The organism is Paenibacillus sp. SJS-P3, from assembly GCF_056711585.1.
Genome location: NZ_CM160043.1, coordinates 3,326,364 through 3,787,736 on the forward strand (window position 1 = coordinate 3,326,364; position 461,373 = coordinate 3,787,736).

Annotated in this window: 409 protein-coding genes, 1 tRNA gene, 10 pseudogenes and 3 riboswitches (1 of these 423 cut by a window edge); of the genes and pseudogenes, 106 read left to right on the forward strand and 314 right to left on the reverse strand. The window is 57.1% G+C overall.

The window, feature by feature from the left end; translation table 11 throughout:
• Positions 1 to 16 precede the first annotated feature (16 nt).
• The 3 genes from AC06G8_RS15330 (at position 17) to AC06G8_RS15340 (ending at position 3,547) form a co-directional block, all read left to right on the forward strand.
• On the forward strand, positions 17 to 1,033 hold the full coding sequence (locus AC06G8_RS15330; protein WP_480283267.1) for a Gfo/Idh/MocA family protein: 1,017 nt from the start codon (positions 17 to 19) through the stop codon (positions 1,031 to 1,033).
• 17 nt (positions 1,034 to 1,050) lie between these two features.
• Complete coding sequence (locus AC06G8_RS15335) at positions 1,051 to 2,001, forward strand: aldo/keto reductase (protein ID WP_480283268.1); 951 nt, start codon at positions 1,051 to 1,053, stop codon at positions 1,999 to 2,001.
• A gap of 313 nt (positions 2,002 to 2,314) precedes the next feature.
• Positions 2,315 to 3,547, forward strand: coding sequence for an aminopeptidase (locus AC06G8_RS15340; RefSeq protein ID WP_480283269.1), 1,233 nt, complete (start codon positions 2,315 to 2,317; stop codon positions 3,545 to 3,547).
• A gap of 175 nt (positions 3,548 to 3,722) precedes the next feature.
• Here AC06G8_RS15340 and AC06G8_RS15345 read toward each other — a convergent pair whose 3' ends face one another.
• The 7 genes from AC06G8_RS15345 to mscL all read right to left on the reverse strand — a co-directional run bounded on the left by AC06G8_RS15345 (position 3,723) and on the right by mscL (position 10,474).
• A complete protein-coding gene (locus tag AC06G8_RS15345) occupies positions 3,723 to 4,817 on the reverse strand; it encodes a Gfo/Idh/MocA family protein (protein WP_480283270.1) in 1,095 nt (364 codons plus the stop codon).
• 30 nt (positions 4,818 to 4,847) lie between these two features.
• Positions 4,848 to 5,480 carry a ThuA domain-containing protein gene (locus tag AC06G8_RS15350; RefSeq protein WP_447661588.1) on the reverse strand — a complete coding sequence of 211 codons (633 nt, stop codon included), beginning with the start codon at positions 5,478 to 5,480 and terminating at the stop codon, positions 4,848 to 4,850.
• A gap of 37 nt (positions 5,481 to 5,517) precedes the next feature.
• Positions 5,518 to 6,669: a Gfo/Idh/MocA family protein gene (locus tag AC06G8_RS15355; RefSeq protein ID WP_480285457.1), complete on the reverse strand. Its 1,152-nt coding sequence runs from the start codon at positions 6,667 to 6,669 to the stop codon at positions 5,518 to 5,520.
• A gap of 35 nt (positions 6,670 to 6,704) precedes the next feature.
• On the reverse strand, positions 6,705 to 7,778 hold the full coding sequence (locus AC06G8_RS15360; protein WP_480283271.1) for a LacI family DNA-binding transcriptional regulator: 1,074 nt from the start codon (positions 7,776 to 7,778) through the stop codon (positions 6,705 to 6,707).
• A 195-nt stretch (positions 7,779 to 7,973) separates the two neighbouring features.
• Entirely contained in the window at positions 7,974 to 8,921 is a 948-nt protein-coding gene (locus AC06G8_RS15365; RefSeq protein ID WP_480283272.1) for an ABC transporter permease, read from the reverse strand.
• 32 nt (positions 8,922 to 8,953) lie between these two features.
• Entirely contained in the window at positions 8,954 to 9,940 is a 987-nt protein-coding gene (locus AC06G8_RS15370; RefSeq protein WP_480283273.1) for an aldo/keto reductase, read from the reverse strand.
• A 135-nt stretch (positions 9,941 to 10,075) separates the two neighbouring features.
• Positions 10,076 to 10,474, reverse strand: coding sequence for a large conductance mechanosensitive channel protein MscL (gene mscL / locus AC06G8_RS15375; protein WP_447661592.1), 399 nt, complete (start codon positions 10,472 to 10,474; stop codon positions 10,076 to 10,078).
• 159 nt (positions 10,475 to 10,633) lie between these two features.
• Here mscL and AC06G8_RS15380 point away from each other — a divergent pair, with 159 nt between their 5' ends.
• The 4 genes from AC06G8_RS15380 (at position 10,634) to AC06G8_RS15395 (ending at position 14,072) form a co-directional block, all read left to right on the forward strand.
• Entirely contained in the window at positions 10,634 to 11,803 is a 1,170-nt protein-coding gene (locus AC06G8_RS15380; protein ID WP_480283274.1) for an oxalate decarboxylase family bicupin, read from the forward strand.
• A 7-nt stretch (positions 11,804 to 11,810) separates the two neighbouring features.
• Positions 11,811 to 12,674, forward strand: coding sequence for an alpha/beta fold hydrolase (locus AC06G8_RS15385; RefSeq protein ID WP_480283275.1), 864 nt, complete (start codon positions 11,811 to 11,813; stop codon positions 12,672 to 12,674).
• 236 nt (positions 12,675 to 12,910) lie between these two features.
• Positions 12,911 to 13,561 (forward strand): bifunctional transcriptional activator/DNA repair enzyme AdaA, encoded by a 651-nt coding sequence (locus AC06G8_RS15390; RefSeq protein ID WP_480283276.1) that lies wholly within the window; start codon positions 12,911 to 12,913, stop codon positions 13,559 to 13,561.
• On the forward strand, positions 13,545 to 14,072 hold the full coding sequence (locus tag AC06G8_RS15395; RefSeq protein ID WP_480283277.1) for a methylated-DNA--[protein]-cysteine S-methyltransferase: 528 nt from the start codon (positions 13,545 to 13,547) through the stop codon (positions 14,070 to 14,072). The genes AC06G8_RS15390 and AC06G8_RS15395 overlap by 17 nt, the downstream gene beginning before the upstream one ends.
• A 166-nt stretch (positions 14,073 to 14,238) precedes the next feature.
• On the opposite strand, the gene AC06G8_RS15400 is transcribed toward AC06G8_RS15395, so the two are convergent.
• The 3 genes from AC06G8_RS15400 to AC06G8_RS15410 are packed head-to-tail and all read right to left on the reverse strand — an operon-like array spanning position 14,239 to position 17,765.
• A complete protein-coding gene (locus AC06G8_RS15400) occupies positions 14,239 to 15,840 on the reverse strand; it encodes a type 2 periplasmic-binding domain-containing protein (RefSeq protein WP_480283278.1) in 1,602 nt (533 codons plus the stop codon).
• Positions 15,841 to 15,898: 58 nt separating this feature from the next.
• A complete protein-coding gene (locus AC06G8_RS15405; RefSeq protein ID WP_447661598.1) occupies positions 15,899 to 16,825 on the reverse strand; it encodes a carbohydrate ABC transporter permease in 927 nt (308 codons plus the stop codon).
• A 13-nt stretch (positions 16,826 to 16,838) separates the two neighbouring features.
• Positions 16,839 to 17,765, reverse strand: coding sequence for an ABC transporter permease (locus AC06G8_RS15410; RefSeq protein ID WP_480283279.1), 927 nt, complete (start codon positions 17,763 to 17,765; stop codon positions 16,839 to 16,841).
• Between the two features lie 301 nt (positions 17,766 to 18,066).
• Here AC06G8_RS15410 and AC06G8_RS15415 point away from each other — a divergent pair, with 301 nt between their 5' ends.
• The 5 genes from AC06G8_RS15415 (at position 18,067) to AC06G8_RS15435 (ending at position 25,228) form a co-directional block, all read left to right on the forward strand.
• Complete coding sequence (locus tag AC06G8_RS15415; RefSeq protein WP_447661600.1) at positions 18,067 to 19,776, forward strand: sensor histidine kinase; 1,710 nt, start codon at positions 18,067 to 18,069, stop codon at positions 19,774 to 19,776.
• 24 nt (positions 19,777 to 19,800) lie between these two features.
• Complete coding sequence (locus AC06G8_RS15420) at positions 19,801 to 21,408, forward strand: helix-turn-helix domain-containing protein (protein WP_480283280.1); 1,608 nt, start codon at positions 19,801 to 19,803, stop codon at positions 21,406 to 21,408.
• A 226-nt stretch (positions 21,409 to 21,634) separates the two neighbouring features.
• A complete protein-coding gene (locus AC06G8_RS15425; protein WP_480283281.1) occupies positions 21,635 to 22,372 on the forward strand; it encodes a hypothetical protein in 738 nt (245 codons plus the stop codon).
• A 10-nt stretch (positions 22,373 to 22,382) separates the two neighbouring features.
• On the forward strand, positions 22,383 to 24,071 hold the full coding sequence (locus AC06G8_RS15430; protein ID WP_480283282.1) for a vWA domain-containing protein: 1,689 nt from the start codon (positions 22,383 to 22,385) through the stop codon (positions 24,069 to 24,071).
• 17 nt (positions 24,072 to 24,088) lie between these two features.
• The gene (locus tag AC06G8_RS15435) at positions 24,089 to 25,228 is read left to right on the forward strand and encodes a toxic anion resistance protein (RefSeq protein WP_480283283.1); all 1,140 of its coding nucleotides are present in this window, start codon (positions 24,089 to 24,091) and stop codon (positions 25,226 to 25,228) included.
• 152 nt (positions 25,229 to 25,380) lie between these two features.
• Here AC06G8_RS15435 and AC06G8_RS15440 read toward each other — a convergent pair whose 3' ends face one another.
• Positions 25,381 to 26,301 (reverse strand): DMT family transporter, encoded by a 921-nt coding sequence (locus AC06G8_RS15440; RefSeq protein WP_480283284.1) that lies wholly within the window; start codon positions 26,299 to 26,301, stop codon positions 25,381 to 25,383.
• Positions 26,302 to 26,809: 508 nt separating this feature from the next.
• On the opposite strand from AC06G8_RS15440, the pseudogene AC06G8_RS15445 reads away from it, so the two are divergent.
• Positions 26,810 to 27,388 (forward strand): annotated as a pseudogene (locus AC06G8_RS15445) (DUF1796 family putative cysteine peptidase); the annotation flags it as partial.
• An 84-nt stretch (positions 27,389 to 27,472) separates the two neighbouring features.
• Here AC06G8_RS15445 and AC06G8_RS15450 read toward each other — a convergent pair.
• The gene (locus tag AC06G8_RS15450; protein ID WP_480283285.1) at positions 27,473 to 28,918 is read right to left on the reverse strand and encodes a hypothetical protein; all 1,446 of its coding nucleotides are present in this window, start codon (positions 28,916 to 28,918) and stop codon (positions 27,473 to 27,475) included.
• A 293-nt stretch (positions 28,919 to 29,211) separates the two neighbouring features.
• On the opposite strand from AC06G8_RS15450, the gene lspA reads away from it, so the two are divergent.
• Positions 29,212 to 29,655 (forward strand): signal peptidase II, encoded by a 444-nt coding sequence (gene lspA, locus AC06G8_RS15455; protein WP_480283286.1) that lies wholly within the window; start codon positions 29,212 to 29,214, stop codon positions 29,653 to 29,655.
• 134 nt (positions 29,656 to 29,789) lie between these two features.
• Here lspA and sigK read toward each other — a convergent pair whose 3' ends face one another.
• Positions 29,790 to 30,491: an RNA polymerase sporulation sigma factor SigK gene (sigK, locus tag AC06G8_RS15460; RefSeq protein WP_480283287.1), complete on the reverse strand. Its 702-nt coding sequence runs from the start codon at positions 30,489 to 30,491 to the stop codon at positions 29,790 to 29,792.
• 308 nt (positions 30,492 to 30,799) lie between these two features.
• On the opposite strand from sigK, the gene AC06G8_RS15465 reads away from it, so the two are divergent.
• Both AC06G8_RS15465 and AC06G8_RS15470 read left to right on the forward strand, forming a co-directional pair.
• A complete protein-coding gene (locus AC06G8_RS15465; RefSeq protein WP_447661630.1) occupies positions 30,800 to 31,114 on the forward strand; it encodes a hypothetical protein in 315 nt (104 codons plus the stop codon).
• Positions 31,115 to 31,127: 13 nt separating this feature from the next.
• A complete protein-coding gene (locus tag AC06G8_RS15470) occupies positions 31,128 to 31,373 on the forward strand; it encodes a hypothetical protein (RefSeq protein WP_447661631.1) in 246 nt (81 codons plus the stop codon).
• A gap of 98 nt (positions 31,374 to 31,471) precedes the next feature.
• Here AC06G8_RS15470 and AC06G8_RS15475 read toward each other — a convergent pair whose 3' ends face one another.
• Together AC06G8_RS15475 and AC06G8_RS15480 are read right to left on the reverse strand one after the other, a co-directional pair.
• Entirely contained in the window at positions 31,472 to 32,203 is a 732-nt protein-coding gene (locus AC06G8_RS15475; RefSeq protein ID WP_447661632.1) for an NAD-dependent protein deacylase, read from the reverse strand.
• A 95-nt stretch (positions 32,204 to 32,298) separates the two neighbouring features.
• The gene (locus tag AC06G8_RS15480; protein WP_447661633.1) at positions 32,299 to 33,255 is read right to left on the reverse strand and encodes a 3'-5' exoribonuclease YhaM family protein; all 957 of its coding nucleotides are present in this window, start codon (positions 33,253 to 33,255) and stop codon (positions 32,299 to 32,301) included.
• 249 nt (positions 33,256 to 33,504) lie between these two features.
• Between AC06G8_RS15480 and AC06G8_RS15485 the strand changes: the two genes are divergently transcribed.
• Entirely contained in the window at positions 33,505 to 33,945 is a 441-nt protein-coding gene (locus tag AC06G8_RS15485) for a hypothetical protein (protein WP_447661634.1), read from the forward strand.
• Positions 33,946 to 34,065: 120 nt separating this feature from the next.
• Here the strand turns inward: AC06G8_RS15485 and nfsA are convergent, their stop codons facing one another.
• From nfsA to AC06G8_RS15540, 11 genes are all read right to left on the reverse strand, one after another.
• Positions 34,066 to 34,815: an oxygen-insensitive NADPH nitroreductase gene (gene nfsA / locus AC06G8_RS15490; protein WP_480283288.1), complete on the reverse strand. Its 750-nt coding sequence runs from the start codon at positions 34,813 to 34,815 to the stop codon at positions 34,066 to 34,068.
• A 114-nt stretch (positions 34,816 to 34,929) separates the two neighbouring features.
• A complete protein-coding gene (locus AC06G8_RS15495) occupies positions 34,930 to 35,373 on the reverse strand; it encodes a MarR family winged helix-turn-helix transcriptional regulator (RefSeq protein ID WP_447661636.1) in 444 nt (147 codons plus the stop codon).
• Positions 35,374 to 35,556: 183 nt separating this feature from the next.
• Positions 35,557 to 36,426, reverse strand: a complete 870-nt coding sequence (locus tag AC06G8_RS15500) for an urease accessory protein UreD (RefSeq protein ID WP_480283289.1) — start codon at positions 36,424 to 36,426, stop codon at positions 35,557 to 35,559.
• Positions 36,423 to 37,178, reverse strand: coding sequence for an urease accessory protein UreG (gene ureG, locus AC06G8_RS15505; protein WP_480283290.1), 756 nt, complete (start codon positions 37,176 to 37,178; stop codon positions 36,423 to 36,425). Before ureG ends, AC06G8_RS15500 begins: the two co-directional genes overlap by 4 nt.
• Positions 37,179 to 37,339: 161 nt before the next feature.
• Positions 37,340 to 38,008, reverse strand: a complete 669-nt coding sequence (locus AC06G8_RS15510; RefSeq protein WP_447661639.1) for an urease accessory protein UreF — start codon at positions 38,006 to 38,008, stop codon at positions 37,340 to 37,342.
• A gap of 53 nt (positions 38,009 to 38,061) precedes the next feature.
• Positions 38,062 to 39,777: an urease subunit alpha gene (ureC, locus tag AC06G8_RS15515; RefSeq protein WP_447661640.1), complete on the reverse strand. Its 1,716-nt coding sequence runs from the start codon at positions 39,775 to 39,777 to the stop codon at positions 38,062 to 38,064.
• Complete coding sequence (locus tag AC06G8_RS15520) at positions 39,774 to 40,142, reverse strand: urease subunit beta (RefSeq protein WP_447661641.1); 369 nt, start codon at positions 40,140 to 40,142, stop codon at positions 39,774 to 39,776. The genes ureC and AC06G8_RS15520 overlap by 4 nt, the downstream gene beginning before the upstream one ends.
• An 82-nt stretch (positions 40,143 to 40,224) precedes the next feature.
• Positions 40,225 to 40,530 (reverse strand): urease subunit gamma, encoded by a 306-nt coding sequence (locus AC06G8_RS15525; protein WP_447661642.1) that lies wholly within the window; start codon positions 40,528 to 40,530, stop codon positions 40,225 to 40,227.
• Positions 40,531 to 40,944: 414 nt separating this feature from the next.
• Complete coding sequence (locus tag AC06G8_RS15530) at positions 40,945 to 42,090, reverse strand: sensor histidine kinase (RefSeq protein WP_480283291.1); 1,146 nt, start codon at positions 42,088 to 42,090, stop codon at positions 40,945 to 40,947.
• Complete coding sequence (locus tag AC06G8_RS15535; protein ID WP_447661644.1) at positions 42,080 to 42,790, reverse strand: response regulator transcription factor; 711 nt, start codon at positions 42,788 to 42,790, stop codon at positions 42,080 to 42,082. The genes AC06G8_RS15530 and AC06G8_RS15535 overlap by 11 nt, the downstream gene beginning before the upstream one ends.
• Before the next feature lie 182 nt (positions 42,791 to 42,972).
• The gene (locus AC06G8_RS15540; protein WP_480283292.1) at positions 42,973 to 43,479 is read right to left on the reverse strand and encodes a copper amine oxidase N-terminal domain-containing protein; all 507 of its coding nucleotides are present in this window, start codon (positions 43,477 to 43,479) and stop codon (positions 42,973 to 42,975) included.
• 199 nt (positions 43,480 to 43,678) lie between these two features.
• Between AC06G8_RS15540 and ilvD the strand changes: the two genes are divergently transcribed.
• Positions 43,679 to 45,364, forward strand: a complete 1,686-nt coding sequence (gene ilvD, locus AC06G8_RS15545; RefSeq protein WP_447661646.1) for a dihydroxy-acid dehydratase — start codon at positions 43,679 to 43,681, stop codon at positions 45,362 to 45,364.
• 78 nt (positions 45,365 to 45,442) lie between these two features.
• Here ilvD and AC06G8_RS15550 read toward each other — a convergent pair whose 3' ends face one another.
• The 3 genes from AC06G8_RS15550 to AC06G8_RS15560 all read right to left on the reverse strand — a co-directional run bounded on the left by AC06G8_RS15550 (position 45,443) and on the right by AC06G8_RS15560 (position 48,555).
• On the reverse strand, positions 45,443 to 46,405 hold the full coding sequence (locus tag AC06G8_RS15550; RefSeq protein ID WP_480283293.1) for an anti-sigma factor domain-containing protein: 963 nt from the start codon (positions 46,403 to 46,405) through the stop codon (positions 45,443 to 45,445).
• Complete coding sequence (locus tag AC06G8_RS15555; RefSeq protein ID WP_480283294.1) at positions 46,402 to 46,980, reverse strand: RNA polymerase sigma factor; 579 nt, start codon at positions 46,978 to 46,980, stop codon at positions 46,402 to 46,404. The genes AC06G8_RS15550 and AC06G8_RS15555 overlap by 4 nt, the downstream gene beginning before the upstream one ends.
• 135 nt (positions 46,981 to 47,115) lie before the next feature.
• Positions 47,116 to 48,555, reverse strand: a complete 1,440-nt coding sequence (locus AC06G8_RS15560; protein WP_447661649.1) for a polysaccharide deacetylase family protein — start codon at positions 48,553 to 48,555, stop codon at positions 47,116 to 47,118.
• 189 nt (positions 48,556 to 48,744) lie between these two features.
• On the opposite strand from AC06G8_RS15560, the gene AC06G8_RS15565 reads away from it, so the two are divergent.
• Complete coding sequence (locus AC06G8_RS15565) at positions 48,745 to 49,869, forward strand: AI-2E family transporter (RefSeq protein ID WP_447661650.1); 1,125 nt, start codon at positions 48,745 to 48,747, stop codon at positions 49,867 to 49,869.
• A 114-nt stretch (positions 49,870 to 49,983) separates the two neighbouring features.
• On the opposite strand, the gene AC06G8_RS15570 is transcribed toward AC06G8_RS15565, so the two are convergent.
• The 16 genes from AC06G8_RS15570 to cymR form a co-directional block, all read right to left on the reverse strand.
• Positions 49,984 to 51,819: a peptidoglycan D,D-transpeptidase FtsI family protein gene (locus tag AC06G8_RS15570; RefSeq protein ID WP_480283295.1), complete on the reverse strand. Its 1,836-nt coding sequence runs from the start codon at positions 51,817 to 51,819 to the stop codon at positions 49,984 to 49,986.
• Between the two features lie 336 nt (positions 51,820 to 52,155).
• Entirely contained in the window at positions 52,156 to 54,192 is a 2,037-nt protein-coding gene (locus AC06G8_RS15575; RefSeq protein WP_480283296.1) for a methyl-accepting chemotaxis protein, read from the reverse strand.
• Positions 54,193 to 54,359: 167 nt separating this feature from the next.
• On the reverse strand, positions 54,360 to 56,495 hold the full coding sequence (locus AC06G8_RS15580; protein ID WP_480283297.1) for a methyl-accepting chemotaxis protein: 2,136 nt from the start codon (positions 56,493 to 56,495) through the stop codon (positions 54,360 to 54,362).
• Positions 56,496 to 56,976: 481 nt separating this feature from the next.
• Positions 56,977 to 58,230 (reverse strand): peptidase U32 family protein, encoded by a 1,254-nt coding sequence (locus tag AC06G8_RS15585; RefSeq protein WP_480283298.1) that lies wholly within the window; start codon positions 58,228 to 58,230, stop codon positions 56,977 to 56,979.
• Positions 58,231 to 58,257: 27 nt separating this feature from the next.
• Positions 58,258 to 59,196, reverse strand: a complete 939-nt coding sequence (locus tag AC06G8_RS15590; protein WP_480283299.1) for a peptidase U32 family protein — start codon at positions 59,194 to 59,196, stop codon at positions 58,258 to 58,260.
• A gap of 21 nt (positions 59,197 to 59,217) precedes the next feature.
• Positions 59,218 to 60,315 carry an endolytic transglycosylase MltG gene (gene mltG, locus AC06G8_RS15595; protein WP_480283300.1) on the reverse strand — a complete coding sequence of 366 codons (1,098 nt, stop codon included), beginning with the start codon at positions 60,313 to 60,315 and terminating at the stop codon, positions 59,218 to 59,220.
• Positions 60,316 to 60,422: 107 nt separating this feature from the next.
• On the reverse strand, positions 60,423 to 60,731 hold the full coding sequence (locus AC06G8_RS15600) for a DUF1292 domain-containing protein (protein ID WP_447664419.1): 309 nt from the start codon (positions 60,729 to 60,731) through the stop codon (positions 60,423 to 60,425).
• A complete protein-coding gene (locus AC06G8_RS15605; RefSeq protein ID WP_048745156.1) occupies positions 60,731 to 61,039 on the reverse strand; it encodes a DUF1292 domain-containing protein in 309 nt (102 codons plus the stop codon). Before AC06G8_RS15605 ends, AC06G8_RS15600 begins: the two co-directional genes overlap by 1 nt.
• Positions 61,040 to 61,047: 8 nt before the next feature.
• The gene (gene ruvX, locus AC06G8_RS15610) at positions 61,048 to 61,461 is read right to left on the reverse strand and encodes a Holliday junction resolvase RuvX (protein ID WP_021878637.1); all 414 of its coding nucleotides are present in this window, start codon (positions 61,459 to 61,461) and stop codon (positions 61,048 to 61,050) included.
• Positions 61,462 to 61,499: 38 nt separating this feature from the next.
• Positions 61,500 to 61,760, reverse strand: coding sequence for an IreB family regulatory phosphoprotein (locus tag AC06G8_RS15615; protein ID WP_048745194.1), 261 nt, complete (start codon positions 61,758 to 61,760; stop codon positions 61,500 to 61,502).
• Between the two features lie 150 nt (positions 61,761 to 61,910).
• Positions 61,911 to 64,547 (reverse strand): alanine--tRNA ligase, encoded by a 2,637-nt coding sequence (alaS, locus tag AC06G8_RS15620; protein ID WP_480283301.1) that lies wholly within the window; start codon positions 64,545 to 64,547, stop codon positions 61,911 to 61,913.
• A gap of 425 nt (positions 64,548 to 64,972) precedes the next feature.
• Positions 64,973 to 66,043, reverse strand: a complete 1,071-nt coding sequence (locus AC06G8_RS15625; RefSeq protein ID WP_447664421.1) for an AI-2E family transporter — start codon at positions 66,041 to 66,043, stop codon at positions 64,973 to 64,975.
• A 336-nt stretch (positions 66,044 to 66,379) separates the two neighbouring features.
• On the reverse strand, positions 66,380 to 66,580 hold the full coding sequence (locus AC06G8_RS15630) for a hypothetical protein (RefSeq protein WP_076356814.1): 201 nt from the start codon (positions 66,578 to 66,580) through the stop codon (positions 66,380 to 66,382).
• 19 nt (positions 66,581 to 66,599) lie between these two features.
• A complete protein-coding gene (locus AC06G8_RS15635; protein ID WP_447664422.1) occupies positions 66,600 to 67,157 on the reverse strand; it encodes a PRC-barrel domain-containing protein in 558 nt (185 codons plus the stop codon).
• Positions 67,158 to 67,171: 14 nt separating this feature from the next.
• Positions 67,172 to 68,323, reverse strand: a complete 1,152-nt coding sequence (locus tag AC06G8_RS15640) for a cysteine desulfurase family protein (RefSeq protein WP_447664423.1) — start codon at positions 68,321 to 68,323, stop codon at positions 67,172 to 67,174.
• 15 nt (positions 68,324 to 68,338) lie between these two features.
• Positions 68,339 to 68,758 carry a cysteine metabolism transcriptional regulator CymR gene (cymR, locus tag AC06G8_RS15645; RefSeq protein ID WP_048745159.1) on the reverse strand — a complete coding sequence of 140 codons (420 nt, stop codon included), beginning with the start codon at positions 68,756 to 68,758 and terminating at the stop codon, positions 68,339 to 68,341.
• Positions 68,759 to 69,149: 391 nt separating this feature from the next.
• Here cymR and mnmA point away from each other — a divergent pair, with 391 nt between their 5' ends.
• A complete protein-coding gene (gene mnmA, locus AC06G8_RS15650) occupies positions 69,150 to 70,286 on the forward strand; it encodes a tRNA 2-thiouridine(34) synthase MnmA (RefSeq protein WP_447664424.1) in 1,137 nt (378 codons plus the stop codon).
• 77 nt (positions 70,287 to 70,363) lie between these two features.
• Here mnmA and AC06G8_RS15655 read toward each other — a convergent pair whose 3' ends face one another.
• From AC06G8_RS15655 to AC06G8_RS15665, 3 genes and pseudogenes are all read right to left on the reverse strand, one after another.
• On the reverse strand, positions 70,364 to 71,752 hold the full coding sequence (locus AC06G8_RS15655) for a hemolysin family protein (RefSeq protein ID WP_447664425.1): 1,389 nt from the start codon (positions 71,750 to 71,752) through the stop codon (positions 70,364 to 70,366).
• Positions 71,753 to 72,049: 297 nt separating this feature from the next.
• Positions 72,050 to 73,405, reverse strand: coding sequence for an Nramp family divalent metal transporter (locus tag AC06G8_RS15660; protein ID WP_447664426.1), 1,356 nt, complete (start codon positions 73,403 to 73,405; stop codon positions 72,050 to 72,052).
• Positions 73,406 to 73,818: 413 nt separating this feature from the next.
• Positions 73,819 to 74,694, reverse strand: a pseudogene (locus tag AC06G8_RS15665) (AAA family ATPase); the annotation flags it as partial.
• Positions 74,695 to 74,936: 242 nt separating this feature from the next.
• On the opposite strand from AC06G8_RS15665, the gene AC06G8_RS15670 reads away from it, so the two are divergent.
• From AC06G8_RS15670 to AC06G8_RS15685, 4 genes are read left to right on the forward strand one after another with little or no spacing between them, the layout of a single operon-like run.
• On the forward strand, positions 74,937 to 76,229 hold the full coding sequence (locus AC06G8_RS15670) for a hypothetical protein (protein ID WP_268616204.1): 1,293 nt from the start codon (positions 74,937 to 74,939) through the stop codon (positions 76,227 to 76,229).
• Positions 76,230 to 76,245: 16 nt separating this feature from the next.
• The gene (locus AC06G8_RS15675) at positions 76,246 to 79,335 is read left to right on the forward strand and encodes a hypothetical protein (RefSeq protein ID WP_268616206.1); all 3,090 of its coding nucleotides are present in this window, start codon (positions 76,246 to 76,248) and stop codon (positions 79,333 to 79,335) included.
• Positions 79,332 to 80,981, forward strand: a complete 1,650-nt coding sequence (locus AC06G8_RS15680) for a tyrosine-type recombinase/integrase (RefSeq protein WP_268616207.1) — start codon at positions 79,332 to 79,334, stop codon at positions 80,979 to 80,981. Before AC06G8_RS15675 ends, AC06G8_RS15680 begins: the two co-directional genes overlap by 4 nt.
• Before the next feature lie 24 nt (positions 80,982 to 81,005).
• The gene (locus AC06G8_RS15685; protein ID WP_268616208.1) at positions 81,006 to 81,770 is read left to right on the forward strand and encodes a hypothetical protein; all 765 of its coding nucleotides are present in this window, start codon (positions 81,006 to 81,008) and stop codon (positions 81,768 to 81,770) included.
• 222 nt (positions 81,771 to 81,992) lie between these two features.
• Here AC06G8_RS15685 and AC06G8_RS15690 read toward each other — a convergent pair whose 3' ends face one another.
• The 6 genes from AC06G8_RS15690 to AC06G8_RS15715 form a co-directional block, all read right to left on the reverse strand.
• Complete coding sequence (locus AC06G8_RS15690) at positions 81,993 to 83,255, reverse strand: replication-associated recombination protein A (RefSeq protein ID WP_268616209.1); 1,263 nt, start codon at positions 83,253 to 83,255, stop codon at positions 81,993 to 81,995.
• A 319-nt stretch (positions 83,256 to 83,574) separates the two neighbouring features.
• Positions 83,575 to 86,409, reverse strand: a complete 2,835-nt coding sequence (locus AC06G8_RS15695; protein WP_268616211.1) for a hypothetical protein — start codon at positions 86,407 to 86,409, stop codon at positions 83,575 to 83,577.
• A gap of 11 nt (positions 86,410 to 86,420) precedes the next feature.
• Positions 86,421 to 86,936 (reverse strand): hypothetical protein, encoded by a 516-nt coding sequence (locus tag AC06G8_RS15700; RefSeq protein ID WP_268616212.1) that lies wholly within the window; start codon positions 86,934 to 86,936, stop codon positions 86,421 to 86,423.
• A gap of 4 nt (positions 86,937 to 86,940) precedes the next feature.
• Positions 86,941 to 88,452 (reverse strand): hypothetical protein, encoded by a 1,512-nt coding sequence (locus AC06G8_RS15705; protein ID WP_326114291.1) that lies wholly within the window; start codon positions 88,450 to 88,452, stop codon positions 86,941 to 86,943.
• Between the two features lie 800 nt (positions 88,453 to 89,252).
• Positions 89,253 to 89,483: a hypothetical protein gene (locus tag AC06G8_RS15710; RefSeq protein WP_268616214.1), complete on the reverse strand. Its 231-nt coding sequence runs from the start codon at positions 89,481 to 89,483 to the stop codon at positions 89,253 to 89,255.
• Positions 89,484 to 89,520: 37 nt separating this feature from the next.
• The gene (locus AC06G8_RS15715; protein ID WP_480283302.1) at positions 89,521 to 89,868 is read right to left on the reverse strand and encodes a helix-turn-helix domain-containing protein; all 348 of its coding nucleotides are present in this window, start codon (positions 89,866 to 89,868) and stop codon (positions 89,521 to 89,523) included.
• Between the two features lie 123 nt (positions 89,869 to 89,991).
• Here AC06G8_RS15715 and AC06G8_RS15720 point away from each other — a divergent pair, with 123 nt between their 5' ends.
• Together AC06G8_RS15720 and AC06G8_RS15725 are read left to right on the forward strand one after the other, a co-directional pair.
• Positions 89,992 to 90,987, forward strand: coding sequence for a DGQHR domain-containing protein (locus tag AC06G8_RS15720; RefSeq protein ID WP_268618758.1), 996 nt, complete (start codon positions 89,992 to 89,994; stop codon positions 90,985 to 90,987).
• A 21-nt stretch (positions 90,988 to 91,008) separates the two neighbouring features.
• Positions 91,009 to 91,407 (forward strand): hypothetical protein, encoded by a 399-nt coding sequence (locus AC06G8_RS15725; protein WP_268618757.1) that lies wholly within the window; start codon positions 91,009 to 91,011, stop codon positions 91,405 to 91,407.
• 476 nt (positions 91,408 to 91,883) lie between these two features.
• On the opposite strand, the gene AC06G8_RS15730 is transcribed toward AC06G8_RS15725, so the two are convergent.
• Positions 91,884 to 92,324 (reverse strand): ferritin-like domain-containing protein, encoded by a 441-nt coding sequence (locus AC06G8_RS15730; protein WP_268618756.1) that lies wholly within the window; start codon positions 92,322 to 92,324, stop codon positions 91,884 to 91,886.
• Between the two features lie 1,394 nt (positions 92,325 to 93,718).
• Between AC06G8_RS15730 and AC06G8_RS15735 the strand changes: the two genes are divergently transcribed.
• From AC06G8_RS15735 to AC06G8_RS15755, 5 genes are all read left to right on the forward strand, one after another.
• A complete protein-coding gene (locus AC06G8_RS15735) occupies positions 93,719 to 94,999 on the forward strand; it encodes an ArsB/NhaD family transporter (protein WP_326114296.1) in 1,281 nt (426 codons plus the stop codon).
• Between the two features lie 23 nt (positions 95,000 to 95,022).
• Positions 95,023 to 95,301 (forward strand): hypothetical protein, encoded by a 279-nt coding sequence (locus tag AC06G8_RS15740; protein ID WP_268618842.1) that lies wholly within the window; start codon positions 95,023 to 95,025, stop codon positions 95,299 to 95,301.
• 214 nt (positions 95,302 to 95,515) lie between these two features.
• Positions 95,516 to 96,667 (forward strand): cation:proton antiporter, encoded by a 1,152-nt coding sequence (locus tag AC06G8_RS15745; protein ID WP_326114298.1) that lies wholly within the window; start codon positions 95,516 to 95,518, stop codon positions 96,665 to 96,667.
• A gap of 501 nt (positions 96,668 to 97,168) precedes the next feature.
• Positions 97,169 to 98,677, forward strand: coding sequence for an ATP-binding protein (locus AC06G8_RS15750; protein WP_326114299.1), 1,509 nt, complete (start codon positions 97,169 to 97,171; stop codon positions 98,675 to 98,677).
• A gap of 65 nt (positions 98,678 to 98,742) precedes the next feature.
• Positions 98,743 to 99,003, forward strand: coding sequence for a hypothetical protein (locus AC06G8_RS15755; RefSeq protein WP_412102619.1), 261 nt, complete (start codon positions 98,743 to 98,745; stop codon positions 99,001 to 99,003).
• Between the two features lie 268 nt (positions 99,004 to 99,271).
• On the opposite strand, the gene AC06G8_RS15760 is transcribed toward AC06G8_RS15755, so the two are convergent.
• From AC06G8_RS15760 to AC06G8_RS15815, 12 genes and pseudogenes are all read right to left on the reverse strand, one after another.
• A complete protein-coding gene (locus AC06G8_RS15760) occupies positions 99,272 to 99,475 on the reverse strand; it encodes a hypothetical protein (protein WP_268615886.1) in 204 nt (67 codons plus the stop codon).
• Between the two features lie 162 nt (positions 99,476 to 99,637).
• Entirely contained in the window at positions 99,638 to 100,285 is a 648-nt protein-coding gene (locus AC06G8_RS15765; protein ID WP_268615888.1) for an ABC transporter permease, read from the reverse strand.
• An 18-nt stretch (positions 100,286 to 100,303) separates the two neighbouring features.
• Positions 100,304 to 101,194 (reverse strand): glycine betaine ABC transporter substrate-binding protein, encoded by an 891-nt coding sequence (locus AC06G8_RS15770; protein WP_268615890.1) that lies wholly within the window; start codon positions 101,192 to 101,194, stop codon positions 100,304 to 100,306.
• A gap of 23 nt (positions 101,195 to 101,217) precedes the next feature.
• Complete coding sequence (locus tag AC06G8_RS15775; protein ID WP_268615893.1) at positions 101,218 to 101,901, reverse strand: ABC transporter permease; 684 nt, start codon at positions 101,899 to 101,901, stop codon at positions 101,218 to 101,220.
• Positions 101,891 to 103,054, reverse strand: coding sequence for an ABC transporter ATP-binding protein (locus AC06G8_RS15780; protein ID WP_268615896.1), 1,164 nt, complete (start codon positions 103,052 to 103,054; stop codon positions 101,891 to 101,893). Before AC06G8_RS15780 ends, AC06G8_RS15775 begins: the two co-directional genes overlap by 11 nt.
• A gap of 389 nt (positions 103,055 to 103,443) precedes the next feature.
• Complete coding sequence (locus AC06G8_RS15785; protein WP_268615899.1) at positions 103,444 to 104,070, reverse strand: TrkA C-terminal domain-containing protein; 627 nt, start codon at positions 104,068 to 104,070, stop codon at positions 103,444 to 103,446.
• Between the two features lie 143 nt (positions 104,071 to 104,213).
• Positions 104,214 to 104,366 (reverse strand): annotated as a pseudogene (locus tag AC06G8_RS15790) (GbsR/MarR family transcriptional regulator); the annotation flags it as partial.
• 81 nt (positions 104,367 to 104,447) lie between these two features.
• Positions 104,448 to 104,807, reverse strand: coding sequence for a fluoride efflux transporter CrcB (gene crcB / locus AC06G8_RS15795; protein ID WP_268615901.1), 360 nt, complete (start codon positions 104,805 to 104,807; stop codon positions 104,448 to 104,450).
• Positions 104,804 to 105,190, reverse strand: coding sequence for a fluoride efflux transporter CrcB (crcB, locus tag AC06G8_RS15800; RefSeq protein ID WP_268615903.1), 387 nt, complete (start codon positions 105,188 to 105,190; stop codon positions 104,804 to 104,806). The genes crcB (AC06G8_RS15795) and crcB (AC06G8_RS15800) overlap by 4 nt, the downstream gene beginning before the upstream one ends.
• Before the next feature lie 46 nt (positions 105,191 to 105,236).
• A riboswitch (Fluoride riboswitch) is annotated at positions 105,237 to 105,295 on the reverse strand.
• A 49-nt stretch (positions 105,296 to 105,344) separates the two neighbouring features.
• Positions 105,345 to 105,542, reverse strand: a pseudogene (locus tag AC06G8_RS15805) (sodium:proton antiporter); the annotation flags it as partial.
• A 183-nt stretch (positions 105,543 to 105,725) separates the two neighbouring features.
• Positions 105,726 to 105,983 (reverse strand): hypothetical protein, encoded by a 258-nt coding sequence (locus AC06G8_RS15810; RefSeq protein WP_411829362.1) that lies wholly within the window; start codon positions 105,981 to 105,983, stop codon positions 105,726 to 105,728.
• Positions 105,984 to 106,057: 74 nt separating this feature from the next.
• Positions 106,058 to 107,448: pseudogene (locus AC06G8_RS15815) on the reverse strand (SulP family inorganic anion transporter).
• A gap of 427 nt (positions 107,449 to 107,875) precedes the next feature.
• Between AC06G8_RS15815 and AC06G8_RS15820 the strand changes: the two are divergent.
• The 3 genes from AC06G8_RS15820 to AC06G8_RS15830 are packed head-to-tail and all read left to right on the forward strand — an operon-like array spanning position 107,876 to position 110,254.
• Entirely contained in the window at positions 107,876 to 108,043 is a 168-nt protein-coding gene (locus AC06G8_RS15820) for a helix-turn-helix domain-containing protein (RefSeq protein WP_216882697.1), read from the forward strand.
• A 22-nt stretch (positions 108,044 to 108,065) separates the two neighbouring features.
• On the forward strand, positions 108,066 to 109,820 hold the full coding sequence (locus tag AC06G8_RS15825) for a ribonuclease J (RefSeq protein WP_268615908.1): 1,755 nt from the start codon (positions 108,066 to 108,068) through the stop codon (positions 109,818 to 109,820).
• A gap of 14 nt (positions 109,821 to 109,834) precedes the next feature.
• Positions 109,835 to 110,254 (forward strand): universal stress protein, encoded by a 420-nt coding sequence (locus AC06G8_RS15830; protein WP_216882693.1) that lies wholly within the window; start codon positions 109,835 to 109,837, stop codon positions 110,252 to 110,254.
• Positions 110,255 to 110,617: 363 nt separating this feature from the next.
• Here AC06G8_RS15830 and AC06G8_RS15835 read toward each other — a convergent pair whose 3' ends face one another.
• From AC06G8_RS15835 to AC06G8_RS15925, 19 genes are all read right to left on the reverse strand, one after another.
• A complete protein-coding gene (locus AC06G8_RS15835) occupies positions 110,618 to 111,430 on the reverse strand; it encodes an arsenite methyltransferase (protein WP_268615913.1) in 813 nt (270 codons plus the stop codon).
• 244 nt (positions 111,431 to 111,674) lie between these two features.
• On the reverse strand, positions 111,675 to 112,730 hold the full coding sequence (locus tag AC06G8_RS15840) for a flavin-containing monooxygenase (RefSeq protein ID WP_268615917.1): 1,056 nt from the start codon (positions 112,728 to 112,730) through the stop codon (positions 111,675 to 111,677).
• Positions 112,731 to 112,780: 50 nt separating this feature from the next.
• Positions 112,781 to 113,230, reverse strand: coding sequence for a MarR family winged helix-turn-helix transcriptional regulator (locus AC06G8_RS15845; RefSeq protein WP_116061802.1), 450 nt, complete (start codon positions 113,228 to 113,230; stop codon positions 112,781 to 112,783).
• 101 nt (positions 113,231 to 113,331) lie between these two features.
• The gene (locus tag AC06G8_RS15850; protein WP_268615920.1) at positions 113,332 to 113,775 is read right to left on the reverse strand and encodes a protein-tyrosine phosphatase family protein; all 444 of its coding nucleotides are present in this window, start codon (positions 113,773 to 113,775) and stop codon (positions 113,332 to 113,334) included.
• Between the two features lie 3 nt (positions 113,776 to 113,778).
• Positions 113,779 to 114,246 (reverse strand): ArsI/CadI family heavy metal resistance metalloenzyme, encoded by a 468-nt coding sequence (locus AC06G8_RS15855; RefSeq protein ID WP_411829366.1) that lies wholly within the window; start codon positions 114,244 to 114,246, stop codon positions 113,779 to 113,781.
• 13 nt (positions 114,247 to 114,259) lie between these two features.
• Positions 114,260 to 114,685 (reverse strand): arsenate reductase (thioredoxin), encoded by a 426-nt coding sequence (gene arsC / locus AC06G8_RS15860; protein ID WP_268615924.1) that lies wholly within the window; start codon positions 114,683 to 114,685, stop codon positions 114,260 to 114,262.
• A 30-nt stretch (positions 114,686 to 114,715) separates the two neighbouring features.
• Positions 114,716 to 116,128 (reverse strand): arsenic transporter, encoded by a 1,413-nt coding sequence (locus AC06G8_RS15865; protein WP_268615926.1) that lies wholly within the window; start codon positions 116,126 to 116,128, stop codon positions 114,716 to 114,718.
• A gap of 16 nt (positions 116,129 to 116,144) precedes the next feature.
• Positions 116,145 to 116,468, reverse strand: coding sequence for an ArsR/SmtB family transcription factor (locus AC06G8_RS15870; protein ID WP_268615928.1), 324 nt, complete (start codon positions 116,466 to 116,468; stop codon positions 116,145 to 116,147).
• 85 nt (positions 116,469 to 116,553) lie between these two features.
• Positions 116,554 to 116,913: an arsenate reductase ArsC gene (locus tag AC06G8_RS15875; RefSeq protein WP_268615930.1), complete on the reverse strand. Its 360-nt coding sequence runs from the start codon at positions 116,911 to 116,913 to the stop codon at positions 116,554 to 116,556.
• 191 nt (positions 116,914 to 117,104) lie between these two features.
• A complete protein-coding gene (locus tag AC06G8_RS15880; protein WP_268615932.1) occupies positions 117,105 to 117,434 on the reverse strand; it encodes a four-helix bundle copper-binding protein in 330 nt (109 codons plus the stop codon).
• Positions 117,435 to 117,543: 109 nt separating this feature from the next.
• Positions 117,544 to 118,152 (reverse strand): YdhK family protein, encoded by a 609-nt coding sequence (locus tag AC06G8_RS15885; protein ID WP_268615934.1) that lies wholly within the window; start codon positions 118,150 to 118,152, stop codon positions 117,544 to 117,546.
• 14 nt (positions 118,153 to 118,166) lie between these two features.
• A complete protein-coding gene (locus tag AC06G8_RS15890) occupies positions 118,167 to 118,970 on the reverse strand; it encodes a F510_1955 family glycosylhydrolase (protein WP_480283303.1) in 804 nt (267 codons plus the stop codon).
• Positions 118,971 to 119,204: 234 nt separating this feature from the next.
• Positions 119,205 to 120,293 carry a sensor histidine kinase gene (locus AC06G8_RS15895; protein WP_268615938.1) on the reverse strand — a complete coding sequence of 363 codons (1,089 nt, stop codon included), beginning with the start codon at positions 120,291 to 120,293 and terminating at the stop codon, positions 119,205 to 119,207.
• The gene (locus tag AC06G8_RS15900) at positions 120,290 to 120,982 is read right to left on the reverse strand and encodes a response regulator transcription factor (RefSeq protein WP_268615940.1); all 693 of its coding nucleotides are present in this window, start codon (positions 120,980 to 120,982) and stop codon (positions 120,290 to 120,292) included. Before AC06G8_RS15900 ends, AC06G8_RS15895 begins: the two co-directional genes overlap by 4 nt.
• 34 nt (positions 120,983 to 121,016) lie before the next feature.
• On the reverse strand, positions 121,017 to 121,649 hold the full coding sequence (locus AC06G8_RS15905) for a TVP38/TMEM64 family protein (RefSeq protein ID WP_268615942.1): 633 nt from the start codon (positions 121,647 to 121,649) through the stop codon (positions 121,017 to 121,019).
• Between the two features lie 14 nt (positions 121,650 to 121,663).
• Entirely contained in the window at positions 121,664 to 122,296 is a 633-nt protein-coding gene (locus AC06G8_RS15910) for a nitrite reductase (RefSeq protein WP_326114327.1), read from the reverse strand.
• Positions 122,297 to 122,304: 8 nt separating this feature from the next.
• Positions 122,305 to 124,737, reverse strand: coding sequence for a heavy metal translocating P-type ATPase (locus AC06G8_RS15915; RefSeq protein WP_268615947.1), 2,433 nt, complete (start codon positions 124,735 to 124,737; stop codon positions 122,305 to 122,307).
• 80 nt (positions 124,738 to 124,817) lie between these two features.
• The gene (gene copZ / locus AC06G8_RS15920; RefSeq protein WP_268615949.1) at positions 124,818 to 125,018 is read right to left on the reverse strand and encodes a copper chaperone CopZ; all 201 of its coding nucleotides are present in this window, start codon (positions 125,016 to 125,018) and stop codon (positions 124,818 to 124,820) included.
• A gap of 23 nt (positions 125,019 to 125,041) precedes the next feature.
• Positions 125,042 to 125,365 carry a metal-sensitive transcriptional regulator gene (locus AC06G8_RS15925; protein ID WP_279626864.1) on the reverse strand — a complete coding sequence of 108 codons (324 nt, stop codon included), beginning with the start codon at positions 125,363 to 125,365 and terminating at the stop codon, positions 125,042 to 125,044.
• 313 nt (positions 125,366 to 125,678) lie between these two features.
• Between AC06G8_RS15925 and AC06G8_RS15930 the strand changes: the two genes are divergently transcribed.
• Positions 125,679 to 127,274 (forward strand): multicopper oxidase family protein, encoded by a 1,596-nt coding sequence (locus AC06G8_RS15930; protein ID WP_268615951.1) that lies wholly within the window; start codon positions 125,679 to 125,681, stop codon positions 127,272 to 127,274.
• 72 nt (positions 127,275 to 127,346) lie between these two features.
• Here AC06G8_RS15930 and AC06G8_RS15935 read toward each other — a convergent pair.
• Positions 127,347 to 127,950 (reverse strand): annotated as a pseudogene (locus AC06G8_RS15935) (recombinase family protein).
• 176 nt (positions 127,951 to 128,126) lie between these two features.
• Here AC06G8_RS15935 and AC06G8_RS15940 point away from each other — a divergent pair.
• Positions 128,127 to 128,309: a helix-turn-helix domain-containing protein gene (locus tag AC06G8_RS15940; RefSeq protein ID WP_411829367.1), complete on the forward strand. Its 183-nt coding sequence runs from the start codon at positions 128,127 to 128,129 to the stop codon at positions 128,307 to 128,309.
• 223 nt (positions 128,310 to 128,532) lie between these two features.
• Here the strand turns inward: AC06G8_RS15940 and AC06G8_RS15945 are convergent, their stop codons facing one another.
• The 11 genes from AC06G8_RS15945 to AC06G8_RS15995 form a co-directional block, all read right to left on the reverse strand.
• Complete coding sequence (locus AC06G8_RS15945) at positions 128,533 to 128,916, reverse strand: DUF302 domain-containing protein (protein ID WP_268615953.1); 384 nt, start codon at positions 128,914 to 128,916, stop codon at positions 128,533 to 128,535.
• Positions 128,917 to 128,996: 80 nt separating this feature from the next.
• Positions 128,997 to 129,383 carry a rhodanese-like domain-containing protein gene (locus tag AC06G8_RS15950; protein WP_268615955.1) on the reverse strand — a complete coding sequence of 129 codons (387 nt, stop codon included), beginning with the start codon at positions 129,381 to 129,383 and terminating at the stop codon, positions 128,997 to 128,999.
• Between the two features lie 37 nt (positions 129,384 to 129,420).
• Positions 129,421 to 129,777: a rhodanese-like domain-containing protein gene (locus tag AC06G8_RS15955; protein WP_268615956.1), complete on the reverse strand. Its 357-nt coding sequence runs from the start codon at positions 129,775 to 129,777 to the stop codon at positions 129,421 to 129,423.
• Between the two features lie 81 nt (positions 129,778 to 129,858).
• Positions 129,859 to 130,170, reverse strand: coding sequence for a rhodanese-like domain-containing protein (locus AC06G8_RS15960; RefSeq protein WP_268615958.1), 312 nt, complete (start codon positions 130,168 to 130,170; stop codon positions 129,859 to 129,861).
• A 43-nt stretch (positions 130,171 to 130,213) separates the two neighbouring features.
• On the reverse strand, positions 130,214 to 130,480 hold the full coding sequence (locus tag AC06G8_RS15965) for a metal-sensitive transcriptional regulator (protein ID WP_268615965.1): 267 nt from the start codon (positions 130,478 to 130,480) through the stop codon (positions 130,214 to 130,216).
• A gap of 79 nt (positions 130,481 to 130,559) precedes the next feature.
• A complete protein-coding gene (locus AC06G8_RS15970; protein WP_268615967.1) occupies positions 130,560 to 131,042 on the reverse strand; it encodes a DsrE/DsrF/DrsH-like family protein in 483 nt (160 codons plus the stop codon).
• Positions 131,043 to 131,145: 103 nt separating this feature from the next.
• Positions 131,146 to 131,928, reverse strand: coding sequence for a sulfite exporter TauE/SafE family protein (locus AC06G8_RS15975; protein ID WP_268615970.1), 783 nt, complete (start codon positions 131,926 to 131,928; stop codon positions 131,146 to 131,148).
• A gap of 291 nt (positions 131,929 to 132,219) precedes the next feature.
• Positions 132,220 to 132,447, reverse strand: a complete 228-nt coding sequence (locus AC06G8_RS15980; RefSeq protein ID WP_268615972.1) for a sulfurtransferase TusA family protein — start codon at positions 132,445 to 132,447, stop codon at positions 132,220 to 132,222.
• Positions 132,448 to 132,460: 13 nt separating this feature from the next.
• A complete protein-coding gene (locus tag AC06G8_RS15985) occupies positions 132,461 to 133,609 on the reverse strand; it encodes an MBL fold metallo-hydrolase (RefSeq protein ID WP_480283304.1) in 1,149 nt (382 codons plus the stop codon).
• A 20-nt stretch (positions 133,610 to 133,629) separates the two neighbouring features.
• On the reverse strand, positions 133,630 to 134,025 hold the full coding sequence (locus AC06G8_RS15990) for a DsrE/DsrF/DrsH-like family protein (RefSeq protein WP_268615977.1): 396 nt from the start codon (positions 134,023 to 134,025) through the stop codon (positions 133,630 to 133,632).
• 42 nt (positions 134,026 to 134,067) lie between these two features.
• Positions 134,068 to 134,649, reverse strand: a complete 582-nt coding sequence (locus tag AC06G8_RS15995) for a sulfurtransferase TusA family protein (protein ID WP_268615979.1) — start codon at positions 134,647 to 134,649, stop codon at positions 134,068 to 134,070.
• A 331-nt stretch (positions 134,650 to 134,980) separates the two neighbouring features.
• On the opposite strand from AC06G8_RS15995, the gene AC06G8_RS16000 reads away from it, so the two are divergent.
• On the forward strand, positions 134,981 to 135,202 hold the full coding sequence (locus tag AC06G8_RS16000) for a hypothetical protein (RefSeq protein ID WP_268615981.1): 222 nt from the start codon (positions 134,981 to 134,983) through the stop codon (positions 135,200 to 135,202).
• Positions 135,203 to 135,368: 166 nt separating this feature from the next.
• Here AC06G8_RS16000 and lgt read toward each other — a convergent pair whose 3' ends face one another.
• The 15 genes and pseudogenes from lgt to AC06G8_RS16075 form a co-directional block, all read right to left on the reverse strand.
• Positions 135,369 to 136,166, reverse strand: coding sequence for a prolipoprotein diacylglyceryl transferase (lgt, locus tag AC06G8_RS16005; RefSeq protein WP_268615983.1), 798 nt, complete (start codon positions 136,164 to 136,166; stop codon positions 135,369 to 135,371).
• A gap of 499 nt (positions 136,167 to 136,665) precedes the next feature.
• Positions 136,666 to 137,103, reverse strand: a pseudogene (locus AC06G8_RS16010) (AAA family ATPase); the annotation flags it as partial.
• A gap of 355 nt (positions 137,104 to 137,458) precedes the next feature.
• A complete protein-coding gene (gene add, locus AC06G8_RS16015) occupies positions 137,459 to 138,502 on the reverse strand; it encodes an adenosine deaminase (RefSeq protein ID WP_447664428.1) in 1,044 nt (347 codons plus the stop codon).
• A 197-nt stretch (positions 138,503 to 138,699) separates the two neighbouring features.
• On the reverse strand, positions 138,700 to 139,455 hold the full coding sequence (locus AC06G8_RS16020; protein WP_447664429.1) for a tRNA threonylcarbamoyladenosine dehydratase: 756 nt from the start codon (positions 139,453 to 139,455) through the stop codon (positions 138,700 to 138,702).
• Between the two features lie 106 nt (positions 139,456 to 139,561).
• Positions 139,562 to 141,382 carry an aspartate--tRNA ligase gene (aspS, locus tag AC06G8_RS16025; protein ID WP_480283305.1) on the reverse strand — a complete coding sequence of 607 codons (1,821 nt, stop codon included), beginning with the start codon at positions 141,380 to 141,382 and terminating at the stop codon, positions 139,562 to 139,564.
• A gap of 59 nt (positions 141,383 to 141,441) precedes the next feature.
• Positions 141,442 to 142,689: a histidine--tRNA ligase gene (gene hisS, locus AC06G8_RS16030; RefSeq protein ID WP_447664431.1), complete on the reverse strand. Its 1,248-nt coding sequence runs from the start codon at positions 142,687 to 142,689 to the stop codon at positions 141,442 to 141,444.
• 568 nt (positions 142,690 to 143,257) lie between these two features.
• Entirely contained in the window at positions 143,258 to 143,428 is a 171-nt protein-coding gene (locus AC06G8_RS16035; protein ID WP_447664432.1) for a hypothetical protein, read from the reverse strand.
• 105 nt (positions 143,429 to 143,533) lie between these two features.
• On the reverse strand, positions 143,534 to 143,977 hold the full coding sequence (gene dtd, locus AC06G8_RS16040; RefSeq protein ID WP_480283306.1) for a D-aminoacyl-tRNA deacylase: 444 nt from the start codon (positions 143,975 to 143,977) through the stop codon (positions 143,534 to 143,536).
• Between the two features lie 21 nt (positions 143,978 to 143,998).
• Entirely contained in the window at positions 143,999 to 146,179 is a 2,181-nt protein-coding gene (locus tag AC06G8_RS16045) for a RelA/SpoT family protein (protein WP_447664434.1), read from the reverse strand.
• A gap of 284 nt (positions 146,180 to 146,463) precedes the next feature.
• Complete coding sequence (locus AC06G8_RS16050) at positions 146,464 to 146,976, reverse strand: adenine phosphoribosyltransferase (RefSeq protein WP_447664435.1); 513 nt, start codon at positions 146,974 to 146,976, stop codon at positions 146,464 to 146,466.
• Between the two features lie 23 nt (positions 146,977 to 146,999).
• The gene (gene recJ, locus AC06G8_RS16055) at positions 147,000 to 149,420 is read right to left on the reverse strand and encodes a single-stranded-DNA-specific exonuclease RecJ (RefSeq protein ID WP_480283307.1); all 2,421 of its coding nucleotides are present in this window, start codon (positions 149,418 to 149,420) and stop codon (positions 147,000 to 147,002) included.
• Between the two features lie 194 nt (positions 149,421 to 149,614).
• Positions 149,615 to 150,520 carry a cation diffusion facilitator family transporter gene (locus tag AC06G8_RS16060; RefSeq protein ID WP_447664437.1) on the reverse strand — a complete coding sequence of 302 codons (906 nt, stop codon included), beginning with the start codon at positions 150,518 to 150,520 and terminating at the stop codon, positions 149,615 to 149,617.
• A 15-nt stretch (positions 150,521 to 150,535) separates the two neighbouring features.
• A complete protein-coding gene (gene secF, locus AC06G8_RS16065) occupies positions 150,536 to 151,456 on the reverse strand; it encodes a protein translocase subunit SecF (protein WP_447664438.1) in 921 nt (306 codons plus the stop codon).
• Positions 151,446 to 152,720 (reverse strand): protein translocase subunit SecD, encoded by a 1,275-nt coding sequence (secD, locus tag AC06G8_RS16070; protein WP_447664439.1) that lies wholly within the window; start codon positions 152,718 to 152,720, stop codon positions 151,446 to 151,448. The genes secF and secD overlap by 11 nt, the downstream gene beginning before the upstream one ends.
• 89 nt (positions 152,721 to 152,809) lie before the next feature.
• The gene (locus AC06G8_RS16075; RefSeq protein WP_447664440.1) at positions 152,810 to 153,043 is read right to left on the reverse strand and encodes a post-transcriptional regulator; all 234 of its coding nucleotides are present in this window, start codon (positions 153,041 to 153,043) and stop codon (positions 152,810 to 152,812) included.
• Between the two features lie 213 nt (positions 153,044 to 153,256).
• Between AC06G8_RS16075 and spoVB the strand changes: the two genes are divergently transcribed.
• Positions 153,257 to 154,858: a stage V sporulation protein B gene (gene spoVB / locus AC06G8_RS16080; RefSeq protein WP_480283308.1), complete on the forward strand. Its 1,602-nt coding sequence runs from the start codon at positions 153,257 to 153,259 to the stop codon at positions 154,856 to 154,858.
• Positions 154,859 to 154,917: 59 nt separating this feature from the next.
• Here the strand turns inward: spoVB and AC06G8_RS16085 are convergent, their stop codons facing one another.
• Positions 154,918 to 155,748: a DUF421 domain-containing protein gene (locus AC06G8_RS16085; RefSeq protein ID WP_480283309.1), complete on the reverse strand. Its 831-nt coding sequence runs from the start codon at positions 155,746 to 155,748 to the stop codon at positions 154,918 to 154,920.
• A gap of 206 nt (positions 155,749 to 155,954) precedes the next feature.
• Between AC06G8_RS16085 and AC06G8_RS16090 the strand changes: the two genes are divergently transcribed.
• Both AC06G8_RS16090 and AC06G8_RS16095 read left to right on the forward strand, forming a co-directional pair.
• Positions 155,955 to 156,344, forward strand: coding sequence for a TIGR04086 family membrane protein (locus AC06G8_RS16090; protein ID WP_447664443.1), 390 nt, complete (start codon positions 155,955 to 155,957; stop codon positions 156,342 to 156,344).
• Between the two features lie 114 nt (positions 156,345 to 156,458).
• Positions 156,459 to 157,286 carry a phosphatase PAP2 family protein gene (locus AC06G8_RS16095; RefSeq protein WP_447664444.1) on the forward strand — a complete coding sequence of 276 codons (828 nt, stop codon included), beginning with the start codon at positions 156,459 to 156,461 and terminating at the stop codon, positions 157,284 to 157,286.
• 72 nt (positions 157,287 to 157,358) lie between these two features.
• Here AC06G8_RS16095 and AC06G8_RS16100 read toward each other — a convergent pair whose 3' ends face one another.
• The 57 genes from AC06G8_RS16100 to AC06G8_RS16380 form a co-directional block, all read right to left on the reverse strand.
• Complete coding sequence (locus tag AC06G8_RS16100; RefSeq protein ID WP_480283310.1) at positions 157,359 to 157,856, reverse strand: SDR family oxidoreductase; 498 nt, start codon at positions 157,854 to 157,856, stop codon at positions 157,359 to 157,361.
• Between the two features lie 221 nt (positions 157,857 to 158,077).
• A complete protein-coding gene (yajC, locus tag AC06G8_RS16105) occupies positions 158,078 to 158,443 on the reverse strand; it encodes a preprotein translocase subunit YajC (RefSeq protein WP_076354334.1) in 366 nt (121 codons plus the stop codon).
• A gap of 38 nt (positions 158,444 to 158,481) precedes the next feature.
• Positions 158,482 to 159,615: a tRNA guanosine(34) transglycosylase Tgt gene (gene tgt, locus AC06G8_RS16110; RefSeq protein ID WP_447664446.1), complete on the reverse strand. Its 1,134-nt coding sequence runs from the start codon at positions 159,613 to 159,615 to the stop codon at positions 158,482 to 158,484.
• A 17-nt stretch (positions 159,616 to 159,632) separates the two neighbouring features.
• Positions 159,633 to 160,676 (reverse strand): tRNA preQ1(34) S-adenosylmethionine ribosyltransferase-isomerase QueA, encoded by a 1,044-nt coding sequence (gene queA / locus AC06G8_RS16115; protein ID WP_447664447.1) that lies wholly within the window; start codon positions 160,674 to 160,676, stop codon positions 159,633 to 159,635.
• Positions 160,677 to 160,680: 4 nt separating this feature from the next.
• On the reverse strand, positions 160,681 to 162,786 hold the full coding sequence (locus AC06G8_RS16120) for a SpoIID/LytB domain-containing protein (RefSeq protein WP_480283311.1): 2,106 nt from the start codon (positions 162,784 to 162,786) through the stop codon (positions 160,681 to 160,683).
• Between the two features lie 62 nt (positions 162,787 to 162,848).
• A complete protein-coding gene (locus AC06G8_RS16125; protein ID WP_447664449.1) occupies positions 162,849 to 163,310 on the reverse strand; it encodes a thiol-disulfide oxidoreductase DCC family protein in 462 nt (153 codons plus the stop codon).
• A gap of 45 nt (positions 163,311 to 163,355) precedes the next feature.
• Positions 163,356 to 164,357, reverse strand: coding sequence for a Holliday junction branch migration DNA helicase RuvB (ruvB, locus tag AC06G8_RS16130; RefSeq protein WP_076354327.1), 1,002 nt, complete (start codon positions 164,355 to 164,357; stop codon positions 163,356 to 163,358).
• 18 nt (positions 164,358 to 164,375) lie between these two features.
• Positions 164,376 to 164,999 carry a Holliday junction branch migration protein RuvA gene (gene ruvA / locus AC06G8_RS16135; protein WP_447664450.1) on the reverse strand — a complete coding sequence of 208 codons (624 nt, stop codon included), beginning with the start codon at positions 164,997 to 164,999 and terminating at the stop codon, positions 164,376 to 164,378.
• Positions 164,996 to 165,499, reverse strand: coding sequence for a crossover junction endodeoxyribonuclease RuvC (ruvC, locus tag AC06G8_RS16140; RefSeq protein WP_076354323.1), 504 nt, complete (start codon positions 165,497 to 165,499; stop codon positions 164,996 to 164,998). Before ruvC ends, ruvA begins: the two co-directional genes overlap by 4 nt.
• A 229-nt stretch (positions 165,500 to 165,728) precedes the next feature.
• Positions 165,729 to 166,370 carry a BofC C-terminal domain-containing protein gene (locus tag AC06G8_RS16145; RefSeq protein ID WP_447664451.1) on the reverse strand — a complete coding sequence of 214 codons (642 nt, stop codon included), beginning with the start codon at positions 166,368 to 166,370 and terminating at the stop codon, positions 165,729 to 165,731.
• Positions 166,371 to 166,498: 128 nt separating this feature from the next.
• On the reverse strand, positions 166,499 to 168,457 hold the full coding sequence (locus AC06G8_RS16150; RefSeq protein ID WP_480283312.1) for a LysM peptidoglycan-binding domain-containing protein: 1,959 nt from the start codon (positions 168,455 to 168,457) through the stop codon (positions 166,499 to 166,501).
• Positions 168,458 to 168,760: 303 nt separating this feature from the next.
• Positions 168,761 to 169,627: a prephenate dehydratase gene (gene pheA / locus AC06G8_RS16155; RefSeq protein WP_447664453.1), complete on the reverse strand. Its 867-nt coding sequence runs from the start codon at positions 169,625 to 169,627 to the stop codon at positions 168,761 to 168,763.
• Entirely contained in the window at positions 169,624 to 170,595 is a 972-nt protein-coding gene (gene thrB / locus AC06G8_RS16160) for a homoserine kinase (protein ID WP_480283313.1), read from the reverse strand. The genes pheA and thrB overlap by 4 nt, the downstream gene beginning before the upstream one ends.
• Positions 170,595 to 171,881 (reverse strand): homoserine dehydrogenase, encoded by a 1,287-nt coding sequence (locus AC06G8_RS16165; protein WP_480283314.1) that lies wholly within the window; start codon positions 171,879 to 171,881, stop codon positions 170,595 to 170,597. Before AC06G8_RS16165 ends, thrB begins: the two co-directional genes overlap by 1 nt.
• An 80-nt stretch (positions 171,882 to 171,961) precedes the next feature.
• Positions 171,962 to 172,402 carry an ACT domain-containing protein gene (locus AC06G8_RS16170; RefSeq protein ID WP_076354318.1) on the reverse strand — a complete coding sequence of 147 codons (441 nt, stop codon included), beginning with the start codon at positions 172,400 to 172,402 and terminating at the stop codon, positions 171,962 to 171,964.
• A 229-nt stretch (positions 172,403 to 172,631) separates the two neighbouring features.
• On the reverse strand, positions 172,632 to 173,306 hold the full coding sequence (locus AC06G8_RS16175) for a class I SAM-dependent methyltransferase (protein ID WP_480285458.1): 675 nt from the start codon (positions 173,304 to 173,306) through the stop codon (positions 172,632 to 172,634).
• A gap of 150 nt (positions 173,307 to 173,456) precedes the next feature.
• Positions 173,457 to 174,782 carry a GTPase ObgE gene (gene obgE / locus AC06G8_RS16180; RefSeq protein WP_480283315.1) on the reverse strand — a complete coding sequence of 442 codons (1,326 nt, stop codon included), beginning with the start codon at positions 174,780 to 174,782 and terminating at the stop codon, positions 173,457 to 173,459.
• Between the two features lie 13 nt (positions 174,783 to 174,795).
• Positions 174,796 to 175,530: a Spo0B domain-containing protein gene (locus AC06G8_RS16185; RefSeq protein WP_447664459.1), complete on the reverse strand. Its 735-nt coding sequence runs from the start codon at positions 175,528 to 175,530 to the stop codon at positions 174,796 to 174,798.
• Positions 175,531 to 175,652: 122 nt separating this feature from the next.
• On the reverse strand, positions 175,653 to 175,964 hold the full coding sequence (gene rpmA, locus AC06G8_RS16190; protein WP_048744637.1) for a 50S ribosomal protein L27: 312 nt from the start codon (positions 175,962 to 175,964) through the stop codon (positions 175,653 to 175,655).
• A 20-nt stretch (positions 175,965 to 175,984) separates the two neighbouring features.
• Positions 175,985 to 176,320 (reverse strand): ribosomal-processing cysteine protease Prp, encoded by a 336-nt coding sequence (locus AC06G8_RS16195; RefSeq protein ID WP_447664460.1) that lies wholly within the window; start codon positions 176,318 to 176,320, stop codon positions 175,985 to 175,987.
• A gap of 12 nt (positions 176,321 to 176,332) precedes the next feature.
• Positions 176,333 to 176,644 (reverse strand): 50S ribosomal protein L21, encoded by a 312-nt coding sequence (rplU, locus tag AC06G8_RS16200; protein WP_021881561.1) that lies wholly within the window; start codon positions 176,642 to 176,644, stop codon positions 176,333 to 176,335.
• A 159-nt stretch (positions 176,645 to 176,803) separates the two neighbouring features.
• Positions 176,804 to 178,084: an Rne/Rng family ribonuclease gene (locus AC06G8_RS16205; RefSeq protein WP_447664461.1), complete on the reverse strand. Its 1,281-nt coding sequence runs from the start codon at positions 178,082 to 178,084 to the stop codon at positions 176,804 to 176,806.
• Positions 178,085 to 178,145: 61 nt separating this feature from the next.
• Entirely contained in the window at positions 178,146 to 179,018 is an 873-nt protein-coding gene (locus tag AC06G8_RS16210; protein ID WP_447664462.1) for a site-2 protease family protein, read from the reverse strand.
• On the reverse strand, positions 179,011 to 180,186 hold the full coding sequence (locus AC06G8_RS16215) for a peptidoglycan DD-metalloendopeptidase family protein (protein WP_447664463.1): 1,176 nt from the start codon (positions 180,184 to 180,186) through the stop codon (positions 179,011 to 179,013). The genes AC06G8_RS16210 and AC06G8_RS16215 overlap by 8 nt, the downstream gene beginning before the upstream one ends.
• Before the next feature lie 350 nt (positions 180,187 to 180,536).
• On the reverse strand, positions 180,537 to 181,682 hold the full coding sequence (locus tag AC06G8_RS16220; protein WP_447664464.1) for an FtsW/RodA/SpoVE family cell cycle protein: 1,146 nt from the start codon (positions 181,680 to 181,682) through the stop codon (positions 180,537 to 180,539).
• 6 nt (positions 181,683 to 181,688) lie between these two features.
• Complete coding sequence (gene minD / locus AC06G8_RS16225) at positions 181,689 to 182,480, reverse strand: septum site-determining protein MinD (protein WP_076354307.1); 792 nt, start codon at positions 182,478 to 182,480, stop codon at positions 181,689 to 181,691.
• 4 nt (positions 182,481 to 182,484) lie between these two features.
• Positions 182,485 to 183,150, reverse strand: coding sequence for a septum site-determining protein MinC (locus tag AC06G8_RS16230; RefSeq protein WP_447664465.1), 666 nt, complete (start codon positions 183,148 to 183,150; stop codon positions 182,485 to 182,487).
• 81 nt (positions 183,151 to 183,231) lie between these two features.
• Positions 183,232 to 183,759: a rod shape-determining protein MreD gene (mreD, locus tag AC06G8_RS16235; RefSeq protein WP_447664466.1), complete on the reverse strand. Its 528-nt coding sequence runs from the start codon at positions 183,757 to 183,759 to the stop codon at positions 183,232 to 183,234.
• Positions 183,756 to 184,574: a rod shape-determining protein MreC gene (gene mreC / locus AC06G8_RS16240; protein WP_447664467.1), complete on the reverse strand. Its 819-nt coding sequence runs from the start codon at positions 184,572 to 184,574 to the stop codon at positions 183,756 to 183,758. Before mreC ends, mreD begins: the two co-directional genes overlap by 4 nt.
• A gap of 81 nt (positions 184,575 to 184,655) precedes the next feature.
• On the reverse strand, positions 184,656 to 185,681 hold the full coding sequence (locus AC06G8_RS16245; RefSeq protein ID WP_447664468.1) for a rod shape-determining protein: 1,026 nt from the start codon (positions 185,679 to 185,681) through the stop codon (positions 184,656 to 184,658).
• Positions 185,682 to 185,723: 42 nt separating this feature from the next.
• The gene (radC, locus tag AC06G8_RS16250; RefSeq protein WP_447664469.1) at positions 185,724 to 186,419 is read right to left on the reverse strand and encodes a RadC family protein; all 696 of its coding nucleotides are present in this window, start codon (positions 186,417 to 186,419) and stop codon (positions 185,724 to 185,726) included.
• 61 nt (positions 186,420 to 186,480) lie between these two features.
• Positions 186,481 to 187,110 (reverse strand): Maf family protein, encoded by a 630-nt coding sequence (locus AC06G8_RS16255; protein ID WP_447664470.1) that lies wholly within the window; start codon positions 187,108 to 187,110, stop codon positions 186,481 to 186,483.
• A gap of 45 nt (positions 187,111 to 187,155) precedes the next feature.
• Positions 187,156 to 187,398 (reverse strand): DUF4321 domain-containing protein, encoded by a 243-nt coding sequence (locus AC06G8_RS16260; protein ID WP_447664471.1) that lies wholly within the window; start codon positions 187,396 to 187,398, stop codon positions 187,156 to 187,158.
• A gap of 88 nt (positions 187,399 to 187,486) precedes the next feature.
• On the reverse strand, positions 187,487 to 189,214 hold the full coding sequence (locus tag AC06G8_RS16265) for an SPOR domain-containing protein (RefSeq protein ID WP_480283316.1): 1,728 nt from the start codon (positions 189,212 to 189,214) through the stop codon (positions 187,487 to 187,489).
• A 248-nt stretch (positions 189,215 to 189,462) separates the two neighbouring features.
• Entirely contained in the window at positions 189,463 to 190,863 is a 1,401-nt protein-coding gene (gene murC, locus AC06G8_RS16270; protein ID WP_480283317.1) for a UDP-N-acetylmuramate--L-alanine ligase, read from the reverse strand.
• Positions 190,864 to 190,868: 5 nt separating this feature from the next.
• Positions 190,869 to 192,248 carry a bifunctional folylpolyglutamate synthase/dihydrofolate synthase gene (locus AC06G8_RS16275; RefSeq protein WP_480283318.1) on the reverse strand — a complete coding sequence of 460 codons (1,380 nt, stop codon included), beginning with the start codon at positions 192,246 to 192,248 and terminating at the stop codon, positions 190,869 to 190,871.
• A gap of 96 nt (positions 192,249 to 192,344) precedes the next feature.
• A complete protein-coding gene (locus tag AC06G8_RS16280; RefSeq protein ID WP_447664475.1) occupies positions 192,345 to 195,011 on the reverse strand; it encodes a valine--tRNA ligase in 2,667 nt (888 codons plus the stop codon).
• Between the two features lie 640 nt (positions 195,012 to 195,651).
• Entirely contained in the window at positions 195,652 to 197,094 is a 1,443-nt protein-coding gene (locus tag AC06G8_RS16285; protein WP_480283319.1) for a LysM peptidoglycan-binding domain-containing protein, read from the reverse strand.
• Positions 197,095 to 197,644: 550 nt separating this feature from the next.
• Positions 197,645 to 198,673, reverse strand: coding sequence for an RluA family pseudouridine synthase (locus AC06G8_RS16290; protein ID WP_480283320.1), 1,029 nt, complete (start codon positions 198,671 to 198,673; stop codon positions 197,645 to 197,647).
• A 14-nt stretch (positions 198,674 to 198,687) separates the two neighbouring features.
• Positions 198,688 to 199,992: a glutamate-1-semialdehyde 2,1-aminomutase gene (hemL, locus tag AC06G8_RS16295; RefSeq protein WP_447664478.1), complete on the reverse strand. Its 1,305-nt coding sequence runs from the start codon at positions 199,990 to 199,992 to the stop codon at positions 198,688 to 198,690.
• On the reverse strand, positions 199,992 to 200,993 hold the full coding sequence (hemB, locus tag AC06G8_RS16300) for a porphobilinogen synthase (protein WP_480283321.1): 1,002 nt from the start codon (positions 200,991 to 200,993) through the stop codon (positions 199,992 to 199,994). The genes hemL and hemB overlap by 1 nt, the downstream gene beginning before the upstream one ends.
• Before the next feature lie 203 nt (positions 200,994 to 201,196).
• Positions 201,197 to 202,756: a uroporphyrinogen-III C-methyltransferase gene (gene cobA / locus AC06G8_RS16305; RefSeq protein ID WP_480283322.1), complete on the reverse strand. Its 1,560-nt coding sequence runs from the start codon at positions 202,754 to 202,756 to the stop codon at positions 201,197 to 201,199.
• A 1-nt stretch (position 202,757) separates the two neighbouring features.
• A complete protein-coding gene (gene hemC / locus AC06G8_RS16310) occupies positions 202,758 to 203,720 on the reverse strand; it encodes a hydroxymethylbilane synthase (protein ID WP_480283323.1) in 963 nt (320 codons plus the stop codon).
• Entirely contained in the window at positions 203,710 to 204,354 is a 645-nt protein-coding gene (locus tag AC06G8_RS16315) for a precorrin-2 dehydrogenase/sirohydrochlorin ferrochelatase family protein (protein WP_480283324.1), read from the reverse strand. The genes hemC and AC06G8_RS16315 overlap by 11 nt, the downstream gene beginning before the upstream one ends.
• A 30-nt stretch (positions 204,355 to 204,384) precedes the next feature.
• Positions 204,385 to 205,191, reverse strand: a complete 807-nt coding sequence (gene ccsA, locus AC06G8_RS16320) for a cytochrome c biogenesis protein CcsA (RefSeq protein WP_447664483.1) — start codon at positions 205,189 to 205,191, stop codon at positions 204,385 to 204,387.
• Positions 205,192 to 205,235: 44 nt separating this feature from the next.
• The gene (hemA, locus tag AC06G8_RS16325; protein WP_447664484.1) at positions 205,236 to 206,612 is read right to left on the reverse strand and encodes a glutamyl-tRNA reductase; all 1,377 of its coding nucleotides are present in this window, start codon (positions 206,610 to 206,612) and stop codon (positions 205,236 to 205,238) included.
• A gap of 337 nt (positions 206,613 to 206,949) precedes the next feature.
• Positions 206,950 to 207,348, reverse strand: a complete 399-nt coding sequence (gene speD / locus AC06G8_RS16330; RefSeq protein ID WP_447664485.1) for an adenosylmethionine decarboxylase — start codon at positions 207,346 to 207,348, stop codon at positions 206,950 to 206,952.
• Positions 207,349 to 207,667: 319 nt separating this feature from the next.
• Positions 207,668 to 208,258, reverse strand: coding sequence for a non-ribosomal peptide synthetase module (locus AC06G8_RS16335; RefSeq protein WP_447664486.1), 591 nt, complete (start codon positions 208,256 to 208,258; stop codon positions 207,668 to 207,670).
• A gap of 330 nt (positions 208,259 to 208,588) precedes the next feature.
• Positions 208,589 to 209,209 carry a ribosome biogenesis GTP-binding protein YihA/YsxC gene (gene yihA / locus AC06G8_RS16340; protein WP_447664487.1) on the reverse strand — a complete coding sequence of 207 codons (621 nt, stop codon included), beginning with the start codon at positions 209,207 to 209,209 and terminating at the stop codon, positions 208,589 to 208,591.
• Positions 209,206 to 211,593, reverse strand: coding sequence for an endopeptidase La (gene lon, locus AC06G8_RS16345; protein ID WP_447664488.1), 2,388 nt, complete (start codon positions 211,591 to 211,593; stop codon positions 209,206 to 209,208). The genes yihA and lon overlap by 4 nt, the downstream gene beginning before the upstream one ends.
• A gap of 36 nt (positions 211,594 to 211,629) precedes the next feature.
• Positions 211,630 to 213,345 (reverse strand): ATP-dependent protease LonB, encoded by a 1,716-nt coding sequence (gene lonB, locus AC06G8_RS16350; protein WP_480283325.1) that lies wholly within the window; start codon positions 213,343 to 213,345, stop codon positions 211,630 to 211,632.
• Between the two features lie 243 nt (positions 213,346 to 213,588).
• The gene (locus tag AC06G8_RS16355) at positions 213,589 to 214,503 is read right to left on the reverse strand and encodes a DMT family transporter (protein WP_480283326.1); all 915 of its coding nucleotides are present in this window, start codon (positions 214,501 to 214,503) and stop codon (positions 213,589 to 213,591) included.
• Between the two features lie 84 nt (positions 214,504 to 214,587).
• Positions 214,588 to 215,697, reverse strand: coding sequence for a flavodoxin-dependent (E)-4-hydroxy-3-methylbut-2-enyl-diphosphate synthase (ispG, locus tag AC06G8_RS16360; RefSeq protein ID WP_480283327.1), 1,110 nt, complete (start codon positions 215,695 to 215,697; stop codon positions 214,588 to 214,590).
• Positions 215,698 to 215,827: 130 nt separating this feature from the next.
• Positions 215,828 to 217,084, reverse strand: a complete 1,257-nt coding sequence (gene clpX / locus AC06G8_RS16365; RefSeq protein WP_076354234.1) for an ATP-dependent protease ATP-binding subunit ClpX — start codon at positions 217,082 to 217,084, stop codon at positions 215,828 to 215,830.
• 24 nt (positions 217,085 to 217,108) lie between these two features.
• Positions 217,109 to 217,705, reverse strand: a complete 597-nt coding sequence (clpP, locus tag AC06G8_RS16370; RefSeq protein WP_447664491.1) for an ATP-dependent Clp endopeptidase proteolytic subunit ClpP — start codon at positions 217,703 to 217,705, stop codon at positions 217,109 to 217,111.
• A 256-nt stretch (positions 217,706 to 217,961) separates the two neighbouring features.
• Positions 217,962 to 219,263 (reverse strand): trigger factor, encoded by a 1,302-nt coding sequence (tig, locus tag AC06G8_RS16375; protein ID WP_447664492.1) that lies wholly within the window; start codon positions 219,261 to 219,263, stop codon positions 217,962 to 217,964.
• 99 nt (positions 219,264 to 219,362) lie between these two features.
• Positions 219,363 to 220,331 carry a hypothetical protein gene (locus AC06G8_RS16380; RefSeq protein ID WP_447664493.1) on the reverse strand — a complete coding sequence of 323 codons (969 nt, stop codon included), beginning with the start codon at positions 220,329 to 220,331 and terminating at the stop codon, positions 219,363 to 219,365.
• A gap of 188 nt (positions 220,332 to 220,519) precedes the next feature.
• Here AC06G8_RS16380 and AC06G8_RS16385 point away from each other — a divergent pair.
• A tRNA-Arg gene (locus AC06G8_RS16385) sits at positions 220,520 to 220,596 on the forward strand.
• Between the two features lie 131 nt (positions 220,597 to 220,727).
• Positions 220,728 to 221,153: an EamA family transporter gene (locus AC06G8_RS16390; RefSeq protein ID WP_480283328.1), complete on the forward strand. Its 426-nt coding sequence runs from the start codon at positions 220,728 to 220,730 to the stop codon at positions 221,151 to 221,153.
• Positions 221,154 to 221,251: 98 nt separating this feature from the next.
• Here the strand turns inward: AC06G8_RS16390 and AC06G8_RS16395 are convergent, their stop codons facing one another.
• Positions 221,252 to 222,193, reverse strand: coding sequence for a sugar-binding transcriptional regulator (locus AC06G8_RS16395; protein ID WP_447664495.1), 942 nt, complete (start codon positions 222,191 to 222,193; stop codon positions 221,252 to 221,254).
• A gap of 266 nt (positions 222,194 to 222,459) precedes the next feature.
• Between AC06G8_RS16395 and AC06G8_RS16400 the strand changes: the two genes are divergently transcribed.
• Positions 222,460 to 223,374 (forward strand): YihY/virulence factor BrkB family protein, encoded by a 915-nt coding sequence (locus tag AC06G8_RS16400; protein ID WP_447664496.1) that lies wholly within the window; start codon positions 222,460 to 222,462, stop codon positions 223,372 to 223,374.
• Positions 223,375 to 223,512: 138 nt separating this feature from the next.
• On the opposite strand, the gene AC06G8_RS16405 is transcribed toward AC06G8_RS16400, so the two are convergent.
• A complete protein-coding gene (locus tag AC06G8_RS16405; RefSeq protein WP_447664497.1) occupies positions 223,513 to 223,854 on the reverse strand; it encodes a hypothetical protein in 342 nt (113 codons plus the stop codon).
• Entirely contained in the window at positions 223,851 to 224,198 is a 348-nt protein-coding gene (locus AC06G8_RS16410; protein ID WP_480283329.1) for a hypothetical protein, read from the reverse strand. Before AC06G8_RS16410 ends, AC06G8_RS16405 begins: the two co-directional genes overlap by 4 nt.
• Positions 224,199 to 224,436: 238 nt before the next feature.
• Between AC06G8_RS16410 and asnB the strand changes: the two genes are divergently transcribed.
• Positions 224,437 to 226,281, forward strand: a complete 1,845-nt coding sequence (gene asnB / locus AC06G8_RS16415; protein WP_447664499.1) for an asparagine synthase (glutamine-hydrolyzing) — start codon at positions 224,437 to 224,439, stop codon at positions 226,279 to 226,281.
• A gap of 666 nt (positions 226,282 to 226,947) precedes the next feature.
• Here asnB and rdgB read toward each other — a convergent pair.
• The 3 genes from rdgB to AC06G8_RS16430 all read right to left on the reverse strand — a co-directional run bounded on the left by rdgB (position 226,948) and on the right by AC06G8_RS16430 (position 229,599).
• Positions 226,948 to 227,601 carry an RdgB/HAM1 family non-canonical purine NTP pyrophosphatase gene (gene rdgB / locus AC06G8_RS16420; protein WP_447664500.1) on the reverse strand — a complete coding sequence of 218 codons (654 nt, stop codon included), beginning with the start codon at positions 227,599 to 227,601 and terminating at the stop codon, positions 226,948 to 226,950.
• Positions 227,598 to 228,344: a ribonuclease PH gene (gene rph, locus AC06G8_RS16425; RefSeq protein WP_447664501.1), complete on the reverse strand. Its 747-nt coding sequence runs from the start codon at positions 228,342 to 228,344 to the stop codon at positions 227,598 to 227,600. The genes rdgB and rph overlap by 4 nt, the downstream gene beginning before the upstream one ends.
• 169 nt (positions 228,345 to 228,513) lie before the next feature.
• On the reverse strand, positions 228,514 to 229,599 hold the full coding sequence (locus tag AC06G8_RS16430) for a GerMN domain-containing protein (RefSeq protein ID WP_447664502.1): 1,086 nt from the start codon (positions 229,597 to 229,599) through the stop codon (positions 228,514 to 228,516).
• Positions 229,600 to 229,736: 137 nt separating this feature from the next.
• On the opposite strand from AC06G8_RS16430, the gene AC06G8_RS16435 reads away from it, so the two are divergent.
• Complete coding sequence (locus AC06G8_RS16435; protein ID WP_447664503.1) at positions 229,737 to 230,291, forward strand: phosphatidylglycerophosphatase A family protein; 555 nt, start codon at positions 229,737 to 229,739, stop codon at positions 230,289 to 230,291.
• 97 nt (positions 230,292 to 230,388) lie between these two features.
• On the opposite strand, the gene AC06G8_RS16440 is transcribed toward AC06G8_RS16435, so the two are convergent.
• Both AC06G8_RS16440 and AC06G8_RS16445 read right to left on the reverse strand, forming a co-directional pair.
• Complete coding sequence (locus AC06G8_RS16440; protein WP_447664504.1) at positions 230,389 to 230,745, reverse strand: cupin domain-containing protein; 357 nt, start codon at positions 230,743 to 230,745, stop codon at positions 230,389 to 230,391.
• Between the two features lie 119 nt (positions 230,746 to 230,864).
• Entirely contained in the window at positions 230,865 to 231,968 is a 1,104-nt protein-coding gene (locus AC06G8_RS16445) for an MBL fold metallo-hydrolase (RefSeq protein ID WP_447664505.1), read from the reverse strand.
• Between the two features lie 215 nt (positions 231,969 to 232,183).
• Here AC06G8_RS16445 and AC06G8_RS16450 point away from each other — a divergent pair, with 215 nt between their 5' ends.
• From AC06G8_RS16450 to AC06G8_RS16460, 3 genes are read left to right on the forward strand one after another with little or no spacing between them, the layout of a single operon-like run.
• Positions 232,184 to 233,515 carry a spore germination protein gene (locus tag AC06G8_RS16450; RefSeq protein ID WP_447664506.1) on the forward strand — a complete coding sequence of 444 codons (1,332 nt, stop codon included), beginning with the start codon at positions 232,184 to 232,186 and terminating at the stop codon, positions 233,513 to 233,515.
• The gene (locus AC06G8_RS16455) at positions 233,512 to 234,612 is read left to right on the forward strand and encodes a hypothetical protein (RefSeq protein WP_447664507.1); all 1,101 of its coding nucleotides are present in this window, start codon (positions 233,512 to 233,514) and stop codon (positions 234,610 to 234,612) included. The genes AC06G8_RS16450 and AC06G8_RS16455 overlap by 4 nt, the downstream gene beginning before the upstream one ends.
• Positions 234,609 to 235,721, forward strand: coding sequence for a Ger(x)C family spore germination protein (locus AC06G8_RS16460; RefSeq protein ID WP_447664508.1), 1,113 nt, complete (start codon positions 234,609 to 234,611; stop codon positions 235,719 to 235,721). The genes AC06G8_RS16455 and AC06G8_RS16460 overlap by 4 nt, the downstream gene beginning before the upstream one ends.
• Before the next feature lie 42 nt (positions 235,722 to 235,763).
• Here AC06G8_RS16460 and fni read toward each other — a convergent pair whose 3' ends face one another.
• On the reverse strand, positions 235,764 to 236,834 hold the full coding sequence (gene fni, locus AC06G8_RS16465; protein ID WP_447664509.1) for a type 2 isopentenyl-diphosphate Delta-isomerase: 1,071 nt from the start codon (positions 236,832 to 236,834) through the stop codon (positions 235,764 to 235,766).
• Between the two features lie 223 nt (positions 236,835 to 237,057).
• Here fni and nagB point away from each other — a divergent pair, with 223 nt between their 5' ends.
• On the forward strand, positions 237,058 to 237,825 hold the full coding sequence (nagB, locus tag AC06G8_RS16470) for a glucosamine-6-phosphate deaminase (RefSeq protein ID WP_447664510.1): 768 nt from the start codon (positions 237,058 to 237,060) through the stop codon (positions 237,823 to 237,825).
• A complete protein-coding gene (nagA, locus tag AC06G8_RS16475; protein WP_447664511.1) occupies positions 237,798 to 238,958 on the forward strand; it encodes an N-acetylglucosamine-6-phosphate deacetylase in 1,161 nt (386 codons plus the stop codon). The genes nagB and nagA overlap by 28 nt, the downstream gene beginning before the upstream one ends.
• A 91-nt stretch (positions 238,959 to 239,049) precedes the next feature.
• On the opposite strand, the gene AC06G8_RS16480 is transcribed toward nagA, so the two are convergent.
• The 9 genes from AC06G8_RS16480 to citZ form a co-directional block, all read right to left on the reverse strand.
• Complete coding sequence (locus AC06G8_RS16480) at positions 239,050 to 239,865, reverse strand: DeoR/GlpR family DNA-binding transcription regulator (protein WP_447664512.1); 816 nt, start codon at positions 239,863 to 239,865, stop codon at positions 239,050 to 239,052.
• A 4-nt stretch (positions 239,866 to 239,869) separates the two neighbouring features.
• Positions 239,870 to 240,826 carry a sugar kinase gene (locus AC06G8_RS16485; protein ID WP_447664513.1) on the reverse strand — a complete coding sequence of 319 codons (957 nt, stop codon included), beginning with the start codon at positions 240,824 to 240,826 and terminating at the stop codon, positions 239,870 to 239,872.
• A 62-nt stretch (positions 240,827 to 240,888) separates the two neighbouring features.
• Positions 240,889 to 241,314: a hypothetical protein gene (locus tag AC06G8_RS16490; RefSeq protein WP_447664514.1), complete on the reverse strand. Its 426-nt coding sequence runs from the start codon at positions 241,312 to 241,314 to the stop codon at positions 240,889 to 240,891.
• A gap of 401 nt (positions 241,315 to 241,715) precedes the next feature.
• Entirely contained in the window at positions 241,716 to 243,890 is a 2,175-nt protein-coding gene (recQ, locus tag AC06G8_RS16495) for a DNA helicase RecQ (RefSeq protein ID WP_447664525.1), read from the reverse strand.
• Positions 243,891 to 243,942: 52 nt separating this feature from the next.
• Entirely contained in the window at positions 243,943 to 245,403 is a 1,461-nt protein-coding gene (locus AC06G8_RS16500; protein WP_480283330.1) for a sedoheptulokinase, read from the reverse strand.
• A gap of 264 nt (positions 245,404 to 245,667) precedes the next feature.
• Positions 245,668 to 246,138 (reverse strand): hypothetical protein, encoded by a 471-nt coding sequence (locus tag AC06G8_RS16505; protein ID WP_447664516.1) that lies wholly within the window; start codon positions 246,136 to 246,138, stop codon positions 245,668 to 245,670.
• 229 nt (positions 246,139 to 246,367) lie between these two features.
• Entirely contained in the window at positions 246,368 to 247,318 is a 951-nt protein-coding gene (mdh, locus tag AC06G8_RS16510; protein WP_048748587.1) for a malate dehydrogenase, read from the reverse strand.
• A gap of 145 nt (positions 247,319 to 247,463) precedes the next feature.
• Complete coding sequence (icd, locus tag AC06G8_RS16515) at positions 247,464 to 248,759, reverse strand: NADP-dependent isocitrate dehydrogenase (RefSeq protein WP_076354093.1); 1,296 nt, start codon at positions 248,757 to 248,759, stop codon at positions 247,464 to 247,466.
• 129 nt (positions 248,760 to 248,888) lie between these two features.
• On the reverse strand, positions 248,889 to 250,001 hold the full coding sequence (gene citZ / locus AC06G8_RS16520) for a citrate synthase (protein WP_076354091.1): 1,113 nt from the start codon (positions 249,999 to 250,001) through the stop codon (positions 248,889 to 248,891).
• Between the two features lie 379 nt (positions 250,002 to 250,380).
• Here citZ and AC06G8_RS16525 point away from each other — a divergent pair, with 379 nt between their 5' ends.
• Positions 250,381 to 251,922 (forward strand): Ppx/GppA phosphatase family protein, encoded by a 1,542-nt coding sequence (locus tag AC06G8_RS16525; protein WP_447664517.1) that lies wholly within the window; start codon positions 250,381 to 250,383, stop codon positions 251,920 to 251,922.
• Between the two features lie 143 nt (positions 251,923 to 252,065).
• Here AC06G8_RS16525 and ppk1 read toward each other — a convergent pair whose 3' ends face one another.
• From ppk1 to AC06G8_RS16565, 8 genes are all read right to left on the reverse strand, one after another.
• A complete protein-coding gene (ppk1, locus tag AC06G8_RS16530; RefSeq protein WP_480283331.1) occupies positions 252,066 to 254,159 on the reverse strand; it encodes a polyphosphate kinase 1 in 2,094 nt (697 codons plus the stop codon).
• A 113-nt stretch (positions 254,160 to 254,272) separates the two neighbouring features.
• Positions 254,273 to 254,698: an FxsA family protein gene (locus AC06G8_RS16535; protein WP_480283332.1), complete on the reverse strand. Its 426-nt coding sequence runs from the start codon at positions 254,696 to 254,698 to the stop codon at positions 254,273 to 254,275.
• Positions 254,695 to 255,216: an acyl-CoA thioesterase gene (locus tag AC06G8_RS16540; protein ID WP_480283333.1), complete on the reverse strand. Its 522-nt coding sequence runs from the start codon at positions 255,214 to 255,216 to the stop codon at positions 254,695 to 254,697. The genes AC06G8_RS16535 and AC06G8_RS16540 overlap by 4 nt, the downstream gene beginning before the upstream one ends.
• A 172-nt stretch (positions 255,217 to 255,388) precedes the next feature.
• A complete protein-coding gene (gene pyk / locus AC06G8_RS16545) occupies positions 255,389 to 257,143 on the reverse strand; it encodes a pyruvate kinase (RefSeq protein WP_447664521.1) in 1,755 nt (584 codons plus the stop codon).
• A 200-nt stretch (positions 257,144 to 257,343) separates the two neighbouring features.
• Entirely contained in the window at positions 257,344 to 258,477 is a 1,134-nt protein-coding gene (locus AC06G8_RS16550; protein WP_480283334.1) for an acetyl-CoA carboxylase carboxyltransferase subunit alpha, read from the reverse strand.
• Positions 258,467 to 259,360, reverse strand: a complete 894-nt coding sequence (gene accD / locus AC06G8_RS16555; protein ID WP_480283335.1) for an acetyl-CoA carboxylase, carboxyltransferase subunit beta — start codon at positions 259,358 to 259,360, stop codon at positions 258,467 to 258,469. Before accD ends, AC06G8_RS16550 begins: the two co-directional genes overlap by 11 nt.
• 43 nt (positions 259,361 to 259,403) lie before the next feature.
• Positions 259,404 to 259,592 (reverse strand): glutamate decarboxylase, encoded by a 189-nt coding sequence (locus AC06G8_RS16560; RefSeq protein WP_480283336.1) that lies wholly within the window; start codon positions 259,590 to 259,592, stop codon positions 259,404 to 259,406.
• Between the two features lie 363 nt (positions 259,593 to 259,955).
• Entirely contained in the window at positions 259,956 to 260,465 is a 510-nt protein-coding gene (locus AC06G8_RS16565; protein WP_480283337.1) for a phosphatidylglycerophosphatase A family protein, read from the reverse strand.
• Positions 260,466 to 260,688: 223 nt separating this feature from the next.
• On the opposite strand from AC06G8_RS16565, the pseudogene AC06G8_RS16570 reads away from it, so the two are divergent.
• Positions 260,689 to 260,928 (forward strand): annotated as a pseudogene (locus tag AC06G8_RS16570) (glycosyltransferase family A protein); the annotation flags it as partial.
• Between the two features lie 214 nt (positions 260,929 to 261,142).
• Here the strand turns inward: AC06G8_RS16570 and AC06G8_RS16575 are convergent.
• Positions 261,143 to 265,072 carry a DNA polymerase III subunit alpha gene (locus AC06G8_RS16575; protein WP_480283338.1) on the reverse strand — a complete coding sequence of 1,310 codons (3,930 nt, stop codon included), beginning with the start codon at positions 265,070 to 265,072 and terminating at the stop codon, positions 261,143 to 261,145.
• Between the two features lie 147 nt (positions 265,073 to 265,219).
• Here AC06G8_RS16575 and AC06G8_RS16580 point away from each other — a divergent pair, with 147 nt between their 5' ends.
• The 3 genes from AC06G8_RS16580 (at position 265,220) to AC06G8_RS16590 (ending at position 266,706) form a co-directional block, all read left to right on the forward strand.
• Entirely contained in the window at positions 265,220 to 265,546 is a 327-nt protein-coding gene (locus AC06G8_RS16580; RefSeq protein WP_447663712.1) for a YtrH family sporulation protein, read from the forward strand.
• A 9-nt stretch (positions 265,547 to 265,555) separates the two neighbouring features.
• The gene (locus AC06G8_RS16585) at positions 265,556 to 266,083 is read left to right on the forward strand and encodes a sporulation membrane protein YtrI (RefSeq protein ID WP_480283339.1); all 528 of its coding nucleotides are present in this window, start codon (positions 265,556 to 265,558) and stop codon (positions 266,081 to 266,083) included.
• A gap of 305 nt (positions 266,084 to 266,388) precedes the next feature.
• The gene (locus AC06G8_RS16590; RefSeq protein ID WP_480283340.1) at positions 266,389 to 266,706 is read left to right on the forward strand and encodes a YtpI family protein; all 318 of its coding nucleotides are present in this window, start codon (positions 266,389 to 266,391) and stop codon (positions 266,704 to 266,706) included.
• A 203-nt stretch (positions 266,707 to 266,909) separates the two neighbouring features.
• Here AC06G8_RS16590 and AC06G8_RS16595 read toward each other — a convergent pair whose 3' ends face one another.
• The 3 genes from AC06G8_RS16595 to AC06G8_RS16605 all read right to left on the reverse strand — a co-directional run bounded on the left by AC06G8_RS16595 (position 266,910) and on the right by AC06G8_RS16605 (position 269,979).
• The gene (locus tag AC06G8_RS16595; protein ID WP_480283341.1) at positions 266,910 to 268,049 is read right to left on the reverse strand and encodes a DNA polymerase III subunit beta family protein; all 1,140 of its coding nucleotides are present in this window, start codon (positions 268,047 to 268,049) and stop codon (positions 266,910 to 266,912) included.
• 27 nt (positions 268,050 to 268,076) lie between these two features.
• Positions 268,077 to 268,370, reverse strand: a complete 294-nt coding sequence (locus AC06G8_RS16600; RefSeq protein ID WP_480283342.1) for a ribbon-helix-helix protein, CopG family — start codon at positions 268,368 to 268,370, stop codon at positions 268,077 to 268,079.
• A 289-nt stretch (positions 268,371 to 268,659) separates the two neighbouring features.
• Positions 268,660 to 269,979, reverse strand: a complete 1,320-nt coding sequence (locus AC06G8_RS16605) for a DRTGG domain-containing protein (protein WP_447663721.1) — start codon at positions 269,977 to 269,979, stop codon at positions 268,660 to 268,662.
• Positions 269,980 to 270,125: 146 nt separating this feature from the next.
• Here AC06G8_RS16605 and AC06G8_RS16610 point away from each other — a divergent pair, with 146 nt between their 5' ends.
• Positions 270,126 to 271,553, forward strand: coding sequence for a sensor histidine kinase (locus AC06G8_RS16610; protein WP_480283343.1), 1,428 nt, complete (start codon positions 270,126 to 270,128; stop codon positions 271,551 to 271,553).
• 123 nt (positions 271,554 to 271,676) lie between these two features.
• Here AC06G8_RS16610 and AC06G8_RS16615 read toward each other — a convergent pair whose 3' ends face one another.
• Together AC06G8_RS16615 and AC06G8_RS16620 are read right to left on the reverse strand one after the other, a co-directional pair.
• The gene (locus tag AC06G8_RS16615; protein WP_447663725.1) at positions 271,677 to 271,958 is read right to left on the reverse strand and encodes a hypothetical protein; all 282 of its coding nucleotides are present in this window, start codon (positions 271,956 to 271,958) and stop codon (positions 271,677 to 271,679) included.
• Positions 271,959 to 272,065: 107 nt separating this feature from the next.
• The gene (locus AC06G8_RS16620) at positions 272,066 to 272,404 is read right to left on the reverse strand and encodes a YlbF family regulator (RefSeq protein WP_447663726.1); all 339 of its coding nucleotides are present in this window, start codon (positions 272,402 to 272,404) and stop codon (positions 272,066 to 272,068) included.
• Positions 272,405 to 272,896: 492 nt separating this feature from the next.
• Here AC06G8_RS16620 and AC06G8_RS16625 point away from each other — a divergent pair, with 492 nt between their 5' ends.
• From AC06G8_RS16625 to AC06G8_RS16650, 6 genes are read left to right on the forward strand one after another with little or no spacing between them, the layout of a single operon-like run.
• A complete protein-coding gene (locus tag AC06G8_RS16625; protein ID WP_447663727.1) occupies positions 272,897 to 274,261 on the forward strand; it encodes a YheC/YheD family endospore coat-associated protein in 1,365 nt (454 codons plus the stop codon).
• A 22-nt stretch (positions 274,262 to 274,283) separates the two neighbouring features.
• Positions 274,284 to 275,459, forward strand: a complete 1,176-nt coding sequence (locus AC06G8_RS16630; RefSeq protein ID WP_447663729.1) for a YheC/YheD family endospore coat-associated protein — start codon at positions 274,284 to 274,286, stop codon at positions 275,457 to 275,459.
• Positions 275,460 to 275,498: 39 nt separating this feature from the next.
• Entirely contained in the window at positions 275,499 to 276,869 is a 1,371-nt protein-coding gene (locus tag AC06G8_RS16635) for a YheC/YheD family endospore coat-associated protein (RefSeq protein ID WP_447663730.1), read from the forward strand.
• A complete protein-coding gene (locus AC06G8_RS16640) occupies positions 276,869 to 278,029 on the forward strand; it encodes a YheC/YheD family endospore coat-associated protein (RefSeq protein WP_447663731.1) in 1,161 nt (386 codons plus the stop codon). The genes AC06G8_RS16635 and AC06G8_RS16640 overlap by 1 nt, the downstream gene beginning before the upstream one ends.
• A 4-nt stretch (positions 278,030 to 278,033) precedes the next feature.
• Positions 278,034 to 278,726 (forward strand): GNAT family N-acetyltransferase, encoded by a 693-nt coding sequence (locus AC06G8_RS16645; RefSeq protein ID WP_447663733.1) that lies wholly within the window; start codon positions 278,034 to 278,036, stop codon positions 278,724 to 278,726.
• Complete coding sequence (locus tag AC06G8_RS16650; protein ID WP_480283344.1) at positions 278,683 to 280,224, forward strand: YheC/YheD family endospore coat-associated protein; 1,542 nt, start codon at positions 278,683 to 278,685, stop codon at positions 280,222 to 280,224. Before AC06G8_RS16645 ends, AC06G8_RS16650 begins: the two co-directional genes overlap by 44 nt.
• 240 nt (positions 280,225 to 280,464) lie before the next feature.
• Here AC06G8_RS16650 and AC06G8_RS16655 read toward each other — a convergent pair whose 3' ends face one another.
• The 3 genes from AC06G8_RS16655 to AC06G8_RS16665 form a co-directional block, all read right to left on the reverse strand.
• Entirely contained in the window at positions 280,465 to 281,157 is a 693-nt protein-coding gene (locus AC06G8_RS16655) for an HAD family hydrolase (protein ID WP_447663736.1), read from the reverse strand.
• Positions 281,158 to 281,218: 61 nt separating this feature from the next.
• Entirely contained in the window at positions 281,219 to 282,343 is a 1,125-nt protein-coding gene (locus AC06G8_RS16660; protein ID WP_447663737.1) for a phosphodiester glycosidase family protein, read from the reverse strand.
• 97 nt (positions 282,344 to 282,440) lie between these two features.
• Complete coding sequence (locus tag AC06G8_RS16665) at positions 282,441 to 283,421, reverse strand: DMT family transporter (RefSeq protein WP_447663738.1); 981 nt, start codon at positions 283,419 to 283,421, stop codon at positions 282,441 to 282,443.
• A gap of 134 nt (positions 283,422 to 283,555) precedes the next feature.
• Here AC06G8_RS16665 and AC06G8_RS16670 point away from each other — a divergent pair, with 134 nt between their 5' ends.
• Positions 283,556 to 283,855, forward strand: coding sequence for a hypothetical protein (locus AC06G8_RS16670; RefSeq protein ID WP_447663739.1), 300 nt, complete (start codon positions 283,556 to 283,558; stop codon positions 283,853 to 283,855).
• Positions 283,856 to 283,952: 97 nt separating this feature from the next.
• Here the strand turns inward: AC06G8_RS16670 and AC06G8_RS16675 are convergent, their stop codons facing one another.
• The 5 genes from AC06G8_RS16675 to AC06G8_RS16695 all read right to left on the reverse strand — a co-directional run bounded on the left by AC06G8_RS16675 (position 283,953) and on the right by AC06G8_RS16695 (position 288,045).
• Positions 283,953 to 284,522: a manganese catalase family protein gene (locus tag AC06G8_RS16675; protein ID WP_447663740.1), complete on the reverse strand. Its 570-nt coding sequence runs from the start codon at positions 284,520 to 284,522 to the stop codon at positions 283,953 to 283,955.
• 207 nt (positions 284,523 to 284,729) lie between these two features.
• Positions 284,730 to 285,005: a spore coat protein CotJB gene (locus tag AC06G8_RS16680; RefSeq protein ID WP_447663741.1), complete on the reverse strand. Its 276-nt coding sequence runs from the start codon at positions 285,003 to 285,005 to the stop codon at positions 284,730 to 284,732.
• Between the two features lie 9 nt (positions 285,006 to 285,014).
• Positions 285,015 to 285,230, reverse strand: coding sequence for a spore coat associated protein CotJA (locus AC06G8_RS16685; protein ID WP_076356782.1), 216 nt, complete (start codon positions 285,228 to 285,230; stop codon positions 285,015 to 285,017).
• 534 nt (positions 285,231 to 285,764) lie between these two features.
• Complete coding sequence (locus AC06G8_RS16690) at positions 285,765 to 287,663, reverse strand: transglycosylase domain-containing protein (RefSeq protein ID WP_447663742.1); 1,899 nt, start codon at positions 287,661 to 287,663, stop codon at positions 285,765 to 285,767.
• Complete coding sequence (locus AC06G8_RS16695; protein ID WP_447663743.1) at positions 287,614 to 288,045, reverse strand: hypothetical protein; 432 nt, start codon at positions 288,043 to 288,045, stop codon at positions 287,614 to 287,616. The genes AC06G8_RS16690 and AC06G8_RS16695 overlap by 50 nt, the downstream gene beginning before the upstream one ends.
• Before the next feature lie 274 nt (positions 288,046 to 288,319).
• On the opposite strand from AC06G8_RS16695, the gene AC06G8_RS16700 reads away from it, so the two are divergent.
• Positions 288,320 to 289,042, forward strand: a complete 723-nt coding sequence (locus tag AC06G8_RS16700) for a YwaF family protein (protein ID WP_447663745.1) — start codon at positions 288,320 to 288,322, stop codon at positions 289,040 to 289,042.
• A 143-nt stretch (positions 289,043 to 289,185) separates the two neighbouring features.
• On the opposite strand, the gene ytvI is transcribed toward AC06G8_RS16700, so the two are convergent.
• From ytvI to moaA, 6 genes are all read right to left on the reverse strand, one after another.
• Entirely contained in the window at positions 289,186 to 290,217 is a 1,032-nt protein-coding gene (gene ytvI / locus AC06G8_RS16705) for a sporulation integral membrane protein YtvI (RefSeq protein ID WP_447663747.1), read from the reverse strand.
• Positions 290,218 to 290,300: 83 nt separating this feature from the next.
• Positions 290,301 to 291,653, reverse strand: coding sequence for a hemolysin family protein (locus AC06G8_RS16710; protein WP_447663748.1), 1,353 nt, complete (start codon positions 291,651 to 291,653; stop codon positions 290,301 to 290,303).
• Between the two features lie 100 nt (positions 291,654 to 291,753).
• Entirely contained in the window at positions 291,754 to 292,878 is a 1,125-nt protein-coding gene (yfkAB, locus tag AC06G8_RS16715) for a radical SAM/CxCxxxxC motif protein YfkAB (RefSeq protein WP_447663749.1), read from the reverse strand.
• A gap of 188 nt (positions 292,879 to 293,066) precedes the next feature.
• A complete protein-coding gene (locus AC06G8_RS16720) occupies positions 293,067 to 294,185 on the reverse strand; it encodes an HD-GYP domain-containing protein (RefSeq protein ID WP_447663751.1) in 1,119 nt (372 codons plus the stop codon).
• 111 nt (positions 294,186 to 294,296) lie between these two features.
• Complete coding sequence (locus AC06G8_RS16725) at positions 294,297 to 295,745, reverse strand: bifunctional metallophosphatase/5'-nucleotidase (RefSeq protein ID WP_447663752.1); 1,449 nt, start codon at positions 295,743 to 295,745, stop codon at positions 294,297 to 294,299.
• An 85-nt stretch (positions 295,746 to 295,830) separates the two neighbouring features.
• Positions 295,831 to 296,826, reverse strand: coding sequence for a GTP 3',8-cyclase MoaA (gene moaA, locus AC06G8_RS16730; protein ID WP_447663754.1), 996 nt, complete (start codon positions 296,824 to 296,826; stop codon positions 295,831 to 295,833).
• 102 nt (positions 296,827 to 296,928) lie between these two features.
• Here moaA and AC06G8_RS16735 point away from each other — a divergent pair, with 102 nt between their 5' ends.
• From AC06G8_RS16735 to AC06G8_RS16745, 3 genes are all read left to right on the forward strand, one after another.
• Entirely contained in the window at positions 296,929 to 297,681 is a 753-nt protein-coding gene (locus tag AC06G8_RS16735) for a molybdenum cofactor biosynthesis protein MoaE (protein ID WP_447663756.1), read from the forward strand.
• Between the two features lie 2 nt (positions 297,682 to 297,683).
• On the forward strand, positions 297,684 to 298,760 hold the full coding sequence (locus AC06G8_RS16740; RefSeq protein WP_447663757.1) for a ThiF family adenylyltransferase: 1,077 nt from the start codon (positions 297,684 to 297,686) through the stop codon (positions 298,758 to 298,760).
• 85 nt (positions 298,761 to 298,845) lie between these two features.
• Positions 298,846 to 299,910: an HD-GYP domain-containing protein gene (locus AC06G8_RS16745; protein ID WP_447663758.1), complete on the forward strand. Its 1,065-nt coding sequence runs from the start codon at positions 298,846 to 298,848 to the stop codon at positions 299,908 to 299,910.
• Between the two features lie 86 nt (positions 299,911 to 299,996).
• On the opposite strand, the gene AC06G8_RS16750 is transcribed toward AC06G8_RS16745, so the two are convergent.
• Positions 299,997 to 300,476, reverse strand: a complete 480-nt coding sequence (locus AC06G8_RS16750) for a GNAT family N-acetyltransferase (protein ID WP_480283345.1) — start codon at positions 300,474 to 300,476, stop codon at positions 299,997 to 299,999.
• A gap of 26 nt (positions 300,477 to 300,502) precedes the next feature.
• On the reverse strand, positions 300,503 to 300,739 hold the full coding sequence (locus tag AC06G8_RS16755) for a DUF3977 family protein (RefSeq protein WP_447663760.1): 237 nt from the start codon (positions 300,737 to 300,739) through the stop codon (positions 300,503 to 300,505).
• Between the two features lie 241 nt (positions 300,740 to 300,980).
• Between AC06G8_RS16755 and AC06G8_RS16760 the strand changes: the two are divergent.
• Positions 300,981 to 301,188, forward strand: a pseudogene (locus AC06G8_RS16760) (tyrosine-type recombinase/integrase); the annotation flags it as partial.
• A 97-nt stretch (positions 301,189 to 301,285) separates the two neighbouring features.
• Here the strand turns inward: AC06G8_RS16760 and sufB are convergent.
• The 6 genes from sufB to AC06G8_RS16790 form a co-directional block, all read right to left on the reverse strand.
• A complete protein-coding gene (gene sufB, locus AC06G8_RS16765; protein WP_447663761.1) occupies positions 301,286 to 302,683 on the reverse strand; it encodes a Fe-S cluster assembly protein SufB in 1,398 nt (465 codons plus the stop codon).
• Between the two features lie 239 nt (positions 302,684 to 302,922).
• On the reverse strand, positions 302,923 to 303,348 hold the full coding sequence (sufU, locus tag AC06G8_RS16770) for a Fe-S cluster assembly sulfur transfer protein SufU (protein WP_447663763.1): 426 nt from the start codon (positions 303,346 to 303,348) through the stop codon (positions 302,923 to 302,925).
• Positions 303,335 to 304,561: a cysteine desulfurase gene (locus AC06G8_RS16775; RefSeq protein WP_447663764.1), complete on the reverse strand. Its 1,227-nt coding sequence runs from the start codon at positions 304,559 to 304,561 to the stop codon at positions 303,335 to 303,337. The genes sufU and AC06G8_RS16775 overlap by 14 nt, the downstream gene beginning before the upstream one ends.
• Positions 304,561 to 305,859: a Fe-S cluster assembly protein SufD gene (gene sufD / locus AC06G8_RS16780; RefSeq protein ID WP_447663765.1), complete on the reverse strand. Its 1,299-nt coding sequence runs from the start codon at positions 305,857 to 305,859 to the stop codon at positions 304,561 to 304,563. Before sufD ends, AC06G8_RS16775 begins: the two co-directional genes overlap by 1 nt.
• 16 nt (positions 305,860 to 305,875) lie before the next feature.
• The gene (sufC, locus tag AC06G8_RS16785; RefSeq protein ID WP_048749392.1) at positions 305,876 to 306,655 is read right to left on the reverse strand and encodes a Fe-S cluster assembly ATPase SufC; all 780 of its coding nucleotides are present in this window, start codon (positions 306,653 to 306,655) and stop codon (positions 305,876 to 305,878) included.
• Positions 306,656 to 306,819: 164 nt separating this feature from the next.
• Positions 306,820 to 307,425: a DUF1802 family protein gene (locus AC06G8_RS16790; RefSeq protein WP_447663767.1), complete on the reverse strand. Its 606-nt coding sequence runs from the start codon at positions 307,423 to 307,425 to the stop codon at positions 306,820 to 306,822.
• Positions 307,426 to 307,619: 194 nt separating this feature from the next.
• Between AC06G8_RS16790 and mtnK the strand changes: the two genes are divergently transcribed.
• Complete coding sequence (mtnK, locus tag AC06G8_RS16795; protein WP_447663769.1) at positions 307,620 to 308,831, forward strand: S-methyl-5-thioribose kinase; 1,212 nt, start codon at positions 307,620 to 307,622, stop codon at positions 308,829 to 308,831.
• An 86-nt stretch (positions 308,832 to 308,917) separates the two neighbouring features.
• Positions 308,918 to 310,015, forward strand: coding sequence for an S-methyl-5-thioribose-1-phosphate isomerase (gene mtnA, locus AC06G8_RS16800; RefSeq protein WP_480283346.1), 1,098 nt, complete (start codon positions 308,918 to 308,920; stop codon positions 310,013 to 310,015).
• 96 nt (positions 310,016 to 310,111) lie between these two features.
• On the opposite strand, the gene AC06G8_RS16805 is transcribed toward mtnA, so the two are convergent.
• From AC06G8_RS16805 to AC06G8_RS16820, 4 genes are all read right to left on the reverse strand, one after another.
• A complete protein-coding gene (locus AC06G8_RS16805) occupies positions 310,112 to 311,884 on the reverse strand; it encodes an ATP-binding protein (protein WP_480283347.1) in 1,773 nt (590 codons plus the stop codon).
• A gap of 169 nt (positions 311,885 to 312,053) precedes the next feature.
• Positions 312,054 to 312,365, reverse strand: coding sequence for a YunC family protein (locus AC06G8_RS16810; RefSeq protein ID WP_447663772.1), 312 nt, complete (start codon positions 312,363 to 312,365; stop codon positions 312,054 to 312,056).
• Positions 312,366 to 312,474: 109 nt separating this feature from the next.
• The gene (locus tag AC06G8_RS16815) at positions 312,475 to 312,666 is read right to left on the reverse strand and encodes a hypothetical protein (protein ID WP_447663773.1); all 192 of its coding nucleotides are present in this window, start codon (positions 312,664 to 312,666) and stop codon (positions 312,475 to 312,477) included.
• Positions 312,667 to 312,692: 26 nt separating this feature from the next.
• A complete protein-coding gene (locus tag AC06G8_RS16820) occupies positions 312,693 to 313,301 on the reverse strand; it encodes a biliverdin-producing heme oxygenase (RefSeq protein ID WP_480283348.1) in 609 nt (202 codons plus the stop codon).
• Positions 313,302 to 313,523: 222 nt separating this feature from the next.
• On the opposite strand from AC06G8_RS16820, the gene AC06G8_RS16825 reads away from it, so the two are divergent.
• Positions 313,524 to 313,970 (forward strand): hypothetical protein, encoded by a 447-nt coding sequence (locus AC06G8_RS16825; RefSeq protein WP_480283349.1) that lies wholly within the window; start codon positions 313,524 to 313,526, stop codon positions 313,968 to 313,970.
• 144 nt (positions 313,971 to 314,114) lie between these two features.
• On the opposite strand, the gene AC06G8_RS16830 is transcribed toward AC06G8_RS16825, so the two are convergent.
• Entirely contained in the window at positions 314,115 to 314,498 is a 384-nt protein-coding gene (locus tag AC06G8_RS16830) for a DUF423 domain-containing protein (RefSeq protein WP_447663778.1), read from the reverse strand.
• Positions 314,499 to 314,698: 200 nt separating this feature from the next.
• Here AC06G8_RS16830 and yhbH point away from each other — a divergent pair, with 200 nt between their 5' ends.
• Positions 314,699 to 315,844, forward strand: a complete 1,146-nt coding sequence (yhbH, locus tag AC06G8_RS16835) for a sporulation protein YhbH (protein ID WP_447663780.1) — start codon at positions 314,699 to 314,701, stop codon at positions 315,842 to 315,844.
• A 424-nt stretch (positions 315,845 to 316,268) separates the two neighbouring features.
• Here the strand turns inward: yhbH and AC06G8_RS16840 are convergent, their stop codons facing one another.
• Positions 316,269 to 316,364 (reverse strand): YjcZ family sporulation protein, encoded by a 96-nt coding sequence (locus AC06G8_RS16840; protein WP_480283350.1) that lies wholly within the window; start codon positions 316,362 to 316,364, stop codon positions 316,269 to 316,271.
• Positions 316,365 to 316,474: 110 nt separating this feature from the next.
• Between AC06G8_RS16840 and AC06G8_RS16845 the strand changes: the two genes are divergently transcribed.
• Positions 316,475 to 318,421 carry a prenyltransferase/squalene oxidase repeat-containing protein gene (locus tag AC06G8_RS16845; protein ID WP_480283351.1) on the forward strand — a complete coding sequence of 649 codons (1,947 nt, stop codon included), beginning with the start codon at positions 316,475 to 316,477 and terminating at the stop codon, positions 318,419 to 318,421.
• Positions 318,422 to 319,125: 704 nt separating this feature from the next.
• Here the strand turns inward: AC06G8_RS16845 and AC06G8_RS16850 are convergent.
• The 14 genes from AC06G8_RS16850 to helD form a co-directional block, all read right to left on the reverse strand.
• Positions 319,126 to 320,892: a glycoside hydrolase family 2 protein gene (locus tag AC06G8_RS16850; protein ID WP_480283352.1), complete on the reverse strand. Its 1,767-nt coding sequence runs from the start codon at positions 320,890 to 320,892 to the stop codon at positions 319,126 to 319,128.
• A 303-nt stretch (positions 320,893 to 321,195) separates the two neighbouring features.
• The gene (locus tag AC06G8_RS16855; protein ID WP_480283353.1) at positions 321,196 to 322,824 is read right to left on the reverse strand and encodes a response regulator; all 1,629 of its coding nucleotides are present in this window, start codon (positions 322,822 to 322,824) and stop codon (positions 321,196 to 321,198) included.
• Positions 322,825 to 324,630 (reverse strand): cache domain-containing sensor histidine kinase, encoded by a 1,806-nt coding sequence (locus tag AC06G8_RS16860; RefSeq protein WP_480283354.1) that lies wholly within the window; start codon positions 324,628 to 324,630, stop codon positions 322,825 to 322,827. It abuts the gene before it with no gap.
• A gap of 28 nt (positions 324,631 to 324,658) precedes the next feature.
• The gene (locus AC06G8_RS16865) at positions 324,659 to 326,002 is read right to left on the reverse strand and encodes an ABC transporter substrate-binding protein (RefSeq protein ID WP_480283355.1); all 1,344 of its coding nucleotides are present in this window, start codon (positions 326,000 to 326,002) and stop codon (positions 324,659 to 324,661) included.
• 121 nt (positions 326,003 to 326,123) lie between these two features.
• Positions 326,124 to 327,863 (reverse strand): family 43 glycosylhydrolase, encoded by a 1,740-nt coding sequence (locus tag AC06G8_RS16870; protein ID WP_480283356.1) that lies wholly within the window; start codon positions 327,861 to 327,863, stop codon positions 326,124 to 326,126.
• A 113-nt stretch (positions 327,864 to 327,976) separates the two neighbouring features.
• Positions 327,977 to 328,816, reverse strand: coding sequence for a carbohydrate ABC transporter permease (locus AC06G8_RS16875; RefSeq protein WP_447663792.1), 840 nt, complete (start codon positions 328,814 to 328,816; stop codon positions 327,977 to 327,979).
• Positions 328,817 to 329,710 carry a carbohydrate ABC transporter permease gene (locus AC06G8_RS16880; protein ID WP_076353942.1) on the reverse strand — a complete coding sequence of 298 codons (894 nt, stop codon included), beginning with the start codon at positions 329,708 to 329,710 and terminating at the stop codon, positions 328,817 to 328,819. It abuts the gene before it with no gap.
• Between the two features lie 106 nt (positions 329,711 to 329,816).
• Positions 329,817 to 331,100, reverse strand: a complete 1,284-nt coding sequence (locus tag AC06G8_RS16885; protein WP_447663793.1) for an ABC transporter substrate-binding protein — start codon at positions 331,098 to 331,100, stop codon at positions 329,817 to 329,819.
• Between the two features lie 121 nt (positions 331,101 to 331,221).
• Positions 331,222 to 332,640, reverse strand: coding sequence for a family 43 glycosylhydrolase (locus tag AC06G8_RS16890; RefSeq protein ID WP_480283357.1), 1,419 nt, complete (start codon positions 332,638 to 332,640; stop codon positions 331,222 to 331,224).
• Between the two features lie 330 nt (positions 332,641 to 332,970).
• On the reverse strand, positions 332,971 to 333,240 hold the full coding sequence (locus AC06G8_RS16895) for a hypothetical protein (RefSeq protein ID WP_480283358.1): 270 nt from the start codon (positions 333,238 to 333,240) through the stop codon (positions 332,971 to 332,973).
• A 122-nt stretch (positions 333,241 to 333,362) separates the two neighbouring features.
• A complete protein-coding gene (locus AC06G8_RS16900) occupies positions 333,363 to 333,629 on the reverse strand; it encodes a DUF3886 domain-containing protein (RefSeq protein ID WP_480283359.1) in 267 nt (88 codons plus the stop codon).
• Between the two features lie 162 nt (positions 333,630 to 333,791).
• Positions 333,792 to 334,673, reverse strand: coding sequence for a VOC family protein (locus tag AC06G8_RS16905; protein ID WP_480283360.1), 882 nt, complete (start codon positions 334,671 to 334,673; stop codon positions 333,792 to 333,794).
• A 121-nt stretch (positions 334,674 to 334,794) separates the two neighbouring features.
• Entirely contained in the window at positions 334,795 to 336,612 is a 1,818-nt protein-coding gene (locus tag AC06G8_RS16910) for an APC family permease (RefSeq protein ID WP_447663801.1), read from the reverse strand.
• A 472-nt stretch (positions 336,613 to 337,084) separates the two neighbouring features.
• On the reverse strand, positions 337,085 to 339,559 hold the full coding sequence (gene helD / locus AC06G8_RS16915) for an RNA polymerase recycling motor HelD (protein WP_480283361.1): 2,475 nt from the start codon (positions 339,557 to 339,559) through the stop codon (positions 337,085 to 337,087).
• Between the two features lie 526 nt (positions 339,560 to 340,085).
• On the opposite strand from helD, the gene AC06G8_RS16920 reads away from it, so the two are divergent.
• Positions 340,086 to 341,519, forward strand: a complete 1,434-nt coding sequence (locus AC06G8_RS16920; RefSeq protein WP_447663804.1) for a SpoVR family protein — start codon at positions 340,086 to 340,088, stop codon at positions 341,517 to 341,519.
• Positions 341,520 to 341,621: 102 nt separating this feature from the next.
• On the opposite strand, the gene AC06G8_RS16925 is transcribed toward AC06G8_RS16920, so the two are convergent.
• Positions 341,622 to 341,786 (reverse strand): hypothetical protein, encoded by a 165-nt coding sequence (locus AC06G8_RS16925; RefSeq protein WP_447663805.1) that lies wholly within the window; start codon positions 341,784 to 341,786, stop codon positions 341,622 to 341,624.
• A gap of 229 nt (positions 341,787 to 342,015) precedes the next feature.
• Here AC06G8_RS16925 and AC06G8_RS16930 point away from each other — a divergent pair, with 229 nt between their 5' ends.
• Entirely contained in the window at positions 342,016 to 342,639 is a 624-nt protein-coding gene (locus AC06G8_RS16930; RefSeq protein WP_480283362.1) for an FMN-dependent NADH-azoreductase, read from the forward strand.
• A 122-nt stretch (positions 342,640 to 342,761) separates the two neighbouring features.
• Here AC06G8_RS16930 and AC06G8_RS16935 read toward each other — a convergent pair whose 3' ends face one another.
• A complete protein-coding gene (locus tag AC06G8_RS16935) occupies positions 342,762 to 343,616 on the reverse strand; it encodes a phosphotransferase family protein (RefSeq protein WP_480283363.1) in 855 nt (284 codons plus the stop codon).
• 49 nt (positions 343,617 to 343,665) lie between these two features.
• Positions 343,666 to 344,100, reverse strand: a complete 435-nt coding sequence (locus tag AC06G8_RS16940) for a hypothetical protein (RefSeq protein ID WP_480283364.1) — start codon at positions 344,098 to 344,100, stop codon at positions 343,666 to 343,668.
• Between the two features lie 486 nt (positions 344,101 to 344,586).
• On the opposite strand from AC06G8_RS16940, the gene AC06G8_RS16945 reads away from it, so the two are divergent.
• A complete protein-coding gene (locus tag AC06G8_RS16945; RefSeq protein WP_480285459.1) occupies positions 344,587 to 346,698 on the forward strand; it encodes an alpha-amylase family glycosyl hydrolase in 2,112 nt (703 codons plus the stop codon).
• Between the two features lie 69 nt (positions 346,699 to 346,767).
• Here the strand turns inward: AC06G8_RS16945 and AC06G8_RS16950 are convergent, their stop codons facing one another.
• The gene (locus tag AC06G8_RS16950) at positions 346,768 to 347,787 is read right to left on the reverse strand and encodes a Gfo/Idh/MocA family protein (RefSeq protein ID WP_447663812.1); all 1,020 of its coding nucleotides are present in this window, start codon (positions 347,785 to 347,787) and stop codon (positions 346,768 to 346,770) included.
• A gap of 19 nt (positions 347,788 to 347,806) precedes the next feature.
• Positions 347,807 to 348,580 carry a sugar phosphate isomerase/epimerase family protein gene (locus AC06G8_RS16955; RefSeq protein ID WP_480283365.1) on the reverse strand — a complete coding sequence of 258 codons (774 nt, stop codon included), beginning with the start codon at positions 348,578 to 348,580 and terminating at the stop codon, positions 347,807 to 347,809.
• A gap of 131 nt (positions 348,581 to 348,711) precedes the next feature.
• On the opposite strand from AC06G8_RS16955, the gene AC06G8_RS16960 reads away from it, so the two are divergent.
• Positions 348,712 to 349,530 (forward strand): helix-turn-helix domain-containing protein, encoded by an 819-nt coding sequence (locus AC06G8_RS16960; protein ID WP_447663815.1) that lies wholly within the window; start codon positions 348,712 to 348,714, stop codon positions 349,528 to 349,530.
• Between the two features lie 44 nt (positions 349,531 to 349,574).
• On the opposite strand, the gene AC06G8_RS16965 is transcribed toward AC06G8_RS16960, so the two are convergent.
• The 7 genes from AC06G8_RS16965 to AC06G8_RS16995 form a co-directional block, all read right to left on the reverse strand.
• Positions 349,575 to 349,778 carry a DUF4181 domain-containing protein gene (locus AC06G8_RS16965; RefSeq protein WP_480283366.1) on the reverse strand — a complete coding sequence of 68 codons (204 nt, stop codon included), beginning with the start codon at positions 349,776 to 349,778 and terminating at the stop codon, positions 349,575 to 349,577.
• Between the two features lie 287 nt (positions 349,779 to 350,065).
• Positions 350,066 to 350,380, reverse strand: a complete 315-nt coding sequence (locus AC06G8_RS16970) for a hypothetical protein (RefSeq protein ID WP_480283367.1) — start codon at positions 350,378 to 350,380, stop codon at positions 350,066 to 350,068.
• Between the two features lie 343 nt (positions 350,381 to 350,723).
• Complete coding sequence (locus AC06G8_RS16975; protein ID WP_480283368.1) at positions 350,724 to 351,542, reverse strand: GNAT family N-acetyltransferase; 819 nt, start codon at positions 351,540 to 351,542, stop codon at positions 350,724 to 350,726.
• Positions 351,543 to 352,006: 464 nt separating this feature from the next.
• Positions 352,007 to 352,960, reverse strand: a complete 954-nt coding sequence (gene trhO / locus AC06G8_RS16980; protein ID WP_447663822.1) for an oxygen-dependent tRNA uridine(34) hydroxylase TrhO — start codon at positions 352,958 to 352,960, stop codon at positions 352,007 to 352,009.
• 457 nt (positions 352,961 to 353,417) lie between these two features.
• Positions 353,418 to 354,281 (reverse strand): carbohydrate ABC transporter permease, encoded by an 864-nt coding sequence (locus tag AC06G8_RS16985; RefSeq protein WP_447663827.1) that lies wholly within the window; start codon positions 354,279 to 354,281, stop codon positions 353,418 to 353,420.
• Positions 354,282 to 354,294: 13 nt separating this feature from the next.
• Positions 354,295 to 355,179 carry a carbohydrate ABC transporter permease gene (locus tag AC06G8_RS16990; protein WP_048749898.1) on the reverse strand — a complete coding sequence of 295 codons (885 nt, stop codon included), beginning with the start codon at positions 355,177 to 355,179 and terminating at the stop codon, positions 354,295 to 354,297.
• Between the two features lie 94 nt (positions 355,180 to 355,273).
• Positions 355,274 to 356,518, reverse strand: a complete 1,245-nt coding sequence (locus AC06G8_RS16995; protein WP_480283369.1) for a sugar ABC transporter substrate-binding protein — start codon at positions 356,516 to 356,518, stop codon at positions 355,274 to 355,276.
• A gap of 293 nt (positions 356,519 to 356,811) precedes the next feature.
• Here AC06G8_RS16995 and AC06G8_RS17000 point away from each other — a divergent pair.
• From AC06G8_RS17000 to AC06G8_RS17025, 6 genes and pseudogenes are all read left to right on the forward strand, one after another.
• Positions 356,812 to 360,223 (forward strand): annotated as a pseudogene (locus AC06G8_RS17000) (GH36-type glycosyl hydrolase domain-containing protein).
• 79 nt (positions 360,224 to 360,302) lie between these two features.
• Positions 360,303 to 361,277, forward strand: coding sequence for a LacI family DNA-binding transcriptional regulator (locus tag AC06G8_RS17005; RefSeq protein ID WP_447663831.1), 975 nt, complete (start codon positions 360,303 to 360,305; stop codon positions 361,275 to 361,277).
• 324 nt (positions 361,278 to 361,601) lie between these two features.
• Positions 361,602 to 363,098: a spore germination protein gene (locus tag AC06G8_RS17010; RefSeq protein ID WP_480283370.1), complete on the forward strand. Its 1,497-nt coding sequence runs from the start codon at positions 361,602 to 361,604 to the stop codon at positions 363,096 to 363,098.
• Positions 363,095 to 364,303: a Ger(x)C family spore germination protein gene (locus AC06G8_RS17015; protein WP_447663833.1), complete on the forward strand. Its 1,209-nt coding sequence runs from the start codon at positions 363,095 to 363,097 to the stop codon at positions 364,301 to 364,303. The genes AC06G8_RS17010 and AC06G8_RS17015 overlap by 4 nt, the downstream gene beginning before the upstream one ends.
• A 12-nt stretch (positions 364,304 to 364,315) precedes the next feature.
• The gene (locus AC06G8_RS17020) at positions 364,316 to 364,549 is read left to right on the forward strand and encodes a hypothetical protein (protein WP_447663834.1); all 234 of its coding nucleotides are present in this window, start codon (positions 364,316 to 364,318) and stop codon (positions 364,547 to 364,549) included.
• Positions 364,550 to 364,562: 13 nt separating this feature from the next.
• On the forward strand, positions 364,563 to 365,663 hold the full coding sequence (locus AC06G8_RS17025) for a GerAB/ArcD/ProY family transporter (protein WP_447663835.1): 1,101 nt from the start codon (positions 364,563 to 364,565) through the stop codon (positions 365,661 to 365,663).
• 71 nt (positions 365,664 to 365,734) lie between these two features.
• Here AC06G8_RS17025 and AC06G8_RS17030 read toward each other — a convergent pair whose 3' ends face one another.
• From AC06G8_RS17030 to AC06G8_RS17045, 4 genes are all read right to left on the reverse strand, one after another.
• Complete coding sequence (locus AC06G8_RS17030) at positions 365,735 to 366,601, reverse strand: transglutaminase family protein (protein WP_480283371.1); 867 nt, start codon at positions 366,599 to 366,601, stop codon at positions 365,735 to 365,737.
• Positions 366,598 to 367,587 (reverse strand): alpha-E domain-containing protein, encoded by a 990-nt coding sequence (locus tag AC06G8_RS17035; protein ID WP_049867921.1) that lies wholly within the window; start codon positions 367,585 to 367,587, stop codon positions 366,598 to 366,600. The genes AC06G8_RS17030 and AC06G8_RS17035 overlap by 4 nt, the downstream gene beginning before the upstream one ends.
• A 41-nt stretch (positions 367,588 to 367,628) precedes the next feature.
• Positions 367,629 to 369,092, reverse strand: coding sequence for a circularly permuted type 2 ATP-grasp protein (locus tag AC06G8_RS17040; RefSeq protein ID WP_447663837.1), 1,464 nt, complete (start codon positions 369,090 to 369,092; stop codon positions 367,629 to 367,631).
• Between the two features lie 403 nt (positions 369,093 to 369,495).
• A complete protein-coding gene (locus AC06G8_RS17045) occupies positions 369,496 to 371,391 on the reverse strand; it encodes a PrkA family serine protein kinase (RefSeq protein WP_447663838.1) in 1,896 nt (631 codons plus the stop codon).
• Positions 371,392 to 371,687: 296 nt separating this feature from the next.
• On the opposite strand from AC06G8_RS17045, the gene AC06G8_RS17050 reads away from it, so the two are divergent.
• Together AC06G8_RS17050 and AC06G8_RS17055 are read left to right on the forward strand one after the other, a co-directional pair.
• On the forward strand, positions 371,688 to 372,482 hold the full coding sequence (locus AC06G8_RS17050; protein ID WP_480283372.1) for a DUF2161 family putative PD-(D/E)XK-type phosphodiesterase: 795 nt from the start codon (positions 371,688 to 371,690) through the stop codon (positions 372,480 to 372,482).
• A gap of 61 nt (positions 372,483 to 372,543) precedes the next feature.
• Positions 372,544 to 372,723 (forward strand): hypothetical protein, encoded by a 180-nt coding sequence (locus AC06G8_RS17055; RefSeq protein WP_480283373.1) that lies wholly within the window; start codon positions 372,544 to 372,546, stop codon positions 372,721 to 372,723.
• 768 nt (positions 372,724 to 373,491) lie between these two features.
• On the opposite strand, the gene AC06G8_RS17060 is transcribed toward AC06G8_RS17055, so the two are convergent.
• From AC06G8_RS17060 to AC06G8_RS17080, 5 genes are all read right to left on the reverse strand, one after another.
• Entirely contained in the window at positions 373,492 to 374,604 is a 1,113-nt protein-coding gene (locus AC06G8_RS17060; protein ID WP_480283374.1) for an aminotransferase-like domain-containing protein, read from the reverse strand.
• Positions 374,605 to 374,824: 220 nt separating this feature from the next.
• Positions 374,825 to 376,162, reverse strand: coding sequence for an ABC transporter substrate-binding protein (locus AC06G8_RS17065; protein WP_480283375.1), 1,338 nt, complete (start codon positions 376,160 to 376,162; stop codon positions 374,825 to 374,827).
• A 384-nt stretch (positions 376,163 to 376,546) separates the two neighbouring features.
• Positions 376,547 to 377,851: an ABC transporter substrate-binding protein gene (locus AC06G8_RS17070; RefSeq protein WP_447663842.1), complete on the reverse strand. Its 1,305-nt coding sequence runs from the start codon at positions 377,849 to 377,851 to the stop codon at positions 376,547 to 376,549.
• Between the two features lie 247 nt (positions 377,852 to 378,098).
• Complete coding sequence (locus AC06G8_RS17075) at positions 378,099 to 378,929, reverse strand: carbohydrate ABC transporter permease (RefSeq protein ID WP_447663843.1); 831 nt, start codon at positions 378,927 to 378,929, stop codon at positions 378,099 to 378,101.
• A complete protein-coding gene (locus AC06G8_RS17080; protein WP_021879069.1) occupies positions 378,929 to 379,807 on the reverse strand; it encodes a carbohydrate ABC transporter permease in 879 nt (292 codons plus the stop codon). The genes AC06G8_RS17075 and AC06G8_RS17080 overlap by 1 nt, the downstream gene beginning before the upstream one ends.
• Before the next feature lie 222 nt (positions 379,808 to 380,029).
• On the opposite strand from AC06G8_RS17080, the gene AC06G8_RS17085 reads away from it, so the two are divergent.
• Both AC06G8_RS17085 and AC06G8_RS17090 read left to right on the forward strand, forming a co-directional pair.
• Entirely contained in the window at positions 380,030 to 381,832 is a 1,803-nt protein-coding gene (locus AC06G8_RS17085) for a cache domain-containing sensor histidine kinase (RefSeq protein WP_480283376.1), read from the forward strand.
• 53 nt (positions 381,833 to 381,885) lie between these two features.
• Positions 381,886 to 383,493: a response regulator transcription factor gene (locus AC06G8_RS17090; protein ID WP_480283377.1), complete on the forward strand. Its 1,608-nt coding sequence runs from the start codon at positions 381,886 to 381,888 to the stop codon at positions 383,491 to 383,493.
• A 262-nt stretch (positions 383,494 to 383,755) separates the two neighbouring features.
• On the opposite strand, the gene AC06G8_RS17095 is transcribed toward AC06G8_RS17090, so the two are convergent.
• From AC06G8_RS17095 to trmL, 3 genes are all read right to left on the reverse strand, one after another.
• The gene (locus tag AC06G8_RS17095) at positions 383,756 to 384,733 is read right to left on the reverse strand and encodes an aldo/keto reductase (protein ID WP_480283378.1); all 978 of its coding nucleotides are present in this window, start codon (positions 384,731 to 384,733) and stop codon (positions 383,756 to 383,758) included.
• 224 nt (positions 384,734 to 384,957) lie between these two features.
• On the reverse strand, positions 384,958 to 385,206 hold the full coding sequence (locus AC06G8_RS17100) for an AbrB/MazE/SpoVT family DNA-binding domain-containing protein (protein ID WP_447663847.1): 249 nt from the start codon (positions 385,204 to 385,206) through the stop codon (positions 384,958 to 384,960).
• Positions 385,207 to 385,386: 180 nt separating this feature from the next.
• Positions 385,387 to 385,851 carry a tRNA (uridine(34)/cytosine(34)/5-carboxymethylaminomethyluridine(34)-2'-O)-methyltransferase TrmL gene (trmL, locus tag AC06G8_RS17105; protein WP_447663848.1) on the reverse strand — a complete coding sequence of 155 codons (465 nt, stop codon included), beginning with the start codon at positions 385,849 to 385,851 and terminating at the stop codon, positions 385,387 to 385,389.
• Positions 385,852 to 385,976: 125 nt separating this feature from the next.
• Between trmL and AC06G8_RS17110 the strand changes: the two genes are divergently transcribed.
• Positions 385,977 to 386,702, forward strand: coding sequence for a response regulator transcription factor (locus AC06G8_RS17110; RefSeq protein ID WP_021879075.1), 726 nt, complete (start codon positions 385,977 to 385,979; stop codon positions 386,700 to 386,702).
• Between the two features lie 93 nt (positions 386,703 to 386,795).
• On the opposite strand, the gene serC is transcribed toward AC06G8_RS17110, so the two are convergent.
• The 13 genes from serC to liaF all read right to left on the reverse strand — a co-directional run bounded on the left by serC (position 386,796) and on the right by liaF (position 402,810).
• On the reverse strand, positions 386,796 to 387,884 hold the full coding sequence (gene serC, locus AC06G8_RS17115; protein WP_480283379.1) for a 3-phosphoserine/phosphohydroxythreonine transaminase: 1,089 nt from the start codon (positions 387,882 to 387,884) through the stop codon (positions 386,796 to 386,798).
• Positions 387,885 to 388,081: 197 nt separating this feature from the next.
• Positions 388,082 to 389,506 carry a type I glutamate--ammonia ligase gene (glnA, locus tag AC06G8_RS17120; RefSeq protein ID WP_048748719.1) on the reverse strand — a complete coding sequence of 475 codons (1,425 nt, stop codon included), beginning with the start codon at positions 389,504 to 389,506 and terminating at the stop codon, positions 388,082 to 388,084.
• A 334-nt stretch (positions 389,507 to 389,840) separates the two neighbouring features.
• Positions 389,841 to 390,902 carry a 3-deoxy-7-phosphoheptulonate synthase gene (aroF, locus tag AC06G8_RS17125; RefSeq protein WP_480283380.1) on the reverse strand — a complete coding sequence of 354 codons (1,062 nt, stop codon included), beginning with the start codon at positions 390,900 to 390,902 and terminating at the stop codon, positions 389,841 to 389,843.
• A gap of 227 nt (positions 390,903 to 391,129) precedes the next feature.
• A complete protein-coding gene (locus AC06G8_RS17130) occupies positions 391,130 to 393,445 on the reverse strand; it encodes a glycosyltransferase family 39 protein (RefSeq protein WP_480283381.1) in 2,316 nt (771 codons plus the stop codon).
• A gap of 256 nt (positions 393,446 to 393,701) precedes the next feature.
• Complete coding sequence (locus tag AC06G8_RS17135) at positions 393,702 to 394,232, reverse strand: DUF2062 domain-containing protein (RefSeq protein ID WP_480283382.1); 531 nt, start codon at positions 394,230 to 394,232, stop codon at positions 393,702 to 393,704.
• Positions 394,233 to 394,245: 13 nt separating this feature from the next.
• On the reverse strand, positions 394,246 to 395,196 hold the full coding sequence (locus AC06G8_RS17140; protein WP_447663853.1) for a 4-hydroxy-3-methylbut-2-enyl diphosphate reductase: 951 nt from the start codon (positions 395,194 to 395,196) through the stop codon (positions 394,246 to 394,248).
• A 64-nt stretch (positions 395,197 to 395,260) separates the two neighbouring features.
• Positions 395,261 to 396,739, reverse strand: a complete 1,479-nt coding sequence (locus tag AC06G8_RS17145; protein WP_480283383.1) for a sensor histidine kinase — start codon at positions 396,737 to 396,739, stop codon at positions 395,261 to 395,263.
• 2 nt (positions 396,740 to 396,741) lie between these two features.
• The gene (locus AC06G8_RS17150) at positions 396,742 to 397,437 is read right to left on the reverse strand and encodes a response regulator transcription factor (protein ID WP_447663855.1); all 696 of its coding nucleotides are present in this window, start codon (positions 397,435 to 397,437) and stop codon (positions 396,742 to 396,744) included.
• A gap of 162 nt (positions 397,438 to 397,599) precedes the next feature.
• The gene (locus AC06G8_RS17155; RefSeq protein ID WP_480283384.1) at positions 397,600 to 399,189 is read right to left on the reverse strand and encodes a S1C family serine protease; all 1,590 of its coding nucleotides are present in this window, start codon (positions 399,187 to 399,189) and stop codon (positions 397,600 to 397,602) included.
• Between the two features lie 234 nt (positions 399,190 to 399,423).
• The gene (locus AC06G8_RS17160) at positions 399,424 to 399,843 is read right to left on the reverse strand and encodes a YugN family protein (RefSeq protein ID WP_447663857.1); all 420 of its coding nucleotides are present in this window, start codon (positions 399,841 to 399,843) and stop codon (positions 399,424 to 399,426) included.
• 157 nt (positions 399,844 to 400,000) lie between these two features.
• Positions 400,001 to 400,657: a response regulator gene (locus AC06G8_RS17165; RefSeq protein ID WP_447663858.1), complete on the reverse strand. Its 657-nt coding sequence runs from the start codon at positions 400,655 to 400,657 to the stop codon at positions 400,001 to 400,003.
• A complete protein-coding gene (locus AC06G8_RS17170; protein ID WP_480283385.1) occupies positions 400,654 to 401,691 on the reverse strand; it encodes a histidine kinase in 1,038 nt (345 codons plus the stop codon). The genes AC06G8_RS17165 and AC06G8_RS17170 overlap by 4 nt, the downstream gene beginning before the upstream one ends.
• 9 nt (positions 401,692 to 401,700) lie before the next feature.
• Positions 401,701 to 402,810, reverse strand: coding sequence for a cell wall-active antibiotics response protein LiaF (gene liaF, locus AC06G8_RS17175; RefSeq protein ID WP_480283386.1), 1,110 nt, complete (start codon positions 402,808 to 402,810; stop codon positions 401,701 to 401,703).
• Between the two features lie 468 nt (positions 402,811 to 403,278).
• Here liaF and AC06G8_RS17180 point away from each other — a divergent pair, with 468 nt between their 5' ends.
• Positions 403,279 to 403,737: an Lrp/AsnC family transcriptional regulator gene (locus tag AC06G8_RS17180; protein WP_447663861.1), complete on the forward strand. Its 459-nt coding sequence runs from the start codon at positions 403,279 to 403,281 to the stop codon at positions 403,735 to 403,737.
• A gap of 18 nt (positions 403,738 to 403,755) precedes the next feature.
• On the opposite strand, the gene AC06G8_RS17185 is transcribed toward AC06G8_RS17180, so the two are convergent.
• The 3 genes from AC06G8_RS17185 to ytxC form a co-directional block, all read right to left on the reverse strand.
• Positions 403,756 to 404,481 (reverse strand): 3D domain-containing protein, encoded by a 726-nt coding sequence (locus AC06G8_RS17185; RefSeq protein ID WP_480283387.1) that lies wholly within the window; start codon positions 404,479 to 404,481, stop codon positions 403,756 to 403,758.
• Positions 404,482 to 404,559: 78 nt separating this feature from the next.
• The gene (thrS, locus tag AC06G8_RS17190) at positions 404,560 to 406,497 is read right to left on the reverse strand and encodes a threonine--tRNA ligase (protein WP_480283388.1); all 1,938 of its coding nucleotides are present in this window, start codon (positions 406,495 to 406,497) and stop codon (positions 404,560 to 404,562) included.
• Between the two features lie 330 nt (positions 406,498 to 406,827).
• Complete coding sequence (ytxC, locus tag AC06G8_RS17195) at positions 406,828 to 407,769, reverse strand: sporulation protein YtxC (RefSeq protein WP_480283389.1); 942 nt, start codon at positions 407,767 to 407,769, stop codon at positions 406,828 to 406,830.
• Between the two features lie 214 nt (positions 407,770 to 407,983).
• On the opposite strand from ytxC, the gene AC06G8_RS17200 reads away from it, so the two are divergent.
• The gene (locus AC06G8_RS17200) at positions 407,984 to 409,093 is read left to right on the forward strand and encodes a GGDEF domain-containing protein (protein ID WP_447663865.1); all 1,110 of its coding nucleotides are present in this window, start codon (positions 407,984 to 407,986) and stop codon (positions 409,091 to 409,093) included.
• 397 nt (positions 409,094 to 409,490) lie between these two features.
• On the opposite strand, the gene mqnC is transcribed toward AC06G8_RS17200, so the two are convergent.
• From mqnC to metA, 4 genes are all read right to left on the reverse strand, one after another.
• Positions 409,491 to 410,624 (reverse strand): cyclic dehypoxanthinyl futalosine synthase, encoded by a 1,134-nt coding sequence (gene mqnC / locus AC06G8_RS17205; RefSeq protein ID WP_447663866.1) that lies wholly within the window; start codon positions 410,622 to 410,624, stop codon positions 409,491 to 409,493.
• A gap of 348 nt (positions 410,625 to 410,972) precedes the next feature.
• Positions 410,973 to 412,160 carry a trans-sulfuration enzyme family protein gene (locus AC06G8_RS17210; RefSeq protein ID WP_480283390.1) on the reverse strand — a complete coding sequence of 396 codons (1,188 nt, stop codon included), beginning with the start codon at positions 412,158 to 412,160 and terminating at the stop codon, positions 410,973 to 410,975.
• Positions 412,157 to 413,326: an aminotransferase class I/II-fold pyridoxal phosphate-dependent enzyme gene (locus AC06G8_RS17215; RefSeq protein ID WP_447663868.1), complete on the reverse strand. Its 1,170-nt coding sequence runs from the start codon at positions 413,324 to 413,326 to the stop codon at positions 412,157 to 412,159. The genes AC06G8_RS17210 and AC06G8_RS17215 overlap by 4 nt, the downstream gene beginning before the upstream one ends.
• A 64-nt stretch (positions 413,327 to 413,390) precedes the next feature.
• Complete coding sequence (metA, locus tag AC06G8_RS17220) at positions 413,391 to 414,308, reverse strand: homoserine O-acetyltransferase MetA (protein WP_447663869.1); 918 nt, start codon at positions 414,306 to 414,308, stop codon at positions 413,391 to 413,393.
• 132 nt (positions 414,309 to 414,440) lie between these two features.
• Positions 414,441 to 414,558, reverse strand: a riboswitch (SAM riboswitch).
• A 275-nt stretch (positions 414,559 to 414,833) separates the two neighbouring features.
• Here metA and uraA point away from each other — a divergent pair.
• From uraA to corA, 3 genes are all read left to right on the forward strand, one after another.
• On the forward strand, positions 414,834 to 416,141 hold the full coding sequence (uraA, locus tag AC06G8_RS17225; RefSeq protein ID WP_480283391.1) for a uracil permease: 1,308 nt from the start codon (positions 414,834 to 414,836) through the stop codon (positions 416,139 to 416,141).
• A 204-nt stretch (positions 416,142 to 416,345) separates the two neighbouring features.
• A complete protein-coding gene (locus AC06G8_RS17230; RefSeq protein ID WP_480283392.1) occupies positions 416,346 to 419,531 on the forward strand; it encodes an S-layer homology domain-containing protein in 3,186 nt (1,061 codons plus the stop codon).
• A 563-nt stretch (positions 419,532 to 420,094) separates the two neighbouring features.
• The gene (gene corA / locus AC06G8_RS17235; protein ID WP_447663871.1) at positions 420,095 to 421,030 is read left to right on the forward strand and encodes a magnesium/cobalt transporter CorA; all 936 of its coding nucleotides are present in this window, start codon (positions 420,095 to 420,097) and stop codon (positions 421,028 to 421,030) included.
• A gap of 132 nt (positions 421,031 to 421,162) precedes the next feature.
• Here corA and AC06G8_RS17240 read toward each other — a convergent pair whose 3' ends face one another.
• Positions 421,163 to 422,488 (reverse strand): MFS transporter, encoded by a 1,326-nt coding sequence (locus AC06G8_RS17240; protein ID WP_447663872.1) that lies wholly within the window; start codon positions 422,486 to 422,488, stop codon positions 421,163 to 421,165.
• A gap of 203 nt (positions 422,489 to 422,691) precedes the next feature.
• Here AC06G8_RS17240 and AC06G8_RS17245 point away from each other — a divergent pair, with 203 nt between their 5' ends.
• The 4 genes from AC06G8_RS17245 (at position 422,692) to AC06G8_RS17260 (ending at position 426,565) form a co-directional block, all read left to right on the forward strand.
• The gene (locus tag AC06G8_RS17245; protein WP_447663987.1) at positions 422,692 to 423,594 is read left to right on the forward strand and encodes a LysR family transcriptional regulator; all 903 of its coding nucleotides are present in this window, start codon (positions 422,692 to 422,694) and stop codon (positions 423,592 to 423,594) included.
• A gap of 61 nt (positions 423,595 to 423,655) precedes the next feature.
• The gene (locus AC06G8_RS17250; RefSeq protein ID WP_447663873.1) at positions 423,656 to 424,465 is read left to right on the forward strand and encodes a histidinol-phosphatase; all 810 of its coding nucleotides are present in this window, start codon (positions 423,656 to 423,658) and stop codon (positions 424,463 to 424,465) included.
• Between the two features lie 342 nt (positions 424,466 to 424,807).
• Entirely contained in the window at positions 424,808 to 425,386 is a 579-nt protein-coding gene (locus tag AC06G8_RS17255; protein ID WP_447663874.1) for a permease, read from the forward strand.
• A gap of 282 nt (positions 425,387 to 425,668) precedes the next feature.
• Positions 425,669 to 426,565: an EamA family transporter gene (locus tag AC06G8_RS17260; protein ID WP_447663875.1), complete on the forward strand. Its 897-nt coding sequence runs from the start codon at positions 425,669 to 425,671 to the stop codon at positions 426,563 to 426,565.
• A 34-nt stretch (positions 426,566 to 426,599) separates the two neighbouring features.
• Here the strand turns inward: AC06G8_RS17260 and AC06G8_RS17265 are convergent, their stop codons facing one another.
• Positions 426,600 to 427,421, reverse strand: a complete 822-nt coding sequence (locus AC06G8_RS17265; protein ID WP_447663876.1) for a DUF695 domain-containing protein — start codon at positions 427,419 to 427,421, stop codon at positions 426,600 to 426,602.
• Positions 427,422 to 427,643: 222 nt separating this feature from the next.
• A complete protein-coding gene (locus AC06G8_RS17270) occupies positions 427,644 to 428,042 on the reverse strand; it encodes a DoxX family protein (protein ID WP_447663877.1) in 399 nt (132 codons plus the stop codon).
• Between the two features lie 172 nt (positions 428,043 to 428,214).
• Here AC06G8_RS17270 and AC06G8_RS17275 point away from each other — a divergent pair, with 172 nt between their 5' ends.
• From AC06G8_RS17275 to AC06G8_RS17285, 3 genes are all read left to right on the forward strand, one after another.
• Positions 428,215 to 428,523 (forward strand): winged helix-turn-helix transcriptional regulator, encoded by a 309-nt coding sequence (locus AC06G8_RS17275; RefSeq protein ID WP_048744678.1) that lies wholly within the window; start codon positions 428,215 to 428,217, stop codon positions 428,521 to 428,523.
• 151 nt (positions 428,524 to 428,674) lie between these two features.
• Complete coding sequence (locus AC06G8_RS17280; RefSeq protein WP_447663878.1) at positions 428,675 to 429,586, forward strand: J domain-containing protein; 912 nt, start codon at positions 428,675 to 428,677, stop codon at positions 429,584 to 429,586.
• A gap of 170 nt (positions 429,587 to 429,756) precedes the next feature.
• Entirely contained in the window at positions 429,757 to 430,251 is a 495-nt protein-coding gene (locus tag AC06G8_RS17285) for a glutathione peroxidase (protein WP_447663879.1), read from the forward strand.
• Positions 430,252 to 430,389: 138 nt separating this feature from the next.
• On the opposite strand, the gene sdhB is transcribed toward AC06G8_RS17285, so the two are convergent.
• Genes sdhB through AC06G8_RS17300 form a run of 3 tightly spaced genes read right to left on the reverse strand, consistent with a single transcriptional unit; the run spans position 430,390 to position 433,621 of the window.
• Entirely contained in the window at positions 430,390 to 431,160 is a 771-nt protein-coding gene (sdhB, locus tag AC06G8_RS17290) for a succinate dehydrogenase iron-sulfur subunit (protein WP_447663880.1), read from the reverse strand.
• Between the two features lie 18 nt (positions 431,161 to 431,178).
• Positions 431,179 to 432,927: a succinate dehydrogenase flavoprotein subunit gene (gene sdhA / locus AC06G8_RS17295; protein WP_447663881.1), complete on the reverse strand. Its 1,749-nt coding sequence runs from the start codon at positions 432,925 to 432,927 to the stop codon at positions 431,179 to 431,181.
• Positions 432,928 to 432,955: 28 nt separating this feature from the next.
• Positions 432,956 to 433,621, reverse strand: a complete 666-nt coding sequence (locus AC06G8_RS17300; protein ID WP_076353793.1) for a succinate dehydrogenase cytochrome b558 subunit — start codon at positions 433,619 to 433,621, stop codon at positions 432,956 to 432,958.
• 339 nt (positions 433,622 to 433,960) lie between these two features.
• On the opposite strand from AC06G8_RS17300, the gene AC06G8_RS17305 reads away from it, so the two are divergent.
• On the forward strand, positions 433,961 to 434,935 hold the full coding sequence (locus AC06G8_RS17305; protein WP_447663882.1) for a LysR family transcriptional regulator: 975 nt from the start codon (positions 433,961 to 433,963) through the stop codon (positions 434,933 to 434,935).
• Positions 434,936 to 435,026: 91 nt separating this feature from the next.
• Here the strand turns inward: AC06G8_RS17305 and AC06G8_RS17310 are convergent, their stop codons facing one another.
• Both AC06G8_RS17310 and AC06G8_RS17315 read right to left on the reverse strand, forming a co-directional pair.
• A complete protein-coding gene (locus AC06G8_RS17310; RefSeq protein WP_447663883.1) occupies positions 435,027 to 435,704 on the reverse strand; it encodes a potassium channel family protein in 678 nt (225 codons plus the stop codon).
• 21 nt (positions 435,705 to 435,725) lie between these two features.
• Positions 435,726 to 437,078: a TrkH family potassium uptake protein gene (locus AC06G8_RS17315; protein ID WP_447663884.1), complete on the reverse strand. Its 1,353-nt coding sequence runs from the start codon at positions 437,076 to 437,078 to the stop codon at positions 435,726 to 435,728.
• Between the two features lie 119 nt (positions 437,079 to 437,197).
• Positions 437,198 to 437,364, reverse strand: a riboswitch (cyclic di-AMP (ydaO/yuaA leader).
• A gap of 237 nt (positions 437,365 to 437,601) precedes the next feature.
• Between AC06G8_RS17315 and AC06G8_RS17320 the strand changes: the two genes are divergently transcribed.
• Positions 437,602 to 439,242: a CPBP family intramembrane glutamic endopeptidase gene (locus AC06G8_RS17320; RefSeq protein ID WP_480283393.1), complete on the forward strand. Its 1,641-nt coding sequence runs from the start codon at positions 437,602 to 437,604 to the stop codon at positions 439,240 to 439,242.
• Positions 439,243 to 439,853: 611 nt separating this feature from the next.
• Here AC06G8_RS17320 and uvrC read toward each other — a convergent pair.
• Positions 439,854 to 441,824, reverse strand: coding sequence for an excinuclease ABC subunit UvrC (gene uvrC, locus AC06G8_RS17325; protein WP_480283394.1), 1,971 nt, complete (start codon positions 441,822 to 441,824; stop codon positions 439,854 to 439,856).
• A 256-nt stretch (positions 441,825 to 442,080) separates the two neighbouring features.
• Between uvrC and AC06G8_RS17330 the strand changes: the two genes are divergently transcribed.
• Complete coding sequence (locus AC06G8_RS17330; RefSeq protein WP_021878061.1) at positions 442,081 to 442,233, forward strand: hypothetical protein; 153 nt, start codon at positions 442,081 to 442,083, stop codon at positions 442,231 to 442,233.
• Between the two features lie 200 nt (positions 442,234 to 442,433).
• On the opposite strand, the gene AC06G8_RS17335 is transcribed toward AC06G8_RS17330, so the two are convergent.
• The 11 genes from AC06G8_RS17335 to AC06G8_RS17385 all read right to left on the reverse strand — a co-directional run bounded on the left by AC06G8_RS17335 (position 442,434) and on the right by AC06G8_RS17385 (position 454,791).
• Complete coding sequence (locus tag AC06G8_RS17335) at positions 442,434 to 442,622, reverse strand: YezD family protein (RefSeq protein ID WP_480283395.1); 189 nt, start codon at positions 442,620 to 442,622, stop codon at positions 442,434 to 442,436.
• A gap of 3 nt (positions 442,623 to 442,625) precedes the next feature.
• Complete coding sequence (gene cysW, locus AC06G8_RS17340) at positions 442,626 to 443,510, reverse strand: sulfate ABC transporter permease subunit CysW (protein WP_480283396.1); 885 nt, start codon at positions 443,508 to 443,510, stop codon at positions 442,626 to 442,628.
• A 12-nt stretch (positions 443,511 to 443,522) separates the two neighbouring features.
• Positions 443,523 to 444,356 (reverse strand): sulfate ABC transporter permease subunit CysT, encoded by an 834-nt coding sequence (gene cysT, locus AC06G8_RS17345; RefSeq protein WP_447663889.1) that lies wholly within the window; start codon positions 444,354 to 444,356, stop codon positions 443,523 to 443,525.
• 32 nt (positions 444,357 to 444,388) lie between these two features.
• Positions 444,389 to 445,492 (reverse strand): sulfate ABC transporter substrate-binding protein, encoded by a 1,104-nt coding sequence (locus tag AC06G8_RS17350; RefSeq protein ID WP_480283397.1) that lies wholly within the window; start codon positions 445,490 to 445,492, stop codon positions 444,389 to 444,391.
• A 374-nt stretch (positions 445,493 to 445,866) separates the two neighbouring features.
• A complete protein-coding gene (locus AC06G8_RS17355) occupies positions 445,867 to 448,122 on the reverse strand; it encodes an ATP-binding cassette domain-containing protein (RefSeq protein WP_480283398.1) in 2,256 nt (751 codons plus the stop codon).
• Positions 448,123 to 448,342: 220 nt separating this feature from the next.
• Complete coding sequence (locus AC06G8_RS17360; protein ID WP_447663892.1) at positions 448,343 to 448,765, reverse strand: SRPBCC family protein; 423 nt, start codon at positions 448,763 to 448,765, stop codon at positions 448,343 to 448,345.
• Positions 448,762 to 449,091 carry an ArsR/SmtB family transcription factor gene (locus AC06G8_RS17365; RefSeq protein WP_447663893.1) on the reverse strand — a complete coding sequence of 110 codons (330 nt, stop codon included), beginning with the start codon at positions 449,089 to 449,091 and terminating at the stop codon, positions 448,762 to 448,764. The genes AC06G8_RS17360 and AC06G8_RS17365 overlap by 4 nt, the downstream gene beginning before the upstream one ends.
• Before the next feature lie 213 nt (positions 449,092 to 449,304).
• Positions 449,305 to 451,371 (reverse strand): Ig-like domain-containing protein, encoded by a 2,067-nt coding sequence (locus AC06G8_RS17370; RefSeq protein WP_480283399.1) that lies wholly within the window; start codon positions 451,369 to 451,371, stop codon positions 449,305 to 449,307.
• Positions 451,372 to 451,670: 299 nt separating this feature from the next.
• Positions 451,671 to 452,651 carry a primosomal protein DnaI gene (gene dnaI / locus AC06G8_RS17375; RefSeq protein ID WP_480283400.1) on the reverse strand — a complete coding sequence of 327 codons (981 nt, stop codon included), beginning with the start codon at positions 452,649 to 452,651 and terminating at the stop codon, positions 451,671 to 451,673.
• Between the two features lie 63 nt (positions 452,652 to 452,714).
• Positions 452,715 to 454,235, reverse strand: a complete 1,521-nt coding sequence (locus tag AC06G8_RS17380; protein WP_480283401.1) for a replication initiation and membrane attachment family protein — start codon at positions 454,233 to 454,235, stop codon at positions 452,715 to 452,717.
• 268 nt (positions 454,236 to 454,503) lie between these two features.
• Positions 454,504 to 454,791 carry a YuiB family protein gene (locus tag AC06G8_RS17385; protein ID WP_083436575.1) on the reverse strand — a complete coding sequence of 96 codons (288 nt, stop codon included), beginning with the start codon at positions 454,789 to 454,791 and terminating at the stop codon, positions 454,504 to 454,506.
• Positions 454,792 to 454,976: 185 nt separating this feature from the next.
• On the opposite strand from AC06G8_RS17385, the gene hemQ reads away from it, so the two are divergent.
• Positions 454,977 to 455,723 carry a hydrogen peroxide-dependent heme synthase gene (gene hemQ / locus AC06G8_RS17390; RefSeq protein WP_480283402.1) on the forward strand — a complete coding sequence of 249 codons (747 nt, stop codon included), beginning with the start codon at positions 454,977 to 454,979 and terminating at the stop codon, positions 455,721 to 455,723.
• A gap of 110 nt (positions 455,724 to 455,833) precedes the next feature.
• Here hemQ and AC06G8_RS17395 read toward each other — a convergent pair whose 3' ends face one another.
• Together AC06G8_RS17395 and AC06G8_RS17400 are read right to left on the reverse strand one after the other, a co-directional pair.
• Positions 455,834 to 456,106 carry a hypothetical protein gene (locus AC06G8_RS17395; RefSeq protein WP_480283403.1) on the reverse strand — a complete coding sequence of 91 codons (273 nt, stop codon included), beginning with the start codon at positions 456,104 to 456,106 and terminating at the stop codon, positions 455,834 to 455,836.
• Positions 456,106 to 457,299: an NAD(P)/FAD-dependent oxidoreductase gene (locus tag AC06G8_RS17400; RefSeq protein ID WP_048748684.1), complete on the reverse strand. Its 1,194-nt coding sequence runs from the start codon at positions 457,297 to 457,299 to the stop codon at positions 456,106 to 456,108. The genes AC06G8_RS17395 and AC06G8_RS17400 overlap by 1 nt, the downstream gene beginning before the upstream one ends.
• Positions 457,300 to 457,502: 203 nt before the next feature.
• Between AC06G8_RS17400 and AC06G8_RS17405 the strand changes: the two genes are divergently transcribed.
• Positions 457,503 to 458,504, forward strand: a complete 1,002-nt coding sequence (locus AC06G8_RS17405) for an NAD(P)/FAD-dependent oxidoreductase (RefSeq protein WP_480283404.1) — start codon at positions 457,503 to 457,505, stop codon at positions 458,502 to 458,504.
• 420 nt (positions 458,505 to 458,924) lie between these two features.
• Here AC06G8_RS17405 and sda read toward each other — a convergent pair whose 3' ends face one another.
• Entirely contained in the window at positions 458,925 to 459,068 is a 144-nt protein-coding gene (sda, locus tag AC06G8_RS17410; protein ID WP_480283405.1) for a sporulation histidine kinase inhibitor Sda, read from the reverse strand.
• Positions 459,069 to 459,368: 300 nt separating this feature from the next.
• The gene (locus AC06G8_RS17415; RefSeq protein ID WP_480285460.1) at positions 459,369 to 460,019 is read right to left on the reverse strand and encodes a YheC/YheD family protein; all 651 of its coding nucleotides are present in this window, start codon (positions 460,017 to 460,019) and stop codon (positions 459,369 to 459,371) included.
• Positions 460,020 to 460,481: 462 nt separating this feature from the next.
• On the opposite strand from AC06G8_RS17415, the gene AC06G8_RS17420 reads away from it, so the two are divergent.
• A complete protein-coding gene (locus tag AC06G8_RS17420) occupies positions 460,482 to 460,988 on the forward strand; it encodes a hypothetical protein (RefSeq protein WP_480283406.1) in 507 nt (168 codons plus the stop codon).
• A gap of 194 nt (positions 460,989 to 461,182) precedes the next feature.
• On the opposite strand, the gene AC06G8_RS17425 is transcribed toward AC06G8_RS17420, so the two are convergent.
• Positions 461,183 to 461,373: the final stretch of an FtsX-like permease family protein gene (locus tag AC06G8_RS17425; RefSeq protein WP_480283407.1), read on the reverse strand. 1,756 nt of this gene lie beyond the right edge of the window; 191 of the gene's 1,947 nt are visible here — the last part of the coding sequence; the start codon falls outside the window, past its right edge — the gene reads right to left on this strand; the stop codon is at positions 461,183 to 461,185.

Sequence of the window (461,373 nt, forward strand, 5' to 3'; positions counted from 1 at the left end):
AGGAGATGTTTGGGCCATGAACGGGAAGCTGAAATGGGGCATTTTGAGCACCGCATCGATCGCAAGGGGCTCGGTCATTCCGGGCTTGATGAAGTCCGAGCTTAATGAAGTCATTGCCATTGCAAGCCGCGATGAAGGCAAAGCCCGCGAGACGGCGGATGAATTCGGAATTTCCGGATCGTATGGCAGCTATGAGGAGCTTCTTGCCGACGATGAAGTCCAGGCGGTCTACATTCCGCTGCCCAACCATCTGCACCGGGAGTGGGCGATCCGCGCCATGGCTGCGGGCAAGCATGTGCTGTGCGAGAAGCCGATCGCGCTGACCTCGGCCGAAGCGGAAGAAATGGCTGCAGCGGCGGCCGCGAACGGCGTCATTCTCGCGGAAGCCTTCATGTACCGCCATCATCCCCGCTACGAGACGATCCGCAGCATCATCGATTCCGGCAAAATTGGCGATCTGAGAAGCATCCACGGCACGTTCACGTTCAACAGCTCCAACAGCTCCGGCAACGTCCGATTCAACAAGGACTGGGGAGGCGGTGGCCTCTACGACGTCGGCTGTTATCCCATCACGGCAGCCAGGCTCCTGCTCGGCCAAGAGCCGGAGGCCGTAACCGTCAGGGCTTTGTTCTCACCGCAGCACGGCGATGTCGACATGATGGCTTCGGGACTGCTGGAATTCCCGGGCGGCCTGGGCGTTACCTTCGACTGCGGCATGTGGGGCGCCTTCCGCAATACGCTCGAGGTGCTCGGTACCGATGGCATCATCGAGGTTCCTTCCGCTTTCATCGCTCCGGAGGACAGCGGAGCCCATTTCTACGTCACCGTCAATGGACAGCGGGAAGAAGTAGCAGTTCCTCATATCAACCATTTCTCGCTGGAATGCGATGATTTTGCCCGAACGGTGCTGAACGGAGAGCCGCAGAAATTCCCGCCGCAGGACGCGGTCCGCAACATGCGCGTTCTGGAAGCCTGCCTGCAATCCGCGCGAGAGAACAAGCGCATCGTCCTGCAACCGGTTGCAACCCACTAACAAGGAGGAAAATAACCATGAAAACGATCCTCATTCCAGGAACCGACAAGCCCGTCTCGATTCTGATGAAGGGCTCCGATTACTTTACTCATGACCAGTACGAGAAAGCGGCGGCCAATCTCGACGCCTTCCTCGCCATCGGCGGAAATGCCGTGGATACGGCGCACATCTATTCCGGCGGCCAAAGCGAAGAAGTTCTGGGCCGCTACATGGAAGAGCGCGGCAACCGAGATGATCTCGTCATCCTGACGAAGGGCGCCCATCATGACCATACCGGTCCCCGCGTGAACCGCCAAGCGATCAACAGCGATCTCATGACGAGCCTGGAGCGGCTGCGCACGGATTACGTGGAGCTGTATGCGCTTCACCGGGACGATCCCTCCACGCCTGTCGGCGAAATCATCGAAGTCCTCAACGAGCATATCGAAGCCGGACGCATCGGCGCGATCGGCGGCTCCAACTGGACCTGGCAGCGCCTGCAGGAAGCCAACGAATATGCAGCCGCGCACGGCCTTGCCGGCTTCACCTTCAGCAGCCCCAACCTGAGCCTCGCCAAGGTCAACGAGCCGTTCTGGCACGGCTGCGTGTCGGCCGACGCGGAAACGCTGCAGTGGCATGAGCGGCAGCAGCTGCCTCTGCTGTCCTGGTCCTCTCAGGCGCGCGGCTTCTTCACCGGCCGCTTCTCGCCCGAGGTGCGCGACAACGACGATATCGTCCGCGTCTTCTACAGCGACGACAACTGGGAGCGCCTGCGCCGCGCCGAGCAGCTGGCCAAGGACAAGGAAGTCACGGTCATTCAGATCGCTCTGGCTTATGTGCTCAATCAGCCTTTCCCGACCTGCGCGCTGATCGGCGCCCAGAATGCGCAAGAGCTCCGCTCTTGCCAGGAAGGGACATCCATCAAGCTCACTCGCGCCGAGCTGGATTGGCTGGATCTTACCGCCGCGAGCGTCGCGGGAAAAGAATAGGCAGACGCCGCTGACGCGGCTTCCTCCTCCTGCAAGCGGCGGAAGTTAAGCCTGCAAGAAAGAGAACAAGGGACGAAGCCGAGGATCCTGCTCGGCTTCGTCTCTTTTGCGCGTCCGCTCGGCCGCCCGTCTACATGGGAAAATCTCCATCCAAAGATTTTGCCTATCGACGATGCAATGCTGAAGCTGCGAATAGAGTGGAAACGCTTTAAATCCGCTGCCGATCATCCGGTTCCCGATTGGAACCTTGCCACAATAGGCTTATAATAGAATAGATTTCATGTTCATCTACTCTATTTCTATGGGGGTTCCTATGCTACCTACTCAACAGCAGCTGGAAAACTATGCCGACATCATCGTCCGCGTCGGCGTGAACGTGCAGCCGAATCAGAAAGTCGTCGTCATGGCTCCGATCACCGCCGCGCCTCTCGTCCGTCTGGTGTCGTCCAGAGCGTATGCGGCCGGTGCCCGCGACGTCCACGTCGAATACAACGACGAGGAGCTGACCCGCATCCGCTTCAAGCAGGCGCCGGAGGAAAGCTTCTCGGAGTATCCGGCATGGCGCTCCAATGCCATGAAAGGGTTCGCCGACGAAGGCGCCGCCTTCATCCAGATCTACTCCCCGAACCCGGACCTGCTGAGCGATATCGATCCGGACCGGATGGCGACCAACTCCAAGACGGCATCCACCGCTCTCGCTCCTTACCGCAATGCGCTGATGAATCACGAGAACGCCTGGACGCTCGTATCCTACGCCACTCCGGAATGGTCGGCCAAAGTATTCCCTGGCATTCCAGCCGACGAAGCGGTCCAAAAGCTGTGGGAAAGAATCATCGACGCGACCCGGATCGGCCTCGAAAATCCGGTCGCCGCATGGGACCAGCATAATGCCACTCTGCTGTCGATGGTCGACCGGCTCAACGCCAAGAATTACGCGGAGCTCCGCTATACGGCTCCGGGCACAGATCTGACGATCGGCCTGCCGGAAGGACATCTCTGGCTCGGAGGCGGCAAGAAAAATGCGCGCGGAGTCATGTTCAATCCGAACATGCCGACGGAGGAAGTGTTCACGATGCCGCACAAAGACCGGGTGAACGGAACCGTTCGCAGCACGAAGCCGCTGAACTACAACGGGCAGGTCATCGACGGCTTCTCCTTGACGTTCAGGGACGGCAAGGTCGTCGAGTTTTCCGCCGAGCAAGGCTACGAGACGCTGTCCAAGCTGCTCGCGACCGACGAAGGCGCCGTGCAGCTCGGCGAAGTCGCGCTTGTGCCGAACGATTCCCCGATCTCGAATTCCGGCATTACCTTCTTCAATACTCTGTACGACGAGAACGCGTCCTGCCATCTCGCTCTCGGCCAAGCCTATCCGGTCAACCTGGAAGGCGGCACCGACCTCTCTCCCGAGGAGCTGGCTGCCCGCGGCTCCAACCGCAGCCTCGTCCATGAGGACTTCATGATCGGCTCGCCGGTGATGGACATCGACGGCGTCACGCAGGACGGCAAGGTCGAGCCGATCTTCCGCGCCGGCAACTGGGCTCTCTAGGTTCAAGGAAGCCGGCCTATGAGGCCGGTGCAGCATCATAGGAGACTACAAAAAGCAATCCGGAAGCCAGGCTTCCGGATTGCTTTTTGTTTTCCGCGGCGATTGGAAATGAATCAGTGCTGTTCAGCAGATGAATCGGCCGCATCATCACGCCGGCAGCCCGTGCTTCCATCCCTTACTTTGCTGGTGCTGTCTCCGGCATCGCTTCCGGACGGGAGCAGCTGCTCGCCATTTCGTAATGCCTGCCCTCGGCAGAGGCGTCATGGAAGCCGTGCATCGCCTCCAGCACATGATAGGCCATCTCGCCGCTGGCGCGATGCGGGATGCCTTCCGCGATGGAGCGGGCCAGATCGGCCACGCCGATTCCGCGGTTGTTGTCCGTGAAGCCATGCGTGAGCGGAATCTCTTCCGCCGCTCCTTCACCTTGCCGGCGCAGCCTTACGACGCCGCCGAAATTGTTCGGGTCCGGAACGAGCAGCGTGCCTGCCGTGCCGTAAATCTCGATATTCGGCAGCGTTCCCCCGACTGGGGTATCAAAGCTCGTAATGAGCGTGCCGACCGTGCCGTTCTCGAAGTCGATCACGCCGGCAATATGGGTCGGAACCTCGACGTCGATCACTTCCCCGCGCTTGGGCTCGCTGCGGACGGTCCGCTGCGGATGCGAGACGACCGCGGAGCCGGTCACCCTGCGGATCGGACCCAGCAGATTCACGAGAGCGGTCAGATAGTACGGGCCCATGTCGAACATCGGTCCGCCGCCCTTCTTGTAATAGAAGGCCGGATCGGGATGCCAGCCCTCGTGGCCGCCGCTCAGCATGAAGCCGACTGCGGCGATCGGACGGCCGATCGCTCCGTCGTCGATCAGCTTGCGGCAGGTCTGGATGGCGCCGCCGAGGAAGGTTTCGGGAGCGCTGGCGACCCGAAGGCCTTTGCTGGCTGCCAGCTCAAGAACCTGGCGGCCTTCCTCCCGCGTGACGGCGAGCGGCTTCTCCACATACACATGCTTGCCGGCCTCCAGCGCCGCCAGGCAGACAGGAGCGTGCGCCTGCGGAATCGTCAGGTTGACGACGATCCCGATCTCCGGATCCGCGAGCAGCTCCTCGACCGAATAGGCATGAGGAATGCCGTACTCCTCTGCCATCGCGCGCGCTCTGGAGAGATCCATGTCGGCGCAGGCCGCCAGCTCCACCTCGGGATACTGCTTCAGGTTCGTGAAATAGATGCGGCTGATGTTGCCGCAGCCGATGACGCCGACTTTAATGGGGGTCATGTATTCGGGCCTCCTTAGGCTATCGTTGTTCTAGGCTTGCGGACGGGCGGCCCACAGGAAGCCCCGTCTCATCAGCTCGAGCACCTGCGGCATCTCGACAATATCGGCCTGATGGCCGAGCGTATTGTGGTAGACCCGTCCCCTGCCCCAGGTTTTGGTCCAGACGACCGGCATCTTGACGGCATCGAAATCCGTCGTGGCATGAACGGTGATGGCTGGATCTACGTGCATGTAGTATTTCTCCGAGGAAACCTCGAAATCTCCGATTCCCTCTGTCAAAGGATCGTCCGAGCGGCTCATGCTCACCTCGTATCTCACCCCGTCATTGCCGGGATGCGCGACCCATTGTCCGCCGACCATATGCTGATATTCGACTTCATTGCGGAAGGCGTCGCTCATCCCTCCGTGGCAGCCGGCGATGCCGCAGCCGGCCTGCACGGCATCCAGCAGCGGGCGCAGCTGCTCCTGCGCGATGCTGCCCATCGTCCAGATCGGGACGATCAGATCGAGCGAGGCCATCAGCTCCGCGTCCTTGAAGCTGTCCAGCGTATCCGAGACGACAACGTCGAATTGTTCCTTGCCCAGCAGCTCCGCGAAAATCGCGGCCACCTCTTTCGGCTGATGGCCGTCCCATCCGCCCTGCACGATCAATGCTTTTCTCACGGTGCACCCGCCTTTGTCCTCATATTGTTTTCGCGCTTCACGCTTCCTGCATTTCCTCGAGTCCTACCCAGCGGCGCTCCGCGATCGACCGGTCGACCGCCTCCAGCACCTCCTGGCATTTGACGCCGTCCACGAAGTTCGGCGAAGGCTGGCGGTCTTCATGAATGGCGGTGAACAGCTCCAGCATCTCATGCGTGAACGTATGCTCGAATCCGATCGTGTGCCCTGCCGGCCACCAGGCGTTGATATAGGCATGCGGCGCATCGGTGACGAGCACGCGCCGGAAGCCTTGCACATCGTCCGCATCGTCGGTGAAATACACCTGCAGCTCGTTCATCCGCTCGAAATCGAAGATGACGCTGCCTTTGCTGCCGTTGATCTCGAAGGAATTGGTGCTCCGATGCCCCGCCGCGAAGCGGGTCGCCTCGAAGCTGCCGAGCGCGCCGCCCTCGAAGCGGGCCAGGAACAGCGTCGCGTCATCTACCGTGACCGGACCGCGCGGAGCATCCTTGTCGCCCTTGGCGCTCAGCCCCGTCATCTCGGCGGCGACGGGCCGATCCTTGACGAAAGTCTCGCTCATGCCGATCACCTCGCTGAACTCTCCGACCAGATAACGGGCCATGTCGATCAGGTGCGCGCCGAGATCGCCATGGGATCCGGAGCCGGCGATATCCTTCTGCAGCCTCCACACGAGCGGGAAGTCCGGATCCAGGATCCAGTCCTGAAGAAACCAGGCGCGGAAATGATAGATTTGACCGAGCCGCCCTTCATCAATCAGCTTCTTGACGAGCTGCACGGCCGGCGAGAACCGGTAATTGAAGCCGACCATATGCTTGATTCCGGCTTGACGGGCCGCCGCCAGCATCTCCCTCGCATCCGTCAGGGACAGAGCCAGCGGCTTCTCGCAGAACAGATGCTTGCCGGCTGCCGCTGCGGCCAGCGCGATTTCCTTGTGCGCGTCGCTCGGAGCGTTGATGTCGATCAGGTCGAGATCATCCCGCTCGACGAGCCGCCTCCAATCCGTCTCGGCTTCCTCCCAGCCGAACTGGACGCGGGCCTGCTCGACGGCTGCGGCATCGCGGCCGCAAAGAACCTTCAGCTCCGGACCCGCGGGGGCATCCGGGAAAAACATCGGCAGCGCGCGATAGGCATTGCTATGCGCCTTGCCCATGAACTTGTAGCCAACCATCCCAACCTTGATCTTCTTCACCGACATCATCTCCTTCAATGGATTCTGTTGTCTGCATCAGCCTTCGCTTCAGGATCGGCCGGGCGGTATAACAGCGTCGAATCCCTCGCCGCCAGCCTCGTAGCCAGCATGAGCTCATGCGCAGGAACGATGCCGCCCTCCGCCTCGCCGATCGCCCGCAGCGCGGCCTGCCGGCCGACTTCGTCGAAAGGGACCGAGACGGAAGTAAGCTGCGGGCTCGTCATGGAAGCTCCGTCGGAGCCGTCATATCCAGCGAGCGCGTAATCTTTTCCGGCCTGGAGCCCTTTCTCCAGCAGCCCTTGCATGATGCCGATCGCCATCCGGTCGTTGCCGGCATACACGCTGTCGGCCTGTCCGCTCCGCAGCAGCTGCTCTACCCGAGAGGCAAGCGCCAGGCCGCTCTTGCGGCTGTACTTGCCTTCAAGAATGATGTCCTGCCGCAGCGGCAGATCCGCCTGCTCCAATCCCTCCACATAACCGGCATACCGATCCCCGCTGTTGGAATACTGCGCAGGACCGCCGACGAAGGCGATGCTGCGGCAGCCGAGTCCGCGCAGATGGGCTACCGTCTGCCGGCTCCCTGCGGCATGATCTCCGTCTACCGTCCGATGCTCCAGCCCTTCGAACCGCTGGCCTGCGACGGCGTAGGGATAACCGGCCGCCTCCAGCTCCTGCAGCGCCTCCCTCTCCCCCGGAACCTCGCTCGAGCCGAGCACGATGCAGGCATCTGCCTTGCGGGATCTGAACAAGCCGGCATACGGACTTGCGTCTCCCGGCTGCCGGAAGATCAGCAGCAGATTCAGCCCCCGCTCGCCGGCCGCAAGACCGATACCGCCGAGCAGCTGCGAGAAGTAGAAGGTGGAGAAGAGCGGCACGTTCGGCATGAACGGCAGCACGACGCCCAGGTTTCCGCTTCTCTTCTTCGCAAACTGCCTGGCGATGTCGCTAGGCACATAACCTAGCGCGTCCGCCGCCTCCATCACTTTGAGCCGGGTTGCCTCCTTGATCGGCCCCGTCCCGCTCAACACGCGCGACACGGTCGCCTCGGATACGCCCGCCAGCTTGGCGACTTCCGTCCTTTTCGTCATTCCCTAGCCTCATTTACTTCAATGATATGATCATGTACGCGTGTACATTTTTTCATGGAAACGCTCTTATGTCAATGCAATCCTGCGACATGACAACGATGAATGGCGCGGCGCGATGGCGAACACAAAAATCCCGGCATGGCCGGGGCGAATGAATCAAATGAACGGCATCTACCGGGAGGGAGGCGCGTGTGCCTATCCCGTCTTCCTGCCGAGCCGGATCCGCGGATCCAGCAGCAGATAGATCATATCGGCGATCCAGGAAAATAGGACGACGAGACCGGTGACGATGATGATAACGGCGATCAGCAGCGGATGGTTGCGCGATAGAGCGGCGTAAACCATCAGAGATCCGAGGCCTCTCCAATTGAACACGTTCTCGACGATGGCCGAGCTGCTGACCAGCATCGGCAGATCGATCGCGGCAAGAGTAACGACGGGGATCATGGCGTTTTTCAGCGCATGCACAAGGATGACCCGCCTTTCGGGAACGCCTTTTGCCCGGGCCGTCTGCAGATAGTCCAAAGGAAGCACCTCCTGCAGGCTGGAGCGGATGAACTTGAGATACACGGCGACGATGCCCAGCATCAAGGTCGCGACGGGCAGGATCATATGCTGAAGCAGATCCGGCAGGTCTCCTTCCATGCCGGGAGTATGCATGCTGCTGGGAGGAAGCCAGAGCAGATTCATGGCAAACAGCTGACGCAGCCAGATGCCGGCGGCGCTGGCGGGCAAGGCGAAGCCGGCAATCGCGAGCATGACCGCCGCCCGGTCCGACAAGCCGCCTGGCCGGCGGCTGTTGTAGACCGCCAGCGGAAACGCGATCATGAGCGCAAGAAGCCACGCGGTGCCGATCAGGATCAGGCTGTTCTGCGCATACTTCCAGATGTAGCCGCTGATCGGGTACATCTGGTAATCCAGGCCGAGCGCTCCATGGCGGAGACCTTTGAGCCAGGCCCAATACTGCTCCAGGAAGGGCAGATCGAGTCCGAGCGCATGCTTCTGGGCATTCACGAGCTGCTTCTGCTCCAGCGTCATTCCGATCGTCGACCACATGTCGCCCGGCATTTCATGAATCAGATAAAAGCATGAAGCGGACACGATCAAAAGGACGAGAATGGATTGAAGCGTTCTGCGAATCATGAATTCCCACATATCGGACCCCCGCTCGCCGCCTACAGATTGACGGTTTTCATGCCGTCCTCGGCGTACCGCTCGCCATGGGCCGCTCCGCGCGGGGCGACCTCCTCGATCCGGCTCCGCTCTTCATCGGTCAGCCCGATATGGACCGCTCCGATGTTCTCCTCCAGGTAGCTGCGGCGCTTCGTCCCCGGAATCGGAACGATGTCGTCGCCTTGCGACAGCAGCCAGGCAAGCGCCAGCTGGGAAGGCTTGCAGCCTTTCGCCGCCGCGATGTCGCGGACCCGGTCCACCAGCTCCAGATTCCTGCCGAAGTTCTCTCCCTGGAAGCGGGGAGAGTGGCGGCGGTAATCGTCCTGCGGCAGATCGTCGAACGCTTGGATCTGGCCGGTCAGGAAACCTCTGCCGAGCGGCGAATAGGGAACGAAGCCGATGCCGAGCTCGCGGCAGAGCGGGAGAATCTCGTCCTCGACATCCCGGCTCCATAGGGAATATTCCGTCTGAAGCGCAGAGATGGGATGCACGGCGCTGGCGCGGCGGATCGTATCCGGAGCGGCTTCCGACAGGCCTAGGAAGCGGACTTTGCCTTCCTTGACCAGCTCCGCCATCGCGCCGACCGTCTCCTCGATCGGCGTATCGGGATCAACCCGATGCTGATAGTACAAGTCGATATGATCGGTTCCAAGACGCCGCAGGCTGGCTTCGCAGGCCGCACGGACATAGTCGGGACGGCCGCTCACCCCTAGCCTTGTCCCGTCCTCCGCTCTGCGGATGCCGAACTTGGTCGCAATGGCCGCGTCGTACCTTCTGCCTTTGACGGCTTGCCCGACCAGTTCTTCATTGGCCCCGACGCCGTACATGTCCGCCGTGTCCAGGAGCGTGACGCCAAGCTCCAGCGCGCGGTGGATCGTGGAGATCGACTCTGCTTCGTCCCGGCCGCCGTAGAAATCCGACATGCCCATGCAGCCGAGCCCCAGCGTCGATACTTCCAAACCTTCTTTTCCCAGCATCCGTTTTTGCATGCAAACCTCGCCTCCCATTCATTTTGCAAAACCGATTAGCGGCCTCTCCTTCCGGACCGTCCATGCGCCGTCCAATTCGTCATGCTGGAGCTTCCGTCATGCAAGAGCTTCCATCATGCTGGAGCTTCCGTCATGCTAGAGCTTGCTCTGCCTGTCCTTCAGCAAATCGCGGATTTCGATCAGCAGCTTCTCCTCTCCCGTCAGGACGGGATCCTGCCTCTTCGGCTGCTCTTCTACATGATGCCGCTTGCGCTTGAGGCCGGTAAGCAGCCGGATGAACAGGAAGATGGAGAAGGCAACGATGAAGAAGTCGATCACGCTCTGAAGGAACAATCCATACGCAAGCTTCGTATCCCCGAACGTCGCCTCAAGTCCGGATACATCGACGCCTCCGAACAGCATGCCGATCAGCGGCGTCAGGATGTCCGCCACGAGCGAGCTGACGATCTTGCCGAAGGCCGCTCCGATGATGACGGCGATAGCGAGGTCCAGAATGTTGCCTTTAAGTGCGAATGCCTTGAATTCCTTCCACAAAGGGGCCACCACTCCTCTTCAAATATAGTCGATTTCCCACGTCCTTCCATTTTAACTCCATTCGGCTTTTGCCGCCAGATACATATCCAACGGAAAGCCGGCGTAAGGTAGCACATAACGGCTGAGCCTGAGCCTGCCATCGGAAAAGGAGTCCATGCCATGAAGAATGAGCAGCAATCCCTGCCTGTCCCCGAGCCGATGCGCCCGGATGGAGCCGGCGGGCCCGACAAAGGACCCCGCAACCTCATGCGCGATGTGCAAAATCCCGATCTGCTCGTCCCCCCGCCAACGGACAACGGCCTCATCCCGAATCTGAGATTCTCCTTCTCGGATGCGCATATGCAGCTGAACCAGGGCGGATGGTCGCGCGAGGTGACCATTCGGGAGCTCCCAACAGCGACAACGCTTGCCGGGGTCAATATGAGCCTCATTCCGGGAGGAGTCCGCGAGCTCCACTGGCATCAGCAGGCCGAATGGGCCTACATGCTCCTCGGAAGCGCCCGGATTACCGCGATCGATTGGCAGGGCCGCAATTTCATCGCGGACGTCGGCCCCGGAGATCTGTGGTACTTTCCGCCGGGGCTGCCCCATTCCATCCAAGGGCTGGAGGAAGGCTGCGAGTTCCTGCTCGTCTTCGACGACGGCCATTTCTCGGATCTGAACACCCTCTCCATCTCCGATTGGTTCGCCCATACGCCCAAGGACGTGCTGGCCGAGAACTTCGGCGTTCCGCCGAGCGCGTTCGATTCCATTCCGCCCGGACAGGTCTACATCTACCGCGATCAGGTGCCGGGTCCGATCCAAAGCCAGGAAATTCAATCGCCTTACGGCACCGTCCCGTTTCCTTTCAAGCATTCGCTGCTGGCACAGACCCCTCTCACGACACCGGGCGGCAGCGTGAGGATCGCGGACTCGACGAACTTCCAGGCATCCAAGACGATCGCGACCGCGCTGGTCGAAGTCAAGCCGGGAGGCATGCGCGAGCTGCATTGGCATCCAAATCAGGACGAATGGCAGTATTACCTGGCAGGACAGGGCCGAATGACCGTATTCGCCGGCGGCGGCAAAGCCCGCACCTTCGACTACCGGGCTGGAGACGTCGGCTACGTTCCCTTCGCCTTCGGCCATTACATCCAGAACACCGGAACCTCCACGCTCTGGTTTCTGGAAATGTTCCGCAGCAGCCGCTTCGAGGATATTTCCCTGAATCAATGGATGGCGCTGACGCCCCGCCAGCTCGTCAAGAGCAATCTCCATGTCGGAGACGAGGTCATCGATTGCCTGCGGCAAGTCAAATGGCCCGTCGTTCCCGGACCGGAAAAGGAGTGAGGATCAAATGAATCCCGAGCGCCCAGGCAGCCCCGATTTCTTTGCGCAGCATCAATCTGCCTGGATTCCTGCTTATCCGCCTTGGCCTCCAGTCCGCAGACCGTACCGGAACGGCAGCCTGCAAAGCGAGCCTGCGCCGAGCCTGACCTTCGTCCTCATCCATGGCTCCTGGGCGGACGCCAGCTATTGGAGCGAGGTTGCCGCCGAGCTGCGGAAGCATGGCCACCGCGTTCATGTGCCGGAATATCCCGGACATGGCCCGGATTACAACCCGGGCCTGACCCACGAGGCCATAACCCGGGCGGTGGCGGCATACATCACGGGCTGCGGCCTGTCCGATGTCCAGCTCGTCGGCCACAGCTTCGGGGGAAGCGTCATCCAGAAAACCGCGGAGCTCGTGCCTGACAGAATCCGCAGGATCATATTCATGAACGCGTTCGTGCTGGGAGACGGCCAATCGATCGCAGATCAGCTCCCGCCTCCCATACAGCAATCGTTCATGCAGCTTAGACAATCGTCTCCGGACGATACGATCATGCTGCCTTATCCGCTGTTCAGGGAAACCTTCGCCAATCTGGCCGACAAGAGGCTCGCGGATCATCTGTACAGCAGAATCGTTCCAGAGCCGGCAAAACCTCTATTCGAGAAGCTCGACCTGAAGAAATTCTATGCGCTCGAAATTCCGAGAAGCTACTTGTATCTCACGACCGACGGCGTGCTGCCGCAAGGCGAAGGATACGGCTGGCATCCTCATATGTCCGGACGGCTCGGTGTCTTCCGGCTCATCAAAACAGAGGGCGACCATATGTCCACCGTCAAAACCGCCCCGGCGCGCATCGCGGCCAGCCTATACGAAGCAGCCAGGGATTGACGGAAGCGGCGTAGCCATCTCCTCCAGCTGCCGGCAAGTGCAACCGGTGAGTGCAGCCGGCAAGTACACCGGCAAATGCAGTCGGCAAGAACACGGGCGAGAGCAGCCTGCCAGACTGGCCGAGAGTCCCTTTGGGGACCTTTTTTAGTTGGATGCCTTTCGCAATCTTGCGCTCCTATCCGGGATGCCGCACAAACGCGCTCGAAGGGGTTATACTGATGAAGGAGGTGATTCTGATGCGGACAACGGATTCAATCGGCTTCGAGCCGCGGGAAGACGGCGGCGGCAGTTCTCTCGGAGAGCCGCAGCTGCTTGGCGACAGTGAATGGGAAGCCGTGGCCGCATGCGACGTCTCGAGAGACGGGGAATTTTTCTACGCGGTCAGGACGACCGGCATCTTCTGCAGGCCGTCCTGCCGATCCAGGCTGCCGAACCGGGAGAACGCCGGCATGTTCCGAACGTTCGGCGAAGCGCTCGCCGCCGGCTACCGCCCTTGCAAGCGATGCAGGCCGACGGGAGAGCTTGTGCCTGACGAGGACTGGATTGCCCTGGCCCAAAGATTCATCCGCGCCCATTATGCCGAGCGCCTGACTCTGGAGGCTCTCGCAGCAGCATGCCACGGCTCGCCGTTCCACCTCCACCGGACGTTCCATAAGATCGTGGGCGTTACGCCCGTTGAATATATCCAGCAGGTTCGGGCCGAAGCCGCCAAGGAGCTGCTGCTGTCCACGGAGCTGCCTGTCGCTGCCGTAGGCAAGCGCTGCGGCTGGCCCAACACGCCTTATTTCACGACCTTGTTCAAAAAAATGACGGGCTTGACTCCGGCTGCCTATCGCCGGAATGCCGCAGACAGGAAAGAGGAAGAGATCCATGAGCACACAAAATGAAGCCATCGTCTACTGGTCCCTGCTCCATCATGATGATTGGGAGCTTCATCTGGCCGCAACCGAGGAAGGATTGGCATTCGTCGGCTCGCGGGACGGAGGGGAAGCCGAAATGACGGCTTGGACAAGCGCCCGCATGCCTGGAGCGAGGCTCGTTCGAAGCGAGGAGAAGCTTCGGCCCTATGCGGACGAGCTGCTTCAATACTTGGAGGGCAGGAGCGATGCGTTCACGCTGCCGTTCGCGATGAGCGGAACGCCGTTCCAGCTCGCGGTTTGGGAGGCGCTCAAGAGCATTCCTTATGGAGATACCGAATCGTACTCCGGAATCGCGGAGCGCATCGGCAGGCCTTCCGCAGTCCGGGCCGTCGGCGCCGCGATCGGCGCCAACCCCGTGCTGATCGCCGTGCCTTGCCACAGGGTCATCGGCAAGGGCGGAGCGCTTACCGGCTACCGGGGCGGCATGGAAATGAAGACGAAGCTGCTGGAGCTGGAGCGCGAAGCGAAGGGCATATAATCGTGGGATGGCAAAGAAAAAACAACGCCTCGGGACATGGAAACGGTCCCGGGGCGTTGTTTTTTTCACTTCATTCCTCTATGCACATAGACCTCCTCGGCCAGCATGATAGGCACAGCTCGCCCGAGGAAAAACAAAAGCGGGCCGCATCGCGGCCCGCCCAATCCTACTTCACGCTCATGTACCGTTCATACGCGGCTGTGCGGATCTTGATCAGCTGATCCAGCTTCATGTCGTTCAGCTTCTTGATGTAGGCATCCCATTCGGCATCGATGTTGCCCTTCGTCACCCACTGGGCGCGCATCGTCGCCGCATAACCGTCGATGTCGGTCGTCAACGTCGGCAGCTCCTGGAATTCCTCCGCGCTGTACATGACGTTCGGGAACGGCGTCGTCACGTATTCGCTGCCCAGCTTGTCGATCTCCAGCTTCAGGCCGTCGCCGGTCTTCGGATTGAGCACGATGTTCTTCTCGAAGGAAGGGCTCACGTACTTCGGTCCGAAGTCGCGGACCGACTGCTCCCAGTACCAGGCGTCGGCGCTCGTGCCGCTAGGAGGGTCCATCAGCGTGTACGTGCCGTTGTCGTTCTTCTGGATGACGGTGCCGATCGCTCCCCAGAAGTTCTGGATGCCGGCTTCGTTCGTGTAGAACTGATCCGCCCAGCGCGCGGCGATCTCCGGCTGCTTGCAGGAGGCCGTGATGAGCAGCTCGTTGCGGTACAGGCTCATGCCGACCGGAATGCCGGACTGATATCTCTTGCCGTCCGGTCCTGCGAGCGGCGGAATCGTGACGTACTGGTCCTTCCATTTGCCGAACACGGCGTCCGGAGTCCACTGGTAGGAGAAGCCGACGATCGGCGCATCCGCGTTCTGCTGCTTGGCCGAGGTCATCGTGGCGTCCTGCGTGAACATCTCCTTGTCGATGAGGCCCGCCTCATACAGCTTGTTGGCCCACTTCAGCCCTTCCTTGTATTCCTCTGTCACCGGGTAATAGACCGGCTTGCCGTCCTTGACGAGCATGTTGTTGCCGTTCGGATCGGTGATGCCGAACGGATTGAGGAAGTCCATGCTCAGCCCTTTCTCGGTATACGGAATCTCGTCGTTCTTGCCGTTGCCGTTCGGATCCTGCTCCTTGAACGCCTTGAACACGTCGTAGAGGTCGTCGATCGTATCCGGCACCTTGAGGCCGAGCTTATCCAGCCACGTCTTGTTGATGACCGGCTGGAACTTCGTTTTCGGACGGGACGGCAGTCTTGCCGGCATGGAATAGATTTTGCCGTCCGGGAACGTGCTCAGCTTTTTCAGCTCCGGCGTTTCCTGCAGCGCGGCCTTCAGGTTCGGCATGTAGGAATCGATGTATTCGTCCAAAGGGCGGAAGTAGCTCAGATTGTTGACGATGTCGGAGTCCGAGAACGCGAGATCGCCGAAAATGATGTCCGGCAGCGTGCCGCTGGCGAGCATGATCGACTTCTGCTCGTTCCAGTCGTTGGAGGACATGACCTGCCATTGTATCTTCACATTCGTATTTTTCTCCAGATCGATCATCCACTGGTTCTTCGTGAACGTGTCGCCCATATTGCCCCAGCGGACGGTCAGCGCCTTGAGCGTTACCGGCGTCTTGACGATCGGCAGGCCTTCCTTGTTGAACTCGTCGCCCTTCACGGCTGCGGCCTTGTCTCCCCCGCCGCCGCTGCAGGCGGTCAGCCCGACCAGCAGCGCTCCGGATAGCAGCGCGGCCATCATGGTTTTAGATGCGGAACGGTAACCCATCTTTCATTCCCCCCGATTTGATTGTTGTCTCGAATCACATGCCGGTCAAGCCGATTGCTCATTCCTTCACGGCGCCGATCATCACCCCCTGATTGAAATACTTCTGTACGAACGGGTACAGCAGCATGATCGGAACGGTAGAGACGATGATGACGGAATACCTCATCAGGCTGGCCAGCCTGAGCGCGATCTGCGCCGCCTCCCCGCTTCCCATGCCGGACTGCATCTGATTGGTGATCAGGATGTTGCGCAGGATGAGCTGCAGCGGGTACAGGTCGGGATTCTTCAGATAGATCAGCGCATTGAAGTAGGAGTTCCAATACCCGACGGCGATCCACAATCCAAGCACGGCGACAATCGCCTTGGAGAGCGGCAGCACGACCTGCGCGAAGTATCTCAGATTGCCGCAGCCGTCGATCTGCGCCGCTTCCCATAGATCGCCCGGAATGCTCGTCTGGAAGAACGTCCGGGCTACGATGATGTTGTAGGCCGACACGGAGAAGGGGAGCACCATGACGAGAAAGGTGTTGTACATATGGAAGTCGCGGACCGTCAGGAAGATCGGAATGAGGCCTCCGCTGAAAAACATCGTGAAAATGAAATAAAGGGACAGGATCTTGCGCCCGGGCAGGTCTCTGCGCGACAGCGCATAAGCCGCGGACAGGTTGACCGCCAGGCCGATCGCCGTGCCGGCTGCCGTATACAGGATCGTGTTGCGGTAGCCGATCCAGATGTTGGCATGCTTCAGCAGCTCCTTGTACCCGTCCAGCGTGAAGCCGCTCGGCCAGAGCCATACTTTGCCGCCGGCAACCGAGGACGGATTGCTGAAGGAGGCGATGACGATAAAATAGAGCGGATACATAAGCACGACCAGCATCAGGACGGCGAGTCCGTACAGAACCGCCTCCAGGACGGCATCGGAAGAGCGGGTGTTGACGCCTCCGGCCGTTTTGGCCGCAACAGCGGCATTCCGTGTCTCCATCATGAATTCCTCCGGCTTACCACAAGCTGTTGCTGCTTGTTTTTTTGGCGATTTGATTGACGATGATGAGCAAGGCGAAATTGATGACCGTATTGAACAGGTTGATCGCGGAGGAGAAGCTGTACTGGCTGCTGAGCAGGCCGATCTTGTACACATAGGTGGAGAGGATCTCGCTCGAGGTGATGTTGAGGTCGTTCTGCATCAGGTATACCTTTTCAAAGCCTACCCCTAGCAGCCCGCCGACCCGCAATATGAGCAGCGTCACGGCAGTCGGAAGCAGCATCGGAATATCGATGAAGCGGATCTTCTGCCAGCGGCTCGCTCCGTCGACAGTCGCAGCCTCGTAGAGGCTCGGATCGACCGCCGACAGCGCCGCGATATAGATGATGCTGTCCCAGCCGGCATGCTGCCACACATCCGACCAGACATAGACGCTGGTGAACAGGCCCGAGGAGCCCATCAGATCGGGAGGCTCCGCTCCGAACAGGGCGTACAGATTGCCGAGCAGGCCTGTGCTTGGCGAGAATAGAATGAGCATCAGCCCCACCATGACGACCGTCGAGATGAAATGCGGCATGTACGTCACCGTCTGGAAGAAGCGCCTGAACCGGTTGGCCCGCATCTGGTTCACCATGAGCGCCAGCGCGATCGGTATCGGGAACGTGGCCATGCTGTACAAGCTGATGACCAGCGTATTCCGGATTGTATTGTCGAACTGATACGATTGGAAAAATTTCTCGAAGTACTTGAATCCCGCCCATGGACTGTCCATGATTCCGAGCGCAGGACTGTAATCCTTGAACGCGATCACGACGCCGTACATCGGCTTGTACGCGAAGAGCAGCGTCAGGATAAACGCGGGCAGCAGCAGCACATACAGCCCCGCTCCCCTTCTGATCTGCCTGACCGTCCGTCCCGTCGTTCCGGCTTGACCGGATGCCATCTTCATTCCCCCCTTGCAGCGGCTCTGTCGCTGTCCCTCTTGAACTCCTCCAGTATAGCTCCGTCCATGGAGCGGACGGCGGACCTGAAGGACCGTTATCCGGACTTCCGAGGATCGCCAGGCGGAATCCGCCCGCCTTCATCCCGCGCCGCCATGCGGTTATCCGGACTTGTTTTTGCGCTATCCGGACTTTGGCTTTTCGCGCCGCCGACAAGCATCCATTTTCTGGACAAAAACCTCTATACTAGAAATAAAGCGCATTCAAGATCGGAAGAACGGAAAGGAATGGAGCCTCCCGCCTATGAATCCATCCAACCGGAAAAAGCCCTACCCTATCATCCATTATGTCAGGCTGCTCGTGTTCCTCTCGTTCCTGGCTCTTGCGCTCGACCTTGTCATCAGCGTCATTTCCATGTCGCTGGTCAAGCAGCAATCCACGAACAATGTCCAGGATACGGCCGACCTCTATGTCAGCCGGATCGACCATGACTTCGCCTACATCAACCATTACATGGGCTGGACGCTGGCCAATGACGAGACGATCACGGACATGAACGATTATCCGGACAACAGCACCGAATTCCTGAAGGCTCAGGAGAAGCTCTTCAAGCGGTTCACCGAGCTGACGAAAAACTACGAGCAGGAATACAACTTCTTCTATTACTTGAAGAGCCGGGACTTGTTCCGGAACTGCGCGCCGATGGGGATATCCTACGGGCATTTTCTCGAGCTGAAGCAGCAGATCCGATCGCTGACGGAAGACAAGGGGGTCTATGAGAACTATTACTCCAAATGGACGCCGCTTACGGTAAGAGGAATTTCCTACATCGTCAATATCGTCCCCTACCATGACCGCTACCTGGTCGGGCTTGTCTCGGCGGACAATATGATCCGGCCGCTCCGGCAGATCAATCTCGGGGCCAGCGGGTACGCGTCGCTGGTCGACGAGGAGGGCGGCAGCCTGTCCGCTCCCCGGAGCGGCAGCCCGCCCGATGCCCGCAAGCCATTCTGGCTGAATCTGCTCCAGGCGCCGACCGTCGTGGACAGCAGCTTCAGCAACGCCACCTTCACCGCCGAGCTGGTCATCCACTACGGGGCGTTCGAGAAGATCATGATCGTGCAGCTGCTGATCATGCTGCTCTTCTTTCTCGTCACCTGCACGCTCAGCGCGTTCCTGTTCCTCTTCCGCAAGCAGGTGCTCGGGCCCGTCAAGAGCTTCTCCTACAATCTGGCCCGCATGTATGAGGACGGGGACTCCGGAGGAGCAAGCGCCGGAAGCCGCATCATCGAGCTGGAGCAGGCGAACGCGCAGTTCCGGGATCTCGTCGGGCAGCTCAAGAAATACAAGATCGAGATGTACGAGCAGGAGCTGGAGAAGAGGAGGATTCAGCTGGATTACATGAAGCTTCAGATCAACCCGCATTTCTTTCTGAACTGCCTGACGAGCATATACAGCATGGCGCAGATGGAGATGCACGAGGAGATCGAGAACATGTCGATGGCCACGACGCGCTACTTCCGCTATATCTTCCAGAGCGGAGACAATCTGGTCCTCCTCGAAGACGAGATCGAGCACGCCCGAATCTATCTGGATATCCAGCGATCCCGCTACCGGAGCGCCTTGTCCTATGCCATCTCCCGGCCGGACCATGCTTCGGGAGTGAAGATTCCTCCACTCGTCATCCAGACGTTCATCGAAAATGCCGTCAAATATGCGGTGTCGCGAGAGCGGGAGCTCAGCATCTCCATCACGGTGTCCATGCAGAGAAAGGAGGATGAGGATATGGCCGTCATCGTCATTGCGGACAGCGGCCCCGGATTTCCTTCCCCCATCCTGGAGCGGCTGCACAGCGGAGAAAGCCTCGATCAGGCAGGAGGCAACCGGATCGGCATCATGAACACGCTGCAGCGGCTGAAGCTGATGTACCGCGAGCGGGCGACGGTCGACTTTGCCAATGGAATCGACGGCGGAGCCCGCGTCACGATCGCGCTCCCCGCCGGCAGCGACTAATCCCATCCCGAAAGGAAGCCTGCCATGAACGTCCTTCTTGTGGACGACGATTACTTCGTCGTCAAGGCGCTTAAGAGCAAAATCGATTGGCGCGCCATGAACGTCGAGCATGTCCATACCGCCTACAATGTCGCTCAGGCAAGAGAGATTCTGCTGGAATATACCGTGCAGATCCTCATTTGCGACATCGAAATGCCTCAGGGCAGCGGGCTCGAGCTGCTGGCCTGGGTCCGACAGGAGAATTACCCGGTCCAGGCGATCTTTCTGACCAACTACGCCGACTTCAACTATGCTCAGAAAGCGATCGAGCTGCAAAGCTTCGATTATTTCCTGAAGCCGATCGAGGTCGACAAGCTGACCCTGATTATCCGTAAGGCGATTGCCAAAGCGCGCGAGCAAAAGTATAACGAGCTGGCGATCCATGAAGGGGAGCTGTGGCAAAAGAGCCGCAAGAGCGTGCTGGAGGATTTCTGGACCCGGCTCATCGCAGGCAAGGCATTCCCCTCCAGCCCATCTGCGGCTGCAGGCGCCATCACGGAAGAGAATCTCCCCTACCGGCTGAGCGATCTGTTCCTGCCCGTGCTTGTGACTCTGTTCCCGCATGAGGCCAGCCTTGGCCGCGAAGACAAGCCGCTGTTCGACTACGCGCTGCTCAATGTCATGTACGAGCTGTTCCAGCACCCATCCTTGTCCGTCGAAGCCATCTCCGAATTCAAGGAAGGCAACTGGATGCTCATCTTGAAATGGACGCTCGCTCCCGACAGAGATATTCCGAGGAGGCTCTGCGATTCCTTGATATCCGAAAGCCGCAAATTCCTGAAATGCGACTGCAGCTGCCATATCGCGACGTCCCGGCCGCTCGGTGAGATCCGCAAAGCCGTCAAGGAGCTGCTGCATGTCAATGAGGAATGGATCAAGCACCGCAACGAGACGATTTTCGTCGATGGCAGCTCCGGCCTTGAGCCGGCGTATGTCCCGCCCAACCTCGGCTTGCTCGAGCGGCTGCTTGGCGAGGGGGCATACGGTTCTTTTCTCGATGAGACCGAGGCGTATCTGACGCGCCTGATGCGGGAGAACGCCCTATGCGCTTCCGTGCTCCGGCCGTTCCGGCACGATATGGTCCAGATCGTCTATGCCCATTTGAAGAGCAGGGAAATTCAAGCCCATCAGCTGTATGCGGGCTCGGAAGGAGACAGGCTGCATGCCCAGTCCCTCCATTCCGTCGAAGACATGCAGGGCTATCTGCGGTATCTGGTCCGTACGGCGGCGCATTCCCGGCCTTTCGCCGAGCCTCCCAAATCCATCGCGGACGAGGTCGCAAGCCATATCCATGCCCATCTCGCGCATGATCTTACCCGCACCAGCCTGGCGGAGACGGTCTTCCTCAATCCCGACTACATGGCCCGGCTGTTCAAGAAGGAGACGGGCATGTCCCTCGGCACTTATATCATCCAGGCGCGGCTCTCGGAGGCCAAGCGGCTGCTGCAGGACACCTCCCTGTCGGTCCGCGCCGTCGCCGATCAGGTCGGATACGCCAACGACTCCCACTTTTCCAAGCTGTTCAAGCAGGAGACCGGCTGCAGCCCGGCCGACTACCGCAAAGCGTTCAAGAAGCTGGCCAGACCGTCCTGAGACGGTCCGGGCCGGCTTTTTTTGCCAGGAATGGAAACCCGGGTCGGGGAGCGGCAGCGCAGCCCGGAACATATAACGGACAGATTGGGAATATTTTAAAACTCTGATGATTTTTTCGCTTCTTGCAAGAGAGAGGCAGCGCAACCTATGGTATACTTTTCCTAGTAAAAGATTGGAAGATAGATTGAGAGCCGCTGTTCGCGCACAGGGCAAGGGGGAAGACAAAATGAACGGTTCCAAGCTGTTCAGACTGGCTGGATTGATTGTCATCGTGGCTGCCGCCGATATCGCGGTGCTGTCGCCCGGACTGCTGAACGTCGAGATCGGCGGAAGCGCGCTGTCGACGGCAACCGGCGTCAGCCTGCTGCTGGCAAGCGCGCTGGCGCTGTTCTACGGAAGCTATGCCATCGTATTCCGGGAGCCAGCCGCTCTGCCCGTCAAGCAGATCAGATCCTTTGACGATTACGCGGAAGCGCTGTCTCCATACAAGCGTGTCAAGGCGCTTGAGAACGATATCGCGACGGCGCTGGAGCAGATCGCCCGGCTGAAGAAAAAGAAGCTCGCCCTGGAGAACGTGCTGGAGCAGCGCTTCGACCGCGGCGAGCTGAGCTTCAAGAAGTTCGCCTCCGTGACCGAGGAGGCGGAGAAGCTGTTCTATCTCAACGTGCGCAGCCTGCTGAACCGGCTGCATGTGTTCGACGAGGCGGAATTCTCCAGCATGTCGGGCCGCAAGAGAAGCTCCTTCTCCAGCGAGCTCATCCAGGAGAAGGCGGCCATGTACAATGACCACCTCGCCTTCGTCAAAAGCTCTCTGTCCGCCAACGAGGAGCTGCTGATGAAGCTCGACCGGCTGCTCCTCGAAATCTCCCGCCTCGACGGCATCGATCCCGATGACATCGATGACATGCCGGGCATGCAGGAGCTGGATTCCCTGATCAAGCAGACCAAATTCTACAAACAGTAAGAGGTGCAGAATGCCGAAGAAAAGCAAGTTTTTCCTTCTCTCCGCCGTCATTGTCGTGCTCGTGTTCGCGGGCGTCTATGCGGGTATCTCCCTGACCTCCAACCTCGGCAAGAGCAAGGCCCAGGTATCGGCCGAGGATGCGGGCAAGCGCCTGAACAAGCTGTACGGCGATCTGTCGGTCTCGACGGAAGCCCCGGTCAAAGGGCAGATCGACCTGAACCCGGCGGATATCGCCGAATCGCTTCCCGACATCTCCAAGTTTCCGGTCACGGTCGACAATTCCACGGATCAGTTCGTCGAAATCTTCTCGTCGACCGAGAAATCGGGAACCGGCGTGGACGGCTGGCTGACCGAGACGGCGGCCGAGTTCAACAAAGCCGGCATCGTCGTGGACGGCAAGACGGCATCGGTCAAGATCCGCAACATCGCCTCGGGCACGGCAGCCGATTACATCAAATCCGGCAAGTACATCCCCGATGCGTTCACCCCGTCCAACGAGCTGTGGGGCGAGATGGTGAAAGCGGCTGGAGTCAAGACGGAGCTGATCTCCAAGCGGCTCACCGGCAACGTTCCCGGCATCGTCATCGCCAAAGCCAAGTATGATTCCCTCGTGGATACATACGGGTCGGTGAACGTCAAGACGGTGACGGAAGCGATCGCGAACAACGAATTCTCCATGGGCTACACGGATCCGTTCGCAAGCTCCACCGGACTCAACTTTCTCGTCACGGCGCTGAGCACGTTCGACAGCGCCGACATCCTCAGCGACAAAGCGGTCCAAGGCTTCGAGAAGTTCCAGGCCAACATTCCGTTCACCGCGTCGACGACGATCCAGATGCGCGATGCGGCCAAGTCGGGCATGCTGGACGGATTCGTATTGGAATATCAGACTTACGTCAATGCAGCCGACCTGAAGAGCGGATATGTGTTCACGCCATTCGGAGCGCGGCATGACAGCCCGCTGTACGCTCTTGGCGATCTCCCCCGGGAGAAGCTCGACATCATCAAGAAATTCGCCGAATTCACCGCCCAGGACAAATACCAGAAGGCCGCGGCGGACAAAGGCTTCAATGGCCTTCAGGACTACAAGTCGGAGCTCCCCGCGGTCGACGGCGGCCTGCTCGGCTCCGCCCAAAAGGTCTGGAAAGAGAAGAAGAACGGCAGCAAGCCGATCGCGGCCGTGTTCGTCGCCGACGTATCGGGCAGCATGGACGGCGCGCCGCTGAACCAGCTCAAGGAATCGCTGCTGAAGGGCCAGAAATACCTCGGCAAGGACAACAGCATCGGACTCGTCTCCTACTCCAGCTCGGTCACGGTCAACCTGCCGATCAAGAAGTACGACACGAACCAGCAGTCCATGTTCGTCGGAGCGGTGGAAGGCTTGCAGGCCGGAGGGGGCACCGCCACCTTCGACGGAATTATCGTCGCGCTCAAGATGCTGCAGGACGAGATGGCGGCCAATCCAGCCGTCAAGCCGCTCATCTTCGTGCTCAGCGACGGCGAGACCAATGAAGGCCATACGCTCAAGGACATCAAGGAGCTCGTCGAAACCTACAAGGTTCCGATCTATACGATCGGCTACAACGCCAACATCAAGGCGCTCCAAAGCATATCGAGCATCAACGAGGCCGCCAGCATCAATGCGGATACGGATGATGTCGTCTACAAGATCGGCAATCTGTTCAATGTCCAGATGTAACTCGGAGGAGGATGACCATGACATTTTCGCTTGAGGTAGCCAGCCCGGAAGAGATCAAGGCGGCGGTAGAAGAGGAAGTCAAGCCCGTGCCGGAGGAAGTCCGGAAGCTCAAGGAGCTGGCGGACGCCAACGTCGCCGCCATCATGGAGCTCGATACGGAGTCGCTGGACAAACGCAGGGAGATTCTCCAGACGATCGACGGCTTCGGCATGAAGACGATGAAGGCCTCCTCGGATAAGAACTCGCTGCTGCAAGTTTCGGTCGGCAATCTCTCCAAGACGGGAGACGAAGGCGGCCAAGTGGCCAAGGGACTGTCCGAGCTGCACACGCAGCTCAAGGATCTCGATCCGAGCGCCGTCGACTTCGCCAAGAGCGGCTTCCTCGGCAAGCTGTTCAATCCGCTCCGGGCTTACTTCCTGAAGTTCCAGAAGGCCGACGCGGTCATCTCCGATATCGTCGTCTCCCTCGACAAGGGCCGGTCGACGCTGAAGAACGACAACACGACGCTGGAGATCGAGCAGCAGACCCTCCGGGAGCTGACCAAGAAGCTTCAGAAGGAAATCCAGCTCGGCGGGCTCATGGACGAATCGATCGAAGCCCAGATCGAGGCCGCCAAGGTGCGCGGCGAGGATCCCGAGAAGGTGCGCTTCATCACCGAAGAGGTGCTGTTCCCGATGCGCCAGCGGGTGATGGACCTGCAGCAGATGCTCGTCGTCAACCAGCAGGGCATCATGGCGATCGAAGTCGTCATCCGCAACAACAAGGAATTGATCCGCGGCGTCGACAGAGCCAAGAACGTCACGATCTCGGCGCTCAAAATCTCCGTCATCGTCGCCTCGGCGCTCTACAACCAGAAAATCGTGCTCAAGAAGATCGAGCTGCTCAACCAGACGACCAACGACATCATCTCCCACACCTCCCGGATGCTCAACACGCAGGGTGCCGCGATCCACAAGCAGTCCCTGGAGGCCAGCATCTCCGTGGATACGCTGAAGCAGGCGTTCACCGAGGTGCTGTCCGCTCTCGATTCCATCAGCGCCTACAAGCAGGAGGCTCTGCCCAAGATGCGCGACACCATCCTGCAGTTCCGCGAGCTCGCCGACAACGGCGAGAAGCAGATCTTCCGGCTGGAGAAGGGGCATAAGCTGGGGCTGTAAGCGGTCAAGACAACGAGAGGCCGCCCGCATGGCAACCTCTAGACAAATAAGGCCAGCCGGGAATTTCCCGCTGGCCTTTCTGTTTGTTCTGCGCTTCTCTCTCCCGGCTCCGCTTCCGAGCCGGAAGCCTGCTGCAATTCGTCGGGCAGCCTTCAAGATGGAGCCTGCTTGACGAGAGACATGAGCGTCACGGTGCCCACGACGCATAACGTCCCCGCCCACTCCCAGAGGCCGAACGGAACGCCGAGCCACAAGACCGAGATGGCCGTTGCCGTGAGCGGCTCGATGCAGGCGAACAGGCTCGCCTCCGAGGCAGAAATATATTTGGTGCTCTCCAAATACCAGATGAAGGCGAATATCGTTCCGAACAGGATGACGACAACAAGCGCCGTGAACGATGAAACGGACCAGCTTCCTTCGAACTGCCAAGGGGGATGGTAAAAAGCGAGGCAGCCTCCTCCGATCACCATGCCCCAGCCGACGACGATCAGCGAGCCCCAGCTCAACAGCAGACGGCGCGGCTGCAGCGTATAGAAGGCGAGCGCGACAGCCGAAGCCAGTCCCCACCCTATCGCAGGGGTGGATACGGACAGGCTTGTCAGGCTTCCTCCCGTTACGAGCAGGAAGGTGCCGGCAATGGCAAGGACAACCCCTGCTTGCAGAGTCCGCCCCGGAAACCTTCTGGCTCTGATGGCCGAGAAGCATACGATCAGTACCGGAGCGGTATACTGGAGCACCGTTGCAGTCGCCGCGTTGCCGTGATGGATGGCCGCAAAAAACGTATACTGGACGGCAAGCATGCCCAAAATCCCGAACAGGATAATGGAAACCGCATCCTTCCCGGTCTTCCATATCCCCCACACCTGCCGCCGATTTTTGCGATAGGCGATTCCCACCATGATCAAGCCGGCTGTCAACATCCGGATGACGGTCAGCCACTCCACCCCGAAGCCTTGCTTTTGGAACAAATATTGCGCCATCGTACCCGATATCCCCCAGAGCGATGCCCCCGCCAAAGCCAGGGCGATGCCTTTTGTTCGGGCAGGATAAGCGGACTTGGTTGTTGCATTCATTTGAAACCTCCATGCCGAATTCATTAAATTGCGTTTCGCATATCCGCGTTGTCTGTTCCCGCTCACTGGTTTTCTATAAGACGAATTTCTCCATCACTCTTTGCTTGACGCGGATGCGCTCGGCAAATTCATTGTTCTCGATATCATTCCCTCTTCTGATTTCGTTCGCACAATCGTTCAAATTCTCTTCGAGAGTATGATAGACAGCCTTATAAAATTTGATGGCCAACTGGCAATACTTCCGTTACCGTTGAATTCAATGACAACTCCTCCAAACGCGCTCAGGCGACATCATGCGGTTCATAACCGCTTCACTCTACTATATTCGGCGAATCATGCCTAGGGAAAGAGTCTCCAAGACAAAAGCATATTTTCTGTTCCCTGGACGGCTTGCCCGAGTCTATCGATCTTCCATTTACTATACGAGAGGGAAAAACGGGAGGGATGGAAAGTGCATACATTGTCCGGCCTGAGAGGCTCGTATGACGCGATTTAAAGCCTTGGCCACAACTGCTTGCCGGGCGTGCAGATGACCCGTTCGAGCCTTCGGCTATATTCCGGTCCGATCGATTGGATGGGCTCGCCCCATTTGTCCGGTGTATCAAGAGCTTGGCAGGACCGATTCGCCCATTTCATGGAGCTCCAAAACATGAGCATCGTCGGGATCGACCCCAATGCCGGCTGTTATCTCGTCAAGGATCAAGCCTACGGAATCGTCTCCAATCACGACTTTCCTGCGAGCCATCCGGGTATGCCGTACACCCTGCTCCCTTATCCGGAGTTCAAGGCCAAGATGAAGTTGCGCACCGAAAGGATGCTGCATAAGATCGGCACAGCCGAAAGGATGCTGTTCATCCGGACGGAAGGAAGTTATCCGGAGCTGTACGAGCTTCAGCAGGTGCTGGGCAAAATGATCCGCGGCAAGTTCAACATTCTCTACGTGCAGCATGGACCTTCTGCCGGAATCGAAGAGCTTGGCTGGCGGATTCCCCATGCATGCGCCTTGCAGATTCCGCAGGTCGCCGATATCTTCCATGACAACGATCTCTACTGGAGGCAGATCCTGTCCGGAATGAGCCATCGCTGAGAATTAAAACAAAAAGCCGGCCCCCAAGCGGGACCGGCTATCCTAATGGACAACCCTGCAGCGCATACTTAATCGCTTTTCCAACTACTTGCCTTTCGGCCGTACTTCAACCGCAATCTCCGCCCATTTAGTCGGGGCGTACGGCGATGTCATCCCCCCTGCGAACACGTCCGGACTAAGGATATTGATCAAATAATTGCCGGGCTCATTGATTGCGATCGAGCCGCTGAATTCTCTATTCTCGTTCATCTGCACGACTGTTTTTTTGCCGCTTGTCTGATAGTCTCCATTCTGAAACCTCGTCAATTGAAATCCAACAACCTGACTCCGAATATCCTCATCCGCACTGACAGATCCGCTGATCTCTATGGCTTCTCCAGCCTGTACCCGCAGGTAGCCTTGTGTCGGCTTATTGAACACGATATTATCCGTATAAGTATCATGAACATATCGGATAGGAATCAAGGATGGATCCTTGACGATCCGATTGACGATGATGTCTGCCGACGGATTGTCGTTGGAATAAATCTGCAGCGGATTCGGTCCTGGACGGAGATCAACGGAAAACTCGACCCGGCTGAATTCACGATTCCCGATTTTGATCGACTTGTCGATCGTCTTCTCGGTCCCTTTTAAGGAGCCGATTGCGCCCATCTCAACGCTGGTCATTCCGCCAAATCCCATGCTTTGCATTAAATAGACGCGCCCGTACTCTTTCTGTACCAATGCACTAAATGTGATGCGGCCCGCATCTGTCGTATAGGCAGGGTGCAGAACCTTTGCTGACTTCTCGCTCCACGTCAGCTGCAAAATCCCTTGGCTCCAGTTGGCGTTGATGCCCATCCGCGGCAACATTGAAACCGGAACATACAGCGTATTGCTTTTCATGAACGGCGGCAAAATCTTCTTCACGTCATCGAGCACGGAAAGTTTTCCGTTCCATTCCATATATAGCCTGGTGCTGTCAGGCTTGAAATGAATGGTTGAAAAGGCAGTGGGATGTTCGGGTTTGAACTCAACCCAGTAACTATCCGTTTTTGTGCTTTTCATGATCCTTCCGACATGCGCCAGCTCCAGCCACTTGATCGGCACATAGAGGTTCCCGTTCTTCATGAGCAGCGGAGAAGCTTTCAAGGACTTCGAATCCAACGAGAAGGCTGGTTTGTTCAATTTTGCCGATATTTTGTGCGGGATCAATTGAAACACGGCCGCGTCATTTTCAATGATCGGCAGTTCAGCTATCGATGCCTGAGCATCGCTGACCGGATACGGAAGGACAACAGAAACAAACAGTCCGGCGCACATCAATAATTTCGTCATCATTCGTCGCAAGGTTTGAGTCACCACTTTCCATTTTTTACATATAGACGATTGATGGTGCAGAGTGTTGCAGTGAAACTTGATAATAGCGTCGCAAGGATGCTGCCTAAGATCGGCGCAGCCGAAAGAATGCTGTTCATCCGGGCCGTGCCAAGGATATGCCCGATAGGACGGCGTTTTTTCCGTAGTCTTTTTGATGTCGTAAAACAAGTTTTGGGGACATCAAGGATGAGGAGCATGTGGAGTATGGTTATTATTTGGAAGAAAGTGTTGCTTCCAGCTTCTAGTAAATCGGTAGGTTTCTCACAAATATTTGAAGTGCATTCTTTTATCAAAGCGATGCTCTTCATTATCGAAGGAGGATCAAATGAGAGATAAAACTCTGCTTTTTTGGGTTGCTCCCCGGACTCTTGGACATGCCGTCGTCGAGAAGAGGCCGATGGAGACAAAGCTTGCGTCATTGATCTAAAATGAAAGAAGCTTAAAACGAAAGAAGGTCGGTTATGCTGTTCTATGGCATTGCGGTATTGGCATTCATGCTGGATCAAGCAACCAAGTGGCTGATCCGCAGCCATGTCGAGGTCGGAGAATCGTTCCCGTGGGGGCCGCTCCAAATTAGCCGCTATGAGAACAGCGGCATGGCCGGAAGCCTGTTCCAGGGATATGGAACGCTGTTCGGATTTGCCGCCCTGCTGTTCGTCGTCGTCATCCTGCATCATCGCCATACCCTGGAGAAGAGATCCCTGCTTCTGGAAGCCAGCTTCGGATTCCTCGTCGGCGGAGCTGCAGGCAATGGGATCGACCGCCTCCTGTTCGGACGAGTGACGGACTTCCTGGTGCGCTCGGGCGGCATTCTCAACGTGGCCGATCATGCCATCGAGGCCGGCGTGCTGCTCCTGCTCCTTCATGCGGTCGTCACCTGGATCAGAAGCAGAAGACGAGCCTAGGCGGCGTCTTTCCGACCGTTTCGACAGCAAAAGGGCGATTAGTTCCTGATCGGTATTCTCGAATTTCAGCCGCATTAAACGACCCGAAAATAAAACAGACTGCTCATGAAAAAAGCAGTCTGAATCCAATCGGCCTATTTCTTCGCCTTGTAAAACTCATGGTACAGCTTCATGAGCGCCCGCTTCTCGATCCGCGATACATAGCTCCGGCTGATGCCCAGCTCCTTGGCGATCTCCCGCTGCGTCCGCTCCTCGCCGCCATGCTCCAGCCCGAACCGGGCCATCACCACTTCCCGCTCCCGCTCGTCGAGAATGTCCAGATTTTTGTAGATCTTCGATTTCTCGATCTTGAGCTGCACCTTCTCCACGACATCGTCATGCTCCGAGCCCAGGATATCTATCAGCGTGATTTCATTGCCCTCTTTGTCCGTACCAATGGGATCATGCAGGGAGACGTCCTTGCGCGTTTTCTTCAGCGAGCGGAGATGCATGAGGATCTCGTTCTCGATGCAGCGAGCCGCGAATGTCGCCAGCTTCGTGCCTTTTCCGCTCTGGAAGCTCTCAATCGCCTTGATCAGACCGATCGTTCCGATGGATATGAGGTCTTCCGAGTCTTCGCCAGTATTGTCGAACTTCTTGACGATGTGGGCGACAAGCCTCAGATTATGCTCAATCAGCAGGTTCCGGGATACGGGGTTGCCCTCGGCCATCTGCTTCAGATGGCGCAGCTCCTCATCCTCCTGCAGCGGCTGCGGAAAAGCGTTGTTTTTGACATAGGATACAAGCAGGCTGAGCTGCTTGATGAACAGGGCGATTGCAGCAAATAATCCAGGCATTTTTCGGGCCACCCCCATGCAGTATTACCGGCCCTGCCGTGGGCACCGGTGCAAGTGTACTGACAGTTTATGTGGGCGGCTGCCTAGAAGTGCCTGTACGGAGCGGGCCGGCGCAAAATATGTCGCACCGCAACCTGTTTCAAAAACACTTCGAACGGGTAAATCGATCCCTAAAAGGGGAACAGGAAACAGTTTACATAAAAAAGAAAAATGAATTCCTAATATTTAATCAAATGGTATTAACTTCCCATAAATTCCTGCCGATAAAATCATCGTTCTGACCATAGTTAAGGGGAGAGTTAAAAAGAATGGAATCCACCTTCCAACCGCCGGCAGGCCAGCAGCCTCCGGTACCGCCGGGATACGCGCCTTATGCCAGCGACGAAGTCGTCAGCGTCAAATCCTGGCTCGGCTCGCTTGTCATTCTGATGATTCCAATCGTCAACATCATCTTTTTGTTCATCTGGGCCTTCGGCGACAGCGCGAACCTGAACCGGAAGTACTTTGCCCGCGCCTATCTGTTATGGGCGCTGATCGGCATCGTCATCTACATCATCATGCTGGTTGTTTTCGGCGCCGTCATGTTCAGTGCCTTCAAATCCATGAACGATATGAACGTTTAAAAGGAGAACCCCTATGTCTTATCAACCGATTCCGACCGGCAACTCCCAAGTTATCCGCACCAGCTCCTGGATGGTTACGATGCTGCTGCTGGCTATTCCGATCCTCAATATCATCATGCTGCTCGTATGGGCGTTCGGATCCGGCGTCAATCTCAACAAGCGCAATCTGAGCCGGGCTTACCTGCTTCTTTTCCTGATTGTCGCCGGGATATCGCTGCTCATCTTCCTTTTGACCCTAGCGGCGGCATCCGGTCAATAATCCGTTCCTCCATGACCAGCCTTCTATCCAAGAGAAGCCCCGGCAGAGTATTCTGCCGGGGCTTCTCGTTTCTCTCACTGGACAAAATGCCGTTTCCATCAACGAGGATAAAGAGATCCCAGCACATCGCCGACATTTCCGTCCGAAATATAATTCGCATAGGCATCAAGCGGAGTCGGAGTCCTATTGACGATAACAAGCTTATCGCCGCGGTATAGGCTGACGAGGCCTGCGGCCGGCTGCACCGTCAGGGAAGTTCCTCCTACGATGAGCGTGTCGGCCTGCTCGATCTCGAATGCAGCACGATCCATGAGATCCGTATCGAGGTTCTCCTGATACAGCACGACATCCGGCTTGATGATGCCTTCACAGGCCGTGCAGAGTGGAACCGGGCGCGGATCGCGCAGGACGGCGGACAATGGATACTTGAGCCCGCAGTCCATGCAATAATTGCGGTGGACCGAGCCATGCAGCTCCAGCACGCTGCGGCTGCCGGCGAGCTGATGCAGGCCGTCGATATTCTGGGTGACGACCGCGGTCAGACGGCCTTCCTGTTCCAGCCGGGCCAGCGCGCGATGCGCGGCATTGGGAAGCGCTTCGGGATAGACCATATGGGCCCGGTAAAAGGTATAAAAATCAGCCGGATGCTCCATGAAAAAGTCCCGGCTCAAAATTTCTTCCGGCATGTACGTTTTGCTCGTACGCTGTTCGTACAACCCGTCCGCCGAGCGGAAATCGGGAATCCCGCTTTCGGTTGAAGTTCCTGCCCCGCCGAAAAATACGATGCGCCGGCTATCGGACAGAATCGTCTGCAGATCCACCTGCTCCATGCGGCCACTCCCTCTTCAGGTTCATTTCCCACCTTTACCCCGCTGCGCCAGGGGCTGACGCCGAAACAGCAAAAGTCGCAGTTGCGGCCCGGCGTCTACAAGCTGGTTTTGTAGATCGCCTTGTTTTCCAATCCGCGGATCATCGGCGTCCAGCTGTCGGCTTCCGGCGTAGAGCCGAGCGCGTCCTCGACCATCTGCAGCTTGGCATCGAGCGAATCGATGAAATGGAGCGCGACCGCTTCGGCCATTTGCGGCTGCACGGGGCTTCCCCATTCCCCGAGGTTGTGATGGGACAGCACCAGATGCTGAAGCGCTGTTGTCTTGGCGGACTCAAGCTCAATGCCAAGCTTCAGCGCCGCTTCCGTAATCCAGCCGGAGATGAGCGCCAGATGGCCGATCAGCCGGCCGCGGTCGCTGTATTCGGAAACGATGCCGAGCTGCGCGTTCATTTCCTCCGGCTTGGCCAGATCATGCAGGATGATGCCCGCTATCAGGAGATCCCGGTTCAGGAACGGCCTCTGCATGCAGAGGAACTCCCCGATCTCCAGCATCCGCACCATGTGGTAGGCAAGGCCGGCGTAGTAGGCATGATGATGGCTTTTGGCCGCAGGGTAATGCTCCAGCCGATCTCCCGCCTTCACGACGCAATAAGCGGTTATTTCCCGAATCTGCTCGTCTTGGATGGAGTCGACCTTGCTGCGTATGTTCGCCATCAAAGCGTCGGGGGCGACGGGAGCGGCACGGATGAAGTCCGTCAGCTGCAGATTGTCCTCCGGCGCCGCAGGCCGGATCCGGGTCACCTTCAGCTGCAGGCGTTCCCTGTACAGCTGTACGGTTCCTTGCACTTTGGCAAGCATCATCGGTTTCAGCGTATCTTTCTCATGCGGCTTCAAATCCCAGTACTTGGCTGCAAGCTGGCCGCTTGAATCCGAGAGCACGAGATCCCAGTAATCCTTGGGAGGCGTCGAATTGGTCAGCTTGACATCGAGTTCCTTGACCAAATAGAACCCTGTAAATTCGTCCTTGTCGTTCAGACTGCTAATCAACGTCATGCAGCAGGCTCCTTCCGGGGTGTTCATTCCTGTCTCCATTATACTACGGAACGGCCCTGCCAGGCTCGTCATCGCTTTACTGTGACAGGCTATTTGACGCGCTATCCTCGCGCACAGCTCCCTGTCCGTCAGGGAGCGTATGGACAGCGGAACGATTGGAAACCCTTGCAACAGGGTATAAAGTGCCTATCAAGGCAATCGAACGTTGGAACGTTATGAGGAAGATCCATCAACCAGGAGGGGACAAGCATGGAAGACAAGAACAAAGAAGGTCTCGCGACGGAAAAAGACATTGATCCTCGATTCGGCATGTTCGAGGACCAGCGCGAAGGAAGCCGGGTGCAAAGCGCCGAGGAAGAGCTTCTCCGCACTTATCCTTCCGGAGAAGGCACTTATGGTACCGTTCAGGTCGACAGCTACACCGTGTCCTCCTCCCAAGCGAACGCCGCGCTGGCGGATGATGTCGACGGGGCGGAAGCGCCGAGTCCGGATCAATATGCCAAGCAGCGCGATGGCGGCGACTATGCCGAGGAAGTTCCTGTCGGCGTGCGCGCCGTGAACGCCAATCCTGACCTTCTCGAGCTCGCCGACGATACGCCCGTCGATCCCGCTGCGCCGCCCGACGAATTCCACGGCACCGATCTGTTGAACGGAGTCGGGGCGCATCCGGAGGAAGAAGACCGGGATTAGAGGATATGGAACGGGAAGCGAAATTTTAAAGAGCGATGATCCGGATCGCTCGCGGGCGAAATAAATGAAGCAGGGGCTGTACGGCATATAGCCGTACAGCCCCTGCTTCTGCTCGTCCGATCAATCTTCGAACGAAAATCCCTGTTCCCGCAAGAAATCCGCGTAGCTGCGCGACGGATAATCGGTGCGCCCTTTCATCTCGCGCGTCCACGACGATTCCCTGCCGCCGCCGGAACGGTTGCGGATGTATTCCGCATACAGGCTGTCGTAGCGATCCAAATCTTCGGCATACCTATTTTCCCTGTACCGGTTCTCGGCATACATGCTTTCCATCGGGAGCCGCGGCCGGTGATCCGGCTGCTCGTCGGGAACGCCGATGCACATGCCGAATACGGGATAGACGAGAGGCGGCAGTCTCAGCAGCTCCGACATCTTTCTCATGTCGTTGCGGATTCCGCCGATGTACACGATGCCGAGTCCCAGAGACTCGGCTGCAGCCGCCGCGTTCTGCGCCGCGAGCGAGGCATCGACCGTCGCCACAAGGAAATACTCCGTCGTCGCGTCGAAACTTCCTCCGTGCATGGCGACCGCTTCTCCGAAACGGCTGAGATCGGCGCACCAGACGAGGAATACAGGCGCTTCCCGGACATGGCGCTGGTTGCCTGCGACATCTGCGATCTGATTCCTCAGCTCGGGATCGGTGATCCCGATGACGCTGTAAGCCTGCATATGGCTGGAAGAAGAAGCTTGACGGGCGCAAGCCAGAACGGCGTCCAGCTGTTCGCCGGTGACCGGCTCGTTCTTGTAGCGCCGGATGGAGCGGTGGTTCATGAGCAGCTTGATCGTCTCGTTGCTGTCGCCGGCTTGCATGATGCCAGCCTCCTTTCGGGGACAAAAAAACCTCCTGTCCATTATAAGGCACAGGAGGTCGGGCTGCCAGCAGCCTTCCAAACCATCAGGTCCGGATCCCATGAGGGCAATCCGTCACTCTGACTGCAGATTGGCGATCATCCGGTCGAAATAACGGAGCATCTGCTCCATATCCGTCCCGTCCATTCCTTCGTACAGCTTGTACATCAGATTCTGCTTGGTCTTGCTCACTTGCTCCAGCAGCTGCTTGCCGTTCGCTTCGATATCGAGCAGCACGACTCTGCGGTCCTGCTCCCCGCGCTCTCTCGATATATAGCCAAGCTCGACCAGACGGTCGGCCAGTCCGGTTACCGCGCCGGAAGTGATTTGGAGCCGGTCCGCCAGCACCGATGCCTTCTGCGGACCTTCGGAGGACAACAGGCTGAGAATGCGGACATGCGTAAGGCCAAGTCCATGTTCGTTATCCCGGTTCCATTCGGAGTTGATGAGCTTGCGGACGAGCCTGAACCGGTCGTCCAGCTGTCTGATCAGCTCTTGCGATACCGCTTCATTGACCATGCTTCTTTCACCTCCAGACCCCTTTGGAAGTAAGTTGGGGTTATTATATCCTTTTCCTCTAAAAATCTTCAATGTAAAGCTAAAAAAGAAACCTGACAGACTCAGCCCCGTTCGTTCGAAGATGGGCAAAGGCTGCCTCAATCCTTGAACTACGCAGAGCAGGACGGTCAGGTTTCAAAAAGTTTAGTTCAAAGCTTTACGGAGCGGGTCCGGCAAATCCGGCCTCAGCATCTTTCTCGCCGTCAGCCAGGCATGCTCCAGCGCCCTCTGCAGCGTCCATGCGCTGCGGGCGCCGGCCTGCACCACGAGGCCGCTTCTCCATGTCAGCGAGACGCCGCTGACAACCTCGCGTCCGGGCACCGGCTGGAGAGAATCCATCGCTTCGCGCAGCTTCTCCTCCAGCCGGCGGTCGACCAGCGACGAGAAGACGCAGAAGGTTCCCCAATGGGTCATCCCCTGCCAGCTTCCCGGCGCGGCGAGCAGCTGCTCGCCGGGAATAATGCGCTGGTTTTGGCGATAGATCAGTTCACCATCCTCATATACAGCAAGCTTGCTGTCCAGGCGGCGATAGCGGAATACTTCGCCGCGCAGCGTCCGGCCCGGACAGAGCACCTCGGCCTGCATCCAGCATGCGCCGGGAGCGAGCATCACTTCCGTATCCGAGGCGAAGGCCGCATCTCCGAACAGCATGACCGGCTCGGGCATATGCTCCATGACCGCATGCTCGCCGATGCTGAACCGCTGCCGCAGCGATGCGCCGCCGCCTCCCGGACACGGGTGCACCTTGAGGAACGACTGGTTGGAAATCTGGACCATCGTGTTGCTGCCGGCCGTCCAATCCATCCGGTACGCATCGCCTTCCAGCATGCCTGGCGACACATCCATGACCAGAATGCCCGCTCCGCTGCCGAGCGGAAAGCTTTTGGCGATCTTGATGGGCGAAGTATGATAACGCTCCTGCAGCCGCGTTGCGCCGGATCGATGCTCGAATGTTGCCCGAAGCTCGGATACCCGGATGCCGGCCGGCGCTCCCGCTTCCGGGACCGTACTCAATGGGAGTGTCCGTCTCCGCCGGACGCCGCCTCGGAGGCAGCGGCGCTCTCGCCATGAGCATGGCCGTGGTCATGATGGGTATGGCTTCTGCCCTGCGCATGGGCGATTTCATGCTCCAGCCAAGCGGCTATTTCCGCCGTCCCTTCGCCTCCGAACAGATTGGAGAAGATGAACGGCCGGTCGCCGCGCATGCGGCGCGAGTCCGCCTCCATCACCTCGAGGCTTGCTCCTACATGAGGAGCAAGGTCGGTCTTGTTGATGACGAGCAGGTCGGAACGCATGATGCCCGGACCGCCCTTGCGCGGTATTTTTTCCCCTTGAGCAACGTCGATGATGTAGATGAACCGGTCCGCCAGCTCGGGGCTGAACGCGGCGGCCAGATTGTCGCCGCCGCTCTCGATGAAGATGAGCTCGAGCGGAGAGAACCGGCTCTGCAGCTCCTCGATCGCCTCGAAATTCATCGAAGCGTCCTCGCGCACAGCCGTATGCGGGCAGCCGCCCGTCTCCACGCCGATGATCCGTTCTTCCGGCAGAACGCCTGTCGCCGCCAGTATCCGCGCATCTTCCTTGGTATAGATGTCGTTGGTGATGACCGCCAGGCTGTACTTATCCTTCAGCGCTTCCGCCAGGCGTTCCACCAGCTTGGTCTTGCCGGAGCCGACCGGTCCGCCGATGCCGATCCGGATCGGCCTCCCGGCCGGGATCGGATTCGTCTCCCATTCCACATGCGTATGTCCTTGTCCTTGGCACATTCGTAACTCCTCCTAATTGATCGTTTGGATTGCGGATTCTTAACGAGCCGAAGCTCAAGCTTCCTCGCGAAAGCCTGGCCAACGTCGTCCATCCGTTCATCTCCACGCCGGCAACGCCGATTCCTGTCCATTAAATGAAAGCCGCCTTCCTGCGGGCGGGTTCAGGACATGAACAATCGCGAGTACAGCGTCTCGTGGCGGATCATGGCCAGCTCGGCGAAAGGCATGTTGCTCCAAGCCTCTTCCGGCTCCATGCCGAGCGTTATCCCGGCGGCCCGCCCGGCATCCGCCGACAGCATGGCCAGCATACGCTGGGCTTCCGTCTGCCCGATGGCCATCAGGCGCAGCGCGCTGTTCACCGCATTGCTGATGCTGCCGTACAGCCACCCCTGCACGGCCTGTTCCCGGCCGATGCCGCTCTGCCAGCAGATCCAGCCGAATACGAGCGGATGGGTCAGCAGGCATTCCCCTTCCCGGTATGCCTTCTCCAGCTCTTCCATGCGGCATCCCGGATAGATCGACGCCGCCAGCGCCAGCAGGCGCCGTCCCATCTTCTCCATCCCGGAGCGGGTCTCGGTCCCGATGCGCTGGACATGCACGATGCGTTCAGCCATCCATAAGCGCCGATACTCCCCTGCCGGCGCATCCCGGTATACGGCGGAGACGACCAGCGCATCCGTCGTCGCCCAGCTCTGCTCCAGCATGGCGCGCAAATACTGCTCCAGATCGGCGGAACTGCGGATGCCGCCTTCCTGGATCAGCGTCTCCAAGCCGAAGCTGTGCGAGAAGCCTCCGATCGGCAGCGCCGAGTCCAGCAGCTGCTGCAGCACGAGCCAGTTGGCCGGGGGGCTTGAAGAAGCCCCGCAGCTTCCATTGCCGGAGGTCAGAATAAGAAGTACCTCTGCGCCATCGGCACGCTTACCGCAGGCTCGCAGGTCGCATGGACACCGTCCACCGTCACCTTGTAGGTTTCCGGGTCGACCTCGATGACGGGAGTGGCGTCGTTATGGATCATGTCTTTTTTGGATACCGTCCGGCAGCCCTTGACCGGCTCCACCCGCTTCTGCAGGCCGAGCCGCTCCGCGATGCCGCTGTCATGGGCTGCTTGGGAGACGAATGTGATGCAGCTGCCGTATACCGCCCGGCCGTAAGCGGCGAACATCGGGCGGCCGAATACCGGCTGCGGTGTCGGTATCGAGGCGTTGGGATCGCCCATCTGCGCGAAGGCGATCATTCCGCCCTTCAGCACGAGATCGGGCTTCACCCCGAAGAACATCGGGCTCCAAAGCGCAAGATCGGCGAATTTCCCCGGCTCGATGGAGCCGACGAGATGGGAAACGCCATGCGTAATGGCAGGATTGATCGTGTATTTCGCCACATACCGCTTGATCCGGAAGTTGTCGCCATGCTCGTCGTCCGGAGCCAGCGGCCCGCGCTGCCTTTTCATCTTGTCCGCCGTCTGCCAGGTTCGGATAATCACTTCCCCGACGCGTCCCATCGCCTGGGAATCGGAGCTCAGCATGCTGAATACCCCCATATCGTGCAGGATATCCTCCGCGGCGATCGTCTCGGGACGGATGCGCGAGTCTGCGAACGCCACATCTTCGGGGATGCGCGAATCCAGATGGTGGCAGACCATCAGCATGTCCAGATGCTCCTCGATCGTGTTCACCGTGAACGGACGGGTCGGATTCGTGGAGCTCGGCAGCACGTTGAGCTCGCCCGCCGCGCGGATGATGTCGGGGGCATGCCCTCCTCCCGCGCCTTCGGTATGGTAGGTATGGATCGTCCTGCCGCCGATGGCGGCAAGCGTATCCTCCAGGAAGCCGGATTCGTTCAGCGTATCGGTATGGATCGCGACCTGAACGTCGTATTGGTCCGCCGCCTTCAGGCAGGCATCGATGGCGGCAGGCGTCGTTCCCCAGTCTTCATGCAGCTTGAGGCCGATCGCTCCCGCTTCGATCTGCTCGATCAGCGGGCCCGTGAAGCTGGCGTTGCCCTTGCCGGTGAACCCGAGATTCATCGGGAAAGCTTCGGCGGCCTCCAGCATGCGCTGCATATGCCAGGCACCCGGAGTGCAGGTCGTGGCGTTGGTGCCCGTTGCCGGACCCGTGCCGCCGCCGATCATCGTCGTGATGCCGGAGGAGAGCGCCGTCTCGATCTGCTGGGGACAAATGTAATGGATATGGGCATCGATGCCGCCCGCCGTGACGATCTTGCCTTCGGCGGCTATGACCTCCGTGCTCGCTCCGACCGTCATGCCCGGCGTGACGCCGTCCATGATGTCCGGGTTGCCGGCCTTGCCGATTGCGACGATATGTCCGTCCCGAATGCCGATGTCGGCTTTGACGATGCCCCAGTGGTCGATGATGACGGCATTCGTAATCAGCGTGTCCAGCACCCCGTCGCTGCGGAGCGCCCGGCTCGACTGGCCCATGCCGTCGCGGATGACTTTGCCGCCGCCGAACTTGCATTCGTCCCCGTACACCGTGTAATCCTTCTCGACGACAGCCCACAGCTCCGTATCGGCCAGCCTTACGGCGTCTCCGGCAGTAGGGCCGAACATGTCCGCGTAGCTTCTGCGGTCCATCGATTTCATGCGTTCCCCTCCTCCCAAGCCTTCAGGCGGGCCCTCACCTCATCCGGCATCGCGCCGGCAACCGCCGGACCTCCGGCAATGCCGCTCAGCCCGAAGCCGAGACGGCTTCCGCCGAGCTCGACGAGCTCGACCGGCTTCTCCTCGCCCGGCTCGAAACGTACGGCCGTGCCGGCAGGAATATTGAGCCTCATGCCGAAAGCCTGCTCGCGGTCGAAGCTCAGCCCGCGATTAACTTCGAAGAAATGGTAATGCGAGCCGACCTGGACCGGCCGGTCTCCTTGGTTGACGACAAACAGCTCTACGGTCCGCCGGCCTTCGTTGAGCTTGATCTCCCCCGGCAATGTCCGGTATTCCCCTGGTATCACGGGCATTCCCCTTTCCTTCAAAAGCATGGCGCTTACAGCTCTTAGAGCCACCCCGATCCGGCCTCCGGCTGCTGCCGAACGATCAGCCCGATATGGGCTGGTGCACCGTCACGAGCTTCGTCCCGTCAGGGAAAGTCGCTTCGACCTGAACCTCATGGATCATCTCCGGTATGCCTTCCATTACCTGGTCCCGGCGCAGGATCCGCGTGCCGTATTCCATCAGGCGCGCGACCGTAAGGCCGTCTCGGGCGCCCTCCATGATCTCGGAGGTAATGAGCGCGATGCTCTCGGGATAATTGAGTTTGACCCCCCGGTCAAGCCGCCTGCGTGCCACGTCGGCGGCCATTGTGATGAGCAGCTTCTCTTTTTCCCGCTCGGTCAACTGCATCCCTTCCACCCCTTATGCCAGAATTAGTTCCATTATAGTCACGCTGGCGGCGGAAGTAAACATGTTATGTCAGGAAAGTTAACATGATTAAACCTTCACTGCACGCAAAAAAAGAAGCTTCCGCCTTAAGCGAAGCTTCCCGATTCCAAGCTGCTATGCTGTTCCCTCCATCACATCGACACTCGCCAGCGGCTGCTCTACTACCAGATCCGCAGCAGAATATCGACCAATCCCACGTTTTTGCCGCCGTCTCCGCCTACCAGCAGAACGGCCATCAAGATAACCGCGCATGCCATGACCATCATCCACAGATGCCTCAAGGACGTCCCCTCCTCAGCGTCATTGTCTGCTCCTATTGTAGCCGAGCCGGGAGAGGCATACCGTAACGTAATCCTAAAAATTTCTTAAGAAATCCTAAAGAGCGTCTAATGCCGTCGTTTCGCGTCCCTTTTCCGCTAGCGGGACAGTGGCGCCGGTCAGCGGGAGCCTGACCTGGAAGCTCGTCATGAAGGGATCGCTTGCCGCGGATATGGTTCCTCCATGCTGCTCCACGATGCCTTTGGCGATGGCCAGACCCAGTCCCGTGCCGCCGCTGCCGTCTCCTCTCGCCTTGTCGACCCGGTAGAACCGGTCGAACAAGTGGGGCAGATCGATGGACGGTATCATTTCCCCGTAATTGACCACTTCGACCACGGCTTCGCCTCCGGATGCCGAAGCGATCAGATCGACTCTGCCGCCATCCTTGCCGTAGCGGATCGCGTTGGCGAGCAGATTCTCGAATACGCGCACCATCTTGTCGGAATCTCCCGTCACCATCAGCTTGTCGGCCGGCGCCCTCAGCTCCGTGTCCAGGCCCGCCTCCTCCAGCGGCACCCGGTACTGCAGCAGCAGCTGCCGGAGCAGCTCCGTCAGATTGAAGGTAAGCTTGCGCTGCGGCGCGGTCTCATACCTCATCTTCGTGTAGTCGAACAGATCGTTGATCAGCACATGAAGCCGCTTGGACTTCTCGTAAGCGATGCTGACATAATGGCGCAGCTCCACTTCGTCCCTGCACCGGTCCTGCTGGATCAGCCCGAGGTATCCGATGATGGAGGTCAGCGGCGTGCGCAGGTCATGAGAGACGTTCGTGATGAGCTCGCTCTTGGTCTGCTCCGCCCTGCGCTCCTCGTCCAGCGATAATTGCAGCTTGTGGACGAGATAGTTGATGTAGGAAGCGAGATCTCCCAGCTCGTTCTTCTGCCGCACGGGAACCTTGTAGCCGAAATGCCCGTCGGCGATATAGCGGACGCTGCGGCTGACGTCGCGGAAATACCGGAATTGCCGCTGCTGCAGGAGCAGCAAATAGACGAGGAACAGGATCAGAGCCAGAATGACGAGCGTAAAATCCCCCAGCTGGTCGATCATCAGATGGGCGATCGAGCGCAGCGACGGGAACGTCACAGCCAGCCTCTCGGCGGCGATGACCATGAGCGCGGAGGTGATGACCGCGAGCGCCGCGCTTGCCGCCAGATGGACGAGCAGACGGACCGTCATGTCCTTGACGATATTGTCATCCTTCAATTTTGTAGCCGACCCCCCATACCGTCACGATGAACTTGTCTCCGGTTTCCTGCTCGAGCTTGTCCCTCAGCTTGCTGATATGGACCATGACCGTATTGTTGGATTCATAGAACTTCTCTTTCCATACTTGCTGGAAGATGTCCTCCGCGCTGAATACCCGCCCCGGATGCGACGCGAGCAGATGAAGAATGCCGAACTCGGTGCTCGTCAGATGCATCTGCCTCCCGTCCGCGCGCAGGACGACGGCATGGGTGCTCTTGTCGATGCGCAGCGGTCCAAGGTCGACTGCCTCGTCCGAATCCAAGCTGCCGGCTTGCGACGATTTGGGATATTGATAGGCACGTCTAAGCAGCGATTTCACCCTTGCAACCAGCTCCAGCGGATTGAACGGCTTGACCATGTAGTCGTCCGCCCCCGTCATGAGTCCCATGATCTTGTCCATGTCCTCGGCCTTCGCGCTCAGCATGAGGATCGGAACGGGAACCTCGTGGTCCTTGCGGATTCTTCGGCACACCTCGAGGCCGCTCAGCTTCGGCATCATGATATCGAGAACGACCAGATGGTAGGACCCGTCCGCAAGCAGCGCGAGCGCTTCCTCGCCGTCATGGGCGGTCATGGTCTGGTAGCCTTCATTGGATAAATAAATCTGGATCAATTCCGCGATTTCGCGGTCGTCGTCGACGATCAACAGCTTTTTCACAGCCGATACCACCCCTTACAGCCACTATACCGCAGAGCCGGGCCTCTTGAAAGGCGCGGCATCCAATCGTCAGACAGGTTTAAGCTTTCCTTTAGGTTTCTTTCAACAAGCAGCGGAAAACCCCGTTCCTGCGCCATGCAGGGACGGGGTATTGAATACGGTTATGAATGGCAATAAGAGAATCAGCTCTTGTCGCTGTCCGCCTTATCCGTAATATTGATCAGATTCTGCTCCGGATTGTACCAGCAGTAGGCGCCGAGAGATTCGGAAACAAATCGCAGCGGCACCATCGTCGCGCCGCTCAGATTGCGCGCCGGCACGTCCAGCTCGACCTCGTTGCCGTTGATGGAGGCCTTCGTCTTGTTGACGGTCAGCTCAATCGTCATCGTCCCTCTGGTCGCCTTGATGCTCTGGTCGAACTGGTTCCATTCCACCTGAGCCCCCATCGCTTCGAATACGCCGCGGAGCGGAACGAGAGTTCTGCCTTTCTCGATGACCGGATCATGGTTCATGTCATAGTTGATGCCATTAATCAGAATTTTCGGCAGCTCCTTGGAAGCGTGGGCTTGAACGGGAGCCAGCAGCCCCGCGCAGGCGATCAGCGCTGCCGCGCAGAATGCGGCGGCAGGCTTCAGCTTGCGGGAACCGTGGGATGCTGGACTAGCGGAGAAACGGCGAATGGGACTCATGGATGGATTTGCCTCCTTTGGCGATAGACGGAATGAACGGCTCTGATTGTAATTAAACCGCTTTCGGTCGGTACAAACTAGAAAAGATCCTAATTTGCAGCCGCATCATCGAAGCGAAGCATCAAAGCGGCAATCTGTAGTCAATCCTTCCCCGCTATGGTAGAATCATAAAATGATGGTATACCAGGGAGGGACAGTCATGGCACCGAAGAAAATGCGTTCCGATATGATCAAGAAGGGCTTCGACCGCGCTCCGCACCGCAGCCTGCTGCGCGCCGCAGGCGTCAAGGAAGAAGATTTCGACAAGCCGTTCATCGCCGTCTGCAATTCCTATATTGATATTATTCCCGGCCATATGCATCTTCAGGAATTCGGCAAGGTTGTCAAGGAAGCGATCCGCGAAGCGGGCGGCGTGCCGTTCGAGTTCAATACGATCGGCGTCGACGACGGCATCGCAATGGGCCACATCGGCATGCGCTACTCGCTCGCCAGCCGCGAGATCATCGCTGATTCCGTGGAGACGGTCGTCAATGCGCATTGGTTCGACGGCATGGTCTGCATTCCCAATTGCGACAAGATCACGCCGGGGATGATGATGGGCATGCTTCGCGTCAACATCCCGTCCATCATGGTCAGCGGCGGCCCGATGATGGCCGGACGCACCAGCGACGGACGCGCCATTTCCCTCACGAGCGTATTCGAGGGAGTCGGCCAATTCATGGCCGGCAAAATCGACGAGAAAAGCCTGACCGAGCTCGAACAGTTCGGCTGTCCGACATGCGGCTCCTGCTCCGGCATGTTCACGGCCAACTCCATGAACTGTCTCGCCGAGGCGCTCGGAATCGCCCTTCCGGGCAACGGCTCCATTCTCGCCGTCTCGCCTGAGCGCAAGGAATTCGTCCGCGAGTCCGCACGCCAGCTCATGAAGCTGATCGAGCTCGATCTGCGTCCGCGCGACATCGTCACCGTTGAAGCGATCGACAACGCCTTCGCTCTCGACATGGCTATGGGCGGCTCCACCAACACCGTCCTGCATACGCTCGCGATCGCGCATGAAGCCGGCATCGACTACCCGATCGCCCGCATCAACGAAGTCGCCAACCGCGTGCCGCATCTATCCAAGCTGGCCCCTGCCTCCGACATCCACATGGAGGACGTGCATGAAGCCGGCGGAGTAAGCGCCGTGCTGAACGAGCTGCTCAAGAAAGAAGGCGCGCTTCACACGGAATGCATCACCGTTACCGGCAAGACGATCCGCGAGAACGTCGAGAATACGGAAGTGAAGCGCCGCGACGTCGTCCGCCCTATCGACGACCCGCATTCCGAGCGCGGCGGCCTGGCCGTCCTCTTCGGCAACCTGGCGCCGGACGGCGCGATCATCAAGGTCGGCGCCGTAGACAAATCCGTCGGCGGCTACCACCGCGGACCGGCCATCTGCTTCGATTCCCAGGACGCGGTTCTGGAAGGTCTCAGCAAAGGCCTCGTCAAAGAAGGCCATGTCGTGGTCATCCGCTACGAAGGACCGAAGGGCGGTCCCGGCATGCCGGAAATGCTCGCCCCTACTTCCCAGATCGTGGGCATGGGACTCGGAGCCAAGGTCGGCCTGATCACCGACGGCCGCTTCTCCGGCGCATCGCGCGGCATCAGCATCGGCCATATCTCGCCTGAAGCAGCCGACGGCGGCCCTCTGGCCTTCGTCAACGACGGCGACATCATCGAGCTGGACATGAACAACCGGACGATCCAGCTGGAGATCAGCGACGAGGAAATGGCCAAGCGGCGCGCCGAATGGACCGGCTTCGAGCCTAAGATCAAGCGCGGCTACCTGGCCCGCTACTCCCATCTCGTTACTTCCGCCAGCACCGGCGGCGTCATGAGAATCTAATTCAACTCACAACCGAACAATCCCCCTGCGCTTCATGCCGCAGGGGGATTGTTTTTCGTTCGGCTTCCATCGTTCAAATCAAGCTTTCAAGCCTCCGGCCATGACCATCGTCCCGCGCGGCGCGGTGCCGAACGCATCCGGCTCCAGCGTGATCGCCACCTGATCGAAGGAATCCGGCTGGAACGTGAACGTAATGGCGCCGGAGCCGTTCACCGGCTTGAACGTACCGGCATTCACAGGCTTGTCGCCCTTGATGAGCCACACCTGGAAAGCCTGGCTGTCCTTAAGCGCGGGAAGCTTGCTGGCCTGCACGATCAAGTGCGTGCCCTTGGCATCCACGACGATATAAGCCTGCCCTTTGGCGACCATATTTTTGACCGGCTTGAGCGAAATGATCTGGCTCACCGCCGCATCGGCCGAAGGCTTCATCACGTTCTGCAGCTCCGACTGGGCCTGGACCAGATTCTGCTTGGCCGCCTCGAGCTCGCTTGCGAGCTGTTCATTCTTCTTGCCGAGGCTGTCCATCCGCTGGGCAAGGGTGCCGCACACAAGCAGCATGACCGCGGCCGCTCCGGCCAGAAGCGCCACCAGGCGCTGCCTGCGTCCTCCTGCTGCAGCGGTCCTTCTCCTGCTTTCGTCGTTCGAGGTCCAGGCAGCTGATCCTGCATCCTCATTCCGTTTGCTTGCGGAAGCAGCCTCTGTCCGCCGGCGATCGGAAGCATCTTCCTCAGGATAATCCACCTTCGCCAGAACTGCATCCGCTTGCCTTCCCAAGCTCGGATCCTGAGCGTTGTTCCGGCCGAGCACCGCTCCAAGCACCCGCTTCTTCATTCCCTCGGGAGGCTCGACCGGATCGACCGCCAGCGGCAGCAGATTCATCAGCTTCTGCAGCTCCTGCAGCTCCGCACTGCATTCAGCGCATTGTTCCAGATGCTCTTCGAATGCAACGCGCTCAGCCGCGTCAAGCGCTCCTGCCGAGTACAGCTCCACATTGTCGCATTCCGTGTTTTTGCCATGCGGCTGATAGGGCTGGCTTGTCATGATCGAACCCCCTCTCTCCAGACTTCCCCGAGACTTTTGCGCAGCTGCCTAAGCGCTAACCGGACCCGGCTTTTGACTGTGCCCAGCGGAATATGATGCAGCTCGGAAATTTCCTGCTGCGTGTATCCCCCGTAATAAACCAACTCCAGCACCCGCTTCTGCTCCTCGTTCAGCTCCGCCAGCGCTTCCTTCACATGCTCCGCCATGAGCCTGTCCATGGCAGCCTGCTCCGTCGTTTCCGGGTCTTTGACCCCTTGCCAGTCTTCCTCGGATCCCGAAGACGCCGGACGGCGGTCGCGCTTCCGAATCCAGTCGATGGAGAGGTTGCGCGCGAGCGTGAACATCCAGGTGCTCACTTTGCCTGTGCGCTGGTTCATGTCAAAAGAATCGGCGTGATTCCATACTTTGAAAAAAAGCTCCTGCACGATCTCCTCCGACGCCATGACGTCTCCGACGATGCGGTAGACAAAGGAGTATACCGGCCGCTCATATCGATCATACAGCTGCTCAAGAGCATCGCTGTCCTTAGCCGCTATCCGTTGGAGGAGTTGGTCCTCCCAAGCCGTTTCGCTCATTGTTTCCTCTCCTTCGCGCTTCTCCCATCATAGCCTTTCCAGCCCGAAAGTCCAATGGATTCCGGACACAAAAAAGACTGCTTCACGGAGATCCTCGCTCCGAAAAGCAGTCTTGCCGCCGCAATCCGCCGAGGTTCAGGAAGCGCTCGGGCTTCCGCTTGCGACCGGTTCGACGGAGGCTCCCGGCTCGGCCGCAGGAACAGTCACGGAGCCCTTCGGCTGCCTGGCTGCTTCCTGGCCGTCGGCATCGCGGGAAGAGGATGGCGTCCGGGCGGCATGCCGCAATATATCCTCGCGCGACATCAGCAGCATGCGCGGTGTCATCGGCTTTTTGTCTCTTTCCTTGCCTTTGCGGCTGGTGGATTTCTTCTTCGGCCTTGCCGTGAGAACCCGGAACAGAATACGAAGATAAATTCGGGATGCTTTGGCAAATAAATTCTCAGGAAGGTCGAATACCTGGAACCCGAGCCTGTCGGTCCCTCTATGAATCATGGTAACTCCATAAATAGCCTTGACGGAGCTCGTTTCAGGATCGTTCAGAACCTGCCTCGACAAGGCGGGAAGCGCCGTCTCCATCTCCCGGATCAAGTGGATGATGACTGCCATGGGAGAGGTCGAACGTCCCGATACCCTGCGCAGCATGTCGTTGTCGAGATGGATCTCCGCGACGGAATCGCCTTTGCGGATGATATCGCCTTCCTTCAGCTCCACCTCGGGACCGTTGTACGTCGTCTTGCGGTAGTAAAAGACCGTCCTGTCTCCCGAGCCCCGAACAGCCTTCAGCCGGAATACAAGATGGAACAGCTTCTCGTACTGCAGCCATGTCCATGCCGCAGCTCGTCCGAGCAGGCCCGGCCTCGCTTCCTTGGCCTTGTCCGTGATCGCCATCATCTCCTCGATGCCGACAAATCGGAAGCCGCGACGGCTTCCTTCCTCCAGATAAACGGTCAGAGCCTCCAGCATTTGCGCCGGGGCTTCCGCATCCGCGCCGAGCGTAAGCCCGCAGTCGTGCAGCAGCACCACCTCGCCCGGCCTCAGCTTCTTGAGCAGCCGTTCCGTGAGCCGATCGGCATTATCGTGGGCTTTCCAGTCACCGAAGATGCCGGACCAGAGCACGATTTTGTACTGGCCTTTTTTGGAGAAATCGAACAGGTTCACGATTCCCCACGGCGGGCGGTAGTAGGCCGGCATCAGCCCGGCTGCCGCTTCGATGATCTCCGCCGTCCGTTGAATCTGCTTCCTCACCGTGGCAGGCCTCATCAGCCAATTGGTCTTGTGCACATAGTTATGGATTCCGATCGTATGCCCTTCGTCCCGCATGCGCTGAAGAAGCTCTGGGTGCCTCTCCGCATGGGATCCGACGACAAAAAAAGTCGCCTTGGCTCCGTGCCTGGCGAGCAAATCGAGAAGCTTGGGCGTATAAACGGGATCGGGCCCGTCATCGAACGTCAAGGCGATCTCTCGTTCCGTGAGGCCTTTTTTGAACACTCGGAATCCGAACATGCGGCTGACCAGCCCCGGGAGAAAAGCATACAGCGTCAAAAAGTAGAATCCCCAGACAAGCAAATTCTCCATGTTCTTTTCCCCACCATATTCTCTGTATTCTGTCGATTCCGGACACAAGCCTTCCGGAAGTCCATTGAAGTCAACATCCATTGTACCATAGTCCAAGGGCAAAAAAAGCCTATCATCTCTAAAACTATAGTACAATACAGACAGAAATATGCTCGTACACCGATATCTGGAGAAGGAGAACCCGACAGCATGCTGACCTTTTACCGCAAGTACTGGAGAACGGCTTTCGACATCGGCTTGATCGTCCTCACGGTTTATCTGATCATGCTATTGTTCAGCTTTTTGTATTCCATCGCAGCTCCGATCTTCCTCTCGCTGCTCATCTTCGTCATCATTGAGCCGTTGGCCAAAGCCTTGAACCGGATCGGCATCAAAAAATCTCTGGCCTCGGCTGTTTCCATCCTCGTCTTTTCCGCTCTCGTTCTAGGCCTTTTCTTCGGAGCGGGATATATCGTCGTCAAGGAAGCGACCGCGCTTGCGGACAAGCTTCCGGAGTACCAGAGCATGCTCGTCACCAAGGTCAATGCCGGATCGGATTGGCTCAAGGAGCAGGTAGGCGCCCTTCCGCCGGGATCGGTCGACAAGCTGCAGGAATACGTCGACTCCCTTACCCTGTGGGGGCAGAAAGTGGCCAAAGGCTTCCTCTTCAGCGCGGCGGGATACCTGTCCTCGGTCTCCGCCTTTATGTTTAACTTTATCGTCGGAATCATACTCGCTTATTTCCTCAGCATCGAGATCGGCGACTGGAAAAAAATCGCCCGGGACAAAACGCCCCGGACATTCAAGAAAGCATTCGAATTTCTGCGCCTCAACGTCTTCTCGGGCATTACCGCTTACTTGAAGGCCCAGATGAAGCTGATCTCCATCACCTTCCTCGTCGTGTTCGTGTCCCTCCTGCTGCTCGGGGTCGACAACGCGCTGACGATATCGGTGCTGGCCGCTGTGTTCGACATCCTGCCGCTGCTCGGGGTCGGAACGGTATTCATTCCCTGGATCATCTATCTGCTGGCTGTCGGGGATTTCAATCTGGCCATCTGGCTGACCGTCCTGTTCCTCGTCATCGTGCTCGCCCGGCAGATTCTGGAGCCGCTCATTACCGGGGATACGCTCGGCGTCTCCGCCTTCACGATGCTGGCGTTCATGGTCATCTCTCTGTCGCTGTTCGGCGTCGCCGGCGTCATCCTCTCGCCCGTGCTGCTCATCCTTGTAAAAGCGTTGTACGATCAGGGCTATCTGAGACGATGGATCACTCCGCCCAAGGATGAATATGATCTGCCGGACTATGGAAGGCCCGATCCGCCGGCAGAGGCGTGAGATCATCGGCGGAGTCCCGACAGTCTGCCGCTGGAATGAAGCTCGGCCTTAACTCGGCCTTAACTCGGCCTTAGCTCGGCCATTGAAATACGGCTCGATATCAAGCGATTCTCGTCAAGGCAGCCGCTCCGCGCCGGAGGCTTCCCAGGCAGCCAGCGTATCCATGACGCTGCCGAATAGTCTCGCCGCCTGGTTCGGGCTTCCCTCCGGCCGGTTCTCGGCCAGCACAGCTACGGCATACCGTGGGCTTCGGACAGGGCCGTAGCCGGCGAACCATTGATGGTTCCCCTGTCCCCGCCTCCCTGTCTCCGCTGTCCCGGATTTGCCCGCCAGCTGCCAAGACTTGCGCTGCAGGGAACGTCCCGTCCCGCTGCTGACGACCGCCTCCATGCCTTTGCGCAGAGCTGCCGCCGTATCCGGAGCAATGCGTCCGTACGGCGACTTCAGCTCATGAGCCGGCATCCGGGCAAGCAGCTGCCCGTCGGCATATCGGATTTCTCGGAGCAGCCTCGGCTCGAGGACCTGACCGCCATGCAGAAGAGTGACCATCAGATTGGCCGCCTGAAGCGGAGACGCCAGCACATCCTGCTGGCCGATTCCCGTCCGGGCAAGCTCGCCTCCCGACAGTTTGCCCGGCGCTCCCCTTTGGCGGAACACTTGGCCCGATTCTTCTTCCCACAGAAGCCGCAGCGGCCCCTTGAGCGGCCCTGCGGCTTCTCCGTCCTCCAGGCTCCAGCCTACCCTCTTGCCGAGCCCGAGCCGGTCTGCGGTGATCTGGATCTGGGAGGGAGTCAGCCGCTCCGCAAGCCCGGCAAAAACGATATTGCAGGATTGCGCCAGCCCTTGCCGCAGCGTAACGAGCCCATGGCCTCCCTCTTTCCAGCAGGACAATCCGAAACGGCCGTATTCGCCGGGACAGAAGAACTTCTCTCCCTCGCTCGTCACGCCTGCCTCCAGCGCCGCCGCTTCCGTAACCAATTTGAAGATCGAGCCCGGAGTGAACGCTTTGACACCGTGATTTTCCGTCCCGGACAGGGAGCCGTCCAGCTTGAGCGGGTCAAAGGAAGGCATCGATACCATCGCAACGATGTCGGCGGTACGGACATCCAGCACGACAACAGCTCCTTTGGCGAGCCCTTCCAGACGCGCCTTCCTTTCCAGCTCCCGCTGCAAGGGAAGGCTGATGGTCGTGACGGCCTGGAGCGGATAGAGAGGAGTAGACGGGCGCGTTAGCGTCATGTCGAGCCCCTTGAGCGGAGCTCCTCCTCCGTCCGTGAAATATCGGGCGTAGGACGGGCCCGTTCCCTTCAGCACTTTTTCCAGCGACAGCTCCAGACCCGCTCCACCCGTTCGATCGGAAAGGGCCGCCTTTCCCTTTTGCAGCTGCTTGGCGTACAATTCCCGAATCCGATCCGGGTTCTCGCTAATATATCCGATTGCTTGGATTCCGCTTTCCCCTTCCAGATAGCGCGCCCGAAACGGCAGCACCGCTACCCCTTCGATCCGCAGGCCGGCCAGCTCCCGTTCCTGGGAATCGCTTAGCCGGCGCGGAATTCCCGATCCGGAATCATGCCAGAATTCAGGCGACTTCAGGGCGGACAGCTTCTCCGTCAGCTCCTCCCTCCCGATGTTCATGATCCGCGCGAGGACGGAGAGGTCGCCGCCCGTTCCTCTGCTCGCCGAAGAAGGCAAGGGGAACAGCGCAAGCGAGCGATAGGAGAAGCCGGTAAGCGGCAAGCCCGAACGGTCGAGGAAGTCGCCCCTCCCGGAATCAAGCTGGAGGCTTTGGCTGTGCAGCTGCAGCGGGCCCGCAGCCAGCCGCTGCCCTCCAGCCGGACTGCCGGAAGCGTGTCGGGAAGGAAGGAGATCAATCCAGGCAAGGCGAGCGAGGCAGATAAGCATGACGATCGTAATCAAGCAAGCAGCGGTTCTCAAGCGGCGTACGGACATAGGAATGCCTCCGAATATCAAATCGATTGATTCTGTATTCCAGCATTCCCCATCCTTCGTTCAGCTAACAGCGGGAAGAATGAACAAAGCCAAAGAAGCCCCTTTGCTCTCGCAAAGGGGCTTCTTACTTCTTGCTTTTTACTTCTTGCTTCTTGCTTCTTGCTTCTTGCTTCTTGCTTCTTGCTTTTTACTTCTTGCTTTTTACTTCTTGCTTCTTGCTTCTTGCTTCTTGCTTCTTGCTTCTTGCTTCTTGCTTCTTGCTTTTTACTTCTTGCTTCTTGCTTCTTGCTTTTTACTTCTTGCTTTTTGCTTCTTGCTTCTTGAATTGCCGTGTTCCTATTCGGTCCGGAACCGCTCCAGAGATTTCTGCAGTGAACGCGACACTTCCTCCAGCTCGGAGGATAGGTTCACAAGCCCTTCGCTTACGCCGAGCTGCTCGCTGCTCAGAGACGCGACTTCCTCCGACGTCGCCGAAGACTGCTCCGCCACGGCGCTTACGCTGCCCATCGCCTCGCTCAGCTGCGCCTGCGTCTCGTCCAGCGTCCGGATCGCCTCCGTCACTCCGTCCAGGCTTCTCGCCAGATCCGCCATCCGAGTCTGCACGTCCAGGAAGATTCCGTTCGCTTCCCGCACCGATCCGATCTGCTCCTGGAAGATCGGCTGCGCCTCCGACAGCACCGACACCGTCTCGTCGATCTCGCGCTGGATCGTATCGGTAATGCCCTCCACCACGCTGATCGATTCACGCGACTGCTCGGCCAGCTGCCGGATTTCCCCGGCTACGACCATGAACCCTTTGCCTGCCGCTCCCGCACGCGCCGCTTCGATCGACGCGTTCAGCGACAGGATGTTCGTCTGTTTCGCCACGCTTCCAAGCACGTCCAGAATTTTGCGGATCGAGCGCGTGCTGTCCTTCAGACGGTCGACCTTCTCCGCCATCCCGCGGACCATGCCTTCCGCCAGGCCGGTCTGGTCGATCAGCGCCGCCATATGGCCGGTCCCCTGCGCCCCAGCCGCTTCCATCTCGCCTGCCGCCGCAATCATGCCGTCATTGGACAGCTTCACCTGGCGCATGCTCTCGTCCATGCCGGTCGTCAGGTCGCTGCCCTTCTCCGCTTCCATCGCCAGGCTGGTCGCTCCGCCCGCGATCTCCTCCGTGGCGGCCGCGATTTCCCGCGCCGCTCCGGCCGTCCTCCGGGACGACTGGCCGACTTCTCCCGCGGTAGACAGCACCTGCTCCGCGCTTCCTCTCGCCTGCTGCACGAGACCTGTAATCTGCTCCATCATCTCGTTGAAGCTCGACGACAGCTGCCCGATCTCGTCCTTCGAGCGATGGCGGGAGCGGATGGTCAGATTGCCTTTCTTCCCTTCGTTCATCAAGTTGCGCATCAGCCGCAGCGGGCGTCCGACGGAGAGGATGACATAGAGCCCGACAAGCAAAGCGAGAACTGCCGCAGCTGCAGCAATAATCCAAGTCATGCGCGATATTTGCTTGGCGTCCTTCACCAGCTCCGCGGTAGGCAGCATCGCGACGACCTTCCAGTCGTTCACCTCAAGCTTCTTGTAAATCGTCAGCACTGGGCCCGCCGGACTATCCGCGCGGAAGCTTCCATTTTCAGCGTCGGATGGCGAATTGAAATTGAAGGTTTTGCCTGCGCCGTCCTCTGCCGCCATCGTATCCGAGAGCACGGCCTTGTCCGCTCCCAAGAGAGCGACCCGGCTGTCGCTGCCGAGATTGATCGCATTGAGCTGATCCGAGATCAGCGATTCCCGCAGCTCGATCAGCATGACGAAAGCGTTGATGCCCGAAGGCGATTTGATGACGCGCGCGAGCCCGATCGAAGGCTTGTCGCCATTTCCCTGGAATCCCTTGGGCTGGGTCGGAATCCAGATCGGAGTTCCATTCTGCTCGATCGCCGCTTGGACCCAGGCTGATTCCTTGACCTGCTCGTAATTGAGATTGCCTGTACCGAGAACCTGAGTCTTCGCATGGGAATCGATAGGGATGAAGTTGATATTGAGCACGCCCTTGTTGGACATGGCCATCCCCGAGAGCTTGTCATTAAGGCTGCGCTGAGCGGAGAACACCCCGTACTCATCGACCGTCGAGCTGAAGAATTCCCCTACATTGGACTGGATTTCCTTGTCCGTAAGGAATTGGACCGAGTAATTCAGGTAGCTGTCCAAGATCAAATCCAGCTTGCCGGCGATCTGACTGACCGTCTCTTCCGTGGAAGCGCTAACCTTTTTTTCGATCACATTCTTGGAAATGCCATACGAGATTTGACCTACGGACAGAACGCAAACGAGAATACTGACAAAAACGATCAAAAACAGCTTGGCGCTTACATAACGCAGCGGGTTCAGCTTCATGGCAATTTCCATCCTCCAGCTTAGCGGTTGTTTCCTTAATATCGGATTCTAAAGCAAAGAAGTTTACATTTAAAATAAATACCTGTCTCCTGCGACCTCGACAGCTTATTTTTCGTCGTTCAAGTATACAAAAGACGGGCTTCCGCTGGAAACCCGCCTCATGCCGATTATTCGGTCCGGAACCGCTCCAGAGATTTCTGCAGCGAACGCGACACTTCCTCCAGCTCGGAGGATAGGTTCACAAGCCCTTCGCTTACGCCGAGCTGCTCGCTGCTCAGAGACGCGACTTCCTCCGACGTCGCCGAAGACTGCTCCGCCACGGCGCTTACGCTGCCCATCGCCTCGCTCAGCTGCGCCTGCGTCTCGTCCAGCGTCCGGATCGCCTCCGTCACTCCGTCCAGGCTTCTCGCCAGTTCCGCCATCCGCGTCTGCACGTCCAGGAAGATTCCGTTCGCTTCCCGCACCGATCCGATCTGCTCCTGGAAGATCGGCTGCGCCTCCGACAGCACCGACACCGTCTCGTCGATCTCGCGCTGGATCGTATCGGTAATGCCCTCCACCACGCTGATCGATTCACGCGACTGCTCGGCCAGCTGCCGGATTTCCCCGGCTACGACCATGAACCCTTTGCCTGCCGCTCCCGCACGCGCCGCTTCGATCGATGCGTTCAGCGACAGGATGTTCGTCTGCTTCGCCACGCTTCCAAGCACGTCCAGAATTTTGCGGATCGAGCGCGTGCTGTCCTTCAGACGGTCGACCTTCTCCGCCATCCCGCGGACCATCCCTTCCGCCAGGCCGGTCTGGTCGATCAGCGCCGCCATATGGCCGGTTCCCTGCGCCCCAGCCGCTTCCATCTCGCCTGCCGCCGCGATCATGCCGTCATTGGACAGCTTCACCCGGCGCATGCTCTCGTCCATGCCGGTCGTAAGGTCGCTGCCCTTCTCCGCTTCCATCGCCAGGCTGGTCGCTCCGCCCGCGATCTCCTCTGTGGCGGCCGCGATTTCCCGCGCCGCTCCGGCCGTCCTCCGGGACGACTGCCCGACCTCTCCCGCGGTAGACAGCACCTGCTCCGCGCTTCCTCTCGCCTGCTGCACGAGACCTGTGATCTGCTCCATCATCTCGTTGAAGCTCGACGACAGCTGCCCGATCTCGTCCTGCGAGCGGTGGTCCGAGCGGATGGTCAGATTGCCTTTCTTCCCTTCGTTCATCAGGTTGCGGAGACGGCGAAGCGGAATTCCGACCATCCTCATCACGACGAACCCGAGCAGAATGGCCACCACAACCGCGCCGATAGAAACATATACCGTCAGAATGTAAATTTTTCGCGCGTCCTTCACCAGCTCGCCCACCGGTATCGTTCCCGCTGCCATCCATGGGTTGGCGTTGAATCGTTTATAGATCGCAAGCGACTTCGTTCCGCTCTCGTCTGTGACGAACATTCCCGAATCGTCCTTGGCTTGAGCGCTGAAGGCTACCGCTGACTTCCCTCCGATTGAATCCCTGCCGGAAGCATCCAGCAGAATCCCGTCCTGGCGGTCGAGAATCGATACCGTTCCGCCGTCGCCAAGCTGTGCGCCATGAAGCTGGTCTTGGATGGCCCGGTCCTGGATCTCGATGAGCACGACATAGATCGGATCCGTCCCGCCCGGCTCTCTAAGCGCACGCGCCAATCCCAGCGTCGGATTTCCCCCATCCTGGAATCCCTTCGGCTGCGTCGGGATCCAGACGCCTTCATTGATGTCTTTCAGCGCTTCCTGATACCAGGAAGCCTGCTGGACCTTCTCCAGCTCCAGCTTGCCTGTTCCAAGAACCCGCTTGCTCAGCTTGGAGCTGACCGGAATCAGATTGAGGTTCTCCACCCCCGATGTGCCGAGAAGCATGCTCTGAAGCTTGTTGTTGAGCTCCCGCTCCGCATTGGTCCGGGCGCTGTCATCCGAGGCGTACATCGTGGAGCCGATCATGTTCTGGAGCGTAACGTCCGCGACGAACTGCAGCGAGAAATCATTGAATTTGTCGAATACGAGATCAAGCTTGTCCGACAGCTGCTTGAGCGTTGCCTGCGAGGAATCCGACACCTTGCTCTGGATGACGCTCTTTGAAATCTGGTAGGAGAAGTAACCCATAAGCAGCACGCATGCCAAAATGCCTGCAAAAAAAGTAAGGAAGAGCTTCAATCCGACCGATCGTCCGATGTTCAAGGAGAGCTTGACGGCGCTGCCGGCCTCTGCTGCAGCCTGCTCACCGCCTGTATCGCCGCTGTTGATGTTGTTCTTGTGTTTCCGCTTTTCTATCCATTCTGTCAATCGATTCCTCATCACCGTTCACCATCCTGTTCCGACCGCCGACACGTCGATGTGCGGTCGCTATCTCTTTCTTATCCTTATCGGAATGCTGGACACGGGTCTTTAGCCTCATGTCAGATAAATATTTTCTTTACCATGCTTATCGAGAGAGTCGATTCATTTATGCAGCTCATGAATATTAAAAATTCGAGATCTACTAGAAAGTTTATGGAAGATAGCAGGATCGCAATGGAAAGGAATGACGTTTTGTCAAAAAAAAATAAAAAAAAACAATATGAAACCAAAATTGCCTTTTCAGTTTTCTTTAGCCTCTCCTTTATCCTTTTCATGCGCAATCTCTCATGATTCGAGCCGATTCCGTTGCCATCCGCAAGGATGTCTTGGATCAGCCTCTGCAGCTGACATGACCGCCCCCGCCTCCTCGATAAGCCGCGAAAAAAAGCCTTCCATGAATGCTCATGGAAGGCTTGTGCCGATTGCTTTAGCGGATGCGCTTGCGCATCATATCCATCGGATGAACAGGCTGAGCCGTCCGGATCCGTACATGCTGCAGCGGATGCCGAGCGGCATCGAGCAGCTGTCCTTCCAAGTCGCGGATCTCCTCCACGGCCTGCTTGAAGAAGGTTCCTTCCGGCCCGAAGAACTCCACCTCGGTGCCAGGCTTGAAATGATTGCGCTGCTGAATGACCGCTTCGCCTGTCGCCTCGTCATAGGAGAGGACAACGCCGGCGAAGTCATACGGAGCGGCTTTTTGCTCCGGCTCGTAAATATGGTCTTCCGTGCCCGGCGTATCGAAGAAGAAGCCCGTATTGAGCGGCCGGTTGGCGGACTTGTTGATTTCATCCACCCATTCCGGCTTCAGCTCGTACCCGTCGGGATCGGCAAAGTATGCATCGATGGCCTGGCGGTAAGCGTTGACGACGGTAGCCACGTAATGAAGGCTTTTCATTCGACCCTCGATCTTGAAGCTGTCCACTCCGACCTCGATCAGCTCCGGCAGATGCGAGATCATGCACAGATCCTTGGAGCCCATCGTGAATTGGCTATCCTGCCCGCTGTTCACGGAATCTCCGTCCACGTACAGATCGTACTTCCAGCGGCAGGATTGGCAGCAGCCGCCGCGGTTGGAATCCCGGTCGGTGAAGTGGTTGGAGAGCACGCAGCGGCCGGAGAACGAGGAGCACATCGCGCCGTGGATGAACGCCTCGATCTCGATGTCGACATGGGCTTTCATCTCAGCGATTTCCTCGAGGCTCGTCTCCCGCGCAAGCACGACGCGCGGCAACCCTTCATCCTTCCAGAACTTGACCGTGCGCCAGTTGAGCACCGACTGCTGGGTGCTGAGATGGACCTCCAAGCCGGGAGCAACCCGCTGGGCCGTCTCTACGATGGCGGGATCAGCCGCGATGATCGCGGCTATGCCGGCCGCTTCGAGGCCGCGCAGATAGTCCTCCAGGCCTTCGATGTCTTCGTTGTGGGCATAGATGTTGGTCGCGACGAAAACCTTCGCTCCATAACGGGCAGCGAACTCGACGCCTTCGCGCATTTCCTCGAAGCTGAAGTTGTCCGCTCCCGATCGGAGCCCGTACTTCTGCCCGCCGATATAGACGGCGTCAGCACCGTAATGGACGGCGAACTTGAGCTTCTCCAGGTTGCCGGCCGGAGCCAGCAGCTCGGGCTTGTCCAGGCGATGGCGCTTTCCTTTGAGAAGGGGTTTATTTGCAGTCATAGACATGATGTATTCACCTCTGCTAGCTTGGGATCAATAGACTTGCTCTTTGAAGAAGAAGCCGTAGCTCAGCTCCCGGCTCGGATCCTGAAGCTCGCGGATGGCGTCCAGCCATTCTTCCTTGAACTCATAGTTTTGCGGATCGGCGGCATAAGCGTCGATTGCTGCGCGATAGGCGCGGATGACGGTCTCGTTGTACGCCGTCGTTTTCATCAAGCCTTCGACCCGCAGGCTGTCGATTCCCGCTTCCATCAGCTCATGCAGGTTCTCGATCATGCAGACGTCATCGGAGCTCATCATATAGGTCCCGTGGGCATCCTGGTAGATCGGATAGCGCTCGTCCTTGCGCTCCTCCTCCATCAGGTAGAGCCCTTGGCCGAGACGGCTGTCAAGATCCGATGCTTCCTTGCCGAGATGGCCCATATAGCTGTCTACAAGAGAGCGCTTGGAATGGTAGATGTTCGTCATTCCGTGCACCTGGACCTGAACCTCCAGGCTGGTCCGCTGCTTGATCTCGATGATCTGCTCCATGTTCAGCTCGCGCGCGAGCACGATCCGCGACGCTCCCCTGCGGCCCCAGTAATCGGCTTGGGCATAGCTGGTCGAGGTCATCTCGGCGTTCCAGTGCAGCGCCACGCCCGGTGCCGACTCACGTGCCGTCACGAGAACGGACGGATCGCCGAAGACGATCGCATCCACGCCGATTTGCGCCAGAGAGCCGAGATACTCGGGCAATGAGTCTGCGGCCGCATTGTCCATCAAGTTGTTGACGGCGGCATAAATCCGCACGGGACGGACGAAGCCATGCGCCGCCTCGACAGCCTCAGCCAGCTCCTGAAGTCCGAATTCGCCCGGCAGCCTGGCTCCGAATTTGGATTCTCCGATAATGAACGCATCCGCTCCGGCTTCCATGAGCTTGCGGAGCTCGCCCAAGGAAGCAGCTGTTGTCAAAAGTTCCGGTTGAGTGTTCAAGTGCGTCGTTCCTCCTTGCCTTTACTTCTCGCTCTGCTTGATATTGTTCAGATGCTGCTCGTAGGTGACGGCGAACAGATGACGGCTGCTGCCGTCCTTCTTCGTCACATAATAGTAGTATTCGTTCTTCTCCGGATGCAGCGCAGCATCGATGGACTTCAGGCTCGGGCTGCTGATCGGTCCCGGCGGCAGGCCGTCGCTGCGGTACGTGTTGTAGGGGCTCTCGACCTCGAGATCCTTCTCGTACAGCCTTTCCTTGGGCTTGTCCAGCAAGTATTGCACGGTTGCGTCGATCTGCAGGCGCATCGGCTTGGCCAGGCGGTTATAGATGACGCCAGCAACGGCAGCCCGCTCCGCGTCGACGACGACCTCGCGCTCGACCAGAGAGGCGACGGTAAGCAGCTCATGAAGCGACATTCCCCGCTCCTGCAGCGTCTCGTCCAGGTCCGGCAGCTCGGCAAGCTTGCGGTCGGTCTCCTCTACCATGCGGGTGAGGATATCCTCCTCGGTGCTGCCCTTCTTGAGCTCGTAGGTATCCGGGAACAAATAGCCTTCCAGACGATGGCGAATCCGGGAATCATCCGGAATCGTCTTGACCGCTTCGGCGTCGCCCCAAGTTTTATTGGAATCAGCCAGTTCAAGGAAGCGGTTCTTGTCGATGATGCCTTCCTTCGACAGCTTGTCCGCGATCTGCAGCAGGGTATATCCTTCCGGAATCGTGAAACGGATGACCGCTTCCTTCACCGTCGAGCCGCTGTTCAGCTTCTGGATGATCGATTCATGCTCCATGCCCGGCGCGAGTTCATAGGTTCCAGCCTGGAAGCTCCCGCCCTGTTCCTTGAATTTAAGGTAATATTTGAAAATAAAGGCATTCCGAATAATGCCTTCCCGCTCCAGAAGGTCGGCCACCTGAAACGGCGACATGCCCCGGGCGATCTGCACTTGCTTCACATCACCCGCAGCCGCAGGCCGCAGGCCGTTCCATATATACCCTGCGATTCCTGCAGCCGTCACGAGCAGCAGGGTAAGCAGCGTCAGTACTACCCAAAGCGTAATCCGGCTTCTCGCCGGCCCGGACGGCTGCCCGGACGGCATGCCGCTCATTTCTTCATTCCGCATCTCTATCCCTGTCCCCCGCTTCGCAAGTGTCGCCGGCCCTCCGCTTCAATCGGCGCTTTCATGACACAACCAAAAAGGGGCGGTGTCAGCCGCCCCTGCGTCAACTGCTATTCCTCGTTGTCTGTCCCTTCGAAAAGCAGGGCGTCATAGGATTCGGCCGCAAGCTCCCACTCTTCGTCATCCTCGATCGTCTCCAGCTCCGGAGTTCCATCCTCGCCAACCACGATCAGGAACATCTCCACTTCGCCTTCCTTGCGCAGGGCAGGAGATTGGAGAGCTGCATACCTGCGGTCGCCGAGGCTGAATTCCGCTTGGACCGTATAAGGAATTTCCTGTCCGCTGTCGTCGACGAGCAGAACTTCCCGGCCGAATGTTTCTTTAAGGAGCTTGATGCGCTCCGGCTGCGATGTACTCATTAACCTTGTTCTTCCTCCAGTTCGCCGAGCAAGGTATTGAACGTTTCCTCTACCATGCTCCACTCTTCTTCGTCTTCGATCGTGTACAGCTTGAGATCGTCGCCATCCTCTTCGTAACGGAAGGCGTACACCTCGTCCTCTTCATCCTCTTCTCCGCCTTCGGAGTTCAGGGGAACGACCATCATATATTTCTGGTCCGAGCCGTCAACCTCGAACTTCATGATTACCTCGAATTCCTCTTCGTTGCCGTCTTCGTCCGGAATATAAATGATTTCCGGCTCTTCGTACTGCATGTCGTCATTTGCCATCGTTACCCTCACCTTTTCATCTTAGAGTCGAGATAGTTTTGCAAAATAAGCGCGGCCGCCATCTTATCCACGACCTGCTTTCGTTTCTTGCGGCTGACATCCGCCTCGATGAGCGTCCGCTCTGCGGATACCGTCGTAAGTCTTTCGTCCCATAGGTGTACAGGTAAGTTCAGTACTTGCCCCAATTCCTCGGCAAATGCGATGCAAATTTCGCCACGCGGACCGATGCTGCCGTTCATGTTCTTGGGCAGCCCGACAACGATTCCAACCACTTCATGCTCAGCCGCAAGCGCGGCGAGACGCTGCATCTCGCTGCCGTCCCTGCGCTGCACCACTTCGAGCCCCTGGGCCGTCCAGCCCATAGGGTCGCTGAGGGCAACGCCGATTCGGCGGTCGCCGTAATCCAAGCCCATCAATCTCATCTGCCGCTACCCACTCCAGTCGCCAGCCTGCCGTTCAATCAGCGGTGATTGGCCAGATAGGAGCGCACTAATTCCTCAATGAGCTCGTCACGTTCCTTCTTGCGGATCAGGCTTCTTGCATTGTTGTGCCTCGGGATGTAAGCGGGATCTCCGGACAGGAGATACCCGACGATCTGGTTGATCGGATTGTAGTCCTTATCCACCAGCGCGTCGTACACCGTCAGCAGGATATCCTTCGAGGAAGCCTCAGGACCGTCCGCAACCACGTCAAACTTCATTGTCTTGTCCATGGAGCTCACCGCCAGCACCTCGCTTTCCTCTGGCCCCCGCTCAGGAGGTCCTTCGGATTCGTATCGAATTCAATAGAATCGGCTAAATTCTCTACTTCCCTGCGCAAGCCCCGGCCGCCCTTCGAAAGTACAGCCGGCTCCGCTTGAGATACATCCTTACTATATCACATTTGACTGCGCGAGAACCAGTTCTTCGACAAGTTTGAGCGATTCCTCCAGCTTGGAAGGGTCCTTGCCGCCGGCTTGAGCCATATCGGGCCTTCCGCCGCCTCCGCCGCCGCATACAGCCGCAGCCTCCTTGATGAGCTTGCCCGCATGGAAGCCCTTTTTCACGAGGTCCTGAGACACGGATACGACCAGATTGACCTTGCCTTCGGCCGCCGCGCCGAGCGCGATGACCGCTTCCGGCAGCTTGAGCTTCAGCTCGTCGGCGATGCCGCGCAGCGCATCCATGGACGGAGCGCTGACTTGAGCGGCCAGCACGGTCACGCCGCCTACCGATACGGCTTTGCTCTCCAGCGAGCCTGCCTCGATGCGGGAGAGCTTGCTCTGCAGCGACTCGTTGTCCCGCTGCAGCTCGCGGACCTGTCCGAGCAGCGCCTCGATGCGCCGCGGCAGCTCGGATACGCCCGCCTTCACGAGCCCGGCAGCCTGCTCCAGCAGCTCGAGCCGTCCTTCCGTATACGCGTAGGCGAACCGCCCGGTGACCGCCTCGATCCGGCGCACGCCGGATCCGATGCCGGTCTCGCCGGTGATTTTGAACAGCCCGATCCGGGACGTGTTCTCCACATGGCAGCCGCCGCACAGCTCGAGGCTGTAGTCGCCGACCTGGACGACGCGCACGACGTCGCCGTACTTTTCTCCGAAGAGAGCCATCGCGCCCATCGCCTTCGCTTCGGCGATCGGCTTGCTCTCGATGACGACGGCTGTGCCTTTCCAGATCTGCTCGTTGACGCGGCGCTCGATATCGGCCAGCTCTTCCGCGGAAATGGAGCCGATGTGGGAGAAGTCGAAGCGCAGACGCTCCGGCTCGACCAGCGAGCCCGCCTGGTTGACATGTCCGCCGAGCACGTCTTTGAGCGCTTTGTGCAGAAGATGGGTCGCGGTATGGTTCTTCACCGTATCGCCTCGCGACGTTCCGGATACGTCGGCCTGCACCTTGGCACCCTTATGGAGCGTCCCCTCCACGACGAGGGCATGATGGACCGATTGGCCGTGAGGAGCTTTGGTGACATCCTCCACCTCAAGCTTCATTCCCGGCGCGCTGATGGTTCCCTTGTCGCCGATCTGGCCGCCGCTTTCGGCATAGAACGGCGTGCGGTCGAGAACGACCAGCACGCGGCTTCCTTCGCCGGCGATGTCCGCCAGCTCCCCGTCCACGAAGATGCCCGTCACGACCGCTTCAGCCGACAGGCTGTCGTAGCCGATGAAGCTGCTTGGCTCGGTGAACTCGGACAGAGCGCCGCCCTGAACGCTCATTCCGCCGGTTTCATGGCGTGCGGCGCGAGCGCGTTGGCGCTGGGCGTCCATCGCCTGGTCGAAGCCGCCGCGATCGACCGACAGGCCGTTCTCGGCTGCGAAGTCTTCCGTAAGGTCGAACGGGAAGCCGTACGTATCGTACAGCTTGAAAGCATCCTCGCCGCCGATTTCGGCGCGTCCGTCTTTCTTCGCCGCATCCACGAGCTGCGCGAGCAGGCCGAGGCCGCTGTCGAGCGTGCGGTGGAACTGCTCTTCCTCGCCGCGAATGACCTTCTCGATGAATTCGCGCTTGGCCTCGATCTCCGGATAGTAGACGCCCATGACGTCGCCGACCGTCTCGGTCAAGCGGTACAGGAACGGCTGGTCCACGCCGAGCGACTTGCCGTAGCGCACAGCGCGGCGCAGCAGGCGGCGGATGACGTAGCCGCGTCCTTCATTGGACGGCAGCACGCCGTCTGCGGCTGCGAAGACGACGGTGCGGACATGGTCGGCGATGACCTTGAGGGCAACGTCCGTCTCCTCTTTTTCCTTGTATTTGACGCCTGCGATAGAGCAGGCCTTCTCGATGATCGGCACGAACAGGTCGGTGTCGAAGTTGGAGTCGACATCCTGAAGAATGGAGGCGAAGCGCTCCAGTCCGGCGCCGGTATCGATGTTCTTGTTCGGCAGCGGCGTGTAGCTGCCGTCCTTGTTCAGGTTGTACTGAGTGAACACGAGGTTCCACACTTCCAGGTAGCGCTCGTTCTCGCCGCCGGGATAGAGCTCGGGATCGGAAGGATCGTTGCCGTACTTCTCGCCGCGGTCGTAGAAGATCTCCGTGCAAGGTCCGCATGGCCCTTCGCCGATCTCCCAGAAGTTTCCTTCCAGCTTGATGATGCGCTCGGCGGGCAGTCCGACCGTCTCGTTCCAGAGCTTGAACGCTTCCTCATCCTCCGGATGGACCGTTACCGACAGGCGCTCCGGATCGAAGCCGATCCATTCCTTGGAGGTCAGGAATTCCCATGCCCAGACGATGACTTCATCCTTGAAGTAGTCGCCGATCGAGAAGTTGCCGAGCATTTCGAAGAAAGTATGGTGGCGGCGGGTTTTGCCGACATTCTCGATATCGTTCGTACGGATGCATTTCTGCGCGTTCGTGATGCGCGGATTGTCCGGAATCTGGCGTCCGTCAAGGTAAGGCTTGAGCGGAGCGATGCCTGCGTTGATCCACAGCAGGGAAGGGTCGTTATGCGGCACGAGCGAAGCGCTCGGCTCGACTTTGTGGCCTTTGCTTTCAAAGAATTTCAGCCATTTGGAACGGATTTCTGCAGCTTTCATCGGAAATTCCAGCCTTCCACTAGGGATTTTGGTCAATTCGTCTTGCTTGCGGATAAGCCTTGAAAAACATAAAAACGCCCCTGTCAGCCGACAGGGACGATTCATATCGCGGTACCACCCTGGTTACTGCCGCTCTCCAGCCGCCGCTAGGGCTTCAGAAGGGGCAATCTCCTTGTATGCGGAAGATAACGGCGCCGCTGCCGGTGGAGTTCATCCACGCTCCGAGACCAGCTTCGGCACGCTCTTCGGCACGGGGATTCTTGCAGCCGACCGGCGTCTGGCCGGAAGGAATCCTCTCTCTGAATGCCGGGCTGCGGCTTACTTGTCGTCTCATCAACGCTGTGCGTATAGAAGCTGAAAATAGACCTATATGCCATACATTATAAGAAAAAAAGAATCTTTTGTCAAATTCGCATTCCCTTGAATCAGACGGTACGCCGCCTGATGTAGTAAGCGAACAGATGCTGGAGGATGACCTTCAGCGCAGCGAAGACGGGAACGACCAGAATCATGCCGACGATGCCGGCAAGCTCTCCTCCGACCAGCAGAGCGAAAATAATCGACAGCGGGTGCATATGGAGCGTCCTGCCCACGACCTGGGGAGAGATGACGTTGCCCTCCAGAATCTGGCACAGCGTGTTGACGACGACGACGAGCAGCATCATTTTGACCGATACCGTGGATGCCATCAGCAGCGCCGGCGCAGCCCCGATGAACGGGCCCAGATAAGGAATGATGTTGGTTACGGCGACAATCGAGGCCAGCAGCAGCGCATAAGGCATTCCGATGATCAGATAACCGGCATAGGCCAGCAGTCCGACGATGACGCATACGAGAAACTGTCCGCGGATATAGCTTCCAAGCGCCTCGTCGATGTCCTTGAACATCCGGACCAGATGCTTGCGGTGGGCTTTGGGCATGTAGGTGACGACGGTCCGCTCCATGACGTCGAAGTCCTTCAGCATATAAAAAATGAGAAAAGGAATGATGAACGCCAGAAAAACGACATTCAGCATCGCTCCGATATTGTTCAGGAAATCGGCGATCGTTTCCGTCAGCTTCTTCTCCATCGTGACCAGCGCGCGCTCGATGCCGTTGCGCAGGCTGTCCGGCAGGAAGGAGGTGTTGTTGAAATCCTCCACCATGCCTTTGGCTCTCATCGTAAGCTCGGGCGCATGCTCTCCGAGCTCCTGCACCTGGCCGGCCACCATCGGAATGAGATTCATCAGGATGACGGCGAGGGCGGTGCAGAACACGGCGTAGATGAGCAGGACGGCGATCGTGCGCGGCACCCGCCTGGCGCTGAGCAGGCTGACGACGGGATGAAGCACGTACGAGATGACCATGGCGATGAGGAAAGGGGTCAGCACCGCGCGGACGAACCGGTACGCATCCATCAGCATCGGCTTGATGAGAAGCAGCAAAAACAGGGCCAGCAGCCCTAGAATGATGTATATAAGCGTCATCAGGACGCGGTTCTGCCTCAGCTTGTCCATGTTGCCGTCCTCCCTTGGCGCCTTGCCCGGACCGGGAGCGATGCCTAAAGGGCCTGTCTTCCCCGGCAGGTCGTTACAGTATATGTCCTTCTGGCGCCTTCCATACCTTTCCCGCTCAGCCAAGCAAGCAGAGCCGGTGACGGCGCTTGACGGCTCCCCGGCCGAGGATGGATGCATGCAAAACCTTGCCCGCGCGGCAGGAGGCAAGATTCGGGCATCCCAGGGCCAGGAGGCATCCCGCTGCAGGGTACTCCCTATAATCCAAAAAACCGCCAAAAAGCAAAAGCCCCTGCAGCGCGAAGCGCTCAGGGGCATGGATTCCGGTTGGACAGGCCGTCAGTTGGCGTGAAGCTCCGAAGAGGCGATATCCTCTTCGAAGAACAGATCGTCGAGCGAGCTCAGCGTGCCGTCTTCCTCAACCTGGTAGACGCTCATCTTGTCGCCGTTCACCGTCAGCTCGATGTAGCAGCTCCAGCAATAGAACTGATGCGAGCCGATTTTGCCGATATCTCGGGAATTGCAGTTGGGGCATTTCATTGTCATTGGTCATTTCTCCCTACATGTACGGATCGGAAGCTGCGACGCGCTCCAGGGAACTCTCATCCATCGTCGGGACGATGATCGCATCTTCGCCAAGCAAGAAGACGTCGGAATCCCGGGGCGCTCTCAGCCATCTCCGTCCATCCATGAGATCGGAGACAAATCCGTCCGTCAGTTCAAAACCTACTAACTGTGTACCCATGAACGGGTCGATATAAACATCGGACACTCGTCCAAGCTGGCTGCCGCCTGCCGTGACGACCGGAAGATCCTTCAGCCGCACGCATCCGTTCAGGAAAGAACGCTGCGCGATGGACACGCTCGCCGTGCGGACGGATTCCTTGCCTCGGATGAAGACGCAGTCTTCGCCGCAGGTAAGCACCTCGTCCCAGAGAACGGTCCGGACGGTCCGAGGCTTCCAGCACCAGCCGTCCAGGACGAATCCCTTCAGCTTCCAATGCTCGTCAAACCAGACATCCTTGATGCGTCCGGCCATCCGGCCGGTATGGGAGATCAGGACAGGCAGTCCGATGATATGCTGAAGCTTCATCACGGGATCGGCCGGAGTCGCCATGCGGCATCCGCCTCCTAAGAAGAATTACGATTACGGCGCAGAAAAGTTTCAACCTTTCGCGCGGCCCTCGCCATTTCCTCCTTAGTATTGCCCAATCCGAAGCTGAATCTAATCGCAGTCTGCAGACGCTCCTGCGGAAGCCCCATCGCCTGCAGCACATGGGAAGGCTCCAGCGCCCCCGCCGTGCAGGCGGAGCCCGCCGAAGCGGCGATTCCCGCCAGGTCGAGGTTCATGAGCAGCGCTTCGTTGTCCAATCCGGGAAAGCTCAGGTTAACGATCCCCGGCACCCGCTTCCCTTCATGTCCATTGACGACGACTCCCCCTTGGGCAGCCTCCTCCATGAGAGAAATCCATTCACGACGAAGCTCGTCGAGACGAAGAGCATCGGATTCCAGCTTGGCCGCAGCCAGCTTGGCGGCTTCGGCGAACCCGGCGATGCCGGCCAGATTCTCCGTGCCGCCGCGGCGCTTCTTCTCTTGGGAACCCCCCACGAGAAGCGGATGAAGGAAGGTTCCTTGGCGGACGAACAAGGCGCCAGTGCCATGCGGCCCGTTGATCTTGTGGGCCGTGACGGAGAGGAGCTGGACGGGAAGGACCGCCAGATCAATCGGCAGCTTGCCGTAGGCTTGCACCGCATCGGTATGGAAAGGCACGCCTGCCGTGCCGGCCAATCCGGCAAGCTCGGCGATCGGCTGCACCGTACCCGTCTCATTGTTCGCGTAAATGATGCTCACGAGTCCCGTATCCGGCCGCAGCGCTTCCTTGAGGTCCTCTGCGGATACGAGGCCGAATTCGTCAACGGGCAGGTACGTCACCTCGATGCCTGTCCGCTCCAGGCGCTCGCATTCCCTGAGCACGGCATGATGTTCCACCCGGCTTGTGATCAGATGGCGCTTGCCTGCCGCGGCCTGGGCCTCCATGACGCCGCGGACAGCCATATTGTCGGCTTCCGTCCCGCCGGAGGTGAAGACGATCTCGGCAGGCTTGCAGCCCAGCGTAGCCGCGATGGCTTCGCGGGAATCATTGACGAGGCGCCGCGCATCCCTGCCGTAGCTGTGGATGCTGGAGGCATTGCCCGGCGGCCCCTGCATGACGGCCAGCATCGCTTCAGCGGCAAGCGGATGCAGCGGGGTCGTCGCCGCATGGTCGTAATAGATGCGTTCCATTTGCACCTCTCCCGGTCAGATATAGAACATATAGCTGTCGTTCTCGCTCTTCTCCGTATACTGGATCAGATCCTGGAGCGTTGTGGAATCCAGCACCTCCGCGATGCTGTCGCGGATGCGCAGCCACAGGTTGCGCTTGGCCGGATCGTCCTCCTCGGTGAAGTCGACAGGCGAGATCGGGCCCTCCAGGATGCGGATGACGTCGCCTGCGGTGATCGTCTCGGGATCCTTGGAGAGAATATAGCCGCCGTAGGCTCCGCGGATGCTCTTGACCAGGCCGGCGTTGCGCAGCGGCGCGATCAGCTGCTCCAGATAATGCTCGGAGAGGGAGTTCTTCTCCGCGATGCTCTTCAAAGAAATAGGACCTTCGCCGAATTTGGCGGCGAGCTCCATCATAATCGTCAAGCCGTAACGGCCTTTGGTTGAAATTTTCAAGGCTGCACCTCTTTCCCTGTTTGACAGATGTTGAAGACTAACCTTCGAGGCTGGATGGCCGTTCCGATAACGGTGAAGCCCGGAAAATCCGGCCTCCAAGGCGATTTTGCCAGAAAAAAAGCTTCGATAGCATAGCCTTCTCCACGGCCTCCGGCCTCTTGATCTCTATTCTGCAGGTTCATAGCTGCGTTGATTAATTCAAGGTATTCCCATTTCCCTGCTATGTTAACATATTCCACCCCATTCGTCCGCTAAAATACGCGCAGAATGCATGATAAGCGGGCAGGAAATATGCTACAATGGGCTTTACGCTCCCCTTGCCCTGAGTGGATGGAACACAAGTTGTCAGATTAGCAGGGAAAGAGCAAGATTGTCAAGGTGGTGGAGATAAATGGCAGCACAAACGGGAGCACGCGTCGTCGTCGGCATGTCCGGAGGAGTCGACTCCTCGGTTACGGCTCTGCTGCTCAAGCAGCAGGGATACGACGTCATCGGCATCTTCATGAAAAACTGGGACGAGACGGACGAGAACGGCGTCTGCAGCGCGGACGAGGATGCCGAGGACGTGCGGAAGGTCTGCGAGCAGATCGGAATCCCTTATTATACGGTGAACTTTGAACGCCAATATTACGACAAGGTGTTCAGCTATTTCCTGGACGAGTATCGCCGGGGCCGCACGCCCAATCCGGATGTGATGTGCAACCGCGAGATCAAGTTCGGCGAATTCCTGGCCAAGGCCAAATCGCTCGGCGCGGATTATCTCGCGACGGGCCATTACGCCCGCGTCGAGCGCGACGGCAGCGGCGTCACCCGCCTGCTGCGGGGAGTGGATTCCAACAAGGACCAGACCTACTTCCTGCATCAGCTGAGCCAGGAGCAGCTGGCATCGGCGATGTTCCCGATCGGCGACCTGCCGAAGCCGGAAGTCCGCCGCATCGCCGAGGAGCACGGCCTCGCGACCGCCCGCAAAAAGGACAGCACCGGCGTCTGCTTCATCGGCGAACGGAACTTCAAGCAGTTCCTGAGCGGCTATCTTCCGGCGCAGCCCGGACCGATGGTCGACCTGCGCAGCGGCGAAACCAAAGGACGCCACGACGGGCTCATGTACTACACGCTGGGACAGCGCCAAGGCCTCGGCATCGGCGGATCCGGCAACGGCGAGCCCTGGTTCGTCGCCGACAAGGATCTTGAATCCAATATCCTGTACGTCGTTCAGGGCGAGTCGCATCCCCGCCTCTATTCCTCCTCGCTTACCGCGAGCGGCATCAACTGGATCGCGCCCGAGCTGCCGGCCGGCGAGATCCGCTGCGCCGCCAAATTCCGCTATCGCCAGAGCGACCAAGGCGTGACGCTGAGGCTGTCGGCCGACGGAACGGCGGAGGTCGTCTTCGACCAGCCGCAGAAGGCGGTCACTCCAGGCCAAGCCGTCGTGTTCTATGACGGCGACATCTGCCTCGGCGGAGGAACGATCGACAAGGTGCATCTCGTCCGCGAGGCGGATTATCCGGAAGGCCTTGCCGTCCGCTGATCCGCCGTCTCCAAAAAAAGCCCCGCAGCGCCGATTTTTCGGCGCTGCGGGGCTTTTTCGCCTTCCTGAAGTCTCGTTCAGGAAGGCCAGGACAATCCGGCACCCGGCTCGGCGCCTGCAGCTGTCTGGCGCTTCGCGGCAACCGCCTCTTCTTCCGCTCCTGCGGGCCTCAGCAGCCGAAGAGCCACTCTTGAAATGCGCAAATGATCGGTTTCCTCGATGACGAATTCAGCCTCATCCGACATGGCGACGGTCTGTCCCCGCGTCGGCGGAATCTCGATCCGGGAATAGAGCCAGCCGCCGAGCGTATCGTAATCCTCCGAATCCAGCTCCAGCCCGAAGCGAGCGGCGACCTCGCCGAGCTGCATGAGCCCGCTGAGCGAATAGGCGGCCTCCCCCGTCTGCTCGACATCGGGCCTCTCCTCGTCGAATTCATCCTGGATCTCTCCGACGATCTCCTCCATGATGTCCTCCAGCGTCACAAGGCCGGAAGTGCCTCCATACTCGTCGATCAATATCGCGATCTGGGTTCTGCGCTTCTGCATCAGCTTCAGCAGCGAGCTGATCTGCATCGATTCCGGAACCGTCGTCATCGGCCTCAGGATCTGCCTAAGATCATGGAGGTCGGGACCCGCCTTGAGCAGGTCCTTGATATGGACGAATCCGATGATGTTGTCCTTGTCCCCGTCGCAGACGGGATACCTGGTATGCATCTGCTCCAGGGCGATGTCCCTGTTCTCGGCGAAGGGGGCTTGGATCGAGAGGCAGATCATTTCCGTGCGGGGGATCATGATCTCATGGGCATGCGTGTCCGCAAAATCGAAGATGTTGTCGACCAGAGTCAGCTCGGTGTTGTCGATCAGCCCGCTTTTGTGGCTTTCCTTCATCAGAATTCGGATCTCTTCCTCCGTATGGGCGGATTCATGCTCCGAAGCAGGCTCGATTCCGATCCACTTCAGCAGCAGGTTCGCCATGCCGTTCAGCGCCCAGATAAAGGGATACATGATCCGATGGAAAAGGACGAGCGGAGCGGCCGTCATCAGCGTCACCTGCTCCGCCTTGCGGATGGCGATCGTCTTGGGAGCCAGCTCGCCGAGGACGATATGCAGCAGCGTGATCAAGGTGAAGGCGATGATGAAGGAGACGGTGTTCAAGGCGAGGCCGTCAATTCCGAAGCGGGAAAAAAGCGGCTCCAGCAGGCGGGCGACAGCAGGCTCCCCGATCCACCCGAGACCGAGGGAGGCAAGCGTGATGCCGAGCTGGCAAGCCGAGAGGAAGGCATCGAGATTGTCCGTCAAGCGCATCGCAAATCGGGCTCTGCCGTTGCCCTCCGAGACGAGGGAGCCGATCCGGCTGCCGCGGACTTTCACCATGGCGAATTCGGCCGCCACGAAAAAACCGTTCAGGAAAACCAATATAAGAACCAGTACAATGCTTAGACTCAGCGGTAACGGGTCGTCACTCACTCATTTGCCTGTCTCCCGGCGCCGATGTTCGGCAAGCTCAAGGACAGGCGCACCTCCCCGGCATCAAATCTATTATGAAGTACTGTAGTCCATGACGGCATTCCCGGTCAAACCGCCTGCGGCTCACGATAAGTCCGTTATCGGCGGCATGAGGATGATTTGCCTGATTATTTCCATTACTATGGCTCTCAGCAGCCCCATATGACAGTTGATGCCCATTCAGGACAAGCAGGGAGGAAAAAAAGGACTCTTCACCCGTTGCCCGGCGAAGAGTCCTGCCCATCCTTCAATCATCGGTTAAATCCAGCTGTAGACAGTTGCGCCGAGCAGATACAGATTGAGCACGGCGATCAAGCAGGCGCAAGTCCACGCCAGAGCTTTGGTCGCCGGCTTGTTGGCGAACTCGCCCATCTTCTTGCGGTCTCCCGTGAACAGCACGAGCGGGAATACGGCAAAGCTCAATTGGAAGCTGAGCACCACCTGGCTGAAAATGAGCAGGTCGGTCGTCCCTTTCTCCCCGTACATGGCGGTCACGATGACGGCAGGCACGACTGCGATCAGACGGGTGATGAGCCGTCGCAGCCACGCTTTCATGCGGATGTTCAGAAATCCTTCCATGACGATCTGTCCGGCCAGCGTTCCCGTCAAGGTCGAGTTCTGCCCGGCCGCCAGCAGCGCGACGCCGAACAGGATGCTGGCGATCGCCCCGCCCATGAGAGGCGTGAGCAGATGGTACGCATCGCCGATATCCGCGATATCGGTATGGCCGGAAGTATGGAATACAGCTCCGGCTACGATCAGGATCGCCGCATTGATGAACAGCGCCAGAAAGAGGGCGATCGTCGAGTCCAAGGTAGCGAAGCGGATCGCTTCGCGCTTGCCGAGCGGAGTCTGTTCGAATTTCCTCGTCTGGACGATGGAAGAATGCAGATACAGATTATGCGGCATGACGGTAGCTCCCAGGATGCCGATCGCGATGTAGAGCATGGCCGGGTTGGAGACGATTTCCGCCCGGGGGATGAAGCCCTTCATGACATCGGCCATGACCGGCTGCGCCCAGAGCAGCTCGATCAGGAAGCAGAGGCCGATCGTGCCGATCAGCGTAATGACAAGCGCCTCCATGTAGCGGAAGCCTTTGTTCTGCAGCATCAGGACGATGATGACGTCGAATGCCGTCAGGATGACGCCCCACAGGAGCGGCATGCCGAATAGAAGATTGAGGGCGATGGCGGTGCCGATCAGCTCCGCCAGGTCGCAAGCCGCGATCGCCAGCTCGCACAGCACCCACAGCATGACGGATACAGGCTTGCTGTAATGGTCGCGGCACGCCTGCGCCAAATCCCTGCCGGTGACGATGCCGAGCTTGCCGGCCAGCGCCTGCAGCAGGATCGCGATGAGATTGGACAGCAGGACGACCGACAGCAGCGTATAGCCGAACAGCGAGCCTCCGGCCAGGTCCGTCGCCCAGTTGCCGGGATCCATATATCCGACTGCAACCAGATAACCCGGTCCCATAAAGGCGAGCAGCTTCCGGAACCATCCGCCCTTCGTCGGAACGCTCAGGGAGCCGTTCACTTCTGCGAGCGAAGGCCTGCCAGATGCGCGGTTCCAGCCTTTATCCCGGGAAGGGATCAGGGCGCTTTCCTCATTCATGATGTCTCTCCTCCTAAACTTGTATCTATCCATATATGTTGACTCAGGGAAACTTTTGAGGCAAAAAAAAGAGCCATTCGATCTTATTCCTGTTTTACTTGTATATGAACCCAACTCCGCAAATGTTCCTATGCTTAAATCTTAGCACTAACCTTTTTAATTGAATAGCCCTTTTTTTCCGTTTCGAAACACCAGGAACAAAAAAGGAAAGACCGGAATTCCCGGTCTCTCCTTTTCCGTTCCTTTCGCTCTGACTTTTCCGGCTCGGATGGCGTTCACCGAGTCCCTGCTTGCCGAAGCGTATCGACGGCCGCAGCCACTATCCTGGTCGAATGAAATCGGACCCTCGGCGGCCGCCTTTGGAGGCTGTCTGAACATGGTCCGCATGTAGGAGCCGTCCAATCGGACCGTCTCTATTTATGACGCCTTTCCTGGTTCTGGCGGATCTTGTCCTCCATGCCCTGGCGGGTCGCTTTATACACGGACGAACCGGCCAGCCGATCCGGGTAATACTGCTGCACGACGTAGTGGCCTGGGAAATCATGCGGGTATTTGTACCCTTCGTGGCCGAGCTTCTCGGCGCCCTTGTAGTGGGTATCCCTCAAGTGCATCGGCACGTCCGCCGTCCCTACCGCTTCGATCTTCTGTGTCGCTCTGGATATCGCCATGGCGGCAGCGTTGGACTTGGGGCTCTCGACGGCAAAAAGAATCGCTTGCGCCACATTGTACTTGGCTTCCGGCCAGCCGATCTTGTGATAGGCGTCCATGCTCGTCACGGCCTGCACCATCGCCTGCGGATTCGCAAGTCCGATATCCTCGCTGCAAGCGACGATCAGCCTGCGGATGAACACCATCGGGTCCATCCCGAGCTTCTCAACCGCGTACAGAAACCAGAACAAGGCCGCATCGCTCGATCCCCGGATGCTTTTGTGAAAGGCCGACAGCACGTCGTATTGTGTCGATTCATCCGCTTGGACGGCCCGGCTGCGGATCGATTCCTGGGCGACCTCCAGCGTGACCACGACCGTGCCGTCCGGCTCCGACGGGGTCGTCACGGCCGCCAGCTCAAGGGCGTTGAGCGCGCGGCGGATATCTCCTCCCGCCATGCCTGCGATATGCTCGAGAGCTTCCTGCCGCACATCCAGCTTCATGAATCCGAGCCCGCGCTCCTTGTCCGCGATCGCCCGGGACATCGCCTCCAGCGCATGCCTGCTCTCCAGCGCGTGGAGACGGAACAGCGTCGAGCGGGACAGCAAGGCGCCGTTGACGGAATGAAACGGATTTTCGGTCTTATATATACGGTATTTCGAGAAAATAGATTTATAGAATAAAATGTGATAAAATATCAGTAATCATAAGGAAAGTTGACTATATCAATAATTCTCCAATACTAGTATTGGAGAATTATTGATATTAAGAAATATATGCATGCTTTCCTGATCTGGACAATTTGGAGGAAAACAATTGAATCTATTTGCTCTCACTTCTATACTTTTATATATACGACTAGAGGGGTTAAAGGAGAAGAAAAATGCACCCGAATAAAAATTTTGTTTTTGTGACCAGAGAAGTGAAAACAACAATCGCTAATGGTCGAACTGTCAGTTATATGTCTATTGCCCTGCAAGACAAAAGAGACCAGTTTCTTATTACCCACCCTGTAACAGATTTTATCCGTTCAAGATATGCAGGATTAAACAATAACAACACTCAGAAGGCTCCGGCAGAAGCAATAAAACGTTTCTTGAATTGGTTGTTGATCGAGCAGAGTGAAAAGTATGAATTGAAATCATATGAGGATCTTGGCATTCATCATGGAAAAGATTATTTAGAGCATTTAGGGATGGTAAGGAATAACAAACGTTCTACGGTTATGGCTGCTGATCGTTATTTAACTGAATTTTATTACTTCCTACATAAAAAAAGGGTAATCCCCATTGAAATTCAGATGAAACGAAACATGGCAGGAAATGAAGTTCCAGTATCTCCTTTTATTGAAGCAGGGGTTTCTTTTCCAGAGGAGGATAAAGCGGAGATCACAAAGATTACCGACTTCCCCGATCTGAAATTAATTCCAATGTTCATTGACACCGCTATCGAAGTAGCACCTGAAATAGCATTCGGCATTTACGTTCAATTGTTCGGAGGAGTAAGGAAAGGCGAGGTTGTTAATCTCAGCAGAGGAAGCATAATAGCAAAAGGTAGCTACGGAAGTAAAGGATTAAAATTAATTATTAAAGACAGACCTGAACTCTTCAATCGATTGTCGGATTTAAGTAAAAACAGAGTCAAGTCTCCACGTACTCAACCGGTACAGGTCATATCGACATTACCAATTCTGTATAAGCATCTTCTCGAAAGATTAGACCAAAAGAAAAGCGGCAATCCTGCACAGCCCCTTTTCCTAGATGAAAATAACGATGCTATGAGCGGAGCTGTTTATGAGAAGCGTTTTAAGAGAGTTAAAGATGCTTTTATTAACAAGCTCACGAAAATGAATTCACCACATCTTCATCTCATAAAAAAATACAACTGGAGCACCCACATCGGACGAGGTATATACACTAATTTAATGGCACGATTTGTGAAGTCGCCTATGGAGCTAGCCTTGCTCAGAGGAGACAAATCACTGGATGCTGCACTGAGATATATGTCCCTGATGAGGGTCATTAATGAGGTCCATCAAGGACTTGAGGATATGTACAATAGTACAGCAATTGACCGTTTAAAAAGACAGTACAATGATTCGTACAGTGACCAAGACTCCCAAACGAGTAATATGGAGAGGGAGACATTGAGCGGGCAATTAATTATAAACTTGTAGGGACGGTTAGCCATACATGGAGACATTCTACCTAAGTAAGCAAGACATATGCAAAAACTATAATTGGTCCAATGAAAAAATAAACAAATTGATTAGATTGGGTCATCTTAACATTATTACCACAACTGATAGGGGAATAAGAATAACAACTGAATCGGTAGAGCAATATCATCAATCTGAAACGTTTATCTTGGAAAACTACATCCCTAACTTAGAATTGCTAAATATGCTGGGGTATACAAGTCTCAATACCAACATAATACAAAAATTGGAAAGTACAGGATATATAGACACCTTATCTTTAGATTATCCGATCAACAGTTTTATAAAATGGGTCTCCAAAAAATCAGTGCATGAACTATTCAAAAAACTTGAACACGATTTTATAACGTTCGAATTTGTACAAAATCAATACAATTTAACCGAAGCTGAACTTTACTTGAAGATAAGAATTGATAAAATTACAACTATTAAAATAAGGCATACATTATATTTAAAAAGAGACGAAATTAACATTCAACACGCGCTCTACGAATTGCAAGCAGCAAAAAACAGGTTATATACAAAGCATACCATCATGCAAACCAAAAACTGGTCTGCCAAAAAGGTAAATCAACTAATTGAGTCAGGTTTACTTCAAGTTATAACAGAAGAACAACGTGAATTGATTACTTCAATCTCATTGGCGAAATATTGCGAGTTCGAGAATAAAATTAATCAAAACTATGTTTCAGCTCGTCAAGCGTTACTAAAATATTTTGGATATAGTGACGAAAAAAGTGTTACAGGTTTGAAATTATTGTATTCACTTCAAGAACACGGCTTCTTAGAGCTAAAAGAATTCAGTGATTATAAAATTAAAGGTAGCAGTTTATGGGTCACGAAGGATTCACTTGATCGATTTTTAAATACACTTAAAAATGACTTTACAGAATCCAAAGCCCTGATGAAGGAACTAAATTGGAAAAAACATCAATATGACCACAGACTGAAGCATGACGGATGGTTTTTTCTAAGAATTAAAGGCCTGACCTATATTCATAATTCGTCATTATCAAAGTATCGTGTTAAATCGTATCGTATTCATGAAGCACTAGACATTCTAGGAATTCCTAGAAGAAAAACGATTAAACTATATTATCACCAAATCTTCAACATGTCAGAAGGTTACGGACATGGCAAAAAATATATACCTGAAACTGAAGTGAATCGTATCAAACTTGAAATCGAGAACTATCGCAATCTGTATTACACAACTTCCGAAGTATTGGACATTTTGGGAGTGGCTTCAATCAGTGAACATATTTGCAAACAAATAAATTATATACCTTGTCCTTATATAGCTAGAAGTTTTGCCGGAGGCAGCCGATTATTATTTGAAAAGGAAAGTGTCCACGAGTATCATGAGAAAACAAAGTATCACAGGCTAAACGAAAAACTAAATCAAGTTAATGGAGCCGAACTCGTATTCAGTACCCCTACCGACTATTTAAAATATCATATTTCGGAGTACTCTTGTGAACCTTGCCATGCGAAAACCAAAATTTTAGTCATGCAATTTGCTGCAAAAAAACTAACATTGTCCAAAGCAAGTCCTTCAACTAAAGAGGCCATGGCAAAGGAACTTATTATTTTTGTTCATACGCTGTTTGATTTGATGCCTAAAAAGGAGATTTTTCAGCTAACAACGAATGAATTCAAAGTCTTAATGCAGTCTGACTCACGTTTTTCTATCAAAAAAAATATGTATGAGTTTGTGAAGCACACTAAAAACACCCACTTATGTAAAATCGAATTGAAGGAAATTGAAAAGCCAAAAGAAATTCGCAGAGACAATCAAAAAGAACTTTACGATTTTGAACAATTTATCTCACTTTATAAGTACGCTACTGATATAGCACTGCATCGTGTGAACGCAATAGCAAGCGCAAGATACGCTTCCACATGGCTATACGTCCTAATGCATTTAAGTAATGCCTGGAGACACAGTGATGTAATGGCAACACCACCGATTTTTCCTGAAGCGATTGGCATAAACAACATGAACTGGTTTTTGAACAACCAGCTTACCCTGCCTCAAGGACAGACAATTATTAACCAACTTTTCAACTTCGAGCTAATCATCAGCAAGACAGGTATGAAAAGACATTTTTTTTGCAATAAGGATTTAGTATTGCCAATTTCAACTGCTATGGTTATTTGTGAGTTCTACCGCAGAAAAACGAATCGTGAGTATTTAATTGACTTTGACTCGAAGAACAATCGTGTTCCCGAAAGTGCATTGGCTAAGTTTTTTGAACAAGATGAGTCTTTTTATAACGGGCAATTGAAGTTCAGCAGTCTTAAAATGAACCGCTCGTTAATGACTCATTTGTTCTATTCCATTCAGTTACGTGAAGGGAAAGGAAATTCCGCCTTTGAATTAGTGCAGAAACTCCGTAATCATGTTACGGATATTACAAAAGAATACATCTTAAACGATGAAGAAAAGCTGTCCGAAGTGTCAAAAAATTTATTTGACCGTGGTGAATTTGGATATATCTTTGATCAATTACTTGATGTCTTAGATGTAGATAAACCTTCACGTTCATTACAAGAACGAACAAATGCGATAGTAAAACTCAAACAACGTTTTCTCCCACACCAAGTTGAGTCATTTTCGGATTTTCTTGACACAATGGAACTTGATAAAAAAACGATAATTATGCAAATCCATCAATTTACGAAGGAGGAGGCTTTTGAATATATTCGGAAGATCTATTTAGGTGGACTACCAAGCAAAATGGAGCACATCCAATGCTTCTCACATCCAAAGTGTCACCGACCTAGTGCGGAATACAAATGTAATTCTTGTCCATATGCAATACCAAACATTTATGCTCTTACAGCTCTTTCTAATGACATTCGATATAGAGTGGAAAAATACCATTCCATGAGTAAAACAGGAGCCAAACAAAGGGAATATGTACTACTTCAACGCTCAATGGATTTACTGCTTCAAGCATTGGACGAGTTCGATGAAGCTTTTGTTTGGTCTTTCATACCAGGTGGAGAAAATTTCATTGAAGAACAATTAAACACCATTGAGGAGGTGTCCTGTCTTTGATCCCTTCGTCCTTACAGAAACATAACCAGTATAGTGGAGAAATAGGTGAGATTTCCGACGCCTTATATAAGGGTACGAAAAGTATACTTGAAGCCAAGGAAATACTCAGAAAGTTACATGACGACAATATTCTTATTGAGGGCAAATTTGAGAGTGAAATATGGAAGTTAAAGTCACCTAATGAAAATTACAACACTCGAATCTACTTCACTTTGAATAACGAGGAAACACCCCCTCCTTATTCAATTCCATTATCAGTTTGGAGACAAGTAAAATGCTGGGCTGCAGAAAGACTACTTGTAGTGGAGCCTAAAACCGTTCAAAGGAATGTTTTCTGCCTTAAACAAGCTCTTACCGTATCCAACAGTTTTGACCATGCAAACGTCGAGCTTTTGATTGAGCACCTTACAAACTATGAAAGTGATCCTACAAAGGATGATATTTTCAATATATGCCTTAACTTCCTCGACTACAGTAATCTTCCGAACAAAGAAGAATATATAAATGAATTACGCATGGTGCGCGGTAGATTTAAATCACCACATAACGTAAGAACTCTCCCCAATTACTCTGATGTATTAAAATTTCAGTTGATTCTGGAATACTTCTCAAAAACCTGGTCTTATGAGGAAAAGTGCACATATTTTCCAATTTTATTATGGTGGAAAATTACCAATGTAATACCTCTGCGTCCATCGGAGTTTTGTGATATCCCGCGACAATGTCTTTTTGCTAAGAACGGAAGCTTCTTTATGAAACTGCCTAGAAAGAAACAAAAAGGTACATTGCGAAATGTGGAGGTCATCGATTCCGTTGCTATTAGCGAAAACATTTATAAACTTGTCCAAGAATATATGTCTTTAACAGAAGGATATGGGGAATCGAAAACTTTACTACATTATAACGCGACCAAAGCATATTTACGGACGAATACATGGTTTTTAAAGAGGGATCCTCTCTCCTTTTTCTATAGCAACTTAAACAATATTCTAGAAAAATTTTACACAGAAATCATTGAAAAGAAATACGACATCTACAATTTGGATCGTATAACCCCAAATGACACCCGTCATTTTGCATTCTGCAATTTAATGTTACAAGGGATGAATGCCTTAACGATTGCCAGATTAGGAGGCCATCGTAATGTGGAATCGCAGTATCATTATCAACAACATATGGACTATTTTACAGAATCAAAAATATTTCACCTTACTAGAACGATCCAGTTACAAAAGTACTCTGAGTTCAATGAAATCGTCTCTAATATTGAATTGGAGCAAGCGAAAACCAATGCTCTTCGAGATAGAAGCAATTTCGATTTTTTAGACGAAATGGAAATAGGCTATTGTACGGACCGTAATAAAGATTGCGAATCCGAATATTGTCAATTTTGTAAGAAGTGGTGGATTTCATTAGAGGAATTGTATGCAAATGAAGAAAAATTGAGAGATATTACTGAATTAAAGAAACAGCAAATTAAAGTGAGACTTGAGAGCATGGAAAGAATAAGAAAAGACATGGAGTACGACTTCCAAAAAAACACTCATGCCCCCTACGAGCAGGAGCTGCTTACCAAGGAGTCTAAATTATTGAATGGAGATATTATTGATCTAGCGAGGTTACAGTCATATTTAAATCAAATATAATAAGTTTTAGGGGCGCGATTTGCTGTGACTAATGAAAATATAGATATTATTCCTCCCAAGCCCAGAATGGGCAGACCCACCAAATATAAAAACGAGGAAACTGAGATACAACTCAAAGAATTAGTCTACGAATATAAGAAGCTTCATCCTTTTTCAGGTTTACTGCGGATTTCCCACATGGTGCGATTCAGTGAGCGAATGCACAAGGAAAACCCAGAAAAATACCCCCTGGCATTTAGTAAGGATGTTTGGGGGAGCTATGGCAAGAAATACATTGAACAAGCGAACGAACCTATACCATCAGCATTACTCAAGGAAGTACCTCTGGATATTGAGATTCCGAATATCACGGATCTCACTATGAAATATCATCACAATATAAATAAACTATTGGAGCATTTACAGCCAATTGAGGTTATGCTACATGAAAGCTTATCTAGAGAACAACAACATAAGTCAAAAGTAAGTGAATTAGAAGATGAATTATCGCAATTAAAGAATAGGATCAAGGAGCTCCAAGAAACGATTAATTCTTATGAGAAATTCACACTTGAAATGGCACAACTCAGCTATATTTCAGAATTCCGAATAAAGTACGGTTTAGTCAATCAAATTTCAATTCACGCAAATGATCGAAATAAACATGCTATGACGAATTTGAACAATTTGGAGTCCCTTTTCCCTTATTCAAAAAAAGAGGACGAGAGTACACCATTGAGGACAAAAGAGTCTGCGGCACTAACCAAATGGAAAGAGAGAAGAAAGCAACAAGAGGAACGTCAAGAGTAAAAAACGTGTCGATGACATTACACGCTCACCAGCTCGTTTGCTGGCCATCAAGAAACTACTGTTGTCCGCGTAGCGGGAGAATCCTGAATCCCTTTTCACATGAAATAACAATTCTTTCACGGAGTCAATTATAAGCCTGCAATTTGTCCTGAAAATGAAAACGGCATTGTTAATTTATAAAAGTAGAAGATCCATTGATTACTGAATGGATCTTCCGTGGAGTTACTTATGATTTCGTTCTTGGTGCTTCACATATATCTTGCTCTCGGTTCCACTATTTTGTGGTTCATAGAACTTAAATCCTTCCATTTCAGGAGGAAGATATTGCATACGAGAGTTCGGCTTGTCTATGGGGTTTATATAGCTCTTTGAGCTATCCCGGATGTTTTCCGGTACTGGAAAGTTCCGAAGGCTCTTAACAGCGTCTAACGCCCTTCCTATAGCTTTGTAAGCACTATTGGACTTTGGACTTTCGCAGATATAAATCACGGCTTCTGCAAGGGGAATACGTCCTTCAGGAAGCCCCAGAAATTCAACGGCTTGTTTTGCCGCGATAGCCATTTGTAAGGCGTGAGGATTTGCCATGCCCACGTCTTCTGCCGAATGAACAACCACCCTTCGTGCAATGTACATCGGGTCTACACCGCTATCCAGAAGCCTTGCAAGCCAATATATCGCAGCATCCGTTTGTGAACCCCGCATGGACTTGATAAAAGCCGAAGTCAGGTCATAAAAGTCGGTGGTCGTTATGGCATTGATACGAGATTCGTACGCTTCCTGAATGGTTTTCAAATCAATGGTATTGGTGTTGTAAATTGAATATGCAGCTGTCTCCAAAGCAATCAGTGCATTACGCACGTCACCATTTGAAACGTCACCCAGGTATTCTGATGCTTCCGGTGTGATTTTATATTTCCCACCAAGTCCACGTTCGGAATCCGAAAGGGCGGAGCGGATAATGGCTTCCAAATCCTCTTTTTTTAAAGCCTCCAAACGATAAATCCGGCATCGGGATACTAGCGGCGGGATAATATCATGCGCCACGCTCTCTGTAGTGGCCCCTATGAGCGTTATTGTCCCGTCTTCCACTATTGGGAGCAAAGCTTCCTGAACGTTGCTCTTTAAGGCGTGTATCTCGTCTAGGAATAAGATTGTTCGCTGCTGGAACAAACTCAAGTTTTCTTTGGCTCTATGGACGACTTCACGAAGCTCCGCAATCGTCATAGAAACTCCATTCAGCTTTTCGAAATGCGATTTGGTCATGTTGCTGATAATCGTGGCAAGTGTTGTTTTACCCGATGAAGGCGGACCTTGTAAAATCATTGAAGTGACCTTATCTTGCTCGATTAACCGGCGCAATACCCTGCCTTCCCCAACTAAATGCTTCTGTCCAAAGAATTCGTCCAAGGCACGTGGGCGCATACGTTCGGCAAGCGGTTTATGTGTATTAGGTTGATTGTAATCGAATAAATCCAAACGGTTCACCTAGTTTCTTCTCTTGATTTTTTAAATGTATCACAAAATTTATAAAAGTAAAAAGGACCCCAAAGGGGAGTCCCGCAAATCAGACTTCTCTAAACATCATTTGTTTATTTGAAACTCAATATGGTGTGCAATTAAGGCGTCTCGGCCAACTTGCGAATAGCTACTAGTACCTGGCTAGCACCTGCTGTTTGTGTTTTGACAATCCGCGTAAAAGCCTTGATAACTCTTTTTCTTGACTCGCTGTGAAGTCGACCCGTCGTTACACCACCTCAACGTTTACGGCAAGTCTGTTAGCAACCACATTTAAATTCGCTCTGATTTAATCATGTTTTCTAACAATAGGTCCTTCTGGCCCGTAACCTTCAATGAAATACTGCGATATATTTTTGTTTCTCATTTTAACCGCTAACAACTCAGCGAAATTGTCGTCATGAGTTGAAATAATTAACCGTTTTTTGTTTAATTCTGCATTCAATATCGCTCTGAGTACGTCAATAAATGCTAAAACATTTACATCATCCATACTTTGTATTGGGTCGTCAAAGAATAATTGGTCTAAACTGCTATACTGTTGAGTTAAACCAATTCCTATAAAGGTGCTTAAAGCCAATATATTTAATTGTGCCTGACTAAATATTTGGTCTAAATACAAGTTATTTTGAATTTCCTGACTTGTGAAATGGGTACCTTGATGGTCAACAATCACCTTTAAGTCTTTATATTGAGTGTGTGGATTTATAGCACTATATACCCAAGCAATTACAGGATGTCCATGTAATTGATCACCCAGGATTTGATTCTGCTTAGCGACAAGTTCTGAATGTTTAAGCCGCACTTGCTGTTGATATGTATTAATTAGATTTATTTTTTCTTCATGCTCTCTGATTTCAGCGTCAAGCTGCTCATAACGTGAGAAAAACTCATTATATTCACTAGGCACCCTAAGTTTCAATAATTCATCAAGTCGTTTGATTAACAGTTCGATCATTAAGAAGGTCCGTTTGTTCGAAATTTGATTCTTATCTAATTGAACTACGTTATTTGGAAAATAATCTGCGACTTCTTTTTCATTTCGTATGATTAATATCTTACTTGTTATTTCTTCTAAACTAGGCTCGGAGTCAAAGCCGATTTCTTTTAAATTCGCTACGAACCATTGATTTTTACTTGCCAACAAATCATCCAATGATTTCACATTAATATTTTTCAGTTCAACTCCATCGCCAAATAAGACTCTTGTCGATTCTCTTAGCCGTTCCCAAATCTGTTGAGCGTTTCTATCCCTTTGAATCAGTTGGCTCTCTAATATTCGTAATTCCCTTTGTTGCCGCTCCATAATGCTTTTTATTTGAAGAAAACAGCCCGAAAACTGTACTCGCACAGACTGCAACCAACTAATTAGTGGTTCAATAACTTCTGTAGCAACTGAACTAATCACTACAACAATTTCGCTATTCAGTTGAGTTTCTTCAGCAGACAACGCCTCGAGCACCTTATCTCCATTCGAGACGGTTTTATCTATTATAGATGTTATGTTGGAAGGTATATTACCGTCGGCTTGTACTCCAAAGTCATTGCTATAACGTTGTGACGTAAAATCTTGATTCAAGCATACCGGACAAGAGGAAATAGTGTCGGTGTGTTTTTGGATATACGTTCTAACTTGATCTAATATCTGTTTATACTCACTATTTAAAGACGAGAGGCTATTTTTCTTTTCTTTAGTACTTCTGAGTTTCTCAGCTAATTGTTCACGGTCCCCGCTAAGTGAAAGAAAACGTGTTTGCCAAAACGATAATTTCTCTTGATCATAAGCTGGGATAGATAATCTTTCTCGTTCGATGATCTCCTGAAACTCTTTTGCAAAAAGTTGTACTCGATCGAAATCGTCTCTAATCGCCTTCCACACATCCAGATTTATATTTTTATTGACTTTATCAATTTGATCTGACAATGACTCGAATAAATGTTCAAAACCAATAATCATACTAAGTTGATCTGCTGCTGTTTTTTTTGACTGTTCGACACTCTGTTTCTCTTTTTCTATTTCCTCTGTTGTCTGTTGAAGTTGCTCAATGTCCCCATCTTTTAACAAAAGAGCATGGTTAGCTTGTCTAATCCATTGTTCTGCTTGATTTAGCAACTGTAGGAAATTTACATGAGCTCTTATTGTCTGGAGTTCTGCATACCTTGCTTGTAATTTACCCTTTTCAGTGACAGCCCTTTCGTATACTTGTGCAGCACTTTGAAGCAACCTCGAATAATCTGATGCCTCAATTACGCCATCATGGATAATTAAATGTATAGAGACATTTGCAAAACGGGATTCTCGTTTCATCAATGGTAATAGTTGGCCAAACGACACACTAAACTGACTCTTGTAACTTTCAAAATCAGCGTAGCCAATATTATGTAAAAACCCATTAATCTGCTGCTGTTGCGTGATCAGTTCCGCTTTCTTTCCTTCGTACTCTGTTTTTTTCCTGCTTAAAACATTACCCCCATTCAGGTACAGTCGCAAGCGTCCAATATGGTCAGAAAGACCCTCTTGTTGTAAATAACGCATAAACAAAGATTTTCGTTCGTCAGGAGATGTTTTCCTTACGAAATCAGTGATACCTTCCTGCGCCAACACATGCGCCCGGATAAAGCTATCACGATCATTTGATCTTGGTGCGAAGTATTCTAATAGCTCATTATTGTCAATGTTCCTTGGCTCTTTACCTTCTTCGATGAATTCAAGGCTAGAATTATAGTCCGAACTATCACTAATCGGCAACACCCGACTATAACTTCTTCTGATTACTTTAGTCCCATTGTCAAATAAGAGTTCAACAATGACCTCACGAGCCTCAGCAGGGCGTCCTCGTTGATTTGAAACTTTCGGCGAGAATTTTAAATAATGACTTCGATTTAAATCATTTGCTGTGTATGCACCGCCGTGTTCTGCTTTATATAGTCTCTCTAATCGTGAAACTGTATCGGTCAAACACCATTCAATCGCTTCAAAGAATGATGTCTTACCATGACCATTAAAGCCATGAAACACAACGAGAGGTTTATTGAGTTGATCAAAGATATAATAACGATCAGAACGATGGGGATTTTCACCATAACCCCGAAAATTTTTAATTTTTACTTCTCTTAGATACACTGACCTTTCACCTACCTTATGATCTCATCTATTTGTAAAAGTAGTTGATCGATTTCTTGCGACTGATACTCAGATTCTTTATTTACATATGCCGCCAAAAGTTTGTTTAATGATCTTTCAGGTAGCACTAGCTGATCAAATTGGGTCTTCAGTTCGTCATTATCCATATACTCAATGATGATTTTCCTAGCTACAAATCGATTCCTCTGAAATCTAGCGACAGCCACTTCATTGAATCGGTCTTCCTCGTACTCAATCTGATGTAAGCCAATTACATACATATCCCATAAAAACTTCGAAAGATGTATGTCTTCAACCTCCGCAGTATTTTGAGTATTGATAATATTTTCGCGCAATTTTTCTTTAAGACGAGGAAGTGTGTAAACCAGTTCTTGAACCTCGTCGAGTGCTGTAATTTTTTTTATTATCAGCACCTTATCCTGATTTAAATTACATACCAATGTATCATTTAGTTCTTCGAACATATGAATATCGCTGAGTTCCAATAATTTTGCTAATTGCTCCAAAACGCTATTCCCCCTTTAACTCTTGAAGAAACGGACACTTACCAATAAAAGATAACTTTAAGCATTTTGTACATCTGTAGCGAAAGGATTTATAAAACTCTTGGTGCTGTTTATTGTCCTTAACTTTAAAAATGTCAATTACCGTATTATTGATCTCATCTAGTGGTAATTGGCATATATCGTTTTCAGTATCAAAAATAATGGTTTCTCCTCCGGCTGCCTTCGATATTTCAAAATTTTCTTGAGTATGGTCAATAAAATTATTCATAAGTAGGCTAGCATCAGATCGGGCTGATCTAGCCGCTGGAAGAGCACGAAGAGAGAAATGTAATTTTTCACCAATCTGCATGTTATTAAGATGCTCACCATCAACTACGCTTGCTGATTCATCGTGTCGGTTCGTCTTCACCATCATTTCAGTTATAGATTGAAATAACCGCATAACCTCAATAGGATACGATCGTCTCGACATTACAAAACGTCTCAGTACCTTATCGGAACCATAGTGATCCATTTCTGAATGAAGTTGTTCCTTTAGGCCAATCAGGATAGACATGATGTCATCGACATACTCGTTGTATTCGTTCTTTCTTAATATGTATTCATAATCAGAAAGTTCTTGCTCTATTTCTTGGATCAACTCTTGATACTCTGCCTTATTCAAATGCCTCAATGACTGTGTTTCATGATTTGCGACAATTGCTTTACAATCAGCAACTGTTATAGTTCTCACATTAGATCCAACTGTGACCGTTGAGTCAAGGAACGCTTCGAGGACAAGAAGCATTATTTTATTCCTTTGTTCAGCAGTCAGACTTCCGTTAAATTTTGTTAGTTCCAGATCTATTGCACTTTTTAAATTCGCAATGGACTCATACTTTGATACCTTGGCTGCGGGAAAATCAAAATCAATTTGTTTAATAAATCTTTCTAAATCAGGGTCATCGAAGATTAAACTTGGGAGGATATACTTAATATACTCTGCAGGATCCGACTGGGCAGCTAAATGTTTAATTAGTGCTTGTTTATAACGCGGTCGTTTCTTTTTAGGATACATGGAATCAATATACGTTCGGAAGCTTTTGTATTCGCCTTCTACAATAGGTTCTTTTTCAATTGATTCGTAAACGAAGCACTCTTTTATGTATTTGACTTTCTCAGCAATACCAGTGGATGTCATCCATTCGGTGAAAAATGGTAAATCTCTTTTGTTCACCGGCACGTTACATTTAAATCGATATCGTACATTAGTGGCAGCTCCCTTGAATGAAACAAAGAAATTATACATGCTATGAGTAATTGCCTCTTTATACCTTGTAAATGTGTTGTCATTATAAAATTTGGCTTCCATTCGGATATCTACATGATCATATATCCTAACATCGGCCCCATATTCAACAGCCACATAACTTTCATCTGATGTTGATGTGTTTAACAAGAGTGCGAGTTCCTTACAGGCTAACATAACCTGATAATAAAAACCGGCAATTGAATGTTTTACATCAGTTGAACCCATTATCCCACTTCCTTTGTTTAATTCGCGTTAGCGATCTTTTATTCAACGCAACTGTTAGCGCAATTCGACATTCCATCTTTATAACTTCTATTTCAGGAAATAAGTTCCTGCATTTTATCGAAATTAGTCGATCATCGAAATGTAAAAGAGCACGATAAATGCTCAATTAGATACAATTTGGTTCTATATTTAGATTAACCAAGGTCAACTTAAACAGATTCGTTGGTGAGTTTAAACAATCGCCCCTCTGGTTGTTAATGAATAACCGTTTTACGTTAATAGATCATAGCACTATATTGATGTAACAAGACGAGCAAAAAAATAAAGCCGGTATCCTTTCACCGGCTTCTATCCACATTAAGTTTTAATGATTTATGTTGTACGGTAATCCTTCATACTCACGACACTGATCCTAACTATATCCTCGCACATTTGCTCCGAAAGTCTGATTGCAACCTTTGTTAAAGTGACTTAGATTCCCTGGTTACTTCTAAACAAGTTCTTACTTTAAAACGTGGCCTCTTTCCAATCTGATTTGTGTGATTTCTTCCGTCCGTAGATCATGTCGTATAATTAACGGTTCATGGTAACCTCTATATGTCCTCTCAATATAGTTAGCATCGACTGGAATAATATGGTATCCTTTTTCACGCAGATTCCTTGCCCTTTTTAATTCCTCAAGTGATTGAACGCTCTCATTGGTATCCAATAAACAGTTTCTGCAGGTAAAGCTAATCGATCAACAATTAATTGAATCATCTTTTGTGAAGTGCGAATTTTTCGCTTATTTTGAATATAATTTAGTACTTCATTACGATGCTCAGGCAATGAAATATAGCTCTTTTTGTAGCTGCGAAAATTAACCGCTCGTTTTTAGCTGAAATTCCAGCTACTTGTACCTTATCAATGATTAAAATCCCATCATCTATGAGCGCATCGGCCTTTATACTTTTCATAACTTCCACGGATCTATGACTTTTTCCAGTACCACATTTTCCAAATAACCCATATACCTCTAAAATGACCACCATCTTTCCGACTCCAAAAAATTATCACAATGTAAGTCGATTAATCACTTTCTTTCAAAAGCAGTATCTCGTTGATAATTCTTTGTATGTGTCTTAACTCTTTAGAATTTTTGCCGTCCAGCATTAGATTTATCTTTTCAAGATAGGTCCGTTCCGATTCCGATTTTTCTTGCCTTTCAAAAAAATGATTCGGTTGTACCTTCAGTGAATTGGCAATTTTCTCAATTGTATCTAAGGATAAATTTATTTCTCCTCTTTCAATTCTTGATAAATATGGCTGATCTAAATCGTTCATTTGAGCTAACTCTTCTTGCGTGTAATTTCTGAATTTTCTATAGAATTTTATGTTTTGTCCAACCTGTTTATAGAATTTTGACAATAGGACCACCTCTCTTATCAGAGTAGGCAAGTCCAAGGGATAAATAAATAGTATTATACTACATTATTCCATTTGATTTTATGTATTATAACACATATTATTAATTTATACATTCCCACAAGGAGATGAATTATGCATACATTGCCTAATCAACATGCCATTGAAAATGTGCTGCAATATAAAATGCGGGGTAAAGTGGCTTATTTAGGTCACGTTAGTTCCAATGTCGCCCTTCAGCTTACCTATGTCAAACCATACGATCTGGCCTCAGGGAAAGGTTACCAGAGGCCGGTAGATACGAAACGCTGTAACGATTTTGCTCTGTACTTATCCAAAGGAGAGAATGCTTTGTTCACGCCAATCCTCCTAAACGCAGAATCTAAGTGGGAGTTTGTATCGTACGATAAACAGCGACCGAGTTATGGCAGACTTCTGTGCAAAGAGAAGGCTCCATTAATGGATGGACAGCATCGTCTTGGAGGTATAAAGAGATACTCCCAAGAAACTAATGCCGAAATTTCCGTCCCATTCTTAGCATTCCATTACCTAGATGAAGATGAAGAAATTCATTTGTTTGATACGATTAATACAAAGGCGAAAGGAATCGGTCTTTCCCTTAGCCGTTATCTACGTAGAAACTCGGATGTTCTCAGTTGGATAGCAACAGAACTTATCATACGTAATGATAGCCCTTTTCATAATATTGGGACAATTACAGGTAAACGAAATACCGGGAGACATGTCACATTGCAGAATCTTTATCGAAGCATCGAATTATTCACGAACCAGCCACACATCGCTGCCTTATCAAAAGATGAAAAACTCCTTTTATCTTTGATATATTTTAACTCGGTAAAAGAAACCTTTAGTCAAGAGTGGATGGACTATAAGGAGTATCGGCTTACTCATATCGTATGTGTCAATGCTTTATCCATCGCGGGTAGCGAATTACTCGGAAGGTTTGTATCGGAAGATAAAAAAAACATTGATTATGCAGCAATAGAAAAAGCTGTTAAGAGGATCAAAAAGTTTGATTGGTCAGTGTCTGGAAGGTTAAAGTATCTCAAGGGTTTAAGTGGCTCGAAAACATTGGCAGCTGATTTAACAGCTCAAATGTTGCCCGAATAATTCTATAGGGGGTCATCTCACATGCTTCCTAAAGTTTATAATGTAAAATCGATTATCTTGCTAAGTGAAAAAGGTGAACGTGATTGCTACTCTTTTGAAAGAATAATCTTTGAAACAGAAAGTTGTTATCTCGTTTTTAAACACGACAGCGAGTTTTATGTCTATAAGCTCAACTTAGCAGAAAATCAACTCTTTATGGATCCGGCAGAAATCGAATATATAGAACAACTTTCTAAAACTCTCTCTATAGATATAAAACAGGACAACTTGCGCCATTGGGCGGTAGGAATAAGTTATAATGAAACTTCCAGTGAAAACAAAATATCAACTCTGTTCAAAATTTCAAATCAGGATCAACCACTAGATATATTGCCATTTCTACTTCAAACAGGGGAAGACTCGATTTATTTTAGACAGTGAATGATCCCTATTTATGATGACTTCCCACCCTATGTGGGTGGGAAAACATAAGGATTCTCTCTAGTAAGTAGTGTATCGCTCTTATGTATACTTGCTATTCTAGGATTAACCTCGAATAATCTGGGACGGTTTTAAAATTTGGGGAGCTTTAATTTTAATCAACTAAACAAAAGACCCTGACATTAGTCATGCCATTCTCTATTTATTACTGGCCGTCATAGCCTTTGGCAAACAAAAAAGCAAGCGACCGTTAGAACCGTTCATATTCGGAAATAAACTACTTCGGGCTCTTTGGCCACAACATGTTGTTCGGCTTTTCAGGCAAAATAGGCCAGCAATGCGGATCGATTCGCACCACCACGCCTAGCGTAGCAAATAAAAAACGACTGCCAAAGCAACCATTTTTGCTATCGTACCCGTTAGAAGAACAGGCATTTTGAATTCATTTTTTTCGTACAGGGATTAAACAGAACAAGCTATTTCAACTTCCGTTGCGTTAAAAAGTACAGAAACCATACAGCGTGATTTTGCTCATCAGCTGACGCACGTCTGAATTGTTCTTTAATAAACGGGTGATTCCATTTTTCTGCAATATCTAAGTAAAAATCAACCGTTTCTTGTTCGTCCTTAAAAGCAAAGTTAAGTCCTGTATAGTAGTCTGAAGGACATTGTTCCCCTAATTGAGGTGTTGGTTGTCTACCACTTAAAGAGGTGTAAATTTGTGAAAATACTTGAAAATGCCGAATTTCATCTTTTCGAATTTCAAGAATCTGATTTCTTTCTTCTTCATGGGGAGCCATCTTTGCCAATTGCTCGTAGCAAGCGGCGGCACTATATTGACCATTGATTGCTTTTGCAATGTCAGTAATTAAAGCAGAGTCAGCGGAAGAACGAATATAATAGTGATTGTCATACATTTGAACATTCCCCTTTCACAAACTTAATCCTAATTTATGCGGCAATTAGGCTTAAGGCATATTGTCCTAGAGGGAAACGATAAAAAAAACCAAAAATGCCAACGCATTCTTAACAAAACTGCCCGTGGGATCGTGATCCCGTGCGCTAAACGGTTCCCCCCGTACTTGAAGAAACATGTTTGAGGTTGGTTAAGACAACGATCTCGTATAACAATCAAAGCTATGACACGGCAAGAACGACTAGGGGCTACTTGCAAATAGAATTTTGGGAAGGTGATACGGAAACAATCCAGTCATCGGTCTTGATATAACTAAAGGGGAAAATCAAGGATCAAGCTTTTCTTGAAAAAGGAAAGCCCGATCGACAGAGAAAATGTCGTAAAATGATACAGCCCTTTATCCTCGATATTCCCATTAAATAAACCGCAGTCGCCTATACAGCACTGCGGTTTTTGATTTCGTATAGTTTCCCTGCTACGGTATCGTTGCATTTTTCCTGCTCCTATCATTTGTAAAGAGTGGTCTAATACCGCTGGATCAAATTGATTACCTCTACTAAATACCATGATCTGGAGAGCATGGGTTCCACCGTTTACGTATAGGACTTTAGCATTCCTCTCGGTTAGACGAGTGTAGACGATATTCGTGTAAGGCTGCGTGCAATCGGTGAAAAGGACTAGCCAGTTCTTTAATTTTCCGTTTTATTTTGGTGCTATATTTCGGGTCATTCCGGTATAACTCAAAGCGTTCAATATTCTTATCCAGTTTCTCTCTAAGGGTAAGAATGAACCCAATCGCGATATGCTTCCGTGCCAACTCCTCGAGATCCGCTGCAAAGGCTTCACTGATATGTGAAGGACCCAAAAGTGTCGCCCAGCTTCAGGTCCGATTTAAACAGCGGAGATTCAACGGTAATTTTGAACGTTAGATCCCGGTACCCCACTAGCATAATCGGCCAAAATGATCGTTTTTTTGTACGCCGACCCATTAACGCCCTATTTACAGAGAAGGACCAACAAGATATACTTTACTTAATAATAAAATAATGTGTGACCCGGAGGAGCCTGCCAAAGCAGGCTCCTTTTTGTCTTTTTTAGAATCAACAAACTGACGTTTACTGCTAAAACAGTGTGAAAAGGGAGAGTGGTGAAATTGAATTATATTGTTAAATTTTTAATAATCTCGTGTTTATCGCTTGTTTATATGGGATTTGTTTTAAACTATATGATAGAACTTTCCACAACCGAAAGTGCCTCAGCAAAGGGGTGGACTGGATTGGTTCTTTCATTATTAACTCCTTCCATTATTGTGGCTTATATCACAAGTCGTAAAGAAAGGAAGAGGAATGAAACAGAGTAATAGTTTATTCATAAAATTATTTTTGGGAGGCAGCAATGGAGTATCAGGCAATCATAGCAATAGGAATTTTTTTAATTAGTTATGCGCTTATCACCTCGGAAAAGATTCATCGCACCATTGTAGCCATGTTGGGTGGCATCACCATGCTTATTTTTGGCATCGTCGACCAAGAAACAGCCATTCACCATATCGATTTCAATACTTTAGGACTTTTAATTGGAATGATGATCATTGTCTCGATTACGTCTGAAACCGGGTTGTTTAAATTTTTGGCTATCTGGGCCGCAAAAAAGGCAAAGGGAGACCCCATTCGAATTCTGATTTATTTAGGCTTACTCACCGCGTTTGGATCGGCATTGTTGGATAATGTAACAACCGTATTATTGATGGTTCCCGTTGCATTCAGCATTACTCGCCAATTGCGAGTTAATCCTCTTCCTTATCTGATCCTCCTCATCATCGCTTCCAATATTGGAGGTACGATGACAATGATTGGTGATCCGCCAAATATTATGATTGGAAGCGCAGTAAAGGAATTAACTTTCATGGCCTTCATTAACAATTTGACTTTAATATGTGTGCTTATTTTAATTGTAACCATTATCATTTTTGTGTTCTTATATCGAAAACAATTACAAACAACTGAAGAGCTGAAAGCCGGAATAATGGAATCAGTTGAGAAAAGTGAAATTACGGATACGGGATTACTTAAAAAATGTTTAGGCATTCTCGCGCTTACCATCGGTGGTTTCTTTATTCATCAAATTTTGCATTTAGAATCCGCCACAGTCGCTTTAACCGGCGCCTTTTTACTTTTACTTTTAACAGGGGAGCATTACCTTGAAAAATCATTGAGCCGAGTAGAGTGGACGACTATTTTCTTTTTTATCGGTCTGTTTGTTATCGTCTCGGGTCTTGTTGAAACAGGGGTTATTGAAAATTTAGCAAGGCAAGCCGTGGATCTCACAGGTGGAAATGAAGTAGCTACCGCTATGCTTATTCTATGGCTTAGCGCCATCGCTTCCGCTTTTGTCGATAATATCCCTTTCGTCGCCACTATGATTCCATTGATTCAAGATATGGGAAATATGGGGGTCGCAAATCTAGATACTTTATGGTGGAGTTTAGCCCTCGGCGCATGCCTCGGAGGAAATGGCTCCTTAGTTGGAGCCAGCGCCAACCTAGTCGTTGCTGGAATGGCAGCAAAGGAGGGTCATCCGATTTCTTTCATCAAATTTCTGAAAATCGGATTTCCCCTGATGCTTCTTTCGATTGTTATCTCAAGTATTTACATTTACTTGCGTTATCTCATTTAAACCTACATTAAGGGGGAATTTAATTGTTGAAATATCAATGTGATCAGGAAGGTTTTTCTTTAATGGAGCAGAGAAATGGCGACGATTTTGAATTCACGATTGTGATCAAGGACATCGATCGTTATCTGCCTGCAATCAAACAGGTTCGCGAACACTTTGATAGGGATAGCATCTATACGGATGTTTTATTCTATGTACATCCGAATAATGAGTATCGCATCATCGTTCGTCATGATTTCTATATTGATTTCATTCTTAGCTTATTTAAATATAGATTTGTAAACAGTGTTAACTGGAACTAAAATTTACCAACTTATTTGTTTTGCATTCCAAGCTCGTATAGCCGTGGAATTCTCTCTTTGGCTAGAGAGATAACTAACTAAATAAAATGTTTTTTAGGAGGAGCCTGTCACCACAGCTTTGCTATGTCCACTTAGCAGCTACGGTATGACAGGTTCCTTTTGTATGTTCTTCTGTAAAGTGCTCATACTACAAATATTGAAGGGTGGAACAATTATGCTTATTTTTCAATTAGCCATTATTTTGCTTGCATCAAAAATTGCCGGGGATATTAGTGTTAGGCTCGGGCAGCCATCTGTACTTGGTAAATTACTTATAGGTATCGTTCTAGGTCCAAGTGTTTTAGGACTCGTCACCAGCACCGAGATTCTTAAGGAAATAAGTCAGATAGGTGTTATACTCCTCATGTTCATTGCTGGACTAGAAACCGACACGGAAGAATTCAAACGCACTGGGAAAGGATCGGCATATGTAGGAGTACTTGGAATTATTGTTCCTTTCGCTTTAGGTTTTTTAACAGGCAGTACATTAGGACTTTCTCAACTAGAGTCTATATTCCTCGGATTGCTGCTTTCAGCCACAAGCGTTAGTATTTCTGTCCAAGCCCTTAAAGAAATGGGTAAGTTAAAGTCTAGAGAAGGAACGACCATTCTAGGCGCCGCTGTCATTGACGACATTCTTGTCATTGTTGCATTAGCTTTTGTCATGAGCTTTGCAGGTGGTGATGTAAACTTAGGAATGGTGATTTTGAAAAAGTTTGTGTTTTTTGCCGTTGCCATACTTCTAGGTTGGAAAGTGGTACCTTGGGTATTAAAAAAGTTTGCCCCTCTTCGCGTCACGGAAGCTGTGATTTCAGCCGCATTAATCATTTGTTTCGTGTATGCTTATTTCGCGGAGTATACGGGTGTAGCGGCCATTATTGGAGCTTACATTGCTGGTGTAGCAATCAGCTTAACTAAATACAAGCATGAAGTATTTGAAAAAGTTGAAACGATAGGCTATTCCATTTTTGTTCCTGTATTCTTTACATCGATTGGAGTTACCGCAGAGTTTGTTGGTATCGCTCAAAATATTTGGCTCATTGTAGGTTTAAGTATATTAGCTATACTCACTAAACTCATTGGCTCGGCAATAGGCGCTAAATTAGCAGGTTTTAACTGGAGGAGTTCGTTAGGTGTAGGTGCCGCCATGGTGTCCCGAGGCGAGGTGGCTCTTATCATTGCTGCAATGGGTTTGGAAGCTAATCTTCTAAGCAGTAACATGTTTGCCGTAATTATTGTTGTGATTTTAATAACAACGATAGTGACACCTCCCATGATGAAGTTGTTTTTTAATAATCCAGAAAATGTGAAGCAACGCGCGTCATAACAGCACTTAAAGTCCATTTCGTTACAAACAACTTAACAATATCGTTCTATCTTTTTCTAAGACACGCTCACAACCCATTTTTGTGTACATGTCGGGTAAAATTAAACGACTTATCATACAATCCGTTCCAGAAAGGGACGGATTGTATTGTGGTTGTTCATCGTTGTTTATGGCACAGAAAATTATCGGAACTACCATATTTAAAAAATGTTCCACCAACTCCCTTTTCTTTTGTAACTCTGCTAATGTCACGGTTACACCTAGCCCGATCAAGATCTAACATAAATAGCAAACTGTATGCGCGCGCGAATGATCTATGTGTCCTAAAAATTGAAGCCTCTCTAACTTCCAAATCAATTTAATGTAAACAATTATAAAGCCATGTATATATAGGAATATAGAAATAACAGGAATCGATTATGAACGAGAAGGCTTACTTTACGCAATACAGGTAGAGGATCGCCTGTTTATCATATACAATGTAAGTTGGAGGCGATATACATGAATTATTACATAAGTTTTCTTATGAGTTTGAGTATACTCATTACAAGTGCCTATCTGTTCAATTTGGGCTTTAAATATATATTTCAGAATTCAAGCTGGAAAGTGAAGCAGGCCGTATTGGTTGGCATTTTTATTGTTGCAGGTTGGCTGACCATGTTTTTTGGCGTGACGGAAAAAGAATATACTCTATTTGATCTGCGTACCGTACCGCTGATATTCGGAACACTTTTTTTTCGGGATCCACGGCTAGTGTTGTTAATCGGTGCCGGAATTTCTCTTTCTCGGTATACATTCGCTGGCATCACGCCGCAAGCTATTACAGGTTCAATTAACATCATGCTTCTCGGTTGTCTCGCTGCATTGCTCGTTAATATATATCGAAAAAAAGCATGGAGCTATAAAAAGAAAGCACTCGTGTCCATCCTCTCAATCAACACGCTACAGGTGATTGGTATCGCTATGTTCGGTGCTATTCCAACCCACCTTTATTTGAGTAAAGTTGTGCCACACACTTATCCTGCTGCCATTCTAGTAGGTTCATTCTTTGTTTTCATTATGCGGGATTTCTATGAAGAGCAGCTGCGGACTCAAAAACTTAAACGCATGAATCATATTCTGCGACATCGAACGCGGGAGCTTCGTGAGAAAGCCAGAGAGCTGCAGCTGTCCTCGAAATACAAATCAGATTTCATAGCCAATATGTCTCATGAACTGAAAACGCCGCTAAACAGCATTATGGCCATGTCGCAGTTACTCCAAGAAGATGTTGAGCAAAGAGAGGAAAGAATAAGTTATGCGGATTTCATTCATACCTCAGGTAAAGAGCTACTCCAAAAGATCAATAACATTCTGGATATTGCTAGCGTGGAAACCGGCAAAATGAAGATCTTGTGGGAGTTGGTCTCTGTCGAAGATATGATTCAATTGATGCAATACCAATTCCAGACGATGACAGAACAGAAAGGGCTAGGTTTCGAAGTCCACATTGCAGCAAACGTAAGTGCCAGCATTGTAACAGACGCTAACAGGCTCATCCAAATTCTGCGCAACCTTCTGATGAATGCGGTTAAATTTACGGAGCACGGAGGCATCTCGGTGCTGGTGCATATAGATCAGACGATCGAGGCAAGTCAACCCGAGCTAGCGGTTTCTCATGAACACAAACATACAAATATGAGCCTTTGGCCTTTCTCCCAAAATGGTCTAGTACAGCAGAACATACAAAATGTATCAACCCAGTGGGTTGTCTTCACCGTTTGCGATACAGGTGTAGGTATCGATCAAGATAAGCAGCAGTTGATCTTTGAGGCGTTTTATCAGGAGGACAGTGCACTCACACGGAGGTATGAGGGAACTGGACTTGGTCTATCCATCAGTCTGAAATTGGCAAGACTTCTTGGCGGAACCCTCACTCTACACAGTGTGAAAGGTGAAGGCAGTCGTTTTTCCCTGCGTTTACCCGTTTATCCGTTACTTGACCAAAAAAATTGTAAAACAGACTCGTGAGTTTAAGAAACGACAACCATCTTGTGCTTGACACATTTGCAAAACCTTTTGAAACACATAAAGACGTGACTGGATTGATCATACACAGCGATCAAGGATTCCAGTACACGTCTTATGCTTACCATGACATGCTGCCTACAGCTGGCGCCCAAATCAGTATGTCTCGTCGGGGCAATTGTTTAGACAATGCCGCCATGGAGAGCTTCTTCTCGTATCTTAAAGCGGAAGCGCTATATCCGTATGTATACGTTCTACTGAACAGGCACAATGGCGAATTGCAGAATTTATACGATTTTATCACGAGGAGCGAATCCCGTTGGGATTAAACAGGCTGACGCCGTTTGAGAGTATCGACGCCAGCTTGCTGCATAGCTTTTTTCCGATGTCCACGAAAATGGGTCTTGACCATTCCGGTAGGAATGGACGCTTTGTTTTGGAGTTTGATTGTGGTCATTCATGGTTGCAGAAGATGGCGTGCAAGGGTACTTGCCCATTAATTCCATCATCCCGAACGAAACGCTCTACCATCAACTTGTTCGTTGATCCGATATTGCTAAGATTTACAGCGCAATATTATTCTACCTCCAATTACTCTTAAAGAATCAATTTTTTGTGTTTTAAAAGTTGTAAGGCTACACCTGCTTGTAAATCAGATAATTTGCAAATCCGTGCTATTGCTTGTATATCATCTGGATGAGCTTTTCCATTTGTTATAGTGTCAAACACTAATTTTTCTATTGAACTTAAAGAATTTATGCGTTTCAATATTTCATCGTTGGGATGTTTTTCTTTACTCATTTGTCGTCCTTTTAAAAAGATTTTCTTTACTTGGTGCCCCTATGTAGATCATAAGTCCTGATCCAATCCATTTAGTGGTCATCTTTTGAGCTGGGTAACCACTTCACAATTTTATACAGAAATAATTACCCATAAGCGTTTTTTGTCCGTATTTTATCTTGCTTAAAACATCTTAAGCTTTTTTTGTAGACCACCTAAACCAATATCGGCGGCAATGGCAAGCATAGCTGCTGGAATTGCTCCAGCATAAATCCGAACCGGATTACGCAAATTGATTCCTGAATAAATCTCTCTTCCTAGTCCGTCTCCGCCAATAAGTGGAGCCATAGTAGCTACGCCAATAGCTATAACTGCTGCTACCCGTAAACCTGCTAAAAGAAAAGGTATGGATAGAGGCATTTGAACTTTCAACAATAGCTGCATCGAGCTCATTCCCATTCCTCTTCCTGCATTGGTCACATTAGGGTCAACTTGCTTTAACCCCACAGACGTGTTCCGAATAATGGGCAGTAGAGAGTAAAGAAAAAGTCCAATGACAACCGTATAAAAACCTAAACCAAAAATAATCATCAAGATTGCCAGAAGCGCTATACTAGGGAATACCTGTATCACGTTTGCCGTCGATAAGATGAAGGAACCCCAATTTTTATGCCTGGCGCATATAATGCCCAGTGGAATACCAATCACTAGAGCCAGACCTATTCCGCAAAGCACCATGAGAATGTGCTGCAGTGTGAGTTCCAACAAATGGCCTGCATTATTGGGTACATAATCGAGCAACTGCATCAATGTGTTCGGACTCGAATCCATCTCACACCTCCTCGGATCTTATTTTAAGAGTCCTGCTTTCTTTAAAAAGTCCACCGCTACATCCTTTTCGCTCCGCTTCTTAACATCCACTTCGTAATTCAACTCTATCATTGAATCCGCGTTAATTTTGCCTACAAGTAACTGGACCACATCATTCAGCTCCGGATACTTCTGCAGCGTTTCCTTTCTCACCACTGCCGAGGCGTCATAGGGCGGGAAAAACTGTTTATCGTCCTGCAATGTCTTTAAGTCAAACTGCTTAATTCGGGCATCCGTGGAATACGCCAGTACGATATCCACTTTTTTGTTCGCCACCGCTTCATAGACTAACCCGATTTCCATCGGAAGGGTTTGCCCAAAGGATAAACCATATTGCTTAGAAAAAGCTTTGTAGCCATCATTGTCGCGTTCCAACCAAGTTGTATCGACACCAATTTTCATACTCTTAGCTTCATTTGCCAAATCGGAGATTTTTTCCAGTTGGAATTGATCAGCAAGGTCTTTACGCACGGTAAATGCATAGGTGTTCTCGAAGCCGTACGGATCAAACCATTTGAAATCATAATTTTTATCAAAACCTGTTTGTGCTTGCTGCAAAACCTTTGCCCGATCTTTGGTTTGTTCAACGTCAAAGTATCCATTGAAAACTTCACCTGTGTATAAAGTAGCCATATCAATTTCTTTATTTTTCATTGCTTTGATTACAACAGGACTCGAAGACAGATCAGGTTTCACTTCCACCTTCAAATCGGTGCGGTCTTCTACTAACGCTTTGTACATTTCTGCAATGATTTTAGGCTCGGTATAGGTCTGGGCTCCAATTTTGATAGTTTTCCCACTACCGCAGCCCGATAATAATACAGATATCGACAACAACAATCCCATTAATCCCAAGATCCCTTTTCTCATGAAATTCCTCCTATAAAAATGATTTAAGTAGCGGAAGAGACGGATGCAGTAATCTGCTTTGTCTTTGAACCCCTTCTCTCCAATTTGCTAAGAAAGAAGTCTGCGAGGAGCGCAAGCACAATCGCTGCAATAGCTCCCGTTAAGATTAGCTCCGGCTTATTAACACCCAGCCCGGAAAAGATCAATACTCCAAGACCCCCACCACCGATCAACGAAGCAAGGGTCGTCCAACTGATGATATACACGGTTGTTACTCGAACTCCGGAAAAAATAAAAGGCAGTGCAATCGGTAGTTGTATGAACAAAATCTTTTGTAAGGAACTGTATCCCATACCTGTTGCGGCTTCCAGAATGCTTCGGTCAGCGGACTCAAAGCCGGCGTATGTGTTCCTCAGCAAAGGCAGTAATGAATAAAGAAAAAGGGCAAAGATGGCAGGCTTCATGCCTATTCCCATAATGGGGATCAGCAATGCCAATAGCGCCAAGCTGGGAATGGTTTGGAACAGATTAGCCAATCCGAATACAAATGATTTCAAGTACCGATTGCTGCTGTTTCCCAAGATTATTCCTAATGGTATTGCTACTAAGCTTCCCAGAGTCACAGAGATAGCTGAAATCCATAAGTGCTGTATAGAGGCCGCCCAAATATCAGGGTAACGCTCGGCAAAGAATTGGAAATAACTTTCCCACAAGGAGTTATCCGACATCTCCGATACCCCCCGCGTCCGTGGAATTGGACATGTACAGATCCGCCATATACCTAACAACGGTTCCCCTAGTGATCAATCCAACAAAGCGGCCACCGACGCCCACAACAGGAATATTTGATAATTGATGCTTGTTTATCAATTGTAGAGCTAAAATCAACGGCGTCCCCATTGGAATGGAATGCTCTACAGGCTTCATCACATCCGCAACCGTCTTCTCTTCGCCTCCGTATTGGTCAAGCACCTGATAAATCGAGACAACGCCTTTTAGTATGTCTTCGGTATCGACAACAAACAAAGAATCAACTTTACGTTTTCCCATCATTTGAATGGCTTGCGCTAGTCCTCTTGTTGGCAAAGCCATGGCAGGACTTACCACCATCACATCATCTACCCTGGCTAAATCTTCAGGCGGGACATTTTGTCTCAGCCGTTTTTGCCCGATAAAACTCTTCACAAAATCATCGGCGGGATGTCTCAGAATTTGTTCCGGCTTTCCTTGCTGCACCACTTGCCCTTCCTTCATGAGCACTATAGTATCGGCTATTCGGATAGCTTCATCCATATCATGTGTCACAAAAATGATGGTTTTCTTCACTTCCTGTTGCAATCGAATAAGCTCATCCTGCAGCTGCTCCCTGCTGATCGGATCAAGCGCGCTGAAGGGCTCATCCATGAGAATGATGTCTGGATCTGCCGCCATTGCCCGAATGACTCCAATGCGCTGCTGCTGACCGCCGCTTAATTCGGAAGGATACCGATCTCGGAATACATCTGGGGACATGTTCACTAGACTCAGAAGCTCGTCAACTCTTGCTTCGATGCGGGGTTTTTCCCATTTTAACAGGGTAGGAACAACAGCCACATTTTTCGCAATAGTCATATGTGGGAATAAACCGATGTTTTGAATGACATAGCCGATCTTTCTTCGCAGGTCTACCGGATTTAATTCCCTGATGCTTTTACCTTCGATTTGAATGCTCCCGTCTGTTGGTTCAATCAACCGGTTGATCAGCTTCATGGTTGTTGATTTTCCACAGCCGCTAGGGCCTATGAGCACTGTGATTTCTCCTTTTTTAGCAAGCAGATTTACATTGGTTAAAGCCTTAAAACCATCGTCGTAGACTTTATGAACCCCGCTCATTTGAATCATGAGGACACTCACCTTTCTTTTGATAGGTTTTAAAAAAAAAAAATGTGTACACACGAACGATTTGTCCTATCACATCCTTTTGTAAAACTCGTTGTAGTCGGTTAGATAGGCTGTGTTTAATAGAAATGTTCTGCAGTTATTTTATGGGCGTAATCGTCTTTTTGAGAAACGAGTGGAATTGCCATGAGGTGAAAAGCTGCATGTAAAAACAACGAAGGGTATATGCGAACGAATCTGGCATTTTATACTATAACAAATTCTCTCCAATCTAACAACTCATATTTAAAATAAAGTTGTTTGTAATTATTTGTAAAATAATAAGGAAAGAACAACATAAAAAGACTGCCTTGGCATAATATGCCGTAAGACAGTCTGAATTGTGTCATTATTTATTCTTCCGATTGAAACTCATTGATAAAGCGCTCGGTTCTTTCCTGAACGTGCCCGTCCCCCACTACGACAATTACATCGTTTACTCCAAGAATCACATGTGGACCTGGTGAGATGGAAACTTGCGTACCCCTCCGTAGAGCGACGATAGTGGCTCCTGTGTTTTGCCAAAATTGGAGATTGGCAATGGTCTTGCCAACTGCATGAGATTCATCACTCACCTTAATTTCCACCGGATGATAAGGCTTCAGATTTTGTAGCCGATCCGAAGTGTTGATAATCTCGGTAAGCAATGCATCAAACTTGCTGTCTATCTGCTTTTTCTGCGCTAACAACTGCTGCAAATCCTGTTTAAGCGAATACACGGATTTCAAGTAATTATTCCGGTTAATGTAGTCATAAGCATTTTGGTCTGAGATGATCACAATCTCTTTCCCTTGTGAGACGGAAACGATGTTCTCATCCTTTAGCAATCCAATCGCTTTTCGAATAGTCTCAGGGGAGACATGGTATTCGCTTGCGAGTAAGGTACGTCCGGATATTTTGCTTTGGATAGGGAATTCACCACTTACAATTCTTTGAGCAATATCAAGTGCTATTGACTTGTAGCCGGCCATTTCGAGCATTGTATTTTATTACTCCTTATATAGGATAAACAGTTGCGATTCAAATACATCATTAAGAATACTCTGTTTTAAGCACCAGGTAAACCGTAAATTTCGTGCCGGTAATGGCTGCCCTAGTCGAACTGCGACATCACCTGCTAATTCCGCCGCTTGATGACAAAAAAATCGGTAAATGTCTGAAACCAGTCCGGCTCCACTTCATAGGAATCTTTACGGGATCCTTTCTCCCATACTTTATGAATCATATTCAAATCGACCAAAGTACGTACGCCGGTACTCATACTTGTCTTGCTCATTCGGGGAAAAATAAAGTTACCAACTAATTTGATGAGGCAGTTGGCGTGCTTTTTGTTTAGCGAAAATAAATAGGAAATGGATCATCTGAATAACGTAATACCTAAAAAAGCACTTAATAACCCCAGCAACACCGAAGTCACCACATAAACACCGGCTTTTACGACTTCCCCTTTTTGTACAAGTTGGCTTGTCTCGTAGCCAAATGTCGAAAACGTCGTATATGCACCGCAAAATCCTGTGCCGAATATCAGCCAAACCAAATCCGAAATCGCATGGTTCACATGTAGGGAAAAGAGTATCCCTAGTGTAAATGAGCCGGTTAAATTAATCACCCATGTTCCCCAAGGAAACGTCGATGTCCCCTTCGCACTTATCCATTTCCCCAGGTAAAAACGAGAAAGCGTACCTAGAACGCCACCAAGACCGATAAGCCAAATCATGCCGTTCCCCCTCTCCTTTGCACGTGTGCCAAACGGCCCCCGGCAAAAGTCAGCAGTATCCCGCCAATGATGCTTAAGAGAACATACAAAGCGGCGACGAAGAAGTGTCCATGTTGCATAAGATCAACGGTTTGGACCGAAAACGTTGAGAACGTGGTAAAAGCCCCGATCACGCCGGTTCCTAAACCAAGCCGTATTGCAGGACGAATGTTCCAGCGCTCCAATGTAACCGTAAAAAACCAACCTAATAAGAAGCAGCCCAAAAAGTTAATGATTAAAATGCCAAGTGGGAACCCGTTCGGTAATGGAGGAATGAAATCCCCAGTTGCATAACGCAGGATCGTCCCAATGAACCCGCCAATGACAAGCGCAACGACATTCATGCACGACTTCCTTTCATCAAAAAATAAACTCCTACCAGCAGAGAAAACACTGGTAGGAGTCATTAGCACAAGGCGGTTATGGCGAACTCCATCGCCGTTTGAAGCTCAGATTCATTTTATGCTACAAACAAATGCGCGTCAACGTATGAAACGTCTACAAGGTACCGTCATTTTCTTTTAATGGTTTAGACCCCATAAACATGACCTTCAACATTGGAGGGGCAATGAGCGTGGTCAAGATGATCGTAATGATAACTGAAGTGAAGTACTGCGGCAAAAGTAATCCAGCTTGTAAAATTAAGGCCACTTCTCCCCTGGAAATCATACCTGACATAATCGTTACGTCTCTCCTTCATGATTACGTCTAATGGTTCGAGTGGGCTTAAACTGATACACATAATTTATGTATCGAAAAATGTTTTTAAGTCGATAAAAAATATTTTTTTTAAAGGCTTTATCTGCCAACTTCTAGAACACAAAATATATAGGTTTACGATGTGTGCAATTTTCTCGGATGTAAGTTGATACGTGAGTTTCACGACAAGAGCATTTTATTATGAGCAATTTGCTTCTTTGCAAAACAACTTTCTACTGCCCCCGGACCTAATGGAACGATCGCAAAATGCTCATTCACTGAAACAGTGTTGGATCTGAACAAAGAAAAGACCCCTTCTAAAATAAGGGGTCGCATTTCTACATTGAATTTAGTTTGCGGTTTCACGCGACCGGCCTCTCCGACTTCACGCGAGGCCAGGAAAAAACCGAAACTGCCGCCGCTGCGAGGTTCTAGCACGACTTCCCCCGGCTGTAGTTTCGCATCGCTGGTGGATGGCCGCAGCCAAGACCAAGATTTGTGGCGAACTGTCCTCAATGACCGCTAGGCGATTCGATACCAATTCTATCTATAAGCCGTTTGCTTTCATCATTCAACCCTAAGATTGTAACATCCTTATCTAGTTGACGATATTTCGCAATTGCTTTTGCGATAGCATTAACTGCAGAATGGTCCCATACATGCGAATGCGAAAAATCAATGATGATTTTATCCGGGTCGTGCATGTAGTCAAACTTATCAACGAAATGTGATGTAGTGGCAAAGAACAGCTGCCCTGATACCGAATATACCTTATGACCGTCCGATTGCATTCGGCTTGTGATACGCAGGTTAGATATTCTCCAGGCAAAAATAAGTGCACTCAGCAGCACGCCTGCCATAACCCCGTAAGATAGATCATGGGTAAGAACCACGATACTGACAGTGACGATCATGACAAGTGAATCGCCAAATGGGATCTTTTTTAACTGAATAAGCGATTGCCAGTCAAATGTGCCAATCGAGACCATAATCATGACACCGACAAGCGCGGCCATTGGGATTTCTTTAACGACATCGCCGAGAACAATAATCAGGAAGATCAGAAAAACCCCTGAGACAAAGGTGGAAAGTCGTGTACGACCTCCGGATTTTACGTTTATGACCGATTGGCCAATCATGGCGCAACCGGCCATGCCTCCGAAAAACCCCGTTACGACGTTAGCGATCCCTTGTCCCTTTACTTCCCTATTCTTATCACTGCTTGTGTCTGTCATATCATCAACGATGGTTGCGGTTAATAAGGATTCAAGAAGACCGACTAAAGCCAGCGAGATGGAATAGGGCAGAATGATCATCAAATTGTCCAGGGACGGAACAAAATTAGGTAAGTGGAAAATCGGAAAGGAACTCGTGATATTTCCCATATCCCCTACTGTGAACACGTCAATCTTTAGACTGATCGTGATGACCGATACGATAATGATGGCTACCAAAGCAGACGGTACCGCTTTGGTGAATCGTGGTAGCACATAAATGATCAAAAGCGTTAACGCAACCAACCCGTACATAACCCAACCTTGGCCAACAAAATGCGTCAATTGAGACATGAAAATAAGGATAGCCAAAGCGTTCACGAAACCAGTCATAACGGAATGAGGCACAAAGCTGATAAACCTACCCAGTTTTAAAAAGCCGACGATGACCTGAATGATACCCGTCAATATCGTGGCAGCAAATAAGAATTCCACCCGTGGTCTCGAACGAGCCCAACCATGAGTAGGGCCATGGCTCCCGTCGCGGCGGAGATCATCCCAGGACGTCCACCAAAAAATGAAATGGTGACTGCCATCGAAAACGATGCGTACAAACCAATCATGGGGTCGACCCCAGCTACGATTGAAAAAGCAATCGCTTCAGGAATGAGTGCAAGTGCGACGGTCATTCCGGCTAAGATGTTCGCTTTGGGATTTGAAAACCAAGTTTTTCTCAAGCTGCTTACATTAGTTGCCAATTCGTATGCCTCCTGTAGCAATATTTTTATGACTTTCCACTCTCAGAAAAGTCGGTGTCCGATGGCTCTCCCTTAAGGATTATACAGAGCGCATATTTTTATGAAAAGGCACTTTTAAAGGCATGAAAGCGCAAACAGGATAAATCTTCGTCGATTTTCTTGTGTTTTCTCGTCAAATCTCCGTTTATTGCATTTATAAATAAACCCAGTATAATTGAGTTATATTGACTATAACCATTTTACCATTTTCGTTTGCCAAAAGTCAGACTTTTCTTTGACGCTCGGTTTTTAAACCCTCTATAATGAATAAATGAATAATTTGATGTGAGAGGGAGTTTTAATTTTGGAACATGAGATTATGACCATTGAACAAGTAGCGAAATATCTGCAGATCAGTGAAGTGTCCACATACAAATTAGTCAATGCAGGACGGATTCCAGCATTCAAAATTGGCCGTCATTGGCGTATTCGCAAAATCGATCTTGAGGAAGCGCTCGAAAAGGTAAAACGCGGCGAGCGTCTATAAGTCAGTCAGAAAGGATGTCTCTATGTGTAAACCGATGATCACCGAAATAGAGAATCAATCCCCAATAGTTCGTACCAAACGTAGAAAATCTATTGCCACTAAACAGGACGTAAAGATCTTTTCATTAGGCGGTCTTAGTGAAATCGGGAAAAATATGTATGTCGTTGAATATGCCCATCAGATTGTTGTTATTGATGCCGGCGTTATGTTCCCCAGGAGCGATATGCCGGGCATCGACTACATCATTCCAAACTTCGAGTATTTGATCCAAAACAGGGATAAAGTAAAGGGTATCTTTCTCACCCATGGTCACGAAGATCACATCGGCGGACTGCCCTATGTGTTAAAGGAACTGAATGTACCCGTTTATGGTGCTCCTTTGACCATTGGCTTGGTTCGTGCCAAACTAGAAGAGCATAAGCTTGATAAGCAGGCTATGCTGCATGTAATAAATGAAGATTCGGTTATCGATCTTGGACCGCTTCGCGTTCATTTTTTTCGTACTACCCACAGCATTCCAGACTCCTTAGGGGTCGTAGTCGAAACACCGCAAGGAACGATTGTGCATACCGGTGATTTTAAGTTTGATATGTCCCCCGTAGATCATCCTGCAGATCTTCACAAGATGGCTGAGTTAGGCCGTAATGGTGTGCTTGCTCTATTGTCAGATAGTACAAACAGTGAAAAACCAGGGTTTTCGCCATCGGAAAAAACGGTAGGTAAGGCCATTTTAGATACCTTCTTGTCCTGCAAAGGACGTATTCTGTTTGCTACCTTTGCTTCCAATGTGCATCGTCTTCAGCAAGTTGTGGAGGCAGCGGATTTACTAAACCGACATCTTGTCGTTTTGGGCAGAAGCATGGAACGCGTCTTCCGTATTGGACAGGAACTGGGAATTATCCGCATCCCAAAAGGACTGCTGATCGATGTCAAGGAGATCCACAAGTATACAGATAACCAACTTGTTATCCTCTGTACCGGGAGCCAGGGCGAGATCAATGCTGCTTTGTCCCGAATAGCTTCAGGTCGCCACGCTCATGTGCACATTCATGATGGGGATACGGTTGTGTTTTCTTCCTCCCCTATACCCGGCAACACACAAAATATAAATCGTACGATTGACTTGTTATTTCGCAGTGGTGCGCATGTGATCTATGGTTCATTGATCGATATACATACATCCGGTCATGGCTGTCAAGAGGATTTGAAATTGATGCTGAATATGGTCAAACCAAGGTATTTCATTCCGATTCACGGTGAATATCGAATGCTTGTGCAGCATGCGAATTTGGCTGAACGAATGGGTATTTCACATGATCGTATTTTTATATTGGATCTGGGACAAACCGTAAAGATCTCATCAGACAGGGCAGCAATCGGACCAAAGGTACCAAGCGGCCAATGGCTCGTACGCGGTTCACATACTGGTTATATTCATCAGGACCTTCTTGATGAGCGCAATCAAATGTCGAGCCAAGGTATCATTATGGTTGTTGTTGTTTTGAATACGGCCTCAACTATCGTTGCAGGACCCGAACTCATCAGCAGAGGCTTTATTTATGTCAGAGAATCAACTGCTCTGATTCGTGAAGCCACTTCCAAGACGAAAAAGATTCTTGAGAAAATTCTTTCTCGGCAACCACAACCGCCTTTAAATAGATTGGAACATGATTTGAAGCAGGCCCTATCTTCCTATTTCGTGAATAAAGTAAACAGAAATCCAATCATTCTTCCGGTGATCAGCATGAAGAAAGAAATTGGCAGTTATATCTCCTGAGGAGGTTTAAAATCATGTATAAAAGAATCTTAATCGCTGCAGACGGGTCAGCACATTCCCTGCGCGCTGCGGATCATGCGTTCAAAATTGCCGCTTGTGATCCAGAAAGCATTGTCGAAATTATTTATGCACTGGATGCAGAACATGTAAAAGCTGACGTGCTGCATCATTGGAATGACCTGGATCGATCCGATGTGCGTAAACAACGGGTCATCGCTGTGGAAGAGAAAGCTGTAAAGGCCGGTGTGAAGTATGAAACGAAAATTTTGCATGGGGAACCTGGGCCTGAAATCGTCAAATATGCGAATGAAAATAAGGTTGATTTAATCGTACTTGGTAGTAGAGGTCTCAATGCCCTGCAGGAACTCGTTCTTGGAAGTGTTAGTCATAAAGTGGCCAAAAGAGCACATTGCCCTGTTATGATTGTGAAATAACATAAACAAGACTCAGTCATTTGATATACTTTTTGGCGTCAACCTTCTTTCTTGGCCCATGGAAAGCAAGCGTCAACGGAAACGATCTTGGAAATCAATTTGTTGTTGGCGCAGCAGGACAAATTCGGCCAACAAAAGGCGCTGAACATTTTGAAAGAAGTGTTCAAAACCCCGGAGTAACGCAAGCGATCGATCTTCCGGAAGTAAAAAATCGTTCGGTTTTTCTCGCGTCACTTGCCGGTAGCTTGCCCCGATCCGGCCCCGGCCGGTGCGATCCGGACGATAATAAAGCCGAATAATAACAAAGGCTCCTGCAGCTGCGGGAGCCTTTTCATGGTCATTGGCCGTTTGTGGAATGTGCGATTATGGTTTAACGGCTTTGATCACTGCCGAAGCAATGTAATTTTGCACGTTAGATCCCGGTACCCAATGTTTAATAAATGCCTTCGATTCATCCTTTGGCTCTACCACCACATCCGTAAATCCGCTTTGGGTTAGCATGGCTTTGACTTCATCAACGGCGGAAGCTCCTGAAATACATCCCGAATACATCACATCCAGGTCGTTTTTGATTTCCGCAGGCAGTTCCGCGGTCGTGACAACATCCGAAATGGCCAAACGGCCGCCGGAGCGTAGCACCCGGAACGCTTCGTCGAACACTTGCTGCTTGGCCGGGGAAAGATTGATCACGCAGTTCGAGATAATGACGTCCACCGTTTGATCGGAAATAGGCAAATGTTCAATTTCCCCTAAACGGAAATCGGTGTTCGTAAAGCCGCCTTTGGTGGCATTAGTGCGGGCGCGGCTTACCATTTCCGGCGTCATGTCTACGCCAATCACGCGACCGGCTTCTCCGACTTGACGCGAGGCCAGGAAACAGTCAAAACCGCCGCCGCTGCCAAGGTCGAGCACGACTTCCCCCTGCTTTAGTTCGGCAATCGCTTGTGGATTGCCACAGCCAAGACCAAGATTTGCCCCGTCCGGAACAGCGGTTAATTCTTCGCTCGAATAACCAAGTTTGGCAGACACATCCGCGTAATCCACCGGCGCATCACAGCAGCCGGAGCTTACGGAAGTTAGCGCACAGCACGAGCTGTCCTCTACCGGCTGCAAAGCAATTTCTTTGTAACGGCTGCGAACATTTTGACGAATTTGATCATTACTTACTTGATTCATGAACAATCACTCCCTTAGGTTAATTTTTATATAATCAACAACAGCCAGTAGCGCAGGCAAGCCGTTGGTGTTGCCGTCGAGATTTGCCGCCGCCGAAAGAATCTTCCCGATTGCTTTTGCGTGGCTTCGGACCATTTCCAAGCTTCCCTAGCGGATCCGTCTTGCTTCTGTCTCATGAGCGTTTCCGCAGCGTACCAATTGAGATTCATAGGGGCCACACTCCCTTATGTAAAGATAGGCTATTTCAGCTTTTCAGATGACGTAACAGCTTTCCGATAACAAATGCTGCGTCCGGCCCCACCCCCCTTAAAGTCGCAGAAGCAAAGGAACGCTGCCCTTCGAGTCCCACATAATAAAGCCCAGGGACGGTGCTTACGCCCGCTTTATGTAATGGCCTTCCTTCCGCATCCAGCGCGCCAATCGCTTGAAGGTAGGGAATATGCGGTCGGTATCCGGTCGCAAAGATCACCGTATCCACCGGTTCCTTTATCCCGTTTGGCCAAATGATGCCACCCTCATAAAAGGACGTAAACATCTGTTGTTGATCCGGCTTCCCTGCGGCCAGTCGCTCCTTGTATTGGCCCAAATCAATGACCGAAGGTGAACTCGGTGCAGTTTTGCCCAATCGCCAAAAGGGAAAGGTGTCTATACCCGTCACTTTGATCCAAAAATGAAGATCCTGCCCCCACACTTTTTGCTTCATGAGCTGAACGGGCCGTAGTACAGCTAACGACGTCTTGCTTACCTCGGCCAGCTCGACGGCGATCTGAACGGCCGAATTGCCACGCCCGACCACCACCACTTTTTGATTGATACAAGGCTCCGGAGTCCGGTATGCGGAGGAATGAAGGATATGGCCTTGAAAAGCCCCCTGCCCCGTTACAGCTGGCGTAAATGGATTATGAAATGATCCAGTGGCATTAATGATCGTTCGGGACCGAAACGTATCCCCTACCATCGTGGTAATCGTGAACCCCTCTCCGTCCTTTGTTATGGAGTCCACACGCTGATTGTTCATGACCGGCAGCTGAAACGTTCTGCTGTAATCCTGCAAATAGCGAATAACTTCATCTCGATGTGGATACCGGTTCAGCTCGCTTGGGAACTTCATGCCCGGTAACGAGGAAAAGCGTGCTGGAGAGAATAGCTTGAGACTGTCGTAATAACGCGGCCAGGAACCGCCTACTTGGTCGCTTGCCTCTAAAATCAGAAATCGAGGTCCGTTCTTTTTTAAGTGATAGCCGGAAGCAAGCCCCGCCTGCCCCCCACCAACGACAATCGTATCTAATACCTTATTCATCCCAATGCCCTCCGATTTATTTGCATTTTACAAGTATTAGAGAAAAGAAATCACCCCAATGGGGTCGTGCAGCATTGGCTGGATTTCGACATCGCTTCATTCAAGAGCTTTATGGAGCGAATGACAGTTTCTTTTTCAAAATCGTTCATATGAGAGAACACTTCAGCTAAATAAGCATTCATTTGCTGGTCAATCGTCGTGGCCACGTATTTACCTTCTATCGTGAGCGAAAGGACATACACCCTGCGGTCGTCCGGATCGGGCGATTTCTTCACTAAATTCATTTTGATTAACGATTGGATTTGTCGGCTAAAGGTCGTAATATCAGTACCTAACGCCTCTGCTATCTGCTGAATGGACGGTTTATGCTGACGATCAATTTCGTAAAGAATATGACTTTGGACCAAGGAAATATCGCAGCCACCGGCAGAACAGCAATTTTTATTGAGAAACCCAAAACGGCGTGTCATGATTTGAAATAGTTCGCGAGCATTTTCCACTGTGGTTTCACCTCATGTTTTAGTTATACATAAATCATTTGCAATTTGCAAGTGTTTTAATCATAAAAAAAACCACTTGGCCTGAGTGGTTTCTTGCGTGCTTATTTTCCGGGATATAATTTGTTCAGGGACTCTCTCTGTGATGGCTTAATATCAATGATGCTGCGAATGCTCTTCGCCTTGGCCTCCGCTTCGTCAATCGTATCAGTTAAGCCCAAAGCAAGTAAGGTGCCTGCGGCTACCATACCTGTCCTGCCCTTTCCTCCGCCACAATGAAAAGCAACTTTCTTGTTTTGATGATAAGCATCGGTGACGGCCTGAATCGCTTGCGCAAAGGCTTCTTCTTGCGGCACAGCAGCATTGTCCGCTAACGGAATTTGAATCCATTGCGCATCTGCCGCTGGGTACGCGCATTCCGTCGCTTCGCCGCGCAGATCCACGATCACGTCGATTCCTTCGTTCTTTACCATCGATTCCACATCAGCGGCCGCGCCCATGAAGATTTTATCCGGAATCAAAGCATGGTAGTTTTTTTCAGACGACATGGATTACACTCCTTTTTTAAATGATCCAAATGTGACCGGAACCGGGGCTGCAGGTGGTGTACAGCACAAGGACAAATCCCTGGCTTCTCCGGCTGATTCAAATTCGGAATCTTCTTTGGTGTAGAAAATCTCCCAAGCGTTGCCGTCCGGATCATACACCCAAACTTTATCCTGTACCGCATAGCAGCATGTGGTGTTCATTTCATCAATCAGCAGCAGGCCGCTTTGACGCAACCGCTCGCCCATCGCCAGCACTTCTTCAGTGTCATTCACTTGAAAACCCAAGTGATTCAGCACGCCTTTTTGTTCGAAGGGGCGTACATTGAGCGAAAAATGCAGCGCCGGATCTTCTAATTCAAATTTCGCGTAATTATCTTTAATCTTACTCGGTTCTGCTCCAAAAAAAGCACGATAAAAGTCAAGGGACTTGTTCAAGTCCGTACAGTTTAAGGCCACATGCATGCGTTTAATCATGGAATCCACCTCATTTCCCTTCTTTAACGAACTGCTCAATCCGGCTCTTGATCGAGTCGCGAACGGTGCGGAACTGGTGCATAATTTCGTCGTCCGTCCCGGTCGCTTTTGCCGGATCATCAAACCCCCAATGCCATTTCGTTACGTTTTTGTTCGAAATCACAGGGCAATGCTCGTCGGCGTGGCCGCACAGGGTAATGACGTAATCCGCACGATTCAAAATTTCCGGATCGATCACATCAGAAGTGTTTTTACTAATATCCACGCCAGCTTCATTCATCACTTGCACCGCACGCGGATTGAGACCATGCGCTTCAAGTCCCGCGCTTTTCACTTCGTATTTGTCGCTGCCCAGCGCCTTTAAAAACCCATCTGCGATTTGACTTCTGCAAGAATTACCGGTACACAAAAAATAAACTAACGGTTTTTTCTCCATGGTGAACAATCTCCTTTTGATATCAAATATTTACGCGCCTTGATGCCCTCTTTTCGCTTGTTTGCTGCCCAAAATGGACTTGATGATCATCGCAACCACGACAAGCGCTGCAGCAATCCCCGCAATAACCAGCCATACATTTACCTGCAGCGTTTGCAGGACATACAGCCACAAATAAAGGCCGGTAAGCGTGACGAACAGCGTGGGTATGGTTAACAGGATGCCGACTTTGAAATAATAGCCCCAGCTTATTTTCACGTTTTTCGTGGACAGCACATGCAGCCAAAGCAGCGTGGCCAGCGAGCCGATCGGTGTAATTTTCGGACCTAAATCCGATCCAATTACATTGGCGTAAATCAGTGCTTCCCGAATGAAGCCATCAGTTTGCGTGCCCTGGATCGCCAGCGCATCAATCATCACCGTCGGCATATTGTTCATAATGGACGACAGGATCGCGGCGATAAAGCCCATTCCTACCGTCGCCGCAAACAGTCCATTGTCTGAGACCGCTTGAATGACGCTGCCCAGCGCGTCGGTAAGCCCGGCGTTCCGAAGGCCGTAAACGACCACATACATACCAATGGAGAAGATAACAACCGCCCAGGGCGCGCCTTTCACCAACTTCCACGTATGAATCGCAGGGCTTTTTCGCGCGGCGAACAAAAAGGCAATCGCTGCACCCCCGGCAATAATGGATACAGGGATCGAGAAAAATTCGCTGATAAAATACGCGATCAGCAGCGCGGCCAAAATGACCCAAGAGAGTTTAAATAGCCGCATATCCTTGATGGCTTCCTTTGGTCTTTTGAGCTGCGTGAGATTGTAAGTGTTCGGGATACTTTTGCGGAAATACAGATACAGCACAATCAGGCTTGCAATGATGGAAAAGAAATTCGGTACAATCATGCGGCTCGCGTATTCAGCAAAACCGATGTTGAAATAATCGGCCGATACAATGTTCACCAAGTTGCTGACGACCAGCGGCAGAGAAGCCGTATCGGCAATGAATCCGCTCGCCATAATAAACGGCAGGACCATCTTGTCATCAAACTTAAGCGCCCGGACCATGGCGAGCACAATCGGTGTAATAATGAGCGCTGCGCCATCGTTGGCAAACAGGGCCGCAACCGCCGATCCCAGCAGGATGATAAATACAAACATGAGCAGACCGTTTCCGCGTGCCAGCCGCGCCATATGCAATGCAGCCCACTCAAAAAATCCGATTTCATCCAGCACCAGTGAGATTAAAATAATGGCCACGAACGCCAAGGTCGCGTTCCACACAATGCCGGTAACGGTTCCTACATCGGCAAAGCTGACCACCCCAAAAAGCAAAGCAAGGATCGCTCCGGCACTTGCCGACCAGCCGATATTTAATCCTTTCGGTTGCCAGATAACGAACAGCAAGGTGACTAAAAAAATGATACTCGCTACATAAACCATCTGCATCCTCCTAAAACTACGTACAACAATCGTTGGCTTCACAAACGTTAGGTTCGATCAACGCCGCTTGCGAGGGAACTGCTTTTAAAACATCAAGAATATAAGGCTTGTCTTCCAGGCAGAGCGAATAATAGACCCACTGCCCCCTGCGAGACTCTTTAACCAAGCCCCCGTCCCGCAGCTTGCGCATATGCTGACTGATATTGGGCTGGCTCGTTTTCAAAACGTCCACGATCTCGCACACGCACAGCTCCTTCACTTGCAACAAGGCTACAATGGTCAGCCTGTTCCGGTCCCCCAATAGCTTCAAGGCATCCGCTACTTCTTCCAGTTTGGTCAACTGCTTCACTCCTTTTAAGCGACGGGAATGTCCATCCCTTTTAACAATCCGATCACTTTCTCCCGAATCTCGTCACGCGCTCTCTTCACGTCTTCCAGGCTCCGCCGTCGACGGCCAGCGGATCACGGATGTTCCAATCGACGTTCATGATCTTGAACGGCACGATGGGACAACGCTCCACAATTTGTTCGCACAGCTTGACGATGGCATTCGACGCTAGAAAAACCTTCATATCAATTTTTTTGCAAACACACTGGGAAAGATCGATGCCTACCTCGCGCATGGCCTCAATGGTGTAAGGATGCACTGCTTCGGATGGATTTAATCCAGCACTGTCCACCACCACATGATCCCCGCCATAAAACTTGGCAAAAGCTTCGGCCATCTGACTTCGGCACCGATTTTGCCCGCAAAGGAAATAAATCCGTTTGACTTCCCGTTTCATTCTCCCACACTCCCTTGCCCGTTGTAAATAGCTATATAATTATTTGATTATTTATAGTTTAATCTTACATGCCGAAATCGCAGTATTAACGTTGAAAAACGGGTTTGTTGCGCATAACACATAAAGGTGAACAACGGCAAAAGCTCCTGCAGCAGTTGCAGGAGCTTTTTACAATAGTGACTCGATACCAGTTAAGCGGCCATGTCCCGGCAAGCTTTCGCGCACGCGAAGCAAGCTTCGGCACAGCGCTGACAGTGCTCGTGTTCATGTTTTTTGCACTCATTCCCGCAAGCCTCACAAACCTCCGCACAGATACGGCAGATCTCTTTCGCGTAGGAGCTGTTCATCGACATCGCTTGCGCGGCGAAGGCACAAATATCGGCGCATTCCCGGTCCAAACGAATGCATTCTTTCATCATCGCGACATGGTCTTCCTTCAGACAAGCGGCATAACAGTGATTGCACGCTTGCATACAACGGATACATTCCTCAATGCAAGATTGAAACTGTTCGTGTGACATGGGTATTAGCCTCCTTTTGTTTCTTCTATTGTTTACCCCTATACGGGAGTTAAACCACAATTAGTTTTCATGCCCGGCTACTGATCAGTGACTGCTGTGGCCGCCACCATTACTGGTACTTGGCTTGTGATCCCGCCGGTGAAAGTTCACTTTCTGTGACCCATTTATGATTTTTTACGGGCTCCCCACCTGTTGTCGGCGTGTAATCGACCATATAAACGGTCGTATGTTCTGCTGAATCGATGGTACCCGTTGCACCTTTCATCCCTGGCATGTGATCAGCCTCCAAGGTAGCCTGTGCGCCCGGTTTCAACGCTTCCGCGCCGGGATTTTTCAATTCTTCGTGAATCACCCATTTATGGTTTTTTACCGGCTCTCCACCTGTTGTTGGCGTATAGGACACAGCATAGGCTGTCGTATCATAAGCGCCGACAATCGTGGCTGTGGCACCTTTCATCCCTGGCATGTGGTCCGATTGCATAATCGCTTGACTTCCGACCTTGAATTTTGGATTCTGGGCTTCCTTTAATCCAGCAGGCACTTCGCCTGAGCTGGAATGATTCATACCGGAATGATCGCTTTGCTGCCCGTTATTGCTGTTCGTAGGAGCCGGGGGCGTTGTATTCGGCGGTGTACTCGAATTCGCTGTATTATTGCCACATGCAGTTAATACGGCAATCATCACAGCGGCAATGATCATAACTAGTTTTCTTTTCATGTCAAAACCTCCTGTTATCGATTAATAGCTTGTCCTTGGTTGGCAATTCGCTGCCAAGTAGTCCCAAAATCAGTGGACATATAAACATCTTTCTTTTCGATGGCCAAGGCGAGCTCTTTCGGATTGGTCGGACTCCCCGACAGGTACGAGATCGCGTCACCGTTTTGCACCGGCGTTTTAATGGCGGTCCGTTGTTTCGTTTCCAAATTAACGCTGACCAGTTCAGATTTGCCGATACCGATCAGCAGCTCCCCTTGAACCGTAAACGTTACGGCAGAAACGGGTTGGTCGGTATAAAGAGCGGCAAAAGTTTGGCCGTTATCCTTGGAAAGATAAGCGCCCGAAGTGGTTCCGATCACCACAATCGCATCCTGTGTCGGATGCACCGCGAGCGCCGTTATCTGTCCGGAGATACCGGACATAGGACTGCTCACCCAAGTCTTGCCCTGATCACGGCTGTAGAAGAACCCCGCCTGCTTCATTTTCGAATTCGGTTCGGGATTAATCACATACAGGGTGTGTGTCCGATAACTCACGCTCATGCCATGGAGATCGACTTCGCCCTCCAAAGCCAAAACAGTAATCGATTTTCCTTCGTCGGTACTTTTAATCAGACCCATGGGATTTTTGTAGCTGGAACCGACTGCAGGATGGCCGCTGCTGTAAAACCCGTTATCGGCTATCGAACAACCCATGTAATCATGCTTCTCCCCTGGTGCGTCACTCCACTTGCCATCGGTATAGACTTTGATCCCGTTATGTGCCGGAATCAAAAGACGTTTGCCGTCACTCGAGTAACCGAGGCCATGAATGTGCATTAATGCCGCAGTTCCCGTATCGTGGGAGCCGTTCGGATCGTCGGCCGTTTTCTTGGAACATGCTGTGAATGCTGCGGCAATGAGAACTGGCATCGCGAGTGTGATGATTTTTTTCAGGAAAACGTCCCCCTAATCCGATTTGTCTCTTTATGAATATCCACACCAATTCATACCAAAGGCAGGATACAATAAGTTTACCCAGCACTTGTGAAGATCTTGTGTAGAAGTGCGGATTTAGGTTAAACCGGCATGATTTTCTTTCGGAAGCCGGATCGTAAACATGGTCCCATGCGTGCTTTCTGCCGACACGTGTCCACCATGAGCGGTGACCAGCTTCTTAACGATGGTTAAACCCAAACCACTGCCCCCGGTTCTCCGATTCCGCGACTTGTCCACCCGGTAAAATCGCTCAAAGATATAGGGTAAATCCTTTTCTTCAATACCGCTGCCCGAATCCTGGACGCGAATCAGCACGTCTTGTGCTTCTTCGACTGTCTCAATCCTCACATGTCCGTTTTCCGGCGTGAATTTTAGGGCATTGCTAAGAAGATTGACCAAAATTTGAATCATGCGATTGCGGTCGGCAAAGATCCGGATATTGGGGTTACAGTGAAACGAAAGCTCCACCTTTTTTTCCAGATAAGCTGCCGCGACAAGATCGACTCCTTGGGCAATCATCGAATCCAGGGACTCTTGTTTTCGCTCCAACTGAAACGCCGGTGAATCCATATGGGTCAAATCTTCCAGTTCGGCTACCATTTTGGTGAGCCGTTCAATTTCTTCGTAACACGCATGGATACGCTCCGGAGTCGGTTCCCAAACCCCATCTTCAAAGGCTCGCATATGGCTTTTCAGCGTGGCCAGCGGCGTTCGTAGTTCATGGGCAATGTCTTCGGTCATCGTGACCCGAAGCTGTTCTTGTTTATGCAGCTGCGCGGCCAGTTCGTTCAGCGACGTGCCGAGTTCCGCGAGCTCGTCGTTGCCGCTGATCGCGACCCGCGTATCAAGATGCCCATCCGAAATGCGTTCCGCTGCCTGTTTCATGTCCACAAGCGGCCGCGAGATCCGTTTCGCGATATAAAACCCGATCACAACCGCGAGGATAATCGAACCGGTAAACGTCCAGATGATGGACTCCAAAAGCGCCTGCTCCAAGTGATAATCCAATTGGGACACATCATGGTTCATGCCCGCCGCTTGATCATGGAACATCGAAATATGGTAATGAGTAGCCATAATCACACTTAACGTCGAAATGATCAGGATACATGTCGCCGTACCGATAATGATCAAAGCAAGGCGTGTGTGCAGCCGCTTATTCATGTGGCGCCCCCAGCAAACCGGTAGCCGAGCCCGTAGACGGTCACAATATACTGGGGATTCTTCGGGTCCGGTTCGATTTTGTGACGGATGTTTTTCACATGTTGATCAATGGTGCGGATATCACCATCAAATCCATAGCCGAGTACCTTGTCCACCAATTCTTCACGCGTAAAATGCCGCTGCGGATATTTGGCCAAAGCGCACAGCAGCTTGTATTCATTCGGCGTTAAGCTGACCGATTTTCCTTCGCGGAACACCGTATGTGCCAGCGAATCGATCTCCAAATGACCATCGTGAAACGATAAGCGATCGGCAAGCAGCTGACTGTCATCGGTTCGGCGCAAGATGGCCCGGACCCGGGCCACGACTTCACGCGGATCAAACGGCTTGGTCAAATAATCGTCCGCGCCAATGGATAACCCTTTGATTCGATTGTTTTCCGATACCTTTGCGGTAAGCATAAGAATGGGTACCGAATTCATTTTGCGTATCGTTTGGCAAACCTGCTCCCCGTCCATATCCGGAAGCATCAGATCCAATATCACGAGATCGACGGATTTACGCTGCATCGCCTGCAAAGCCTCGCTCCCTGTCGCGGCTTCGACCGCGTGGAAACCTTCTTTTTTCAGATAGGATACAACGACATCCCGAATTTTTTCTTCATCATCGACTACCAAAATCGTCCTCATCATTGACCTCCCCTACATAAAAATGATGTACGGCTCACCCCGCATTGCTGATTTTCCGCTTTCGCAGCCACCGATAGACAAGAAACACCAGCAGCAGAAAGCCCATATAGATAAGCGATATCCAGAGCACATTGCCGAGATCGGAAAGCAGTTGATCCCCGATAAGGGCAAATACGAACATCATCGGTATTTTCCCAAGAAGCGTAGCGGCCACAAAGGGGCTAAATCGCATGCGGCTGATGGCCGTATAGACATTTACGAAAGCTGCAGGTACAAACGGAATCAGACGAGCGAGTAACACTGCGAAAAACGCATTTCGCTCCATAAGCGTTGTAAATTGGTCGATTCGTTTGAATTTAGCCAAAAACCGGATGCCCTGCTCCTGAAACACAACCCTGACGAGCAAAAATAGCAGGGCAGCGGCAACAGTAGAGCTGAGGACATTGATCATCCCACCCAAAAAGGGGCCATATTTGCCCCCGATGATCCCGGCAATCACGCCGTAAGGTACAACTGGAATGAGGGCGATTAAAACGGCTGCACCAAATGGCAGCATGAAATGGTCGGCAGTATCATCATGGAGCCACCCCAGGATGGGATCTTTGTATAGGATGATGGCGATGACCGCGATCACATATCCGAAAAATAGAAGCCATTTCTTCATCATCCGCTCTCTTGCTCCTAACTGTGTTGCGTCATTTTTTGAAGTTGTTCTATCGTTAGGCGCTCCACGAATTTCGAAAACTTCTCTTTCTTTTTCCCGAGCTCTTGAAAAATCGCAATGAGACGGGTTACGAGGGGAATGATCCGATCCTCCGGAATGCCCGACACGTACAACTGACCGAGACGAGCTTTGATACCCTTGGCTTCACCGCCGACATAGATATCATACACGTCGTTCATCTTGACTACCGCAATATCTTTGAGCAGCGGCTCACTGGTTCCGAGTGCGCATCCGGCATACCCGATTTTCAAAGGACTTGGGACTTCTTTGCCGACAATGGCTTCATCCAGCCTTTTTGCCACGTTCAGACCGGCATCCTCGGCCCCCCGACAAAAATTGCAGGCGATCAAATTTTTCGTGTAATATCCGGCCGGTTGAATGTCTAAACCGACCTCTTTTAATTGGATTTGGACGGCACTGATCCGGTCTTCCTCCATCTCTACATAGAGTTGTTTGAAGGTGGTGAGCTCGATCTTGGCATCGTCTCCTACGATGGAATCAAGCACAGCAAGTTGCTCCGGCTTAAAGAGGGAGCCCCCTTCCCGGAAGCCCGGCGATACGGCAAATTTCTTGTAAGCCAATTTCCCCACACTCCTTCTTACAATTTAGCCCGCTGCAGCCGAAGCGCATTCAGCACAACCGATACCGAGCTGAAGGCCATTGCCGCCCCGGCCAGCCAAGGAGCCAAAAATCCAGCCGCGGCAATCGGGATGCCGATCACATTGTAGGCAAGTGCCCAAAAAAGGTTTTGCTTGATGTTGGTCATCGTTTTGCGGCTCATCAGGATAGCATCCGGAATGCTGTTTAAATCGCCGCGCATCAGCGTCACATCGGCCGCTTCCATGGCGACATCGGTGCCTGTGCCAATAGCCATACCGATATCGGCCGTAGCCAGTGCCGGGGCATCATTGATGCCATCGCCAACCATGGCCACTTTCTGGCCCGATTGCTGCAATTTCTTGACTTCATCTGCTTTGCCCTCGGGCAGCACTTCCGCAAGCACCCGGTCGATCCCGACCTGACGGGCGATTGCCTGGGCGGTCCGTTCATTGTCGCCGGTGATCATCACCACTTGAAGTCCCAGCTCTTTCAGTCGCGCAACGGCGGCTTTGGAGCTCTCCTTGATCGTATCGGCCACTGCCACAATGCCCGCATAATGACCATCAATTGCAACGAGCATCGCGGTTTTTCCCGATTCTTCAAGCTCATTCATCCGCTCGTAAGCCGTCTGCGCGTCAATCTGATTTTTGGCCATCCATTTTCGTATTCCAATGAGTACCGCTTTTCCTTCGACAACCGAGCGAATGCCAAACCCCGGCACCGCTTCGAACGCCTCGGCTTCGGGAAAAGCAATATTTCGTTCCCGAACACCAGCAACAATGGCTTCGGCCAGCGGATGCTCGGAGTTTTTCTCGGCTGCTGCTACGAAAGCGAGGAACCGGCTTTCATCCTGCGATTCTGAAACCAATACATCAGTAAGCTCGGGTTTGCCTTTCGTCACTGTACCCGTTTTATCCAATACAACAGTTGTAATTTTATGGGTCGATTCCAGGTGTTCGCCACCTTTGAACAAGATCCCAAGCTCCGCCGCGCGGCCGGACCCGGCCATAATGGACGTAGGCGTAGCCAGCCCAAGTGCACAAGGGCACGCAATGACCAGCACCGCAATGGCTTTTTCGAGCGCACCGGCAAAATCACCGGGAGCCACGCCGAAATACCAAACCAGGAACGTCACCACTGCAATGCCGACAACAATCGGAACAAAGATGCCGGAGATCACGTCGGCTATGCGCTGGATCGGCGCTTTCGAGCCTTGGGCTTCTTCCACCACTTTGATGATCTGTGCCAGCGCCGTTTCTTTGCCGACTTTGGTCGCCTGAATGCGGAGCATACCGTTTTTATTGATGGTTGCCCCAATCACCGAGTCGCCCTGACGCTTGCTGACCGGAATGCTTTCACCGGTAAGCATGGATTCATCCACCGCAGATGAACCTTCCAGCACCATGCCGTCAACCGGCACTTTTTCACCGGGTTTTACGATCACTACGTCGCCTGCAGCCACATCCTCAATCGCAATCGCCACTTCCTGACCGTCTCGCACAACCAGTGCTGTTTTCGCCTGCAGACCCATGAGCGTTTTAATGGCTTCCGATGACCGGCCCTTCGCTAACGCTTCAAACAATTTTCCAAGTACGATCAGTGTAATGAGCACTGCGCTGGTTTCGTAATACATGGCTGGCGCATGATGGGCATGCACGTTATTGGCCCACTGCACCGTTAAATACAAACTGTAGAAATAGGCAGCGGAGGTGCCAAGCGCCACAAGCACATCCATATTGGCGCTGCCGTTCCGAAGCGCTTTATACGCGCCAATATAAAAGGGGCGTCCGACGATAAATTGAACGGGCGTTGCTAAGATGAGCTGAAACCAAGGATTCATAAATAGATCCGGCACCCAGATCCAAGACGTAAACGAAAAATGTCCGACCATCGCCCACAAGAGCGGAATCGATAAGATGGCCGACAGCAGGAACCGTTTTTGCTGCGCCTTGATTTCTTTCCTCCGGTGGTCTACCGCTTCTTGCTGTTCCTCTTTAATGGCTGCTTTATAGCCGATCTGCTCCACTTTTTTCACGATATCCGAAGTGGACAGTTCGGATGGCGAATACTCCACGTGAGCGGTTTCCAGCGCCAGGTTAACGGTCGCTTTCGATACACCAGGCATTTTGTTTAGCCCTTTCTCAATCCGGGCCGCACAGGCGGCGCAGGTCATGCCGCTAATATCAAAATCGGCCGCTTCTTTCACCGTATCATAGCCGATATCCTGAATTTTTTTCTCGATTAGGGGAATATTCACTTTATCCGGATTGTATGTAACGGACGCCTGCTCAAGCGCAAAGTTCACGTTTGCTTCCGTCACGCCTTCCAGTTTGCTTAAGCCTTTCTCGATCCGGTTCGCGCATGCGGCGCAAGTCATGCCCGATATTTGCAGCGTGGTTTGCTTGTTTTGCTGTGCTTCACTGGTTTGCATGATTCCCCACTCCTTTCATACCCCTATAGGGTATATGAATTTGTAAAAAGAAAGGCCTCCGTTGGCGGCCTGTTTATTCATTAGGCAACGTCATACCCTTGTTCTTCGATAGCTTCTCTTACCGCATCCAAGGACAATTTATTTTCATCATATTCCACCGTCACTTCGTTGTTTTTCAGATCGACACGAGCCGAACCACCGATTTCTTTGACGGCTTTCTCAACGGAATTCACACAGTGTTGGCAGGACATGCCGTTTACTTTCAGCGTTGCTTGTTGCATATATAATCCCTCCGATAGTTGTATTATTTCATCAATTTGTTAACCGTAATCAAGAGTTCATCAATGACTTCGCTTTCCCCAGCCTGGATGCGTTCGACGACGCAGCTCTTCATGTGACCTTCCAGAAGCAGCTTGCCTACGCTGTTCAAGGCCGACTGAATCGCTGCGATCTGGTTCAGTACATCGTCACAATAAGTATCTCGCTCGATCATACCTTTTACTCCGCGAATTTGCCCTTCAATCCGGTTGAGCCGGGAGATCAGATTGCCCTTCATTTTATCCGAGTGATGGCTCTTTCTTTCACTGTCCGCAGAACAGCAGGCATCGTCGGTTTCGTTCGTTACCACTTCCTCTTGCCTCCCCACAACTTATCACCTCACAATTAAAATATACAATACCCCCTTATGGTATGTAAAGCCAAACGAGGTTTTTAAAATCCCTTCCCAAAAACAATGACACTTTTCTAAGATCCGAAAGAAAAATTGCGCTACACGCTTAAGACAGTTCCTCCCGGTCACCCACCTTTAGAAAGGCTCCTGAAGCTCCTACTTCCACTTGCCGCTGCCGTCTAGTGGATCTTCTTTCCTCTTACATAAGTTCTACATACACTTCATCTATGATGGATTTATAGGACTCAAATACAGAAAGGGAGGATAAACGATGAAAGCTGATTGGAAACTAAAGAGCCTGATAATCATCGGTGCTTTTTCGATTGTATTGGCTGGTTGTTCCGGTTCGTTAAGCGGAATGAGCGGAATGGATCATTCGAAAATGAATATGGGGGGAACAAACGAACCTCAGAAAACGACAGATGCTCAAGCAGTAAAGACGCAGGTGCTGACGGGGAAAGAAATTAATTTGACTGCGATGGAAAGCAATCAGGAAATCGCCCCCGGTAAAACCTTGCCGGTGTGGACCTTCAACAATTCCGTTCCAGGCCCAGAAATTCGGGTAAAGCAAGGAGATACGATAAAGATCAATTTGAAAAACCAATTATCGGAGCCCGTCACGATTCACTGGCACGGCGTGCCTGTGCCAAACGCCATGGACGGTATTCCGGGCGTAACGCAAAATGCCGTACAGCCAGGCCAATCGTTTACGTACGAGTTTAAGGCGGACGTGCCGGGCACCTATTGGTACCACTCGCATCAGGATAGCGTGAATCAATTGGATCGCGGATTGTACGGATCTTTGGTAGTGGAAGGCAAAACCGATGAAAAAGTGGATCGGGACTACACACTGATGCTGGATGAGTGGGTGAGCTCCGGCGAGGGTATGGCTATGTCCGGAATGGATATGTCGGGGATGGATCACAGTGGCATGAATATGCACAGCGGCGATTCCTCTGCCAAGGAAAATAATATGAATTCCATGCCGATGGGGCATGATATGAGCATGTACGATCTTTTCACCATCAATGGGAAATCTGGATCGCTTGTCGATCCGCTTCCGGTCAAACAAGGAGATAAAGTACGTATCCGCTTGATCAACGCTGGTTATTTGTCCCATCAAATTCATTTGCATGGGCATGAGTTTAAAGTCATCGCAACGGATGGCCAGCCGGTAAACAATCCAGGCATTTTGAAAGATAATGTGCTTAATATTGCTCCGGGGGAACGTTACGACATTGAATTTGTCGCCAACAACCCCGGCCAATGGTTGATTGAAGATCATAGCAATAATAAACCGGCATCGGGCATGAAAGCCATGATTGTTTATGAAGGGATTTCATCGTCTGCCGACAAATCCAACGCTTCAGAGAAGCTGCCGGCATTTGACTTGGCACAATACGGCGAAGCTGTGAAAACAGCCTTTTCGTTGGATCAAAAATATTCATTAGAATATACGATGAACCTGAACACCGAAATGAAAGACGGTAAAATGGTTTATACTATCAACAACAAGACATTTCCAAACACAGATGCACTGACTGTTAAAAAGGGCGATACCGTAAAAGTACGTCTGGTGAACAAGTCCAAGACCGATGATCATCCGATGCATTTGCATGGTCACTTCTTCCAGATTCTAAGCAAAAACGGAACTCCCCTAACAGGTGCGCCTATTATGAAGGATACATTAAACGTGAAGCCCGGCGAAGAATACGTAGTCGCCTTTGAAGCGAATAATCCAGGTGATTGGATGTTCCACTGCCATGACCTGCATCATGCTTCTGCCGGCATGGTGACGGAGCTGAAATATACAGATTATAAGAGTGATTTTGTGGCAGATCCGAACGCAGGGAATAAACCGGAATAATGTAAAGACAAAGGGGGTGGCCTTTATTCATCCCCTGATTAATAATTAGCGGAAAATCCCCATTTCCATTCATCATTTCTGACTTTCGTACTCCCTCACACGCCGGTAAAACGTGTTGGACTTCATATCAAGCAACTTCATGACTCCGGTGGCCGTAATCTTATCGGATCGCCATTGGTCATATATCCGGATAAAGTTTGCGTCGATCTGCTTCTTGGGACGCCCAAACTTCACGCCGTCCTTTCGCGCAACCTCGATCCCTTCTGCTTGGCGTGCCGGTTCTTTTTCCGCTCCTGCTCGGCCACGTAGGAAAGCAAAGTCAAAAATTGATCCTCCATCACTTTGCCAAAGTCGCCCATTGTCCGGAACTTCCGGCTGTCAAACAGCGTTTCGTTTTCCAGCACGACGATATCCGCTTGCAGCTCACGCGTAATAGTTTTCCACTCCGAAATGATGCCGTCATAATCGCGGCCCAGCCGGTCCAGCGCATCCAGGTAAACAAGATCGCCTTGCCGGATCATCAGCCGCATAGCTTGATACCTCGCCGGTTAAAGTCTTTGCCGCTTTGCTTATCAATAAATATGTAACGCTCGTCAATCCCCAGCGCCCGAAACTTCACAAGCTGCCGTTCCGGATTTTGGTCTTTGGCCGATACCCGCGCATAAGCCAGCTCCATGCTTCACGCCTCCTCAACACATTTGTTTCAAAAAGTATATGGCATATCATGAAATACTTCAATAATCATTTTTAGGCATTTTGACACAAAAAAAAGCCCGTTTCCGGACCTGTCAAAACGTATGCTTTTTGCCATAAGCAAAAGTCTTCCAAGCTGATCGACTGTTCCTTTTTTCGATACTAGGCTGGTCGCAGCGACAGCTTGCCGAGGCGGCAGGAACGAACCAGGCGAGAATTTCGCAAATCGAAGCTGGCCATGAAGGCGTAAAGATGGGAACGATCGACAAGGTTTTTAAGGCACTAGGTTTGGGCAAATTAATCCGTCCTATGTGGAAGATGCGGCGACAAAAGAAGCACTGAGATAAGTAAAGGACGGCAGAAAGGCAAAGCATGGTGAACGGTACCTATGCTTTGTCTTTCTTCTTGTCCACCCGAGTTATAGGCCCCCATTACTTACCTCCACCAAAAAAGAACATCAAAACAACAGTTAGCACTGCCACGGCGAACGGTGAATTTAGGAACTGCCGTACAACCTTCGGCACCTTGCATAGAAACTTCCACACCTTGCGGCTTGCCTTCTCGTTTAAACACTCTTATCAACACAAGTCACTAGGCGATTTTCGATATCCCGTGCGAGAGCCATCAACTGTTCGTTCTCCACGAGCCCGATTAAAGCCGTAGGTTTCGGCATTCCAATTTTTGTTGTTCCGTCTTCTTCATAGACCGCGATCTTACAAGGAAGAAAATAACCAACCAGCGCATTTTCAGACAAAACCCGTTTGGCCTCTACGGGGTTGCAGACTTCAAGGATGTGATAGGTCTGGTCAAATTCCACGCCTTTCTCGTTCAGCTTTTCTTTCATGTCGAGCTGCCATAACACACCGAATTTTTCTTCCTTCAAGCTTTCTTGAAGATCTGCAATAGCTTGTTCGGGCGATTTTTTAGTTTCAACCGTATAGTGGAACATAGATTTCATCCTCCTGTCTATGGTCTAACCCTGTTAGCTCATAAATTTGAATCGATCCGCAAAAAACCGCTAAAAAAATATTATTTCGAGAGCTTCCCACCCCAAGCACCAATGCCACCCTGTAAATGGGCAAGCTTGGTATAGCCGTTCTTCCTGAGAATACGCGCAGCGTTTTTACTCCGCATGCCGCTTCTGCAGTAGAGCAGCACATCCCGGTCTTTTGGGATTTCTGCGAGACGTCCATTGATCTGGGATAGCGGAATATTTCGAGCTCCCGGGATAAAACCACCCTTGAACTCGCCCGGTTCGCGGACATCAACCAACAATTTGTTCGGGGAGTTTTCTATTTCTTTGCGGAATTCGCCCTCCTTCAAGGTTCGCAAACCCTTAGTTGGACCAAAACGCGTATAAACAAACCAGATGACCAAGATAATGACAATGAGATTAATAACGGTACTGCTGTCCATGATGCTCCCCTTTCATGCTTTTAAAGCCTTCCCATATTTACGCGCAATATTCTCCGCGCACCGCATAGATTTCCCGAAAACCCTGACGTTTCAGTACTCGAGCTGCCCTCTTGCTTTTATAACCGGAATCGGCCAAGACCAATACCGGCTGGTTCGGTGAAAGCTCCTTTTTCCAGACGAACGGTAATCGGCCTAACGATATATTAATGGAGCCGTCAATGTGGCACTTCTGATATTCCACCGCATCCCGGACATCAAGCATTTTCAAGTTTATCTGTACATCTGACACGCCTTTCAATACCTTCGGGTCGACGAATGAAAGGCCTTTAACCGGCCAAAGCATTCGTATCCACCACAAAAATGCAAAAGAAAGCAGTAAGAAAAGAATCGGCATTACTGTCCTCCTTCCTACCGTTAAAGTATTGCACAACGACTGCTGTTCCCAGCTTTCAAGCATCACAAATTTTTCTTTGATTTAAACCAATTCATCCGTCCACGCGTTGAGTCCACCTGTCATATTCACGACATTGAATCCCTTTTCGGTTAGCAATTCACACGCAAGTCCGCTGCGGTTACCGCTTCTGCAAACCACAATGGTTTCGCGTTTAGGGTCCAGTTCATGTTGTCTTTCGATCAATTGTCCCAGCGGAATATGTTTCGCACCGGCGATGTGTCCGGCGGACCACTCGTTCGGTTCCCTCACGTCAATAATGAAGAGGGACTCGCTTTGTTTTAAACGTTCGGAAACTTCCTGCGGTGTTATCTCTTTTGGTATTTGAACCGCCATGATCAAACCCCTCCTGCGTTCGAAATATTTATTGCAATCTGATTTACCGGCTTTTCACAAGTAGTTCAACCGCTTCCTTAACAAGCTTGTCTGTATCTCCACCAGCGGCCTGCGCTTCCAACAAACATTGTTGCAAATTCTCGGCAACGATTTGGGCGATGGCCTTATCGGATGCATTACGTACAGCCGACAGCTGGCTCACAACCTCTTTACACGACTTGCCCTCTTCCATCAGGCGAAGCACGCCGCGCACCTGACCCTCGATTCTTCTCAAGCGTGTTTTCAATTCATCGGTATAATTGTATTCCATTATTTACCCCTACCTTTCATTTCACTTATACATGTATGGGTATATTATAAGTCAAAAATAAAAACAAAACATGACGATATTAGATAAACAGATTCACTTTACCCTCTGATGCGTCTCCGAGGTAAGCGGCCACCCCACCATATTCGATGCCATCCATCAATTCCTCTTGCTGCAGCCCAAGCAGATCCATCGTCATCGTACAGGCAACCAGTTTTACACCTTGTTCTTGTGCCAATTCGATCAACTGTGGAAGTGAAAGCGCGTTGTGCTTTTTCATAACATGCTTAATCATTTGGGGTCCCATACCAGCCATATTCATTTTGGACAATCCGAGTCGCTTCGCGCCCCTTGGCATCATCCAGCCAAAAGCCTTCTCCAGCAACCCTTTATTAGTTTTTACCACTTCATCTTTGCGCAGCGTATTTAATCCCCAAAACGTAAAGAAAATGGTTACTTCATGGTCGTAAGCCGCAGCGCCATTCGCAATAATAAAAGCCGCGATCGCTTTATCTAAATCACCACTAAATAAAACAATGGTTGTTTTTTGTTTTGTCAATTCCATGTTATAATGCCCCCTTAATATATACATATACCCCTATAGGTATAATACAAGACAAACGAAATGATTGCAAGCCTTGATCTCAAGAAAATCCTATCCAGTAAAGCTATAAAATAGATGACCAAACCTTTACCGCGGTTAAGGATATCAAAATGACCAAAGCGTAGCGCAAAAACCGTACGTTTATTTTTGAACTCACTCGGGAGCCGAGCGGAGCGCCAATCAAACTGCCCAGCACCACAAAAATGGTAGGGATAATAGGAAACGGTCCCGCTGTTATTTTACCGATCACACCGCCAACGGCGGAAATGAATACGATGGCAAGTGAGGAAGCAATCGTAATTCGTGTTGGTATTTTTAAGACCGTCAGCATAATCGGGATCAGAATAAACGCGCCACCGGCACCGACAACACCGGACACGATACCCACAATAAAGGCGGATATAGCGGCGATCCATTTATTGAACGTGATTACGCCCTCCGGGTCTGCTTGTTTTACTCGGGTTGGAATTAACATCAACACGACGGCGATAATCGCCAGCACTCCGTAAAGGATATTAATGACGTCTCCATGTAAAAAGCGTGATCCAAAGCCTCCCGCTAGACTTCCCAGCAATATACTGGTTCCCATATATAGCACAAGTCCGTTATGAATCGTTTTCTCGCCCTTCTTGCGAAATGCAATCAATCCGGCTAAGGATGCAAAGAATACCTGGAACATGCTAATGGCTGCGACTTCCCTCCCGGTAAATTGAGCCACGCCGAGAGTGGATGGAACAAATAGCAAAAGGGGATAATTGATAATGGCTCCGCCTATGCCGAGTAAGCCAGAGAAGAAGGAACCGACAAAACCCAGTAACGTCATGACCATATAAAGGAGAATGTCCATAATTCCCTCCTTGTTCTGCTTTAAAAATGGGCTATAATTAAACCAAGTAATCTCATCAGAAATAAGGTGATCGCGTATGCTAAGCGTTTTGAAAAAGATATTTGCAGATAACTGCCCCACGTGCAACCAACGATTGACCCCTATAAATCAAACCCTTTGCTGTACAAAGGTTTGTCCACAAGGACATTTTAAAGAAGAAACCTACTGCTCCTTGGGGGTTCGAATCCTATATGACGGCTTAAAATAAGCGAACACACCAGTTGTGTTCGCTTATTTTTATACGTAACCAAATCAAATCTTTTTTACGAAAAATTTATAAATGCCTTTTTCCTCTTCATGTTTGATGAGCTCATGTTTGGTCTGCTTCACCCACGCTTGAAAATCGTTCACGGAGCCTTTGTCGGTAGAGAGTACCTCCATGACCTGCCCCGGCTGTAATCCATCGAGTGCCTTCTTCGCTTTTACAATTGGCATCGGACATGCCATTCCTTTGGTATCCACAATCAGATCTGCTTGCATTCGTTATTCCTCCTTAGTTATCGTGAACGGCGCAGCGGTTCGGACCAATTTCCATTTCGCGCTGCTCTTCATCAGTTGGGGCGATTTTGCCCATATTGGTTTGCCGGATTTCCTGATACGAATTCGGATGTTCCGGCAAATTTTCGGTAACCATACGTCTGAACTCTGTGTCATCCGCGATGTTTAAACCTCGGTTGCTCGCATATAAATCGGCCAAACGAGCGGACACCCGGCCTCCCTCACCAAGTTCGGACACCTTGCCAAAATGAGCCGGGAGTACAACAAGATCCTGTGACAGTTCTTTATAACGGTCATACAGCGTCTCCCGCAGATCTCCTACCCAATCCTGGGCTTGCCCGGCCAAATCCGGTCGCCCGATCGACTCGATGAACAAGATATCCCCGGTCAGTAAATATTGATCATCTACAATCAGCGATGTACTGCCAATAGTGTGGCCGGGAGAATATACCGGTTGAATGTTAATCGTGGTGTTGCCTACGGTAATTGCCCGACCTTCTTCCAGCTTGGCATAGTCAAAAGTGACTTCGGTCGCATCTTTTGCAGGAATCCAGTAGGTGGCCCCAACTTGATCAGCAAGCTTCCTTCCGCCCGATATATGATCGGCGTGAAGATGAGTGTCAATGGTGTGCGAAATCTTCACTCCTTGTTCGTTTGCAAAGGTTTCAAACACATCCGTCATTCGCAGTGTGTCTACCATAACCGCTTCACCGCCGGACACAACCATATAGGATAAGCAGCCCTTCCCGATCCGGACAAACTGATACATGGAGCCCCCATCTTTTAATTCGCCAATCTTGACCGGTTCCAAATGTTCACTCCAAGCCTTCATGCCGCCTTCCAGGTAAAAAACGGGGCTTCGGCCGGCTTCCACCAACTGTTCGGCAACAAATTTGGAAGACCCTTCTTTGGCACAAACGACCAACACGTTTTTACCGTTGGGAATTTGATCAAGTGCAGGGTCCACACCATCCAATAACTCGAAGTAAGGGATATTGATCACATCAATACGCTCCCCTTCAATTTTCCAATCGTTAAAATCACTTTCGTTTCGAACATCGAGAATAAAGAGTTCTTCCTTATTCAGTACAAATTGGGTCAGTTCTCTTGCCGTCATCTTGGTTAATCCTGTTGCGGTTGTCATGACTTGCTCTCCCCCTTAACTTAGAACGTTAATGAAACGTTGGCATCCTTTGCGAAATCCAGGAATGTAACAGCCCCGCCGACTTCAATGCCATCGATAAAATCCTCTTTTTTCAAATTCAAGACATCCATGGTCATTTGGCAAGCGATAATCTTCACACCTAGCTCTTGAGCCATCGCTACCAGTTCAGGGATGGAGGGAACATTGGCATTTTTGAATCCTTCGGCGAAATGCTCTTTCCCAGATGGAAGGGGTAATTGATGATGCGCCTCTTTATGAATCAAATTCAGTCCTTCAAATGTGAAGAATATAGCGACCTCGGCATCTGTTGCCGCCGACGCCGTCGCGATATTGAATACTTTGTAGGCATCAAACAATCCGCCGTTACTTGCAATGATTGCTACTTTATTAGACATAAGGATTACCTCCGTTATTTGAGTTTTAATTTTTTGTTTTATTTAGTTCTGCTCGGTTGGCCCGGTCCAGCCGGACATGCCAGAAATGACGTTTTTGACATTTTTAAAGCCTTTTTCAGCTAAGAGCTGACAGGCCAGATCACTGCGGTTTCCAGTACGGCAGACAACTTGAATGTCATCATTCGGGTCTAACTCGTGAAGGCGGCTTTCCAAGTCACCGAGTGGAATGGATTTTGCTCCGGGAATACGGTGAAAGGCATATTCAGCTGGTTCGCGCACATCCAAAACCGTTATGTTTTCACCCGCAGCCAGTCTTTTTTCCAAATCTTCATTGGTTATGGTAAACGGAAATTTGTGTTCCTCTTTGATTTCATTCGGACTCGATTTGCGAAGATAATGTTTCAAAACCTCGCCTTCCTCGATCGTCCCAAGGTATTGATGACCTGTGTTTTTAGCCCAGCCTTGCATGTCGGCCAATGAACCTTTGTCCGTGGCCAAAACCTCGATCACCTGCCCTGCTGTTAGTTCGTCCATGGCTTTTTTTGTTTTTACAATGGGCATGGGACATGCGAGCCCTTTACAATCGAGCGTCTTATTTGCTTGGATACCTGATGGTAAAGACATTCCAATAACCCTCCTTATGTTTTGGTCACCCCATGTGGTTTTTTATTAGTGTGTCCAACAGGGGGAAAATATTGCTTATTACAGTCAGTGTCACGGACAGTGAAGCAAGTTCCAAAGGATATTTATTACTTATACGCATACCCCTATGGGTATTATAATAAGGCAGAGATTTGCCTTTGTCAACACTACCAACTTAAACATCCAATGTTCCGGCGAACCCGGCGGATGTCAAAAAACAATGCTGGAAAATAATCGTGGTTCTCGTGTTTCAATATATGATCAAATGGCTAAGTACTTAGTGGTGTGCTATTTCTACACTGGGGGGTGCAGCATGAAGCAAACAACGGAGAACAGGACGGCGTCGATTAAAAAACTTGATCAATTAAGTTCAGTAGAGAAGTTAGTCAACCAGGTGTTAGCTAATGGGCATGCAAAATCTGATGACTTAGCTACGATTGCAAAGATGTGTAAGTTAACGGATCTTCAGGTCGTAGTCGCTATCCAGCTTTTGATACATAAGAAGATTCTTCCTTCTGAACAATTTTTATCTTAGAGAATGTGTATCTCATTACGAAAATCCACCGTAATGATATTTCTGAACGTGCTATCACTGGACATTGATCGCGCCTCATTCACTCAAAAAAAGGACCCCACATGAATCTGTTGTGGGGTCTACGTGTTTTTCTCATTATCTTTTATTTTCTTCTTATAAACAGGCACTAACTTAAGGTTTCTGCATGGTTTCTTGGTTGAAACTTGTTGTTTTTATAATATAGGAAAGCCATAGCTGCCAGACAGACCACGATCAACGTCATACTGGTAATCTGTGCAGCAGTCCAATGAAAGATAAAGCGCGGCGTATCCCCGCGAAGAAATTCAAGCATAAAGCGGCCAAAAGAATAGAAAATGTTGTATGAAAGAAATAGAAAGCCTCGAAACCGTGGACGACTTTTTAGCATCAAAAGCAGGCCAAAAACAACAAAGTCCCATTGTCCCTCCCACACTTCTGCAGGATACAGCGGCTGGCTTCCATAGGTGTCATATGCCATCGTGCCCGGAGGATAAACGAGCCCCCACCCAGCGTTGGTCGGTGTTCCAAAAGCATCACCATTTAATAAACATGCGATTCGCCCCACTCCTTGCCCAAAGATAATAGCCGGCGATAAAATGTCGGCCATTTCCCAAAAATTCAATTTATGACGCCACGTATAAATTGCACCTGCAACAAACCCTCCGGCCAAACCTCCCTGTATTGATAAGCCGCCTTCCCAGATCGAAAAGATATGGGTCAAATGCTGTGAATAATAGCCCCATTGAAAAAAGAATACTTCCCAAAACCGAGCACCAACGATTGCGCCGATAATAAGGAAGAAAGCCACATCTAAAACGTGTTTTTGATAAGACGTTCCTTTTGCCAAATAATATCCCAGGGAAATGCCAAGAAGGATGGCAATCGCGACGATTAACCCGTAGGAATGAACGGGGTAGCTCCCTATGTAAAATAGGATCACTCTCATGTTTTTCACCTTTTCTGTGAGAAGTACTAATTCCCTTTGCATTTTAACATACTAAAGTTAGCTAATCGAATTGATTTAAAAATGCAATAAAAAACTCACATTCGTTAGAATGGTCAGGTTGATCACACAATAAAAATCGGAATGCATTTCAAGATTGTCTAATAGGCTGCTATCTTAGGATTCGACAAATCCAAAGACAGATTGAAGCTGCGCCGTTTTGGATAATAGTTGGCTGCGGAAAAGATCGCGTCGATGGATGAGGTAGGGATTCGCACCGGAGTATGTTTTATTTTGGGCTGTTGTTTATTTTCCTCAAACAAATCTGTACGTTTCTTTTTCACTATATACACTCCCCACATCACCCAAACCAAAAAAATTGGAGAAAAAGTTTTCACCCTCTACTTTTTCTCCAAATCTACTTTTTCTCCAAATTTAATAATAAAGATTTCTCTTATATTACTGTATTTATACTTTCTCTCTTAAAAAAACTATGAATATAATCGGTCGTAGCCCCGATGAAGATGATGATTCCCTGCTCGACCGCCGGAAGCAGCGCATCCTGGCGGGAAGAGTTGAAGCGATGCACCTCGTCGAGAAAGAGGATCGTCTTGCGCCCGTAAAGGGACTTGGCGCTCTTCGCCCGCTCGATGACGTCCCGAACATCCTTGACCGACGCTTCGACGGCATTGAGCTTCACGAACTCCCCCTCGGTACGGTTGGAGATGATGCTCGCCAGCGTCGTTTTGCCGCTGCCCGGAGGGCCGAACAGGAGCAGCGAGCTGACCTGGTCGCCTTCGATCGCGCGCCTCAGCAGCGTTCCCGGGCCGACGACATCCTCTTGGCCGATATACTCGTCCAGCGTCCGCGGACGCATGCGGTCCGCAAGCAGCCGCGCCCGCGGCTGCTCCTTCTCTTCTTTATAATCAAATAAGTCCATCTCGCAACATCCCCTGTACTATGCTGGGCTGAGGGATATCCGGGAAGGCAGCAACCGGTTCCCGGACAGCCGGATTCCTTTAAAAAAAGTGTATCACAGCTGCCGATAGGGCACAAACGTTCGCTACGAATCCACCATGCTTGAGCCGATATGGGAGCCGGCCGTCTCCCCTCGGCATTTGCGGAGAAGCCGGGAATTTCGCTGCCCGGCCCATCTGCCGGACTTCTCTGCTCCATGAAAAAAAGGACAGACACGATGTCTGCCCCTGCCGGTCGGGAATTGCCGTCCCCCCGCCATAAGATGATCAAGCCCATTCAGTTCTTGAAGTCTTCGGATGGCTCTGTCCGGCAAATCCTCAGGCTTCCGCCGCCAGCCCAAGCTCGGACCATTCGCGCTCGAACAGCTCCCGCAGCTGGCGCTTCCGGTCCTCGTCGACGAAAGCCGCATTGATGGCATGGGCTGCGACCTTGCGGATATCCCCGGCGGAGAATCGGAACCTGCGGGTCAGATTCTCGTACTCCCGCGTCTGGTTCGTTCCCGACACCGTCGGGTTATCCGTATTGACCGTCACCAGCAGGCCGCTGTCCAGGTAGCTGCGGATCGGATGCGCCTCCATGCAGGATACCGCCTTCGTCTGCACGTTGCTGATGACGCACAGCTCGAGGGGAATTCCCTTGACACGGATGAGCTCCGTCACCTCGGCATCCTCCTGCAGCCTGACCCCGTGCCCGATCCGGCGCGCCCGCAGCTTCTCGACGGCGCAGCGGATGCTGCATGCCCCAGACGCCTCGCCGGCATGGATCGTGATCGGCAGTCTGAGCCTGTCAGCCAGCTCGAACACTTCCGCATGCAGCTCGTTCGGATAGCCGGCCTCGTCTCCCGCCAAATCGACGCCGACGACCCCGTCTCCATGATAGCGCGCGGCTGCCCTCACGATCTCCTCGTTGTCCATCTGGCCATGATGCCTCATGCAGATCAGAATCATGCGCACGCAGTGGCCGTATTTCTGCTCAGCGGCGCGGAGGCCGGAGCGTACAGACTCGATGACCTCCTCGACCGTCAGCCCCCGGCGGGTATGCAGATGCGGCGCGAAGCGCACTTCCAGATAGCGGACGTTTTCCAGAGCCGCATCCTCGGCTGCCTCGAACGCGATGCGCGACAGCGAAGATGCTGACTGCATCAGCAGCAGCGGGAGCTCGAACCGCTCCAAATATTCCATCAGGCTGCTGCAGGAAGGCGGAGCGGTCATGCGGTCCGTCAAATCCCGCAAATCGCGGCAGCTCAGCTCGATTCCTTCCTCCTCGGCGATTTCGGCGGCTGTTGCCGGTCTGACGCTTCCGTCGAGATGGCAATGCAATTCGATTTTCGGCAAACGCCTCATCAGATTCATCGTGACCATGATATGCACCATCCCGTTGATGTTAATTAGAAATGATGGTATCCAATTTGAAGCTTCATGTCAATATATATTACACAAAATAGGCTATTTCCACTAAATATATGCCCTATACATAACTTTAAATGTAAGATTTTAAATAGCTAAACCTAAAAACGGCCTCTAATCGAGAGCCGTCTTTGTCCATTGAATAGGAAAGCTTACAGCGTTATTCCGGATTTAGCGAGCAATTCCCGCACGGCGACGCTGACCATGATCAGTCCCGCTACCGGCGGCACGAATGCATTGCTTGCAGGCGGCTGCTGGGCTTTGCGGATTTCCGGAGCGTTGTCCGGCACGATCCGCTGGGTGACGTCCTCGCGCGGCTTTTTAGGCTCTTCCGACGAGAAGACGACCTGGACCCCTTTCTTCACGCCTTCGCGGCGCAGCTTCTGGCGGACGACGCGCGCGACGGGGTCTGTATGTGTTTTGGAAATATCCGTAACCTGGAACTTGGTCGGGTCGACCTTGTTCGCAGCTCCCATGCTGGAGATGATCGGAATATTCCGCTCCAGGCACTGCTTGATGAGGTGGACCTTATAGGAAATCGTGTCGGATGCGTCGAGCACATAATCGAGCGGGTATTCGAACAGCTTCTCGTACGTCTCCTCGGTATAGAACATCCTCAGGCTGATGACATCGCACTCGGGGTTGATCAGCTTGATGCGGTCCCGCATCAGATCCGCCTTTGGTTCGCCGACCGTCGTCGTCAAGGCATGGATCTGCCGGTTGATATTGGTGATGTCCACGACATCCTTGTCGATCAGGATGATCCGGCCGACGCCGGTACGGGCCAGAGCCTCGGCCGCGATCGAGCCGACGCCGCCGATGCCGAGCACGGCGACGGTGCTCCGCTTCATGGCTTCGATGCCTTCAGGCCCGAAGGCAAGCTCCGTTCGGGAAAATTGATTGAGCATGGGCATTTCCTCCTTTATCCTCTTCGTTACCCTTTCAGGCAGGGCAAAACCGCACCGGTTCCGGTGCGGCCTGCTTCCATGCCTGTAATTTGCAGAGAGCTCTCGACTACGATTGAACGGCCGGGGCCGGGGCTGGCGCTACTCCCTGAGCCGGCTTCGAGCCCGCTTTCGCAACCGTGCGGATATGCAGCTGCTGAAGCTGGGCGATATCCACCGGAGACGGAGCCGCCGTCAGCAGGTCGGTCGCGCTCGCCGTTTTCGGGAAGGCGATCGTCTCGCGCAGGTTGGTGCGGCCGGCCAGCAGCATGATCAAGCGGTCCAGGCCGAAAGCGATGCCGCCATGCGGAGGCGTGCCGTATTCAAAAGCGTCAAGCAGGAAGCCGAACTGTTCATGCGCTTGCTCCATGCTGAAGCCGAGCGCCGTGAACATCTTCTCCTGGATATCCCGCTTGTAGATCCGCATCGAGCCGCCGCCGACTTCGTATCCGTTGAGCACCAGATCGTAGGCTTGAGCGCGGATCGCTCCAGGATCCGTATCGAACAGATGCAGATCCTCATCCTTCGGACGGGTGAACGGATGATGCTCGGCGACATAACGCTTCGCTTCCTCATCCCAGCCGAGCAGCGGGAAGTCCACGACCCAGGCGAACTTGAAGACGGAATCGTCGATCAGGTTCAGCTGGCGTCCGACCTTCAGTCTCAGGTTGCCGAGAACGTCGGCAACGATCTTCTTCTTGTCGGCGGAGAACATCAGCAGATCGCCTTCTGCAACGCCGAGACGCTCGGTCAGAGCCTGGATCTCCTCCGGCTTGAGGAATTTCACGATCGGACCGCGCCATTCGCCTTCCTTCACTGTAATCCAGGCAAGCCCCTTGCCGCCGTAGCGGGCCGCGAACGGCTGCAGGTCGTCAAGCTCCTTGCGGCTCCATCCTGCGCAGCCTTTGGCGTTCAGCACTCGCACGACGCCGCCGGAAGCAGCCACGCTCGCGAATACCTTCACGTCGCTGCCCTTCACGATGTCCGTGATATCTTCGATTTCCAGACCGAAGCGCAGATCCGGCTTGTCGGAGCCGTATTTGTCCATGGCATCCGCATAGGTGATGCGCTGGAACGGCGCTGTTATGTCGGCGCCTACCGTTTCCTTGAACAAGCGCTGAGCCAGCTTCTCCATCATCGCGAGCAGCTGGTCCTGTGCCAGGAAGGAAGTCTCGATGTCGACCTGGGTGAATTCCGGCTGGCGGTCGGCGCGAAGATCCTCATCGCGGAAGCAGCGCGCGATCTGGTAGTAGCGCTCTACGCCGCCGACCATGAGCAGCTGCTTGAAGAGCTGCGGCGATTGCGGCAGAGCGTAGAACTCCTCCGGATGCACGCGGCTCGGCACGAGATAATCGCGTGCTCCCTCCGGCGTGCTCTTGGTGAGGATCGGCGTTTCCACTTCGACGAATTCCTCTCCGTCGAGGAAGTCGCGGAAGATTTTGGACGCCTTGGAACGGAGGAGCAGCGTGCGCTGCATTTCCGGACGGCGCAGGTCCAGGTAACGGTACTTCAGGCGGAGAGGCTCGTCGACCTCGATGCCGTCCTCGATCGGAAACGGCGGCGTTTTGGCGGCATTGAGAATCTCGATCTCGGTGATGCGGACCTCGATCTCGCCGGTGGCCAGATTCGGATTGCGAGTCTCCGCGTCGCGCTCAACGACGGTTCCTTTCACAGCGAGCACGTACTCGCTGCGCGCGCGGTCGGCGATGCCGAGCGCGTCGCCCGAATAAGCCGGATTGAAGACGATCTGCACGATGCCCGTGCGGTCGCGCAGGTCGATGAACAGCACGCCGCCGAGGTCGCGCCGGCGCTGCACCCATCCTTTCAGTTCCACGGTTTTGCCTACGTCGGCTTTGGTCAGCCGTCCGCATTGATAAGCTTGTTCGCTCATTTCTGTCACTCCTTCGGATGGTTGGCACGGGTGGTCAATACTTGGATTCCGAATGCGGCTTAACCTTTGATTTCGGAAGCCAGGCTTGCGAGAGGAACCATGCGCTGCTCGCCGGTATCCATCTCCTTGAGGGAAATCTGGCCGGCTGCCAGCTCGTCGTCGCCCAGGATCGCCGTATAACGCGCGGCGTAACGGTCGGCCGACTTCATCTGCGCCTTCATCTTGCGTCCCTGATAATCGCGCTCCGCGGACAAGCCGGCTTTGCGAAGCAGCTGAAGCTGCTTGGCCGTCTCGCGCTCCGCCGCTTCGCCGAGAGCAACCAGATACACGTCGATGCGCGGCTTGGCCGCCTCGCCTCCCTGCTGGTGCTCCAGAATCATGACGGTGCGCTCGATGCCGAGGCCGAATCCGACGCCGGGCTGGTCCGGCCCGCCGATTTCGCCGACGAGGCCGTTGTAGCGGCCTCCGCCGCCGATCGTGTCGATGGCGCCGATTCCCTCCGCCTTGAACTCGAAGGCGGTATTCGTGTAATAATCAAGTCCGCGGACGAGCCGGGAGTTGATGTCATACGGGATGTCCATATCGCTCAGATGCTGCTTCACCTTCTCGAAATGCTGACTGCTGGCTTCGTCCAGGCTGTCCAGAATCGACGGCGCGCCTTCGAAGTGATGCTGGTCATGCTTGCAGTCCAGTACCCGCAGCGGATTGCGGTCCATGCGGGATTGGCAGTCCTTGCACAGAACGCTGCGCTTGGGCTCCAGGAACTCCAGCAGCTTGCCGCGGAACGCCGCGCGCACCTCGGGCGTCCCGACCGAGTTGATCTCCACGCGCACGTCTCTCAGGCCGACCTCCGTATAGAAGGTATATCCGAGCGCGATGATCTCCGCATCGAGCGCCGGATCGACCGACCCGAGCGCTTCCACGCCGAATTGGTGGAACTGGCGGTAGCGTCCGGCCTGCTGGCGCTCATAGCGGAACATCGGTCCGACGTAATACAGCTTCGTCAGATCAGGCTCGCCGTAGAGCTTGTTTTCGACATAGGCGCGCACGACGCCGGCGGTTCCTTCCGGACGCAGCGTCAGGCTGCGCCCGCCGCGGTCCTCGAACGTGTACATTTCCTTCTCGACAATGTCCGTCGTCTCCCCGACGCCGCGCCGGAACAAGTCCGTCGACTCGAACATCGGCGTGCGGATTTCACGGAAGTTGAATCTGCGGCATATTTCCCTCGCCTTGCTTTCGACGAACTGCCATCTCTCGACTTGTCCGGGCAGCAGATCCTGCGTGCCCGGCATTTTTTGAAATCCCATAACCGCCCCTCCTTGCTTTGGCTCAGCATCATCGCATCCCAACCTATCTTCATCGACAAAAAAAGCTCTCGTCCGCTGACGACCCCATAAGGTCGTCAGGGACGAGAGCTCGATCTCCCGTGGTGCCACCCTGATTCCGGATATAAGGCCCAAGGCCGGTCCATCCGCTTCAAAGAACGGTTAACGCCCGTCACACGCATGCCGTCTACGCAAAGGCTGCGCCGTCATGCGCGCAAAAGCCTTCTTCGCCGGATGTTCTCCGGGATGTCATTCCTCCCGCCACCATAAGGACGCTTGCAGCCGTAACGGCGTCCCTCTCTGAATACGTGCGCGCAGAGTACTTCTTCCCATCATCAAAGGTTGGTTTCAATTGAGATTCATTCTACCGCTGTAAAGGGATCAAGTCAAGCCGCTCTCCCCGTCGGAACAAAAAAAAGAGCCCGGCAAGCGGGCTCTGAAGTCTTGCCATATTAAAAAGGGGGTCGAGATCAAGTATAGCCCGGCTGTGTTAAGCGATGATGTTGCCCAGATTACAATTGGATGACAAATGCTCTGCCGGCATGAAAGGTCAGCTTTCCTCCCGATCATCCTTTTTGGGCGCCGCTCCGCCCCCTGCCCAATCTTCCGCGAACTCCAGGTCTTCCTCCAGATCATCCAGCAGCAGCGCTTCCCGCCTGTCCGCTTGCAGGATCCGGCTGGAAGCGCGGCTTAGCATCTGCATTTTGCGTCCCTGCCGCATGGCGGCCACTTCCTTTCTCTCCGTCAAATCGCTTATGAAGCGTCTGTCGAGGTGTCCGGTAAGTAGTGTTGCCGCATAACGGCTTCGTTAGTCCGGAATCAGGGATTATTCCCGGCTGTCCAATAGGAGCGTGACCGGTCCGTCGTTGACGAGGGATACATCCATCATAGCCCCGAAACGGCCCGTCTCCACCTGGAGCCCGAGCGCTTGCAGCGCTCCATTGAACGCTTCGTAGAGCGGCTCCGCATGCTCCGGCCGGGCTGCGGACATGAAGTTGGGACGCCGTCCCTTGCGGCAATCGCCATATAGGGTGAACTGGGACACCGAAAGCACGGCGCCGCCCGCGTCGAGCACGCTCAGGTTCATCTTCCCGTCCCCGTCCTCGAAAATGCGCAGGTTCGCGATTTTATCGGCCATCCAGGAAATGTCCGCCTCGCTGTCCTCATGGGCAAATCCGACAAGCAGCATGAGTCCCTGCCCGATGCTGCCGACGACAGCTCCCCCGATGGAGACCGATGCGCTGGAGCAGCGCTGAACTACGACTTTCACGATGAGCCACCGTCCTCTATCCTATTGCATGATGCGCTGCACCGAGTAGATGTCCTTGACGCGCTTGATCTTGTCCACGACGGACTGCAGATGCTCGATGTTGCGGATCAGAATGGTCATATGGATGATGACCATCTTGTTCTTGCCCGTGCGTCCGGTAACCGCGGATATATTCGTCTTGCTCTCCGCTACGGCTTGCAGCACCTCGTTGAGCAGGCCGCGATGGTCGTAGCCGGTAATCTCGATATCGACGCTGTAGTTCGACTCCGTCGACTCTTCCCATTCGACCTCGATGACGCGCTCCGCGTCGTCCTCCTGGCCTTCGACAGGAAGATTCGGACAATCCTGCCGGTGAACGGACACTCCGCGTCCGCGTGTAATATAGCCCACGATTTCATCGCCGGGAACCGGATTGCAGCAGCGGGCGAAGCGGACGAGCAGGTTGTCGATGCCTTTGACGGTCACGCCGCCGGTCGCCGCCTTCTTGCGGGTCCCCGGAGACTTCACCTCGGTCGGCTCGTTCGTAAGCTCGATCAGCTGCGCGGCTTCGGCTTCCCGCCGCATCTTCTCGGTCAGCTTGGTGCAGATCTGCGCGGCGGTGATGCCGCCGAAGCCGATCGCAGACATCATGTCCTCGACATCATGGAAGCTGAACTTGGACGCGGCCTCCATAAGCTTGTCCTCGGCCATCCAGGCGGATGGCTCAAGGCCTAGCCGCTTCAGCTCGCGCTCCAGCATATCGCGGCCTTTGATGACGTTCTCCTCGCGCCGCTCTTTTTTGAACCAGGCTTTGATCTTCGTCCGGGCATGCGAGGATTTCGCGATCTTGATCCAGTCCTGGCTCGGGCCGTAGGAATGCTTCGAGGTCAGAATCTCCACGATGTCGCCGGTCTTGAGCTTATAATCAAGCGGCACGATCCGGCTGTTCACCTTGGCCCCGATCGTCCGGTTGCCGACCTCCGTATGGATCCGGTAGGCAAAATCAAGCGGAACAGAACCGGCCGGCAGTTCGATCACTTCGCCTTTTGGCGTGAACACGAACACCAGGTCCGAGAAGAAGTCCATCTTGAGCGACTCCATGAACTCGGAGGCGTCCTCGGCGTCGTTCTGCAGTTCCAGGATTTCGCGGAACCATCCCATCTTGTCCTCGATATTGCCGCTCGGTCCCGCCGAGCCTTCCTTGTAGGCCCAGTGGGCCGCGACGCCGTACTCGCTCGTGCGGTGCATCTCCCAGGTACGGATCTGGACCTCGGTCGGCTCGCCGTTCGGTCCCACGACGGTCGTATGCAAGGACTGGTACATGTTGGCCTTGGGCATCGCGACATAGTCCTTGAAACGTCCGGGCATCGGCTTCCACAGCGTATGGATGATGCCGAGCGTCGCATAGCAGTCCTTGATGTTGTCCACGATGATGCGGATCGCCATCAGATCATAGATTTCGTTGAACTGCTTGTTGCGCATCGTCATCTTGCGGTAAATGCTGTAAATATGCTTGGGGCGCCCAGAAATATCGCCGTCGATGCCCATTTCCTCCAGCTTTTCCGTAATCCGTCCGATGACGACAGCGATGTACTGCTCCCGCTCCGCACGCTTTTTCTTCATCAGATTGGCGATCCGGTAATATTGCTGCGGATTGAGATAGCGCAGGGCGATATCCTCCATCTCCCACTTGATCGCGGAGATGCCGAGCCTGTGGGCGATCGGACAGAAAATCTCCAGCGTCTCGTAGGCGATGCGGCGCTGCGCTTCCTCCGACTGGAATTTCAGCGTGCGCATATTATGAAGCCGGTCCGCTAGCTTGATGAGAATGACGCGGATGTCCTGAGCCATCGCCACGAACATCTTGCGGTAGTTCTCGTTCTGTTGTTCTTCCTTGGACCGGAATTTGATCTTTTCCAGCTTGGTGAGGCCGTCGACAAGCATGGCGCAGGTATCACCGAATATCGCTCGGACCTGTTCCACCTCGACGGTCGTATCCTCCACAACGTCATGCAGCAGCGCCGCTATGATGGAAGTCACGTCCATCTCCATATTGACCAGGATTTCCGCCACGGCCACCGGATGGAGAATATAGGGCTCTCCCGATTTGCGCACCTGCCCGTGATGGGCTTGATCGGCAAATTCATAGGCCTCCCGGATCCTGTTCAGATCCTGGTCCCTCATATAAGTCGACGCCTTAGCGAGTAATTGCTCTATGCCCATGAAACGTCCCTTTCCATCCAAATGTCATCGTTCGACTTTTACCGTGTCCCAGTACCTATGAAAATAAGTTTAACTCCTATTATGCCCCTACAATACGGGCGGCGTCAACTGAACTTGAAGCGATAAGGCCATCCCTCTACCCGCGGCCTGGAGAGCCGTCATAAACATTGGTTCAAATTCCTTATTCTGCTATTAAAGGGGTCGAAAACTGTCTATATCGATAAAAAAAGACGGCCGTTTGCCGGCCGCCATTATTTCCTGAGAAATAATTAATAATGAAGCGTTTAGTATTTTATCAGAGAGAAGACGTCCAGGCCGCCAAGCTTGGCGCGTCCGTTCAAATAGCCGAGCTCGATCAGGAACGAAGCTCCTACGACCTCGCCGCCAAGCTGCTCGATCAGGTTGATCGTCGTCGCGATCGTGCCGCCGGTAGCGAGCAGATCGTCGGCGATGAGCACGCGCTGTCCCGGCTTGATGGCATCCTTGTGGACGGCGAGCGTGTCTTTGCCGTATTCAAGATCATAGCCGGCCTCGACGGTCTCTCCCGGAAGCTTGCCGCTTTTGCGGATCGGCACGAAGCCGACTCCAAGAGCGATCGCTAGCGGAGCTCCGACGACGAAGCCGCGCGCCTCCGGACCGGCGATCAGGTCGATCTCTTTGCCGTGGGCCGCTTTTTTGAGCTCATCGATCGCCGCACGGTAGACTTCGCCGTTGTTCAGCAGCGTCGTGATGTCCTTGAAGCGGATGCCAGGCTGAGGAAAATCTTCGATAACGCGGATATATTCTTTGAAATTCATGATTGTCGAGCTCCTTTTATTCCCTATGCGGGTAGTTCGGTATGATGGCTTGATGCCGGCAAGCCGGCTATCCAGGATTTGATGTCTTCTGTTGCCGAGAAAAGCTTGGACATGATCTTCTCTTCTTCCAGCGCCTCCAGGTAAAGCGCGGATTCCGAGAGGTCCCTGCGGGCAGGGGCTTCGGCGGCCGTCCAGCCCTCGTCGCGCCGTTCGATGAAGCCCAGCTGATGAAACACTTCCAATGCCAGAGAGGCTCTCTCCGGCGGGCAGCCCGCAGCCTCGGCCAGCCTCCGTCCCGCCTGCCCGGCAGGCAGCGGAGACAGCTTGCGGATCCAGGCGTACAGCCTGCCCATGCCCGCGCGCTCCAGCCAGTCCGCGGAGCCTTTCGGATCAGCCGGGTAGAGCAGATGCAGCGCCTCAAGCCCATTGCTGAGCCGAAGAGCTTTCTCCAGCCTGGCGCAGGATGACGGACTTCCATAAAGGATGACTTCCTGGCAGGAGAAGCCTCCCTCCGGAACTTCTTCGGGAAGGCAATGGATCCATCCGGAATTGCCGCTTCCTTCGCTGCCGGATGCGATCTCGCGAGCGCTGGCCGAATGGAGCCTTTCCCTCGTCACGATGACGGCCGTTCTCTTTTCCTGCCGGAGCCTCTCGATGATCGAAGCAAGGCGGCCGCCAGGATCCCTTGTCCCTCTGAAGTCGTACACCCTCGGCTCTCTGACCCTCAGATCGCGGATCATCAGCTGCGGCTTGCGCTTCCCGTTCCATTCGTTCACCGTCAGCTCCCCGACGATGTCCGCCCTCAAGGAAGCGGCAAGCGGATCAGCGAATTCTCCCATGCCGAATCCGATCGCATCCAGCTTCGCCGGGGTGAGGCCGCTGCTTAGAGCGAGCTTGAGATGCGTCTTCTCCTTGCCGAGCAGGCGGACATCGCCGATGCCCGCGACGCTGATCAGCAGCTTCGGCACCGGATTGCCGCTGCCGTAAGGCTCAAGCAGCGCCAGCTCGCCGGCGGTCTCGATCGACGCCTCCTCGATGGGACAGACCAGATCGATGTCGCAGACCGGAATGTAATCCTCCGGACGCAGCTGAAGCTCCGCTTGCGCGCAAAGGGCTTTTTCCAGCTCGTCCAGCCTGGTGCGATGAAGCGTCATGCCCGCAGCGGCCGCATGGCCGCCGTAATGCTCCATCAGTTCCTTGCAGGAGCTCAGCGCCTCGAACAGATCATAACCCGGAATCGACCTTGCCGATCCTTTGCACATTCCCGATTGCTCGTCAAGGCCGAGCAGCACGGTCGGACGGTAATGCTTCTCCAGCAGCTTGGAAGCCACGATGCCGACAACGCCGGGATTCCAGCCCGCTCCGGCGAGCACGATCACTCCGGGATGGGGAGCGCCTTGCTCGTCGGCCCGGCGGCAGCGTTCCTGCCACATGGCTTCGGCTTCCTTCGCGATATCGGCGACAACCTCGCGGCGCTCGATATTGAGCTCGTCCAGGCTCGAGGCGATTTCCTCGGCTTCCTCCCGATCATCCGTAACAAGAAGGACGACGGCCGGAGCCGCATGATCAAGCCGGCCGGCGGCGTTGACTCTCGGACCCATCTGGAAGCCGATATCCGATGCCGTGACCGCCTCCGTCTTGATGCCGCCCGCTTCGGCCAAAGCCGCGAATCCGGGGCGAGGCGAAGTTCGGATGACATGAAGGCCGGATCGAACGATAATGCGGTTCTCATCGGCCAGTGGCATCAAGTCCGCAATCGTTCCCAGAGCGGCAATATCGCTCCATTCCAGGGGAATGCGGCCAAGCAGGCACTGGGCGAGCTTGAATGCGACTCCGGCGCCGCACAGTCCCTTGAACGGATAAGCGCAGCCGGGCTGCTTGGGATTCACGATGGCATCGGCAGCGGGAAGAACGTCGGGAGGTTCATGATGATCCGTGACGACGACCGACAAGCCCAGCTTGCGGGCATGCGCGATCGGCTCGACGGCGCTGATTCCGTTGTCGACCGTGACGATAAGCGTGAATCCTTCTTCCGCAGCCTTGTCCACGGCCGGGATGTTCATGCCATATCCTTCCCTGGTGCGATGCGGAATATAATAGTCATGGCGAATGCCCAGCTCGCGCAGCAGAAGGATCATCAATGCGGTGGAAGAAACCCCGTCCGCGTCATAATCCCCGTACACAAGCACTTTCTCCCCGTCTGCCGCGGCCTTCCGGATGCGGGCGACCGCTTCCTCCATTCCCTTGAGCAGATAGGGATCGTGCATCGACTCGATTCCCGCTCCCATGAAGTCATGAGCCGTTTCCGGCGACATGCACCCTCTTTGCACGAGCAGTCTCGCCGCCAGCGGATTCAGGCCAAGAGCAGCCTGAATCGATTGCGCAGCCTGGTTTTCCTCTTCATTCAGCTTTCTTATGTTCCAGCGGGTTTTGGACCCGATCACGTTGTTCCCGCCTCCATCCTTGCATTTCGGTATAAGCTTGCGTCCCTATCTGCCGCTTGCCGTCACCGGCTGATTCCCAAACGCGATCCAAGCAGAGAAACGCTGCCCTCTGCGGCTGCGGGCCGTTCCGGAAGATCCGGATCAGCCCGCAGCAGGCGGCGGCAGCGTTATGCCCAAGACGGGCCAGCCGGCTCTTACTGAAGCAGCGTCGGCATATGCTCCTGATTGGGGTCATGATTGGATTTGTACGGGTAGCCGGGATTATAAGGCTCTACGCAGATTTTAACGTCATGGATATGCATGAACCGCTTGAGGACAAGCTGCTTGACCCGCCGCCCGATATCCGCTCCTTCGAGCACGGAAATCCGGGGATTGACGCTGATGACGATCTCGGCGGATATCCTGCCCCCGCTCATATGCGGCTGGACTGCTTCCACCGTCACGACGCCGTCGACTCTCTGGATGATCTCCGTCATGTCCTCGGCCAGACCGGAATGGTCTGCGGGAGCTGTCTCCTTCTTTTTGCCGGTTCCAAGAAACAGAAGATAGCCCTTGTAGACGATGAAAGCCCCGATGAGGACCGATGCGGCAGGATCCAGATAAGTCATCCAGATCAATCCGCTCTCGCCTCCGGCCCAAGCGCCTGCAGCTCCGGCGGCCGCCGTCAGCGAGACTGCCCATTCCCATCCGGGAATGGGACCTCTTACGAACAGAAGGCGCAAGGCAAGGCAGATCGGAATGACGAAGGCAGCCGGAAGCTGCGGATAGCCGTCAAGCGGCTCCATCATGCGGTTGAGAGCGAGCACGGCCATCTGCAGGCCGATGACGATGAGAAAAATGGAGAACACATAAACGAATGTATGCTCCCTGCCCAAGTGCTGCGCGTTGTCCCCGCTGCGGCGGCTGTCCTTCTTGCCGGATACTTGCGCCGCATAGGAGGAGCATGCGTCCGAAGCGGAGCGGAAAGCATCCGACAGCAGAACGGAGCTGCCGAAAAGGGAGCCGGTCGTTCCCTTGATGACGGCGAGCCCGATATGGACCCCGGTCTCCCTCCACCGGCCGGCCGCAGCTAGGCCGGATTGCGGTTGCTTGTCGGCCATGGCTTCAGCCTCCCGTTATGAAGCTGCCGGATTGCCTGCGGAAGCCGGCTTCGACTTGGAATTCTTCTTCATGAGCAGCCACAACGGACTCGCGATGAAGATCGAGGAGTACGCTCCGCTTAACAAGCCTACAAGCATCGCCAGCGAGAACAGGCGGATCGACTCGCTCCCGAAAATGAACAGCGCCAAGGCGGCGAACAGAACGGTAAGCGCCGTGTTGATGGAGCGCGTCATCGTCTGCCAGACGCTGTCGTTGACGACCTTGATGTAGTCCTTGAACGTCTTGATCTTCGCGAAGCGCAAATTCTCGCGGATCCGGTCGAAGATGACGATCGTATCGTTGATGGAATAGCCGATGATCGTCAGGATCGCGACGATGAACGGAAGGTTGACCTCCAGACGGAAGATCGAGAAGACGCTGATGACGATGAAGGCATCGTGGACGAGAGCCACGACGGCCGCAAGGCCGAAGCGCCATTCAAAGCGGATGGCGACATAAATGATGATGCCGATGCAAGCCAGCAGCATCGCCTTGAGCGCGTTCCACTGCAGCTCGCGGGCGATCTCGACATCGACCGTGTTGACCTCGACCGAAGAGCCGGGATCGAACTTCGCTTTAAGATCCGACTTGAGCTGCTCTTCCTTGCTCTGGCTGAGCACTTCGTCGAATCGGATCGTCATCCGGTTGTCGCCGAAGGTCGGGGCGTTGTGCTTGCCGAATTCTCCGGCTTGGAGATAGGATTCGATCTCCTGGCGCTGGGCGGACAAGTCCTTGGTCGACTTGACGTCCACGCTGGAGCCCGACTTGAAATCGACGCCGTAGTTCAGTCCCAGAGCCGCGAGCGCCACGATGCCGGCGATCGTGATGACGATCGAGAAGATGTAGAAATACTTGCTGTAATGGACAAAATCGATCCGGGATTCCTTAGAGCGCACGGATTTCACTCTCCTTCACGCCGTAATAGCCCGGCTTGTTGAATTTGCCGCTTTTGATCATCAGCCAGAGCAGGTAGCGGGAAACGACTACGTTGGAGATCAGGCTGATGATGATGCTCAGAAGCAGCGTGATGGCGAATCCTTTGACGGATCCGACACCGATGAAGAACAGCACGCCGGCGGCGATGATCGTCGTGACGTGGGAGTCGATGATCGTGCGCAGGGAAGTTTTGGAGCCGGCGCGGAAAGCGCTCAGCAGGCTCTTGCCGGAACGAATCTCTTCCTTGATCCGCTCCGCCGTCAGGATGTTGGCGTCGACGGCGATGCCGATGCCGAGAATGAAGGCCGCGATGCCGGGAAGCGTAAGCGTCGCGTTGAGCGCGATATGCGCCGCAAGCAGCAGCCAGGTATAGATGATCAGGGATACGCTGGCCGCAATGCCCGGCACCCGGTAGAAAACGAGCATGAAGAGCACGATGAAGACTGTGCCGACCAGGCCGGCGAAAATCGTGTCGTCGAGCGACTGCTTGCCGAGCGAGGCGCCGACGGACTGCGTGTATTTCACTTCGAGCTTCAGCGGCAGGGCGCCGAGGTTGATCGTGTCGCGGATATTCATTGCTTCTTCACGAGTGTAGTTGCCGGAAATCTCGGCGTCGCTGCTGTTGATCTCGGATGACACATTCGGAGCGGAAAGCTGGTTCTCGTCCAGATAAATGGCGAGTTGGTTGTTGCCGGTCACGGCCAGCTTGGCTACCTCGGAAGTCACCTTGGCGAACTGGGCGGCATCCTTGAGCTTGATGTTGATCTTGTATTGGCCGAAATCGCCTTGCTGGATCGACGCTCCGCCTTCCTTGAAGTCGCTGCCTGTCAGTTCCACCTTGCAGTAGCCGGCGTCCTTGGCGCAGCCGATGGCGCTGCGGAAGGTCAGGTTCGCAGGCTTGACGAGGTCTTCGCGCAGCTTGGCTTCCTTGGCTTCGTCCATGCCCGCGATGCGGATGCGGATGCGGTCCGTGCCTTCCGTCGTGACTTCAGGCTCGGACACGCCGTCTTTGTTGACGCGCTTCTCGAGGCTTTTTGCCGTCTCCGTCAACGATTCGCGCGTCACTTTGCTGCCTTCGTTCAAAGGCTTGGCCTGGTAGAGGATTTCGAATCCGCCCTTGAGGTCCAGACCTAACCGGGTCTTATCCAAGAGGGCGGGGCTTGTCCAACCAATGACGCCGAAACTGACGACGACAATGATCAGGAATGCTAGCATCCGTTTCATAATTCCTGATGTTCCTCCTTAAGTTCACAATCGTTTCTATTATAACGATGCGGGAAATTTGAGTCAAAAAAAAGAAACCCTTGTCAAAATCAGGTTTCTTTCCACGCGCTCATCGTCAGATGGTTCATGAGCTGGGTCGCCTTAAGGGACAAGATGTCATTCACGAGCTTGTGCAGCAGCGGCTCACCCGACTTGATATACCGGGCTTGAACGCACTCCCATACATCGGTCCCCGTCACCTGCTCGTAGCCGATCCAGCGGAGCTCCTCCGCCTTGCTCTCGCACAGGGCGAAGATTTCCTCGCTCATTTCCTTTTCCGTCATGCGGCCACTCGCCTCCCCTGTTGACTATCCGCCTCAAGCCGTCGAACTGATTCCATTCGACGCAGAGGCCCGCATTCCTGCCTCGTTCCGGCTTCTTCCCAAAAAACATAGACATGCCGGGTGCCGGATGCCGCATAAACATGCTGTACGGACGTGCCCGCCCCCCTTGCCGGGCCGGCACAATGAACACCGTTAGGGAAGAGGAAGGAACCTATGACGAAGCCGAACAAACAAACCAGTCAAACCTTTATCAAGGGAGCCATGATCCTGCTTGCGGCGGGCGTCATCAACCGGATTCTCGGTTTCGTCCCCCGCATCGCCCTTCCTCGAGTCATCGGAGCCGAAGGGGTCGGCATCTACCAGCTCAGCTACCCGTTCCTGGGCGTGCTGCTGACTCTCATTACAGGCGGCATCCCGCTGGCCGTAGCCAAATGGATCGCGGAGGCCGACTCCAAGGGGGAGGGCCACCGCGTCAAGCAGATTTTCCGCACCGCCATGCTGCTGACGATCGTCCTTGCCCTTGCGATGACGGCTCTGATGCTGCTCGGCGCCGAATGGATCACGACCCGCGTCCTGACCGACAGCCGCGTGTACCGGCCGTTCGTAATGATGGCGCCGATGCTGCTCATCATCGGGGTATCGTCCGTATACAGAGGTTATTTCCAAGGCAAGCAGAACATGATCCCGACCGCCCAGTCCCAGGTGGTGGAGACGGTGCTGCGGATCGCCGGGCAATTGCTGCTGGCTTTCCTTCTGCTCCCTTACGGACTCGAATGGGCAGCCGCTGGCGCGATGATGGGAACCGTCATCGGCGAGATCGCAGGCCTGCTGATCTTGTTCTGGCATGCAGCGAAAGACAAGGGCAATTCCGCTGCGGCTGTCCCCGCCACCCCTGCCGGCGCTCCGCCCCTTTCCCAAAACACCAAGCACGAAGAGCGCGTTCCCGTGCTGAAAAGGCTGCTGCGCCTTTCCATACCGGTCACGGGCAGCCGGCTGGTCGGTTCCCTGTCCTACCTGCTGGAATCGATCCTTACCGCCCGCAGCCTCGCCGCCGCGGGCATCGCAACCGGTGCCGCCACCGCGCAATACGGCGCCCTGCAAGGGATGATCATTCCGCTGCTTCTGCTGCCGACGGCTCTTACCTACTCCCTGTCGGTGTCTCTGATTCCATCCCTGTCGGCAGCAGCGGCCAGAGGAGATATGGCCTCGATCCATAAGCGTCTCCATCAGTCTCTCCGCCTGGCTCTCGTCAGCGGAGCTCCCTTTGTCGTCGTCATGGGCCTGCTCGCGGAGCCGCTGTGCCGGCTGATGTACAATCACGGGGAAATCGCCCCGCTGCTTGCCCTGCTCGCTCCCGCCGGAATCTTCATCTACTTGCAAGGGCCGCTTCAGGCCGCCCTGCAGGCGCTGGACAAACCAGGAACCGCACTGTTCAATACGACCGTCGGCGCCTGCGTGAAGCTGTATCTCATCGTCGAGCTCGCGTCTCGTCCCGAGCTCGGAATCTATGGCGCTGTGATCGCAATCGTCGTCAACATCATCCTCGTCACCGCCTTGCACGGCATCAGCATCATACGCTGCGCCGGATACCGCATGAAGCTTCCAGACTTCATCAAGGTCGGAAGCGCCATGATCATCATGGGAGCCTCCTGCAGATGGCTGATGAGCAGAGGTCCGCTGCCAGCCGAATGGCTCAATCTGATCATTTCGTGCTCAGCCGGCGCTGCGGTCTATTTATTCCTGATGGGAGCCATGGGAATTATCGACAGGCACGACTTGTCCCGCATACCGGGCATCCGGCGCTGGTTCGGCTGAAGGGCGGCAGGAATGGAGACAAAGCGAACAGGCAGCTGCGTCAACTCAGCTGCCCGTTTTTATTTGTTTCGGCGGTTCTCATCGACGAACAGCTCGCCTTTGTGGTCGATCGTGCAGAAGAACACCTGATTCCACTCCGTGAGCCCTTTCTTGCGAAGCTGCTGCTTCAGCCAGAGACGGTTTTTCTCCAGCTTCTCCAGATTATGATCCATTACTCTGCCATCCATAATGAGTGGAACCGGCAGCGTTTCGAACCGATAAGCAGAAGGAAACGTAATCGCGCTTGACGATGAATCCTGCTGCTCATTGTTCTTTTCTTGCTTTCCTTGTTTTTGTCCTCCGCCGGATGAGCTTCCCTGCCCGCTTTGTTGGTTCTTCTGACCCTGTTGGCTCTGCTGGCCTTGTTGTCCTTGCTGGCTCTGGCCGGAAGACTGGGACTGTTTTTCCTTCGGGATGACGGACAGCTTGCCGCTCGTCTCGAGAATCGCGAATTCCACGTCCGCCACCCTCGCCACCTGGTTTTCCCTCAGCTGAAGCATGAGATCGTCCAGATTGTAGCGCTGTTTCTTCATTTCCTTCTGATTGAGCTTGCCATCCGCGATAATAACGCTGGGCTTGCCGTCGAACAGCAGCCGGAGCTTGCGGTTTTTCATGCCGATATAAGCGATCAGCACCTGGATGATCATCAGCACGGCCATCGGAACGATGCCCTCGATAAGCGGTTTTTTCGTATCCTCGATGACAAGGACCGCGATTTCGGCGATCATGAACGAGATGACGAGGTCGAACACGCTCAATTTGCCGATTTCACGCTTTCCCATCAATCTCATGATCAGGAACACGACAAAATAAATAAGGACGGTCCGCAGCAGCAGCGACCCATATTCCATGCTTTCGCCCCCTTGGCCCAATCATAAGCGTCAGATGGTATTGTCGCCCCCCCTGTCCACAGCCATGCACAGCAAGGCGCAATGAAATGTTGGCAATAAAGGCGAAACGAGGATTTGTCCTTCCAGGCGGCAGGGCTGTACTAATTCCGGCGGCTTGACCATATGGTGAACTGAATACCAAACCATCACTGGAGGGTGATTGCCGCATGAATCCGATTAAAAATGTGCAAAAAGTGCGTTTCGGCTCCCCCATGCTAGGAGGGCTGGCTTACTCCGGCTTATGGCTCGCTCTGGGAGCCTTGCTTCTGTCGCTCATGCTGTACGCGGGAAATCTCAGCGAGGATTCGCTTCCCGCCTGGGCGCTTGGCATTCACGGCACCGCGTCCTTATGCGGAGGCTTCACATCCGGCAAGCGCAGCGGCGCCAAAGGCTGGTACCATGGCGGCCTGCTTGGCCTCGTCTACGGCCTTCTGGTGCTCGTTATCGGCTTTCTGGCAGCCGATGCAGGCATGTCGTCCAAAACCGGCATCCTTTTCCTCATCGTCGCTCTGGCAGGCGCATTCGGTGGCATGATCGGCGTCAATCTGCGGAAATGACCCCCTGTGTAAACTTGTCTCGGGTATGCTATACTTGTTCTCGGTAATTGAACTGGTAATCATCTGGAACAGTCATCTTCCGGTGTATCAGGGGCAAGCTTAGGGGGAACCATAGTGGCAATCTTGACATCGATGAATCAAATTACGCTGTACACGGTGCTGACGTCCGCCGTATTGATCAGTTTCGGAACCGGCCGCAATCCGCTGCGCGCCGCAGGCGTCTTTGCTCGCAATCTAGCCGTCAATCCCAGATACTTGCTGCTGTTCGGCTCGCTGCTGGCCATCCTCTTCATGAACAAGCTCGAGCTGATCATCGAAAGCAAGATGAAGCAACAGACCGACTTCACGCCATTCGTCCAGCGGCTCGAAGGCGGCTTCGTGGAAGGATTCCAGCAGCTGTTCCATGCCGCATGGCTGACGCCGGTGCTGGCCTTTTTCTACGTTGTCGTCTTCCAGTCGCTGCTGGTCGCCTCGCTCGGCGTCTATATGTACCGCGACAAAACCGGACGGCAGTTCTCCGCGACCTGCTACGCGATCATGCTCAATTACCTGATAGCGATCCCGTTTTACCTGTTCATGCCCGTCAAGGAAGTTTGGGCCTTCAATCCAAACGTTCATTTCTATATGCTGGAGGCATTTCCCGCTTTCGAAACGGTGTACCGCGGCTTGTCCGGCCTGGACAACTGTTTCCCGAGCCTTCATACTTCCATTTCCGTGACGCTTGCCTTGCTGGGAGCCCGTTCCGGCATCAAGCGCTGGGCTTGGCTGACCGGCGTGACGGCAGCAATCATTATTTTCACCATCTTCTATATGGGCATTCATTGGCTGACCGACATGCTCGGAGGCCTCTGCCTGGCGACCTTCGCCGTGTACATGGGCTACAAGCTGGCGGATTTGAAATCGCTGGCCAAACCGGTCCCGTCCGTACATCCTTCGCGCTGACCCCCTTTCCGGCGTTGAATCCAGCTTCCTGCAAAGCGCAAAAAAGGAGCCCTCGCGGCTCCTTTTTTGCACTTACGGCTGATTCAGCAGCTTTTGTGCGTGCCGGCCCCAATGAGGCCGCGTTCCGTCATCCAGGAATTCGTATCGTTCCGACAGCTCCCATGAGCTTGGATGCCTTCCTGCCAAGCTTCCCTTCTCGGGGTCGGCCGCCAGACAGGCCAATGCCCTGCCTACATAGAGCGGGGTTTCCGACTGAAGAAATTTCGGATCCTTCTCGCCGGCGTCTCTCCAGTTCGCTTCCGTCACGCCGAAAGGCGCCAGCATCTCCTCCGAACGCAAAATACCAGGAGTCAACGAAACCGCGCATATTCCATAAGGCTTGAATTCCTCGGCCAGTCCTGCCGCCATATGGATTCCCCAAATCTTGGACAAGCTATAGGGCAGATTGCCCCGATACTTGTAATCAACGCCGTCGGTTATTTCCGCGAGGAGGCCCGATTCGCTGCGGAGCAGCAGCCGCATCGCGAGATGTTCCGTAATATAATGGGTGTCGTGCACTCCGTGCTGCATGGCCAGCCCATCCTTCAGCGGAGATGCCCAGAGAGGCTTGCTCCAATGAGTCAGCCTTTCACCTCCCCAAAAATCGTTCATGAGGATATCCAGTCGTCCATGGGCCATTTCGGCATCGGGTATGCCAGCTGGCCGCGGCAGCCCTAAAGAAGCATCGAAACGCATAAAAAACCCTTCGGAGAGCAGCTCTCCGAAGGGTTTTTGGAACGTCGGGCTGCTGCTTAGAGCGTGCCTTCAGGATCCACTTTGTCGCTTTTGACTTCAAGCTTTTCTTCCGTCTTGGCTTCGACAGGAGCCGGAGCGCTGTTCAGGACGGATGCGATGGCGCTGCGTTCGAACGTCACTCGCGTCGTATCGTTGACCCGCAGAACGACCGTGTCGTCCGTCAGCTCCACGATCGTGCCGTGCATGCCGCCGATGGTGGCGATTTTGTCGCCTTTCTTGAGCGAGCCGAGCAGGGCGTTGCGCTGCTTTTGCTTCTTCTGCTGAGGACGGATCAGAAGGAAGTAGAAGACGACGAACATGAGGCCGAACATGAGCAGCATGGACATGCCGCCACCGCCGGCACTACCGGAAGCCAGATACATATGTGTATACCCCTTTCAATATCGGAACGAGATTCTGGTTAAAACCCTTTGTCGTTGTCATGCAGGCCGTATTGGGTGAAGAATTCGTCCCGGAAATCAAGCAGCCTGTCCTCCATGATCGCCTGGCGCACACCGCGCATCATCTCCAGCAGGAAATGCAGGTTATGGTAGGTCGTCAGCCTGATGCCGAACGTCTCGTCGGCCTTGATGAGATGCCGCAGATAAGCGCGGGAATAATTGCGGCAGGTGTAGCAGCCGCACTCCGGATCAAGCGGTCCGAGATCCTCCGCGTACTTGGCGTTGCGGATGTTCACCCGCCCGCCGCTCGTCATCGTCGTGCCGTTGCGGGCAATGCGGGTCGGAAGCACGCAGTCGAACATGTCGACTCCGCGGATCGCGCCTTCGAGAAGCGCGTCGGGAGATCCGACGCCCATCAAATAACGCGGCTTGCCTGTCGGCAGGAGCGGAATGGTCTCCTCCAGCACCTCATACATGAGATGCTTCGGTTCCCCGACGCTCAAACCACCAATAGCATACCCCGGGAAATCCATGGAAGTCAAATCAGCCGCGCTCTGCTTGCGCAGATCGGCATGCATGCCTCCCTGGATGATAGCGAACAGCCCTTGGTCCTGCGGACGGGCATGGGCTTTGAGGCAGCGCTCCGCCCAGCGGGACGTCCTCTCCAGCGAGTTTTTGATGTACTCGTATTCGGCCGGATACGGAGGGCACTCGTCGAATGCCATCATGATGTCGGAGCCGAGCGAGTTCTGGATCTCCATCGCCTTCTCCGGCGACAGGAACAAGCGGTCGCCGTTCAGATGGGAGCGGAATTCGACGCCTTCCTCGGTGATCTTGCGCATATTGCTCAGCGAGAACACCTGGAAGCCTCCGCTGTCCGTCAGAATCGGGCGGTCCCAATTCATGAACTTATGCAGGCCGCCGGCATTGCGGATCAGATCGTGGCCAGGACGGAGCCACAGGTGATAGGTGTTGCTGAGAATGATATGGGCGTCCATCTCCTTCAGCTCTTCCGGGCTCATCGTCTTGACGGTAGCCTGGGTGCCGACGGGCATGAACGCCGGCGTCTCAATGACGCCGTGAGGGGTATGGACGCGGCCGAGCCGCGCCCCGGATTGCTTGCATACTTTGATCAGTTCGTAAGTTACAGCCACAGTTCACTCTTCCATTCCTAGTAGATAAACATCGCGTCGCCGAAGCTGAAAAACCGGTACTTCTCGTTGACTGCCTCTGCATAGGCGCGCAGGACATGCTCGCGCCCGGCAAGCGCGCTCACCAGCATGACCAGCGTCGACTTGGGCAGATGGAAATTCGTCAGCAGGGCATCGACAGCCCGGAACTCATAACCGGGATAAATGAAAATATCCGTCCAGCCGCTGCAAGCCTGAAGCCCGTCCGGATACCGCTGCGCCGCTGTCTCCAGCGTGCGGGCCGACGTGGTGCCGACGGCCACGATCCGGCCGCCGCGTTCCTTGGCGGCGCGGATCATCGCGGCGGATTCCTCGCTGAGCTCGTAATACTCGGAGTGCATCACATGCTCCTCGATCGTGTCCGTGGACATCGGCCGGAACGTGCCGAGACCGACATGAAGCGTCAGCGGAGCGATCCCGACCCCCATCTCCCGCAGCTCCTGGAGGAACTGCTTCGTGAAATGAAGCCCCGCAGTCGGAGCGGCTGCGGATCCCGCTTGGCGGGAATAGACGGTCTGATACCGCTCACGGTCGTCCAGGCGCTCCTTGATATACGGCGGCAGCGGCATCTCGCCCAGTCTGTCCAGCAGCTCCTGAAATATTCCGCTGTATTTGAAGCGGACGATGCGTCCGCCCATATCGCCTTCGCTTTCCACGACCGCGCGCAGCAGCGGCTCGCCGCCTTCGCCGGCGCCGAAAGCGATGACCGTGCCGGCCTTCAGCTTCTTGGCCGGCTTCGCCAGCGTCTCCCAGGCATCGCCTTCCAGCTGGCGGAGCAGCAGCAGCTCCGCCTTCGCTCCGGTATCCTCCTTGACGCCGAGCAGGCGGGCGGGAAGCACGCGGCTATCGTTGATGACCAGCGTGTCTCCCTCGCGCAAATACTGCTTGAGATCCGTGAACCGATGATGGGCGATCTCTCCCGAGCGCTTGTCCAGAGTAAGCAGGCGCGAGGAGGTCCGGTCCGTCAAAGGGGTCTGGGCGATCAGTTCGTCCGGCAGGTGAAAATCATAATCTTCTACGTTCATGGCTTCAGCTTCCGTCCTTAGCGAGTTCAATCTCTTTGTAGTAGTATTTCAGAATGCGTTGGTAATCATACCCGGAATCAGCCAGGCTCTTGGCGCCGTATTGCGACATTCCGAGGCCGTGCCCGTTGCCGGTGCCCCGGATGAGCCACGTCTGCGACGCGGAGACGGGCCGGATGGCGCCGGAGGCGCTCATGACCGTCAGACCCGCTCCGTCCGAGGGCGATGCTTTGGCTCCGCCGGCTCCGAGCACTTGGACAGCCGCTCCCGTTTCCTTGACCGCCGAGGCGCCGCCGGCGCCGAGAAGCGACACCTGCCCGGCCGGCTCGATGGCGAACCTCGTGCTCGGCAAGCTGCCCATCACGGTCCGCAGGGAGTCCGGATACTTGACCGGAACGGCTCTGCCGTTCACGTTCACCTGCATGACCCGTCCGGATGGTCCGCGCGAGGCGACCTCCAGCGACTGGATCGGTCCGGATACGGCCGAGGTCGTCTTGCCCTTCATGGAATCCAGCAGCTGGGCCGAGGTGAACGGGCCGCGCATCCAGTTGAATTCATTGGACTGCGCGACCGTCTCTAGCACCGTCACCTTCGCCCCGGCGTCCAGCTTGTCCACCGGACTCACGCCGTCCTGGATTAGTGGCAGCGGCCTCACATTGGTAGCGGCGGACTTGATGCGCGCGATGACAGCCCCGGCAGCGTTCTTCTCTCCGGTCAGATCAGCCGTGTCGGACCGGATGAAACCGGTGCCGCCGCTCGGAGCCATGACCCGGTACCATTTATAAAGGCCGTTCTCGGAAGAATCGTCCGGGCTTTGGACTGGAGCCAGATACGGCACCTGGCTTCCCCATACTTCGGATGGATCCGCTGTATAACCTCCGGCGCTGGACGAGAATACCGCCTCAACAGGCTTGCCCCCGCTGAGCATGACCAGCCCCTTCGTATCGTCGACCGCCTTGATGGTAGCGGCCTTCTCGGAGGCGACGCCGTTGTACGCCTGGCTGAGCGTCGTGTCGACGACCTGGGCGATGCCGAAGCCGGTCCCCTGATAGACGGCGTAGGAGCGGGCGGCCACGGCTTGCGCCTTGAGCGCCTCGATCGGCCAGGAGCCGGGCATTTCCCCGCCGACGACGGAATACAGATACTGCTCGAACGGAAGTTCGTTGATGACGGCAAGAGCGTTGTTGTAGCTGCTTAACTCGAACTGGCCTCTGTATGTACGGGCGTAGCGCTCGGCAAGTTTCACTCCTTGGGTCGAGGACGGCTGCACGACAGCCTTCGTGCCCGCCGGGAAGGTCAGCAGCATGCTCGATGCCCCTTCCTTCTGGCTGACGGACAAATCGCTCCGCTGCAGCAGATAATCGCCCGCCGCAGCCTGCTTCAGCCCGGCCGCCTCCGCGATTCCGGCCAGCTTGAGCTTCACGGCTTCCAGCGAAGCGCTGTCCGCCGCCGCTCCCACCATGACGGAATAACGGGCTCCGGAATCCGATGGGCGCAAGGCAAGGAAAGTATCCGTTCCGGAAGCGCTGAACGAAGCCATCGCGAGCCGCGCCTCCTGCTCGGTCGCATACGCGGCCGTCTCCAGGTGAAGCGGGCCGCGCACGGAGGCGCCGCCGCCGAATGCCTTCACCGTCGCGTTGGCGTTCCATTTGGCAAGAGCGGTCCCAGCCGCAGCTGCAGAAGAGTAGGAGCCTTCCGACACTTGGTAGGAAGTGCTTCCTCCGCGGTCTACCGCCTCCAGCACGGCGTTTCCTCCGGCTGTCTGCACGGCTTTGAATACGGCAAGCGCGGCCGCGAAGGAGCTGTTCTCTCCCAGAAGGACGGAGTGGTTCTCTACGGCCACCCTGGCAGTCGTGCCGCCGACAACGGCAATCAGCGGCTTGGGAGCGCCCCCCTGGCTGACTCCGACGGCGAGCCCGCCGTCGGAGCTGAATGTCGCCGCAGGAATCGAGAGCGTATATTTGTTCGGCACGGTGATGAATAAGCCGACGCGGATCGTGTCCATGATCTCGATCCCGTCCGCTTCCGCCTTGGGAGGCAAGTAGAGGCAGCCGCCCAGAACGGCGGCTGCCAGCAGTCCTTTGGGGAGAATTCGGGCTATCGGTCTGTCCATGGTTCTCTCCTTCCGTGTGCTCCGCAAGCTCTCGGCGATGGGCCGGCGCGCAGGCGGGCACCTTACAGGGTTTTGTCGGTCATGTCTCCAGGGGGAACTCGGCATTCGTCCGGGGAACAGGCTTCATCCGCCTTGCCGAACCAGTCATAGCGGCGCTCGGCGATATAGCGGTAGATCCAATCTCCAAGGCGGCTCATGCCCGGCAGCCGGTACAGCCATCCTGCCGGCCCGAAGCCTGGAACCGTGCGCAGGATGCGCACGACGGCGTCGCTGCCCGCATACAAGCGCCCTGCGCCGTCAACGACATGCATCCTGTCCCTCAGCGCTTCCTCGCCGACGTCCAGAACCCGCTCGGCGGCCCGGCCCTGGAGCCGGTCCAGATTCTGCAGCGGCACAAACGTCAGCTCCGCCCTCGAACCCAGGCGGCCCAGCCTGTCGACCGAGGCGAGGCAGAGGTTGCATTGGCCGTCGTAGATGACGGTCAATGCGCTGTCTTCAGCGGCGCCGGACCGTTGCTCCTTCATCGGCGGATCCTCCCATTGGCCATGCGGGCATGTATGCCGCAGCCTTTATTCCGGAACGGGCAAGCCCAGATGGCGATAGGCAAGCGGAGTGACGATGCGGCCCCGCGGGGTGCGCTGCAGGAAGCCGATCTGCATGAGATACGGCTCGTACACATCCTCGATCGTCTGGCTTTCCTCGCCGATCGTCGCTGCGATCGTATCGAGGCCGACAGGACCGCCGCGGTAGTTGGCGATCATCGCCTGCAGCATCTTGTGGTCGATCCGGTCGAGTCCGAGCGGATCGACGGCGATCAGCGACAGCGCCTGCTTGGCGAGCTCGTCGGTAATGATGCCGTTTCCGCGCACCTGCGCGAAATCGCGAACCCGCTTGAGCAGCCGGTTGGCGATCCGCGGCGTCCCCCGCGAGCGGAGGGCGATCTCGGATGCCGCATCGCCGACCATGCCGACTTCCAGAATCTCGGCGGAGCGGGAAATGATGAACGCCAGCTCGTCCGTCCCATAAAACTCCAGCCTGCTGACGACTCCGAAGCGGTCGCGCAGAGGGGCGCTGAGCAGCCCGGCGCGGGTCGTGGCTCCGATCAGCGTGAACGGGGGCAGGTCAAGCCGCACGGAGCGCGCGCTCGGACCTTTGCCGATCATGATGTCCAGGCAGAAATCCTCCATCGCCGGGTACAGCACTTCCTCCACGGAGCGGTTCAAGCGGTGGATCTCGTCGATGAACAGCACGTCGCCCTCCTGAAGGTTCGTGAGCAGGGCGGCCAGATCTCCCGGCCGCTCGATCGCCGGGCCGGAAGTCGTACGCAGGTTGACGCCGAGCTCGTTGGCGATGATGTTCGAGAGAGTCGTCTTGCCGAGTCCCGGCGGGCCGTACAGCAGCACATGGTCGAGAGCTTCCTTGCGTAGCTTCGCCGCCTCGATGAATACCTTGAGGTTGTCCTTCACCTGGGACTGGCCGATGTATTCGGACAGATACCTCGGACGGAGGCTGTATTCGACTGCCTGGTCTTCCATCATCAGATTGGCGGAAATGATGCGATCGTCTTCCATGCAAAACCTCCCTTTCCGCTATCCCTTGAACAGCTGCTGCAGCGCCCGCTTCATGAGCGCGTCCACGGTCTCTCCGGGCTGCTGCGAGCCGCCCATGCCCGCCCAGGCGCGATCCAGCTCCGACGCCGTGTAACCGAGGGCTCCAAGGGCTTCCCTCGCTTCGCCCCAGCTGTCCTCGCCTGCGGCGGCGACTGCCGCCCCGCCCGCGGCCTCCGCTTCCCATGCGAGCTCGATGGAAGCCGAGGTGATCTGCAGCTTGTCCTTGAGATCAAGGATCATCCGCTGGGCCGTCTTCTTGCCGATGCCGGGGAGCCTGATGAGGAAGCTCAAGTCCTCGCGATGGATGGCCGAGATGACCGCCTCCGGGCGGCCCCCGGCCAGAATCCCGACCGCGACCCTAGGCCCGATGCCGGACACCTCGAGCAGCTTGCGGAACAGAGCCTGCTCTTCCCTCGTCTGGAATCCGAACAGCTGCGCCGCGTCCTCGCGCACATGGTGGTGGCAGTAAACGGTGACAGGCTCCTCCCCGCGGGCGAACGCGTAAGGGTTGGGCGTATAAACCTGGTAGCCGACATCCCGAACGTCGACGACGATATAATCCGTATCCACATAGGCCACACGGCCTTTTACAAAATCGATCATCTGCGGCGCACCTCGTTTATCTTGGACATCATGCCGGAAGCATGGGCATGGCAGACGGCAACCGCAAGCGCATCGGCGACGTCGTCGGGCTTGGGCACCTTGGCCAGCTTGAGGAACATCCGCACCATCTCCTGCACTTGGCGCTTCTCGGCCTTGCCATATCCGACGACGGCCTGCTTGACCTGCATCGGCGTGTATTCCGATATGGGAAGCCCCCGCTGGGCGGCGGCAAGAATGATGACGCCCCGGGCTTCGCCGACCGTGAAGGCCGTCGTCACGTTGCGGTTGAAGAACAGCTTCTCGACAGCAACGGAGTCCGGCTTGTATTTGTCCATCAGAGCCGAAGCAGACTCGTAGACTTGCTTGAGCCGCACCTCGTGAGGCGTGCCGGCTTCCGTCTCGATGGAGCCGTATTGGACCGGCGTAAGCTTCATGCCGTCCTTGTCGATGAACCCGAATCCCGCGATGGCGATGCCGGGGTCGATCCCTAAAATCCGCATCGCGCACTCTCCTTGTATGAAAGCTGTACAATAAAATCTATCTCTATGTAGAGAAAAACAGACTCTATCTATTATAACAGGAAGTGGATGACATGAGAACAAGCGTTTCAGACCGCAGCCGAAAAGCAAAAAAAACGCCTTTTCGCAAAGGCGCTCGGAGAATGGGCATGCCGACTGGAAGCATGCCTTGTTATCGGCGGAAGCTCAGCATCCCGATGACCGAACGGAATCAGTAGGCGCGCTTCATCGCTCCTCTGGATCCCTCCAGGGCAAAATCGTTGTACGTCGACAAGACGCTGTTGAACTCGTCCCTGTCCTGGACGCGGATGCCGCTCAGCAGCTTGTCCCGTTCCTGCTTGGGCAGCGTGCTTTCCATGTACTGCAGATCGAGCTGAAAGAACGTCTTCATGACTTTCTCATCGCTCGGAGGACCTTCGAACAACGTCAGGCTTCCCCCGTCATCCACCCCGAAAGTCGCGCTTTGCTTGCAGGCCTCGGACAGATCGTCGATTCGCTCGGTCACGACTACGCCGCCTTTTTCATCGAATCCGGCTTCCCAGCCGGGGTGGCTGCCGAGCAGCTTCAGCACGGAAGGCGGATCCATGACGCCGAGCGGACGGATTTCCTCTCCGCATAGATAGACCCTTTTCATCGTGACCGCGGCAGATGCGCTTCCCTCCAGAAAGGAAGAGATTCCCTCTTGAGGAAAGTCCGGCCCGCTCCGATCGGCCGCCTCGGCTCCGGCAGAGCCCAGCAGAAGCGCTGCAGGCAGCAGAAGCGCGCAAGCCAGGCCAAGCGGCGAACGGCTGCGCCTGCGCCTCAAATATTTCCGTTTCAGATGGTTCCAGATGCTGATTGACAACATGGTCATCCATAGCCCCTTCTTGGCATTTTAAGCTAGTCTGCCTTCCGGCTGGATGAATTATGCAAGCATAAGAAGAACCGGGCTGCGAGTTCAGCCCGGTTCGGCTCTATGGCCATTCCCCATCCTCGGCCCCGTCAGCGGTTGATCCAGGGCTTGCTGCCCTTGGAGGCGCGGGGAGCCGGCCGGGAAGCGCTGCGTACAACCGCTTTTTTGGGCTGCTTGCGCGCGGCCGCCGTGCCCGTTTTCGCCGGCTTGGCGTCAGCCTTAGATTTGGCCTCCGGCTTGGCGTCAGCCTTAGATTTGGCCTCCGGCTTGGTGTCAGCCTTAGATTCGGCCTCCGGCTTGCCTGCCTGATCAGCCCCCTGCGCCTCCTCCTCCTCCCTGTCTCCGCAGCAGGAAGCCTGGACCGCTACCGGCGCAGCTTCCTTCAGCGGCGCTCCTCCATACTCCGGATTCACGCCGTAGCCCTGCACGGCGGCCGTCTGCGGCCAGTCTCCCGGAGAGGCGGGATACCCTTGAGCTTCCGCGCCCCAGCCTTGGTATCCAGGCCACTGGGCAGGACTGGCGGCGCCGGCGCTTGCTCCCGCAGCATTCCACGTGCCGCCGCCGTCGTAACTGTATTGACCGGGAGCAGCGGCTTCTGCGGCCGGCATGATGCCTTGAGGATAACCTCCCCCGCCATAAACATGCGCCCCGTTGTTCTGAGCGCCATACCCTTGATGGCCGTATCCGCCATACCCCTGCGCTTCTGCTGCATAGCCCGGATGGCCGTATCCGCCATACCCCTGCGCTTCTGCTGCATAGCCCGGATGGCCGTATCCGCCATACCCCTGCGCTTCTGCTGCATAGCCCGGATGGCCGTATCCGCCATACCCCTGCACTTCTGCTGCATATCCCGGATGGCCGTATCCGCCATACCCCTGCGCTTCTCCTGCATAGCCCGGATGGCTGTATCCGCCATGTCCGTAGGCGCCGTATCCGTGCGGGTAAAAATCCTGCAAGCCTGCTGCGGCAGCTCCATAGCCGCCATAACCTGCGCTTCCCGCCTGGGGACCATAGCCGTCTCCCGGCATCTGCGCGGCTCCCTGCACCATGCCTCCCGGGTACCCATAGCCTTGCTGTTGCCCCGCGATTCCATAACCGGCCGGATAGCCGGCCATCCACGGGGAGGCGGCTGCATACGGCTGTTCGACTGAAGCTCCAGCTGCCGGACCGGATGCCGCCGGCCAGGCGTTGTGCACGCCGTAGCCATCCATCTGGCCTCCTAATCCAGGAAGCTCCTGTCCATATCCCGCGCCATGATCGCCCTGCGAGTAGGCGTCCCCGTAACCGGAGCCCTTGACGCCGTAAGACCCGGCACCAGGCTTCGTGTACCCGCTTCCGTAGGATGGGGCCGGGGCATATTCGGGCATTTTGGGAAGCTCAAACAGCGGAGCGACCGCTTCGACGGCCGGAAGCTTCTCCTGGGCGAAAGGGTGGATCGCCTTCTCCGTATAATGGGATTGATAAGGCTTCGCGCATGCCTTCTCCTCCACCGGAAGAGCCGGCGGTACAGGAGGTGCGGGCGGCGGCACAGGAACCGGCTCGGGCGGCTTCACCGCCGTCGGCGGCTTCACAGCCGTTGGAGGCTTCACCGCCGTAGGTGGCTTCTCCTCGATGGGCGCCGTGTTCTTTTTGCCGTCGACGATCGGTCCCGTGAACGCTTTTCCTCCCGTGTGGCCGTGATGCTCGGCCTTATGCTCGGGGGATAATGCCGTCGATTCCTTTTGCTTTGGAATGTTGACCGTATCCCCGACATTCAGCGCATCCGGGTTCGTCAGCTGCGAGTTGGCCTTGATGAGCTCGTTCAGGGGCACTCCCCAAGCCTTCGACAGCTTCCAGAGCGTATCCCCCGCTTGCACCGTGTACTTGTGGATCAAGCCGCCGCTCCAATGCTTTTCCTCTTCCGAAGGAACCTTGATTTTGGCGCCGATCTGCAAGTTCTTGTCATCGGTCACGGATGGGTTGAGCTTCTTCAGCTCCTCCACCGTCACCCCGTATTTCTGGCCGATGAGGTAGAATGATTCTCCCTCTTTGACAATATGGATTTTCACTAGCCGACTCCCTCCTCTTCGCATGCTGTGCGCAGCGGCAGGACTGCAGCCTATCTGCCCGTCGTTACATCGTATGCAGCGATTAGGCGTCTGTCTCCCTTTTCATGAAAAAAATACAAGCCCTGCCGGGAATCGTACCGAATATCCGTACGAATCGCAGCCGGCTCGTATTCCCGCGGCTTGGCCCTGAACGCAAAGAAGGGCTGTCCCACTAGTCGCGAGAATGACTAAGGGCAGACCCTTCACATATACGCGCATCCGGCAGCAGCCGAAAAGATGGATGCTCAGCACTTCGTTAACTACTCAATCAGCCGTGCTGCCGAAGCTCGGGTAGGTGCCGAGCACTCTCACCTGGCAGCCGATCGCTTCGATCTCCTGCAGCGCCGCCGGCAGGAGGACGGTGTCCAGAGCCATCTCGATGTCGATGACGAAATGGTACGTGCCGAGACGCTTTTTGGTCGGACGGGATTCGATCCTCCCGAGGTTGATCCTTCGCCAGGCGAAGGCGGAAAGCACCTGATGGAGCGCGCCCGGATAATCTTCCGGCAGCGTCACGAGAATGGATGTCTTGCGGACGGGGGACTGGCGCAGCTCGAACGGCTTCGGACCGGCCAGCAGGAAGCGGGTGTAGTTGTTTTCGTGATCCGTCACCCGTTCGCGCAGCACGTCAAGGCCGTAGTGGGCCGCCGCCAGCGTAAGCCCGATCGCAGCCCAGCCCTGGCCTGGATTTTCGGATACGATCCGAACCGCCTCCGCGGTGCTGCTGACCGGCTCCCACTGGGCATGCTGGAGATGGCCACGCAGGAAGCTTTGGCACTGGGCCAGCGCAACGGGATGGCTGAACACCTTGACGATGCGGCCGTACTCCGGCTCTCCTCCGGCTCCGAGCAGCTCGTCCTTGCGGCCGATGAGCTGCTGGCGGGACGGATAGATCCATTCCGCCTGGATCGGCAGGTCCACTTCGTGCAGCAGCCAGTCCATATGCAGGTTGACGGAGCCCTCGATCGTATTCTCGATCGGGATGACGCTGTAATCGGTCTTTCCTTCCGCCGTGGCCAGGAAAACATCGGATATCATCGGGTAATAGACTCTCTCGGCGTTCTCTCCGCACAGGCTGCGGGCAGCCTCGTCGGAGGTGGAGACGACCGGAAGCAATGCGACTTTGATCATGAATGAACTTCTCCTTTGATACGCTCTGCGAAAGGCAGGGCGGGATCGCCGCCCTCAAGGACGGCAGCGCCGGCGGAATCGGGCTGCAGCAGCATCAATTCCGCCTCGACTCCTGCAGCGGACAAGGTCGAGAGAAGGAACGCCTCCAGCTCTCTCCTTCGCGGGCTTCCGTTCTCGATCAGGGCGAGCAGCGTCGGGCCGGCGCCGCTCAGCGCAGCTCCGAGCGCCCCGTGATCCGCCGCGCCTTCAAGAACTTCAGCCATGCCGGGAATGAGCGCCGCCCGGTAAGGCTGATGCAGCTTGTCCTTCATCGCATGGCGGATCATGTCGAGCCGGCCGCCGGCAAGAGCGGCCACGAGCAGGGAGCTGCGGCCGATGTTATGCACGGCGTCGCTCATCGTCAGCTGCTCCGGCAACGCATGCCGGGCTTTCTCGGTCGAGAGCTGGAAGCGCGGAACCGCCACGAGAGCGGCAAGTCCGGCCGGCGGCTCGATGCGCAGACAGTCTGCCCGCGTGCCGTCCCAGGCCGCCGCGATAATGCCGCCGAACAGCGATGCGCCGACATTGTCCGGATGCCCTTCCAGACGGGTGGCGATCTGGAGCAAGGCGTCGCGGTCGAGGCCGCCGCCGGCCAGCTCGTTCGCCGCTGCCAGAGCGCCGACAATGGCGCTTGCGCTGCTGCCGAGACCGCGAGTCAGCGGAATATCGCTGTACATATCGATTTCCAGCTCCGGCAGATCGGTTCCCGTTTCCTGGAAGACAAGCTGGGCTGTCTTGTAGATCAAGTTGCTTTTGTCCAGCGGGATGCCTTCAAGCCCTTCTCCATGAAGCCGGATGACCGCAGCCTTCTCCGCCGGCTTCATCTCGATCCACGTATAGAGCGACAGCGCCATGCCGAGGCAGTCGAAGCCCGGTCCCAGGTTCGCCGTGCTGGCCGGGACTCGCACCAGCACGCTTCGCATGCCCATCAGCCTTCCACCCGGTAGACGCTTTGCACGTTCTGGATGACGTCCAGCGTCTGGAAGGCGTCCAGAACTTTATTCATCGCGGCTTTGCTGGCGTTATGGGTGATGACGATGATCTCCGCTTCCTTCAGCTCCGCGTTCGGCTGCTGGATGACGGATTCGAGGCTGACTTCGTATTCGGCGAACACTTGCGTAATCCGGGCGAGAACGCCGGCTTTGTCCGCGACATGGAGCCGGAGGAAGTTTTTGGACGTAATCTGCTCGTCGGTCTTGAGGCGCTTCTCGTTGTAGGAAATGACGCCCTGCTGACCGTTGACGCCGATCTTCAGGTTTTTCACCACGGACACGAGATCCGCCACGATCGAGGTCGCCGTCGGCAGCTCTCCGGCGCCCGCGCCGTAGAACATCGTTTCCCCGACAGCCTCGCCATGGACGTACACAGCGTTGAATACCCCGTTGACCGAGGCGATCGGATGAGTCGCCTTCACCATCGTGGGCTGCACGCTGACGCTGATCGACTCGTCCTGGCGCTCGGCGATGCCGAGCAGCTTGACCTCGTAGCCGAGCCGCTTCGCGTAGGCGATGTCTTCCTTGGAGACGGAGGAGATGCCCTTGACCGACACGTCTTCCAGATTGACTTCCGAGCGGAAGCCGAGCCGGGAGAGGATCGTCATTTTGCGGGCGGCATCCAGCCCTTCCACATCGGAGGTCGGGTCGGATTCGGCATAGCCGAGATCCTGGGCCTCCTTCAGCACGTCGGCGTAGGACGCTCCCTCCTGGCTCATTTTCGTCAGGATGTAGTTGGTCGTGCCGTTGACGATGCCCATGATTTTGGTGATGCGGTCCGAGGAGAAGCCTTCGTTCAGCGTGCGGATGATCGGAATGCCGCCAGCCACGCTGGCTTCGTACAGAACGTCGCAGCGCTGCTGGCTGGCTCTGGCAAGAATCTCGCGGCCATGCAGCGCCATCAGATCCTTGTTGGCCGTGACGATATGCTTGCCGCGCGAGAGCGCTTCGAGAATATATTCCTTCGTGTTCTCGATGCCGCCCATAACCTCTACGATGACATCGATCTCCGGATTGCGGATGATCTCCCATGGATCGGTCGTCAGCTTCGCCGCGTCGATGCCGATCGCCCTCGTCTTCTCGACATTCTGCACGAGCACCTTCTCAATCTCGATCGGAGATCCGACCTGGCTGCGCAGATCCGCCTGATGGCCCTCCACGATCCGCACGACTCCCGTGCCCACCGTTCCTAGTCCGAGCAATCCTACCTTAACCGGCTTCATCGCCATTCCCCCGTTTCCTGTTCCTTAGTCGCAGTGCTTATGTCCGATCCGGCATCGATAGAGCCGGACGCAGCGCTTTCCTATCCTTGGCCGATGACCGAAGCCCGCTTAACGCCTGGCACCAAGCGAAGTTCGTCCACGAATGCGAACACTTCGTCCTTCATCGGGGCCGTATCTACCGAGAGCACCACATTGGCCGATCCTTGCAGCGGGATGCTCTGATGGATCGTCAGAACGTTGCCGCCGCGGGCCGCGAACATGCTGAGCACTTGGGAAAGAATGCCGGCCCGGTGCTCCAAATCAATGGACACCGTAATGATCGATCCCCGCTCCAGTTCTCCCAGCGTCAACACGCCTTCCCGATACTTATAGAACGCGCTGCGCGACAGATCCGCCTTCTCCACCGCCTCATGGATGGTGGCCGCCTCGCCGCGCGCCAGCATCTCCTTGACCGCGATCGTCTTGATGATGGCTTCGGGCAGCAAATCCTCGCGGACGACATAATATCGCTCCGTCAACATTTCGTCCTCCCAGCGTAGACATATGTGCTTCCATAGAGGACATTATACGGAAAACCGATTCTTTCGGCAACCGTTGATTTCATGTCCTGTGTTCGTTTTAACGAATTTATGTTCATTATAACGAATAAACATCAATCAGAAAAGCTGCCGGACCGACGATCATCCGGCAGCTTTGTTGCTCTCCTTATCTATTCTCATGTTTCTTAGCGGAACAAAGATGTGCGGTCATTTATTTCACGGCGCAGAACACCGCAAAATCCCTATATTTATATACGCAGTCGACGCTGGAGAAGCCTGCTTCCGCCAGCCAGAGAAGCTGCTCGGACACTTTCGCGTTGATGTCGACTTCCCGTCGAAGCACGGAGGCGTCCGCCTCCTCTGCGGCCAAGCGGCCGTCATAGATATCCTTCAGCCACTGCTCCCGGTTCAGCTGGTCGAATAATGCCGACTCTGCCGCGGCTTGATCGGCATTGACGAATCGGCCTCCTTCTTCAAGCCGCGCCTTCACGCTGCCGAACAACAACCGCTTATCCTCATGCCGCAAATGATGGATGGCCAGCGAGGAAACGATCAGGTCGTAAGGCCCTTCGGGCAGCTCGCCCGTCATGTCCGCTTGCACGAAATCGACTCGGCCGTCGCCGGCGAATCGTTCTCTCGCCTTGTCCAGCATGCTTGCCGTGAAATCCGTAAGCGTGATATGCGCTTTCGGGTAACGCTGTCTCATGAAGGAGGACATCAGACCCGTTCCCGCGCCTAAATCCAGTATTCTCGGCTCCGCTGCGTCGCTGTCGGCGGCCCAGGCCGCCATCCCGTAAAAATCGTCGAAGCAAGGAATCAGCATTCTCCGCTGTGCGTCGTATCGAGACGATACCGCATCGAATTGCTGCTGGACCCGATCTCCCATCGCTGCCACCCCGTTTCTTTTCTTAGTCCCATCATAAGGGAATCAATTATTGTTTAGAAATATAAAATAACCATGATTTCATAGGAACTATCTATAAATGAGCAAAGAAAAAGGCCCGGATTTCTCCCGGCCCGATTTCCTGCTTGCCTCTTATTCCGGGGAGTACTCGCTTCCCTCGAAAAATTCGAACACGAATTCGCCGAGATGCACCGTATCTCCATCCTTGGCTCCGATTTTCCGCAGCGCGGAATCGACGCCCATCTTGCGCAGCATGCGGCCGAAGCGGTTCACGGCGTCAAACGAGTTGAGGTGAATCCGCTTGAGCTGACGCTCGAACGATTCGCTCTCCACGACGTAGTAGTCGTTCTCGCGGTAAACGCGGAACGGCTCTTCCTTCTTCTCGGTATGACGGTAAATTTTCCGCTCCTCGACTTCCTTGACCTCCTCGAGTTCAGGCGCTTCCGGAATTTCATCCAGCGTTGCGGCTGCCTTGTACAGCAGCTCCTGAATGCCTTCCTTCGTCAGCGAGGAGATGGGAACGATGTCGTAGGTGTGGCCTTCCTCTTCGCGTTCTGCCAGCTTCTGGCGGAACAGCTCCAGATTCGCGGCGGAATCGGGCATGTCCATCTTGTTGGCTGCGATGATCTGCGGACGCTCGGCGAGCTTGGCGTTGTAGAGCACGAGTTCTTCGTTGATCTTCAGCCAGTCCTCGAACGGATCGCGTCCCTCGGTGCCCGACATGTCGACGACATGGATGATGACTCGGGTACGCTCGACATGGCGCAGGAATTCATGGCCGAGGCCAATGCCTTCATGCGCGCCTTCAATCAAGCCCGGCAAGTCGGCCATGACGAAGCTGCGGCCCTCTTCGACATCGACAACGCCGAGATTGGGCGTAATCGTCGTGAAGTGATAGGCGCCGATCTTCGGCCTGGCGGCGGATACGATCGACAGCAGCGTCGATTTGCCCACGCTCGGGAAACCGACGAGCCCGACATCGGCCATGACCTTGAGCTCCAGCACGAGCCAGCGCTCCTGGCCCTCCTCGCCCTTCTCCGCGATTTCGGGAGCGGGATTGCTGATCGTCGCGAAGCGCGGGTTGCCCCGTCCGCCCCGTCCGCCTTTGCCGACGATGACCTGTTGTCCGTGGCGAGTCATATCCCCGATAATTTCGCCGGTGTCGTCATCGATGATGATCGTTCCCGGGGGGATGCGTACGATCGTATCCTCGGCTCCCGCGCCATGCATGCTCTTCGGCCGGCCCCGCTCGCCGCGTTCGCCCTTGAAGTGCTTCTGATAGCGGAAGTCCATCAGCGTGCGCAAGCCCTCGTCCACACGGAAGATGACATTGCCTCCACGGCCGCCGTCTCCGCCGGCAGGACCGCCCTCGGGCACGTATTTCTCCCTCCGGAACGATACGATGCCGTCTCCGCCGTCTCCGCCTTTGACAAATATTTTTGCTTTATCGACAAACATGATTAGCCTCCAATTATGCGCAGAGCGGAGCCTTAAGCAGCACATGGCGGAACTGCTTCAGGCTGACGGCCTGCAGCGGGGTTCCGCGCAGACGCTGCTCCAATTTATCTACCAGCTCATCGCCGTCTCGCAGCTCCCCGGCGAACTCCAGCTCCACCATCAGCTCATCGGCTGCGCGGGACAGCTTCAGCACCAGGACGGCAGGATCGCCGATTCCCGGCTTGACGCCGAAGCGATAAGCGTTGATGACTTCGATCAGGGCATCCGCGGTCCGGTCTCGGTCAAGCTGGAAATCCTCCAGCGTGAGGTTGTCCTCGACTTCCACTTCAAGCACCAGGTTGTGGCTGTGCGTGCGGAAAGATTGCAAATAGGCGACCAGAGACGGAATGCCAAGGTGAGCGATCTTGCTCTCCACCGCCATCTTGTCCCGAATCCGTTCCACGCTGGCAGCAGCCCTCTCCAGCTTGCCGATGCGGATATAGCCATATAGCACCTGCAAATCGTTCATCCAGTCATGCCGGTGATGATTCAGCGTACGGATGGAGGCTTGCTGCTGAAGAGCGGAGGCGCGTCTGGCGCGGTCCTCAAGCTCCTTGCGCTCCTGGACAATCCATAAGGCAGCTGCGGCAACGGCCCACAGAATGAACAAAATATGCGTCCATAGAAAGGAAGGCCGAATGATCACGCCTGCTGCAGGCAGCAGGACAGACCCCGCTGCATACAGCTTAGCCGATCCGATGCGATTCATACGTTTTATCCCACTTTCTGCCTTAAGGATGCCCTGGCCAGCCAACTCCGTATGCAGCCGGCAATTTGTTGACAAAAAAACCCGGCCTGTTCAAATCAGGCCGGGTCGCGTCTCTCGTGAACTTAAGCTTCTACTGCTGCAGCTACCGGAGCCAGATCAACGGGGTAAACGCTGGCTTTCTTGCGGTCGCGTCCCCAACGCTCGAACTTGACGACGCCGTCGATCAGAGCGTACAGCGTGTCATCCTTGCCGATGCCCACGTTGTTGCCCGGGTGGATCTTCGTTCCGCGTTGACGGAACAGGATGCTGCCCGCGCTTACGACTTGGCCGTCAGCACGCTTGGCGCCAAGGCGCTTCGATTGGCTGTCGCGTCCGTTCTTCGTGGAGCCTACGCCCTTTTTGGAAGCGAACAACTGAAGATTCAGTTTCAACATGTCGGTGTCCTCCCTTCTCGTTAAACTAGCTCTTCGTTCAAGGTGACGAACTTGCTGTAGGAATCGGCGATTCCGCTCAGCATCACCACCATGGATTCCAGAAGCAGCTGAACCCGGCCATCGACCGTTTCGTCCTGCAGAGCTGGAATTTCCGATTGGAGCCATCCATTCTTCATGACGGCCGGCAGGGCGACGCCTGCCAAGGCCTCAATAGAATTCACGGTGCCCACCGTAACGGCGGATACACCTGCGCATACGATATCTTTGCCCGCTTTGGCATACTTCGCGTGCCCCTTGACGGAGAAGGCGGTAATATGCCGGTCACCGGATCGCCGGATGAACGTAACCACAATCATGAGAGCACCGGCTTACGCTTGGATGCTTTCGATCGTGACTTTCGTGTACGGCTGACGGTGGCCTTGCTTGCGGCGGTAGTTCTTCTTGGCTTTGTACTTGTACACGATGATCTTCTTGCCTCTGCCGATTTTCTCGACCTTGCCGGAAACCGTAGCTCCGGAAACGATCGGGGAACCCGTCACGAGACCTCCGTCCTTGGATACGGCCAGGACGCGATCAAACGTTACCGTATCGCCTTCGCCGGCGTTCAGCTTCTCGATGTAGAGAACGTCGCCTTGCTGAACTTTGTATTGCTTGCCGCCTGTTTCGATAATTGCGAACATGGATGGTGCACCTCCTTATAGTCGAAGACTCGCCTGGATAAGGTGGGGAAATCGACGAGCGAAATCCCGGCTTGAAAACCCGTCCGGTGCGGTACCATATATGTCCTCGGGGGACATACACCAAAGTAGTGTACCATATCCTAGGCACTCATACAATAGCTATGTCGAAGCTCGTCCATCCTGACCCGCCTTCGCGCGCGGGGAGAGCCCGACATACCGTTGCCCGCTCCCGCCGCAGCTGCCGCAGATCTCGTGGAATCTGGGCCCGATGCTCTTGCGCGTCTTCTTGCGGGTAATCTCGAGCAGGCCGAGCCGGGTCCAGCCGTGAACCTGGCACTTGCTCCTGTCGTCCCGCGAGGCGTCCTCGAGCTGATGGCGCACCTTCTCCCGATGGATGACGTCTTCCATATCGATGAAATCCACGATGATGATGCCGCCCACGTCGCGCAGCCGGAGCAGGCGGGCGATCTCGCGGGCCGCCTCCATGTTCGTGCGGAACACCGTATCCTCCAGACCGCTTGTTCCGGTGAACTTGCCCGTGTTGACATCGATGACCGTAAGCGCCTCGGTCTGCTCCCAGACGAGGTAGCCGCCGCTGGGCAGCCAGATCCGCGTCTGGAAGGCCGCGCTCAGCTGCTCGGCGACTCCATGCTGCTCGAAGAGGGTCTTGCCGCCTTGCTTGTCCGCCAGATGAAGCCGCGCCTCGCTGCCCGGCGCCAGCTCCTTGACCAGCTTGAGCGCCTCCTCGTATCGGGACCGATCGTCGCAATACACCTCGGTGCCCGGCGTGAAGGCGTCGCGGAACGTCCGCCTCATCAAAGCCGCCTCGCGAAGGACCGGCTGGGGCGACTTGAGCCCTTTGGCCTTCTTCACCACCGCTTCCCAGCTTTCCCTGAGCTGCATCAGGTCCTGGCGCAGCGAGTGCAGGCTCTCGCCGGCCGCCACGGTCCGCATGATGATGCCCTCGCTGCCTCTGCGCAGCTCTTCGCCGACGCCTCGGAGCCTGCTGCGCTCGCTCTCGGCTCCGATCTTCTTGGATACGCCGACATAATCCGCGCCCGGCATATAGACAAGCCATCTTCCCGGCAAGGAAAACTGAGTCGTTACCCGCGCTCCTTTGCCGCCGATCGGCTCCTTGATGACCTGCACGAGCAGCTCCTGGCCGACACGGACCAAATCCGCGATGGCCGGCTTGTCCTTGCCGTGATCGGCTGCAGGATGGAGCAGCTCGTCGATATACAGAAACGCGTTCTTGGCCAGGCCGATATCGACGAATGCCGCCTGCATGCCAGGCAGCACGTTGACGACGCGCCCTTTGTACATATTGCCGACCAAACCGCCTTCCGAAGCATCCTCCATGAAAAACTCCATGACGCGCCCGCCCTGAAGCACCGCCGTCTGCAGCAGCGCACCGTTCGCCTGAATCAGCATTGTTCTCATGATATGACGGTGACACCTGCCCCCCGCGGTCTTTGCAAGACCGTTCGATTTGCCTCTTATTCTACCTCAAAAGGTCGGAAACTGCACGATCTCCCGTCAAATATCCTTCGACGATCCTCTGCTCCGGCAGCACCTTCACGATCCGGCCCCGCTCTTCCATCACGTAGACGAGATGATAATGGTCCCGCAGGAACAGTCTCGCAGTCGTCCAGACCGGATGCCGCTGCGTCACGACGATCGGCCTCGCCCGGACGCCTTCCCGAATACGCCTTCTCGCCCCGCGTTCCCTGTTCACCAGGAAACGCAAGAATAGGAAGGGGATATGCTTCCGGTAGGTCCAATTGGTCGCCAGCAGAAACAGCCCTATCGCCAGCAGATTGGCCTGGATGCCGCTGCTGCGGTGAAGCTGCGGCAGCAGCGCGTAACCGATCATGACGAGGCTGAACGCCATTCCGGTCCATGCGCTCAGCCTCAGCGTCGAATAAAAGGTAAAGCGAAGCCCGCAGGCTATCCAGAGCAGCCTGCCGCCGTCCAACGGATAGATCGGCAGCAGATTGAAAGCCAGCAAGAGCAGGTTCGCGCGCACCAGATAGTCCGCCCATCCCGCGTCCATCCATCCAAGCGAGCCCAGCCCCCAGGCCGCGGCCGCCATCCATACATTCTGGAGAGGTCCGGCCAGGGCGATGACCGCCTCCTCGTGCGCCGGCGCTCCCGGCTTCTCCTGTAGCTCGGCTACGCCCCCGAACGGCAGCAGCTTGATTTCCCTGATCGTCCATCCGTATCCATAGGCTGCCGCCGCATGTCCCAGTTCATGGACGAAGACGAGCGTGAAGAGGGTAAGGAGCTCGGCAAGATAACCTGTCATCACCGACAACAGCATCAGCACCGCGAACAAGGGATGAAGGCTCCACCTCACTCCCCGGATGTTAATCAAGCGGAACCACTTCCGCCGGGTCGACGTAGCGGTCGTTGTCCTTCACCGCAAAATAGAGCAGGGGCAAGCTTCCGTCCGCTGCAGCGGATCCCATCTTGCCGATCACCTGCCCGGCCGTCACCCAATCGTTCACCTGCACGCCGGCCTCGCCCAGCTGGCCGTAATAGGTCGTGCGGCCGTCGGCATGCTGGATGACGATCGTCGGTCCCTTGGCGTCATCGGCCGAGACGACCTGAACCCGTCCCTGCTCGGCCGCCCTTACCGCTCCTCCGGCCTGCCCCGCCATCTCCACGCCGCCCAGCGACTCGGCGAACGTCTTCACGACGGCGCCGCCTTCAAGCGGCGATACCGTTTCGGGCTTGACCGTCCCTCCTACGCTTGCCGTCTGCTCCCCGTCCCGAATGCCGAAGCCGGGAATAAAGGAAGGCGCCCCTGCGAATACCTGGTTGTACCAGCCCGCTAACCGCGTGAAGTCCATCTGCTCGGTCAGCGCCTCGGTCACCAGCGCCTGCCCTTGCCTCGCGGCTCCGCCGCTGAGCTGGAACAGTCCCCATACAGCCCCGAACAAGACAGCGGAGAGCAGCAGCTTCACCTGCAGCTCCCGGCGGAAGCCGCTGGTCCCGCCGCTTCCGCTCCGGCTCCCGCCGGAACCGGAGCGGCGTCCGGATGAGGGCGTCCTCCCTTCCTGCTTGCGGAAAGGAGCCGACAGGCTGCCGCTCGCCTCCTCCAGCCGCTGCCAGGGGTTGGCGCTGCGCTTCCATTCCAGCTCGGGATCCTTCTCGGACGGGAGCGGCCAGGCTTCCTGCCACAGCTCGTCCGGCTCGGCGTCAAGCCCTTCCGGCGGCGGAGCGTACACCCTGGTGCCGTAAGGTCCTGCGCCTGAACCTGCGCCTCCGTTATTGGGAACGGATGGGCCGGAACCGAATGCCCCTTGCTTTCGAGGCGAGCCGGACGAGGCGCGTTCAACCTCCGTATCCTTTTCGTACCGCGAGGCAGCCGGACGCTTCCCCGCGCCGGGTCCGCTCTCCGTCAATTCCCGGATTCTTTCCTGACGGCGCTCGCGGTTGCCCGTCCCGATCGCCTCCGCTTCCTCATGCCTGCGGCCGCCGTTCAAGCGGCGCCGGGTCGAATAATCGGCATCGAACCGTCCCTTGTTTCCCGCATCCATCCTTGTCCCGCTCCCTTCGGAATCTCCGCCGCCGGATAAGATGACGGAGGCTTGTTCCTTATCCTTATGAGCAGGCTTATCCAAGTATGCGGACGGAGCGGGCCAGGCTGGGCAATGGCATTTGCTTTTCGTTTGCTGTTAGGATCCGTTGCCGTATCCTCATCTTCTGTAGACGATCTTGGATAAGGCCGGTCACGATAACCCGAAGACCGCCCTGAAGATCCACACGCACGTCACCGAGAAAAGAAAAAGGATGCCGGGCAGAAGCTTGGCAGCTCCTGCTCCGACATCCTCAAGGGATCATCCACACAGAATGGGTGAGTTTTGCAGTTGTTCTGTTATCTTCCGTGCTACTCCAGCTGATACTTCTCCTGATGCGCCCGAACGCTGAAGACAATGCCGATGCTGAGCATATTCAGCATCAGCGACGTGCCGCCGTAGCTGACGAACGGCAGCGTGATGCCGGTGATCGGCATGATGCCGATCATCATGCCGACGTTCTGGAACACCTGGAACACATACATGCACACGATCCCGATGATGATGAACGAGCCCTTCAGGTCCAGGCACTGGAAGGCGATGATGATCATCCGGTAAATGAGCAGGAAGTACAGGAGCAGCAGCACTGCCGAGCCCTGGAAGCCGAACTCCTCGCCGATGACGACGAAGATGGAATCCGAGTACGTATAGGGGACCGCGCCGCGATTTTTGGAATCGCCCTGAAGGAAGCCGTCTCCCGTCAATCCGCCGCTGCCGACGGCGATCTTGGCGTTGCGCGCCTGGTAAGCCTGGTCCTTGTCCGCGTTGGTCGGATCGACGAAGGTGTTGATCCGCTCATACCAGTGCTTGACGCCGTGTTTCTCTGCATAGTCCTTGATTTCGGCATTGAAGGAGGTGAACAGCGTCACGAATAGAAGAGCGCCGCCGATGACGGATACAAGTCCAATCAGGACATGGGAGTACTTTACGTTGCCGATCCACAGCATGCCGAGCAGGATGACCAGATAAATAACGGCATTGCCGAGATCGGGCTGGACGACGACAAGCATGAAGGGCAGCCCGACCAAAACCGCGATCGGCATAAGATCCTGCGTGAACAGCAGCTTTTCTCCCTGCCTTCGTCCCAGCATGTAGGCCACGACGATGATCATGATGATCTTGAACGCCTCGGCCGGCTGGAAGCTGAAGCCGCCCGGCAGCTTGAACCACCCGGTCGCGCCGTTCACCTTGGCGCCGAGGAAGAAAACGGCGACGAGCAGCGCGATGCCGATGGCGTATAAGTAATACCAGAACTTGAGAATAATGCGGTAGTCCACCAAGGTGACGAAAGTCACCAGAATGTACCCCGCGACATAAAACTGCAGCATCTTCTTATAGTAGCCGGCATATCTCGGATCCCCGTCGCCGACGCTGTAGAGCAGCATCGCGCTGACCACCATGAAGCACACAAGCAGCGTCAGAATGCCGACATCCATTTTTTTGAGTCTATTGAGCACTTACGTTCATCCCATTCCCAGAAACTTCACGAGCCTGCGCAGCCTACCCGGCCTCTCTTCCAGCTGCATCAGCGGAACCATGTCCCCAAGTATGCGCCTGGCGATGTTGCGATAAGCGATCGCAGCCCGCGAGCTCGGATCCATGACAGTCGGTTCGCCTGAATTGGCCGCCTTGATGACTCGCTCATCGTCCGGAACGATGCCGAGCAGGTCGACTGCCAGCACCTGGCAAATCTCGTCGATGTCCAGCATTTCCCCGTTCTTGACCATCGCGGGCCGGATGCGGTTGACGACCAGCTTGGCCGGAACCTTGGAGCCCTCCAGCAGGCCGATCACCCGGTCGGCGTCCCGCACGGCGGCATTCTCGGGGGTCGTGACGACAATCGCCCGGTCGGCGCCGGCTACCGCGTTGCGGAAGCCCTGCTCGATGCCGGCCGGACAGTCGATGATGACATAATCGTACTCCCGCTTCAGCTCCAGGACGATGTCCTTGACCTGCTCCGGCGTGACGTCGGACTTGTCCTTCGTCTGGGCGGCGGGCAGCATGTACAGCTCCTCGAACCGCTTGTCCTTGACGAGCGCCTGCTGCAGGCGGCAGCGCCCCTCCGCAACGTCCACGAGATCGTAGATGATCCGGTTCTCAAGCCCCATGACGACGTCCAGATTGCGCAGGCCGATATCGGTATCGACCATGGCTACTTTTTTGCCCAGCAGAGCAAGTGCGGTGCCCAGATTGGCCGATGTCGTCGTCTTGCCGACCCCGCCTTTGCCCGATGTGATGACGATTGCTTCTCCCATGCCTTTACACCCCTTTGAACAGCATCGTCTCCTTGCGCATCCGCGCGAGCTGGTTCATCTTGTCGATCTGCATTCGCCCGTCCTCCAGGTAGGCATACTCCATGGAGGCGTCTCCCGATATCCATTCCTCGGGAGGGCGGCTGATGACATCCGCGATGCGCAGCTGCGTCGGCCGCAGCAGCGATGCGGCGATAATGACGTCTTCACGGCCTTCGCAGCCCGCATGGGCCATTCCGCGAAGAGCGCCGAGCACATATATATCCCCGGTGCAGCGGACCGTGCCGCCGGGGTTCACGTCGCCGAGCAGCAGCAGGCCTCCATCATGCTCTACTGTCTGTCCGGAACGGATCATTCCCGTCATAAGCTTGAATGCCTGCATTCCGGCCGCATCGCCTTCTTCGGCGGCGGCTTCGGATTCGATCGACTGGACAAGCAGATTGCCCTTCTGGCGGATCAAGGAACGGATCCTCTCCTTGTCTTCCTCCTCCAGGCTGCGCGCGCCGAGCCTCACATGCACGTGCACCAGCGGCCCGGACAGCAGCTGTTGGTGGGATTTCTCCAGCTTGAACTGGAGCTCTTCCATCAATTCCGAAAGTTCGCACTGTTCGTCAAAGAGGAAGATGAGACCGTCCTTGACTCCCTTAATCGTGATACGCTGTTTGTCGGTCACATCCGTCCCTCCTTGACGTACTCAATTCGGCTTGCGGAAGGCGGTTTCCTGCTTCCTTCATGCATGGCTTCATGTATGGCTTCATTCAGGCTCTTTCTTGCTGTACCGGTTCCTGGCCAAGTTCTGGAACCATCGCCGCAGCGGGATGTACGCCGCCAGGGCGAATGCCAGCTGCAGGAACAGGCTAGGGAGAATATGGTCGGCCAGCGCCCAGGACAAGGACTCCTGCGTGAACTGGAACACTTTGTAGACGAAATAAAGGACTAGTTCATATAAGAGCGTGCCGAACGCGACGACGGCAAGCGCCATCATCATCGTGCTGCGGCGCCTCTCTAGCAGCAGCCCGAACAGGTAGCCGATGAGAGCCATCGCATAGGCATGCAGGCCGAGCAGATGCCCGCGGAAGACGACATCCTGCAGCAGCCCGAAGCCCGCTCCGAGCAGCAGAGCGGAGTGCCGGCTGTGGTACATAGCCGCGAAAAGCACGACGGCAAGCGTGAAATGAGGAATGATGCGTCCGGCGAACTCGCCCGGAATGATCCACGGCATGATCGTCGACTGCACGACGAATGCAAGGAAGGTCAAGCCTACGATGCCTTGCATCCTCATTGGATCGCCTCTGGCTTCTGAACGACAAGCACCTCGCTCAGATGATCGAAATCAGCAGCCAGCTTGATGCTGGCCGTCTTGGTCAGACCGAAGTCGCTGTCCTGAATGGACTCTACGGTCCCGATGACCATCCCCTCCGGATACACATTGTTCAGTCCGGAGGTCAGGATCGTATCGCCCTTCGTCATCGGGTCGTCCGCCGCGATCTTCGTCATTTGAAGCATCTGCGTCTCCTTGTTGTAGCTGCTGACGATGCCGAACGACTGCTTCTGCTTGCCGAGCGCCGTCGCCGATATTCCCGGCGCCTGGTCGTTCAGCTCAAGCAGCGGCATGATCGTGGAGGTGACCTCGGACACTTTGCTGATGATGCCGACCATGCCCTCGTCGGTTATGACGGCCATCTTTTCCTTGACCCCGTTCTTGGAGCCGAGGTTGATCGTCAGCGTCTGGTTGTAAGGATCCGGACTGACCGCGATGACCTGGGCGAACAGGAATTTGTAATCGTTGATCTTCTTCTGGGCTTCGGTGAAGTGCAGCAGTTCCTGCAAGCTCTGGTTCGTCTGCTCCATCGCATTGAATTTCACCTTGTCCCTCGTATAAGCGGCCACCGTCATGCGCAGCTGCTCATTCTCTTCATGCATGGCGCGCAAGTTCCCGATATCCTGGAAGAAGCCCGCCATATAGCCAGCGGGCTTGTAGAACCATTGCTGCACGAATCCGGTCGTATCCCGAAGGAACTTCTCCGGCGCGGTCAGCCCCGAGCGGTTGCTGATCGACACGCCGATGACCGCGATGAAAAGAATGAAGCTGATCATGAGAACGAAGAGCCGCCTGTTCCGCAATTGCTTAAACAAACCGTTCACCCGCCCGTCTCATTCATCCGCTCCTCCTGCGACTTAGCGCTTGGACCTGGAGCCGCCTCTGTTTTTGAATAAATGCAAGTTGTCGAGCGAGCGGCCCGTACCGATCGCTACGCAGTCAAGGGGATTCTCGGCTACGATGACCGGCATGCCGGTCTCGCGGGAGAGCAGCTTGTCCAGGTTGCGCAGCAGCGCTCCGCCGCCGGTAAGCACGATGCCTCGGTCCATGATGTCCGCGGACAGCTCAGGCGGGCATTTCTCAAGCGTGATCTTTACGGCGTCGATAATAGCCGCGACCGTATCGGCGAGAGCTTCCGTAATCTCGTCGGAAGTGATGGACAGCGTCTTGGGCAGCCCCGTCACGAGGTCGCGTCCGCGGATTTCCATCGTCTCCGACTGCTCCAGCGCCATCGCCGTGCCGATCTCCATCTTCAGCTGCTCGGCCGTGCGCTCGCCGATCATCAGGTTGTACAGGCGCTTGATGTACTGGATGACGGCTTCATCCATCTCGTCTCCGGCGATGCGGACCGAACGGCTCGTCACGATGCCTCCGAGCGAGATGACCGCGACTTCCGTCGTGCCGCCGCCGATGTCGACGACCATGCTGCCGGTCGGCTCCCATACGGGCAGATCGGCTCCGATCGCTGCCGCGAACGGCTCCTCGATCGTGAACGCCTCGCGCGCTCCTGCTTGCTTGGCCGCGTCTTCGACGGCGCGCTTCTCGACGGACGTGATGCCCGAAGGCACGCATATCATGACGTTGGGGTGGCGCGGGAACAGGGCGCGCTGCTTCTGCGCCTGGCGAATGAAATATTTGATCATGGTGGCTGTCGTCTCGAAATCCGCGATGACGCCATCCTTCATCGGACGGACAGCGCGGATGTTGCCGGGCGTGCGGCCGATCATTTTCTTGGCATGCTCGCCGACAGCTTCAATCGTTTTTGTATCCGTACGCAGGGCCACCACAGACGGCTCCCTGACAGCGATTCCTTTTCCTTTGACATACACGAGCGTATTGGCGGTACCCAGGTCAATCCCTAAATCCTTAGAGCCTCCGAACATGGTCAAACTCCCTTCTGAAATGCGGCAATCCTATTCATTATATTACAAGAGGCCTTGTTCCTTCAAACTAATGAAGACTCCATCGCCGATGACAATATGATCCAGCACATCGATTCCGACCAGTTCTCCGGCCTCTGCAAGCCTCCGCGTGAGCGCCGCATCCTCCGGACTCGGAGACGGATCCCCGCTGGGATGGTTGTGGGCGCATACGATCGAGGCCGCGCCGTGCCGGATCGCCGCGCGGAATACTTCCCGAGGATGGACAAGGGACGCATTCAGCGTTCCTACCGATATGGTCTCGCGCGCGACGATATGATTCTTGGTATTGAGAAACAGGCAGACGAAATGCTCTACCTTATGATAGCGCAAGTCTTCCATGAGATAATCCGCCGCGTCCTGAGGCCTCCGCACGACGGCGGCCTCCCCCCGGCGGCTCTGGGACAGGCGCCGGCCGAGCTCGATGCCGGCCCGGATCTGCAGCGCCTTGGCCGGTCCGATGCCTTTGATCCGCGTCAGCTCCGTCGTGCCCATGTCCACCAGTCCGCGCAGGCTGCCGCTCTGGGTCAGAATCCGCGAGGCGAGATGCACCGCCGTCTCCGACGCCGTCCCCGTCCGCAGAAGGATCGCCAGCAGCTCCGCATGGCTGAGCGCTTCCGCTCCGTACTTGATCATGCGCTCTCTCGGACGTTCTTCGCTTGGAAGCTCGCGCAGGCTTAACCCTTTTGATGAGACTGGCATTGGACCCGACCGCCTTCAAGCCCCCGTCCTGGCGCAGCGCGCAGGTACGGGAGCAGCAGAATTAAATGACGTGTATGCCGTATTCGGCCAGCATGTCCGCAAGCAGCGGCAGCGGCAAGCCGACGACATTGGTATAACAGCCTTCGATCTTCTCCACCAGCACGCCGCCCAGGCCTTGAATGCCGTAGGAGCCGGCTTTGTCGAGCGGTTCTCCCGTAGCCGCGTAGCGGCGGGCGCTCTCGATGCCGAACGGCTTCATCGTGACCAGCGTACGCTGCCAGCGGCTGACGGCAATCTCTCCCGGACAGGAAAGCAAGGTGACGCCGGTATAGACTTCATGTCTGCGGCCGCTCAGCGCCATCAGGGCAGACACGGCATCCTCGCGGTCCGCGGGCTTGCCGAGCACCGCCCCGTCCAGCACGACGATCGTATCGGCGCCGAGCACGAGATCGTTCGCTGCGGACGATCCTGCGGATTCCTCGCCGCGAAGCGCGTCGGCAGCGGCCTCGGCCTTGCGCCGGCTAAGCTCAAGGACGATCTCTCCGGGAGAGAGCGTCCCGGTGACGGATTCATCCGCCCCGGTAGGAAGCAGGCGGACAGGAAGCTCAAGCCCGAGGACAGCGACCAGCTCCCTGCGCCGCGGGGAAGCCGAGGCGAGTACGAGCCGGTCGGGTATAACGACATCGTTCATGTTCGATAATGCTCCTCTTCGATAACGGTCCGCCATGTCCTCCGGTCAGAGGCGGCGGTACAGCCACAGCGCAAGCACGAGCACGAGCAGGCTGATGAGGCTGAATTGGATGGTGGCGTCCAGACTGTAGCTGAGGACGCCCAGATCGGCAGCGGGAGACCAGCGGATATCCGTGGAGCGCGTCAGTGCCGACACCCCCGGAACATCCTTCAGCCAGCGGTTCGCGAGCGCTCCTGCGACAAGTCCAAGCACGATAAAGAAGAGAAGCGTCCAGCCATTTTTCTTCATGGTTCAACGCCTCTCGCCAATGATTGACACCTGGCCTCATTATACGCGATCGCCTCCGTTCTTTACAATGTAAAGAACCTGTCTCCCCTCACGGCTGCAAGGTTTCGATCATCGCACGCTGTCCGAAGAAGATATCCATCGATCGGCTCTGCACCGTCCACAAACGGGCCTTCGAGGGAGCCGCTATATAGGCATCCAGCTCTTTGGCAGCCTGATTGACTGCCGACTCCAGGCTATCGGCCGCGGCCGCCGCCTCCTTGCCCTGTACCCCGGGACGGAAGGAGGCATAGGCTTGCCGCCACGAGGCCAGCTGCTTGTCCCATTCCGCCATCGCTTCCTTGTCCGGAGCGCCAGGCTTCGCCAGGCTTGCAGATGCCAGCGTCATGTCGGCCAGCTGCGCGATCAGCCCCGATGTCGCAGGTCCAAACGCCTTCGCATCCTTTTCGGAACCGGCGAAACGAAACTTGCCGGCTGCAGGAAGCAAGACTTCCTTGATGTAAACTTCCGTGCCGGAGATGGAAGCAGCGAGAGACTCCGCGCCGCTGCGCTTCGATGAGATGCCTGCATATACGCGATAGCCGCCGTCCGCTTTTGCCGAGGCAGAGCCGAGTCCGTCGGCCTTCAGCTCGGATGCCGCCGCGGCGGCGCTGTCCTTGGCCGAGAAGACGCCGTACTGCAGCAGGCTGAAAGCCGTCTGCGGCCAATCCGCCTGAATGTATGCCGCCGTGCCGGCAGCAGCCGAAGCGCCGTCGGCGGACGGCTCCGTCTTGACGGCGGGAGAGCCGGCGCCGCTTGCCGGAGGCGATGCCGCAGGAGCGGACGCCGGCTCCGAAGCCGTGTTTCCGGCGGCTTCGCCGTCTGTGGCCGGGAGAACGCTGCCGCCTGCGAAGAGTGCCAAGGCGATGTAGCCGAAGAGTGCTCCGGTCGCTATCGCGCCGGCAACCGACAGCAGGACCGCCGGCCAGGACGGCCCTCTGCGGCTGCCGCCCGCGCTTCCGCTTTCTATACGACGAGCGGGGGCTGATTTAAGCTTCCTTGAAGCGCGAATTTCATCCAAGTCGATGACGGGACCTTCGAAAAGCTCCGTACCTGCCGCAGGCACAGGCTCCGCATCCGGCCATTGCGGCCATTCGGAGAGAATGCCCGGATCGGGGAGCTGCGGCTTGCTGCGCTCTCCGGGCCTTTTGACAGCTCGGCCTTCGAGGAGCTCGTCCCCGGAGAGAAACGGGACTTCGGGTAAGGCATCCGTTCGGACGGATGGGGCTTCGAGGAGCCCGTCCGCTCCGAAGGCCTTGCCGGCACGGCGTTTTTCCGCTGCCGTTGCGGCGGCAGCCGGCCGTTCTCTTCCGGCCGGACGCCCCTTTTCCTTGCGGATGAGGCTTTCCAACGTATCGATGTCATCCTGAAAAGGGCTTTCCCATGCTTTGAACTCGCCTGTGAACTCCATAGATGAGAGCGACTCCGCAGGCACCGGGCTCCAGTCCGGCGGCAGCGTTGCCTGCTTGCGCATGCCCGACTGTTGCGCCCCCCCATGCCGGAACGGATTTCCCTTCGCTTTCCTTTGCTCTTTCGCTTGCAGTTGTTCTTTTGCTTGCAGGCGGGCTTGCCCAAGCACTTGCTCCTGCGGAGGAACATGGGCTTGCCCAAGCGCTTGATCTTTTTCTTGCCTATGCCCTTGAGTCAGCGCTTGCGCCTTTTCCTGCGCCTTCGCTCCGGCGGCATCGTGCCCGCTCCTTGCAGCCAATGGCGATTTGCGTTGATCCTGCACCAGCTTCCCTTGGCCGTCCTGACGATAGGTCATCCGCGATTTCGTCATGTTCCATTCCTCCTGCCATGCCGGTTCTTAACTCTAATCTATGTCCGAACGATAGAGTTATTCCTCGTTTTGGAAGAAAGGATAAGGAGATTGATAGGCAGGATCGAATAGAGGAGCAGGAGCTGCAACAGGAGGAAAAGGGTAAAGGCCTAGCATCGCTGCCAGGAACTAGATTCCTGCAAGAAAAAAACCTCCGAAAAAGCCTGCATCAGGCCGTTTCGAAGGTTCTTCCTTCTGCTGTTCCGATGTTATTGCCCGTACCGCTCCCGCAGCTCGCGCGCCAGGCCGTCGGCAGCCTTCCAGATATCGCCGGCTCCCATCGTGATGATGAGATCGCCGGGCGCGGCCTGCTTCGAGAGCTCGGCCTGCACCTCTTCCTTGGTCGGAAGATAGCGTGTATTGGCATTGCAGTTCTCCACGATCATCTCCACGAGCCGCTGCGAGCTGATGCCTTCGATCTGCTGCTCGCCGGCCGGGGAGTAGATGTCGGTGATGATCACCTCGTCGGCTTCGGCGAAAGCCCGGCTGAACTGCTCCAGCAGGAAGAAGGTGCGCGTGTAGCGCTGCGGCTGGAACACGGCCACGATGCGCTTGCCGGTCGCCTTGGCGGCGCTGATCGTCGCCTGGATCTCCGTCGGATGATGCGCGTAGTCGTCGATGACAAGGATGCCGTTCACGTCTCCGAGCACCTGGAAGCGGCGCTTGGCCCCGATGAATTCCTTGATCGCGGCGGCTGCCGCGCCGAACGGAATGCCGGCTTCCATGCATGTGATCAGCGTAGCCATCGCGTTGTACACGTTATGGCGTCCCGGGACGGACAGCTGCACGACGCCGAGCTCTTTGCCGGAACGGGAGAGCTTGAACGCCACCTTGCGGTCTCCGAGAACGATGTCCGATGCACGGAATTCCGCTTCCTCGTCGATGCCGAAGGTCAGGATGCGTTCGGACGGAAGGGAGCCTGCCGCCTGCGGCAGCAGCTCGCGGACGATCGGATCGTCCAGGCATACAACTGCCCTCCCGTCGGGAGTGACCTGGGTGAGGAACTGAACGTAGGCCTTCTTCAGGTTGGCGAAATCGCCGTCGTAGTTCTCCAGATGATCCGGCTCGATGTTGGTGACGACCGCGATCGCCGGATGGTAATGCAGGAAGGAGCCGTCGCTCTCGTCGGCTTCCGCTACGACGTATTCGCCTTTGCCCGCCTTGGCGTTCGTGCCGACATTGACGATCTCGCCGCCGATGATGTAGGTCGGATCCGCTCCGCAGCTCTCCATGACGAGAGCGATCATCGAGGAGGTTGTCGTTTTGCCGTGCGCGCCGGCGACAGCGACCCCCTTGCCCGCATTCATGAGCCTGGCCAGCATCTGGGAGCGATGGATCACCGGAATCTTCAGTTCCTCCGCCGCGCGCCGCTCCACGTTGTCCCTGGAGAGCGCCGTGCTGTAGACGACCAGATCGGCCCCCTTGACGTTGCCCGCGTCATGGCCGATATAGATGCTCGCTCCCAGGGATGCCAGCTTTTCCGCCAGCTCCGCCCGCGCAACGTCGGATCCCGTCACCTTGTATCCCATCTCCAGCATGACGCGGGCGATCGCGCTCATGCCGTAGCCGCCGATTCCGATAAAATGTACGTGCTCTGCTGTAGTCGTCATGACGGTCACCAACCTTTTTCAGAATCCGGTAGCCCAAGCACCCTGGTGCGGACATCGGCGATTAAATAGAGAGTGCCGGTTGCGACGGACAGGTCCTCCGGACCCGCCGACTCTTCCAGGCGCCGCAGCGCAGCGGTCCAATCGGGCTCGACGACGATTTCCGGCGAAACCCCGAGCTCCGCCGCTTCCGAGCGTGCCAGCTCGGCAAGAGCAGGGGCCGGCATCGCCTTGCGGAAAGCGGGCTCCGTAATGACAAAGGTATCCACTATAGGGAGTATATGCCGCAGCACTTCCCGATGATTCTTGTTCTCCAGCATTCCCATCATCAGATGGAGCTTGCGGTACTTGAAGACGTCCTTGAGCGCCGCCGCCAGCGACTCCGCTCCTTCGGGATTATGCGCGCCGTCCAGCAGCAGACGCGGCTCGCTCCTCACCATCTCGAGGCGGCCCGGCCATGCAGCCTCCTTGAGGCCGGCGCGGAGCTGCTCGTCGTCGACCAGCAAGGCGTAGTACTGGCGCAGCACCTCAAGCGCCATGACCGCGGCAGCGGCATTGGTGCGCTGATGGGCGCCGCCAAGCGTCACGGTCAGCGGACTCACGGAGCGGAACGGGCCTTGGAACGCGAAGCTCTGCTCGGCCTCCGACACCTCCAGCGCTTCGATGGAGAACTGCTCGCCGAGCTGGTACAGCGTGCTCTTGCTGCGGCTTGCCGCCTCGCGGATGACCGCCAGCGCTTCCGGATCCTCGACGGTGCTTACGACCGGGACGCCAGGCTTGATGATGCCGGCTTTCTCCGACGCGATTTCCGTTATGGAGCTGCCAAGCACATCCATGTGGTCATGCCCGACGTTGGTGATGACCGAGATGACCGGCGTCACGATATTCGTCACGTCCAGCCGGCCTCCGAGGCCGGTTTCCCATACGACGTAATCCGGGTAGGTCACCTTGGCAAAGTACAGGATCGCCAGCGCCGTGGATACTTCGAACATTGTCGGGGAGCCGTGTTCGGTAGCCGCGATCTCATCCACGAGCGGCTTCAGCTCGTTGGCCAGCCGCAGCAGCGTCTCCTCCTCGATATCCTGACCGTTATAGCGGAAGCGGTTGGTGAACTTGGTGATATACGGCGACGTGAACGTCCCCGTGTCATAACCTCCGCGCGTCAGCGCCTCGGTCAGATAAGCGCAGACGGAGCCTTTGCCGTTCGTTCCCGCCACATGGATGAAGCGGAGCCGACGCTCGGGATGTCCGAGACGCTCCATCATCAGCTTCATCCGGTCCAGGCCCGGACGGATGCCGAAGCCGATGAGGCCTTCGATCCATCCCCGCGCTTCCTCGTACGATTTCAGCAGGCCTCCGGCCTGTCGATGCGTTTCCTGGTTGTCCATATCGTTTCGCTTCCTTTTATGTTTGACTTGCGCCGGCGAAAGGCGCGAGCGCCCTTCGTCGGGCCTCCCGTCCTCCAAGGACAGACGCAGCTCCGATCAGCTCTGCAGCTCCTCGATCCGCGCCAGCACCTTCTCCAGCTTGGACTCGTAATCGGCCCTCTTGGCTTTCTCTTCCTCGATGACTTTGGCCGGAGCTTTGGCCGTGAAGCCTTCGTTGGAGAGCTTCTTGTCCACGCGCTCCACTTCGGAGCGGAGAACGGCGGCTTCCTTCGTCAGCCTCGCGATCTCCTGCTCGATGTCGAGGAGTCCCGCGAGCGGCAAGTACAGCTCCGCGCCCGTCACAATGGCGGCCATCGCCTTGTCGGGAGCGGACAGTCCCGTGTCGATCGCCAGGGAGGAAGTGCCGCAGAAGCGGCGCAGCAGCTCTTCGTTCCCGCTCAGGATGCCGGCTTCGAAGCTGCCGGAAGGCTTGATCTGCAGCTCGATCTTCTTGCTCATCGGCACGTTCACTTCGGCGCGGATATTGCGCACGGAGCGGATCGTGCTCATGAGCAGCTCCATCTCGCGGACGGCTTCCGGTGCTTCCAGCGCGGCTTCATAGACCGGCCAGGCGGCCGTCGTGATGGATTCGCCTTCATGCGGCAGATGCTGCCAGATTTCCTCGCTGATGAACGGCATGAACGGATGGATCAGGCGCTGAGTCCGGTCCAGCACATAGGCGAGCACGGATTGAGTCGCCTTTTTGGCATCCGCATCCTGTCCGTACAGATTCAGCTTGGCAACCTCGATGTACCAATCGCACAGATCGTCCCAGATGAAATTGTACAGCAGGCGGCCAGTTTCGCCGAAGTCGTAGGCGTCGATCAGTCTCGTCACATCGCGTGAAGTCTCGTTCAGACGATGCAGGATCCAGCGGTCGGCTGTGCCTAGCGGACCAGTTATATCGATATCATCGTAATTGAATCCTTCCAGATTCATCAAGGCGAAGCGGGAAGCATTCCAGATCTTGTTGGCGAAGTTTCTCGCTTGCTCTACTTTCTCCAGCCGGAACCGCAAATCCTGCCCCGGCGTGCTTCCGGTGGACAGCATGAAGCGCATCGCGTCCGCTCCGTACTGCTCGATGATGTCCAGCGGATCGACGCCGTTGCCGAGCGACTTGGACATCTTCTTGCCGTCCGCGTCGCGAACCAGGCCGTGCATGAGCACGTCCTTGAACGGAATGCGGTCCGTGAATTCCAGCGCCGTGAAAATCATGCGGGCTACCCAGAAGTAGATGATGTCGTAGCCGGTGACAAGCAGGTCGTTCGGATAGTGCCGCTTGAAATCGGCGCTGTCCTCGTCCGGCCAGCCGAGAGTGGAGAACGGCCAAAGGGCGGAGCTGAACCAGGTGTCGAGCACATCCTCGTCGCGGCGCAGCTCTCCATGCCCGCAGTCCGGGCAGGCTTCGAGATCCTCGCGGGCGACATGCAGCTTGCCGCAGGAGTCGCAGTACCAGGCCGGAATGCGATGGCCCCACCACAGCTGGCGGGAGATGCACCAGTCGCGGACGTTCTCGATCCAGTTGAGGTAGATCTTCTCGAAGCGGTCAGGCACGAAGTTCACGCCTTCGCCGGACTTCTGGGCTTCGATTGCGCGCTCGGCGAGCGGCTTCATCGCCACGAACCACTGCGTGGACAAGTAAGGCTCGACGACAGCGCCGCTGCGCTCGCTGTGCCCGACTTGATGCACATGGTCCTCGATGCGGACGAGGACGCCGCTCTCCTGAAGGTCGGCGACGAGCTTCTTGCGCGCTTCGGCGCGGTCGAGACCCTGGTAAGGTCCGGCCTCGGCGTTCATGACGCCGCTCTCGTCCATGACGATGATCTTGGGCAGGCTGTGGCGCTCGCCGACCTCGAAGTCGTTCAGATCATGAGCCGGCGTGATCTTGACCGCCCCGGAGCCAAAGTCCTTCTCGACGTAATCGTCTGCGATGATCGGAATCTCGCGTCCGGTAACAGGGAGCACGAGCATTTTGCCGACGAGAGCGGCGTAGCGCTCATCCTTCGGATGCACCGCTACAGCCGTGTCGCCGAGCATCGTCTCGGGACGGGTCGTCGCGACGGTCACATGGCCGCTTCCGTCCGCGAGCGGATACTTCAGATGATACAGGTGCCCGTTCACTTCCTTGTACTCGACCTCGATGTCGGACAAGGCCGTGCGTGCTGCCGGATCCCAGTTGATGATCTTGGCGCCCCGATAGATCAGCCCCTTCTCGTACAAGCGGACGAACACCTCGCGAACGGCTTTGGAAAGCCCTTCGTCCAGCGTAAAACGCTCGCGGGAGTAATCAAGGGAAAGGCCCATCTTGCTCCACTGGCTGCGGATCGTGCCCGCATACGTGTCTTTCCACTCCCATACCTGCTCCAGGAATTTCTCGCGGCCGAGATCATGGCGCGTGATGCCCTGCTCGCGAAGCTTCTTCTCCACTACGGTCTGCGTCGCGATGCCGGCATGGTCCGTGCCGGGCAGCCACAGGGCGTCGTATCCCTGCATGCGCTTCGTGCGGATCATGATATCCTGCAGCGTGAAATCGAGCGCATGTCCGATATGGAGCATGCCCGTCACGTTGGGAGGCGGGATGACGATCGTGTAAGGCTTCGCTTCAGGCTTCCGGCCGGCTTGGAAAAAACCGCCCTTTTCCCAGAAATCGGTTCCTTTCTGCTCCGCCGTCTTCGGATCGTAGGTCGTCGGCATTTCCGTCGTGTGCTGCTGAGTCTCTGACATCTTGGATTTCCACCCTTATCAATGAAAGTCGTTTTTTATGGCCTTCTTTTTGACAACGCCTCGGCTGGCCGGCCTGCGCGGAAGACAGCGGACGTCTGCCTCCGGCTGATGCCGGGTGCCGAAGTCCCGCAGGAAGACGAACGCCGTTTTTTCGACAAAAAAAAGCCTTTCATCCTCTTCGCAAAGGACGAAAGACTTCAAGCTTCCGCGGTACCACCTTTGTTCCGCAAGAAAGCTTCCTTGCGGCACTTTGGCGCAGGATATCGGCTGCGGCCGGCTCCGGCTTCCGCTGCGGACGCAGCATGACCGGGGCAACTCCGGGGCGACCCGCATCCGCTCCTTGCCTGCAGACCTTCCAGCGCTTGCGGTCTGCTCTCTGTAGGCGAGGCGAATGCTCTTCCCTTTCAACGTCGGCTATTCAAACTTCGGAAAAATAGATAGCTTCATTTTAGCGTTCTTGAAGGCTGGAGTCAACTTGGTTAGGCAGCAGCCATGCCCGGGGGCAGCCATAGCGGACAAATGCCGGGATCGGGCCGGAACAGCAGCCGAAGCCAAAAAAGGCGCCATCCCCCGCAAAGCGGGGAAAGGCGCGGTATGGTAAGCCATGGACGGAGCCGGGATAGATTCGGGACGCTCCCGCTCAAGGGATGTAGAGAATCTGGCCTTCCGCGACGCCCTGATCGGCAAGGCGGTTGTAGAGAGCGAGCTCGCGGGCTTGAAGATGATAGCGGTCGGCGATCAGATCCAGCGTCTCTTCCCGCTGCACGATGCAGATCCGCACTTTGCGGAACGGCTTCTCATCGCTGACCCGGCCGAGGAACAACGACTGCCACTCCACCTCTTCCGCTGGCGCTGCCAGCTGGGATTCCTGGGATTGCCGGCTGCGCTCGGCCGCCTGCCGCTGCTCCCGCTCCCTCCGGCTGGAGCCGATCAGCGAAGAAGCAAGCTCCTGCCCGGCTTCCTCGGGCGAAGCCGATCGCTTGCTTCCGAACGCGATGCGCAGCTCCTGCTTCTCCTGCTCCTGCAGCGGCTCATGCTTCTCGAACGGCTCCGCGGCGAAGGCGGATGCGGAATCCCCTCCCCCGGCCGCTTCCGCCTCGGCTCGCTGAGGCTCGGAATCGGTCTCTTCGACCGGCGGCAGTTCGGCAGCCGGGCGGCCGTACAGGACGGCGGCCGGATCCTCCTCCTGCGGGACAGCCGCCGCTTCCGGCTCTGCCGGAATGATCTCCCCGGCTATGTTCCGGAGCGCCGAGAAGGCCGACTGCCGCTCTTCGTGCTGGACCTGGGGAATCTCCGAAGCAGGCGGAATCGGCGCGCGGAACGGGCTGGAGCTTCCTCCGCTGTCCGCGAGAACTTCGATTGCCGCCTCGGCATCCTGCCTGGAGGTACCTTCCTCCTGCTGGAAGGAGGCGTTCCCTTCCTCCTCGCGAGTCCCGCTGGACAAGCCGAGCTGCGTCCAGCCGGCAGCATAGGCGTACGGCTCGCTCTGCGCCTCCTCGACCGGATCAATGCTCTGGCCGGCAATCGCCTCTGCATCCTGATAAGGAGTTGCCTGGTCGAATTCCCTTTCTCCCCCCGCTTCTACCTGCGGCTCGTCTTCCTCCTCATCCAGCTCCAGATACAGGACCGGAGAAATGTCGCCCGTCGGCTGGGCTTCCTGGCGATGCACCACCGTATAAGGCTCTTCCTTCCACTCCCCCTCCTCCTCGGAGGAGGATTCCACCCGAATGCCGGACAACGACAGCACGCCGGTAATGTTCAGCGTACGCGCCGACAGGAGGTCGACGTCGAAGTTGTCGATCTCCACGGAGATGTCGTCCAGCCTCTCGATGCGGTTCATCGGAAGCGTAATCTCGACCGGTATCCGATGCTCCATCGACTGCGCGGACGCCGAACGGTCCGCCGTGCGGTATACTCCGCTCAGCAGCAGCTGGCCTCGCAGTATGGCTTGTTCTCCCTGCTGAACGACTTGGATGCGGGGAACGAGTTCGATTTCCTCCAGCTCGTCGATAGCTGGAACTTCCTCGGGCAGATGGACGCGTTCATACACGTCGAACCGCAGTCCTTGTGTTAGTTCGCTCACGCTTAAGCCTCCCTTCCCTAGCTATTGCTTGGGCATATGCCTTGCTCCATACCATCTATATGGCAAGGAGTCCCATAGCATGACTACTTGGGAGTGGGACTCGATGACGAGGGCAGGCTGTTCTTGCTTGACGGCTGTCATCGGCAAGGCCGGCTTCCGCGTGCTTGCGCCGGGAAAACCGGCATAAAGGGCTGGCTAAGGCCGGATCGAGACCTATTTCGCCAGGTAGAAAAACATGTTTCTGCCGCTTCATGTCCGGCGATGAAAAAAATCCAAACCTGTATCGCTCAATATCGCGATGGAAGAAACACAACCTGTATCGCTTGATTCCGTGATGGAAGAGATGCTGGCTTGCTTCGTTTCATTCCGCAATGGAAGAGAAGCTGGCTTCGTTTCTTTCGGCCATGAAAAAGAACCACCCTGCATCGCTCAAAACGATGCAAAGCGGTTCATAAACCGAGGACGGCCTCAAGCCGGCCAACGAGACGATGCCTCCCGGGACAGACCCATGGCAGGCCGAATTCCCGACACAGAGAGCCAATCCTATCTCTTATGGCTTCCCGGCGCGGAGCCTTGCCAGCAGACGCTCCATGTCGGCGGGAAGAGGGGCCTCGATCTCCATATCGGAGCCCGTCCATGGATGCCGGAACCGAAGCAGCCTTCCGTGAAGAGCTTGACGGCCGAGCAGCGGCGACGCTCCGCCGTACAGGCCGTCTCCAAGCAGCGGATGGCCGATATGGCTCATATGAACGCGGATCTGATGCGTCCTTCCGGTATCAAGCGCAAGCTGAACGAGAGCTGCCGAGCGCCAGGATTCCAGAACCTTGTAGAAAGTGACAGCCCTGTCTCCGCCCGGCGATACTCTTCTCCGCGACGGATGATGCCGGTCCTTGCCGATCGGCTGGTCGATCTTGCCCTCAGGCGGATTCGGCGCGCCGTGTACGGCAGCCCAATACTGGCGTCCGATCGCCTTCTCCCGCATCGCAGCATCGAGCACCTGCTGGGCCAGATCGTTTTTCGCATACAGCACCGGGCCGCTCGTATCGTCGTCGATGCGGTGGATATGCCTCGCCGGAAGCGGGTCCCCCGCCGCCAGGCAGCGGCAGGCGGCAGCCTCGTCCAGCGTCGCCGGGCAGGCAGGCGCCTTGCCCGCTGCGGCGGCATGGGAAGCCCTGCTTCCCGCTGGACGCGGCGCTTCGCCGCTGCCGTGGACCGGCATGCCGGCCGGCTTGTTCAGGACGAGGCACCAATCGTCCTCATGCAGCACTTCCGGCCAGTCCGGCGCATATGCTCCGCCGGACGCCGCAAGGACGGCCGCGGCACGACGCTGCAGCGGGTCGGCCGCCGCTGCGGCGGGAAACGCCCGCAGCCGCAGCTCGCCGTCCGGCGTCCAGCCGATGCCTCCGGTGGAGAAGAGGGAATTGATCCATTTGGCCGGCCAAAGGCCAAGAGCCAGAAGCTGCAGGCGCGTCTCGTGCGCGTGGCTTCCGGCTCTCGGCTCTCCGGCATCTCCGTCCGGGGAGACAGGCACATGCAGCCATTCTCCGCGGCGATAAGCAGATTCCATCATCAGCTCCATGCCGGAATCCTCTCCTACAAGCGCCGGAGCGCTTCCCGGTTGGCAGCGATCGTCTCGTCGATCAGCTCCGCCGTATGGGCTGCCGAGACGAACATGCCTTCGAACTGCGAAGGCGCGACGCTTACGCCGAGCTCAAGCAGATTCGCGAAGTAGGCGCGGAAGCGGCCCAGATCGCTCTGCTGCGCCGTCTCGAAGTTGATGACGTGGCTGTCGTTGAAGAAAGGACAGACCATGGACCCGACGCGGTTGATCGTCACCGGTACGCCGGTCTCGCGCGCATTGTCCTCGAAGCCCGCCTGCAGCCGCACCGACATCTTCTCCAGCTGCTGATAGACTTCCGGCGTCAGCAGGCTGAGAGTCGTGTATCCGGCCGCCATGGCAAGCGGATTTCCGGACAGCGTGCCCGCCTGGTAGATCGGACCGGCCGGAGCCATGCGCTCCATGATGTCGCGGCGTCCGCCGTAGGCGCCGACGGGAAGGCCGCCGCCGATGACTTTGCCGAGGCAGGTCAAGTCGGGGGTAATGCCGAACAGGCCTTGGGCGCAGTTGTAATGGACGCGGAAGCCGGTCATGACCTCGTCGAAAATGAGCAGGCTGCCGTACTTCGTCGTGACGTCGCGCAGCCCTTGCAGGAACCCGGGCAAAGGCGGCACGACGCCCATGTTGCCGGCTACCGGCTCCACGATGATGCAGGCGATCTCCTCGCCGAACTTCTCGAACGCCAGCTTGACCGATTCAAGGTCGTTGTACGGAACGGTAATCGTCTGGGACGCCACCGTCTCGGGTACTCCCGGGCTGTCGGGAAGGCCGAGCGTCGCGACGCCTGAGCCGGCTTTGATGAGCAGGCTGTCGGCATGGCCGTGATAGGAGCCTTCGAACTTGAGGATTTTGCTCCTTCCAGTATACCCGCGCGCAAGGCGCAGGGCGCTCATCGTCGCTTCCGTGCCGGAGTTGACCATGCGCACGATGTCGCAGGACGGCACGCGCTCGCAGACGAGCTTCGCCATCTCCGTCTCGATCAGCGTCGGGGCGCCGAAGCTCGTGCCGCGCTCTGCGGCGGATTTGACCGCCTCGATGACTGCGGGATGGGCGTGGCCCATGATGAGCGGGCCCCAGGAGCCGACATAGTCGATATAGGAGTTGCCGTCGATATCGTACACGATCGCCCCTTCGCCGCGCTCCATGTAAGCCGGCGTGAGGCCGACCGATTTGAAGGCGCGCACCGGGCTGTTGACGCCGCCCGGAATATAGCGCTTCGCTTCCTCGAAGGCCGCGCTGGATTTCTCATCCGCTTTTCTGCCGTGAACGTTGTCCGCCATCAGTTCTGCACCTCCTGCAGCCAAAGGGCTGCGTCCTTGGCATGATAAGTGATGATCATGTCCGCTCCGGCCCGCTTCATGCCGAGCAGCGTTTCCAGCACGATCTTGCGCTCATCAACCCAGCCATTGGCTGCCGCCGCCTTCACCATCGCGTACTCGCCGCTGACGTTGTAGGCGACGAGCGGAAGGTCGAAATTCTCCTTGAGCGCGCGCACGACGTCGAGATAGGCGAGCGCCGGCTTGACCATGAGCATGTCCGCGCCCTCGGCGACGTCGCTGTCAGCTTCGCGGAGTGCCTCGCGGAAGTTCGCCGGATCCATCTGGTACGACTTGCGGTCTCCGTACTGCGGAGCGGAATTGGCCGCCTCGCGGAACGGTCCGTAATAAGCGGAGGCGTATTTGACCGAGTAGGAAAGAATCGGGATGTCGCTGTAGCCGGCCTCATCCAGACCTGCGCGGATCGCGCCGACGAAGCCGTCCATCATGTTGGAAGGAGCGATGACATCCGCTCCCGCCTCCGCCTGGGATACCGCCGTGCGCACGAGCAGCTCCAGCGAAGGATCGTTGTCGACCTCGGCTTCTCCGGTCCGCTCGTTCTGATGCACGATGCCGCAGTGTCCGTGGTCCGTGAATTGGCACAGGCAAGTATCCGCCATGACGATCAGCCCCGGAGCCCATTCCTTGATCAGCCTTGTCGCCTGCTGCACGATGCCATTGGCGTCGTAGGCGGAAGATCCGACCGGGTCCTTATGGTCCGGAAGCCCGAACAGCATGATGGAAGGAATGCCGAGCGAGACGATCTCGCGGATTTCCTGCTGAAGAAGGTCGAGCGAGAAGCGGTATACGCCCGGCATGGAGGAGATCTCCTGCTTGATGCCGGAACCGTGGATGACGTAGATCGGATAAATGAAATCGCTGGCCGTCAGAATCGTTTCGCGGACCATGGAACGCATCGCCGCCGTGCGGCGAAGCCGGCGATGCCGGACGATCGGGTAACTCATATGAATTCCTCCTTGTGTTCGTATGCAAAACAGGGGAAGGAGCACTCGGCGCCCTCCCTGATTTATCTTGTCGATGCCGATAGAGCTGCCGGACTGCTTGCTAGCCAGCCGAAAGCCGCTGGCTGCTTGTCTGCCTTGCGAGCCGCCCGAAACCGCCCGCTGCTTGTCAGCCCTGCGAGCCGCCCGAAACCGCCCGCTGCTTGTCAGCCTTGCACGGCGTCCCGAAGCTCGGCCATCCGCCTTGCGATCGCCTCGGCCAGCGACGAGATCGTCGCTTCCTCGGGAATGATCGTAGGCGCAAGCCCCGCTTCCTCTGCCGTACGGGCCGTAACGGGACCGATGCAGGCGATTTCGCAGCCGCGAAGCAAGCCCACCGGATCGGATTCCCCGAAGCGCCTGAGCACTTCGAGCAGATTCGTCACGGTCGAGGAGCTCGTGAAGGTGACGACATGGACAGCGCCTTCGCGCAGCCGTTCAAGCATCTGCTCATCCTGATCCCGAGGCACGATCGTCTCGTACAGCGTGACGGCGTCCACAGAGATGGAACGCGCGGCAAGATCCCGCGGCAGCGTCCCTCGCGCCAGATCGCCGCGCAGGAACAAAGCCCGCTGGCCCGGCTTCAGCGCCTCGTCCAGATGGTCCAGCATGCCCTCCGCCTGGAAGCCGCCCGGCAGCGCTTCATGCTGAAGCCCGCGCGAGCGAAGCGCATCGCCGGTCTTCGGTCCGACTGCGGCGATGCGCGCCCGGTGAAAGCGGCGGATATCGCCTCCGAGCTCGGCCAGTCCGCGGAAGAAATGCTCGACGCCATTGACGCTGGTGAAAAACAGCCAGTCGTAGCTTTCCGCCTCGTCCAGAGCGTCGCGGAACGCTCTCGCGTCGCTTTCTCCGCGCGCCGGCACGATCTCGATGACGGGGAACTCGCACGGCTCGCCGCCAAGCTCCTCGATGAGGTCGGCCAGCTCGCTGGCCTGGCTGCGCGAGCGCGTCACAAGCGCTCTCGTGCCGAATAGCGGCTTCAAGTCGTACCAGCGCAGCGTCTCCCGCTGCTTGACGACATCGCCCACGACGATGACCGCCGGCGGCTCGAAGCCGGCCGCCTTGACCTTCGCCTCGATGTCCGCGAGCGTGCCCGTCAGCGTCTGCTGTTCGGGCCTCGTGCCCCAGCGGACGAGAGCTACAGGGGTATCGGCCGCGCGGCCATGCTTCATCAACTGCTCGCTGATATACCCGATCTTGGCGACGCCCATCAGAAAGATCAGCGTGCCCGTCGCGTTCGTCACCTTGTCCCAGTAAATCGAGCGGTCCAGCTTGTCCGGGCTCTCATGGCCCGTGACGATCGAGAGCGACGACGCATGGTCCCGGTGCGTCACGGGAATGCCGGCATAAGCCGGCACGGCGATCGCCGACGTGATTCCAGGCACGATCTCGAACGGAATGCCGTGCTCGGCCAGCAAGCCGGCCTCCTCGCCGACACGTCCGAATATGGTCGGATCGCCTCCTTTGAGACGAGTGACGGTTTTTCCCTGCAAGGCCAGATCGACAAGCAGCCGGTTGATCTCCTCCTGCTTCATCGTATGGCGGTCCGGCTGCTTGCCGACATAGATGCGCTCGGCCCCCGGCCTCAGTCCGCGCAGCAGGCGCGGGCTGGCCAGCCGGTCGTAGACGACGGCATCGCTCCGCGAGAGCACCTCCATGCCGCGCACCGTAATCAGCTTCGGGTCTCCCGGCCCGGCGCCGACAAGATACACGATCCCCTTCGACATGTTATCCCCCAACTTCCGCCAAAATCTCGTCTGCGCCCATCTCTCTCAGCGCCTGGGCGACTTCAAGCCCCAATGCTTCCGGATCGCGTCCGACCCGCATTTCCTTCAGGATCGTCTCCCCGTCCGGAGAGCCTACCATCCCGGTCAGCTCCATGACGAGCTCGCCGCCATCGCGGGAACGGATGACCGCATGGGCTCCGATCGGAATCTGGCAGCCTCCGTTGAGAGCGCCGAGGAATGTCCGCTCTGCCGCTACGGTCCGTTCCGTATCGGAATCGTTGAGCAGATCCAGCAAACCGCGGACATCGGCATCATCTTCCCTGCATTCGATGCCAAGAGCCCCCTGGCCGACGGCAGGCAGGCAGACATCCTCGGAGACCGCTTCGGTGATGCGGTCCTCCCAGCCCATGCGCTTCAAGCCGGCAGCGGCGAGCACGATCGCATCCAGCCCCTCCGTCTCCAGCTTGCGGATCCGGGAGTCGATATTGCCGCGTATCGACCGGATATCCAGATCGGGCCGGTAAGCCTTCAGCTGGCTGGCCCGCCTGAGGCTGCTTGTTCCGACCGCGGCGCCGATCGGAAGCTTCTCCAGGGGAATGCCGCCGCGGGCAATGATGCAATCCCGAGGATCGACGCGACGCGGCACCGCTCCGTTGATCAGTCCGGGAGGCAGCTCGGACGGCATATCCTTCATGCTGTGCACAGCCATATCGATATCGCCGTCTAGAAGAGCCTGCTCGATCTCCTTGACGAACAAGCCCTTGCCGCCTACTTTGGACAGGGTTACATCCAGGATGCGGTCGCCTTTGGTGACGATCTTATGGATTTCAAAGCCGTAATCCAAGCCATGCTCGTCCGCAAGGCGCTGCAGCTCCTCTATGACCTGGCCGGTCTGCGTCAGCGCGAGCGCGCTCTGGCGCGTGCCGACGACAATGACTCTGCGGCCGTTCTCATCAGTTTTCAATATCCCCATCTCCTTCCGCCCCGAATCGGGCATGATCCTCTAGTCCCCTGCTTCCGGCAGCCGCCCAGCTTGCCAGCCGCTTCGCCTCGCTGCGGAGCAGCCGACTTCGCTTTCCTTGATCCAGCTCCTCGGCCAGCAGCCTTCGCCTCAGCTCCGCATGCTGCCTTACAGCCTCCGCATAAGGCTCCTTATATAAGTCTTCAAGCTCTTCCCGGATGACGGACGACAGGGCAGGCGAGCCGCCTCCCGTCGTGACGGCCAGCAGCAGCCCGCCACGCCTTACCGCGCCAGCTGTAATAAAGTCGCCTGATTGTCCGCTTGAAGCATGGTTGAACAACGCGCCTGCCGCACCGGCATCCTCCATGACTGCGCTGTCGACTTCGACTATGCCCGTGGCCGCCACGACGAGAAACATGCCTGCGGCGTCTCCCGGCTGGTAAATTCTGTCCATGTGCTTCAACCGCCCCTGTCCGGCGAGCGCCTGGATGCCCGCCGTGACCGCCGGGCTGATGACGGTAAGCTTGTCCGCGCCGCCGTCGAGCAATCCGGCCGCCTTCCGTTCGGCAGCCGCGCCGCCTCCGACGATCAGGCAGCTTTTCCCCTCCAGCCGCAGCACGACCGGATATCCCGGCATCGCCATCTCCTCCTTCAAGCCGCCTTGATCTCAGCGGTGAAAATCCGATGCCGGGCTGATCATCGTGTTCAGCACGAGAAAAGCAAAGCAAAACACGTTCCAGCGCGCCGTCTCCAGCGCGGTTTTGCGCAGAATCTTTTTCTGGATCAAATAGAAGCTGTACAAAATGAGGACCGCGAATGAGGTGATGACTTTCCAATCGAGCAAATATTGGAACCTGTTCTCGACGATGACGAGAGCAACCGCGACCGACAAAGAAAGGGCGAGCAGCGGAACGCCGATCATGACGAGACGATAGGCGAACCGATCGGCTTGCTCCAGACTCGGGAGCCGCGCCGTCGTCCGATTCCATTTCCGCGACTTGAGCCTTCCGTGCAGAAACAGGTACATGCCCGAGAACACGCTCGAAATCGCCAGCGCCGCGAAGGAGCAAAGCACGAGGCTGATATGTAAAATGAGCAGCTCATTGGCCAGCTTCCAGTCCGGAAGCGGGATTCCGCGGGAAGGCCCGCTGAACAAGTTGAGCGCCAGCACGCCGAAACCGATGATGTTGACGAGAAACACGATGAACTCGATTCGGAAAAAGCGGCTGATGACGAGCGATGTCGTAAGCAGGAGCCATGAAACGGCAAGCCAGTATTCGAATCTGGAAAACAGCGTCATGTCCAGATGGGACCAGATCCGGTACAGCACGTATCCAGTCTGCAGAACCCATACGAACACAAGCAGCCCTGCGCCCATCCGCTTCGCTCTCCGATTCGCGTCGACGAAATCGGAGAAGTAGAACAGAAGGCTCAGGGCGTATAAATACAAAATCGTGTCGTAAATGGTGACCATGGCGCCCTCCTGACCTTGGAGATGAGGGCGATAATCCTGGCAGCCTAGCGCATGACCGCTGCAAAGGCGCCCTTGGACGGCTTGGCTTCTTCCGAGCCTTGACGGGACGTATCCGTTGTCCTCGCCGCTTGGCTCTTGACGGTCTTGGACGGCGCGCCGTCCTCCAGGGCAAACAGCTTGGCGAACAGCTCCATCGCCTCATCCGCTTTCTTATCGCCCGCAAGCTCCTTAATGCTGTGAATCGGATTTTGCACCATCTGGTTCAGCATGCTCTTGGTCAGCTTGTGGATGACCTTCAGCTGCTGCTCGTCCAGTCCGGGCAGCTTCTTGGAGAGGCTGTCCATCGTCTGGCTATGAATATCCTCGGCCTTCTCCTGCAGGGAGCGGATCAGCGGCACGACGCCGAGCGTGCGGTACCACTGATGGAATTCCTGCAATCCGGCGGCGATCATGACTCCGATCTTCTCCGCCTCCTGGCGGCGATGCTCCATGTTCGACTCCACGATGCCTTCCAGATCGTCGATGTCGTACAGGAATACATTCTCGACGGAAGCGATCGCGGGATCCAGGTCGCGGGGAACCGCGATGTCGATCATGAACAGCGGACGGGCTCTCCTGCGCTGCATGGCGGCCGCCACTTGCTCGCGGCTGAGCACATAGCCCTGGGCTCCGGTCGAGCTGATGATGATATCGGCCTCATGCAGCCTCCGCTCCGCTTCTTCCATGGAGCAGGGAATGCCGCTGAATTTCTCCGCGAGCTCGGCCGCGCGCTCGAACGTCCGGTTGACGACGAGCACCCGATCGGCCCCGTTCGCATACAAGTGCTTGGCCGTAAGCTCGCTCATCTTGCCGGCTCCGATGATCATGACCGTCTTGCGGTTGAACTGGCCGAAAATCCGCTTGCCGAGCTCGACGGCCGCATAGCTGACCGATACCGCTGATTCTCCGATCGATGTCTCGGTATGGGCGCTCTTGGCCAGAGTTACGGCTTGCTTGAAGAGCATGTTGAAGATCGTGCCTGTCGCGCGCCGCTGCTGAGCGAGCAGGAAGGCATTCCGCACTTGCCCAAGGATCTGCGTCTCCCCAATGACCATGGAATCCAAGCCGCTAGCCACCCGGAACAGATGCTCGATAGCCCGATCGTCCTCATGCATATAAAGATGGCTGGTGAATTCCTGCCGTGGGAGGCGGAACCACTGCTCCATGAACGTACGGATATGGTGGCCGCACAGATGATGCTGGTCAACGACCGCATACAGCTCCGTCCGGTTGCAGGTCGCGACGATGACACATTCCAGTATGCTTGGGGTCGCCTTGAGGGCTTCCACGGCACGGGGCAGATCGCTGTCCGCGATTGCGAAATTCTCCCTGATTTCGACGGGAGCCGTACGATAGTTAAGCCCGACCACAATAATATGCAAGTGACATCACCGCCTTATTTTTCGTATCTGAGCTGCCTTGTCCGAGCAACTAATTTAGAATTATTATAACATAGTTTTTTGGGAGGGAAGACTCAAGTTATGACGTTTTTTTGACCGGCTCGCCAAAAGGAAGGAAATGTCTTGACGACAGCAAGAGGAGCCGGCTTCCGAGGGCTAGTCCGCCCCTGCCTTCGCTGCGCCGGGCAAGAAGCCCATTCCGACAAGGACAATCCATTTCATCCATTGTCTAGTTTAGGCCCGCAGCCCCTTCTCTATTCCAGGCTTAAAAAAAATAACCATGGAGCCTCCCATGGTTATTTGTACAGCAGGCTGGGTTTTAAACCAGCTCGATTTGTTTCATTTCCGGTTCTACAACTTGCAGCTCGCCCATTCCGCGAATCAGCTTCTTCGCGTGAGCGGCTTTAGGTTTCAGCACGGCCAGCATGTAATCGATCGCCAGCTGTGGGTCCACGGTCTCACCGCAGGTGTAGCAGTCAAGAGCAGCAAAGCCTCTTTCTGGATACGTGTGAATCGAGAGATGGCTTTCCGATAAGAGCACCAGTACGGTTGCGCCTTGGGGCTCAAATTGTTTTGCCTGTACCGAGAGCACAGATGCTCCGCATGCTTCAGCAGCCTCTACCATGTGGGCTTGCAGAAACTCTGCGTTGTTAATGAGTTCGAAGTCTACTCCCCAAGCATCAACAGCAACATGTCTTCCGAAAGTCGAATATTCCATCTTCCGGCTCCCCCTTCCTAGGAATAAAATGATTAAAAATTTCATCCGCTAGGACCTACGTCATTCACTTCCCGAGGGATAACTCTCTCTCGCAACATATCCATGTCCTGAGTGAATCCTGGTTCCTATATTGGGTTTTTTTCAACGAAATTAAAAATACCATCTATCTATAGGAAATGCAACCTTTTTTTCTGTTGAAAATACGCCGTTTTCCTGCACGCGGACAGCCCTTCTCCAGCTGCATGTCCGAAGCAGGCCTGCAAAAGGCGGAGACATGAAAAAAGCCGCCCGGAGGCGGCATCGGAAAAAGCGGTCGGAATCAGGCCTCGAGAGCGAAAAGCCGGTCGGAATAAAACTTGAGGCTGCGGTCTATGTCCAGCTTCTCGGCTGCGCTTGCAGCATCGATGCGGCGATCGAGCAGCTCGTTGACGGCCTGCTGGATCCACTGGATCTCCCCCTCCACCGATTGGAGGCGGAAAGCCCGCTCAAGCTCGCCCAGCGTGTCCTTGAACTGGTACACGATGCGGCTGCCCTTGGCGGTCTGCTCGGCGATCTGATGCACGGCGCCTGCTACATACTGATAGGACATCGTATAATGGCTGTAGATGCGTTTGACGACGGCGTCGCCCTTGAAGGCCGAGACCGCCTTGCGAAGCGCATTGGTCAGCGCGACGTTGGTGATGCGGCAGGACCACTCGCATACAAAGCGATCTTCATCCTGCTGGAATAAAAAGCGGACTTCTTCCCTCCCTGCACAGTCTTCGAGAACCGCCTCTTGGCTGCCGTTATCGAGCACCTTGACACCAAGGCGTACTTGCTGCTCGTCAAAAAAACGGAGGAATCGGGTCATCTCATCGCGTGTCAGTCGCAGTTTGGCTTGAACGTACTCGGTGGCTATCCGCTGAGCCATAAAAATCTCCTCAATTCTTTGTTCTTTGAAGCTATGGTTGCAATGTTCACTGCCCGCTTGCATTCGCTCCAAAACCGTCCGAGCCTTCAATCGCTGTTGAACCCAGATTTCCTTGATTAGATTTCTAAGGAGGGAAATCCGTCTTCAAAGGCGACCGTTATCACTTTTCCGGCTTCGAACGCTTTTTCCGCATCCTCGGGCAAATAAAAGACCTACAACCATTATACGGCATCGGCTCAAACGATTCCTGCCGGCCGGCCGCGATTATCCGCCGAATTTCAGAATTATCCGGAAGGAACCGTGATTGGCATCAAGAAAGATGCAAAATGCTTACGATTCCGACGTTCCTTGAAGAACTTCTCCCTCATATCCTGCCGCGGACGCGATTACGCTCCATAATTCGTCTCTTCCATTACCCTTTTCGGAGGAGAACAAAACGACCTGGTCGCCCGCGCTTGCGCCGAGCGTCTGCTTGACCAGCTTGATCTGCTTGTCCCATTGGCTCTTGGGAATCTTGTCCGCCTTCGTGCAGACGATGCAGAAAGGAATGTCATAATGCTTGAGCCAGTCGAACATGAGCACGTCGTCCTTGCTTGGCGCATGGCGGATATCGACGACGAGCAGCACGAGCTTCAGCTCCTCGCGGCCCTGCAAATAGCGCTCGATCATTTTGCCCCAGGCTTCGCGTTCGGTCTTGGATACCTTGGCATAGCCGTATCCGGGAAAATCGACGAAGTAGACAGCCTCGTTGACCTTGTAATAGTTCAGCTGCTGCGTCTTGCCCGGCTGGGAGCTTGTCCGAGCCAGATTCTTGCGCATGATGAGCTTGTTGATCAGAGAAGATTTTCCGACATTCGAACGCCCTGCCAGAGCAATCTCCGGCAAGGCGTCGATAGGATATTGATGCGGCTGAACCGCACTGATGATAAATTCTGCATTCGTAATCTTCATAAAATCGGAGTCCCTGCTTTCTCTTCTGCGGCGGCCTGCTCGCCGCTTGTTCCGTCCTCTGCCGGCAGCAGCGCATGGCGGACGACTTCATCCATATGCGCGACAGGAACGAATTCCATATCATCGCGCACGCTGTCCGGGATATCCCGCAGGTCGCGCTCGTTGTCGAACGGCAGCAGCACCTTGCGGATGCCGGCCCGATGGGCGGCAAGCGATTTTTCCTTGAGTCCGCCGATCGGCAGCACACGGCCCCGGAGCGTGATCTCGCCGGTCATGGCGACCTTCTTATCCACCTTTCGGCCGGTAAGAGCCGATATCAGTGCAGTCGCCATCGTGATGCCTGCCGAAGGTCCGTCCTTTGGAATTGCGCCTTCGGGAATATGGATGTGGATATCGTTCTTTTCATGGAACTGCGGATCGATGCCGAGCTCATCCGCGCGGGAGCGGGTGTAGCTGAAGGCGGCTTGCGCCGATTCCTTCATCACATCGCCGAGCTTGCCGGTGAGCGTAAGCTTCCCCGTCCCCGGCAGCACCGTCACCTCGATGACGAGCGTATCGCCGCCGACCTCGGTCCATGCAAGCCCGGTGACGGCGCCGACCTGATCTTCCGCTTCGGCCATGCCGTAGCGGAACTTGGCTGGCCCCAGCCATTCCTTGATGACGGCCTCGTCGACCCGGATCGCTTCCCCTTCCGTCTGGGACACGAGCCTTTTGGCCGCCTTGCGGGAAATCGCCGCGATCTGCTGCTCGAGATTGCGGACGCCGGATTCCCGCGTGTACCCGCGGATCAGCTGCAGGAGCGCCTCGGGCTCGATCTCCAGCTGCTCTTCCTTCAAGCCATGCTCCCTCTTCTGCTTCGGAATGAGGTAGCGGCGCGCGATCTGGCTCTTCTCAAGCTCCGTGTACCCGGGGATATTGAGCACTTCCATCCGGTCCAGCAGCGGCCGCGGAATGTTGTGCAGCGCATTGGCCGTCGTCACGAACATGACCGAGCTGAGATCGAACGGCACCTCGACGAAGTGGTCGCTGAACGTCCCGTTCTGCTCCGGATCCAGCACCTCCAGCAGAGCGGAAGCCGGGTCGCCCCGGAAATCCGAAGCCATCTTGTCGATTTCGTCGAGCAGGAATACCGGATTCATCGACCCGGCATTCTTCATCCCTTGGATGATCCGTCCCGGCATCGCGCCGACATACGTGCGCCTATGGCCGCGGATCTCAGCCTCATCCCGGACGCCGCCGAGAGAAATGCGGACAAACTCCCTTCCGAGCGACTTGGCGATGGAGCGCGCAAGCGAAGTTTTGCCGACTCCGGGAGGTCCGACAAGGCAAAGGATCGGTCCCTTCAGCTTTTGGACGAGCTTCTGGACCGCCAAATATTCGAGAACCCGCTCCTTCGGCTTCTCGAGCCCGTAATGGTCCTCGTCCAGCACTTCCTCCGCTTTGGCGAGATCAAGGTCGTCCTCGGTCGCTTTGCCCCAAGGCAGCGATAAGAGCCAATCGATATAGTTGCGGATGACGCCGCCCTCGGCTGAGGACGCCGGCATCTTCTCCAGACGGTCGATTTCCTTCTCGACCTTCTCGATGACCTTCTCGGGAAGCTCGGCTGCTTCCAGCTGGGAGCGCAGCTCCTCGACTTCTCCCGCTCGGCCCTCGCGGTCTCCGAGCTCCTTTTGGATCGCCTTCATCTGCTCGCGAAGATAATATTCTTTCTGCGTCTTCTCCATCTGCTTCTTCACGCGCTGGCTGATCTTGCGCTCCAGCTCCAGCACCTCGCGCTCATTGTTCAGGAAATCCAGCAGCTTCTCCAGCCGGGCGCGGACGTCGACGGTCTCGAGAATCTCCTGTTTGTCCTTGATCTTGAGCGACAGATGGCTCGTTATGACATCGGCCAGCCGGCCGGGCTCGTCGATATCCGACACGGCGGCATGCGTTTCGGGAGTGACTTTCTTGGACAGCGTGATGTAATGCTCGAACTGGTTCAACACCGTGCGCATGAGAGCGTCGATCTCCGGATCGGTCGATTCCTCTTCCGGAAGCTCCCGAATCGATACTTCGTAAAACTCCTCGCGGGCGACGTAATCCTGGATTTCCGCCCTCGTAACGCCTTCGACCAGCACCCGGATCGTGCCGTTAGGCAGCTTCAGCATCTGACGCACCCGGGCAATGGTGCCGATTCGGTAAATATCCTCTTCGGTCGGCTCTTCAATATTCACTTCCGATTGCGAGCAGAGGAGGATCATATGATCGTCGAGCATGGCCCGGTCAAGCGCCTTGACCGATTTCTCCCTTCCCACATCCAGATGAAGCACCATACTAGGGTATACAAGCAGCCCCCGAAGCGGGAGCAGCGGCAGCCTGCGGCTTCTTCCTTTGGCAGGTCCCATGCCAACACCTCCCATTTAGATAGTCCCCCTATTGTATCATTCCCGAGAATCCGCCTGCAAATAGGGTACTTGCGGCGTCAGGAACAAATCGCTGATCGGAGCCGGCTCGGAAATGTCCTCCACCGCTTCCTCCGCCATGAATCCTTGCGGGAAGACCGTCTGGAACACTTCCTCCACCCGATCGACCGGGATCACCCGCAGACCGTTCAAGCCCGCGAAAATTTCTTGCCAGTTGTCCTTCGGAATATAGACCGTGTCGGCACCGGCCTGGAAGGCGGCCTCCACCTTGGCAAGCACGCCGCCGACGGGCTTGACGTTGCCGTGGATCCCTACTTCCCCGGTCATCGCGATCCGGTGGTCCACCGGTATGCCGCGTATGGCGGATGTGATCGCGGTCGCCATGGCGATTCCCGCCGACGGTCCGTCGATCGGCGTTCCGCCCGGGAAGTTGATGTGGAGGTCGAAGTCATGCGGCCTCATGCCGATGCGGCGAAGCATGGTGATGACATTTTCCACGGAGCCTTTGGCCATGCTCTTGCGCCGGAGCGTCCGCTGTCCGCCTCCAAGCTCTTCTTCGTCGACGACACCCGTAATGGTGAAGGCGCCTTTGCCGGAAGCGGCCGGGATCGCGCTCACTTCGATTTCCAGCAGCGTGCCCATATTGGGGCCGTATACGGCAAGGCCGTTGACGAAGCCGACCTGGGGCGCCGCCGGAATCTTGCGGTCCGGACGCGGCGGGATCTGGCTGCTGTTCACGACCCACTCGATATCGGCGGCGCTGATGCCTTCCCGTTTCTCCGACAGGGCAAGGCCGGCGGCAAGCTGGATGATGTTGACGGCCTCGCGGCCGTTGGTCGCGTAGCGCTTCACCACATCCACCGCTTCCGGGCAAGGCGCGAAGCCTATTTTCTTCACCGCGTTGTCGGCGATCTCTCCGATTTCCTCCGGCAGCAGCGGCCGGAAGTAAATCTCCATGCAGCGGGAACGGAGCGCCGGCGGCAAATCCTGCGGAGATCGGGTCGTCGCTCCGACGAGACGGAAGTCGGCCGGCAAGCCGTTTTGGAAAATGTCATGGATATACATCGGAATGTTCGGATCCTCGGAGTGGTAGTAGGCGCTCTCGAGATAAACCTTGCGGTCTTCAAGAACCTTTAACAGTTTATTCATCTGGATGGGATGCAATTCACCGATTTCGTCGATGAACAGCATGCCTCCATGCGCCTTCGTCACAGCGCCCGGCTTCGGCTGCGGAATCCCGGCCACGCCCATCGCTCCGGCTCCCTGGTAGATCGGATCATGCACGGAGCCGATCAGAGGATCGGCGATTCCGCGCTCGTCGAAGCGGGCCGTCGTGGCGTCGATCTCCGTGAACTTCGCTTCCGCCAGAAACGGGGAAGTCGGATTTTTCTTCGCTTCCTCCAGCACGACCCGGGCTGCGGCCGTCTTGCCGACTCCAGGAGGACCGTAAACGATGACATGCTGCGGATTGGCGCTGCAGAGCGCCGCCTTCATCGCGCGAAGGCCGTCGCGCTGCCCGACGATGTCCTGCATCGTCTGCGGACGCGTCTTCTCCGCGAGCGGCTTCGTCAGCGAGATGGAGCGAAGCTTCCGGAGCTTATCCATTTCCTTGCGCGATTCCTTGTCCACGGCGGACCGGTTCGTGCGCTGGCTGCGCAGCATATTCCAAAAGTAGACCCCGATTACGACAGCGAAAAATACCTGGACCAGCATCAAAAACAAGCTTAACGTCATGCTTACCCGCTCCTCTCAAGCGTTTCCGGAATAAAAGACCCATACCGGATAGTATTGCCTGCGGCGCCAGGTTTAAATCCGGCTTCCCGAATTAGATTCGATCCGACAACAGGCGCAGCTTCAAGGAGCAACGGACAGTGACACGAATCACTTATCTGACACAGCTTCGAGGAGCATGCCGGACAGCTACGCTCTTGCAAAACGCCAAAAAGCGCATGCCCGCCAGCATGCGCTCCGATACGGCTAAGACGCCGCCGGCTTCGGTTCCGTCTTTTCTTTTTTAGGCCCCGGCCTCCGGTTCACGAGCACGATGCTCGTCAGCACAAGCGCAAGCCCCGCGACGAGCCGCACCGTCACCCGCTCTCCCATGAACAGCACGCTGACGATCAGGGCCACGACCGGAATGAGGAATGTGTATACCCCGACTGTGCTCGCCTGCCCCGAACCGACCAGCGTGAAGAAAGCCAGCCACCCGAGCGCGATGACAAATACAGAGATGAAGGCGAGCTCAAGCCAGAAAGTCCCCGTCCAGCGGATAGCGGCGTACGATTCCGATGCGGCTGCGCCGGAAGCGAACAGAAGGACGCTGCCGATCAGAAGCTGCATGGCGGTCATCCATACGATATCCACCCTGCCTCCGACCCGCTTCATGTAGACCGTTCCGATGCACCAGCTCAGCGCCGAGGCGAGCGCCAGCAGCACGCCTTCAAGCGATAATCCGGAGCCGAGGCTGCCGATGCTGATGACGGCCACGCCGGCGAAGCCGACCAGCAGGCCGGCCAGCTTGGCCCCATGCATGCCTTCACCCAGCCATAGCCAGGCTGCGATTCCCAGAAGGACCGGCTGCAGGAATACGATCGCGGAGAAAATGCCGGCCGGCATGTATTGGAGACCGACCGTCTGAAGACCGTAGTACAGCGTAATATTAAGCACGCCGGCTGCCGCATAATAGATCCAGTTCGACTTCAGCCGCAGCTGTTTCCACCTGGGAGCCGCGACGGCGCACAGGATCAGTCCCCCCAACAGCGTCCTCAGTCCTGCGAACAGCAGAGGGGGACTGAATTGAAGAGCCGCCTTGGACAGCGGCCAGTTGATGCCCCATACGAGAATGAGAAAAGCCAGATAAAGGACAGTCTGTCTCTTCGAAAGCTTGCTCAAAATCAACCCTTCTCTCTTTGATCTGGTCATGAAAAAGACCGGCAGCGCTAGGGCTGGCCGGTCATGACCGTCTTTACGTGCAGCTTACGCAGGCAGATGCTCCTTGCGTCCCGGAATTTCTCCCGTCGCCTCGAACACGCGGACGATTTCGTCGATTTCCTTCTTGAGCTCCGAGAGCAGCTCCTGCTCGGGAACTTTGCGGATCATCTCTCCATACCGGAACAACATGCCTTCCCCGCGTGCGCCGGCGATGCCGATATCGGCTTCGCGGGCTTCGCCGGGACCGTTGACGGCGCAGCCGAGGACCGACACCTTGATCGGAACCTTGACCTTGGAGATGTACTCCTCCACTTCATTGGCGATGGAGAACAAGTCGATATCGAGCCTGCCGCAAGTCGGACAGGAGATGAGCGTCGCCGCATTGGTGATCAGTCCGAATGTCTTCAGCAGCTCGCGCGCGACCTTGACCTCTTCGACCGGGTCCGCGCTAAGCGAGATGCGCACGGTGTTGCCGATGCCGAGCGCGAGCAGGGCGCCGATGCCGGCCGAGCTCTTGATCGTGCCGGAATGGAGCGTGCCCGCTTCGGTAATGCCCAGATGGAGCGGATACTTGATCTTCTCGGCCGCCATGCTGTAGGCCGCGATCGCCATCGGCACGTCGGATGCCTTGAGCGACACGATGATGTCATGGAAATCGAGTTCTTCCAAAATACCGATATGGAAGAGCGCGCTCTCTACCATCGCTTCGGGAGTCGGATAGCCGTACTTCTCCAGCAGATGGTTTTCCAGGGAGCCTGCGTTGACACCGATCCGAATCGGAATGCCTTTGTCCTTGCAGGCTTTGACGACGGCTTCGACTTTCTCGCGGCGGCCGATGTTGCCGGGATTGATGCGGACCTTGTCCACCCCGTTCTCGATCGCCAGCAAGGCAAGCCGATAATCGAAGTGAATATCAGCGACGAGCGGAATATGGATGCGGCTCTTGATCTCCTTGATCGCTTCCGCCGCTTCCTTGTTGTTGACCGTAACCCGGACGACCTGGCAGCCGGCTTCCTCCAGACGGAGAATCTCCGCTACCGTCGCTTCCACATCCGCAGTCTTGGTCGTGCACATGCTCTGGATGATGACTTCGTTGCTGCCCCCGATCGTCAGATCCCCTACTCGGACGGGCACGGTGTCTTTGCGAGAATACATTATGATCTCTCCCTATGAAACGCCAAAGTCCACCCTGCGAGGACCGCTGAAAAAAAGGTCCGGCAGGGTGGAACGATGACGAGAGTCAAGGCTTGAAGCCCGTCATCGAAGGATGCTGCGTCCCTTCAACTCAGGCGCTTTCTTCTTTTTTCTTGCCTTTTTTGGCGGTCAGCTCCGGAATGACCCGGTCTTGGACAACCTTCTCCGTAATGACGCAGGTGCTCATCTCCTCGCGTGAAGGAGCTTCGTACATGATCTCCAGCATGATGCCTTCGATGATGGCGCGGAGACCGCGCGCGCCAGTGTTGCGCTTGATCGCTTCCTTCGCGATGGCGTCCAGGGCGCCTGCATCGAACTCGAGCTTCACATTGTCCATCTCCAGAAGCTTCTGGTACTGCTTCACGAGAGCGTTCTTCGGTTCGGACAGGATGCGCACGAGAGCCGGCTCGTCAAGCGGCTCCAAAGTCGAGATGACCGGAAGCCGGCCGACGAACTCCGGAATCAAGCCGAATTTCAGCAGGTCTTCCGGCAGCACGAGGGAAAGGTATTCCCCGGCTTTCATGTCTTTGGTGCCGTCCGCGCCGGTGCTGAAGCCGATCACTTTCTTGCCGATGCGGCGCTTGATGATCTGCTCCAGGCCGTCGAACGCGCCGCCGCAGATGAACAGGATATTCGTCGTATCGATCTGGATGAATTCCTGATGCGGATGCTTGCGCCCGCCCTGTGGAGGAACGGATGCCACGGTGCCTTCGAGGATTTTGAGCAGCGCCTGCTGCACGCCTTCGCCGGACACGTCGCGCGTAATGGATGGATTCTCGGACTTGCGGGCCACTTTATCGATTTCGTCGATGTAGATGATGCCGCGCTCGGCCTTCTCGACGTCGTAATCGGCGGCTTGAATAAGCTTGAGAAGGATGTTCTCGACATCCTCGCCCACATAGCCGGCTTCCGTGAGGGAAGTCGCGTCGGCAATGGCGAACGGAACGTTGAGAATCTTGGCCATCGTCTGCGCCAGAAGCGTCTTGCCGGAACCTGTAGGGCCGACGAGCATGATGTTGCTCTTCTGCAGCTCCACGTCTTCCAGCTTGTTCTGCGAATTGACGCGCTTGTAGTGGTTGTATACCGCTACGGACAGCGATTTCTTCGCTGCTTCCTGGCCGATGACATAGGAGTCCAGAATGGCGCGGATATCCTTCGGCTTCGGAATATCCTTCAGATCGAGCTCTTCTTCGTGGCCGAGCTCTTCTTCGACGATCTCGGTGCACAGCTCGATGCATTCATCGCATATATAAACGCCGGGACCGGCTACCAGCTTGCGTACTTGATCCTGGGACTTGCCGCAGAACGAGCATTTGAGCTGGCCCTTTTCTTCGTTGAATTTAAACACTTGATCACCCCTTGGAGGAAGATGTTACAGAACTGCGGCTTCCGGAACAGTAATAACCTTGTCGATCAGACCGTATGCCTGAGCTTCGTCCGCGCTCATGAAGTTGTCGCGGTCGGTGTCGCGGTCGATTTTCTCGTAAGGCTGTCCTGTGCGGTCGACATAGATCTGGTTCAGCTTCTGCTTGGTCTTGAGAATCCAATCCGCATGGATCTTGATGTCCGAGGCCTGGCCTCGAACGCCGCCCAGCGGCTGATGGATCATGACCTCGCTGTTGGGAAGCGAGAAGCGCTTGCCCTTGGCTCCTGCGGTCAGCAGCAGGGACCCCATGCTGGCGGCCATGCCTACGCAGATTGTGGATACGTCCGGCTTGATGAATTGCATTGTATCATAAATACCCATGCCGGCCGTGACCGAACCGCCGGGCGAGTTGATGTACAGGTGGATATCCTTCTCCGGATCGTCAGCCGCAAGGAAGAGCAGCTGGGCGATGATGGAATTGGCGACGTCATCGTCGATGGCGCTGCCAAGAAAGATAATCCTGTCCTTGAGGAGACGGGAATAGATATCGTAAGACCGTTCACCGCGGTTTGTCTGTTCGACTACGATAGGGACCAAATTCATGCGACCAACCTACTTTCCATTGTGGAATTCAGATACACGACCATTTTATCACGTTCGGACATCCCCTGTCATTTTTGCAGGCAGGGCCGGGGAACGCGCAAGTTCCGGCTGTGTTGAATCTTATGTATGGGGGAACTCCCCCATTCCTTCGGCAGCGCAATCCATGCCGAGGCAGTCAACCCTAAAGCTTATGTGGTAAAAATAAGGCACGTGCGAATGACGTGCCTTACAGGATGCATCCTCTGCCGCAGGAATATTAAGCGACTTCGGTTGCGACTTTGCTGTTGTCAAGAAGGAACTTGATCGTCTTGCGAAGCTTCAGGTCTTCCTTCATGTTGTCGAGGTTGCCGTTGCGCTCGAAGATCTCGCGCAGCTCGGCTGCCGGACGGTTGTGCATTTTGGACAGGTTCTCGAGCTCTTCGCCGACTTCGTCCTCGGAGATCTCGATGTTCTCTTGCTTCGCGATGGCATCCAGAACAAGGTTGTTCAGGACGCGCTTCTGGGCATCGGCGCGCATCTGCTCGCGCAGAGCGGCTTCATCCTGGCCGGAGAACTGGTAGTACAGGTCCATGTTGAGGCCTTGCTGGCGGATGCGGTTCTCGAAGTCGCGGAGCAGGAAGTCCACTTCGCTGTTGATCATCGCTTCCGGAATTTCAACTTCGGCAGCCTCGGCAACCTTGTCGACGAGAGCGTTCTCGCGGGCTTGCTCGCTCTCTTGCTGCTTGCGCTCCTTGAGCTTGGAGGCCAGATCCTGCTTGAACTCGTCAAGCGTATCGAACTCGCTCACATCCTTGGCGAACTCGTCGTCCAGGGCTGGCAGGTTCTTGCGCTTGATTTCGTGCAGCTTGACCTTGAATACGGCAGGCTTGCCGGCCAGGTTCTCTGCATGGTATTCCTCAGGGAAAGTCACTTCAACGTCCTTGAAGTCTCCCGTCGCCATGCCGACGACTTGCTCCTCAAAGCCCGGAATGAAGGAGTTGGAGCCCAGCTCAAGCGTGTAACGCTCGGCTTGTCCGCCTTCGAAAGCTTCCCCGTCGACGAAGCCTTCGAAATCGATGACGGTAACGTCGCCGTTCTCGGAAGCGCCTTCTTCAACGACAACCAGCTCGGCATGGCGCTGCTGGAGGCGATCCAGCTCCGCGCTCAGCTCTTCTTCGGTTACTTCGGCATCAGCCGCCGCGACTTCGACGCCTTTGTAATCGCCAAGCTTCACTTCAGGCTTGACAGTCACTTTTGCCTTGAACTTGAAGGATTCGCCCTTGGCGAACTGCTCGATGTCGATCTCCGGACGGTCAACCGGCTCTACGCCCGTTTCCTTGAGTGCATCCTCATATGCCGTCGGAAGCAGGATGTCGATCGCGTCCTGGTAGAGGCTCTCCACGCCGAAGCGGGATTCGAACATGCCCCGCGGTACTTTGCCTTTGCGGAAGCCCGGAACGTTCACGCGGCCTACGACTTTCTTGAATGCCTGGTCGAGCGCGTCCTTGACTTGCTCCGCTCCGACTTCAACGTCGATCGAGACGACGTTCGTTTCTATTTTCTCCCAAGTAGCTGCCATTTATGCTGTCCCCTCCAAAAAATAGGCGCCTTGCGCCGAATATACACGTGTAATAAACCACTCCATTATAATGAATCCGCCCATCGATTACAAGAGAAGTCAGCGTTCGCCGTATCCTTCCTGCAAATCCGTTATTTGGCGCAGGGAGCGGCAAGCCTGCTCGTAACGGAATCGGAGCTCTCCGGTAATGCCGTATGTATGCCTGATCTCGTCTTCATCCGCCGACCCGTACACAGCCAGCAGAAGGGTGAGGTGAAGCGCCGCCGCATGGCTGTCGACCACGGCTTCTTCCTCGCTCAGCATGCGCTCGTAAGCCGAGCTGCCGTAAAGGTACTGCAGGCATTCCTTCCACAGCTCGCGGGCAAAATGCGGAAGCGTCGGATCCGCCGTCTCGGCGACGCCCTCCACCCTCTCCACGATGCGCCGCACCGGGACAGGGTAGTCTTCCAGAGCGAGCGGGGTGCGCTCGATCTCCAGCTCGACCCGCTCGCCGAGACGCTCCAGCCGGACGGTACCGGCCACGCCCCTGCGCTTCAAGCACTGCAGAGCCTTGTACTGGACGACGGGATGAAGCTTCTCTTCCTCCAGCCAGCCGAGAATCGAGTCGTCGACCTCGGGGCTTCGCAAGTGCGCCGCCCTCTCGAGCGCGAGCAGCTGCTGGTCGAGCATCGGGTGGTTCTTCATGATATAAAGAACCTGCTGCACGTACGATTCATCCTGTTCCCCGCCCGACAGCGCGGCCTGGCGAAGCTCATCCTCGTCGGGATCCTCCTCCTCCCTGTCCCCCGTATCGGGAAAGGCCGCTTCCAGCCAGGCCAGAAGATTTTCCCATTCCTCGTAGTTGCGCTGCTCGCCGCGCGTCTGCAGCAGAAACTGGAGCAGCCTCTTGGCCTCTCCGTACTGCTCGGCTTCGAGCATCCGCGTCAGCTGCTCCTGATAGTGATCGAGCGTCCCGGGCAGCAGATAGACATTATGTTCTTTCTCCTCGCGGGGAAAATCGTTGGAAGTCGTAATGGTACCACCGCCTTGTTGTCTATGACGCCAATTATTCACCAAATTACGCGTCAATTATAACATGCCATCCTCAAAAGGAGAACTTCAGGCCTGCTGCAAGCCTTCGGAAGGCCGCTGGACGCCTCCGTGAAACCGGTTGAAAAAACAGTTCGCAAAAAGCTTGATTTATGCAAGTTATTCCTGTAGTATCAGGAAGTATCATTTTTCGAGGTCCGCAGCATCAGCTGTCCGGCTTCCCAGTTGTCCCGGTAGCTCAGTCGGATAGAGCATGCGCCTTCTAAGCGCACGGTCGGGGGTTCGAATCCCTTCCGGGACGCCATTTTCATGATTCGACACAAGCCCCTTCCTCGTGAAGGGGCTTTTTTCTTTGCTCCGCGCATGGTTTATCCTTCCCCACGCACACTAGAGATATATGCCGGCCAAATTAGGCAACCCTGGAGGTGCACGCCCATGCTCTGGCTCCCGCTCGCCCTGCTCTCCGCGGCAGCAGCCGCCCTTGTCTCCATATTCGGCAAGATCGGACTCCAAGATATGGACGCGAACAGCGCCACGGCCATGCGCGCGGTCATCATGGCCCTGTTCCTGCTGGCTGTCGTCGCTGTGCAGGGCAAATTCGGCCAGATGGCCGAGATCGTCGCCCACAAGCGCTCGCTCGGCTTCATCGCCCTCAGCGGAACGGCCGGCGCTGTATCCTGGCTGTTCTACTTCCTCGCCTTGAAGGTCGGCAAAGTCGCGCAGGTCGGTCCCGTCGACAAGCTGAGCGTCGTGCTCGCGATCGTCATCGCCGTTCTGTTTCTCGGAGAGAAGCTCACGCTCTGGAACGGTGTCGGAGTCGTCCTGATTGCGGCAGGGGCGATTTTGACTTCGCTCAAATAGAAAAAACCGAAAAAACTGCACCGGAATCTTCCGTTTCGGAAAGACGTGATGCAGCCTGACGGAATTCCGCCTGCCTCCGGACCGGAATAGAGGCGGCCTCAGCCGATTATTTCGAGCAGCTGCCTGGCGGTAAAGGAATCCGTCACCACCGTGTTCGGATATCCCCCCCGCATAGCCGCATACATCGCCTCGACTTTTTTGACGCCTCCCGCAACGAGAATGGAATGCTCCTTGGATCGGAGCTCTTCGAGGCGGATGCCGATCGTGCGCGCATCCAGCTCCTCGTCGCAGATGTCCCCGTCGATGTCGATGAATCGGGAGCAAATATCCCCCTTGCCTGCCCGATGCACGGTCTCCAGCTCCTCCGGCCGCAAGTACTGGGCTTGGACCAGCACGGAATCGACGGTCGGCACGCCCACGGTGAACACGGCGATGTTGGCCTCCCTGCCGATCTCCAGAATCTTGGATATATGACGGTCCGCTTCAATCGCCCGGCGGACGACAGGCTCGTCGACTATGGCCGGAAGCGGCAGCAGATGCGGAGGCGTATTGAAAGCCCCGCCGAATAAATGAACAATCTCGGATGCGTATGTATTCGTCTCGGAATAACTGAGCCCGCCGTTCAGCTGGACGACGCGGACATCCTTGACGCTCTTCATGGGCAGCCGCTGGGCGACCTCGTACAGCGTCGTTCCCCATGTCACGGCGATCGTGTCCCCGGCCTTGACGATCTCGTAGAGATGGGCCGCGGCCGCTTCGCCGATATATTTCTTCACTACGGCATCGTCATGGGACGGGGTCGAGACGACAATGACCCGGCTCAGCCCGAATTGCTCCTCGAGCCGCCGGCAGATCCGGTCATGGTTCTCCTGCGGATCGTGAATCGTGATCTGGACGATGCCCTCCGTCTTGGCCTGCTGCAGGAACCTCGATACCGTCGGCCGGGATACGCCGAGCAACCGCGCGATATCCTGCTGGCTGTAGTCCATTTGATAATACAGCCTCGCGGCTTCCACCATTTTTTCTATTTTCTCCGACATAGAACCACTCCGTATTCGCGCCCGCTCTTCATTTTGTCCATTATAGAATCCTTTAGCGGTTAAAAGCAATGAAAGATTGGCGGAACGGCCGCGCATCGAAATGTGCCGTTCCATCGTTTTTGCTTGCCCTCGCCGGGGTAAAGACATGCAAATGCGCAGGCCAAGCGCCGCCGGCTCTTGTCCAGGCAAAGGACGTCGGCCCGGCGGACATAGAACGCAGGCTTGTGCCGTATCTATTTTACAGACCGAAAACGGAGGGGCCTGTTATGCCGATGAAACAGAGATTCAATCTAAAGGACTTCGTCAAGAATATGATCAGCCGCTTCCAGGATGACGAAGTGCCTGCGATGGGCGCCCAGCTTACTTATTATCTGCTGCTGGCCTTCTTCCCTTTCTTGATCTTCATCGTCAGCATCGTCAGCTTCATTGACATGTCCGGAGACGATGTGATCGAACAATTGCTGCGGCTCATGCCGGAGGACGGGAGCAATACCGTCCGGGACATCATCCATGAAGTGTCGGGCAACCGCAACGGAGCTTTGCTCTCGATCGGGATGATCGCGACCATCTGGGCGGCTTCGAACGGCATCAATGCCGTCATCAAAGGGCTCAACAAAGCCTATGACGAAGAGGAGGACCGCCCCTTCTGGAAAGTCCGGGGCATCTCGATCATCGCCACCGTCGTGCTCGCCGTCGTCATCATTCTCGTCATGCTCATGCTCGTCTTCGGAAAGACGATCGGCGAATACCTGTTCCAGCTGCTCGACTATCCGAGCGGGTTCGAACCGATCTGGAATATCGTCAGCTACCTCGTCCCGTTCGCCGCGATGATCATGGTGTTCACCCTGCTGTACTGGATTACGCCCAACCGCCGGCTCTGCTTCCGCGAAGTTCTGCCGGGCGCAATCTTCGCGACGATCGGATGGATCGCAACCTCGCTTCTGTTCTCGATCTACGTCAACCAGTTCGGCAACTACAGCAAAACGTACGGCAGCCTGGGCGGGGTCATCGTCCTTCTTACCTGGCTGTACCTGAGCTCCATCATCATCATTCTCGGCGGCGAGATCAACGCGGCCTTGAAGTTCGGCCAGGACGGCATCCAGAAAAAACCGCAGAAAACGTTCGGCCTGCATCTGCCCTTCACCCGCAAGAACGGGAAAGACAAGCGGATTCCGATGTAAGGGCTCCGGCAAATCCTCTGCTTGTTTGGAAATATGAACATCGTTGTTTGACATATCCAAAAAACAGAAAGGGACTGCCCCCAAGTCATGAAATGACTTCCGGGACAGTCCCTTCTTGTTGTCCTGCCTGCGTTGCATTCAGCCGAGCAGCCTGCCGAGCTCGGAGCGTACTTGGCCGCTGCTCAGAACTTGCTGCTTGAACGTTTCGCGGCGGCCCCAATCGGTCTTTCCGTTTTCATTTTCGAACCATTGCATCGTGATCTCTTCAAAGGCGGTATGCATGCTGTTGTCGAACCAGTCTGTCAGCAGGTCCGCGTCGCTGCGAACGATGGAGACGAGGTCGTAGTCCTCGTCCCTGGAAAGGCTGAAATATGCCAGTACCTGCTCGCACTGCGGATCGTCCGTGCTCACCTGCACCTCTCCGCATGGAATTCCTTCCTTGTCGACGGAACGGACGACCTTGGCTTCGATCACATTCACCCCTCGAGTCCCCCGATCTCCATGTTCATGGATTCGATATGCTTCCGCGTCCTCTCGGTGCCGAGCCGGTAGATCAAGGTGTAGATCTGCTTGTTGAGCCCTTCGTAGCCCCGGTTCATTTCCTCCAGGCTGGCGGAGCCGAAGGGGCTGCTGTGGAAATGGGCCAATTCCGCCTCATCCATGCTCGAGAGCTCCGCGAACAGCGCCTTCAGCCCGTCGCGCTCATGCTCGCTGGCGATGATCTCCAGCTCATAGGCGGCCGCCTCCTCATCCTCCAAAACCTGGCCGGCTCCGACGGAGACATAGTAGGTCTTTCGCTGCCCTTCTTCTTCATAGACATTCACAGATGTCGACAGCTCCTTCCTTTAACCGTCAAATTCCTTAGTAGTGTCTCCCTGCGGACAGACATGTTATGCCTGAATTCCGCATATTCATGGTAGTACGTCGTTTCATGCCGCAAGCATCGATTCGGGGAGAACAGGCGGACGAAGTACGGACGCCGCAAACGACAGCAGGCGGATGATCTCTTGGTTTCCGCTTTTTTTGCCCGACCTTTTACAACAAGAGAGGAATGAATAACCCATGTGCGGATTCACCGGATGGATCGATTGGAATCGCGACCTGACGCTGCACAGCGACGACCTGGAGCGGATGACGACGACGCTTGCCCTACGAGGACCCGACGCTTCGGGCACCTGGATCTCGGGACCTTGCGCGCTCGGGCATCGCAGGCTGGCGGTCATGGATCCCGAGAAGGGCGCACAGCCCATGATTCGCAATCAGGATGACGGCAAGTACGTCATCGTTTACAACGGGGAGCTGTACAACGCGCCGGAGCTGAAAAGGGAACTGGAATCCAGAGGGCGCGTCTTCTCGACGACCTGCGATACCGAAGTGCTGCTGGCCTCTTATATGGAGTGGGGACCCGCTTCCGTAGAGAAATTCAACGGCATCTTCGCCTTCGCCATTTGGGATGCCAAGGAGGAAAAGCTGTTCCTCGCCCGCGACCGGGTAGGAGTCAAGCCTCTGTTCATCAGCCAGGCTGGCGGCCAGTTCATCTTCGGCTCGGAGCCGAAAGCGCTGCTCGCCCATCCGGCCGTGAAGCCCGAGGTCGGCGCCCAAGGAATCGCCGAGCTGTTCATCGTCGGTCCGGCCCGGACTCCCGGAGTCGGCGTCTACAGCCAGCTCACCGAGCTGCTCCCGGGGAAATGCATGACCGTCGACCGCAGCGGCGTCCGTACCCATACTTATTGGGAGCTTCGAAGCTACGAGCATGAGCACAGCGTCGAGCAGACTGCCGCACATGTCGGCGAGCTGCTGCGCGATACGCTGGAGCGCCAGCTCGCCTCCGACGTGCCGATCGGCACGCTGCTGTCGGGCGGCCTTGATTCCAGCGCCCTGACTTCTCTCGCCGTGAACTTCCTGAACCGCACCGGAGACTCGCAGCTGCATACGTTCTCGGTCGACTATGTCGACAACGACAAGCATTTCAAATCCCATGCGTTCCAGCCCAACTCCGATGCCCCCTGGATTCAGAGAATGAAGGATTATCTCGGCACCGAGCATCACGACGTCTATTTCGACACGCCGGATCTTGTCGCCGCTCTGGATGACGCGCTGACCGCGCGCGACCTCCCCGGCATGGCGGATGTCGATGCTTCGCTGCTGCTGTTCTGCCGGGAAATCAAGAAGGACGTTACCGTAGCCATCTCGGGTGAGGCGGCGGATGAAGTGTTCGGCGGCTATCCATGGTTCCACCGCGAGGAGTCGCTGAATGCCTCTACGTTCCCTTGGGCGCTGGCCTCGGAGATGAGGGCCGGGCTGCTCTCGCCGGAGATGCGCGAATGGATCCGCCCGCTGGAATACATCGGCGACCGGTATTCCGAAGCGGTTGCGGCCGTTCCCCATCTGAAAGGCGAAACGGAGAAGCAGCGCAAGATGCGGACGATGTCCTACCTCAACATCACCCGCTTCATGCCGACGCTTCTCGACCGGAAGGACCGGATGAGCATGGGCGCCGGGCTCGAGGTCCGGGTTCCGTTCTGCGACCATCGCCTCATCGATTACGTGTTCAACATTCCATGGGAGATCAAAACCTCCGGCGATCGCGAGAAGGGCATTCTGCGTCAATCGCTTCGCGGCGTCCTGCCCGAGGACGTGCTTTTCCGCAAGAAGAGCCCTTACCCGAAAACCCACAATCCGGCCTACCTGAACGCGGTGCGCTCCAAGCTGCTGGATGTGCTCGACGATCCGTCCTCTCCGATCCTCCCTCTCATCGACACGGCCAAAGTCCGCGAGATCGCGGGCTCGGACGCCGCCAGCTCCAATATCCCCTGGTTCGGCCAGCTCATGTCCGGCCCCCAGCTGTTCGCCTATCTCTACCAGGTCAACCGCTGGCTGAAGGAATACAAGGTGTCGATCCGATAACAAAAGCCGCCGCGGCATCGCGTGAAAAGCGATGCTGCGGCGGCTTTGTTTTTTCGAGGGATAGGCGCAAAGCGGCAGAAGGCGGTTCCGTTTGCGACGATGCAATTCGGAACGAACCCTTTGGAAGGGGTTAAAATAACATTCCAATTTTTTAACGGACATCAGGTCGTTATTTTCACCGAAACTGACATTCCAATTTTTTAACGGACATCAGGTCCGTTATTTGTCCCGAAATTAACATTCCAATTTTTTTAACGGACATCAGGTCCGTTATTTGTCCCGAAATTAACATTCCAATTTTTTTAACGGACATCAGTTCCGCTATTCGAAGCGTCAATATCAGTATCCCGCTATTTGTTCACAAATAACGGATCGTATGTCCGATAATTTACGCGGCTGCACAAATATGCTCAAATAACGGATCGTATGTCCGGTATCAAACCAGCTGGTCAATTATGGGATCGAACAACGCTCATACATCAAAGTATCGAACCGGCTGCGCGGTGTCACCTTGAACAGCGGTTCCTGCGTCCTCTATAACTAACCCGCCTACTCGCTTTAACCTCGAACAGCAACTCGCAGGTCCGGCACTGTACTCGTTGCTTGATACCGCTGCGAATAACGGCTGCTGAGACCGCTACAAGACTCCCGCCGAAACCGACGAAATCAGCCCTGAAGCTTTTCCAGCAGCGAGCGCAAGGCGGCGCCGCGATGGCTGGCGGCCTGCTTCTCCTCCATGCTCAGCTCTGCCGCCGTACGGCGAAGGGCCGGAACCCAAAGCAGCGGGTCGTAGCCGAAACCGCCTGAGCCGCGGGGGCTGTCGATGACATAACCTTCCATCGCTCCCTCGCTTTCGATGAAGCGGTCTTCGGAAGGAACGTAGAGGGCCAGAGCGCATTTGAAGCGCGCGGCGCTTAACAGACGGGCGCCTTCGGGACGAAGCATCTCATCGCCCGGAACATCAGCCCCTGCCGAAGCAAGCTCTGCCAGCAGCTTGGCGTTGTTGTCCGCATCCGCCGCGCCCGGTCCCGCGTACCGCGCCGAGTAGATGCCAGGCGCTCCGCCGAGCGCATCCACGCATAGGCCGGAATCATCCGCCAGCACCGGGATGCCGAGCAGACGCCCGATCTGGCCTGCCTTGATGCGGGCGTTCGCTGCGAAGCTGTCGCCGTCCTCGACGATTTCAGGCATTCCTTCATAGTCTTTCAAGCTCCGGACTTCAAGGCCCAGCGAAGCGAAGGCATGAGCGAATTCCTTGACCTTGCCCGGATTGCCGGTTGCGACGACGACGAGGCCGGAGCCTCCGAGAAGCCTGCTCATGCCTGGACCGTGCCGATCCGGACTCCGGCCTCTCCGAGCGCCTGCTTCTGAATTTCAATCAGTTCCCGGATTCCAGATTCTCCCAGTACGAGAAGAGCGTCCAGCTCCTCGCGCGAGAATGGCTCCTCTTCCCCTGTGCCTTGCAGTTCCACGAACTTGCCGGCTCCGGTCATGACGACGTTCATGTCGACTTTGGCTTTGGAATCCTCCTCGTAGTTGAGGTCGAGCCGCGGCTGGTCGGCTATGACGCCGACGCTCGTGGACGCAAGGTAGTCCGTGAGCGGATAGACGGAGAAAGACGATGTGCGGGCCAGCTTGTCCACCGCAAGCGCCAGCGCTACGAAGCTGCCGGTGATCGAAGCCGTGCGGGTTCCTCCGTCAGCCTGGAGCACGTCGCAGTCAAGCGTAATCGTCCGCTCTCCCAGCGCCTGCAGGTTGACGACCGAACGGAGCGCGCGGCCGATCAGCCGCTGGATCTCCATCGTGCGGCCTCCTACTTTTCCGCGCTGGGATTCGCGCTGGTTGCGGGTATGCGTCGAGCGGGGCAGCATGGAATACTCGGCTGTAACCCAGCCTTTGCCCTGCCCTTTCATGAAAGAAGGGACACGCTCGTCCACAGTTGCCGTGACAAGCACCTTGGTGTCTCCCGCTTCGATCAGCACGGAACCCTCCGCATATTTATTGACGCCCGTCGTGATCGTCACGGGGCGAAGCTGCCCGAATTGTCTTCCGTCCGTTCTCATTGATCCAACATCCTCCTTCAAGCCGTATCCGGCAATAGCCCTCATTGTAGCAGACGGGAAGAGGAAAATCATCCCGGCGGGAAGCCCCTCCTGCCAACGCCAAAAGGAGCAGGCATATTTCCCGCTCCCTGGCCATGCATGGTCATGATCGCTTTCCATCCCTCGCCTATTACGATTTGAATGCGTTCAGATGCTCCGGACGGCTGACCGGCTCGGTATAAGAGACATTGCGGCTGTCCTTGAAGTCGGACTGGCCATTGAGCTTGATCTGGACTTTGCCCGCGCCGCTGTTTTCGGTCAGCGACAGGACGACGGCTTGCAGCATTTCGGAAGGCGCCGCTTCTCCTTTTTTGTACTGTGCGTCGGAGAGATCCACCGTGACCGTTCCCTTGGACTGCTCAAGGGTTTTGACCGATACGTCCGGCACCCAGACAGGAGTAAGGCTGCTTCCGTCGAGCGGCCCTTCGGCCAGCTGCTTCATGGCCGATGCCAGCTTATTGGACGTGCGGGGAACGAGGCGCGTAACCGGGACATAATATTGGGCGTCCTGATCCGTAATGCCGGAGAAGTACAGCGTCACCGGCGTCGAAAGGCTGTAATCGACTCCGTCCTGGGCCTCAAGATTGATGCCGACCGTGCGCGTCAGCGGACGGTCAAGCGGGAAGGCGCCTACAGGCATCTCTTGAAGCTTTTCGCCTTCCTCCCACAAGCTTACGCCGCTTACGCCTTCCATGCCGGTAAGCGTCCAGGTGACGGCTTCCACGATGCTGCGCTCTTCCTGCTCGTTGTAGTCGTAAAATTGCTTGGAGAAATCAACCGATGCAACGCCTGTCTTTTTGTCTATCTGCACGTTGCGGATCTCAGTCCCTTGGGGCAGCACGCCCGTGAAGCCTTCAGGCAGAAGCTTGGCGTAAGGCCCTCCGCTCACGAGCAGCTCCAGCGCCTGCGCCTCCGGCGTCAGCTTGCTGTCCAGCTTGGCCTGAATCGTGACAGGCGCCAAATAACCGTTTTTGTCTTTGAGATAGACGGTCAGACCGTTCGCCGCCGTCTGGTCGGCGACCGTGGCCGCTCCGTCCGAGGAAGCCGTGACGGCAGCGTCCGTGCCGGGAAGGACAGATCCCGTCACTCCTTGCGGCGGATCGATGTCCTTGCTCTCGGACGGCGAGAACCAGCCGCAGCCCGCCGTGACGACCGGCAGGGTAAGGGCGCCCGTGAGAGCTGCCCGGCGAATCCATTTGTAGCGCTGTTTCTTCATTGTCGATATCCTCCCTTGGGTTAACCGGCCGCTTGCCGCAGCCTGGTGGTGCTGGCTCTTTTTGTAGTACTATGTGTATGGGTTGTACCATCCTTTTAGACCAAGCTTGGCTCAAAATGATGTTAGGAGGCAGAGATATGTCCGATCCCGGAACTTATGCGCTCAACAGCAAGGCGGTGGCGGAAGCGACCGCCGTATGGCTGGAGAAGCGCGGCGTCAATAAAACCCAGATCGCCGAATTGGCCTTGTTCCTGCAAAAGGACTACTATCCGGATCTGTCCCTCGCGGAGTGCGAGGAGAACGTGGATGCCGTCCTGGCCAAAAGAGAAGTGCAGAACGCGATCCTGACCGGCATTCAACTCGACGTGCTGGCCGAGGAAGGCAAGCTGATCCCTCCCTTGCAGGACATGATCGGCAACGACGAAGGGCTCTACGGCTGCGACGAGATTCTGGCCCTCTCCATCGTGAACGTATACGGCAGCATCGGCCTCACTAACTTCGGCTACATCGACAAGCTCAAGCCCGGCATTCTCGTGCGTCTGAACGATAAGAACGACGGGCAGATCCATACGTTCCTCGATGACATCGTCGGCGCGATCGCGGCTTCCGCCGCGAGCCGGATCGCCCACCGCAAGCAGGCCCAGCGCGAGATCGACCGTGACGAGCACAGAGATGAGGTTCCTCTGGCGTAATGGCCGCTCCAAATAAAAAAGAAGCTCTTGCCCCCATAGGGAAGAGCTTCTTTTTTCATGCACCCTGTCCGTCTGCTGCCGGATCCAACGCCACCGCTTACAGCGAGGCCAGCTCCTGCATCTCGATGACTAATTCCTCTCCTTCGACGAGCAGGACGGTCATTCCGCTCCGGGAACCGGATTCATGGCTTTCGCCGCGTTCCCAGAAAGCCGCCTGGCCGGTGCGGATCGCGTAATGCTGCCCGTCCGGGCCGCTGACCCATCCTTCCCCGTCGACGACGAGGAACAGCTGGCTGACCGCCGCCGGGTGACGCCCGACGACTCCGTCCGGCTCGATGCGGAAGCTGCTGAACTGGATGCGGCCGTCATGCCGCGTAATGCCGGAAAACATCGCTCCCTTGCTGCCGTATGCATCGACCGACCGTTCTTTTCCCGGCAGGGCATAAAATTTCATCCGCGTTCCTCCTCGTATCTATGCGATGTCAGACACAAAACTCCCGCCGGCCCTCCGCTTTCCTGGATGAGCGGCACGGAGCGGCGCCTAATCCCTCTACATTATCGGATGTCCTCGGCTCAAGCTGAAGCATACATCCACGGTCCGCCGCCCGGGCCGGAAACGGCTGCTTCGCCGCGCTTGGCCAGCCACGCCAGATGCGCGAGCGTCTCGGACATCGCGAAGCGCAGGTTGTGGATGTTATGCCGAAGATGTCTTCCGAATTCCCGCTCGCATAGGTCGAACGCGCTGGCCGGTCCTTCCGCCAGCAATCCGCGCAGATGCTCCAGCCTCCGCTCGTGATGGGCAATAATCTCCATGGCCCGGCGGCCGGCATCCGCGAACGGGTCGCGGTGGCCCGGCAACACCTGTTTCGTCTCAAGGCCCGACAGCTCTCGAAGACTGTTCAGGTAGGAACCAAGAGGATCGGGGTCTTCCTGCGTTCCCGGGATCAGGCTGATATTCGGCGTAATGCGCGGCAGCACCTGATCCCCGGCGATCATCGTCAAGCTGGCCGGGCTGTACAGGCATACTCCCCCGCCGGCATGTCCCGGCGCGTCGATGATCTCCCAGCTCTCCCCGCCCATATCCAGCCGGCTTCCCGGTTCCAGATCCGTGAGCCGAGGCTGCGGCTCCACCCGTTCGCGAAAAGACGCCAGATGCGGGCCGAGCTGGACCAGCAGCTCTTCCGGCATGCCATGATTACGGAACCAGCCGGTCAATTCGGCGGCAAAGACGCTGCCGCTTCCCCACAGCCTGCGGGCATATCGGCCGGCCTCGGCCGTCATCAGCACCGGACAGCCCGCTTGCTGCTGGAACCAGCCAGCCAGGCCGTAATGGTCGGGATGCTGGTGGGTCAGCAGAATGCGGCCGATGCCGCGGAAGCGGATTCCGAGGCGTTCCAGCTCCTGCAGCCAGATGTCCCGGGATTCAGCCGTATTGAGACCCGGATCGATCAGCGTCCAGCTGCCGTCCGTCTCCGGAACGAGATAGCTGTTCACATAGCGCAGCGAATAGGGCAGCGGCATTTTCACTCGGAACCAGCCGTTTTCAAGCCGTTCCGCCACCGTCTCCCCGCTTTCCGCTCCGTGTTCCGCCGCATTTCCGGCAGCCGCCTTGCCTCCATCCTCCCGACCCGGCCTCCCTCCGCCTTGATCAGGTGTTCCCTTTGCTGTTCCACTCACGCTATCAACCACGCTTTCTTCGCTCGACGCTCCCCGGCGGGCTTGGATGACGCCTAGCTTGCCGGGCCAAGCCTTTTCCAGCCAGGAGGAGTCTGTCCTTGAGCCCTAGTTGTCCCCTCATTGTAAAGCATCCCGCGGCCGGGCGGCAAAAGATGACATAATTTCTTTCTCCATCAGGCATACTAGCCCTTACTTGGAAAATGGAGGAGACGCCCGTGCTGCAGCGGATCAACGAGCTGTTCGCTACATCCAACGATGTGAAGACGCATCGGATCAGCAACAACTCGCTCATACTCGAGATCGCGTACATCGCTACCCTCGTCGAAGAAAACAAGCTGTACGACGCCATTTTCGTCCCGTTCTCAAGGGAGCTGAAGCCGTTCGCCGACGTGGTGAGGAGCGACCCCTCCTTCAAGCCGGTGGAGGATCCCGCCATCTGGACCGACCTGATGCTGAGAGGATATGTGCTTCTCAAGGTCGAGCAGAGCTACTTCTGCTATTCCGCAGCCAAGGTCATCCGCAACACCTCGCCGCAAACGAGCGTGGAGAGCTCCATCGAAGGGCCGCAAATCGCGCTGAGCGAGGATCTTTCGGATTCGGCCAACATCATCCGCGCCCGCTACGCTACCCCGGATCTCCAGGTGGAGGAATATACGGTCGGTTATTTGTCCAAAACCCAAGTCCTCATGATGTTCGATCATCGCAAGGTGGATCCCAAGGTGCTGAGCCTCGCCCGGGCCAAGCTGCGCGGCATCCAGACCGATATCCTGAGCGCTACCGGAGAGCTGGCCAAGGCGCTGAACGACAACCGCAAGCGGCTCTTCCCGATGGAGCTTATCACCGAAAGGGTCGACCGCGTAACCCGGGGGCTGGCCAACGGCAAAGTCATCATCATGATGCAGGGAAGCATGTTCGCCATCATCCTGCCCATCACGTTTTTCGACCTCATGGTCGCCACGGAAGACCGTTACGAAAATTTCTGGATGTCGATCCTGCTTCTGTCGCTTCGTTTCTTCGCCCTGATGCTCACGACGACGCTGCCCGCCCTCTATATCGCCATCGTCTCCTACAACCCGGAGCTGTTCCGGGTGCAGCTCGCCTTCTCCATCGCGGGCAGCCGGGCGGCCGTTCCGTATCCTTCCTTCGTGGAAGTATTCATCATGCTCTTCATGATCGAGATGCTCGTGGAAGCGAGCGTCAGGCTGCCCAAATACATCGGATCCACCGCTACGACAGTCGGCGGCCTCATTCTCGGCCAGGCTGCCCAGCAGGCCGGACTGGTCAGCAGCATCATGATCATCGTCACCTCCGTCATGGCCATATCCAATTTCGTCATTCCGATCTACTCGCTCTCTCTGTCGGTCCGTTTCATTAAATACCCGCTCATCCTGCTCGCCATTTTCTTCGGGCTGCCTGGCGTTGCTTGCGGGATTTTCTACTTCGTCATCTACTTATGCAACCAGCGAAGCTTCGGCCGGCCCTATTTCCGCCTGATCCTTCCCGGGGATCTGAAGCATGCCGATATCGGAGAGGTGAAGCACGAATGAACCGCTATTTCTATTACAGCTTCATCATGGTGGCGATGCTCAATCTCATGCTGTTCGTACCCGCCGTCCTGATCAAGGACCGGATGAGCGGAGCGGTATCTTCCCTTATCGTCGCCATCGTCATCGGAACGCTGATCGCTTACGCTTCGACCAGCGCTCTGGCCCGGTTCCCCGGCATGGGTCTACCGGAGATCCTGAGGCTCTTCCTCCCGGAATGGATCGTCAAGATGCTGCTGCCGCTGTATGCGTTCATGTGGTTTTTCGCCGCCAGCTTCGCGCTGATCGCCTTCACCTTGCTCATGAACCGCGTGCTGACCCCCGATCAGCCTGAATGGAACCTGATGCTCATCCTGGGCTTGCTCTGCGCATACGGAGCGACCCGCTCGGCGCTGACAATCCTCTATTTGCTCGAAATAACGATGCTGCTTGTTACTCCGCTGGTTCTGCTTATTCTCTTCAAAGGTGTCCGAAGCCCGGACCTGAGCTGGGACGCCATCTACACGATCGCCAAATATGTGGACCGCTATCCGACCTTGTCGAGCGTCGGGGCCGGAACCTTTATTTTCACAGGGTACATCAACATGGCGATCTTGAACCGGGTGAACCCGCCCAACTTCCGGCTGAAGGGGCGGTGGATCATTCCGGTATCCGGCACGCTGATCCTGCTGGTCACCTTCTTCCTGCCGATCGGCTTCCACGGAACGATGGGGGTGGAGCGCTACCTGTACGTGTGGACGCAAACCGCGGATTCGATGACGATGAAATACGGCTTCATCGAGCGTGTCCTGTTCGTCTTCCTGTTCCTGTATTTGGGACTGTCCCTTGTCTATACGATTACGGGATGGAACCAGGCGATGGAGTTCATTCTCAGCATGAGCAAAAAATATAAATTCCAAGTCGATTACACCATCGCCCCTGCAGCCAACTGGTGGGTATGCGGCTCATTCTTCGCTCTCTCGTTCGTGTCGCTGTTGTTCCTGAACGAAAAAATCGACTTCGAAATCGCCGAGACCTGGCTCATCGTCCGCATGTTCCTCGAGGCGGCGACCGTGCTGTTCCTGTTCATCATCTCGCGGAGAAGGAAAAAGCCGATATGAAGAGTTTGTCGCCAGGCAAGCGGACGATGCCGCTCCGATCATGGCTGCTGGCCGCCATGGCGCTGCTCCTGCTGCCGCTCGGCGGATGCGGGTTCGTCGACATCGACAAGCGTTTTTTTGTCGTCGCCGTCGCGATCGACAAGTCCGGCAACGAGCAAAAGCCTTACCGCATTACGCTCCGGCTGTCCATTCCGAATTCCAAAATCGAGCCCGGCATGGAAAAATCGCAGGTGGAAACGATCGAAGCCGCCGAAATATCGGAGGGCGTCCGGCTGATCAAAGCCTCGCTCGACAAGGAGCTCGATCTGGGGCATTGCAAAATGTTCCTGCTCGGAAAGAAGCTGAGCCATGACGATATCAGCGAATCCGTGGACTGGATGGTCAGGCGCCGAGATATCCAGGGCTCGGCTTACATCGCCATGGCTGGCAGCCAGGCATCAGACGTCCTGAAGAAAATACCCCTGTCCGAACGGTACTCCGGAAACTCGCTGTTCCTTACTTTCGGAGGGGACGGCACCCGCTCCTCCTACATCCGCACGGAGCATCTGTTCGATCTGCAGCGCAGGAGGACGGAGAGAGGGATGGATCCCTATCTTCCCGTCATCAGCACGACCGGCAACGGATACGAGGTCGACCGCCTCGCTCTGCTGGACAAGAACAAGGTCCGGACCATCCTCACGCCGGAGGAAACCCAGCTGTTCAACCAGCTGGACCAGCAGTATGTGAACTCCATCATCAAGACCAAGCTTGACGGCCGTCCCATCATCCTCACCGTAACCGACATCTCCTCGCGTTATTCCGTCAGCAGCAGCGGTATTCTGAAGATGAAGGTGAACATAGGGGGCTCGATCGAGGAAGCTCCGAAAAATGTGTTCAACCAGGATTGGAACGGGCTGCAGAAAATGTTCGAGCATGGCATCGAGAAGGATGCGATCGCGCTCTTCCAAAAGATCCAGAAGGCGGGCGTCGACCCGTTCGGCTTCGGCCTCCGCTACCGGGCTACCCATCTCAGCTCCGAATCGTTCCAGGAGTGGGAGAGCATGTACCCGACGTTGAAATTCGAAGTGCGGGCGAAGGTGAAGATCCAAGGAACGGGATTGATCAAATAGACGGGATCTCCATCCTGGAAAAAAGAAGCCTGTCCGTCCCTCTCAGGGATAGACAGGCTTCAACCGTTCATGGCCGCGAAGCTGCGCGAGATCGCCGGCTCCGATGCCGAACATCGCCGTCCGCAGCTCGAACTCGATCCGCTCCATCTGGCCGGCAATGGCCTCTGCCGCGTCCGCTCCGCTCGCGGCGCCCGGCAGAAGCGCCCGCCCGTAGCCCGCAAGATCGGCTCCAAGCGCGAGCGCCTTGGCCGCTTCGACTCCATTGGCCAATCCGCCTGAAGCGATGAGCTTCATGCCGGGCAGCCGGCGGCGGATTCCGAGGACGGACTCCGCCGTCGGAATTCCCCAATCGGCGAAAGCCTCGGCCGCCTGGGCGCGAAGAGGGCTGCGCGAGCGGAACTTCTCCACCTGGCTCCAGGAGGTGCCTCCGGCGCCGGCGGCGTCGATGAACGAGGCGCCGGCTTCCGCCAGGCGGACGGCGGTGTCCGGATCGATGCCCCAGCCGACCTCCTTCACGCCGACCGGAACGCCCGCATTCCGGCAGAGCCGCTCAATCGCGGCCAGCAAGCCCGAGAATGAGGTATCGCCCTCCGGCTGGAACACTTCCTGCAAGGAATTGAGATGAAGCACGAGAGCATCCGCCTCCGCGGCTTCGACCAGCCTGCGGCAGGCATCGGCATCCAGTCCGTAATTGAGCTGCACCGCTCCGACATTCGCGATGATCGGGACGCTCGGCGCCTCCCTCCGGATCCGGAACGAATCGGCCAGCTCGGGCTTTTCCCAAACGGCTCTCATCGAGCCCAACCCGATCGCCCATCCGCGCTCCTCGGCAGCCTCGGCAAGACCCCGGTTGATTCTGCCCGCCGCGTCCGTCCCGCCCGTCATCGAGCTCACGAGCAGCGGTGCCTTCATGCGGATGCCCAGCCAGCCCGTATCCAAAGAAATGCTGGCCCAGTCCAGCTCGGGCAAGGCGTTATGGAGGAAGCGGTAACGGTCCAGTCCGTTGCCGGCGCCCGTTCCCTGCACTTGCTCCTCGAGGCAGATGCGGATATGCTCCGCCTTGCGCTGCTCCGTCCCGCCGCCGGAAGTATCCTGATATCGTGAGCTGCTCATCCTTCGACTCCTTCATCTAGATCGATCGTGGTTGATTCCCTGTGGTTCAAGTCTTCTTATCATACCCCGCTCGGACATTCCCCGGCAAACCGGCTGCGGCAACTATGACCATTGATTAAAATGATCATTTTTATGTTTGTCATGATCATTTTAATTGTCACGGAATCAAAAAAAGCGTAGACTAAAGAAAACGAAAAGCCGCTCACCGGGAGGATGAACGATCATGGAAATTCGCGTGTTTCAACATAACCAAGAGCTGGATGCCGCTGCAGCCTCGCTCATTGCGGAGCTCGTCGCCGCCAAGCCGAATGCCGTTCTCGGCCTGGCCACCGGCTCGACGCCGGTAGGCATCTACCGGAGCCTCGTCGATACGGCCGCCCGCTCCGGAATCTCCTTCAAGTCGGTCTCGACCTATAATCTTGACGAGTATGTAGGATTGACGCCGGACAACGAGCAGAGCTACGCTTATTACATGAACCAGCATCTGTTCTCCAAGATCGATATCCCGCTCAACCGGACCTTCCTGCCCGACGGCATGTCGGGCGACCTGGAAGCCCACTGCGCCGCCTACGACGCCATGCTCGAGCAGGCCGGCGTCGACCTGCAGCTGCTCGGACTGGGGCATAACGGCCATATCGGCTTCAACGAGCCGGACAGCCAGCTCAGCGCCGGCACCCATGTCGTGACGCTGGACGAAGCGACCCGCGAAGCCAACGCGCGTTTTTTCGCCTCCATCGACGAGGTGCCCCGGCAAGCGGTGACGATGGGCGTCGGCTCCATTCTGAAAGCCTATCGCATCCTGCTCGTCGTGCGCGGCGCGGACAAGGCCGAGATCGTGAAGCGGGCGCTGACCGGCCCGATCACGACCGATTGCCCCGCTTCCCTGCTGCAGACCCATGCGCGGGTGACGGTTCTGCTCGATCGGGAGGCAGCAAGCTTGCTGGCAACAGGAGGGACTGAAGGATGCAGCACTTTCGCGTCAGCCATGTAAATATCGCCGTCGGCGATGAATCGCTATACGGCTCCGTCACCGTCAAGAACGGCCGCATCGCGGCCATCGAGCCGGGCGGGCAAGCCGGCGGCTCGGATATCCCGACGATCGACGGCCGCGGGGGCTGGCTGCTCCCGGGCTTCATCGATCTGCATGTCCACGGCGGCTACGGAGCCGACTTCATGGACGCCACACAGGAAGCTTACGATACGATCACGAAGTTCCACGCCTCGCATGGAACGACGACGCTGCTCGCCACGACGATGACGGCTTCGGAGGAGCATATCTCCCGCGTCCTCGAAGCAGCCGACGAATACCGCAGCGCTCCGATGCCGCATGCGCGGATAGGAGGGGTGCATCTGGAGGGTCCGTTCCTCAGCCCCAAATGGATGGGCGCCCAGAACCCCGAATTCCGCGTCGATCCCCGGCTCGAATGGCTGCAGCAATGGAATGCGTCTTATCCGGGATTGATCAAGCAGCTGTCGCTCGCTCCAGAGCTGGCAGGCTCCATCGAATTGATCGCCTGGCTGTCGGAGCATGGAATCATCGCCGCCGCCGCCCATACGGATGCCACCTATGATCAGGTGGAAGCGGCTGCGGACGCCGGCCTCCGCAGCGCGGTCCATGCGTTCAACGCGAGCCGCGGCCTCCACCACCGCGAGCCCGGCACGGTCGGAGCCATCCTGACGGATGACCGCATCCATGCGGAGCTCATCGCGGACGGCCATCACGTGCATCCGGCCGCGATGCGGCTGCTTGCCCGCGCCAAGCCGGCAGACAAGCTCTCGCTCATTACGGATGCGATCTCGGCTGCCGGCCTCTCCGACGGCCAGTATGAGCTCGGCGGCCAGCCGGTGACGATGAAGGACGGCATCTGCCGCCTGACCGGAGCCGGCAATCTGGCCGGCAGCACGCTCACGATGGCCGGCGCGCTCCGCCTGTTCAAGGAAGCCAGCGGCTGGAGCGTGCCGATGGTCAGCAGGCTGTGCAGCGGCAACCCCGCCGCGCTGCTCGGCATGTCCGCCCAGACCGGCAGCATCGCCGAAGGCAAGTGGGCCGATCTCGTGCTGCTTGACGAGAGCCTCGATGTCGCCGCGACCTGGGTCGGCGGCGAGGCGGTCTACGAGCGCTGATCTTATTTTCCATTGTTGAGAATGAAAAAACATCCCGGAGCCTCCCAGGCTCCGGGATGTTGACGATGAATGGTGTGCCGCATATCTCGCTTCAGCCTTGTTCCGCGGCTTCATCCTCTTCATCGGCTTCGCCGGCCACATAGACCGCGACGCCGCAGCGCCGGGCCGCGTCGGCCAGGCTCCCGTGAAGATGGCGGTCCGTGATGACCGCCTCCAGATCCTTGAGCTGGGCGATGGAGAACAGCGATGTCCGGCCCACCTTGCTTTGGTCGAAGACCGCGTACGTAATCTGGGATCGGCTCATCAGCGCCTTGGCGATCTGGGCTTCCTGCTCCGAGTAGGTCGTGATGCCGCCGTTTTCCGATATGCCGTCCACGCCGATGAACATCTTGCCGATGTTGAGATGGGATACCATGCCTTCCCCAAGCGGACCGCATAGCTCGAAGCTGTTGTGCCTCATCATGCCGCCGGTTACGACAACCTGGATCTCGCTTCCCGCAAGCTCCATCGCGATGTTGACCGCATTGGTCACGATCGTGATGCCTTTGCGGGTTTTGAGCAGCTTGGCGATGAGGTAATTGGTCGTTCCTCCGGAGAGGCCGACTACGTCCCCCTCCACGATATGCCGTGCGGCTTCCTGGGCAATATGCTCCTTCTCGAGCAGGGAAATTCCTTGCCGCTCGGCGAAGGAGCTGTCCCGGACGGGATTCATGCCGTCGTACATGGCCCCCCCGATCGTGCGCACGAGCGGTCCGGTTCGTTCCAGCAGCTCCAGATCCCGCCGCGCCGTCGCCTCGGAGCAGCCGAACTTCTCTACGATCTCGGAGATCGTTATGCGTCCCTGCTGCTTGAGCACGGTCAGAATGCCGTCCCGCCGCCGCTCGCCCTTGTTCGGTATTTCCGTCATCGGATCAACGCTCCACCCATACCGAATTATCCAGCCGCTGCTGGACTGCTGCCCAGCTCGGCAGCGCTTCCCAGTCTCCTCTTCCCTGAACGACAAGAGAGCCGCAAATGCTCGCGATCCTCGCCGCTTCACGGGCGCTCATGCCCTTCAGCAGGCCGGCGAGGAAGCCCGCGCCGAAGCCGTCTCCGGCTCCGACCGTATCGACGACCTTGTCCGCCGGATAGAAAGGAATCGCTTCCGCGGCCCCGTTCTCCATGAGGAGCGAAGCGCCGTCCTTGCCTTTGATGATCGTAACCGCCTTCAGCTCGGCCAAGCGCGACAGGATAAGAGCTTCGTCTTCCGTATCGTACAGAAGCTTGAGCTCGTCCCAGCCCGGGAGGAAATAATCCGCCATCGCCGCCGCCCGCAAAATGCTTTCCCGCGCTTCGTCCACAGACCATAGCTTGAGCCGGAGGTTCGGATCAAAGCTAATCTTGACTCCCGCTCCGGCTGCGATTTCCATGGCTCGGAACACGGTCTCGCGCGCTTCGGCCGACAGCGCCATCGTGATGCCCGTCACATGCAGCAGCCGGGCTCCGCCAATGTAAGCGCCATCCAAATGATCCGGCAGCATCCTGCTCGCCGCGGAGCCTTTGCGGAAATAGTGGACGGCGAGCCGTCCAGCTTCCTCCTCGCGGAACATCATTCCCGTCGGAGCTTCCTTGCTGAGGGCTGCCCTCGATACATCGACGCCTTCGCCCCGCAGCGCCTTCCGGATTCTCCGCCCGAACGGATCGTCGCCGAGGGCGCCGAACCATCCGACGCTGCAGCCGAGCCGCGCGGCGCCGATCGCCGTGTTGCTCTCGGCGCCTCCGAAGGCGATCTCGAGCGTAGAAGCATGCTCCAGCGTACGCTGCTCGGCAGGCATGAACAGCGCCATGCTCTCTCCGAACGTAAGCAGCTCCGGAATTCTGTTATCCATTTGCCGCTCCCCCTGTCACTGGATATTTCCACCAATCAGGCATGGTCAGGCCGACGGCTGAATCATTTGTAGAAAGGATTCACCATCAGGTAAAGCGTCACGATATAAAGAACGAGCAGAATGAAGCTGAACATGCGTACTTTGCCGATCTCCTCCGTAGCGCTCTGGCCTGCCTGGATCTGGCTGACGATTCTCTTCAGCGGTTTGGTCTGGATGCCGCCGAGCGCCGCGATGGCGAGGAACAGCACGATGACCACGACCATCCAAAGCACGGTGTAATCCGCCTGAGAGATCAAATAACCGCCCGTCAGGAATTGCAGGATCAGGAAATACTGAGCGACCCGATTGCCGGCGATCAGCCCTTCGGCCAGCCCTTGCTGTCCCGCTCCCGCGAGGCGGGATGCACGGCCCACGAGGAACGGAAGAATCAGGTAGAAGCCGACTCCTCCCGCTCCGAGCACATGCAGAAAAATCATGATCGAATTCATTTATTTACCTCCTTGGCCTATCTATCGTCCAGTATACTAAATCAATGTTCGCTTTACAAAACTAACCTGCGAAAAAGCGCATAAAACGCCTCATCGCTTGCTCTGGCTTTTATTTTCTTCTCTTTCTCGCATCCCGCACAGCCGTTTCCGGATTTCATCCTTCCATTCCGCCGATCCTTTCAGCTCCGGATTCAGAATATCAGAGCCATGGCGATCGGCTTTTCAGGGGACACCCGCTGCATTGTCCATCAAAAAGAGCAGTCCGCCAAGGCTTCCGCCCCTTCCGGACTGCTCTTTTCGTGCCGAGCCTTCTCTTCTGCCGCCGCCTTGCCGCTATAACCGCTTCCGGCTCTCGACGATGCGAAGCTTCCGCGTGCCGATCGGCATGCATGCCGGCTATGCTAGCTTCTGCTGATGCCATGCTTGCGGAGCACGCCATGGATGGCGAAATAGTCCACCTCCGGCGGCAGGGCGTCCTTGAGCGGACGCAGCTTGTCGCCGCCAAGCCGCTGCACGGCTTCGAGGATGAGCGGCTCCTGCTCCTCGGGAATGATCCGGCTCCACTCCAGCTCGGCGCCCTCGTCCGCGCAGCGCATGAGATGGTTCTCCACCGTCACGCGGCTGAGACCGCGCTCCTGCGCGATTTCCTCCACGTCCTTGCCGGCCGCGAACAGGTCGTAGGTGGCGGCATGGCTGCCCGCTCCGCCGGAAGCTGCATCGCCGCTCCGCCTGGCGGAGGCGGATGGCGGCTGCACGCTTCCAGCCTGGCTGAACAGATCCTGCTCTCCGGAGAGATCCGCGGCCGCTCCCGCCGTGATCGCGAGCAGCTCCTCGCCGTACTTGCCCGCCTTCGCAGCGCCGATTCCCTTCACGCTCATCAGCTCGTCCATCGACGACGGCCGGGCCGCCGCCAGCTCGCGCAGCGTCGCGTCGAAGAAGAGCATGAACGGCGGCACGCCTTCGCGGGCAGCAGCTGCCCGGCGCCAGTCGCGCAGCGCCTCAAACAGCGGCGAGGACTCGCCACCGCCGCTCTGGGCGGCCTTGCGGACCGTCGTGATCTTGCGGCGCACGACCGTCTTACTGCCCTCGAGCACCGGCAGCGCCTCCGCCGTCAGCGACACCGTCGGATACTGGCCCTCGCTCATGCGGAGGTAGCCTTCGGCGACGAGCCAGTAGAGCCAGTCGGAGACTTCCTTCTCCGGCCATTCCCTCATGAGGCCGTAGGTGGAGAGCCGGTCAAGCCCGAACTGGATGATCTTCTTGTCGCGGGAGCCCTTCAGCACCTTGGCCGCCATCGCGACGCCGAAGCGCCCTTTCATGCGGCCGACGCAGCTGAGCGCCTTCTGGGCCTCGGAGGTCATGTCCAGCCGCTCGCTCTTGTCGAGGCAGTTGGCGCATTTGCCGCAGGGCTGCACGCCTTTCTCGCCGAAATAGTCGACGATGAACTGCTGCAGGCAGCGCTCCGTACGCGCGTAGTTCATCATCGAATAGAGCTTGGACAGCTGCACGCTCTTGCGTCCGTCATCGCCCGCTCCCTGCTCGATGAGAAAGCGCTGGATCTGGACATCCTGCGGCTCGAACAGAAGGAGGCATTCGCTCTCCTCGCCGTCGCGTCCGGCGCGTCCCGCTTCCTGGTAGTAGGACTCCAGGTCGCCGGGCATCTGCCAATGCAGGACGAAGCGGACGTTGGGCTTGTCGATGCCCATGCCGAAGGCATTGGTGGCGACCATGACGCGCGTCTCGTCGAAGCGGAACTTCTCCTGCGCATCGGCGCGCTCCTCGTCGCCAAGGCCGCCATGATATTTGCCGGCGGGAATGCCCTGGCGCAGCAGCTCCGCGTGGACGGCCTCCGTCTCCTTGCGCGTCGCGGCATAGATGATGCCGGACTGATCCGGGCGCTCCTGGAGGAAGCGGGTCAGGAACCGTTTCTTGTCGGCGCCGGCAACGACCGACAGGGACAGGTTCTCCCTCGCGAAGCCGTTGATGAAGATGCTCGGATCGCGCAGGGCGAGCATGTCCGCGATATCGCGCGAGACTTCCGGCGTCGCCGTCGCCGTGAAGGCGGCTACGAGCGGACGGTCTTCCATCCGTGTGATCCAGCCGGCCAGCTGCCGGTAGCTCGGGCGGAAGTCATGTCCCCACTGGGACACGCAGTGAGCCTCGTCGATCGCGATGAGCGGAATGCGCATCCGCTCGGACAGCTCCCCGAACATGGGAGCATCGAGCCGCTCCGGAGCCACGTAAAGCAGCTTGTATTCGCCGTTCAAGGCGGCCCTCAGCACCTCTCGATATTCCGCCGCGCCAAGAGAGCTGTTCAGAAAGGCGGCAGGAACGCCGACCCTGCGCAGAGCGTCGACCTGGTCCTTCATGAGGGAGATGAGCGGCGACACGACAATCGTCGTGCCGGCAAGCAGCATCGCCGGAATCTGGTAGCAGACCGACTTGCCGCCGCCGGTAGGCAGAATCGCCAGCGTGTCGCTGCCTCCCGTTATGGCCGCGATGATATCCTCCTGTCCCTGACGGAAAGAATCATAGCCGTAGACGCGCTTCAGCAAATCGCGCGCTTCCTCCAGCATAATCATGGATGAACCCCCTTCTTGCGCCGTCCCCGACGGCGCGGCAATGCTGTTATTCTTCAAGCTCCCCTCCGGCATTGCCGGCGGCGAGCATCGCTTGTTCATGGTTGCGGTACAGTCCACAGTAAACGGCCGCATGCAGCGCGGCACCGGCGGCGCTTTCTTCTGCCATCGCCGCCGTCCGGAGCGTCAAGCCGGTCCTTGCGGCAAGCAGCCTCCGCATGGCCGGATTGCGCCGGATTCCGTTGCCCGTGCCTGCGATGCGGACGATGCCCGCACGCAGGCCGGCAGGCAGCGGAGCGAGCATGCCCAGCAGCTCGTCGATCGTTCCCAGCAGAAATCCGGCGATCAAGCCCGGCACCGTGAAGCCGCCCTCGCGGATTCCGGTTATGCTGCCGGAGACCTCCGGATCGCTCCGGCTTCCGAGCCATAACGGCGAGACGGTCAGCTCCGGCTTGATTCCTTCCCGTTCCAGCCGGTCCAGCTCGGCTTCGGCCGCTTCATTCATGCGGCTGTACAACCGCTCCGGCACAACGCCTCCGGCCAGCTCCGCCGCTTCCCGCAGGAAGCGCTCCAGCAGCTCGTAGCTCTTGCCTCCCGCGAGAGCCGCGCCTGTCAGAAGCCACCCTCCGCCCGGCATCGGCCTTGATTCCAGCCCTGCCGCCGATACCCGCTCCTCGCTGTAGAGCGCGATCTGGGCTCCCGTGCCGATCGTAACGAGCAGCGTCCCCCTCATGATGCCGGCGCCGCCGATGAAACCCGCCTGGCTGTCGCCGATGGCCGCATAGACCGGTATGCCGTCATGCGTACTGCCGACTGCCGCTTCCTCCGCGGCAGCTGCGACTCGAGGGAACATGGAAGGATCCATGTCTGCTCTGATGATGGCGGCAGCGTCGAAGCGGCCCGACTCCAGCTCGAACAAGCCGACCGCGGCGGCCTGAGTGGCGTCCATGACAGGCTCGCGGGCTCCGCACAGCCTCATCGCCACATAATCGCCGATCGTGCACAGCCAGGCCGCTCCGTCCGGAACCAGCCCATTTTCCCTATTATAGCTGTGCGTAGCCGATCCATAACCGCTGTAGACGCTGCTTCCCGACAGGCGGGACAGCATGGAGGCATGGGACTCTCCTCCCGCTCCTTCCCCCGCCCGAGCCCTTCCTCCTCGCGCGTCCTGCCACGTATACAATGGACTGACCGCTCTTCCATGCCCATCTGCATAGAGCACGCCGTGCATCTGTGAGGAAATCCCTATTCCGGCGAGCTTGCCGCGCCAAGGCCGGCACTGCTCCAGCAGCTCTGCGGCATCGCTCGCGATCAGCTCCGGATCCTGAAGCTTTTCCCACGGATGCTCCGCCGGAAGCCATGCCCGGTTCGGCGCGGTCGCGGTGTGCACGGCAAGCCCCGATGACGCATCCCAGATCGTCACGGCGAGCGAGGTCGTGCCGATGTCTATGCCGGCGGTATGCGTGCGAAAACCGCCTTCTGACCGTATCTGCCCAGCAGCTGTACTCATAAAGACCTCCCGGCCAGTCCAACCTTTTGATTCTATCGGTGAAGTCTATTATAGCATGGACCCGCCGCATGCCGCTCTGCCGGGAAGATCGACCAGCTGCGGAATTCTGCGGAATCAGCAAACAGGCGGACCGCGCGGTCCTTTGCCGCCCGATCAACGCCCGCTGTCCCTCGGGGACGACCCGAACCGCTCCATTGCTCCTCTTTTCATGAATGGCGGGCAGGAGCCTTCCTTCTTGGATGCCGCGGCTTCCGCCACCGCCATCTATTCCTCCTCGTCAGCAGCCGCATTCATGTCTGCCTGCGGCTCTTCAAGCCTTGTCCTCAGCTCGTGCAGCTCCCGGTACAGCAGCTGCAGCTCCGCTTCCTTGGCCTTGATGAGGATGTGGACCCTGTCCATCGCTTCCAGCAAGCTTTGCCTGATCTCGCCCGCCTCCGGCGAGTAGGAAACTCCGAAGGTCGCTTCCACCCACTTGTCGGCCGCTTCCCTGCCCTCGCGGCGATAGATTTCGGCGTAGACGTCGAACATGGCGGCGACCGTCTTGCGGCAGTTCCAGCCGAGGATGACGATGCTGTCGGTCGCCTTGCTCACCGCCTGCATCAGCTGGAAGTCGTTCAGCCGGCCTCGCCGGGCCTCCACTCTCTCCACCTCTGCCGCAAATGTCGGGAATGCCGAGCGGAAAAGCTCCGCGGATGTCAAATATTCTTCATGCGTAATCAAGGATTCCTCTTCCATCTTCAGCCTCCTTCAGCCGGTTCTCGCGTGTTATATATGCTTCGGAGGATCGATACCGGTTTAAGACCTTACCTGAATTCGGATCCTCTTAAAAATTCTCTCATTCGAGAGGGTACGAATGCAATAGACTCCGTGCGATCCGCCGCCGGAGCGGGTTCACAAAAGAAAAAATCCCGGAACCCGAAGGCCCCAGGATATTGTTCCGGATCCGACCCGCGACGAGTCCCGCTTACGCGTTCGTGCCGGCTACAACCTTCACGACGTTGCGCACGGACTCGGCGGATTTGTCGAGCGCCGCTTTTTCTTCAGCCGTCAGCTCAAGCTCGAATACTTTCTCGATGCCGTCGCCGCCGAGAATCGCAGGCACGCCGAGGAAGAGGCCGTCATAGCCGTATTCGCCTTCCAGCAGGGCGATTACCGGCAGGATGCGTTTTTTGTCCTTCAGGATCGCTTCGGTCATTTGCACGAGCGATGCCGCCGGAGCATAATATGCGCTGCCGTTGCCGAGCAGGCCTACGATTTCGCCGCCGCCGACGCGGGTGCGCTGCACGATCGCCTCGATGCGGTCGGCCGGAATCAGCTTCTCGATCGGAATGCCGCCCACATTGGAGTAGCGGACGAGCGGAACCATGTCGTCGCCGTGTCCGCCGAGCACGAAGCCGCGCACGTCTTCGACCGATACGTTCAGCTCTTGCGCGATGAACGTGCAGTAGCGGGCCGTATCGAGCACGCCCGATTGGCCGATGACGCGGTTTTTCGGAAAGCCAAGCGTCTCGAAGGCCGCGTAGGTCATCGCGTCTACCGGGTTGGAGAGGATGATGACATAGGCGTTCGGGCTCGATACCTTGATGTTCTCGCATACGGAACGGACGATGCCGGCATTCGTGTTCACGAGATCGTCGCGGCTCATGCCCGGCTTGCGGGCGATGCCTGCCGTGATGATGACGATGTCGGAATCCTTCGTATCGTCATAGTTGGACGTGCCGATGATGTTGGCATCGAAGCCTTGAACCGGGGAAGCTTGGAGCATGTCGAGCGACTTGCCCTTCGTCGGGTTCTCGAGCTGCGGAATGTCGACGAGAACGACGTCGCCCAGCTCCTTTTGAGCCAGCATGAGAGCGGTCGTCGCTCCGGTGAAGCCTGCGCCTACAACCGTGATCTTATTGCGCTTAATTGCCATCTGAATAACCTCCATCGGATTGGAATGTCGAACTATGACGCCAACTCGTCGCAACCATCATCGCCGCTTGCAGATCGACGCTTGCCGCTGGCCGAAATGCCGCCGGAAGAGTGGAAAAGCCCGCCGAAGCGGGCTCTGGTAAGTATTACATGTTGGCGATGACTTGATCCGCGAACTCGGAGCATTTGACTTCTTTTGCGCCTTCCATCAGGCGGGCGAAGTCGTACGTAACCGTTTTGTTGTTGATCGAAGCTTCCATGCCTTTGTAGATGAGGTCGGCAGCTTCCTGCCAGCCGAGGTGTTCGAGCATCATGACGCCCGACAGGATGACGGAACCAGGGTTCACGACGTCTTTGTCGGCATACTTCGGAGCCGTGCCGTGCGTAGCTTCGAAGATGGCGTGGCCCGTCAGGTAGTTGATGTTGGCGCCTGGAGCGATGCCGATGCCGCCGACTTGGGCAGCGAGGGCGTCGGAGAGGTAATCGCCGTTCAGGTTCAGCGTCGCGATGACGTCGAAGTCGGTCGGACGGGTCAGCACTTGTTGGAGGGCGATGTCGGCGATGGCGTCCTTCACGAGGATTTTGCCGGCTGCGAGAGCTTCTTCCTGTGCTTTGTTGGCCGCATCCGTTCCTTGCTCTTCCTTGATGCGGTCGTATTGATCCCAAGTAAATACTTTGTCGCCGAACTCGGCTTCAGCCACTTCGTAGCCCCAGTTCTTGAAGGCTCCCTCGGTGAATTTCATGATGTTGCCCTTGTGGACCAGCGTCACGGATTTGCGGCCATGCTCGATCGCGTATTCGATCGCAGCGCGCACCAGGCGCTTGGAGCCTTCAGCCGATACCGGCTTGATGCCGATGCCGGAAGTTTCCGGGAAGCGGATCTTGTTGACGCCCATCTCGTTCTGCAGGAAGGACAGGACCTTCTTCACAGCGTCCGTTCCTTCTTGGTACTCGATGCCGGCATAGATGTCTTCCGTGTTCTCGCGGAAGATGACCATGTCCACGAGCTCAGGACGCTTCACCGGGGAAGGCACGCCGTCGAAGTAGCGCACAGGGCGCAGGCAGACGTACAGGTCGAGCTCTTGGCGGAGAGCGACGTTCAGGGAGCGGATGCCGCCGCCGATCGGCGTCGTCAGAGGACCTTTGATCGCGACGATGTATTCACGGATCGCAGTCAGCGTATCGGCAGGAAGCCATTCGCCGTATTGGTTGAACGCTTTTTCGCCGGCGAACACTTCGTACCAGGCGATTTTCTTCTCGCCTTTATAAGCTTTCTCAACAGCGGCGTCAAGCACGCGCTTGGATGCGCGCCAGATGTCGCGGCCGGTGCCGTCGCCTTCGATGAAAGGAACGATCGGGTTGCTTGGAACCTGCAGCTTTCCGTCTTGAATCGTAATTTGCTCGCCTTCAGTCGGAAGCGCGAATTTTTCGAGTTGCGGCATGAGTGGGTATTCCTCCTCTGATATGATTGCGGTCTTGCTATGATGCCCGTCCATATGCGGCTCGTCCAAGGCAAGGACCAAGGCGCATGAAGCCTGCCCCGGCGACGGGCCGGGGCATGGGCCCATGAATCAGCGCTGGTCGATCGGAATGAACTTGGCGTTCGATGGACCGGTGTATTCCGCGCGAGGGCGGATCAGTCGGTTATTATCATACTGCTCGAGAATATGCGCCGTCCAGCCGGACAGGCGGCTGATCGCGAAGATCGGGGTGAACAGGTCGCGCTGGATGCCGAGGGTCGTATAGACGGAAGCGGAATAGAAATCCACGTTCGGCTTCAGGCCCTTCTGTCCCGTCACGATGTCTTCGATGTGCACGGACATGTTGTACAGGTCCATGTTGCCCTTCAGCTTGCCGAGCTCCTGCGACATTTTCTGAAGATGCTTGGCGCGCGGGTCGCCGTTTTTGTAGACGCGATGCCCGAAGCCCATGATCTTCTCTTTGTTGGCGAGCTTCTCGTTGATGACGGATTCCACGTTGTCCGGGGATCCGATCTCCTCGAGCATGACCATGACGGCTTCGTTGGCGCCTCCGTGCAAAGGTCCCTTCAGCGCGCCAATGGCGGACACGACGCCGGAGTAGATGTCGGACAGCGTGGCGACCGTGACGCGGGCTGCGAACGTCGAAGCGTTGAGCTCGTGGTCCGCATGGAGAACGAGAGCCTGATCAAGCGCCTTGACGGCGACTTCGTCCGGCTCGTCGCCGGAGAGCATGTAGAGGAAGTTGGCGGCGACGGACAGGCCGGCCTTGGGAGCGACGGGCTCCTTGCCTTCCCGGATGCGCGCAAAAGCCGCGATGACCGTCGGCAGCTGAGCCTGCAGGCGGATCGCTTTGTCTACGTTGGCTTCCTTGGACATATCCTGGGCGGCAGGATCATACAGCGCCAGCGAAGAGACCGCGGTGCGGAGAGCAGCCATGGAGTTCGTATCCTTCGGATACAGCTTGATGCCTTCCACGACTTCGGAAGGGATCGCGGCATATTGATCCAGCTTGGATTTAAGCTGCTCCAGCTCGGATGCGGTCGGAAGCTTGCCGTACCAGAGCAGGTAGGCCACTTCTTCAAAGGTTGCGTTCTCAGCGAGATCGTCGATGTCGATGCCGCGGTAAGTCAGCACGCCGTCGATGATGGAGCTGATGGACGAGGTTGTGGCTACGATGCCTTCAAGTCCTTTGGTAGCTGTCATAGTTATCTCTCCTTTGGCTTCGGCCTGGGTGGCAGGGCGAATAGTAGTATGCGGACATGGGATTACAGATGCAGGACGGAAGTCCGCATCTTGGCAGCGCCTTCATGCTGCGCCTCGGCAGTGTGATAAGAGGCTGGAAGAGATCCACGAAAACCCGAATGAATCAGTCGTCCTTATTATCATAACGAATTTTGCTTCCGAATCCAACTTGTTGCGACATAAAATTGCTTTATCGGTATCATAGAATTATCTTGTTGCTGAACAATTTCCTTTCCTGCCGCCTTTTTGCAGCTGCGATTGGAAAGGCCGGCCGCCGAAATGGTACACTGGACTGACTATGCCGCCGGTTCCGACCGGCAGCTTCAAGGAGGATAAGGTCATGAACGAGCAGAGAACCGGCATCATCGACATCGGCTCCAACTCCATCCGCCTCGTCGTCTACGAGCAGACGGCTTCGGGAGCGCATCGCGTCATCGACGGCAGCAAGCGGCCGGCGAGGCTCAGCTCGAGAATAACCGCGGACGGTACGATCGATGAAGCCACGACGCGGGAGCTGGTCGAGATTCTCGGCCACTTCCGCCTGATCTGCGCCCACCACCGGACGGGAACGATCCGCGCGGTAGCGACGGCCGCCCTCCGCAATGCGGCCAACGGAGAGGAGGTCATCGCCGTGCTGAACGCCGAAACCGGCCTGCAGGTCGAGCTGCTTCCGGGCGAGCAGGAAGCCTCCTGCGGTTTTCTCGGCATGGTCAACACGATGGATATCCAGAACGGCTTCCTCATCGACATCGGGGGAGGCAGTACGGAAATATCCCTGTTCCGCGACCGTACGCTCGTCCAGAGCGTTTCCTTCCCGTTCGGCTGCGTCAGCCTCTCCCGCCGCTTCCTCAAGGGAGGCATGCTGGACGATGAAGGGCTGAAGGCGCTGGAAGCCGAGGTAACCGCAGCAGCAGGCAAGGAGCCTTGGCTCGCCTGGTCTCCCGGCCTCCCGATGGTCGGCGTCGGCGGGACGATCCGCTCCTTGGCGAAGATCCACCAAGCGGTGCGGAAATATCCTTTCCCGCAAACCCATAACTATTCCATGCCTTCCGAAGACGCGGACCGTCTGTTCGCCACGCTGCGGGAGATGCCGATGGACAAAAGGCGCAAATTTCCCGGACTGTCCAAGGACAGGGTCGACCTCATCCTGCCCGGACTGGCCGTTCTGATGCTGTTCCGCAGGCTGACCGGAGCGACCGAGTACCGGGTATGCGCGGCAGGGCTGCGGGACGGGCTGTTCTTCGCCTCCCAGTTCCCCGACCGGCCGCGGCTCGACGACGTGCTCGGCTACAGCGTGAGCAATACGTACGCCCTCTATCCCGAAGCTCCGCTTGCCCACGTCAATCAGGTCAACCGGCTGTCGCTGGAGCTGCTGGACAGCCTCAAGGACACGCAGGCGGCGTCCAGCCTGCTGGCGCTCGGCGGGAGGGCGGCGGTCGTGCTCGACGCGGCTTCCATCCTGTACCGGATCGGCGCCTCGATCGACCATGCGGCCTATCCGAAGCATACGTTCTACCTGCTCACCAACTGCAGCCTGAACGGCATGACGCATCGCGAGAACGTCCTGACGGCCGCTGTCGCCTCCTTCCACGGCCGCAGCCGCCTGAAGTCCCAGCTTGAGCCCTTTGCGTCCCTCCTTCAGGACAGCGATGCCGAAGCGGCCGCGCTGCTCGGCTCGCTCCTCCAGCTGGCCGCCACGCTCGACCGGAGCGAGACGCAGCCGGTCAGCCGTCTCGACATCTCCATCAAGGGCTCGTCCTTGCAGCTGCAGGCGATCCGCCCTTCCGGCTCGCTGGCGCTGGAAAGCCAGGAAATCGAGGACGGCGGACGGGAATTCGCCAAGATATGGGGCCTGACCCCTACGCTGTCCATCATCCGCTGACCGATTTTCCGGCATCTTCGATCAAGGGGATGAAAAAGCAGCGCTCCTTCTCTTGCACAAGAGCCGAATCCTCTCCAATACCGAAACAGCCGCCCCGCTTCGATCCGGGACGGCTCTTTCTTTTGGGACGAAAGAAATGGGGACTAGGAATGAATCATGCCGGCATCGTCCGTGCCCGGCTGCTTCCAGGAAGAGATCTTCTCCGCGACGAACTGGCTCCGCAAAGGAGGCCGGTCCGCATCGGGCACTTTCTCGTAGCTCCCTGACGGCTTGAGCTCGCGGAGCTTGACGTTGTCGCTCAGAATGAGCTCCAGCATCGCAACCAGGCTGTCCCTCAGGTTGGCGTCGAATACCGGGCACATCAGCTCGATCCGGCGCGTAAGGTTGCGCGTCATCCAGTCGGCGCTGGACAGGTACACTTCCTCATCCCCGCCGTTGCGGACATAGAGCAGCCGCGAATGCTCCAGATGCCTGTCGATCAGGCTGAAGACGCGGATATTCCCGCTAAGCCCCTCCACGCTCGGCCGCAAGCAGCAGACGCCGCGGACGATGAGGTCGATTTTGACGCCGGCCTGGGAAGCTTCGTACAGCTTGTCGATCATTTCCTGATTGGACAAGGAATTCATCTTGGCCGCGATATAACCGCCGCGCCCTGCCAAGGCATGCTCCTTCTCCCGGTCGATCAGGCGGAACAGCTTATCCATCAGATCGGTCGGCGCGACGGCGAATGCCTGCCACTCATAAGGGGAGGAATACCCTGTCATCTCGTTGAACAGCGCCGAGGCGTCGGCGCCGATGACGGGATGGCAGGTGAACAAGCCTACATCCGTATACGCCTTGGCCGTGCTGTCGTTGTAGTTGCCCGTTCCGACGTGGACGTAGCGGCGCAGCATCCCCTCTTCCCGGCGCACGACGAGCAGAATCTTCGCATGCGTCTTGAGTCCGACGAGGCCGTAGACGACATGGCAGCCCGCCTTCTCCAGCTGCCGGGCCCAAGCGATATTGCGCTCCTCGTCGAACCTGGCCTTCAGCTCGACGACGACGGTCACCTGCTTGCCGGATTCGGCCGCCGCCGCCAGCGCCTGCACGATTTTGGACTGGCCGCTGACGCGGTACAGGGTCATCTTGACGGCAAGCACGTTCGGGTCCTCCGCTGCCTGCTGCACGAAGTCGGCAATCGGCTCGAACGATTCGTACGGATGATGAAGCAGCACGTCCCGGCGCCGGATGGCGTCGAACAGGCTGTCGTCTTCCTCGAGCTCCGGCGGATAGATCGGCTCCAGCCTCGGGAAGCGCAGGCTGTCCCTGCTCTGCAGCGCGGATGAGAACTTCATGAGGAAGCCGAGATCAAGCGGACCTCCGATCTCCAGAATATGATCCTCGATCTCGAGCTCCTCCTTGAGCAGCTCCAGCGCATAAGGATGGAAGCCTTCCTCGACTTCCAGCCGAACCGGCATGCCCCAGCGGCGGCGGCGCAGCTCCTTCTCGATCTCTTCCAGCAGATCCTCCGCGCCTTCCTCGTTGAGCGTCAAGTCGGCGTTGCGGATCAGGCGGAACGAGTGGACGGCAAAAGGTATGTATCCGTTGAACAGCGTATGGATATGGGCTTGAATCAGGTCTTCCAGCAGCACGTATTCCATCTTCTTGCTGTTGCCCCGCGACGGCACCGGCACGAAGCGCGGCAAAATCGACGGCACCTGCACGATCGCGAAATAAGGATCGGCTTCGCTGTCCCCGCTGTCGTCCTTGAGCAGGACAGCCAAATACAGCTCGCGGGTATGCAGCAGCGGGAAAGGCCGGCTCTGGTCGACCGCCATCGGCGTCAGTACGGGAAAGACGATCGTCCGGAAATATTCGTCCATGGCCGCTTCCTGGGCGGCGCTCAGATCCCCCATTTCCTTGAATCCGATTCCTTCGCGGGCCAGTCCCCGCATCACTTCGCGGTAAGCCCGGTACTGCTCGGCCACCATCTGTCCGGTGCGCTTGATCAGTCTTTTCCACAGTCCCTGGGGCGTGTAGCCGGTAAAATCGACCTTAGCGTATCCGGCCTTGAGCTGGTCCTGGATGCCGGCCATCCTCACGCTCGTGAATTCATCCAGATTGCTCGATACAATCGCGAGAAACTTCGCTCTTTCGAGGAGAGGCGTCGAGGCGTCCTGGGCTTCGCCCAGAACCCTCCGGTTGAATTCGATCCAGCTGAGGTCCCGGTTCACATAGGGGGACAATGCTTTTGTCATGAGTCAGAAGCCTCCTTGCTCGTTGTCCCTATTATGCGGCGCAACTGTTTCTTCTATATTAAGATGCTGTAAAAGGACGGTAAATGCCCATTTTTTGAATGCACGTCCCCGGCTCAGCGGCCGATGATGAAGAATTTCCCTCCGCCGCCTCCGCGGAATAGGCGTTCCAGCAGCCGGTAAAGCCTTGCCCGGTAAAAGCCTCTCGTGAACGGCAGCAGCATCGTCAACCCGACCATGTCCCCGATAAAGCCCGGCAGCACAAGCAGCAAGCCGCCTCCAAGGATGCACAGCCCGTCGAGAAGCGCATGGCCCGGCGGCTCTCCCCTGCCCATCCGCAGCCTCATTTCCTCCCACGCCTTACGTCCGCGGGTACGGGCAAGCACGCCCCCGAGCACCGCCGTTCCAGCCATCAGCAGCACGACTCCGGCGCCTCCGATCCAGCGGGACGCGAGCATGATGACGATGACCTCCGCCACGATATAAGCCGCAATCCCGAGCATGAACCTCTGCATGAATCCCCATTGCCTGGCCTTGTTCATCGATTCGCCCCTTTCCGGACCGGTTCGCCCGCATGCTGCTTCAGAAAAGCGTACAACTCGGGAAGCCGCCTATCCAGCCTGGCAGGCTTGAAATCCCTGCCGACCCACACATGGCGCGTCCCTCCGGACACCAGCAGCTCGCCGGGCAATCCTGCTCCGGCTGCATCCGCCTCGATCGGGGGATACCCGTTCGGGATCGGGTCGCCCGGCTCGACCGGAAGCCGGCGGATCTGCGTGCGGAAAGCCATTCTCATCGGCGTATAGCTCTCCACCCGGGTACAGATCAGAAGGCAGTCATCGTAACGGGCCGGGGAATGAAAGGAACAATCGATGTCCACGACCGGCAGCAGCAGCCCTTCATCTTCGATCCGCCGGTACGGATATCCGGCTGAGCGGATCAGCTCGGTGCGGCCGATCTCGAACCAGACCATATAGTTCGTATGGAAGACGATGCCCATGGCATCCGTTTCCTTGTATCTCACCCGAATCGGATGAAGATGCCAAGCCTCAGCTTTCATGCTCTTGCCATCCTTTCTGTACCCGCTTGCCAACATGGTCGGCAAAAAAGAAAAAGCCGTGCAAAACGCGCCGCCCCTCCCGTTCCCTCGCGGGTCGGAAGGGCGCGGATGCGGCCTGCACAGCTCTATCTGGTCGTCCCGAGCGGCCGGACCTCTCGGATGACGGACCGCTTTAGAGGACTTGGGATTGTCCGGTGTAAATAACGCCCATCTCTCCGTACACGGTCACTTCCATGCCATCCTGGAACAGCTCGAAGGCGTCTTCGATGCCGATGACGGCCGGGATGCCGAGATTGAGGCCGACGACAGCCGCATGGCTCGTGATGCCGCCTGTAACCGTCAGGATCGCCGCCGCTTTCTCGATGGCAGGCATGTAGTCCTTGTCGGTCGATACGGTCACGAGGATGGAGCCTGGCTTCGTTTTGGCGATCGCTTCTTCCGGCGTGCGGGCGAGAACGATTTTGCCGGTTGCCGTCTGGCTGCCGATGCCTTGGCCTTTGGCCACGAGCTCGCCGATATGGTGAACCTTGATCAGGTTCGTCGTTCCGGCGCGTCCGACAGGAACGCCGGCCGTAATGACGATCGTATCGCCGAGGCTCACAAGGCCGGTGTTGAGCGCGCCTTCGACGGCGATGTTGAACATTTCGTCCGTCGTGTCGGCGTTCGCTCCTTTGGCCGGGATGACTCCCCAGGTCAGCGCAAGGCGGCGCATGATGCGCTCATCCGTCGTAACCGCGATGATCGGAGCCTTGGGACGGTATTTGGATACCATGCGGGCCGTATAACCGCTCTCCGTGGAAGAAACGATCGCTTTGGCCTGCAGATCCAGGGCGGAGTTGGCGACAGCCTGGCTGATCGCTTCCGTGACGGACGTCTGTTGAGCGTTCGCCTGCTTGACCAGAATCTCGCGGTAGTCCAGGGCGGATTCCGCGCGCTCGGCGATGCGGGACATCGTCAGGACGGATTCCATCGGGTACTTGCCTGCGGCCGTCTCGCCGGAGAGCATGATCGCATCGGTGCCGTCGAAGATCGCGTTGGCCACGTCGCTCGCCTCGGCGCGCGTCGGACGCGGATTGCGCTGCATGGAATCCAGCATCTGCGTCGCCGTGATGACCGGCTTGCCGGCCAGGTTGGCCTTTTGGATCATGTTCTTCTGAACGAGAGGCACTTCCTCGGCCGGAATCTCCACGCCGAGGTCGCCGCGCGCGACCATCAGGCCGTCGGACACTTCGAGAATCTCGTCGAGGTTGTCCACGCCCTGCTGGTTCTCGATCTTGGAAATGATCTGGATGTGGCTCGCGTTGTGGCGCTCCAGCAGCTCGCGGATCTCAAGCACGTCGGAAGCCTTGCGCACGAAGGAAGCGGCGATGAAATCGACGCCTTGCTCGATGCCGAAGACGATGTCGTTCGAGTCCTTCTCGGTGATGCCCGGCAGGGAGATATGCACGCCTGGCACGTTGACGCCCTTCTTGCTCTTGATCTGGCCGCTGTTGACGATGCGGCAGTTGATCTCCGTGCCCTGGATGTCGACGACGGTGAGGCCGATGAGGCCGTCGTCGATGAGCACCGTGGAGCCGACTTGCAGGTCGGCAGGGAGATTTTTATAGGTAACCGGAATCCGGTGGCGGTCTCCGAGAATTTCCTCCGTCGTCAGCACGATATAGTCGTCCTGGAGAAGCTCGATCGGCTCTTCCTTCAGCTTGCCCAAGCGGATCTCAGGACCCTTGGTGTCGAGCAGGATCGCGACCGTCTTGCCTAGCTCCGCGGATGCCTGGCGGATGTTGGTGATACGCGCTCCATGCTCCTCGAAATCTCCGTGGGAGAAGTTCAGTCGGGCGACGTTCATGCCGGCAAGAATCAGTTTCTTGGTATTTTCCAGAGACTCGCTGGACGGGCCGATGGTGCAGACGATTTTTGTTTTGCGCATGGGTATGAATTCCTCCATCAATATAGCTTGCTTGTGAACACTATCAATCATTCTACCACAATTGGCAGAAATATAGACATGGCTTTTGAAGCATGCCTGGCCCGCGGGAACTAGACTCCCGGTCCTGATGACCTATGCATGTCGACATGGCTCCGGGCGCTGCCGAGGCGGCAGCGCCCGTCATTGCCTGGCTGGTTCTCTTAATGGACCCGCGCAGCTTGGGCAGCCGCGGAGGGAGATGTCTCTCCCGCCTCCGATGCGCCCGCTTCGACCGGAGCGGCTCCGGTCTCGACCGCCGCCTCGCCGCTGAAGCGCTCCTGCGAGTCGCCTCCGGCCTGGGGCTCGTGCCCCTGCGGTCCTTCGACGGCCGAAGCCGACGGGGCGAATGCGAATCGTCCGATCTTGCGGAACTTCGCATAGCGGTCTTCCACCAGCTGCTCCGAGGTCAGAACCGACAGCTCCTGCAGATGGCGCCACAGGGCATCCTTGATGAACGCCGACTGCTCCGCCTGGCCGCGGTGCGCGCCTCCCTTGGGCTCGGGCACGATCTCTTCGATGATGCCGAACGACAGCAGGTCCTTCGCCGTGATTTTCATCGCTTCGGCTGCCTGGTCCGCCTTGGAAGCATCCTTCCAGAGAATGGACGCGGCGCCGTTGGGAGAAATGACGGAGTAGATGGCATTTTCCAGCATCAGGACGCGGTTGCCGACGCCCAGCGCCAAAGCTCCGCCGCTGCCGCCTTCGCCGATGACGACACAGATGACCGGCACGCCGAGCAGAGCCATCTCGCGCAGGTTGCGCGCGATCGCTTCCGACTGGCCGCGTTCCTCGGCCGTATTGCCGGGGTAAGCGCCCTTCGTGTCGATGAAGGTGATGATCGGCCGCTTGAACTTGTCGGCCTGGTGCATCAGCCTCAGCGCCTTGCGGAAGCCCTCCGGATGGGGACTGCCGAAGAAGCGGGCGATGTTGTCCTTCGTATCCTTGCCGCGCTGGTGGCCGATGACTGTCACCGGCACGCCGTTCAGCTTGGCCAGGCCGCCGACGATCGCCAGATCGTCCGCGAACAGCCGGTCGCCGTGCAGCTCCAGGAAATCCGTGAAGATGTCATGGATGAAGTCGAGCGAGGTCGGACGCTGATGATGGCGGGCCAGATGCATCTTCTGGGCAGGGCTGAGCTCGCTGTACATCTCGTCCTCCAGCTGCTTGCAGCGGGCTTCCAGACGGGCGATCTCGTCGGTGAAGTCGATGCCCGTATCCTGGCTGAGCCCTTTCAGCTCCTGGATTTTGCGGCGAAGGTCGCCGAGCGGCTTCTCAAAAGGCAATTCAGACGCCATGGGCTGTCTCCTCCTTCACAGGGGCATGCATGTCCAGCACGCGGGTCAGCGTCGATTTCATGTCCTTGCGGTGGACGACGCGGTCCAGCTGACCGTGCTGCAGATTGAATTCCGCCGTCTGGAAATTGTCCGGCAGCTTCTGGCGGATCGTCTGTTCGATGACGATCCGGCCTGCGAAGCCGATCAGGGCGCCGGGCTCGGCCAGATTGTAGTCGCCGAGGCTCGCGAAGCTCGCCGTGACGCCGCCGGTGGTCGGATCGGTCATGACGGAGATGTAGAGGCCGCCGTCCGACTGGAACTTGGCCAGCGCGGCGCTCGTCTTGGCCATCTGCATCAGGCTCAGAATGCTCTCCTGCATCCGGGCTCCGCCCGAGGTCGAAAAGATGAGCATAGGCAGCCGGCGCTCATGCGCCTGCTCGATGGCGCGGGTGATCTTCTCCCCGACGACCGAGCCCATGCTGCCGCTGAAGAAGTCGAAGCTCATGACCGCGACGACGACAGGGAATCCGCCGATCTCGCCGGTGCCCGTGACGACAGCATCCTTCAGGCCGGAGTTTTTCTTCTGGGTCTCCAGCTTGGGGGCGTAGCCCGGGAACTCCAGCGGATCCTCGGAAATCATATCGGCGTCGAATTCAGACAAACGTCCGTCATCGAGCGTCATTCCGATACGCTCCCAGGCGCTGAGCCGGAAATGATGCCCGCATGACGGACATACTTTCAGGTTTTTCTCCAGTTCCTTGCTGAATTGAATCGTCCCACACTTGGGACACTTGTTCATCAGCCCTTCGGGAATGTCCCGTTTGGGACGCTCCTGGCTGTCGCTGCGCTCACGTTCCGACGGAACGGTCGCGTATTTGCGTTTATGAAATAAGTCCTTGAACACGAGTGACACCTCTCAAGACGCTAAAGTATAGTCGAACCGGCCATCACGAATGAAGAATGGAGCTCAGGACCTCCTGGACTTCCTCCAGCTCTCCGGACGGAACGAGAATCTCGTATTGCTGCTTGGACATGTTTATCGGACGTGTCTGTACGAGAAAGCCTTCTTCCGTCAGCCGTTTTTGGATCCTATCCGCGATTCTCGCGGTAGGCGCGATGTAGATGACCGTCCACATGAAAGGTACCTCCTGATATTCCGGAAACAGGCCATATGATCTCACAATCATAGCATAGGAAAATAATTTCCCGCAAGAAACAGGACTGTCGGATCGGCGCGTTCGGCCCGGATTGCGGGTTGGAAAAGGGTCGGAAGGAGTATTTCTGCGTAGCTAGAGCCTTGCCAGGCTTGTCTTCCGTCCCTAGAGCAAGGGGAAGAAAATGTCTTCAGGAACATGCCAAGAAGCCTGCGGCGAAACCGATGGATCTCTGTTCGTCCGGCTTGCACCAGGCATTCCGGCGCCTCGCGGCGCACGGACCTGAAGGAACATGCCGGAGCATCAGCAGGTACATTCGTCCCCGGCATGCGGAATCCCTCTTTTTCAATCCGAGGTTTCGCTCCGGTCCAAGGCGCTGTAGCGCAGCGCATTGGGATCCTGATGGGCGATCCGGGCGGAAGCGGCGGCGGCCAGTCCCGCTACGAGATCGTCCAGGAAGACGTGGACCTTGCCTGTCGTCTTGTCGTTCAGATGGCTGATGATGCCGGGTTTGACCTTGTCGAGATACCCGAAGCTGGTCAAGCCGATCATTCCGTATACGTTCGTTATGCCCATCGCCAGCGTCTCGTCGACGCCGTAGAGCGATTCGTCCTTCTCCATGATGGCCTGCAAAGGATGCGGCAGCAGCTTCCGCTCCGCCAGCTCATCCAAGGCGATGCCCGTGTAAAACACGTACTGGACCTCCCGCTTGCCCAGCACCGTGCGCACGCTTTCCGTGCATTCCTCCATCGTGAGCAGAGGATTGTAGGGACGCTGCAGGGAAAGCACGATCGACGCCACATCATCCACGGTTACGCCGCGCCGGCCGAGCCAGCGCTCCATTTCGGAACTCATCCGCATTCCCTCCCGCAAATATTGCCGTGAGAGCGGTGGCCGCAAGCGGAGACACGAGTAGAGGCGCGGCCAGCCGGCCGCCCCTCTTTCCCAGGTCCTTCGCCCCGGCTCGACCGCCATGGTAGCCAAAGCCTGACGACTTGCGTTTCCTACTCTATGCGCGTGTCCCGGGAAATGTTCCGTTAATTTCCGGTGCAGTAAGCGGGCATCAGGGCGGCGGCGAGGGGGTACGGCCAGCGCCTTGAATGCCGGCATAGCGATCGCCGCCGGCGAATGCATCGCCTGGCTGAGCTCCGACGACCGGTTCTATCCGGGCAAGCTGGAGAAACAGCTGGCGTATATGATTCCGAGGAACGGAGAAATTTCCTTCAATCTTCCGGCCATCGCGCTGAAAGCCGAAACGACCAGGCAGCGCTGGTGGCCGCCGCTGGATCAATGGATCAAGAGCAGGCTGCGGCCTTGATGCCGGGCCGTCAGGAAAGGAGGCGGTCCTTATCGCGATCGAGGTAAGCATCATCATGCCGACCGATAACCGCTATCCGCTCAATCTGCTTTCTCCTCGAAAAACAGTGGCTCCGTCTGCAATCCATATGAAAAGGCCGTTCCCTCTCCAGCAGCGGGACGGCCTTATTCAGGAGATGCAGGAATGTGCCGGAGCAGCCGGCCAGGGCGGGCTGTTATTTGACGACAGCGGAGCCTTTGCCGAGCAAGCCTTCGATTCCGCCGACGAGCTCGGGAGAAGGCTTGACCTTGTAGCGCTCGCTGAGCGCGATCGTCCTGCCCTCGCTCTCGTAGAAGAGCACGGTCCCCAGCGGACCCGGATGGTCGGCAAGCAGCGCCTTGAGGCGCTCCAGGGCGGCGGGATGCTCCCGGTCCGCCGCGATTTTGACATACAGCCGCTGAGCCCCGCGAGGGGCGGCTGTGCCAGGGCCGGCTGCGCCAGGGATGGCTGCGCGGCGGGGGGCGGCTGCTCCAGGGGCGGCTGCTCCAGGGGCGGCTGCTCCAGGGGCGGCTGCTCCAGGGGCGGCTGCTCCAGGGGCGGCTGCTCCAGGGGCGGCTGCTCCAGAGCCGGCTGCGCCAGGGATGGCTGCGCGGCGGGGGGCGGCTGCTCCAGGGGCGGCTGCTCCAGAGCCGGCTGCGCCAGGGGCTGCGGCGGCGGGGCGGCCCGCAGGCGGCCTGGCCGCGCCTGCCCCGCGCCCCGGAGCGGAGCCGGGCGCAGCCCCGGCCGCCTGCGGCGCGGCCGCGGCGCGCGCGCTGCGGGCGCGCGCCTGGCGGCGCAGCCGGGCGACCCCGGCGGCGAAGCCGGGATCGCCGGCGTCAAGGGGGACGAGGTCATCGACGATGAGCTTGAAGTCCTCGTCCCCATGCTGCACGGCTGCCTGGATGATGACCAGGCTGCCGGCTTCGAGCTTGTCCCCGAAGCGGGACCATGCGGTAGGGAACAGCACCGCCTCGGCGCGCACGATGCGGTCCTCCGCCTCCGCGAAGGCCATCTGCTGGCCCTTGCGGGTGCGCAGCTGCTTCAGCGACACGACGCGCACGGCGGCGACGCAGGACGCTCCATCCGGCGCGTCGGCCAGGTCGACCAGACGGTCGAGCTCCAGTCCGTCGAGAACATGCTCGACAGCGTCGAGCGGATGGCCGGTCAGATACAGGCCGAGCAGGTCCCGCTCCAGCTCCAGCTGCTGCACGGCGGAATAGGGCTGTACGGCCGGCAGCTCCACGTCCCAGTTCTGCACTTCCTCGAAGCCGAACAGCTCGATCTGCAGCTCCTCGCGCTCCTTGCGCCACTTCTGCGCCGTCTCCACCGACTCGTCGAGCGCCGCGAGCTGCTGCGCCCGGTGGCCGGGCATCGATTCCAGAGCGCCTGAGCCGATCAGGCATTCCAGGACGCGCTTGTTCACGACGCGCAGGTCGACGCGCCGGCACAGATCGATGAGGCTCGCGAAGGGGCGCTCCTTCCTTTCCCGCAGGATGGACTCGATCGCCTGGGTGCCGACGTTCTTGATGGAGGCAAGGCCGAAGCGGACCGCGCCGCCGTCCGGCGCGAAGGTGACTCCGCTATGGTTGACGTCCGGCGGCAGCACGGGGATGCCCATCCGCCGGCATTCATCGATGTACTCCCCTGTCTTGCGCTGGTTGCCCGTCACGGAAGCCAGCATCGAGGCCATGAAGGCGACCGGATGATGGCGCTTGAGCCAGGCCGTCTGGAACGCCAGCACGCCGTAAGCCGCCGCATGCGCCCGCGGGAAGCCGTAGTCGGCGAAGCGCAGGATCATGTCGTATACCCGGTCCGCCTCCTCTTCGAGATAGCCTTGGCCAAGGCTGCCGCTGACGAAGGACGCCCTCTGCTCGTCGAGAATCTCGCGCTTCTTCTTGGAGACGGCCCGCCGCAGCAGGTCGGCCTCCCCGAGCGAGAAGCCGGCCATTGAAGAGGCGATCTGCATGATCTGCTCCTGGTAGACGATGATGCCGTGCGTGTCCTTCAGGATCGGCTCCAGCGAAGGATGCGGATATTGTACTTCCGCAAGCCCGTGCTTGCCCCGGATGAACTGCGGAATGAACTCCATCGGACCGGGCCTGTACAGAGCCAGCACCGAGACGATGTCCTCGAACGAGGAAGGCTTCAGCTCCTTCAGCACGCGGCGCATGCCGCTGGACTCCAGCTGGAAGATGCCCGTCGTATCCCCGCGGCCGAGCATCTCGTACGTCGCCGGGTCGTCGTCGGCGATGGCGCGGAAGTCGATATCCGTCCCTTCGCTTTCCCGGATCCAGTTCAGCGTGCGCTCCAGGATGGACAGCGTGCGCAAGCCGAGGAAGTCCATCTTGAGCAGGCCGACCGCCTCGACGTTCTCCATGGAATACTGCGTAAGCGGAGCCGCTTCGGAGCCGGGCTGCAGCGGCACGTAGTCCGTCAGCGGACGTCCGGCGATGACGACGCCCGCGGCGTGCGTGGAGGCATGCCGGGGCATGCCTTCCACCTTCAGCGCCATCGCGATGAGATCGCGGGTCGCCGGGTGATCCGCGCTTTCGCGCAGCTGCGGCACGGAAGCCATCGCCGATTCCAGCGTCGTGCCCGGCTGGCCCGGAATGAGCTTGGCGACGCGGTCCACGTCGCCGGGCGGCACGTCCAGCGCCCGGCCGACGTCGCGGACGGCCGCCTTGGCCGCCAGCGTGCCGAAAGTAATGATCTGGGCGACATGCCCGGCCCCGTACTTGCGGCTTACATAGGCGATGACCTCGTCGCGCCGCTCGTCGTTGAAGTCGATGTCGATATCCGGCATGCTGATCCGCTCGGGATTGAGGAACCGCTCGAACAGCAGCCTGTGCTTCAGCGGATCCACATCGGTGATCCGCAGGCAGTAGGCGACGAGGCTGCCCGCCGACGAGCCGCGGCCCGGACCGGTGCGGATGCCCTGCTCATGGGCGTAGCGGATGAAATCCCAGACGATGAGGAAATAGTCGCTGAAGCCCATCCGCTCGATGACGGACAGCTCGTAGCGCAGCCTCTCCTCCGCCTTCCGCAGGAAGCTGCCGCCATCTGCCGGAGAAGCCGTCCCGCCCGCTCCGCCAGCCTTCGCCATAGAAGGCCCGAATCCCGCTCCCCGTTCTCCCGGCGCTCCGTCAACCGCGCTTGCCGAGCCTGTCGTTCCCGGAGCGTCCGCGGCGTAACGTTCCGCCATTCCCTTCAGGCACAGCTCCTCCAGATAAGCCGCTGCAGTCATGCCCTCCGGCAGCGGGCTGTACTCCGGCAGCGCGTGCTCGCCGAGCCTCAGCTCCAGATTGCAGCGCTCGGCGATGCGGACCGTGTTCTCCAGTGCCTGGGGCACGTGGCGGAACAGCCGCCGCATCTCCTCCGGGCTCTTGAGGTAGTTCTGATCGCCGTGCATATGCAGGCGGTCCGGATCGCTGACGCTTTTGCCGGTGCCGATGCAGATGAGCACATCCTGTACAGCGGCATCGTCCTGCCGCAGGTAGTGGGCGTCATTGGTCGCGACGAGCGGGATGCCCGTCTCTTCCGCCAGCGCCATCATGCCGGCCATCACTTTTTTCTGCTCCGTCATGCCGTGATCCTGGATTTCCAGGAAAAAGTCCTCGCCGAACGCGCTGCGGTAACGGAGCGCCGCTCTCCGCGCTTCCTCCGGACGGTCGTAGAGCAGATGCTGCGCCACCTCGCCCTGCAGGCAGGAGCTGAGGCAGATCAGCCCTTCCGAGTGCCGGGCGAGAGCCTCGTGGTCGATCCGCGGCTTGTAGTGGAACCCTTCCAGATGGCCGATCGAGCACAGCTTCATGAGATTCCGGTAGCCGGCTTCGTTTTTGGCGAGCAGGATCAGATGGTAGATCGGATTGTCCTTGCGCGTTCCCTTGTCCGCCCTGGAGCCTGCCGTCATGTACATCTCGCAGCCGATGATCGGCTTGATGCCGTGCTTCAGGCAGGACTTGTAGAAGGGAACCGCTCCGTACATGACGCCATGATCGGTCAGAGCCAGCGAGGTCATGCCGAGCTCCGCCGCGCGCGCCGTCAGGTCGCGGATCCGCGCCGCTCCGTCCAGCAGGCTGTATTCGCTGTGCACATGCAGGTGCACGAAACTCTCGCTTCCGCTCATCGGCTCTCTCCCTCTCCCCATGCGGGGCACACTTGTTCGCTCTTTCCGTCTATCTTATCATAAATAACCCGGCCAAGCCCATAGAATGGAGGAAGAGAGACAAGCGCTCCCTACTATTAGACGAAACAGGTGAGGCGGATGAGCCGAATGAACATGATCTTGACCAAAGCCCTGATCGATTGCTTCATTGCCTTCGGAGTCGTAGTCGGAGGCACCCTGCTCGCGGGCATCGCCTCCGTGCTGGCTTCCTCGCCGCCGTCCCTTATGATGATCGATACGGCGTCGCGTCTGAAAATATGGGCGCTGGTCGCCGCGGTCGGCGGCACGATCGATCCCATGCGGGTCATCGAGAGCAACATTTCCCAAGGCCATCTGTCCCCGGTGGCCCAGCAGCTGCTGTTCATAATCTGCGCTTTCATCGGGGCGCATGCCGGCACGGAGCTGATCCGCATGATCTGCCGGGACGGGGTGTGAGGAGATCCCATGCGCATGCCTCCTTTCGCCCGCTTCGCCAGGCTTACTCAAGCGCTCGGCCTTGTCATCTGCGGCATCGTCATCGGCGCCGCCCTCTACCAGGCTCTCTTCCAGGCCCAGTTCGACCGGATCGCCAACCTCAAGAGCGAGCTGGAAGGCAAGCTCAACGAACGGGATTACGAAATCGAGAAGCTGACCAAGTTCAACGAACAGCATTCCATCATCAAGTCGCTGCAGATCCGCTTCGAGAACGGTCCGGTCACCGCGTCGCTCGACGAGCCCGCCAAAACGCGGCTGCGGAAGATGCTTCACAACGATCTGAAGGTGCTGGAGGGGCGCAGCATCTACGACATCGACCGCGAGTCGAGGCTGGCACGCGAGCTGCTCGCCGGCAAAATCTATAAAGACAAGGACAAGAACCTGCTGCTCGAAATCAAAACCGTGCTCGTCGTCGACAACCGGCTTCAGGTATGGGTCAGCGTGAGCCAAAAGGGACCGGAAATGAACAGCAGCGCCAAGCAGGACGACTCCCGCTGAAAGGCAGCCATTTCGGAAACAGCCCGGCAGGAGATCAAGATTCCCGTCGACAGACGCGTCTCCGTGGTCGGAGCGGCAGGCGGGGCAATGCTCGTTGCAGATCATTCTTCCGGAAGCAGACCGGCGGCTGCACCGCATCGGCGGCGATATTTAAATCAAGGGATCATGTCTCCATCGGCCGTTCAAGGCCGCATTCTCCGCCTGGCCTCCGCCGCAGCCTGTTCGCGATTGCATCCGCATTCGTGGTACAATGGCCAAAAACCGGACTTCGCGTCCGCAAGTTGAAAAAGGAGCAGCACTCGACCATGAACGATCCCGTCGTATGGCTTCAGTGGATTCTCATCGCAGGCATCGTCCTGACTTCTGCGATGTCCGTCGTCTACAGCTTCAAATCCCGCCGTTCCTCCGACCAGCGCCAACGCGCGCTGCACGCCGCCCGCATGAATATCAGCATGGGCAGCATGCTGATATTCATCTCGCTGATCCAGATGTTCATGTACAGCGGCTCCACGCTGCGCGTCATCATCGGCTCCCTCTTCATGGTGCTCGGGCTGTTCAACATCTTTGCCGGCCTGCGCAACCGCAGCATGATCCGCGCCGCCATGGAACGCAGCGGCAGCTGAAGCTTGCCGCTGCTTCCGGAACAGCAAAGCCGGCCTGCACCGCCGTATATCGGCAGAGTGCAGGCCGGCTTTTGTCATTCCCCTCGAAATGCGATGGAGCGGATCGGAGCCGCTCACGGTCTTTGAAGTTCCGGCGCCGGGCCGAGAAGCCAGGCAGCCCGGACAGCGGGTCTTCAGCGTGCTCACCACGTCTGCAATCGGGCTCAGCCTCCTCGCGAAGACAGCGCCGCATCCAGAATGGGGGCTACCATGTACAGCCGTCCGTCGTCATCGGGAACGGTGATCCGGATCGGTTTCTGCAGGCCCCCGATTGCCAGCTCAAGCCGGGAAAAGTCGATGGCATGCACGATTTCCCTCATGCCCCCTCCGTGGAACAGCACCTGCCAGGACGATTCAGCGCCGGCGATCCGCTCAACCCCGAGCAGCCTCTGCCGGGTATCGCCTATTCCTGCCGTCCTGGCGGACAGGAAGGCGGATTCCGCATCCACGCTCAGTCTCACCGCCCCCGAAGGTCCCGCGACCAGGCAGGCACGATCGAGCGCTTGGCGAAATACAGTCGAATCCAGGGAAATACCTCGGGCTCCCTCCCCGAATATGTCCTCCTTGATATGCGGCAGGCTGCCTTCCAGCCTCGGGAGCTGAACCTTTGCCCTCCCTGCCGACAGGTGGACCTGGGAAGGAAGGATAGCAAGGGCTAGGGAGGCTCCCTTTTCCATTCCGAGCGCCTTGAGCGAGTCGTGAAGCGGCTTGGCCGGGAGCAGACAGCTCCAGCCGGCTCCTCCGTCACCCCAAGCGCCCATGCGGCAGCTGGCATAACGGACTCCATCCGTAGCCGACAGCTTCCAGGACGATCCTCCCGCTTCGATCAGAATGCCGGTCAACGGCAGCCTTGAGCCCGAAGCCGCTGCGGCGAAAAAAACCTGCTTCAGCTTGGAATGGAAGCTGCCGGCATCCAAAACGAAAGCAGGGCTGCCGGCAGCATCGGCCAAAACGGGGATTTCTCCGGATTCGGCAACGGCCAGCCGATGCTCCGACTGCCCGGCCTTGATGCAGGCCATGCCGCCTGATGGTCCTTCAAGCTCAAGCCATTCCCCGTCCGCCTGGCGAATAACGGCAAGGAAATAACGGGCTGGCAGGGCCAGGCGTCCTATATCCTCGATCTTCAGCAAGCCGGCATCTTCCGGCAATACGGCTTGATGCACGACCCTCCCGGCAGCCGCGCTCACGGCGAGCTCACCCGCGCTCGCGGTCAAATGCAGCTCCCCGGTCCGGAAATTGCCCCCCGCCGGAACAACTTGATCACACGCTTCCATCAATAGATCCCGCTTGATCATCAGCCGCATCTTCCCGCCACCTGCGCCTTCATCCCATTATTTTTCGGTTTCTTCCGTTTCTTCGGTTTCTTCGGCTTCTTCAGCCCCAAAGGCCCCTGCAGCGACAGCGGCTTCCAGGAGACCCCGCAGAACCTCCGACCTGGACTGGCCCTTCCGGCCGCATCGCCTGTCGATCTCGGCCCACAACGAGTCGCTCAGCGTGAGCGACACCTTGCGCGTCATTCCGATCGCCTTTCTGCCTGCTCCGGAACGATTGCCTCCGCGCGGATACATCATGGACAGCTGGCCGTCCGGTTCCCGTGCGGCTATTTTCGTGAATTTACGATCCATGGCATGGCTCTCCTTATTTTTGAATAAAGTTACTAAAATCAATTTATCTCTAGTTCAGTGTACCATGAACGCTTTCAGCTTGTAAATGAATGGAAAAATCAAATGAAAAAAAGGCCGCTTTTGCCAAGAGCGCCGGGAAGGCAGCGCTCATGGAAAAACGGCCTGTCGTTAAAAAGAGAGAGACGGAATCAGGAAGACGAGCGTAATCGTCCTGCCTGGCGAGCCCGGATCGGGGTCCATGCCTGTCGGCAGATTCATGCCATGCAGATGCAGAAGGCTCGGCAGCCTATCAATAGCCGTCCATCAGCTGCATGGACAGAATCGCCTTGGCCGCCACTCCGGAGGAATCGCTGAGCTGGATTTCCAGCTTGGCCGACTTGCGGCTCATCTCCAGCACCGCAGGCTCCAGATGCAGCTGCGAATCGATGGCGACCGGCCGCATGAAGTACGACGTCACGCTCTCGATCATATGGTCGCTCCGCCCGCTCTCCCTGACCATGCGCCGGGAAGCCTGGATCATGAGCGTCGCAAGGACGCCCTCGGATACGGTTCCCGGCGTGCCGGACATCTGCGCCGCGGCTACGCCGGAATACCGGAAAGAGCCCTCGTCCTCCCGGCGCTCGAAGCCCGCGCCGATGAGCTCGTCGAACGTCTCTCCGGACTCGCCCTGGCGGCCGGTGATCCGCATCGCTTCAAGCACTTCCTGGCGGGTGATGACGCCGAGCAGCTTCCGGTGGCGGTCGACGACGGGCAGCAGGTCGATGCCTTCGGCCGCCATCGTATGAGCGGCCGAGGTGACGGTGATATTGGGGGCAGCCGTAATGGGATGACGGGTCATCAGCCGCTCCAGCGGCGTCTGCGGATCCGATCCGGCCGCATCCTTGGCCGTCATCATGCCCGTGACACGCCCCCGCTCGTCCAGCACCGGAAAGCGGAAGCTGCCCGTAATGCCAGCAAGCCGGTGGAAATCCGCCGCCGTATCCTTCGCGCCGAGCACGTCCGCGGGCCGCCCGAAGCTCATGATATCCTCGATCAGCACGATCTTCTGCTTGATCAGCCGGTCATACATGGCCCGATTGATCATCGAGGCCACGGTGAAGGTGTCGTGGCGGGAGACGATGATCGGAAGCCCCCGCTCGTCGGCCAAGGCGATGACCTCTTCCCCCGTGCCGAAGCCGCCCGTAATGAGCACGCCCGCACCTTGCTGCAGCGCGGTCCGGTGGGCTTCCTGCCTGTTGCCGACGATGAGCAGGCTGTCTTCGTTGATATAACGGCTCATCGCCTCCAGCTCCATCGCGCCGATGACGAACTTATGCAGCGTCCGCTGCAGGCCTTCCGCGCCTCCGAGCAGCTGTCCCTCCACGATATCGGCCACGTCGCCGAAGGTGAGCCCTTCGAGCGATCCTCTGCGGGAGCGGTGCACGCGTACGGTTCCGATTCTTTTTTTGGTCGCGACAAGGCCCGTCTGCTCGGCTTCCTTGATCGCCTTGTAGGCCGTTCCCTCGCTGACTCCATGCTCCTTGGCGATGCCCCTGACCGATATCCGGACTCCCGGCTCCAGCTCCTCGATATGACGGATCAGCTGTTCGTGCTTCGTTAATGCTTCCATGGATGATTTGCCGCTGCTGTCTGAGGCCACCTGCTTCGCCGCCTTTCGCCGATGAAAAATCGATGTGTTCATTTTAGCAAAAAGCCGCTAAAGTAGAAATGAACGCCTGAACCGATACGTAAATGGTCCGACAAGGAGAGCCAAGTGTGAATATCGATTACAGCCTGCTCATGCGCTCTGCCACTCTCTATGTCTTCGTATCCATTCCCCAGAGCCTCATCTTCACCTGCTTCACCTTCCAATTTCTCGGCATCCGGACCGAAGGCCTCTGGAAGCGGATTCTTGGATTCGTCGCGGCGTCCTCCCTATATACCGATCTTTTCTTCTTCGAGCTTCCCGCCTGGGCGCATTTCAGCAATACGATCCTTTCCATTGCTTTTTTTCTCTGGCTGTTTTTCCGGGAAATGAGTCTGCGGCAGCGCCTGGTGCTGCAAGCGCTGCTGCTCATCTTCATCATCCTGTCGGATATGGTTACAATGGGCGCCGCGGTTCAGTTCACCGCCTACGAGAGCGTCCTGAGCGGACCTGTCTGGCTGAAGATCGCCGTCTGCTGGCCTTCCTTCGCCTTGTTCGCGCTGGCGGCGCTGCTGATGGAGCGCCGGAATTTCCATCCCGGAGCCATGCTGAAGAAGGGCTTTGCAAAAGCGGCAGGGTCATCGATGCTCTATTTCATCCTGCTCGTCTCCCTGCAGTTCATGCTGCTGGCGCTCCTGTTTCTCGAGCACTATGTCGTCAGCGGCGTCCGGCAGACCTCTTCGCTCCTTCTCGTTCTGAGCGTCTCGACGATCGCCCCGATCATCTTCATGGCGCTTCGGCTGATCGCCCAAGCACGCCGCGAAGGGGAAGACAAGGGCGGACAGGCATTCGAAGGCGATCTCGTCCGGATGCTGGCTACGATCCGGGGACAGAGGCATGATTTCATCAACCATGTCCAGACGATGCATCTCATGCTGAAGCTGGGCAAGCACGAGGAGCTGACGGCTTATATGGGAGAGGTGCTGGAGGAGATCCAGGCCGTCAACCGGGTCGCCGCCGATCTCGCCGCCTTGCCGTTTCCAGCCGTCGCCGCCCTTCTCAGCGTCAAGGAAGAGGCGGCCAAGTCCCTCGGAATCTCGCTGGACTACGAGATCGCAGATCTGCTTCTGGCAGCCGAGCTGCCTCCTCTCAAGAGCATCGACCTCGTCCGCATCACGGCGAACCTGCTCGACAATGCCTTCGACGAGGCCGCGGAGCTGCCGGACGGACAGCGCGAAGTCCGGCTCGAAGCCTCCCTGAGCGGGCGCGGCATGACCATCGCCGTCTCCAACCGCTGCCGGGCCGGAACGGATCTCGCGATTCTTCAAAAAATGTTCCGAGCGGGATATACCACCAAGCCGTCCGGCTCGGGCCACTCCGGACTCGGGCTTTCCATCGTGGCGGAGCGTGCCAGGCACTACAAAGGATCTGCTTCCGCCCGGCTCGACGGCTCCTTCCTCTGCGTCAGCGTCGTACTTCCCTGCGCTCCCATTCTGTCCGGCGGCAGAGAGGCTGCGGCTGGAACGGACCGGGCAGGAGCAGGGACCGAAACGGTCTGATGGACCCGTTGATCATGAAAAAAGAATCCGCACCGGCTCAGAAGCCAAAAAAGACCGGATGCAGAAAGCTGGCTCCAGCTCCTGCATCCGGTCTTTTTCTCGTCCCCCGAAGACTGCCGCCTCTCAGCCGCGGTAACGGCGTTCAGGCTTCCTCTCCAGCAGCTTGCGGTTCTGCATCGCCCGCTGCCGTCGTATGGCGGCTACGCGCCTGCGTTCCCGCTCGCGGTCGCTGATCAGGACGCGCAGGTTGGCCGCGATGACGAGCAGAGCCAGCGCCGACCACAACACCCCGAACACCGTGGCGAAGCTCCACGGGCTGCCGAGCTCCAGGCGCGGCAGCGCATAGAGGAGCATGCCGAGCGCCGCGAGCAGGTAGATTCCATGCTTCCATTTGCCGGAATTCATCCGCAATCCTTCCCCCTAACTCTCCTAGTAGGCTGCTTGTCTGTCTAGCCTATGCGGACGAGCGGACGAACATGCCCTCCAGGGAGAAGGAATAGGAATAGGATCCGTTAAGGAAGCAGCACGGATTGCATGGAGTTGCCGATGATCCGGTTGACGTCTTCATACACGACGCCAAGGCGCTTCTCCGCCTCGAAATAGTCCTGAACGAGCGGATTGAGGCTCAGCAGCTCGTACAGCTTGCCGAGGCCGTCCAGCTCTTCGGCGGACGGCTCCTCGCCGCCCATCATGCGCTGCTGCAGCTCGACCTGGCGCCGCTGGAAGTCGGCCAGCATCCGCCGGGCATCCGGATCCCGGTCCGCCGCAGCGCGGGCTTCCATGACCTGCTTGGCCTCCAGACTGCCTTGCAGAGCTTGGGCCAGCTCGTAAGCACGGTCATATACGTTCATGGCTTCATCTCCCTCGTGTTTCCTGCGCCCATCATACCATCATGGAAGAGGCGCTGGCAAAAAAGCATGGCCCCTGCAAGCGGGCCGCTGAAAAAGGTATCGATGCGCGGGAGGTCACTGAAAATGTGTCGCTGCAGACGGAAATCATTCTTCCGATCGCTGTTGTCCCCAGCTTTCTCTGATTTCTGCCGCTTTTAACGGTTGAAATCCGGGGACAAAGGCGACCACATCCGTTACTCCAGAACGATTTCGCGCCTTACGCTACTTTTAGCGGCCTCGCTGCAAGCATACAGCAGCCTGTCCCTTGCGGACTGGACTGCGCGCCTCCGCGCCCCGGCATCCGCCCAATCAGGCCGAAACGCCCCGTCCTTATTGGAGGCGCCTATCACCAAGGTATAGATGTCCTCATATGATGAATTAATCCGTTTCATTCACCAATACCCATCCGACCGCCAACCCGCACTACCCTTCGCTCTGGAAGGAGATTCTTCGATGCTTAAATCCAAAATCACCGTCCAGGTGCCGCAGGCAGGCACCTTGGCCGAGGATACCATCCTGCTGGGCGATGCTTATGTCAAGCAATACAAACTGTCGCCCGGCCACCCTGTCACCTTGAAGTTCGGCTCGTTCCGGACTACGGTGCGCATCTCATCCGGAGGCAAAGGCGACGTCATGAAAATCGGCGCCTCGCTGGCCCGCCAAATGGGCATACCGGGAGGAGCCGTCCTGCGATCGAGCTACAAGCAGAGCTCGAGCACCTTGTCGTTCGGTCCTCTGATCGGCGTCCTCATCAGCCGGGATTATCCGCAGCAGACGGATCGGCCATTCGGGGCGATCACGATGTTCTGCCGGGAGCTGGTGGATGCCTGCGCCGCTCAAGGCGCCTCCGTCTACTTCCTGACTCCCGATGCGGCGGTATCGGGCTCGCGCATCGAGGGGTGGGTCTACAACGGCGGCTGGCGGAAAACCAGCATGCCCGTACCGGATGTGGTCTACAACCGGCTTACCACGCGCAAGCTGGAGAACCGCCCTTCGGTGCAGCAGTTTTTCAAAGAAGCGAAATCACGATATGGAACTCAAGTGTTCAACGAGAAGTTTCTAGATAAAAACGAGGTGTTCGGCGCTCTCGGGCATGAAAGCAGCCTGGCCAAATACCTCCCGGATTCCAGGCTGCTGCGCAGCTATGCCGATCTCAAGTCGATGGCTCCGCGGCATCCCGTCCTGTTCCTCAAGCCCGAGCGCGGAAGCCTCGGCAAAGGGATCATCCGGGTAAGCAAGCTCGAGGGCGAAAGCGTGCTGGCCACCTATACGGCGCCGGCCGGCATCCGCCGCCAATCGTATCCCAGCCTGGCTAAGCTGTATTCCTCGCTGGGCGGCAAGCTGAAAACCGTGCGATACCAGCTGCAGCAAGGCCTCACCCTCATCGATATCGGCAAGCGGCCCGTCGACTTCCGGGCGCTCGTGCAGAAAAACCATAGCGGCAACTGGGCGCTGACTTCCATCGTCGCCCGTACGGCGGGCAGCAATCACTTCGTATCCAACCTCGCCCGCGGCGGAACGCTCAGCCGGGTCAAGGAAGCGGTGGCGCGGAGCAATCTGGCTCCCGGCTACAAGGCCGGCGCCGGCGCCAAGCTGCAAAAAGCCGCACTCGATATTGCGCAAGGCATCGACGCCCGGATACCGGCCCACTTCGGCGAGCTGGGCATCGACCTGGCCCTCGATACCGGGGGCAGGGTATGGCTGCTGGAGGTCAACTCCAAGCCTTCCAAGAACGACAACACGCCGCTGAACGAAGGCAAGATCCGTCCTTCGGTACGCAACATGATCCAGTATTCCCGCTATCTGGCGGGATTCTGACGGAATAAAGGGGGCGGTCCATATGAGAGGCAACCGAAGCAGCGTCGGCGTCCTGGTATCGGATATCCATGAAGGAGAGGGCGGCCGGGAGCAGCGCAGGACGTTTCCGGAAGACAGCTTTCTCGCCGCCCTCAGCAGCCGGGCCGAAGAGCTCGGAGTGAATCTGTACGTGTTCACTCCGGGAGGCCTGGATCCGGACAGCGGCACTCTTACCGGCTATGTAAGGGAGAGCTGCGGCTGGTCCGAAAGGGAAGTCCCTTGGCCTGCCGTCATCTACGATCGCTGCGGCCCTCTCGTCGCCGGCCGCACCCGCCCTTACAGGGACACATTGAGCCGGCTGGCCGCCCTGCAGCCCCATGTCGTCCTGAACGGCTGGCTGCCCGGCAAATCCGCCCAGTATGATGCTCTTCGCCGCAGCGGCGCCGAGCTCGCCGAGCTCGTGCCTCCATGCCGTCCGCTGGCCGGCAGGCAGGCGCTATGCGAGACAGCCGAGAGATACGGATCCCTCTTTCTCAAGCCGGACGGAGGCATGCAAGGCCGCGGCGTCATCAGCGCGGCTCCCGCAGCCGAAGGCGGCTGGCTCGTTCGAGGCCGGGACGGCGGCAGCCGGCCCTTCCGCAGCCTCCAGCCGGATCTGGACGCAGCCGCAGCGCTGATCTGCCGGCTGGCCGGCCGCGCCCGCTACGTCGTCCAGCCCTGCCTGCCGCTCTGCGACCGCCAAGGCCGGCCCTTCGACATCCGCGCTCTCGTCCAGAAGGACGGCCGCGGCGAATGGCGGCTGACGGGAACAGCGATGCGCCGGGGAAGGCCCGGAGGCGTCGCCTCCAACCTCCACGGAGGAGGCGAAGCGATTCCGGCCCGAGACGGTCTGTCCATGCAGCTCGGGCCTGCTGCCGCCGACGCGGTCGCAGCCCGCATCGACAGGCTGGCGCTGGCAGCGGCCGAAGCAGCGGAAAGCTCTTTCGGCCGCTTCGCAGAGCTTGGCCTCGACTTCGGCGTCGAGCCGGATGGAAGGCTGTGGCTGCTGGAGATGAACTCCAGGCCGGGGCGCGAAGCCTTTTCCGGCTTCGCGGGCGGAACCGCCCGCACGGCGGTGGAACGACCGCTGCTCTATGCCCGGCTCCTATGCGAGGGACCGAGTCCTACGCCCGCCGGACGCAGCCTCATCCGCATGTTGAATCATCATCCATTGACATAGATCCGTTACCCTAGCGACAGAACGCCCAGGAGGTTCCTCATGAGTCTTACTTTATGCAATGTGCATTTCTCCGGCAAGAACGACCGGGTGGTCTATGTGTCGGGACCGTTGTACCGGTCGCTGAAGCTGTCCGGAAAAAAGAAGCTGTCGATCAGGCTTGGAAGGGAAACGGTGACGGCCTCGGTGAAGTCCGTCAAAAGGGAAGGCAACCATGTATACCTCGGCTCCGCCATCCGCCAGCACATCCGCGTTCCTAAGTCCGGCAACGTGTTCATGCTGCACGCGAACGAAGACGAGGTGCAATTCGGGCCGCTCGTCGGCATTCTGAGCGACGGCTATGTCTCCTCTTCCATGCCGTTCGGCTCCCGCACCGGCTTCATCAAGGAACTGATCCGCATCGGAGACAAGAAAGCCTACTTCTTCGGGTTCGCCCCGCGCGACATCAACTGGCAGCAGGAAACGGTGAACGGCTACTTCCTGAATGCCGACGGCGGCTGGTACCGCAAGACCGTACCTCTTCCGGACGTCGTCTACAACCGCCTGCCGAGCCGCAAGGCCGAGACCGGCACCTATATTTCCACGCTCCGCGAACGCTTCGTGCGCAAGGGAATCCCCTTCTTCAACTGGAGCTTCTTCAATAAATCCGATGTCTACAAGCTGCTCGACAAGGATGTCGAGGCGCTGCGCCATCTGCCGGAGTCGGTATCCGCACCGACAGAGGAGAAGATCAAGGAGCTGCTGAGCAAGCATAGCTTCGTCTACTTCAAGCCATCCGGCGGCAGTCTCGGAACCGGCATCTACCGTCTCACCTACCAGCCGAAAAAAGGCTATTTCGCCCGCTACCGCAGCGGCGGCAAAAACGTGCTGCTGCGCTTCGGCACCTTCCAGGGACTCATGAAGACTCTTCATGCCCGCATCGGAAGCTCCTTCGGAGGTTATGTGGTGCAGCAGGGCATCCGGCTCGTGGAAATCGACTCCTGCCCGATCGACTTCCGCTTCCACATGCACAAGAACGGCCGCAATGAGTGGGTGACCGCCGGCATCGGGGCCAAAAAAGCGGGACGCGGCAGCGTCACGACGCATATCAAGAACGGCGGCTCCTTGATGACGCCGGCAAGCGCCCTCTCGCGCGCATTCGGCGGAGAGACGAGCGAAGTGCTCGAGAAAGCGAAAAAAGTAGCCGTGAGGATGTCGGAGGCAATCGAGCGCAACTATCCTCACCGCCTGGGCGAGCTCGGTCTGGATATCGGCATCGACAAGGAGGGCGACGTCTGGATGTTCGAGGCCAACGCCAAGCCCGGACGGTCCATTTTCAAGCATCCCGCCTTGAAGACGGAAGGCCGCGCCTCTCTGGAATATATTCTGGAACATTGCCTGTACCTGAGCCGCTTCCGAGGGAGGGACAGCTGATGGAGCTCGAGCAATTTCCCGGCTATCCTCCCGCCGAGCTCGCTTCCAAGCGGCCGGTTCTGGCTATCCTGACGATGTCGGATCGGTTGCTCGGGTTCAGAGGCAATCGCGAAAACTTCGCCGACGTGGCCAAAACCGGACGCGATATGGGCTTCACCGTCTATGTCCTGCCCTGCAAAAGCCTGAATTTCACCGATCCGATGCTGATCGGCTACGGCTTGAACGACAAGACGGGGGAATGGATCAAGGGTCGCTTCCCCTTCCCCGACCTCGTCTACAATCGGATTCCCCAGCGCGAGGACGAAATGCGCCCGAAGGTGCAGCAAAAGATCCGGCTGTGCCAGCAGCATCCCCGGATCAAAGGCGTCTTCAATCCTTCCTTCTTCAACAAATGGGAGCTGTTCGAGTGGCTGAAGAAATCCCAGGCGACGAAGCGCTATATTCCGTCCACCCGCAAAATGGTTTCGGTCACCGGCCTCTGCCGGATGATCAGCCAGCATCCCTATCTCTACCTGAAGCCGGTCAGCGGCAAGGCAGGCAAGGGAATCATGACCATCCGGGTGATGGAGGGCAAGACGCTGCCTTATCGGCTGCGCATCCAGCAAAAGAAAAAAAGCAGCACGTATAATTGCGCGACGATAAGCAAGCTGTGGTCGCGTATTCTAAGAGAGAGCGGCGGAGTGTCGTACATCGCTCAGCAGGGCATCGATCTCGCGCTGTACCAGGAGCGCCGGTTCGACCTCCGCGCGCTCGTGCAGAAAAACGGAAGCGGCCAATGGGCCGTCTCCGGCATCGGCGCCCGCCTCGCAGGCTCCCGAAGCATCACGACCCATGTTCCCCGAGGAGGCAGCATCGAGGATCCGGAGAAGCTGCTCCAGCATGCTTTTGGCACCCAGGAGGCCCGCGAGCTCATGAGCAAGGCAAAGAGCGCCTGCGTGCAGCTGGCCCGGCAGATCGAGAAAGCCAGCGGGCAATGCCATGGCGAAATGTCGATGGATCTCGGCGTCGACGCGGAAGGCTGCCTGTGGTTTTTCGAAGCCAACGCCAAGCCGATGAAGTTCGACGAGCCCCACATCCGCAAAAAATCGCTCGAGCGCATTTTCCAATACGGATCGTACCTGATGCGCTCGCCGAAACAGGGGAAGGTTGGAGGCGCATAAGCATATGAATGTACAGCTGCTCACACCGGCGCAGTGGAGCTGTCACCGGGATCGGTTGATCCGGCTCATCAAGTCTTGGGGCAGCGGCAGGCTGACCGGAGCGGGACTCGCCGCGCTGGAAGCGTTGCAGCCGGCCGATCTCGAGCCGAGGCAGCTTGGCGGCAGCCGGTCTGCGCCGGCAGCCGCGATCGCCGTGGTCACGACGGAAGACGGCAAGACGGCGGGCGCGGCTTTCGCCCGCGAGGCGGGCCTGGAGGCCTGCCTTGTCGCCGTTGCCCCTCCCCTGCGCGGGCGCGGAGCCGGCAGCCTGCTCCTGAAGGCGCTGCAGGAGCGCTGGGGGCATCTCTCCTGCAGAGTCGCCGCGGACAATACCGCGAGCATGAAAATGTGCTTCCGCGCCGGTCTTGCGGCGACATCCCTGCAGGACGGCCCAACCGGCAAGGCGACGCTCCTGTTCCAAAGCGCTGCTTGGCCGGTTGCCGCAGCGGAAGCCGCCGCCGCTCATGCAGCGGATCCTCCGTCCGCGGCAAGGCCCGGAAGCCCAGCCTCCCCGCGGCTTCGAAGCGGAACGGCCGGTTCCCGGCCGGCTTCGCCGCTTATCCAACATCCGGGGGGAACAAGCCGACCGCCGGACGCATCAAGGAGAGATGACAGTGGCCCGACCCGTACTCGGCATTTTAACGTTATACCTCAATAACCAGAAGCAGCTCGAGGAGAGGCCCGTCTACCAGCGGATGATCGTCGCGGGCAAGCGCCTCGGCATGGACGTGATGGTGTTCACCCCGGCGGATGTCGATTACGAAGGAAACCGGATCAATGCCATGTTCTACGACCCTTCGACGAAAATATGGTCGCGGCGCCGGTCGGCCTTTCCGCATCTCATCTTCGACCGCTGCCGCATCCAGAATTCGCCCCGGTTCGAGCAGCTGAAGAAATTCCGCTCCCGCTACGGGCATCTCGGATTCCTGAACCGGCCGCTGAGGAACAAATGGAAGATATACAAAACGCTTCAGTCGCAGCCCCGCTTCCAGAACAAGCAGCCCCAGACGCTGATGTACGCCTCCCACCGGGATCTGACCGACATGCTGAAGAAGCATCCGCTCGTCTTCCTGAAGCCGATCAACGGCACAGGAGGGCGCGGCATCCTGCGGATCGAAAAGCTTGGCGGCAGCATGTATTCCATCCAGGGACGCGACCAGTCGCGGAAGATCATCCGGCCCCAGAAAGTCGGCGCGAACGGGCTTCGGAACCGTCTAAGCTCCTGGAGACTCGGCGGAGGACGCTATATCATCCAGCAGGGCATCCAGCTGAAGCTTCCGAGCGGACGCGTCCATGACTACCGGATGCTCGTGCAGAAGAACGGACGCGGCGAATGGGAGCCGACCGGCTGCGCGGGACGGATCGGAGCGGCCGGCAGCATCACCTCCAACCTTCACGGCGGCGGCAAGGCGGCAAAAATGGAAGAGCTGCTCGATTCCTGGATCGATGAAGGACTGCAGTCATCCGAGATCAGGCTCGAGGCCGAGCAGTTCTCGATCGAAGTGGCCGAATATCTGGAACGGCAGTACGGCAGGCAGTACGGCAGGCTGTGCGAGCTCGCCCTCGACCTGGCGATCGACCGTCAGGGCGGCATCTGGCTGCTGGAGGTCAATCCCAAGCCGGCACGCGAAGTGTTCAAGCAGAGCGGAGATCCGGATACCTACGACCGGGCGATCGTCAAACCCCTTGAATATGCCCTGTACCTCTATAACCGCAAGGCGAAGCGCAAGTCGGGCGGCCGCACCAAGGACAGCCGTCCCGTCGGCTCCGGCAAGGCTGGCAGGCGCGCGGGCGGCGACCGGACGAAGGGAATCCGTCCGGCTGACCAGCGGAAAGGCCGTTCCGAAACAACTCCCGTCGATAGCGGCAAGGCCGGCAGCCTCTCTGTCCGGAGGGAGCCTTCGGCAAAAGAAAGCTTCGGCAAAACGGGCCAGGCGCGCGTCCGGGTTCCGGGCGGGTTCCTGAGGCGCAGCCCCGTCTTGCCCGGCAAGCCTCTGGCCGCCGACCGGCCGGTGGTCCGTTCCGTCCAACGGCTTCCGGAGCCGGAAGAAGACTGGACGCCCGAAAGCCAAGCGACGGAACTTGAACCGCCCTCTGAAGCGGCGGCCGAGACGGATACGGGCTCTATGTCTGCCGAGGGTCCGGCTGAATCATAGGCCTCTCATGCAAAAAGGAATCGGACACGGGAAAACCGTGCTCGACTCCTTTTTTAGCTGCACCTCTGTCCCTGTCTTCGTGTTGCTCGGTCCCTGGTGTCTCGCTGCTCAGTCCCTGTCTTCGCATTGACCAAGGATCCGCCATCGCCAGCTTCAACAGCCATCATGGAATGTCAGCTCCTTCCAACAGACGGAATGAAACAGCGGCATCCCAATGGGATGCCGCTTTCGGTATGCGGTTCAAGCTTCCGGCAGCAGCTCCAGCAGCTCGGCGAAGCCGGAGATGCGCACGTCGCTGCCGTCCAGCTCGCCGCTGTCGCCGAAGCCTGCGTATGCGCAGCCGACGACGGCGAGCCCGTTGCCGGCTCCCGCCTGCACGTCGGAGGAGCGGTCGCCGACCATCCAGGCGCTGCCGATGCCGTTCTCTTCCAGCAGCAGACGCACGAGATCCGTCTTGGAAGCCGTTCCCCGGCCGCCAGCGGTGTACAGTCCGGCGAACAGCCCGTCCAGACGCTTATGCAGCACGATGCCCTCCACATAATCCTGGAGGCCGTTGCTGGCGACGAACAATGTGATGCCCTGCCGCTTCAGCTCCGCCAGCGTCTCCGGCACGCCTTCGTACAACAGCCCGTCCCCGGCCGACAGCCCTTCCAGCTCGTACTGCAGCATCAGCACGTCCGCGCGCCGCCTCGCCGCCTCGGAGGCATCCGGCATCAGCTTGCGCCATATATCCTCCAGCAGCATGCCCAGACAGCCGAGCAGCGCTTCGACAGGCGGTTCAGGCTGCGTGTACAAGCCTTCGTCGCGGAGCGTGCCGAACAGCCTTCCGTGCACGAGCCGCAGCAGCGTCTCCGTCTGGAACAGCGTGCCGTCCATATCGAAAATGACCGCTTCGGGCCTGAACAGCTTATTGATGCCGATTTCCTTCGCCATGCTCCCACCCTTTGCCTGATTGATTGCCATCATCATACGGGAAGCGCCCGCAATAGGCAACCTACCACTTGGAGGCGTCGATGTCTCCCGGCTTCAGCCCTTGCCATACATTGGGGATGCTGACCGCATCGGGGTCGTCGAACACCAGGAACGCGGTCGGCAAGTACCGTTCGCCATGCTGGGAAGACGGATTGTTGACAATCTCTCCGCCGTTCACCAGCACGGTGGACGAGCCGCCGTCGAGATTGGCCGCAATGACCGCGCCGTGATCCAGCAGGATATTCTGCACGTCGTACAGATCCGCCCCGATGCTGTAGCCCGGCTGGCGGCCGTCGATGACGACGAACAAGATCGATCCGTCCGCCTTCTGGCCCATCGCGGTGCGGGGAGCGATGCCCCAGCCGTCGCCATGGTTTTTGACGAGCCCCTTGCCGTTCACGATGATGCGCGGCTGGAACGTGACGCCTTCCTGAATGCCCAAATCCTCCAGCTGCTTCAGCGTGTAATGGCCGGCGATCATCTTGCCGCTCTTGTCGAGGCCGACGATCTGGGTGCTCTTGGATTTGTCGAGATCCTGGTAGAGCACCTTGCCGCGTGAAATGACGGCTCCGATCGGCTGGAAGCCGTTGCCCTTCCAGTTCGGGTCCGCGAATCCGCCGGCGTTGACTCCCGCGATCGCCCCGTAGCGCTTGACCATGCTCGTGACCTTTTCCCCTTTGCCCTTGGCGGCAGGAATGCCGAGCCGGATCTTGGTCGGATCGCTGACCGTCATCACGAAGCCCTTGAAGGACTTGCGGGATATCGGCTCGACGGTGACCAGCTCCTTCGGCTTGTCGGAAGCCGTCGACGAACCGGCCGGCTGCATGATCTCATGATGATCCGCCTCCTGGCCCATCTTGTCGAAGGACTGCTGGTAGGAGGCGACGCGCTTGTCCAGCTCCTCCTGGCCGATGAGATACTTGGCCCAGATGCGATGCTGCGTCGTAATCAGCGTATCCGCCGCCAGATAGCGGTATTCATTTCCGCTGGGGGTATAGAAAAGCCATGCGGCCAAAGCTCCGGATGCGACGATTCCGGCCGCGCACAACATCAGGCACAGGCGGAACAGACTTGCGAAAAATCCCCGTTTCTTGCGGCTCCGCTTCTTGCGGGCCTGCGAGCGGGAAGCTAATTGCGCCAACGTCATCCCTCTCTCCACATATAGTCAACGACTCAGACGAAGGGAGCGGGATGAAAGTTTCAGGAATAAATGGAAGCAGCGCCGCTGCTGCGGCAAGGTTCATCTATCCCTCCTTGGCTTCGGCTCTATCCGCGCGCAAGGAGCTGCTTCGCGGGCGGGAGGCATAGCTGTGCAGAACCATTCCGGCCATGACGACGATCATTCCGATCCAGGAAATCGGAGAAGGATAGGCGCTTCCGAGCAGCAGCATCTCTCCTCCCGCCGCGAACAGCACCTCCAGGGATTGGGTGGCCTCGACGGAAGCCATCTTCTCCGTGCTGCGTCGGGCCAGATCGGTGGCGTGGAAAAAGAGCACCGTAGCCGCCACTCCGGCAAACACGGCGATGAGCAGCGTCTGCAGCAGCTGGCCGCCGGACGGCGGTCCATCCATCGACCAGCCGAGCGCGGCCAGCAGCAGCCAACAAGGCAGGCTGGCAATCGTCATTCCCAGCACTCGCTGGTAGGCGTCCAGCCGGCCTCCGCAGAGCTCCATCATCTTGCGGTTGCCAAGCGGATAGGCAAAGGAGGCCACGACGACAGCCATGATCCCCAGCCATGCTTCTCCGGCGTCCAGCGGGCTCGCATATCCGATCTGCATCAGCGCGACGCCCGCAAGGATGATCAATGACAACGCAAGTCCTCTCAGCGGAAGCTTCTGACGCCTTCTGCGGGCTCCTTCCGAAGTCATGACCGTCTCATAGAAGAAAGGAACCAGCAGCGATCCGGATATGATCGTGATCTGCCACACCCCCGCCGTCAGCCAGCCGGGACTATAGGCGGCCGCATAGCAGATCGGGGCGTAGAACAGCCCGAAGCCGACAAAGCTCCACAGCAGCCAGCTGCCGGGCCTGAGCCTCATCTCCCGGAACAGGGGAAGCAGCCTGCCTCTCGCGCCGACGAGAAGCATGAGCAGCGGAACCATGAAGAAATATCGGAGCGATGCGCTCCAGAGCCAGCTGCCCCCCGCAAGCTCCATCCCGCGGTTGAGCACGAACGTGACCGCGAACAATAATGCCGATGCGGCGCCGAGCGCGATAGGACGCATGACGGCTCTCCTCCCTTTTTGCACAACTCAATCGCTTTAATGCTATTAAACCGCTTTTCGGCCAAGTAGGCCAGTGTCCGTTCCGCCCGTGCCGGCATAGGCTATAACATCCTTAATCCATCGGAGGCATGCGCATGTCATTTGTACCTGTAGGTCCCGGCTACCCGCCTTATCCGTACCCCTACCCTTATCCGCCCTATCCGGAAGTTGTTCCTCTCCCCATTCAGTACCCGATCGGCGGGTTCGGTCCTGGATTCGGTCCCGGGTTCGGTCCCGGCTTTCACGGCCCCGGCTTCGGTCCCGGGTTCCATGGCCCGGGCTTCGGTCCCGGCGGCTCCGGTTTCCACGGAGGGGGAGGCTTCCATGGCGGCGGTTTCCATGGCGGCGGTTTCCATGGCGGCGGACACCGTCCCCCTTCCATATTCGACCGCTGATTCTCTTGCCGTCCAAACAAAAAACGCCGGAGCGCCCCCGGCGTTTTTCCCTATGTTCCTGTAGACTCTTCTCGTTTTCCGATATGTCGCAGTTCGTTCAGAACATCTTCTTCTGGCCCATGTCCGCTTTGATAATTTCCACGGATTCCTTGAACCTCATCGCATGGACGATTTCCCGTTGGCGAAGGAACTTCAAGCTGTCCTGCAGATCGACGTCGTCCGTATAATCGATGAGCCATTGATAGGTGGCCCGGGCTTTCTCCTCTGCCGCGATATCCTCGTACAGATTCGCAAGCGGATCGCCCTTGGCCGCGATATAAGTAGCCGTCCAAGGAATTCCGGCGGCATTCTCGTAGAACAAGTCCCCGCCATGATTGACAAAATCGGCTCCCAGCCCCGCCGCTCTCAGCTGGTCGGGCGTTGCGTCCTTGGTCAGTTTGTAGATCATCGTCGCGATCATTTCCAGATGGGCGAATTCCTCCGTGCCGATATCGTTCAAGACTCCGATGACCTTATCGGGAATCGTGTAGCGCTGGTTCAAGTAGCGCAGCGCCGCCGCCAGCTCCCCGTCCGCCCCCCCGTACTGCTCCGTCAGGAATTTGGCCATCATGGGATCGCATTTGCTTACTCGAACCGGATACTGAAGCTTTTTTTCATAGAGCCACATCGTTCCACCCCGCTTTCCCGGTTATGAGACGCTATTGCCTTGTCCTGCTCCGCTTCATTCCCAGCTGTCTCTTTAGCCCGCGTCGCCAGGGGGAGCCTTGCCGGCTCCTCCCTCATCGACGCTGCGCACCCGCTGCACCTGCGCTGACAGCCGGCTCCGGCTATGTTGCCTGCTTGCCGCATTTCCGACCCTGCTGAACACATGCGGTCATACCTGCCACGGCCATGGAGTCTCGCTCCACTGCCATGGGTAACGGGAGTAGCTGTTGCCGAAGTTCACGAGCGGACCGAACTGCATTTCGAACTGCTGGGCGCAAGCCTGCCGTTTCTGGGCCAGCTGGTTGAACTGCTGGATCGCCTGCATGTCTCCCGGATGGGTGTTGAGATACAGATTCAGCTCCACAAGCGCGAAATCCAGCGTCTGGAGCTCCCTCAACTGGGCATAGTAGGCTTCCATGTCAAACACCTGCTTCTCCTCGCTCATAGATCCCGGTCAGCTCCTTCCGCATCTGGATTCGTAAGGACTGTAGAGCGCCGGCCACAGCGTGCCCAGCCTAAGCGCTTCCTCGAGCGGATACTGAGGCAGTCCCATCGGCTGATAGGGAATATACTGGTTGGGAGGGATGACGTACGTCTTCACCTGAATGGGCGGACAAGGATCGAACGGACCATGGAACGGGAACCACTCCCGGTATCCGGCTCCGGGCACGCCCGGAGGAGGAATTTCCCCGCCTTGATAGCCTGCCGGCTGGACGGCGCCGTACCCTCCTTGGGCTTGATTTCCGCCGTATCCGCCTTGATTCCCGTATCCGCCCTGAGCTCCATAGCCTCCCTGGACAGAAGCCTGGAACTCGGGCTCATTTCGATAGGTTCCGGGAGAATAGCCTTGATTCCCGATGACGCCGCCGTATGGACCCGGTGCAGCGCCGTACGAAGCCGGAGCTCCCGCTCCTTGCCTGCCTGCCTGCATGTTCATGCCATCATCCCTTCTGACTGACCTGGGCGCGTCGGCTCGTCAAGCCGGGACATTCGGCGCCCTGCTGTTATGCTCGTTTAAAGGGTATGTAGGATGGCTTTTCCAACTTGCCATAATTTTAAAAGACCGTGCGACCCGGCACGAATCGCAGGATGGCAGCTCCCAGCCGCCTGCATGATCGTCCTGCCGATAGAAGCCGCTTGTTCCGCACGCTCGGCATCCATTCCGATGCATGCAGGCAATCATGCCCGATATGGGAGCCCAGCCTCATCTCCCCGCGACTGGACGCGAATCGACAGCTCGGGCTATGACGGCGAACAAACGGGCCGCATCCGCTCCGGATGCCGTCATGTACTCCGCTCCGGCTCTGTCCAAGCCCATCCATACGGATGCGGTATAACGTGCCGTATACCCGACGAACCAGGCATCCCGGCTCGATCCGGGAGGACCGCCCTCCAGCTGCGTCGTGCCGGTCTTGCCGGCCACTTCTCGACCCAAGCCCGCCTTCCTGCCGGTTCCGTCCCGGGCGGCGCCTTGCAGCATGGAGGTCATGGCGGCCGCGGTTTCCGCCGACATCGCCCTCTTGCCGGCAGGCTGGAAGGCATAGACGATTCTGCCATGCCGATCCGTGATGCTGCGGATGAGATGCGCTTCCTCATAGCTTCCTCCGGCCGCGAACGCCCGGTAAGCCTGGGCCATCTCAACCGGCGTAACTCCGGAAGACAGTCCTCCGAGCGCAATCGCCAGATGCCGGTCTTCCTTCCCTAGCCGGATACCGAGCCCCGAGGCGAATTTCACCGAGGCTTGCAGCCCAATCTGCTGAAGGAGCCATACCGCGGGGGAATTGATCGAATTCTGGACGGCCTGCCGCATCGGGACGCTTCCTCTGTATACCCCTCCCGGATTCGTCGGGGCGTAGCCGCCGTAGCTGGCTTTGCGGTCCTCCAGCATGGATTCCGGGGAGTACAAGCCCGTCTCCAGCGCCGGTCCGTATACGGAGATCGGCTTGAATGCCGAGCCGGGCTGGCGGCGGGCGAACGCACGGTTGAATCCGCCCGAGGCCCCGCTGCTGCCTCCCGCGAAGGCCATGATCTCGGCAGTCCCGTTGTCCAGCACGACGGCAGCCGCTTGAACCGGCTTGCCGAGAGAGCTCTTGGGCAGATCGGCATCTCTGGCAAGCTTCTTCTCGATGTCAGCCTGCAAGCCCGCATCCAGACCGACCGCAACCGTGTATCCCCCGCCGAGCAGCTCCTCTTCGGACAGCGAAGCTCTCTCCCCCGCCTCCCGGATGACGGCTTCTGCGAGAGAAGCGCTCGCCGGCTTTTTCGGCGCCGCAGGCGCCTTGTAATCGACGGCGCCGGCCATCTCCATTTGCCGCTGCGTAATATATCCTTGCTCGCGCATGAGCCGCAGGACGACTTGGCGCCGCTCCTTGCTGCGCTCCGGGTGGTCGATCGGATTGTACAGCGCCGGTCCCTTCGGGATGGCTGCGAGCGTCGCAATCTGCCACAGCTCCAGACGCTCCAGCCTCGACTCGCCGAAGTAGCGCTCAGCCGCCGCTTTCACACCGTACAGCTGCTTGCCCATGTAGACCCGGCTCAAATACTGGCGGAGCAGCTCGTCTTTGGAATAGCGCCGTTCCAAGGAGAGCGCGGCGGCCATTTCGAGAGCTTTGCGCAGCAAGCTCTTCTCATTGGACAGATAGGCCGTCCTGGCGAGCTGCTGCGTGATGCTGCTGCCTCCCTCGACGATCCGGCCGCTGGAGACATTTGCTGCCGCGGCTCTGAGCAGGGCGCGGAAGTCGATGCCGCCATGCGAATAGAACCTTTTGTCCTCCGTCGCCACGAAGGCTTCCTTCAACAGATGAGGGAGCTGCCGCTCCAGCTCTCCTCCACGATATCCATACTGCGGGCTCGTCAGCACGCCCAGCTGCTTGCCCTGGCGGTCGATCAGAAGCGAGGGCGCGACCGGCTCGCCAAGTGCGCGCGCGCCGTCCGTGACGGCGTCTCCCGCCCAGTGCAGCGCGGCGATTCCGAGCATGCATAAGGCTGCCGCAACCGCAGCCGCATCGAACCAGAAGCGGCTTTGCCATAAGGGAAGGCGGCTCCACGGCTTCTTAATATTCCCTTTCATCCGGCGCATCGGACTTGTCCGTCCTTTCTCCATTCCGCTGCTCCCAGCGCTGCATGCGTCCCCGAATGTCGGCCAGCTGCTTCTCCGCTTCATGCAGGGAGTTTCTCATCATCGCCTCTTTCGGCAGCCTTTCCGCAGTCGGCAGGCAGGCTTCATACTCTTCCCGCAGCTTGCCGGAGCGCCAATGGTAGAAAACCAGAAAAAGGGCGGCACATGCCATCAGCAGCGCCGGTTTGGCGCCGACATGATTGACGATCCAGGCAGCCGACCGGGCCGGCAGGCTCCCTCTCCCGATTCCGCTTGACCGGGTCAACAATCTCAGCAGCCGCAGCAGCAAGTATCCGCAAGCTCCGCTGAGAATGGCCGATGAAACGCATGCGAGATAAAACTTTCTTCGGATGGCTTCAAATGACATGCCGCAATCCCTCCCTATGATTACGACCTTACCAGGAAGTTCTTAATAATCGCGGGAGATGCGGCTTAGGAAATTCTTAACTTTCCGGCAGGAGATGAATATTCACGCGAGAGAAGAATCTCCCAGCATCGTTCCGAAGGAACCCGGGGATCCTTCCCTGCCAGGAGGAGGACTTCGAAATTCCGTTCGCTGCCAGAAGAAGGAACCCCCAAATCCCGCAGCGTACGGGGCTGTGCTACAATAGGTGGAAAAAAATACAAAAAGGGGGTTCCTCATGTTTGGAACGGATGTGACAGCGAAATTCGCGCCTTTCGGGGCGGCCCATCTGGCCAGCCTGCTGCTCATTGCCGCCGTCGTGCTGGCCGTCTATCTGCTTCGCCGCAAGCTCGCCCTGAGGCCGGCTCCCGGACGCTTCATCCTGGCGGCGCTGCTGGCGGCATGCGAGATTCTGCTCAATGTCTGGTATGTACGCGGAGATGTATACAGCCCCTCTTCCACGCTGCCGCTCGAGCTGTGCAGCATCTCCTTGTACTTATCCGTCCTGATGCTGCTGCTGCGCAGCCGTTTTCTGTTCGGCATCGTCTACTTCACGGCGATCGGTGGCGCTCTCCAGGCACTGGCCACGCCTGTGCTGGCATACGCTTACCCACATTTCCGTTTCCTGGAATTTTTCATCGCGCACGGCCTGCTGATCGTCTCCGCCCTCTACATGGTCTGGGTAGAAGGATTCCGGCCGACGCTGCGCTCCGTCTTCACCGCCTGGGCAGCCGTCAATGTCATCGCCGTCTTCGTTTATGCCGTCGACAGGCTGACGGGAGCCAACTATATGTTCCTTGCACGCAAGCCTTCGTCCTCCTCGCTGCTGGATGTCCTCGGTCCTTATCCGTGGTACATCCTTTCGCTCGAGCTGGTCGCGCTGCTGCTCTTCTTCCTGCTGTATCTGCCCTTTGCCCGCATCAACCGTGCAGAGGACAGCAAGCAGCCGGCCGCCTCCTGAAGGCTTCTTTATCCGCATGGCTGTGGATGCGCGGAGTATTCGCGGCTCATGCCTCCCCCATGAGGCAAGCGGATCGACCCGAGCAGCCGCACAAAAAAGCCCGCTGCTCCTGGTTATGCCAGAGCAGCGGGCTTTCGCCTTCGTTACAGCCGAATCCGGAGCTTGAACAGTCCGGCCTTGCGGGCGGCCATGTAGATGATGACGACCAGCGGTCCGATGAACACGCCGATGACGCCGACCAGCTTGAAGCCTACATACAGGCTGACCAGCGCGGAGATCGAGCCGATGCCGACGGAATCTCCGAGAATCTTCGGCTCGATGATCCGCCTGACGACCGTAATGACGAGGAACAGCACCAGCAGGCCGATGCCCGTCCCGACTTGGCCCGTCATCATGAGGTAAGCTGCCCAAGGGACGAGCACGGACCCGGTGCCGAGAATCGGCAGTATATCCACGACGACGATCAGCAGCGCGATGGCCAGGGAGTAGTTGATCCCGAGAATGACGAGGCCGAGCAGCGTGATGATGTACGTGACGAGGCTTAGCAGCAGCTGGGACCGCAGGAATCCGAAGATGGACGACTTGAGATTGTCCAGCACCGATCCGACCTGCAGCTGGGAATCCTCGTGGAACTGCGACAGGAATGACTTGCGCATCGTATTCAGGCTGAAGCTGAACATGTAAACGGCTACGATGAACACGATGAAGAAGATGAACATTCCCGGCAGCCCCGAGGCGAACTGGACGACGGACTTGGAGAAGCCCGTGACGACGGACATCAGCGTCCCGGTCAGGCCGCCCAGCACCTTCTCGAGCTGCGCCGCCGCATCGGGAGGCATGTTCGTGTACAGGTCCTTGGCGTTGTCGGTCGTATGCAGGAAGTATTGGTTGGCATCCGCCACCATGCCCGGCACGCGATCCCAGAAGGCGATGAGCTCGGCGATCAGCTTGAAGCCGATGCCTCCCGCCAGCGCAAGCAGCGCAAGCGTGAACAGCGTGCAGGAGACGATCGCCGCGGACAGCCGGTTCATCCTCGCCCGGCGCATCAGCAGGCCGTTCAGCGGCTCCAGGAAGATGGCGACGACGAGAGCGAGCAGGAACGGAGCCCCCACGGTGAAGCTCAAGTACAGCAACAGCAGGCCTACTGCGATGAAAACAAGGGTTTTGACAGACATCGGCTTCTCTCCCCAAGGGGTGCGGCGCCCCTGGCTGATCCCGGCCGCATCCCCGGCAAGAGCTGTGTCCAGCCTCTCAGGGTTCAGCTGTCGGCCTGCTCCGCCTCTGCGGGAAGGGCTTCGGCTGCGGGATCGCGGTAGATATGTACGCGCAGCACGCGAAGTCGCTGGCAATCTGCTATCTCAAATACATATTCGCCATAGACGACTTTCTTGCCTCTTGCAGGATTTCCTTCCAGCCGGATGAAGAGCCATCCTCCGATGGAATCGACATCGTCATCCTCGATGTCGAGGCGGAACATATCGTTGATATCGTCGATGAGCATGCGCCCCTCGACGGTCGTCACCTGATCCTTGACGACGACGCTCGGCTGGTCCTGGTCGAATTCGTCATGGATCTCTCCCACGATCTCCTCGAGGATCATCTCCGTCGTCAGCATGCCGGCCGTGCCGCCGTACTCGTCCACGACGATGGCCAGCTGCGAATGGCGGCGCTGCATCAGCTGCAGCACCTGGCTGATCTCCATCGATTCCGGCACGTTCAGCACCGGCCGGATCAGCTCGCGCACATTATGGTCGCGTCCCGCATCCGCCGTCAACAGGTCGGTGATATGGACGAACCCGATGATCTGATCCTTGTCCTCCAGGCCGACCGGATAGCGCGTATGCTTGGTGCGGTAGACGATGTTCAGGTTGTCGCCGAAGGACAGGTTGGCGAAAAGGCAATCCATATCCGTCCGGGGCAGCATGACCTCGCGGGCCACCATGTCGGAGAAATCGAAAATATTGTCGACGAGCTTCATTTCGTTGGAATCGATGACTCCGCTCTTGGCGCTCTGGTTGACGAGCAGGCGGATCTCCTCTTCGGTATGGGCCGTCTCATGCTCGCTGGCCGGAGCGATGCCGAACAGCTTCAGCAGGCCGTTGGCAGCTCCGTTGAGCACGACGATCGCCGGCTTGAACACCTTGTAGAAGAACATGAGCGGTCCGGACAGCCAGAGGGAAACGTCCTCCGCCTTCTGGATGGCCAGCGACTTGGGAGCGAGCTCGCCGAGCACGATGTGCAGGAAGGTGATGACCAGGAACCCGATGATCAGGGATACCGTCGAGATGACCGATTCGCTCGTGACTCCGAACTTGAACAGCAGAGGCTCCACGATCATATGCGAGACGGCCGGCTCGCCGACCCAGCCCAGTCCGAGCGAAGCCAGCGTAATGCCGAGCTGGGTCGCCGAGAGGTAAGCGTCGAGACGATGCGTGACCCGCAGCGCGTATGCGGCTTTCTTGTTGCCTTCGGAGCGCAGCTGCGTCAGCCGCGTCGAGCGTACCTTGACGAGCGCGAACTCGGCCGCAACGAAAAATCCGTTGAGCAGCACGAGAACGGCGACAAGGGCAAGGTTGAGAATAATTTCGCCAGGAACGAATTCTTTGGTCATTTCGGATACCCTCCATCAATAGTAAGCAGGCATGGAGCCTTTTTCACCCCTATTCCCCGAAATCGGCCCCGCCGAAGCAGTCGGCGCGGCCGCGGCAGGGCTACAAAATCGCTTTTTTCGACAAGAAGTCGGTATCCCGGTAATACATGTCCTTCACGAGCAGGTTCGGACCGCAGCAAGCGGCTGCCGGACAGTGGCAGTTGACGCTGCGGCTCAGCGGATGCTCCAGCCAGCGGCCGAACACATCGTCCAGCCGGTCGCGGCCGATATTGCCGAAGGCCGGAATATCGCTGAAGTCCGTGACGAACACATCGCCCGTAAACAGGTTGACGTTGAGACGGTTGCGGCCGTCCGGGTCGTTGCGCACGGTGACCCGGGATTCGCCGCGCAGCCTGGCAAGCAGCCTGCGGTCCTCTTCATCATCGCTGCAGGAGTAGAACGGGAGCGTGCCGAACAGCATCCACATCGATTCGTCGCGGCAATCCAGCAGATCCGATACGGCCGCCCTCATCTCTTCCTTGGACAGCGCGGGCAGATCGCTCGCCCATGCGCTCGGGTACATCGGGTGCACCTCGTGGCGGGCGCATCCCATCTCCCGGATCAGCTGGTGGATTTCGGGCATTTTGCGATGGGTGCGGTAATTGATCATGGATTCGGCGGACACGAGCACGCCGTCTTCGCTGAGCCTGCGCGCATTGTCCATCATCCTTTCGTACATGCGGACCGCGGCTGTCTTCGGCACGGCATGCCCCGAACGGGCGAAGCCGACCTCATGGAAATCTTCCGCAGAAGTATAGTTGAAGGAGATGTGCATCACGTCCAGATATGGAGCGATAAGGGCATAGCGGCCGTAATCGAGCGTCACGTTGGAATTGAGTTGCGAACGGATGCCCCGGCTGCGCGCATACTGCAGAATAGGCACGATATAGTCCTTGACCGTGCGCTCCGAATAGGACGGCTCGCCCCCGGTTATGCTGATCGTCCGCAGCTGCCCGACTTCGTCGAGGCGGCGGAGCAGAAGCTGCAGAGGCAGCTTGTCCGGCTCCCGCATCGTCAGCGTGTCGCCGACCGCGCAATGCTCGCAGCGCATATTGCATAGATTGGTGACCGTGAACTCCACGCTTGTCAGCGCATGGCTGCCATGCCGGGCGAGGCTCTCCAGCGGATCCCAAGGATCGTTGGCCGGAGAGAGGGGAGCTGACGTTTGTTGCAGGTTGGAAGTCATTTCTAACAGCACCTTAATTCTTCGTAGTAGACATCTGGGTCTATTGTACTTCTACGGCTTGGACATATCAAACGGCTCCCGGCCGTTCGGAAGCAAATAAAAGCAGGCCTCTCTCGAGGCCTGCTCACGATGGGCTTCATTCATGGGGCTTGGATTTCGTCCGTCATTCCGGCCGCCAAATCCCGAAGCTATACGCCTACAGCGGCGGTCTCCTCCGGCTGCTCGTCGTTGACGCCCGCGATCATGCGGGTGAGCTGCAGGCTCATGTCGATCTCGTAAGGAGCGTTCAGCCGCATCCCGACGTCATCCTGCAGCACCCTCACGATAGGGCGATGCGGACAGGTAGCCCGGACATCCACGACGACTCCGACTTCACCGGTCTGCAGACGTACGGTCATGCCGATCGGGTAGATCGCGACCTTGTCGCGGAACAGCTGCACCATCGACTGCTCGTACTGCGTACCGGTACCCGCATACAACGCCTCAACCGCCTGATGGGGGAGCATCGGGTTCCGGTAGATCCTGTTGGTCGTCATGGCGTCGTAGGAATCCACCATTCCGATCCATTTGGAGAAGTCGTGAATCTCCTTGCCCGCCAGCCCGTGAGGGTAGCCGCTTCCGTCCAGCCGTTCGTGGTGCTGGAGAGCGCAAAGAGCTGCGAGAGGAGGGATATTCGGCTCATTCGCCAATATTTCATGCCCGTACAACGTATGGCGCTTCATTTCCTCGTATTCTTCTCGAGTAAGCGTGCCCGGCTTCTTGAGCACCTCCGAGGAAATCCGGGTCTTGCCGACGTCGTGGAGCAGCGCTCCCATGCCGAGCATCATGAGCTTGTCCCTGGAGTAGCCATGCGATATTCCAAGCATGGTCGTATATACGCATACATTGAGCGAGTGCTGATAGAGGTAATGGTCGATCGAGGCCATGTTCATCAGCATGACGACGGATTCCTTATGGGAGGTCAGATCGTCGATGACCCGGTTCATCACATCGGCAAGCTGCTTGCCGACAAAGGGATAGGCGACCCCCCGCTTGCGCGGAGGCGCGTCCATCATCTGGCGGAAGCTGCTGCGGATCTCGGTCATCGCTACCCTCATCGTGTCTTCGCTGATCAGCTCCGGCACGATGATGTCTTCCGTGAATTCATCCTGTATATAAAGGAAATTGATATGGCATTCCTTGAGCCGCTCGATGATTCGGGCGGTCAGCTCCATTCGTTCTCCAAGGAGCACGATCCCTTCTTCGGAGAGAATCTTCTTGGCCAGTATCATCCCCGGCCTGCACATGCTGAGAGGCATCAGAATCATTCCCAGGTCGCTCCTGCCGTCCATAAATTTCACGAGTCGATAATGCTGAGCATACGTATTCGTTTATCGGCATGTCCGAACCGGAATGTTATGCTTCTCCGGCCGCGCGCATCAAGGACGCAGCCGGGTGCGCCGGAGGAAGCAGCCGTCCAGGCCGGCAGGGCTCCGCAGCTCTCCGGCCAGGACATGGCGAAGGAATTCGGGCAGGAAATACTTGATGTCCCGGCCTTCTTTCAGGGACAGATAGCCGACGCCGAACGTGAACATGTCCAGCGTTCCGACCGGATATTCCCTGTCGTCGTCCAGATCGCTCCCGCCTGCCTTCAGCATCGTGATGCGGCTGCCGGCAGGGCGGCGCTCATCCCACTCCAGCTCGAGTCCATCCATGGCCAGGCATCCGAGCACCCTGCCGCGGAAGCCGAAGCCGCGAATCTCCATGCGGGTGTACTCCTCCAGCAAAGACTGCTCCAGCGCCAGGCGGATCTGGCTGCCCTTGAGCAGAATGCGGCAAGGGTTGACCGGAGAGGGGCACAGCGAGTGCAGCAGTCCGTCGCTGATCTCGCCCGCCGCCAGGCCGCCGAGCAGTTGCCCGGAATTGACGAGGCCGATATCGGCTCCCGTCCAGCGGCGCACTCCGGCCGCCAGCAGGTTGGCGAGCGGAGATTCGCGGTCCGTATCGAGAGGGAGCGGCCGGTCCAGCACCGCGCAGGCTCGCGACATGCTGAGCCGGGCTGATTCCTTGAAACGCTCCAAAATCATGGCCGCCCGCGGCTCCTCTTTCATGGAAGCCGTCGCGATGAGGCCGGCCTGAAACGTCAGCCGGCCGCTCTCGGCATCTCTTCCGATCTCGATCCTGCCCACATGCTCGCCGAATTTTCCGGTACCGCACAGCAAGGTCGTCCCGACTGCGATCGGCTCGTCCAGCTGATGATGCGTGTGGCCGCCGAGAATGAGGTCGATGCCGGGGATTTCTTCAGCCAGCCTGCGGTCTACCGGAAGTCCCAGATGGGACAGGACGACCAGGACATCGACCGTTGGACGCAGCTGCTCCGCCTGCTCCCGGATCGCTTCGACCGGATCCTTGACCGTCCATCCGAGCAGGCCGTAGAAGTTCGGATATGGCGCCGTAGCTCCGATCAGTCCGATGGCCAGACCGTTTTTAGGGATGACCAGGGAGGGCAGCAGCCATTCCGGAAGCTCGCCGGCATCGGCATCCTCCAGATTGCAGCAGAGCACCGGGAATCTCGCTTCGCAGCCGTACAGCCGCTCCAGCTCTTCCTTGGTATATGTCAGCCCTTCGTTGTTGCCCGGCACGCCGGCTTCATATCCGGCGGCGTTGAGGAGCTCGATATTGACGCTGCCTCCGCTTCCTTCCGTCTCCGGCCTCATCCGGTCGAGATGGTCGCCGATGTCGACGGCCATGACCCGGTCCGCTCCCCAAGTCCGCCGTGTATCCGCGATATAATCCGATATTCGGGCCGCCTCTTCCAGACGGCTGTGGATATCGTTGCTGTGGAGCAGCACGACGAGCGGCTCCCGATCTATGATTCTCTCATCCATGGACATCCTCCCGCTGGGCTCCAGGTTATGATCTATGAATGGCGTCTTCCAACAGCCGCTGATGTACAGTTAAGCCCGAAGCCCTTCAGCCGCCGATCTGGGACATCCGCCGGGCAGTAGGAGTATGGCTCAGCATTTCTCCATGCAGCTTGGCCGCCATCTCGTGGTTCTCGGGCTTGAGCCTGGCCGCTCGGAAGAACAGCTCGCGCATGGCAGCCGGATTCCCCAGCGCCTGCTTGACGTTCAGCTCATCCACCCAGTACAGGCAAGGCTGCAGGCTTCCGTCCGCGGTCAAGCGGAGCCTGTTGCAGGCGGCGCAGAAGCGGTCGCTGACGGGATGGATCAGCCCGAACGAGCCGGAAGCTCCGGAGAACGCCCAATTGTCCGAAGGGCCGTTGCCGGCAAGCCGCGACACCGGCGCATAGGGAATGCCGAGCCCGCCTGCTTCCTCCATGACTCGGCCGAGAGGAAGATAAGCGTTTCTCCACTGCTCGTCGTCATGGCCGATCGGCATGTATTCAATGAAACGGACATGCAGGGGATGCTCGATCGACATCCGCAGGAACGATCGGATCTCATCCTCGTTGATTCCTTTGAGCAGGACGCAGTTGAGCTTGATCGGGCCCAGTCCTGCCCGCGCGGCCGCCTCGATGCCCGCAATGACCTGCTCCAGCCCGCCGCGCCTGGCGATGAACCGGAAGCGCGCCGGATCCAGCGTATCCAGGCTGATGTTGACGCGGTCCAGGCCTGCATCGCGGAGCGCCTCCGCATGTCTGGAGAGCAGCATCCCGTTGGTCGTCATGGAAATCTCCTCGATGCCCTCGACGGCCTTGAGACTGCGGATGAGGCCGTCCAGACCCGGACGTACGAGCGGCTCTCCTCCGGTGATGCGCAGCTTGCGGAAGCCGAGGGCCGCCGCCGACTGGACGACCTCGACGATATGGTCGTAGCTCAGCAGCGTGTCGGAATCTGCGAACTGCATGCCTTCTTCTGGCATGCAGTAGAGGCAGCGCAGGTTGCAGCGGTCCGTGACCGATATGCGCAAATAGTCGTGGATCCGGCCGAATCGATCGCTCAGCATCTCGCTCTCCCCCTCCTGATTGTTTTATCAGTTTAACATTTTTGCAGGACATATGATATGCTGGAAGCAAACTAGCCGCTAAAGACAGGTGAGATCAACTCCATGAAATATGCATGGAAAATCGCTTTATTCGCCGGGCTGCCGGAGAGAATCGGCATGCCGGAAATCACGCTGGAGCTGCCTGAGGACAGCATGGCCGCTGGCAGCCTCAAAGCCGCCGTCGCCGCCGCTTATCCGGCTCATGCGGGCCTTATCGATGTCAGCTTTGTCGCCTGCAACGAGGCTTACGCCGCAGACGGGCAGATCGTGGGCTGCGGCGACAAGCTCGCCCTTCTTCCTCCCGTCTCCGGCGGGGAAGACAAGCCCTTCGGCAAGGAGGACGACAGCCGCGCTAAGCGCTACGTCATCACCTCGGCGCCGCTCGACGCAGGCCGGGTCTCCTCCCTCGTCCTTCACCCCGATCACGGAGCTGCCCTCGTGTTCATCGGCACGACGCGGGAGTGGACGCATGGCAAGCGGACCGTCCTGCTGGAATATGAAGCCTATGAGCCGATGGCGCTGCGGATGCTGGAACAGATCGGAGCGGAGCTGGCCGAACGATGGCCCGGCACCATCAGCGCCATCCACCATCGCATCGGCCCCGTCGCCGTCGGCGAGGCCAGCGTCGTCATCGCCGTCTCCTCGCCGCATCGGGACGGAGGCTACGATGCGAGCCGCTACGCGATCGAACGGCTCAAGCAGGTCGTGCCGATCTGGAAAAAAGAGATTTGGGAAGACGGATCCGAATGGAAGGGGCATCAGCAAGGGCCTTGGAATCCACTCGCGGACATTCCGTCATCGCCCGTGGAGGGATGAGCATGGACGAAGCAGCGGCAGACGGAGTCATCGCCGCCGGACAGCTCCCCCCTTCCTCCACTCGCTACGCGCGCCAGATCCGCTTTGCTCCTGTCGGAGAGGCAGGCCAGCATTCCCTTGCCTCCTCGCGGGCAGCCGTCGCGGGAATGGGCGCTCTCGGCTGCGTCATCGCCTCCCATCTGGTCCGCAGTGGAGTCGGGGAAGTCGTGCTGATCGACCGGGATATCGTGGAATGGAGCAACCTTCAGCGGCAGATGCTCTACTCCGAGCGGGACGCGGCGCTCGGCACGCCCAAGGCGGCGGCTGCGGCCGCGCGGCTGCGGGAAGCGAACAGCTCGGTCCGCGTCTTTGCCGAAATCGCCGATCTGACCTCAGCCAATGCGCCCAGCCTGCTGGCCGGAGCGGATATCATCGTAGACGGCACCGATAATTTCTCGACCCGCTATCTCATCAACGACTATGCCGTCAAACACGGCATTCCGTGGGTGTATGGCGGAGCCGTCGCCGCAAGCGGAATGACGCTGACCGTCATTCCTGGAGAGACGCCTTGTTACCGCTGCCTGTTCCCCTCTCCGCCGGCGGGCGGGACTGCCGACACCTGCGAGACGGCCGGAGTGCTCTCCCCGCTTGTCGACATCATCGGTTCCCTGCAGGCGATGGAAGCCATCAAATGGCTGACGGGAAACAGGGAAGCGCTGAGCGGATCGCTCCTGCAGCTGGATGTATGGCGCAACTCGTGGATGCAGGTATCGGCGGGCAATGCCAGGAAAGCCGATTGCCCCTGCTGCTCCAGAAGAGAGTTCGACTTCCTGGAAGAGCTGCAGCAGGAGTCTTCTGCCGTCCTGTGCGGCGCCTCTTCCGTGCAGGTCACGCCTTCGCGCACTCTGGAGCTCGATCTCCAGCAGCTCGCTTCGCGGCTGGCATCCAGCGGCCGCGCGGAGCTGGGCCCCTATAGTCTCCGCTACCGATCCGAGAGCGGATTGACGGTCATAATTTTCCCAGATGGAAGGGCACTAGTCCAAGGTACTCATGACCCTATTAAAGCAAAGGGCCTTTATACCGATATAATAGGTGAATAGGTTCAACTTTCACCCTATGCTTCCTGTATTTAGGATTATTTAGATAAGGGTGGGCAGCAGAATATAAACACTGTCGAGGTGCAACATGAGGGTGCATGTATCGGAAATCAAAGAAGGCGATCGGCTTAACAGCGACGCATTCAACCAGTTCGGGCTGAACGTCATGTCCAGCGGCACGATGCTGCGGTCATACGAAATCAGCAAGCTGTTGCAGCACGGAATCGATTACGTCGATTTGGAGGAGCTGCCGGCGGCAGAGATCGCTGAATTCGGACACAGGACGATCGAGTCCGGGTTGTCGCCCAAATGGCTGCCTGCCATGAAGCCGCTTTATGAGAGCGCTATTTCCGGATGCGAGGGTTTGTTCCGCCAGGCTGCAGGGGAAGGAAAAGTAACGGAAGAAGACGTCGAGCGCACCTTCCAGCCGCTCATGTCCAGGTTCCAGATGGAACGCGATGTCGTCTCCATGCTGCTCCTGCTGAATACGACCGATGACTATACGTACCAGCACTCGGTCCAGGTCGGAATGCTGTCCTATTACCTCTCCTCATGGATGGGGCATGAAGAGCAGGAATCGCTGCGCATCGGCAAAGCCGGCTTTCTCCATGACATCGGCAAATGCAGGATCCCCAAGAGCATCCTGAACAAGCCCGGGAAGCTGACCCCGGAAGAATACAAGGAAATCAAGCGCCATACCCTGTACGGAGAAGAAATCATCCTTAATTCCTACGAAGACCCCTATCTCTCCACGGCTGCCCTGCAGCATCACGAGCGCATGAACGGGAGCGGCTATCCCCATGGGATCAGCAACGAAGATATCTCCCCGATCGCCAAGATCGTGGCCGTCGCAGATGTGTACAGCGCCATGATCTCAGCCCGCGTCTACCAGGAAAAGCGCGACTTGCTCTATGTGCTTCGGGAGCTGTACCGGATGAGCTTCCATGAGCTTGACCCGATTACGACCCACACCTTCATCCGGCATATGATCCCCAACTTCATCGGCAAGCGGGTCGACCTCGACTCCGGGCAATCCGGCATCATCGTCATGACTCATCCAACGGAGTTTTTCCGCCCTCTCGTTCAGATGGAGGAAGAGTTCATCGACCTGACGATTGAACGCGAGTATGAAATTACCCAGGTTTATATGTAAAAAAAAGACCGCCCCGGATATGCCGGTGGCGGTCTTCTACTGCTAGTGCGAATCCCAAGGAGTCAAACATCGGATTCCTCCGATCTTCACGTCAGAGCCAGGCTCATGATCCATTGCTCCCCAAGATTCCCTGTCCGTCTGCGGCCGGTATCCTTGAAGCCGGTTTTGACGTACAGCCGCTGGGCCGCTATGTTCTTGCCGTTCACGGCCAGCACGACCTCGTCGCGGCCGGGAAGCTCCCGATGGACAAACTCCGCCAGGAGCTCCAGAGCTGCGGTGGCGCAGCCGCGGCCCTGCATGGAATGACCGATGGAGAATGCTGTGAGCAGCAGCGCTTTCCGATTGTCCGTGTAATCCTTCACCCGATCGCTCGCATGGAGGACGAAAAAACCGACTGGCTCTCCGCCAGCCAGAATGACGACCGGGAATCTGCCCGGAGATTCCTCCAGCATTTCTGCCGGCATGGCCGTGAACTGAGCTTGCTCCTTCGGCAGCTTGAACCGGCTCAAGCCTTCGAGATGATGGGGCTTGTACATGTCCAAGGATACCTGCTGGGACTGATTCATGCCGCAATTCCTCCGTATGTCATTGTTCATAAGCTGCTTATTCCGACGATGATCTTGAAGGCATTTCTGCCTTTCCGGATGCGCTTGAAGCCTTCCCGGGTATCCAGAATGAATACCGTCCTCCGGATCCATATGCGAATGTAGGCGGAACGCGGCTTCAGAGGTCCGAGAATGCCCCTCTGTTCGTGTTCCGTACCGTCCGCAAGCTCGATCTCCGTCCGGAGGAGCCAGCTGTTCCCGAATCCGAATTCAATGTATTTCAAGAATATAGGCCCCCCGGAAGACTTGTCCACTACCATTATGCAAGCGGGGCAGCATAGTTGTAAATATCACGGCGGTCGCGATCCCCTGCATGATCTTGTAGGCCATCGTAATGGGCCGGTTCGTTCCTTGACGGCTTTTAATCAGGTACTCGCTCTCGGCACACTGCTGCAGACTTGCTTTACCCGTTTTCGGTTCACTGTCGAGGTCGCCATCACGACACTGAAGTGAATTCAGTTGCAAGACGTCCGATGGCTGCGATTCAATGTCATAAGAGATTATTTCAAAACCGTATGCAAGCGTGAAGGTTACCGATTCTCCCCCCACACACCCTCAGGCATACGCATGCCGTGCACCTGCTGGAAGCCCGTGCAAATAAAAATACGTATCCGAGGGACTTGGGCACGCAAGCGTGAAAGTCACTGCGGATACGTATCTGCACGTTACGTGAAAGAACGAGGGCAATGCCCTTGATCTTTACGCGAAGTATCTTAGTTTGTTGGCAAATTCAGGGTTCCTGGAACCAGAAAAGGCTCGGTGAATAACCGTTATCCAATGCTTCCTTCCATCTCGAACTTGATGAGACGGTTCATCTCGACGGCGTACTCCATCGGCAGCTCCTTGGTGAACGGCTCGATGAAGCCCATGACGATCATCTGAGTCGCCTCGGCTTCCGTCAGGCCGCGGCTCATCAGGTAGAAGAGCTGGTCCTCGGATACTTTGGAGACGGTGGCTTCATGCTCGAGCGTCACGTTGTCGTTCATGATCTCGTTGTACGGGATCGTGTCGGACGTGGACTGGTTGTCGAGAATGAGCGTATCGCATTTGATGTTGGCTTTGGCGCCCTCGGCGTTGCGTCCGAAGGAGGTCAAGCCGCGGTAGGATACTTTGCCGCCGTGCTTGGAGATCGACTTGGAGACGATCGTCGAAGTCGTGTCGGGAGCAAGGTGGATCATCTTCGCGCCGGCATCCTGATGCTGGCCTTTGCCTGCGACGGCGATGGACAGAACCATGCCTTTCGCTCCGCGGCCCTTCAGGACGACAGCCGGGTATTTCATCGTCAGCTTGGAGCCGATGTTGCCGTCGACCCACTCCATCGTGGCGTTCTCTTCGGCAACGGCGCGCTTGGTGACGAGGTTGTAGATGTTCGGAGCCCAGTTCTGGATCGTCGTGTAGCGGACGCGTGCGTTCTTCTTCACGATGATCTCGACGACCGCGCTGTGCAGCGAGTTCGTGCTGTAGACCGGAGCCGTGCAGCCTTCGACGTAGTGCACGAAGCTGTCTTCGTCGGCGATGATGAGCGTGCGCTCGAACTGACCCATGTTCTCGGAGTTGATGCGGAAGTAAGCTTGCAGAGGCACCTCGCATTTTACGCCTTTAGGAACATAGATGAAGCTGCCGCCGGACCATACCGCGCTGTTCAGAGCCGCGAACTTGTTGTCCGTCGGAGGAATGACCGTGCCGAAGTGCTCGCGGAAAATCTCGGGATGCTCGCGGATAGCCGAGTCGGTATCCATGAAGATAACGCCTTGCTTCTCGAGGTCTTCCTGCATGCTGTGGTAGACGACCTCGGACTCGTACTGGGCGGATACGCCGGCGAGGAACTTCTGCTCGGCTTCCGGAATGCCCAGCTTGTCGAACGTCTCCTTGATTTCCTGCGGCACTTCTTCCCATGTCTTGCCTTGCTTCTCGGAAGGCTTGACGTAGTACTGGATGTCGTTGAAATCAAGATCGTCCATGTTGCCGCCCCATGTCGGCATCGGCATTTTGTTGAACTGCTCCAAGGATTTGAGGCGGAATTTCAGCATCCATTCCGGCTCGCCTTTCATTTCGGAGATCGTACGGACGATTTCCGGGGTCAGGCCTTTGCCCGACTGGAAAATTGATTTGTGCTCGTCGCGGAATCCGTATTTATATTCTTCCATTTCCGGCATCGATTTTGCCATGGTTTTCACGCTCCTTGTTATGGGATTGGAACTCTCTATTGCACAGTATTCACTCCGAAAACAATGATTCTTCACATCGCTGTTGCTCCCAGATTCCTTTCATCAATATTCAATAGGTGGAATCCGGGGACAAAGGCGACCGCTTGCGCTTCTCCAGAACTCATTGCTTTCTGCGTTATCCTGCCTAACGGAAAGTCGCCAACCAAAGCCGCCGCAAAAGCGACGGACTGCAATCAAGCCTACTTGCCCTGAGCCTCGACGCCCTTGCGGAGGGCGTTCCAAGCCAGAGTGGCGCACTTGATGCGCGCCGGGAATTTGTTCACGCCCGACAGGGACTCTATATCTTCAAGCTCCTCGAATTCCACCGGCTCGCCCTTCATGAGAGCGGAGAACTTGTCGGCCATGGCGTAAGCTTCTTCAAGCGTACGGCCTTTGACCGCCTCCGTCATCATGGAAGCCGAACTCATGCTGATGGAACAGCCTTCTCCGGTGAACTTCGCTTGCTTGACCACGTCTCCTTCCAGCTGGAGCTGGAGGGAGATGCGGTCGCCGCAGGTTGGATTGTTGAGGTTGATCGTAACTGCGTCTTCGTCCATCGTACCACGGTTGCGGGGGTTTTTATAGTGATCCATGATGACCCGGCGGTACAAATCATCCAATTGCATGTCCGAAGAACTCCTTTGTCCGCAGCAATGAAGCCGCCAGAGCGTCGACATCCTGCTCGGTATTGTACAGATAGAAGCTTGCCCTCGCAGTGGCCGTCACATCCAGCCAGCGCATCAGCGGCTGGCAGCAATGGTGGCCGGCCCGCACGGCGATGCCTTCGGAGTCGAGAGCCGTAGCCACGTCATGCGGATGCACGTCGTCCAGATTGAACGTAATCAGGCCGACGCGGCCCTCGCGCGGTCCGTAGATCGTGATGCCGTCGATTTCCGACAGCTTGCCGTAGGCGTAGGCCGCAAGCTCCTTCTCGTGACGGTCGATGTTGTCGAGGCCGATCTCCTCCAGGAAGTCGATCGCTGCCGCAAGGCCGATCGCGCCTGCGATGATCGGGGTGCCGGCTTCGAAGCGCCATGGAATGTCCTTCCAGGTGGAATCCTGCAGATCGACCAAGTCGATCATTTCGCCGCCGAACTCGATCGGCTCCATGTTCTCCAGCAGCGGCTTGCGCCCGTAGAGCGCGCCGATGCCGGTAGGTCCGCACATTTTGTGACCGGAAAGAGCATAGAAATCACAGTCGAGCGCCTGCACGTCGATCTTCATATGCGGCGTGCTCTGCGCGCCGTCTACGACCATCACGGCACCGTTGCGGTGAGCGATCTCGGTGATTTCCTTGATCGGGTTGATGACGCCGAGCACATTGGAGACATACATGACGGATACGATCTTTGTGCGGTCCGTAACGGTCTTCTCCACGTCCTCGAGCGAGATCGTTCCGTCCGGCTGCAGCGGAATATACTTCAGCACCGCACCGGAGCGCTTGGCTGCCTGCTGCCAGGGAATCAGATTGCTGTGATGCTCCATCGGCGTGATGACGATCTCGTCGCCTTCCTCCAATACGGACGGGGCATATCCCGACGCGACCAGATTCAGCGCCGTAGTCGTGCCGCGCGTGAAGATGATCTGCTCCGGCGAAGGAGAGCCGATGAACTCCGCTACGCGCGCCCGAGCGCCCTCGTAGGCGTCTGTAGCCCGGGATCCCAGCGTGTGGACGCCGCGATGCACGTTGGAGTTGTCATATTCGTAATAACGCTTGACGGCCTCAATGACGGAACGCGGCTTCTGGGAAGTCGCCGCGCTGTCGAGGTAAACGAGCGGATGCCCGTTAACCTCTTGATGAAGAATCGGGAACTGCTTCCTGATCTCCTCGATATTCATTAGGCGTTCAGCTTCCTTTCGAGCAGTTGCTGCAGCTGCTCGCGGACCGCGTCGATCGGAATTTCAGTTACAACCGGCGCTAGGAATCCGTAGATGATGAGCCGTTCTGCATCCTGCTTGGAAATGCCCCGGCTCATCAAGTAGTAGACTTGCTCGGGGTTGACTTGCCCTACGCTGGCTGCATGGCCTGCCGTTACGTCATCCTCGTCGATGAGAAGGATCGGGTTCGCGTCTCCGCGGGCTTTCGGATTCAGCATGAGAACTTTCTCCGTCTGAACGCCGTTGGCTTTGGTCGCGCCCTTCTCGATCTTGGTGATGCCGTTGATGATCGCCGTCGCCTCGTCTCTCATGACGGCGCGGGTGACCATGTTGCTGTCGGAGTTCAGGCCGAAGTGCTTGGCCTGAGTCGTCAGGCTCATGCGCTGCTTGCCCGCGCCGATGCTGACGACGGCCGCATCCGAGGAGGATCCGTTGCCCTTGAGGACGGACAGCGTATCGGACATGACGTTGCCGTCGTTGAGATCGCCGATCACCCATTGGATGCGCGCGTCGTTCTCAAGCACAGCACGGCGTACGGACATGTCGATCACGTTGGAGCCCAGTTGGTGGATCGAAGCGAAGTCGACGTGGGCGCCGGCTTCAACGAAGATCTCCACCATGGAATGGTGGACCGCGTCGGCTCCTCCGCCAACGGTAAGAGCGTTGTCGACGTAAGTTACGCGGCTGTGGCGTTCGGCCACGATGACGATATGCGGAGCGAACGATACCGATGCATCCTCGTTGTAGAAGAGGGCTTGCAGCGGAACTTCAACCTCGACATTCTTCGGCACGTACAGGAATACGCCGCCGTTCCACAGCGCAGCGTGCAGCGCCGTCAGCTTGTTCTCGTCCTTGGCGATGGCCTTGAACAGGTATTTTTGCACGAGATCGGGATGCTCGGAAGCAGCCGTCTCGAGATCTGTGAAGATGACACCTTTGGCTGCCAGCTCCTCCGGCAGGCGGCGCAGGACATTGCCCGATCCGCGCTGCACCAGCAGTGCTTGCGCGCCGGCTACGAGCGATGCCGCTTGCTCAGGCAGCTCGTTTTCGGAAGCAAGAGCCGTGTTTTGGCCATGCTGGCCAAGCGCGCCAAGATTCCAGCGGTCGATGCGGATCTTCTCCGGCTTCGGCCATTCCAGGCTGGCCGACAGCTCGGCCGCTTCGCCGCGCAGGGCAGTCAGCCATGCCGGCTCGCCCTTGCCGCGGGATACTTCTTCCGCATATGCCCGTTCAACGGGGTTCGATACTTCTGTGCTCATCTGGTTCCCTCCCGTCTTAGGCTTGGCCGACTGTTTCGTCTTCGATGCCAAGCTCAGCCTTAACCCAGTCATAACCTTCCGCTTCGAGACGCTCAGCCAGCTCAGGACCGCCCGATTTGACGATGCGGCCTTGCATCATGACATGCACGAAGTCAGGCTTGACATAGTTCAGCAGGCGCTGGTAGTGAGTGATGACCAGGAAAGCGCGGTCCTCGGAACGCATCGCGTTGACGCCTTGCGCGACGATCTTCAGGGCATCGATGTCGAGGCCGGAGTCGATTTCGTCCAGGATGACGACCTTCGGATCCAGCAGCATCATCTGCAGAATCTCGTTGCGCTTCTTCTCGCCGCCGGAGAAGCCTTCGTTGAGGTAACGGTGGGCGAACTCGGGGTTCATGTCCAGCTCTTTCATCTTGCCTTCCATCTGGCGGATGAACTTGATGAGGGAAATCTCGCTGCCTTCCTCGCGGCGGGCGTTGATCGCGCTGCGCAGGAAGTCGGAGTTCGTCACGCCGGAAATCTCGCTCGGGTACTGCATCGCCAGGAACAGGCCTGCGCGGGCGCGCTCGTCCACTGCCATCTCCATGAGGTCTTCGTCGTTCAGCGTCGCGGTGCCTTCGGTCACTTCATACTTAGGATGCCCCATGAGTGCGGAAGCCAGCGTACTTTTGCCCGTTCCGTTCGGTCCCATGATCGCGTGGATTTCTCCACCCTTCATGCTGAGGTTGATGCCTTTGAGAATTTCCTTGCCTTCGATCGTTGCCTTGAGTCCGTCAATGACGAATTGCGTTGCCATCTTTGAAATGCTCCCTTCAAATATGAGTACTTCCGGCGACGGTGTCCCGCTGGGCGGATTCCGCCGTGGAAGCTGTCTGCTTTGCGAGTTTCCGGGAACAATTGCGCCCGAAGTTCATTCTCAGTCGTTCTCAATAATAATTTTAGTATAAAACTCGTTATAAATCAATCAATCGCGGCCGCGCCGAGCAAGCTTCGGATTTCCATTCTCATCCGGTTGAACTCCTCGTCTCCAAGCACAGGCTCCGATTGTTCGCCGTCCAGCCCCTCGGGCAAGGAAATCCACGACTTGCAGCCGGTGAAAGCCGGCTCCATCGGCAGCCGCAGCGGCTGCCTCAGCTTGTACACCCGAAGCAGCAGCACATGCAGCGGATCCCGCTTCTTCCATCTCAAGCGTTCCTCGGCAAAGGAATCCGTCCAGATATGCCGCTCCCTGATCCGCTCCAGAACCTCCGGATCCGTGACCGGAATGTCCTCGACCGCATGCGCCCAGCTCGATATCGACACCGTGCCGGCACCCGGGCCCGCCCATTCTCCGAGCACTTCGTCCAGAAGCGGACGGGCTTCCTCCTTGAGAAGCTCCGGCCGCTGATGCTCATAAGCCGGGAGCAGATAGAAATCCGGCCGCTCCAGCCGGAAGTGCCGGGTCTCCTCGGCTATGCCGCCCTTGCGCAGGACGACGATCTGGCGCCCTTCCTCGAGCGCCCGGACCGCGACGGCCCATTCCTTCAGCGCTGCGGCTCCTGCGCCGGCTCCGTCAGATACGTTCACTTCGGCTACACATCCTTTCACCCGTCAAGCATATTCGCCCCATTATATCAAACGAGCCTATTTCAAGTCTAAAAAAGATGGGCTATAATTAGGGCTTATGTAGAACGAAAGCCTGGCGTCCGCACGCGGCCGCAAGCGATCTCATGAATTGTTCCTTCTTTTATTATGCTACCCATGAAAGGTGGAAATCACTAATGCCAGCATATCATCCCTACAGCGAGGCGGAAGCGGTCGAGCTCGCCCGCACGGTGGGAGGAGTCTTCGCTCCCGGAGCGGAGCTGGAATGCACCGAGATCGGCGACGGCAACCTGAATCTCGTCTTCCATATTACCGAGCCTGCGACCGGCAAAGGGCTCATCGTGAAGCAGGCGCTGCCTTATGTCAAAGTATTCGGCGAGTCCTGGCCGCTGTCGGTCGACCGCGCGCGGATCGAAGGCGAAGCTCTCAAGATCCAGCACAGCCTGGCGCCCGAGCTGGTGCCGCAAGTCTATTTCACCGACCATGAGCAGGCGATCACCGTCATGGAAGACCTCAGCAGCCATGTCATCATGCGCAAAGGATTGATGGAAGGCACTCTGTATCCGCGATTCGCGAGCGACATCTCCACCTTCCTCGCCCAGACGCTGTTCTTCACCTCGGATCTCGGCATGAGCCAGCAGGAGAAGAAGCTGCGCCAGCAGTCGTTCGTCAACGTGGAGCTGTGCCAGATTACGGAAGACCTCATCTTCGACGAGCCTTACCGCGAGCACGAGCGCAACAACTACGAGGATTCCATCGCCGACGAGGCGCTGGCGCTCCGCACGGACGCCGCGCTCCATCTGGAAATCGCCGTATTGAGGGAGAAGTTCCTCACCCGCGGAGAGGCGCTGATCCACGGAGACCTGCATACCGGCAGCATCTTCGCCCTGCCCGACTCCACCAAGGTGATCGACCCCGAGTTCGCTTTCTACGGCCCGATGGGCTTCGATATCGGCGCGGTCATCGCGAACCTGCTGCTCAACTTTGCCGGACAGGAGCATTGGAGCCCGGAGGCGGATTCCCGCAAGCAGTACCGGGAATTCCTCGCGGAGACCGTTCGCGGCGTATGGACGCAGTTCGCCGCCAAGTTCCGCACGCTGTGGGACGAGCACGGCAAGGATCCCGTCTTCTCCGCCGCGGCGGGCTTCCAGGATCTGTATATGAGCCGGCTGCTGCAGGATACGGCCGGATTCGCCGGAGCCAAGATGGTCCGCCGCGTCGTCGGCTTCGCCCATGTCGCCGATCTCGACGCGATTCCGGACGACGCCGTCCGCGAGCGCGCGAAGCGCATGGCACTGGCGATCGGCAAGGAGCTCGTCAAGCGCCACCGCACCATCGCCTCGATCGAGGAAGTCATCGACATCGCCCTTACTGCATCCGCGCGCTGAGCGCGGATGGCGCAACGACACCTTGCCCGGAAGGCCGGCTCCGCCGGCACGATCGCCGGACAGGGATAATGAACGGAGGAACCATCATGACCGACAGCTCAGCCGCATACCCCGGCCTGCAATCCCTCATTTGGGCGGGTAGCCAGCTTCAGCTGCTTGACCAGCGCCTGCTCCCGGAAGAAACCGTCTATCTTCCCTTGACGGATGCCGAAGGCGTCTGGGAAGCGATCCGACATATGAAAGTAAGGGGAGCTCCCGCCATCGGCATCGCTGCCGCCTACGGGCTTGTGCTCGGCAGCGGCCTGCCCGGCCAGCCCTTCCAGGCGGACGACAGCCTCGCCGCCTGGCTTGGCCGCGTAACGGAGAAAGCCGGCTATCTGGCGACGAGCCGTCCGACGGCCGTCAACCTGTTCTGGGCGCTGGACCGCATGAAAGCCCGCGCGGCGGAGCTGGCCCAAAGCGCCGTCTCCCTCGATGAGGCCAAGCAAAGCCTGCTCGACGAGGCGATCGCCATCCAAAGCGAGGACGAGGCGACGAACCGGATGATCGGCGAGCATGCGCTGGAGCTCATGCGCGACGGCATGGGCGTCTTGACCCACTGCAACGCAGGCGGACTCGCCACCGCGAAGTACGGGACGGCGCTTGCTCCGTTCTATCTGGCTCAAGAGCGCGGAATCTCGCTCAAAGTATTCGCGGACGAGACCCGTCCTGTCCTTCAGGGGGCGAGGCTGACCGCCTTCGAGCTGCAGCAGGCCGGCGTCGACGTGACGCTCATCTGCGACAATATGGCCGGCATGGTCATGAACAAGGGCTGGATCGACGCCGTCATCGTCGGCACCGACCGCGTCGCCGCGAACGGCGATGTCGCCAACAAGATCGGCACGTACAGCGTGGCTGTGCTCGCCAAAGCCCACGGAATTCCTTTCTATGTCGCATGTCCTCTCTCCACCATCGATCTCGGCACGCCTACCGGAGCGGAGATTCCGATCGAAGAGCGCCACGCGGAGGAAGTGACCGAGGGCTTCGGCAAGCGCACCGCACCTCAAGGCGTCAAGGTGTACAATCCGGCATTCGATGTGACGCCTGCCGAATATGTCACAGCCATCATTACCGAAAAAGGCGTTATCCGGCCGCCCTACGGCGAAAACCTCAAGAAGCTGTTCGAGGAGCTCCGCCAGGGATAATGCCGCTGGACAGCAGCAAGCCGCCAGGGAGATCTCCATGGCGGCTTTTTGTGCTCAGCCCTGATCGGCAATGAATAATTGGGACAGCGGACTCCCTCAGTCGTCATCGCCTGTCCGATCGCCGTCCAGCGGCAGCCCGACGACGATCGTCGTTCCTTTGTTCTCCTCGCTATGTACCGTGACCGTGCCGCCATGGTTTTCGACGATTTTTTTGCTGACCATGAAGCCAAGGCCGGTCCCTTTCTCCTTGGTCGTGTAGAAAGGCTGTCCGAGCCTCTCCAGCAAATGGGCCGGAATGCCGCAGCCCTCATCGATGAAGCTGACCATCACACCTCGTCCGTGCGGCTTCATCCGGGCGTCGATAATCAGGCTGCCGCCTCTTGACATCGCCTCGATCGCATTTTTGATCATATTGATGCACACCTGCTTCAGCTGGTTCTCCTCGCACATGATCATCATTTCCTCGTCGCTGAAAGAAGTGATGATCTGCACGTCATTCAGGATCGCCTGCGCGTTCAGCAGCGTGACGACATCCTCCAGCAGAAGGCGGATATCCTTCGCTTCAAAGTGGACGGCCTGAGGCTTGGCCAGCATGAGCAGCTCGCTGAGAATCTGCTCGATCCGGCGGATTTCCGAGGCCATGATTTCATAGAAATAATCCCGCTTCTCCGTGCTTCCGGACTGAAGGAGCTGAAGGAAGCCCTTGAGCGCCGTGACCGGATTGCGGATCTCATGGGCGATGCCGGCCGCCAGCTCCCCCGCGATCGACAGCTTCTCCGAGCGGATCAGCAGCTCCTGGGCCTGCAATCTCTCTGTAATGTCCCTAATGATGACCGCTCTGCCCCTGATCCGATCCTCGGCGTCGAGAAGCGGAAAGCTCGACACCATGACATGGAGGCGGACGCCGTTTTTCGTCACCCGCTCCGATTCATAGCCCTCGATGCTTCTCCCCGCCGTAATGATGGTTTTATTGCGCCCCACCTCGAAGGTTTTCTCGTCCGGGAGCAGAGGCAGCGCATGGCCCGGAATACCGACCAGCTCATCCATGGTCCAGCCGAATGTCGTCTCGAAAGCCTGGTTGACGCTGACGGTCAGGTCATGGTCATCCAGAATAAGCACCGGATCCAAGTTCCGGGTGATGAAAGACTCCAGCTGATGCTTCGTCGCCAGCAGCTGGCTCCGCATCTGGCTTGCTTCCTGCTTGCTGCGGTCCATGTCGATCTGCTGCTCGTTCTGCACGGCCAGGGACGGGTAGATATCGGAGCGGCGCAGGTACAGGCTGGACCCGACGAATTCCTCGTCGGTCATATGATATTCGTGGCTCCGCAGCAGCGCGAGCTGGAAGGCAGCCGATATCTGCCTGCCGTCATAGGCGCATACGGAGATCAGCCCGTTCCCGCCTATGCATTCATCCGCCAAATGGTCCATAGCGTCGAGCTTGAGGCTGACCTCTTCGACATCCTTGAGCGGAATATTGCCCCAGGCACGCAGGAGCAAGCCTTGTTTCTGATAGGATTCCACGGCGCGGGAAAATCTCTCCATGAAGATGCCGCTCCGGAACCCTCCGTCGATCCGGTACAGCTCTTCCCGATCGATATGATGGACAAGGGCAAGCTGGCTCTCATCCATCTGGCGGGATAGCAGCATGCGGATGGTTTGATAGAGCGTCGCGGATTCAACCATCACGGTCTGATGCCCCTGCTGGATTCCCATACGGACAAACGCAACCGCATTTTGAATGTAGCGGTCCAAATTTTCATAAATGTATACAATATGGCCGTTACCCGAAATGCTCATCATCCCGCTCAACGGCACGTTAGAATTCGGAAGGATCGCAGAAAACCACTCTTCATTGGCAAATGGACGCATTCATTCTCCCTCCAGGAAATCGATTGTGTCTATTTCATCAACGAACGGATCAATCCCTCCAGCCAGATGGCCTATTTTCCAAAAAAACAACAAAAAAGGGCAGCATTTCCGCTGCCCCTCCTTGCCATCCTGCTTCATTCCTCTATTCGGAAATCCTCCTGCTCTTCCGTCAAGCCAGCTGCCGGACGGCTTCGATTCCCTTCATGCCGACATAGAGGCCGGCTTCTCCAGCCGCCTCCGTGACCGATTCCAGCGGAGCGTCAAGCAGCTCCTCCAGCGTCCGGACGCCGACGGCGCGCGCAGCGACGACTCCCCGTTCCTTCAGCTTGGGGTTGCTGTCGAACAAAGCGACGTCCAGCGCTCCGCACATGATATATCCTTTATCCGTCGTTACAGCGAGCAGCGTCGTCTTAGGCAGCTTCACTTCGATGCCGAGCGCGGTTTTTCCGTCTCCGAGAGCAACGGGTACAATCTGCATCATGACAATGGGCCACCTCCCTTCTCAGCACTCCCGTATTGTATGCGTGGAGGGTCGGGGAAGGTGAATGCCCGCTCTTTGACGATGGCGCCGTCAACAGCAAAGGCCGCCGTCAACAGAGCCGACAGCGGCCAAAGGCGTTCCGAGCAGCCTTGCCGGCTGCGATGCCGAGCAGCTCTTCGGCATTGGCGCTGCACGGGCCGATTCGGCAGCCATCCTCCCTCGTCACGGCGACGAAATCGCCTTCCGTCAGAAGGGTTCTGTCTAGCAGCTCGTGTTCATTCGCGTTTCCGTCATCTTTCATTGCCGCTCAGGCCTCCGCCTTCTTTGTTATACGGCCTGCTCTTGGAGGCGGGCATGAATCCAGGCATCCAGAAGAGTGAACGTTTCTTTTGCAGCATCGACCATTTCGTCACCCTGCCGCGGCTCGGAGCCTTCCCGAACAAGCAGCTCCCTCATCTCGCCCCATCTTGCCCTCGTGTCGGGGCCGTAGGCGTAGAAGTACGACAATCCCGATTCGGGGGCGAGCTGCAAGCCGGAAGCCAGCTTCCTGCTGATGACCTGTCCGCCGAGCGTGGAGCCTTCCATGACATATAGATAACCGAGCATGCGCGCCGGTACGGAGACATCCGGAAGGGAAGCGCATATGGGAATGGAATCGATGTCCGTCCTCGAATAGCCGAGCTCCATGAAATCCTTCTCTAGCAAAGGCAGCTTGGCGAGCCTTGAGGGATCGATGCCCCATGCTTCCGCTGCGGGGCGGGCCAGCACGATGGCCTCCATCGGCTTGATGAAGCCATAGAACAGCTCCAAATACTGCTTGTATTGCTCAAGAGTCATCGTCTGATCCATGATGGCTTTGGCATATGCATTGCTTTCAAGCTGCTCATGGCTGGGCGCCGTTTCCTCGCGCAATCTTTCCAATATGCCTGCGGACATTCGGAAAACCTCCTCTATAAGTTGAATCCCTTTTATCTTCCAGAATATCCCTTATTTTATCCCTTGCCAGGGTTCGATCTCATGGACTTATAGCTTATAACCCATAATTGAAAACCGATTCCATAGCGGATCTCGACCTCAAAAATAGGTCTATGTCATTAGGTGATCTAATGATATAGTTATACCATTATCTCTATGAAGTTCGGAGGAACTACATACATCATGAACGGCAAAGGACCTAATACCTATTCCTTCCAGACGGATCTCATTATTGACGCGGTTACCCGGGACCTTGCCGAGGCCAGGCTCAAGCTGCTGCTCCAGTCGGCAGGCATAAGCAGCTACAAGATCGGCAAGAGCTCCCTCGTAGGCGCCTCGTTCCCTGAAGAACATGCTCCATTCGGGATGGCAACGCCAACGGCAAGCTCCGTATCGCCCGAGGCCGCACAGCCTTCCAACGGCTCCGAATCCTTGAGCGTCACATCCACCCTGCTGCATCATATGGAACAAAAGACTCTCGTCCGGCTCAGCGTCAACAAAGGCAAGGGCGTCCGAATGAGCATTCCGGGAAGAATCCTCAACATCGAAGGCAATCTCATCACCGTCTATCATGTCGACGAGAAGCAGGTCTACACTTTCCTGCTCCAGGAAATCGACGACTTCAACTAGCATGCAGGCACGCAGCGCGTCCGCCCGAGTCCAGCCGGCTGCTTCGTCCTTCATTCCCCTGTTTTTGCAAATGCGGCGGCACCTCCAAGGTGCCGCCGCATTTTTGCTTTCAAGGCTACGAATCCGCGGGCGGCTGCTCCGCTCTCAGGAACGGCCCCGGGCGCTCCAGGCGGCCCAGGCAGTCAGCCCCCAGCCTGCGATGAAGCAGAGTCCCCCGAGCGGCGTGATGGCTCCGAGCCAAGTGACTCCGCTCATGCTCAGCACGTACAAGCTTCCCGAGAAGAGGAAGATGCCGGCATTGATGAGACGGCCGCCGTTGCGCAAGGCCCGGATCTCTCCCAGACGGCTGGCGGCGAAGGCGATGAGGATAAGGGCAATGGCATGATACATCTGATAACGGACGCCGGTCTCGAATACGTCCAGCATGTCGCTCGTAAGACGGTCCTTGAGCCCATGGGCGCCGAACGCTCCGAGCGCGACGGAGATCAGGGCATGCACCGAGCCGTAGGCGATATAACGGGGAAACATGATGCGGCTTCACCTCTTCTTGCAAGCACGTTATCCGGCTCGCGAATGTTCCTATTATACCATATCCTCTTCGAGGCTCGTCCAGCGCCAGTAGACGCCGGACCCCGGCACCGGCATCAGGTAATGAATCCCCTCCCCATGAATATACTTGGAGAACAGGTCCTACAGGCTCTGAAATACACATAGTGGGGTGAGCGGCTATGACGGAACCGCTGTCCATCGTCTCCCGCGAGGATTGGTCCCTGCATCGCAAAGGCTATCAGGACCAGACCCGCCATCAGCAGAAGGTGCGCGAGGCCATCAAGCAAAATCTGAAAGATATCGTCACCGACGAAAGCATCATCCTCTCGAATGGACGCGAAACCGTCAAGGTGCCGGTAAAAAGCATCGACGAGTACCGCTTCGTCTACAATTACAACAAGCAGCAGCATGTCGGACAAGGAGACGGGGACTCTCAGGTAGGCGACGTCCTTGGCGTGGATCCTTCCGCCGCCAAAGGCAAAGGCAAAGGGCAAGGGGCCGGCGATCAGGCCGGAGAGGATTATTTCGAGACCGAAGTCACCATGGATGAGCTGGAGGATCTGCTGTTCGAGGAGCTGGAGCTGCCGAGGCTGGAGCAGAAGCAGAAGGAGAACGTTCAAGCCGCCGACATCGTTTTTCAGGATATCCGCAAAAAAGGCATCATGAGCAACATCGACAAGAAGCGTACGCTGCTCGAGAATCTTCGGCGCAACGCCAACGCCGGACGCCAAGGCATCGGGGGGATTACTCCGGAGGATCTGCGCTATAAAACCTGGCAGGAAGTCATCAAGCCCCACTCCAACGCCGTCGTGCTCGCCCTCATGGATACATCCGGCAGCATGGGCTCGTTCGAGAAATACTGCGCCCGCAGCTTCTTCTTCTGGATGACCAAGTTCCTGCGCCGCAAATACGAGCATGTCGAGATCGTCTTCGTCGCCCACCATACGGAAGCGAAGGAAGTGACCGAGGAGGAGTTCTTCACCCGCGGCGAGAGCGGCGGCACGATCTGCTCATCCGCTTATCAGAAGGCTCTCGACATCATCGACAGCCGCTATCCCTCGGCCAACTGGAATATTTACCCTTTCCACTTTTCCGACGGCGACAACCTGACCTCGGACAACGAGAAATGCATCAAGCTGATCGACGAGCTGATGAAGCGGTCCAACCTGTTCGGCTATGGCGAGGTCAACCAGTACAACCGGAGCAGCACCCTGATGTCCGCCTACAAGCATATCCAGGACAAGAAATTCCTGTTCTCCGTCATCCGCGACAAAAGCGAGGTCTACAATGCCCTCAAACGGTTCTTCGCGAAGCCGGCAGGCTGAAGCCCGGCCGGCAGCCGCCCTGGCTGGCCCGCCATGATGAGGCCGAGTGCCGGCTCGCGGCGTCATGCTATTGGCTGCCTCGCGGCATTCACGCCGATGGCCGTCTCGCGGCATTCACGCCGATGGCCTCCTCTCGGCGTCATGCCATTGGCTGTCTCGCGGCATTCACGCCGATGGCCGCCTCACGGCGTCATGCTGTTGCTTTCTCGCGGCGTCTTGCCATCGGCTGTCTAGCAGCGTCCAGCCATTGGCTGTCTCGCGGCGTTCACGCTAAAGGCCGTCTCTTGGCGGTCGGCATTTGCCGCCTCGCGACGCGCCAAAAGGGCTGCGCCCCGCCGGACCTTGTGGGGTCTAGCGGTCGGCACAGCCCTTTGCCTGCGGCAGGACGCCTCCCGGCATCCTGCCCCTCATGCCGCTGCTCGCGTTATACAAACCAGACTCGGCTTATGATGACAAGCAGAATGAACAGGACCAGAATGATGCTTGTGCGGGTCCAACCGGCTCCTCCGGCATACGACACGGCTTTCTTTAACGGCCGTATGGTTCAACCTACGCGGAACATGGCGCGCGCTATTGGACGAGTGCCTCCCGGCGCGATGAATATCCTTGCTGAAACCGAGGTGAGACGACATGAAATGGAGCGGACAGGCGAAGGAAACGGCCCAACGGCTCCGGGATGAGCTTCTGGAGTGGCAGAGTCCCGACGGCGCATGGCGGCTGTGCTGCGAGAGCGGCGTCATGAGCGATGCTTTTTTGCTGATTCTGCTGCAGGCGATGGATTGGATGGAGGATCACCGCGAGCTCGCGGGGCGGATCGCTCAGCGCATCGCCGTGCTTCAGGAGAACGGCGGAGGCTGGAAGCTGCATGAAGATCAGAAGGAAGGCCATCTGGAGTCGACTGTGGAAGCCTATTACGCGCTGCTCTCCACCGGCTACTACGAATACGGCGATCCTCGGATGGTCAACGCCCGCCGCTTCATTCTCGCACGAGGCGGGCTTGGAGAAGTGCGGACGATGATGACGCAGGTACTGCTCTGCATGACCGGCCAGCTGGATTGGCCGCGGGTTCTTCGCATTCCGGTCGAGACGCTGCTCGCCCCGTCCTGGCTGCCGATCAGCCTGTTCGATCTGTCCGGCCATGCCCGCGTCCATCTCGTGCCGGTGCTCATGCTGGCCTCCGGCAGCTTCAAGCTGGGCGATGGACGCCTGCCCAATCTCTCGGAGCTCGTGGCCGGAGAGAGCCGGAGCTTCCTGAAGCCTCCTACGCTTCCGGGGCCGCTCGCCGGCATGGCCGAGGCGCTCGCCGCCGGCCATTCCCCTCTATACCCGGCATCGCTGGACAAGGGCGAGAAATTCATGCTCGAGCGGATAGAGCCGAACGGCACTCTGCTCACCTATTCGACCGCCACCATCCTCATGATCGCAGCTCTCGTCTCCATCGGCTACCCGCCAAGCCATGAGATCATAAGGCACGGCCTACAAGGAATCCAGTCGCTCGTATGGGATGATCCGCGGCATGAGATCTCTCATTTGCAGATCGCTTCCTCGACCGTATGGGATACGGCGATGCTGGGCTGCGTGCTTCATGAAAGCGGACTTCCCGGAGAACATGACGCGCTCCAGCGGGCGGCCGGATATATAGCCTCCCGTCAGCAGACGGTCAAGGGCGACTGGGCCCGCCGCAATCACCGCACGCCGCCCGGAGGCTGGGGGTTTTCGGATGTGAACACCCGCTACCCGGATATCGACGATACGACCGCTTCTCTCTCGATGCTCCAACGGATACATGCGGGAGATGCTTTTCCGGATGAAGCCCGGGAACGAGGGGACCGCTGGGTATGGTCGATGCAGAACAAAAGCGGCGGCTGGCCAGCCTTCGAGCGCGAAGCCGGAAGCCCGCTGATCGGGCTTATCCAGTTCGAACAGGCCTCGCAGATCGTCACCGATCCGCCAACCGTCGATCTGACCGCCCGTACGCTGTTATGGGCAAGCCGCCGGAATGCCCCGTCGCCTTCATGGGTAAGCGCAGCGATCGACGCCGATGAAGGCGGAGACAATCCGGATAGCGACGCCGCTGCCCGTGCAGCCGCCTGGATCCTGAAGCAGCAGCAGCGCCCCGGATGCTGGCCGGGACGCTGGGGAATCGCCTATGTGCACGGTACCGGCGCCGCACTCGCCGGTCTTATGGCCATGCGTGCCAAGCGCAGCGCTTCAGCTCTCTACCGCGGCATGAACTGGCTTCTCTCCGTGCAGAATGCGGATGGCGGCTGGGGCGAATCCTGCTTCAGCGACGTCGCCGCAGAATACCGCGCGCTCGGAGCAAGCACGCCATCGCAAACCGCCTGGGCGCTCGAGGGATTGATGGCTCATCCCTCTTCGCCCCCCGCCGCCATCGATCGGGGCATCGAATGCCTGATCGAACTGCTGGAAGCGGAAGACTGGCGCAGCCGCTATCCGACCGGCGGCGGCTTGCCCGGTCATGTGTATCTGAACTACCACAGCAGCCGGTACATATGGCCGCTGCGAGTGTTGTCCGCTTATGTGGCAAGCGCGTCATCCGGCCCGGATCGGCGCTGAACCGAGGAGTTGATCCCACGGGGACCGCTTTAGCTGGCGGGTGATTTTCAGTCGTCGTGTTCTCCCCGAGTCTGGGTTGGGGAAAATCAAACACATGCCGCGGCCATTTCATTAAATAGCTAAACCCGGCTCTCTCGGAGCCGGGTTTAGCTATTTTCGAAATGCCGTTCCTGCTCCCTCTGAAGCAGAATCTCCGACCTAACCTCCATCTCCAGTGCAAGTGGAGGGCTTGGTTCGCACCGAGGGCTGAGACTGGATAAGCGACTAAGACGGTTTTCTCGGCTTATTCCGGTCCGAGAGCCCAACGAGAGCGACTAAGACGGTTTTCTCGGCTTATTCCGGTCCCGAGAGCCCAACGAGAGCGACTAAGACGGTTTTCTCGGCTTATTCCGGTCCGAGAGCCCAATGAGAGCGAATAAGACGGATTTTTCGGCTTATTCCGGTCCGAGAGCCCAACGAGAGCGAATAAAACGGATTTTTCGGCTTATTCCGGTCTCGAGAGCCCAACGAGAGCGAATAAGACGGATTTTTCGGCTTATTCCGGTCCGAGAGCCCAACGAGAGCGAATAAGACGGATTTTTCGGCTTATTCCGGTCCCGAGAGCCCGACGAGAGCGATTTAGACGGTTTTCTCGGCTTATTCCGGTTTTAAATCCGGTTGAAAGGTCTAGGAAAGAGGTTTACGGAACAGTCCTCTGCTTGATTCTATTGCCGCCAGCGTCCCTCATTGATCGTCCGGATCGTCTCCAGCGGCAGCTTGGGCTGGCGGTCGTACGTCAGCAGGCCGTTGATCTCCTGCTCCACGTCCGTCAGCTGCGTATAGCAATACCCCTGCACGCATCCGGATAGAAGCAGCGGCGAAATGACCGCGTTCAGCCGGGCCGCGAAGTCCTCGTCGTTCTCCGCTCCGGAATAGCCCCAGCCTTCCCAGTCGCTTTTCTTGTAGGCGATACCGCCGAACTCCGTCACGAGGATCGGCTGTCCGCGGTACGGGAACCCGTCCACCGCCAGCACGCGCCCGGCCGGCGTTGCCGAGACGGCGTTTTCCGCCGTGGAATATCTCTTCTCCAGCACTTCCCGGCGCCATTCGTAATCGTGGATGTTGAACAAGTCGGTGCTCACCATCTCCCAGCCGTCGTTGGAAACGACCGGACGCGTCGCGTCAAGCGACCTTGTCAGATGGTACATCGCCTGGGCATGCTCCTGCTGCCGCTTGTCGACGGCGATGTTCGGCACTCCCCAGCTCTCGTTGAGCGGCACCCAGACGACGACCGACGGATGGTTGTAATCCCGCTCGATGCTCTCCTGCCATTCCTGAGTGAAGCGCCGCACGTACTCCTCCGAATATTCGTACGCATTTGCCGCCTCGCCCCATACGAGCAAGCCCAGCTTGTCGCACCAGTACAAATAGCGCGGATCCTCCAGCTTCTGGTGCTTGCGCGCTCCGTTGAAGCCCATCTCCTTGGTCAGCTCGACATCGCGCCGGATCGCCTCGTCGCTCGGCGGCGTAAGGTTGCCGTCCGGGAAATACCCCTGGTCCAGAACCAGCTTCATGAAATAAGGCCGGTTGTTCAGGCACAGCCTGCCGCTCTCGATCGAGATCTTGCGCATCCCGAAGTAGCTCGTCACCTCGTCGAGCACCTCTTTCTCGTCCAGCAGCCGGAATCTGACGTCGTACAGATGCGGCCGCTCCGGCGACCACCAGCGGCCGAGGCCGTGGTCGTTGAAGTCCGCCAGCCGGATGCTGCGGGCTTCATGCGCGCCGCGCACCGAGAACGTATCGCTGGCCACCGGTTCGCCCTGGAACGAAATGTCCACCTGCAGCGTCAATCCCTCTCTCAGCGGCCCCTGCACCCAGGAGCGGATTTCCACCGTTTGGCGGTCGATATCCGGCGTGAATCTCACTTTGCCCAGCGAGGTTTCGGAGACCGCCTCCATCCATACCGTCTGCCAGATGCCGGTCGTGCGGGTGTAGAAGATGCTCGCCGAATCGCTTTTCCAATACTGCTTGCCGCGCGGCAGCGTGACGTCCTTGCTGTAGTCGGCCGCCTTCACGACGAGCCGGCTGCTTCGCCCGTCCTTATGCAGGGCGTCGGTGATATCCGCGCTGAACGGCGTATGCCCTCCCTCGTGGCGGGCGACGAGAATGCCGTTCACCCAGACCGAGGCGTCGTAGTCGACCGCTCCGAAATGGAGCAGAATCCTCTTGCCTGCCAACGGCTCGGGAAGCTCCAGCTCCCGGCGGTACCAGACGATGTCGTGAAAGTCCGGATCTCCGATGCCGCTCAGCTTGCTCTGGAAAGCGAACGGCACCTCGATGACGCGCTCCAAAGGCGTCTCTCCCTTATGCCAGCCTTTTCCCTCTCCTTCTCCGGCGTCGTCGAAGCCGAACTCCCATGGCCCGTTCAGATTGATCCAATTCTCTCTGGCGAATTGCGGCCTCGGATACTCCGCGCGATGCTGCTCTCCCATAACCATAACCCTCCGCTCCTATTTGGGACCTGCTGCTCACAATAGACAGACTTCATGCCTTCTTTTTCAGACAGACTTCATGCGCTCTTCAATAGACTTTATGGGCTTTTCAACAGATTTCATGGTCCGGCTCTTCAAAAGACTTTATAGGCTTTTCAATAAACTTCATGATCCTTCTCTTCAATAAACCTTCATGCGCTCTCCAATGGACTTCATTCGCTCTTCAATAAACCTCACGCTCTTATCGGCCATGGCGAATCGAAGACTCGGCGTGCCCTCAACCCTGTCATTCCGCCGCAAGCCTCATGCCAGCGGGAGATCGCCGCCCGCGCGCATGCTGTCCCTGTATTCTTTGGGCGAGACGCCGAGCCGGCTTTTGAACACCCGGTTGAAATGCCGCACATGGGCGAACCCGGTTTCCTCGGCGATCGCATTGATCTTCTCGTTGGTGAAGGCGAGCCTGCGCTGAGCCTCTCTCGTGCGGACTCGGGTCAGCTGCTCGATGAAGGTGACGCCCGTCCGCTGCTTGAACAGATTGCTGAAGTAAGCCGGGTTCAAATACACCTCGTCCGCGACGTCCTTCAGCGTCAGCGCCTCCCGGAAGTTCGCCTCGATGTAGCGGCTGGCCGCCGCGATCGGGTCCCGGTCCTGCTGCTCCCTCGACTGCTGGATCGCCTCCGCAAGCCGGCACAGCAGCTCCTCCAGCCGCTCCGCCAGCTCCTGCCGGGAGGTGATGGCGCAAATCTCGACGAGCATCCTGCCGATATCCGAGCGGTCCAGCCAGGCGCCCGCCGCCCCGAGCTCCTCCGCCAGCTCGTAATGGCGGATCAGCAGCTTGCACAGCTGCTGGTGGATGCTCTCCGGCGTGCGGGCCGTGCCGCACAGCTCGTCGATCCACTGCCGCGCCATGGCCGCGATGATCCCGCGCCGGCCTTCCATGACCGCCTTCTCCAGGCTGTCGGCGGAACGCTTCGCGGCCTCGTCGTCCGACCGGCCGCTCCCGGCGACCGCGGCGTAGTCCAGCACGCTGTCGCCGCCGACGATGAGCCGGTGCAGCAGCGCGATCTCGGCTTCGCCGTACGCCTTCGGAATGCCGGCCAGCCCCTCGGCCGGCCGGCCGACTCCGATCGTCACCGTCAGCCGCGACAGGGAAGAGATCTGCCTGCGGATCATGTCCGCCAGCGAATCCGATCGGCTGGGCAGCGGCTCCGGACGCTCCAGATTGATGAGCGCGACAACCTTTGAGTCCGACAGCACGAAGCTGAGCCCCTTGGCGTGCCGGTCCAGCATTTCCTGCACGAACTGCTGGATGTACAGCTGGAACAGCGAAGCGTCGCCGCTCCGGTAGCGCTCCTCCCCGACCGACTGCTTGTCGAGCTTGATGACCATGCAGACGAAGTACGGATGCGGGAGCGCGATGCCCATCTGCTCCAGCAGCCGCAGCTCGCTCTCGTCCACTCTGCCCGACAGCAGGGATTCGGCCAGATGCTCCGTCATATGGCGCCGCACCGCCGGCTGCGCATCCCAGCCCGCCTCCGAACGGGCGGACTTCCGGCGCCGCTCCACCTCTGCCTTCAGCCTCTCCAGCACCTGGGCCAGCTCCTCGCGCTCGACCGGCTTCATCAGATAATCCATCGCCCCCTGGCGCATCGACTGCTGGACGTAGGCAAAGTCGTCGTAGCCGCTGACGACGACGGTCAGCAGCTCCTGGCGCCGGCTGCCCGCCATCTGCTGCAGCTGAATGCCGTCCATGCGAGGCATGCGGATATCCGTCAGCAGGACGTCGGGAGCGAGCTCCTCGATTTTGTCCAGCGCTTCGTATCCGTCGCAGGCTTCGCCGACGATCTCCCAGCTCTCGTCGAGGCCGGCGATCATCTTGCGGAGCCCCCTGCGGAAGATCGACTCGTCATCGACAATCAATAGTTTCGGCATTTACCCGATCTCCTCCAATCTGGCGCCTGCATGATGAAGCAGCGGAAACCGGAGCACGGCCCTGAAGCCCTGATAGGGCATGCTCTCCAAGGTCAGGCCGTATTCCTCGCCATAGTGAAGCACGATGCGCCGGTGGACGTTGAGCAGGCCGTTGCCCGACTGCCCGCCGAGCTCCTTGGTGCTCCGCAGATGGGCGCGAAGCGCCTCCAGCGCCTCCGCGTTCATGCCGATTCCGTCATCGGCCACCGCAATCTCCAGCACCTGCCCCGCCGCCTCCGCCGTCAGCGCGATCCGCCCTTGGCCAGCGCCTTTGTCCAGGGCGTGGTTGATCGCGTTCTCCACGAGCGGCTGAATGATGAGCGGGATGACCTCGCAGTCCAGCAGCGAGGGATCGGCTTCCATCGTGAACTTGATCCGCTCCTCGTAGCGCATCTGCTGAATCTTCATGTACCCGGAGACATGGTCGAGCTCGTCCTTCAGCGTCACCCGCTCCTTGCGTCCGCTCAGGCTGTAGCGCAGGAGACGGCTCAAATTGTTCGACATCGTGATGATTTCGCGGCTGCCCTCCATCTCCGCATACATGCTGATCGACCCGAGCGTGTTGTAGAGGAAATGCGGGTTGATCTTGCTCTGCAAAGCAGCGATCTGGGCATCCTTCTCGCGGATCTCGGTCTCGTAGAGCAGGTAGCCGAGCTCGCTCAGCTTGGCGACCATCTCGTTGAAGGAGCGGCCGAGCGCTCCGATCTCGTCCCGCCCCTCCGCATGGAAGCTCTGGCCGAGCTCTCCCCGCTCGACGTTCCGCATGAGACGGCTCAGCTTGCGCAGCGGCCGGGTAATCCGGTAAGCGATGAACACGTACAGCAGCAGCGCAAGTCCGACGCTCGTAGCGCCGATGCCGATGATGAACGTCCGCAGCGTATCCGTATCCTTCATCAGGCTCGCCACCGGCACGATGCCGACCGTCGTCCAGCCGGTCACCTCCGAGGTGAAATGCGAGACCAGCAGCCCTCGTCCGTCATTGCGGACATGGCTGACGCCTTCCCCGGTGCGCCCGAGGTACAGCCCGGGAGCCTTCTCTCTTCCCCCGTCGTCCTTGCGGATGACGAGGTTGCCGGACCGGTCGGCGATGTAGAGAGACTCCTCCGGGTCCAGCTTCACCTTGGACAGAATCTCGCGGATGAACTTTGGATCCACGTCGATCACGATATAGCCGAGCGACTGGCCGCTGTCGAAGCTGCGCAGCTCGCGGGCGATCGAGAACGCCTGGTACACGTTGCCGCCGGTCGACCGGACGTCATGGGTCGCGATGAACACCGGCTCGCCGTACTGGCCCTTGAACCGGTCCAGCCACTCCGCGCTTTCGTCCAGCTTGTAGGTCGTTACATACTGGCTCTCCGGAAGGACGACGTACGACGCGCCGCCCTGGCCGTAGAGAGAGACGCCGAGAATGTCGACGCGCCCGTTCAGGAACACCTGGGTGACGAAGCTGTTCAGCTCGTTGATCTCCTCCAGCGACAGCGCCTGTCCCGATGCCCGCTTCGACTCCAGATAAGCCGTCACCTTGGGATACTGGTACGGCATCACCGTCAGGCGGTTGAGCTCGTTCATATAGGTGTCGATATTCAGCGTCATCTGCTTCAGCGTCTGAAGCTGGTAATCGCCCACCTTGGCTTCCGTCGTAGCGGAGAAGCGGGAGAAGGCGAGATACCCCATCAGGCCGAGCGGCAGCACGATGAAAACGACATTGATGAGAATCAGCTTGCGCGCCAGCTCCAGATTGCGGAACCAGTTGCCGAATGCCTTCAAATTCCTTTCTCCCCTTCCGCCCGGATGCCTACTTGCCCAGCTGCGAATCCACGCTCGCCGCCGCCCGCTCCAGCGCCTGCGCCGGAGTCTGCTGACGGTAGATCATCTTCTCCCACTCGGATATCAGCTTCTCGATCATCGTCCATTGCTTGACATGACGAGGCCAATAGACGACGTAGTTGGCGGTAGCCGCATAGTCGCTGCGGAACTTGAGCGCCGAGAACGCTTCGCTCGCCACGACCTTCTTGGAGCTCGGGACATGCCCGGCCTCCGCCCACATGACGCCGTTGTCGACCGCCCACTTGGCGAACGTCAGCGCGGCTTTCCGCTTCTCCGGCGACAGGCCGGCCTTGGCAGGCAGAGCCAGCGTATGCGTGTCTCCCCATACCGCAGGATGATCGTATATGACGGGAAAAGGAATGACGCCGAGCTCCAGGCCCTCGGCCTTCTCGAATGCTCCGGTGCCCCACATGCCGGTGATGAGCGCCGCCGCTTCTCCGTCGTGGAACATCTTGAAGGCATCGTTGATGCCGGGAGGAACAAGCTCCCGCTTGTAGAGGCTGTCCACGAACTCCAGCGCGCGCAGCGAATCGGAGTTGTCGAAGACGGCCTTCGTCCCGTCCGCACTGAAAAACCGGCCACCGCCGTCGATCTGGTTGTACAGGCTCCACCACAGCCAGACGGAATCGATTCTCGTGCTCGGCAGCGCAAGAGGAGCGATGCCGGAGGGAACGCGCTCCTTGATCCGCTCCAGGAAGCTCGCGAAGCCCTTCTCTCCAGGCTCCATAACCGGCTTGCCCTCCGCATCGAGAAGCCCGGCCTGCCGCAGGAATTTCTTGTTGTAGTAGAGCACCAAGGCATGCGTATCGAGCGGAACCGCGTAATGGCTGCCGCCGTACAGAGTCGATTCCGCGATATTCGCATTGAACATGCTCCAGTCCAGCCCCGTATCCGCGGCCGGCTCGTCCAGCTTCTCGATGTAGCCGTTCTGGACGAATTGCGGCAGGTTCGTCGCATGGACGACAGCCAAGTCAGGCGCATTGCCGGCCAGGATGGCGGTCCGGAGGCGCGAGTAATAGTCGTCCAGCCGGGAATTGATCTGCTCGACCCGGATGTCCTCATGCTCCGCGTTGAACTTCTCGACGAGCTCCGTCATGAAAATATTGTCCCCGCCGCTGAAGGGGGTCCAATATTCCAGCACGACCGGCTGGACGGGATCCGGCAGCTTCTCGGCCGGCTTCTCTCCGGAGCAGCCCGCTGCGGCCGCCGCGGCGATGGAAGCGCCCAGCAGCAGCGCGATCCGCCTTTTCGTCAGATTCCCATATCCCATCACACTGTCCCGACTGCTCCTGCTGCTTCGGCTGCCTGTCATGCTGCATGCTCCTCCGTCTCGCGCTGATCTTCAAGCGGAATGATCGACGGCATCCTTCCCGGCGTTCCGGGTACGGCCCGCTCTTCCGCTCCTATTGGGACCGCTTCCCCGGGAAGACCCGTCAGCCGGGCCTTCTCCATATATCCACATAATCTATAATGAAGCTTCCTTGGCTGTCAAAGAGAACAAGCTCGTTCTCCCCGGCCTTCAGCTCCAGCTCCGCCTCGTACACGCCTGCGGCATTGCGCTCCTGCGGCTTCAGCTTGACGGCCGACCTGCGTCCCCCGTTCGCGGCAAGCGACAGCTCCGCGCTTTCTCCAGAGTTCAGGACGCTCACCGATACCGTGTACTTTCCGCCGCGAGGCACGCTCACATTGGCGAACCGCAGCGAATCGCCCTCGCCGTACAATCCGGCGGCAGATCCCCTGGAGGCATACGGATTCTCCTCCTCGGCCGCATCGCCCCCGAACGCCGCCCACTCGGCTTCATAGCGGGGAATCTCCACGGCAAGCACCTCCGCGCCGCTTCCAGCCGCTTCTACCGCCAGCTCGTTCATCCCTGCGCGCAATCCGACCTGTCCATAGGCGTAGCCGATGCTGTCCGCCTCCGTCGGCGCCAGCTTCAACTCCGCCGCTTGTCCCGCATCGGTTCCGATGCGCGCGGCAGCCTCGATTCCTCCGGCATTCCGGTAATGGACCAGCACCGGAGCGCCGGCCTCCACTGTCGACGGGATCGCTCCGAAGAGGAGCCGGTCTCCGTCCCGGACCGCGTCCTTCGCCCGGATGACGCCCATTCCCGCAGGCATCCGGATCGGCGTCGCCAGCGGCTGCGGCTTGCCGAAGAGCGGCAGTCCGTTCTCGTCCCATTCCACCCGCGCAGCCCGCGCCTTGCGGTTGTTCCACCCGTCGGCCGGGCCGGAGGTGGCATGATAGACGAGCCATGTCTCGCTTCCGTCGGGCGAAGGGACGAAGGAATTATGCCCGGGTCCGTAGACGCCCGCCTCCTCGTCCATGGCGAGCAGAGGCTCCTGCGCCTTGGTCCAATCGGAAGGCTCCAGCGGATCGCCGCCCGGCTTCAGCGCAAGCAGCCCGAGACTGTATAGCGGCGTCCAGCTGCCCGCTCCCGAGTAGACGATGAAGACTCGGCCATCCTTGTACAGCAGCGACTGGCCTTCGTTGATGTAAGGCGGTCCGCCGCCCCTTTCCCAGTCCAGCTCCGGCCGGCTCAGCAGCACCCTGGGCCCGCTGATCGTCCAAGGATCGCTCATTGGCGCGATATACGTGTTCTGGGCTTCGTTCACGTCGCCTTCCCATCCCGACCAGACGAAGTAGAGCTTGCCTTCATGCTCCATCGCCAGCCCGTCGATCGCCCATTTGCCGGCATCGTCCTTGATCTGTCCCTTGAAGGCATAGCTGCCCATGGGATCGTCGCTCTCGCCTTCCAGCACATACATCCGGTGGTTGGCGTTGTCTCCGTCGTCGGCCGCGAAGTAGATGTACCATTTCCCTTGCAGATACTGGATCTCCGGCGCCCATAGATTCGCCGAATAAGCCGTTTCCGCCGGCGGATACCAGACGACCTTGCGCTCTGCGGAGCGGAAATCCAGCGTCCGGGACTTCATCACCATGATGTCGGCTCCATGATGCGTGAACGTCATGTAGTAGAAGCCGTTGCGATAGACCACGCTCGGGTCCGGCGTATCGATCTCGGCGAGCGTGTTCTTGAACATGCCTCCATGCCCATTATACGAAAGCGTTTTCCCGTCGTCTCCCTGCTGCTGCATCCAATAGATTCCTCCTGCGATCAGGACTAAAAGCGCTCCCGCCGCAAGCAGGAAAGCTCTTTTGCCTCGTATTGACATCGGTCGTCTCCTTGCTCTGTTGTTTTCGGGCTTCATAAGGAATCCGTAAAAAATTGCTGCGCAGTCAGAATGTTCTTCCGATCGCTGTCGAGTCCCCTGCTCGTTTCTCAGCGCTACTTAACGCCGGCGCTCGTGATCGCCCGGACGAAGGATTTCTGTCCCAGGATGAAAACAAGCACGACCGGAAGCGCCGCGATCGTCGTCATCGCCATCAGCTTGCCATAGCTCTGCGTATAGCTGCCGGTCGCCATCATCGCGATGCCGGCCGTTATGGTGCGCATCTCCGGCGAGGTCGTGGCGTACAGCGGCCAGACGAAGTCGTTGTAAATGCCCATGAACGTGAAGATGCCGAGCGTCACCATGATCGGTACGGCCGACGGCAGCAGAATGCGGTAGTACAGCTGCCATTTGTTCACTCCATCGATTCGTCCCGCCTCCTCGATTTCCTTCGGGAAGGACACGAAGAACTGGTACAGCAGGAACACGCCGAAGGCACCGGCCGTCGCAGGCAGGATGAGAGCCGGGTACGTGTTGATCAGGCCGAGCGAGTTGAACTCCATATACATCGGCAGGAACGTCAGCACGCCCGGGATCATCAGCGAGGCGATGAACATCGGCAGCAGCACCCGCCTCAGCGGCAGGTCGTTCAGCCTCGCCAGCGCGAAGGCCGCCATGGAATCGATCAGGAGCACGAGTCCGGTCCCGATGATGCCGACGGACAGCGAGTTCGCGATCCAGCGCAGCACAGGCGTATTCATCAGCTCGCCGCCCAGCCCTTGCTTGAAGTTGTCGAGCGTCGGCTTGCGCGGGAGGAAATCCATCCGTCCCGAGAGCGCTTCGAAGTCGTTCTTGAACGCGGTCGACAGCATCCATACGAGCGGCAGGACCATGACCAGAGCGATGACGGCCGCGAGCAGGAGAAGAATTGCTTTTTTGGTTTTCGGGTTCGCCATCTATGCCTTCTCCTTCCGGTTGGTGAGCTTGAACTGGACGACGGATACGGCCATGATCAGCACGGCCATCAGAATCGCCATCGCCGAGGCGGAGCCTACATCCTTGCGTGCGAACGCTTGGTCGAGCACATTGATCAGCAGCACCCGGGTCGTATCGCCGGGACCGCCGCGCGTGAGCAGGAATGGCTGCGCATAGATGTTGAAGGAGGCGATTGTCGAGGTGATCATGACGAACAGCATGACGGGCCGGATCGTCGGCAGCGTGATGGAGACGAAGCGGGACCATGGCCCGGCGCCGTCGATCGAGGCCGCCTCGTAATATTCCTCCGGCACCTCGTTGAGCGCGTTGATGAAAATGATCATATTGAATCCGATCGTCCACCAGATCGTCGTGGAGACGAGCGATATCCAGGCCCAGGGAGTATCGGTGAGCCACGGGATTCCGGCCATGCCCAGCTTGGCGAGCAGGCTGTTGAGGAAGCCGGCGTTCGTGTCGAACATCATGAGCCAGATGACGGCCATGACCGAGGCGGACAGCGCGTACGGGAGGAAATAGAACGTGCGGAACAAGCCGCGCACCCGGGCGGGCAGCGCGTTCAGCAGCATCGCGAGGCCGAGCCCGATGACAATGAGCAGCGGCACGGAATACAGGACGAACTGAGCCGTCGTCCACAGGCCTTTGAAGAACAGGCTGTTCTCGTAGGTGCCGGGCGTGAAGATCGTCACGTAATTGCTTAAGCCGACGAAGGCATGCTCCGCCGACAGCAGCTCGAAGTCCTGAAGGCTGATGACGACGCCGTACAGGATCGGGAAGAGCAGGAACAGCCCGAAGGCGGCCAGATAGGGGAGTATGAACAGGAACGAGGTCAGCCGGGAAGTCCAGGCGCTTTTCATAGACGATGCCTCCATTTCATCTTTCCGAGAGTCGTGGACGGAAGGAGGGACGGGAAGCCGGCTGTCCGCGCTCCCCGTCCCTTCCGCCCCAACGTTTGGAAAGCCGTTATTTTTTGATTGCCTGGCGCGACTTCGCCGCGGCATCGTCCATCGCTTGCTGAGGAGATTTCTTGCCCAGGATCGCGTTGCTCAGCTCGCCCCACAGCGGCTCGACGATCGTGCCCCAATTCAGCACATTCGGCGCGAACTGAACGGACGGGAAGCTTTGGGCGACCGTGCTCTGGAATTCCATCGCCTTGAACTCGGCGCTCTCAAGCACCTTGTGCGAGGCGACCGCCTGGCCGGATTCGGCCCAGTCGAGCGAGTTGCCGGCGACATACTTCAGGAAGTCGCCGATGCCGGCGATCTTGCCCGCGTCCGTCACGGCCTTCGGCACGACGAAGCCGTGGGAGCCGGCATAGACCGCCTGCTTCGCTTTGCCGATCTGCGGAATGACGGCGACGCCGTAGTTGAGGCCGGCCTCGTCGAACTGGGACTTCATCCAGGGGCCGTTGAACTGGATGGCGTTTTTGCCCTGGAGGAACAGCGTGTTCTCGCCGTCCTGCTGCACGTTGCCCGGAGAGATTCCCTTCTCGACCATGCCGCGCAGCCACTGCACCATCTCGACCGCTTCCGGAGAGTTGTAGGCGACGTCGCTGCCGTTCCACAGCTCGCCGCCGTTCTGCCAGACGAGCGACGGGAAGATGAACTGCTGCGGCCACAGGCTCGGCACCACGTAGCCGTAGACGCCCTTCGACTTGTCGGTCAGCTTCTCCACCGCAGAGTCGAATTCCGCGCGGTTCGTCGGAGGCGCGGTAATGCCGGCCTTCTCGAACAGATCCTTGTTGTAGTACATGACGAGCGGGTGGATGTCCAGCGGAATCGTGTACAGCTTGCTGTCGATCGTCGCGTACTTGACCGGCGCTTCCGCGAAGTCCGCCGGATTGATGCCGGCCGAAGCGGCAAGCTCATCGACCGGCTGCAGCTGGTCCTTGCTCTGGTAGGTCGGCACGCTGTCCACGTGCATGATCATCAGGTCCGGACGCTCCTTGCCGGTGCTCAGCGCCACGTCCAGCTGCTTGTAGTACTCGCCGTTCGGCTGGATGACGAAGTTGACCTTGTAGCTGTCCTGGGAGCTGTTGTATTTGTCCACGATCTTTTTCATGAACGGGCCGTCGGAGCCGGAGAACGGCGACCAGAACAAAATTTCCGTCTTTTTGCCGCTGCCGCTTTTCTGGCCTTCGCCGGCCGGCGCGTTGTCGCCGCCGTTGCTGGAGCAAGCGGTTGCAAGAAGCGGAACCATCATCGTCATGGCAAGGATCGAAGCTTTCTTGAACTTCGGAGTCTTCATCTGTTTCTAATCCCCTTTTGCCTGGTAGTTCAAGGCGCAAGCGCTTTGATAGCTCTATCGTAAGGGAAGGGATGCGGCGAAAAAATGCCGCTTCTACAGGAACAATGGACATATTTACAGGTCACCCTGCCGGAAAGATGTCCATGCAGTCGATCTCGGCGTAATTGCTGGAGCCGCTGAAGCGGATCGTATTGTTGCCGGCGTTCAGGTACACCTTGGCCGTCGAGGCGCCCCAGTTGTTCCAGCCGGAATAGGCCACGTAGAAGCTGGACGCCGCGCCGCCGTTGACGGACAGCGAGTGGATCGCCCAAGGCTGTCCGCTCGTGCCGTTGCCGTTGCGGACAGCCAGCACGTACCAGCCGGCAGACGGGGCAGAGACGGTGAACTGGGCATAACTGCTCGTCGTATCGAGATAGCCGACCTTCTTGCCGCCCGAAGCGCTCCCTTCGCTCGCCACGGCCGCTCCGCCCGACAGCAGCGCGCTCTCCGCCTCGTAGCGGTCCCGGCCCGGCTCGCCGGCAGGCTTGGCGATCGGAGCGTTGGGATTGACCGGCGCGCCGAGATTCGGCGTGTTGTCGGCATTCCACCCGAACGGCTGGGTACGGACATTGCGGGTCCAGCCGGACCCTTGCCATCTGGCGGCGTGATAGACGAGCCAGTCCTGGGTGCCGTCAGGCGACTTGGTGAAGCTGTGATGGCCGGGACCGTAGACGCCGTTCGCGCTGGCGAAGAGCGGCACGCTCTTTTTCGTCCAGGAAGCAGCGTTCAGCAGGTTCGCGGATGTGCCCGCCGTGACGAGGCCGAGGCAGTAGCCGTCCGTCCAGCTGCCGCTGGCGGAGTAGACGAGGCTGATCGTGCTTCCCCTGACGATGACTTGCGGGCCTTCGTTGACCTGCGGAGTCGTATTCGTTTCCCATGCGTAGGCAGGAGTCGCGATCCTCGTCCGTGCGGAAGAGATCGTCCACGGATTGCTCATCTGGGCGATGTACAGATGCTGCTTGTCGTTGACCGTGCCTTCCCAGCCCGACCAGATGAAATAGCGGCTCGCCCCGACCGTCAGCACCGTTCCGTCGATCGCCCAGCGGTCGGCCGGATCGGCGATCTTGCCCTTGAACGTCCAGCCTCCCGCGAGCGGATTCGCGTTCGCGTTCTCCAGCACGTACATGCGATGGTTCTCGTTGCTGCCGTTGTCAGCGGCGAAATAGACGTACCACTTGCCGTCGAGGTAGTGCAGCTCCGGCGCCCATATGTTGGAGCTGTACATCGTGCCCGCCGGCGGCGTCCAGATGACCGCGCTGTCGCCGGCATCGATGCCGCTGATCGTCTTGGAGCGCCACAGCGTGATGTTGTTGCCGGTCGTCTGCGTGTAGTAGTAATAACCGTCCGTATGCTTGTACATCCACGGATCGGCTCCGTCCTGCTTGATGACGTTGAAGAAGGTCGAGACCGGAGCGGCCTCGGCCTTGCCGCTGCCCATCGAGAGCGCCAAGGCCAAGGTCAAGCTGAAGGCAAGCAGAAGCAGGGACCATCTTTTGAACATGATGAATTCCTCCTTTGACTGTCTGCGGCTTCTGCCGCAGCGCCTCCATTTTATGGGGATTGCGGAAGCGCTCCCATGACATTTCTTTTGGAGTTGTGGTCCTTTGGCTAGAAGGGCCGGCATCGGTCGCGTAAGGGAGCGGATTGCAGAAAAGGCATCACCAAGGAGTGAAAATAGGCGCACCAAGGAATGCAAAAAGGCACACCAAGGAATGCAAAAAAGCGGCAGCCAGGAAATCCTGACTGCCGCTTGGCGATTAATGGTCCTAATGCTTTCCGGCTCCAAACAATCCGCTTGCCTGCCAATTACGTCTCCATTTCAAGACCGGTGTCAAGCCGGCTGGAGATCCTCTTCTTCCTTGAGGGAGAACGAGGAGGCTGCCTTAGCCTCGGCAAGCTCCGCAGCGAGACGGCGGCGCTTGCGCTCGAACTGATTCAGATGCAGGACGGCCATCTCGTCCTCGGGGTTGCGCTTCAGATAGAACCGCATTTCATATAATGTATGGTCAAGCTCCATCAGCTGCTCCTGCAGATCCGCAGGATCGACGAGGGCTGGCTGGAAGGCTTCGCGTTCATGGCATAGGTTTGCTTCGGTCATCATGTCGGTTGATCCTCCTGCTGGGGTTGCGGTATTCGCGGGCTGCGGCGGGCTCTGCCTTGCAGAACCGCCGTCCGCTTCCTTTATTACCACCCAAGCGCATCCCCAAACCGGATGAGACCTTCTTACTTGAATTTCTTCCAGTCCATGCTGCTGTTGTCGAGCAGATACTCCATGCTGCTCTCGTTGCGCTTCTGCTCGGCCTTGCGGGCTTCCTCCGCCCGGCGGCGCTCCTCTTCACGGACGCGCTCCTGCTCGGCCTTCATGCCGTCGGCCTGCGACTTCAGCCGCTGGACCATATCCGCCGGCAGCAGATCCTTGAGCGTCGCCGGCTTGGCGGCTTCCGCTCCCGGCTCGGGACGCCGAGCAGGCGCCTGCTTTTTCTTCACCATTTCCGGATCCTCCCCTTTCCACTTGCGTCATGGCCGAATTATAGCACAAAAAAAGCGGAGCCGGGGACAGCTCCGCCTGGAAGTCTCTGATAGGAAGGATCGGGAGCTGGAAGCGCCCGTCTCCCCTTGACAAGCACGCCTTGCTTGACGATCAACCCGGCCTCATGCCCGCTTCGCGGCGCTCGCCAGGCGCAGCCGGATTCCCGAAGGATCGGTCACTTCCCCGCCTTCCGGCACGTCCCTGACCTCCGCTCCGCCGTCGCGGAGCCTGCTCATGGCGGTCGCCAGCGATTCGGCATCCGGATAGAGGATCGTGGCATAGGCAAGCCCCGTTCCGCGCTCGGGCGCAGGCGGAGCTCCTTTGCCCGCCCATATATTCAGTCCGATATGATGATGGTAGCCGCCCGCCGAGACGAAAAGCGCGCCCATCGACTGCCAGCCGTCGGCGATCAGGTCGAAGCCGAGCAGGCCGCAATAGAAGTCGTAAGCGGCTTGCAGATCGGAGACATGGAAGTGGACGTGGCCGATGACCGTTCCGGCCGGCAGCCCTTGCCATTCATGTCCTTGGGCCAGCTGCAGCAAGCCCTCGACGTCGACAGGATCGGTCCCCATGAGGACATGGCCTTCGGCGTCATGCTTCCAATCGCTGCGCGGCCGGTCGCGGTAGATCTCGATGCCGTTGCCGTCGGGATCGTCGAGGTATAAGGCTTCGCTCACCCAGTGGTCTCCTTGCCCGACCGGCAGCCTTGCTTCCGCCAGACGGCGCAGGACAAGGCCGAGCGACAAGCGGTCCGGCACGAGAATAGCGAAATGGTACAGGCCGGCGGTGCGTCCCGCTGCCGGCACGGCATCCGGGCGTTCCTCGAGCAGCAGCAAAGGCTCCGGACCGCCGGCTGTCAGCCAGACGCCCTCCTCGTCTCTGCGCAAAACTTGAAAGCCGATGATATCGGTATAAAACCGGACGGAACGATCGATTTCTTTGACCTTCAATTTCACAAGACCGATCGAGACGCCGGGATGGATGGAGAGATGCGGTTGAGTCATCCTGATTGCCTCCTTGAATAAGTTACTTATTAAAAGTAAGTATAATGCCGGCGGCAATAAAATTCAAGCGGGCGGTCCAAATAGGATTCGCCCGCTTTCCTTTTGCTATTCATTTCAAGGCCTAATGCCGCAGATGGTACGGCACCGTGGCGATGACGATATCCTTGTTGCTGAACAGGTAGGCCCGCAGCAGAAGCCCCGTCTGGTTGTGCAGGATATGCTGCCACCAGTGCTTGGTGATGAACTGCGGAATGAGAATCGTGATATGGTCATGCTCGCCCGTTTTCCATTCCACGGTATCGATGAACTTGAGGATCGGCCTCGTGATGCTCCGGTAGCTGGAGCGGAGCGTGATGAGGCGGACGCCCGGGTTCCATTCTTCCCATTTCTTCTCCATGCGAGCGATGTCTTCTTCGTTGAAGCCTACATAGACGGCTACGACGTTGTCGGTGAGCGACTTGGCATAACCGAGCGAATTGGCGACGACTCGCGTGATGCCCGCCACCGGCACGACGACCGTGCTGCCCTTGATGACCGGCTTGTCGACCTCCGGGTTGATCCGCAGCTCGGCGGCCACCTTCGTGTAGTGCTTGTGGATGCGATGGAAGAGCAGCATGACGATGGGCAGGAATACGAATACCATCCAGACATGCGCGAACTTCGTGAAGATGAAGATCAGCGTAATGCCGAGCGTCGTCAGCATGCCGACGGTGTTGATGGCGAGCTTGCCGATCCAGCCTTTCGGCTTCAGCCTGAGCCAGCGGATCATCATCCCGAGCTGCGACAGCGTGAACGGGATGAACACGCCGACAGCATAGAGCGGAATCAGGTTCTCGGTGTCGCCGCCGAACACCACGACGAGGATGATCGAGAATACCGCCAGGAAGATGATGCCGTTCGAGAAGCCGAGCCGGTCGCCGCGCACCATGAAGGCATGCGGCATGTATTTGTCCTTGGCCAGCATGAACGCCAGCAGCGGAAAGGCCGAGTAGGCCGTGTTGGCGGCCAGGAACAGGATCAGCGCCGTAACGCCCTGGATGAAGTAGTACAGGATGCCCCGTCCGAACGTGCCGGCGGCAATCTGCGATACGACCGTCTCGCTCGCCTTCGGCGTAATACCGTACCAATAGGCCAGCAAGCTGATGCCGAGGAACATCGAGCCGAGAATGACGCCCATCATGATCAAGGTAGAGGCGGCATTCTTCTCCGCCGGCTGCTTGAAGTTCGGGATCGCGTTGGAAACGGCTTCCACGCCCGTGAGCGCGGAGCAGCCCGAGCTGAACGCCTTCAGCAGCAGGAACAGGCTGATGTTGCTCACCGTCGCGCCGATCTCCGGGATTTCCGGGTGGGCGCCGCCGAAGGCGTATTTGACCACGCCGGAAATGATGAGCACGAATATGGATACGACGAACAGGTAGATCGGCACGGCAAGCACCGAAGCCGATTCCGTCGTGCCCCTCAGGTTCATGATCGTCAGCAGGACGATGACGATGATCGAGATCAGAATCCGGCTGTCATGCAGGGAAGGAAAGGCGGACGTGATGGCGTCGGTCCCCGCGGAAGCGCTGACCGCTACCGTCAGTATATAATCGATGAGAAGCGAGCCGCCGGCCAGCAGGCCGGTCGTCGTGCCGATATTGTCCTTGGCGACGACATAAGCCCCGCCCCCCATCGGGTAGGCATAGATCGTTTGGCGGTAAGACAGGATGAGGATGAGAAGAAGGCCGAGCACGGCGAGCGAGATCGGAATGGAGTACCATACGGCGGCGAAGCCGGCCACCATTAGGGCGATCAGGATTTGCTCCGTCCCGTAGGCGACGGAAGACAAGGCGTCCGAGGACAGGACGGCCAGCGCCTTCAATTTGGTGAGCTTCTCGCCCTCGAGCTCTCGGCTCTTCATCGGGCGCCCGATCAGAAGGCGTTTCATGCGGTTGACCATGATTCTTTTTGCTCCTTTGCGCATCATGCGCAGCGTGAATGATTACTTTGCCCTCTTTTAGAAACATGATGTATCGTACACCCGAAGCCAACTTCTGTAAACGGGTTTCTTCCCGGTGCGAACGCTGCTTGAAGGACGGAATCTCTTGCCCTTCGCCCTCGGCTTCCAAGCAAAATTACCCCGGTTGCTTTAATCCCGAACCATTTAGACAAAAAACATCGCGAGATAAAGCAATCATATGGAGAGTGCAAAGAAACGTATGGAGATGATGATGAAATTATAACCTTCAAGCTGAACCGATAGTCCCCTGCGCTTCTGTCGAGGAAGATGTTCAATGGTGAAGCATGCTGGGAAGGTTCTGACTGCCGTTCTGTACGAACGGGCAAAATCAGCACAAAAAAAGCCTTGGCCGCTAAGGCCGAGGCTAATTGCATACGAGCGCATCGGTACCGATCCGCTCGGTCCTGCCCCATCATCGCCGGGTCTGGATGTCCGCGTCGGAAGCTGCGCCTTCTTCCAGCTGCCTCGGTACCGATCCGTCAATCTCGTACAAATCCGCAGGCAGCGCCTGCACGAACGGCGACCAATCGCCCGTCGAGTAAAGATGAAGCCGGTGCATCGCCCGCGTGCATGCCGTGTACAGAAGCTTACGTTCGCTGTCCCGGCCGTAGGCTCCGGACGAGGCCTCATAGACCAGAACGGCATCGAACTCGACACCCTTGGCGAGATACACGGGAAGGACCATCACTCCTTTTTCAAAACCCGCCGTGTCCTTCGCAATGAGCTGGAGAGCCTCGCCTCCAAGATTGCGCAACGATTCATGGGCTTCCCGGCTTTCGGCTGCCGTCTTCGTAATGACAGCGATGGAATCAAAGCCCTCGGCCCTGAGCGCCGCGATGTCAGCCAGCAGCCGCGCGTCGCGCTTCTCCCCGCTGTCCAGCCTCGTCAGAAGGGGCTTGCGGCCTCCCCTTTCAAACGATTCAATCTCTTCCCCGCCCGGAAGCATCGATTTCGTCCATTCGACAATCTCCCTCGTTGAACGATAGCTGCGCACAAGACGGACAAGGCTCGTGTCGGCTTCTCCAAAAAGGCGGAGCAGAGGCGAATCGGATGTGTCCAAGCTTGTCGCCTGAACGAAGATCGCTTGCCCGAAATCGCCGAGCACCGTCATCCGGGCTCGTGGAAACAGCTTTTTCAGATACTCATATTGAAACATCGAATAGTCCTGGCCCTCATCGACGAAGACATGCCGGATCTCCGTGTTCGTCCGAACCCCTTCGATCAGCTCTCTCAGATACAAGTAAGGCGTCGCATCCTCGTGGAGCAGCTCATTCCGGAGCAGCGCTTCCTTCGTTTGCCTGCATATATCGGGCCACAGCGGTGGGATGGCGCCCCCGTTTGTCCGCTCCCGGTAAGCGGCTTCGTCGGCAAACAATTGCCCGTAGATGCCATCGACATCGATAAACGCGAATTTCCTCACGCTTTTCCTCAGCGGCTTGAACAGTTCTTTCACAATGCGGCGGCGGAGCAGCTCCTCCTCCTTCCGGGCGAAGTCGAAGTCGCTCTCATCCTCCCGGCGCTTCTTGATGATTTTCTCGCGGACTGCGGCGTAATGCTCCGCAAGGTCGAACAGCTCCCTTTCCTTATGAAGCATGTCGAAGACCTCCGCGTACTGATCGGAATCGAGATAATCCAACTCCTCCTGGACCCAAGGCGCTTTCCGTTCCTTGCGTTCCAGCGAAGCCAGCTCGTTCAGAAGCCATTCCTGCAGCAAAACGACCCGATTGTACAAAGGCAGGGAACGGTCATAACCGTAAAATTCCGCTTCCATCCGCTCCGCGGCAATCAGCTCGCGGTCACGAAGGCGAATTCCGTTGAATCGCATGCCTTGCTCTCCCAACCAAGCCCCATAGCTCCGCAGAGCTTGCAGGAAAGCTTCGGAAGCTTTGTATTCGATCCCCTGAAGACGAGCCTCATGCCCCGGCGCTCCATGAGCGGTCAGCATATATTCGATCTGGTCAAAGGGATCCTCCGGGCGGAGCGATGGACCTAGCCAATAGTCGAGATACTCCTGAAAAGTCGTCTGCTGCATATTCTCTTCACCGAGCTCCGGAAGAACCGTGGAGATATAGCTGGCAAACATCGGATTCGGAGAGAACAGCACGATCTGGTCGGCTTTGATCGTCTGGCGATGCTTGTAGAGCAGGTACGCCACCCGCTGCAAGGCCGCGGAAGTTTTGCCGCTGCCGGCCGCCCCCTGGACGATAAGCATCCGGCTTTTGTCATTGCGGATGATCGCATTTTGTTCCTTCTGGATCGTGGCCACGATGCTCTTCATTTGCGGGTTCGCGCCTTTGCCGAGCACCTGCTGCAGCAGCTCGTCTCCGATCGTCTCGCTCGCGTCGAACATGTTGCGGATGTGCCCGTCTTGAATTTGAAACTGCCTCTTCAGCTCCATCGTCCCATCGATGGGCCCGGCGGGCGTTGCATAAGAAGCCGGACCGGGGGAGTGGTCGTAATATAGGCTCGCGATCGGCGTCCGCCAGTCATAGATCAGAAAGCTCAAGCCGTCTTCGTCGACGAAGGAAGATACGCCGATATAGATCTGCTCGGCGAGTTCCAGCCCATCCTCCTTGAAATCGATGCGTCCGAAATACGGCGACGGAAGCAGACGTTTCATGCTTTTCCACTGCTGCGCCAACAGCTTGTGGCCGCGCTCCCGTTCGGCCAATACCGCGGACTGCTGGTTGATCGTATGGAATGTCTCTTCAAAGTCTTCGTCCGTGCTCGTGTTGATCGTCACATCTTCCCAAAACCGCTTGCGGATATCCGCAGCTTGACCGCGCAGTCCGGCGACCTCCGGTTCCAGTTCGTCTATTCTCGCCTGCAGCTTGTTCCGGACCCCTTCCAGCCGCTGCTGTTCCTGCTTCCAATCCTTCGCTTCCATCTCTCCCTCAACACACTCCTCGTCTTCCTTTTTCTGGAGCAAAAAAGAGCATTGACAAATCAGAGTTCCAGATGTAAAATTAGATTAGGAATAGAATGTCTACATCCATAACTTCACCAATTCAACGTCGCTATAGATTGTATCATAGCGCTTTTTTGCGTTCAATATGGTTTTTGTTATTGTTTGGGCAGAGCTGAAGGCTGACTCGAATCGAGGGCCGTTCACCAAACAACCGCGGAGGTATGCAGCCATTAGATGATCTTTGCTTTCTCCCCGGCAAACATATCGTAACGAAATGTCATGCAACTGAAACGTGGTTTTCAGCTTTTTTTAAGAAAGCGGTTTTATAATAAGCACATGACCCCCCTTTGAATATAGCAGCACCTTGGGCCCCCCGGCTTTATGCCGGAGGGTCACTTTTTTTTGCGGGCTTTCCATAATCCCCATATCGCCGCTCATAGTCCCGTCCACCGCCGCATACAGTGGGTATGAACCTTACTTATCTCGGCACGGAGGGATTGAGCTTATGACTCAGGACGACATCCGCCAGCTGGAGCGGGCGATCGACGAGATTACGGAAATCGCCACAGGCTTCGGCCTGGACTTCTATCCGATGAGGTACGAAATCTGCCCGGCAGACATCATCTATACGTTCGGCGCTTACGGCATGCCGACCCGCTTCAGCCATTGGAGCTTCGGGAAGACGTTCAACAAAATGAAGCTGCAGTACGACCTCGGTCTCAGCAAAATATATGAGCTCGTCATCAACTCGAATCCCTGCTACGCCTTCCTGCTCGACGGAAACTCGCTCATCCAGAACAAGCTCATCGTCGCCCATGTACTCGCCCATTGCGACTTCTTCAAGAACAATGCCCGCTTCTCCGGAACGAACCGCGACATGGTCGAGAGCATGTCCGCGACGGCCGAGCGGGTCAGCCAGTATGAGATGCTCTATGGAACGGAGACCGTCGAGCGCTTCATCGACTCCGTGCTCGCGATCCAGGAGCATATCGATCCTACGCTCATCAAGCCCCGCCAGCTCGACAAGTCGAAGCGCGACGAATACCTGCGCCGGGAAGCCGAGAACGCGGAGGAGCGCACAGCGGGAGAGTACGACGACCTGTGGGGGCTGGAAAATGTCTTGTCGGAGGAAAAGGCGGGGCCGCCGGAGCCGCCGAAGTTCCCCCTTCGTCCCGAGAAGGACCTCGTCTGGTTTATTGAGGAGCATTCGGCTCACCTCGCCGACTGGCAGCGGGACATCATGAGCATGCTGCGCGAGGAAATGCTCTATTTCTGGCCGCAGATGGAAACCAAGATCATGAACGAAGGCTGGGCGTCCTACTGGCATCAGCGGATCATCCGCGAGATGGATCTGGACAGCGAGGAGACGATCGAGTTCGCCAAGCTGAACGCCTCCGTCGTCGTGCCCGGCCGCGGCATCCTGAACCCTTATTACCTGGGGCTGAAAATTTTCGAGGATATCGAGAAGCGCTGGGAGCAGCCGACGGAGGAAGACCAGCGCCGCTTCGGCTACAAGCCGGGAAGGGGCCGGGAGAAGATCTTCGAGGTCCGGGAGCTGGACTCCGACACCTCCTTTCTCCGCAATTACCTGACCAAGCAGCTTGTCGACGATCTCGACCTGTTCATTTTCGAGAAGAAAGGCCCCGAATGGAAAATCACCGACAAGGCGTGGAAAAATATCCGCGAGCAGCTCGTCTACTCCCGCGTCAATGGCGGATTTCCCGTCATCGAGGTGCATAACGGCGATTTCAATCGCGTCGGCGAGCTGTACCTGATCCACCATTACGAAGGCGTGGAGCTGGATCTCAAGTATGTGGAGCGCACGCTCCCTCACGTCGTCACCCTCTGGGGCAAGTCCGTGCATCTGGAGACCGTCGTCGAAGACAAGAAAATCGTCTTCAGCTGCGACGGGAAGAAGACGAGCCGAAAGTTCATTTGAAGAAACCCCATAGGACAATCGAAAAAACAGCCGGCTCCTGATGGAGCCGGCTGTTGATGCGGCATCGATGCAGGATGCAGCAGCTTCGGATGGAATCGTCCGTCACGGGCGGCGCTTTATGTACGAGAACGTGAGCATCCAAAAGATGCAGCCCAGCAGGATGTGGATTCCGCTTTCCCGAACATGAATGCCGTTTCCGCTGAGCAAGATGCCCGTGAAGAAGCCCAAAATGATCGCGATGAGAACTTCAAGCGCTTTGGATGCCATGCGGATTCTCCTTTGTGGTGGAGTTCATGTGGGAAGGAATGGATTTGAAGCCTATTTTATCACATGACCATGGTTTCCAGAAAACCCTTCGCATGCGTCAGCAGCGGATAAGGAAACCTAAAAAGGCAGGAATTCACTTCACTTTGTTTAGTTGCATTATTTTCGTTATCGATGTATACTGTCACTATTGCAAACACAATTTAAAGACACAAGGAGAGACGTTTCCATCATGGCATCCATTCTTTTCGTCAAAGCAAACGACCGCCCGGCTGATCAAGCGATCAGCGTCCAAATGTACAATACGTTCCTCGAATCCTATAAAGCCGCTCACCCGAACGACACGGTAATCGAGCTGGATCTGTACGAGGAAGTGCTTCCTTTCTATGGCAACACGGCCATGACCGGCATGTTCAAGGCTGGACAAGGCATGGACACGACTCCTGAAGAGCAAGCCGCAGTCGAGCTTGTCACAAAATATGTCAACCAATTCCTCGAAGTCGACAAAGTCGTCATCACGGTTCCTCTCTGGAACTATTCGGCTCCGGCTCCGCTGGTCAACTATATGGCTTACCTGGCGCAAGCAGGCAAGACTTTCCGTTACACAGCCGAAGGTCCTATAGGCCTCGCAGCCGGCAAGAAGGTCTCCCTGCTGACGGCTCGCGGCGGCGTGTACTCCACAGCTCCTATGGCTGACTTCGAATCGGCCATCCGTCCTCTCAAAGGCGCATTCGCCCTGTTCGGCATCCAAGCCGAGGAGATCGTCATCGAAGGCCACAACCAATTCCGCGACCGCGCTGCCGACATCGTACGCGAAGGTCTGGACAAAGTCAAAGCCGAAGCAGCCGCTTTCTAAGAGTTCTTCGTTGCAAAAGCCCCTTTCCGGATATCCGGGAAGGGGCTTTTCGTATTTTTGATCCTGTTGACTTAAATTTCAATTTCTTATTGTTCCCGTGCTTTGAACAAAGCTTCTAATCTTTAAATGTAGGAAGCTCCGCTTCTAACTGCTCGAATATCTCCGTACAGGATCCGTCCTAAGGCTTTTAAAGTCGCTCTCAACGAGTGAACAATCTCGTCCCGATCTTCGTTTTGCACTTCGCCGATTCGAGCCGCCAGCGTAGGAGCCGCCCACTCTTCGATTTCCCTAATCCCCATGCCGGACAACAGCAAATATTCTTTCAAATACTCATCATGAAACAGCTCGCGCAGCACTCTTCCCTGCAGCCAACCGGGAGCGTCTCGCGGGACAGCATGCGAACGCAGCATCATGGACGTTCTAGCGATATCCGCCGCTTCATGACCAACCAATGCATTTATCCAATCGATAATAACCGGCCCATTCGCAGAGAGAATAATGTTGCCGGGATGAAAATCGTAATGGCACAATTTCCTGCCATCCGGCAAGTCTTTCAACTTTGCCATCACCGATTGTTTTTCTCGTTCACTTAGAATCTCTGCCGTTTGTATTTGATGCGACAGTCCCTCTTTTAAATTAGAACCGGAAAGGCTTTCTACCTGATGGATATCGAACTGGACCTGCGCCATTTGTCTGGCGTAGTAGACAACGCTAGATTTCGCCATCTCAATTCGGCTCAGCATCGTGGGACCATCAATTCGCTCATACACCAGGCAAGTCTTGCCTTCAACCTCCACTAACCCGCCGAAAGCCGGCGTTTTAAGACCCAAGGATTGAATGGCTTCCGCATTCCGCGCTTCTTTTTTGGCCTCATGCCTGGAATGCTCACGTTGATGAAAGACTTTGATGACCTCCGTGCGCCCCCAGCGATAAACATTGGCCGTGTTCCCGCTGCCAAGCAATTCCCCTATTTTCATTTTCGTTTTCCTTTCTCCCAGACCAAAGGGAAGTCATGCCCGATCGTGATTAGTTATACCGAATATGGATTTTTCTATATCGTTCGCGTTTTTTTAAAGCGCCGCCCGTATCGCCGGTGACGGCAATAGAACGTGGACCTGTCCATTCCGCTTTGAATGGTTTCGTTGAAATAAACACATTCCCCGACTGTTTTGATCCTGATCCTTGCTGGAGGATCGACAGCTGATAGCTGTAACCGGTTGTCGCTCCGCAATTCCTTTGGAATGCGACCAGCTCCAAGCTGCCGGTCGGTTGGACCGACCTATGGATGATTTCATTCGCGAACATGCCGGATAACAGGCTTCCTCCCAGATGGTGGAGTCCGAAAGCAGCCATTCCGAATAGGACTATGAAACCAATGAAACTGATTCCCAATGCTCGCTTTATCGTTCGTCTTCGTTGAAGCCTGACTTCCTGATCGGAAGGCCAATCGGAAGCATTCATCAGCGACCTCCTGATCCAATCTTTTCAATTCCGCTTCTCATCTTGTTTCCATTCCGACTATACCATTGCTGGAAAATAACGTTAATGACTAAATGAGGTTTTATCCGGTTTTTTCTATATATACGGCCATTTTCCGCCCTTGCATTGTGCATTCCGGGACTTGCTGCGCACTTCCATATACCCTTTCCTTCCGCTCCGCAAGACGAACGATTTTCCTATTGACAGCGATGCCAAACATTTTTTATGATGACTGAGCCAACCTTAATTTGAGGGCTATGCTTTTTAAACCAGATGGTTTAAGACAACCCCGGTTACTCCGTCAGCGGAGAAAACCGGGGTTTATTTGTATAGAAAGGAGGCTGCCTTTCCGGAATCGTCAAGGCCTTGAAAGCATATGTAAGCGCTTCATATTAATCACTTGAAAAGGCGGTTATATTGATGAACGTAATGTTGAAACGAATCCTTGCGGGAGCGGCCATCGCCACGATGCTCGCTGGAGCCCAGCTTACGCCTGCGGCACCGATGAGACTCGCTTCCGCCGCGCCTGACACGGCGGTCGGGAACAAACAGAATTACAGCACGGACGTCATCTACCAGCTCTTCACGGACAGGTTCTCCGACGGCAATGCCGCCAACAATCCGACGGGAGCGGCCTTCAGCTCCGGCTGCACCAACAAGCGCGTTTATTGCGGAGGCGACTGGCAAGGCATCGTCAACAAGATCAACAACAACTACTTTACCGGCATGGGCGTAACGGCGCTCTGGATTTCCCAGCCTGTGGAGAACATCTACTCCGTCATCAACTACTCCGGGGTGACCAATACCGCCTATCACGGCTACTGGGCCCGCGACTTCAAGAAGACGAACCCTGCCTTCGGCAGCTTCACGGACTTCCAGAACCTGATCAATGCCGCTCATGCCAAAGGCATCAAAGTCATCATCGACTTCGCGCCGAACCACACCTCTCCGGCCATGGAGACGGATACTTCCTTCGCCGAGAACGGCAAGCTCTACAACAACGGCACGCTGCTCGGCGGATATACCAATGATACGAACGGCTTCTTCCACCATAACGGCGGCTCTGACTTCTCCACGCTTGAGAACGGCATCTACAAAAATCTGTATGATCTGGCGGATCTCGAGCAGAACAACAGCACGATCGACACCTACTTCAAGGATGCGATCAAGGTGTGGCTCGATCTCGGCATTGACGGCATCCGCGTCGACGCGGCCAAGCATATGTCCATGGGCTGGCAGAAAAACTGGCTCGCCTCCATCTATGGGTACAAGCCGGTCTTCGTCTTCGGGGAATGGTTCATGGGCTCGGCCGCCGCAGAGGCGGACAACACCAAGTTCGCCAACGAATCCGGAATGAGCCTGCTCGACTTCCGCTTCAACCAGGAAGTCCGCAGCGTCTTCCGCGACGGCACGGACACGATGTACGGCCTGGACGCCATGGTCGCGGCGACCGGCTCCGACTACGCGCAAGTATCCGATCAGGTCACGTTCATCGACAACCATGACATGGAACGCTTCAAAACCGGTTCCTTGAGCAACCGCCGTCTCGAGCAGGCGCTGGCGTTCACGCTGACCTCGCGCGGCGTACCGGCGATCTACTACGGCACCGAGCAATATATGACTGGCGGCACGGATCCCGACAACCGCGCCATGATGCCGTCGTTCTCCACGACGACGACCGCTTACAAGGTCAGCGGTCTGCTGGGACCTCTGCGCAAATCCAATCCGGCCATCGCCTACGGCACGACCCAGCAGCGCTGGATCAACAACGACGTCTACATCTATGAGCGCAAATTCGGCAACAATGTCGCGGTCGTAGCCGTCAACCGCAACCTGTCCACGGCTGCATCCATCAGCGGCTTGGCCACCTCCCTCCCGGCGGGAACCTACAATGATGTTCTCGGCGGATTGCTTGGAGGCAACAGCATTGCGGCGGCATCCGGCGGAGCTGTCGGCACATTCACCCTGGCTGCAGGCGGTACGGCCGTATGGCAATATACGGCGGCGGCGACAGCTCCGGTCGTCGGCCATGCCGGGCCGGTCATGGGCAAGCCCGGCAACACGGTCACGATCGACGGCCGCGGCTTCGGTTCCTCCAAGGGCACCGTATACTTCGGCAGCACGGCCGTAACGGGAACCGGCATCGTCTCCTGGGAAGATACCCAGATCAAGGTCACCGTTCCTTCCGTCGCCGCAGGCAGCTATGGCATCAAGATCCGCACCTCCGGCGCGGTCGACAGCAATGTGTACAACGGCTTCAACATCCTGACCGGCAATCAGGTCTCGGTCCGCTTCGTGGTGCAGAATGCGACGACGGCGTTTGGAGAGAACGTCTACCTCTCCGGCGGCGTATCCGAGCTCGGCAACTGGGCTCCAGCCGCCGCCATCGGACCGATCTTCAACAAGATCCTATACGCTTACCCGACTTGGTATTACGATGTCAGCGTGCCGGCAGGCACCGCTCTCCAGTTCAAGTTCTTGAAGAAGAACGGAACGACGGTCACTTGGGAAGGCGGCTCCAATCATACCTTCACGACTCCCGCTACCGGAACGGCGACGATTGTTGTGAACTGGCAGTAGCTTTTCGGCAGACGAAAAAACCCGAAGGCCGGCCCCCCTGGGTCCGTACTTCGGGTCTTTCGTTTTTTCCTAGAGCTTGACGAACTGTCCGGTTTTCTGGGATTCAAAGGCTGCCAGAATGACCTGCAGCGACTTCAAGCCCTCTTCCCCCGAAATTGCCGGAGGCGTGTTCGTCACGATGGAATCCACGAATGCATCGATGACTCCGCTCGGCACTTGCTTCTCGTTCGTCGCCATGGCGCCGACCTTGTAGGTTTCCACCAAACCGTCGACAGGCTCGACGATGACCTCGTCGCCGTCCACCGTGCCGATCTTCATGACGCCGCGCTCGCACCACAGCACCGTGCTGTTGTCTCCGCCTTTGTACTGCGTCCAGCTTGCGACCAGCGTTCCGATCGCTCCGCCCTTCATGCGCAGAAGGCAGGCGGCGTTGTCATCCACGTCCGTGCCTTCCTTGTCCAAGGTGCCGATAAATCCGGCGACTTCCGCCACCTCGTCGTTCAGCAAATACCGGATGAAATCGGATTTATGCACGCCGAGATCGCCCATGGCGCCCATGATGGCTTCGTCCTTGCGGAAGAACCAGCTCTCCGCGCCGTCCACGCTCCAAGCCTCCGGTCCGGGATGGCCGAAGGACGTGCGGAAGGTGAGCACCTTGCCCAGCTCTCCGGAATCCAGAATTTCCTTGGCTTTCACATGCGGAGGCATCAGGCGCTGATTATGTCCGACCATCAGGAAAACGCCGTTGCTCCGGGCGGCCTCGATCATCCGCTCCCCTTCCTCCAGCGTCGTAGCCATCGGCTTCTCGACCAGGACATGCTTGCCTGCGTTAGCGGCTGCAATCGCCATGGAGGCATGAAGATGATTGGGCGTGCATACGCTCACCGCGTCCACGTCCGCTTGGGCGAGCAGCTCCTCGAAGGAAGCAAAGGCTTGGCCGCCATAAGTCTCGGCCATGTTCTCGGCCCTCTCCAGAATAGGATCAGCGAATGCGACCAGCTCTACGTTCTCGTTGGCGGCATACTCCGGAATATGTCGGCGCTGGGCGATGGCGCCGCAACCGATGACAGCGATTTTGATTTTGCTCACAGCTTATGTTCCTCCTTTATTAGACGTTCAAGTAGTTGCTTTTCAGCCATTCGTAGCTGTTCGAGATGCTTTCCAGCGGCGGATTCTGGCAGACGTCCTGCTCCACGATCAGCCACTGCACGCCCGCTTCGGCTGCAGCCTCGATGACGGCAGGCAGATCAACGGAGCCTTGTCCCAGCTCCAGCGTTTTCATCTGCCCCCGCTCATCCGCGCTGAAATCCTTCAAGTGCAGCAGCGGCAGGCGACCGGCGTAGTTGCCGATGTACTCGACCGGATTCCGGCCTGCGAATTGAACCCAGCATACGTCCATCTCGACCTGAACCGCTTCAGATGTCGTCTCCTTGAACATGGCGTCGAAAGCGTTGTCGTCGCCGACTTGGCCATGGAACTCGAAATCATGATTGTGGTAGCCGAAAATCAACCCCTGCTTGCCGGCTTCAATGCCGAATCCCTGCAGCTCGGCGAATAGCCGGCTCCATTCCTCGCCGCTTTGGGGACGGTCCTCCGGCATCAGATACGGGCAAATCATGTATTTGGCGCCGATCGTCTTCAGATAATCGATTTCTTTTTGCAGATCCTGGCGCAGAGCTTGCAGGGAAACGTGGCTGCTGAAGCCCTGCAGGCCCAGCTCGTCAAGCAGCGCTTTCATTTTATCGGCGCTCAGATCGCCGTAACCGGCGAACTCGACGCCTTTGTAGCCAAGCTCCGCGACTTTGCGAAGCGTGCCCTCAAAATCTGCAGCGGTTTCATCCCGCAGCGTAAACAATTGAAGTCCAATGTTAAGTTTTTCCATACTGGCAAGCTCCTCTGCATACATGTTTTATTCTCTGGTTTCATTCTAGGGGATTACAGCCTAAAATGAACATATACAATCTCCTTAGAACATGAACGATTTGCTCGGAATTCCAATGGGAGGGTTTCTTTTTGGACACATCTTTGCTTATCTGCGACTATTCCAATCATTATAAACCCTTTACTCAGGACTTGAAGAGTGGGCTGCAGCACTACCTTTTCCGCCTTCAGACCGAAGGCGCCTGCCAGGTCTTCTCTGGCGGCCAGGAGTATATCCTGAACGGAGGCGATCTGCTGCTGCTCCGGCCCGGGGACGATTACCATCTCGTCGTGGGGGAGCCTTTAAGAAAAGGACGCTTGTCCAGCGCAGATTATTATCTGTTTTGCCAAGGCTCATGGATTGATGTCTGGTGGGATCGGAAGGTCCGCCCGACGGTCAGCCGGGTCGGATCCGACGACAATCTGATCGGCTTGTGGCGCAGCCTTATGCTGGAGAAGCGCCGGGGCTCATTGGAGGGAAATGACGAGCTGAAGGACGTTCTACTGCGCAGCCTTTGCCTGTCTGTCGACCGGGCCATCGCCGAGAATGTGCAGACGGATCGCAAGGGCATGGCGACACTGAGAATCAAAAGATTTATTGAAGAGCATGCCATGGCCACCTTCAAGCTCGAGGAAGCCGCCGCTTACGGAGGCCTCAGCTTGTCGCGAGCCGTACGGCTGTTCAAAGAGCATTATGGCAAGACCATGATCCAATACGCGATTGAGATCCGCCTCAATGCTGCAGTGGAGCAGATCAAATACAGCGAGCTTAAACTGGAGCAGATCGCCGAGGCTTGCGGCTTCGCCAGCTACTCTTATTTTCACCGGGTGTTTCGCGCCCGCTTCGGCATCTCGCCCTACCTCTATCGCTCTCAGCAGTCGCTGGCCGGATTGGAGCTCGAACGGGACTAGATCCAACTGGAAGGACCGGATCGCGAAGCTCCGGTATCCTTCTTTTAATGAATGAAGAAGATCAAAGCTTCTCCAAGTACCAGTACGATTAGTGAAATCAAGTATTCCTTAGACGGCTTTCGATACTTCCAGTCGATAAAAGTCTGAAAGCCCTGGCCAAAGAAAAGAAATGCCATCCAGAGCCACTTCTTGCTGATGTCCTGATCATTTAAAAGCAACAGGATGATAAGGATGAACGCCAAAAACACGAGAATGGCTTTTCCCCAACCATCCGCTCTTCGGCCTGAGCTCGACAATCTCTTCTTTCGAAATTCGAAAGAGAATCGCCCTGAGGAACCAATGCGTCAACGAAAGAGCTAGAACAATCCTAATAATTGGCTCAAAAGCCACCCTGTCCAGACCTAGCTTCAAGCTGCGACTATCACACGGGCATGTCTTTCTCGACGTAATTTCCTACTTGTTCTCAAGCTTGCTTTACATTCGCACGAACCGTTCGGTGAGCTGCGGCTGCAGCCAATTTCCTTCTTTGAACGGTTTATTTCCTTAGATTATGTTCATTTTCATATTCCATATTTCTCTCCGCAACCGCTTTTTTATATCTTGCCGCTGCATGCGGGAAATAAAGTTCAATCAGCAAAATAAGGCTGCCTCCAATCATAAACAGGATGGAAACAAGATTTGCCGCATATCCTCCTGTTTCTCTCAACGCTGTTCCATATTTCCCTGGAGGTGTCGACCATGCCGTAATGTGGGGAAGATACATGGCCGCCGCAAGATGCACCCCTAAATAAAGCAGTACTCCGCTTAACAGAATAAATCCGCCTGCAAGAACCCTTTTCACCAATTCCACAACCTTTCCAAATCGACTCGCTCAAATCCGGCAGCAACAATCAACGGCAGGTACATGAAACCAAACCTCAAACATAAGACCGGAATGTGGTTTTACATAGGATCCGCTATTTGAGGGAACTCGTTGATTATCGGACATAGGATCCGCTATTTGAGGGAATTCGTAGGATCTGGTTGATTATCGGACATAGGATCCGCTATTTGTGAATTATTATTGGGATCCAAATATTGCAGAGGGGAATAACGGAACGTATGTCCGATAAATGTGAAATTGGCTTCACAGCGGCTAAATAGCGGATCGTATGTCCGATAGCAGCTACATAGTGGTGGACCGCTCATTTTGCTTATTCCGCCGCTCTCTCCGTCCAGGATGCTCGCACATAACCTATTTTCATTCCCAAGCGCTCCATATTTTTATGGCTTTGAGATTGAAATGAGCACTGGCTGACGACTAGCTTGCAATCGTTCATCAAGGCTTCTTCTATTCGTCTCTTCAATAAGCTTTGATGCAATCCCCGATTCCGGTATTGGGGCAAAGTAGCCGCAAAGGTCAAGGATGCCTTATTATCCTTGCAGAACATCACGCCGGCCGCTGCCGGAACGTCATCCAGGCACGCGATAAAGAATTTCCATCCAGGTCGATAATACAAAACCTTATTATTCTCCAAAACATATGGGATGCCCTCATCGGACAGCCCTGTTCCTCGGCAATGAATCGCTGCATACAGCTCTAACTGATCTTCTCCGCATTCCAACAAGGTGACGCCATTGGAATAACCATCCGGATAGGTCTGAGGTTCACAGACCATTGAAGTGTGAAAGCCGGATTGATAGAAGCCCCGATCAGACAATCGCCGGAGGAAGCTCTGATCCACCAACGAAGGAATCACTTCGAATCGAGGTGTTCGAGCTCTTGCTCTATAGAATTCGGTTATGGGCTCTATGGCATCAATGTCTTCCGACCTCAATCCTTTAATTGTATTGAAGGCCGCCCAAGTCATCGTCTTGCTGTAATAACAGACTGCATTCCCGAATCGCTGAATCTCGATTCCTTCCGGATTTCCGGGTCGAGCCTGGATGGCTGACATCCGATCCGTCATGTACTCAATCTCAGCATTCTCAATGTCCTCGATCTGTTCTAGTGATGGCAAAATGAAAGACATATGTCACCTCGGTTCGTTCGCTTATCATTTATCATTAAGATTCGTTACTTCCTCTGTATAGAATCCACCACAAAGCTCTGAGCCGATTTCGTCAGTAACAACTGATATGCAGGCGGATTCAAGTTCTGTGTTGCTCTTAATTGGAATTATATACCAGTCCATATTCTGTGGCACTAAAAATAAGCTGCCGCATCACCGAAAGAAGCTTCCCGATGATTTGCCCGAGACTGCCGACCATAACAGCGTTTTCTATATTGGGCAACCAATCATGCCCTTCACTAAAGAAACAAAATGAATCCAAACGTGCTGCAGGCGGTACATGCACAAGTTCCCCAAAAATGAACATCAAAAAGGGGTACCCACAATAAATGCGGATACCCCTTATATTAGAGGTCAATCCATATTTGGAAATTCAACAAAATCCATTGAAAATACGGCATGCTCCGCGTTCAACAAGCCGATGGTCAGCCTTCCGCCCGGTTCAGCCAAAACTCTTCGCATTCTTTCGAGCAAAATTGATTGTGCTCCTCATAGCAGTCCGGACAGACGATGTGCTGTTTATGGCAGAAGTCGTTGGCACAATTAATGTAACGATCCTCCGGTTTTTCGCAATGGTGGCATTTGCCGACAACGACGGGTTCTACCTGGTTGACGGGTACCGAAATCCGCTCATCGAACACGTACATTTTGCCATCAAACAGCTTTCCTTGAACTTCGGGATCTTTTCCGTACGTGGCGATTCCACCGTCCAGCTGATACACCTCATTAAAGCCTTCGTTCATGAGGAAGCCGGACAGCTTTTCGCAGCGGATCCCCCCTGTACAATAGGTCAAAATGGGCTTGTCTTTGAATTGCTCCATGTTTTCGCGAATCCATTCCGGAAATTCTCGGAACGATTCGACATCGGGACGGATCGCTCCGCGGAAATGGCCGATATCGAACTCGTAGTCGTTGCGGCCGTCCAGGACGATGACGTCGTCCTTTTGAAGCATTTCAAAAAACTCTTTCGGTTTCAAGTGCTTGCCCGTTTTTTCGTTCGGGTTGACATCGTCTTCGAGCCGGAAGGTAACCAGTTCCTTTTTCGGCCGGACGAACATTTTTTGAAAGGCATGATTGTCCGCATCGTCAATTTTAAAAACGAGATCCCGAAACAACGGGTGCTCATGCATGTACCGCACATAGGCGTTCGTCTGATCGACGGTGCCGGATACCGTGCCGTTAATACCTTCAGGGGCAACAAGAATACGGCCCTTCAGCTCAAGATTTCTGCAGAGCTCTCGATGCTCCTGAGCAAATCCTTCCGGATCTTCTATCGTCACGTATTTGTAATACAGCAAGATGCGATACGGCTTCTCCCCTTCGGCTGAAGGCTGATATACGAACCGCGGATCTGCCGCTGGGTATGTTCTAGAACTCATTTCCTTATCTTCCTCCTGATCTATACTCGCTAACGATTTCGATGCGTCATTATAAATATTGTATCATTTTTTCGAACGTCGTGAACCTTTCCGGTTGTCTCGAGGCAAGTTGTAGAACCTGCCTTTATTTGAATCATTATTTATTCCAAAGAAAAAATTGCGTTTGAAAATGAGCTGAGAAACGAACTGACATCATCTCCTTGGCCTAATTTATTCTATTAAAATTCCCTTTTTGAATGGAAAAAAATCATTCTTAGTCTGTGCTTAAACCAAAAAAATCCCCATTCGCCGGGTCGCTTTTACAAAGCGTTCCCTGCATGGGGATCGTCGTGAGCTGCATGAGCAGCTTATTAGCCGGCCATGTTGTTGACCACGTCTCCAAGCGACAGCACGGAGACGTGGCCTACCTTGCCGGTCGAGTCGGAAACAGGGGGAATTAGACAGCCCTGTTCTAACCTTATTTCATGCCCGAAATATTGTAATTCTCGATGATATGCTTCTGGAAGAAGACGAAGATGATCATGATCGGAACGACCATGAATGCCGCTCCCGCCATCTGCAGAGCGAAGTTGGTGGCATGCTGGCCCTTCAGCAGCGACAGGCCGACCGAGAGGGTATACAGCTTCTCGTCGTTGGCGATGATGAGCGGCCACAGGAAGCTGTTCCAGCCCCCGATGAACGTGAGGATCGCCTGCACGGCCAGGATCGGCTTGGACATCGGCAGGACGATCTGGGCGAACAGCCGGTATTCGCTTGCCCCGTCGAGGCGCGTCGCCTCCATGATCTCATCCGGCAGCGTCGACATGAACTGGCGGAACAGGAAGATGCCGAAGGCGCTCGTGAAGCCCGGCAGCACGATGCCGAGCATCGTGTTGGTGAGGCTCACGCTGTTCAGGATCAGGTAGACCGGAATCATCGTCACCTGGCCCGGAATCATCATCGTGGCGAGCACGAGCAGGAACATTTTCTCGCGTCCCTTGAAGCTGTACTTGGCGAAGCCGAAGCCGGCCATCGCGTTCAGCAGCAGCCCGACGAAGGAAAACAGCGTGATAAGCAGCGTATTGGTCAGGTACGTGCCGAAGTCCATCTCGGTGAACAGCTTGCCGAAGTTGTCGAGCGTGAAGGCTTCCGGCCACAGAGTCGGCGGAATGCGCTTGATCTCCCCTTCCGTCTTGAAGGAGGAGAGCAGCATCCAGATGAACGGCAAAATCATCGCGACGCCGAATACGGTCAGCACGATGCCGGCGGCCCACTGCTGCAGCTTATCCCGCGAGCGGCCGGTCGGGGCTGCCGATTGCGCTTGTTTAGGTGTCAAGGACATGACGGTAAGCCTCCTATTCCTCGGCTTGCTTCCGCTGGAGTCTCAGCTGGAGCAGGGTGACGGCGATAATGATGAAGAAGAGCACGAACGATCCGGCGGCGGCATAGCCGAAGTTGCTGAACTGGAAGCCGTTCTGGTAAATGAACAGAGACGCGGATACGGTGCCGTTGAGCGGCCCGCCCTGGGTCATGACGAAAGGCTCTTCGAAAAACTGCAGCCAGCCGATCATCGTCGTCACGCTGACGAAGAAGATGGCGAAGCGCATCATCGGAATCGTGATCCGGGTCAGCTGCTGCCAGTTGCTTGCGCCGTCCAGCTGCGCCGCCTCGTAGTACGAGCGGTCGATGCCCTGCAGCGCCGCGATGAAGATGATCATGTTGAGGCCGATGCTCCGCCACAGCGCCAGCAGGATGAGCGACAGCTTGGCGATCGTCGGGTCGGTCAGCCAGGCCACCTTGTCGAAGCCGAGCGACGTCAGGACGTAATTGAAGAGGCCGATGCCCGGATTGTACAGATAGCTCCAGACGACGGCCACGGCCACGACGTTCGTCACGGACGGCAGGTAATAGACGACCCGGAATACCTTGAACGCGCGCGAGCGTCCGAAGTTGATCAGCAGGGCGGCTCCGAGCGAGCAGGCAATGACGAGCGGCACGCCGATGACGACGTAGAACAGCGTGTTGCGCAGCGCCAGCAGGAAGACGGGATCGCCCAGCACATCGGCATAATTCTGCAGGCCGACGAACTTGATGCTGGAGTAGTTGGCCAGTCCCGCCAGGTCCATGTCGGTCAAGCTGATGTAGACCGCGACAAGAATGGGCAGCAGGGAGAACACGGCTAGCAGGATGAGGGTCGGGCCGATGAAGACGTACGGCGCAGCCCTTGAAGGTCCTTTCATCCATCTCACTTCCTTTACGGGTCCTGACGGAAGGCGGAGTGCAGATCAGCCGGCTGCCGGAGATTCCGGCAGCCGGCCCCTGGCCGTCAGCGATTTATTTGTCCAGCAGCTGCTGGGATTGCGCGTTGAAGTCTTTGAGCTGGGCATCGATATTTCCGTTCGCGCGGTAGATCTGCTCGAAGGTTTTAACGAAGTTCTGGGAGATGTTGTCCCAGGCTTTGACCAGCGGCATCGGCTCGGCGTTTTTCAGCTGCTCGCCGACAACGCTCATATTGGCATCACCGCTCAGCTGCGGATCTTCCCATGCCTTCATGTTGGCCGGCAGCTCGCCGGTCTGCTTCATCCATTCCAGCTGGTTTTCCGGCTTGCTCAGGAAGGAGACGAACTTCATCGCTTCCGCCTTGTGGTCGGTGAAGTTGAATACGGTCAGGTTGGAGCCGCCCAGCGAGCTCATGTTGTTCTCCTTGGCAGGAAGAACGGCCGTCGCCCATTTGCCGTCGATGTCCGGAATTTGGTCCTTGATCGTCTTGATCATCCAAGGTCCGCTGATGAACATCGGCACCATGCCGTCGCCGCCGAACGTCTGGGACGTATCGAGGCCGAGATCGACCGGCGCGTATCCGTTCTTGAAGAAGCTGTCCAGATAAGCGACCGTGTCGCGGTATTGCGGCTGGTCGAATTGCGCTTTGTTGTCCTCGATCAGCTTGGCGCCGTTCTGGCGGGCGAACATGAAGCTGAGCGTCGGCTCCTTCGGATCGAGTCCGATTCCATATTTGTCCTTGCCTCGCTCGGTCAGCTTCTTGGAGGCGTCAAGCAGCTCATCCCAGGTTTTCGGAGCCTGGTCGTAGCCGACGGACTTCAGCACGTCCGTTCGGTAGAACAGGATTCGCGTTTCAGCCAGCCAGGGCACGCCGACGGTTTTGCCGTCGAACTGGGTGGAGGTGACGGTGCCCTTGAAGAAATTGTCCGCTGCAAGCTCGGGGTAGCTGCCGAGGTCGGCCGTCAGATCGGCCAGTGCTCCAGCCGCGGCGAACTCCGGCATCCAGGTCGTGCCCATCTGCAGCACGTCGGGACCTTTCTTGGAAGCGACCGCCGTCAGCAGCTTGTCGTGGGCGCTGCCCCAAGGGATCGCCTGAACCTTGACCGTGACGTTCGGATTCTCTTTGGTGAAGGCGGCTGCCATCTGTTCCATCGGCTTGCTGCTGTCTCCCATCGCCCATACGGAGAGAGTGACCTTGCCTCCGTCAGCGGAGTCGCTGCCGCCCGAAGAGCATCCCGCCAAAGCGGTTCCTGCGAGCATGACGGCCGCGATGGCGGCGCTTGCAGTTTTCGTTTTCATTTGTATTTCCTCCCCTGGTTAAGTTGCCCTATGCTCGATTGAAACGTTTCGAATTGAATTATAGATCAACTTGAAATCGCATTCAAGGCTTTTTTGATGAAGATTTTTCTCTTCAAATATAGCCGAAAGGGGTAGCCTCTCCTCAAAAAATCCGCTTACATTGATTTTCAATAAAGGTTTGACTTCATTTCCCACCTTTGTTTATACTCGGATTACATGTTGTCGAAACGTTTTTATTATCTATTTTCCGGATAAACAGGCGTTTCTTGTCTATCGAAAGGAGGAAACACCCCATGCCTACCCCGCAAACAAATGTTCAGCCAGCCTTGTGGAGACTGGAATCCGGGTCTTTATCCTTCGCCTTCCATACTTCCGGCGACCTGTATGAGGCGCTCGGCGGCGGAATGATGCTCAACCAGCTCTTGTCCAGCCCGCTGGACGGATCGCTCAACAATCTGTACCTGCGGATCCGCCGTCCGGGCGGCTTCTCCATCCATCCTCTGCTGGGCGTCTCCTCGAGAAGCGCCGTCAGCCGCCAAGGGCAAAGAATCACCTGGAGCGGCACCGCGGAAGAAGTGGCGTACGAAGTCTCCTTCCTGCTGTCCTCCAGCGACAGCTGGTTCTGGGAGGTCAAGCTCGACTCCGCTGGCGTCTCCCTGCAGACCGATGTCATTTACGGCCAGGACATCGGCCTCGGCGCTCCGGCGGCAGTGCGCAGCAACGAAGCCTACTGCTCGCAGTACATCGACCATTCGGCCTACCGCGACGAGCGTTGGGGCTGGAGGGTCTGCTCCCGCCAGAACCAGCCGCAAGGCGGATCGTTCCCTTACATGCAGCAGGGCTGCCTCACGGGAGCCGAATCGTACTCGACCGACGGCTTCCAATTTTTCGGCCTCTCCTTCAAGGACAGCCACCGGCCCGAGGCGCTGAGCCTGGAGCGGCTGCCCTCCGAGGCATACCAATACGAATTCGCCTACACCGCTCTGCAGTCGAAGACGCTTGATCCGGCCAATGGCGCTGAGGCCGTCTTCTACGGGATGTTCCGGGAGCATCATCCGGAAGCCGTCACGGAAGCAGGATATGCCGATCAGCTGGAGGAAGCCTGGCAGGAGGCCAGCCGCCTGCCCGCTGCAGACGGCCCTGCCCGTGCCGGTGCCGCTCCGCTCCGCCGATCTCGGCGATCCGCTGCTCTCCCGGCCGCTGACGCCAGCCGAGCTTGCGCAGCGTTACCCGGTCCGGCTGGAGGAAGAATATTCAGATGGCGAGCTGCTGTCCTTTTTCACCCCGGATTACGAGCATGTCGTGCTGAAGGCCAAGGAGCTCTCCATGGAGCGGCCGCATGGCCATATCCTGATGAGCGGAGCTCCGGACCGGGCAGCAGCCGAGATGCTCACCACGACCGCTTATATGTACGGAGTGTTCCACTCCCAGCTGGTCGTCGGGAACACTTCCTTCAACAAGCTGATCGGCCATGTACGCAGCGCTCTTAACGCCGCTCATGCTTCCGGCTTGCGCCTATACGCCGAGGTCGACGGACAATACCGCCTGCTGGCGATGCCTAGCCTGTTCGAGATCGGCTTCAACTATGCCCGCTGGCTTTATGTTCTCGATGACGACACGCTGGAAATCACGAGCTTCGCAAGCTCTTCCGCGCCGGATGCCGTGCTGGAGATCACATCCGCCAGCCATCAGCCCCGCCGTTATCTGGTCACGGCGCAGATCACGATGAACGACCGCGACTACGAGCTTCCGTACGAGCTCCGGCAGCAGGACGGCAGCCTCATCGTCTCCGCCTCCGAAGGATCGCCGATCCGGGAAGCATACCCGGCGCTCTCCTACCGCATCAACGCGCAGGGCACCGAAATGGTCCTCAAGGATGAGCGGAGGCTCATGCCCTCCCTTACTCCAGGCGCCGCCCCTCTGCTCGTGCTGGAGACGGCTCCTTCGGCAGCCTGGAGCCTCCGCATCGGAGGCCGGCTGAACGGCTGGGGAGGCTCCGAGCCGGACCATGCCGAGCCTCTGGTCTTCGAACGCGAAAAGAACAGCTACCGCGCCGGCATGGCAAAGCTTATGAACAACTTCCGGCTGGAGCATCCGCAGGACATCGCCTCCGTGCGGCGCCTCGACATGCTGGCCTGGTGGTACACGCACAACATGCGGGTTCATTTCGCCGTTCCGCACGGGCTGGAGCAATATGGCGGCGCCGCCTGGGGAACGCGGGACGTCTGCCAGGGGCCGGCGGAATATTTCCTGGCGGTGCAGCATTACGAGGCCGTGAAGGATATTATCCGAACCGTCTACGCCCATCAGTACGAGGCAAGCGGAGGCTGGCCGCAATGGTTCATGTTCGACCGCTATTACCGCGTCCAGCAGGAGGAAAGCCACGGCGACATCATCGTCTGGCCGTTGAAGCTGCTCGGCGACTATATCGCCGCGACCGGCGACCTCTCTATTTTGGAAGCCGAGCTGCCTTATACCGAAGATGACACCTTCGAGCCTACGCAGCAAAAACATTCCCTGTTCGATCACGTCATCAAGCAGATGGACTATATCCGCTCCCGCTTCCTGCACGGCACGTCCCTCTCCTCCTACGGAGACGGCGACTGGGACGATACGCTGCAGCCGGCGAGCGCTGAGCTGCGCGCCTATATGGTCAGCAGCTGGACCGTCGCGCTGACCTATCAGGCGGTCCGGCAGCTCGGGGGCTTGCTGGCCCCGGCTGATGGCGGAGCCCGCTCCTCCGCGCATGCCGCCTTCGGGGCAGGACTGCTGAAGCTGGCGGAGGGCATCCGCGAGGACTTCCACCGGTACATGAATCCCGACGAGGTCATCCCCGGATTCCTCTACATGGAGGACGCCCAGCATCCCGACAAGTGGCTGCACCCGTCGGATGAGCGCACCGGCATCCAGTACCGCCTCCTGCCGATGACGCGCAGCATGATAGCCGGGCTGATTACTCCGGAGCAGGCCGAGGCGCATTACGCGCTGATCAAGCGCGAGCTGAGCTTCCCCGACGGCGTGCGCCTGATGAACCGGCCCGCTGCCTATGAGGGCGGCGTCAGCACCCTCTTCAAGCGCGCGGAGCAGGCGGCCAACTTCGGCCGCGAGATCGGCCTTCAGTACGTCCACGCCCATATCCGCTTCATCGAGGCGATGGCCAAGCTGGGCAAGCCTGACGAAGCCTGGCAGGCGCTGCAGGTCATCAACCCGATCGGAATCGTCGATTCGGTTCCGAATGCGGAGCTTCGGCAGAGCAACGCCTACTTCAGCAGCTCCGACGGACGCTTCGCGACCCGGTACGAGGCCACAGCGCGCTTCGAAGAGCTGCGGCAGGGAACCGCCGCCGTCAAGGGCGGCTGGCGCATCTACTCCAGCGGCCCGGGAATCTATATGAACCAGCTCATCTCGAACGTGCTCGGCATCCGCGTGGCGGCAGACGTCCTGCAGCTGGATCCCGTCCTCCCTGCCGAGCTGGACGGCATGAGCTTCCGCTTTGCGGTCGCAGGCCGCTCCGTGCGAATTCTCTACTCCCTTGCCGGCAGCGGCGGAGAAATCCGGCGCATCGCCGTCAACGGCGAGGAAGCGGCATTCGGCCGTATTGCCGGCTCCTACCGCAGCACCGGGGCGGAGCTGCCGCTGGCGGGGCTGGAGTCGCTGTGGCTGTCCGATGCCGAGGCCATGAACGAGATTGTCATCGAAGCCTGAGGCGTGCCGATAGAGAACGCTTACGAATAGGAAAGTTGTGGTATAGTTGAAAAAAAAACCTTCTCCAGGAGGAATCTCGGTGGTCAGCATCAAGGATATCGCCAAGCAGGCCGGAGTGTCGATATCGACGGTCTCTTATGCGCTGAACGGCAGTCCGAAGGTCACATCCGAAACCAGCGCCAAGATTCTGGCCATCGCCAAGGAGCTGAACTATATTCCCAATGCGGCGGCCCGCCAGCTCAAGAAGCGGGAATCCCGGATCATCGGGGCGTTCCTGACCGACTTCACGGGCGCATTCTACGGCGATCTGCTGCAAGGAATGAAGGAAGTGCTCAACCGCAAGGGCTATGACCTGATCGTCTGCAGCGGCATGCAGTCGCATCGCCTGCTGCCGGAGCGGATGATCGACGGAGCCATCATTCTCGACTCCACCTTCTCGGACGAGGAGCTGCTCGATTATGCCGACCGCGGGCACAAGCTGGTCGTGCTCGACCGGGAACTCAATCATCCCGCCGTGAATCAGGTGCTGCTCGACAACAAGGCCGGCGCAAATCTCGCCATGGACTATCTCATCGGCACGGGGCACCGCAAGCTGTACGTCGTGACCGGGCCGGCCGACACCTTCGACTCGCGCCAGAGGATGATCGCCGTCCGGCAGACGCTCGACCGCCATCCGGAGCTGGAAGCCGTCATTATTGAAGGCGACTTCAACAAGGGCTCGGGCGAGGAAGCCGGACGCATCATTCTGGAGCGGAACGAAGGCCCGGCAGGCGTATTCTGCCTCAACGACGAAATGGCCATCGGCCTGTACAATTACGCTGCCAGCAAAGGCGTCCGGATCGGCGAGGAGCTCTCGCTCGTCGGCTTCGACAACATCGACCTGACCCAGTATCTCGAGCCTCGCCTCGCCACCATCGATTACTCCAAGTACCGATGGGGAGCGATGGCGTCGGAACAGCTGCTCCGAATCATAGGCGGCGAAGAAGTCGAGCATGAGCGGATCTACGTTTCTCTGATCGAGGCCGAATCCGTGCAGCGCCGTTCGGCCGACTGACCGGCACCGCCCGGCAGGCAGAATGGCGGTGCGCAGGTCGCCATTTTGATCCGCATCGACATGCTCGCTGCTTTCCTTTCCGCTGTTGCCGGGCGGAAGGAACAAAGGGCAGCATTCCGTTCGACTCCGTCAGGAACAATGCAGCAAAGAGCAGCATCCCGTTCGGCTCCGTTCAGGAACAAAGGAACAAAGAGCAGCATCCCGTTCGGCTCCGGCCGGAAGGGATGCTGCCTTTTTTTCGCAGCCAAATGTTATTTTAAGGATAAGGAACCGTAATATTGCTCATCCTACCTATACCAATCATATAGGAAATCAGGTGAGGGGATGACGAATCAGACGCTTGCAGGGACCTCCGGTGCGCTCAGCCCCGCCCTGAATATCAATGCCGGGATCATCCATGCCGCATTCGGCAGCAGCCCCGACCTGATCCATCGGGACTTCCAAGCCAGCCTCAGCGATGGCACTTCCGTTGAAGGCGCCGTCTGGTACATCGATGGCATGTCCAATTCCACCTTCATGATGCAATCGCTGTTCTCGCGCGGCGGCAGGGATTCCGACTGCGCGACCGTAGAGGAATGGCTCCTTTATTACAGAACCCGGGTCATCACGGAAGGCTCCGTCAAAATGCTCCATACGTTCGAGGAGCTGTACGACAAGCTCCTGGACGGCCACAGCATCCTCATGCTGGAGGGCTCCTCCTCCGCCCTGTCGGTTGCGACGAAGGAAGTGAAGGCCCGCTCCGTCGAGGAGCCGAACGTGCAGTCCGTCGTACGCGGCCCGCGCGAGGGCTTCACGGAGGTGCTCGGCTGGAATACGGCGATGCTGAGGCGGAAGATCGCGAATCAGAATCTGTGGTTCGAGTCGATGACGCTCGGCACCGTGACCAATACGGCGGTGGCTGTCGCTTATGTGAAGGACCTTGTCGCTCCCGCCGTTCTGGACCAGGTCAGGGAACGGCTATCGCAGATCGAGATCGACGGAATTCTGGAGAGCAACTACATCGAGGAATACATCCAGGACAAAACGTTCACTCCGTTCCCGACCATCTTCAATACGGAGAGGCCTGATGTGGTCGCCGCCGCGCTGCTGGAAGGCCGGGTCGCGATCATGGTGGACGGCACCCCCTTCGTGCTGCTCGTCCCGGCTCTCTTCAGCCAGTTTTTCCAGTCCAGCGAGGATTACTATCAGCGAGCGGATTTCAGCACGCTGATCCGCCTGCTCCGGTTCGCATCTTTTTTCCTGGCGACGCTGACTCCGTCGTTCTACATCGCGATCTCGACGTTCCACCAGGAGATGCTGCCGACGACGCTGCTGTTCAACCTGGCCAGCCAGAGGGAAGGGGTGCCGTTCCCGGCATTCATCGAAGCGCTCATCATGGAAGTGACCTTCGAGATTCTGCGGGAAGCGAGCGTGCGCATGCCCAAGACGGTCGGCCAGTCGATCTCCATCGTCGGCACGCTCGTCGTCGGCCAGGCCGCCGTCGATGCCGGACTTGTCAGCGCGGCGATGGTCATCGTCGTGTCGATCACCGCGATCGCCAACTTTGTCCTGCCTGCCTTCAACATGGGCATCGCCGCCCGCATCATCCGCTTCGGACTGATGCTGCTGGCAGCATCGTTCGGACTGTATGGCGTCTTCCTCGGCATCATCGCCGTCGTGCTGCATCTGTGCAGCCTCCGCTCTTTCGGAGCGCCATACATGTCCCCGATGGCTCCTTTCATCATGGGCGATCAAAAGGACACGCTGTTCCGGATCACGATTCCGCGGATGAAAAATCGGCCCCGCAGCCTCCACCCGCAAAAGCTGAGGAGACAGAAATGATCCGGATGCTGCGTATCTCCAGGCTCGCGCCTGCCCTGCTCTCGCTGCTGCTTCTCATGCCTCTCGCCGGCTGCTGGAGCCGCCATGAGCTCAACGATATCAGCATCGTCGTCGGCATGGGCATCGACAAGAAGAACGGCCTCTACCAGGTATCGGCTCAGATCGTGAACCCGGGACAGGTGGCCCAGAAGAAAAGCGGCGGCGGAAGCTTCAGCCCCGTCGTCACCTATCAGGCCAGCGGGCTCACCATTCCGGACGCTCTGGCGCGGATGACGGTCAAGGTATCGAGAGTAATGTACCTTTCCCATCTGCGCATTCTCATCCTCGGGGAGGAAATCGCACGCGGCGGCATCAGCAAGCCGCTCGACTTCATCTCGCGCAACCGGGAGCTGCGGACCGACTTCTATCTCATCGTAGCCAAAAACGCTTCGGCATCGGAAATCCTGGACATGTACAGTCCGATCGATCCGATTCCATCGAACAGCTTGTTTACGAAGCTGGAAACGTCGGACAATACCTGGTCGGCTACGAGCAAGGTCACGGTGGACCGGTTGATCCAGAATTTATCCAAGGAAGGCAAAGGTCCGGCCCTGACGACGATCGAGCTCGTCGGCAAGCCGGCGGAAGGCGAAAAAATCTCGAGCGGACAAGATATTAATCCGGCTGTCTTGCTGAAATATGACGGCATGGCCGCCTTCAAATACGATCGGATGGCCGGATGGATGGATGAGAATGATGCCCGCGTGCTCAACTTCATCCAGAATTCCATGTACATGACCACTCTGACCGCCCCGTGCCCAAGCAGCAAAGGACTCGTCTCCTATCAGGTGCTGCGCTCCCATGCGAACATCCGCTCCCTTTCCCCGGACGAATTCGAGGTCGTGCTGCATACGCAGCAGGACATCTCGGATATCGGCTGCCGGCTGGACATTACCGATCCGTCCACCTTGTCCGCTCTGACCAAGGCGGTCGACGAGCAGATCGAGGCCATGATGAACAAAACGATCCACAAGCTGCAGAAGCAGCTGAAGGTCGACGTGTTCGGCTTCGGAGACGCTCTTCACCGGCAGAATCCGAAGGAATGGCACAAAATCAAGGACTGGGATCGGGAGTTCGAAACGGTGAGGGTTAAAGTAACGTCCGTCAGCACGATCCGCCGGATCGGCACGACGATCAAGTCCATGGAAGATGAGATCCAGAAATAGGAGGATGGAGAAATGTGGCTGTGGTTTGGAATTGCAGGAGCCTGGCTGCTGACGGGCCTGCTGGATCTTCCCGCCCTGTGGAAAAAGGGCAAGAAGAAGGAAGCCGTCGGAGTTGCGGCGGTATTGACAGCGGCTACGGCCGGCAGCCTGGCATGCATCTTCATGCCCGTCCCGCCCAATCCGCTGATCGGAATCGCAATGGTCATTTCCGGCTATTCCAAAGCCTTTTACGCCCTGTTCACCTGAGAGGAATGAGACGATGCCGCAAGATCAAATGATATCCGTCCGCGCGTTCACCATTCTGACCGTCTTCTTCACGATCGGAACTTCCATTCTGATCGCTCCCGCCGGCCTGGCGCTGGACGCGAAGCAGGACGCTTGGCTGGCATCCATGATCGGCGTCGGCATCAATCTGGCGACGGTTGCGCTCTATGCGGCGCTGGGAAGGCTGCGCAAGGGCGAGTCGCTGGTCCAGATGTGCCGGAGCGCGCTCGGCAAATGGGCAGGAGCCTTGGTCGGCGTGGCGTTCGCGGCTTTCTTCTACCTGCTCGCCTCCATCATGGTAGGGGATCTGGGGTATTTCATGACGACTCAGAATTTGCCGGAAACGCCGATCGAGATTTTGCAGCTGCTGTTCGTCGGCATCGTGGTGTACGCCGTCCGCCTCGGAAAAAGCGCCTATTCCCGCGCGGCCGAAATATTTTTCCCGTGGCTGATGCTCTTGTTCGCCCTCTTGTTTCTATCTACCATCCCCAAAATGGATATCCATAATTTCGAGCCTGTCATGGAGTACGGACTCATGCCATCCATCAAAGGCGGGGTTTCCTTGTATGGACTGCAGGAGATGATCGTGCTGACGATGCTCTACCCCCACATCCGGAAATCGGGCAGCAAGACAAAAGCGTATCTGGGCGGAACTCTCGTAGGAGGCGCCGTCCTAGTCCTGACGACTGTAAGCAGCATCGGCGTGCTCGGTTATGCCGTGACGTCCAACCAGCTATTTCCCGCCTACACCTTGGCCAAGAATATCAGCATCGGCCATTTCCTGGAGCGGATCGAGGCGATCATAATCCTGATCTGGGTCTTGTCCATCCTGATCAAGATCGTCCTGGCGTTCGATGCGGCCGTCATGGGCTTCGCCCAGGTATTCGGAATCAAGCAGCAGGCAGCTTTCGTCATCCCGCTCGGGCTGGGACTGGTCGTGCTCGCCCAGATGTGCTATCCCAACACCGTGTTCGTCCAGGATTTCCTCGCCAAAAACTGGAGTCCCTTCGCCTCGATCTTCCTGATCTATCTGCCTCTGCTGCTCTATGGCATCCTATGGATCCGCTCCAAAATCGAAGCTGCGGGGAGCGGCTGAACGAAAAAGGGTCTTCCGGCTGCCATGATCATCTCGCCGGAAAGGAGAATCGCCGGCATCGCCATGCGGCTTCAGTCCTCCAGCCGGCTGACATCGACATGCACGTCCAGCTCCTGGGCGCCGCTGCCGATATACACGCCCTTGAAGGGAACGATGTCCCGGTAATCCAGGCCATGTCCCAGCTTCACGTAACGCTCCCCGATCGGAGAGGCGTTGGTCGGGTCGAAGCCGCGCCATCCCGCCGACGGAATATAAGCTTCGACCCATGCATGCGAAGCCTGCTCGAAGTCGGCATTGCCGCCCCTCAAATCCCCGACGAAATGATAGCCGCTCACATAACGGGCCGGTATGCCTTTGAACCTGCAGCAGGCCAGCATCAGATGGGCGAAATCCTGGCAGACGCCGCGCCGGAACTCCAGCAGGTCGGCAGCCTTCGTATACACGTTGGTCGCCTCGGGGTCATAGATGAATTCCGCCTGGATGTCGGCAGACAAGCTCTCCAGCCAGCCCAGCACTCCGGCATCTTGCGGATCGCGGGCATCGGTGAAGGCCGAGATGGCCGGGGACAGCTCGGTGTATCCCGTCGGCAGCAGATACTCCGCGAACCGGTCGAGCGCTTCGTCTCCTCGCAGCCAAGCCCATGCCTTCTCTGAAGGCATGGCGGCCGCTGCTCCAGCCGCAGGCGGCTCCTTCGTCGTCACAACCGTGGCCGTCCTCACCGTCAGCATCGTATGAGGCGCATTGACGGTGAAGGCATGCGCTTTATTGCCGAAATAGTCCTCATAGGCGAACATCGGGGCGTTGGGCTCGACCGAAATGCTGTGCTGATGGCAGGACTGGCGCTCGTCGGTAGCCGGCGTAAGCCTGATTTCATTGACACTGTCCGTAACCGGATCGGCATAGCGGTAACGGGTCATGTGGGAAATATGAAGCTTCACGCGCTGGCCTCCCCGATCCGAAAAAACGCCGATTCCATGGCGGAGCCCAGCTGCCTGCATTGTTCGAGCAGATGGGCCGGAATTCGCCCTTCGCCGTCGAGCAGCAGATCTTCCCGCTCCAGGCAGGCCAGATCCGCCTTCGCCCGGCCTGAGCTTCGCGCGATCCGCCCATGCAAAATCCGAAGCTGCTTATCCTGAAGCTCCAGACTGCACAGATGCTCATCCATCTTATGCAGGGCGTAATGGACGGAGCGGGGAAAAGCCGGGTTGAGCATGACGAATTCCACGATGCTCTCCACGCCGAATCCGTCGGCATGGTAGCGGCGGAAGGCGTCGTAGCCGCTGATGGATCGCAGCACCGCCTGCAGGTAAGGATAGGCTTCAGGACCGTTCCAGCCTCCTCCGGGCACCCAGCCGCGCACAGCCTGCAGGATGCGCAGCGTATTTTCCATCCGCTCCAGATGGCGTCCGCATTCCATGAAGCGCCATTCATTCTCGCGCGGCATGACGGAGTGGCTGTACCCCTGGAACAGGCTCGCCCAATCCTTCATCCGGCGGAAAAAGAGATGCGGCGCTTCCTCCCTCCAGCCCGCCTCCTGCCGCTCCCGCAGCCACAAGTACATGCCGTTGACGGTGTCCCACAGCTCGCCCGGCATCTTCTCCCGCAGCGTCCGCAGGTTGGCCCTGGCGCTGCTGACGCAGCTCAGGATGGAATTGGAGTTGTCCCGGTCCATCGTGACGTATTGGAGCACGTTTTCTTCCCGGTAAGCCGCGTATCGCTCCTCATAAGCTTCCCGGCTGCCGATGGAGCTGACGACAAGAGCCCATTTGCCCGCCGATTCGACCTCCGCCCTCAGCTCATCACCGCCCTTGTTCTCCGGACTGCCCTGGAGATGGTACAGGACATCGACGAGACGGGCGTGATTTTCCGTGCGCTCCATATAACGTCCGATCCAGAACAGCGCCTCCGCATTGCGGTTCAGCATGCCGCATCATCCTTTCAGACTCGATTGTTTCCAGGTTCCGCTTATGGCTGCCGGAGCACCCAAGTATCCTTGACCCCTCCGCCTTGGGAGGAGTTGACGACGAGCGAGCCTTCCTGCAGCGCCACCCGGGTCAAGCCGCCGGGCACGACATGGGTCTCTCCCGAGCCGCTGCTGAGCACGAAGCCCCGCAGATCGATGTGACGGGGCGCCATCCCCTGAGCGCCCATGACCGGAGCGGTCGACAGCTTCATCGTTCGCTGGGCGATGTACCGCTCCGGATGGCGGCGGATGGACTCCCGGAACGCATCCAGCTCAGCCGGGGAAGCCTGCGGCCCGATCAGCATTCCGTATCCGCCGGAGAGCGAGGTCTCCTTCACGACCAGCTCTTCCAGATGCTCCAGCGCGTAGTCCCTCTCTTCCTTTCGCGAAAGGATATAGGTCGGCACATTGCCCAAAATCGGCTCTTGCCCCATATAATAGCGGATCATCTCCGGGACATAGGCATACACGGCCTTGTCGTCGGCCACGCCTGTTCCGGGAGCGTTGGCGATGGCGACATTGCCGGCCCGATAGGCGTTCATCAGTCCAGGCACTCCCAGCATGGAATCCGGCTGAAAGGCGAGCGGATCGAGGAACTCATCGTCAATGCGCCGGTAGATGACGTCCACCTGGCGGAGGCCCCGCAGGTCCCTGAGATAGATTTTCTGGTCCTTGCACACGAGGTCGCGCCCTTCCACGAGATGGATCCCGAGCTGCTGGGCGAGGAAGGTATGCTCGTAATAGGCGGAATTGTAGGAGCCCGGGGTGAGGAGGACGATGAGCGGATCCTTGCGCCCCGAAGGCGCCAGCGATCTCAGGCTGCGCAGGAACATATTGAGGCTGCGGTCGGTATCCGCCGCCGAGCTGGACAGGTACAGCTCGTGGAACAGCTCGTTCATCAGCGTCCTGCCTTTGAACATATAGGAGAATCCGGAAGGGCTGCGCAGATTGTCCTCCAGCACGTAATAACCTTGCTCGTCGCGGATGAGGTCGATGCCTGAGGCGGTCACGTAGACGCCGCCGGGAACATGCAGGCCGGCCATCTCGGGACGGAAGTAGCGGTTGCCGACGATCATGCGCCTCGGGATGAGTCCGTCCCGAATGATGCGCTGCCCATGATAGATATCCTGGAGGAACATATTGAGAGCCTTGACCCGCTGCTGCAGCCCCAGCTCCAGATGATGCCATTCGTCCGGCGGGATGATGCGCGGGATGCAGTCGAACGGAATCGTGCGTTCCAGTGGATCGGGAGTTCCCGGCGCATAGAGGGTGAACGTGATGCCTTCATGGAGCATCCGGTTCCCGACCGCTTGGCGGCGGCGCTCCTGCTCCGGCTGCTTCATGGCGGAGAAATGGCGGTGCACCTGCTCGTAGTGGGGCCGGACAACGCCCCGCTCATCGTACATTTCATCATAAAAAGAACGGGATTCGTAAGCAGCCGCGCGATGCGGCTCTGCCTTGGACATGCGCGTAGACCTCCCTCCGGTATGGGCTTCAGCGGGGACGGGATGCCGGCCGTAACGGTTGAATGAAGATGTGGCTGCAGTTTTTTTACCCAGATCATACAAGATCCTACCAATGTATGTCAATATAACTAACATATATAAACAAAGCGAATTCGCGCTCGAATCATGGAAGTTTATGCGGGAAGACCGTCTTCAAGACCAATAGCTGGGCAAAGAGGATGAGCCGCGAGCGGCAGCGGTTCCTTCAGTCCAATGCGCATTATGAGGATAAAGACCGTCGCAGGAAACGGCCCTGCTCTCGTCTCGCTTGGAAGCTGGCTCCGCAAGAAAAAAAGCCGTCTCCGGGTCCGCTGGACCTGGAAACGGCTCTTGCTTGCGCAAGCTTGAAGCCCGCAGGGCCGCCTCAGCGGTTGAGCAGGCTGCCCACATAACGCAGCAGCTCGTTGGCGCTCGCCGGCGTGTAGCCATGCTCGTCGATGAGGCGCTTGGTCACCTCGTTCATCCGCTTGAGCTGGTTCTCATCCGGCGTCTTCGTGGACGTCGTGATCTTCACGATATCCTTGAGATCGGCGAACAGCTTCTTCTCCACCGCCTCGCGCAGCCGCTCGTGGCTCGTATAGTCGAATTTGCGCGCCTTGCGGGAGTAGGAGGAGATGCGGATCAGAATTTCTTCGCGGAATGCCTTCTTCGCATTTTCGGATACGCCGATCTGCTCTTCGATGGAGCGCATCAGCCGCTCATCCGGGTCCATCGCCTCTCCTGTGAGGGGATCCTTGATTTTGGACCAGTTGCAGTAAGCCTCGATGTTGTCGAGATAATTTTCAAACAGCGTGCGGGCCGACTCCTCGAAGGAATAGACGAATGCCTTCTGCACCTCGTTCTTGGCCAGGCTGTCGTATTCCTTGCGCGCCACGGAGATGAAGTTTAAGTAACGCTCGCGCTCTTCCTTGGTGATGGAAGGATGCTGGTCGAGCCCGTCCTTGAGCGCCCGCAGCACGTCGAGCGCGTTGATATGGTCCATTTCACCCTTGATGAGGGCGCTGGAGATGCGGTTGATGACATAGCGGGGATCGATGCCCGACATGCCTTCCTCCAGAAATTCATTCTGCATTTCCTTGAGATCGGCGTCCTTGTACCCTTCGACCTCTTCCCCGTCGTACATCCGCATTTTCTTCACCAGGTCCATGCCCTGCTTCTTGGATTCCTTGAGCCGGGTCAGGATGGAGAAGATGGCTGATGTACGGAGCGCGTGAGGGGCGATATGGACATGGCGCAGGTCGCTCTGGGCGATCAGCTTGGCGTAGATCTTCTCCTCATCCGACACCTTGAGGTTGTACGGAATCGGCATGACGATCATGCGCGACTGCAGCGCCTCGTTTTTTTTGTTGGAGATGAACGCTTTGTACTCGGATTCGTTCGTATGGGCGATGATCAATTCATCCGCGCTGATCAATGCGAACCTGCCTGCCTTGAACTGGCCCTCCTGCGTCAGCGACAGCAGGTTCCAGAGAAACTTTTCATCGCATTTGAGCATCTCCTGGAACTCCATCAGGCCGCGGTTCGCCTTGTTCAGTTCGCCGTCGAAGCGGTAGGCGCGGGGATCCGATTCCGAGCCGTACTCGGTGATCGTAGAAAAGTCGATGCTGCCGGTCAGATCCGCGATATCCTGCGACTTGGGGTCCGAAGGGCTGAACGTGCCGATGCCGACCCGGTTGTCCTCGGACAGGAATACCCTCTCGACCAGCACGTTTTCGATGTCGTTCTCGAATTCCGTCTTCAGCCGGAGCTGGCAGGACGGGCACAGATTGCCTTCGATCCGGACCTCGATCTCCTTCTCGAGCTCGGGACGGAGCTCGTGGGGAATGAGATGCAGCGGATCCTCGTGCATCGGGCAGCCCTTGATCGCGTATACCGCTCCCTGCTCGGTGCGCGAGAACTTCTCCAGCCCTTTTTTCAGCATCGTGACGATGGTCGACTTGCCTCCGCTGACCGGTCCCATCAGCAGCAGGATCCGCTTGCGCACATCCAGCCTTCTCGCGGCGGAGTGGAAATATTCCTCCATCAGCTTTTCCACGGCGCGGTCCAGGCCGAAGATTTCCTGCTGGAAGAATTTATAGGTTTTCTGGCCGTTTTTCTCCTCGATGCCATGCGACTTGATCATCTCATACACCCGCGAATGCGCCGTCATCGCCGGTGACGGATCGCTCCTGAGCAGGTCGATGTACTCTTTGAATGTGCCTGACCAGGCCAGGCGGTCGCCCTCCGACTTGTACTCCGCAATCCGTTTGAAAATATCCATGCTGCGCCTCCTCCCATCGCTTCCGCTAAAGCTTCCCTTGAGTCCCTCTTCGCCCAGGCTTCTCTCTGCTTCCGCTTCCGAATAGCAGCTATTCGAAGTATTTAAGCCTATGCGGACCCCCCTCATAACTTGACCGAAAATTTCGCCGCTTTAAAGGAATTGCCATTGCTCCGCGCATCTCCTATAATGAACGGACGATGGGAACAGGCGTGCGCTGGATGCCCCGCATGGCGCGGCAGCGGGCGGCAGCGGGCGGCGCCCTTGTTCCGAGACAGCTCGGGAAGGAGGCTTGTACGATGGCGGTTAGAGAAGAAGCGGAGCTCTATGGCCCCGTCAAGGCTTACTATGAAAAACTCGGCTACGAGGTCAAAGGCGAGGTGCTTCATTGCGACCTCGTCGCGATCCGTCCGGACGGCGGCGAGACGCTGATCGTGGAGCTCAAGAAGACGTTCACGCTGGCGCTGCTGCTGCAGGGCCTGCAGCGGATGCGGATCGCTGACGGCGTCGTGCTCGCGGTCGAGCGCAACCGCTCGAAGCGCGGCGCGGTGAACCAGCGCTTCGGAGAGCTGGCCGAGCTGTGCCGCATGCTCGGCATGGGCCTGCTCACCGTCACCTTCTACAAGACGAAGGCTCCGGTGCTCGAAATGCTCTGCGAGCCCGGCGACGCGCCCATGCGCGGACGCAGGCCTTCGCGGGAGAAGCGGCTGCTGCAGGAATTCCGGGAGCGCAGCGGCGACTACAACGTCGGCGGCAGCGGGCGCGCGTCCGGGCGCGTCATGATGACCGCCTACCGGGAGAAGGCGCTGCGCCTGGCCTGGGGCCTCAAGGCCGCCGGGCCGCTGTCCCCGGCTCGGCTGCGCGACCTGACCGGCGTCGCCCGCGCCGGCGAGCTGCTGCGAAGCAACTACTACGGCTGGTTCGCCAAGATCGAGCGCGGCGTCTACCAGCTGCTGCCGGCAGGCGAAGCCGCGCTTGAGCAGCATGCCGTTGTCATTGCCGCCTGGCGTGAGCAGGCGGCGGGCTTGGTTCAGCCCGAGCAAGGAGCTCAGCGCCCGGCGGAGAGATCCAATCGAAAAAAAACACGGCCATAAGCAATGATGTTTTTTCGTTTGGGGTCCGATTGGGCAGCATGCCGGCAGCTTCATTCGGATATTGGACCGCAGGTGGAGTTCAGGGCCTCGGCTCCGGACAGGCGTTGGTCCGCTGGCCGGCGTTCTGTACTTCCGCTCCGAACTGACGTTGGCCTCGCTGGCCGGCGTTCTGGGCTTCCGCTCCGAACGGGCGTTGGCCTCGCTGGCCGGCGTTCTGGGCTTCCGCTCCGAACGGGCGTAAGCCTCGCTGGCCGGCGTTCTGGGCTTCCGCTCCGAACGGGGGTTGGCCTCGCTGGCTAGCGTTCTGTACTTCCGCTCCAGGTACCGGCATATTGCGTCCGATCGGACATACGTTCCGCTATTTCCCCAAAAAGCACGAGATTCCTGTTCTATCGGACATACGTTCCGCTATTTTCATATTCTTATCGAATTTATGATAGAGCCGACACAAATAACGGATCCTATGTCCGATAATCCTCAAATGAAGGCATAATGTTCAAAATAACGGATCCTATGTCCGATAGTCGCACGAATAACGTGATGATTACCGGGGGCAACTCTTCGCGACAGCTAAACACAGTGAACCGTCACTCCAGTATGGGATGGGAAGACAGACAGCTTGTTGAGCTGCAAAAGTCACAGCGTTTGGCCGTACCAACCATCAGAAAGTTCTATCCTCCATAGTGCGCGCCAACCATCAGCACCTTCCCTCGCTCCGCACTACGCCGCAACTATCAGCACATTTTCTCTGCACCGATTACTATCAATATATCCCCGCAGTGCGACGTACCGCCAACCATCAGCACCTTCCCTTGCAACGCACCACGCCGCAACTATCAGTACATTTTCTCTTCATCGCTAACAATCAATATATCCCCGCAACGTTGACGTACCGCCAACCATCAGCGCCTTCGCTCGCAACGCACCATGCCGCCAACCATCCGCACACTTCCTGCACTGCTGCACCGTCGTTACAGCCCAATCAGTCTTGGCATCCAAAATAATACGACTACGACCGAGCCTGGAACTCCCCGATCGTCTCGCCGAGGAGCCGGACTCCATGCTCCAGCCGAGCTTCCCCCGATCCTGCTTCGCAGCTGATCGTTACGACGGCGCGCGGCCGCCCGCGGCCCTGAATGCTGCCGCCGGAAAAGCTGATTCCCTTCAGGCGGGCCGCTTTCGCCAGCGCCGCAAGGCCAAGCCCTTCCGGCAGCAGCAGCGACAGCTCGCCGGCTCGCGCAGCCTTTCGCCAGCCGACCGATGGCGGCATCGTCGTGCGGAGCACCGCCTCCAGATGCTGCAGCGCGGCATCCCAACCGGCAGCGGCCGCTTTGATGCGATCGGACAGCGAGCCGATCTCAAGCAGCTCCTCCATGATTCGGCTGCCCAACAAGTCAGCCGTCCCCGCAGCCCGCTGCAATCCCGCCAGACGGCGGATGACCTGCGGCTCGGCTGCGATCCACGCCGTCTCCACATTCGGCATTCCGGTACTGAGCGAGCCGATCGCGGCGACCTCGGTCCTATCCGGTCCGGCCACAAGCGTCCGCTTCGGTCCGCCGAGCAGCCGCAAAGCTTCCGCGCTATCCGTCCAAGTCTCTTCTTGCGCCGCTCCCCACCGGCAGTCGGGCAGCCGAACGACAGCGAGCCGGCAGCCGCTCGGCACGGTCAAGGCATCCGCAGCCGCTGCGTCCCGAGCCTCCGAGCCTTCGGCCGTCTCCCACCTGGCTTGCTCCAGATAGAGCATGCGCACCGCTTCCAGCCGTACGGCATTCTTGTGCCCAAAGCTTCCAACATCGCCGAAGCTCTCCGCATCCAGACCATGCAGCCGCATCAGCTCCAGCGCCTTCGGCTCGGCGGGCACCGCTCCGGCTGCATCTCCCGTCCAATGCTTGTCTCTGAGCAGCAGATCCAGCGCCGCAAGCGGCGTCGGTACGGAAAGGCACTCCCAGGCTTCCGGGATCGACTTGCCGGCCAGCTTCAGCAGCGTCCGCGGCAGCCGCTCGTTCCCGCGCTGAGGCTCCAGCGCCCGCTTCATGGCCGGCTCAATCTCCTCCCTGCCGAACAAATGAAACCGTTCGGCGCTGGGTTCGCTCAAGTTCAGCACGATTTCCCCTCCAGACATGCCCACCCCTCCTGACGGACGGCAGATATGCCGGCCTATATGGGAAATAAGTTCACGTAATGCCTCGCAAGAAATCATGCTGCGCTTCTTGGTCCCTATTCGAGCTTTCAAGTATTTCGATCCGTTAAGTCCCCAACAGTCCGTCCAACGTCTGCGTCCGCTTCAATACAAAAAGCGCCCCTGAAGCATATATGCTCCAGGGGCGCTGTTCAGAACGAGCTTATTTCTTGCTCATGTTGTCCCATTTGTCTTGGATGTTTTGCATAAGCTGGTTTTGGTCGACTTTCTTGGCGACATAAGCCTGCATTTCCGAACCGACTTCCTGCGGGAGGCCTTCAGGCATCTGGCTGAAGAACCAGCCGGAGGATTTGCCTTCCTTGTTGTAGGCGACGATGTCGTTGGCGATGGCGCCGAGCACCTTGCTGTCGGTGACTTCAACGGATTTCAAGGCCGGAATGAACTTGAATTCGTTCACGATATATTTCTTGCCCGTCTCGGACGTCGCAAGCCAAGTCAGGAACTCTTTGGCGGCGTCTTTGTTTTTGGAGTTCTTGTTGACAGCCCAGTTGTTAGGCACGCCGACGAAAATGTTGCCGCTCTTCTCGCTGTCGTCGATCGGCATCGGCAGCAGGCCGATGTTCATGTCCGGCGTAATGCCGTCGATTTGCACCTGAGTCCAGTTGCCTTGCTGCATCATGGCCGTCTTGCCGCTTGCGAACAGCGTTACTTGCGTGTTGTAGTCCGTCGTCAGCGGGTTTTTGTTGCTGTATTTCAACGTGAGGTCAAACAGCTTGAACCAGTTTTGGAACACGGCGTTGCCGGCGAGTCCGCCCTTGCCTTCGTTCACGCTGTTGACGAATGCCGTAGGATCATCCTGGTTGGCCAAGCCTACGTTGAACAGATGGTTGCCCAGCACCCACCATTCCTGGTAGCCGTCGGAGAACGGCGTGATGCCTGCTGCTTCCAGCTTTTTGCACGCTTCTTCAAGCTCAGTAAGCGTTTTTGGAGGAGTCGTGATGCCGGCTTTTGCGAACAGATCCTTATTGTAGATGAAACCGTAGCCTTCTACGCCGACCGGCATTCCATAGAGCTTGCCGTCACGTGAAATCTGATCCTTGGCCGAATCGATGATATCGCCTGCCCAAGGCTGGTCGGACAGATCCTCCAGCTTGTCGATCCAGGTGGTCAGCTCCGAGTTGCCTGCGTTGTTGAAAATGTCGGGCTCCTGGCCGGCAGCGAACTTCGCCTTCAGGCCTGCGCTGTAATCTGCGCCCCCGCCCATTGTCTCGACATTGAGCGTGACGTTGGGATGCTCTTTCTCGTAATCGGCTTTGAGCCGGTTCATCGCGTCGGCGATTTCGACCTTGAATTGGAAAATATTCAGCGTGACTTTCTTGCCGCTGTCGCCGCCGCTTGAATTCGTATTGGAAGCCGCATTCGTCGCAGGGCTACTGTTCTGGTCTGCGGAGCCGCCGCTGTTGCCGCCCGATGTGCTGCAGCCGGCCATCACGCTGAGCGCGAGACCCGCGGACATGACGGTAAGCAATCCCTTTTTCATAGGAAAATTCCTCCTTGGTATGTTGACCCTCTTTTGTAAATTGAAGTGTTTACTTATGCTTACAAATGAAGTATAACCTCAGGCATGCAAGCGTTGCCACAGAGAATGTTGAACAAAAAGGTGTAGAATATTGACATCCGAAGCTTTTGTCAATATTCTACACCTTTTGTCGAAAGCGATTGTCGAAATAAATGGAATATTATATCGTTTTCCTTTATCGAACGAAAGAAACGGCCTCCTCCTGCCGCCGTCTCGATTCCTCAGCACGCATACGTTTGCACATAATGCGGCAGCCCGTCTCCGCCAGCCCTGCCGCCCTGCAATAGAAAAACCCCGGCAAGCCGCTGGCTGCCGGGGAAGTTCATTGCTGCTGGATCAAGCTGCTTACTTCTTGATCATGTCGTTCCATTTCTTCTGGATATTTTTCAGCAGCTGCGCCTTGTCGGATTTGCCCGCCACATAGGCCTGCATTTCCGCGCCGACCTCCTGAGGCACGCCTTCCGGCATCTGGTTGAAGTACCAGCCGCTCGTCTTGCCTTCCTTGCTGTATTTCATGATATCCGTCGCGATCGGTCCGAGAATCGATTCGTCCGTCACTTCCACGCTCTTCAGAGCCGGGATGAACTTGAACTCGTTGACCGTGTACTTCTTGCCGGTCTCGGAGGTTGCCAGCCAGTTCAGGAATTCCTTGGCGGCTTCCTTGTTCTTGGAGTTCTTGTTCACGACCCAGTAGTTCGGAACGCCGACGAGGATGTTGCCGCTCTTCTCGCTGTCGTCGATCGGCATCGGCAGCAGGCCGATGTTCATGTTCGGCGTGATGCCGTCGATCTGCACCTGAGTCCAGTTGCCTTGCTGCATCATCGCTGCTTTGCCGCTCGCAAACAGCGTCACTTGCGTGTTGTAGTCGGTCGTCAACGGGTTTTTGTTGCTGTTTTGGATCGTCAGGTCGAACAGGTTGAACCAGTTCTGGAACACCTTGTTGCCTTCAAGTTCACCCTTGCCTTCGTTCATCTTCTTCATGAAGGCGGCCGGATCTTCCTGATCGGCCAGGCCTACGTTGAACGTATGGTTGCCGAGCACCCACCACTCCTGGTAGCCGTTCGAGAACGGCGTGATGCCGGCCGCTTTAAGCTTCTCTACCGCGGCTTTGAGCTGCGTCATCGTAGCCGGAGGCTCCGTGATGCCGGCTTTGGCGAACAGATCCTTGTTGTAGATGAAGCCGTAGCCTTCGATGCCCATCGGGAGGCCGTAGTTTTTGCCGTCGCGGGTAATGGCTTCCTTCGCCGTCTCGACAACGTCGCTCTGCCAAGGCTGATCCGTAAGATCCTCCAGCTTGTCGACCCAGGTGTTCAGGTCGGAGTTGCCTCCGTTATTGAAGATGTCGGGCTCTTGGCCGGAAGCGAATTTCGCTTTCAGGCCCGCGCCGTAGTCGGCTCCGCCGCCCATCGTCTCGAGATTGAGCTTGACGTTCGGATGCTCTTTTTCGTAATCGGCTTTCAGCCGGTTCATCGCATCGGCGATCTCGACCTTGAATTGAAAAATATTCAGCGTTACCTGCTCTCCGCTTGCGCCGGAGCCGGTATTGGCGTTTCCTTCCGTGTTGCCGCCGTTGTTCGTCGTGCTGCAGCCTGCCAGCATCGAAATAGCCAGGCCTGCCGAGACGGCCGTAAGCAATCCTTTTTTCAACATTGCTTTTTTACCCCCTTGAAATCGTACTCCACGATAGTATGTCCAACTGGTTGCATTTAACGTTTATGTTCGGAGCTTTTTAAGTATAAACCATTCTGCGCAAACGTTCCCACAGAACATATTGCGAATATATGGGGAATATATTGATGCTTCATCAGGAAATCAATATTATCATAGGAAGGTGTCGAAAAAAGAAGATGCTGACGACACCCGCAGGTAATCGTCAGCATGACTTTGAACAGAAGAATCAGCCTTTCACCGAACCGGCCGTAATGCCGGAAATGATATGACGCTGAAGCGTCAGGAAGAAGATCAGGATCGGCAGGATGCCCATGACCAGACCGGCAAGAGCCAGATCCCACTGCTTCGTGTATTGGCCGAAGAAGCTGTACGTGGACAGAGGAATCGTCCGCTGGCCTTCGCCGAGAATCAAGTTCGGCAGCAGGAAGTCGTTCCAGATCCAGAGGCTGTTCAGGATGATGATCGTAGCTGTCATCGGCTTGAGGAGCGGGAACACGATTCTCCAGAAGACTCCGTAAGGCGAGCAGCCGTCCACGGTCGCGGATTCCTCGATCTCCTGCGGAATCGACTTCACGAAACCGTGATAGAGGAAGATCGTGAGCGACGATCCGAAGCCCATGTAGCAGACCCATAAGCCCGGAAGGCTCTTCGTCAGATGGAACCAGCTCGCGGTCTTGACGAGCGGAATCATGATCGATTGGAACGGAATGACCATGGCCGCGACGAAAAGCATGAACAGCAGGTTGTTGTACTTGGTCGGACGGCGAACCATCCGGTATGCGGCCATCGAGCAAATGACCGTAAGGCCGATGATGCTTGTCAGCGTAATGACGAGCGAGTTCGCGAACGAAGCCGGGAACTTCATGATTTCCCATGCTCTCGTGAAATTGTCGAACGTCGCAGGACTCGGCAAGGATGCGGAGTCGAGCAGGATATCTCCGTACTTCTTCAGCGAGTTGCTCACCAGGAAGTAGAACGGCACCAGGAATACGAGCGCGACCAGCAGCGCGATGATTTCCAGCACGAAGGTACTGATGCGGTATCGGGACGTTTCCATTAAGCCTGCACCTCCCGGCGTTTAGTCAGGTACACCTGGAGCGAGGTCAGCAGCGCGACGACGATGAAGAATACGAGCGCCTTCGCTGTGCCATAGCCGAAGTTGTTGTTCTGGAACGCCTCGTTGTAGATGTTGAGCGCGACGGATTGCGTCGAGTTGTACGGTCCGCCCTTGGTCAGGGACAGGATGATGTCGAAGGACTTGAACGACCACGACAGCGCGAGGAACAGCGCGATCGTGACGGCAGGCATGATCAGCGGCACCGTGATATGGCGCAGGCGCTGCCAGGCAGTCGCTCCGTCGATGGAAGCCGCTTCGATCAGATCGCGGGGAACGTTGATGAGGGCGGAGATGTAGATGACCATCAAGTAACCCGCCGTGCTCCAGATCGTCACGATGACGATGCCCCAAAATGCGGTCGGCTCGTCGCCGAGCCAAGGGAGGTTGAAGAAGGCCCAGCCTGTTTTGTCGCCTACGGCCGTAAAACCTTTTACAAAGATGAACTGCCAGATGAAGCCGAGCAGCAGGCCGCCGATGACGTTCGGCATGAAGAAGATCGTCCGCAGCACGTTGCGGGACTTGACCGGCTGCGTCAGCAGCAGCGCCAGGACAAAGCCTACAAGGTTCGACAGGATGACGGCTGCGATCGTGAATTTCACCGTGAACTTGAAGGAGTTGATGAATGTCTGGTCATGGAACAGCCGGGAGAAGTTGTCGAATCCGACAAAATTATACCCTCCGACACCATTCCAGTCCGTAATGGAGTAAAACATGCCCATGAAGAAGGGAAGTGCGACGATTATCGCGAACGCAAGTGTCGCAGGGCCCGTGAATACGATCTGCTGGAGCCACTGGCTCGACCATCCTTTGCTTTTCATCCCGTTTCTCCCCTTTCTCTAGAAGGAATCTTAGTAAGTCTTTCCATTGCCAAGCGCCATTATCCGGACAGCTTGTGGATTTTCCTCAAGTATACGCTTTCGCTTTCCCCGCTCCCACAGAGGATGATGACTCAATAGGGGTAAAATATTGATGCTGCCCGTAGGGACCGCTATAATACGATAAGGGCGTAGTTAAATAGGCCCATAAAGGAGCATCGGAGCTTGAAATTCTACTGGATCAAGCGAAGCATCCGAACCAAGCTGGCCGTTTTCCTGCTGCTGGCGATCGCGGTTCCGATGCTGGCATCGCTCATCATTACCAATACAAGGACAGCAGATTTCGTCGCCGCCGACACAGTGCGGCAGAACTCGAGCCTCCTTTACCAGGGCAGGACCAACCTGGCCAACTATTTTCAGTCTTTTTTCCAAACTTCCCTGGCTCCTTATTCGGACACTACCCTGTACAGGACGCTTGAAACAGGACGCAGCGACTATCTGGTCGACAATCAGATTTTCGTCAGCCTCCAGATCATGTCCTCGTCGGTCAAGGAAATTTATCAGGTCTACCTCCATTCGGGCAGAGCGGAGCGTGGATATCTCTTCTCCCGCGGACAGTATAAGCGGATGGACCAAATCGTGGCCGCGCCGGGAACGACTCTGGAGGAAGGCATATCTTATACGATCAAGCCTCTTCATATGAGCAGCAGCTATGGAATCAACTCCACGCCGCTCATCCTGTCCCGGCCCGTCATCACCTTGATCCGGCCGGTCTATCAAATTCCGAGCAGCAAGCAGATGGGCACGCTTTCGCTGGACATTACAACCGAGGTCATCGATTCCATCTGCGCCCAGTTGTACAGCGCCGGCGGAGGCGAGGAAGTATTCCTGCTCGCGCACGACGGAACCATCGTCTACGGACCAGGCCAATACGGCAAGGGCCTGAAGCTCAAGGAGCCATGGGCCGAACCGATCCTGAAGCTGGCCTCCGCCGGGGAGAGCGGCAACGTGGAGCTTAAGGACTCCCATTCCAAGAGCGTGTTCATCTATGAGTCGCTTGAAGCCGGCGATCATAATTGGGTGCTCGTCAAGCGCATCCCTCCTTCCGTCCTGCATGGAGCGACCCGTCAGATCACGCAGGCCAATACGTGGGTGCTGCTCGGCTCCCTGCTTCTCGTGACGCTGACCGCCCTGTTCGTATCCTTCTGGATCACCAGGCCGATCAAGCAGCTTACGGGCTACGTCAACCAGATCCAGTCCGGTCGCCTCGAGACGGATATCCATCTGCGCCAGTCCGATGAGATCGGACAGCTGGCGCGGCGCTTCCGGATGATGATGGAGACGATCAACAATCTGGTCCTTCGCGAATATCGGCTCGAGCTGGCGAACAAGACGAATCAGCTTAAGGCGCTGCAAGCCCAGGTCCATCCGCATTTCCTGTACAATGCCCTGCAATCGATCGGCACGACGGCGCTGCAGCGCGGAGTTCCGGATCTGTACAAGCTGATCATGCAGCTCGGCAAAATGATGCGCTACTCCATGAATACGGCGGAGGAGTTTGTCTCTATTTCCCAGGAAATCGATCATACCCGCTCTTACCTGGAGCTCCAGCGCCATCGGTTCGGCGACAAGCTGACCTATGAGATATCCGGCGATCCCGTCGCGCAGCGGGCTTCCGTTCCGCGGATGATTATCCAGCCGGTGGTGGAGAATATTTTCAAGCATGCTTTCGATCCCGCTGGAGGCATGGTCCATGTCTCGATCCGCACTCAGCTGGAGGACAACCGGATCACAATCGAAATCGCCGACAACGGTCCCGGGATGAATGAAGGAAAGCTGGCCTCTGTAAGGCAGCGAATCAGCCGGGACGGAGAGATCGGAGACGAGTCGGGCAGTCATATCGGACTGGCCAACGTCGCTGCGAGGCTGAGGCTGCATTGCGGCGAGAGCGCCCGCATGGAGCTCGAATCCGGAGCGGCTCCGCTTGGCGGGCTGATGGTCACGCTTGTCATTCCGGCCGCGGATTGACCAGAGGGCTTCCGTGATGCCCCTTTATATAGAGACAGGAGAGAAAAATCATCATGAATATATTGATCGTCGACGACGAAACCCATGCCCGGGAAGCCGTCAAGCTGCTTGTGGAATGGAAGGAGCTTGGCGTCGACCTGATTCTTGAAGCCGACAACGGCGAAGCGGCCAAGCTGCTCGTCGCCGAGCATTTGCCCGCGCTCGTCTTGACGGACGTGCATATGCCTATCACGAACGGGCTGCGCTTCATGGAATGGCTGAGCGACCACTATCCCCAGACGAAGATCATCGCCATCAGCGGCTACAACGACTTCGATTATGTGCGCAAAACGATGAAGTACGGTGGAATCGACTATATTCTCAAGCCGATCGATCCGGATCAGCTGATGGAAGCCTCCAAGCGCGCGATCGGGTCCTGGTGCCAGGAAACAAAGGAAAGGCAGCGCCAAGTCGAGAGCGGAATCGCCATGAACCAGTACAAGCCCGTATACTGGAGCCACTTGTTCGGCAAGCTGGCATCGGTGTCGAACGAGTCCGAGCCGGCTGCCGCGCAGCTTCATTCCGAATTCCAGGGCTTTCCGCAGCAAGGGGCTTTCCAGACTGCCGTCTTCAGCCTGTTTCCGGTTCAGGAGAAGCTGCTCAAGCGGTTTCGCGGCGACAAGGAGCTGCTCGAATACGCCATCATCAACGTATTCAACGATCTGATGCGCAGCGAATGGCAGTGCGGATATGCTTTCCGTTCCCCCAATGCAGCCGATGAAGTGATCGCCCTGTTCTGGGAAGGACATGATTTCATCGCGGAAAGGACGGCCAGACTTCTCGAAGCCGTTCGAATGACGCTTAGGGCCGATTTGTATGCCGGCATCGGCAGGCTCGTGCCGGAAGCCGAGCAGACCGGATTGTCCGTCCAATCCGCCAGGCAGACGCTTCAGCGCCGAAATCTCCTCGCCGACGGCGTGAGGATTTCCCATGCGGGAACCGTGCAGCCTTCCGCAGCTCCGCATTTGACCGATCTGGAGGAGCCGCTCCGCCTCGCTCTGCAAATCCGCAATCCTGCGGAAGCGACCGCCGCTTTGAGAGATTGGTTCGGCAAAGTCCGGCGCTCCGGCATCGTCACGCCGGGCGATCTCGCCCTATGGGAACGGCAGAGCGAAATGATGTTCACGCGCCTGCATAAGGAATTCCTGCCGGAAGATGCCGAAGATGAGCAGGCCAAGTCCCGGACAGCCCCCCTGCCGGTCCGGTTCGACGAAGACGGACGGCTGCTGCTCGACGAGACGGAGAAGGAGTTCCGGCTGCTGCTGCTGGACTGGATGGAAAGCCTGCTCAAAAGAGTCCGGCAGGACCGCAGCATCATCGCCGAGATGATCTCGTATATCGACGGCCATTTGGAGGAAGACTTATCCTTGCAGACGCTGGCTTCCCGCTTCTTTCTCAGCCGCGAGCATGTGAGCCGGCGCTTCCGTCAGGAAACGGGAAACACGCTCAGCGATTACGTGGAAAAGCTGCGGATGGACAAGGCCCGCCGGCTGCTGCTCGGATCCTCCCTCAAGATCGCGGAAATCTCGAGCCAGGTCGGATACTCGGACGAGAAATATTTCAGCAAGGTATTCAAGAAGCATTCGGGATGCTCTCCAGGTCAATACCGCAAAGAGGATTGACACAGGTTGTTCACAAATAGAACCGTTTTCTTTTTCCAGCAGGTTGGGTATAATGGTATCAATTCGTTCGGAGGTGCTACATATGTCCGTTCCATTCATCGTGGTTCTTGTCGTGTCCCTGCTGTTCCTGACGGCCATGTTCACGGCCGCCTACAATGACGACAAAACCAAGGGACTATAATCCCATCCGATGACGCTGATCGTCAGACAAGCCCCGGCATGCTACTCATGCCGGGGCTTATTCGTCGTTTCCGGCCGCAAGTCAGTGGCCGAGTACGGGATGCGGAATATAGGGATCCTCGAGCAGCGCCGTCTCCTCCGGCGTCAGCTTAAGCTGCAGCGCCGCGACGGCGTCCTCGAGATGCTGCGGCTTGGTCGCTCCGACGATCGGCGCCGTCACGGCGGATTTGCCGAGCACCCACGCAAGCGCAGCCTGGGCCCGCGGCACGTCGCGCGACGCCGCGATTTGCCCGACCCTCTCGACGATGACCCGGTCCGAATTCTCCGAGTAGGCGTACAGCCGCGGAATGACCAGATCGCTCTCGAAGCGCTCGCTGCTCTGGTCCCAGTCACGGGTGAGGCGTCCCCGGGCAAGCGGGCTCCAGGGAATGACGCCGACGCCAAGCTCCTCGCACAGAGGCAGCATCTCCCGCTCTTCTTCCCGGTAGAGCAGATTCAAGTGGTTCTGCATGCTGACGAACTTCGTCCAGCCTCCCCGCTCCGCCGCATGCTGGGCTTGCAGGAACTGCCAGGCGTACATGGATGAAGCGCCGATATACCGCGTTTTCCCGGCTTTCACGACATCATGGAGAGCTTCCATCGTTTCTTCGATCGGGGTTCCCGGATCCCAGCGGTGAATCTGGTACAGGTCGACATAGTCGGTGCCAAGCCTACGCAGGCTGTTGTCGATCTCCGACATGATTGCCTTGCGGGACAAGCCGCCGCCATTCGGGCCGGATCGCGTGGGGAAATATACTTTGGTCGCGATCACGACATCGTCGCGGCGCGCAAGATCCTTGAGGGCCCTGCCTACGATCTCCTCGCTCGTGCCGTCGGAATAGCTGTTGGCGGTATCGAAGAAATTAATGCCAAGCTCAAGCGCTCTGCGGATAAACGGACGGCTTGCCTGCTCGTCCAGCGTCCATGGGTGGGAGCCTCTATCCGGAATTCCGTAACTCATGCATCCCAGACATAGCCGGGATACCTCCAGCCCGGTCTTGCCCAGCCTTGTATATTCCATTTGGACCTTCCTCCTGTCGCTCCGGCCTGTCAGCAGGCTGTCGGAATGTCACTATCATACTGAATATTCAGGAAATTTCAACCATTTATATCCTTCCTCCCGGACGTGATGGGCGGCTGCACCGGAACAAAAAATAGCCCCGGAGCCCGGCCTCGCGGCCTTGCTTCCGAAGCTGCTTGCACAGATCGGCCCGGTATCGGGCTTCTCTGCCATCATTCCATGAATCAGCGGCGCAGATGCTGCATCTGGCTCATGCATTCCGAGCACAAATAACGTTCCTTGAAATCAGCTACTTGCTCCATCGATCCGCAGAAGACGCAGCGCGGACGATATCGCTCCAAAATGATTTGATCCCCTTGAACGAGGATTTCCACAGGATCCCCTTCGTTCATCTGGTAACGTTTGCGCAGGGATTTGGGCAGCACTATGCGGCCCAATTGGTCGACCTTTCGTACGACTCCAGCCGGTTTCATCGGTTGTATCCGCTCCTTATGTCTGAATTATCTAGTCACAACCAACCCTTCGGCTTGCAAATCATGCAACAGGGCATATGGATGTCCTTTTCTCCTACCATTCTCCATGACAGGAAGCAAATCCTTCCTCTGTTCATAGTTGCTTAATATTCTCCAACTTTTGGACAGAACGCCAAATATTCAAGCCATGCCGGGAAAGTCCGATTGCCTGAGCGCCTCGAACAAGACGATCGCCGCAGAATTGGACAGATTGAGCGAACGGACGCTGCCTGTCATCGGCATGCGGATCGCGGTATCCAGGTTGGCCGCGACAAGCTCGGGAGGCAGCCCTTTGGTTTCCTTTCCAAATACGAACAGGTCTCCGTCCCGATAATCCAACTGGTCGTAGCGTTTGGATGCCTTGGTGCTGGCGTAGAAAAACCTGCCTTCCGGAAAAGCATCTTTCACTTCCTGAAAGGAATCGTAATAATGGACCTGGACGGCATGCCAATAGTCCAGGCCGGCTCTCTTGAGCGTCCGGTCGTCGGTATCGAAGCCGAGCGGGCGGACAAGATGCAGATGCGCTCCGGTAGCCGCGCAGGTTCTGGCGATATTGCCGGTGTTGGCCGGGATCTCCGGCTCCACCAGGACGATATGATAAGACATCGTTTGCGACTTCCTTTCGGTCAAACTTCTGGGTAGACTTTACATTCCTTTTACGCAGCCTTAATTCCTATCTGAAGCTCGGGCTGTATACTGGAGTCAAGATCTGGTAAAAGGAGCCGAACAAGGTGACGAAGAAAAAAGTGCTGGTCGTTGACGATGAACCATCCATCTCGATGCTGCTGGAATTCAATCTCAACCTTGCAGGTTATGAAGTGCGGTCCGTCCACGACGGAATGGCTGTATTCGACATGCTGAAGCCTTTCCGCCCGGACCTCATCGTGCTCGACCTGATGCTTCCCAAGATGGACGGCATCGAAGTATGCCGGGAATTGCGCCGCCGCGGCAATGCCGTTCCGATCGTCATGCTTACCGCCATGCAGGATGTGTCCGACCGCATTGCGGGACTGGACAACGGCGCGGACGACTATATGACCAAACCGTTCAGCCCCCAGGAGCTCGTCTCCCGGATCGGCGCTATTTTCAGGAGAATGCAAGGTTATCCCGGCATCCATGCCGAAGTCAGCTATGAAGTCGGACCGCTGCAGGTCGATCTCGCCAAGCGCGAGGTCCATCTGAACGGCGAGCAGGTCGAGCTTACGCCCAAGGAGTTCGAGCTGCTCGTCTTCCTCTGCCGCCATCGCGGCAAAGTGCTGAGCCGGCAGCAGCTCCTGCAGGGCGTATGGGATTACCACTTCCTCGGCGATACTCGGATCGTCGACGTCCATATCAGCCATCTCCGGGACAAAATCGAACAAAGCGCCCGGTCTCCCGAGTATATTATGACGGTCCGCAATGTCGGATACAAGCTTACCGGCCCTTCCCCCAAGGACCAGACAGCGGCAATGGCATAATTTCGGCCTTCATGCATCTGCTTTTCCACTGCCTGCCGTTAACGCAAGAGCTCTTGCCTCAAGAGGCAAGAGCTCTTCTTATGTCCGGCTTGCTCAGCCGTTCTTCCTCTGGAACTCCGTCATGAAATCGGCAAGCGCCTTGCAGCTCTCAAGCGGAACCGCATTGTAGGCGGACGCGCGCAGGCCGCCGACGTCTCTGTGGCCCTTCAGCCCGACAAAGCCTTCCGCTTCCGATTGGCGGACGAATTCCTTGTCCAGCTCATCGGATTGCAGGCGGAACGTTATGTTCATCAACGAGCGGCTGCCGGTGTCGGCCACCCCGCTGTAGAAGCCGCCGCTCCGGTCGATGACATCGTAGATGAGAGACGCTTTGTCTCTGTTCGTCTGCTCGACGGCAGCCAGGCCGCCTTTGCCCTTGAGCCATTTGAGCACAAGCCCGATCATGTAGACCGCGAAGGAAGGCGGCGTGTTGTAGAGGGACTTGGACTTCGCATGCGTGTCGTAGCGGAACATCGTCGGAAGCGCCGCAGGACTGCTGGCGATCAGATCGTTGCGGGCGATGACGATCGTCGCGCCGGATGGCCCCAGGTTTTTCTGGGCGCCGGCATAGATCATGCCGAACCGGCTCATGTCGAGCGGCCTCGACATGATGTCGCTGGACATGTCGGCGATGAGCGGAACCTCCCCCGTATCCGGGAAAAACGGAAGCTGGGTGCCCTCGATCGTTTCATTGGAAGTCAGATGAAGATAAGCCGCGTTGTCAGGCAGGACAATCTCTTCCAGACTCGGCATGCGGGTGAACTTGGAGCCCTCCGAGGTGGCGGCGATCGCTGTCTCGCCGATCAGCTTCGCTTCCTTGATCGCTTTTTTGGCCCAGCTGCCGCTGTTCACGTACGCTCCGGTCAATCCCTGATGAAGGAAATTGAGCGGCACCATCGCGAATTGCGTGCTTGCGCCGCCTTGCAGCAGCATGACGCTGTAGGAATCCGGAATTTGGAGAAGCTCCCTCAGCAGCTGCTCCGCCTCGTCGTTGACGCCCTCGAACAGCTTGCTTCGATGCGACATTTCCATCAAGGACATGCCGGCACCCTTGTAATCGACAAATTCCTCCTGCGCCTGCTGAAGCACTTCAAGCGGCAACGCCGCAGGTCCTGCGTTGAAATTGTAAGCCCTCTTCGTCATGTTCCTTGCACCCCTGTCTCTGTCGCTGGAAAGATACACTCCAATAAAGTTATGGCTATCTTAACAAGATTACCTCTCTCGTTCAAGTGATAATTTCACGAACGCTGGTTGAGGAAGCGTTGAAGATCATTCGTCTTTGAGCAAAAAAAGAAGCTCCCGATAAGGGAGCTTCTGATCTTGAATGGTATAAGTCCGGATTAGCAGTCGAAATAGAGGCCGTACTCATGCGGATGGACGCGGATTGCGACGGCTTTGGCTTCCTGACGCTTGAAGGCAACGTAGTTGTCGATGAAGTCCTGGCTGAAGACGCCGTTTTCGGTAAGGAACCCGGAATCGGCTTCCAGAGCATCCAGAGCTTCTTCCAGGGATCCTGGAACGCTGCGGATTTCTTTTTTGTCTTCATCGGACAGCTCGTAGATGTTCTTGTCGTAAGGACCGAATCCGAGAGCGGTCGGATCGATTTTGCGCTTCACGCCGTCCAGCCCTGCAAGCAGCATCGCCGCGAAGCTCAGGTACGGGTTCGCCGTGGAGTCCGGCGTACGGAACTCGATGCGGCAGCCCTTAGGCGTAACAGCTGCAACCGGGATACGTACGGCAGCGGAACGGTTGCCCTTGGAGAACACCAGGTTGACCGGTGCTTCATAGCCTGGAACCAGGCGTTTGAAGGAGTTCGTGCTCGGGTTGGTCAGCGCGATCAGCGCCGGAGCGTGATGCAGAATGCCGCCGATGTAATGCAGCGCCATTTCGCTCAGGTTGCCGTAGCCGCCTTTCTCGTAGAACAGCGGCGAATCGCCGTTGAAGATCGATTGGTGAACGTGCATGCCGCTGCCGTTGTCTCCGAAGAGCGGTTTCGGCATGAACGTAGCCACTTTGCCGTACTGGCGGGCTGTGTTGTGCACGATGTATTTGTAGAGCAGGAGATTGTCTGCCGTCTTGGTCAGCGTATCGAAGCGGAAGTTGATCTCCGCTTGGCCGGCCGTAGCCACCTCATGGTGATGGCGCTCGACGCGGAGTCCCGCTTCCTGCATCAGGCGGACCATCTCGCTGCGAAGGTCTTGCTGGGAGTCGACAGGGGCAACCGGCACGTAGCCGCCTTTGACGCCTACTTTGAACGCCAGGTTGCCGCCCTCTTCCTTGCGGTTCGTGTTCCAAGCCGCTTCTTCGGAATCGACGAAGTAGGAGGAAGAGTTCATCGAGCTTTCGTAACGAACGTCGTCAAAGACGAAGAACTCGGACTCAGGGGCAAAAAATGCTGTCGTGCCGACGCCGGAGGATTGGAGGAATTCCTCTGCCTTCTGGGCGATGCTCCGCGGGTCGCGGTCGTAGCGTTCGCCATCCGGTGTGAAGATATTGCACATGACGTTCAAAGTCGGGTGATCCGTGAATGGATCCAGGAACACCGAACCGGTATCCGGCATCATGACCATGTCAGATTCTTCGATGCCCCGGAAGCCAGGAATCGAGGAACCGTCAAATGCGACGCCGTTCACGAACGTGTCACCGTCAACTTCCGTCGCAGGAAGAGTGATATGGTGAGCGCGGCCGGAGAGATCCACGAACCGGAAATCGACAAACTGGATGTTATTTTCTTTGATTTTGTCCAATACGCTTTGAACTGACATCTAAAATTTCCTCCATTTCCGAACGTTAGCATTAGTTAAGACCGAGATTGTTCAACTTTGGCTCTAAACCTTGAAGTAATTATAAAACCGTTGCTTTTAAGCGTCAATAGGTATGTCAGGTATTTTTGGAACAAGTGTAAGCAATACTCACAACATTTATACAATATTCACATTCTGCGGACGCTCTCAACGCAAACATCCGTAAGTCCCTTGACGTAAAAGGGTTTACGGATGTATTACGAGCAATATCGATATTAGCTGCATCTGTTGAAATTCAGCTCTACGCATATTTATGCGGAAGCGCTTTCTTTATCTCTCCTCCAGATAGCCGTTTCTACTTCTGCCAGACAACGAATTGATCCGCTTCTGCCTTGCTCGTGTCAAAATTCTTGCCGACGATCGGCGCAAGCTTTTCCAAATCCTTGAGCAGGCGGGCGAATTGATCGGGGAACAGCGACTGGATGCCGTCTCCCGTCATGGAATTGTCGGGATCCGTATGCATTTCAATGATCAGCCCATTGGCGCCGGCAGCCACGGAAGCTTTGGCCATCGGCTCCACCAGCTCGCGGCGTCCCGTTCCGTGGCTCGGGTCCGAGATGACCGGCAGATGGCTGAGGCCTTGCAGCACCGGAATCGCCGACAGATCGAGCGTATTGCGGGTGTACGTCTCGAACGTGCGGATTCCCCGCTCGCAAAGCATCACATTGGGATTGCCGCCTGCCAGGATGTATTCCGCCGCATTGAGGAATTCATCGTATGTGGAGCTGAATCCGCGCTTGAGAAGGACCGGCGTCTGGATCGTGCCGAGCTTGCGCAAGAGATCGAAGTTCTGCATGTTGCGGGTGCCGACTTGCAGAATATCGGCATGCTCCGCGCAGATATCGACGTATTCAGGAGTCATCACTTCCGTAATCGTGAGGAGGCCGTGGCGCCGGCCCGCATCCGCCATCATCTCCAGTCCTTTCACGCCGACGCCCTGGAAGCTGTACGGACCCGTGCGCGGCTTGAAGGCGCCGCCGCGAAGCACCTGGCCGCCGGCTGCCTTGACGAGGCGGGCGATCTCGTCGATCTGCTCCGGAGTCTCCACGGCGCATGGGCCGCCCATGATGACAAGATCGCTGCCGCCGATCTTGACTCCCTTGATATCGATGATCGTATCGTCGGGATGGAAGTCGCGGCTGGCCAGCTTGTAGGACTTGGAGATCTTGATGACATCCTCTACGCCCTTCATCTGGCGCAGATGCTCCGCAAGGGCCGGCTCCGCCTTGCCGATAATGCCGATGACGGTCCGGTCGATGCCGCGGGAGACATGGGCCTGCACGCCTGAACGCTCGATGTGGGATACGATTTCCTGTATGCGCTCTTCGTTGATGGATGATTGGGTAATGACGATCATAGTAAACACGCTCCGTTTCGCTTTCGTGCTTGTTCGCTTTTAAGCTTTTATGCTTTTATTTGATAAAGTAAATATACAAGGTTGCTCTGCTTACGTCAAGATCCGTTTCCACATGATATGCCCCCCGTGATTCATTGATGCCAAAAACAGGCCGGCCGATAATCATTGGCCAGCCTGTTCCGCTATAAATTCGGATTGATCGAACCTGGATCTTGCCCCATGCCTCCCTAATCCAAAGTCACTTCATACAGAATGGCGCCGCTGCGTCCGAATGCGGAGCTGCCGGAAGTCTCTCCCTCCGGACTTGCCGCCGGGGAACCGCCGTACTCGCTCGCGTCTATGGCCTTGCCATGCTCTTCGATCCAGGCATTGAGGTCGCTGCCGCCTTCACGGCCGCCTGCTCCGCCCGATCCTCCGACGAGGAAATATTTCACCTTGCCCGACCTCACCAGCTGCTCCAGCTTGGCAGAGTCATAGACCGGATCCGAGTTCTGGAAGCCGTGCAGGATGACGACCTTCTGCTTGGCCTCCACGATATAAGGAGCGGCTGTCCCGTAATCGGACACGGCGAGCAAATAGTCGGTCGTTTGGTTTTGCTTCAAATAGGCGAGCAGTCCTTCGTTCAAGCTCTCGCTTCCTCCCCTGTCGCCGGCTCCTCCCGGCATGCCCTGGAAGCCTCCTTGCATTCCTGACTGCCCGGAGAAATTCGGCCGTCCGCCTTGTTCCGATGAATTCGGCAAGCCGCCTTGTCCTCCGTTCACCGCATCCCATTGTCCGCCGGTCCTGGAGCCAGAGACGGCGAAGACGCCCCTTCCGCCTCCCATGCTGTTTTGGCCGTCGGGGCCGGCTGCGGGGATCATCGAGTTCTGACCGTACACGATCGGGGTCGCCGACCAGTAGGCAGGGCCGATCAGCAGCGCCGCAGCAGCCGCGACGGCTGTCCACCGGACCGCAGCGCTGTTGTCGCGCGAATTCAGGACGGCGAGAATGAGCGCGGCGAGCAGTCCGAGCCCCGCGACCGCGAGCGACCAGCCTACGCCGATCGTGCTCTCGTAAGGACGCAGGATGTGCCATTGGAACATCGAAGTCGCAGCGACGGCAGCCGGCAGGAGATAGACCTGCCAGCCTTTTCCTTGGCGGTATTTCGCCCACATCTCGCTCCAGCCTGCCCCGAACAACGCCGCAGCCGGAGGAGCCAGCATGATGAGGTAATATTGGTGGAAAAAGCCGGCGATGCTGAAAAATCCGCCGACGGGAATAAGCCAGGCCAGCCAGAACAGCGTTTCCTTATGCTTCTCCGTCATGGATTTCCGTCTCCATGCGGAGAGCAGCGCGACTGCCGCGATCAGGGCAAAAGGCAGCAGCCAGCTCGCTTGGCCGGAGAGAGCCTGCTGGAACAAGCGGAGCGGCCCCTTCTCCCCGGTGCCGAACATCCCGCCAGCCCCGCCTCCATTGCCGCCGAAGCCTCCGGGAACGCCTGCGGCTCCTCCTGCCCGCTCGAAGCGTCCGGATCGGTCGGAGCCGTTCCGCTGGTTTTGTCCGTCCGCGCTGTTGTCATTGATTTGAGGCTGCCCGTCCTGCCCCGTGCCGCCGGTTCCGTTTTGCGCTTGGCCGTCCTGCCAGGTGCCGTCTTCATTTCCCGGGAGCATTCCGCCCTGGCCTTGGCTGCCTCCAGGCAGAGCGCCGCCCGGAGCCATTGTCCCGGGGAAGCCGCCGGCGCCGCCTTGGGCACCTGGGCTGCGGTCTCCCGTCAGCCGGGAAACTCCGTTGTAGCCGAAAGCGAGCTGCAGCACCGAATTTCCCGTGCTGCTGCCGATATAAGGCCGCTTGTCGGCCGGCACGGAGTCTACGATTGCCGCCCAGGATACGGATATGGCCAGCATGAGAACCGTTGCTCCGGACAGCACAGCGAGCTTCTTCTTCCAAGGGAAGCGTACCGCCAGCAGATAGAGCAGATAAAAGGCCGGAAGGACCATGTACGCCTGGAGCATCTTCATGTTGAATGCCGCTCCGATCAGGGCGAAGGAAGCAAGCAGGCTGCCCGTCCGCTGCCCTCGTACGCCTCGCAGCAGAAACCACGCCGCCAGCAAGAGGGTGAAGACAAGCATCGCATCGATATTGTTCGTTCTCGACACCGCGACGCCGACCGGGGCCAGCGCCATCCCGAAGGCAGCGATGCGAGCGGCGGCGAGCCCGAAGGAAGGCTTGACGAGCAGGTAGACAAGCAGCACCGAGCCGATTCCAGCCAACGCTTGCGGCAGAATGACGCTCCAGCCATGCAAGCCGAACACGTAGGCGAACGCCGTCTGGATCCAGAAGGCAAGCGGGGGTTTGTCCACCGTCACCGATCCGGCAGAGTCCAGCGAGCCGTAGAAGAAGTTATGCCAGCTCTGCAGCATGCTGCCTACTGCGGTCGTGTAATACGTATTGGCGTAGGTTTCCTTCCCTATTCCATACAGGTTCAAAAAAGCGGACGCCAGCATGGCGGCGGCCAGCACCGGATCCAGCCGCCTGCCGGATCTTGCCCTCTCCCTGATTTCCATCTCTATCCCCACTCCTCTATCGGGTCATGAGCTCATTGTAAGCGGCCAAAATGAACCTTGAATGAACGACCTTCCAGATCGTAGAAATAGAACGGTATGGAATCCGCGGTGCCGGGAGGGGCTTTCGATTTCCTTTCCTTCTTGGAAGACTGATCTCCGCAGCCCCATGTCCGGAAACCCGTTTTTGTGCGGATAGAAAAAAAGCGTTTCTTCTATATAGAAGAAACGCTTAAGATCAACCGTATGGGGTAATGAATCATTCCGATGCCGTACGAGCCGGCGGGAGGACCCGGCGCAGCTTGCGCTTCTCCTTGCGCCGCGCAGCATAATACCGCAGCAGGGCACGGACGGTGAAGAACAACAGGGCGCCCAGCCATATGCCATCGATGATGCCGCCTACAATCAGCTTGAAGTTGAGAAGCAGGAACCGGTTGACCTCCGCCCCGACAAACGGAATGTCGAACACAAGGTGTGTCGGAAGCACCCATCCGCCGACCTTGTTGTGGAGATAAGCGAACGGCAGATAGATGACCTTCCCGATGACGAATCCGATCAGAGCCCCCGCAAGGCTGCCGCGCAGCATATAGATCAGAGGGAAGATCAGGAAAAAAGCCAGCCCGTACGTGGGGAGCGTGAACATTTCACAGAACAATCCGATCGAGAAGCCCATCGCCACGAAGGACGGACCGCCAGGAGCCCTCAGCAGCTGTATGAATTTGTACCGGATCCAGCGCCCGATCCGAGCAGACATCGGCCTCGGTCTGGATTTTGCTATATTGCCAGCCATCTTCCTACCCTCTTTATGCGCCTGACTTGGTCTTGATCTTGGGAAGCAGCTTCTTCATGTCGACCGTACGCTTCAATTCCCAGGTGGAAGCATCCTTCTCGTCGTATCGTTCCAGAAAATCGACGACCTCGCGCGTAAGCGGCGTCGGCGTGGAAGCGCCGGATGTCACCGATACGCGCTGCTTGCCCTGCAGCCATTCCAGCTTGAGCTCCGACAAGTCGGCGATCCGATAAGCCGGCACCCCGGATATCTCCTCCGATACCTGGGCAAGACGATTGGAGTTGTTGCTCCGCGGATCGCCGACGACGATCGTCAGCTCGGCCTGCCCGGCCTGATCAGCGACAGCCTCCTGGCGAACCTGCGTAGCGAGGCAGATCTCGTTGTGGATCTCAGCCGCAGGGTACTTCTCCAGCAGCTTCGAGATCAGATGCCGGATATCCCACTGGGACATCGTCGTCTGATTCGTGATGAGAATCCGGTCTCCGGGAACATCGAGCACCTCGATGTCCGCTTCCCTCTCGATGAGATGCACGAGGTCGGGCGCAACCCCGACCGCGCCTTCCGGCTCCGGATGGCCTTTTTTGCCGATATAGATGATATGGTAGCCCTCCGCGGTCTTCTCGGAAATGAGATCATGCGTCTTCGTCACGTCCGGACAGGTCGCGTCGACGACCGTAAGCCCCTTTTCCTTGGCGCGGCGCCGCACCGCCGGCGACACTCCGTGCGCGGTGAAGATGACCGTCCCCTTCTCCACCTGCTCGAGAATTTCCAAGCGGTTCTCCCCGTCAAGCGTAATGATGCCTTCTTCCTTGAATGCCTCCGTCACATGGCCGTTGTGCACGATCATGCCCAGAATGTATATGGGACGCGGCAGATCCAGGTTGCGAGCCGTCTGAAGAGCCAGCACCATGGCATCCACGACGCCGTAGCAATAGCCGCGCGGCGAAATCTTGACCACTTCCATCGAAATACCTGCTTTCCCGGCCGGCTTGAACTATCCGGTACGGCCGCACTGTATTCATTATACTCTATTCGACATGCACAGAAAAGGCGATAGGCAGCCAAACCGTAAACGTCGTTCCCGCTCCCGGAACCGTCCGCACCTCGACCGAGCCTTCATGCTCGTCGATGATCCACTTCGCGATGGACAGCCCGAGCCCGGTGCCGCTTGTGATGCCGCGCGATTCGTCGGCGCGGTAGAAGCGCTCGAAGATATGGGGAACCTGCTCGGGCTCCATGCCGAGGCCGGTATCCTGGATAATGATGCCTGCCTGGGCGCCGCTGACGACGGCCCGCAGCATGACGCTGCCCTCGGGCGTGTACTTGAACGCGTTCTCGATGAAGATGAAGAGCAGCTGGCGCAAATAATCCGGGTTGCCCATAACGCCGACTCCCACGAGGGAAGTCAGGTCTCCCGGCTTCCAGCTTGCCGTGCGCGGCAGCATGGAAGCGCGCCGCACGACATCCTCGACGACCTCAGTCAGCTCCACCGGCTTCTTCTCCATGACGAAGCCTGCGTCGGCCCGCGCCAGGGCAAGCAGATCGTTGACGAGCCGGCTCATCCGCCGCGCCTCGTCCCCGATATCCTTCATCGCCTCGCGAGACATTTCCTGGCGCATCGCTTCATGCTCGGAAACCTCGGGAATGCGGTTCGTACCGTCTTCAAGAGCCGGCTTCCAGATTTTCTCGAGCAGATCGATATTGCCGCGGATCGTCGTCAGCGGCGTGCGCAGCTCATGCGAGGCGTCGGAGACGAATCGGCGCTGCGCGTCGTAAGCTTCGTCCAGCTCGTTGTAGGCCAGCTCCATGCGCCCGATCATGCCGTTCAAAGTGTCCGTAAGACGGCCGAGCTCGTCGCTCGGGCCTTTCCAGGCGATCCTCCTGCTGAGGTCAGCTCCATTCTCGATCTGCTCCGCGGCCTGAATGACGATCTCGATCGGGCGCAGCGACTGGCGGGCCATCAGCATCCCGACGGTGAAAGCGACGATCAGGCCAATCAGCGAAGTGAAGACCAGGATGGTCCGCAGCTGCTGGAGCGTATTTTCCTGGACGATGATGTTGGAGCCGACCTGCAGCAGGCCGACGACCTTCCCGTTGCTGGCCATGTCCACAATCGGAACCTGGTACACGTAGAACGGATAACCGTTCGCCTTCGTTTTGACGAAATCAGATTTCTTCAATTGAGAAGAGTCCTTCTGGAACGGAAATACCAGATGATATCGCTCCATGTTGGCCGAAAGATTGTAGGTTCCCGTACGGTAGTTGACGATCTGGATATAGAATTCTCCCTGCAGGAGGGAGGATGGATCCACTTGCAGTTCTCCAGGAAGGAAGGTGCTGTATTTTTTGATCTGACTCCCTAAATCCTTCCCCTGGGCTTCCAGCTTGTTCTTCACGTCGGAATAAGCCTTATAGCTCTGAAAAGCATAAACCGTCCCCCCCATGACGATGAGGATGACGGCAAGAATCGCGCTGTAGGTAAGCGTAAGCTTGAATCGGATGGACACTTCTAGCTCACTCCTCCGCGGAGGACGTAACCGGTGCCCCGGACCGTCTGGATCAGGCGGCTGTCTGTGCCGGCATCCTCGGTTTTCTGCCGCAGCATGGCGATATAAACTTCCAGCACGTTCGACTCCCCGCTATAATCGTAGCCCCAGATCTTGTCCATGATGGAGTCGCGGGTAAGGACGCGCTTCGGATTCTGCATGAACAGATGGAGCAGGTCGAATTCCTTGGCGGTCAGCTCGATGCGGCGTCCGCCGCGCATCGCTTCGCGGGAATCCAGGTCGAGAATGAGATTCTCGAAGGACAGCCGGTTGCCCGGCTCATCCAGCTTGTCCGGCTTGCGGCGCAGCAGCGCGCGCACCCGCGCGAGCAGCTCCTCGAGCGCGAACGGCTTCACCAGATAATCGTCCGCGCCGAGATCGAGCCCCTTCACGCGGTCATGGATATCGTCCTTGGCGGTCAGCATCAGGATCGGCACGGCGCTGCCGCCTTCCCTGACGCGCCTGCATACTTCCCAGCCGTCCACCTGCGGCATCATGACGTCCAGGATCAGCAGCTGCGGATCGGCTCCGAGCAGCGCCTTGAGCCCTTCCAGCCCGTTGCCGGCCGTCGTGACCTCGTATCCCTCGAACGCCAGGCTGCGGCGCAGCATGGATGTAATCTTCTCATCATCGTCTACCACCACGATATGCGGTCTCATGGCCCAGCTCCCCTCGCTTGCTCGTTGAATCTATCCTACCTCAGCCGGCGGCGAATTGAAATCCGCAGCCGGTCCGTCCCGCTTCCCCGGCGGGGCGGACATAAGAGGAGCGCAGGCGTCACTACGCCTGCGCTCCGGAACAACCGGACATTCGTCGTACGGTTATTCGACGTTGTACTTGCTCTTGTCGCCGATCTCGATCGTGATGTCCATCTTCTTGCCGTTGCGGATGACGTTCATCGTCACCTTGTCGCCGACTTTTTTCTTCTGGATGACCGCGATCAGGTCTTCCTTCGTTTTGTACTTCGTTCCATCCATGCCGGTGATGACGTCATATTGCTGCAGGCCTGCCTTGTAGGCCGGAGCATTGAACGTCGTTTCCCGGACGATGGAGCCTTCCGTGCTGCTGAGGCCGAGCTCCTGCTTCATCTGGTCCGTGATGTCAGCCAGCGTCGCGCCGATGAACGGGCTTGGAGCGGAGCTTTGGCCGGCCTTCAGCTGATCCACGACTTCCTTGATCGTGCTCGTCGGGATCGCGAAGCCGATGCCCTGCGAGTCCGCGCTGATGGCGGTATTGATGCCGATGACTTCGCCGTTCATGTTGATCAGCGGACCGCCGGAGTTGCCGGGGTTGATAGAGGCGTCCGTCTGCAGCAGATGCTGGTAGTTGCGCGCGGTGCCGCCGGATTCCGAAGCGACCTGGATCGTACGCTCGCGGGCGCTCAGCACGCCGACCGTAACGGAATGGTCGAAGCCGTTCGGGTTGCCGATGGCGACGAGCCAGTCGCCGATGCTGCTGGCTTCGGAGTCGCCGAGCGGCAGCGTCGGGAAGTCCTTGCCGTCCTGCGGCTCTACCTTGAGCACGGCGAGGTCGAGATCCTTGCGCGCTCCGAGCAGCTTCGCTTCCAGCTCCTTGGTCGTGCCCTGCACCTTGACCTTGATCTGCTGCGCACCGTCGATGACATGCTGGTTCGTCAGAATATAGCCGTCTTTCTCAAAGAAGAATCCGGAGCCGAGTCCCGTTTCCTGCAGCTCTCCGCCCTGCTGGCCGCGGCTGCCGCCCCCGAACTGGTCGCCGAAGAACTGGCGGAAGAACGGGTCGCTGTCGAGGCCGCCGCCATAAGAACTGCTGGCGTTGCTGTAGGTCGTGATCAGCACGACTGCCGGCGAAGCTTTTTCCGATATCTGCGAGATGTTCATCGGACGGGTCGTGTCGGCCGCCGTAGAAACCTTGCTGGCGGTCGCGGTGCTGTCTCCTTGGCCCGATACGATGCCCGAAGAGGTCAGCGCCTGTCCCTTCGTGAACCAATCGTTCTCATCCGACGCCCACATCAGGCCGCCGACCGCGATCACGCCGGCGAGGAAGGATACGGCCGCGGTGCGGAAGCCTCCTCCGCGCCGCTTGCCGCCGCTTCCGCCGCCGCTCTGCCACTCGCCCTTGCCTGCATTGGAAGCCGGTACGAACGGGCGCAGCTGGCGGGGAGGCGTCACGACGACCTCGCGTGATTGGCCCTCCTGCGGGCGCTCCTCGGAAGCGCCGTAGGTCCCGGAAGGCTGCCCTTCCCGGCGCGGCTCCTGCCGGTCGGGCTGTCCTTGGCGGAAGGGGCCGTAGGAATAGTAGTAAGAGGAGCCTTCCTGGCGCTCGCCGCCGGAGTTATCCGGCGAATCCTGTTTTGCGCGTTCCTCGTTCTTCTTGCTCTCTTCGTCCCAGAATCCGTCGAAGCGGCCGTTGCCATTGCGATTGTCTTCCATCGAAAATTCCTCCTCGATTCTATGAAATGAGCTCCCTCATCCTCCCCGCGGGAGGCGCCGGACTGCCTGCGGAATGGCTTGCCCGCGGCCTTGCCGTCCGTGGAACCAGCGTGGAATGGTTATGTGTCTATCTTGCACAATCTACCTTAAAAGAAACTGAAAAAGGGCATAAGACAAAATAAAAAACCTTTGATTCCGCCTGAACGGGTCAAAGGCCTTGCCCAAAAGATAGATTCAGCGGGGAACGTTGAGCTGCGCCTCGGTGTCGTCAAGCACCTGCTTGGCTTTCTCCACCCATTCCGGAGCGACGTCGGCATCCGGGTCGACTGGCGCCTGGAACTGGTCGAACAGCGCGCCTACCGTGCGCATCTTCGCTTCCGGATCGCTGCCTTCCCGGTACAGATGGCGAAGCACGTACGGAGTGGTCAGCTTGATAGAGGCGTCGTTGTCCTCGGTCTGGTCGTCCACGTTGCCGCGCAGCACGTCGAACGGCAAGCGCAGCCATACCTTGTTCTCTTCGTCCAGATTCAAGTCGAAGGACCCGTTGCCGTAATCCCAATTGCCTCCCAGCACGAAGCCCTGCTTATCCAGCACGCGCTTGATCTGTACGAAGTCATGCTCGGTCGATTCCAATGGGGATGCGATCTCAATCATGGATATCTCTCCTTGTCAGCTTCGATATGGTCAGCATTCCCTGCCGGATCGGGCGTTATGTGCAGAAAGCTGCCGGACGGCCGCGTTGACGTCCTGAACCCTTCCCCATGTCGTTCTCGTCATGCTTCAGTTCGAATCCACCGCTGGCCGATCCCGATCAGGATTTGACCCATCCTTTGCGATGGGCATAGACCGCCAGCTGCGTCCGGTCATCGACCTCGCATTTCATCAGCAGGTTGCTTACATGTGTCTTAACCGTTTTGATGCTGATATGAAGCTCTTCGGCGATTTCCTTGTTGGCCTGGCCTTCCGCGACCAGCAGCAGCACTTCCTTCTCCCGCTCCGTCAATCCCTCGTCGACGATCTGCGCGGAGCGCTGGCGCAGCCCGCGGGTGAGCGCCTGCGAGACGTCCGCCGTCATGACGGGCATGCCCCGCAGCGCGCCGCTGAGCGCATAGATGAGCTCCTCGGAGCTGACCGTCTTGAGCACGTAGCTGACTGCTCCGGCCTCGACGGCCGCAACGACTTTCTCATCCTCCAGGAAACTGGTCAGGAGCACGACTTTTACGGACGGAAAATTCTCCGTGATCCGGCGAGTCGCCTCTACGCCGTCTATGCCCGGCATCATCAGGTCCATCAGGACGAGATGGGGAAGCTCCTCCATCCCGTCAAGCAGGCGCAGCGCTTCCTCGCCGCTGCCCGCTTCTGCGACCACCTCGAATTTGGGCTCCAGCATCAAATAAGTCCTCAGACCGGTACGGACCATGTCATGGTCGTCCACGATCATGATCCGGCAGCATTCGGTTCCCGTCATTGTTCTTCCCGCTCCTCAGTTCCATATTTCGGCAGGGACACGCGGATCCGCGTGCCTCCTCCCGGCTTGCTGATAATGGCTGCGTCGCCGCCCAGCTGCATCGCCCGCTCCTGCATCGTCGAGAGGCCGTAGGAGCCCGGACGGACCTGATCCGCCCGGAAGCCCTGGCCGTCGTCCTGCAGCACCAAAGTCAGGCTGCTGGGCGTATCGGACAACGAGAGCGTGACGCTGCCGGCCCCCGCATGCTTCACGACGTTGGCCATCGCTTCCTGCACGATCAGGAACAGCTGATGCTCCTTGGCCTCGGAAACCTCTTCCTCCACCCTCCAGTCAAGGACGCCTTGCAGGCCGTTCTGCCTGCAGTAATCCGGGAACCAGCGCGCCAGCGCATCCTCGAGCGAGCGGCCCTCCAGCTCCAGCGGCCGCAGCTGCGCGATAAAGCCTCTCATCTGCTTCTGAGCATGAGAGGACATCGTGATGAGCTGTTTCATGACTTCGCCGGCCCGCTCGGGACTGATCTCGAGCAGCTTGGGCAGGGAAGAGGCCGACATATGGATGGCGAACAGCTGCTGGCTGACAGTGTCATGCAGGTCCCGCGCCAGCCGCTTGCGCTCCTCCAGAACGGCTTCTTCATTCGATGCCGCCTGCTGCAGCACGCGGATCTCGTTCTGCCGCTGCATCACCTGGAGCTTCCTCTCCAGCGTTTCGGCCATCAGGTTGAATTCATGGTAAGCCCCCGCCAGCGAATATCCTTCTCCTTCCGGCAGACGAGCCGCCAGATTGCCGCTCGCGGCCTGCTTGAGCGCCAGATGCACGGCGTCGATACGGTTCTGCTGACGCTTGCCGATCCAATATCCGAGGCCGATGCTGACAATCAGGCACAGGAGCGTTCCCGTCAGCCACAGCTGGCCGGAAGACGCTTTGTGCATCCATCCTTGCTTGATCCAGTACATGACACACCATGGCACGACCGTGCTGAGCACGAAGAACGATATCAGCTCCAGCCTGCCGCTTCTAAGCAGCTTAACGACCACGTCCCGACCTCACCCTACCTTCGTCACCCGGACATCTCCGATAAATGTGCTGCACACCAGCTTGATCTTGCGTTCTGATTCGCGGAAGCTCGGGCTCTGCGTATCCGAATGCTGGAACATCCCGCCTTCCTTGCGTCCAAGCACCTTGGAATCGCCGATGAAGGCGCTCGATACGACCTGAATGCCGACATCCGAATCGGCGGGGAGGAATACTTTCACGTCTCCAATGAAAGAGCTGATCGTAATTTTCGTCTCTCCCGTCGGAATGTTCGCGCGAGTCAGATCCAGCACGGTGTCTCCGATGAAATGGGAGATGTTGAGCGGAACGAGATCCCAGTAATCATGGCCGAGATGGATATCCCCGATGAAGTTGGAGCGTGTCTGAGCGTTCGGATCCGTGTTCCACCATTCCGTGCGGCCATGATGATCCCTGCCGCGGCCATGGCCGCGGTGGCGGCGATGCGCATCCCGGTATTCGCGCCTCGCTTGCTTGAATTCATGCTTGGCCCGCTTCCAGTCCACCGGCCGGCCCGGCTCCGGAGACCAGCCGGACTCCCGCTCAGCGTAACCGTCTCCGGCATTGCCGGCCGGTGCCTGGGCGCCGCCATGAGCCGGCTGTCCATCCTTCCCGAACCTTCCGCCATCTCCCGGCCGTCCGGGCCCTTCTTCCGGATGCAGCGGGTCCGGATGCAGCGGAGGAGCCGGGGGAACGGGACCTTGATAAGAAGTGTACGAGGTCCACTCTCCGTCGTCTTCCGGCTCTTCATGGCGCTGCCGCCGGCCGCCGCGCGAGAAGACCATCCTCAGTCCGAACACGATGGCGACTACAGGGAGCAGAAACTGCGCCGCGTCGCCGAACGACCAGTACGAAAATCCCATGTTGCGCCCCAGCATCACGAGTCCGAACAGCACCATGGCCGCGCCGGCCCAGAGCGATCCTCCCGAGAACAGCGTGGACAGCCCCATCAAGAGCGGAACAAGCGGCCAATATCGGCTGATGAACCCTCCGATGTCAAGATGCTGGAAGCCGAGCATCCCCATCTGGTGAAGGATGAACAAGCCGCCGACTGCCGCTATGGCCAGTCCTCCGAGAACTCGGCATATATGGGTTTGTTTCATGCTATCGACATCTCCTTGCCCTTCTCATCTGCTTTCGTGTCCTCATTATACCGTGCCGCTCAACATGCAGGTAGAGTCTGACGGTTGATTCCCTTCTCCGTCTGCAGACGGAGGCAAGCACTAAATAAAGGAAACCTCCTATGAAAACTTGCCGGCACTCCCACTATGGTTCCAAAATACGAAAAAGCCGCTGCTGCGAGTGCAGAAGCGGCAGGGGCTAGCGGAAAACTGTGCGGCCTTCATAATCAGGTCCAAATATGACATATATATAACATTTAATTCATTCCTAAAGGAGAAGAATGTGGATTCATTGCTTCCATATCCGCGGAATGGCAGTGATTTAATTACGTAAAGCGTCAAATCAGTGGGGTAAGCTTGCTGTTCGAAATCAAAAAATGACTATTCAATGTCGAATGATTATGTTATGTTTATTAACACGAGATCAGTTTGCGAAAGGAGTCCGCTTCAATGAAACTCCCCCATTTGGACGATATCGATCAACAGATTGTACAGCTGCTCCTAGAGAACGGAAGGATGCCCTACGCCAAGATCGGGGAAACGCTGAGCCTCTCGCGCGTTGCCATCCAGAAGAGGGTCGAATCCCTGCTGGAGAGCGGCGTGCTTGAACATTTCACAGTACGTGTCAACGTGGCCAAGCTTGGCCGTACGGTATCCGCCTTCTTCGAGGTCCAGGTCGAGCCGCGCTGCGTCGACTCTGTCGGACAGCAGCTGTCGGAGGAGATGCAGGTCGTCAACATTTATCAGATGACCGGCTCCAGCACGCTGCATGTCCACGCACTGCTGCGAGATGAGAATGAACTCGAGAAGTTCTTGTACGACAAGCTATACGTTCTGGAAGGGGTCGTCAATGTGCAGACCCAGCTCATGATCCGCAAGTTCAAATCCGCCAGCGGCCTTGACGTATAAGGCCGGCTGGCGGTTTTTTTATAGCTTGGTTTTCTTCGGCTGCTGCACTCCGACGGCTTTCACCGTTTCATTCAGCCGGTTCAGCATGCGCTGGTCGAGCTTGCCGGAGCCATACCTGATTACCTGGACCGTAACCTGTTTCTTTCCCCACTCCTTGTAGACCTGGCGGGTCGTGTCGAAGTAAAGGTCGATCCGCTTCCCCTTGATCTTGGAGCCGGTGTCCGCCACGACCCCATAACCGTATCCTGGTATGAAGAGCAGCGTCCCTATCGGAAGCACCTTCGTATCCGCGGCGATCGTCGACACCTGCCCCCGCATGACCTTGACACCGGAACGGGTGATGCCGTAGAGCGGATGTCCAGGCCTCTTGCCGGTCGATTCGATTCCGGCCGTATAACCTGTCGCCAGCACCGAGATGCTCTTGACCGGTGCAAGCCTTTCTTGCTGGGGCTGCTCCGGCGCAGACGAGACGGCATCCGGCATCCCAGGCGACGCCGACCGCTGTGCGGCAGCGGGCTGCGGCGGAGCGGCAGGCTTGTCCGCCGCCTTCGGAGCGGGACGACGTACGGCAGCCCGCTCGGGAACAGGTACAGCATTGGTTCTCTGCTCCAGCTTGCGAGGCGCGGCATCGGACTCCGAATCGGCTATGACCGGCACGCGGCCTGAGTCGAGGACGAGGACGATAATCGCGGCAACAACGAGAAGATGGATGGATTTTCGGTAAAACAAAAAGCCTGTGGGCATAGTCAGTGATCTCCCCTTTAAACGGAGGTTACCCACTGCCCGCAGGCTTTATTCAGTTTTTGTCGAATTTTGCTTCAATTAAACGGTTTTCTTGGCGATTTCCTCTGCCAGCTCCGCTGCAAGCTCGGTTACCGGCTTCGCCCCGATGTCCCCTTCTCCGCGCTTGCGCACCGAGACCGTGCCGGCTCCGGCTTCATTCTCGCCGACGATCAGCATGTACGGAATCTTCTCCAGCTGCGCCTCGCGGATCTTGTAGCCGAGCTTTTCGTTGCGCAGGTCGCTCTCGGCGCGGATGCCTGCCGCAAGCAGCTGCTCCTCGACTTGGCGGGCATAACCTTCGTATACCTGGGATACCGGAATGACGCGTGCTTGCTGAGGGCTCAGCCAGAGCGGCAGAGCGCCGGCGAAATTCTCCAGCAGGAAAGCGGTCATGCGCTCCATCGTGCTGATAATGCCGCGGTGGATGACGACCGGACGATGCTTCTTGCCGTCCTCGCCCACATACTCGAGCTCAAAGCGTTCCGGAAGCAGGAAGTCCAGCTGAGCCGTAGAGAGCGTCTCTTCCTTGCCGAGAGCCGTCTTGATCTGCACGTCGAGCTTAGGACCGTAGAATGCGGCTTCTCCCTCCGCCTCGAAGAAAGGCAAGCCGAGCTCCTCGACGACTTCGCGCAGCATGCGCTGGGACATTTCCCACATCTCGTCGTTCTGGAAGTACTTTTCCGTATCCTGCGGATCCCGGTAGCTGAGACGGAAGCGGTATTCCTTGATGCCGAAGTCTTCGTATACCTTGCGGATCAGGTTGACGACACGCGCGAATTCTTCCTTGATCTGATCGGGACGGCAGAAGATATGCGCGTCGTTCAGGGTCATGGCCCGAACGCGATGCAATCCGGTCAGGGCGCCGGACATTTCGTAGCGGTGCATCGTGCCGAGCTCCGCTACGCGGATCGGCAGGTCGCGGTAGCTGCGCATGTCGCTTTTGAACACCATCATATGGTGGGGACAGTTCATCGGACGCAGCACAAGCTCCTCGTTGTCCATGACCATCTTGGGGAACATGTCCTCGCTGTAGTGCTCCCAGTGCCCGCTCGTTTTGTACAGCTCAACATTGGCCAGCACCGGCGTATAGACATGCTGGTAACCGAGCTTTTCTTCGAGGTCGACGATGTAGCGCTCCAGCGTGCGGCGCACGCGGGCGCCGTTAGGCAGCCAGATCGGCAAGCCTTGTCCGACTTCCTTGGAGAACGTGAACATCTTCAGCTCGCGGCCGAGCTTGCGGTGGTCGCGCTTCTTGGCTTCCTCGAGCAGATGAAGATGCTCGTCCAGCTGCGCCTTCTTCGGGAAAGCGGTGCCGTAGATCCGCTGCAGCATCTTGTTCTTGGAATCGCCGCGCCAGTAGGCTCCGGCAACGCTCAGCAGCTTGAACGCCTTGATCTTGCCCGTGGACGGCAGATGCGGCCCTCGGCATAGATCGAAAAATTCGCCCTGGTCGTAGATGGTGATGACCGAGCCTTCCGGAAGGTCGCGGATCAGCTCCAGCTTGAGCGGGTCTTCCATCTTCTCGAACGTTGCCAGAGCCTCTTCGCGGCTGACCTCGCGGCGGCGGATCGGAATATCTTCCTTGATGATCCGCTCCATCTCCTTCTCGATCACTTCCAGATCCTCAGGGGTGATGGATTGCTCCAGATCGATATCGTAATAGAAGCCGTCCTCAATGACCGGACCGATGCCCAGCTTGACCGTCTTCTCTCCGTAGATGCGCTTGATCGCTTGGGCCATCAGATGTGCCGTGCTGTGACGGTATACCTCAAGTCCGTCCGCCGAATCGAGCGTGACGATCTCGACAAGCGATCCGTCCATGATCTCCGTGTTCAAATCCACGACTTTTCCGTCCAGCTTGCCCGCCACCGCATTTTTCCGCAGTCCGGAGCTGATGGATCCCGCTACGTCCTCGATTGTCGCTCCCGGCTCATAAGCACGGACCGCGCCGTCGGGAAGCCTGATTTCAATTGCCATTGTCATGCCGCCTCCTGATTTATAAATAGGATCTTAAGGACGCAAAAAAGCACTGCGTCCCGCAAAGGGACGAGTGCTGTACGTTCAGACCCGTGGTTCCACCCTAATTCAACGCCGAGGCGTTCTCTGGGATCCGGTAACGGGGATTAGGCCGGCATCATTTACTTTCCGGACAGGTCCGGGTTCCATCATGCAGCTTCGAAGGGGTACGGCCGCTTGCGCCTGCGTTAGGAATTTTCAGCCGGGATTCCTATCTCTGGGACGCGCGTCAAACGCCGCTTGGCTTCATCAATGCTTTGACCACATTATATAGAAGCGGAACGTTGCCCGTCAAGGCTCTCCGGCGCCCAAAGCCTGGGAGGTCCCGCCGACTCCGCAATCGCGGCAGCCTGGACATACTTCGGCGCGCTGCTCGAAAATGGCCTGGATCGTACGGATGACCTGATGATCCGGAGTCGGGGTATGGATCCGGATCGAGGCCGGCGCGGCCGTAATCAGGCTGCTCAGGACCATATCCTCCACGTTGAGCTCGGCATCCACCAGCTCGGCGATGGCGCGGTCCTCGGAGCGGGTGTCCAGCGGAAGGAAATCCGCGTCCAGAAGCTTGATCTCCTGTCCGTCATCCTGGACGACATGGACAAGCTTGCGGCGGCTCGGCTGCACCGCCACGAAATATTTGAGCAGGGAAATGAATTCCTGATACTGCTTATCCATGACGTATTCCTCGACCGCATACTCCGCCGCTTCACGCAGCTCCTGCCAATAGCCCTGCAGCCTGAACGTCACGAACCCCTGGAGGTTGAGACGCGTATTCTCCGCGAGGAAGCCTTCCAGCTCCGTGGCCACTTTGGCCTCCCGCTGCCCGCGGCTGCTCGCCTCTCCTCCCGCGAGCGGATGCGGCTCCTCGATATGCCACTGCTCGCCGGACAGGACCAGCCTGCAGCACTGCTCTATAGTAGCGATCTCTTCGTCGCCGGTATAATGAAATTGCTTGCGGATGATCGTGCGGATGAGCACAGGCTCGTAACGCTCGATGATATAGCCCGACAGCATGGCTGCGGCCTGCGCATAGACAAGTCCTCCATGCTCGGAGAGAGAGAATCCGGGCAGCCGGGCCGTGCAGATCAGGCTGCGGCCGGACGCTCCCGGCGACCAGTCCCATAATCGCTCCGCACCTTCCGCCCAGCCGGAGCTTGCCCCGTTCAGCTCGCGGCACAAGGCCTCGCCGCGGTCTTCTTCCTCCGCGATGAGATCCACAACAAGCAGCTCCATGCGCGCTCAACCCCTTTCCTTCGCTTTAGTATATGCCCGGCATGGTCGGATATTCGGCGAGGAGAAGGGCATGAGGCCTGGAATAAGCATTTTCCGGAGGAGGAAAAAGGTGGTTCTGCGGACATTTCCTATTCATAATGAGGATTGGATTGGCGATCTTTTCATGGTATATTGATTAACGTGTAACCAAGCTTGCATGCTGGAGTGACTCTATTTGGACGATCAATTGCTGGACTTCACCCGAGCGCGCTGGAACAGGATGCTGATGAATGGATTCTGGTGCCTGCTCGGTTTAATGATCTTATTCGAATTCTTGTATCTGGCCTTCATCACTCCGCTTGCTTCCGGAATCTTCTTCAAGAAATACATCCTGCTCCCAACGGTGCTCCATCTTTCCGTGCTGGTCGGGGCAGAGATTGCTATCCGCTATTTGTCTGAGAGACTGCGCGATTATTCGCTGCTGGTCGCTTCCGCTCTCATGACCTTCATCATCGTTCAAATCAATATCGAAGTGAACTATATCGTCATTGCGCTGTTCCTGCCCGTGCTGGTGTCCATTTTTTATTTTTCCTCCAAAAAGCTCGTCTTTGCCGACGTCCTTTGCCTGCTATCCCTGTTCTGCCTCTACGTCTTCAACGACAATCTTGACATCTCCCTGGTCGGCATGCTTTCCATTACGGCCATGATGGGGGCATTCAGCCTTGTGGCTTGGGGGGTTATTGCGAGAGGCAAGGAAATGCGCCAGTATTACATCCATACATCTCGCTTCAACCAAGAGCTGATGGTCAAGAATACGATCATGGACAAGCTGGCCAAAACGGACGCGCTTACGGAACTCTACAATCATATTACGTTCCATGAATACCTCGACAAGCTGATCGACCACCATGATGTCAGCGGGATGCCGCTGCAGCTTGCCTTGATCGACATCGACAATTTCAAGAGCGTCAACGATCAGTTCGGCCATCGGGCCGGCGATCTCGTCCTGAAGAAAGTGTCGGAGATCGTCCGCGCCCAGGCCGGCATGAACGATTTCGTCGCCCGTTACGGCGGCGAGGAGCTTGCCGTCATCTTCACGGACCGAGCCGCGGAGAAGTCCCTTCATATTTTGGAGGCGATGCAGAGCAAGATTTCTTCGGCCGTATACGACAAGCTCGGAACCCGCCGCATTACGGTGAGCATCGGTTTCTCCGATTATGCCGACGAAGGCAAGGAGAATTTCTTTGCCCGAACCGACAAAGCCCTCTATGCCGCCAAATCCTCCGGCAAAAACCGCATCATCATCGCGGAAGAAGCCGATATGCCCCAAGCAAGCTTCTCCTGAACGACCATACAGCCCCATTGCCGCCTGGAAGGCAGCATGGGGCTGTTTTTTCAGCCGAAAAAAAAGATGCCTGGCGGCAACCCGAGGCCGCCGAAAAAGTAGCGTAAGGCGCGAAATCGTTCTGGAGAAACGGATGGGGTCGCCTTTGTCCCCGGATTTCAACCGCTAAAAGCGGCAGAAATCAGAGAAATCTGGGGACAACAGCGATCGGAAGAATGATTTCCGTCTGCAGCGACACATTTTCAGTGGCCTCGCCGCAACCCGAAGTCCCTTCGTTCATCCGTTGCGAGGCTCAGCTTCACAGCAGCTCCGAATCCGCGGCACATACCAAAAAAGACGCTGGTCCGCTGGGAACCGCTCGGAGCGATCCACCGGGACTAGCGTCGAGATCAACCATCTAGTTCTGCATGACGAAGTCGCGTTCGGCGTGTTCTCCGTCATGGAAGACACGAAGAATGTCGTAGCGCGTGTTGCGCTGTGCAGGAATCTTGCCCGACTCGCGGATATACTGGAGAATCAGCTCGATGTTGACCTTGTGGGTCGTCCCCGCCGCGGACACAACGTTCTCCTCCAGCATCGTGCTGCCGAAGTCGTTGACTCCGTACGAGAGCGACTGCTTGCCGATCTCCGGCCCCATCGTCACCCAGCTCGCTTGCATGTTCGGAATATTGTCCAGCATGATCCGGTTGATGGCCACCATCTTGAGGTATTCTTCCGGCTTGGATTTCTCCCGTTTGAGGTTCGTATTGTCCGGCTGGAAAGGCCAAGTGATGAAGGCCAGGAAGCCGGGAGAAGGATAACCGAGCGCCTTGCATTCGTCCTGCGCTTCTCGGACGCGCAGCATATGCAGGGCGCGCTCCTCCATCGATTCCCCGAATCCGTACACCATCGTCGCCGTCGTGTTCATGCCGTTGCGCCAAGCCGCCTTCATCGTGTCCATCCAGTCGGTCCAGGAACCCTTCAGCCGGCTGATCTTGCGGCGGGTGCGGTCGTCCAGAATCTCGCCGCCGCCGCCAGGCAAGGAATCCAGTCCCGCCTCGTGCAGCTTCAGCAGCGTCTCGTCCAGCGACAAGCCGGAGAGCACCTTCATCTTCTGGATCTCCGCCGGCGAGAAGCTGTGCATGGTCACTTCAGGGAAGCGGTCCTTGATCTTGCGCAAAATATCGAGATAGTACTGGAAAGGCAGATCGGGGTTGACCCCTCCCTGCATCAGGATCTCATCGCCGCCGACATCGACCGTCTCCTGGATTTTCTGCAGGATCGTCTCGTCCGGCAGCACATAGCCTTCCTTCGAGCCCGGAGGGCGATAGAAAGCGCAGAAGCGGCAGTATACGTCGCAAATATTGGTGTAGTTGATGTTGCGTCCGATGTTGAACGTCACGATCGGCTCGGGATGCCTGCGCACCATGAGCTCATTTGCGACTCGTCCCATTTTCTCGATCTCGTCCGATTCCAGAAGCACGATGCAGTCCTCGAGACTGATCCTCTCTCCCAGCAGCGCCTTGTCCAGCACGCGGTCCACTTGTTGCATCCGGCAGCCTCCTCTATGCAAGCCAGGTCGTTCCCGGCCGTAATTGTTCCCGATTTCACATAGTACGTTCCCATTTTCACAACCTAATCCTAACATGAACAAGGTCCCATCGTCACTCTCCAAAAAGACGACGAATCTCCAGCTACGGTGAGGAGGAGAAGCTAAAAACCGGCTTGCAGCCTCAAGAACGCTCCATATCGCCTCTCAAGGGCATTTTGGCCCGTTCCCAGATCGGCCAGGCTGTGCCAATGAAGCTCAGAGCACACTCCCTATCCGTATATCATTTATCAGCTATTGGAAGGCCGTAAAAAAGAGCACCGCCGACAGCGACGGTGCCGAATGCTCCGGTCAGGATTCCCGAAGCGCTTCTTCCAGATCCTCGATCAAGTCGTCGATATGCTCCAGCCCGACCGAATAGCGCAGCAGGCCGTCGCCGATGCCCCGCTGCGCCCGCACCTCGGGAGGCATGGCCGCATGCGACATCATCGCCGGATAGGAAAGAATGCTCTCCACGCTGCCAAGGCTGACGGCGACGATCGGCAGACGCACCTTGCTGAGAACTTCCTTGGCTCTCGCCGCGCTGCCGGTATCGAAGGACACGACCGCGCCGTATCCGAGCGACTGGCGCTCGTGGACTTCGCGGCCCGGATGATCCGGCAGCCCCGGATAATACACGCGGCCGACGCCCGGATGCCGGGACAGCCAGTCCGCCAGTCTCCGCGCGCTGCTCTCGCTCTGGTCCATCCGCGCCTGCAGCGTCTTCATGCCGCGCATGAGCAGCCAGGCCTCTTGCGGAGCCAGCACCGCGCCAAGGCCGTTCTGCAGGGCGTAAAGGCGCTTGCCGAGCTCTTCGTCGGCCGTAACCGCGAGGCCCGCAAGCACGTCGCTGTGGCCGCCCAGAAACTTCGTCGCGCTGTGCAGCACGATATCGACGCCGAGCTCCAGCGGACGCTGGTGGTAAGGACTCATGAAGGTGTTGTCCACCATCGTCAGGATGCCATGCTCCTTGGCCCATGACGCCACGGCGGCGATATCCGTAATCTTGAGCGTCGGATTGGACGGCGTCTCCATGAAGACGACGCGGGTATTCGGCTTCAGCGCAGCCTTAACCGCGTCCAGATCCGTCATGTCCACGAACGTCGTCTCGATGTTCATTCGGCTCAGGACCGTCGTCAGGAAGCGATAGGTGCCTCCATAGACGTCTTCCGTCACGATGGCATGATCTCCCGCCGACAGCAGCAGGAAGGCGGTCGAGATGGCCGCCATGCCGGAGGCGAAGGCGAACCCGCGGGCGCCTCCCTCCAGCAGGGCGATCGCTTCCTCGACTGCGGCGCGGGTCGGATTGCCCGAGCGGCTGTAATCATGGTTGGGCGGGTTGTAGATATCGTGGTGATGGAACGTAGATGCCTGCACGATCGGCGTGCTGGAGGCGCCCGTGAACTCGTCCACCTCGGAGCCGAAGTGGATCAGCTTCGTGGCGAAGCGCCGCTTGTCCGCGGCGCGCCAGCTCTCCGGCTGCTTGTCCTGTCCGCTCATGCCTGCGCACCGCCTTCGATCTCGGTCCGCGCGGCTTCCAGAGCCTGCCCGAGATCATCGATGAGATCGTCCGCATGCTCGATGCCGACGGAGAAGCGCAGCAGCCGGTCGTCCACGCCTACAGCGCGGCGGATCTCCTCCGGAATGTCCGCATGGGTCTGGACGGCCGGGTACGTCATCAGCGACTCGACGCCGCCGAGGCTTTCGGCGAAGGCAATGAGCTTGATATGGCGCAAAATCGGCTCGACGTAGCGGGCATCCTTGACTTTGAAGGAGAAAATGCCTGTGTTTCCGGAGGACTGCCGGTTCTGGATCTCATGGCCGGGATGGTCCTTGAGCGCCGGATAGAACACTTCCGCGACAGCGGGATGGCCTTGGAGATATTCCGCCAGCCGCGTGGCGTTGTATTGATGGCGCTCCATGCGCAGGGCGAGCGTCTTCATTCCTCTCATCAGCAGCCAGGAATCCTGGGGCCCGAGCACCGCCCCGATGGAATTGTGCAGAATGCCCATTTCCGTCGACAGCTCCCCGCCCTTGGTGACGATGAGTCCGGCGAGAACGTCGTTGTGTCCGCCCAGGTATTTGGTCGCGCTGTGGATGACGATATCCGCGCCAAGCTCCAGCGGGCGCTGGAAAAACGGCGTCAGCAGCGTATTGTCCACGATCGTCAGCAAGCCATTTTCCTTGGCCCAGCCGCATACCGCCTTGATATCCGTCACCATCATGAGCGGATTGGTAGGCGTCTCGATCAGCACCGCCTTCGTCTCCGGACGGCGCAGCTTCTCCATCCCCTCGATATCGTTCGTATCGATGTAGGAGGTCGTGACGCCGAAGCGCGACATGATCCGCTCCAGCAGCCTGTAGGTGCCGCCATACAGGTCGAGGGAGACGATGAGATGATCGCCTTGGCTGAACATGGCGAAGATCGTCTGCAAGGCGGCCATGCCGGAGCTGCAGGCGAACGCGGCGTCGCCGGATTCGAGCTCTGCGGCTGCTTCCTCCAGGACGCTGCGGGTCGGGCTCTTGGTGCGGGCGTAATCGAACCCGGTGCTCTGGCCGAGGCGCGGATGCCGGTATGCGGTCGCTTGGTAGATGGGATAGCTGATCGATCCGGTAACCGGCTCTTCGATGGATCCGATTTGGGCAAGGCGGCTTTCGATCTTCATGGGCTGCTGGCTCCTTCGCTTCAATAAAGTAGGATGAATGGGTTCAAACGGCCGGATCGCGGACTTATATATGGGCTCCGAGATCAAACGGCGTCTGCTGGTAGACGTAATAGTTCAGCCAGTTGGAGTACAGCAGGTTGGCATGCGCCCTCCAGGTGGACAGAGGCTTGCGGGACGGATCGTTGCCGGGATAATAATTGATCGGCAGGGCGATCTCCATGCCTTTGGCGACGTCGCGGTCGTATTCGTACTTGAGCGTCTCCGGATCGTATTCGGAATGGCCGGTGACGAAGATCTGGCGCCCATCCTTGGAGGCGACGAGGTACACGCCGGCCTCCGGCGATTCCGACAGGATGTCGAGATCGGCTATGCCCTCGATATCCTCGCGGCGGACCTCCGTGTGGCGCGACTGCGGCACGAAGAACATCTCGTCGAAGCCGCGCAGCAGGTTGACCCCGCGCTTCTCCACCGTATGCGGATACACGCCGAAGATCTTCCGGTCGAGATCGTACTTGGGCACGCCGTAATGATGGTACAGACCGGCCTGAGAAGCCCAACAGATGTGGAAGGTCGAAGTCACGTGGCTGCGGCTCCAGTCCATGATGTCCTTCAGCTCTTCCCAGTAGTTCACTTCCTCGAAAGCCATCTGCTCCACCGGAGCGCCGGTGATGACCATGCCGTCGAAATACAGATGGGCGATCTCGTCGAACGTCTTGTAGAACGATTGCAGATGGTCCGACGACGTATTCTTCGACGTATGCGTGCGAGGATGCAGCAGAACGGCCTCCACTTGCAGCGGCGTATTGCCGATGAGGCGGAGCAGCTGCGTCTCCGTCGTCTCCTTGTTCGGCATCAGGTTGAGGATTGCGATCCGCAGCGGGCGGATATCCTGATGGTAGGCGACGCTTTCGTCCATGACGAATATGTTCTCTTCCGCCAGAACCTCCTTGGCGGGCAGATGGTCGGGTACTTTGATCGGCATGCCTGTCACTCCTTTTTATGAATTGTACGGTATCGCAGGGGGCGGGGTCACAGGCGATGCTGCATGCAAAAAGACCCCTTCTCGCGCTTGAGAAAGGGTCGCAGGGTCGTATCGACGGAAACACATGCGCCTCTCTCATCTCCCAGACACGCCGCTGCCGCATGCGCATCCGCAAGAATTAGCACCGTGCGTTCGCACGCCGGTTGCCGGGCTTCATCGGGCTGGTCCCTCCGCCTACTCTTGATAAGAAAGTATCGATATTCAATTGGCCAGTCGGCTTCTGTACCTACAATACTGGATATCCGGGCGGGCCGTCAAGAAGCGAATTGCATCCGGCAGCGCCGCCCCAAAATATTGCCCATTGCTAAAAACGGCAGAAACGGATAAAATCAACGAAGTTTTGTCCGCTTGCACCGGTACGGCGGCTATAGCAGCCAGGCGGCATGTCGCGGCGAGAAGGGAAGAATGGAACCCATCTGCCATTCTTCCTTCACGAACAAATCGAGAAAAAGGGGCGTCATGAATTTGAAACGTGAAATCGGAGTATTGGAAAGGCCGCCGCTCGGCCCGGGCCTTCTCCTCAGCCTGCAGCATCTGTTCGCCATGTTCGGCTCCACCGTTCTCGTTCCCAACATCCTGGGCGTGGATCCAGCCATCTGCCTTCTTATGAACGGCATCGGCACCCTGTTCTACATTCTCCTGACCAAAGGCCGCATCCCGGCCTACCTCGGCTCCAGCTTCGCCTTCATCGGACCGGCAGCCGGCGTCATCGCGGCCCATGCTTCCGGAGGAGGCTACGCGGCGGCGCTCGGCGGCTTCATCGCGGCTGGCATCGTCTTCACCATCGTCGCCCTCATCGTGCAGGCGGCAGGCACGGGATGGATCCATGTCGTCTTTCCGCCGGCGGCTATGGGCGCCATCGTCGCCGTCATCGGTCTCGAGCTTGTGCCGGTAGCCGCGCGCATGGCCGGCTGGATCGCCCCGGATGCGGCGACGGCGGCCTCATGGACGCCCGATTCGAACGTCATCACCCTTTCCATCATCACTCTGCTCGTCACCGTCCTCGGCTCCGTGCTCTTCCGCGGCTTCCTGAAGATCATTCCGATTCTGATCGGCATCGTCACCGGTTATGTCGTCGCTTATTTCATGGGAATGACGCATGAAGCGGGCGAAGCGATCGCCGCGGCCGGATGGCTGCAGGCGCCTCATGCCACCATGCCGGTGCTGGACTGGAACGCGATCGCCATCATCCTGCCGGCCGCCTTCGTCGTCATCGCCGAGCATGTCGGCCATCTCGTCGTCACCGGCAACATCGTGAAGAAGGACCTGTCCAAGGATCCCGGCCTGCACCGCTCGCTGCTCGGCAACGGCCTCAGCACGATCGTATCGGGCTTCGTCGGAGCGACGCCGAATACGACGTACGGCGAGAACATCGGCGTGCTCGCCATCACCCGCGTCTACAGCACCTTCGTCATCGGCGGCGCGGCAGTCATCGCCATCCTGCTGTCTTTCTTCGGCAAGTTCTCTGCGCTCGTGGCCCACATTCCGCCGGCGGTCATGGGCGGCGTCTCCCTGCTGCTGTTCGGAGTCATCGCGGCCTCAGGCCTGCGCATCCTGATCGAGGAGAAAGTCGATTACGGCCGGCCGTCTAACCTGTTCCTGACGACAGTCGTGCTTGTGACCGGCCTCAGCGGCGTGTCGCTGAAGTTCGGCAGCTTCTCCATTTCCGGCATGGCACTAGCTACCGTCGTAGCGGTCGTGTTCAGCCTGCTGTTCAAGCTGTTCGAGGTTACCGGCCTTTCCAATGAAAAAGACGGGGCGGAAGGGCACTGATCGACGCTTTTTGAAGGATAGGAAGAGTTTCCTCGGCTGTATCGGCCTTGGGAACTCTTTTTTGCTTTCCGGCCAAGGCCGGCTTTCCGCCGCCATCTCCGATTTCCATCTGATTAATCGACCGATTTAGCCGGTATCCCGCCCCTTCCGGCACGCCTTAAAATGTAAGTGCTTACATTTTGAATCGGCCAAAGGAGGTCTATCGTGTTCAAATCCATCTGCATCACCTTGCTCGCAGCCGCTCTATCGCTGCCTGCCCAATCGCCCGCCGCTGCCGCGGCCGGGAATGCGGCCCCACAAGCCTCAAGCGAAGCTTACAGCTGGGGGCGGGCAGCCGTCGTCGGCGGAGGATTCATTCCCGGCATCGTCTACAGCAAGGCCGAACAGGGACTTGCCTACGTCCGGACGGACATGGGCGGCGCATACCGGCGGGATGCCTCCACAGGCGGCGTCTGGAAGCAGCTGCTCGAGGGCGTCGGCATGGAGGAATGGAATCTGCTCGGCGTAGAGAGCATCGCGCCCGATCCGTCCGATCCGAACCGGGTCTATGCCGCGCTAGGCACTTATACCAATGACTGGACCGACATGAACGGCTACATCTACCGTTCCTCCGACCGGGGAGACAGCTGGCAGCGGACGGAGCTTCCCTTCAAGCTCGGAGGCAATATGCCCGGCCGCTCCATGGGCGAGCGGCTGGCCGTCGATCCGAACGACGGAGACATCCTCTATCTCGGCGCGCGCAGCGGCAACGGCCTGTGGAGAAGCGCCGATGCCGGGGTTACCTGGAGCCGGGTCGCAGCCTTCACCGCCGTCGGCTCGGCTTCCGACGACTATATGAAGGATCCCATCGGAGTCGTCTGGGTGACCTTCGACCCTTCGTCCGGAACGAAGGGGAGCGCGACCCCGGTCATCTATGCAGGAACGGCAGACCGGGATGCCGGCGTCTATCGCAGCCGGGATGCCGGAGCGACATGGGAAGCCGTACCGGGCCAGCCCGACCAGGGCTTCCTGCCGCATCACGGCGTCCTCTCGTCCGACGGCCGCCTCTACGTGACCTACGCCAAGGTTATCGGACCTTATAACGGCGGCGAAGGCTCGGTCTGGGTTCTCGATACGGATTCCGGCGAATGGAGCGACATCAGTCCGGAAGGCTCCGGAAGCACCTCCAGCCCGTACGGCGGCCTCGCCGTCGACGCCCGCCATCCCGGCACCGTCATGGTCGCGACGATGAACAAATGGTGGCCCGACGAGCAGATCTACCGCAGCCTCGACGGAGGCCGGACATGGAAGCCGTTCTGGACGTTCGGGAATTACCCGGAGCGGAACAACAGCTACGAGCTGGACTACTCCCTTTCCCCTTGGCTGGATTGGGGAGTGAAGGACAAGCCTTTGCCCGAAACATCGCCCAAGCTGGGCTGGATGATCGGCAGCCTCGAGATCGATCCGTTCGACTCCGGCTCGATTCTGTACGGAACGGGAGCGACGCTGTACGGCGCATCCGACGTGACCGCGCTCGACCAGCCGCTTACAGCGGGAGGCAGCGTCTACGGGCCCGTGCATCTGTCCGTCCAGGCGGGGGGCATCGAGGAGACATCCGTGCTCGGGCTCATCAGCCCGCCGGCAGGAGCTCCGCTGCTCAGCGCGATGGGCGATATCGGAGGCTTCCGCCATGCCGATCTGACCCAAGCTCCCGAGATGATCACGAATCCTTATATCGGAACAAGCACGGATTTGGACTATGCCGAGCTTGACCCCGACTTCATCGTGCGGGTCGGCAATGTCTCCGGTTCGGATGCCGGCATCGGGGTGTCCCGGGACAACGGGATCACCTGGAAGCCCGGCATGAATCCATGGGGAAGCGGCCTTTCCGTCGGGGGCGGTTATGTGGCCGCTTCCGCCGACGGCAGCTCCATCCTCTGGAGTCCGGAAGGCCAGCCCGTAAGCCGGTCCGCCGATGACGGACAGACATGGCAGCCGTCCGCCGGCATTCCAGCCGGCGCTGCCGTCAGCTCCGACCGCGTGAATCCGGACAAGTTCTACGGCTTCAGCGAAGGCTTCTTCTACACGAGCACCGATGGCGGAGCGACCTTCCATCAGGAAGCGGCGACTGGGCTTCCGAAGCGGATCACCAGCAAATTCAAAGCCGTTCCGGGTGTTGAAGGCGATATCTGGCTTGCCGCGGCATCGGACAATAAAAATCCCGAGGATGCCTTCGGCCTGTACCGCTCCACGGATTCCGGAGCCAGCTTCCGGCTGGTTCAAGGCGTTGAGGAGTCGGCTTCGATCGGCTTCGGCAAAGCCGCTCCCGGACAGCCCTGCATGGCTGTGTACAGCTATGCGAAGGTCGATGGGAAGTGGGGCATCTACCGCTCCGATGACGGAGGCGGCCGCTGGACGCGGATCAATGACGATACCCATCAGTTCGGCGCCGCCAACCGGACGATAACGGGGGACCCGCGTGTGTTCGGCCGCGTTTACGTCGGAACCAACGGCCTCGGCATCGTAGTCGGGGAACGGCAGGCCGAGGAGCCGAATCCGGGCACACAGCCTTCGCCGAGCGCCGATCCGGCTCCGAGTACCGCCCCTTCGCCGAGCGCTGATCCGGCTCCAAGTACCGCCCCTTCGCCGAGCGCCGATCCGGCTCCAAGTACCGCCCCTTCGCCGAGCGCCGATCCGGCTCCGACTACGGAGCCTTCTGCGACGCCGGCTCCAGGGCCGGCTTGGACGCCGACACCGAGCGCTTCGCCTGCCCCATCGGCGGCTCCAACGCCGTCATCGGCTCCCGCGCCTTCCGCTTCTCCACCGGGCGGATCGGCCGGCAGCGGCCGGCCGTTTACCGATCTTTCGGATGCGCCTTGGGCTGCCGATGACATCAGCAAGCTCGCCGCGCTGGATATCGTCCGCGGCTCCCTTGCCGGCGCATTCGAGCCGAACCTTGCCGTGACTCGCGCGGAATTCACCGTCCTTCTGTACCGCGCGCTGAAGCTTCCCGAAGCAGTCTCGGCGGGCATTGCGCCGTTCAAGGACGTTCCCCCGGGCTCCTGGTACAGCCAAGCCGTCTCGGCCGCTGCGGAAGCAGGCCTGATCTCGGGAACCGGCGGCGGATCATTCGAGCCGTCCAGGCCGCTGACCCGCCAGGAGCTCGCCGTCATGGCGATGCGGGCTCTGCAGCTGCTCGGCAAGCTCCAGGAGCCGGACGCCACGGAGATCCCTTCGCTTCTTGGCGCTTACAAAGACGGCGGCAAGACAGCCCCGTATGCCCGGGCCTCCATCGCGGGCCTGCTTCAAGCCGGCATGCTGGCCGGGATGCCGGAGGGCATCCTCGCCCCGGCACAGCCTGCCACGCGCGCCCAAGCGGCCGTTCTGCTGCTGCGGCTTCTCGGCGGCTGAACCGACTTCCGCCGGCGCGACAGCATGCACACAACCGGAATTCCGCCGCTTGGCGGGGTTCCGGTTTTTTCCGCTGCGCGGGACATTGCAATCCTATCCAAACGTTCCGCTCGCCGTTATGTTCTCGGCCTGCCTTGATATCGGCATGCACCGCTGCTCTAGAGGTTGCGTCCGCTTTATTTTCCGGTATCCTTGTTTGGCGGCGTGCGCCCGGGAACCCCCTTCCCGCCTTCCGCATACACTGTACGAACAAGCCGGCGGAGAGGGCGGCGGCAGGCGACATCTCCCCGTCTAAATTCCCTTGAGTCCATCCTGTCCTAAAGAGTATACTAGACAAGACTTTCATACTGCCCCGAGGGGAACAAGGAGTGAAACGCCATGGAAGGCGAAGGGCCTAAGCCAGCCTCTAGCAACAATCAGCAAACCCAACACCAAGAAGACGACAAGTCGGACCCCGCCTTGCGTGGACGTTGATCTCCCTGCGCTGCAGGCTCTTCTCCGCCCGCCGCCAACGGCTGCGGCATCCGGCTCCTGCTCGTTCTTCCGCGAGAGGAGAATAAGCCATGAAAATCCGCATGGTCAACAACGGGGTGTTCGTCCCCGTCGAAGATTTGCAAGCAACGCTTGCCCCCCCCATTGAGGGCTTCTACTGGATCGACGCGGACGTCGAGGACCTTGCCGTCCTCCAGCCGCTGTTCGGCCTCCACGACCTGGCCGTCGAGGACTGTCTGAGCGAGGAGGAGCAGCGCCCGAAGATCGAGCTGTACGAAGGCCATTATTTTATCGTCATCAACAGCATCAGGTTCGATGACGAGGAGATCTTCCTCCGGGCGCTCAACATGTTTCTCGGCCGGCATTACATCATCACCGTCACGAAGCAGAAGATCAACGAGCTGCGTTCTCTGAAGCCGATTCTATGGGAGCAGGACGTCAACCGTCCGGACCGCTTCCTGTACCATCTCGTCGACCTTGTCGTGGACAATTACTTCCTCGTCGGCGACAGGATCGAGGCGCGCATCGAAAGTCTCGAGGAAGACATCCTCATGCATACGAAAAAGTCGCATCTAGGCGAGATCATCGGCCTGCGCAGCGAGATTCTCTGGCTCAAGAAGGTGCTCGGCCCTCAGCGCGACGTCATCGCCACGCTGAACAAAAAGGATCTGCGCCTGATCGACGACCAACTGCAGAAGTACTTCAGCGACATCTACGAGAATGCGGTCAAGATCACCGAGACGTTCGATACGTACCGCGACCTCATGGCGAACTTGCGCGAGGCTTACCAGTCCAGCCTGTCCAGCCGCGCCAACGAGATCATGCGCGTGTTCACGGCGCTGACGACGATTTTCATGCCTCTGACCTTCATCACCGGCATCTACGGCATGAACTTCGCCCATCTGCCGGGAGAGCATTTCTATTACGGCTTCTACCTCATCATGGGCTTCATGCTTATGCTGGGCGGCGGCATGCTGTTCCTGTTCCGCAAGAAAGATTGGCTGTGATGAGAGCGGCCGGTCCCCGAAGACGAAGCAAACCCCTTGCATGAGCGGCTGCGAAGCACAGCCAAATGCAAGGGGTTTGCTGTTTTCGGGAATGATGAGGGAAGAGCGCCGGACGGCCGCTTCCGCGCGGAGCTAGGCTCCGGCTCCGAAGCCGCTGCCGCCTGCCGAGGCGTCCGGAAGCTCCGTTTGGTCTGCTTGCAGCGCTCCCTTGACGAAGTCGACCAGCGACAGCAGGACCATTCCGATCAGGAAGAAAGCGGCAACCGACAATATCGCCGTCCGGGTCGAGCCTGTCAGCGTACCGACAATGGAAAAGACGAGCGGGCCGAGCATGGAGGTGAACTTGCTGGAAAGGGCGAGGAATCCGAACCATTCGCCGGATCTGCCTGCTGGAAGAAGTCCTGCATACAGCGAGCGCGCGGCCGACTGGCTGCCGCCCTGGACAAGGCCGACCATGAACGCCAGGATGTAGAAATGCAGCTGGTTCGTCATGAAGTAGCCGAGCACGACGATGACCAGATACACAGCCAGCGAGTACATCAGCATCCGCTTGGCGCCGAATCGGGACACCAGCCGTCCGAACAGCAGCGTCGCCGGCAGGCCCGTGAACTGGGTAATCAGCAGCGCCAGGATGAGATCGCTCGATTCGATGCCGATGCTGGAGCCGTAGATCGTCGCCATGACGATGACCGTGCTGATGCCGTCGTTGAAAAACCAGAAGGCGATCATGTATTTGAGCAGCTCGGGGTACCTCTTCAGCGAGCGCAGCGTTCCGACCAGGCGCCGCATGGATTGCCAGGCCGTCTGCCCTACCCTCCTCAGCGCCGGACCGGACGCACGACCCGGGCGCGGCTCCTTCCAGTTCAGGAACAGCGGCAGCGAGAACAGCAGCCACCAGATGCCGACCGTTACGAACGAGGCTTTGGTGGCGGCCGTCGAATCGGCGAATCCGAACCACTCTGGCTTCTGGATCATGAGGATATTGACGGCGAGCAGCAGCCCTCCGCCCGCATAGCCCATCGCGTAGCCTTGAGCGCTTACCTTGTGGCGGTCATTCTCCGGGATGCCGTCGCGCAGGAGAGCGTCATAGAAGGTGCCGCCGGTCGTGAAGCCGATGATGCCGAGAATAAGCAGGCAGGAAGCGAGGAACCAGTCCCCTTCCCCGGCAAAGGCCATCAGCGAGCTCGGAACGGCTCCGAGCAGGGTGAAGGCGATCAGGAACCGCAGCTTGGAGCCGAGCAGGTCGGCCGCAGCTCCCGCGAGCGGCGACAGCAGCGCGACGAACAGCATGGCGATGCTCTGGGTGTTGGCCCAGTAGACGGAGGCCAGCGAGCCTTCAAGGCCTTTTCCCGCGACCTGGTCGTAATATACCGGCATGACTGCCGCAATCATCGTCGTAGCGAATGCGGAGTTGGCCCAATCGTACATGATCCAGCCCCTGACAGCCTTTTTGTCCATAAGGAATGCAATCCTCCTCTGCTTCGGCTCCGTGCAGGCGGCCGTATGCAACAGCTTCGCCGTCCGGATACCTTTTCCTGCTGCAGGAGGAAGCGCTGTCTTTCAACTTATTGTAAATATCCGGAAGCTTTACCCGCCTTGCTCTCTTCTATATACTAAGAAGAAATGATAAAAAACTCTTATCAAAAGGAGGGAAACCTCTTCTGAATATCAGCCAGCTCGAAACGCTGCTCACCATCTCCAAAACGATGAGCTTCCGCAAAGCCGGGGAGCAGCTCAACCTGACTCAGCCGGCCGTATCGGCCCAGATCAAGAGCCTGGAGGAGGAATTCAAGACGGTGCTGGTAGACCGGAACCAGCCTGTGACGCTGACGGATCGGGGACAGGTGTTCCTTGACCATGCCATGCGCATCCTGTCCATCGTCGAAGAGCTGAAGCAGAAGCTGTCCGACCTGAACCATATTCCGCAGGGCCATATCGTGCTCGGGACGACGAGCTCCATCGCCATCCAGATTCTGCCCCGGGTGCTGTCCTACTTCCAGAACCAGTTCCCGCTGATCAAGACGACGATCCATTCGATGCCGTCCTCCCAGGTCATGGCCAGCGTCGAGAAAGGCAGCGTGGATCTAGGGATCACCTATCTGTCCGAAAAGAATCCGAATCTGCAGACATCGGCTCTGTACTATGATACTTTCGAGCTTGTCGTATCCCCTGCGCATCCGCTGGCCGAGCTCAAGCATGCCTCCATCGACAAATTGAAGGATATCCCGCTGATCATGCTGTCTCCCGATACGCTCGGCAGGCGCTTCGTCGACCGCATCTTCTCCAAGAACGGCATCATCCCCAATATCGTGATGGAGCTGTCCAGCAGCGAGGAAGTCAAGCGGATGGTCGAGATCAACCTGGGAGCTGCTATCGTCTCCAACCTGTCCATCGCCAACGAGCTCCGTTCAGGCACGCTGCGAATGATCCGGGTGACGGAGCTGGAGGTCACCCATCCGATCGGCGTCGTCTACAAGTCGGGAAGATATTTGAACTCCGCCATGCAGCAGTTCCTGAGCGATCTCAAGGGCATGCCCGAAGCGCAGTTCATCAGCAGCGAGTAGCGAGCCTTCCGTACAAAGGATTGCTTTGAACCCGATATGAACTTGAGGAGGAACCGATCCGATGAAATTCGACCTGCACACCCACCACAGCCGCTGCGGCCATGCCGCAGGAAGCATCGAGGACTATATCCGCGCCGCAATCGACGCCGGAATCGGCGCGATCGGCATCTCCGACCATTCCCCCTACTTCGGCAGGGAAGAAGACCATCCGGAGCCGGGCATTGCGATGGCCCGCAGCTCTCTGGCGGGCTACGTCGAGGAAGTGCTGGCCCTGAAGGCCAAATACGAAGGCAAGATCGAAGTGCTGCTGGGCATGGAGTCGGATTTCTTTCCGGAGCATGCCGATACATACCGCAAGGCTTACGAAGCCTATCCGTTCGACTATATCATCGGCTCGGTCCATTTCACGTCAGGCAGAAGCATCTTCAACAAAACCCGCTGGAAGGGATTGTCACAATCGGCGCAGGCCGAGCAGAAGCGCGAGTATTATGAGCTGATCAGGCAATCGGCCGTCAGCGGCATGTTCCAGGTGCTCGGCCATATCGACGCGATGAAGGGATATTATCCCGCCTTCTCCGACATCCCGGCTTCCGAGAGCATCGACTTGGCTCTGCAGGCTATCGCCGGAAGCGGGGCGTCGATCGAGATCAACACCTCCGGCAAAACGAAAACGGTCGGCGGCTGGTACCCTTCCAACGAAATTCTGGAAAGAGCTCATCACTTCGGCGTCACATGCAGCTTCGGCTCGGATTCCCATGTGCCCGCGCGGGTCGGGGACGACTTCGAGGAAGTCCGCGCCCTGCTGAAATCGATCGGTTTCCGTGAATGGTTCTTCTATCGGCAGAAGCAGCCGGTCGCAGTGCCTCTTTGAGCAGACGTTGTTGAGCCGCCAGCCGCTCAGGCGTTCGAAGAGCTTTCAACGGATCCGCATTCAAGAGCCTCTAACGTAAGGATGCAAGCTTCGATTTATCCGTCTCTGAGCCCTATGGGCTCTTTTTTTGTGATGCGGACAAGCTTTGCAAAATCTATCTCTGGAAAGGATTGCAAAAACTAATGCGATTAGTTATAGTAAAACTAAATCCATTAGTTTTCGGCGACAAGGAGAGGTTCGACGATGAGCTTTATCGTTTTCATGCTTCTGTTCACGGTTGGAATGGGCTGGGCGGACGCCCGGGCCAGACGTTCTTCCAGGCAAGGAAAGGGGTGAGGTTCGATGTTCGCTGGACATTTCGGATTAGCCGCAGCCGTCAAAGCCAAAAATCCTCAGGTTCCGCTTTGGACGCTCATGCTGGGCACGCAGCTGCTCGACGTGATCTTCGTTCCCTTCCTCCTGACGGGCAAGGAAACGATGGAGCCTGTCCCAGGCGCCGAGGGTTACGGCGGCAGCATCATTCATGCGGATTACACGCACTCGCTGGTCGGGACCTTGATCATCGCTATGGCTGTCGGATGGCTCGCTTCCCGAAAATGGGGACGAAAGGGAGGATGGACGATCGGCGCCGTCGTCTTGAGCCACTGGGCGCTTGACCTCGCCATGCACCGCGCAGACCTGCCGATTCTGCCCGGCAATGCTGGAGGGCTGCCTCTCCTCGGGCTCGGACTGTGGCAATGGACGTCCATTAGTATGGCCGCCGAGCTTGCACTGGTGACAGTCGGGGCCATCCTATATGTCCGATCCCTGCCCGACACCGGCGCCGCATCGGTGAATCGAAGCCGCAATCTATGGACCGGAGCGGCCATGTGCGCTCTGCTCCTGCTGTCCCTTGCGACGGATACTCTCGGCTGGGGCTGACAGGAGCAGACTAAGGACGGCCTAGTCCCAAAACCCCGGATGAAGCATGAGGCTCCGCATGATAGACTGTAGTTGCTTTTTCATGCCGTTCACCCCATCATCTCTATATAAGGGCAAAAAAAGTGGACCTTCCGGAAGGAAGGTCCCAAGTATATTTATTAAAAGGGGGTCATGTCACTATCTTAACCCCTCATTGTAATAAAGGCGTGACAGGAATATTTCATTTGTGTAACAGATTGCTTCTACCCCTCCAATACAGGCAACAAAGGAGCACCGACCCTCATGACAGACTCTGCTATATGGCTTCTGATCTCGATCGGCAGCGCGGCCGTGTTCGGCTTCGCCGGCTGGTGGATGAAAGTATCCCAAATGCGCGGAGGGAACAACACCTCCCTCCTATTGGGATTATACGTGACAGGAACGGCCGGCTTTCTCTTCCAATGCCTGGCGGACGGAAGCTGGACGGCCGCGCTTGGCTGGAAAGCCTGGCTCGCAGGAGCGGTTGTCGGAGCAGGCTCCGCCTGGGGCAACGTCGTGTTCATGCAGGCGCTGCGCTACGGCCCCGCCAGTCTCACCTCGCCGATTACGAACCTCAACATCGTCCTTGTCGTGGCGATGTCGGTATGGATATACGGCGAGCCGCTTGGAGGATGGGAGGCGGCCGGAATCGGCCTGCTGCTGGCAGCCGCTGTCCTGATCGCCCTGCGCCGGTCGGAGCCGCTCTCGATCGGGGACCGGCGCTGGTTCCTGTACACGGGGACAGCCGTCGTTCTGTTCACCTTCCGCAACGGAGGCTTGAAGGTGACGAGCGAGCTCGGCTTGCCCTCCTCCTCCGTTCTCTTGACCGGCTACTTCCTTTCGCTGCTCTGGTTTGCGGCAGCCGTCCTTAAGGAGCGCTCCGGCCGGAAGAGCGGCAGCGCAGTCCGGCAATCATCCGCCGATGGCTGGAGCATCGGCCTCCGTCTAGGCCTGCTCGCGGGGTTGTTCTCCTATGGCGGGCTCCAGCTCTATGCCTGGGCGCTCGAGACCGGCAAGGCCGGCATAGCCGCTCCCATCTTCGCGACAAACAGCCTTGTCGTGGCGGCCGGCTCGATCCTGCTGTACCGGGAACGCCTGACAAGGCTGCAATGGCTCGCTTTTGCCTGCCTTCTGGCAGGCCTCGTATTGATCAAGCTTTAAAGCAGACGGCAACAAATGCTGCCCGTCCGCATCATCAGCTTTTGGGGCGGCATGCGGCCGAGAACGAGCCGAGCCACTTTTTCCACCAAGCCTTGATGCGGTAAGATGCGGTAAGCTTCATGACCGATCCCCAGCCGTCGTATTTGCCGCCGCCCGCCCCGATCATTCGGTACAGCTCGTCGACCCGGCCGTTGACGGTTTCCAGCCTGACGTCCTCGAAGCGGCTGATGACGAGAGGGTACGGGTATTCGGGCTCCGGCTCCCCGCTCTTGCCTTCCTCGATCCGGTACCCCATCGTTTCCAGCTTCATGCGCATCAGCTTGCGTCCGTCATGATCGCGGAAGAGCAGCCAATGATACACATTGCGCGGCCTCCGGATATCATCTCCCCGGTTCAGCAGCGCGTACACCATTTGAGCATTATGGATGAACAGCTCTTCAAGCGTGTCCGGCAGCAAATATCGGTAAAACTCCCATTCGGAATCCGGCTTGACGTAATGCATCAGCCTGCTGCCGCTTCTTGACGACAATATCTTTTGCAGCGGCTCCAGCGACGCCCCGCTCTCCATATAATAATAATATTCAAGCCTTCTCGGCGTATTGATGCGTCCGATATAGACGGAATTGCCTCCCGCTTGCACGGCCTCTTCCAGCTCATGCTCCATCCTCTCCAGCTCGGATATCATGCTTTCCTTGTTCTTATGCCGGCTGCGGATGGAGTAGAGGTTGATTGTAATCGACAACAGCTGGTTCAAGCCCGGCGGGTGCGCATCCTGTCTCCAGGCGCAATTGACAAGGATCCTCATCAATTCCTTGTCCTCGGAATGGCGTTCGAAGAAGCCCCAGTCGTCTGCCATCGCCGCACCTCGCTTTCTGACGAGTCCTCCCCGCCAAATGTCTGTCTATTATACCGGACTGCTTCGGTCCGGCAAATCGTTTTTTTATCCGTTCTAGTCCAAAGACGCAGCAGAGCTGGAAAAGTTGCGGGTTTCATCCGGCATTTCAGGACAAAAAAGCCTCTTCCTGCCAGCGGCCAGCCGAACCGGCTGCCGGGCAAGAAGAGGCCATGCGGATGAGGATCAGCTCAAGACAGCGTCGATGGAATAGGCTCCTGCGCCAGTGAACGCGACAGCCAGCGCAATCGCGATGAGAATCAGATTGTACTCGTAGCCGTTGGCCGTTGACCAGATGCCGTTCGCCCCGTGAACTTTAGCGATCGCGACAAGCATCGGGATGATGATCAGCGCCGCGGCGATCCACACCCACAATCCAAGCGCCAGCAGCAGCCCTCCCAGCAGCTCCGAGAGCCCCGCGAGCACCGCCATCAGCACGCCGGGCTTGGCGCCGAGCGACTCCAGCCAGCCTGCCGTTCCCTTGATTCCGTAGCCTCCGAACCAGCCGAACAGCTTCTGCGTGCCATGCGCCGCGAACAGCAGCCCTGCAACAACCCTTAAGATAAGAATCCCCGTATCGAACATAATGAACCCCGCCTCTTCATAGAATGTATTCGTCCGTTGCTTGAATGCACTTATCATAAATCATTAACTAACCTTAGTCAAGTTAATATATAAAATTAATCAATTCAGGGACAGTCGCTTACATTTCCTTAGTTTATATGGTACAATGGTAGCACAAGAAGGAGTGATAAGAATGGACTACTCCACCATGTGTCCCAAGTACGAAGCCGCCATCGAGCTGCTTGGGAAAAAGTGGACGGGCCTTATCATCCGGGTGCTGCTCGGCGGGCCCAAGCGGTTTAAGGAAATCAAGGAACAAATTCCGGAGATGAGCGACAAGATGCTTACCGATCGGATGAAGGAACTCGAACAGGCTCAGATCGTGAACCGCAAGGTTTATCCGGAGATGCCTGTACGGATTGAATATGAGCTGACCGACAAAGGACATCATCTGCAGCCTGTCATCGAGTCCATTCAGGACTGGGGAGAGCATTGGATGTAGCGTTCCGTGCCATCTGGCCGCCCGACCGGGCGGCTTTTTTGCTGTTTCCGGCTCCGTCCCGATCTCCTCAAGTTCGGCTGGATGGTGGAAATCCGTACCTGCGGGGGCTTATACTAGTATGGACATCAATAGCGGACAGTGAGGGTGAGGCATGGATACGATCAAGCAGGCATACCGGGACTTGGGGCTGCCCGACAACGCTTCCAAGGAAGAAGTCGAGAAGAAATACTCCTTGCTGCTGCGCAGGGCTCGCAGCCAGCAAGCCCGCGGCGGGGACGGCGAACAGGCGGGATCTCCGAGCCTCGAGACGATCAATGCGGCGTACCGGACGATCCTGGAGCATGAGGAAGCGATGGCGCGGGAAGAGTACAACAAGAAGGCGTATGGGAAATACAAGGGAATGGCGGGATCCGCGCAAAAGGTGGACCACTTCTTCAGCTATTATAAGTTTCACTTGCTGGGCGCGATCGTGCTGATCGCCGCCGTCGTGTACGGCATCAATGCTTACCTGAACCATAAGGAGGAGCAGGCCGAGCTGGCCAAGCTTCCTCCCGCCGCCCTGGCTCTCTCCTACTTCGGCGAATTCGGCTCGCCGGCCGGAAGCGACGTGAAGACAGCCGAGCAGCAGCTCGTGAGCCGGTTCCCCGATTGGAAACGAGTGATCGTCCATCTCACTTACGTACCGGCCGATCCCAAGTCCGGACAGGACATGGCCATGGTCCAGAAGAGCGTTCTCGATCTCATCACGAACAAGGACGACGTCTACTTGCTGGACCGCGCAAGCTTCGACAAGCTGGCTTCCCAGAACGCCCTTCTCCCTCTTGAGACCCATAAGGACGCGCTTGGCTCTGAATACAACGACGACCATGCTTTGAGCGCGGCTGCTCAGGATACTCCGAACGAAGAGCATGTCTACGGCGTCGATGTCACGGACAGCCCTCTCGTCAAAAGCATGGGCCTGGAGGGCGGCCGCTTCATTGCCGCCATCCGCAGCGACACGGCCAAGCTGGACAATTCCCTGCAGTTCATCCGGGCCGCCTTGTCGGATACTTCCGCTCCTTGACACTATCTTCCAACACCTGCAAGTCCGATTGCGGGACCAGCCAAGCGGCCCTTCCTTTTCAGGAAAAGGCCGCTTGTTTCATCCCTGGAGCCATTGAGGCTGGCAATGTTGACAGCGTCATTTAAATTGTATACAATTTAATTAGAGCGATGAAGTTGGAGGCGAAACCGATGTCTATTTATGATATTGAAGTCGAAACGGCGCGCGGCGCCAAAGAAACCTTGGAGCGGCACCGAGGCCAGGTGATGCTGATCGTCAATACCGCGACCAAGTGCGGCCTGGCGCCTCAATTCGACGGACTGGAGAAGCTTCATCAGACATACGGGGACAAAGGGCTGGCCGTTCTCGGCTTTCCATGCGGACAGTTCGCCAACCAGGAACCAGGAGACAACGACCAGATCCAGGAAGCATGCAAGATCAACTTCGGCGTCACGTTTCCGCTGTTCGCCAAAGTCGACGTCAACGGCAGCGGCGCTCATCCTCTCTTCCGTTATCTGACCGAGAACGCCAGAGGCTTCCTCGGCACCAAGGCGATCAAGTGGAATTTCACCAAGTTCCTGGTCGACCAGGAAGGCCGCATCGTGAAGCGCTTCGCGCCGACCGACAAGCCCGAGAAGATCGAGAGCCATGTCGCCAAGCTTCTCGGAGCGCCGGCTCCCGTATAAGCGCCTCTAACGAGGACGTTGCATGAGCCGGAAGGAAGTGAGCGGCTCTAACCAGACCGGAAAGCTCTAAACCAGACTGAAATGAACAAAAAAGACCCCGTACCGAGCCGGTACGGGGTCTTCGTATTGCGGGGCCGATTACACGCCCAGGAAGTTTTTGAACAGCTGCACCGTCGTGTCGCGGTTGATCGCGGCGATCGACGTCGTGAGCGGAATGCCCTTCGGACAGGAGCGCACGCAGTTCTGCGAGTTGCCGCAGCCTTCGATGCCGCCGTCGTCCATCAGCGTCTCCAGGCGCTCGGCTTTGTTCATCTCGCCCGTAGGATGGGCGTTGAACAGGCGAACCTGGGAAATCGCCGCCGGTCCGATGAAGCTGGAGCGGTCGTTGACGTTCGGGCAAGCCTCGAGGCAGACGCCGCAAGTCATGCACTTGGACAGCTCGTAGGCCCATTGGCGCTTCGTCTCGGCCATCCGTGGTCCCGGTCCGAGATCGTAGGTTCCGTCGATCGGAATCCATGCCTTGACGCGCTTGAGGGCGTTGAACATGCGCTCGCGGTTGATGACGAGGTCGCGCACGACCGGGAACGTGCTCATCGGAGCGACGCGTACCGGCTGCTCCAGCTTGTCGACCAGGGAGCTGCATGCCTGGCGCGGCTTGCCGTTGATGACCATGGAGCAGGCTCCGCATACTTCCTCGAGACAGTTCGACTCCCAGCATACCGGAGTCGTGGACGCGCCGTCGGCTTTGACCGGGTTGCGCTGGATTTCCATCAGGGCGCTGATGACGTTCATGTTCGGGCGGTACGGAACCTCAAACTCTTCGGTATAAGGAGCCGCATCCGGCGAATCCTGACGGGTAATAATGAACTTGACCATTTTACCGGTCTTGGTAGCTGTTTCGGTTGCCATTGTCGTTCTCCCTCCTCCTTAGTGCTTGCTGCTCGAGTAGTCGCGCTTGCGCGGCGTAATGAGCGAAGTGTCGACTTCCTCGTACGAAATCTCCGGGCCTTCCGGCGTGAATTTCGCGATCGTCGTCTTCAGGAACTTCTCGTCGTCCCGTTCCGGGAACTCCGGCTTGTAGTGCGCGCCGCGGCTTTCGTCGCGGAGCAGCGCGCCCTTGGTCATCGCCTCGGACAGCTCCAGCATGTTCCACAGCTGGCGGGTGAAGGCGACTCCGGCGTTGTTCCAGCGGGCCGTATCGTTGATGTTGATGTTGGTGTAGCGCTGCTTGAGCTCCTTGATCTTCTGGATCGTCTGCTCCAGACGGTCGTTGTAGCGGACGACGGTCATGTTGTTCGTCATCCACTCGCCGAGCTCCTTGGCCAGCACGTAGGCGTTCTCCGTGCCGTCCATCTTCAGGATGGACTCGTACTTGTCCGTGCGCAGATTCACTTCGCGGTCGAAGATGCTGGAAGAAACGTCTTCCGCGGACTTTTTAAGTCCCTTGATATATTCCACAGCCTTGGGTCCCGTCACCATGCCGCCGAAAATGGCGGACAGCAGGGAGTTCGCGCCGAGACGGTTCGCTCCATGGTACTGGTACTCGCATTCGCCGCAGGCGAACAGGCCCGGAATGTTGGTCATCTGATTGTAGTCGACCCACATGCCGCCCATCGAATAGTGGACCGCCGGGAAGATCTTCATCGGCAGCTTGCGCGGATCGTCGCCGACGAACTTCTCGTAGATCTCGATGATGCCGCCGAGCTTGACGTCAAGCTCCTTTGGATCCTTATGGGAGAGATCGAGGTAGACCATGTTCTCGCCATTGATGCCGAGCTTCTGGTCGACGCATACGGAGAAGATCTCGCGGGTCGCGATGTCGCGCGGCACGAGGTTGCCGTAAGCCGGGTATTTCTCCTCGAGGAAGTACCAAGGCTTGCCGTCCTTGTACGTCCAGATGCGGCCGCCTTCGCCGCGAGCCGATTCGGACATGAGGCGGTTTTTGTCATCGCCCGGAATGGCCGTCGGATGGATCTGGATCATCTCGCCGTTGGCGTAGTGGACGCCTTGCTGGTACACGGCGCTGGCCGCCGTGCCCGTATTGATGACCGAGTTGGTCGTCTTGCCGAAAATGATGCCGGGGCCGCCTGTCGCCAGGATGACCGCGTCGGCGCGGAAGGAGTGGACCTCCATCGTGCGCAGGTCCTGGCCGGTGATGCCGCGGCAGACGCCGTCTTCGTCCACGACCGCTCCCATGAACTCGAAATGCTCATGCTTGCTGACGAGGCCGGCGGCCTCCCAGCGGCGTACTTGCTCGTCCAGCGCATACAGCAGCTGCTGGCCCGTCGTCGCGCCGGCGAACGCCGTGCGATGGTACTGCGTGCCGCCGAAGCGGCGGAAGTCCAGCAGGCCTTCCGGCGTGCGGCTGAACATGACGCCCATCCGGTCCATCAGGTGGATGATGCCGGGCGCCGCCTCGCACATCGCCTTGACAGGCGGCTGGTTGGCGAGGAAGTCGCCTCCGTAGACGGTGTCGTCGAAGTGCTCCCAAGGGGAGTCCCCTTCGCCCTTTGTATTGACGGCGCCGTTGATGCCGCCCTGCGCGCACACGGAGTGGGAGCGCTTGACCGGCACGAGCGAGAACAGGTTGACGTGCACGCCTGCCTCGGCCGCCTTGATTGTAGCCATCAGGCCGGCGAGTCCGCCGCCGACGACGATAATGTTGTTTTTAGCCATGATTATGAGGTCCTCCTTGTCTGTCGTATTAACCGATCCAGGTACGTACGGCGGATGCCGATTCGGCGAAGTCGCTGCCCGTGAAGGCCACGATGGAAAGCAGGAACAGAGCCGATACAATCACGAACACGCCCATCCAGATATAGGCGGAGACGCGCTGCGCGCGCGGGCCGACCGTGATGCCCCAGCTGACGAGGAACGACCACATGCCGTTCGCGAAGTGGAAGACAGCGGAAAGGACACCGATCGCATACAGCACGATGTAGACCGGATTCGTGAAGATCTCGTGCATCCGGGCGCCGAGCTCCTCATGCGTCAGGTTGCCCAGGGCGACCTGGAAGCGGGTCTCGAACACATGCCAGATGACGAAGATGAACGTGATCACGCCGGTGACGCGCTGCGCCGTGAACGCCCAGTTGCGTCCGTACTTGAAGCGGGAGTTGTTCCAGTTCGATTGGTAGGCGACATACAAGCCGTATACTCCATGGAAGAGGAGCGGCAGGAAGATGCCGAAGATCTCCAGGAAGAGAACAAGGGGCAGTCCGTTCAGGAACCCGACGCTGTCGTTAAAGCCCTCAGGCCCGTCTTCAAACGCCGAGTAGTTGGTGATGGCATGCTCAACGAGGAACAGGCCGAGCGGAATCACCCCGAGCAGCGAGTGAATCTTGCGCGTTAAGTACGAGTTACCATTCATAAATAAAGCGTTCTCCTTTCCAGCCGTTTGATTTCTAGTCATCATCGGTCGAATTTTGTTGCAAACCTTATCCATTTTACAGCCCGTGCATGGGAGCGTCAACAAAACCCGACAGCTTTCCCCTGCTTTTTCCGGTCACAGTTTAGCCACAGTTTCCATCGTACTCTTTTTTTCCTTATAAAGATATTGTTTATTCCTTATACAATGTTATAACCTATATGCATAAGAGCTCAAGCCATGAAGCTGCAGCTCTCCTCAGGGAAGCTGCCGGCATGCGCAAGATAAGATTTGCTGCCTTGCTCATTCATTCTCTTCTAAAGGATCGGGAGGCTGCAGGAAATGCTCAACGAAGATCTCAACGTATTCGCCGCCGTGGTCGAGCAGTCCAGCATGAACAAAGCCTCGGCGCTGCTCAACCTGTCCCAGCCGGCGCTGTCGCGGAAGATCGCCAAGCTCGAGCAGGAGCTCGGCGCGCAGCTGTTCCGCCGCGTCGGACGCAGGCTGGAGCTGACGCGCATCGGCGAGCTGACCTACGACTACGCGCTCCAGGCCCGTCAGCTGCATCGCAAATACATGAGCACCTTGAGCGAGTTCAAGCAAACTCATCGCTCCAGCCTGACGATCGGGGCCAGCCTGACGACGCTGCAGACGACGCTGCCGGATCTCATCCAGGCGCTGACCGCCAGCCATCCCGAGATCGACATCAAGGCCGTCACCGGCAAGACCCACGAGATCGTATCGCTCGTCCGGGACAAAAAAATCGATCTCGGCCTGGTGGCATCCGTCATCGACGACCCGCAGCTGCACTGCGTCCCGCTGTTCGACGACCATCTGGAGCTGGTGCTTCCCCGCTGCCATCTGCTGACCGAGAACGGCAAGCTGGCGATCCGGACGCTCAGCGGGCTGCCGATGATCCTCTTCTCCAAAGGAACCTGGTACCGCAACCTGACCGACGAGCTGTTCGACACCCACAGGCTGCATCCCGATGTCAAAATGGAAATCGATTCGTTCGAAGCCATCCTGCGGCTGCTCCATACTTGCGGAGCGGCGACGCTGCTGCCGCGCTCCTATATCCGGCAGCAGATGCTGGCGGACAACGACCTTATGGTCGTCCCGGTGCTGGAGCTGGAGCAGGCCAAGCGGACCACCTCGCTCATCCATGGCGACCCGGCCCGGCTGGAGCCTGCGGTCAGAGACTGGATCCGCGAAGCGGCCGCGAACTACTTCCGCCGCTCGGCTTCGCCGGTGGCAAGTTTGAAGGCCATGCAGCAGAGGGCCGCTGAAACCAAACAGGCAGGAGTCCGCGTCGACTGACGCGCCTCCTGCCTTTCTTTCTATGCGTATGCCTGGCCTGGAGCGGACCGCTCCTGCCCGGCAGGCCGCTTATTTCCCTCCACGGCGGTCGTCAGCTGCGGCTCACCGCGTTTTCAAACTGCTCGATGCCCTCGTTCGTTCCGATGACGACCATGACATCCTTTTCTTCCAGAATGGAATTCGCCTGGGGAGCGATGATGATGCCCTTGGGCTTGTTGATCGCTACGATGCTGCAGCCGTAGCGCTTGCGTGTGTCGATCTCGGACAGCGCCTTGCCGTTGAGGCAGCCCGGAACAGCCAGCTCCGCGACGGCGTATTCGGACGACAGCTCGATATAGTCGAGCAGATTGGGCGATACGAGCTGATGGGCGACCCTGATTCCCATATCCCGCTCCGGATAGATGACCCTGTCGACGCCAAGCTTGTCCAGCACCCGGCCGTGCAGCTCCGATACCGCCTTCACGACGACCTTGCCGACTCCGGAATCCTTGACCAGTATCGCCGCCATAATGCTCGACTGGATGTCTCCCCCGATGGCCACGATGCAGCAGTCGAAGTTGCGGATGCCGATCGCGCGCAGCGCATCCTCGTCCGTCGCGTCGGCGCATAGCGTATGGGTGAGCACGGCGCTCATATCGTCCACCAGCTCCTCGCTGCGGTCGATGCCGAGCACCTCATAGCCGAGCTGCATGAGCTCCTTGCCCAGGCTGGAGCCGAATCGGCCCAGCCCGATGACGCAGTATTGCTCTCCTTTTGAACTCTTTCCCATTGTGTCTCTTTATTTCCTTTCCTATCCGATGATAATCTTGCCTTCTGGATTTTTATATAATTCCTTGCCTTGCTTCGGTCTCAGCGCGTATGCCATCGTCAGCGGACCGAGCCGGCCGGCGAACATCGTCAGGCTGAGCAGCAGCTTGCTGACATCCTTCAGGCTGGTCGTGATTCCCGTGCTGAGCCCGACGGTGCCGAATGCCGATACCGTCTCGAACAGGATCCGCAGGAAATCGCGGTCCTCGACGGTGCAGAGCACCATCGTCACGACGAGCACGAGCGCAAGCGACAGCATCGTGATCGTCAAAGCCTTCATGATGCGCTCCTTGCCCAGCCGGTAGCGGAAGAGGACGATGTCCTCCCTGCCGCGGATCATAGCGCCCATCGCGGCGACGAGCGTCATGAACGTCGTCGTCTTGATGCCGCCGCCCGTCGAGCCCGGCGATGCCCCGATGAACATGAGGATGATCATGAAGAACAAGCTCGCCTGGCGCATCGCGCCGATATCGAGCGAGTTGGCTCCCGCCGTGCGCGTCGTGACGGATTGGAAGAAGGCTGCGAGCACCTTGCCTCCGAAGCCGAGCGGCTCCATCGTTTTGGCGTTGGAATATTCGAAGATGAAGATGACGACCGCTCCGATGACGATCAGGCTGCCCGTGGCCAGCAAGACCACTTTGGAATGGAGGGAGAACCTGCGGTTGTTCCTCCATTCCATCAGATCGGACAACACGATGAAGCCGAGGCCTCCTGTAACGATCAGCACCATCGTCACGATATTGACGAGCGGATCCGACACATAGCCGGTGAGGCTCCGATAATCGCCGAAGATGTCGAAGCCGGAGTTGTTGAACATGGATACGCCGTGGAAGATGCCGAAGTAAACGGCGCGGCCGATCGGCATGTCCGATGCGAAGCGGACCGCGTACAGCAGCGCTCCCGCCGCTTCGATGACGAGGGAATACAGCAGAACTTTGCGGATAAGCCGGACGATTCCCTCTATGGAGCTCTGGTTCATCGCTTCCTGCAGCAGCAGCCGGTCCTTGAGCGAGATGCGCTTGCGCAGCACGAGGGCGAACAGCGTCGCCATCGTCATGAAGCCGAGCCCTCCGATCTGAATAAGCAGAAGAATGATGATCTGGCCTGCAATCGAATAGTGGGTGCCGGTATCCACGACGACGAGGCCTGTGACGCAAGCCGCCGAAGTAGCGGTGAACAGGGCGTCGATCCACCTCGTGCCCTCTCCGCCGGCCGTTGCGAACGGCTGCATCAGCAGCAGCGAGCCGATGCCGATCATGACGGCGAATCCGGCGACGAGAATGCGCGGCGGCGACAATTTGAAAGCTTGCTTGAATACTGAAGACCATGATTGCATGCCGGCGACTCTCCTTTTGTCTCCATATCCCTGCCGATCGCGAAGTCCTGGCATCGTAAGCCTGTCGCTTCGGAAGCACAAAAAAAAGCACTGGAAACCCAAGTGCCTGTGCGCCCTGCGAGTCCGGTCAAGCAGCCTCCGAGGTTAGCTGTCGGATTCGGGCATGACGGCTGCCCTATCCGCTCCCGGCAGGCAGCCGCCTGCGCCGGAACGGAATTCACCCCAAGCTGCGCCAGGCAGCTATATGGTTCCCCCGTATTCTTTGGAAATTCGGCTGTTCTATATGGTCGGATTTGATTATATAGGATAGAGGACAGGTTACCAATGTCCCAATCCAAGCTTGCGGAGCGATATGGGACGGAAAATAGTGCTGGGACAAGTCCAGCAAGGCGTAATCCTGCCCTTGCTCTTTCTTTTGCGCGAAATCTCGATCTCTCCCTGCCGCGGCGTGGATAATTTGAAAGCCGCTGTGGTAAGGTTATAAAAGCTTGCCCTGCAGTCAGGCATCGTCAGGAGGACAATCATGAACAGCTCCGAGTTGGAGAAAAGCTATCGTAAGTATTTCTGGACGGGAATCATTGGAGCCGCCATCTTCCTGATTTTGCAGATCATCCCTTCCTTCGCGGGAGGGCTGTCGGGAGAGGAAGCTTCCGACAAGCCTGTTCCCAAGGGCGAGGCGCAGCAGGCAGCGATGGCTTTCGCCCGGCAGCTGACCGGCTCCGAGCCTCTCGCCGCTCATACGGTCCACCAATCCGACCGGGACATAACCGGTTATCTGAGCAAAGAAAAGCTGTCCAAAAAATTCGAGGAAGGACCCGGCAAGATCGTTCCGGCCGATACATGGCAGGTGTCTCTCTCCCTGCCCGAAGGGCAGATGTTCGTCGAGGTCGGCATGTCCAGCGGCCGGGTGATCGGCTGGAAGCAGGTGTTCACGCCCTCTGCCGGAGAATCCGCGGACGTCCTTGCCCCCAGCGCGGAACAGCTTGACCGGCTTGCCGCCAAGCAAGCCGCCGAGCTCGGCTACGGCAAGCTGGAGAGGATCGGTGAATCGGCGGGCTACAAGACGGTGTATGCCGTGCAAGGAGGAGGGATCGGCCAAGCCCGCCTCACCATAGAGGCGGCTCCTCCTTCCGCCGCCGCAGCTGAGCCTGGCGGCAAGACCGTCCTGGCGGAGTTCATGCCGCGCTATGAAGTGCCCAAGGATTACCTCGCCTACACGGCGGATCAGGATCGGATCGCCTCCAGCCTGTCGCTGCTGGGCAATCTGCTGCCGAGCGGAATCCTGTTCGTTCTCGCCGTCATCTATTCGATCGTCATGAGGAAGTACAGCTCCTTCCGCCGCGGCTGGGCGATCAGCCTCGTGTTTCTCGGCTTCTATGCCATCAACAACCTGAACATGCTCGACGGCCTCCGGGCCATGTATGGAGCGCGGCCCAACGCCGAGACCGTCGTCCTGGTCCAGCTCGTCATCACGATGGGCCTCACCTTCCTGCTCGCTCTGTCCGCCTACTTCTCCCTCGTCGCCGGGGATGGGCTATGGCGCGCGCAGGGCAGGCGGCTGTGGCTGACCTCCCGCGAGTCCCGCTTCGGAGAGACCGCTTGGAGCAGCATGAAGCTTGCCTATGTGCTCGGCTTCATCCTTCTCGGCCTGCAGACCGTTATCTTGATCGGCCTGTCGGCATTTACCGGAGCTTGGTCGACAAGCGACGTAACCCAGTCGCCCTACAACCTCGCCGCTCCGCTGCTGATGCCGCTGCTGGCGTGGTGCGCAGCCATCCAGGAGGAAGCCGTCTATCGCCTGTTCGGCATCGGCCTGCTGATGAAGTGGCTGAAAAACCCGTTCGTCGCCTGCCTCATCCCTACGATCATCTGGGCGCTCGGACATGTGACCTATCCGATCTACCCGTCTACGACGAGGCTGATCGAGCTGACGATTCTCGGCCTTCTGTTCGGATACATCTTCCTTCGGTTCGGATTTTTCACGGCGGTATTCGCCCATGCCATCATGGACTCCGTGCTGATGTCGATCTCGCTCTTCCTCATCGGAGGAGGCGGCAACATCCTTGCGGGCATCGTCTACATCGTCGCGCCTGCCGGCGTCGCCTGGGCGATGAAATGGTACGGCTCGCGGCGGAGCAGCAGCATTCCGCTGGCGCCGGGCTGAGATTGCGCTCCCTATCACGCTGGAACTCAAAGGGGCTGTCCCTAAAGCCGATGGCTTTGGGGCAGCCCCTTCTCCTACGCGTAGCCGCGAGGGCACCCTGCAAGGCTCGTTTCGAGCCTTGCGCATCCTCTCCGCGAAGCCGCAAGGTGACCTATAAGGCTCGTTTCGAGCCTTGCATCCCTACGCGAAGCCGCGAGGGGCACCCTGTAAGGCTCGTTTCGAGCCTTGCATCCCTACGCGAAGCCGCGAGGGGCACCCTGTAAGGCTCGTTTCGAGCCTTGCACCCTTCCGCGAAGCCGCGAGGGGCACCCTGCAAGGCTCGTTTCGAGCCTTGCACCCCCTGCGGCAAGCCGCGAGGTGACCTGTAAGGCTCGTTTCGAGCCTTGCACCCCCTGCGCCAAGCCGCAAGGTGACCTATAAGGCTCGTTTCGAACCTTGCACCCCCTGCGCCAAGCCGAAAAGGGCAGCAGTTTTGGCTTGGATCCAGGCCCGCTTCACGATCCCGCATGGTAAAGAAAAACCTGCCCGGCCAGCCGGCACCGAAAGCGGTGCAGACAGCCATGCAGGCTTTTTCCCCATTTTTCTCGCCAATCCCGCTTGTCGCCGGGACGCTACTCTTCCTTCAGCGCCGCCACGATCCGCTCCGCCAGGGCAGCGCCGATGCCGAGCGGCTTGAATTCCTCGGCGGATGCTTCGCGGATCTTCTTGAGGGAGCCGAAATGCTTCAGCAGCTGCTTGCGGCGCTTCTCCCCGATGCCGGGAATGGAGTCCAGCGTCGATTGAACCATGGACTTGCCCCGCTGCTCGCGGTGGAACGTGATCGCGAAGCGGTGGACCTCGTCCTGGATGCGCTGCAGCAGATAGAATTCCTGGCTGTCGCGGGGCAGCATGACCGGCTCCGGCGGATCGCCGACCATAAGCTGCGCCGTCTTATGCTTGGCATCCTTCACGATCCCGCATACCGGCACCTGAAGGCCGAGCTCGTTCTCGAGGATATCGACCGCCGCGCTGATCTGCCCTTTGCCGCCGTCCACCACGATAAGATCGGGAAGCTCCAGCCCTTCCTTGAGCACCCTCTCGTACCGCCGGCGAATGACCTCGCGCATCGTCTCGTAATCATCCGGCCCTTGGACGGTCCGGACCTTGTACTTGCGATACTCCTTCTTGTCGGGCTTGCCGTCGATGAAGACGACCATGGCCGATACCGGGTTGGTTCCCTGGATATTGGAGTTGTCGAACGCCTCGATGCGCCGGATCGTCGTCAAGCCGATGGATGCGGCCAAGCCCGAAGCAGCTTTGACGCTGCGCTCCTCATCGCGATCGATCAGCTTGAATTTCTCGTCGAGCGTCACCTTGGCGTTGCCTTCCGCCATGCCGACGACCTCGCGCTTGCGCCCGCGCTGCGGAATATGGACCTTGACCTTGAGCCAGCTCTGGAGCGAGGAGCGGATCTCCTCCGCATGGGATCCGGCCGCGGGCTCGCCGCCGTCGTCCGCTGCCGCTTCCGCAGCCGGCACCGATGTCTCTGCTGCTCCTGCGGGTTGTGCAGCCGGCACCGATGTCTCCGCTGCTCCTGCTGCGCTCTGCTGCCCACGGCCAGCCGCTCCCCCGGCAGCACCGTCTTCCACAGTCGCCCCGGCATGGAGCTCGCCCGGCGGCACCGGCAGGAGGATTTCCTTCGGCAGAGCCGGGTTGTCGCTGTAGTACTGGGTAACGAACGTCATGAAGTCGTCATAAGCCTCGCCGTAATAGGGGAAGGACGTCGTATGGCGCTCGATCAGCTTGCCGCTGCGCATATACAGGATCTGCACGCACATCCACCCCTTGTCGGTGGCATAGCCGAACACGTCGCGGTCGAGCGCGTCGGCGAGCGTGATCTTCTGCTTCTCCATGACGGCATCGATCGCCGTGATCTGATCGCGGTATTCCTTGGCGCGTTCGAACTCCATCGATTCCGCGGCCTCCAGCATTTTGCGCTGCAGCTCCGCCTTGACCTCGTCCTGGCCGCCGTTCAGGAAGCGGGCGATCTCCTGCACCATGGAATCGTACGTCGCCTGCTCCACCGGGAATTCGCAAGGAGCGAGGCACTGGCCGAGATGGTAATACAGGCATACTTTGTCGGGCAGCGTGTTGCATTTGCGAAGCGGGTACAAGCGGTCCAGCAGTTTTTTGGTCTGCTGCGCCGCATAGGCGTTCGGATACGGGCCGAAATATTTGCCCTTGTCCTTCACGATCCGCCGGGTAACTTCCAGCTTCGGATGCTTCTCATTCGTAATCTTGATATAAGGAAAGGACTTGTCATCCTTCAGAAGCACGTTGTAGCGTGGGTGATACTGCTTGATCAGGTTGCACTCCAGAATGAGCGCTTCCATGTTGCTTGCCGTCACGATATATTCGAAATCCCGGATTTCCGAGACGAGACGCTGCGTCTTGCCGTTATGGGTTCCGTTGAAATAGGAACGGACACGATTTTTCAGCACTTTGGCCTTGCCGACATAGATGATGGTGCCTTCGCCGTTCTTCATCAGATAACAGCCCGGCTGGTCGGGAAGGAGAGCTAGCTTCCCCTTGATGGGATCCATGGACAATCCACCTTTCGCGGCTCGGCCCCGCTGGCCTTTTGCCGTATTCTCTATTGTAGCACAGGGAGCAGGCAGCCGTCAGCCGCGGCCGGATACCGCTTTCAGCAGCGGTTCCAGAAGCCAAATTTCACCTTTACATAACTCCGCCAGGTTGGGTATACTATTACAAGCTGATGCGATAACGTCTTGTCCGGATACATAACGGCCTCCGGGCCGGGACAGCGATACCTGAGTCTTGAAGCGAGGAGGGCGAACAATGGAGAGCGTCAATGTAAGAGATCCGCGCGAGCATCTGAATGAGGAACCGCGTGACGACCTGATGGATCTTATGGTCGGATTCGGCGGCATGCTTGGCTTTATGACCGTTGCCTATATTATCATGGTGGTTGTCAAATACATCATTTCCTAGGCTCCCGTTCCACCCACACATCCAATCCAACCCTCCGGCTCCGGCCAGGAGGGTATTCATTTTTTTATCGGCCTAATTCGAGAATCTGGCTTCAAGCGCAAGACTCTGAGCGCAAAGCCGGCTGACAGAACCAAAAGGACGAGATAGGGGAAGCCCTGTCTCGTCCTTTTATTCCGTTCTCTATTCATCTTGCTTCGGATTCATCCCTGAGCCGCAGCGGCACCCGGCTGCCGAAGGGCGGCGGCATCGAACCGCTTGCGCTCCGTACGGTCGATCTGCACGATGCGTCCGTCATGCACCGTAATGACCACCGCGCCGTACTCCAGTCCGTTGACCTGGTCGGCGATGCGCTCCAGCCAGGCTTCATCCAATTCCACAGGTTTCGCCATCCGTCATCCCTCCACGGTTTCTTTATCCCGCTGCGCGGTTTTCCATTCCACGAGACTTTTCGCGCCAAGCGTAACCAGCGCAAGCATCATCAGCAGCGAAGCCACGGCAAAGGATGCCGAGAACTGATACTCGTTGTACAGTATTTCCACATGCAGAGGCAGGGTGTTCGTTTCACCGCGGATATGTCCGGATACGACCGATACGGCGCCGAACTCTCCCATAGCCCTCGCGTTGCAGAGCACGATGCCGTACAGAAGGCCCCATTTGATGTTGGGAAGCGTAACGTTCCAGAAGATGCGGAATCCCTTCGCCCCAAGCGTGGCGGCCGCTTCCTCCTCCTGCGTGCCCTGCGCCTGCATGAGGGGAATCAGCTCTCTGGCTACAAAAGGAAATGTCACGAACATAGTCGCGAGTACGATTCCTGGAGTCGCAAATACGATTTGCAGATTATGCTCATCCAACCATGGGCCGAGATAACCCTGGGCGCCGAAGAGCAGCAGGAAGATGAAGCCCGCGATGACGGGCGACACCGAGAACGGCAAGTCGATCAGTGTCACGAGCAGGTTTTTGCCGCGGAAGCTGAACTTGGTTACGAGCCATGCGGCCGCCACGCCGAAGACGGCGTTCAAAGGCACCGCGATGACGGCTACGAGCAGCGTCAGCTTGAGAGCAGCCACGGCGTCGGGGTCTGTCAAGGCGCTGATATACACATCCCAGCCCCGCTTCATTCCTTCGATGAAGACGGTGAGAAGAGGCAGCAGGACGATCAGCGCGAGAAATACGAAGGCGATGCCGATGAGCAGCCATTTGACGGCACGCGGCTCGCTTACTGGCTTCGCCCGGACAACGGCCTTGGCGGACAATCGGGAAGTTACGGTACCGGCCACAGGGCATTCCTCCTATCGCGACAGCGCGCGCCTGCCGGCCCGCCACTGGATGTAATTGATGACGAGCAGCATAGCGAACGAGATGACGAGCAGCACGAGCGCGATCGCCGTTGCCTGCTCCAGCTCGAACGACTCCAGCTTCGTCATGATCAGCAGCGGAGCGATCTCCGTGCGCATCGGCATGTTGCCGGAGATGAAGACGACGGAGCCGTATTCCCCGATGCCCCTGGCAAACGCAAGCGCGAAGCCGGTCAGGAGCGCCGGCGTCAGCTCCGGCAGCACGATGCGCAGGATCGTGCGCCATCTTCCGGCTCCCAGCATGACGGCCGCTTCTTCGACCTCTGCGTCCAGATCCTCCAAAACGGGCTGAACGGTCCGGACGATGAAAGGCAAGCCGATGAAGATCAAGGCGATCGTGATGCCGAGCGGCGTGAAGGCCACCTTGATGCCAAGCGGCTCCAGCCATTTTCCGACCCAGCCGTTAGGCGCGTAGATGGCCGTCAGGGCGATGCCGGCGACTGCGGTCGGAAGCGCGAACGGCAGGTCGACGAGGCTGTCCAGGAACTTGCGGCCCGGAAACGAATAGCGTACCAGCACCCATGCGACAATGAAGCCGAACACGACGTTGATTACCGCTGCCGCCAGCGAAGTCAGCAGGCTGATGCGGTAGGAAGCCATGACACGGGGAGCGGTCACCGTCGACCAGAATTCTCCCCAGCTGAGCTCCGCCGTCTTGAGCAGGACGCAAGACAGTGGAATAAGCACGATGATGCAAAGGTAAAACACGGTGATGCCCATCGACAATCCGAATCCGGGTAAAATGCTCCGAGTGCGGGAACCTTTCATGTGAAGTCAGCTCCTGTATCGTCCAGAACCTTTTACTTGGATCCCGGCGTGTAGATTTCGTCAAACGTTCCGCCGTCGGCGAAATGCTTCTTCTGCGCTTCGGCCCAGCCGCCGAAGTCCTTGTCGATCTGGAGCAGTTCAAGCTCCTTGAATTTTTCTTTGTACTGCTCCGCGATCGTCTTGTTGATCGGACGGTAGAAATTGTCGGCGGCGATCTTCTGGCCTTCGTCGCTGTACAGATACTTCAGATATTCCTCGGCGACCTCGCGGGTGCCCTTCTTATCCACGACCTTGTCGACGACGGCTACCGGAGGCTCCGCCAGCACGCTGATCGAAGGATAGACGATCTCGAACTTGTCCCCAAGCTCCTTCTGGGAAAGGAAAGCCTCGTTCTCCCACGCGAGCAGGACGTCGCCGATGCCGCGCTCCGTGAACGTCGTCGTCGCGCCGCGCGCGCCGGAATCGAGCACCGGAACGTTCTTGAACAGCTGCTTCATGAAATCCTTCGTCTTGGCTTCGTCGCCGCCGTCCTGCTTGGAGGCGTAGCCCCATGCCGCAAGATAGTTCCAGCGGGCGCCGCCGGATGTTTTCGGATTCGGCGTAATGACCTGCACGCCAGGCTTCACGAGATCGTTCCAGTCCTTGATGCCCTTCGGATTGCCCTTGCGGACCAGGAATACGATCGTGGACGTATACGGAGCGCTGTTGTCCTCGTACTTCGTGCTCCAATCCTTGTTCAGCAGCCCTTTCGAGGCGATCGCATCGATGTCGTAGCCGAGCGCCAGCGTGACGACGTCAGCCTTGAGGCCTCCGATGACGGAGAGCGACTGCTTGCCGGAGCCGCCATGCGACTGCTTCACGGTTACTTCCTGGCCGGTCTTGTCTTTCCAATATTTCGCGAACGCCGCATTATACGCCCCATAGAGCTCGCGGGTAGGATCGTAGGATACGTTGAGCAGCTCGACAGATCCTTTGGGCTCTGTCTTGGCGCCTGCGGCGTTGACCGCACCGCCGGTATTGCCGGCCGCTGCATTTCCATTATTGCTGTTGTTGCCGGAGCCGCAGGCGGTCAGGGTGAAGGCGAGAGAAGCCGAGAGCAAAAGGACAGGCAGCGTGCGAAGCTTTTTCTTTGTCATGGACGAGCACCCCTTCATGGAAGATAAGTCCGCCTGTTCCGGAGGTCCGGTAACAAGTGAGATAATTCCTAGTTGTTTAGTTGGTTTATGGATCAAATAATACCAGCCTATTCCCATTGGTGTCAACGGATTTTTCAACAACCCTTATGGGGTCCATAACTGAAGCTGATACCCTTCCGATCGGGTTCGCATGTTGATCCTATGGAATGAAATTAGTTTCATATTCATCCGCATAGCGCTGCTTGAATGGAAAAGGACAGCTGAGATTAGCCTTCAGCTGTCCATCCTTATACCGCATTCGTTTCGTTCCCCGCCAGTCCAACTCTCCGCCTGTTGCTGGCTCAACCCGCTTGCACAAGCTCTGCTCTGCTTCCTTACATCAAGTATTTTCCCGTGATCGACTGCTCCGCTTGGACGATCTGCGCCGGCGTGCCCTCGAACACGATCTGGCCGCCCTTGCTGCCTCCGTCCGGTCCCATATCGATGATCCAATCCGCTTGGCTGATCACCTCGAGGTTGTGCTCGATGACGATGACGGTGTTGCCGGCATCCACGAGACGGTTCATGATCTCCAGAAGGTGTCCGATATCGGACATATGAAGGCCGGTCGTCGGCTCGTCCATCACGTAGATGCTGCCCTGCTTATGCAGCTCGCTTGCGAGCTTGATGCGCTGGCATTCTCCGCCCGAGAGCGTGCTGAGCGGCTGCCCGAGCGTGACATAGTTCAGCCCTACATCGCTCATCGCCCGGAGCTTGCGCACAACTTCTTTTAGCTGAAAGAAATCCAATGCCTGCTCCACCGTCATCTCCAGAACTTCTGCGATCGACTTGCCGTTCAGCTTGTACATCAGCACCTCTTCCTTGAACCTTCTGCCTCCGCAGACTTCGCAGGGCAGCTTCACGCTGTCGAGGTAGCCGAGGTCGGTGTACACGACTCCCAGCCCTTGGCAGTTCTCGCAGGCCCCCTTGGAGTTGAAGCTGAACAAGCTCGGGCTCACCTTGTTCGCGGAAGCGAACGCCTTGCGCACATCATCCATGATGCCTGTGTAGGTCGCGGGATTCGAGCGCGTCGACACCCCTATCGCCGATTGGTCGATGACGATCGCATCCGGATGCTGACTGAGGAACACTTCGTTGATCAGCGTGCTCTTGCCCGAGCCGGCGACACCTGCAACGACGGTCAGCACCCCGGTCGGAATATCCACGCTCACGTTCCGCAGGTTGTGCAGCGTGGCATCCTTGATGCTGAGCTTGCCGGACGGCTGCCTGCAATCGCGCTTCAGCTGGAGCAGCCGCTTCATATGGGTGCCTGTCAGCGTATCGGCCTCAAGCAGCTTTTGGAAGCTTCCTTCATACACGATGGAGCCGCCGCGGCTGCCGGCGTGAGGCCCGACGTCGACAATATGATCCGCCACCTTGATCACATCGGGATCATGCTCGACGACAAGGACGGTATTGCCCTTGTCGCGAAGCTTCTGAAGCAGCCCGTTCAGCCGGTGCACATCACGGGGATGCAAGCCGACGCTGGGCTCATCGAAGATGTAGGTGACGTCCACCAGGCTGCCGCTCAGGTGCTTCACCATCTTGACGCGCTGCGACTCGCCGCCGGACAACGTATCCGTCTCCCGGTCCAGCGTCAAATAGTCAAGCCCGATATCCACCAGATGCTGCAGCCTATCCGACAGCGACTTGATTACCGGCGCGGCTGCCGGATCATCAATCTCCCGAATGACGCGGATGAGATGGCCGACCTCTATGGAAGACAGCTCCGCAATGTTGTATCCATTGATCCTGCAATCAAGCGCGGCCCGGCTGAGCCTCGCACCGTGGCAGCTGGAGCAGGCGCCCTCGGTGATGTAAGGCGCGACAGCCTGCTGGGTGCGCTCTGACTTCGTCTTCACATCCTGCTTGATGTATTTGTTCGAGAACTTCTCGATGACGCCTTCCACCGTAATATTCGTCGCCTTGCCCGCGAAATCCATCTTCACTTTCCTAGCTTTGCCGTGCAGCAGCTGCTCCAGGTCCTCATCCGAATAATCGCTCAGCTTCTTGTCGGTATCGAAGGGCCACGACTGGACGATCATGTTCCAGTCCCAGCTGTTCACCGCATAGCCGGGCAGCAAGATGGCCCCTTCATTTAGCGACTTCGACATGTCCAGCGCCTTGCTCATGTCGACGCACAGGCTGCGGCCGAGCCCGTTGCACTGGGGACACATGCCTTGCGGGTCGTTGAAGGAGAACATGTTCGCTTTTCCGACATAGGGCTGTCCCACTCGGGAGAAGAGAAGACGAAGAATGGGAGAGATATCGGTGATTGTGCCCATCGTGGAATGGGAGCCGCCGCCCAGCCGCTTCTGATCGACGATAACGGCCATGCTGAGGTTCTCGATCGCGTCTGCATCCGGCTGCGGAAAACGCGGCAGGAAGCTGCGGACGAACATGCTGAAGTTCTCATTCAGCAGACGCTGGGATTCTGCTGCGATGGTATCGAAAACGATCGAGGACTTGCCGGATCCGGATACCCCGGTGAAGATCGTGATCTTCCGCTTGGGAATGCGCAAGGATACGCTCTTGAGATTGTTTTCCCTCGCACCCGAGATGACGATGTACTCCTGATTCGATTCGCTCATGCTTGACACCCTTCCGATTGTTCTTTTCCTTCATTCCGACATTTCCAGACGGATTCGTGCGATCTTGAAAAGAAACGACAAGAGCTTGTCCGATGATCCGAAGTAGACCTAAACCGGCTGCAAGGTGCATGCAGCCGGTTTAGGTCTACTTCGAGCTAAGCAGGGTTCAAATTCAGCATTGAAGAAGGAACTGCAATCCTAAGCCGAATGCCGTTATCGTTTATTGTCCCAATACCTTTTCAAGCTCGCCGCACCATTTGCTCCAGCCATACCTTGCACCTTCGAGTCCTTGAGCATTGGTGAATCCGACTTGTTCGAGATGAAGGTTTACCTTCCCGTCCCCTAAATCCTGCAGTGTCCAGGTGACTGTGTGCTTTTCCCCGCCGCTGGCCCAAGTATAGGATATTTTGTTTGGTTCGTCGACGACGAGAACCTCACCATCGATAATTCCATCCCACCATTCGGACGGCTGAGTGCGAAACTGGAAATGATGTCCTGCGACGGGCTTGAAATCATTTTCCATCGCCTGGCCGCTGTGGATGTCGACCACCCATTTGGCAAGCTTGTTGGAATCGGTTACGGCGGACCAAAGCTTCTCGATCGATGCCGTGTACTGAAAATCCAAGGATAAGGTTAAACTCAATTTTCTTCCTCCTCTAATAGTTGGTTCAGGCGCGACATATTCGTACTCCAAAACCTGCTGTAAAAAGCCAGCCAATCTTGAACTTCTCGAAGCGGTGAGGCATTCAGCCTGAATCGCGTTTCTCTGCCGACTTTCCGGTCAAGCACCAGTCCGGCCTCTTTAAGGATGGTCAAATGCTTGGAAACGGCTGTCCGGCCCATCTCGAACTGTGCCGTCAATTCATGAAGCGGTATCTCCTCCGCCTCTGCTAACAGACGGATCAGCCGGCGCCTGGTAGGATCTGCAATCGCGTCATATACATCCCGCAACTGGTTGTTCTCGCTCACAACACCCTCTCCTACGTATTTTAGTTGAACCCGCGATCGGACACCATTTGGTGACAATTCGATCATACGACACCATTAGGTGTCTCGTCAATAAAAGACTTTGTACGTCTCGGGTGAGAGCGATCCATTCTTTCGGCAGCCGTCAATAATGCCATATTGTCTTTGGTATTGATCACGCTCAGACCTGCCTTGGTGACCAAGAGTACTAGAAAATTAAACACCTGTGAACAGAAGGCTGATGTCCTCATTGCCGTTCTTCGTCTTCCATCCATTGAAGCCTGCCGCATCGGTTATGCCCGGTTTGAACGTGAGAACATAGACCTGGCCCGGCGTCATATCCTTGGACAGCTTCAGCGTCACCTCGGTGACAACCGCGCCCGTGTTGTTCAATTCGTCGTGGGAGATGCCGACAGCATCTCCTCCCTGTTCTTTCATCACGAAATACGGCTCGTTCACGTTTTTCACCGGTTCGCTGAATACGACCTTAATCGTCGTTCGGTTCAAGACGATCACCTGTTTCGCATAAGGAGCCTCGTTGGCGGCAATGGTTCCCCCGAACTTGGATTCGTTCGCGCCGTCCTGCGAGATGAGCGACGACACGCCTGTTACCCTCGCCGTGTATACGTGGCCAGGATCGAACAAGCTCGGATTCGGATCGGTTCCCGTGCGGAATTGGACCGCAACGATCCTATTCGTTCCCGGCTTGCGGACGACGTATTTGCTCCAGCCGGACATCGAGACGTTGGCACCGTTATCCTTGAGAATCGTTGCAGATAAGGAACCGACGTCTGCGTCCTTGATATCTCTGTCGAACGCGATCTCGATGGTGTTCTCGTTAACCGCGGCTATGCTCTGAAGCTTCACCGGCAGGATCGGATTGGAGATGCCCCCGAACAGAAGGCCGGATTTCTTATCCATCATGTTGCCAGCCAGGTCGGGAATGCCCGATACGGCAAGGCTGTACACGGTCTTGTCTTGTTGGGCGGATGTCCGAAGCGTGACGGTGCGCCCCTCGTTGTCCAGGCTCGCTGATACGATCGCCAAGCCGTCGATGCTGTACCGTCCGGTCTGCACGGCAATGTCCCGATTCACCTTCTCGCTGAATTTGACGGTCAAAGAAGCATCCGCATTCACCTTAAATTCCGAATCGATGATCGCAGGCTTTGTCGTGTCGTCGTTGCCTACGATAGACAAATCCGATCGCGTGTCCATGACGTTGCCGGCGAGATCCTTGACGTTCTTAACGGTCAGCCAGTATCGAGTATTGTCCGACTGATCCGACGTGGAGAACGTGACCTGCTTCTTGTCAGAAGAGAGCTGCAGCGTCGTTATCTTCAATCCGCCGGAAAACAAGTAGTTCGCGGGACTCGTTGCCGTCTTGTTGTCAACTTGCTCTGAGAACGTCAAGACATAGTTGCGAGCTGTTGACCGGTCGAACGCAGTTATCGTCGGCTTCACCATGTCCGATCTCGCCGAAGTGTACGCCCACGCCTTGCTCTCGATGGTTAAGTAATGCTTGCGGTTTTCGATTTGGTAGCCCGTTGTGAGCAATACCGACATCCCGTCTCCTCCGACCGTCGCGAGAAGGATCGGCACGACGTTGCCGAGATCGTCCTTCAGGGAGAATTGTCCGATATCCGCCGAGTCGGCCTTCGCCTTCAGGTTCACCCGCACCGACTGGACGTTCAGTCCTTCGACCGACTTCACGTCGAGCGCACTGGCCCAGCCCGCATAGACCGCGTAGACAGCCTCCACGAGCACACCTCGCGTAGCGTTGACCGTGTAGTCGTTCCTCGGGGCGATCCAGCCTTTGCTAAGAGAGGTTCCGACCGCAGCCCTCGCCCAGGCCGATACTTTGCCAACGAATCCGGACTTCGGATCGGCAGGGATGCTGTTGACCTTCAGCAACACGACAGCCAGCTCTTCGACCTTCACCGCGGCGGTCGGCTCGAATCGATTATTTCCTTTGCCGACCATGATGCCTGCGCTTCGCACCGCTTGGACCGCTGTGAACGACCAGCGTGTCTTCAGAACATCCGCGAAGCCGACTGTGGAATTGGAACGAGGCAATTCGAGAAGCTTGTAGAGCACGGAAGCAAACTGTTCGCGGGACATGGATTCGTTCAGGCGAGACGATCCGTCCTCGAAACCGGTCATAATACCTTGCCGTTTCAGCACTTGGAACTTCTCCTCCGTCGTGAGCGTCGCCGCTCCCGCGGCTGGGACGGCTAATCCAAGCAGCAACGATAGCGCGAGCAATGCCAGAGCGATTTTCCTCATCTTTGCAGTCCTCCTAAGGGATTTCTGCTGGAACCGCGGAAGAAGAAAAAACCGTATCGCGGATGCGGGCCAGCGAATGTACCCTCTTTAACGGTACTATGGAGGAAATGTTTCTGTCGAAGGCTGTCTCATCCAAAACAAGTCACGTTTCGAGCAAACTTCCGGTAATCCGCCGCGGGCTTGTTCCTGCAAGGCGTCATGGGCGAGCTTGTTTGAATCGGTCAAGCAGGTGAAGAAAACGACAAAAAAGCCCCGATGCGAGACGGATGTCTCGATCGGGACGTTATGGCTTGAGATGGTCAGGCTTCCGCTCCGGGATTAGCTCCCCGGGATCCGCGCTTGTTGCTTCCCTTGACCATGATAACCTCTACGAACGGACGGATCCGGTCCATGATCCGGCGGCCCTTGTGGTATTCCTCCCCGTCCTTGCTCGTGAAGCTGAAATGCTGCTCCAAATCGTCAAGAGCATGGTTCGAGGTATAGAAGGTCGGCTTGCGCTCCATCCGGTAGTTCAGGATCGAGCCCATGACATGATCCCGAACCCACGGGCTCAAGTTCTCGGCGCCGATATCGTCGAAGATCAGAATATCGGCTTCCTTCATCAGATCGATCGTCTCCTTGAGGCGGCCCGGCTCGCCGAACATGGCCTTGAGATCCTCGACGAAATCCGGCATGTAGACAATGACGCCCGAGTAGCCGAGCTTCGCCAGCTCCCCCATCATATAACCCATGAGGAACGTCTTGCCCGTTCCGAACTGACCGGTCAGGTACAGGCCGTCGGTCTGCAGGCCCTGCTCTTTGGTCCGGTCGATATATTGAAGAATCTGCTTGACCGCAGGCAGGCGGGCCGAGTCCTTCCTCGCAATGTCTTCGAAGGAATAGGCTTTGGCAAGCACCTTGTCGCTGACGTAGAAGCTGCGGATGCGGCTGCGGATCAGCTCCTCGTTGCGGCGTGCGATGAACTTGCGGCAGGCTGTCTTCCGGTCGATCAGGCGGGTTTCGCCGCTGGAGTCGTCCGCGGACAGCAGCGTATAATGGCCCTGGAAGTCGTTGGGGCATTCATCCAGTCCCGGGCAGGCCGAGCAGTTGCGATGCTCCTTCACGTATTGGTAGACGAGGTTGGAATTGCGCCGCACCACGCCTTCGTCAATGTCGGGATGCTGCTCCCTCAGCTTGCGGACGCCGGGATCGTCAAGCAGCTCCTGCAGCTGCTTTTGGGCCCGGGCGCGAATCTGGGCTCCTCCCGGCATCGTTTTGAGCAAATCCTTCAGGGATTCCATGTCGGTCTCCTCCTTCCCTCTCATGCTTACAACTTATCGAAAAGCCCGATGGGCTCAAGCAGCCTACTTTTTGCCGTCCAGCTTGCGGGCAAGCTGCAAAATCTCTTCCAGCTCCTCCGGCGATACCTCCGGAGCTGCGGCGTCATCCCCTGCGACCGGCAGCACCGGCTTGCGCGAGGCCCCGGTCCGGCGGTATCCGCCTCTGCCTCCGGCAGCCGGGGCGCTCCGCGGCTGGGAAGCAGCCTGTCCCCTGCCCGGGGCGCCAGCCTGCTGAGCTTCGCGGGAGCGCTCCACTTCGATCTGCTCCCTCACATAGCCGACCGCCTTCTCGAATTCGTCCACCTGCTGCACGAGCATGTTGGAAGCGACCGCTTCGATGAACGTTTTCGTGACGCGCGAGGATCCCTTCATCCCGAAGACATAATGGACGAGCACGTTGATGACTGGACCCGGCAGCTTGTAGTGAAGGTCGATCCTCTCGAATTGCCGCTCGATCCAGTCCGGCACGGCGCCGGGGAAAAACCTGCGCAGGAAGCGGGTGTGCGGCTCGTTGCGCATCAGCATGTTGTACTGCTGAATGTCGCATCGTCCGGAGAGCTGCGACGGAACCGGCAAATAATGCTCCGCGAGCACGCCGTGCTCCGGCTGCTCGGCCTCCGTCTCCTCCTGCATCCGCGAAGTCTGGCGAGCCCGGTCGCTCTCGCGCTTGCGGTCCTGCCGGTACATCTGAGCGGCCTTGAGCTGCAATTCGTCGAGCTGCAGCTCTCCGCGTCCGTCGAATACATCCTCTTCGTCCAGCAGCCTGCTGAGGTCGGCCGCCCCTAGACCGTATTTGTACGCGACGTAATTCAGCTGGGCCATCCGGTCCTGATCTCCCCGCAGCCTCTCCACGTAAGGGCGGTTCGCCGATCCCCGCGGAAACCGGTAGATGAGGTCGCCATACTGGAGTCCGGCACTCGGCTGCTCCGGCTGGACCGGAGCCTTGCGGACCGGCGACGTTTCCTCGAGAGCCTGCTCCAGCTCCAGATCGACGGCGACGTTCAGACGGAACAGCTCGTAGAACGGCATCGAGATGTTCTCCTTGATCAGCTCATGCTGGGCGAGCTCGTCCGGCTCCCGCTGGAACAGCGATTCCTGGAGGCTCACGACGCCGTACTTGCCGACCTTGTCCCGCAGCAGCATGCTCAGATGCTGGTTCTGGAAAAACTCGGCCGGCGACAGCGGCGCTGTCAGCTCGTATTCGTACATGACGTCTTCCTGGCCCGGCAAGAACAGCCGGCAGGTCGTCAGCAACCCGAGCGCCTCCAGAACGGAGGCGCATGCGGCCAGCTCGCGACGGCCGGCGTCGTTCATGTCGAGGCCGAGACCGAGGAACAGCTTGCGCTGGCTGTCGAGAGAGGAATACCCGCTGTATCCCTCCGCGACCTGATAATAAAGAAACTGATAGAGGGAAGCGGCGGCCGCTCCCGTCATCGGCTGGTATATAAGCGTCAGCATCCGCTGGTCGAGCGGACTTAGCGAGAAGCTCCGGTACACACAGAACCGGTGATGTTCGGTGAATTGCAGCCGGCTGTCTATGCGCATCGTTTCTTCCACCCCTTCTTTCTTTGTCCTACTAGTGTATCATAGAATCGAGCCTATCCGACACCATTCGAGAAGTCGGTCCCGCCTTCTTGCCCGACCATTTTATGGCGCCGCCCTCCTCAGCCGGTCCCATGAGGAGCCTGGCCTGTGATCGCCTTAGGCGGGAGAGAAAAAAAAGACATGGCAGCGCCCGCAGCCTATGGAACCAGCAGGCCGCGAAAGCGCCGCATGTCGGCCGCTTTCCTATTAAGAAACCCTGGCAAAACGCCTAGAACATCTTGAAGCCGCCGATGCGAAGCTTGCGGATGGCATACCCGCTTACATAGGCTCCGACAAGGGCGCCGATGACCGGCATCCAATCGATGAACGTGAACTCTCCTATATTATCGGCCACCGAGACGCTGTGGTCCCAGGTGGACCATATGTAGATCGGCACCAGTACGATCAGGAACAGATAAATCGGAAACCAGGTCGTCTTCATGAGCATGTTCAGAATGAATCCGATTCCAAACATCATCACAAAAAAGAGCACCGTCGCAATTATGATTTGAAGCATGCTGCCTATCATCCTTCCGTTCTCGCATACCAAACGTGGTTCCTCTAAGTTTATGCCAAGCCTGCCCGCAAGTCAATTTGTAGCTTCCCGCTCCGGTTGCTCTGCTTGAGGCGATTCGATACAATGGGAGACATGGCAGGAGGGGTGCAGGCATGCCCTTTCATTAGGAAGGAGAAACAACGGAAATGAGTGACGCAGCACAAACGCTGGAGGGCTGGTACGTTCTCCATGATTTCCGCACGATCGACTGGCAGGCCTGGAAAGCGGCAAGCGCCGGAGACCGCGCTTCCGCGCTGGACTCCATCCAGTCCATGCTGGCCGGGTGGACGCGCGACGAGCAGGACCGCAAGGGCAGCACGGCGTTCTATTCCGTCGTCGGCCAGAAAGCCGACTTCGTCATCATGCATCTTCGCGAGACGCTAGAAGAGCTGAACGAGCTGGAGACGAGCTTCAACAAGAGTCCGCTCGGCGACTATACGAAGCCCGCTTACTCCTACGTCAGCATCGTGGAGCTCAGCAACTACATGAGCAAGCCGGGCGAGGATCCGATGCAGAACCCGGACATCATGGCCCGCCTCAAGCCGACGCTTCCGAAAGCCCGACACATCTGCTTCTATCCAATGAACAAGCGCCGCGACGGCGGAGACAACTGGTATATGCTCGGCATGGACGAGCGGCGCGCGATGATGCGCAGCCACGGCATGATCGGCCGCCAGTACGCCGGCAAGGTCAAGCAGATCATCAGCGGCTCCGTCGGCTTCGACAACTGGGAATGGGGCGTGACCCTGTTCGCGGAAGACGCCCTCCAATTCAAGAAGCTCGTCTACGAGATGCGCTTCGACGAAGTGAGCGCTCGCTACGGCGACTTCGGCGAGTTCTTCATCGGCAATCTGCTCGACGGCGCCAAGCTGGAGCAGCTGCTGTCCGTTTGATTCCCCGACCGGTATTCCCGATCGAGGCAAGCTCTGCGCAACCGGCGCGGGGCACCAGAAAATAAGCCGCAGGATGAAGGGTTCCCCCTTTAGCCTGCGGCTTTTTGCCGTCAATCCTCGTCTTCGTCGTCCTCAAGACCGGCCTCGGCGGCCAGCTTCTTGGCATTCAGATATTCCTCGGTGTCCCGGTCGCGTTGCCGGCCCTTCTCCTTGAGCCGCTCGATGCCCGGCTCGATCAGCCGGTCCACTTCCTTCTGGACCGTGTAGGCCAGATCATAGCGGTTCTGGGACTCCAGGTAGGAGCCCACCTCCATCAGCGCGTTGTACCGGTCTAGCTCGTCTCTCGTCAGCAGGCCGCGCACCTGCACGCTGCAGTGGCGCATTAGAAGAACTTCCCTTTGCGCAGGACGAGCGGGATGCCCCCGATGATGAAGAGATAGCGCAGATCAATCATCTTCTTCAGCCAGGCGGCCTTGCGGCCTTGGTATTTTTTGCCGAAGGCGACGCCGATGCCCTCGCCCTTGCCGAGCGAGGCGACCGTGCCCTTGTTGCTGAAGGCGAATGTCTTCAGCGGCTGGCTGCGGATCGCCGCGACCAGGTTGTGGGCGCAGGTGACTCCCTGCTGCATGGCGATCTGTGCGGTCGGCGGATACGGACGGCCCTCTTCGTTGAACATCAGGGAGTTGTCGCCGATGATGTAGATGTTCTCCTGGTTCGGAGCCCGCAAGTAGTCGTCGACCTTGACGCGGCCGCGCATCGTCTCGAAGCCGGCCTCGTCGATCAGCCGGTTGCCGCGGATGCCCCCGGTCCAGATGACGGTCTTGGAACGGATCTCCTCGCCGTCGCCGACGATGACGCCGTCGGGCGAGCATTCCTTGATCGCGGTCCCGATGCGGAAGATGACGCCTTTCTTGGCCAGCACGTCCATACCGTACTTCACCAGCTCCGGATCGAAGCCCGGCAGCGCGGACGGCGCCGCCTCGATGTTGTAGAGCTTCACGAGCGAGCGGTCCACGTCGAACGCGCGGCATAGCTGCGGAATGCGGTCGGCCAGCTCGCCGACGAACTCGATGCCGGTGAAGCCCGCTCCCCCGACGACGAACGTCAGATAATCGGTGCGATGCGGCTCCCGCTTGTACCGTGCGAACTGGTACTCGATATGCTCGCGGATGAGGCGGACCGAGTTGATGCTGCGGATGTTCATCGCATGCTCGGCGAGGCCCGGGATGCCGAACGTTTCCGGCTCTCCTCCGAGTCCGATGACCAGGTAGTCGTAGGACAGCGTTCCGTCCTCCAGAATGACCTTCTTGTCCTGGGTCCGGATCTGCACGACCGTGGACTTCACGAAGTCGATCTTGAATTCATCGATCAGCTTGGAGATATTGACGCGGGCATTCTCGGGATTGTCCGTTCCCGCTGCCGGCATATGCAAATGGGTCGTAATGTAATGGTAGTCGTGCTTGTTGACGAGCGTAACGTCCGCTTCGTTGTAATTCAGCTGCTTCTGGAGCTTGAGCGCGGTCAGAATGCCTCCGTAGCCTGCTCCCAGTATGACGATCTTCGGTATATTGCTCATATGGCGTTCCCTTCCAATCCATCTCTTGACATCCTGCTATCTAATGCTCTAAATATACTCCTGCCATGATATCAAAATAAGGATTGGCACATCAAGGTCATTTCCTACGAAAATAATTAGAAGAACGTACAATTGCGCCGTTTCCCTTGGATGCCCTGGCAGGCGTATAATGGTCCTGTAGCCCATGTTCTGGAGGTGCGGAAATGACAGGATTGGAATCCAATGCGGAACCGGTCGACATCGCCATTATCGGCGGCGGGCCGGCAGGCATGTTCGCCGCCTTTTACGGCGGCATGCGCCAGGCATCCGTCAAGATCATCGAAAGCATGCCGCAGCTGGGCGGCCAGCTCGCCGCCCTGTATCCCGAGAAGTACATCTACGATGTGGCCGGCTTTCCCAAAGTAACCGCTCAGGAGCTCGTCGATTCGCTGCGGCGGCAGCTGGATCATTTCGCGCCTGAAGTGTGCCTGGAGGAGAAGGTGGCCTCTCTCGTCAAGCACGAGGAGCGGCTGTTCGAGATCCGTACCGACAAAGCCGTCCACTGGGCCCGCGCCGTCATCATCACGGCAGGCGTCGGCGCCTTCGAGCCCCGCAGGCTCGAGCTGCCGGAGGCGGCGCTGTACGAGAAGAAGAACCTGCATTACTTCGTCAGCGATCTGCATCAGTTCAAGGGCCAGAAGGTGCTGATCAGCGGCGGGGGCGATTCCGCCGTCGACTGGGCGCTCATGCTCGAGCCGATCGCCGAAAGCGTCACCTTGATCCATAGAAGGGATAAATTCCGCGCTCATGAACACAGCGTAGCCAAGCTGCAGGAATCTACCGTCCGCGTGCTCGTCCCTACCGAGATCGCCAAGCTGGAGGGCGAGGTCTACATCGAGCGGGTCACGCTGCGCAATGTGAAGACCGGCGAGGAAACCGTGCTGGATACGGATACGGTCATCGTCAACTTCGGCTTCGTATCGTCTCTCGGCCCGATCGCCGAGTGGGGCCTCGATATCCAAGGAGGCAGCATCGTCGTCGACACCCGGATGGAAACGAGCGTGCCCGGCATCTTCGCTGCCGGCGACATCACGACCTATCCGGGCAAGCTGAAGCTGATCGCGGTCGGTTTCGGCGAAGCGCCGACGGCCGTCAACAACGCCAAAGTCTATATCGATCCTTCCGCCAAGCTCTCGCCTGGACATAGCAGCAATCTCAAGCTGTAGCACATAATGGAAAAAGATCCTCAAACCAAACCCGTTAGAACCGAAAAAATAAGGGTACCCTACCTCGACATGCGCAATGCTTCCGAATTGAGCGGCAGCAAATGATGTCTTGGGAGGGTACCCTATTTTATGTTGTGTCCTGTATGCAATGGAATCCGGCTTCTCGATGCGGCATGCCCGCGCTGCGCGGAACCGGCCGAAGACTGCGGTCCCGCGGCTGATTATGCAGGCCCGTATTCGCCGTACTCGCCGGTGCAGACCGAAGATCTGTCCAGCGGATTGGAACAGGCTTGTCATCATATGGTGTATTGTCCCGCCTGCTCCAGCAGCTGCGGAGTCAGCGTCCGCATTGAGCTGTGACCGTCCATCCATGATTCCCATCCGGATGGCCGTGGAACATAAAGCGCGGCCAAGAAGTCATCAAGCGCCTAATCGTATGGAATCGGGATTCAGTTGTCTGCGCTTCAGCTCACCCTTCAAAAGCTTGATGAAATCGTAATCCAGGTTGAACTGGACCGCGTTGAAGTAAGTCTCGATCAGCAGCTCATCAGACAACAACTCCATATTTCAGCCTCCTTTCGGATTGGATTTCTATTTCTTCCCAATCTTAGCATGGGCCGTTTTCAAGGAACAAGCGTTCCGTTATCCACATGGAACGGTGTACAAGATGTGCACAAATTGTGGGTATTTGGAAAATCCTGAGGAAACTCTTCATGCTTATTGTGGACAGAGTTATACACAACCTAGGGGGAAGGAATTTCGATAAAAAAGTTTGATGAATACAAAATTTTGATAAAAACTTTACAGGATCCATCAAGGTTGAGCCGAAGATGCGGAGGGTAATGATAATGCTCGGTTGCATGTTTATTTAGGCCGGGTATTGACCTCGAAAATCCATATTTTCCCGCTTTTATCAAGTCCGTAATCAAATCCGAGCTGGCCCATGCCGGGAAAGCGGGCTTCAAGCGCAGCCGCTGAAATTCGGGTCAGGCTGCGCATTTCCTGCTTCTTGCTCTTCACCAGCTTCGAGGACAGCGAGCGGCTTATACCTTGGGCCGCCGTCAGCTGGCTGCCGCCCCGGCACAGGTTCGTGACGAACAATCCCGGCCTGGCGACGCGCCCGACCATGGAGCGGAATTCCCAGCGGCTTCCGTTTTTCACGTATTTGACCCGATAGTCGATCGGTCTTCCTCCTACTGTCGCCAGATGGATGCCTTTCTGAATCATGTAGGCGCGCCCCTTCTGCAGCGGCTTGATAGCCCTGTGGAGGGAATGGACCGACGAGGCCGAGCGGGTCCTCGAGCTGTGCGTATAGCTGTATCCGCTTCCGCTGCGCTCGATCTTGATGACTCCGATTCCCCCGGTTCCGCGAACCGGCTTGATGACGACCATCCCGTGCAGCTCCAGCATGCTCTTCAGATTGGCTTCGGTATAAGGCCGGGTCGGGGGAATATGGGGAGCGATGGACGGGTGGGCCAGCAGCGCGGCGGTTTTGGCCATCTTGCTCGACAGCATGCGTCCGCCGCCCTTCCCCGCATGAAGCGGCAGCGACAGCACCTTCTGCACATAGGCCAGCTCATCCTCGGCTTCCGCCGTCTCGGCGAGCGCTTCTCCTTGGGCGGGAGCATCCTGTGCAGCCGCAGGCGCTTCATTCGCCGGGAAGGCCGAATCTACTGCGAATTCCTCCATTTGGATCCGTTCTCCTTTCCTCTTTCTCTTCTATTCTATGCTTTCAGGCGTTCGTTCTCTTGGATGATTGTCCGAGGCTTATGGCCTCTATAGCCCGCTGCAGCCTTCCAGACAGACTCCGGGGGAGGATAAGAGGCTCAGGCAGCCTCGACCTGGACTTAAGTCCGGGATCGAATTTCCCTCCGGCAGGAGGACAGCCGGCGCCAGCCTTGGTATAGTGGAAAAAAACGGGCTGTTCCGCTCATCATCCGCGTTCTGCAGGCGGTCGACAGCCGAAAGGGTGGAATCATGACTCGCCAAGCAAAAGCCGTCCTCGGGGCGGCGCTCATTCTCCTCGGGGTCTATATGATGCTGCAGCAAGGCCGCAGCGTCGGTCCCGGATTCATCTTCGGCCATTTCTGGCCAAGCCTGTTCGTGATCCCGCTCGGCATCTTCTTCCACTGGATGTACTTCTCCCTGCTCGGACGCCGCGCTCCGGGACTTCTCATTCCCGGCGGGATTCTGCTGGCGGCCGGCCTCGTCTGCCAGTTCGCCATGCTGCTGGACAACTGGGGCTCGATCTGGCCCGGCTTCATCCTGGCCGTCCCGTTCGGCCTTTGGGAATTCTATTGGTTCGGCAACCGGAACCGCTGGCTGCTTATCCCGATCAATATCCTGCTCGTGATCGGCCTGCTGTTCAGCGCCGTCTTCTCGATCAGCGCGCTGCTCAGCGGCGTCGCCTCCGTATTCCCGTTCCTTTCTCTGCTGTTCATCATCGGCGGCTCTTTCCTGCTGCTCTCGCGAAGCCGCGCTTAACAATCAAGAAAAAGCGGACCCCCGGATCTTTTCCGGGGGTCCGCTCTTTTTGACGAGAACACTTATCTGGCTCCATTGCCTATCACACGATTTCTATTGCCAGTACGAGGGAACAACTCGCACTTCGATTGCTTCTCGCGAAGGCGTGCCATGCCCATCGGCCCACTCTCCCGATCACTGGGATCGGGCTCGGCTCAGCTTGCGGGCAGCTTCAGAATGCTCCTCGTGTAGGCTGTGCAGGAGATCAGGAAATACACGCCCTGGAGCAGAATATAGATGCCCATGATGATGAGTCCGTACATCCAGACCGGCGTTCCGATCAGCGTGCCCAAGGCGAACATCGCGAATACGCTGTGGACAATGCCGAGCAGGCAGGGCGCAAGGT

What these genes read in the sequence shown, in the direction of transcription:
- AC06G8_RS15330 (WP_480283267.1), top strand. Translation starts at nt 17, where the DNA reads ATGAACGGGAAGCTGAAATGGGGCATTTTGAGCACCGCATCGATCGCA.
- AC06G8_RS15335 (WP_480283268.1), top strand. Translation starts at nt 1,051, where the DNA reads ATGAAAACGATCCTCATTCCAGGAACCGACAAGCCCGTCTCGATTCTG.
- AC06G8_RS15340 (WP_480283269.1), top strand. Translation starts at nt 2,315, where the DNA reads ATGCTACCTACTCAACAGCAGCTGGAAAACTATGCCGACATCATCGTC.
- AC06G8_RS15345 (WP_480283270.1), bottom strand. Translation starts at nt 4,817, where the DNA reads ATGACCCCCATTAAAGTCGGCGTCATCGGCTGCGGCAACATCAGCCGC.
- AC06G8_RS15355 (WP_480285457.1), bottom strand. Translation starts at nt 6,669, where the DNA reads ATGGTTGGCTACAAGTTCATGGGCAAGGCGCATAGCAATGCCTATCGC.
- AC06G8_RS15360 (WP_480283271.1), bottom strand. Translation starts at nt 7,778, where the DNA reads ATGACGAAAAGGACGGAAGTCGCCAAGCTGGCGGGCGTATCCGAGGCG.
- AC06G8_RS15365 (WP_480283272.1), bottom strand. Translation starts at nt 8,921, where the DNA reads ATGATTCGCAGAACGCTTCAATCCATTCTCGTCCTTTTGATCGTGTCC.
- AC06G8_RS15370 (WP_480283273.1), bottom strand. Translation starts at nt 9,940, where the DNA reads ATGCAAAAACGGATGCTGGGAAAAGAAGGTTTGGAAGTATCGACGCTG.
- AC06G8_RS15380 (WP_480283274.1), top strand. Translation starts at nt 10,634, where the DNA reads ATGAAGAATGAGCAGCAATCCCTGCCTGTCCCCGAGCCGATGCGCCCG.
- AC06G8_RS15385 (WP_480283275.1), top strand. Translation starts at nt 11,811, where the DNA reads ATGAATCCCGAGCGCCCAGGCAGCCCCGATTTCTTTGCGCAGCATCAA.
- AC06G8_RS15390 (WP_480283276.1), top strand. Translation starts at nt 12,911, where the DNA reads ATGCGGACAACGGATTCAATCGGCTTCGAGCCGCGGGAAGACGGCGGC.
- AC06G8_RS15395 (WP_480283277.1), top strand. Translation starts at nt 13,545, where the DNA reads ATGAGCACACAAAATGAAGCCATCGTCTACTGGTCCCTGCTCCATCAT.
- AC06G8_RS15400 (WP_480283278.1), bottom strand. Translation starts at nt 15,840, where the DNA reads ATGGGTTACCGTTCCGCATCTAAAACCATGATGGCCGCGCTGCTATCC.
- AC06G8_RS15405 (WP_447661598.1), bottom strand. Translation starts at nt 16,825, where the DNA reads ATGATGGAGACACGGAATGCCGCTGTTGCGGCCAAAACGGCCGGAGGC.
- AC06G8_RS15410 (WP_480283279.1), bottom strand. Translation starts at nt 17,765, where the DNA reads ATGGCATCCGGTCAAGCCGGAACGACGGGACGGACGGTCAGGCAGATC.
- AC06G8_RS15415 (WP_447661600.1), top strand. Translation starts at nt 18,067, where the DNA reads ATGAATCCATCCAACCGGAAAAAGCCCTACCCTATCATCCATTATGTC.
- AC06G8_RS15420 (WP_480283280.1), top strand. Translation starts at nt 19,801, where the DNA reads ATGAACGTCCTTCTTGTGGACGACGATTACTTCGTCGTCAAGGCGCTT.
- AC06G8_RS15425 (WP_480283281.1), top strand. Translation starts at nt 21,635, where the DNA reads ATGAACGGTTCCAAGCTGTTCAGACTGGCTGGATTGATTGTCATCGTG.
- AC06G8_RS15430 (WP_480283282.1), top strand. Translation starts at nt 22,383, where the DNA reads ATGCCGAAGAAAAGCAAGTTTTTCCTTCTCTCCGCCGTCATTGTCGTG.
- AC06G8_RS15435 (WP_480283283.1), top strand. Translation starts at nt 24,089, where the DNA reads ATGACATTTTCGCTTGAGGTAGCCAGCCCGGAAGAGATCAAGGCGGCG.
- AC06G8_RS15440 (WP_480283284.1), bottom strand. Translation starts at nt 26,301, where the DNA reads ATGAATGCAACAACCAAGTCCGCTTATCCTGCCCGAACAAAAGGCATC.
- lspA (WP_480283286.1), top strand. Translation starts at nt 29,212, where the DNA reads ATGCTGTTCTATGGCATTGCGGTATTGGCATTCATGCTGGATCAAGCA.
- sigK (WP_480283287.1), bottom strand. Translation starts at nt 30,491, where the DNA reads ATGCCTGGATTATTTGCTGCAATCGCCCTGTTCATCAAGCAGCTCAGC.
- AC06G8_RS15465 (WP_447661630.1), top strand. Translation starts at nt 30,800, where the DNA reads ATGGAATCCACCTTCCAACCGCCGGCAGGCCAGCAGCCTCCGGTACCG.
- AC06G8_RS15470 (WP_447661631.1), top strand. Translation starts at nt 31,128, where the DNA reads ATGTCTTATCAACCGATTCCGACCGGCAACTCCCAAGTTATCCGCACC.
- AC06G8_RS15475 (WP_447661632.1), bottom strand. Translation starts at nt 32,203, where the DNA reads ATGGAGCAGGTGGATCTGCAGACGATTCTGTCCGATAGCCGGCGCATC.
- AC06G8_RS15480 (WP_447661633.1), bottom strand. Translation starts at nt 33,255, where the DNA reads ATGACGTTGATTAGCAGTCTGAACGACAAGGACGAATTTACAGGGTTC.
- AC06G8_RS15485 (WP_447661634.1), top strand. Translation starts at nt 33,505, where the DNA reads ATGGAAGACAAGAACAAAGAAGGTCTCGCGACGGAAAAAGACATTGAT.
- nfsA (WP_480283288.1), bottom strand. Translation starts at nt 34,815, where the DNA reads ATGCAAGCCGGCGACAGCAACGAGACGATCAAGCTGCTCATGAACCAC.
- AC06G8_RS15495 (WP_447661636.1), bottom strand. Translation starts at nt 35,373, where the DNA reads ATGGTCAATGAAGCGGTATCGCAAGAGCTGATCAGACAGCTGGACGAC.
- ureG (WP_480283290.1), bottom strand. Translation starts at nt 37,178, where the DNA reads ATGTGCCAAGGACAAGGACATACGCATGTGGAATGGGAGACGAATCCG.
- ureC (WP_447661640.1), bottom strand. Translation starts at nt 39,777, where the DNA reads ATGAAATCGATGGACCGCAGAAGCTACGCGGACATGTTCGGCCCTACT.
- AC06G8_RS15525 (WP_447661642.1), bottom strand. Translation starts at nt 40,530, where the DNA reads ATGCAGTTGACCGAGCGGGAAAAAGAGAAGCTGCTCATCACAATGGCC.
- AC06G8_RS15540 (WP_480283292.1), bottom strand. Translation starts at nt 43,479, where the DNA reads ATGAGTCCCATTCGCCGTTTCTCCGCTAGTCCAGCATCCCACGGTTCC.
- ilvD (WP_447661646.1), top strand. Translation starts at nt 43,679, where the DNA reads ATGGCACCGAAGAAAATGCGTTCCGATATGATCAAGAAGGGCTTCGAC.
- AC06G8_RS15550 (WP_480283293.1), bottom strand. Translation starts at nt 46,405, where the DNA reads ATGACAAGCCAGCCCTATCAGCCGCATGGCAAAAACACGGAATGCGAC.
- AC06G8_RS15555 (WP_480283294.1), bottom strand. Translation starts at nt 46,980, where the DNA reads ATGAGCGAAACGGCTTGGGAGGACCAACTCCTCCAACGGATAGCGGCT.
- AC06G8_RS15560 (WP_447661649.1), bottom strand. Translation starts at nt 48,555, where the DNA reads ATGGAGAATTTGCTTGTCTGGGGATTCTACTTTTTGACGCTGTATGCT.
- AC06G8_RS15565 (WP_447661650.1), top strand. Translation starts at nt 48,745, where the DNA reads ATGCTGACCTTTTACCGCAAGTACTGGAGAACGGCTTTCGACATCGGC.
- AC06G8_RS15570 (WP_480283295.1), bottom strand. Translation starts at nt 51,819, where the DNA reads ATGTCCGTACGCCGCTTGAGAACCGCTGCTTGCTTGATTACGATCGTC.
- AC06G8_RS15575 (WP_480283296.1), bottom strand. Translation starts at nt 54,192, where the DNA reads ATGAAGCTGAACCCGCTGCGTTATGTAAGCGCCAAGCTGTTTTTGATC.
- AC06G8_RS15585 (WP_480283298.1), bottom strand. Translation starts at nt 58,230, where the DNA reads ATGTCTATGACTGCAAATAAACCCCTTCTCAAAGGAAAGCGCCATCGC.
- mltG (WP_480283300.1), bottom strand. Translation starts at nt 60,315, where the DNA reads ATGCGGAATGAAGAAATGAGCGGCATGCCGTCCGGGCAGCCGTCCGGG.
- AC06G8_RS15600 (WP_447664419.1), bottom strand. Translation starts at nt 60,731, where the DNA reads ATGAGTACATCGCAGCCGGAGCGCATCAAGCTCCTTAAAGAAACATTC.
- AC06G8_RS15605 (WP_048745156.1), bottom strand. Translation starts at nt 61,039, where the DNA reads ATGGCAAATGACGACATGCAGTACGAAGAGCCGGAAATCATTTATATT.
- ruvX (WP_021878637.1), bottom strand. Translation starts at nt 61,461, where the DNA reads ATGAGATTGATGGGCTTGGATTACGGCGACCGCCGAATCGGCGTTGCC.
- alaS (WP_480283301.1), bottom strand. Translation starts at nt 64,547, where the DNA reads ATGAAAGCTGCAGAAATCCGTTCCAAATGGCTGAAATTCTTTGAAAGC.
- AC06G8_RS15625 (WP_447664421.1), bottom strand. Translation starts at nt 66,043, where the DNA reads ATGGACAAGCTGAGGCAGAACCGCGTCCTGATGACGCTTATATACATC.
- AC06G8_RS15630 (WP_076356814.1), bottom strand. Translation starts at nt 66,580, where the DNA reads ATGAAATGCCCCAACTGCAATTCCCGAGATATCGGCAAAATCGGCTCG.
- AC06G8_RS15635 (WP_447664422.1), bottom strand. Translation starts at nt 67,157, where the DNA reads ATGGCGACTCCGGCCGATCCCGTGATGAAGCTTCAGCATATCATCGGA.
- AC06G8_RS15640 (WP_447664423.1), bottom strand. Translation starts at nt 68,323, where the DNA reads ATGGAACGCATCTATTACGACCATGCGGCGACGACCCCGCTGCATCCG.
- mnmA (WP_447664424.1), top strand. Translation starts at nt 69,150, where the DNA reads ATGGCAGCACAAACGGGAGCACGCGTCGTCGTCGGCATGTCCGGAGGA.
- AC06G8_RS15660 (WP_447664426.1), bottom strand. Translation starts at nt 73,405, where the DNA reads ATGAATGAGGAAAGCGCCCTGATCCCTTCCCGGGATAAAGGCTGGAAC.
- AC06G8_RS15670 (WP_268616204.1), top strand. Translation starts at nt 74,937, where the DNA reads ATGCACCCGAATAAAAATTTTGTTTTTGTGACCAGAGAAGTGAAAACA.
- AC06G8_RS15675 (WP_268616206.1), top strand. Translation starts at nt 76,246, where the DNA reads ATGGAGACATTCTACCTAAGTAAGCAAGACATATGCAAAAACTATAAT.
- AC06G8_RS15705 (WP_326114291.1), bottom strand. Translation starts at nt 88,452, where the DNA reads ATGGGTTCAACTGATGTAAAACATTCAATTGCCGGTTTTTATTATCAG.
- AC06G8_RS15710 (WP_268616214.1), bottom strand. Translation starts at nt 89,483, where the DNA reads ATGGTGGTCATTTTAGAGGTATATGGGTTATTTGGAAAATGTGGTACT.
- AC06G8_RS15720 (WP_268618758.1), top strand. Translation starts at nt 89,992, where the DNA reads ATGCATACATTGCCTAATCAACATGCCATTGAAAATGTGCTGCAATAT.
- AC06G8_RS15725 (WP_268618757.1), top strand. Translation starts at nt 91,009, where the DNA reads ATGCTTCCTAAAGTTTATAATGTAAAATCGATTATCTTGCTAAGTGAA.
- AC06G8_RS15730 (WP_268618756.1), bottom strand. Translation starts at nt 92,324, where the DNA reads ATGTATGACAATCACTATTATATTCGTTCTTCCGCTGACTCTGCTTTA.
- AC06G8_RS15735 (WP_326114296.1), top strand. Translation starts at nt 93,719, where the DNA reads ATGGAGTATCAGGCAATCATAGCAATAGGAATTTTTTTAATTAGTTAT.
- AC06G8_RS15745 (WP_326114298.1), top strand. Translation starts at nt 95,516, where the DNA reads ATGCTTATTTTTCAATTAGCCATTATTTTGCTTGCATCAAAAATTGCC.
- AC06G8_RS15750 (WP_326114299.1), top strand. Translation starts at nt 97,169, where the DNA reads ATGAATTATTACATAAGTTTTCTTATGAGTTTGAGTATACTCATTACA.
- AC06G8_RS15760 (WP_268615886.1), bottom strand. Translation starts at nt 99,475, where the DNA reads ATGAGTAAAGAAAAACATCCCAACGATGAAATATTGAAACGCATAAAT.
- AC06G8_RS15765 (WP_268615888.1), bottom strand. Translation starts at nt 100,285, where the DNA reads ATGGATTCGAGTCCGAACACATTGATGCAGTTGCTCGATTATGTACCC.
- AC06G8_RS15770 (WP_268615890.1), bottom strand. Translation starts at nt 101,194, where the DNA reads ATGAGAAAAGGGATCTTGGGATTAATGGGATTGTTGTTGTCGATATCT.
- AC06G8_RS15775 (WP_268615893.1), bottom strand. Translation starts at nt 101,901, where the DNA reads ATGTCGGATAACTCCTTGTGGGAAAGTTATTTCCAATTCTTTGCCGAG.
- AC06G8_RS15780 (WP_268615896.1), bottom strand. Translation starts at nt 103,054, where the DNA reads ATGATTCAAATGAGCGGGGTTCATAAAGTCTACGACGATGGTTTTAAG.
- AC06G8_RS15785 (WP_268615899.1), bottom strand. Translation starts at nt 104,070, where the DNA reads ATGCTCGAAATGGCCGGCTACAAGTCAATAGCACTTGATATTGCTCAA.
- crcB (WP_268615901.1), bottom strand. Translation starts at nt 104,807, where the DNA reads ATGATTTGGCTTATCGGTCTTGGTGGCGTTCTAGGTACGCTTTCTCGT.
- crcB (WP_268615903.1), bottom strand. Translation starts at nt 105,190, where the DNA reads ATGAATGTCGTTGCGCTTGTCATTGGCGGGTTCATTGGGACGATCCTG.
- AC06G8_RS15820 (WP_216882697.1), top strand. Translation starts at nt 107,876, where the DNA reads ATGACCATTGAACAAGTAGCGAAATATCTGCAGATCAGTGAAGTGTCC.
- AC06G8_RS15825 (WP_268615908.1), top strand. Translation starts at nt 108,066, where the DNA reads ATGTGTAAACCGATGATCACCGAAATAGAGAATCAATCCCCAATAGTT.
- AC06G8_RS15830 (WP_216882693.1), top strand. Translation starts at nt 109,835, where the DNA reads ATGTATAAAAGAATCTTAATCGCTGCAGACGGGTCAGCACATTCCCTG.
- AC06G8_RS15835 (WP_268615913.1), bottom strand. Translation starts at nt 111,430, where the DNA reads ATGAATCAAGTAAGTAATGATCAAATTCGTCAAAATGTTCGCAGCCGT.
- AC06G8_RS15840 (WP_268615917.1), bottom strand. Translation starts at nt 112,730, where the DNA reads ATGAATAAGGTATTAGATACGATTGTCGTTGGTGGGGGGCAGGCGGGG.
- AC06G8_RS15850 (WP_268615920.1), bottom strand. Translation starts at nt 113,775, where the DNA reads ATGTCGTCTGAAAAAAACTACCATGCTTTGATTCCGGATAAAATCTTC.
- arsC (WP_268615924.1), bottom strand. Translation starts at nt 114,685, where the DNA reads ATGGAGAAAAAACCGTTAGTTTATTTTTTGTGTACCGGTAATTCTTGC.
- AC06G8_RS15865 (WP_268615926.1), bottom strand. Translation starts at nt 116,128, where the DNA reads ATGGTTTATGTAGCGAGTATCATTTTTTTAGTCACCTTGCTGTTCGTT.
- AC06G8_RS15875 (WP_268615930.1), bottom strand. Translation starts at nt 116,913, where the DNA reads ATGAAACGGGAAGTCAAACGGATTTATTTCCTTTGCGGGCAAAATCGG.
- AC06G8_RS15880 (WP_268615932.1), bottom strand. Translation starts at nt 117,434, where the DNA reads ATGTCACACGAACAGTTTCAATCTTGCATTGAGGAATGTATCCGTTGT.
- AC06G8_RS15885 (WP_268615934.1), bottom strand. Translation starts at nt 118,152, where the DNA reads ATGAAAAGAAAACTAGTTATGATCATTGCCGCTGTGATGATTGCCGTA.
- AC06G8_RS15890 (WP_480283303.1), bottom strand. Translation starts at nt 118,970, where the DNA reads ATGCACATTCATGGCCTCGGTTACTCGAGTGACGGCAAACGTCTTTTG.
- AC06G8_RS15895 (WP_268615938.1), bottom strand. Translation starts at nt 120,293, where the DNA reads ATGAATAAGCGGCTGCACACACGCCTTGCTTTGATCATTATCGGTACG.
- AC06G8_RS15900 (WP_268615940.1), bottom strand. Translation starts at nt 120,982, where the DNA reads ATGAGGACGATTTTGGTAGTCGATGATGAAGAAAAAATTCGGGATGTC.
- AC06G8_RS15905 (WP_268615942.1), bottom strand. Translation starts at nt 121,649, where the DNA reads ATGATGAAGAAATGGCTTCTATTTTTCGGATATGTGATCGCGGTCATC.
- AC06G8_RS15915 (WP_268615947.1), bottom strand. Translation starts at nt 124,737, where the DNA reads ATGCAAACCAGTGAAGCACAGCAAAACAAGCAAACCACGCTGCAAATA.
- copZ (WP_268615949.1), bottom strand. Translation starts at nt 125,018, where the DNA reads ATGCAACAAGCAACGCTGAAAGTAAACGGCATGTCCTGCCAACACTGT.
- AC06G8_RS15930 (WP_268615951.1), top strand. Translation starts at nt 125,679, where the DNA reads ATGAAAGCTGATTGGAAACTAAAGAGCCTGATAATCATCGGTGCTTTT.
- AC06G8_RS15945 (WP_268615953.1), bottom strand. Translation starts at nt 128,916, where the DNA reads ATGTTCCACTATACGGTTGAAACTAAAAAATCGCCCGAACAAGCTATT.
- AC06G8_RS15950 (WP_268615955.1), bottom strand. Translation starts at nt 129,383, where the DNA reads ATGGACAGCAGTACCGTTATTAATCTCATTGTCATTATCTTGGTCATC.
- AC06G8_RS15955 (WP_268615956.1), bottom strand. Translation starts at nt 129,777, where the DNA reads ATGCCGATTCTTTTCTTACTGCTTTCTTTTGCATTTTTGTGGTGGATA.
- AC06G8_RS15960 (WP_268615958.1), bottom strand. Translation starts at nt 130,170, where the DNA reads ATGGCGGTTCAAATACCAAAAGAGATAACACCGCAGGAAGTTTCCGAA.
- AC06G8_RS15965 (WP_268615965.1), bottom strand. Translation starts at nt 130,480, where the DNA reads ATGGAATACAATTATACCGATGAATTGAAAACACGCTTGAGAAGAATC.
- AC06G8_RS15970 (WP_268615967.1), bottom strand. Translation starts at nt 131,042, where the DNA reads ATGGAATTGACAAAACAAAAAACAACCATTGTTTTATTTAGTGGTGAT.
- AC06G8_RS15975 (WP_268615970.1), bottom strand. Translation starts at nt 131,928, where the DNA reads ATGGACATTCTCCTTTATATGGTCATGACGTTACTGGGTTTTGTCGGT.
- AC06G8_RS15980 (WP_268615972.1), bottom strand. Translation starts at nt 132,447, where the DNA reads ATGCAAGCAGATCTGATTGTGGATACCAAAGGAATGGCATGTCCGATG.
- AC06G8_RS15985 (WP_480283304.1), bottom strand. Translation starts at nt 133,609, where the DNA reads ATGACAACCGCAACAGGATTAACCAAGATGACGGCAAGAGAACTGACC.
- AC06G8_RS15990 (WP_268615977.1), bottom strand. Translation starts at nt 134,025, where the DNA reads ATGTCTAATAAAGTAGCAATCATTGCAAGTAACGGCGGATTGTTTGAT.
- AC06G8_RS15995 (WP_268615979.1), bottom strand. Translation starts at nt 134,649, where the DNA reads ATGTCTTTACCATCAGGTATCCAAGCAAATAAGACGCTCGATTGTAAA.
- AC06G8_RS16000 (WP_268615981.1), top strand. Translation starts at nt 134,981, where the DNA reads ATGAAGCAAACAACGGAGAACAGGACGGCGTCGATTAAAAAACTTGAT.
- lgt (WP_268615983.1), bottom strand. Translation starts at nt 136,166, where the DNA reads ATGAGAGTGATCCTATTTTACATAGGGAGCTACCCCGTTCATTCCTAC.
- add (WP_447664428.1), bottom strand. Translation starts at nt 138,502, where the DNA reads ATGGTCACGATGAATCTGATGAGGCGTTTGCCGAAAATCGAATTGCAT.
- AC06G8_RS16020 (WP_447664429.1), bottom strand. Translation starts at nt 139,455, where the DNA reads ATGCTCAATCAATTTTCCCGAACGGAGCTTGCCTTCGGGCCTGAAGGC.
- aspS (WP_480283305.1), bottom strand. Translation starts at nt 141,382, where the DNA reads ATGAGCGAACAAGCTTATCAATGCGGACGGCTGACCAAAGCCGACGTA.
- hisS (WP_447664431.1), bottom strand. Translation starts at nt 142,689, where the DNA reads ATGGGATTTCAAAAAATGCCGGGCACGCAGGATCTGCTGCCCGGACAA.
- AC06G8_RS16035 (WP_447664432.1), bottom strand. Translation starts at nt 143,428, where the DNA reads ATGCGGCAGGGACGCAAAATGCAGATGCTAAGCCGCGCTTCCAGCCGG.
- AC06G8_RS16045 (WP_447664434.1), bottom strand. Translation starts at nt 146,179, where the DNA reads ATGGGCATAGAGCAATTACTCGCTAAGGCGTCGACTTATATGAGGGAC.
- AC06G8_RS16050 (WP_447664435.1), bottom strand. Translation starts at nt 146,976, where the DNA reads ATGAATTTCAAAGAATATATCCGCGTTATCGAAGATTTTCCTCAGCCT.
- AC06G8_RS16060 (WP_447664437.1), bottom strand. Translation starts at nt 150,520, where the DNA reads ATGGCCGACAAGCAACCGCAATCCGGCCTAGCTGCGGCCGGCCGGTGG.
- secD (WP_447664439.1), bottom strand. Translation starts at nt 152,720, where the DNA reads ATGAAACGGATGCTAGCATTCCTGATCATTGTCGTCGTCAGTTTCGGC.
- AC06G8_RS16075 (WP_447664440.1), bottom strand. Translation starts at nt 153,043, where the DNA reads ATGACGGAAAAGGAAATGAGCGAGGAAATCTTCGCCCTGTGCGAGAGC.
- spoVB (WP_480283308.1), top strand. Translation starts at nt 153,257, where the DNA reads ATGACGAAGCCGAACAAACAAACCAGTCAAACCTTTATCAAGGGAGCC.
- AC06G8_RS16085 (WP_480283309.1), bottom strand. Translation starts at nt 155,748, where the DNA reads ATGGAATATGGGTCGCTGCTGCTGCGGACCGTCCTTATTTATTTTGTC.
- AC06G8_RS16090 (WP_447664443.1), top strand. Translation starts at nt 155,955, where the DNA reads ATGAATCCGATTAAAAATGTGCAAAAAGTGCGTTTCGGCTCCCCCATG.
- AC06G8_RS16100 (WP_480283310.1), bottom strand. Translation starts at nt 157,856, where the DNA reads ATGCAGCACGGAGTGCACGACACCCATTATATTACGGAACATCTCGCG.
- yajC (WP_076354334.1), bottom strand. Translation starts at nt 158,443, where the DNA reads ATGTATCTGGCTTCCGGTAGTGCCGGCGGTGGCGGCATGTCCATGCTG.
- queA (WP_447664447.1), bottom strand. Translation starts at nt 160,676, where the DNA reads ATGAACGTAGAAGATTATGATTTTCACCTGCCGGACGAACTGATCGCC.
- AC06G8_RS16120 (WP_480283311.1), bottom strand. Translation starts at nt 162,786, where the DNA reads ATGGACAGACCGATAGCCCGAATTCTCCCCAAAGGACTGCTGGCAGCC.
- AC06G8_RS16125 (WP_447664449.1), bottom strand. Translation starts at nt 163,310, where the DNA reads ATGAAGGAGCAACGGTCCGGCGCCGCTGAAGACAGCGCATTGACCGTC.
- ruvB (WP_076354327.1), bottom strand. Translation starts at nt 164,357, where the DNA reads ATGGAAGACGATCGCATCATTTCCGCCAATCTGATGATGGAAGACCAG.
- ruvA (WP_447664450.1), bottom strand. Translation starts at nt 164,999, where the DNA reads ATGATCGATTTTGTAAAAGGCCGTGTGGCCTATGTGGATACGGATTAT.
- ruvC (WP_076354323.1), bottom strand. Translation starts at nt 165,499, where the DNA reads ATGCGGATTTTAGGGATCGACCCCGGCATCGCCATCGCGGGATTCGGG.
- AC06G8_RS16145 (WP_447664451.1), bottom strand. Translation starts at nt 166,370, where the DNA reads ATGACCATGTTGTCAATCAGCATCTGGAACCATCTGAAACGGAAATAT.
- pheA (WP_447664453.1), bottom strand. Translation starts at nt 169,627, where the DNA reads ATGATCAAAGTCGCATTGCTTCCGGTCGTCTCCACCTCCGACGAGGCT.
- thrB (WP_480283313.1), bottom strand. Translation starts at nt 170,595, where the DNA reads ATGGGCATGCGAAGCGTGCTGGTGCGAGTCCCGGCCAGCACGGCGAAC.
- AC06G8_RS16165 (WP_480283314.1), bottom strand. Translation starts at nt 171,881, where the DNA reads ATGAAGCCGGTTAAGGTAGGATTGCTCGGACTAGGAACGGTGGGCACG.
- AC06G8_RS16170 (WP_076354318.1), bottom strand. Translation starts at nt 172,402, where the DNA reads ATGTTGACGGAGCGATATTATGTCGTCCGCGAGGATTTGCTGCCCGAA.
- AC06G8_RS16175 (WP_480285458.1), bottom strand. Translation starts at nt 173,306, where the DNA reads ATGGGAGATCGGGTCCAGCAGCAATTCGATGCGGTATCGTCTCGATAC.
- obgE (WP_480283315.1), bottom strand. Translation starts at nt 174,782, where the DNA reads ATGTTTGTCGATAAAGCAAAAATATTTGTCAAAGGCGGAGACGGCGGA.
- AC06G8_RS16185 (WP_447664459.1), bottom strand. Translation starts at nt 175,530, where the DNA reads ATGAATCGCATCGGATCGGCTAAGCTGTATGCAGCGGGGTCTGTCCTG.
- rpmA (WP_048744637.1), bottom strand. Translation starts at nt 175,964, where the DNA reads ATGTTGAAACTGAATCTTCAGTTGTTCGCTTCCAAAAAGGGCGTAGGC.
- AC06G8_RS16195 (WP_447664460.1), bottom strand. Translation starts at nt 176,320, where the DNA reads ATGATTGTGGTTACGTTCATCCGGCGATCCGGTGACCGGCATATTACC.
- rplU (WP_021881561.1), bottom strand. Translation starts at nt 176,644, where the DNA reads ATGTTCGCAATTATCGAAACAGGCGGCAAGCAATACAAAGTTCAGCAA.
- AC06G8_RS16205 (WP_447664461.1), bottom strand. Translation starts at nt 178,084, where the DNA reads ATGAGAACAATGCTGATTCAGGCGAACGGTGCGCTGCTGCAGACGGCG.
- AC06G8_RS16215 (WP_447664463.1), bottom strand. Translation starts at nt 180,186, where the DNA reads ATGGATGCGGGAAACAAGGGACGGTTCGATGCCGATTATTCGACCCGG.
- minD (WP_076354307.1), bottom strand. Translation starts at nt 182,480, where the DNA reads ATGGGAGAAGCAATCGTCATCACATCGGGCAAAGGCGGGGTCGGCAAG.
- mreD (WP_447664466.1), bottom strand. Translation starts at nt 183,759, where the DNA reads ATGAGGATGCAAGGCATCGTAGGCTTGACCTTCCTTGCATTCGTCGTG.
- mreC (WP_447664467.1), bottom strand. Translation starts at nt 184,574, where the DNA reads ATGATCAGCTTCATTCTTTTCATCGCGGTCATCGGCGTGTCGATCAGC.
- AC06G8_RS16245 (WP_447664468.1), bottom strand. Translation starts at nt 185,681, where the DNA reads ATGTTCGGAGGCTCTAAGGATTTAGGGATTGACCTGGGTACCGCCAAT.
- radC (WP_447664469.1), bottom strand. Translation starts at nt 186,419, where the DNA reads ATGCCAGTCTCATCAAAAGGGTTAAGCCTGCGCGAGCTTCCAAGCGAA.
- AC06G8_RS16255 (WP_447664470.1), bottom strand. Translation starts at nt 187,110, where the DNA reads ATGAACGATGTCGTTATACCCGACCGGCTCGTACTCGCCTCGGCTTCC.
- AC06G8_RS16260 (WP_447664471.1), bottom strand. Translation starts at nt 187,398, where the DNA reads ATGAAGAAAAATGGCTGGACGCTTCTCTTCTTTATCGTGCTTGGACTT.
- AC06G8_RS16265 (WP_480283316.1), bottom strand. Translation starts at nt 189,214, where the DNA reads ATGACGAAATCGCGGATGACCTATCGTCAGGACGGCCAAGGGAAGCTG.
- murC (WP_480283317.1), bottom strand. Translation starts at nt 190,863, where the DNA reads ATGACGACTACAGCAGAGCACGTACATTTTATCGGAATCGGCGGCTAC.
- AC06G8_RS16275 (WP_480283318.1), bottom strand. Translation starts at nt 192,248, where the DNA reads ATGGACAACCAGGAAACGCATCGACAGGCCGGAGGCCTGCTGAAATCG.
- AC06G8_RS16280 (WP_447664475.1), bottom strand. Translation starts at nt 195,011, where the DNA reads ATGTCAGAGACTCAGCAGCACACGACGGAAATGCCGACGACCTACGAT.
- AC06G8_RS16290 (WP_480283320.1), bottom strand. Translation starts at nt 198,673, where the DNA reads ATGGAGCTGATGATGGAATCTGCTTATCGCCGCGGAGAATGGCTGCAT.
- hemL (WP_447664478.1), bottom strand. Translation starts at nt 199,992, where the DNA reads ATGGCGGACAACGTTCACGGCAGAAAAGCGGATGAGAAATCCAGCGCG.
- hemB (WP_480283321.1), bottom strand. Translation starts at nt 200,993, where the DNA reads ATGAGTTACCCGATCGTCCGGCATCGCCGGCTTCGCCGCACGGCGGCG.
- cobA (WP_480283322.1), bottom strand. Translation starts at nt 202,756, where the DNA reads ATGTCGAAGGGGATCGTGTATCTTGTCGGCGCCGGGCCGGGAGACCCG.
- AC06G8_RS16315 (WP_480283324.1), bottom strand. Translation starts at nt 204,354, where the DNA reads ATGCCGGGATATCCGGTCGTGCTGCGGCTGGAGGGGAAAAGCTGCCTG.
- ccsA (WP_447664483.1), bottom strand. Translation starts at nt 205,191, where the DNA reads ATGGTCACCATTTACGACACGATTTTGTATTTATACGCCCTGAGCCTT.
- speD (WP_447664485.1), bottom strand. Translation starts at nt 207,348, where the DNA reads ATGGAATATTCGACTTTCGGAAGACATGTTGCTGTTGATGCTTGGGGA.
- AC06G8_RS16335 (WP_447664486.1), bottom strand. Translation starts at nt 208,258, where the DNA reads ATGGCTCAGCGGATAGCCACCGAGTACGTTCAAGCCAAACTGCGACTG.
- yihA (WP_447664487.1), bottom strand. Translation starts at nt 209,209, where the DNA reads ATGAAGATTACGAATGCAGAATTTATCATCAGTGCGGTTCAGCCGCAT.
- lon (WP_447664488.1), bottom strand. Translation starts at nt 211,593, where the DNA reads ATGGGACCTGCCAAAGGAAGAAGCCGCAGGCTGCCGCTGCTCCCGCTT.
- lonB (WP_480283325.1), bottom strand. Translation starts at nt 213,345, where the DNA reads ATGACGTTAAGCTTGTTTTTGATGCTGGTCCAGGTATTTTTCGCTGTC.
- ispG (WP_480283327.1), bottom strand. Translation starts at nt 215,697, where the DNA reads ATGTATTCTCGCAAAGACACCGTGCCCGTCCGAGTAGGGGATCTGACG.
- clpP (WP_447664491.1), bottom strand. Translation starts at nt 217,705, where the DNA reads ATGAATTTGGTCCCTATCGTAGTCGAACAGACAAACCGCGGTGAACGG.
- tig (WP_447664492.1), bottom strand. Translation starts at nt 219,263, where the DNA reads ATGGCAGCTACTTGGGAGAAAATAGAAACGAACGTCGTCTCGATCGAC.
- AC06G8_RS16390 (WP_480283328.1), top strand. Translation starts at nt 220,728, where the DNA reads ATGCTCTGGCTCCCGCTCGCCCTGCTCTCCGCGGCAGCAGCCGCCCTT.
- AC06G8_RS16395 (WP_447664495.1), bottom strand. Translation starts at nt 222,193, where the DNA reads ATGTCGGAGAAAATAGAAAAAATGGTGGAAGCCGCGAGGCTGTATTAT.
- AC06G8_RS16400 (WP_447664496.1), top strand. Translation starts at nt 222,460, where the DNA reads ATGCCGATGAAACAGAGATTCAATCTAAAGGACTTCGTCAAGAATATG.
- asnB (WP_447664499.1), top strand. Translation starts at nt 224,437, where the DNA reads ATGTGCGGATTCACCGGATGGATCGATTGGAATCGCGACCTGACGCTG.
- rdgB (WP_447664500.1), bottom strand. Translation starts at nt 227,601, where the DNA reads ATGAGCAGGCTTCTCGGAGGCTCCGGCCTCGTCGTCGTCGCAACCGGC.
- rph (WP_447664501.1), bottom strand. Translation starts at nt 228,344, where the DNA reads ATGAGAACGGACGGAAGACAATTCGGGCAGCTTCGCCCCGTGACGATC.
- AC06G8_RS16430 (WP_447664502.1), bottom strand. Translation starts at nt 229,599, where the DNA reads ATGAAGAAACAGCGCTACAAATGGATTCGCCGGGCAGCTCTCACGGGC.
- AC06G8_RS16435 (WP_447664503.1), top strand. Translation starts at nt 229,737, where the DNA reads ATGTCCGATCCCGGAACTTATGCGCTCAACAGCAAGGCGGTGGCGGAA.
- AC06G8_RS16440 (WP_447664504.1), bottom strand. Translation starts at nt 230,745, where the DNA reads ATGAAATTTTATGCCCTGCCGGGAAAAGAACGGTCGGTCGATGCATAC.
- AC06G8_RS16455 (WP_447664507.1), top strand. Translation starts at nt 233,512, where the DNA reads ATGAACCGCTATTTCTATTACAGCTTCATCATGGTGGCGATGCTCAAT.
- AC06G8_RS16460 (WP_447664508.1), top strand. Translation starts at nt 234,609, where the DNA reads ATGAAGAGTTTGTCGCCAGGCAAGCGGACGATGCCGCTCCGATCATGG.
- fni (WP_447664509.1), bottom strand. Translation starts at nt 236,834, where the DNA reads ATGAGCAGCTCACGATATCAGGATACTTCCGGCGGCGGGACGGAGCAG.
- nagB (WP_447664510.1), top strand. Translation starts at nt 237,058, where the DNA reads ATGGAAATTCGCGTGTTTCAACATAACCAAGAGCTGGATGCCGCTGCA.
- nagA (WP_447664511.1), top strand. Translation starts at nt 237,798, where the DNA reads ATGCAGCACTTTCGCGTCAGCCATGTAAATATCGCCGTCGGCGATGAA.
- AC06G8_RS16480 (WP_447664512.1), bottom strand. Translation starts at nt 239,865, where the DNA reads ATGACGGAAATACCGAACAAGGGCGAGCGGCGGCGGGACGGCATTCTG.
- AC06G8_RS16485 (WP_447664513.1), bottom strand. Translation starts at nt 240,826, where the DNA reads ATGGATAACAGAATTCCGGAGCTGCTTACGTTCGGAGAGAGCATGGCG.
- AC06G8_RS16490 (WP_447664514.1), bottom strand. Translation starts at nt 241,314, where the DNA reads ATGAATTCGATCATGATTTTTCTGCATGTGCTCGGAGCGGGAGGAGTC.
- recQ (WP_447664525.1), bottom strand. Translation starts at nt 243,890, where the DNA reads ATGCTGGAGGAAGCGCGCGATTTGCTGAAGCGCGTCTACGGCTATGAT.
- AC06G8_RS16500 (WP_480283330.1), bottom strand. Translation starts at nt 245,403, where the DNA reads ATGAGTACAGCTGCTGGGCAGATACGGTCAGAAGGCGGTTTTCGCACG.
- AC06G8_RS16505 (WP_447664516.1), bottom strand. Translation starts at nt 246,138, where the DNA reads ATGGAAGAGGAATCCTTGATTACGCATGAAGAATATTTGACATCCGCG.
- mdh (WP_048748587.1), bottom strand. Translation starts at nt 247,318, where the DNA reads ATGGCAATTAAGCGCAATAAGATCACGGTTGTAGGCGCAGGCTTCACC.
- icd (WP_076354093.1), bottom strand. Translation starts at nt 248,759, where the DNA reads ATGCCGCAACTCGAAAAATTCGCGCTTCCGACTGAAGGCGAGCAAATT.
- citZ (WP_076354091.1), bottom strand. Translation starts at nt 250,001, where the DNA reads ATGACAGCTACCAAAGGACTTGAAGGCATCGTAGCCACAACCTCGTCC.
- AC06G8_RS16525 (WP_447664517.1), top strand. Translation starts at nt 250,381, where the DNA reads ATGAACGAGCAGAGAACCGGCATCATCGACATCGGCTCCAACTCCATC.
- ppk1 (WP_480283331.1), bottom strand. Translation starts at nt 254,159, where the DNA reads ATGACAAAAGCATTGTCCCCCTATGTGAACCGGGACCTCAGCTGGATC.
- AC06G8_RS16535 (WP_480283332.1), bottom strand. Translation starts at nt 254,698, where the DNA reads ATGAACAAGGCCAGGCAATGGGGATTCATGCAGAGGTTCATGCTCGGG.
- AC06G8_RS16540 (WP_480283333.1), bottom strand. Translation starts at nt 255,216, where the DNA reads ATGAAAGCTGAGGCTTGGCATCTTCATCCGATTCGGGTGAGATACAAG.
- pyk (WP_447664521.1), bottom strand. Translation starts at nt 257,143, where the DNA reads ATGCGCAAAACAAAAATCGTCTGCACCATCGGCCCGTCCAGCGAGTCT.
- AC06G8_RS16550 (WP_480283334.1), bottom strand. Translation starts at nt 258,477, where the DNA reads ATGGCGTCTGAATTGCCTTTTGAGAAGCCGCTCGGCGACCTTCGCCGC.
- AC06G8_RS16560 (WP_480283336.1), bottom strand. Translation starts at nt 259,592, where the DNA reads ATGTGGACGGTCATCTACATCGCGCCTACCGCGAGAATCGCGGATAGG.
- AC06G8_RS16565 (WP_480283337.1), bottom strand. Translation starts at nt 260,465, where the DNA reads ATGAGTTCCGAAATGGAGCGCTGGCTCGGCCGGCGCGGCGTAACCGTG.
- AC06G8_RS16575 (WP_480283338.1), bottom strand. Translation starts at nt 265,072, where the DNA reads ATGAGCGGAAGCGAGAGTTTCGTGCACCTGCATGTGCACAGCGAATAC.
- AC06G8_RS16580 (WP_447663712.1), top strand. Translation starts at nt 265,220, where the DNA reads ATGAACATGATCTTGACCAAAGCCCTGATCGATTGCTTCATTGCCTTC.
- AC06G8_RS16585 (WP_480283339.1), top strand. Translation starts at nt 265,556, where the DNA reads ATGCGCATGCCTCCTTTCGCCCGCTTCGCCAGGCTTACTCAAGCGCTC.
- AC06G8_RS16590 (WP_480283340.1), top strand. Translation starts at nt 266,389, where the DNA reads ATGAACGATCCCGTCGTATGGCTTCAGTGGATTCTCATCGCAGGCATC.
- AC06G8_RS16595 (WP_480283341.1), bottom strand. Translation starts at nt 268,049, where the DNA reads ATGCGGCTGATGATCAAGCGGGATCTATTGATGGAAGCGTGTGATCAA.
- AC06G8_RS16600 (WP_480283342.1), bottom strand. Translation starts at nt 268,370, where the DNA reads ATGGATCGTAAATTCACGAAAATAGCCGCACGGGAACCGGACGGCCAG.
- AC06G8_RS16605 (WP_447663721.1), bottom strand. Translation starts at nt 269,979, where the DNA reads ATGGAAGCATTAACGAAGCACGAACAGCTGATCCGTCATATCGAGGAG.
- AC06G8_RS16615 (WP_447663725.1), bottom strand. Translation starts at nt 271,958, where the DNA reads ATGAATTCCGGCAAATGGAAGCATGGAATCTACCTGCTCGCGGCGCTC.
- AC06G8_RS16620 (WP_447663726.1), bottom strand. Translation starts at nt 272,404, where the DNA reads ATGAACGTATATGACCGTGCTTACGAGCTGGCCCAAGCTCTGCAAGGC.
- AC06G8_RS16625 (WP_447663727.1), top strand. Translation starts at nt 272,897, where the DNA reads ATGCTTAAATCCAAAATCACCGTCCAGGTGCCGCAGGCAGGCACCTTG.
- AC06G8_RS16630 (WP_447663729.1), top strand. Translation starts at nt 274,284, where the DNA reads ATGAGAGGCAACCGAAGCAGCGTCGGCGTCCTGGTATCGGATATCCAT.
- AC06G8_RS16635 (WP_447663730.1), top strand. Translation starts at nt 275,499, where the DNA reads ATGAGTCTTACTTTATGCAATGTGCATTTCTCCGGCAAGAACGACCGG.
- AC06G8_RS16640 (WP_447663731.1), top strand. Translation starts at nt 276,869, where the DNA reads ATGGAGCTCGAGCAATTTCCCGGCTATCCTCCCGCCGAGCTCGCTTCC.
- AC06G8_RS16645 (WP_447663733.1), top strand. Translation starts at nt 278,034, where the DNA reads ATGAATGTACAGCTGCTCACACCGGCGCAGTGGAGCTGTCACCGGGAT.
- AC06G8_RS16655 (WP_447663736.1), bottom strand. Translation starts at nt 281,157, where the DNA reads ATGGCGAAGGAAATCGGCATCAATAAGCTGTTCAGGCCCGAAGCGGTC.
- AC06G8_RS16660 (WP_447663737.1), bottom strand. Translation starts at nt 282,343, where the DNA reads ATGACGTTGGCGCAATTAGCTTCCCGCTCGCAGGCCCGCAAGAAGCGG.
- AC06G8_RS16665 (WP_447663738.1), bottom strand. Translation starts at nt 283,421, where the DNA reads ATGCGTCCTATCGCGCTCGGCGCCGCATCGGCATTATTGTTCGCGGTC.
- AC06G8_RS16670 (WP_447663739.1), top strand. Translation starts at nt 283,556, where the DNA reads ATGTCATTTGTACCTGTAGGTCCCGGCTACCCGCCTTATCCGTACCCC.
- AC06G8_RS16675 (WP_447663740.1), bottom strand. Translation starts at nt 284,522, where the DNA reads ATGTGGCTCTATGAAAAAAAGCTTCAGTATCCGGTTCGAGTAAGCAAA.
- AC06G8_RS16680 (WP_447663741.1), bottom strand. Translation starts at nt 285,005, where the DNA reads ATGAGCGAGGAGAAGCAGGTGTTTGACATGGAAGCCTACTATGCCCAG.
- AC06G8_RS16690 (WP_447663742.1), bottom strand. Translation starts at nt 287,663, where the DNA reads ATGGAGAAAGGACGGACAAGTCCGATGCGCCGGATGAAAGGGAATATT.
- AC06G8_RS16695 (WP_447663743.1), bottom strand. Translation starts at nt 288,045, where the DNA reads ATGTCATTTGAAGCCATCCGAAGAAAGTTTTATCTCGCATGCGTTTCA.
- AC06G8_RS16700 (WP_447663745.1), top strand. Translation starts at nt 288,320, where the DNA reads ATGTTTGGAACGGATGTGACAGCGAAATTCGCGCCTTTCGGGGCGGCC.
- ytvI (WP_447663747.1), bottom strand. Translation starts at nt 290,217, where the DNA reads ATGTCTGTCAAAACCCTTGTTTTCATCGCAGTAGGCCTGCTGTTGCTG.
- AC06G8_RS16710 (WP_447663748.1), bottom strand. Translation starts at nt 291,653, where the DNA reads ATGACCAAAGAATTCGTTCCTGGCGAAATTATTCTCAACCTTGCCCTT.
- yfkAB (WP_447663749.1), bottom strand. Translation starts at nt 292,878, where the DNA reads ATGACTTCCAACCTGCAACAAACGTCAGCTCCCCTCTCTCCGGCCAAC.
- AC06G8_RS16720 (WP_447663751.1), bottom strand. Translation starts at nt 294,185, where the DNA reads ATGATTCTGATGCCTCTCAGCATGTGCAGGCCGGGGATGATACTGGCC.
- AC06G8_RS16725 (WP_447663752.1), bottom strand. Translation starts at nt 295,745, where the DNA reads ATGGATGAGAGAATCATAGATCGGGAGCCGCTCGTCGTGCTGCTCCAC.
- moaA (WP_447663754.1), bottom strand. Translation starts at nt 296,826, where the DNA reads ATGCTGAGCGATCGATTCGGCCGGATCCACGACTATTTGCGCATATCG.
- AC06G8_RS16735 (WP_447663756.1), top strand. Translation starts at nt 296,929, where the DNA reads ATGAAATATGCATGGAAAATCGCTTTATTCGCCGGGCTGCCGGAGAGA.
- AC06G8_RS16740 (WP_447663757.1), top strand. Translation starts at nt 297,684, where the DNA reads ATGGACGAAGCAGCGGCAGACGGAGTCATCGCCGCCGGACAGCTCCCC.
- AC06G8_RS16745 (WP_447663758.1), top strand. Translation starts at nt 298,846, where the DNA reads ATGAGGGTGCATGTATCGGAAATCAAAGAAGGCGATCGGCTTAACAGC.
- AC06G8_RS16750 (WP_480283345.1), bottom strand. Translation starts at nt 300,476, where the DNA reads ATGAATCAGTCCCAGCAGGTATCCTTGGACATGTACAAGCCCCATCAT.
- sufB (WP_447663761.1), bottom strand. Translation starts at nt 302,683, where the DNA reads ATGGCAAAATCGATGCCGGAAATGGAAGAATATAAATACGGATTCCGC.
- sufU (WP_447663763.1), bottom strand. Translation starts at nt 303,348, where the DNA reads ATGCAATTGGATGATTTGTACCGCCGGGTCATCATGGATCACTATAAA.
- AC06G8_RS16775 (WP_447663764.1), bottom strand. Translation starts at nt 304,561, where the DNA reads ATGAATATCGAGGAGATCAGGAAGCAGTTCCCGATTCTTCATCAAGAG.
- sufD (WP_447663765.1), bottom strand. Translation starts at nt 305,859, where the DNA reads ATGAGCACAGAAGTATCGAACCCCGTTGAACGGGCATATGCGGAAGAA.
- sufC (WP_048749392.1), bottom strand. Translation starts at nt 306,655, where the DNA reads ATGGCAACGCAATTCGTCATTGACGGACTCAAGGCAACGATCGAAGGC.
- mtnK (WP_447663769.1), top strand. Translation starts at nt 307,620, where the DNA reads ATGCCAGCATATCATCCCTACAGCGAGGCGGAAGCGGTCGAGCTCGCC.
- mtnA (WP_480283346.1), top strand. Translation starts at nt 308,918, where the DNA reads ATGACCGACAGCTCAGCCGCATACCCCGGCCTGCAATCCCTCATTTGG.
- AC06G8_RS16805 (WP_480283347.1), bottom strand. Translation starts at nt 311,884, where the DNA reads ATGCGTCCATTTGCCAATGAAGAGTGGTTTTCTGCGATCCTTCCGAAT.
- AC06G8_RS16810 (WP_447663772.1), bottom strand. Translation starts at nt 312,365, where the DNA reads ATGATGCAGATTGTACCCGTTGCTCTCGGAGACGGAAAAACCGCGCTC.
- AC06G8_RS16815 (WP_447663773.1), bottom strand. Translation starts at nt 312,666, where the DNA reads ATGAAAGATGACGGAAACGCGAATGAACACGAGCTGCTAGACAGAACC.
- AC06G8_RS16820 (WP_480283348.1), bottom strand. Translation starts at nt 313,301, where the DNA reads ATGTCCGCAGGCATATTGGAAAGATTGCGCGAGGAAACGGCGCCCAGC.
- AC06G8_RS16825 (WP_480283349.1), top strand. Translation starts at nt 313,524, where the DNA reads ATGAACGGCAAAGGACCTAATACCTATTCCTTCCAGACGGATCTCATT.
- AC06G8_RS16830 (WP_447663778.1), bottom strand. Translation starts at nt 314,498, where the DNA reads ATGTTTCCCCGTTATATCGCCTACGGCTCGGTGCATGCCCTGATCTCC.
- yhbH (WP_447663780.1), top strand. Translation starts at nt 314,699, where the DNA reads ATGACGGAACCGCTGTCCATCGTCTCCCGCGAGGATTGGTCCCTGCAT.
- AC06G8_RS16845 (WP_480283351.1), top strand. Translation starts at nt 316,475, where the DNA reads ATGAAATGGAGCGGACAGGCGAAGGAAACGGCCCAACGGCTCCGGGAT.
- AC06G8_RS16850 (WP_480283352.1), bottom strand. Translation starts at nt 320,892, where the DNA reads ATGGGAGAGCAGCATCGCGCGGAGTATCCGAGGCCGCAATTCGCCAGA.
- AC06G8_RS16855 (WP_480283353.1), bottom strand. Translation starts at nt 322,824, where the DNA reads ATGCCGAAACTATTGATTGTCGATGACGAGTCGATCTTCCGCAGGGGG.
- AC06G8_RS16865 (WP_480283355.1), bottom strand. Translation starts at nt 326,002, where the DNA reads ATGACAGGCAGCCGAAGCAGCAGGAGCAGTCGGGACAGTGTGATGGGA.
- AC06G8_RS16870 (WP_480283356.1), bottom strand. Translation starts at nt 327,863, where the DNA reads ATGTCAATACGAGGCAAAAGAGCTTTCCTGCTTGCGGCGGGAGCGCTT.
- AC06G8_RS16875 (WP_447663792.1), bottom strand. Translation starts at nt 328,816, where the DNA reads ATGGCGAACCCGAAAACCAAAAAAGCAATTCTTCTCCTGCTCGCGGCC.
- AC06G8_RS16880 (WP_076353942.1), bottom strand. Translation starts at nt 329,710, where the DNA reads ATGAAAAGCGCCTGGACTTCCCGGCTGACCTCGTTCCTGTTCATACTC.
- AC06G8_RS16885 (WP_447663793.1), bottom strand. Translation starts at nt 331,100, where the DNA reads ATGAAGACTCCGAAGTTCAAGAAAGCTTCGATCCTTGCCATGACGATG.
- AC06G8_RS16890 (WP_480283357.1), bottom strand. Translation starts at nt 332,640, where the DNA reads ATGTTCAAAAGATGGTCCCTGCTTCTGCTTGCCTTCAGCTTGACCTTG.
- AC06G8_RS16895 (WP_480283358.1), bottom strand. Translation starts at nt 333,240, where the DNA reads ATGATGACCGAAGCAAACCTATGCCATGAACGCGAAGCCTTCCAGCCA.
- AC06G8_RS16900 (WP_480283359.1), bottom strand. Translation starts at nt 333,629, where the DNA reads ATGGTGAAGAAAAAGCAGGCGCCTGCTCGGCGTCCCGAGCCGGGAGCG.
- AC06G8_RS16905 (WP_480283360.1), bottom strand. Translation starts at nt 334,673, where the DNA reads ATGACTCAACCGCATCTCTCCATCCATCCCGGCGTCTCGATCGGTCTT.
- AC06G8_RS16910 (WP_447663801.1), bottom strand. Translation starts at nt 336,612, where the DNA reads ATGGTCAACCGCATGAAACGCCTTCTGATCGGGCGCCCGATGAAGAGC.
- helD (WP_480283361.1), bottom strand. Translation starts at nt 339,559, where the DNA reads ATGGAAGCGAAGGATTGGAAGCAGGAACAGCAGCGGCTGGAAGGGGTC.
- AC06G8_RS16920 (WP_447663804.1), top strand. Translation starts at nt 340,086, where the DNA reads ATGACTCAGGACGACATCCGCCAGCTGGAGCGGGCGATCGACGAGATT.
- AC06G8_RS16925 (WP_447663805.1), bottom strand. Translation starts at nt 341,786, where the DNA reads ATGGCATCCAAAGCGCTTGAAGTTCTCATCGCGATCATTTTGGGCTTC.
- AC06G8_RS16930 (WP_480283362.1), top strand. Translation starts at nt 342,016, where the DNA reads ATGGCATCCATTCTTTTCGTCAAAGCAAACGACCGCCCGGCTGATCAA.
- AC06G8_RS16935 (WP_480283363.1), bottom strand. Translation starts at nt 343,616, where the DNA reads ATGAAAATAGGGGAATTGCTTGGCAGCGGGAACACGGCCAATGTTTAT.
- AC06G8_RS16940 (WP_480283364.1), bottom strand. Translation starts at nt 344,100, where the DNA reads ATGAATGCTTCCGATTGGCCTTCCGATCAGGAAGTCAGGCTTCAACGA.
- AC06G8_RS16945 (WP_480285459.1), top strand. Translation starts at nt 344,587, where the DNA reads ATGCTCGCTGGAGCCCAGCTTACGCCTGCGGCACCGATGAGACTCGCT.
- AC06G8_RS16955 (WP_480283365.1), bottom strand. Translation starts at nt 348,580, where the DNA reads ATGGAAAAACTTAACATTGGACTTCAATTGTTTACGCTGCGGGATGAA.
- AC06G8_RS16975 (WP_480283368.1), bottom strand. Translation starts at nt 351,542, where the DNA reads ATGTCTTTCATTTTGCCATCACTAGAACAGATCGAGGACATTGAGAAT.
- trhO (WP_447663822.1), bottom strand. Translation starts at nt 352,960, where the DNA reads ATGAGTTCTAGAACATACCCAGCGGCAGATCCGCGGTTCGTATATCAG.
- AC06G8_RS16985 (WP_447663827.1), bottom strand. Translation starts at nt 354,281, where the DNA reads ATGTCCTTGACACCTAAACAAGCGCAATCGGCAGCCCCGACCGGCCGC.
- AC06G8_RS16990 (WP_048749898.1), bottom strand. Translation starts at nt 355,179, where the DNA reads ATGAAAGGACCTTCAAGGGCTGCGCCGTACGTCTTCATCGGCCCGACC.
- AC06G8_RS16995 (WP_480283369.1), bottom strand. Translation starts at nt 356,518, where the DNA reads ATGAAAACGAAAACTGCAAGCGCCGCCATCGCGGCCGTCATGCTCGCA.
- AC06G8_RS17010 (WP_480283370.1), top strand. Translation starts at nt 361,602, where the DNA reads ATGACGAATCAGACGCTTGCAGGGACCTCCGGTGCGCTCAGCCCCGCC.
- AC06G8_RS17015 (WP_447663833.1), top strand. Translation starts at nt 363,095, where the DNA reads ATGATCCGGATGCTGCGTATCTCCAGGCTCGCGCCTGCCCTGCTCTCG.
- AC06G8_RS17020 (WP_447663834.1), top strand. Translation starts at nt 364,316, where the DNA reads ATGTGGCTGTGGTTTGGAATTGCAGGAGCCTGGCTGCTGACGGGCCTG.
- AC06G8_RS17025 (WP_447663835.1), top strand. Translation starts at nt 364,563, where the DNA reads ATGCCGCAAGATCAAATGATATCCGTCCGCGCGTTCACCATTCTGACC.
- AC06G8_RS17035 (WP_049867921.1), bottom strand. Translation starts at nt 367,587, where the DNA reads ATGCTGAACCGCAATGCGGAGGCGCTGTTCTGGATCGGACGTTATATG.
- AC06G8_RS17040 (WP_447663837.1), bottom strand. Translation starts at nt 369,092, where the DNA reads ATGTCCAAGGCAGAGCCGCATCGCGCGGCTGCTTACGAATCCCGTTCT.
- AC06G8_RS17045 (WP_447663838.1), bottom strand. Translation starts at nt 371,391, where the DNA reads ATGGATATTTTCAAACGGATTGCGGAGTACAAGTCGGAGGGCGACCGC.
- AC06G8_RS17050 (WP_480283372.1), top strand. Translation starts at nt 371,688, where the DNA reads ATGGCGGTTAGAGAAGAAGCGGAGCTCTATGGCCCCGTCAAGGCTTAC.
- AC06G8_RS17060 (WP_480283374.1), bottom strand. Translation starts at nt 374,604, where the DNA reads ATGTCTGGAGGGGAAATCGTGCTGAACTTGAGCGAACCCAGCGCCGAA.
- AC06G8_RS17065 (WP_480283375.1), bottom strand. Translation starts at nt 376,162, where the DNA reads ATGAAAAAGGGATTGCTTACCGTCATGTCCGCGGGTCTCGCGCTCAGC.
- AC06G8_RS17070 (WP_447663842.1), bottom strand. Translation starts at nt 377,851, where the DNA reads ATGTTGAAAAAAGGATTGCTTACGGCCGTCTCGGCAGGCCTGGCTATT.
- AC06G8_RS17075 (WP_447663843.1), bottom strand. Translation starts at nt 378,929, where the DNA reads ATGGAAACGTCCCGATACCGCATCAGTACCTTCGTGCTGGAAATCATC.
- AC06G8_RS17080 (WP_021879069.1), bottom strand. Translation starts at nt 379,807, where the DNA reads ATGAAAAGCAAAGGATGGTCGAGCCAGTGGCTCCAGCAGATCGTATTC.
- AC06G8_RS17090 (WP_480283377.1), top strand. Translation starts at nt 381,886, where the DNA reads ATGAATATATTGATCGTCGACGACGAAACCCATGCCCGGGAAGCCGTC.
- AC06G8_RS17095 (WP_480283378.1), bottom strand. Translation starts at nt 384,733, where the DNA reads ATGGAATATACAAGGCTGGGCAAGACCGGGCTGGAGGTATCCCGGCTA.
- AC06G8_RS17100 (WP_447663847.1), bottom strand. Translation starts at nt 385,206, where the DNA reads ATGAAACCGGCTGGAGTCGTACGAAAGGTCGACCAATTGGGCCGCATA.
- trmL (WP_447663848.1), bottom strand. Translation starts at nt 385,851, where the DNA reads ATGTCTTATCATATCGTCCTGGTGGAGCCGGAGATCCCGGCCAACACC.
- serC (WP_480283379.1), bottom strand. Translation starts at nt 387,884, where the DNA reads ATGACGAAGAGGGCTTACAATTTCAACGCAGGACCTGCGGCGTTGCCG.
- glnA (WP_048748719.1), bottom strand. Translation starts at nt 389,506, where the DNA reads ATGTCAGTTCAAAGCGTATTGGACAAAATCAAAGAAAATAACATCCAG.
- aroF (WP_480283380.1), bottom strand. Translation starts at nt 390,902, where the DNA reads ATGATCGTCATTACCCAATCATCCATCAACGAAGAGCGCATACAGGAA.
- AC06G8_RS17130 (WP_480283381.1), bottom strand. Translation starts at nt 393,445, where the DNA reads ATGGAAATCAGGGAGAGGGCAAGATCCGGCAGGCGGCTGGATCCGGTG.
- AC06G8_RS17135 (WP_480283382.1), bottom strand. Translation starts at nt 394,232, where the DNA reads ATGGCTGGCAATATAGCAAAATCCAGACCGAGGCCGATGTCTGCTCGG.
- AC06G8_RS17140 (WP_447663853.1), bottom strand. Translation starts at nt 395,196, where the DNA reads ATGGAAGTGGTCAAGATTTCGCCGCGCGGCTATTGCTACGGCGTCGTG.
- AC06G8_RS17150 (WP_447663855.1), bottom strand. Translation starts at nt 397,437, where the DNA reads ATGAGACCGCATATCGTGGTGGTAGACGATGATGAGAAGATTACATCC.
- AC06G8_RS17155 (WP_480283384.1), bottom strand. Translation starts at nt 399,189, where the DNA reads ATGGAAGACAATCGCAATGGCAACGGCCGCTTCGACGGATTCTGGGAC.
- AC06G8_RS17160 (WP_447663857.1), bottom strand. Translation starts at nt 399,843, where the DNA reads ATGATTGAGATCGCATCCCCATTGGAATCGACCGAGCATGACTTCGTA.
- AC06G8_RS17165 (WP_447663858.1), bottom strand. Translation starts at nt 400,657, where the DNA reads ATGACGGGAACCGAATGCTGCCGGATCATGATCGTGGACGACCATGAC.
- liaF (WP_480283386.1), bottom strand. Translation starts at nt 402,810, where the DNA reads ATGAAACAAACCCATATATGCCGAGTTCTCGGAGGACTGGCCATAGCG.
- AC06G8_RS17180 (WP_447663861.1), top strand. Translation starts at nt 403,279, where the DNA reads ATGAAACTCCCCCATTTGGACGATATCGATCAACAGATTGTACAGCTG.
- AC06G8_RS17185 (WP_480283387.1), bottom strand. Translation starts at nt 404,481, where the DNA reads ATGCCCACAGGCTTTTTGTTTTACCGAAAATCCATCCATCTTCTCGTT.
- thrS (WP_480283388.1), bottom strand. Translation starts at nt 406,497, where the DNA reads ATGGCAATTGAAATCAGGCTTCCCGACGGCGCGGTCCGTGCTTATGAG.
- ytxC (WP_480283389.1), bottom strand. Translation starts at nt 407,769, where the DNA reads ATGGAGCTGCTTGTTGTGGATCTCATCGCGGAGGAAGAAGACCGCGGC.
- mqnC (WP_447663866.1), bottom strand. Translation starts at nt 410,624, where the DNA reads ATGCAACAAGTGGACCGCGTGCTGGACAAGGCGCTGCTGGGAGAGAGG.
- AC06G8_RS17210 (WP_480283390.1), bottom strand. Translation starts at nt 412,160, where the DNA reads ATGAGCGGACAGGACAAGCAGCCGGAGAGCTGGCGCGCCGCGGACAAG.
- AC06G8_RS17215 (WP_447663868.1), bottom strand. Translation starts at nt 413,326, where the DNA reads ATGAAGATCGAAAGCCGCCTTGCCCAAATCGGATCCATCGAAGAGCCG.
- metA (WP_447663869.1), bottom strand. Translation starts at nt 414,308, where the DNA reads ATGCCGATCAAAGTACCCGACCATCTGCCCGCCAAGGAGGTTCTGGCG.
- corA (WP_447663871.1), top strand. Translation starts at nt 420,095, where the DNA reads ATGAAAATCCGCATGGTCAACAACGGGGTGTTCGTCCCCGTCGAAGAT.
- AC06G8_RS17240 (WP_447663872.1), bottom strand. Translation starts at nt 422,488, where the DNA reads ATGGACAAAAAGGCTGTCAGGGGCTGGATCATGTACGATTGGGCCAAC.
- AC06G8_RS17250 (WP_447663873.1), top strand. Translation starts at nt 423,656, where the DNA reads ATGAAATTCGACCTGCACACCCACCACAGCCGCTGCGGCCATGCCGCA.
- AC06G8_RS17255 (WP_447663874.1), top strand. Translation starts at nt 424,808, where the DNA reads ATGTTCGCTGGACATTTCGGATTAGCCGCAGCCGTCAAAGCCAAAAAT.
- AC06G8_RS17260 (WP_447663875.1), top strand. Translation starts at nt 425,669, where the DNA reads ATGACAGACTCTGCTATATGGCTTCTGATCTCGATCGGCAGCGCGGCC.
- AC06G8_RS17265 (WP_447663876.1), bottom strand. Translation starts at nt 427,421, where the DNA reads ATGGCAGACGACTGGGGCTTCTTCGAACGCCATTCCGAGGACAAGGAA.
- AC06G8_RS17270 (WP_447663877.1), bottom strand. Translation starts at nt 428,042, where the DNA reads ATGTTCGATACGGGGATTCTTATCTTAAGGGTTGTTGCAGGGCTGCTG.
- AC06G8_RS17275 (WP_048744678.1), top strand. Translation starts at nt 428,215, where the DNA reads ATGGACTACTCCACCATGTGTCCCAAGTACGAAGCCGCCATCGAGCTG.
- AC06G8_RS17280 (WP_447663878.1), top strand. Translation starts at nt 428,675, where the DNA reads ATGGATACGATCAAGCAGGCATACCGGGACTTGGGGCTGCCCGACAAC.
- AC06G8_RS17285 (WP_447663879.1), top strand. Translation starts at nt 429,757, where the DNA reads ATGTCTATTTATGATATTGAAGTCGAAACGGCGCGCGGCGCCAAAGAA.
- sdhB (WP_447663880.1), bottom strand. Translation starts at nt 431,160, where the DNA reads ATGGCAACCGAAACAGCTACCAAGACCGGTAAAATGGTCAAGTTCATT.
- sdhA (WP_447663881.1), bottom strand. Translation starts at nt 432,927, where the DNA reads ATGGCTAAAAACAACATTATCGTCGTCGGCGGCGGACTCGCCGGCCTG.
- AC06G8_RS17300 (WP_076353793.1), bottom strand. Translation starts at nt 433,621, where the DNA reads ATGAATGGTAACTCGTACTTAACGCGCAAGATTCACTCGCTGCTCGGG.
- AC06G8_RS17305 (WP_447663882.1), top strand. Translation starts at nt 433,961, where the DNA reads ATGCTCAACGAAGATCTCAACGTATTCGCCGCCGTGGTCGAGCAGTCC.
- AC06G8_RS17310 (WP_447663883.1), bottom strand. Translation starts at nt 435,704, where the DNA reads ATGGGAAAGAGTTCAAAAGGAGAGCAATACTGCGTCATCGGGCTGGGC.
- AC06G8_RS17315 (WP_447663884.1), bottom strand. Translation starts at nt 437,078, where the DNA reads ATGCAATCATGGTCTTCAGTATTCAAGCAAGCTTTCAAATTGTCGCCG.
- AC06G8_RS17320 (WP_480283393.1), top strand. Translation starts at nt 437,602, where the DNA reads ATGAACAGCTCCGAGTTGGAGAAAAGCTATCGTAAGTATTTCTGGACG.
- uvrC (WP_480283394.1), bottom strand. Translation starts at nt 441,824, where the DNA reads ATGGATCCCATCAAGGGGAAGCTAGCTCTCCTTCCCGACCAGCCGGGC.
- AC06G8_RS17330 (WP_021878061.1), top strand. Translation starts at nt 442,081, where the DNA reads ATGGAGAGCGTCAATGTAAGAGATCCGCGCGAGCATCTGAATGAGGAA.
- AC06G8_RS17335 (WP_480283395.1), bottom strand. Translation starts at nt 442,622, where the DNA reads ATGGCGAAACCTGTGGAATTGGATGAAGCCTGGCTGGAGCGCATCGCC.
- cysT (WP_447663889.1), bottom strand. Translation starts at nt 444,356, where the DNA reads ATGAAAGGTTCCCGCACTCGGAGCATTTTACCCGGATTCGGATTGTCG.
- AC06G8_RS17350 (WP_480283397.1), bottom strand. Translation starts at nt 445,492, where the DNA reads ATGACAAAGAAAAAGCTTCGCACGCTGCCTGTCCTTTTGCTCTCGGCT.
- AC06G8_RS17355 (WP_480283398.1), bottom strand. Translation starts at nt 448,122, where the DNA reads ATGAGCGAATCGAATCAGGAGTACATCGTCATCTCGGGTGCGAGGGAA.
- AC06G8_RS17370 (WP_480283399.1), bottom strand. Translation starts at nt 451,371, where the DNA reads ATGAGGAAAATCGCTCTGGCATTGCTCGCGCTATCGTTGCTGCTTGGA.
- dnaI (WP_480283400.1), bottom strand. Translation starts at nt 452,651, where the DNA reads ATGGAATCCCTGAAGGATTTGCTCAAAACGATGCCGGGAGGAGCCCAG.
- AC06G8_RS17380 (WP_480283401.1), bottom strand. Translation starts at nt 454,235, where the DNA reads ATGCGCATAGACAGCCGGCTGCAATTCACCGAACATCACCGGTTCTGT.
- AC06G8_RS17385 (WP_083436575.1), bottom strand. Translation starts at nt 454,791, where the DNA reads ATGCTTCAAATCATAATTGCGACGGTGCTCTTTTTTGTGATGATGTTT.
- hemQ (WP_480283402.1), top strand. Translation starts at nt 454,977, where the DNA reads ATGAGTGACGCAGCACAAACGCTGGAGGGCTGGTACGTTCTCCATGAT.
- AC06G8_RS17395 (WP_480283403.1), bottom strand. Translation starts at nt 456,106, where the DNA reads ATGCGCCACTGCAGCGTGCAGGTGCGCGGCCTGCTGACGAGAGACGAG.
- AC06G8_RS17400 (WP_048748684.1), bottom strand. Translation starts at nt 457,299, where the DNA reads ATGAGCAATATACCGAAGATCGTCATACTGGGAGCAGGCTACGGAGGC.
- AC06G8_RS17405 (WP_480283404.1), top strand. Translation starts at nt 457,503, where the DNA reads ATGACAGGATTGGAATCCAATGCGGAACCGGTCGACATCGCCATTATC.
- sda (WP_480283405.1), bottom strand. Translation starts at nt 459,068, where the DNA reads ATGGAGTTGTTGTCTGATGAGCTGCTGATCGAGACTTACTTCAACGCG.
- AC06G8_RS17415 (WP_480285460.1), bottom strand. Translation starts at nt 460,019, where the DNA reads ATGCTGTCGAGCAAGATGGCCAAAACCGCCGCGCTGCTGGCCCACCCG.
- AC06G8_RS17420 (WP_480283406.1), top strand. Translation starts at nt 460,482, where the DNA reads ATGACTCGCCAAGCAAAAGCCGTCCTCGGGGCGGCGCTCATTCTCCTC.